Below are 430696 nucleotides of genomic sequence, written 5' to 3'. Positions count from 1 at the left end.
AAAACCCATTTTTCAAACCGTCTGGGGGGCTTTTTTTTTTTTATATCTGCCTGTTTTTGGTGGGGGGGGGCGCGGCCCGGGGCCCTTTCGTGTGTTTGGGGGGGTCGTGGCCCCCCCCCCCCATCGACCGGCCGGCGGTCTTCTACTACGGCGCCCGTACCCAGGGCGATCTGTGTTTCACCGAAGAGCTACGGGCCTTGGAGGAACGGTTGCCGCAGTTCCGTTTCGTCCCGGCCCTGTCCGAAGACGAGTGGGACGGGGAGTCCGGACTGATCACCGACGTGGTCCGCCGGCTCGAACCGGATCTCACCGGTGCAGATGCCTACGTGTGCGGCCCGCCGCCGATGGTCGAGGCGGCGATCCCGCTGCTCGAACGGCTCGGTGTCGCGACGAAGCACATCTACTACGACAAGTTCACCACGACCGGCGACGCCGGTGACTCGAAGGTGCTGGAGGCAGGAAGCCGATGACCACCACACAGGACACACCTAAGTTCGAACGCAGTGTTCCCAAGCCGGTCTTCACCGACGCCGAGGCCGGCGCCCGCGAGTTCCCGGACTCGACACTGCGGCGCTACAACTACTACAAGCCGCAGAAGCGCAAGCAGAGCCACTACGAGGACGTCACCGTGGAGGTCCAGCCGGATCCGCGGCACTACCTCACCCAGGGTTGGCTGTACGGGTTCGCCGACGGGCGCGGCGGGTACCCGCTGGACTGGACCGTGCTGAAGGCGTGGGGCTCCGACAAACCGTCACCGCAGCGCGGGCCCGGGACCGGGGGTCTGGTCGTCAAGGACTGGCCGGCCACCGGCTGGCACGAGTTCCGCGACCCGAACGAAGAATGGGAGATGACGCTCTACCGGTACAACTCGAGCGTCGTCCGCCAGGTCACCCAGAACATCGAGGCGGCCAAGCAGTCGAAGGCGTTCGAGCAGTGGAACCCGAACTGGGTCCGCTTCGTCGAGCAGCACATCGGCGCCTGGATGCACGTCGACCACGGTCTCGGTCTGTACCTGTACGCGAACGCCAACCGGCGCGCACCGACGAACATGCACAACAACGCGATCTCGGTGAACAGCATGCACCGGATCCGCGCCGCGCAGGACCTCGCGCTGTACAACCTCACGCTGACGGAGGAGATCGAGGGATTCGACGGCAGCGCGCACCTGCAGACCTGGAACAACGACCCGGCCTGGCAGGGCGTCCGTGACGTCGCCGAGCAGCTGACCGCGATCGACGACTGGTGCGAGGCGATCTTCGCCGCGAACGTCGTCTTCGAACCGCTCATCGGTGAGCTGTTCCGCAGCCAGCTGGTCCAGCAGGCCTCCCCGCGCAACGGTGACTTCGTCACCCCGACTGTGGTCGGCGCAGCGGAGTACGACTTCGCCGAACGCGACCTGCGCTACACCACGGCGATGTTCGAGCTGCTCACGAACGACAAGGAGTTCGCGGACCACAACAAGGCGATCCTGTCGGACTGGCTGGGGTCCTGGACGGCGAAGTCCCTGGCCGCGGCCCGGACGCTGCAGCCGCTGTGGTCGCAGCCGGACGCCAAACCACCACGGTTCGAGGACGGTCTCGACCGTGTCAAGAACCGGTTCAGCGGCATCCTCGCCTCGCTGGGCCTCGAGGCACCGAAGGAGTTGGCACAGTGACCACGCTCAAGGCAACCGTCGAGAGCCCCTTCAAGTCGGACAGCACGGCGTCCAACCGAGCCGGCTTCACGCTGATGAACAACCAGGTCGGCGCGGTCGTCGCCGAGGTAATGAGCCACTTGGACAACGTCACAGTGACGCCGCTCCCGTCGATGATCCGGGTCGACGCGGTTGGGCGGATGGACGTCGTGTACGACGAGATCTCCGAGGCGCTCGGTGAGGAGCCCGGCTACTTCGACCAGGCCGAGTTCGAGGAGAATATGTCGACCCACTACGGGCGCATGATCCACACCGACGACCGGACGATCCTGGTCGCCAATCCCGAGGACGCGGCCGAGTACCTCGGCTTCGACCTGATCGCCTCCAAGTAAGGGAGGTCGGCCGTGTACGAGAAGAACGGTGAGAAGTACTTCGTGGTCGACAGCCACATGCACTTCTGGGACGCGTCACCCGAGAACTGGGTGCCGGGCGCGGAGCAGTACGCCAAGGGCTGGATCGAGTGTTTCCACGCCTACCAGAGCCTCGCGCCGAAGGAGACCCACTGGCCCATCGAGAAGTTCATGAAGTACTCCGAGGACGACCTGATGAAGGACGTCTTCGAGGACGGGTACGTGGACGTCGCGGTGTTTCAGCCGACGTACCTGAAGGAGTGGTACAAGGACGGGTTCAACACCACCGAGCGGAACGCGGCGCTGGGTGAGAAGCACGCGGGCATGTTCGTCCACAACACCCGGTTCGACCCGCGGGACGGGGACGCCGGACTGGAGGAGCTGAAGCGCAACGTCGACCGCTACGGTTCGCGCGGCGTCAAGCTCTACACGGCGGAGTGGAACGCGGGCTCACGTGGGTACAAGCTGACCGACCCCGCGGCGTACACCTACCTGGCGAAGGCGCAGGAGCTGGGGATCAAGAACATCCACGTCCACAAGGGCCCCACGATCTGGCCGCTGGACAAGGACGCGTTCGACGTCTCCGATGTCGACCACGCCGCAACCGACTTCCCCGAGCTCAACTTCATCGTCGAGCATGTCGGCCTGCCGCGGATCGAGGACTTCTGCTTCATGGCGACCCAGGAACCCAACGTGTACGCCGGCTTGTCGGTCGTGATCGGCGGACTGATGCACGCGCGGCCGCAGTTCTTCGCGAAGGTGATGGGCGAGCTGCTGTTCTGGGTCGGCGAGGACAAGATGACGTTCGGCAGCGACTACGGCATCTGGGAGCCGAAGTGGCAGATCGAGGGCTTCGTGGACTGGGAGTTCCCCGACCAGCCGGAGTTCGCGGACTACCCGCGGCTCGGGGTGGAGGGGAAGAAGAAGATCCTCGGGCTGAACGCCGCCAAACTCTACGACCTGAAGGTGCCGGACGAACTGCAACTGAAGGAGGCGACCCCGGCCGCGCAGGACGACTCGAAACTGGTCGAAGCCTGATGACGGCAGTCATGACCGAGCGGGACCGGGTTCTGGACGCGCTGGGCGCGGTCCGGGACCCGGAGCTGGACGAGCCGATCACGACGCTGGGTTTCGTGTCCACCTGCGTCGTGTCGGCCGCCGGTGACGTGGTCGTCCGGCTGCGGCTGCCGACGTACTTCTGTGCGCCGAACTTCGCCTTCCTGATGGTCGCCGACGCGTACGACGTGGTGTCCGCGCTGCCCTCCGTACGCTCGGTCGACGTCACGCTGGAGGATCATTTCGCGGCCGCGCAGATCAACGCCGGCGTGGCGTTGCGGGCCGGGTTCGTGGCGTCGTTCGACGGTGAGGCGACGGCCGAGCTGGACGAGTTGCGCCGTACCTTCGTCGCCAAGGCGGTGCTGGCCGGGACCGATCAGGTCTGCCGGCCGCTGGTTGCGTCAGGCATCGATCCGGCCGGCGTCGCCCGGCTGACGATCGCCGACGTGCCGCCGTCCCCCGCGCTCGACCGGCTGCTCCGGCGCCGGGCCGAGCTCGGGCTGCCGGCGGGTCCGGACGCGCCGCTGCTCGTCGACGTCGGCACGGGGGCGGCGGTCGCCGGTGCCGGCGCGGCACGGCACCTCGGGCTGGCCCGGTTGACCCGGACCGGCATCGAGGCCAACACCGGTATCTGCAGAGGAATGCTGAAGCACCGGTACGCCGAGTCCGGTGCGGGCGAGGAGGAACAGGGATGAAGGCCGTTCGACTGCACGGGTACCACCAGCAACCAGTGGTCGACGACGTACCGGAACCGGTCGTCAAAGGCCCGCTGGACGTCGTCGTCAAGATCGGTGGCGCCGGAGTGTGCCGTACCGACCTGCACATCATCGAGGGCCAGTGGGACGCGGCCATGCATCCGTCGCTCCCGTACACGATCGGCCACGAGAACGCGGGCTGGGTGCACGAGATCGGCTCGGCCGTCACCAACGTGCAGATCGGCGACACCGTCATCCTGCACCCGACGCCGACGTGCGGCCTGTGTCATGCCTGTCGTGCCGGGGACGACATGCACTGCGAGAACAGCACGTTCCCGGGACTCGACAGCGATGGAGGGATGGCGGAGTACCTCCTCACCTCGGCCCGCGCGTGCGTGAAGCTGGACCCGAGCACCCGGCCACAGGATGTCGCGGCGCTGGCTGATGCCGGAATCACGGCGTACCACGCGGTCCGCAAGGCACTTCCGCTGCTGCCGCCGGGTACGACGGCCGTGGTGATCGGCGCGGGCGGTCTCGGGCACATCGGCGTGCAGTGCCTGGCGGCGCTGACCGCGGCCCGGATCATCGTCGTCGACCGCAACCCGGACGCGCTGAAGCTGGCCGAGCAGCTCGGCGCCGACCAGACGGTCGTTGCCGACGGCAAACAGGTGGAGACCGTGCTGGAGCTCACCGGCGGCGTCGGCGCGAATGTCGTACTGGACTTCGTCGCCGAACAAGGCGCGGAGCAGGACGGCTTCGCGATGACCGGCCGCGGCGGGTCGTACTTCGTGATCGGGTACGGCGGACAGGTGCAGATCCCGACCCTGGACATCATCTCCACCGAGCGGAACATCGTCGGCAACATCGTCGGCACGTTCAACGAACTGGCCGAGCTGATGGCGCTCGCCCAGGCCGGGAAGGTCACGCTGCACACCCGGACGTACCCCCTCGACGCGGCCGCCGACGCGGTCGCCGATCTCGATGCCGGCCGCATCCGCGGCCGCGCGATCCTCGTTCCGTAACGACCATTTCCGGAGGGAACTGATGGCGAAGGAACTCAGATTCGGAGAGCAGGCGCGGGATCTGTTGCTGTCGGGTGTCGACCAGTTGGCGGACGCGGTCAAGTCGACGCTCGGGCCCAAGGGCCGCAACGTGATCCTGGAGAAGATCACCGGGTCGCCCGTCGTCACCAACGACGGCGTGACGATCGCCCGGGAGATCTTCCTGAAGGACCAGTTCGAGAACATGGGCGCGCAACTGGTCAAGGAAGCCGCGATCAAGACCAACGACATCGTCGGCGACGGCACCACCACCGCGACCGTGATCGCGCAGGCGATCATCCGTGAGGGCATGGCCGCGATCGGCACCGGCGGCAATCCCGTTCTGGTGAAACGGGGGATCGACCTGGCCGTCGGCAAGCTGGTGGAGCGGTTGCGCGAGGTCGCCCATCCGGTCGCCACCGAGCTGGACTTCGCCCGGGTGGCGGCGATCTCGGCCAACGACGACGACCTGGTCGGCGCCGCGATCGCGAAGGCGCTGTTCACGATCGGCGACGGCGGGATCGTCACGGTCGAGGAGTCCGCCGTCCACGGCATGGGGGTCGACTTCGTCGAGGGCTTCGAGTTCGACAACGGCTACCTGTCGCCGTACATGGTGACGGACCCGGGCAGCCTGCAGGCCAACCTCGACGACCCGTACATCCTGTTGTGCAGCGAGAAGATCACCAAGGTGCAGGAGATCATGCCGCTGCTGGACAAGATCATGCGCGAGCCGCGGCCGCTGGTGATCATCGCCGAGAGCCTCGAAGGTACGGCGCTCAGCATGCTGGTGCACAACCACGTCAACGGGCTGTTCCAGTGCGTGGCCGTGAAGGCGCCGGGGTTCGGCGACCGGCGGCTGCACAAGCTGGAGGACATCGCCGCGATCACCGGTGGCGCGGTGTACAGCCGGCACTCGGGGTTCAGCCTCGAGACGATGACCATCGACCAGCTGGGCCGCGCGGATCAGGTCCGGGTGAATGCCGACCGTACGGCGATCGTCGCGTCGGCCGGGCGCGAGCAGGAGGTCGCGTTCCGGATCGCGCAGTTGCGCGCCGAGCTGGAGCGCGCGACCTTCGGCGTCGACGAGGACGTGCTCACCGAACGGATCGGTTCGCTGTCCGGCAAGGTCGCGGTGATCCGGGTCGGCGCACCGACCCCGGCCGAGCTGAAGGAGCTCCAGCACCGGGTCGAGGACGCGTTGTCGGCCACCCGTGCCGCGATGGCCGAGGGCATCGTCGCCGGCGGTGGGATGGCTTTGCTCCATGCCGCGCCGGCGCTCGACGCCTTGAAGGTGAAGGGCGACTACGCGACCGGTGTCGAGATCGTACGGCGGGCGTTGCGTGAGCCGGCGTACCTGATCGCGACGAACGCCGGCTACAACGGTGCGGAGGTGCTCGAGCGAACCGGCCAGATGGGTGTCGACGACGGATTCGACGCGCTCGAAGGCCGCTACGGCAACATGCTCGAAATGGGCATCATCGACCCGCTCCGGGTCGCCCGCTCCGCGCTGCAGAACGGCGCCTCGGTCGCCGGCCTGCTGCTCACCACCAACACCCTGATCGCCGAGGAACAAACCCCATGGGGCGGCAGCGCGGCCCTGATGACCGAGTACGGCGCCCTGGACGAGGGCCTGCACCAGCCGTCCCCCGACTCCAGCACACCACAGTCACTAGGCCTCGGCCCGTCGGTCGGCTAGGGACTGGGATATCAGCCGGGCCAGCCCGCCGGCAGGAGATTCGCGCCCCAAATCCGAAGCCAGCCACCCACGCGCCTGTCGTTCGGGCCCCAAACCGATTTGGGGAGTCCTGCCTACCCGGATTGGGCAGTGGTGCTCCCCGGTCGGAGGGAAGAGCCTCCCCAAACCGGTTTGGGGAGGCTGGTCGGAGCGTCAGGTTCGGTTGGAGGTGTGAACTCGCGGCGCGGGACGCTAGCGCCTTGGATGTCAGCGGGGCCACTCCGCGGTGGCCCGGACCAGGGCGGTGAAGGCCTCTTCGGGCGGAGTGAGGATTCGGTCGGCGCGGCGGACGAGCGACACGTCGCGCTGCGGGGGAGCCGGGCTGATGTCGAGACATACCATGAAGCCGACCTCGACTTCACGGCGTACGACGTGTTCGGACAGGACCGCCAGGCCCAGACCTTGCTGCACTGCCTCCTTCACCGTGTCCGAACCCCACAGGTCCCAGGTGTCGACCTGATCCAGCCCCCACGCGCGCAGCGACTGCTGCTGTTGCCGGCGAGTCCCTGATCCGGGCTCGCGCAGCAGGAAGCGGCTTGTCGCGATGTCGGCGGCGGTGATCGGGCGATCCTTCAGCGGGAAGCCGGCCGGCGCCACTAGGACCATCTCCTCGGTCAGCACCGGTTCGCTGCGGAGCGCCTCGGCCGTCGGGGTCGCCGCGCACAGGCCGAGGCCGACCTCGCCGGCCAGCAGCCACGACTCGACCGTGTCCTCGTTCCCGACCCGGATCTGGCACGACACCTTGGGCGCGCGGATCGTGAACTCGCTGATCAGGCGCGGCAGCAGATAGGTGCCCAAGGTCGTCGTACCAGCCACAACGAGTTGGCCGGTGTCGAGCCCGCGGTACCCGGCCGTCGCGTGCTCCAGCCGGTCCAGCAGGACGAGAACCTCGCGCGCATGCTCCACGACGGCCGCGCCGGCCGGAGTCGGCTGCGTGCCGTGCGGGCCACGCTGGACCAGGCTCACACCCAGGCTGCGCTCCAGCTGCCGGATGTGGTTGGAGACGGCCGGCTGGCTCATGTACAGAGACTTCGCGGCTGCGGAGAAACTGCCTTCGTCGACAACGCGAACCAGGATCTCCAGCTGCGTGAGACTGAACATCGGCCGCCTTTCCTGCGAGAACGCGGCCATCGTCGCACAGCGAAGTGGTCGTCAGTACCTGATGCAGGCCGAGCGGAGGTCGGTGTAGAAGTTCCAGACGTCCGGCGAGCATTCCGGCGCGCCGAGCTGGGAGGCCTTGGCGCCCATGTGCGGCAGGTGCGAGTACGCGCCCACACCCGGGCGGTTCACGTGCAGCATGCCCGCCTGGAAGTCCTGCAGCGCCTGGAACATCAACGCCGGGTTCTGCGTGAAGATCGTGCCGGACATCCCGTACCTCACCGAGTTGCTGATTCGCATCGCGTCGTCGTACCCGTCGCAGGTGATGACGGACAGGACCGGCCCGAAGACCTCCTCCTGGGCGAGTTCGGAGTCCCAGGCGACGTCGTCGAGCAGTGTCGGCTTGACGAAGTACCCCGGTGTGTCGAGTTCCGCGGCCTCGCCGCCGGCGAGCAGTTCGGCGCCGTCGGCAACGGCCTGCTCGATCGCCCGGAGACAGGCCTGGTGGCGCTCGTCGTTGACGACCGGACCGATGTCGGCGTCCGGCTGGTCTCCCGGACCGATCTTCATGGCGCGGACGCGCGGGGCCAGCCTGGCGATCAGCTCGTCGTGTACGGCGCGGTCGACGATGATCCGGCTGGTGGCCGAACACCGCTGCCCCGATTGGCCGTACGCGCCGTGGACGATCGCGTCGCAGGCCGCGTCGAGGTCGGCGTCGGCCAGCACGATCAGCGCGTTCTTGCCGCCGAGCTCGAGCTGCGTCCGCATCAGACGGCCGGCACCGGCCCGGTTGATGGCCTGTCCAACGGATAGCGATCCGGTGAAGGAGATGCCGGCCACCCGCTCGTCGTCGACGAGTGCCTCGCCTGCCTCGCGGTCGCCCTGCACCAGATTGAGTACGCCGGCCGGCACGCCCGCGTCGTGGAACGCCTGGACGAGCAGGGCCGCCGTCAACGGAGTCAGCGGGGACGGCTTGAGCACCGCCGTACAGCCGGACAGCAGCGCCGGAGCGACCTTCCAGATCGGGATGGTGAGGGGGAAGTTCCACGGAGTGATGAGGCCGACGACACCGATCGGGCGGCGGAACGTCAGTACGACGGTGCGCGGCTCCTCCGCGGCGGTCGTCTCGCCGTTCATCCGGCGCGCCTCACCGATGTGGAACTCGAGAATCGCCAGCCCGCGGGTCACCTCACCGCGTGCCTCGCCGAGACGCTTGCCCTGCTCGCGGGTGATCGCCGCGGCGAAGTCCTCGATCCGGTCCTCGATCAGCCGGGCCGCCTTGGTCAGCACCTTGGCCCGCTCGATCGGCCCGATCGCGTCCCACCCCGGCTGGGCGGCCTCGGCGGCGTCGACCGCCGCGGTGACATCGGCCGCGACGGACTCGCTGAACTCTCCGATCACGTCGCCGGTGTCCGCGGGGTTGAGGTTCGGCCGGGTCTGCCCACCGCTGCTCGGTGTCCACGCTCCGTTGACGTAGTTGAGCAGGTGGTCCGCCTGGACCTTGAAGCCGAGGCTCACGAGAAATCTCCTTGCTGTGACAGCGATGCACGGCCGCAGGCTCCATCTTTGAGAAGCCACCGACCATTGTCAGGTCCCGAGAATGGTCGGTGGGTTCTCAAAGATGTCTCAGAGGGGTGCCGTCGAGTGACGCTGGGCGGGGCTCGGACGTGAGGGTCGTGGCGACCCAGAACGCGTCGTAGTTGTGGATGTACGCCGGCCGGCCCCAGGGCTCGTCGAGCTGTTCCGGCCCGGGTAGCACGCGGTTGATCAGGAACGGGATCTGCAGTTCGCCCAGCGCGCCGTGCGACCGCAGCGGTGCGTCGAGGCCGGTGAGGTCATGCCAGGCGGCGTACCGGCCCAGGGCCGTGCCCTTCTCGGCGAGAACCACGATGTCGCCGATCCGGTCCGCCGGCAGTGAGAAGGTGTCTGCGGCTTCTTCCCGGTTGCACACGGTCTGTACGCCGTCGATCGCCCGGAGCGCCTCGATGGTCGCGTCGAGCTCCGCGCCCGCGGGCAGGTAGACGCTGGCGAACGAGCCCAGCGCACCGTGGTGGACGGTGTACGGGTCCGTGATCGGCAGGATGACGCGTAGCTCGTCCGACCCCGGCTCGGCATCGGTCGAACCGAGAATCCGGCGTACCTCGTTCTCGACGAAGACGACGTTCGGCGCACCGGTGTCGTCGGTCTTCGCGCTCATGCCGTGGTCGGCGGTGAGGACCACGACCGCGCCGAGTGCTTCGAGTTGTGCGGCGTGCCGGTCGATCTCGGCGTACAGATCGTTGGCCGCCTCGGTGCCGGGGGCGTGCTTGTGCTGGATGTAGTCGGTGAGGGACAGGTACATCAGGTCGGCGCCGCGGGTTTTCATGATCTCGACACCGGCGGCCAGCGCGAAGATCGACAGGTCCGCCGAGTACACGGTCGGCAGCGGCCGGCCGACGAGCGCGAGGACGTCGTCGATGCCGTTCTCCTCGAGGTTCGCCTGGTCGGCCTTCTCTGCCGAGAAGCAGATCCCGCGCCGGCTCGGTTCGACGAACTCACCGGAGCCGTCGAGGCTGAGACCCGCCTCGACCACCCCGGCGCCGAGCAGCCGCCGCAGCTTGTCCTTCGCGGTCACGACGACGACATCGAGCCCTGCCTCGTTGGCGGCCGCGAACAGCGTCGGCGCGCGCAGGAACGACTTGTCGTTCATCAGCACTTCCGTGCCCGTTGAGGTGTCGAAGAGGTAGTTGCCACTGATTCCGTGTACCGACGGCGGACGCCCGGTCGCGATCGACACGTTGTTCGGGTTGGTCAGCGCAGGCATCGCGCAGTGTGCCTCCCACGAGGTGCCTCGCCCGCTGTCGAGTATTCCGGCGAGCCACGGCATCCGGCCTGCTTTGACAGCCTCGAGGTGATAGTCCGGCTCGCTGCCGTCGATGCAGATCACAACGACTGGCGCACCGTGCGTGGTGTAGGTCCGGTCGTTGACGCTAAAGGTGGTGGTCACGGAGCCACTCTCCAGCCCCGCACGTCGCACCGGGAACCCCGGATTGGGCTATGGACCGTATAGCTAGATGGCGCCCTCGGTGTTGATGAGTACGACGGCACCTTTCGACGGGCGGAAGTCGGTGGTCTGCAGGGCGGCCAAGGCTGCGGCGCCGCAGGGGCCGGAGGGGATGTTGTGGGTGTGGAGCAGGGCCTGGGCGGCGTGGGTTTCGTCATCCGTGACGGCGATTGCGGCGTCCAGGCCGCGGTGGATGGTGGGCCAGGCGGTGGAGGAGACGGTGCCGCAGTTGAGGCCCGCCATGATCGTGGGGGCCGACGTGTCTACCGTGATCGGTCGGCCGGCGGCGAGCGAGGTCGTGACGCAGGCGGCGGTGACGGGTTCGACGGCGAGGACCGACGTACGGCGGCCTGGAACACGGTAGTGCTCGATCGCGGAGTGCAGCAGCGATCCGACACCGGTCGGGACCACGACGAGTCCGAGCTCGGCCGGATGCTGTACGTCGATCTCCGCGAACAGGGTCGAATACCCGGCGACGATCCACCGCGGCACCTCCTCGTAGCCGGGCCAGGCGGTGTCCTGGATCAGTACGTCGCCATCACGCACACTCGCTGCAGCGGCCTGTACTGCGTCGTCGTACGGGAGCCCGGTGTCGACGACCGACGCGCCTTCGTCGCGGATCGCTTGCACCGGGGCCTCCGGCAGACCGGCCGGGACGTAGATTCGCGACCGGAGGCCGAGCGCCCGCGCGAGGTACGCCAAGGCTCGGCCGTGATTGCCGTCCGTCGCGGTCACCAACGTGAGGCGGCGTCCCGCGACCAGCGCAGCCAGTTCGGCAAACGTCCGTGCTGGTCCGAGCGCACGGTTGACTGCCCACGAGGCGCCGAGCACCTTGAACGCCGGCAGCTCGAAGCGGTTCGACTCGTCCTTCACCCACACGCTTTCGGCGCCGAGCAGGCCCGCGAGCGCGGGCACCTCGATCAGCGGCGTCGCGGCGTACCGAGGCATGCTCCGATGGAACTCCAGCGCGGACTCCCGCGTCCCCGGCGCGAGCCAGGACGCGGCGCCGGGATTCCTCGCCCACGGCCGCACAGGCTTCGTCATCGTCGGAGTCTCCAATCGCAGCGCCGGGAATAACTCGTACTGGCACGGACCGATTCATCGCAGCGCGTGTGACAATCAAAACAGAGCATGCGACCCCAGACCCGTGTCGCTGCTTGGGGAGGGACCGTCATGAGTGATGGGGAGCTGGTCAGGGAGTTTCGGACGCGGCTGACGGAGCTGCTCGGAGAGCCGCTGATGGTCGACGATCCGCTGGTCACGACGGCGCAAGCCGCCCTCCTGCTCGAAGTTTCGCCGCAGCGAGTCGCAGGCCTGATCCGGGCGGGGCATCTGCCGGCGCGATCCCGTTCGCATCGCCGGCTGCTGCTGTCCGACGTCGTACGGTCGGGCCTCGACCAGTGGATGTCGGTCGCGGAAGCCGGCGCGGTACTCGGCCTCGGCCAGACCGGCGTACGGCGGCTGATCGCGGCCGGACTGCTGACGGCGCACGGCAAAGAGCTGCCACTGCGACGCGACGACGTCGACGTCCTCGCACGCCTGCGCGAGGGGTGGTTGACCTTGTCGGCCGCCGCGACCGCGCTCGAGTCGGATGTCGACGAGGTCCAGCGCATGCTCCGCACCGGTCGCCTCACCCACACCCGTGACGTTGCCCGGCCGGTGTACCGACACGAACTCGCCGCCATACTCGCCACCCGCCTCCCCGCAGCAATGGAGGCCTAACCCACGAACGATCCCCGACCCGCCCCACGCCACCGCACGCACCACGCCACCGCCCGCACCGCCCGCACCGCCCGCACCGCCCGCACCGCCCGCGCTGCATGTACCGCCCGCGCTGCACGCGCTGCACGCGCTGCGCCGCCGCACCGCCGCACGCACCGCACGCACCGCGCCGCCGCACGCACCGCATCACCGCACCGCCCGGTCCGTCTCGCCGGCCGGGCCTGGCCGGGCGCGCCGAGGGCCTCCGCATACGAGGGGATATCCGATGGTGTTGTGGGTTCTCTGTTGGTACTAGAGGGGAGAACCCACAACGCCAGGGGATATCCGGTCTTCTGTCGGACGGGTGGGTGGGTGTTGTGGTGCCGGCTGGCGGGTTATGTGGGCGATGGCGGGATGTGTAGGAGGCCAGCGGTGACATAGCCCGCCAGTGCGCCGGGGCGGGTTTGGAGGTCGAGCGTCGTGACCTGCCGACGGGCTGACGTCGGGCTGCCCCGGCCCCCGGGTGGCCGGCTGGACAGCGGCTGGGTGATCGGGTTGATGGCACGGGTGCTCGCGGCGGGTGGTGTGCACGCTCGACAGGTAGTGCGCCGGTGGGACGGTGTACGCGCGGGCGCGTTTACGCTCAGGTGCACTACCTGTTCACTGGACATGTCCTGTCGAGCGTGCACATCACACCAAGCCCGGCACCGTCGACCACCCACGCATCAGCCACAAGAGCCCCTGCCGGAGGGGACCGGTGGGACTCAGTTGCCGTTGATCAGGTGGATGGCTAGGTCGGGGCTGAAGGTGCCGGCTGGGATGCCGGTGCCGATGCCGCAGTCGCCGTCGGAGTCGCCGGGGACCTTGATCCACAGCAGCATCTCCGCGCCGCCGCCGGTCTGGGCCGTGACGCCGAGCTTGCGGCCGGGCGGGTTGCACCAGTCGGTGCCCGTACCGTTGCCGTTCCGGCTGGTGTCGACGACGAACGGCTTCGCCGCGGACAGGTGGCTGTTGACCGCGTTGCCGTAGCTCACGGTCTGCGCTGTCGTGTAGTAGTTCGAGACGTTGAGCGTGAAGCCGTGGGCGTTCGCGAGGCCGGCGCCGTTGAGCCGCTGCGCCATCACGTCGGCGGCGACCCAGCCGGCGTTGCCGCCGTCGAGGTACGCCCACGCGTTCGGCGCCAGGTCCTTGAACTGCTGTACGGCGTACGTCAGCATGCCGTTGCGCTCGGCGATCTGGTCCGCGTTCATGCAGTTGAAGTCACCGAGGGCGTCGGGCTCGATCACGACCAGGGCCGGACGGTTGCCGACGGCAACGGCGAAGTCGTGGATCCAGGTCCGGTACGCGGCCGGGGTGCCTGCGCCGCCGCCGGAGTGGCCGCCGCAGGCGTCGCGACCGGGGATGTTGTACGCGACCAGCGCGGGCAGTTTGTCGGCGGCGTCGGCGGCCCCGACGAAGCTGTCGACCGACGTGCCGATCGGGTTGCTCCAGTTGCCGAACCAGCGCGCCATCGGCTTCGCCGCGATCGAGTTCTGGATCGCCGTACGGCGGCTGTCGTTGGGATTGTTCTTGACCCAGGTGGCCGGGTTCGAGTTCGGGTCGACGTAGAAGCCGCTGGTCAGTTGCACCGGGTTGCCGGTGGTGGCGGCGCCGGCGCCCTGCTGCGCGGGGAGGACGACGCCGAGCGTCAGGCCGGCCGCGACCAGGCCTCTGAGGATCCATCGCATGTGCTGCTCCTGTCTCGAGTTGGGGGGCGGACACTCCGGGAGCGCTTCCAGTTACTACCGCACCGATCGTGTCGGATCCGTCACCTGTCGTCAAGAATCTGTGCACCAGCGATCCGAAAGTTCACATCGGCCACCCTGAGAGCGCTCCCAACCAGCGACTCAGTTCGCGGCGAGCTTCTCGGTGGAGGTGTGGCCGGCTTCGGCGCAGCGGGTCAGGAAGCCGGCGATCAGCTCGAGTTCGTCCTCGGAGTAGCCGGCGCAGATCTTGTCGATCGCGCCATTCATCCCGCGGTACAGCTGGTAGACCGCCGCCGTACGCTCCTTGACGACGCTGACCGTCACGCGCCGGCGGTCGGCCTGGTCGCGGTCACGGGCGATCCAGCCGCCGCGCTCGAGCCGGTCGAGGATCCCGGTCATCGTGGCCGGATGGATGCCGGCCCGCCGGGCCAGGGTGCTCGGTGTGAGCGCCCCGTCCCTGGCGAGCACGTCCAGGCAGTCCAGCTCGGCGTCCTTCAGGGACAGCTGGGACCCGACCTGATGATTCAGCAGGGCGAGCTGGACCCGCAGGTCCCGCAGCGCGGTCCTGATCGCGGCGGTGCGCTTCGGCATACTTCAGCTCTCGTATCATCCGGGATTCAGATCATCTCGGACGGCAGCCTAACTCACGGGACGCGCCCGTCCGAGGGGTGCGGGCGTGAGCACCGGGTGCGCGCGCAGGTAGGCGATGAACCCCTCGTGGTCGCGGTCGTTGCGGACCGGATCGGTGAACCCGGCGAACACCGTCGTACCGTCGCCGCCGATCAACGTGTAGGCGAGCGCGGCGACGCGGTAGTCCCGGGTCAGGTCGAGCGGTTTCCCGTCGATCCGCACGGTCGCGGGGTCGACGCGCTGACCGATCGGCTTCGTCGTGTCGTAGGTGTAGCTGACGTTCTGCGACACCGCGAACGGAGCGAACTTCTCGGTCCCATTGGCCTGCGGCACCCACTGCGCCTCGAAGGCGGCGTGCAGCTGGGTGCCCGGCAGCGTGACCGTCAGGATCGGGTTGCCGTACCCGAACGCGCCCCACGCCTCGCCGAACAGCACCGTGCCGTCGACGTCCGAGGGATTGGTGCCCTTGGCAAACAACAGGTCTCCGGTCACCGCGTTCGACCCGGTCACCGGCTTGACCGAGATCAGGGCCAGATCGGCGCGCCCGTCGCGGTGCTGGTTCGCATCCCAGTAGGCGAAGTCCGCGGCCAGGTTGCCCATCGTGCTCTCGCCGGACGCGTTCGGCATACGTGTAAAGTCGGCGGTGACCCGGGCGAGCGGTGTGGCGTAACGCTTCTTGCCCTGCGCGGTCCAGTAGTCGGCGATGTACTGGACCTCTTCGTCGAGCGGTACGTCGCGGGTGTTGGCGTGATTGGTCGACCTGGTGAGTTCACGGATGACCTCGCCGGTGCGCGGGTCCAGCTTGAGGTTGATCTCGTTGATCAGCGAGCCGTGGTTGCCGGCTTCGACGACCGGCCGCGGTACGCCGTTCGGGTCCGGAACCATCATGTTGAACCGGCAGTGCCAGTGCCCGGTGACGATCGCGGCGATGTCCGGTGAGGCGTTCGCGGCCAGCTGGAACACCGGCCCGGACGGGTTCGTCCCCGCGTTGTAGTCGTTCCCGGCGACGCCGCCGTCGTGGATGTTGATGACGATCGCGTTGACGCCGCGCTTCTTGAGCTGCGCGGCGAGCTTGTTCGCCTGCTCGAGATCCGACAGCGACTTCAGCCCGGGCTGGTACGACGTCGATCCGGTCTCCGAACCGACCAGCGTCAGGTGGATGAAGGCGATCGGCAGCTTCCGCCCGCGGCCGGCGTCGACCCATTCGATGTTGTACGGCGGCACGATCGTACGGCCGGTGTCCGCGTGCACGATGTTCGCGGTGTAGAACCGGAAGTTCGCGCCCCGGAAGCGCTGTCCCGTCGAGTCGACGAAGTTGTCGTCGCGTCCGCTGACCGGGTAGGGCTTGCCGCGTTCCATGTGGTCGACGAGGAAGTCCACCGAGTGGTCGAGTTCGTGGTTGCCGACGGTGCTGAACTGCAGGCCCAACGCGTTCAGGGCCTCGATGGTCGGCTCGTTGGCGTGCGCGTCGACCTCGAACGGCCAGCCGTTGAAGTTGTCACCGGACGAGAAGAAGATCGAGTTCGGCTGCCCCTCGCGCAGCCGCTTCAGGTGCGTGGCCAGGTACCCGGCGCCGCCGACGGTCAGCTGGACGCCGCCCGCGCCGGTGATCACGCTGCCCTGGCTGGGCGTCGTCGGCTGCAGGTATCCGTGGAAGTCGGTGATGTTCAGCAGCTGTACGTCGACGTACTCCGAGTTGTCGTCGAGTGCGTGCGGGGTGGCGTACGCGACGTCGCCGACCGCGGTCGCGGTGGCGATCGCGCCGGTGGTGGTGAGGAACGTCCGGCGGCGGATCCGACTGTTCACGGCAACCTGCTTCCTGGCGGAGGGGGTGCGCGTCAGTGCGCATTATTGCCTGTTTCCGACATTATTAGCTGCCGGACCGGACATGCGTCAACGCCCCGGTGAACAATCGGCCAACCTGCGGTCAGAGGCTCCGGGCCGACAGCTGAGGGAGCGGGCCGCGGCTGGGGTTCAGCAGGCGCGTGTCGATCGCGTCCTGCGCGAGGCTGGCCGCGCCGAGGGCTACGCACAGCGAGCCGAGAGCAGACGCGTGCAGCTCCGGGACGCGCGGGCAGAGGCGAGCGAGCTCGTCCGCCAATGGTTCGAGCAGTACGTCGGCGGCTTGCGAGAATGCACCGCCGAGCACGAGCAGCCGAGGGTCGACGATCGCGATCGCCGTCGCGGCAGCGACCGCCATGGCGCGCGCGTACTTCCGTACGGCGGCCAGCGCGGCCCGGTCCCCGTCCCGCGCGGCCGCGAAAGCGTGTTCCGCCTTGTCTACCGTGGGAATCTCCGCCGGTACGACGGCATGCAGGTACTCGAGCGCCGCCTCCCACGCGACACCGCGCAGCGCGGACATGTCGGCCGCCGCTCCGTGCGCCCCCCGCCGCAACTCCCCACCAAGCACCAACGCCAACCCCGTACGCCGCCCCGCATGAAGAAACACCATGTCAGCGGGGGTGGACCGAGGGAGGCCGGTCGCGCCGCCTCGGCGTTGTTCGGCCAGCGCCGCGAGCTGACTGTCGTTGTCGACGACAACGAGTTTGGCGTTGAAGTGCCCGGCCAAATCGGTGCCGCCCCAGTCCGGGATCGCGTTGGCCAGTACGACGTTGCCCGCAGCATCAACGAGCCCCGTCGTACCCGCGCCGACGGCCCACACCCGCGCCACCGGCACGCCCGCCTGGCGCGCGCAATCCGCGATCACCCGATCGGCCGTGGCCAGCCGCTGCTTCCGTGGTGTCTCCGGTGTCACGGAGCGCCGCGCGTCCGCGAGCATCCGTCCGTCGAGGTCGGTGAGCACCCCGCGGACCGAGAACGCGCCGATGTCCAGGCCGGCGACGTACCCCGCCTCTGCACGGAACCGATAGCTGCGCGCCGGCCGCCCCCGCCCGCGGATCGCCGGACTCTCCTCAACCAGCCAGCGCCGCGTCACAAGACTGGCGAGAACCTCTTCCACTGCAGTACGCCCGAGACCGCTCTGCTCCACGATCTCCGCGACCCGCGCCTCCCGGGCGGACCGCACCACCCCGAGCACCGCTCGCTCGTTGAGCTGCCGCAACCGCGAGTGATCCCCACCGTCCGACGTCATGATCGCCCAGCCTAAACCGACCTACGACGTACGCCGTCGAACTGGGGCCAAGCCCCGGTGTCTGGGAACAAGCAATTGCCTGTTCCCAGACACCGGGAGCTGTGCCCACAGCGACAAGGCGCCCCGAGTCCTGACCAACGGCTGTCTGAAGCTGCATCGGTTGAGGCCTTGACGTGCAGTTGTGCGCACTGGCTAACTGGGCTGCACCCGCCCTGCCCGAGGAGTTTCAACGCCGTACTGCGAGTCGCCGTACGGCCCCGCACCGGTGCCGCCAACGTGGCCCTGCATCGCCCAGTCGTTGCCTCAAGCATCGAACCCGGTACGTCGTTCACCGCCGACCTCGCTGTCGACGGACAGGCCGCCACGCGCTGGGCGTCCGGCTACGACGACGCTTCCTGGCTCCAGGTCGACCTCGGTACGCCGACGCGCCTCGGCAAGCTCGTGCTGCGCTGGGAGGCGGCGTACGGTTCGGCGTACCGCGTGCAGGTCTCGGACGACGCGAGTACCTGGACGACCGCGACCGAGGTGACCGACGGCGACGGAGGAACCGACACGCTCTGGCTTGACGCCACCGCGCGCTACGTGCGCCTGCAGGGCATCCACCGCGCCACCCAGTACGGCTACTCCCTCTACGAACTCGAGGCCTATCCCACCGCGACCTAGGAAGAAACCCCCGCCGCACCGTCGATCGGTTGATTGCGGCTGGGCCGGCCGGGTACCGGGAGGGGCGATGGAAGGAGTGATGGACGTGCCGGCAGGATCGAGTCGGAAGCGGGAACGGCAGTACGAGCACATCAAGGCGGGCCTGAAGGACCGGGGCCGGAGCGAGGACGTCGCCGAGGAGATCGCGGCGCGGACCGTGAACAAGGAACGTGCCCGCAGTGGCGAGGCGAGGGAGTCGAGCCGCTCCTCCACGCACGACATCTCGTCCGGGCGCCGTGGCGGCCTTCGCTCGCACAGCGGGTCGAAGGGTCGCACGAAGGAACAGCTCTACAACGAAGCCAAGCAGAAGAACATCAAGGGCCGCTCCAAGATGACAAAGGCCCAACTCGCCCAGGCCGTCGGCCGTTAGGTTGAGACGATCCTTACGATCCAGAACCTGACGCCCGCCAGATAGCGCTAGTGGTGTTCGGCGACGGTGGTGACGAACGCGGCGGCGGCTGCGAAGGTCAGCGGTGGTTCGGGATCCCAGAACAGCACCTTGCCGGTGCGGACGCCTGGGACCTCGGACCACCCGGGGATGCCGGACAGACGATCGGCGCCCAGTGAGTTCGGACGCCGGTCGTACAGCACGAGGTCGGCGGGATGGTCGGTGGCGAGCTCGGTCCACTTCACTACCTCCCACCCGCCTGCCGTGGTGGTCGGCGTGAACTGGACGCCTGCGTCGGCGAGCAGGCGCAGGCTCGGCCAGTACGCCGGATTCGCCACATAGGCGTCGGTTTCGGTGCCGCCCGACAGTGCAGTCACTCGCACCGGCGGATTCTGGGTGAGCTTGTTGCCGAGGGCGCCGATCGCCGATGTGAGGTCAGCTTCTTCGTCCGCGAGATCGTCCGCGGTCAGTGCTTGCGCCAGTTCGTGAAAGCGACCGATGACGGATTGGAGCGTCCGTTCTCCGGCGACGCCGATCAGCAGGCTGGGCGCGAGGGCTTCGAGTTCGCCGGCCACAGGCGGCGTGACGCCGTACACCTCACCCGCGTAGGTGACGCCCACCACGAGATCGGGACGCAGGGACTCCACCAGGCTGAGGTCGATGCCGTCACCGGAGCCGACGCAAGGCACGTCCAGGCCTGCCGATACGGCTCCGCTCTCCGCGTGATGCTGGGAGCCGAAGTACCCCACGACCGGTACGCCGAGCTGCTGCAGCGTTTGCGCAGCCTGCGCGTACGCGAGCACCCGCGCAGGGCGACCGGCCAGCGCGAGGTGCTGCTGCCGATCATCGTCGAACCACCAACCACTGGAATCCATGCCGGCACATTCCTCCCGTCGAGTTGCACGCAGAGACCATCATCAGTCGTCTCACCGCCGACCGCAGCGATACAGCGTGTCAGGTGTGCCGCCAAGGACGGTTGGACGCCCGGCGGCGGGCTTGCTGCCGTAGGTCGCGGGGGGCACCACGGTGCAATGCTGCTCGATCCAGGCTTGCCGTTTCTGCTGTACGGCTGCACGGAGGCTGTTCGTCGGCATTGGTTGCGTCTGCTGGCCGGGCGCCGCGCTGAGAATGTAGCGAAGGGTGCCGTCGCTCACCCAGTCCTGGAGCTGGTTCGTGGAGGGTACGTCGTCCTGACCGCCGAAACCGCCCATGCCGATCACCATGGCGTCGGTCTCCATGATGAAAGGAGCGACCGCACCGGATGCGCCGTTGACTGCCAGCGCGATATCGGCGTCGTCGCCGTTGCTCTCGGCGTACTCGAGGATCCGCCGCTGCTCATCGGTCAGCTTCGTCTCCCCGGACCCACCGCCGATCGTCACCATCTGCGGCTGCCGACCGTCACGTGGCTGGCCCGCTGGGCCGGTGACGATGGGCGGGGCGGCGGGGAGACCGCCGGCCGTTGCTGGTCCGGCGGCGGGAGTGTTGCCGTTGGCATTGACGGTGGCGGCCGCAATCGACCAGACGCCCGGGGTCAGTAGGAGCGAGCTGAGGGCGAGGGCCACTGCGGGGCGTCCGATGACGGTACGACGTACTGGAGACACTCGCCCGACGACCAGACCGATGACGGCAGCGCCCGCGATGACGACAACGGCCCATCGGCACCAGCCATACCAACTCGTATCGCGGGAGACCAGCACGAACCCCCACGCCGCGGTGATCGCGATGCCGACCGGCAGCAGCGCCCAGGCCACCGACTCTCGGTACCACCGCCACAACACCGCAATCCCGGCTGCGCAGATCGCGGCGATTGCCGGCGCCATCGCGGTCGTGTAGTACGGATGCATGATCCCCTTCGCGAAGCTGAAGACGGCCGCGTGGATCAGCAACCAACCGCCCCACAGGAACCAGCCCGCCCGATCCCCGGTCGCTTCGCGACGCATCGCCCGTACACCGGCCACTGATACGACAACCAGCACGAACAACGCCAACGGCAGCAGCCACGAGATCTGCCCGCCGACAACGTCGTTGAACATCCGGAACAGCCCGGGATCCCCACCGAACGAGCTGGTCTTCATCTCACCGTTCGGCGAGCCGATAACCATTCCGCCACCCTGATCACCGCCGGAGATGCGCCCGAGACCGTTGTACCCGACGATCAGATCCCACGCGGAACCGTCCGCGCTGCCGCCGATGTACGGCTTGCTCCCCGGCCACCAGTCATGCAGGGCGACCCACCAGAACGACGACAGCACCAGCACACCGCCCGCACCGAGCAGGTCGAGGATGCGCCGCTTCATCGGCCCTGTCGCCCCGACCAGGAAGGCGAGGACGATGGCCGGTACGACGATCCACGCCTGCAGCATCTTCGTGAGGAACCCGCAGCCGACGAAGAACGCGCACCACAACAACCACGTCGTACGGCGACGCGTCGAGGCCGCCTGCACCGAGCGCGTCACGGCGTACGCCGCGGCGACCAGGAGCAGGACCAGCAACGTGTCGGGGTTGTTGTCGCGGTTGATGACGACCGTGACCGGGGTGATCGCGAAGATCAGCGCGGCGAGCAGGGCGACGTTCTCACCGGCCCACAAACGCACCGTGCGATGGAGCAGGAACACTCCCGCGACACCTTCGATCACCTGCGGCAGGAGTACCGACCAACCGTGGAAGCCGAAGATCAGGACGGAGATCACCTGCGGCCAGAGGGCCATCGGCGGCTTGTCGACGGTGATCACGCCGTACGGATCGAACGACCCGAAGAGGAAGTTGGAGAAGCTGTCGGTCATCGACCTGACCGCGGCCGAGTAGTAGGTGTTGCCCAGTTGGCCGCCGCCGATCTCCCAGAGGTACAGCAACCCGGCGAGTAGGCAGATCGCTACCAGTGCCCAGGTCCGCCACCGGTTCCTTGCCGTCAGCAACGCCGCCATCATTCGTCCCTTCCCGTGGTCATGCGCTAGGTCTACCGATGGCGACCGATGGGTGACCGATGGTTGTTCCATAACAAATCCATAGGTTCCGGCTGCGATGATGTGCTGGTGCGGATTCTGTTGGTCGAGGACGAGCAACCGTTGGCGAAGTACGTCGCGACCGGGCTACGCAAACACGGCTACGCGGTCGACATCGCGTACGACGGCCGGACCGCACTCGACAAGTGCGAGGTCACGCCGTACGACGTCGTCGTACTGGACCGGGATCTCCCGGTGCTGCACGGGGACGCAGTGTGCCGGCAGCTCGCCGAGACCGGCACCGCTCGGATCCTGATGCTCACCGCGTCCGGTGCGGTCGAGGACCGGGTCGACGGGCTGGCCCTGGGCGCGGACGACTACCTGGGCAAACCGTTCGCGTTCTCCGAACTGATCGCCCGTGTCGGGGCGCTCGCCCGGCGCAGCACACCCGCCCGGCCCCCGATCCTGCGAGCCGGTGACGTGTCCCTCGACCCAGCCCGGCGTACGGCGGAACGCGCGGGCCGGCCGCTCTACTTGACGCCCAAGGAGTTCGGGGTGCTGGAGCAACTGCTGGCAGCCGGTGGCGATGTGGTCAGCGCCGAGACTCTGCTCGACAAGGTCTGGGACGAGCACGCCGACCCGTTCACGAACGCGGTCCGGATCGCGATCGGCACGCTGCGCCGTAAGCTCGGCGATCCACCGCTGATCGAGACCGTGACCAGCGCCGGCTACCGGATCAGCACATGCGCCTCCACCTGACCGCCCGGGCCCGGCTGACGGTCCTGTACACCGGCATGGTCCTTGCCGCCGGCATCGTTCTCACCACCTTGACCTACCTGCTGATGCGCCGGGCGGTGGGTCGGCGGCTCGCAGTCGTGATCTTCAACGTGGACGGTACTCCCGGTCCGCTCCCGCCGCTGCCGCAAGACACCCATCAGGTCAGCCAGAAACTGCAGGAAGCGACGTTGTCCGCGTTCCTGACCCAGTCCGCGATCGCGTTGACGGTGGTCACCGTGCTGGCCGCCGTACTGGGCTGGCTGGTCGCGGGACGCGTGCTGAGACCGATCCGGAGCATCTCGGCGACGGCCAAGCGACTGTCCCTGGAGAACCTCTCCGAACGAGTGCCGGTCACCACACCCGCCGACGAACTCACCACCCTGGCCGGCACCATCAACGGGATGCTGGATCGCATCCAGCAAGGCATCGCCGAGCGCGATCTGGTGCTGCAGAGCCAGCGCATGTTCACCGCCAACGCCGCGCACGAGCTGCGTACGCCGCTGACCACGATGCGCACCGCCATCGACGTCACACTCGACGGCCGGCCCGACGCCGACGAGCTGCTCAGCATGACGCGTGACATCAAAGCCGCGGTCGAGCACAGTCAGCGCACGCTCGACGGACTCCTCGAACTGTCCCGCAGCCAGGCCGGCTCCGGCGCGAGGCACCTGGTCGACCTCGCCGACGTCGTGACGACCATACTCGAGACAGCACGCCCCCGCGACCTCACCGTGCACACCGACCTGCTGCCCGCGCCGATCACCGGCGTACCGGTCCTGATCGAACGCATGGTCGGCAACCTGGTCGACAACGCGATCGCCTACAACCACCCTGGCGGCCGGATCGACATCGCCACCGGCCGCGAGAACGGCCTTGCGGTACTGCGAATCGGCAACAGCGGCACCGTGGTCACACCGGACCAGGCGCACCGCCTGCTCGAACCGTTCGTCCGTGGCGACGGCGCTCGTCTGCACACCGAAGCAGGCGCCGGACTAGGCCTGTCCATCGTGCACGCGATCGTCACCGCGCACGACGGCGAGATCACCACCACCGCCCGTCCGACTGGCGGCCTGGACATCACCCTCCGCTTCCCAGCAGAGCACCGAAGCTCTGCTCGACTGCCTTGAGTGTCTGCTCGACTGTCTGACCGTCGACCAGGATGACGCGTGCGTCGGTCCCCTCGAGCTGGCTTCGTACCAGCTCCCAACCCCAGACCAGACCGCTGTGGTCGCCACCCGGATTCCTGCCTTCCAACCGCGCGAGCTGCTCGTCCTTAGAAGGCATCAACCACACGGCATTCTCGGCGACCCCAGCCATCGCGGGAGTGACAAAGGCGCCTTCGACAACAACTGATGTCTCCACAGGCAAGACATCTTCCAGAATCATCGGCCCACGATCGAACTCCCCCGGACCGGTCCCGAGGACATGAAGCCCAGCCGCAGCCGCCCGCTCCTCGTGGTCGGAAGCATGAGCATCCACGCTGTACCAAAGAAACCCGTACTTCCGCGCAAGCAACCGACTGACCGTCGTCTTCCCCGCGCCCGCCGGACCACCCACCCAGAAGATCATATAAACCCAGTCTATCCAGGCCGTCCTAGTCAGCCGGACGTCGCGACAGGAGCTCCAGCCCGGGTGCACGACCTGACCTGGGGAGGATTTTGCGCCGAATCGGGCACAAAATCCTCCCCAACCTCACGTCTGATCCCGGACGGCTGCGATCGGATGGTGAGTGACACACGTCCGGGCACGCGCCGACATCACGAAGTCCGGCTGTAGTACTAGTTGGTCGGGGCGGTCAACTGCGTCGTCTGGCCGGTGCTGATTGCGTCTTCGATCGCGCAGATGATCTGGGTGACGAGTACGCCGTGGTCGATATCCGGTCCGAGGTCGCCGCCGTCGACGAGTCCGGCCGCGAAGTCCTGCACCATCCACACGGCAGGGCCGACCTGTGATCGTCCGATCCGGCCGGAGACCGGCCACGCCGACCGGTACTTGTCGCTCACCACGGTGAGGCCCTGATGCGACAGGTCCGCGGTCACCGACCCCTCGGTGCCGATCACCTGGAACCGGAAGTCGACGATGCCGTCACCGGCATCCGGGAGCGTCCACGCGGAGGAGAGCGTCGCCGTCGAACCATCGTCGAAGCTGAGCAGCGCATGTACGACGTCCCAGGTGTCGATGCCGCGCTTGGCGAGGACGCCACGCGACCCCACCGCGCTCACCGAAACAGGCGTCCTGCCAGTGAGCCACAGCAGGAGATCGAGCGTGTGCGGCATGAGGAACCAGGCCGGCGACGACTGCGCCGCCCACGAGAGCATGGTGGTCGGCACGAAGAAGGAGTTGCTCAGGGTGGCCGATGCCGTGATCGGTTCACCAACGCTCGCCATCGCCGCCTTGGCCTGCACCACATGGGGATTCCAGCGGTTCTCGAAGCCGACGAGGCACCGAACGCCGGAGCGGTGAACCGCCGCGGCTATGGCGAGGGCATCGTCCCGGTTGGTGGCGACCGGCTTCTCGATCAGGAGATGCTTGCCGGCATCAGCCACGTCGATGGCGATCTGGCGGTGCGCGAAGTCAGGGGTCGCCACGATCACGGCGTCCGGATCGAATGCCTCGAGCAACTCGGTGTGCGACGCGATGACGGGCAGGCCGGTGGCGTCGCGAGCCTCCTCGGCGACCTTGGCCGAGGCCTCCGCGAGCCCGACGACGGTGACGTCCGGCTGCCCTCGGAGTGCCTCGGCGAACAGTCTCCCGCGCAACCCGGCGCCGACAATGCCTATGGTGACCATCAGAACAGTGTGAAGCCGCCGTCGACCTTGACGACAGAGCCGGTCATGAAACTGGACGCCTCGCTCGCCAGGAAGATCGCCACCGGCCCCAGCTCCGGCGGCAAACCGTAGCGCTTCAGGGCGGCGGGATCGACGCACCACTGCTTGAACTCCGGCTGGTCGACGGGCGACATCTCCGTGAGGAAGTACCCCGGCGCCATCGCGTTCACGCGGATCCCGTGCGGCGCCCACTCGGCCGCCAGCGCCTTGGTCAGCTGATGTACGGCGGCCTTCGACGACAGGTACGACGCCTGCCAGCGGGGCTGGTTCACGATCTCGGCCGACATGGAGCCGACGTTGACGATGGTGCCTCCGCCTCGCTCCGCCATCCGGCGTCCGACCGCACGACTGCAGTACCAGACGCCGTCGACGTTGACGGAGAACACCTCGTGCCAGGCTTCATCAGGCGTCTCGAAGGCCCGGCCGGCGACGCCGATGCCGGCGTTGTTGAGCAACACGTCGATCTCGCCGAATTCGGTGCTCACCTGCTCGACCGCACGTTCGACGTCCTCGACATCGGACACCTCGAGCTGTACGCCGTACGCGCGAATGCCGAGCGTACGCAGTTCGTCCGCGGCGGCCTCAGCCGCTGCGAGCGTCCGCGCCGTCACCGCCACCGCCGCCCCCGCGTCACCGAGCGCCTCGGCCATCGCCCGCCCAAGCCCCCGATTCCCACCGGTAACCAAAGCAACCTTGCCCTCGAGAGAGAACTTCTGCATAGCGTTCATGACGTCCTTTCGTGTACCTATGCCCCGCTCTGGTGGTCTTTGTGAACGCACCAACCATTCTGGGGCCGTCGAGATGGTTGGTGGGTTCTCAAAGATGAGTCTGGTGCGGTCAGAGGGAGATTTCGTAGAGGTCGCCGCGGAAGGTGGAGATGGTGTGTTCGAAGAGTTGGCCGGTGGCGGTTTCGGAGGTGACGATCGTTTGCAGGCAGGGGAGGGTCGGCTCGATGCGTAGGTGTTCGGTCTCTTCGGGGTGGGGTAAGCGGGTCGAGACGACGATGCTCTTCCGCACGATGGTGATGCCGTACTGCGTGGTGAGCGTGTCGTAGAGGGATTGCTCGAGGTTCACCGCCAGCAGTCCCGGAAGCAGAGGTGCCGACAAGGTGCTGACCTCGAACCCCAGCGGTACGCCGTCTCCCAGCCGCACCCGTTTGATCGAGTACACCTGCGAACCTTCGGGGGCCTCGAACCACTCGGCTTCCTCGGCCGTCGAGCGCCGTACGGTCGCCTCCACCAGCACGCTGCTCGGCCGGCGGCCGGACGAACGCATCGTGTCGGTGAACGACGCGGCGCTGCCCATCATCTTGGTGACGCGGGGATGGGCGACGAAGGTGCCACGGCCGGGTACGCCGCGCAGCTGGCCGTTCTGGGTCAGGATCTGGAGCGCACGCCGTACCGTCATCGTCGACGCGCCGAACTCGGCGGCGAGCTCCTTCTCGGTCGGGATCCGCGCCCCGGCCTCGAGCGTCGCGATCCGTCCGGACAGGTCCTGAAGGATCTCTTCGTACTTGTGTGCCACGGACGGTTCCCCTCGTTCGACGCAGGCCCCAACCCTAGTGCAATCAACATCCGGGATCCGCTTGGCATGCCGCGGCGGGTCTGCTACCTTCCAATCAACCCTATGGTAATCAGAATACCCTAGGGATATCGTCCCTGGAGGTTCTGATGCGTGAACGAAGGCTCGCCGTCCTGGCGGCGATCGTCTTGGCGGGAGTGGTCGCGGGCTGCACGCCCAGTACCGGGTCGAAGGCCGGCAGTGCGGGTGGGGAGCAGGGCAGCGGGAGCGGCACCGTGAAGATGGTGCTGTGGCCGGGGCCCGAGGGTGATGCCATGGGCAAGGTAGTCGAGGCCTACAACGCCGGTCAGGGCGCCAAGGACAAGATCAAGGTCGACATGACCCTGTTGTCGCGTCAGGACACCTTCTCCAAGGAGGCGACGCTGATGGCGGCCAAGTCGAGCCAGCAGGACATCTACTTCGTCGCGAGCTACAACGTCGGCCAGTACGCGAACTCGCTCGACCCGCTCACGACCGTAGACTCCAGCAACTACTTCCCGGTGGCAGTCGACGGCCTGAAGTACCAGGACAAGCAGTACGCCCTGCCGCTGGACGTCTCGAACCACTTCCTGCTGTACCGCAAGGACCTGGTCGACGTGCTGCTCGCGGCCAAGAACCAGTGGCCGGCGTACGAGGCGGTGGCCGCGAAGGCGATCGGCGAGAAGCGTGACCCGAAACCCGCGGCGGACTGGGACTGGAACGACTACATCGCGATGGCGGCCTGGTTCAGCAAGACCGCGAACCCGTCCTCGCCGACGCAGTACGGCACGATCCTGCAGGCCAAGAACCTGCTCTACAACACGATGATCTGGGACGACGTGCTCTGGGGCGAGGGCGGCTCCTGGACCACCGCCGACGGCAAGGCCAACCTGGACAGCCCGGCGGCGACCAAGGCGGTCGGGGTCTACAGCACGATCTACAAGAACGGCTGGACGTCCAAGGACAGCTCGCAGGCCGAGTTCCCCGAGACCCAGGCCGCGCTCAAGGCCGGGAAGACGGCGTTCGCGCTGCAGTGGTCGGCCGGGTTCGCGGAGCTGAACGACAAGACGAAGTCGCCGCTGGTGGCCGGCAAGATCGCGATCGCGCCGGTGCCGGGTCACAAGACCCACGTGCACGCGCTGGCGGTGGCGTTGAACAAGTACTCCGGGAACAAGGGCGCCGCGACCAAGTTCCTCGACTACCTGGCGACGTCGGAGGCGATGACGGCGTACGCGAAGGCAGGCGGTATCCCGGCGATGCCCGCCGTACTGAAGGAGAACACTGCGATCAATCCGGCGTTCGGGCAGATCGCGGACTCGATCGACAAGTACGGCTACTCGGTGCCGGTGTTCCCGAACACCTTCCAGGCCTACAGCAAGCTCGCCGAGTCCCTGAGCGGTGCGTGGGTCGGCCAGCAGGACGCCGGTACGGCGCTGAAGACGGCGAACGCGTCGCTGCAGAAGCTGCTGGGCTGACGGAGGAATCACGTTGAGGACATCGACCACGTCCCGCCTGCCGAAATGGCTGCTGGGTTCGCCGCTGATCATCTTCGCGCTGATCTTCGTGGCCTACCCGGTGTACCAAGGGATCCAGACCGGCTTCTACGGGTTGTCGCTGCAGAACCCGGAGACGCTGTTCACCGGGCTCGCGAACTTCGGCACGGTCCTGACCGACCCCGGGTTCCTCGCTGCCGCGCGCTTCACCGCGCTGTTCGCGGTGGCGGTGACCGCGATCGAGACGGTGCTGGGCTTCGGGCTAGCACTGCTCGTGAACCGGGAGTTTCCCGGCAAGAAGGTCTTCTTCACCATGCTGCTGGTGCCGATCATGGTGGCGCCCGCGCTGCTCGGCGTGATGTTCCGGCTGCTGCTCAACGGTGACATCGGCCTGGTCCCGGCGGTACTGCGCAGCGTCGGGCTGGACATCTCCTTGTTCGCGCCGAACACCGTGGTCCCGCTGCTGGTCCTGCTGGACATCCTGCAGTGGACTCCGTTCGCGTTCCTCATCATGTACGCCGGTCTGCAGTCCTTCCCGACCGACGTACTGGAGGCGGCGCAGGTCGACGGCGCCGGGCGGCTCCGGATTCTGCGCTCGATCGTCGTGCCGATCATGAAGCCGATCATCTTCGCGGCAGTGTTCCTGCGGCTGATCGACGCGCTTCGGACCTTCGACGTGATCTACGTGCTGACGGCCGGCGGTCCCGGGACGAAGACGACCACGATGAGCATCTACATCTACAAGACCGCGTTCGAATCCGGGCAGTTCGGCCTGGCCGCGGCGGCGTCCACGATCGTGATGATCGTCCTGCTGCCGTTCGTCCCGATCTTCGTCAAGCGAATCGTGGGGGCGCAGCGATGAGACGCCTCTGGGGTACGACGGTAGCGGTCGGTCTGATCGCGGTCGCGGTGAACGTTCCGTGGTTCAACACGCTCTTCGTCAGTTTCAGGTCCGACGGCGACATCTCCCGGGGCGCCACCGCCATCGGGACGCCGACGACCGACCACTACGCCAACGCACTAGGTGCCGCGGGCTACGACTTCCCGCGCTTCTTCCTCAATTCGGGGCTGATCGCGGGCGGCGCGGTCGTGCTCGTACTGCTGATCGCGATCCCGAGCACGTACGCCGCGATCCGGCTGGGGTTCGGCGGCCGCTTCATCATGAACGCGGCCAGCGGACTACGGTTGCTTCCGGCAATCTTCTTCGCCGTACCGTATTTCCTGCTGATGTCGAACCTGGGCCTGCTCGACACCGTCCCGGGCCTGATCCTGGCCAACACCTTCCTCAACCTGCCGCTGGCGATCATCTTGCTGTCGGCGGGATTCCGGGACCTGCCGATCGAGGTGGAGGAGGCCGCCAAGGTCGACGGCGCGAACACGTACCGGATCCTCTGGTCGGTGCTGATGCCGATCCTCGCCCCGTCGCTCGTCGCGGTGGCGGTCCTGGTCTTCATCTTCTCGTGGAACGACTACCTGTTCGCTCTCGTACTGTCGTCGTCGAACGCCACCCCGATCACGCTCGGCGCCGCGAACTTCGTGACCAGCACCGGCATCCGCTGGGGCGACATCTCGGCGACCGCGATTCTGTCCACGCTGCCGCCAGTGCTCTTCGCCGTGTTCGCCCAGCGGTACCTGGTCAGTGGTCTGTCGGCCGGCGCGGTGAAGGGATGATCCTCGTCGCCGACATCGGCGGAACCAAGATCGCCGCGACCCGCGTCGACAGCGACGGCACTGTCTGCGCGGAACTCCGCCAAACCCGGACCCCGGCCGCACAGGGAGCACGCAGCGTCGTCGATGCGACCGCTGCTCTGCTCGCCTCCCTGCAACAACCCGACGACATCGCCGTTGCCATCTCGACAGCGGGTGTGGTCGACACGACGACCGGAACCGTGCTCGCCGCGACTAGCAGCCTCTCGGGTTGGGGTGGGACACCTCTGGCGGCCCTCGTGTCCGAGAAACTCGATCTGCCGACCTGGGTGCTCGGTGACGGCAACGCCTTCGGTGTCGGTCTGTCGCTCGAGTTCGAGGCGACCAATCTGCTCGTCCTCGTGGCCGGCACGGGCATCGGAGGAAGTCTGATCGTCGCCGGGGATCCGGTCCTCGGCGCGCATCACGCCGGCGGTCACCTCGGGCATGTCGTCGTACCCGAAGCGGCCGGAATGCCCTGTCCTTGCGGGCGAACCGGCCATCTCGAAGCCGTTGCCAGCGGCCACGGAATCCTCGTCTGGTACCACGCCCACGGCGGCGACCCTGCCATCACGACGACCCGCGAGCTGATCGGTCGCCCGGCAGACAAGGTGGCTGTGGCCGCTCTGACAACCGGCGGTACGGCGCTTGGCGCGGCGGCCGGTGGACTCGTGAACGCCGTCGACCCGGAGCTCGTCGTTGTCGCCGGAAGTGTCGCCCGTGCAGGCGATCCGTGGGAGTCGGCGCTCCGGGCGGCGTACGAGGACACCCTGATTCCGTCCGTCTCGGGCACGCGGCTCGAGATCTCCGCTGCCGGCGCCGAGACCGCGTTACGTGGCGCCGCGCACTATGTGATGAGGAGGATGAGCGCATGACCGACCCGCGACTCGCCTCGATCAAGGGTCAGCTCGTTGTCTCTTGCCAGGCCTATCCCGGCGAGCCGATGCAGTCGCCGACGATCATGGCCGCCGTGGCGCAGGCCGTCGTCGCCGGTGGCGCGAAAGGTGTCCGGGCGCAAGGAATCGAGGACCTCGAGGCCATTCGCCCGCTCGTCGACGTTTGCCTGATCGGCCTGGTCAAACGCGGCGCCGACGGCGTCTTCATCACGCCCACCGTCGCTGATGCGCTGGACTGTGTCACCGCCGGCGCGGACATTGTCGCCGTGGACGGCACGCGCCGCGACCGGCCCGACGGTCAGCCTCTGGCCGAAACCGTGGCCGCCGTACACGCAGCCGGCGCCCTGGTGATGGCCGACTGCGGCAGTCTCGACGACGCCCTCTACAGCGTCGCAGCGGGCGCCGACTGCGTTGGGACCACGCTGGCCGGCTATACCGGCGAGCGCCCCGTCACCCGCGGCCCCGACTTCGACCTGCTCGCCCAACTCGTGGCGCAGGTGACCGTCCCGGTCATCGCCGAAGGACGCATCCGCAACCCCGCCGACGCCCGGGCCTGTCTCAACGCCGGCGCGTACGCCGTCGCGGTCGGAACAGCGATCACCCACCCCACCCGCATCACCCAGACCTTCGCCGACCAACTGAGCGCCAGCGGTTGATGCGGGCCCAGGCGGTTACTCGCCGAACAGCAGCGGCTGGTCGCCGGGCTGGAGGACGCGGCGGAAGTAGACGGGGTCGGTGAAGGTTGCCGGGACCTTGCCGAGGCCCTGGATGACGGTGGCGGTGCCGTTGGCGTGGCCCACGGCGTACAGGTAGCCCGCTCCGGTGTCCTTGTCGATACCGAGCAGCAGGGTGCCGTAGTTGCCGCACTTCTCGGCGATGAGCGTCTCGAAGCCCTGCCAGGTCGAGGTGCGGACCTTCTTCACGATCGGTTTCATCGGCGAGGTCAGGGGAAGCCGGATCGTGTAGAGGGCGCCGCCCCGGGTGGTGGCCAGGAAGGTGTCGTACGTCGTCGTCTGGCTGATCAGCACCATCGTCTTCACCGCCGCGAACCCACCCGCGGACTGTGCGTTGGTCCAGCCGAACCCGCCCTTGTCGTCCCACCGGGTCAGCGTGCCGTTGCTGCGCAGCGCGTAATGGTTGACCAAGGCCCAGGGATCCGGATCGTTCGGGTAGCTCGTCTCGAGGAAGGTGGCGTCACCCCAGCCGCCACCGATCCGGAAGTTGTGCGAGTACGTTCGGTCGACCTCGCCGGATTCGGTGATGAAGTAGCTGCTGCTGTACAGGCCCGAGCCGATCACCACGTGGCCGGCGTACGCGCCGCCAAAACCCTGGACGACGGGGTCGTTGAAGAACAGACTGCTCAGCCTGGGCAGGCCCTCAGGAAAGAGGGCGGGATAGCTTCTCTTCTCCTGCACGGTTGCCGGCGATCCGGCAGTGATCACCCTGTCCGTGTGATCGCCGCCGGGGGTCACCGACCCGATCTCCATCGTGCACCCTGCGGTGGCGGTTGTGTCAGCAGCCAGTGCCTCGCCCGGAGCCACGGCCAGCACCCCCGTCACCAGCGCGGCGGCAGCAGCCAGCCGCCCCGCCGTACTGAGTCGTTTGGACATGGTGACCATCACTCCCCGAACAGCATCTGTGCGTCGCCCTGACGGATCTGGCGCCGGAAATACACCGGGTCGGCGAACGTGGCCGGCACCTTGCCGAGTCCCTGGATCACGGTGGCGGTGCCGTTCGCGTGCCCGACGGCGTACGCATAGGCGGACTGGGTGTCCTTGTCGATGCCGACCAGCATCGTTCCGTACCGACCGCACTTCTCGGCGATCAGCGCGTCGAACGCCTGCCAGGTCGAGGTGCGGACCTTCTTGACGATCGGCTTCAGCGGTGAGGTCCGCGGGATCCGGATCGTGTAGAGCGCGCCGCCGCGGGTGTTGGCCAGGAAGGTGTCGTAGGTCAGCGTCTGGCTGATCATCGCCATCGTCTTCACCGCGCCGAACCCGGTCGCGGACTGCTTGTTCGCCCACTTCACCGTGCCGTTCGCGTTGTTGTACTGCATGTCCCAACGGCTCAGGGTCCCGTCGGCCCGCAGCTGGTACTGCCTGATCAGGTTCGGCAGTTTCGGATAGTCCCAGAACCGGGTGGTCTCGAAGTACGTCGTGTCACCCCAACCGCCACCGACCAGGTACGTCGTCGGCCTGGTTCGGTCGACGTCCCCGTCCAAGGTGAGGTAGTAGGAGGTGGCGTACATGGACGAGCCCAGCACGGTGTATCCGCCGATCCACCCGCCGTACCCGGTGACGTCCGGATCCGCTTCCATCGACCCGCTCACCCGGACCGCGCCGGCCGGGTAGACACCGATGTCCGGCTTGTCGGTCGATGCAGCGCCGACGGTGACCAGCTTGCCCGCGTGATCACCCGCGGCGGTCACGGATCCGACATGGACGTAACAACCAGCTGACGCCTGCGTTGTCGCAGACCTTCCCGCACCCACCGCTTGCGCGGCCCCAGGGGTGACTCCTAGTACCAGGATTGCGGCAACTGCCGCCTTGCTCAGTCGACCGGACATTGCCAGCCCCTCGGGGTCACAGGACGAAGTATCGCTTCTGCTTACTCGATACCTGGCGTGGCCGAAAAGTTGCGGCGGATAACGACGGAGCCGCCGACGGGTGAAACAGTTCATTGCTTGGCCGCATCCGGACCGATGTCTGGACAGCAACTGCGCTCCTGATTACGATCGCCGCAGATTGAAACATTTCACCCAGGCGGCGCAGGAGTCGTGCGAAGGAGCGTGAGAGATGTATCGCTCAGCAACGAGGAGGGCCACCGTTCTGACGGTTATCGCCCTCGTGGCGGCCGGCCTCGCCGGTTGCGGCTCCGGGTCGAAGGAACAGGCCCAGAGCGGACCGGTATCGCTGACGTGGTGGGGCTGGAACGCCTTCGACAACACTCAGGCGATCAAGGAGTTCCAGGCGGCGAACCCCCAGATCAAGGTCACCTACAAGCAGTACGCGTACAACGACTACATCACCGCGCTCCGGCCCGGGCTGTCGTCCGACAAGGGCCCGGACGTGTTCCAGGTCCAGCCCGGCGACCTCACCACCAACTTCGGGCCGCTCGCCGTACCGGTCGAGGACCGCGTCGCCAAGGATCTCGGCAAGGACTGGGCGAGCAAGTTCAACCCCGAGGGGCTCAGCCAGTTGCAGCTCGACGAGAAGCAGGTCGCGCTTCCGGCGTACATGTCCGCGGCCGGGCTCATCTATTACAACAAGTTGATCCTCGACCAGTACGGCCTCGACGTACCGACGGACTTCGACCAGTGGAAGAAGGTCTGCGCGACCCTGAAGACCCACAACGTCAAGTGCCTCGCGCACGGCGCCAAGGACGCCTGGGTCAACACGGACGTGTACCTGTCCCTGATCAACAGCATCGCTCCCGGCAAGGTGTACGACGCTATTGAAGGCAAGGCGTCGTGGACGGATCCGGAGTTCGTGCAGGCCATGGGCGCCTGGTCGGACCTCTTCACCAGCGGCATCATCCCGGCCGGAGCTACGGCCGCGACGGAGTACCCGGATGCGCAGACGACGTTCCTGGCGGACAAGGCGGCGTTCATCGCGCTCGGCACCTGGAACACGCCGGCGACGATGACGAAGACCGGGCAGGTCGACGCGCAGAAGACCGTGACGAAGAAGATCGACGGCCTGTTCCTGTCCGCCCCGTTCCCCGCGCCGGTCGCCGGCAACCAGCCGACCAAACCGTTCGGTGGGCCGGACAACGGGTTCGCGGTCTCGGCTAAGTCGTCGAAGCAGGACGCGGCGTTCAAGTTCCTCGAGTTCCTGACCGCTGGTGACGGTCAGAAGATCCAGGCGGCGGGCGGCAACATCCCGGCCATCACCTCGGTGAAGGTAGCGACGACCGACGTGATCAACCCCAGTCAGGTCGCGGACATCGAACGCCAGCAGCAGTCGCTGACCGACCTGATCGGCGCGCGGCAGATCCCGTACAGCGACCTGACCACGGCCCTCGGCGACGCACTGTCCGCGGTGGCCGCCGGTACGTCGTCCCCGGAAGACGCGCTGAAGAAGGTCGAGGCCGCGTCAAAGTCCGTCAGCCGATGATCACGCAAGTGGAGGCGGAGCTCGCAGTCGCGACTCCGCCAACGGAGACCCCGGACAAGCGTCGGCTCGCGCTGTCGGACTACCTGTGGGCGCTGCCCGCGCTCATCCTCGTCGTAGGTGTGATCCACGCCGGCATCGCGGCCAACACGTTCTACTCGCTGTTCGACTGGTCCGGCGTGGGTTCACCGACCGATTTCGTCGGCGGCGCGAACTACACGAAGCTCCTGCAGGACCCGATCTTCTGGCAGGCGTTGCGCAACACCCTCGTCTTCGCGGTGGCGACGGTGGCGATCCAGCTCACGCTCGGCCTCGCGCTGGCCGTGCTGGTGCGTACCAAGGTGCGGCTGCGTGGCCTCCTGCGGACGCTGGTCTTCGTCCCCGTCGTCCTCGCGCCGGCGGTGGTCGCCACGTCGTTCCGCATCCTGCTCACCCCGGACGGCGCCTTCAACCACCTCCTGGGCTCCGATCACGCCTGGCTGGCCGATCCGAAGACGGCGTTCGGCGCGATCGTTCTGATCAACGTCTGGCAGTACACGGGCTACAGCTTCCTGATCTACGACGCCGCGATCGGGCAGATCGATCGCGGGCTGTTCGAGGCGGCGCGGATCGACGGTGCGACAACCTGGCAGCTGAACACGACGGTGGTCGCGCCGATGCTGCGCGGCTCCCACCTCGTGCTGATCGTGCTCGGCTTCATCAGCTCGCTGAAGATGTTCGACCTCGTCTTCCTCACGACCGGCGGCGGACCGGGTACGACGACACAGGTGCTGACCGGCTACATCTACAAACAGGTGATCGCACAGTTCCACGCCGGGTACGGCGCCGCGCTGTCGATCGTGCTGGTGCTGATCGCGCTCGTCTTCTCGATCCTGCAGGTCCGCCTCTCGACCAGCGAAAGCCGGTAGCGGCATGTTTCAGTTCCAGCGTCTTCCGGGTCGCGTGCTCAGCCAGCTCCTCGTACTCGTGGCGCTCGTGGTCCTCGTCATCCCGCTCGTGCTCATCGTCAAGGAGTCCCTGGCCGGCGAAGGATTCACCAACTACACGGTCGTCCTCTCGTCGACACCGTTCCTGCGGTTCTTCGCCAACAGCCTGATCGTCTCGGTGTCGACCGTGGTGCTCGTCATGTATCTCGGGCTCAGTGCGTCGTACGGGTTCGCCGTACTGCGGCCGCGGGGTTCGACGATCGGAGCCGTGGTGGTTCTGACCGGGCTCGCGCTGCCCGCGATCGCACTCGTCGTTCCCTTGTACTACGTGATTCAGGCGATCGGACTGCTCGACACCTACTGGTCCGTGATCATCCCGTTGACGGTGATCTCGATACCGTTCGGGGTGCTTGTCAGCAGCAACTACATTCGCGGGCTGCCGGCCGAGCTGTACGAGGCCGGCCGGCTCGACGGGGCCAATTCGTGGCAGTTCTTCTGGCAGATCCTCGTCCCGATCTGCCGCCCGATCCTGTCCGTCGTCGCGATCTTCACCTTCCTCGCCGCGTGGAACGAGTACCTGCTGCCGTTGCTGTTCATCCAGTCCACCGATCTGCAGGTGCTCACGCAGGTTCCGACGTACTTCCAGAGCGAGCGACTGGTCGACACCCCGAAGATCTTCGCCGCGAACATCCTGATCTCGCTGCCCGTCGTCGTGGTGTTCGTCGTCCTGCAGAAGACCTTCCGCACCGGCATCTCGGCCGGCGCGGTCAAATGAGCCAAGGAGCCCCATCGATGGATCGACCGCAGATACTCGCGTACTACTTCCCGGATTGGCACCGCGATCCGCGGAACGCGAAGTGGTTCGGTCCGGACTGGGACGAGTGGAAGCTGCTCGAGGCGGCGCGGCCACGGTTCGAAGGGCACCGGCAACCGCGCACTCCGCTGGACGGGCGTTTCGACGAGGCGACCCCGGCGGCAGCGGAACATCAGATCCGCATCGCCAAGGAGTACGGCGTCGACGGCTTTCTCGTCGACTACTACTGGTACGACGACGGCCCGTATCTGCAGGCGGCTCTCGACGACGGGCTGCTCGCCGCCCGGAACAGCAACGACGTCAAGTTCGCGTTGATGTGGGCGAACCACGAGCTCGTCGACATCTTCCCGCACGACGACCCGTCGGACGACCCACCCCAGCGGCTCAAGAACGGCGCGATCGATCGGGCCGCGTTCGAGAAGCTGGCCAGGCATGTCATCGATACGTACTTCGCGCGCCCGAACTACCTCACCGTCGACGGCCGGCCGTGGCTCTCGATCTACGAGCTCGGCAACCTCATCGTCGGCCTCGGTGGTGTCGAGGAGACATTGGACGCGCTGCGGTGGTTCGACGAGCAGACCCGGCAGGCGGGCTTCGTCGGGCTCCACCTGGATGCGGTGATCTGGGGTGTCGGCGTACTGCCCGCGGCGATCACGCTCGACCAGCCGGCCGACCTGGTGCGAAAGCTCGGGTTCCGGTCCGCGACGTCGTACGTCTGGGTGCACCACGCCGACGTGGGCGGCTTCGAGTTCCCGCGCGCCGACATCGGACCGCTGCGCGATGCCGCCTTCGCCGAGTACGAGCGGTACGTCGGGGAGCTCGACGTACCGTTCTACCCGAATGTGACCGTGGGGTGGGACGCGTCGCCGCGCACCGCCCAGGACCGCGCGTTCGAACGCGGCCGCTACCCGTGGACGACGACGTTCGATCCGACTCCCGAGGAGTTCAAGGAGGGACTGCTGCAGGCCAGATCCTTCCTCGAACGGCACCGCCAACCGCATCCGATCATCACCGTGAATGCGTGGAACGAGTGGACCGAGGGCTCGGCGCTCCTCCCCGACAGCCACAATGGCTATGGCTTTCTCGAGATGATCCGGGACGTATTCGGTTAGGGGGTGATGACTTGGCGAAGAACGTCACGATCAAGGACGTCGCCGCGCTCGCGGGGGTGTCGATCGGCACGGTGTCCAACTACATCAACGGCACCAAGACGGTGGCCGAGACGACCCGGGCGCGGATCGATCGCGCGATCGAGGAGACCCGGTTCGTCCCCAACCGCGCCGTCCGGACGCTACGCGGAAATCGCACCCACACCCTGGGGCTGCTCGTCCCGGACGCCGCGAACCCGTACTTCACCGAGATCGCGCGCGGGGTCGAGGACGTCGCGCGCAGCCGCGGATTCGTGCTCGTGTACTGCGACACCGCGGGCGATCCGGTCCGGCAGGGCGTGTACGTGCGCAACCTGGCCGAGATGCGCGCCGGCGGACTGATCATCGCGTCGGCGACCGCGGAGCCACCGGACCTCGGCGATCTCGAGTCCATCGGCACGCCCATCGTCGTACTGGGACACGAAGGGATGGCGCTGACGTCGTCGGCGGTCATCGTCAATCAGCACCGCGGCGGATTCCTGGCGATGAAGCACCTGCTCGACCTGGGCCACCGACGGGTGCTGTTCGCCGGCGGTCCCGGCGGCGATCTCGTCCTGAAGGCACGCTACGAGGGCGCGCTGCTCGCGATCGAGGCGGCCGGTGCGGATCCCGCACTGTTGCAGCGAGCCGACGCGGGCGGCCGGACGGTACGCGAACGCAGCGAGCTGGCCGAGGTGATCACGGCCATGCGCCCGCGCCCGACAGCGGTCCTGTGCGGCAACGACATGATCGCGATCGCGATCGTCAACAAACTCATCCGGGACGGCTGGTCCGTCCCGGGTGACATCGCAGTCGTCGGGTACGACGACATCGGCGAGGCGCAGCTGGCCGTCATCCCGTTGACCACCGTCCGCCAACCGGCCCACGACATCGGCGAATCAGCCGCCCGCCTCCTGTTCGAAACCGCCGACGACCCGTCCCGCCCGCACCACCAGGTCACCTTCACCCCGGAACTCATCGTCCGCGGATCAACAATCCAACAGGGCGAAGCGAAGCGGTCGACTGATTGAAGCGCCTGTTTTCCCAGGGGTTTCCGCTCTTTTGACAAATGTGTGGGTCGGATGGACCGAGTTGGCAGTCATGCGGTGGCCGGCCGTCTGTACGCAGAACTGGCTAACCGGCTCTCCGGTCCGACGTGTGGGTGTTGGCGGCGGTATCCGGGGACGTGAGACAGAACGTGGAGGCCTGGAACCGGACATTACCTGTCTCCGCCCACCAGTACCTGTCTCCAGCCCCCACCGCACCGCACCCATCGCTCGCCCGCACCGCACCGCCACCGCCCGCACCGCACCGCCACCGCCCGGCACGCACCGCACCGCCACCGCCCGGCACGCACCGCACCGCCACCGCCCGGCACGCACCGCCACCGCCCGGCACGCACCGCCACCGCCCGGCACGCACCGCACCGCCACCGCCCGGCACGCACCGCACCGCCACCGCCCGGCACGCACCGCACCACCGCATGCACCGCACCACCGCATGCACCGCACCACCGCATGCACCGCGCGGTCCATCCCGCTGGCCGGCGCCGAGGTCGGGCGCGGCAAGAGCCCTCGCATACGAGGGGATATCCGATGGTGTTGTGGCTTCTCTGTTGGTGTTAGAGGGGAGAACCCACAACGCCAGGGGATATCCGTTCTTGTGCTGGATGGGTGGATGTCGTGGTGTCGGCGGGTGATTGGGTTGGTGGCGGCTGCTTGTGGCGGGGTGATGTGCACGCTCGACAGGTAGTGCACCGGCGAGACGGTGTACGCGCGGGCGCGTTTACGCTCAGGTGCACTACCTGTTCGCTCGACATGTCCTGTCGAGCGTGCACATCACACCAAGCCCGGCGCCGCCCCGGAACTCGTCGACCACCCGCACATCAGTCGCACGAGCCGGTTTCAGGGGTTTGCTGTGCGATCTTGACTGTCCGACGGGGTGGGCGCATGGTCGGACAAAGGGCGCGCTGGGGCGCGGTCGGGGGAGTGGTGTTCTGGCATGTTGCTGACTGGGCGGATCGTTTTTCCTTCGGGGGAGCGACCTGAGGAAGCCTCACGCGTGGTGGCTCGGGTCGAGGAGGTTTCGCGCGCGGACGCGCCGGCCGTGATCGTCGCCGAGCAGGTGCAGGAACATGTGGCGCTGCCGCGGGACGAGAGCGGGTCGTTGCCTTTCGCAATCGAGTTGCAGTCCGGTTCGATCGATCCGCGGCTGCGGTATTCGGTGCGCGTCCATGTCGACGTCTCCGGGACCGCGAGTGTGACCTCCGACGATTTCATCTCCACGGCGTCGTACCCGGTCGAGTTCGACGCGGGCGACCTGGCGGTGGAGGTACGACGGGTTTGACGTGACGACGATCAGGGGGAGCAAGACGTGACACAGGACAACGGAGTCTGGCAGAACGCGGGCGAGTTCCGCGGCGGGGAACGCGGTACGGCGGTGATCTCGGGAGTCACCTTCTCGGACAAGCCGGTGGTTTACAGCGCAGTCGACGGGCTGGCCGTCTTCGAGGGCGACATCGTCCTCGGGACCGTCGACCAGCTCCAGTTGGGAATGAGCGAACTACAGGGCATCGCCGGGGACGTCCAGGCCGGTGTCGGCATCAGCGGCACCCGGTTCCGGTGGCCACGCTCGCAGGTCCCGTTCGACATCGACCCGAATCTGCCGAATCAGCAGCGGGTCCGCGACGCCATCACGCATTGGGAGGCGAACACACCGATCCGGTTCCCCGAACGCACGGCCGCGAACGCCGCCGACTTTCCCAATTTCGTCCATTTCACGGACGCGGGCGGCTGCTGGTCATCGGTAGGAATGCAGGGCGGGTCGCAGACGATCAGCCTCGGCGCGGGGTGCTCGAGAGGAAACGCGATCCACGAGATCGGCCATTCGGTCGGGCTGTGGCACGAGCAGAGCCGGGAGGACCGCGACCGGTTCGTCACGATCAACTGGGCGAACATCCAAGCGGGCATGGAACACAACTTCGATCAGCACATCACCGACGGCGACGACCTCGGGGCGTACGAGTACGGCTCGATCATGCATTACCCGAGGACGGCTTTCAGCAGTAACGGACAAGAGACCATCACGCCCGTCGATCCGAACGCCCAGATCGGACAGCGAACAGGACTGTCGGCCGGAGACATCGCGGCCGTGCTGGCCATGTACCCCACGGTCGGCTGGCATCACAACGACCTGAGCGCGTCCGCGGGCGCTCCGAACGCGACCGGAGTACCGGCCGGTTACACCTGGTCCGTCGACAAGACTCAGCATGTCGTCTATCGCGGTGGTGACGGCCATATTCATGAGTTGTGGTTCAACGGGACGTGGAATCACAACGACTTGGTTGCCGCGGCGGGCGCGCCGGGTGCTGTTGGGGATCCGGCCGGGTACACGTGGGATGTCGACAACACGCAGCATGTGGTTTATCGCGGTGGTGATGGGCATATTCATGAGTTGTGGTTCAACGGCACGTGGAATCACAACGACCTGGTTGCCGCGGCGGGCGCCCCGAACGCCGTCGGTGACCCGGCCGGGTACACCTGGTCTGTCGACAACACGCAGCATGTGGTTTATCGCGGTGGTGACGGCCATATCCATGAGTTGTGGTTCAACGGCACGTGGAATCACAACGACCTGGTTGCTGCGGCCGGCGCCCCGAACGCGGCCGGTGACCCGGCCGGGTACACCTGGGATGTCGACAACACGCAGCACGTCGTCTATCGGGGCAATGACGGGCACGTCCATGAGTTGTGGTTCAACGGCACGTGGAACCACAACGACCTGGTCGCCGCAGCGGGTGCGCCCAACGCGATCGGACTGCTGGCCGGCTACACCTGGGACGTAGACCGCACTCAGCACGTCGTCTACCAGGCCGGCGACGGCCACATTCATGAGCTGTGGTTCAACGGCACCTGGAACCACAACGACCTGGTCGCCGCCGCGGGTGCTCCGAACGCAGTCGGTGACCCGGCCGGCTACACCTGGGACGTCGATCGCACTCAGCACGTCGTCTACCGCGCCGGCGACGGCCACATTCATGAGCTGTGGTTCAACGGCACCTGGAACCACAACGACCTGGTCGCAGCCGCTGGCGCCCCGAACGCAGCCGCTGACCCGGCCGGCTACACCTGGGACGTCGACCGCACCCAGCACGTCGTCTACCGAGGCACCGACGCCCACATCCACGAAGTCTGGTTCCCCTGATCAACCCCCGACCGATCAGCAGAGAATCCGCGAACGTCAATTGGAGGGCACGGGCAGCTGGGTATTTGCTCACTGGCGGGTTATTGCAGGCTATCGGTGAAATAACCCGCCAGTGGAGTGCGTCACTGCCTTAGCCGCGCAGAGGCGTTGGTTCAGGGGTGCAGCGGGCGGGTCTCGGTCCAGTCGACGAGGAGTTTGCGTTCGGCGAAGTACCAGGCGCCGTCGAGCTTGACGAACTGGTCGAGGTAGCGGATGGACGCGACCATCAAGGTACGTCGGCCGTCGTCCTCCACCGTCACGTGATGCGCGATGGTGTAGCTCTCGCCGCTCGCCTGGTTGCCGTCGACAACGACTGTGCTCTGCCCGTTGAAGTGGGTGGTCGCGGCGTACTGATTGAGGTTGTCGAACACCGGGGCGAGCGATTCGCGGCCGTGCAGTTCCTGGGTCGGCTCGTCGGCCTTGGCGTCCATGTAGACCACGAAATGCGTGTCTTCGGTGAACAGGGCCATCTGCCCCTGCGCGTCGCGGCGGTCCGCGCAGTGGGCGTAGGCGTCGAAGAGCTCGCGGAGCGCCAGGCGGTCGCCTGCTTCGGCCGGGGAGAGGGTCATCGGGACCGTTTGAGTTCCAGGACCGGGATGGTGCGGATGCCGGCGGTCTGGCGTTCGTATTCGGCGAAGCCGGGGTAACGGCCGGCGTGGATCGCGTAGATGCGGTCGCGCTCGGGGCCGGTGACGTCGTGGACGGTCACCTCGTAGGTCTCGGTGCCGCGTTCGATCGTGGTCTTACCGGCGGAGACGAGGTTGATGTACCAGTCCGGGTTCGTCGGGGCGCCGCCCTTGGACGCGAACACGTAGATCGTGTCCGGGTCGGTTTCGTGCGCGAGGTACATCGTCGGCGCGACGTACTCCTGCCCGCTCTTCCTGCCCGTATGGTGCAGCAGCACCATCGGGGCGCCTTCGAACGGGCCTCCGACCTTGCCCTCGTTGGCCCGGAACTCCGTGATGGTCTGTGTGTTCCAGTCACTCATGTCATGCTCCTGTCTCTCGCTGAGCAGCAACGCGTGACGCGTCCGCAATATGCCCCGACAGTAGTCGGCCTGCTTCGTCCAGCGCCGCCGCCCCTTCGTCGAGGATCGCGTGATACGCCTGGAAGACGTGCGGCACTCCGGGCGTAACGGCGAGGGTGACGTCGACGTCGGCCGCAGCGGCTTCGCGGGCCAGGCGTACGGCGTCGTCGAGGAGCACCTCGTGCGATCCGGCCTGGATGATCAGCGGCGGCAGACCCGACAGGTCGGCGAAGATCGGGCTGATCAGGCCGAGTGCGGAATCCTGTCCGGCGGTGTAGTCGGGGATCCGGGCAAGGAGCGCGTCCGGGTTCATCAACGGGTCGGCCTCGCGCTTCGTCGTCATACTCGCTCCGGCCAGCGTGAGATCGACGTACGGCGACATCAGGTACGCCGCGACGGGCAACGGAAGGCCCTGGTCGCGGGCCCTGATCAGCGTGGCGACAACGAGCCCACCGCCGGCGGACTCGCCCGCCAAGACGATGTCCGCGGGGGAGATGCCGTTGTCCAGCAGACCTTGGTACGCCGCCAGCGCGTCGTCGACTGCTGCGGGAAAGGGGTGCTCGGGGCCGAGGCGGTACTCGACCGAGATGGCCTTCGCCTCGATGCGCCGGCCGATCTGCGAGGCCAGGTCGGCTGAGAGAGCGGCCTCACCCAGCACGTAGACACCGCCGTGGAAGTACAGGACGGTACGGCGTGGTTCGACGCCCTCGACCGTGACCTCGGCCGTGGGCACGCCGCCGAGCTCGCCCGCGGTCACGGTCAGGTCGGCCGGAAGCGGCTGCGCCGACAACAAGGCTCGCAGCTGGTCCCGCTGCTCCGCGACGCCGAGGTCAGCCGGGAACGGCGCCTGCCGCAGAATCGCATCGAGTGTCGCGCGCTGCTCTGTACTCACCGAGGATCTCCCTTCGCCCACACGACTGCGAGTCTTGCCGCCCACCCCTCGCCAGGCATCACCGGATTCCGGTGATTCACCCCGGGGGCGCGCGGTTGGTTGACGACATGTCAAGCAGCTGATTGAGTATTCGTCGTGGGCGTGGAGAGGCCGGACTTGCGGCGTGAGGCGGGGCGGCGTACCCGTGAGCGGTTGCTTGCGGCTGCGCTCGAGTTGCTGGCTCAGCGTGGGGCGAGCGGTGTGACGCTGCGGGAGATCACGGACGCTGCCGAGGCCAACGTTGCCGCCGTGAGCTACCACTTCGGTTCGCTCGGGTCGTTGTGTGACGCAGCGATCGAGTACGCACTCGAGCGGTACCTGGACTCGCAGATCCAGTCGATGAGCACGCTCGTACCTGGGTCGTCCATCGAGGAGCTGGCGTCCGCGTTCGCCCATCCGATGGTGCGCGCGCTCGCGGCCGGCGGGGACGAGTTGGCGGTGATCCGCACGGTTGCGCGCGTCGCGACCGATCCGCCGGAGGGCTGGGATCGCCTGGCCGGCAAGTTCGACCGGACGCGCAAGGACGCGGTGCGGGTGCTGACGGTGAAGCTTCCGGAGGCCAGCAAGGCTGAGCTGAACTTTCGGACGCGCTGCGCGGCCGGCCTGCTGAACTGGCTGGCCCTGTCGCCCCTCGGCACGGACATCGCCGGCAAGTCCGAGCGGCAGATAGCGCAGCTCTTGGTGCCCGTCGTAGCGGGAGCGTTCCGCGGCGACTCCACCGCTCGCTAAGCATCTGCTTGATAGTCAAACCTGTGCTTGACAACTTGCCGACCCTCTCCGCATGATTTTAATCAAGCATCGGATTAACTTCTTTTGAGGAGCCGGCAATGTCAACTGACGCAGAGGCCGTCGTCCGCGCCGCGTACCACACAGCGGAGGGCAGCGTGCTGGATGTGCAGGGGTTCATCGATCTGTTCGCCGAGGACGGTGTGTTCAACAACATCGTCGCGCAGGAGAGTTACCGCGGTGAGCACCTGGGCGATCTGGTGGTCTTCATGGGGCAACTGGCGCCGGACATCCACCGCGACCTGCACCGCTTCCACGTGATGGGGAATGTTGTCGCCGTCGAGCTGTCGATCCAGGGCACCTTCTCCGGGCCGTTCCAGACCCCGGCCGGTGTGATCCAGCCGACCGGGGGCAAGCTCGACATCCCGACCGCGGACTTCTGGTACGTCGAGAACGGCAAGATCAAGGAGTTCAACTGCTACGTCGGCGTCAGCATCATGCTCGCGCAACTCGGCGTACTGCCCGACTTCGCGTCGGCCGTGACAACACCAGCCTGACTTGCGCCGTCACGACTGCTGGCGTCGAGCTAGGCCCAGGAAGGCGAGGAGTGCGATGAAGACCATGCCGTACACGGCCAGAAGGGTTGACGTCTCGTAGATGTCGGCGGTGTTCCAGGTCGCTCCGGTTGCGTCGGTGACGGTGGTGCGGTCGCCGGGCGTCACGAGGAACGGGATGGTCGTCGCCGCGTAGAGGAGCACTGCCTGCAGGTCGCTCGGTGTCCGCTCGTGCTGCGTGGACGGGAGCGGCCCGCGGCTGCGCAGGTAGAGGGCGAAGACCTGCATGAACAGGTAAACGGTGAAGGTCCAGCGCAGGTAGTTGACCAGCGGTACGCCGAAGAAGCCGCCACCGTTCTCCCAGATCCAGTTCTGGTGGATGGTCGAGGCGGTGGGGTCGAAGGCCAGGTCCCACGCGGTCATCGCGAAGGCGCCGACCAGGGGAGTTCCGATGGTGGTCAGCCACGAGGAGTTGCGCCGTACGTCGTCGAGCAGCACGGTGGCCACGATCCACGCGAGGTACCCGGTGGCGAGGTAGGCGGGACCGATGAACCACGGGACCTGGAAGATCTTGCCGCCACCGGTGTAGTGGTAATGGCCGAACGGGAAGCCGGTCTGGATGCTGAGGTTCTCCAGGGCGTTGCTGATCACCAGGCCTGCGACGACGAACACTCCGATGGCGCGCCAACCGTAGCGGTGCGCCCCGTGAGCCAGGACGAAGACGACCTGGGCGACGATCACGATCAGCCTCAGGCCGGGCGCGAACGCCGTGACAATGAGGCCGCCGAGGATGACCGCGGTCAGTCCCCACAGTGTCGATAGTTTCCACGGTGCCCGCCGTGCCCGGTCGGAACGTTGATTGACAGACATTGGACATCTCCAGGTTTCGTTGCTGGACAGGCGTTGTGTCTCAGGTGGATGCCGGGGTCAGGCCGGCGATGACGAGGTCGGCCACTGCCTCCGCGTGCCGGCGGACCTCGTCCGGATTCGACCGCTGGGGTCCGCCGAGGAGCGCGGTCTCGACGTGGCTCGCGAAGGGTGCGCCGCCGCCCTGGACCACCAGGTAGTGGACGGCTGCGTACGGCACCCGCCGGAGCCGGCCGGCGGCGACGAGCCGATCGATGCGCCGCTCGACCAGCGGACGCAGCGGTTTGACGAATCGGTCATGAACGTAGCGGATGCGCGGGCTGTCGATCGCGCCTTCGTGGGCGAGGATCCGCAGCACCTCCGGATGTGCCGCGGAGAACAGCACCTGGGCGACGACGGCTTGCCGGAGCGCCTCCAGGTCGTCGAGGCCGGGATCGTCGGCCAGCTGCCGCCAGGAGTCCCTCGCGATGGCCAGAGCGTGGTCGATGGCCGCGAACCACAGGCCTTCCTTGGAGCCGAAACGCGCGGTGAGCAGGGCGTGGCTGATACCCAGTCGCCGGCTCAGGTCGCGGACGGACATGCCGTCGTACCCCTTCTCCGCGAAGGCCTCTAGGGCTCCCTGCAGCAGCGGAGCGACGTCGATTTCCTCACCGGCCCGCGGGCGGCCGCGTCCTCGACTCTGAACGATGAGACTTCTCCCTTCCGGACCCCGCTTGCCGAAACCGGGGGATCGGGGGCATGCTGGGATTAAATATCCAACTGGATATTAAACTACAGCAGTCGGCACCCCGAGGAGAAGACCCATGGCACGTGACCGCACCCTTCCAGCCAGGATGGGCAACACCGGCGCGGACTACGCCCGCTTCGGCATCGAGGCCGGGGCCGAAGCGATCAAGCCCCACGAGGACGGCCTGCGCACCGACGGGGGACCGGGCAGCTACGAGTGGTGGTACTTCGACGCGCACCTGGACGACGGCGCGAAGCTCGTCGTGGTGTTCTTCACCAAGCACTTCACCGCCATCGACAAGCCGCTCGCACCGATGATCCGGATCGACCTCACGCTGCCTGACGGCACCACGGTGGAGAAGGTGGCCGAGTTCGATGCGGACACCTTCTCGGCCTCCACCGACACCTGCGATGTCCACATCGCCGGCAACGTCTTCGCCGGCGATCTGCACCGGTACACGATTCGCGCCGAGATCGAAGATGTCCAGGTCGATGTCACGCTGACCGGTCGGGTGCCGGCGTGGCGTCCGGAGTCAGGGCACTGGCTCTTCGGTGACGAGGGAGAGCGGGTCTTCGCTTGGCTTCCGGCTGTGCCTGAGGGCGCGGTCGAGGCGACGTACGGCGTCGGTGGCAGCAGCAGCACCACGACGGGCGTCGGTTACCACGACCACAACTGGGGCAACACGCTGATGCTAAAGCTCATGCACCACTGGTACTGGGCTCGCGGTTCGGCCGGTCCCTACTCGGTGATCGCTTCCTACATCACCGCTGAGAAGCAGTACGGGTACTCGACGCTTCCCGTGTTCATGCTGGCGCGCGACGGCAAGCTCATCGCCGACGACAAGAGCAAGGTGACGTTCGAGGAGCTCGGCGACTACATCGACACGGTGACCGGCAAGCCCGTCGCGAACGTCACCCGCTACACCTACACCGACGATGCCGACCGGTACGTCGTGACCTACACCCGTCACTCCGACCTGTCGAGGGCCAAGTTCGTCGACCAGCTCACGGGCCCGAAGAAGGCCGCCGCGAAGATCGCCGGCTTCGACGGCGCCTACCTGCGCTTCGTCGGCGAAGTACGTGTCGAACACTACGAGGGCGACAACCTGACCGAGTCCCACGTCGACGACGCCCTGTGGGAGCTCATGTACTTCGGCAAAGCCCGACCAGCGGATCAGTAGCCGGGGAAGACCTTCCGGAGTTCGTCCAGCGTGACGTTGCCGGTCACGCTCACATCCGTGCCGAGCCGCCCGCTCAGCAGCCGGATCACGGCCTCTGCCGGACCGTCGAAGGTGGCCGTCGGGTCATCGACCGCGGCGGTCACGGTGACCGTGTCGGTGATCTCGATGCCGCCGCCTGGGATCGCCAGGCGGACCTCCTGCTCGAGCTGGTCGGCCTTGCCGGTGAAGCCTAGAAGGAAGCCCAATGGCCCGGCGAAGAGCTCGATGAGCAGCTCGGCCGAGTCCGGATCCAAAGTCGCCGACGGGTCCACTCCGACGCGTACGTCCCAGGCGTGGTTGGCGACCTCGTTGAGCCGGATGCCGAGCGCGACCAGCAGCGGCACCGGCTCAGGCAGGATGCCCGTCTGGATCAGGCGATCGCGCTGCTCGGCGGTGAGTCCCTCGACCAGGTCGACGTACGCCGCGTTGTGTTTGACGAATCCGGCCGCCTGGTCGGCCGGGGACGAGGCGTTCCAGCGGGCCCAGATCGACTCGTTGGCCTCAGCCTCGACGTGCTCGCCCGCGGCGATCGCGATCGGCTTCCGGGAGATCTCGGCACCACTTCCGAGGTGCGAGAGCACCTGCGCGACGGTCCACTCTGTCGCCCCACTGCGGGCCGCTAGCTGTTGATCGGACAAGGTCGGCACCAGCGCGGCGAGGGCGTCGTGGTTGGCACGCAGGGCCGCGACGGCGCGGTCGACAAGTGAGGTCATACGAGGCCCAACCCCGCAGCCTACGGCTTTCTTCCGCCCTGGCTCAGTTAGTCGGTTCCGGCAGACTTCTTGCGCCGCCGTGGTTCCGCCGACCGCGGCGGTGTCTGACGCATGTGGTCCCGCGCGCGGGCGAGGATGTCGGCGAGTGTCTCGATGTCGGCGCGGGACAGCGGAGCGAACAGCAGGTCGTCGAGTACGGCGATGTGACCCGGGAAGACTCCCGCGAGCACGGCTCGTCCTTCCTCGGTGATGGTGACGGTGACGCTGCGCTCGTCATCGGCGGACGGCGTCCGGGTGACGAGGCCTCGCTTCTCCAGCGTCTGGGCCTGGTAGGTCAGTCCGCTGCGGCTGTAGACGACACCGTCGGCCAGATCGGTCATCCGCCGGCTGCCCGCCGGTGAGTCGCCGAGGGTGGCCAGGAGCTGGAACTGCACGTAGCTGAGATCCCCGGCGTCCCGCAGCTGCTGCTCGACGGCGTGCTTCAGCAGGCTGCTCGCCTCGATGAGCGCGAAGTACGCACCCAGCTGCGTGGCATCCAGCGAAGGCCTCGACGGGGTCATGAGCTGAGCCTAGCAGTGCTTCTAACTCGAAGTACTTGCTTTGAATTCGAAGCAGCGCTACGGTGATGTCAGTTGCTTCGAATCCGAAGCACATCACCGAAAGGGAACATCATGAAGGCAGTACGGTTCCACGCCACGGGCGGCCCCGAGGTTCTGCGCTACGAGGACGCCGACCAGCCGGTCCCCGGCGCGGGCGAGGTACGCATCCAGGTCGCAGGGTCGGCGTACAACCCGGCCGACGGCGGCATCCGCGGCGGCGTCCTGCCGATCCCGGTGACGCTGCCGCACGTTCCGGGGTACGACGTGTCCGGCACGATCGACGCGCTCGGCGACGGGGTGGAGGGCCTCACCGTGGGCGAGAACGTCATCGGGCTCATCCCCATGACCGCTGACGGCTCGGCAGCGCAGTACGTCGTTGCGCCGGCGAACGTACTGGTGAAGGCCCCGGTGCGCATCCCACTCGCCGACGCTGCCGGGTTGCCGTCCGTCGGGCTCACCGCCTCACAGGCACTCTTCGAAGCCGGCGAGCTCAAGGCCGGCCAGCGTGTCCTGATCAACGGCGCCGGCGGTCCCGTGGGTGGTTACGCCATCCAGCTGGCCAAGCGCGCCGGTGCGTACGTCATCGCCACGGCGAGCCCGCGCAGCAGCGAGATTGTCAAGGCAGCCGGTGCCGACGAGATCATCGACCACACGGATACCTCTGTACTCGACGCGGTCACCGAGCCCGTCGACGTACTGCTCAACCTGGCTCCGATCACCCCCGACGGATTCATCGCCCTGGCCACACGGGTCCGTGACGGCGGCGTGGTCGCGTCCACGACACCGACCGTGACGACGCCCGGCGACGAGGACCGAAACGTGCGCGCGGCAACGATCTTCGTCCACCCCGATGCGGACGTCCTCTCGAACCTCGTCACCCTCATCGACAGCGGCGACCTCCACGTCGAGATCGCCCAGCGCGTACCACTGAGCGAACTCCCCGAGATCCACCAACAGGCCGACGCAGGCCAGCTCCACGGCAAGGTCGTAGCCATCCCACCCACCGCCTGACGATCAGCCCCGCCAACGCCCGCGGCTGCACGGGAGGAGATGGTGCGGACGATGTGCGCCCAGGTCGATTCGGGCGGTGCCGTCGGCTTCGCTCGGTGGTTCACCGCCGGTGCGACGTACACGTTCGCCAATGGTCCGACGTTGGTCGGCCGGGACGCGATCGAAGCCGCGACCGCTGGTGCTGCCGGGGCTCTGCCCTGGGTCCGGCACTCGATCGGCCAGGTTGCCGACGTCGGTGACCAGCTCTTCTGTCGCTTCACCCCCGTGTAGCTCGCGGTTCTCCCGCAAGGCGGTTATGGCGGTGTCAGGCGGAGGACTCGAGCGGTGGGTTCGGGGGTGTTGGTGGTGATGGTGAGGGCGTTGTCGGTCCAGGTGTAGGTCCAGGCGGTGTCTGTGGTGGGGAAGTGGGGATCGAGCTTCGAGCGGGGGAGGGTGAGGGTGATGGTGGATGGGCCAGGGGTGCGGTGCCAGAGGGTCAGGTAGGAGATTTCTGGGCCGTTGAGGGACAGGGCGATCCAGTCGTCGGTCCAGGTCGGGAGTCCGAGCGGCCAGGCGGGGACGAGCGTGTCGAGATCGTCGAGGATGGCGCGATGTGCGGTCAGGGCGGAGCGGATCAGGTCGAGTTCGGTCGGCGTCATGTGGTTGAGGTGGCCGGACAGGTACAGGCGGCCGGGGATGCCGTTGACGAGCGCGAAGGTGAACTCCTCGGGGGTGGTCCCGCTGATCGGGTACGCCCAGTGGCCGGCCTGTTCGGGCAGTACGGCGGCGGGTGCGGCCGCGGTGATCGGTGCGTAGAGCAACGGATCTTCCTGGTCCGACGTCGATTGCAGGTGCAGTCTGGACAACATCGCGTAGTCCATCCGCATCGCGCCCGAGGCGCAGTTCTCGATCAGCAGGCCGGGGTGGCGGGTCTGAAGATCGTCCAGCCAGCGCAGTAGTGCTCGTTGGTGTTCGAGCAGTCCGTGGCCGAGCGACGTACCGCCTTTGTCCGTTCCCGGACCCGTCATCGTGTTGTTGTCGAACTTGAAGAAGCCGACGCCGAACTCGGTGATCAGTCGGTCGACCGTGTCATCGAGGTGCCGGCGCGCCGACGTGTTCCGGAGGTCGAGCAGATAGCGGCCGGACTCGGCGACCCGTAGGCCGTGGCGGGTGAGGAACGCGTCGTCGGGTAGTTGGTGGGCGATCGGTGAGCGGACGCCGATCACCTCGGGTTCGAGCCACAGGCCGGGGATCATGCCGTGGGAGTGGATCCGGTCGATCACCTCGGCCAGCCCGTTCGGGAAGCGGGTGGTCGACGGTTGCCAGGCGCCGACGGTGTTCCACCAGTCGCCTTCGGCGTACCAGCCGGCGTCGATGCAGAAGTAGTCGGCTCCGACGTTCGCGGCAGCGTCGATCAGTGGCAGGAGTTTCTCGGTCGTCGGATCGCCCAGCAGGGTGTTCATGTAGTCGTTGAAGACGACCGGCATGCGGGTGTCCGCCGTACGTCGGTGACGGATGGCGCGGCGTTGCCGGGTCAGGGCCGCGAACACACTGTCCCGATCGGTCCCGGCGACGAGCGAGACGGGCACCGTGGTGAACGGCTGATCGGCAGTCAGCTCGACACTCCATTGGTGCTCCTGGTCGGTCGGGCCGCTCAGCAGCAGATAGCCGCCGTGCCGGCTCTCGCCGAGCTCGTAGTGCCACGGTCCGTTGTGCTCGATCTGCCAACCGAGAGCGTACGACTGGCCGAGCAGGACGCCTACGGGCAGATGCTCCCCGGTCGACCATGAGCCGCTGTTGGTTACGGCGTGCCGGCTTCTGGCGACGTGGCGGTGCGCATCGCTGACGATGTCGGCCAGCGCCTCGGAGCGCAATGCGTGGGCCGACCAACGACTCTCCGCCATCCAGCTGTTGGCGGCGGTCAGCAACTCGGCATCGACGGATGGAAGGCCGACGACCAAGGACGAGAGGAAGGTCAGCGCGAGTGTGCCCGGCTCTGTCATCGAGGCCTCGGACCAGGCACGTACGCCGGCTCCCGCCTCGAACACGCTGACGACCCGCAGACCGCTGCCGGGCTCCTCCTGGATGATGCGCAACGTCCCGTCGCCCTCTTCGTGGCGGACGTAGCGCAACTGCTGCCCGAGGGAGGTGTCGACGTGCCGGCTGGTGCTCGGCGAGAGACCATGTCCGACAGCGGACACCTCGACCAACGGCTGGCTGGGAATCAGCTCATCGCGGTCCGGACGGGAGGCTTCGCGGACGCCGATCAGTCGTACCGGACCGTCCTCGAGAGCGAAGGTCAGTGTCAGGTCAGGGCTGCTCCAGCGCAGGAGATTCATCCACAGGGCTCGTTTCGTCGTCGGTTCGGCGGCGGGTCTCGAGGAGGTAGTCCTCGACCGTGAACAGGTGGGTGGCCATCCGGATCCGTGCGCGGTCAGGGTCGTGCGCCGTCAGCGCGGCGAGGATCGAGAGGTGTTCGGTGTGGGCGGTCTCGTCGGCACCCGGTTGCGTGATCGATCGGCGCAGCCGGTCACGCATGGTTCGTCCACCCAGCGCGTTGATCAGTGCCGCCAGCACGGGATTGTCGGCCGCGTCCGCGATGATGCGGTGGAAGGCGATGTCGTTCTCGATCACCGTCTCGTGATTGGGTTCTTCGAGCTGCAGTTCGGCCTCGTTGTGGCGCAACAGTTCGGCCGCGGTCTCGAGGTCGGCCGGCGCGATCTGTCGCGCTGCCAGGGCAGCGGCCTCGGTCTCGAGAACCCGTCGTACGGCGTGCAGGTGGTGCGTACCGCTGCCGTCCTGGAGGTCGACGACGAATCCGATCGGTGCCAGCAGCATCGACGGCTCCAGTTTGGTGACGTAGGTGCCGTCGCCCTGCCGGGTCTCGAGAACGCCCATCATCGACAGCGCACGGACCCCCTCGCGCAAGGGATTCCTGGAGACGCCGAGGGCCACGGCGAGATCCTTCTCGACCGGAAGCCGATCGCCGGAGCGGAGCCGGCCGTCGATGATCATCTGCCGGATGCCCTCGATGACGACATCGGTCTGTGAGGTGCCGGGCGTGCGAGCCTTCTCGACCACCTTGGCGGGGGTCATGGCAGTGGGGCTGGTTGCGCGGCGGCCGACCAGTAGACGCCGTCCGGAAAGCGATAGGTCTGAACTGACTCCCTGTGCATCTCGGCACTGTAACCGGGAGCGGTCGGAAGCACGTACGCACCGCCGCGGATCACACACGGGTCGACGAAGTGCTCGTGCAGGTGGTCGACGTACTCGGTGACGCGGCCCTCGAGACTGGCTGACACGGCGATGTAGTCGAAGATCGCGAGGTGCTGGACGAGCTCGCACAGGCCGACACCGCCCGCGTGCGGGCAGACCGGTACGTCGAAGCAGGCGGCGAGCAGGTAGACCGCGAGTACCTCGTTGACGCTGCCGAGGCGGGCCGCATCGAGCTGGCAGTAGTCGATGGCGCCGGCCTGGAACATCTGCTTGAACAGCACCCGGTTCATACCGTGCTCGCCGGTGGCGACGCCGATCGGGGCGACCGCCTTGCGGATCGCGGCATGGCCGAGGATGTCGTCGGGACTGGTCGGCTCCTCGATCCAGAGCGGGTCGAACTCGGCCAGCGCCTGGATCCATTCGATCGCCTGCGGGACCTCCCAGACCTGGTTCGCGTCGATCATCAGGTGTCCGTCCGAACCGAGCACCTCGCGGGCGATGCCGCAGCGCCGGATGTCGTCGTCAAGGTCGGCGCCGACCTTGAGCTTGACGTGTTTGTAGCCGGAGGCAACGGCTTCCTCGCAGAGCCTGCGCAGCTTGGCATCGGAGTACCCGAGCCATCCGGCCGAGGTCGTGTAGCACGGGTAGCCGGAGGCCTCGAGCTGCTCGGTTCGTTGCTTTCGGCCCTCTTTTTGCCGGTTCAGCAGGGCGACTGCCTGATCGGCCGTCAGGACGTCGCTCAGGTAGCGCAGGTCGGCGGCTTCGACGAGTTCCTCGGGTGACATCTCCGACAGCAGTCGCCACAGCGGTACGCCGGCGCGTCGGGCGGCGAGGTCCCAGACCGCGTTCATCACCGCGGCCAACGCGAGATGGACGACTCCTTTGTCCGGGCCGAGCCAGCGCAGTTGGGTGTCCGACTGCAGTTCGCGGTAGACGCCGCCGAGGTCGTCGCAGAGTTCGTCGACGTCGCGACCGACCAGTGGCTGGGCGCGCTGGCGGGCCGCCTCGACGCAGAGGTCGTTGCCTCGTCCGATGGTGAACGTGAAGCCGTGCCCGGACAGTCCGGGAGCGTCGGTGTGCAGGACGACGTACGCCGCCGAGTAGTCGCCGTCCTTGTTCATCGCGTCCGAACCGTCGCGGGTCAGGGAGGTCGGGAAGCGGACGTCGACAACCTCCACCGAGGTGATCCGTGGCATGGCGGCCCTCACATCCGTTGCACAGAGATGGGATCTTTATTCCAGTTCGATGGCGTTCAGTATGGACCAAGCGGTGCAGCGGCGCTACGATCCCGGAAATTCATAGGACTAATACCTCGTCTTCCCGACGGAGGTTTCATGGCAAGCCTGACATCCATCCGGCCACCGGACGGCCAGATACCAGCACGGCCCGGCCGTCGCCGGCGACGGGATCGTCCCGGGCTCGAGGGGTTGCGCCGAAGCCTTCGCCGGCATTGGACCCTCTACTTGTTGATGGTCGTGCCGCTGGTCTGGTTCGTCGTGTTCAAGTACATCCCGATGTCGAACGCGGTGCTGGCGTTCAAGAGCTACAACGTGATCAAGGGCATCTGGGGGAGCCCGTGGGTGGGCTGGCAGAACTTCGACCTGTTCTTCCACAACCCGGTGTTCTGGACCCTGGTGAAGAACACCTTCGTGCTGTCGCTCTACACCGTCGCGGCCAGCTTCCCGATCGCGATCATCCTGGCGCTCGCCTTGAACGAGGTCCGCAACGGCATCTTCAAGCGGACCGTCCAGCTGGTCACGTACGCGCCGTACTTCATCTCCACCGTGGTGGTCGTGTCGATGACGATCCTGGTGCTGTCGCCGCGACTCGGGATCGTCAACGAGGGGCTGGGGTTCTTCGGCGTACCGTCCATCGACTTCCTCGGTAACCCGGACTACTTCCGGCACATCTACGTCTGGTCGGACATCTGGCAAACCACCGGGTACTCCGCGGTCATCTACCTCGCGGCGCTGGCCGGGATCGACCCGGCGCTGCACGAGGCGGCCAAGGTGGACGGCGCGGGCCGGCTGCGGCGGATCCTGCATGTGGACCTGCCGGGCATCATGCCGACCGCGGTGATCATCCTGGTCCTTGCTGTCGGCAACATCATGGCGATCGGTTTCGAGAAGGCGTTCCTGCTGCAGAACCCGCTCAACCTGAGCGAGTCCGAGATCATCGCCACCTACGTCTACAAGACCGGCCTGCTGAACGCCGACTTCAGCGGTGCGACCGCGGTCGGCCTGTTCAACTCGGTCATCAACCTGGCGCTGCTGCTGATGGTCAACACGATCGCCAAGCGGATCACCGGAAACGGACTGTGGTCATGAGTACCCGAACCGAAGTGCCGACGGTGCCGACCGAGCCGACTGGATCCACGGGGCCGACCAAGCGGACCGAGCGCCGGGCCGCGCGGGCGCGCCGGATCCGTGAGTCGCGGACCGACCGGATGTTCTTGTTCTGCGTGTATCTGCTGCTCGCAGTCTTCCTCGCGGTGGTGCTGGCGCCGCTGCTGTACATCGTGGCCAGCTCGTTCAGCAGCCCCGATGCGGTGTCGTCCGGGCGGGTGCTGTTCTGGCCGGTGGAGTTCTCCTTGCGCGGCTACCAGGCGGTCTTCGAGAACCCGCAGATCATCCAGGGGTACCTGAACTCGTTGTTCTACACGGTCGTCGGCACGATCGTCAGCGTCACGATGACGGTCGCGATCGCCTACCCGATGTCGCGCCGTACCTTGGTCGGCCGCAATGTCGTGATGACGGCGATCCTGTTCACGATGCTGTTCACCGGCGGGCTGATTCCGACGTACCTGGTGGTTCAGTCGGCCGGGCTGCTGGATACCCGGTGGGCGCTGATCATTCCGCAGGCGATCGGTGTCTGGCAGGTCATCATCGCCCGTACCTACTTCCGTACGGCGATCCCTGACGAGCTGGTCGAGGCCGCCGAACTGGACGGCTGCGGTGACCTGCGGTTCCTGTGGTCGGTGGTGATCCCGCTGGCCAAACCGATGATCGCGGTGGTCGCGTTGATGTACGCGATCATGCAGTGGAACTCGTACTTCGACGCGCTGATCTACCTGAAGAACCCGGATCTGTTCCCGTTGCAGTTGGTACTGCGGAACATCCTGATCCTCAACACCACCGGTGGCGGCGCCGTCGACGCATCTGTCGTCATCCAGCGCCAGCAACTGGCCGACCTGCTCAAGTACTCGCTGATCGTGGTCGCCAGCGTTCCGGTGCTGCTCATCTATCCGTTCGTCGCGCGCTATTTCACCAAGGGAATCCTGATCGGCGCCGTCAAGGGCTGATCTTCTCCACCACCTCGACCCTGTGAGGGACCTATGTCTGTACAGCTCAGAAGGAGGAGGCGCGCCGCGATCGCCGGCGTCGGTCTCCTGGCACTCGCCCTGGCGGCCTGCTCGGGAGGTAGTGGCTCCGACGACACGCAGGGCAAGCCGTTGCCCACGATCACCGGGAATCCCGCGCTCACCCTGGACGTCTTCGCGCCGCAGTCGGCCGACTGGAACCTGGCCACGAACGACTTCACCAAGGCGGTGAAGGACAAGTTCAACCTGGCCATCAAGTGGCAGAACACGACGTTCGACGGTGGGCCGGCCAAGGAGAAGCGGCAGATCTCGCTGGCCAGCGGTGACTACCCCGACCTGTACCTGCTGATCCCTTGGGTCGACCAGTTCACGCAGGCCGATCTGCTCAAGCTGTCGAACCAGGGTGTCGTCGTACCGCTGAACCAGTTGATCGATCAATACGCGCCGAACATCAAGAAGGCGCTGGATTCCACGCCGGAGTGGAAGGCGATGGCCACCGCGCCGGACGGCAAGATCTACGGTATGCCGCAGTGGGTGGACTGTTTCCACTGCTCGTACCAGGACAAGCTCTGGATGAACTCGGCCTGGCTGAAGAAGCTCGGCCTGCAGCAGCCGAAGACCACCGATGACATGCGCAAAGTGCTGGAGGCGTTCAAGACCCAGGACCCCAACGGGAACGGCAAGGCCGACGAGATCCCGCTGAGCGCGGACGTGCGGGACGTGCTGATCCCGTACTTCATGAACGCCTTCATCTACGACCCGCAAGGCACCAGCGGCAACAACAACTCCACGCTGGTGCTGAAGGACGGCAAGGTCGACGTCCAGGCGAACAAGGACGGCTGGAAACAGGGCCTCGCCTACCTGAACTCGCTGTACAAGGACGGCCTGATCGACAAGGGCGCCTTCACGCAGAACCCCGGTGCCCTCCAGCAGCAGGGCAACCACGCCGGTGCGGTGGTCCTTGGCTCGGCAACCGTGCTGCACCCGGGCATCTTCGTCACGACCGGATCCGCCGACGGACGGGACAAGCAGTACGACGCCGTACCGCCGCTGACCGGACCGGACGGCGCGAACTTCACCGGCTACACCTTCCCGAGCGTGCCCGGGGCAACGTTCGTGCTGACCAGCAAGGCGACGCAGGAGGAGCAGATCCAGGCGATCAAGCTGCTCGACTACATGTTCACCGACCAGGGCCAGATCAACGGCCAGTTCGGCACCGAAGGCAAGACCTGGACCAAGCCGGGAGGGAGCGACGTCGCACTGGACAAGTCGCTGAAGCCGGTGTTCAAGCAGATCCCGCAGAAGGTCGGCGCGAAGCCGCCGAACTCCGGCTGGGGCGCACTCGCGCAGTACAACAACACGGCGACCTTCCGGAACTCCGAGGCGATCAGCACCGACCTGTATTCCCAGGCAGGCTACGAGCGCCGGCTGTACGAGGCGACCAAGCTGTACGCCGGTCACGAGGACAAGGCACAGGTCTACCCGTTCTGGAAGGTGTGGATCGAACCGACCCTGGCCAACGAGGTCTCGACGTTGCAGACCAACATCGAGAACTACGTGCAGCAGAACGCGCTGCAGTTCATCACCGGTTCGAAGAACCTCGACAGCGACTGGGAGTCCTACCTCAAGGGCCTCGACAGCCTCGGGCTGAAGCGGTACCTCGAGATTCAGCAGACCGCCTACGACAAGGCACCCAACAAGTAGTCCCTGCAACCCCGACGAGGAGCGACCAGTGCCGTTCGACGCAACTTTCGAGTCACTCAGCACGTTCGAATGCCCGGACTGGTTCCGGGATGCAAAGCTCGGTATCTGGTCGCACTGGGGCCCGCAGTCGGTGCCGCGGTACGGCGATTGGTACGCCCGCAACCTGTACCGGGAAGGCAGCGACCAGTACCGGCACCATCTGCGGACGTACGGCCACCCGTCGCAGGTCGGCTGGAAGGACGTCGTACCGCAGTGGAAGGCGGAGCGGTTCGATCCGGAGGACCTGATGGACCGGTTCGTTGCCGCGGGCGCCCGGTACTTCGTGGCGCAGGCGGTGCACCACGACAACTTCTTCAACTACGACTCGGCCGTGCACGCCTGGAACTCGGTGAAGGTCGGTCCGGGCAAGGACATCGTCGGCCTCTGGAAGGCGGCCGCCGACAACCGTGGGCTGCCGTTCGGAATCACAGAGCATCTGGGCGCCGCTCTCGGGTGGTTGGCGGTCAGCAAAGGCAGCGACAAGCACGGCCCGTTCGCGGGAACGCCGTACGACGGGACGGATCCGCGCTACCGCGACCTGTACCTCGACAATGCCCGCTACCTGCCGGCCGTGGACGTTGTCGTCCAGGACCCGTGGTACCTGAACGATGCCGGCTGGCACGCGCACTGGCTCGAGGCCGTCACGGAGATGATCGACCGGTACCAGCCGGATCTGCTCTACTCCGACGGTCCGCTGCCGTTCGGCGAAGCGACGTACGCACCGGGTCTGCAGGCGGTCAGCCACCTGTACAACACCAGCGCGCGGACCCACGGGACGAACCGGGCCGTCTACCAGCAGAAGGACCGGAGTCCCGAGGTGAGCGCGGTCGGGGTGATGGACATCGAACGGAGTCAGACCCCAGGCATCCAGTCGCGGCCCTGGCAGACCGACACGTCGGTCGGCGACTGGTTCTACAACGTGCGCGATGTCTACAAGACCGCCGGCCACGTGATCGAGCTCCTGGTCGACATCGTGTCGAAGAACGGGAACCTCCTCCTCAACGTGCCGCAACTGCCGGACGGCAGCCTCGACCTCGAATGCACGCAGCTCCTCGAGGACCTCGGCGCCTGGACGAAGGTCTGCGGCGAGGGCATCTACGCCACCCGACCCTTCGACGTGTTCGGTGAGGGACCGTCGAGCGTCATCATCGACGGCTTCACGGAAGACCGGGTGAGCTGGACGAGTTCCGACTACCGGTTCACCCGCCGCGAGAACACGGTCTACGCGTTCCAACTCTCCTGGCCGGACGACCGGCGCGCCGTGATCCGCAGCCTGACCGGCGAATCCGTGACCGCCGTACGCCTCCTCGGCCACGGACCCGTACCCTTCGCCCAGGCCCAGGGTGTCCTGGTCGTAGAACTACCCGAGACCCCTCCACTCGAGACCGCAAACTGCCTCGCCGTTCAGGTCGGCTGATCCGATGTACGCGGGGAATCCGGTGCTTGTTGGTGGCTAGCCAGGCGGTGAAGCTTTCTTTGCAGGGCTGGGTTGAGCGCACGGGTCTGTTCGACCGAGAAGTCGCGGGCGAACAGCTCCGTCTGCTCGCCGAACGCGTTCTGCATCGCGCGGCGAGCGCGACCGCTCAGCCTCGGAGTCGGCTTTCTCAGGCGGGTTCGGGTGGCAGGAGAACTTGTGGTGGTCGTCCGTTCGACCAGTTTTGAGCCCACCAGGTTGCGAATTCGAGGTCTGCGGGGCCGTCGCGAGGTAGCAGGATCGATGCCGGGGCGAGGTTGCGCTGCCGGTCTGCTGTCTTCCGGAGTTCGGCGGTGACGTCGGCGAAGCGGTGTCCGGTGGGTTTGACCCGGTTGTGTATGTCGAGCAGACCGAGCCCGTACTCGAGGGATGCGAAGCCGCCGTGATCGGGCCGGATGTCGTGCGATGCCCACCAGGACAGTCCGGAGACTCCGGGAACCGACATGGCATGACGGATCAGTTGTTCAACGGCATCCTCGACGCTGATGGTGGAGATCCATTGCGGGGCGACGCCGATTTCCTGCACCCAGATCGGCCGCGGAGTGGTTTGATGTGCGGCTGCGACCTGGGCGAGGTAGGCGCCGATCGACCAGGCCAGGTCGTTGTTTTCGCCGAACTGGCCGAGGAAGCCGCTGAAGTAGGGCCAGGCGTGGACGGTGGTGATGTCGGGTTCGTTGGCGAGCATGGCCGGGCTGAAGCCGACCTGTTCGGTGGTCCATGCCTGGTGGTCCGCGCCGAGGACGACGGGCAGGTCCGGTACCGCGGCTCGTACGGTTCCGATCAGGGCGCGCGCCCAGCTGTCCAGGTCTTCTTGGGTGACGGTCTGTTGCTCGTAGCCGACCAGCATGTTCGGTTCGTTGCCGAGGTCGATGCCTGCGCCGGCGGGGTGTGTGGAGACAAGCTCGGCGACTGATCGGAGCAGGAGTCCGGCGGCGGAGACAGCCAATGGGTCGGTGAAGAGGTTGTTCCGCGTCAGCCACGGAGGGCGGAAGACCCAGCCGGAGAGGAAACCGTTCAGGACGGTGACCCAGACGTCGAGCCCGACGTCGTGCGCGCGGTCGAGCACATTGGACAGCCGGGCCATGGCGGTGGCCGATACGGAGGTCGGAAAGGGCTGGAAGACCGGCCACAGGCACTGGATCCGAATGTGGTCGCAGCCGAGGGCGGCGATCGCGGTCAGATCGTCGGCGATCGAGTTCTCGTCGAAGTCCAGCCAGGTGCTCCACCACTGTTCGCGCGGTACATAGTTGACCCCGAACGCCGGCCGGTCCGGGGTCATCATCGCGCCTCGTACAAGGTGTCCCACGTAATGACTTGGCCTCTGGCGACGAGCCGGTTCTGGAGTTCGGTGATGTCGATCTCTTGTACGTCGGTCTGCGCGCGGAGCGACTGCACCGCGGCGAGTGCTGCGGATTCGGCCAGGACGCAGAAGACGGGCTCCATCCGGGTCGCGGCATAGCCGATGTGGGAGGCCGACAGGCAGACCGGAACCAGAAGGTTGCCGCAGTCTGCCTGTCGCGGCGTGATGGCCCGGTAGGGAATGGGGTACGGACGGCCGGTGCCCAGGTGGCCACCGATGAACATGTCGCCTTCCGTCGCGACTCCGAGTTGCCCGGTTCGCTGGTCGCGGTGCGGGATCCGTCGTACCGGATAGACGTCCACGCCGAAGAGTGCGAGGCCGATACTGTCGCCGGGGTGGACCTGGTTGGTCACGTCGGCGTGGGTGACGGTGCAGGCACCGTCGAGGCGTCGCGCCGCCCGCACGTAGAGCTGCGGCGGCCAGCCTTCGGTCTCCGGAAAGACGCTCGCATCGAGTCCGTACGCCGCTGTCTCGGCCCGGAACTCATCCGGTACGGCGGGATCGGTCGACAGGAAGTGGTGGAGTCCGCGCAGGTAGTCGATGTGATGGCGCCAGATCCGGGACCGGTCGTCCCAGTTGCCGTTCTGGTACGCACGGCTCACTCCGAGCGGAGCGTTGGTGACCAGGGATGCGCGCTGGTAGTTGTACTCGCCCGAGTTCATCCATCCGGGGAAGATCCCGCGGAGGGCTTCGAGGTTCGGGCCGAGGTGCTCGACGTAGCGGCGTACCAGCTCGTAGTCGGCAGGGGAGTAGCCGTCGGGCGGAGTGAGGTCCGCGCGGCGAGCTGGATCGGTCGTGACGTAGAAGCGGTAGTTGTAGGCCTGCGTGTAGTCGTCTGCGGCGCCGACGGGCAGACCATGGTCCGGCTCGAGCAGGGGGAGCAGTCCGCTGGTGCTGTCTCCGGGCACGACGTACGGGTCGATCGGCATCCAGTTGGTGACCGGCTGGACGCCGGCCAGGTCCTCGCCGTAGGCATCGCGCGCCTCGCGGCCGGTGCAGTAGGGGACGCCGGCGAGCGCCATCAGATCGCCTTCGTACGACGCGTCGACGAAGACTGCCGCTCGTACCTCGCCGTCAGGGAGCGATTCCGAGGCCGGGAGTGGAACGCCCCACTTGTCAGGTGACGAGGTCTCCAGCTGGATGGCGGTAATGCGGTTGGAGGAGCGGGTGACGGAACGGGCGCGGCGCTCGAAGATCACCTCGATGCCGGCCGTCGCGATCCAGTCCTGGAATGCGCGCTGGACGTCGTGGGGGTTGGTGCCGAACCCGAAGACCGCGGTGCTGGTGAGGCCGCCGACGGCCGCGGGGATCGGGCAGTCCTGGGCCGGCTTGATACCGGCGCCGAGCATGCCGCCGAGCCATCGGCTCGGCTCGATCAGGACGACGGATGCGCCTTCCTGATGGGCGGTCATCGCGGCGACGCACCCCGCGGGCGTACCTCCGTAGATACAGATATCGACCATGACATGCACTGTGGCGTCGGACAAACCATCGCGAACATAGCGATTCTGGGCATGCACATGTACTTTCTTGCCGTGCTGACGCTCGATGGCTACCTACTCGCGCCGCGCCGGGACCGCTTCAGCCTCACGTCCGACACCTACGAGACCTGGAGTCTGCTGCTGCCCCGGAGCGGAGCGTTCGCCTTCGAGGTCTCGGGGGCGTCGCCTGGGGTGGCGAGGTTCGGGGATATTGTCATCTGCCCGCCAGGCGGGACGCTTCGACGCACGATGCGGACACCCGTGTCCTTCTTCCACGCGCGCTTCAGTACCGATCTGGAGCCGCCGGCCGGCTGCCGGCGAGTGCAGGATCTCGACCGTCTCCGCGCGGACCTGACGATGCTCGAGGCAACAGACGGTCACGCGGACCTGGTGGCCGCTCACGTCGTCACAGACCTCGTACTGATGACTTTGCGCGCGCACCACGACGCACCCGGGGACGACCTGGTGGAGCGTGCGACGGCGTACGTCCACGAGCACTTCACCGCACCGGACCTCTCGCTCGGCGCCCTGGCCACCGCTCTCGGCATCAGTCCCGCACAACTGTCCCGCAGATTCAAAGCGGTTCACGGCGTCACACCGGTCCTGTACCTTCGCCGCCTCCGGATCCGGAAGGCGCGCGAGCTCCTCGCCGGGACCGACGACACGCTGCAGGTCGTCGCCGAGCACTGCGGGTACCGCAGCGCCTTCTACCTCAGCCGCGTGTTCAGCAAACACACGGGCCGATCGCCCTCCCAGTACCGCGACCTCAGCCGGGTCTGACGGCGTCGCATCGGGGGCCGGCTGCATTTGGGGTCTGGTATTTGCGAAAGCGCTTGCGCTACTCTGCGGAAACGGCCGCTCGCGCCCCATCCCCGCTGAGGAGTTCGCATGTACCGACCCCCGATCCGCTCCACCGCAGCGCTCACGACCTCCCTGATCCTGCTGGCAGGACTGGTGGCCTGCTCCAGCGCCCCCTCGTCCTCCTCCGCCGCGCCCGATGGGTCCGGACAGGTGACGCTCACTGTCGGTGACCGTCCGTCCAGCTCCGACCCGGCCAACCGGGCGACGTTCGACAAGAAGGTGGCCGACTTCCAGAAGGCCAATCCGGACATCAAGCTGGACCCGGTCGAGACGATCTGGGATGCGACGACGTTCCAGGCGCAGGCGGCCGGCGGTCAGCTCCCCGACGTACTCAATGTGCCGTTCACCGAGCCGCAGGGCCTGATCGCCCGCAAGCAGGTCGCCGACCTGACGAAGGTGCTCAAGGACGACGGTCTGCTGGGCGAACTGAACCCGAACGTGCTGAAGATCGCCCAGGACCGGTCCGGCAACGTGTACGCCGTACCGACCGCCGCCTACTCGGTTGGCCTCGTCTACAACCGCGACCTGTTCACCAAGGCAGGTCTGGACCCGGACAAGCCGCCGGCGACCTGGGACGAGCTGCGGGCGGACGCGAAGCAGATCGCGCAGAAGACCGGGCAGGCCGGCTACGCCCAGATGACCACGAACAACACCGGCGGCTGGATGTTCACCACCCAGAGCTACGCGTTCGGCGGGTCGATCGAGAACGAGGACGGCAGCAAGGCGACGTTCGACGACGCGCCGTCGCGGGCCGCGCTGCAGCTGCTGCACGACCTGAAGTGGACCGACAAGTCCATGGGCCAGGCCGTGCTCTACGACATCGACGGCATCTCCAAGGCGTTCGCGGCCGGCAAGATCGGCATGTTCATGTCCGCGCCGGACGCGTACCGCACGCTGGTCAACACCAACGGCCTGAAGGCGTCGGCGTTCGGGATCGGCCCGATGCCGCAGCAGGGCGGTGACCACGGCACGCTCAGCGGTGGCAGCGTCCAGATCGTCAGCCCGAGTGCGACGGACGCCGAGAAGGCGGCTGCGATCAAGTGGATCAAGTTCGCCTACCTGAACAAGTACGTGAACCAGGACGCCGCGGTGACGAGCGCCAAGAACGGTGTGGCGGCGAAGCTGCCGGTCGGCGTGCCCGGTCTCCCGGTCGTCGCGGCGGACCAGTGGTCGACGTACCAGTCCTGGATCAAGCCGTACGTCAACGTGCCGTTGGCGAACTTCGCGCCGTACACGAAGGTGGCGGCCGACCAGAAGATCATCGCTGAGCCGCCGGTGAAGGCTCAGGAGGTGTACGCCGCTCTGGACCCGGTAGTGCAATCCGTACTGGGTAACGCGAAGGCCGACATCCCGGCACTGCTGACCAAGGCGGCCGGCACCGTGAATGCCAAGCTCGGGCGCTGACTTGCTCCGCCGCCTGCGCAACGGGGTACCGGCAGTGCTGTTCGCGCTGCCGGTGCTCCTCATCTTCCTGGTCTTCTCCTGGGGCCCCATCGTCAAGGGCCTGGTGATGAGCGTTCAGCAGACCAACCTGATCGATCCGGTCAAGTGGGTCGGGCTGGAGAACTTCCGGTACGTGCTGACCGACCCTGCGGTCGGCCAGGCGTCGCTGAACACCCTGTGGTTCACCTTGCTCGCTTTGCTGTTCGGCTTCCCGGTGCCGGTGCTGCTGGCGATGTTCCTGTCCGAGCTGCGCGGCAGGTCTTGGCTGTACACCATGCTGGCCTACCTGCCGGTGATCACGCCGCCCGTGGTCGCGATCCTGCTCTGGCGGTTCTTCTACGATCCGTCGCCCAGTGGGATGTTCAACTCGATCCTCGGCAGTGTCGGACTCGGACCGTTCCTCTGGCTGGACAGTCCGTCGTCTGCGATGCCATCGATCGTGCTGGAAGCGACGTGGGCGGGTGCCGGCAATGCGGTGATCATCTACCTGGCCGCTCTGACGTCCGTACGCGCGGACCTCTACGAGGCAGCCGAGCTGGACGGCGCCGGAGTGGTACGTCGGGTGTGGCATGTCATGTTGCCGCACCTACGCAGTGTCCTGTTGCTGATGCTGCTCCTGCAGGTGATCGGGACGATGCAACTGTTCACCGAGCCGCTGCTCTTCACCGGCGGCGGACCACAGGGGTCGACGATGACGATTCTGCTGCTCATCTACAACTACGCCTTCGTCAACGGTGACTACGGCGCAGCTACCGCGCTGAGCGTGCTCCTGGCGCTGGCTCTCGCCGTACTGTCGGCTGTCTTCCAGTTGGCCACGCGTGGCTGGAGTACCGAGTGAGTGTGCTGTCGGACGCGGACCGCAAGCTCACCCGCATCCGAGTGCCGTTCGTCATCGGACAGGTCGTCGTACTGATCGGACTGCTCGTCGCCGGGCTCGGTCCGCTGCTGTGGTTGCTCAAGGCAGCGATCTCGCCGACGCAGGACAGCATCCGGTCGCCGCTCGCCTGGTTCCCGTCCGGCCAGGTGCAGTGGGGCAACCTCGCGATAGCCTGGCAACAGGGCCACATCGGCTACTACCTCGGCAACACCGCCATGATCGCGGCAGGTACGGCGGTTGCGTCGCTGATCGTCTGTACGACGGCCGGCTACGTGCTCAGCGTGCTACGGCCGCGGTGGGGGACCGTGCTGTCCGGAGCGATCCTGGCCACGCTGTTCGTGCCGCACATCGTTTCGCTCGTCCCGCTGTACCTGACCGTGCTGAAAGTACCTGTAGTGCACGCCAACCTGACCAACACGTTCTGGGCGGTCTGGCTGCCACCTGCGGCCAGTGCGTTCAACGTGCTGATCGTGAAGCGGTTCTTCGACAGCATCCCCCGCGAGTACTTTGAAGCGGCCCGAATCGACGGTGCCGGTTCGATCCGCGTCTTCACCTCGCTCGTGCTCCCGCTGTCGCGGCCGATCCTCGGTGTGGTCGTGCTGCTCAGCATCATCTCTTCCTGGAAGGACTACCTGTGGCCCCTGCTGGTGCTGACGAATCCGGATCTGCAGCCGGTCTCGGTGGCGTTGCCGAAGATCGCCAAGGTGACGGAGCTCAACATCCAGTTGGCGGGCCTGTTCCTGGCCCTGCTGATCCCGGTACTGCTGTTCCTGGTCTTCCAGCGAGCATTTCTGCGTGGCGTGGGCCTGTCTGGGGGAATCAAGGCGTGAGGCGGGTTCTCGTGACGGGTGCGGACGGCTCGATCGGCCGGGCTGCCGTCCTCGGCCTGCAGAAGAGCGGGTACGACGTCACCGGCCTGTCGCTGCGCTACGACCACACCAGCACGGCGGACCGCCCGCTGGTCGGCGATGCGCGATCGGCGAAGGATGTGGCGGCCGCACTCGACGGTGTGGACGCCGTACTGCATCTCGCGGCGATTCCGCATCCGAGTCTGGGCACGCCGGAGGAGGTGTTCGAGAACAACGTCGCGGCGACGTTCAACGTGCTGGCACAGGCCGGGCAGCGGGGGATCGGCCGGGTGGTGATCGCCAGCAGTATCAACGCGTTCGGCGTACCGATGAATGTGAACGAGGTACAGCCGGCGTACTACCCGCTGGACGAGGCGGTCGAGGCCGACATCGCGGATGCGTACTCGTTGTCCAAAAGCGTGGACGAGCAGAGTGCACGGATGGCGTGGCGGCGCTGGGGAACCACCGTGATCGCGCTGCGGTTCCCGCTGGTGAAGACTCGCGAGGAACTGTTCAAGTTCGCGGCCATGACCGAACGCGACCCGTCGGTCATGGCGCGGGAAGGCTGGGCCTACCTCGACCTGCGCGACGGCGTCCGGGCGATCATCGCCGCACTCGAGTCACCGGCCGCCGGGGCCCACGTGGTCGGTCTGGCGGCCGATGACATCCTGATTGACCGGCAGACCGCTGAGCTGTTGCGCGAGTACGCGCCAACGGTGCCGCTGCGGTCGGAGGTCGCGGGACGTGGATCGTTGGTCGACACGACCCGGGCGCGGGAGCTGCTGGGCTTCAGGCCGCGGTACTCGATCCACGACGAGGATCAGGTGGTCTCCGCGGTCACGACCTGAGGAGCGACGTACCGGATGCCGGGCTGGGGGTCGGGCTCGAGGAGGTGGGCCGCCACCTGCCGGCCGATCTCCTCGAGGCCGACGTCGATCGTGGTCAGGTGGCGGGAGACCCGCTGATCGTGCATCAGCTGCTCCCAGTTGTCGACGCCGATCAGTGCGACGTCACCGGGCACGTCCCGCCCGGATGCGCGGACGATGCGTTCGGCGCCGCGGGCGATCGCGTCGCTGCCACAGAAGATCGCGTCGACGTCAGGTGCCTCGGCCAGGACCTCGGCGGCCGCCTCGGCGCCCCAGCCCTCACGCCAGCGGCCGAAGCGCGGCGGGGCCGCCCACTCGAGCCCGGCATCGGCCAGCACCTGCTCGGCTCCGGCCACCCGGCGCTGGGCGGCGTTGTCGTGCGGCTCCGCGGTGATGTGGGCGATGCGCCGGCGCCCCTTCGACAACAGGTGCCGTACGGCGAGCCGGCCGATCTCGTCGTCGTCCGACGTGATCGTGACGTCGTCGGGGTCCTCGGTGAACGTGAACGCGTAGATCACCGGGACGTCGAAGCGGCTGGTCAGCGACGGCGTCGGATACGACGTACCGGTCCCGATCACGATCACGCCGTCGATCCGGCGGGCCCGGAGCTGCAGGATGCTCTCGGTGACGTCGTGTTCGTCGATCCGCGCGTCGTACAGCAGGATCGCCTGCTCCTTGGCGCCCAGCTCGGTGGCGGCAGTGGCCAGCACCACGCGGGTGAAGGGGTTCGACGCGCGGTGGGTGAGCACGCCGATGGTCTGGCTGCGGCCGCGGGCGAACGACCGGGCCAGGGCGTTGTGCCGGAACCCGAGCCGGTCCGCTGTCACGCGGACGTGCTGCCGGGTCGCCTCCGAGATCCGATCGGTGCCGTTCAGCGCCTTGGAAGCGGTCGACAGCGACACTCCGGCCGCAGCGGCGACATCGGACAGCGTGATCACTGAATCGGCCATGTGCACATCGTAGTCAGCAACGAGCCGTTGACAGCGGGCTCCCGCAGTATCAAGGTGTGATTTGCGAAACCGCTTTCGCTTCCTGGGAGGAAATTCCATGGCCCGTCGCCGCTCCGGCGCAGTCAGTCTTCTCATGGCCGGTCTGCTGCTGGCCGCCGTACTCCAGTCGCCCGCTCGCGCAGCTGTCACCGCTGCGCCGACTCTGACGATCACACCGACCACTGTGGGCAACACCTTCACCGTTGGGCAGCAGGTGAAGCTGGGCTTCAGCACCGACGCCGCCACCGTCAACTGGACGGTCCGTGACGCCGGTGGGACCGAGGTGGCGAAAGGCTCCGCACCGGCCGCCACACTCGACGGACAGCTCGCTCTGCCGGTCAGCACGCCCGGCTGGTACCAGACCGACCTCACAGCGGTGGGGTCCGACGGTACGACGACGCTCGGCGGCACCGATTTCGCCGTACTGACTCCACACGACTTCTCGACGTCCACGGATACCCGGATCGGAGTCGCGGGCGCACTGGGCTTCGGCGGCAGTGCCAACCCCGGTCTGGAAGCCGTGCCGCTGATGGCGAACGGCGGTATCTCTACCGACCGCGACGAGGCGTTCTGGGCCGCGGCGGAGACCACGAAGGGCGTCATCCAGTTCCCGCAGCGGTACAAGGACTACATGGCGGCGCTGGACGCCAACAACGTCGACTTCCTCAACATCCTCGACTACGGGAACACGCTGTACTACCCGGACGAGGCGCCCGCGACGGACGAGCAGCGCGAGGCGTTCACGCGGTACGCCGTCGCAGCCGTCGACCAGTGGGGTACCGAGCACACGACGTACGAGCTGTGGAACGAGTGGAACCTCCGTGACCCGAACGGTGCCGCGAAAGCCAGCCCGGAGAACTACGTCGCGCTGCTGAAGACGGTGAGCGCCGCGGTACGGGCGAAGCACCCGGACGTGAAGCTGACAGGCCCGTCGCTGGCGGTCATCAACGACTGGCAGGGCTGGTTCACCAAGTTCGCCGATCTCGGTGGGCTGGACTACGTCGACGCCGTGACCATCCACCCGTACGTGCAGCCGCTGGACCCGGAAGCGTCGGTCACCTACGTCAACACGATCCGCAACATCATGGCGGCGCACGGCTCGACCAAGCCGATCTACATCTCCGAACAGGGCTGGGCGACCGGGACGAACCCCAGTGCGGTCTCCGAGCCGGCGCAAGCGCGTGACCTGGTGCGCGGCAACCTGCTGGCCTACGGCAACGGTGTGGCGCGGTACAGCTCCTACAACTTCATGGACTCGGGTACGGACCCGTCGAACGTCGAGCACCGGTTCGGCCTGGTGCGCAACCGGCTCGACTCGCGTGGTGCGCTCGTACCCAAGCCGTCGTACGTCGCCACCGCCGTCCTGGCCCGCCAGATCGACGAGCTCCCGCTGATCGGCCAGACCCGCTTCGGCACCAACGGGTACGACGTTTCGTTCGACGCCGGTGCAGGGCAAAGCGTCCACGCGGTCTGGTCGACCACACCCGGAGTGGTGGCGGCAACCGCCCCGCCCGGCTCGACTGTCCAGGTCACGGACCTGTACGGCGCAGAGACCACACTGACCGCGGACGCGGGCGGACATGTCTGGGTGACTGCCGGACCGAACCCTGTCTACCTGAAGGGCGCGATCACCGGACCGATGCTCCCGTCCAGTCGCTTCGCGCTGTCGGTCGGCCCGGAGATCGCCGGAGACCCGGCCACGGGCACGCTCACCTTCACGAACCCGGACACCGTCACCCACGCGTTCACCGTCTCTGCAGGGGGCGCCGAGACCAGTGGTTCGGTCGCTCCAGGTGCTACGACCACCGCACCCGTCGGCTACCCGGCGCAGGACTCGACCGGGCCGCGGACCTACTCCGCAACGGTCACGGTCGACGGCCGAGCGGTTGCCCTTGTCTCTGCCACGGGTACCGCGACGCCACCGTTGTCCGTGACCGCCTCGCACGTGGTCAACGGCAGTGGCAAGGACCTGCTCCGCTTCCGCGTGGCCAATGCTTCGTCACATGATCTGCCGGTCGCGGGCCTCGACTGGGCGACCGGCACAGCGTCGGGGACCCTGTTCGCGGGTTGCACGATTGCCGCGCACTCGACCAAGCAGGCTGACGTACCGCTGAGTCTCACCGCAGCGTCCACGTGGTCCGCGAGCCTCCGTCGTACCGGACTGGTCGATATCAAGGCCTCCGGCAAGCTCACGCCGGTCAGCGGGCCGACCGTGGCGAAGCGGCACACCGTGACACTGGACGGCGCGATCGACCCAGCTGTTGCTGGGCAGCCCGCGATCGCACTCGAAGGCACCGGCACACCGCCAGTGACCGGCTGGGGTGGTCCGAGCGACCTGTCGGGATCGCTCTGGCTCACCCACGACGACCAGAACCTGTACCTGTCCGCCAAGATCACCGACGACGTGTTCTCCCAGCCGAACCGGGCCGGCAACATCTGGGGCGGTGACGGGATCCAGCTCGGTATGACGGCCGGCGCGCCCGGCGAGGCGACCACTACCCAGGAGATCGGTGTCGCGCTGACAGATGCCGGTCCGGTCGACACGTGGCGCTGGACACCGACCAGCCAGACCGGTACGCCGCCTGGCGTGCAGGCCAAGGTCGTGCGGGACGAGGCCGCGCACACCACGACGTACGAGATCGCTGTCCCGTGGAGCACGCTCGGGTTCGCGCCCGGCGATCGGTTGCTGTCGGCAACCGTGGTGGTCAACGAGAACGACGGCACCGGGCGGCGCGGCTGGCTGACCTGGGGCAAGGGTGTGGCGGAGACCAAGAACCCGGCCGGATTCAACCCCGTCGTCCTCGACCCCGCGACCCACTGACGCCATGAGACGCCTACTTGCTGTCGTCCTCGCAGTCTGCCTTCTCGCCTTCGGCACGGTCGCCACCGCACAGGCCGCCGTACTGACGCTCACGCCGATCACCCTCGGCAACGTCTTCACCGACGGCCAGCCGGTGAAGTTCGGCCTCAGCACGGACGCGGCCTCGGTCGGCTGGTCGGCGGCCGACGTCAACGGCACCGTTGTCGCCAGCGGCAGCCAGGCCGCGGCCGGCACCTTGCAGCTCCCGGTCACCACGCGCGGCTGGTACAAGCTCACGGTGCAAGCCGGTACGACGACCGCTCAGACCACGTTCGCCATCGTCAGTCCGGTCAGCACGTCGCCGATCGCCGGACTCACGTCGCACCGGATCGGCGACTTCGAGAACACCGCCGAGGGCTGGACGTTCTATCCCGGCAGCGAATTTCCCGGAGCCACCGGCAGTTTCGGGCTCGACAGCACCGGCAACCACTCCGGCGCGAGCTCGGGAAAGCTGTCGGCCGACTTCGGTGCCGGCGGCGCCTACGTCAGCGTCAACCGGTCGTTGCCGGCGGTCGACGCCACCAGCGTCAGCTTCTGGGTGAAGTCGCCGAACCTGTCGTTCCTCACGTTCCGCCTGACCGATTCCACCGGCCAGGTCCATCAACAGCGCCTGACGTTGTCGGGGGCAACCGATTGGCAGCCGCTGGCCGTCACGAGGTTCGACGGCGGCAAGCAGTACGTGCACTTCGGTGGCGCCAACGACGGTGTCTGGCACGGCCCGGCCAAGGCGGTCGAGGTCGTGCTGGACAAGGCGGCGATCTCCGGCGCGACGACCACGACCCTGAACCTCGACGACCTTGCACTGAACGCGCCGGCCGGCGAGCCGACCACACCGCTCGGCGACTACGAAAGCGCGGCCGAGGGCTGGTCGTTCTATCCCGGCAGCGAGTTCCCCGGCGCGACGGGCAGCCTGGCGCTCGACGCTACCTCGGCTGCAGCCGGGACCCAGTCGGCCAAGCTCTCGGGGGACTTCTCCGGCGGCGGCAACTACGTGGCCGTCCAGCGAACCACGGTCCCCGTCGATCTGACCGCCATCAGCCTGTCCGTCAGAACCAGCCAACTGTCGGCCCTCGGGCTGCGGCTGACCGACGCCACCGGACAGGTCCACCAGCAACGACTGACGCTGTCCGGCTCGACCGCTTGGCAGCAGCTGACCGTGACGCGGTTCGACGGTGGCTCTGGCTACCTGCACTTCGGTGGCGCTGACGACGGCATCTGGCACGGTCCGGCGAAATCGATCATGGTCACACTGGACCGCAGCTCGATCATCGGCGGCGGTACGACGGCAACGGTCAACTTGGACGCGGTCGCGGCGACCACGGCCGCGTCGTTGCTCGGTGCAGGTACTCATTTCGGCCAGTCGTGGAGCACGACCCCGGTGCCGTTGCTCGCCCAGTCCGGCGCCCGCGGTGCGCGCGACGAAGCGCTCTGGGACCAGGCCGAGACGACCCGCGGCACGTATGCCTTCCCAGCGAAGGTCACCAACTATCTCCAGGCCTTCCAGACCAACGGCATCGACCCGCTGCTGATCGCCGACTACGGCAACGCGTTGTACGACGACGTACCGGACAACGCCTTCAACGCACCGTTCACCGACGCCGGCCGAGCCGCGTTCGCCAACTACGCCGACGCCCTCGCCACGCAGTTCCCGCAGATCAAGAACCTGGCGATCTGGAACGAATGGGACGTCAACGCGGCCGGCCCGTCCAACATGACACCGGAGAGCTATCTCGCGTTGCTCAAGGCAACGTACCCGAAGCTGAAGGCCGACCACCCGAGCCTGACCGTCGTCGGCGGCGGTGACACCGACGTGAACCAGGTGGCCTGGTTCGAGGCGTTCTGTCAGCTCGGCGGGCTCAAGTACCTCGACGTGGTGTCCATCCACCCGTACAACTACCTGAACGCTCCCGAGGGACTCGGCGCCGCGGTCGACCAGGTCCGCGCGCTGATCCGGCAGTACAACGGCGGCGTGGACAAGCCGATCTGGGTCACCGAGTCCGGCTGGTTCACGGGGACGCACGTGAGCAACGTCAGCGAGCCGACCCAGGCCATGTACGTCGCCCGCGCCCAGCTCGCCGTCCTCGGCCACGGCGTCGACCGGTACTACCTCTACGACTTCATGAACGACGGCATCGTCGCGGCGGATCAGGAGGACAACTTCGGTCTCGTACACAACCCCGCCGATGCGCTCGGTCCGTACACCCCCAAACCGTCGTACGTCGCCTACGCCACCGGCGCTCGCCAGCTCCGCGGCGCGACGTTCCTCGGCAAGGAGTTCCCGGGCAACGGGCTGATCGACCAGGTCTTCGCCACCAACGACGGCACACCACTGCGCGCGATCTGGGCAGCCGGCGGCACCGGCACCACCATCACCGTCACCGCGACCGGACCGATCCAGGTCACCAACCTCTACGGAGTCTCGGCGACCTACACCCCGGACGCGAACGGGAAGGTGGTCCTGTCGGTCGGCGTCTGGCCGACGTACGTCACCGGATCCACCGTCACCTCGGTGACGACACCGTGAATCGCGGCCGTACGGCATCCGCGGGCTCGCCGTTCAGAAGATGAAGAAACCTGTGACTGCGGTCGGGATGGTGCCCAGCAGGAGCCAGGGGGACGGGAGCCGGTGGAAGATCGCGAGGATGCCGGCGGCGGTGAGGACGCCGATGACGCCGGACATGATCCACAGGCCGACCCCGCGGCCGAAGTCGTCGTGCGAGATGCCGATGCTGTAGACGGCCAAGGTCACGGCCGGGACAGTCCCGACGTGGAAGAGAACGGCTGACACGACCCAGCGCTGGACCGTCTCGATGTTCATCGGCCGAGGTGTCCGGCGGCGTCGTACCGGGGCGCGGCGCACCTGGTCCATCAATCCTCCGACTGGTTCTTCGCCGCGGCGATGACGCGGGTCAGGCGTTCGTGCAGTTGCATGAGTTCATCGATGTCCATTCCGAGACGGGTAACGATTGCCGGGGGGACCTTGAGCGCCTGCTTGCGGAGTTCGCGCCCCTTCTCGGTGAGCGCGACCGCGAGTGAGCGTTCGTCCCTGGCGTCGCGGTCACGGCGCAGCAGGCCTGAGCTCTCGAGCCGTTTGAGGAGCGGCGACAGCGTCGCGGGCTCGAGCTGGAGCATGCTCGACAGGTCCTTGACCGAGACCGGTTCGAACTCCCAGAGCGCCAGCATGACCAGATACTGCGGATGCGTCAGCCCCATCGGTTCGAGGACCGGCCGGTAGAGCGCGATGACGCTGCGCGACGCGATCGCCAGCGCGAAACACACCTGATGCTCGAGCGCCAAGGGGTTCTCCGGCCGGCCCTGTCTCATTTTCGCTGCGGTCACAAAGTTAGTGTAGCAACATTACGTACCCTAATAGTTAGCGACCTAACTAATGAGGAGACGTGATGGCACGAGAGCAGGTGCTGGTCGACGGTGACTGGCTCGAGAAGAAGCTGGACGACCCGGCCGTGGTGGTCTTCGAAGTGGACGAGAACAGTGGGGCGCACGCGGAGCGGCACATCCCGGGCGCGCTCGCTCTCGACTGGCGGGCCGATTTGCAGGACCCGTTGCGCCGCGACCTGATCGGCCAGGACGCGTTCGAGGCGCTGCTGACCACGCACCAGGTGACCCCCGACGACACGGTGATCCTGTACGGCGGGGACAACAACTGGTTCGCGGCGTACGCCTATTGGTATTTCAAGCTGTACGGGCACCACGACGTACGTCTGCTGGACGGCGGGACCAAGCGCTGGGAGCTCGACGGCCGGCCCCTGACCGGTACCCCGACCCTGCGCGAACGCCTGCCGCGACCGGGTGCGTACCGCGCGCAGCCGGCCGACGGAAGTCTGCGCGCGTACCGGGATGGCGTCATCGCCGCGATCGGCCGGGACAGCATCCTGGACGTCCGGTCGCCGGCGGAGTTCTCCGGCGAGATCCTCGCGCCGGCGCACTTCCCGCAGGAGCAGCCGCAGGTTCCGGGTCATATTCCCGGAGCGGTCAATGTGCCATGGTCCAAGGCCGTCGCGGACGACGGCACGTTCCTGACCGACGTACGGCTGCGTGCGTTGTACGCCGATGCCGGCCTCGACCTCGACAGGCCGGGCGGTGACATCGTCGTGTACTGCCGGATCGGCGAGCGCAGCGCGCACAGCTGGTTCGTCCTGCACGAGCTGCTCCACCAGCCGTCGGTGCGGAACTACGACGGTTCATGGGTCGAGTACGGCTCCCTGATCGGAGCCCCGATCGAGAAATGAGACCTTGTTGTACGGGCGTTGCAGACAGCCGCAACGCCCGTACAACAAGACGGCCCGACGGGCCAGGAAGGCACGGAAACGTCATCGGACAGCGGGGGCACCCGCCAAGCGGATTCCCGCCACGCCTTCCCGCGGTCGCTACCCGTCCCGTCCCACCGACGGAGCCCTTGCTGAGGGTGAGCTGTGGCGCGCGTATTCAGCCCTGGTTCAGTAGCGCGCTGAGAGAGTTCGAGGAGCACACGAAGCAGGGAGGCATGATGAGGTTTACGAGATGGCTTGCTGGAGTTCTGACGGCCGTGACGATCATGTCCGGCGGGACGGTGGTGGCGACGTCCGCGGAGGCGGCTGTTGCCGTACGGCGCTGTCCGCTGCCGGTGTTCGGTCCGGGTGCGACGTACCGGCCGCGCTTCGAACCTGGCAAGTTCACCGCGCATGTGACCAACCGGTTCTTCCCGCTGAAGGTCGGGCGGACGCTCGTCTACACCGGCGTGAAGGACGGCAAGCCGGCGTTGAACATCATGACGACCACCTCTCGTACCCGGATCATCGCCGGGGTGCGGACCCGTGTGGTCGAGGACCGCCTGTACCTGGGCAATGTGCTTGAGGAGCGAACGAGCGACTACTACGCGCAGGACCGGTGCGGGAACGTCTGGTACTTCGGCGAGGACACCGCCACCCTTGATGCCCGCGGCCGGGTGGTCAGCACCGAAGGCAGCTTCCACGCAGGAGTTCGCGGTGCCCAGCCGGGAGTCGTCATGCAGGCGCATCCGCAGCTCGGCCGGTGGTTCCGGCAGGAATGGTTCGCGGGTGAGGCCGAGGATGTCTTCCGCGTCGTCGACCGATCGGCCCGGATCCGGGTGCCGTACGGCAGTTTCCGGCACGCGCTGCGGACCGAGGAGAAGACCGCGCTCGAACCCGGCGTACTCGACAACAAGTACTACGTCGCCGGTATCGGCGAGGTCTTCGAAGGATCGGTCAAGGGACCACGCGAAGTCCTTCGCCTGGTGGAAATCATCTCCTGATCGCGCCTACACGTCATAGGCGTGCAGTCCGATCAGCAGGCCGGTCGGGTCCAGGATGTAACAACCCCGGCCGACCTCCGGGATGGTGAAGGGCTCGACCGCCACGGTGCCGCCGTGCTTGCTGACGAGCTCGAGCGCAGCCTCCAGGTCGTCGACACGGATCACCGGAATCGTCCGTGGCTGGCCGTCGCGCGACGGCATCAGGCCGGTGTCGACGCCATGGTCGGTGCCGTGCGGCGCGACCAGGTAGTCGGGTGCTGCGAACGGCTGGAACTGCCAGCCGAACACCTCGCTCAGGAAGGTGTTCGTCACCTCGAGATCGGGGCTGTTGAGCTCGACGTAACTGACGGGTTGACTCATGATCGATCTCCAGGAGTGTGGCGCCGCAGCGCGGGTGCCTTTTCGTGACGGGCGGCCACGTCGATGGCCCAATGTGCCAGCGCGTGGAGCGCGTCGGGGCTCAGTTCGTGCCAGCGGTGCCGGCCGACCAGGGTGGTATGCACCACCTCGGCGGTTTGCAGGATCTTCAGATGCTGCGAGACGGCGGGCCGACTGATCGGGAACAGCTCGGCCAACTGTCCGGTCGTCGCCGGTCCCTGCGCCAGCCGCCCGACGATCCGCCGCCGCGATCCGTCCGCTAGCGCTGCTAGTACGGCGCCCACCTCGATCGTCATACCCGCCTCTCAACGTGTAAGTCGGAGCTTACGCGTAAGGAAATGCTTACGCAACAACGGTGGAGGCGTTCTAACCTTCGACAAAACGCGCCTACGAGCGAGGCGGCGTGCGGCGATTGAGTCATCCTGGGGTCACGCCGATTTCGGGGAGGGAGGCTGTCATGAGCGCCGCGGATCATCGGCATCGGCCGTTGGTGGGGCGGGACCCGGGGGAGCGGCACCGGGCGGCGACGCCGTTGGAGTTGTTGTACGACCTGACGTTCGTCGTTGCGTTCGGCACGGCCGCGGACGAACTGGCGCACTACCTGGCCGAGGGGCACGCGGTCGCGGCAGTCGGTGGGTTCTGCCTGGCGGTGTTCGCGGTGGCGTGGTGCTGGATGAACTACTCGTGGTTCGCGTCGGCGTACGACAACGACGACTGGGTGTTCCGGGTCGCCACCCTGGTTCAGATGGTCGGGGTGGTCGTCCTGGCGCTGGGTCTGCCGAACATGTTCGCGTCGCTCGACCACGGCGGGCATATCGACGTACGGATGATGGTCTTCGGGTACGTCGTACTGCGGCTGTCCATGCTGTTCCTCTGGATGCTTGCCGGACGCAACGATCCCGATCGGGCGCCTGCGGCCCGCAAGTACATCTCCGCGATCGGCGTCGCGCAGGTGGGATGGGTGGTGCTCGCGCTCCTGAACCTTCCGGTATGGCTGTTCTTCGTGCTGGGCATCCCGCTCTTCGTCCTGGAGCTGGCCGGTCCGGTCCTCGCCGAGCGCCGGCGCGAGACGCCCTGGCATGCACACCACATCGCCGAACGCCACGGGTTGCTGCTCCTGATCACCCTGGGCGAGGGCGTGCTGGGCACGGTCGCCGCGCTGAACGCACTCGTGCACGGCGACCACGGCTGGACCTTCGAGGCCGCGCTGCTCGCGGTCGCCGGCCTCGGCCTGACCTTCGGACTGTGGTGGATGTACTTCGCTGTTCCCTGGGGCGATGTACTAGACCGTCACCGCGACCGCTCGCGTCCCTGGGGCCTCGGACACTTCCTGCTCTTCGGATCGGTCGCTGCGACGGGTGCCGGGCTGCACGTGGCGGCGTACTTCCTCGAAGGCACCGCCACGATCGGCGCCACCACGACCGTGCTGACCGTCGCGATCCCGGTGGCGATCTTCATCCTGACGCTCTATGCGATCTACTGGGCATTCGTCCGCCAGCACGACCTCCTGCACCCGCTACTCCTCGCCGGCACAGCAGCCGTGATCGCACTCGCAGTCGCCTGCGCAGCGCTGGGCGCAAGCATGTCCTGGTGCCTCGTAGTCATCATGCTCGCCCCCGCCGTAACAGTCATAGGCTTCGAAACAGTAGGCCACCGCCACCTCACCCAGGCCCTCGTAGAGAGCTGAGCCCGACGACGACCGAGTTGGTGGCCAGGTTCTCCACCGTGGCGGGGGAGCACGGCAGCCCGGACACCTGGCGTGACCCGCGCGGCTTCGCGTTGAAGTTCTACACGTCCGAGGGCAACTACGACATGGTCGGGAACGACACCCCGGTGTTCTTTCTGCGCGATCCCGTGAAGTTCCAGCACTTCATCCGCTCGCAGAAACGCCGCGCGGACAACAATCTGCGCGACCATGACATGCAGTGGGACTTCTGGACCTTGTCGCCGGAGTCGGCGCACCAGGTGACTTGGCTGATGGGGGACCGGGGCATTCCGCGCACCTGGAGGCACATGAACGGGTACTCCAGTCACACCTACATGTGGGTCAACGCTGACGGCGAGAAGTGCTGGGTGAAGTACCACTTCATCAGCGACCAGGGCATCGAGTGCCTGACACAGGCCGAGGCAGACGCCCTGGCCGGGTCGGACAGCGACTACCACACCGGGGATCTGTCCCAGGCGATCAAGCAACTCGCGGACGCCGAACTGGTCCGGCTGCACAACCGGCTCCCGGACCTCACCGAACAACAGCGAGCCGAGACGGCCGCCACCGTCCACCGCATCCCCCGCAAAATCCTGCACCGGCCGACAGTCCGCGCCAAAGAGCTCTCCGCCGGCCCGAACCGGCCTGACAATCTCGAAGCACTTCGCCGGCTCTTCGACCTCGACACACGCCCGTCGTCGACTGCGCCGTGACGAGCAGCGCCGAGCCAGGACTCGGATCACAGCGAGTGGATGCGGCGGCTGTCTCCTTCGGACTGGCCGGCGTGATCTGTGAGGTTATGTCTGAGATGTCCTGCGGTGGGTCAGGCGTCGTCGGCTCGGAAGCAGCCGTGGAGGTGGTCGTTGACGATGCCGACGTTTTGCATGAAGGCGTACACACTGGTCGGGCCGACGAAGCGGTATCCCTGCGCTTTGAGCTGGTGTGCGAACGCTTCGGATTCTGGGCTGGAGGTCGGTAAGGCGGCAAGGGATCGCGGTGACCGGTGGCCCGTGGGCTCGTAGGATTTCGCCAGTTCGGCAAGGGTCGGCGAGGCCGACAGTACTGCGCGAGCGTTGTCGATGGTGGCCTGGATCTTGGCCCGGTTGCGGATGATCGAGGCGTCCTGCGTCAACCGTTCGACGTCATTGTCGTTCATGGCCGCGACCTTGGCGATGTCGAAGCCGTGGAAGGCGGCGCGGAAGGTGTCGCGCTTGTTGAATACGATCGACCAGCTCAGTCCGACCTGGAAGACACCGAGGGTGAGTGCCTCGTACATCGCTTGCTGGTCGTCTGTGCGGTGGCCCCAGACGTCGTCGTGATATCGGCCGAGCGGTGTGCCGGCGTCGCCTGCCCAGGCGCAGCGTGATCTGCCGTCGCTACCGAGGATCACGTCATCGCGGCTCATCGCGGTTCTCCATCAGGAGGGGGCTGGCTGCGACGACCCGTGTGAGCTGCTCGATCGACAGGCAGTCGGTGGTTGGCGGCGGCGGTAGCGGAGGTGGCGTACACGTCGATCATGGGCATGGCTGCGGGTCCTGTCCTCGGTTGTGCCTGGTTTGGTCAGGCTGAGCGTAGGACCAGTAGATCGCGGGGGGAGCACCAGGTTCCATCACACGAATATGTGAAGGATCCCCGCTGCTGCCGGCGGCAGGCTTGGCCTGCAGGTGACCCGACAGCTGACGGACGGATGATCATGGCAGGCTCCGTGCAACCGACAGGTAGGGGATTGCGTGCGCGAGGGTGGCGCGTAACGGATAACCCACCAGGCGCAGGAATTCCGGCATCGCGCCGCTCATGAGGTGATTTTGGTGACCAGGTCGAGGAGGTTGCCGTCTGGGTCGCGTAGTGAGGCGGTTCGGTTGCCGTTTCCGGAGTCGTGGGGTGTGGTGACCGTCGGTGCGCCGGACTCGGTGAGGTGCGCGTAGGCACGGTCGAGATCTGTGGTCCACAGCACCAGGCACATCGCCGGCGCGCCCGGTGCCGCGTCGATGCCTTGATGAGATTTGGCGGCCTCGACGGTGCTCAGCGCGATCGCGGTTGCGTTCAGGGTCAGCTCGACGTGGTTCGGCGATTCCGTGGGAGTCCTGAAGGTCTCGGTGAATCCGAGCACGTCCTTGTAGAACCTCAGACTGCGCGGCATGTCGGCGGTGTAGATGTTCACGAAGCCGTTCTCGAACATGATGTAACCCTTCAGTCCTCGTCGATCGCCAGATCGTGCAGTTTGTGCAGCGCATTCGTCCAGTACGCCTCGTACTGGGAAACCCACGGCCCGAACGCCGTACCGAGTCCGGCACGGTCGATCCGGTAGTGCTGATGCCGGCCTGCTTTCTCGGCCACCACCAACCCGGCGGCCCGAAGCGTCATCAAATGCTTGGAAATACCCGATGTCACCAGCTCGGGAAACTCTGCGGCGAGTTCGCTCACGGTGAGACTGCCGCGATCCATCAACAGCTCCAGAATGCGCCGCCGCGTCGGATCCGCGATCGCGCGGAACGGATCGGGATCCTCACCCACCGTCGGCCACCAGTTCCGCGAGTCGCTCGAGCACCAGGTGACGATCCGCGCCCCGCTCGTACGCATCCCGGGTCTGCCGCCAGGCCGACGTACCGATCCCGGCGAAACCGTCGTGAGTCAGCGTCACCTCCGTACCGGCGTCCGTTGCATGAAGCGCGATCACCAGCCGTCCGGGGTGCTCCCAACCGGAGTCCTCTTCCAGCCAGGACAGCACCAGGCGCCCCTCCGGAACGAGTTCGAGTACGACGCCGCTGATCCAGGTGACGTCGTCGGCCCCGAGCATCCGGTACCGACCGCCCTCCTCGAGATCGATCGTCAGCGTCGGCGCGAGCCAGCGCCGCAGCACCTGCTGCGAAGCGAACTGCCGCCAGACCACGCTCGGCGCCCGGGGAATCGCGATCCGACGTGTCACCTGAGGCATGAACTTCTCCTAACGTCTTACCATCCGGTAATGCATTACCTCATGGTAAGGCGTTGGGCGTCAAGCCAGGATGAAGCGCCGCGGCCAGAACGGCGGCGCCGAATCAGGACGTAGGCCGGCTGGTGGGGAGGATGCTGGAGAGGAATCGGACCGGCGCCAGCTGGCTGAGCGCGGTCGGAACGATCGCCAGGTGGATGCGGTTCAGGTTGGCGCGGCCGAGCCGCGGCGCCAAGTGTCGCTCAAGAGCGTGAACTCTGCGCGACGAACGTCTCCAGGCGATTCTTCGGGCGGGGTAGTCCGTAGTGCTCGCGCAGGGTGCTGCCGGTGTAGTCGGTCCGGAAGAGTCCCCGCTGCTGCAGGATCGGTACTACCTTTTCGGCGAACGCTTCGAGACCTGACGGCAGCACCGCGGGCATGATGTTGAAGCCGTCGGCGGCACCGTTCTCGAAGTAGTGCTGGATGGTGTCGGCAACCTGTACCGGCGTACCGGTGAAGGTGCGGTGGCCGCGGCCGCCGCCCAGTTTGCCGATGAGCTCGCGCACGGTGAGGTTGTCGCGGCGGGCCCAGTCGACGATAAGGGTACGTCGGCTCTTGGCGCCCTCGATCTCGTCCTCGCTGGGCAGGTCGGCAGGCAGCGGCTCGTCCAGCCGGAGCCGCTCGGGCTCGACGCCGAGCGTGCGCGCGATCTGCAGGACGGCGTACTGCGGTGCGATCAGGCGCTCGAGCTCCGCGTCGAGCTCCTGCGCCTCGGCCTCGGTGTCGCCGATGACCGGCACGATGCCCGGCAAGACGGTCACGTGGTTTGGGTCGCGGCCGGCGGCGATCGCGCGGCGTTTGATGTCGGCGTAGAAGGCCCGTGACTCCGCGAGCGTCGGCTGGGCGGTGAAGATCGCCTCGGCCCATTTGGCCGCGAACTCCTTGCCGTCCTCGCTCGAGCCGGCCTGCACCAGGAGTGGGTAGGCCTGCGGTGAGCGCGGTACGTTCAGCGGGCCGTCGACGCGGAAGAACTGGTCGCGATGGTCGATCGGCCGTACGCGCTCCCGGCTGGTGTGTACGCCGGTGTCCTTGTCGGCGACGACGGCGTCGTCGGACCAGCTGTCCCACAGCTTCGTGGCGACCTCGAGGAACTCGTCGGCACGGGCGTAGCGGGTGTGGTGCAGCGGCTGGTCCTCGAGACCGAAGTTGCGGGCGGCGGCGTCGCCTGCGGTAGTGACGATGTTCCACCCTGCTCTGCCACCGGAGAGGTGGTCGAGGGACGCGAAGCGGCGGGCCAGGTTGTACGGCTCGTTGTACGACGTCGACGCGGTCGCGATCAGGCCGATGCGCGAGGTCGTCACGGCCAGCGCCGCCAGCAGCACGGTGGGCTCGAGTTTGCCGCTCGGCCGGCGGCCGGGATCTCCGAAGAGCGACGGGCCGTCGGCGAGGAAGACCGAGTCGAACTTCGCGTCCTCGGCGACCTTCGCCAGATGCTGGTGCGCGGCGAGCGAGAGGTTGGAGTGCGGGTCGGACTCCGGCAGTCGCCACGAGGCCTCGTGATGGCCGGTGTCGTGGAGGAACAGGTTGAAGTGCAGCTGACGTTCGCTCATCACGCGCTCACCTCGGCGGCCTGGTGGATCCGGTTGGTCGGCCGCGCGAGACCGTAGCGGTCGCGCAGCGTCGAGCCCTCGTACTCGGTGCGGAACAAGCCGCGCTCCTGCAGGATCGGCACGACCTTGTCCACGAACGCCTCCAGGCCTGACGGGAGCACTGCGGGCATGATGTTGAAGCCGTCGGCGGCGCCGTTCGCGAAGAAGTGCTGGATGGTGTCGGCAACCTGGACCGGCGTACCGGTGAAGGTGCGGTGGCCGCGCCCGCCGCCGAGGCGGGCGATGAGCTGGCGCAGCGTGAGGTTCTCACGGCGGGCCAGGTCCAGGATGAGCGTGTAGCGGCTCTTGGCGCCCTCGATCTCGTCCTCCTTCGGCAGTAGGTCGAGCGGGAGCGGCTGGTCGAGGTCGAGCGCGTCGGGGTCGAGCTTGAAGCGCTGCGCCAGGTTGCGCTTCTGGTGCTCGGGGTTGATCAGCCGCTCGAGCTGGTCCTCGAGTTCGCGGGCCTCGGCCTCGGTGTCGCCGATGACCGGGACGATCCCGGGCAGGATCTTGATACCGTCCGGGTCGCGGCCGTGCGCCGCCGTACGCGCTTTGAGGTCGGCGTAGAACGCCTGCGAGTCCTCCAGAGTCTGCTGGGCGGTGAAGACCGCCTCGGCCCACGCCGCGGCGAACTCCTTGCCGTCCTCGCTCGACCCGGCCTGGACCAGCAGCGGCCAGCCCTGCGGCGGCCGGGGCGAGTTGAGCGGTCCGTCGACGCGGAAGAACTGGCCGCGGTGGTTGATCGGCCGGACGCGGTCCTTGCGGGTGTGTACGCCGGCCTCCTTGTCGGCGACCGTGGCGTCGTCGTCCCAGCTGTCCCACAGTTTGGTGACCACGTCGACGAACTCGTTCGCGCGCTCGTACCGGTCCTTGTGCAGCGGCACGTCGTCGAGGCCGAAGTTGCGGGCCGCGTCCGCGCCGGCGGTCGTGACGATGTTCCACCCGGCCCGGCCGCGTGAGGCGATGTCGACCGACGCGAAGCGGCGAGCCAGGTTGAACGGCTCGTTGTACGACGTCGACGCCGTCGCGATCAGGCCGATGTGCTCGGTCGCGCCGGCGATCGCCGTCAGCAGGACCGTCGGTTCGAGCTTGCCCGGTGGACGGCGCGACGGGTCCTGGCCCTGGACGGGGCTGTCGGCGAAGAAGATCGAGTCCAGCTTGCCGCGCTCGGCGATGCGGGCGACCTTCTGGTAGTACCCGACGTCCCAGATCGCGTACGGGTCGGACTCGGGCAGCCGCCAGGCGGCCTCGTGGTGGCCGACATCCATGATGAAGGCGTTCAGGTGGAGCTTCTTGGTCATGCTGGGTTCTCCTCTGCGACGCCAAGGGCGGACAGCAGTTGGGCTCGGTACTCCTGGAAGCGGGGATGGCTCGGCGCGTGGCCGTCGGGCAGGTCGATGCGCAGGTCGAGGACGAAGCGGCCCTCGTCGATGACCAGCACCCGGTCGGCGAGGTGCACGGCCTCGTCGACGTCATGGGTCACCAGCAGTACGGCGGGGTTGCGCCTCCTGAGCAGCTCACGCAGCAGCCCGTGCATCTTGATCCGGGTGAGCGCGTCGAGCGCGCCGAAGGGCTCGTCGGCCAGCAACAGATCGGGCTCGCCGACCAGCGACCGCGCTAGCGCTGCTCGCTGCTGCTCCCCACCGGAGAGCTCATGCGGCCAGGATCGCTCGCGGCCTGCGAGGCCGACTTCGGCGATCATCTGGCGGCCACGCTCGCGGATCGCCGAGCCGCGTTGCCCGAGCGTGACGTTGTCCAGGATGCGCTTCCACGGCAGGAGCCGGGAGTCCTGGAAGACCAGCGAGATGCTCTGCGGCGTCCACAGGTCGCCGGAGCCGGCGACCTCGTGGTCGAGACCGGCCACGGCCCGCAGGAGCGTGGACTTGCCGGAGCCGCTGCGGCCGATGAGTGCGACGAACTCCCCGCGGGCGATCGTCAGGTCGACGTGGTCGAGGACAGTCCGGTCGCCGAAGGATCGGGTGACGTTCTCGAGGTGGACCGCGAGGTCGACGGTCACTTCTGCAGCGTGCGACGCCATGACAGCACCCTTCGCTCGAGGAGACGCACCAGCGCGTCGGAGACGAAACCGAAGATGCCGTAGACCACCAGACCGACCAGGATGATGTCGGACTGCGCGTAGAGCTGGGCCTGCGACATCATATAGCCGACTCCGGAGGTGGCATTGATGGTCTCCACAACGATCAGCGCCATCCAGGAGCCGACGACGGCGAGCCGGAACCCGATGAAGAAACCGGGCAACGCCCCGGGCAGCAACACGTCGCGGACGTACTGCACCTTGGTGAGGTGCACAGCCTCGGCCAGTTCGACGAAGCGCTGGTCGATGCCCACCAGTGCGCCGTACGTGTTGATGTAGATCGGGATCAGCACCCCCAAAGCGACGACGGTGACCTTGAAGTCCTCGCCGATCCCGAGCCAGAGGATGAGCAGCGGGATCAGCGCCAGGTTGGGAATCGCCCGCTTCACCTGCATCGTCCCGTCGACGAACGCCTCGCCGATGCGGGTCAGGCCACCGACCACCGCGAGTACGACGCCGGCCGTCGTACCGAGGAGAAGACCGAGCATGGCGCGGTGCAGGGAGGTGGCGACGTTCTCCTGGAGCCGGCCCTGCTCGATCAGCGTCCAGGCGGTCCGCAGCGCGACGTCGGGACCGGTCAGCAGGCGAGGGTCGAGCAGGCCCGCCGAGGCTGCTGCCTGCCAGATGACGACGACGGTCAGCGGGCCCAGCAGGCGGGCGCCCCAGACGGACTTCCTGCGGCCGAGGCGAGAGGTGCGGGCCCGGTCCTTGACCTGGACCAGGCCGGGAAATCTCGATCGATGATCCAGGCCTGATTCAGCCGCCGGGGCGGCGGAACTTCGGGCCAAGGCGGTTTCGGACATGCGGGTTCCTCACTTCGTGTACTGCGCGTCGACGAAGGTGGCGGCAAGGCCCTCGAAGCGGGAGTCGAAGAGCTCCTTGACGTCGAACTTCTTGATGAACCCGCCCTCGGCGATCAGGTCGATGGTCTTCTGGCCCCAGACGGCCGCGTCGTCCCACTTCTTCGGGAACAGCGGCTTGTTGGTGTACTTCCAGATCCGGTCGGCATCCGCGGGGCTGACGCCCTGGTCGTCGACGTAGTAGAACTTCTTCCACTTCTCGGCGTTCTCCCAGGCCCAGACCTGCCCCTGGGCCCAGACGCGGATGTAGTCCTGGATCGCGCGCACCTTGTCCTCGTCGGCGAGGTTCTTCGTGGGCGTCCAGAGAATCGAGAGCAGGTCGACCTCCTCGGCCCGGATCGCTCGCGCGCCGTCCCGCTCGTACTGGCCGACGTACTTGGTCACCGACGGCTCGCTCAGTGGCGCGATGTCGACCTGTTTGCTCTGCAGGGCGGTGAGGAACGCCGAGCTGGGCAGGGCGACGAGCTTGACCTCGTCGTACCGGATGCCCGCGGTGTCCAGAGTGCGCAGCACGACGACGCCCTGCGCCTGGCCCTGGGAGAAGGCGATCTTCTTGCCCTTGAACTGCGAGAAGTCCTTGATGTCGGTGCCTGGTGCGGTCGCGAACACGTACGTCGGCTTCGGCTTCTCGGCCACCGCGACGACCTTGGTGTCGAGGTTGATGTCGTGGGCCTGGATCGGCGGGATCAGAGCGTTGCTCGCCACGTCGACGGCATTCGCTCGGAACGCCTGGATCACCTCGGGCCCTCCGGAGGCATTCACCCACTCGCCAACGGTGAAGTCGAGCGGCTTGATGGCCGGGCCCGCCGCCTTGAGCTGGAGCTGAGTGCTGCTGCCGGCGATCTTGAGCGTCGTCCCACTCTTCGGGGCACCGGTGGGAAGCGCTCCGGCGAGTGCCTCGGAGGCACCGTTGGCGTCGGCCGAGGCGCAGGCGCTCAAGGCCGTGGTACCGAGGACGGCACCGCCGGACAGTAGGAGGAAGCCGCGGCGGCTCAGCGATGTGACGGGCTGGTGAGACATCGAAGTCACTTCTCTCGGGGTAGGCACGTGTCGTTGTGGCTCAACGCGTCGTGCTGGACGGGTCTGATCGGAACGCGTGGTACGCGCGGTCGCGGTAGAGCAGCGGGGCAGTGGTGGGAGCGCCGAGGCTTACCTCCTCGACCCGGCCGACCACGAGCTGGGAGTCGCCTGCCGGGATTCGGTCGACAAGGCTGACCCGCAGCCGGTCGGGAGCCTCACTGAGAACCGGCTCGCCGGTCGCGAGCCGCTCCCAGCGGGTGCCGGCGAACCGGTCGATGCCGCTGGTGGCGAACCGACGGGCCAGTGGCACATGGCAGGCGGCAAGGAAATGGATGACGACGGTGTGCGCCACCTTGAGATGCGGCCAGCTCGACGAGGCGGTGTTGATCCCGAAGCTGATCAGCGGCGGCTCACTCGAGAGGGACGCCAGCGACGAGGCGGTGAAGCCGACGGGACCGCCGCCGGAGTCGAGCGTCACGACGACGACGCCGGCCGGGTGACCGCGAAACGCGCGCCTGAAGAGCTCCGAGCTGACGGCGGTGGCACAGGCGAAAGAAGACGTCATACAAACTATAGTAAGTTAGTAGACATAGATGGAAAACAATGCAGCGGAATGAATTAAAGAAGCTGGTTCACACTGCCGGTGCGGCGGGGAACTCGTGTCCTCGTGCGAGTGGTGATGCATAGACACGGTCGAGGGCCGCCGCCCCGCCGGCCACGGAGAGGGCCTGCCGCGGGAAGCTGCTGGCGAAGACGGTCCGGGTGGGGTTGTCGCAGACCGACGATCGCGCGGCGACCTCGGAACGCAACAGATCGAGGCAGCCATGGATCCGGCTCACACCTGCCTCGACCACGGTGAGCACCTCGGGGTTCAGCAGGTCCAGAAGCATCGCAGCCGCTCGCCCGACGGTGCGTGCGCGTTCGTGGAACATCGAGATGGCATCGGCGTCATCCGCCTCGGCCAGCGCTACCAGGTCACGGAAGACGGGGCGGTCGATCAAACCGGCGCTCAGCGCGCGACGTACCAGGGTCTGCTCCGAGACGGCGGCCTGGAGGCAGCCGGTACGCCCGCACCTGCAGGGTTCGCGGCTGTCGTCGACGGGGAGGTGCGCGATCGCGCCCGCCGCCGAGCGCGGCCCTTGATGCAGTGTTCCTCCAGTTGCGAACGCGACATCGACGACATTGCCGACGAACAGGTTCGCCGTACTGGACCGAGCTCGCCGGGCGTGCCTACCGAACAGTTGCTCGGCACGGACCAGAGCACGGGAATGCCCGTCGACCTGGACCGGAAGACCCGTGGGCGCGAGAAACTCACGCACCCGGACATCGCGCCATCCCAGCAACTGGTGCTCGACCACGAGGCCCGCTGACGCGTCGACCCAGCCCCCGGTGGTCACGCCGAGCCCCAGTACATCCCGGTCGCCGGCCTCGTCGTCGACCAAGCGGTTCACCAGCGCGGCAAGCCGGGGAAGGACGGCGGCGGCCGAGAGGTCGTCGTGCTCGACCCGGCGCTGGGTGAGCACACGGCCGCGCAGATCGAGCAGCGAGACGGTCAGCCGAGGTACGGCGATATGCGCACCGACCACGACCGTTCGGCCGGTGTCGATGTCGAGGGGGACGTGCGGCCTGCCGATCCCCGGCGGTCCGGCCGCTTCGGGTGCCTCCCGGAGCAGGCCGCGCGCGATCAGTTGCGCCGAGATCCCGGTGATCGATGCGTTCGAGAGGCCGGTCAGCCGGGCCACTGAGCTGCGAGCGACCGGACCACTGTCGAGCACAGCCCGCAGTACGGCGCCGGCGCTGCCCGAGACACCTCGGACCGGGCGCTCAGGCAGGTCGACGCGCCGCGTCGACCGCCTCGACGCGGACAGGTGCCGGTCAGGGGCTGGATGGGAAGGCACGAGGACCTCCGGCTAACTCGACAAGATCACTGGACTTACGTCAATCAAGCCGCACCGAGTCGAGGATCGCCGGGCCCATCCAGTATGTGGACGCCGCCCGTAAAGTCTAGCGATCCACTAGACTTTAGAAGTGCAGCCCGTTCGTACCCGGCGGGCTGCACCAAACGACGATCGCTCTTCACAGGCTGTCCGCGTCTGGCGTGCACCCAGGGCCCGCACGCCGGGCGCGGACGACGGCGCGGCTTCGGCGCGGGCGGATCTGGAGGGTTGATGGGGCGGCGGGAGTTGCATCTGGGGTTGAACGCGCCGGGGTTTCAGCGATCGGCGTGGCGGCGGGACGGCGTGGATGCGCTGGGCACGGCGAACGCCGAGTACTACGTGCGGATCGCGCGCGAGGCCGAGCGCGGGTTGTTCGACGCGTTCTTCCTGAACGATCAGCCGACGCTGCACCCGGGGTGGGAGACGACGCCGCAGGCGCGGTTGGATCCGGTCGTGGCGCTGGCGTCGGTCGCGCAGCATACCGAGCGGATCGGTCTGGTCGCGACTGTGTCGACGAGCTGGAATCACCCGTACAACCTGGCGCGTGCGATCGGAAGTCTCGACCGGGCCTCGCACGGTCGCGCCGGATGGAACGTGGTGACCAGCTACAACCCGCTGATCGCCGCCAACTTCGGGCTCGACGTCCTGCCGCCGAAGGAGGAGCGGTACGCGCGGGCCGGTGAGTTCGTCGATGTGGTGCGGCAGTTGTGGCAGACCTGGGCGCCGGATGCGATCGTCGCGGACCGGGGTACCGGCCAGTGGGCCGATCCGGAGCGGATCCGGTTGGTGCGGCATCGCGGTGCGCACTTCTCCGTCGCGGGCGGGTCGACCGTGCCGTCGTCCGAGCAGGGGTCGCCGGTGATCTTCCAGGCCGGCGCGTCGGAGGCGGGGCTCGGGTTGGCGGCTCGCCAGGCCGATGCCACGTTCGTCGCCGCGACCACGCTGGAGGCTGCGGTCGCTTATCGGCAACGGCTCGATGCGGCGTCCGTCGTACGGGAAGCGGGACGTGCGAGGGTGTTGGCGTTGCCGGGGGCAACGCTTGTGCTGGGGTCGACGGATGACGAGGCCGAGCGGCGGTGGGCAGCCGGTGTCGACGCGGACGGCGCGGCGGCGAGTGTGGCGCATCTCGCGACACGCCTCGGCCTGCCGGCCGGAAGGCTCGAGCTGGACGCGCCGATCCCGTTGGGCGAGGTCGATCTCGCGATGCGGCGGAGCCAGGATTCCGAGGGATTCGTGGACAGCATGGTCGCTGCGGCGCGTACGGGCCGTACAGTCCGTGAGATCCTCCGCGGTGGCGCCGGGCACCTGCAGGTGGTCGGATCGCCGAAGACGGTGGCCGAGCTGTTCGAGGACTGGTTCGCCCGCGGCGCGGTCGACGGCTTCAACCTGATGTTCGACGTCATCGAGGAAGGCCTGCCGCTGTTCGTCGACGAGGTCGTACCGATCCTGCAGGAACGCGGCCTGTTCCGCCGCAGCTACGCCGGAACGACGCTGCGCGACCATCTCGATCTACCGATTCCCAGGTGGTGACGAGCCGTCGAAGTGCAGGACCTCGTTGAGCGGTGGCAATCGGAGGACCGTCGCCAGTGCTGCGGCCGCGACGAGGGAGGTAGCGCCGCCGAGAATCAGGAACCGGCCCTGGGGCAGCCACGAGGCGACGAGCGGTGCGGCTGCGCGCGACAGAGCCATCGGGACGGTCATGACGGCGACGATGCTGGCGAATCGCAGAGCTCCGAAGGCATCGGCGACGATCGACGGGCGCGCGATCACGCCGACGCCTTGTCCGAGACCCACTGCTGCTACTGAGAGGATGATCAACGGTAACGACGCCCCGGCCAAGGGCATGAGTAGGAGCCCGATGCCTTGGATGGCGAAGGACAGTGCGGTCAGGCGTGTCATGCCGTAGCGGCGCGACAGCCTGGTTACGGCGAGTCTCGACACGATCATGAGGATGCCGACCACTGTCGGCATCGTCGAGGCTGTTTCCGGGGAGTGTCCGATGTCGCGCAGGTAGGCGACGACCTGGAGAAGGAACGCGGACACCGCTGCCGACTGGCCGACGAAGGCCAGGGCGAGCAACCAGAACCGGATCGATCGCACTGCCCGGCCGGTCTGTGTGCCGGCGCGGCTCTGCAGGCTGAGCCGGTGCGTGGCCCGGGCGGGAACGCCCCACAGATGTGCCGGTACGGCGGCCGCCGCGAGGACGGCGGCCAGCACCAGCAAACTTGAACGCCAACCGAGTTCCAGCTCGAGCCAGCCGGTCAACGGGTAGTAGAGGCTCGTCGCCAGGCCGGTGACCATGGTGACCGCGAGGATCGCCTGATCTCGGCGGTCAGCGCCGGCAGCGACGACGAGTACGGCGAAGGCGGCTTCGTAGGTCGACATCGCGACCGCCAGTCCGACGAGCACGAAGGCGAGGTAGAGCGATACGAGGTTGCCGGCCGTCGACCACAGGACGACCGCGAGCACGCCCAGCACCGATCCCGTCGTCATCATGAGCCGGCCACCGAAGCGGTCGAGCAGGTGGCCGATCGGCACGGCCGCCAACGCCCCGATGAGGGTGGAGATGGTCGAGGCGCCCGTGATCGCCGTACGGGACACGCCGAGATCCTGCGCCATCGGGATCAGCAGGACCGGGAACGCCTGGACGAGCGCGCCGTAGCCGACTGTCTGCGTCAGCGCGAAGACAAGTGTCAGACGTCGCGGATTGATCTCCGGGACGAGCTCCGCCGCGGGCAGGCAGGCTGCGGTCATCCGAACTCAACGAAGCGGGCACGTTCGACCAAAGCCTGTTGATGGTTCACAAGATATAAGAGTAATTCTATCAACTAACTATATTTAAGCATCCCATCTCTCGGACGCTCGAGCACTGCGACGGTGTTGAGAGAATCGTATTGGAGTGAGGGACTTGAGCTGCGAAGACAGCCTGCGGGGGAAGCGCCGCCCTGGTGACCGGCGCGACGTCGGGTATCGGCCGCGGGATCGCGCTGGAGCTGCAGCAAGCGCGGAGCTCGTTCTGCACGGGCGGGACACGGAGCGCGGTGCGAGCCTGGTGAAGGAGATCGTCGAGCGACGTGGCCGGGCGCGGTTCGAGGCAGCCGATCTCGCCGACCCGGAGGAAGTCCGCCCGCTCGGCGCCGCGGCGGGCGAGATCGACCTGCTGGTGAACAACGCGGGCGTCTACGAGTTCGCGAGCACGCCGGACACCGACGTAGCGGACTTCGACAAACACTTCGCGGTCAACACTCGAGCACCCTTCCTGCTGGTCGGAGCGCTGGCGCCCGGTATGGCCCGCCGTGGTCATGGATCGATCGTCACGATCAGTTCGAGCGCGGCCCGGAGTACGGCGGCGATCGGAGCGGCGTGCGGAGCGTCCAAGGCCGGTGTCGAGGTCCTGACCCGCTATTGGGCGACGGAGTTCGGTGGCCTGGGGTGTTCGGGCCAATGCGGTCTCGCCGGGCCCCGTACTGAGCGAGGGCACTAGCCCGATCTTCGGCGAGAACGTCGAGGCGATGGGCACACTGGTCAACGCCCGCGGCAAGGTCGGCGCCCCGGAGGAGATCGCGCAGATCGTGCTGTTCCTGGCCGGGCCGGGCAGCGGCTACATCAACGGCGCCATCCTCACGGCCGACGGCGGCGACGTCAGCACCCTCCCAGGCTGATCGGAGACCGCGCCATGCAGTTACCCGAACCCTCCTGGCTGCGGTTGCTGAAGATCTCAGCCGAACAGCTGCACGGCGTACAAGCCGCCGATGCCAACCGCGAGCCCGCCGAGGAGCAGCCGCAGCACACTCTCCGGCAGCCGCGGTTGCAGATGAGCACCGACGTACCCGCCGATCAGGCCGCCCAGTCCGCAGGCCAGCCCGAGGGACCAGACCGGCGCGATACTGCCTGGGCTTGTCAGCGCCAGCAACGAGTACGTGACGGCGCCGACAACCGAGGTCAGGAACGTCGACGCGAGCGCGGCCGGCGCGACCTTGGCGACCGGCATCCCGCGCCCGACCAGGATCGGCCCGAGCAGCGAACCTCCACCGATGCCATAGATCCCACCGACCACTCCCACGACCAGCGCCAACGCGGTCACCGATCGCGGCGACGGCTCGGCCGCCGGCCGCGCGAGCACCGGACGGAGAGTTCGTGCGCACAGCCACCCGCCCAGCGGCAAGAGCAGCGCTGCGACGAGCAGACGGAAGACCCCGGCGCCAGGGATCGCAAACACCTTGATCACCGCGCCGAGCACCACGCCCGGCAGCGTCCCCAGAACAAGCCTCCTGGTCAACGGACCGCCGAGCGTCCCGCCCCGGCGATGCCGCAGCAGCGCGCCGGGACCCGCCACGACGTTGAACAACAGGTTCGTCGGCGTTACCGCCGGGCTGGGAACATCCAGGACGCTGAGCTGGACCGGCAACAAGAACACCGCGCCGGAAACACCCACGGGCGCCGTGACGGTTGCGATCAGTAGGCCGACCGCGAACCCCGCCAAGCTGGTCGACCAGCCCATCACCGGCTCCGCCTCGTCACAGGCTCAGTATCGAGGCCTGTGCTACACCGACCGGGTCTCGTCCACACCCTGGCACCGGTTGACAAACCGGAGTGCGGTCGCCGAGAGGGTGGCCGATCCTGGGGTCGTAAACCGGCGCCAGGGCTCGCGGTTCCGGGATCGACCGGTCCAGCTCGACAATCTTGCCTACCGGCTGTCAGTGCAGCGCGGCGTTCGCGGCGTCGTTCGCTTTCTGGAGACCTTCCGCGACCGGGAGACGGCCGAGGAACACCTCGTTCAAGGTCGGCTGGGCGGCAGTCGACGCGGCGCCGTACTTCTCACCGACCGGTGCGGGGATGATCGGATTGTTCTTCACCACGTCGAAGAAGGGGGTGACGTCCACACCCTTGCTCTTCCAATAGTCGAAGTACGACTGCTGGGCGGCGAGCACCGCCGGGAGATTCGCGCCGGTCTTGCCGATTGCGCTGTTGCCTTCTGCGGTGCCCAGCCACTCGAGGAGCTTCTTGGTGGCGTCGAGGTGTTTCGACTGAGCGTTGCCGACCGCAACGATGCCGTTCGTGACGCTGATCGATCCGGCGGGGCCCTTGGGCAGGTTCACGACGCCCCAGTCGAACTTCGCCTTCGACACGTTCTGGAGGTTGTAGAGACCGGACTGGAACAGTGCTTCCTTGCCCTGGGTAAAGGCGTCCAGTGCGAAGTTACCGTTGGTGTTGGTGTCAGCCGCGCTCGGAGCCACGTGGTACTTGTTGATCAGGTCGACGACGTACTGGAAGGCCTCGACCGTCTTCGGATTGGTCAGAGTGAACGTGCCGTCGCTGTTCTGGTACGTGCCGCCGTTCGAGCCGATGTAGTTGATGTAGATCGCTTGCAGATCCTGCGCGGCGTTGTAGCCGTACTGCGTGATCTTGTCGGCGTTGAACCCGGGTTGATCGGCAGTCTTCCCTGCGGAGTCCTTGGTCAGTTTCTGCGCGACGGACAGCAAAGTGCCGCCGGTTGGGTTCCAGGTGAGCTGCTTGATGTCGGCTTCGGTCAGTCCGGCGTCGGCCAGGAGCTTCTTGTTGTAGAACACGCCGATGCCGCCGTCGGACAGTTGCGGAACGCCCCAGAGCGTTCCGTTGCGCGTGTACTGGTCGACCACCGACTTGGCCCAGGTCTTCTTCGTCGCGTCGGCGTCGGCGCCGTACAGGTCGTTGACGTTGACGAGCTTGCCGGCCTCGGGGTAGTTGCTGAGGTTCTGCGCGTTGAGCCAGTAGACGTCGTCCGCGCTCGAGCCGGCGATGTCCGTACGCAGCTTGGTGAAGTAGTTCGCCCACGGAACGACGTTCACCTTGACGGTGATGTCCGGGTTCTTCTCGTGGAACGCCGCGAAGGACTGTTCGTACGCGGCCGCGGCGCCGGTGTCCCAGGTCCGGAACGTGAGGGTGACCGGACCGGACGCGTTCTTCTCACTGCCTGAGCATCCGGCGAGGGTAAGCGTCGCGGCTACCACGATGGCGATGCCGGCGGCGAGACGTGGTCGTCTCATGAAGGATTCCTTTCAGCGGAAGCTGGTGATGGCGATCGATCGGATGATCTGCCGGTTGAACGCGAGGAAGATGATGATCAGCGGTGTCAGGGCGAAAGTGGTGGCCGCCGTGACGAGCGTCCAGTTGCCGTTGTACTGGCTCTGCATGGAGGCGGTCGCGACGGTGATCACGCTCCACTGGTTTCCGCTGGTGATGATCAGTGGCCAGAGGAAGTTGTTCCAGTGCGAGACGATCGTGACGACCGCCAGCGTCACGATGATCGGGCGGGACAGCGGAACCATGATCCGGGTCAGGATCTGCCAGGTCCCGGCGCCGTCGATCCGGGCGGCGTCGACGATGTCCTGCGGGATGCCGCGGAAGTACTCGCGGAGCAGGAAGATCGCGTACGGCGACCCGAAGAGGTACGGCAGTACGAGTCCCCAGAACGTGTTGCGCAGTCCGGCTTCCGACATCATCAGGTACAGCGGCACGATGGTGGCGATCGGCGGAATCATGAGCGTCGACAGGTAGAGCCAGAACACGACGTCGCGGCCCGGGAAGCGAAGCCGCGCGAACGCATACGCGGCCAGGATCGAGAACAGGAGCTGTCCGGCCAGTACGACGACCACGTAGCCGGCCGTAACGCCGACCGCCCGGCCGAAGTCCACGAAGTTCCCGCTGAACAGATCGACGTAGTTCCGGCCGGTGAACGGGCTCGGCGGCGCGAGGGACGACTCCGTCGCGAACTGCCCCGGTGTCTTGACCGAAGTCATCACGCTGAGGACGAACGGTGCCAGGGTGACGACCGTACCGGCGAGAAGTATGGCGTACGTCGTTGCTGTACCGGCGGTACCGCGGGTGTCAACCGAGGTCATAGGTGATCTTTCGGCGGAAGTAGAGGTTCTGGCCGATCGTGACCGCGACGACGGCCACGAAGAGTACGACCGCGGTGACAGCTGCCTGGCCGATGTCGAAGTTCACGAACGCCTGCTTGTAGATGCGGTAGGCAATGACATCGGTGGCGTCGAGCGGCCCGCCTTGGGTCAGGGAGTAGATCGTGTCGAAGGCCTGGAAGGACGAGATGATCGAGGTGACCAGGACGAAGAACAGCGTCGGCCGGAGTAGCGGTAGCTTGATGCTCCAGAAGATCCGGCGCGCGCCGGCGCCGTCGACACGGGCGGCCTCGACGATATCGTCCGGGATCACCGACAGACCCGCCATGAAGAAGAGTGCGACGTACCCGACCTGCGACCAGATGCTGACGAGGGCAACGGCGGGCAGCGCGAGCGCCGACTCGGTCAGCCAGGCGACGTGCGTGCCGAGCACTGCGTTGAGCGCTCCGTTGGACGGCTGGAAGATCCAGCTCCAAACGACGCCGAGCGCCAGCGGCGCGCATACCCAGGGAATGACGAAGATGACCCGGAACACTCCGGATCCCGGCAGCCTCCGGCTCAGCAGGACCGCGACCAGCAGACCGAGTCCGGTCTGGACGGGGATGACCAGCAGGACGAAGAGCAGCGTCACCAGCAGGGAGTGGACGAACGTCGGATCGGTCAGAACCGCCTGCCAGTTCGAGAGTCCGGCGAAGGTGATCGGGCCGACCAGGTCCCACTTCTGGAAGCTCAGCCACACGACGACGAGGACCGGCAGCAACAGGAAGACGGAGATGCCGAAGATGCTCGGGGCAAGCAACGCGTAGCCTGCCAGGCTGTCGCCGCGACGACGCCGCGTCGGAGATGTCTTCCTCACGGGCACTGACGGTAAGCGACGAGTGTGCGGCAGGAAGCTCTATCTCAACTTATAAGACTGAATTACTAGACTTTCGTTGTGTCATCTGTACAGTACTTAGCGTGATCAACCTCGTACGCCGCCGGCACATCGACTTCGGTCGAGTGTCGAGTGCTGCGTGTTGACGGATTCGTTGTCCGGTTGATCCTTCCGTGAGCCGATCCCGGCTCACTTCGGGCGGCTGTTTGCTGCCCGGTCTCTCCATGCCGATATCTCAGGTGGTTTCGGCATGGATTCGTTCCCTTTTGATGACAGGAGATTGCCATGTCCAAATACAAAGCCCGGTTGCTCAGCGTTCCGGCCGCGATCGCGCTGGTCGGTGGTGCGGCGTTGCTGACGGCACCGACCGCGTCGGCACATGATCACCCGACGCCGGTGGCGAACGTCGGCGCCGCGATCAAGTACGACACCGACCACCTGCAGTACGAGCACCTCGATCAGCCACTGCTCGGTTTCGGCCCGACGCTCAAGGACCCATGGGCCTGGACGACCGGCCACCTGACACCGTTCGTTCTGGACACCGCCGCGCTGGCGGTCACCGGCCATGACGCCAAGGGCGGCGACGGCAGCCACCAGCACTGAGGCCCGTCAAGCGTTCCCGCTGGGATGGTATGCCCGGCGGGAACGCCGTCGGTCGGACGAAGGTGGTGATCAGGTTGCGACGGGTTCTGCTGGCTGCGGTTGCTGTGGCTTTGACGTCGCTGGCCGCGTTTCCTGCTCCGGCCGCCGCGCACACGAGGCTGATCGCGAGCGTGCCGCGAGACGGTGTGGTGCTTGCCGTTGGTCCACCGCGGGTGTCGTTCACGTTCGACCAGCAGTTGCAGCAGTTCCATGGCTACACGACGATCCTCGTGACCGGACCCGATGGGTCGAGCTGGCCGATCGGGCCGGTGCAGATCGAAGGGCACAGCATCAGCGCGGCCGTGGGGGAACTGGGGCCTCACGGGCGCTACGTGTTCAGCTATCGGGTAGTTGCCGCCGACAGTCATCCGGTCGCCGGCCGGATCGCCGTGACCGTGTCGTACACACAGGATGGCGTGGCGCTGCTCGCCCGAACGAAGCCGTCGCGGAGCTTGGGCTGGGTTCTGTCTGTGCTGGTGCTGACAGCACTGGGGGCCGCGTTGTGGGGCGCACGCCGTCGCATGATCGCGAGGTGACTCGGCAGGCGGCGTTGCTGGGGGCAACGGCCAGTTGTGTGGCCGTCGCGGCACTCGCGACGGGTGTCGCGTTGACGTGGCCACCCTCGGTCATCGGCCTGCCGGAGGCAGGGGTGGTGATCCGAACCGCGGTCCCTGTCGTTCGGCTGATGGCGACCTCGTTGGCGGTGGCAACGTTCGGCCTCGGACTGTTGAGGCTGCTGTTACCGAACGCGTCCGAACTCGACTCGGTCAGCAGGCGGGCCGTGCTCGCCTCCGCCGTCGGCTGGGTGCTGACGCTGGCCATTACCTTGTGGCTGCAGGCGTCGGAGCTCTCGCCGGCCGAGCGAGTGGCGGCGATCGGAGACGAATGGTCCTATGGGTTGGAGATCTGCGGCGGGCGAGGGCTGTTGTCGAGTATCGCCGCGGCCGTGGTGGTCATGGTCTGTTCACAGGGGACTCGGCGGTGGCAGCAGGTCGCCGGGCTGGTGCCGGCCGCTGTCGGAGTGATCGCGGTACCGCTGTCCGGTCACGCCTCGCAAGGCTCGCAGCCGTGGCTCACGATGACGGCGATCGGGCTTCACGTCGTCGCAGTGGCGGCCTGGGTCGGTGGCCTCGGCGCGGTCGCCGTTGTCGTGACGTCAGATCGCGTCGTGCTCGCAGAGGTATTACCGCGGTTCTCGAGGGTCGCCGAGCTCTCGATCATCACGGTCCTGATCACCGGCCTGCTCCTCACGCCGTCTCGCCTCACCCGCCAGGCATTGCCACGAGTCCCGCAAGTGCTCGGAGCGCTGACCGGCACTCCTGCGGGCTGGCTCGTCCTCGCGAAGCTGGCGTGCGTTGTCGCCCTGGCCGGCCTGGGCGGGTACACCCGGTGGCGGATCCTCCCAGTCGTTGCCCGCGGCGAGCGAACGGCATTCCTGACCTTCGCGACGCTCGAGATCACCGTCATGGCGGCAGCGATCGCCGTCGCCACGGCCCTCGCCCGCCCACTCTGAAACCTCCGGAGTGTGAGAGCGGATCTGCGACAGAGCCGTGATTCGTATCGTGGTGGAGTGAGCAGGATGAAGCGGGTTGACGCGGAGTACCTCCGGGATGCCTGTCCGGGGCGGCTGGTGCCGGATCACATCGCGGGTCGGTGGGGTGAGCGACAAGATGCTTGCGCAGACCCTGCGGAGTCTGACGCGCGACGGCCTCGTGGCGCGGACCGCGACCGAGACGGTGCCTCCGCGGGTGACGTATGCGGTCACCGCGCTGGGCGAAGGGGCTCGGCGATCTCATGGGATGGCTGTCGCTCCATGCCCCGCAGCTTGTGGCTGCCTGCGCAGGAGGAACACGACCGTACGACGCTTGCAGCCGTCGGTGCCCGGGTGTTCAGCAGCCTGGCGGAACTGCTTGCTGACCCGGGCACCCAAGCACTGGTTGTTGTCCGAACGGTGCTCCTCAGACGAGTTCGTAGGCTGGGTCGCGGTGGAGTTTGGTGTCGATGCCGATCTCCTCGTCCTCGGCGGAGATGCGGATGCCGATGGTCTTCTTGATGGCCAAGGCGATGACGAATGCCAATGCGAACGAATAGACGAGTACTGAGCCTGCTGCTGCGGCTTGCTTCCCAAGCAGCCCGATGCCGCCGCCGTAGAGGATGCCGTTCTGGCCGTTGGGCATCGTGGAGTTGGCGAAGAAGCCGATCAGCAGGGTGCCGATGATGCCGCCGACCAGGTGGACGCCCACGACGTCGGTGGAGTCGTCGTACCCGAAGCGGTGCTTGAGGCCGACGGCGAACGGACAGATGAGGGCGGGGATGGCGCCGACGAAGATCGCGCCGATCGGTGTGACCGCGCCGCAGGCGGGGGTGATGGCGACGAGGCCGGTGATGGCGCCGGTCGCGGCGCCGATGCCGGTGACGTGGCCGTCCTTCAGTTTCTCCACGCCGAGCCAGGCCAGAGTGGCGGCGCAGGTCGCGGTGAAGGTGGTGACCATGACGATTGCGGCGGGCTTGCCGGCCGAGAGGGCGGAGCCGCCGTTGAAGGCGTACCAGCCTGCCCAGAGCAGGCCGGCGCCGAGGATCGTGAGCGGCACGTTGTGCGGCTTGCGGGCGCTCCAGTCCTTGGACTTGCCGAGCACGATTGCGAGTGCGAAGGCGGCTGCGCCGGCGTTGATGTGCACCGCCGTACCGCCGGCGAAGTCGATCGCCTTGAGTTTGTTGGCGATCCAGCCGCCCGTGGCATCGGGCGTCGAGACACCGTCGAAGGCGAAGACCCAGTGGGCGACCGGGAAGTAGACGGCGACGGCCCAGACGGCGGCGAACACCATCCAGGCGGAGAACTTCATCCGGTCGGCCGCGGCACCGGACACGATGGCCACCGTCAGCGCGGCGAAGAGTGCCTGGAAGAGGCTGAACAGGCTCAGCGGCAGGCCCTTGATGGTGGTCATCGGGTCGAGCATCGATTTCATGCCGGCGAACTCGCTGAGGCTGCCGACGAAGCCGCCGTGGCTGGTACCGAAGGTCATCGAGAAGCCGAACAGCACCCACAGCACACCGACGATCGCGACAGCTCCGAAGGTCATCATGATCATGTTGATCGAGCTCTTCACGCTGACCATGCCGCCGTAGAAGAGCGCCAGGCCCGGGATCATGATCGTCAGCCCGATGATGCAGCACAGCATGAAGGCTGTGGTTCCAGTGTCCATCTCGTCTCCTGAGGGGATAGGGCGCCGCTTCGCGCCGTCTCGCAAGAGTGGACACTGTTTCCTTTGCGTGGACACGGCGGATGTGTAACGGCGCTGTGAACTGCGGCGCCTCTGGTCGCCGTCACGAGAAGCTCACCGACCGGAAATGCCGAGGAAACGTCCAGCGCCTTGACTGTCTACTGACCGTAGATCATGATTCATGACAGTAGACGCCGAGGAGAATCTCGATGCCCTCCCTGCCTGACCTGAAGGTCCTTGCCGAGGCCGCCGGGACGCAGTTCATCCTGGCGCTGTTCGTCGATCTCAACGGCAAGCCGTGCGCGAAGCTCGTCCCGGTCGAAGCCATCGAGCAGTTGATCGAGGACGGTGCCGGCTTTGCCGGGTACGCCGTCGGCGCGATCGGTCAGGCGCCGCACGATCCCGACCTGATCGCTGTGCCGGATCCGGCGTCGTTCACCCCGATTCCGTTCGTGAAAGAGGGCCTCGCGCTCGTGCACTGTGATCCGCATGTGGACGGCAAGCCATGGCCGTTCGCGCCGCGAGTGATCCTCAAGTCGATCCTCGCGAACGCCGCCGAGACCGGATTCAGTGTCTACGCCGGAGCCGAGGTGGAGTACTTCCTGGTCAAGAAGCTCGCGGACGGCAGGCTCGTCACGGCCGACTCCGCCGACGAGGCCGACCAGCCCTGTTACGACGCTCGTGGTGTCACGCGGATGTACGACCACCTCACGTCGATCTCGCGGGCGATGAACGACCTCGGCTGGTCCAACTACGCCAACGACCACGAGGACGGCAACGGCCAGTTCGAGCAGAACTTCACCTATGCCGACGCCCTGACCACTGCGGATCGCGTTGTGACGCTGCGCTATTTGCTGAGCGTGCTGGCTGCGGAACGGGGCATGATCGCGACCTTCATGCCCAAGCCGTTCGCGAACCGCACGGGATCGGGCCTGCACCTCCACCTCTCGCTGCGGGACGCCGCGGGGGAGACGGCGGTCTTCCCGGGCGGCGAGGCCGAAGACAAGGTCGGTCTGGGCCTCTCCGAGACTGCCTACTCATTCGTCGCCGGCATCCTCGAGCACGCGGCAGCGCTGCAGGCGGTCATTGCTCCGACGGTGAACTCCTACAAGCGCACCGGCGCCGCGGCCTATTCGGCCTCCGGTGCCACCTGGGCGCCGCGGCTCCCGACGTACGGCGGCAACGACCGCACGCACTATGTGCGTGTGCCCGACAGTCAACGGATCGAGTTGCGGGGCGGCGACGGATCGGCCAACCCCTACCTGGCGATCGCCGCGGCCGTCGGCGCCGGCCTCGACGGGATCGAGCGCGGTCTCGAGCTCGGTCCGATCGGTACCGGTCCCGATACTCCGTTCCCCTCCACCCTCGTCCACGCGGTCGATGCGTTCGAGGCCGACAAGACGGTCATGGCCACGCTCGACGTCGCCGGCCCAGGAGTGGCGGAGTACTTCGCGAAGCTCAAGAGGGACGAGTTCTACGCGTACCACGCCGCCGTCGCCCAGTGGGAGATCGACCGCTACCTCACAGCATTCTGACCACGCTGCTTCGAGAAGGGACGCTTTGGATGTGTGGAATCGTCGGGTTGCACCTGCGCAACGCCGAGCTCTTTCCCCGACTCGGTGAGCTCCTCACCGGCATGCTCTGTGAGATGGAGAACCGGGGCGCGGACTCCGCAGGCATTGCCGTGTACGGCGACCCGACCTGGTCCCCGTCCGGCAGGGGTGTCATCTCCATCATCGATGTCGACGCCGGCGCCGACGAGGTCGCCTCGGCCCTGGCGGCCGAGGTCGGTATCGACGTCTCGGTCATCGCTCGCGGTACGACGTACCTCGTGAACGCGGACGTCGCCTCCGAGGAGCTGCTTGCGGCGGCCCGGAAGGTCTATCCGCAGGTGCTTGTCGGCGGCTTCGGCGAGGACCTTGCAGTACTCAAAGGCGTCGGCCGGCCGCAGGATCTCGTCGAGGAGTGGGGCCTACCGGGTGTGCGAGGCTGGCAGGGCGTCGGCCACACCCGGATGGCGACCGAGTCGGCGGTGACACCGTCCGGCGCGCACCCGTATACGGTCGGCCCCGGCGAATGTCTTGTACACAACGGCTCCTTCAGCAACCACGCGACGATCCGCCGCGACCTGATGGCTGCCGGCGTGGAGTTCGACTCGGAGAACGACACCGAGGTCGGCGCGCGCTTCGTGGCGTACGAGCTCGCCGGCGGCGCGGACGTCGAGACAGCGCTGACTAATCTGACCAAGACGTTCGACGGCTTCTACACCTTGCTGGTCTCCAATCGCGACTCCTTCGCGGTCGTGCGCGACGCGATTGCCTGCAAACCCGCCGTCATCGCCGAGACGGACGACTGGGTCGCGATGGCTTCGGAGTACCGCGCCCTCGCGCACCTGCCCGGTGTCGAGACCGCGCGGATCTGGGAACCCGAACCCGAGGCCATCTACGTCTGGAACCGCGACCTCGAGAAGGCTCTCGCTTGATGACGACCACTATTTACGACCTGGCGGCGACCAGGCTCCGCGAAGTCAACGCCGCGCTGCACGCTCTGCCGCGGGAGGGTCTGTCCGGCGACTTCGAGATCACCAACGTGGCCGGCGCTCACAACGTCGCCGTCGGCCTCGATGCGCCCGTGAAGGTGACGATCTCGGGGCACGTCGGATACTTCGCCGCCGGCATGAACCAGCAGGCGGAGGTGACCATCGACGGCAACGCCGGCCAGGGCGTCGCGGAGAACATGATGAGCGGCGTTGTTCATGTCACCGGCTCTGTCTCGCAGTCGGCGGGGGCCACCGGACGAGGCGGCCTGCTCATCATCGACGGCGACGCCGGTGCGCGCTGCGGCATTTCGATGAAGGGTGTCGACATCGTTGTCGGCGGCAACATTGGCCATATGAGTGCGTTTATGGCGCAGCGTGGGTGTCTGGTGGTGCGGGGCGATGCCGGCGACGCCCTGGGCGACTCGATCTACGAGGCCAGGATCTATCTTCGCGGCACCGCCAAGTCGCTGGGCGCCGACTGTGTGGAGAAGCCGATGGAGGCCGAGCACCTCGAGGAGCTCGCCGGGCTGCTCAAGGCGGCCGGCCATGAGGACGATGACCTGACGGCGTACAAGCGCTACGGATCGGCCCGCGCGCTCTACCACTTCACCCACGAAAACCAGTACTGAAAGGCGCCCGTCATGACTGTCTCCGCTGACGACCGCGCGCGGATGGGCCTGCGCGAGTCCGCCACCTTCGATCGTGCCACCGTCGCCGCTATCCACCGGGCCGCCGAGACGGGCATCTACGACATCCGCGGCTGGGGAGCCAAGCGGCACGTCCCGCACTTCGACGACCTGCTGTTCCTCGGTGCCTCGATGTCGCGCTACCCGCTCGAGGGCTACCGCGAGAAGTGCGGCACCGATGTGGTCCTGGGCGCGCGCAACGCGAAGTACCCCGTGCACCTCGACATCCCCGTCACCATCGCCGGCATGAGCTTCGGCGCCCTGGGAGCCAACGCGAAAGAGGCCTTGGGGCGAGGCGCCTCGGCGACCGGCACCACCACCACGACGGGCGACGGCGGGATGACGCCCGAGGAGCGCGGCCACTCGAAGACGCTCGTCTACCAGTACCTCCCGAACCGCTACGGCATGAACCCGGATGACCTGCGCCGCGCCGACGCGATCGAGATCGTCCTGGGCCAGGGCGCCAAACCGGGCGGTGGTGGCATGCTGCTGGGGCAGAAGGTCTCCGAGCGGGTCGCCGGTATGCGTGACCTGCCGGCCGGCATCGATCAGCGCTCCGCCTCGCGGCACCCCGACTGGACCGGGCCCGACGACCTGACGATCAAGATCAACGAGCTCCGCGAGATCACCGACTGGGAGAAGCCGATCTACGTCAAGGTCGGTGCCTCGAGGCCGTACTACGACGTGAAGCTGGCCGTGCACGCCGGGGCTGACGTCGTCGTGGTCGACGGCATGCAGGGCGGCACCGCCGCCACTCAGGACGTCTTCATCGAGCACGTCGGCATCCCGACCCTCGCCGCGATCGGCCCTGCCGTCCGGGCTCTCCAGGAGCTCGGCGTGCACAAGAAGCCGGACGGCGTTCAGCTCATCATCTCCGGTGGTATCCGTACCGGTGCCGACGTTGCGAAGGCCCTCGCGTTGGGCGCGGATGCCGTCGCGATCGGCACGGCCGCGCTCATCGCGCTCGGCGACAACCATCCGAAGTACGCCGCGGCGTACGAAGAACTGGGGAGCGCCGCCGGCTTCTACGACGACTTCCAGGACGGGCAGGACCCCGCCGGCATCACTACGCAGGACCCCGAACTGCAGAAGAACCTCGACCCGGTCGAGGGCGGCACGCGGCTGGCCAACTACCTGCGCGTGCTGACGATGGAGACCCAGACGATCGCCCGGGCCTGCGGAAAGGCGCATGTCACCCATCTGGAACCCGAGGACCTCGTCGCCCTCACTATCGAGTCGGCCGCGATGGCCGGCGTACCGCTCGCAGGCACCAGTTGGATCCCGGGGCAGGGACTCTGAGATGGCGCAGAAGGTCGTGATCATCGGCGGAGGCCTGATCGGTCTGTCCGTTGCCCGGGCAGTGACCGACCGGGGCATCAGCGACGTACTCGTACTCGAACGCCATCAGCTTGCCAGCGGCGGCACCGGCAAGTCGTCGGGCATTGTTCGGGTCCATTACGGCGTACCGTCGATCGCTGCGATGGCTTGGCGAAGCCTGCCGCTGTTCGAGGAGCTCGGTGCCGACGTCGGCTTCCGCCAGACCGGGTACGTCGTCCTCGTCGGAGAGGAGAACGTCGAACCGCTGAAGGCCAACACCGCAATGCACCAGGGTCTCGGTGCCGACGTCGACCTGATCGATGTGGACAAGCTGCAACAGCTGTGGCCGATGCTCAACGTGGACGACGTCGCGTCGGCGTCGTACGAGCCACGCGGCGGCTTCGCCGATGCGACCCAGCTCGCGTTGTACTTCGGGCAGAAGGCGCGTGACAAGGGCGCGAAGATCCGGCAGAACTCCGCCGTCGCCCGGATCCTCACCGACGGCGACAAGGTCACCGGAGTCGAGCTCGACAATGGCGAGGTCGTCGAGGCGGACACGGTCATCGTGGCTGCCGGCTGGTGGTCCAAAGCGCTGCTCGCGCCGGTCGGTGTCGACCTGCCGATCGAGGCGTACCGCTCGGAGCTGCTCATCGTCGACGCCGGCGTGAAGCTGCCCGACCTGCCCGTCGTCTCCGACCTGGTGAGCCTGCAGTACTGCCGTGTCGAGGGCGCCGGCCAGTTCCTCGTCGGAAACAGCGACCACGCCGACTTCCGGCACAAATTCGTTGACCCCGACAACTACTCGAACATCGCGGCGGAGGCGAGCATCGAGAAGTACGCCGAGAAGGTGATGCACCGGTTCCCGGGATTCCCCGATCCGGCGGTCACACACACCTACGCCGGCGTGTACGACGTACCGCCGGACTGGAACCCGGTCATCGCGCCGGTCGGTCCCGACGGGCTCGTGCTCGCGGCCGGCTTCGCCGGGCACGGCTTCAAGATCAGCCCCGCAGTGGGTGACCTGGTGGCCGACCTGCTGATCGACGGCGGCAGCACCGACCCGGATGTTCCGGCGTCGGATTTCCGCCTGGAGCGGTTCGCCGAGGGCAAGCCGCTGTCCAGCCTCCACCCGTACGGGGGCGCGGGAGAGATGCGCTGAGCCGATGATGATCCTGACTCCCGCCGACGTGCCACCTATGCCGTGGAAGAACGGGGCAGGCACCACGCGGGAGCTTGCGGTTGCCCATGACGACGATGGGCGGATGCTGTGGCGGATCAGCGTCGCCGAACTGGCTGTTGCCACGCACTTCTCCTCGTTGCCTGGGCTGGACCGCAGCTTCACTGCCCTTGGTCGGCTGGAGCTGACGATCGGTGGGGAGCGGAAGTGGTTCGAGAAGGGGGACCAGGCCCGCTTCGCCGGTGAGGAGGAGGTCGTTCTTCGCTCGCTGCCATCCCGCACAAGCGCCCTCAACGTGATGACTCGACGCGGGCGGTGCACCGCCGGCGTCACGCTGCATCCGACCGCGGACGGTCTCTGTGTCGACACCGATCACATCGTTGATCTCGGTGACTGCGTTGCTCAAATTCGGATTCGGACATCAGGAGCTTCGTGAGTACGACGTCCCGCTTCGTTGTCGTCGGCGCCGGCCTCACCGGCGCCGCGACCGCTTGGCAGCTCGCCCGGCGCGGTTATGAGGTGACGGTGCTCGAGCGCACGACGCCGGCCAACCGCGAAGGAAGCTCGCACGGGTCCGCCCGGATCTTCCGCTACGCCTATCCGGACACCTTCTACGCCGCCCTGGTCCAGGAGGCTCGCGCCGAGTGGGATGAGCTGGAAGCGGCGACCGGCCTCGAATTGATCCGGCGGACGGGATGCCTCGACTTCGGCCGTGCCCGGGAACCGCAGCGCCTCGCGCGGATTCTGGACCAAGTCGGAGTCGAGCACGAGTTCGTGACCGCTCGGGAGGCTGCGGTCCGCTGGCCGCAGATCACCTTCGACACCGACGTCGTGTGGCACCCCGGCGCCGGTGTCATCGACGCGGAGACCTCGGTCGACGCGATGCTCGATCGTGCGCGGGCGGGAGGCGCGTGGGTCGAGTACGGACGGCCGGTGGACTCGGTGGAGCGAGCCGGTGCGGGGTACGTCGGCGGAGAACCGCGCGAGGGTCGTCGACTACGTCCGTCGTACGCTGCCCGGACTCGTCCCCGAGCCGTACGCCGAAACCACCTGCATCTTCACCAATACCCCGGATGCGGACTTCGTGATCGACGGTGTCGATGGCCTCGTCGTCGCGTCGCCGTGCTCGGGCCACGGGGCGAAGTTCGCGCCGCTGCTCGGCCGGATCATTGCTGACACCGCTCTGGGTACCCCGGTACCGGCCAAGCTTCGGGTTGCCTGACTTGTTCACTGTCAGTGGACGGCGGCGCGCTAGGGTTGACGCATGAACGACGACGTACTGCTGCGGAATGCGGGAACGACGCGCGACCGTCACCAGGACGAGTCGGTCGAGACCCTCGAGCTGGAAGCCGCGATCGCCCGGAACGTGCGCGAGTTGCGCCGGCTGTCCGGTCTGTCGGTCGCCGACATGGCCGCCAAGGTCGGCATCTCCAAGGCGATGCTGTCCAAGGTCGAGAACGCCCAGACGTCCTGTTCGCTCGGCACGGTCGCCCTGCTCGCCCGAGGCTTGGACGTTCCGGTCACCTCCCTGTTCCGCGGAGCCGACGAGGAGCGACCGGCAGCCTTCGTCAAGGCGGGACAGGGGGCGCCGATCGTGCGGAACGGCACGCAGGTCGGGCATGAGTACGAGTTGCTCGGCTCGTTGCGCGGCGAGCACAAGCGCCTCGAATGCCTGCTCGTGACCCTCAACGAGAAGAGCGAGGTCTATCCACTCTTCCAGCACCCAGGTACAGAGTTCATCTACATGCTCGAGGGAACGATGGAGTACGGGCACTCCCGCCAGACCTACCAGCTCACACCGGGAGACTCACTCCAGTTGGACGGCGAAGGAGCCCACGGCCCCACAAACCTGATCGAACTCCCGATCCGCTTCCTGTCGGTGATCGCCTTTCCGGACGCGTCGGTGTGAGTCTGGGTGATGCCCGACGGGGGCGCCTCAGGTCATAGCGCGTGACTGTCTGAGGACGGTCGCGCGTACGGCGGGTGTGGGTGGGACGCCCCCTTCGGCCAGAGCGTCGAGGACGGTACCGAGGACGGGCTCCGCGTCTGGTGCGGCGATGTCGACGTGGGGGAGTTGGCGGCCGAGTTCTCGCAGGATGGCTTTGCGCAGGGTGTTGTCCGCTGCTACCGAGCCGCCGAGGGTGAGAGTGAAGGGTTCCTCGAGGCCGACCTGGTTGGCGCACGCCTCGACGTAGGCGGTGACTCGCTCGGCGTGCTGGTCGACGATGCTGATGGCAACGAGATCTCCGCGTTCGGCTTCGCGGAGTACGACGCGAGCTGCCCTCGCCTTGTCGTGATGGGTGCCTTCGGTGCTCTCGCGGCGGGTGAATCTGTGCAGTAGATCCTCGACCGAGGCGGCTTCGTAGTACTGCGGGACCGCCTGCGACAGCGAGGTGGCGGGCGCCATCCCGATCTGCGCTCGGAAGATCGCGTGCAAGGCGTCGTCGACGAGACCGGCGGCGCCGAGGGGGTGCGATAGCCAGAACGACAGGGCGAACTCGGTGCCGGTCGGTCCGCGGCCGGCGATCGCGGCCCCGGTACCGAGAGAGACGGCGACACCCACCCCGTCCGGGTCGCCACAGCGGAGCAGGGCGAAGCCGTCGTTCTTGACCGAGAACGGCACGTCCGGACCGAGGTGCCCCGCGAGCACCTCGGTCCAGAGTGCGGTGTCCTCCGGCCAGTCGACGCCTGCCAGGCGGAACGCGGCCGATACAAGATGGGCACCGGGTACTGCGTTCTGCGCGGCGGCGAGTGCTTCGTCGACGAGTCGGAGAACGGCGGCTACTGCCTCCCCAGGGTCGTTGACGCCGTAGATGTCGCCGAGTCCGCCGCGGGCCTGGCCGAGGATGTTCCCGCGCCGGTCCGCGACGGCGGCGATGGTCTTGGTGTTACCGGCGTCGACGCCGAGGAAGAGATCGGTCACGGCAGGAGTCGCTCCGGGAGGTACGCCGCGTGCGCCGCCGCCATCTCGTCGTACAGCTCCTCGGCGACCCTGAGGTTGTTGACGAGCGGGTTGGCGAGCAGTGCCTGGATGCCGTCCTTGCGGGTCCCGTCCCACCCGGTCTTGGCGGCGAGGATCTGGTACTCGGCGAGCTCCTGGGTGATGCCCAGGACGGAGTGCGGCAGCGGCTTCTGCGGCTCGATGTGGAAGCCCTTCTTGTCGACGTTGCACCAGACCTCGACGACAGTGCGCTCGTCGAACCCGGGGAGCGCTCCGCCGGCGTTCGGAAGGTTGACCGGGAGCCGAGCCCCGGTGTCGTTGTAGTGCGCGCTCATCACGTCGATCGCGAGCTCTAGCTCGTGGATACCGCCGCGGGAACGCTTCGGGTCGAGCTCAGGTGCGTCGGCGGTCGCCTGCTCGCGGTAGTGGTCCCAGTAACCCGGCACGGAGTCCATGATGATCTCGGAACGCGTCTTCGCGGCGCCTTGCTGCTCACGCAGCAGTTCCTCGCGGAAGTAGTAGTAGTTGAAGTAGTCGGACGGGATCGATCCCATGGTCACCGCGAGGTGCAGCGCCCGGCGGGAGTTGGCGTCCAGCTGGTCCTTGCGCTCCTCCCACCCCTGCTCGAGGAGCGGCATGATGTCTTTGCCGTCGTACAGGGCCTCGGTGCTCCAGCAGTTGTGGTTGACGCCGGCCATCGTCACCTGCGCGCGCTCCGGGTCGAGGCCGGCGGCCTTGATCACGACCGGCGGGAAAACGATCGGTCCCTCGCACATCGACACGATCGGTACGTCGCTGTACTGCGAGACGGCCTGGGAGACGATGTTGACCGGGTTGGTGTAGTTGAAGATCTTCGCGTTCGGGGCGACCGCGTTGAGGTCCTCGACGACGCCCTTGAGGACGTTCACCGAGCGCAGCGACATGAAGAAGCCGCCGGGGCCCTGGGTCTCCTGGCCGATGATGCCGTGCTTGATCGGGATGCGCTCGTCGAGGGCCCGGGCGGCGAACCCGCCGGGGCGGAAGCTGGACAGTACGGCGTCGACATCGGTCAGCCCGGCCCGCCGGTCGGTGGTGGCGGAGACGGTGATGTCCAGGCCCTGTGCCTTGATCATCCGCTCGCTGATCGAGCGGACCACTTCCAAGTGATCGGGGTCGAGATCGATCAGGACGATCTCGGAGCCCGCGAACTCCTTGCTGTGCCACAGCAGTGATGCCATCGTCCCGGCCGCCCTGGAGGAGCCGCCGCCGAGGTAAGCGAGCTTGATGCGTGCCATGAGAAACAGTGTGCCTTTCGTAGCGGATGGGTCAGGAGGCGGCCGGAAGCAGCGCGGCGGCTGCCCGGTCTGCCAGGAATCGTGGGGACGAGCAGTCGCTGAGGACGGTGGCCGGCCAGTCCGCCTCGTAGGAGCCAGCGGCGGCGACCCGCTGGACGGTGACCTGTTTGTGGGCGCCGGTGACGACCATGACGACGGCGCGGGACAGGTCCCGAATGGTGGCCACACCAACGGTCACGCCGTACCGCGGAACGTCGTCCAGGCGCCGGAACGAGGGGAACGTCTCGAGGTTGTCGCGCCGTGTGCTGTCGCCGAGCTCGACGACCCGGGTGCGGCTGTCGGGCGCGGTTCCGGCCGGGTTCAGGGCGATGTGGCCGTCGGAAGCGCCGGAGGCGAGCAGGAAGACGTCGATGCCGCCGACGGCCGCCAGGGCGCGGTCGTACTCGCCTCGTTCCGCCGCCGGGTCGGGGTACCACAGGTTCTGCTCGGGGATGCCACGCCCGGGACCGGCGGCCGCGTTCAGCGGACCGACGATCTGGCGCCGCCCGAAACCGATGCAGCTGTGCGGCAGATCGGCATCGATCAAGTGGTACGCGCCTGCGTGACGGACGACGTACTCGTCCATCAGGGCGATGATCACGTGCCGCAGGTCGAGGTTGCGTTCGGCAACGAGTTCGGCCAGGTGCGAGTACGTCGGCAGCGGGCTGCGGCCGGTGGGACAGCCGAGGACGAACGGGCGGCCCGCGTCCGCGGCCGACTGGATGCCGTTGGCGATCTCCGCTGCCGCGAGACGGCCGACGTCGTCGGGGCTCTCGTGGATCTCGGGCGGCACGTGCATATGAAGTCCTTTGACGAAGGAGGAGGTGGTCATTCCTTGAGGGCGCCGTTCAGCACGCCGCGGATGAAATGCCGCTGGAAGAAGGCGTAGAGCACGAGCACCGGGAGAGCGACGATGAGGGAACCGGCGGCGAGCAGGTTCACGTCGACGCTGTGCTGTCCCTGGAACACGCCGAGCGCCAGCGTGGCCGGCTGAATCGCCGGGTCGGCGATGAAGATCAGCGACAGGAAGAAGTCGTTCCAGGTCCACATGAACGACAGCAGCACGAGGGTCAGTACGGCGGGCCGCGAGATCGGCAGCAGGATCTGCCACAGGATGCGCCAGGTCCGCGCGCCGTCGATCTCCGCTGCCTCGATCAGGGATCCGGGGACCGCGCGGAACGTTGCCCGCATCCAGAACGCCCCGAAGGGCACGCCCATGCCGATCTGGATGATGATCAGGCCCAGCCAGGAATTCGTCAGCCCGAGGGACTGGAACGTGTAGTACAGCGGGACGATGAAGACCTCGGCGGAGATCATCAGGCCGAGCAGGACCAGTGGGAAGATGACCTTCTGCCCGGCCACGCCGAGGACGCCGAAGGCGAAGCCGGAAAGGACGGCCAGGATGGTCTGTCCGGTCACCGCGCCGATCGTGATCACCGCGGAGGCGAGCATCGCGCGCCCGAAACCGCCGAGCTGCCACGCGGTGCTGAAGTTCTCCCAGTGGAGGTTCGTCAGGTCGATCTGACCACCGCGGTTCGGGCTCAGCGCAGTGAACAGGAACCAGACTACGGGGAACAGGACGAGAATCGAGACGAACGCCAGGACCGTGTGGTTGAGGACGCGTTCGGTGCGGGAGATCATGCCTTCTCCTCGGACAGTCTGGTGATGACCAGCGCCACCAGCAGGCAGATGATCGCCAGCACGATGCCGATGGCGGCCGCCATGCCCACGTCCGGGTTGAGGAACGCTTTCCGGTAGAGCAGTAAGGCTGGTGTGGTGGTGGAGCTGCCGGGTCCGCCCTGAGTGGTGACCCACACCAGGTCGAAGGCACGCAGCGCGCCGGTGACGGTGAGCGTCAGCCCGACCGCGAGTTGTCCGCGTAAAGCGGGCAGCGTGATCGCGAAGAACTCGCGGACCGGGCCGGCGCCGTCCATCCGGGCCTGTTCGAACAGCTCGACGGGAATCGCCGAGACCCCGGCGACAAAGAGGACCATGCACAGGCCGAGCGCGGTCCAGGTGCCGATCACACCGAGCGCCGGCAGCGCCCAGGTGAAATCGCCGAGCCAGTTGTGGGCGAGGCCGTCGAGACCGACGGCTCGCAGTGCGCTGTTCAGCGGTCCGTCCGGTCCGTAGATCCGTTTCCAGATCACGGCCACCACGACGCTCGTCAGCACTTGCGGCAGAAACAGTAGCCACCGGTAGAGACCACCGCCGCGCACCCGACCGCGCCCGAGGAGCGCAGCCGACACCAGCCCGAGCACGATCGGCAGGGCGGCGAAGAACAGCACCAGTACGAGTACGTGCTGCAGCGACTGAGTCAGTTCAGGATCGGTGAAGAAGGCGGTGTAGTTGCTCAGCCCAACGAACCGCGCGGTCGTCACACCGTCCCAGCTGTAGAACGAGTAGCTCACGCTCTGCAGGATCGGGACTATCACCACGAAGCCGTAGAAGATGAGCGCGGGCGCGGCGAACGCGAGGCCGAGCCAGCGCCGTTTGCGTGCCCGCCCCGACATCTTCGGTCGGCCAGTTCGAGCGCGATCCGACGCGGGGGCCGTCCCGCCTGCAGTGGCAGGTCTGGCCTGCCGCTGCAGCAGTTGACGGGAACTCATCCGGTCAGCCCTTTGCCCGCTGCGCCTGGAAGGTGTCGTAATCCTTCTGGCCGGCATCGGATAGTTGTTCGGGCGTCGTCTTGCCGGCCAGCAGCAGCTGCAACTGACCACCGAGCGTGTCGAGCATCGTCGGTGTCGACCAGTCGAAGTACGGCACGTATCCGTCGCCCTCGTCGAGTTTCTGCTGCCCGGAGACCTCGCTGACGAACTCCGGGTTGTTGGTCGGAGCCGTCACATCGTTGTGCAGGAGCGGGAGATAGCCGTTGTCCACCGCGAGCTGCGCTGTCGCCTTGCTCGCCATGTAGTCGAGGAAGGCCGCCGCCGCGTCCGGGTGCTTCGACTTCGCGGAGATGGCGAGATTCCCTGCCGTAGAGCCGGTGCCAACCACTTTGTCGCCGGACGCTTGCGGGAGCTGGACGTACCCATAGGTCTGCTTCTGAGCGGTGGAGAACCCGAGCGAGCCGGTGTACTCGAAGCGGAAGGCGCCCTTACCGGCCAGGAAATTGTTCACAGCGTCTGCGTACTGAACACCCGGGTAGCTCGGCGTGAACCAGCCGGCATCAGCCCACTTCTTGACCGCGGTGGCCGCCTGCACGATGCCCGTCGACGTGATCGGGGTCGACCCGCTGGAGTAGACGAAGTCACCGATGTCCTTGGCCGACCCGTAGAGATCCTGCAGCGCGAACAGGATCGCCGTCGCAGACCCCTTGTCCTGCGACCCGTACGCGATCGGAACCTGGCCGGCCGCCTTGACCGCCGCGCACGCCTTCTCGAACTCCTCAAGCGTCTTCGGCACCTGCAGCCCGAGCTTGTCGAGGATGGCCTTGTTGTAATACAGCCCGATCAGCGACGACCGGGCTGCCGGGGTCGCGTAGAGCGAGCCGGTGCCCATCTGCTTGCCGTCCGAGGTGAACTGCAGTTGGCGCAGGATCGTGGTCGGGATCTCCTTGTTCCATCCGTACGCCGTGGCGTACGCGTCGAGGTTGAGGATCCGGCCGCCCTTGGCCAGCGTGCCCATCGACTGCCAGCCGTTGTTGACCAGTGCGATGTCCGGCCCGTTCGGGTCCGCGAGACGCAGGTTCACGGTGTTCATCACCTGACCCCAGTCCTGCGTGGTCCGCTTGATCGTGATGTTCGGATGTTCCTTCTCGAAACCGGCGACGACGGAGTCCATCCACTTGCCTTCGGCGCCCTGCCAGAAGTCGAGCATCTTCAACGTGACGGCCTCACCAGAGACGTTCGTCGAGACTCCGCTGGGCGAGCTCGCCGCTCCGGGGCTCGAGCCGCCTGGGGCGCACGCCGCCAGCACAGTGGCTGCGGCGAGAACAGTGGCAGCCGCGCCCATCAGGCGTCGTCTCTTCATGCCGGTCTCCTTCGATTCATCGGATGCCCCGTTCCGAGCGGATGCCGTCAACCGTAGCCATAACCAGACCAGTCATGCCAGAACGCGACCAGTTTTGAGCCAAAGCCAGAACTGGTACGGTTATGACGATGAGGACTCCGACAGTGGCCGCGGGTGTGGTTCGCGAGCTGAGCGATGCCATCAACCGGGGCGTCTACCCACCTGGTTCGCGGCTGCCCGGCGAGCGGCAGCTGGCAGAGCAGTTCCATGTCAGCCGGAGCACCCTGCGCAGCGCCTTGGGCGAACTCGAGAACGGAGGCCGGATCGCCCGCTCGCCGCAGCGCGGCTGGTTCGTGCCGAGCCCGACGGTCGGGGAGCCGCCGAGCACCCTGCAGAGCTTCACCGAGATGGCGCGGCTCCGCGGGCTGAACGCGACGGCGAAGGTCCTCGAGCGGACCCTGCGCTCGGCGACCATCGACGAGGCCGAGCGCCTCGGCATCCCGCCGGGCGGCGAGGTCCTGGTCCTCGTCCGCCTGCGCGGCATGAACTCGACCCCGATCTGCGTCGACACCAACATCATCCCGATGACGATCGGTGCACCGCTGATGGGCGTGGACCTGACCGACCGATCCCTGTACGACGCGCTCGAGCAACTGTGCTCGGTGTCGGTCTACCGCAGTGCCTACTCGGTCCAGGCCGACGCGGCCTCCGCCGAGACCGCCGCACTGCTCACCATCCCCACCGGCAACCCGGTCCTGATCGGCCGCGAGGTCGCCTACGACCGCGCCGGTACGCCGATCCTCCTCGGCTACAACACCTACCGCGGCGACGCCTACCGCTTCGAAGCCGACCTCTACCGCGCCCTCCCGCTCGGTCATTAGCTGGACGGGTTCACGCCGAGCAGAAAATGAGGCGACCTGCGAGGACAACGAGATGCGGTGTTGTCCAGCGCCGCATACTGCTGGCCGCTTTCGCCGTCTGCGCCTCGGCTCCAGCCGGACTCCGCGTACTCGGTTCCGGACGGTCTGAGCAAGAGCGCCGGCGGCTCTGCCTCTCTCGATCGGGTTGCGGGATCGCCCGGCTTTGCGTCGGCAAGCCGATCACATCGGCCGGATCCTGGATTGTGTGATCCTGGTTCTGGGGAGGTGCCGGGAACGCGATCTTCGAGGCCATGGATCCTCGGAAATTGGAAGTTGTGAATGATGCCCCGCGAGATCAGCTGCACCGTGAGGTTGGGCAGAGCAACGTTGCGTGGAGTATCCGCAAGCTCATCGAGTTGATCGACGAGGCGATCGATTCGGCGGGGGACCAGTTGGCTCGTTCGGCTGGGCTGTGGGCGGAGTCGCCTGGTCGGGCCGACGCGCCTGATCGGCTGGCGGTGCGCCGGCGGTCTGGCTCGCTGTCGGCGCGGTCGTTGCTGGAGGAGCCAGACAGGGACAACGGCGTCGGTCCTTTGTGATACGTCGTTCGGCGGCGGTGTCCTTGATCCTGGGTTCCAGGTTCTGTTGGTCGTGTGGCCGGGGTGAGCTTCGAGGCAGTCAGTTGTGGATGCTGCTTGCGTATGCACAAACTGTCTCGTGACTCGGGATGCCATGGTTTGGCCAGATTGGAGGCGACGTCGGTTGCGTACACATTGCTCGCGAGGTTCGGTGTCGTGCCGGCCGGAGCGTCCGCGGATCTGATTGCCAGTGCGACGGGGACACTCGGAAGGTCGCCCGCGGTCCGGCTTGTCGAGACGTTGGGCGGTCGAGTCGTTGCTGCTGCAGGGCGCCTGATCGAGGTCACGGAGCGACACGTGCCGACGCAGGAAGGGCTGCGCAGCATGGCACCGACGACATCGACCTGTGTCGACGAGGAGGATCGAGAATTCCGCCTGGGCTTGTGAGGATCTACCAAGCCAGGTTCCGATGCAGTGACGCCGAGGCGATTGTCGAACCGAAGCTGACTCGACTCCCGCGGATACATCGTGAACCCGCACATCGTGCCGACCATCGCGGTCCAGCGGCGGCTGATCGCGGTGAATCAGCCCGCAACGATGTTCTTCCGACGACAGTTGCTCGGGGCAAGAAGGCTGAGCCAAGGACTATCTCAAGCGTGGTGGCGTACTCGAGGCGCTGGACCCAGGGCTCGAACTGGTCGATCGGCTACGCGCCTGGCGGCGATCCCGGTCGGTCGACAGCCTTCGCGCGACGGGCTTCGACTTGGCAAGTGTGCGGAATGCCGGGCTGGCGCTCGCTGACCTGGAACCGGCCGCCGAACGCGCCCGCGACGGTGGAAACGACCGGCGCAGTCGCATACCCGGCTACGGGTGACTCCACGTCGTACATGTACTACTCACCGATGCGCACTCCGGGATGTGGGCGTCTTCGAGCAGCCGGCGGTTCTCCCGCCGCCGTTGCGCAAGGTGGTCCTTCTTGCTCATGGTCAGCCGGGCCGTCGCCGCTGCCGGCGTCTGGCATCGGGGGCCGAAGGTCTTCGCTGGTGTGTAATGACTGGCGTGACACTTCGGCGGGAGCGGGCGCGGTGATTCGGCTCGGCAGGATTGTGCGGGTCGTGGTGGTCTGGTCCTTCATCGCGTTGCTGGTGAATGGGACAGTGCGGGCCACCGACGACGCGTGGCCGTTTGGGCCGATGTCGCAGTACGCCGGCTCGGTGGCCGACGATGCCTCGATCACCTCCATCCGGATCAGCGCGCAGACGAACGCCGGCACGACGGTCGACGTACCGCTGGAGATCGGGGGAGCAGGCATCGCCCGCGCCGAGATCGAGGCGCGGACCGGCGCGATCGTGGCGGATCCGTCCTTGCTGCAGGCAGTCGCGGACGGCTGGGCGCGAAAGCACCCGGACCGGCCCGGGTATTTGAGGCTGGAGCTGATCCGGGACACCACCCAGTTGGTCGATGGCCATGTCGACGGGCCGCCCAAGTCCGAGATCCTGGCGACCTGGCGGGTACGCCGATGAGGTCAGCCGTGAACTGGTTCACCCCCAAGATCGCGCTGGCGCGGATCGCCTGGCTGCGCACGATCCTGTACCTGTTCGTCATTCTCGACATGCACGCCTTCGTTCGAGACACCCGGCTGAAGGGTGAGTCGCCGGGTTTCTACCAACCACTGTTCCTGGCGCGGCTGCTGGACTTGCCCAGGCCGTCGGTGGCGAATACGACGACGCTCTATGTCGTGTTGATCGCCGGGTGCCTGATCGGCGCCTCGAACCGGTTACCGCGGCTGGCCGGCTGGGTGGTTGCGCCGGCGTTCACCTGGTGGGTGCTGATCGGGATGAGCGACGGAAAGGTGGACCACGACCACCTGGCCCTTGTGGTGGCGCTGTGGGTCCTGCCGACGGTGGCTCCGACTCAGAACAGGCGCTGGCTGCGCGAGGTGTCGCCGTACGCGGACCAGACCCGGTCCGAGGCTGCGGGCTGGGCGATCCGCTGCGTCCAGATCGCCGTGATCGCGACCTACTTCCTGTCCGCGATCGCCAAGCTGCGCGGCGCGGGCTGGACGCTGGCGTGGCCGGACAGCGCGGTCCTGACCTGGGCGATCGTGCGCAGGCCGAACCCGGTCGGGCAGTGGCTGCTGCACTACCCGTGGCTCCTGCACGTCATGCAATGGGTCGGGATCATCGGCGAGTTCCTCTCGCCGGCGATCTTGTGGATGCGTGGCCGCTGGCAGCTGTCTGGGGCCCTGTTCTTCCTGGGATTCCACGTGGCGAACACGGTGATCCTCGGGATTCATTTCCTACCGACGGTGGTCTGCTGGCTGGCCTTCGCACCGCTGGAGCGGATCGCTGCCTGGTCGCCAGAACGCCATGCCAGGCGGCTCGGCGCCGGACAGCACGAGGGAGCAACCGGCTAGCGCGCAACGGTGCCGAGTGTGGGTGGGCGGCGGCGTGGCTGCCCAGACGCCCGAGACCGGCGGCAAAGCGACCGCGAGGGCTACGGCGGGGATGATGATGCCGGAATCGTTGACGGCGAGCCCGATGACGGCGGTGACCAGGCAGGTGGCCAGGTACGGCCGGAGGGCAGGCTCGGTGCTGTGGGTGGCTACGACCCCGGTGGCTCGTATCCACTGGGGCCCGGCGACGGCGATGACCGCGGCGATCAGGAGGGCGAGCAGCAGACTCAGCGTCGGACGCTCGGCGAAGGCGTGCAGGTGTCGTGATCACCAGCCCACCCTTGGCGGACATCAAGCCAGGTAGTCCCGCCGTCCGCTCCCCGGATCGGATTGAGCGGGGTCGGGACCGCGATTGCCGCGCTGCCACAGTTGCCCGGGGTGCAGCTGGCGGTGGTGTGGGTGCACGCGACCGCGACCAAACCGGCGGTTGAGCTTCGCATCCTGGGGGTCGCTCGATGTGGACGAGCGTGTGCAGTTCGTCGAGCCGGTGCCGCCGAGTGACGTCGTGTCGTTTCTGCGCACGGCGGGCGTGGGCCTGATTCCGATCCTCCGGTACCCGACTCGCGAGTTGGCCTGCCGAACAAGGTGTTCAAGTACGTGTTCGCGGGGCTGCCGGTGGTGACCAGCGACATGGCGACGCTCAAGGAATTCGTCGGGAAGACCGGAATCGGGGGAGGTCTTCGAGGCTGGGCAAGTCGGCACTCCGCGATGAGATGTCCTGGGCATCCAAGCCGTCCGGCTCCGATCCCCGTACCAGGCTCTTGTGCGACCCGGATCTGGCCACCGCCGCAGTATCGGTGTGGCGCTCGCCGGTGGTGGTGACCCGCGCGCTGTCGGAGGCTCGGTTCGGCTTCTGGTGGGAGTGTTGTCAGCCGCCTGCTGTGGGGGCGATGGCACCGGTGGCGACGAGGGCGATGAGGAGGGTCCCGACGGCGACGCGGTACCCGACGAAGGGCAGGAAGGTGTGGGTTGTGATGAAGCGCAGGAACCAGGCGATGACGGGGTATTCGATGCCGAAGGCAACGATGGCGGGTCCTCAGGCGGGTGTGATGCCGTCGCCGATCTTGGGGATCGGCACGCTGCCGAGAATGATGAACCATCCCAGCCTGACCAGCGGGTCCTTGCGCCGCTCCGGCCGGAACAGCGACGTCGTCCAGGCCGCGACGACCGCGGCGATCTCGCGGCGGAAAGAGGTCAGTACGGAGGCTTCGGTCCCCAGTTGGGTGACGGCGGTGAACGCGGCACCCCGGGGTCTGGCCAGTCCATGAGCGCGGACACGACGCGTAGGTGGGCGCTGGACGACACCGGCAGGAACTCGGTCAAGCCCTGCACGACGGCGAGTACGGCGACCTGAAACCAGTTCACCGTGACCTGTTCCTATCTAGGAAGACCCCGGGAGCGTGCAGTGAGTCAACGTGGGTGGGCAGGTGCGAGGGCGTCAGCGTTTCCGGAAGACGATCCAGCGCATGGCGCAGTACATGTAGAGGCCCTCGCAGAGGCCGGCGGTGAGCCGGGAGAGGTGGTACTCGACACCGAGGGCGGTCAGGCCGGTGCCGACGCCGAGGATCCAGACGAGGTAGTTGAGTGCGACGACGCCTGCGTAGCGGGCGAGCTGGGCGCCGACCGGGGCGTGCGAGCGGAAGTTCAGGGTCCGGTTGAGGACGTAGCTCAGGGCGAAGGCGCAGCAGTAGGCGATGGTGATTGCCAGCCAGAGTGGGAGCTGGAGCCACGAGCGCAGGAGCGTGAGGAGGGCTAGGTCGACGCCAAAGGTGAATCCGTTGATGAGGGCGAATCCGAGCAGGTTGGGCGGCACAATCCTGGACAGACCCCAGGGGAGCCGGCGGGTCGTGGCCGCCATCGCGCTTGCGAACCGTTCATCGCTGCGTTCGGTCGCTGCGTGGGCAGTCGATGCCACGCTGGGAGGCTGCCAGTCCAGGCAAGCGTCGCCATCGTCGGCTGGCTTGGCGCGAGGAGTGCCGTTGCTGGTCATAGCTGGTCAGAGGTGCCGGCTCGTGTTGGTCAGCGGCCGGATGATCCAGGCGAGGGCGACGCCGCAGAGTGTCGTGGTGGCAGTGGTGGCAGTGGTGGCGAGTTGGCCGGGCGTGAGCGGTTCGAGGCGGAGCAGCGCGGCGGCTGGTGTGGTGGCGGCGAGGGCCGCGACGACGAGGGCGCTGAGTGTCCAGATGGGGAAGGCAGGGTTGCGTCGCCAGGACAGCCCTGGCCGAGCGCGCAGCGACCAGGCGATGAAAGTATGGGCCACGAGCCAGGCGAACACAGCTCCGTTGCGTGCCTGCTCGGTCGTTGCGCCCGCATTGAGCAGCAGCAGGTACGCCGGTGCCACGGCGAGCGCGAGGGTGAGCGCACAGGCCAGCAGAGCCTGCAGGAACGTGCTGTCGACGAATTTCGCTCGCGGTGAGCGTGGCGGCCGTGTCATCGCTGCTGGTGCCTCGGGCTCGGAGACGAAGGCGATCGAGGCGCCGATGTCCATGAACAGTTCGAGCAGCACGATCTGAACGGGTGCGAACGGTGCGGGGTGGCCGGCGATCAGAGCGGCGAGTACTGCGGCGACGAGCGCAACCTTGGCGCCGAGGTAGAACGCGACCGCGCGACGCAACTGGGAGGCGATCGACCGGCCCTTCTCGATCGCGCGGACGACAGTCGCGTACGAGTCGTCGGTGAGTACCAGACCGGCCGCTTGGCGGGCCAGATCGGTGCCGCGGGCACCCATCGCGATGCCGGCGTTCGCGGTGGCCAGCGCCGGTGCGTCGTTGACACCGTCCCCTGTCACAGCGACAACCTCGCCTTGGCTCTGGAGCAGCGACACGAGGCGTTGCTTGTCACGCGGTGTGGCACGGCCGATGACCGTGCCGTCGTGGACCTCGCTGAGCAGCGCCGAGTCGTCGACGGTTGCGAGTTGCGTACCTCCGCGCAACGTCGGACCGTCGGGGAGTCCGGCCCGGGTGGCGACGGATCGGCCGGTCAGTGGGTGGTCGCCGGTGACGACGATCGTGGCGACGCCCGCCGTACCGAGTTCAGCGACGGCTGCCGGGACGTCGGCGCGAACCGGATCGTCGAAGACGAGTAGTCCGGCGACGGTCAGGCCGGATTCGACCTGGTTCACCGTGATCTCGTCTTTCGGTTGGCCGGCGAGCTCGGGCGCTTCGCGCCAGGCGACGGCGATCGTCCGCTGCCCGCCGGTCGCGACGTTGTGGACGATCTGTTCCCAGGAGGTCACGTCGCCCGGTCCGGCCGCGGCGAGGACCGCCTCGGGTGCTCCGGCAACCGCGACCCAGGTCCGCTGATCGGTGTGCAGGAGACGAGACACGCGCTTGCGGTCGGAATCGAACGGCCACGCGGCGATGATGTCGCCCGGCTCGCTGATGACGCCCGCCTCCTTGGCAGCGTCCGCGACGGCGAGGTCCATCGGATCGGCGCTTCCGGTTCCTGCCCCTTGTGCCGCGGCGGCGATCGTCAGCACCAGTAGCCGCTCGCCGTGTACGTCGGTCAGCTGCATCCGGTTCTGGGTCAGAGTGCCGGTCTTGTCCGTGAGCAGGTAGGTGACCGAGCCGAGCGTCTCGCCCACTTCGAGTCGACGCAACAAGGCCCCGCGCCTCGCCAGCTGCAGGCCGCCGATGGCGAGCAGCATCGTGACCAGGATGGGCAGTTCCTCCGGGACGGTGGCGAACGCGAGCGTCAGCCCGGTGAGCAGCATGTCCTTCAAGGGTTGGCCCAGGACCACGCCGACCACCGGCACCCCGACCGATACGACGATCGCGAGGATCAGGACGAGCCGAGCCAGTTCTCGCGTCGCCCGTTGCAGGCCACTCAGGGGTTCGTCCTGCGACGTCACGGCCGCGCCCAGCTTGCCGAGTTCGGTCTGTTGTCCGGTCGCCACGACGAGCGCGCGGGCTTGGCCGTCGACGACGGCGGTCCCGGTGTAGACCATGTTCGCCCGGTCGGCGAGGTCGGTGCCTTCGGTCAGCACACTCGAACTCTTGCCTGCCGAGAGTGCTTCCCCGGTCAGAGCCGATTCGTCGACTCTCAGCCCCTCGGCGGACAGCAGCCTGCCGTCGGCGGCGATCACGTCACCAGCTTCGAGCAGCAGCACGTCACCGGGTACGACGTCCGCCGCCGGAACGGTTGTCGCCGTACCGGATCGCCACACGCGGGCGTGCGGAGCGGACAATTCGTCCAGGGCGTCGATCGCCCGGGCCGAACGTACCTCGGACGTCGTCTCGACGGCGGCGCTGAGCAGGATCACGCCAAGGATCGCGAAGGCGTCCCCACGTTCGCCGAACACGAACGACAGCACGGCAACCGCGACCAGCAGCAACTGCAGCGGCTCGAGGAACGACTCCGCGAACTCCTCCAGCCAGGACTCCTGCTTGCGTTTGGCGAGCGAGTTGCCCCCGAACCGGTTCAGGCGATCGGCTGCCTCGGCGGTCGACAGGCCGTCTCGCCGGGCGTCGAGGCGGTGCAGACTTTCGTCGGCCGGCAGCGCGTGCCATTCGATATCGGCCGCGGCTTCGGTGATCGTGGGCACGACGGGCTCGGACGTCATCGAGATCTTCTCCGGGTCGGGCCGTTGCGGGCAAGGAGCAGGTGCACGCGGAACCGCGCTGTTATGAGCGTAACAGGCGAGAGTTACGTTCGTTCTCACGATCCGCGTGAGGTTCGGCAAGCGCGCCTCTGACGGAGTTGAGGCCACGCGCCAGGCCCTTGGCCTCATCGTCGTCGGGCACCGGGTCGGGCGTGCCGAGCGCGATCTCGTCGGTGCATCGGCGGATCGGGCTCGCGGTGAGGTCGGCGCCGAGACCCAGTCCGTACCTTGCGATCGCGGCGAGACCGTACTGGCTGCAGCTGGGCTGGTAGCGGCAGCGGAAACCCAGACGTGGTGACAGCCAGCGCTGGTAGGCGCGGATGGCCGTGACCGCAGCCCGGGCCGGGACTGTCGTGCGGGTGCGCGGAGCGGTCCGGACCCGGCTGGTTCGCCCAGCGATACTGAGCAGCGCGATCAGGCCGCTGAGAACGGCGGGCAGGTTGCAGGCGCACTCCTTGCAGTCCTGTTTGCGGGCTGGGCGGCCGCACGCTGCGTGCCGGGCGGCGGCCCAGTCACAGCCGCGGCGGGTCCGGGCAGCCTCGGGGTCCGGCTCGGGTGAGGGCGTCACGATCCCATGACGGACACGCAGGATCACACTTCACCGTAAGTTCGTACGTGTAGCGGCTGTCCTCAGCTTCATCTCAGCTCGGGCGTGAGACGGTGCGTTCGTCCCCGGCGATCGGGCCGGAGGGATGTCGTACATGGCGCCGCGCCGGAGGTGGCTGATGCGGACGGCGGCAGTCTTGCTGGTAAGCGTCCTGCTGTCCGTTCAAGGCTCGACTGCGGCGGCTGTGGATGTTGGGCAGCCCATCGGCAGCCGCCCCGTGATACTGATCGGGGTGCCCGACCTGCGTTGGAGCGACCTGAGCCAGGCCGGGACCCCAGCGATCTGGGATCTCGCTGACCACGCGGCCGTCGGATCGCTGGTCGTGCGTGGGTTGAGTTCCCGGACGTGTCCCGCCGACGGGTGGCTGATGGTGTCGGCCGGCAGCCGCGCGGACGCAGGTGTCGGCTGCGGCCCGGTCACCTCGCCACGGCGTACGGCGAACGGTGCGAAGATCCCGGACCTGCCCGGCGCGAGCGTGGAGGAAACGCCGGCGGAGTCGGCCGGTCCGCGGTGGGGCCGGATCGGCGCACTGGGTGACGCCGTCCACGCGAATGGTGGCTGCACCAGTGCGGTCGGACCGGGTGCTGTACTCGGTCTTGCCGACGGCAACGGTGTTGTCGACTACTACGCGCCGGATGTGCGGACGAGTTCGGCCGCCACGTGGACGCGCTGCCCGGTGACAGCCGTGGACGTCGATGCGATCGTCCGGTCCGTGCACCAGCCGTCGCAGGTGCCGACAACTGGTGAGGAGCGTCGAGCGGCGGTGCGAGAAGCGGACCAGGTGGTCGGTTCCGTGCTCGCCCGGGTGCCTGCCGGGAGCAACATCATCTTGGCAGGACTGTCGGACGATGGCGGCCCGGCACACCTGCATGTCGCTCTCCTCGACGGTGGGGCTGGTGGCGGCTACCTCGGTTCGAGCTCGACACGACGTCACGACCTCGTGCTGCTGCCCGAACTCGCTGGGACCGTCGATGCTCTCATCGGTAGTTCTGGACCAGTGCCCGGCCCCGATGCCGAGCCAGGCTGGGTGACTGACCGTCGCCGTCCGGCATCGTTCGCTGCCGTGGTCGCTGAGCTGGCCCGCCATGATGTGGCCGCCGCTGCGACGGAAGCCGTCAGGACGTTCTTTGTCGTCGGCGTCGCTGCGGTCCTCGTCATAGTCTCGGCCGCGGCCGCGGCCATGATCTTGGTTCGAGGATCCGCGTCGCGCTGGGGTGCCCGTGCCCGGCGGCTCACGTGCGCGGCGGCTGCGGCCTGTGCCGCAATTCCGGTGTCGACGCTCCTTGCCGGCCTGTTGCCGTGGCCGGGTTCGTCGCATCCGGTGCTGTCGATGCTCGCGGTTACGCTGCTCTGGGCAGGAATTGTTGCAGCCCTCGCTGTCGGGCGCCGACAGCGGCCAGACGTCCTGAGGCCGATCATTGTGCTCACGGGGACGACCGTCGTGGTGGTCGCCGCGGACCTGGTCGCGGGACTGTCGCTGCAGATGGACAATCCGTTCGGATATACCGCAGTGGAGGGTGCCCGGTACTACGGGATGGGCAACGTTGTCTTCGCTGTGTTCGCGACGGCGCTGCTGATCCTCGCGGCCACAGTCAGCAGCTGGGGGACCAGTCGCGGGAGCTGGCCTCGCTCGGCGGCCGTGTCGTTCGTGGTGGCGGCTGGCCTGGCAGGGATTGCGATCGACGGCGTTCCGGGGTGGGGCAGCGATTTCGGCGGTGTGATCGCGTTGGTCTGCGGAGTCGGCGTCACGGCGTTGCTGGTGGCTGAACGCAACGTCTCGGTGCGACGGCTGGTCGTGCTCGGTGTCGCCGGAGCCTGCGTGGTTCTCGGTATGGCGTTCGCAGACCACGCACGCGGCGCAGCGCACGAGACGCATCTGGGCAGATTCGCGGGCCAGCTCGTGTCCGGCCAGGCCACGCCTGTCCTCGGCCGCAAGGTCGACGCGATGCTGCCGACGCTCGTGTTCATCCCGGTTGTCCTGGCCGCGATCTGGCTCGCGGTGCGGCTTGCCGGGCCGGAGCGGCTCGCGGCTGCCTGGAAAGGGGTGCGGTCGGTGCCTGGGCTGCGGAGCGGGTTGGCGGGTGCCGTGACCGTTGGGCTCGTCGGGGCGCTGGTCAATGATTCGGGGGCGATCGTCGCCGCGTCCGTACTGCTTCTCGCCGCGCCACTGACGATCGCAGCAGTTCTGGGTGGACCAACCAGCAACGAAGCGGAGCAACGTGACGCGGCGCGCGCCGAGGGCGGCGTTGGGCAGGGCTAGCGACGAAAGGGGCAGCTCGTGAGGCCGAAGGAGTCTGTTGGCCGCTGGGGGGTTTGGTGGCCTGGTTGGCTGGCTGGGCGGCTCGAGGGAGCACGCATGGTCGTGGTCGTTGCCGGCTTCGTCGCCGTGACCGTACTCGGAGCAGCGTTCGCCGAGTTGCTCGACGGGGTGCTCGACGGCGAGGGCGTGGCGGGGATCGACAAACCCTTCAACGTATTCCTGACTGCACACCGCACACGGGCGGCTACGGTCATCTTCACAGCCGTCACCAACGTCGGCGGGGCGATGGCGCTCAGCTGGCTGGTCGTGGTGGTGCTCGCTCTGGTGGCCTGGCGGATGCGTGCTTGGTGGCCGGTCTGGGTCGGCGCCCTCGCGCTCGGCGGTACTGAGTTGTTCGTGTTTGCCATCAAGCTGCTGGTTGAACGGCCCCGGCCCGACGTCGCGATCGCCGCCGCCCGTGCTGACGGGTACTCCTTTCCGTCCGGCCACGCCACGAGCTCTGTGGTGGCGTTCGGGTTGCTGGCCTGGCTGACCACCACCCTGCTCCTGACTCGCCGAGCCGCTCGAGCCGCGGTCTGGGCTGTGGCTGTGATTATGGCGACCGCGGTCGGCGTGTCCCGGTTGTATCTAGGCGTGCACTACCTGTCCGACGTCCTGGGTGGCTGGGCCCTGGGCACCGGCTGGCTCGTCACCGTACTGTTGGCGGCCACGACCGGTACCCAGGCGGGCCGACGCAGGCCGTCGCTGCGGTCCGGCCCGCCGGGGGCAGGAACAGGCGAGGATGGAGCGGGCCGCCCCCGAGAAGCCGAAACGCCGTCGTGACCTCTCCTGCTCGTCCGACACTGGAGGTCGGAGTGAGTCTGCTCGACCGGGCGCTCATGGTCGCCGGGATCGCTGGCATGGGCCATGACGCCGGCCCGGTGTGCGACGTCCTTCGACTTCAAGGCTGGCACGGGTGAAGCACCTCGACCAACCCCGACTCCCCACCGACCCGGACGCGGTGGATGGCCGGCTGCGCACCAAGGCCGAGCACACTGCGGCGATCCGGCAGCGGCGCCGGGCCGTTCTGCTTGTCAACACGCGCTCCCGTCGGGGTCGGCGCAACCAAGTCAGGGTCACCCAACTGCTCACCGCGGCACCATCAGCGAGACAGCCTCCCCGGGCGCACGTGCCGCATCAGCTCAAGCGCCTGGCCGGCCGCTCCGCCTATCCGCTGACTGCGCTGGCCCACCTGCGCGGAAACCGCCCGTTCACAGCGCGCATCGCCACCCCTGACAGACGCGAGCAGGTCGTGCGCACTCGTCAGGTGAACGTCGCCAACGGCGCCTTCCACGCCGGGACCCCCATCACCCGCGATGCGAGCGCTGACGACCGGCTGCTGATCGCGTACGTGCTCGGCGATCAAGCTCGCCGCCGGCTGCTCGCCGCCGCCCTGCGCCACCTGGCCACCGGCCGGCGCCGAACCCTGACGGAAACGCCGTTCCTGGTCACCGACCAGCTCCGGCTCGAAACCGACCCGCCGCTGCCGGTCGACATCGACGGCGAACTGCTCAGAACGACCCCGGTCGACATCCGCGTCGATCCCGAAGCGCTGCGGGTCATCGTGGCGCACGACTTCCCCGACACCTGATCGCCTGCGGGCGGGACCGTCCAAAGCCACGATCCGTGGGACGTGAGCTGGTCCGGGCGCGGCGGTCGGCGGACCGTTTGGTGCAGGTAGGGCCTGACGAACGAGTTCCGGAGTACCGCATGCGACCGGCCGGGCGGAGTGCGGTTAGTTGGGTGGCGCCTTGCGGCCAGCGGTTGCGGTTCGGTTCTGGGTCGAGGACTTGTGATGACTCGTGGCGTTGCGGCGCAGCGAACGCCTGGCGAGGCTGCCGAGGCAGAGGCCAAGGCCCCAGCCGCCGATCGCGTCGGTGGGCCAATGGTTGTGGAGCCGGACGGTGGCGATGGCGACTCCGGCGGCGATGACCGGGATGGCCCAGAAGCTGATTCGGTCGAGGATCGTTCCGGGTCGGGTGAGCAGCGTGGCAGCAATGAGGAGGATCGCCAAGGCGTCGGCCGCGTGGCCTGACGGCCACGACAGATCACCTGCCGCGAGCTCGTCGAGTTGAGAACGCGGTGCGGTTCGTCCGACGCTGACCTTGGCCAGCCAGATGACGATCTCGATGCCGAGGATCCACGCGCCGGCCCGGACCAGCTCCACGAGCCGGCGCCGTCTCAACACGTGGGTCAGGACGGCGGCGATGAGAACGGCGGACAGGAAGCCCACGCCGCCGACGTCGACGAGGGCTCGCCAGAACACTGGTTCCGGCGCTCCGACTGCGCGCGCCGCAGGGATGACGCGGTGGTCCCAGTCGCGCAGCATCCCCCGGGTCACCAGGTCCAGCAGGGTCCCCGCGAACAGGACGAATCCCAGCGTGACAGCAATACCAAGGGGCCACAGTCGGTGATCCAGATCGCTCTGGTCCTGGCCCGAATGCGCCGCACGAACATCGCGGCGGCCGGCATCCGCACGATGCCCGCCTCGACCCCTCATGCACGCTGACCGTACCAGATGAGTGTTACGCTCGTAACATGTCGTCTCGGGATCAAACGGCCCGCTGGTTGCTCATCAGCGTCACGACAGGTTCGGACGCGTCTTTGCGGGTCCACGTGTGGCGCCAACTGCGCAAGCTGGGTGCTGTGTATCTGCACAACTCGGTGTGTCTGCTTCCCGAGGTCGGTCAGGTTCCGCAGACGGTGCACCGGCTCGTCGCCCGGGTGAACAGCTCGGGCGGCAAGGCGCGGGTGCTGCACACCGAGCTGGTCGACCCGGCCGAGGAGGCGCTGGTGATCGCCGAGCAACGCGCGGACCGGGACGTCGAGTACGGCGAGGTGCTCGAACGCGTACCCGCCTTCCTTAGCGAGATCGCCAAGGAAACCGAGCGCAAGCGAGCGACGTACGCCGAGGTGGAGGAGTCCGAGGCAGACCTGGAACGGTTCGAGCGCTGGATGGCCTCGATCGAGGCTCGTGACTACTTCGCCGCGGCGGGCGGACAGGCCGCTAGGAAAGCGGTCGACAAGTGCAGGTCGGCGTTCGCCGCGTTCGAGGCCGCCGCGTTGGCCGCCGATACCGGCGCGGACGACTCCGGCCGGCCGCACTTGCGGATCGCCGGCTTGGAAGCTGGCGGCGAAGGGGTGTCGTGATGTGGTGCCGTGCCATGGCACCTTGATCCGGCTCGGTGTCGCGGTTCTGGCTACCTGGCTGCTGTAGCGTCGTACGCTGGCATCAGACATGACCTACGGGCCAATTGCGATGCCCTGTCAGGTGGGGTCTCAAGCGCATGGTCCCGGTCTCAGCGAGCTCTCAGGTGGTCGGCCCGACACTGATGCGGATGGCAGCACATCCCAGGATCCGTGTAGCAACCATCGAGCAGGCTCGCCAGTACTGGCTGCGACGGCGAGTCTGATTCACGGTGGTCTCGGCAGCGCACGGACACCCCCGATTGCCTGCAGGCAATGCGAGCGCGGTTCCTGCTGCCCCGGCTGTGCGCCAGTTCGGCGACCCCGTGTCGTACGCACTGGTTGACGTGATGGAGTACTCGATTCGGTGCGCAAGATCTCGTCGGCAGTCAGAGACTCAGCCGGCGGAAGGCGCACCCTAAGGGGACTCGTAGCACAGCCCGGTCGCAGCCAGGACTGAATACTGCACACTTCGAATATTCGCTCGTTGCCAGTCAGCAGGCCCATTGCGCCGAGGATGGCTGCGGTGCCGCGGATCCGTCGTCCGTGTCCAGCGAGCGCTGGTCCGGTCGATTTGTTCAGCTCTCGCCGACGCCGAGCGCGGTGAGTAGGACCAGCACGATGGTCGTCGCGGCGAACAGGCCGTGGGTGTACACGACGGGCTTACGCAGGCTGGACTCGACCGTGCCGGATCTTGGGCCGCGGCGCCAGCGTAGGAACAGCAGATCGCCCAGGACAGCGATGGTAATCAGGAACACGAACGCCACCCAGGTCAACGCCTCGGTGTCGGTGATCACGTAGATGATCCAGAGGATCAGGCCGGTGGTTGCGAGCGCGAAGTGGCCGAGGATCAGCCCGGGTGCGAATCGGGTGGTGGGCTCGGTATCGCCTCGGGCTGCTTGGACGCCGCCCTTGGAGATCCACAGGTAGAGCATGCTGAATCCGAGTCCAGCGGTGACCAGCCAGGTCACCAGAGCGGCAATGGCCATCAGGTCTCCTCCTTTTTGGTGGCTGGTGACTCTTGATATCCCTCGAGCTGGGTCGTCTCGTCAGCGACACGGACGCCGTACCTGTAGGCGAGCTTGCCGCCGAGGTAGCCCGACGCCGCCAGCGCTGCCAGGCTGACCACTGATAGCAAGATCAGTCTCCAACCGGTCCGCGGTGTGGCGCCGTGCCGGCGCAGGTAGTTGACGGCGTACGACGTCGTCACGGCCAGGTTCAGCGACATGTGCACTGTGGCGGTGCGGAAGGCCGGCGTTCGGGGCGGGATCGCGAAGTAGTCCAGGAAGCCGAGCGTTGCCGCTGCGAGAGCACCCAGGACGCCGAGCGCGATCAGCCAGCGGGACCCGCGCGCCAGGAACGCGCCGTCGGAGACGAGCCGGGAAGCCAGGTCGAAGACCAGGCTGGCGGTCCAGCACCCGATCGGGATCGCCACCGCGGCCGGGTGGAGCGGGTGACCGTACGGCCCGGCGAGCCTGATCACTGGCCGCTTGGCCTGTCGCATCGGTTCCACGCTGCCCCCGATCACCGCCGGCGCTGGGTGCGCCTGCTTTTGATACGTCGGTGAACGGATAACGGTTCAATGGCCTGGACTCCCGAAGGGTGCACTGCCGAGTGGCCCCGGGGGGAGCCGCCAACGGCAACTTCCGGGTAGTGGTGCGGTATGACGACACGCATGGCCCGGTAAAGCGAGGATTAGGACATCGAGGTCGCCTCAGCTGAACGGTTCGGCCTCGGCGGCTGACGGTTCCCAGTGGCACGAGCATGGTTGTGCGTCGGTGGCGTCACAGGAGGTCTGGATCTCCGAAGACGCGCTCGAGGGCTTCTGCGGCGGCTGGGTTGGCGGCTTGGCGGCCCATGTAGATGTCTTGGGTTATGGAGACTTTGGCTTGGCCTAGTTGGTCGGCTATTTGGCGGGCGGTGTGGCCTGCTTCGTCGAGGGCGGTGGCGGTGGTTTTGCGGAGGGCGTGGGATTTGATCCAGGCGAGTTTGTCGGACTCGGTTGGTTGGGTGGCGTCGTTGACCTGGGCGAGTAGTTCTGGGTCGTGGGCGAGGGTGATTTTGTAAGTCTTGACGAGTTCTGCGACCAGTTGGTGGCCGGCCTTGATGCGGCCGGTTTCGATGAGTTCGATTCTGGTTTTCGGCCAGGTGAGTAGATCGGCGACCTGTTTGCGGGTCATGCCGGTGTCGCGGCGGAGGGTTCGGAGGGTGAGGCCTAGGTCGCGGCGGGCGGTGCTGCCGACGGGGGAGAGGGCGGCGCGGAGGGCTCGGCGGGTGTTGGAGGGGTCTCGGTGGCCGCCGTGGGTGTCGGCGAAGATCGGTTCGTCGAGGCGGATGCCTGCGGCGTGGCGGGCGCGGAGTGCGGCAGCGGCCCAGTTGGGGAGGTGGAGGAGGCGTTCGCCGGCCTTCGACTTGGTGGCCTTGCGGATCAGGCCTTCGCCCCTGATGCGGGCGATGGTGTGGGTGAATTCGACGGTGCCGGCTTCGAGGTCGACCTGGTGCCAGAGGACGGCGAGGGCTTCGCCGATGCGTACGCCGGTGGCGAGCATGAAGGTGACGAGGTCGGGGAGGTCGGCGCGGGCGGCGTAGTCGTTGCCGGCGAGGTGTCTTCTGAGGAGGGTGACTTCCTCGCCGGTTAGCGCGCGGGGCGGGGTCTTGGGTTCGGCTTCGATGGTCTCGATTTCGCGGACCGGGTTGACGGAGATGGCTCCGTAGCGGACGGCGATTTTCATCATTCCGGACAGGACTGCGCGGCAGGTTTTGGCGGTGGGGGCGCCGGTGCGGTTCTTGATGTTGGTGATGGCTGTGTCGATGCGTTGGGTGGTGGCTTCGCCGATGCGGAGTTCGGCGAAAGCGGGGCGGATGTGGTTCTTGATGACGCGTCGATAGGTCTCGAGGGAGGTGGGGGATCGCTTGCCGTCCCTGATCCGCTCTTCGAACTTGTGTTCCCACAGGTCGATGAGGTGGGAGATCTTGTGCATCGCGGTGAGCCCGCCGGACTGGTTGGTTCTGGCGCGGTCCTGGAGTTTCTGCTTCAGCGCGGTCTCGGCGCCGGTCTTGCTGCGGCCGACGGCGGTCACCGGGCGAACGTGACCGTCGTGGTCGCGGATCCTGGCCTTTGCCAGGTAGGTGATGGGCTTGCCCTTGGCGTCGGTCTTCTCGACCCGGGTGGAGATGCGTCCCCAGGTTCCGATGGGCAGCGGTGGCCTTGACATATCAAGCCTCCAACCTGTTTGAGGTTTGGAGGCTCAACGCTGGCGAGGGCGAGGAATCAGGTGTGATGTGACGCATAGTCACGATCAGGTGAGGGTCGCAGAGGTCAGCTGAGCCAGTTGCCGGACGCACGCGATGGTGAGTCAGACCGGCAAAGTGGTCAGTTTGTGGTTTGTTCCAGACACGACGAAGCCCAGGGCACCTTGGTGACCTGGGCTTTTGTGCGCCGCCAGGGACTCGAACCCCGAACCCGCTGATTAAGAGTCAGCTGCTCTGCCAATTGAGCTAGCGGCGCTTGGTGTTGCTTTCGAACGAAGAGGATCGTAGCAGGGGGATCGGGGAGATGCGAAATCGGTTAGCGGGTGAGGATGGTCATCGCGGCGTTGTGGCCGCCGAGGCCGGATACGGCGCCGCCGCGGCGGGCGCCGGAGCCGCAGATCAGGAGGTTGGGGACGTCGGTTTCGGTGCCCCAGCGGCCGGCGTCGGAGGGGTCGGTGGCCCAGGGCCATTGGAGGTCGCCGTGGAAGATGTGGCCGCCGGGCATGCCGACGGATTCCTCGATGTCGTACGGCGTCTTCGCCTCGATGCACAGGTTGCCGTCGGCGTCGCGGGCGATGCAGTCCTCGAGCGGCTCGGCGAGGTACGACTCCAGTCCGGCCAGCACCCGCCGGGTGGATTCGGTCCGCGCCGAATCGTTGTCGGAGGCAAATAAACGGGCGGGGAAGTGCACGCCGAAGACAGTCAGGGTGTGGTGGCCGGAGGCAACCAGGTCGGGGGAGAGGATCGACGGGTCGGTCAGCGAGTGGCAGTACACCTCGGACGGCGGTACGGCGGGCAGTTGGCCGCTCGCGGCGGATCGGTACGCCGTCTCGAGCTGGGTGTAGTCCTCGTCGATGTGGAACGTGCCGGCGAACGCCCGTGCCGGGTCGTCACCGGACTTCAACGCCGGCAGGTGACGCAGCAGCAGGTTGACCTTCAGTTGCGACCCTTCGGGCTTCTCGACATCGGTCTGACCACGCAGCGCAGCCAGTGTCGACGGTGCGACGTTGGACAGCACCCAGGAGCAGTCGACGGATCGCTCGCCGTCGCCACCGAGCCAGGTGACCGAACCGCGGGTCCCGTCTGCTTCTACGGCTGTGACTGCTGCGTCGGTGACCAGTGCGGCACCAGCACGCCGCGCAGCAGCGGCCAGTGCGTCAGTGACCGCACCCATGCCGCCGACAGGCACGCGCCACTCGCCGGTGCCGTTGCCGATCAGGTGGTATAGGAAGCACCTGTTCTGGATCAGGGACTCGTCGTGCAGCCCGGCGAACGTCCCGATAACGCCGTCCGTCGCGACGACCCCACGGACGGTGTCGTCGGCGAAGCGGCGTTCGATGGTCTCGCCGAGCGGCCGCTCGATCAGTTCATCCCACAGTGCGCCGTCGACCCGGGAGCGGAGGTCAGCTGCCGGCTGGAGCGGCTCAAGCAGAGTGGGGGCGATGGCAGCGGCCAGCGAGCCGACAGAGCCGTAGAAGTCCGTCCACGCCTCGTACTCCGCGTCGCTCCCGGTGAGTGCGCGGAACGAGTCCCTGGTGGCAGTGCCTTCCGGCCGCTCGACCATGAGGCCGACGTCGCGTCCAGAGCGGCGCACGGGCGTGTACGACGCGACCGCGCGGGACCGGAGTTCCAGGTTGAGTCCCAGGTCTGCGGCGACCTTGTCGGGCAGCAAACTGACCAGGTACGAGTAGCGCGACAGCCGCGCGTCCACACCCGGGAACACACGCTCACTGACTGCAGCGCCGCCGGTGTGCGACTGCTGCTCCAGGATCAGTGTGGAGAGCCCGGACTGGGCCAGGTACGCGGCAGCGACGAGGCCGTTGTGGCCACCGCCGACTATGACGACGTCGTAGAAGTCCTTCATCCCACCGGCCAATCGAGCTTGTGGTACGCGGCGTCCCAGAACATCCATTCGTAGCGGCACGTCATCGCGAAGTGCCGGTGACAACGTTCTCGCTCCGCGGCTCCCACGTCCAGTCCGTCCGTGACGGCGAGGACCGATTCGACCACCGCGTCGAACTCCTCGGAGCCGTACGTCTCGATCCACTTCCGGTACGCCGGGTCCGGTGACGACCGCTTCAGCAACTCCCGCCCCACGTCCCGGTAGATCCAGTAGCAGGGCAGTACGGCGGCTACCGCCTCGGCGTACGTACCTGTGGCGCACACGGCCGTCAGATAGGACATGTACGCCGTGGTGGTCGGACCGGATCCGGCTGCGTCCACGTCCTCCGCGGACAGCCCCAGTGACGCCAGCAACGAGGTGTGCAGCTCCCGCTCGACCGCGATCGCGTTGGCGGCGTGCAGCGCGAACATGCTGACCGCGTCCTCGTCGAGTGCGCGGCCGGCGATCAGGCTGAGCGCCCGCGAGTACGCGCGGAGGTAGTGGCTGTCCTGGACGATGAAGTACCGGAACGCGTCGTGGTCGAGGGTGCCGTCGGTGAGCCCGGTGATGAACGGGTGCCGGACGATCTCGTCGTACACGGAGGCAGCCCCGCGGTCCCACAGCTCGCTGGAAAACGTCATCCCCACTCCTCGCCGTCGACTGCACCGACCCTATCGAGAGGGCACGCAGGCAGGAGGAGACGCAGGTCACGTCCCGGCCATACTCTGAGACATGAAGATCCAGGGGGAACCGGCGGGGATGCCGCCGGAGTCGCCGTTGTTGCGGCGGATTCGGGCGTCGGTGATCGGTGACGACCAGGTGATGCCGGGGCCGTACGGTCCGCGCCGGGTCACGTACGCCGACTACACCGCGTCCGGGCGGGCCCTGACGTTCCTGGAGGACTTCATCCGCGAGGAGGTTCTCCCGCGGTACGCGAATACTCACACCGAGTCGAGCGGGACCGGCCTGCAGACGACCCGGCTGCGTGAGGACGCCCGGCGCATCATCCACAACAGTGTCGGCGGGGACGACGAGACCGCGGTGATCTTCTGCGGCTCCGGCGCGACCGGGGCGATCGACAAGCTGATCGGGATCATGGGTCTGCGGATCCCGGCCGAGCTCGACGACACGTATCACCTGACCGACCAGATTCCGCGGGAGCAGCGACCGGTCGTCTTCATCGGCCCGTACGAGCACCACTCGAACGAACTGCCCTGGCGCGAGTCGATCGCCGACGTGGTGGTGATTTCCCAGGACACGGACGGTCATATCGACATCGACCAGCTCGAGGCGAGACTGCGTGAGTACGTCGACCGCCCGCTGAAGATCGGCTCGTTCTCGGCGGCGAGCAACGTCACCGGCATCGTCAGCAACACGCAGCGCGTCTCCGCCCTGCTGCATCGGTACGGCGCGCTGTCGTTCTGGGACTGCGCCGCGGCCGCGCCGTACGTCGAGATCGACATGTACGGCGGACGCGACCAGGACCCGTTGTCGTACAAGGACGCGATCTTCCTCAGCCCGCACAAGCTGATCGGCGGACCGGGGACGCCCGGCGTACTCGTCGCGCGTCGCGAGCTGCTCCGCAACCGGGTGCCCGACGTACCGGGTGGAGGCACCGTCGCGTATGTGAACCCGCTCGAGCACCGGTACCTGGACGACCCGGTGCACCGCGAGGAGGGCGGGACGCCGGCGATCATCGGGTCGATTCGCGCGGGGCTGGCGTTCCAGTTGAAGCAGGCGGTCGGAATCGACGTGATCCGCGCGCACGAGGACGCCTACCTGCGGCGTGCGGTCGAGGCGTGGAAGGCGGAGCCGAACCTGCAGATCCTCGGCAACCTGGACGCCGAGCGGCTGTCGATCGTGTCGTTCGTGGTGAAGGCGCCTTCGGGGCGGTACCTGCACCACAACTTCGTGGTCGCGTTGCTGAACGACTTGTTCGGCATCCAGTCCCGCGGTGGCTGCTCGTGTGCGGGACCGTACGGTCACACTCTGCTCGGGATCGACCTCGACCGGTCGCACGAGTTCGAGGAGGAGATCCTGCACGGCTGCGAGGGGATCAAGCCCGGCTGGGTGCGGGTCAACTTCAACTACTTCATCTCCGATGCGGTTTTCACGTACGTCGTCGAGGCCGTGAAGCTCGTCGCTCGCGACGGCTGGCGGCTGCTCGGCGACTACCGTTTCGATCCGGCCAACGGCCTGTGGCGGCATCACCGGGGCCCGGTCGAGCCGCCGATGCGGCTCGCGCAGGTCGGGTACGACGCCGACGGCAAGCTCAGGTATCCGCGCCACGACCACACGGCTCCCGAGTCCGCTCTTGACGACTACCTCGCCGAGGCGCGCGACCTGCTGTCGACCTGTCAGCAGGACAGCACTGACCCCGACGGCCGGGTGAACACCGATTTCGACCACCTCCGCTGGTTCGAACTTCCTTCCCGCTGCCTCGCCCGCGACTGAAGAGAGCGCGACGTCTAGCGTGCTCCGGCGGTGCGGAGGGTCTTTGCGATCTCGTCGTACCCGCTGGATTCGGCGTGCTGGAGTGGGCTGACGCCCTCCGCGTCAGCGAGGTTGGGGTTGGCGCCGGCGTCGACGAGGATCTTGACGATGTCCTGCCACGGCTGCGTGCCCTTGCCGAGGATGATCGCCTCGAGCAGAGCCGTCCAGCCGAGGTTGTTCACGTGGTTGACGTTGATCTTCGTCTTGACGACCCGCCGGACGTAGTCGACGTGGCTGCGTTCGCTGGCCGGGATGACCGAGATGCCGCCGAAGCGGTTCCGCAGCGTTAGGTCCGGGTTCGCGGGCAGGAGCGTCTCGAGCATCGCCACGCTCCCGGTGACGCCGGTGACCAGCCAGGCGGAGTCCTGCCGGTCGTCCTGTGTGTCAGGGTCGGCACCGAGCGCGACGAGCAGCCTGGCTACCTCGACCCGGTCGTTGAGCGAGGCGAGCAGCAGCGCCGTACGTCGGTGGTCGTCGCGCGACTCGATCGGTGCACCGGCAGCCAGGGCCGCGGCGACCTTGTTGACGTCGCCCGATGCCGCGGCAGCCAGCAGTGCTGCGGCTGCGGCGCGGCTGTCCCGGAGGTCACCGGCGGTGTCGAGTGCGGCGCTGACCGCTGTCTGGCCGCGGTCCTTCGCGGCCTGCACCGGTGTGGTGCCGTCGTTGACAGCGGGCTTCGTGCGGTCGGCTCCGCCGGCGATCAGCAGCCGGACGGTGTCGACGTACTCCGGTGTGCCCTTGCCCAGGATGACTGCCTCGTGCAGGGCGGTCCAGCCGAGGTTGTTGACGTGATTGACCGCCACGCCGGCCTTGATCAGCCGACCGACCACGGCAGCGTGACCGCGCTCGGCGGCCCGGATCAGCGCCGTACCGTGATAGCTGTCGAGGCTGCCGACGTCGGCGCCGTGTGCGAGGGTCAGGTCGAGGAGCTCGAGGTAGCCCTCGCTCGCGGCGATCAGGAACGCGCTCTGGACGGTGTCGTCGACCGTGTTGACGTTCGCGCCCGCGGCGATCAGGCGCTTGGCTTCAGCTACGTCGTTCTTCCAGGCGGCGGCGATCAGCTGACTGTCGAGGGTGGACGGCACAGCCGCGCTCCTAGAGGACGAGCTAGTAGGTGATGCAGCAGGCGTGCCGCTGGTCTCAGTGGAACACGCGGTGGTCGCCGCCATCAGCAGGACGGCGACCACAGCAATCGGACGGCGCTTCATCGGCGCGGGTTCAGGGTGATGACCTGGTACGGCGGGACCGCGGTCGCCTCATCGAACTTGCTGTCGACCACCAGGAGCCGGCCCTGGGCGAGCTTCGCCGTCGTCAGCACCCGGTCGGGGTCGGTCGGCGTCGCGGACAGCAGCCGCGCGGCCTGGCCGTCGGCCGACAGCCGCAGCGTGCTCAGCACCTTGGAGAAGTTGCGCACGACCCAGAGGCTGTTGCCCTGCTGGACGAGGCCGTCGGCGTTCACGAGGTCCGCGCCGGCGGTGTCGATCGCGGTGGCCTTCGCGGTCCGCAGGTCGAACCGCCACAGCTTGCCGACGTTGCCCTGGGCCACGACCAGCGACGTGCGGTCCGGTGACAGCACGATGCCGCCGAGGTTGAAGCCGGTCGTCGTCGCGATGGTCCCGGTCGCGTCGGCCCAGGTCGAGACGGTCCACCGGCCGTGCTCCTCGGCGACCCGGAAGATCTGCGGCGCGTTCGAGTTCGTGAAGTACGCCGCGCCGTCCGGCCCGATCACCAGGTCGTTCAGGAACGCGTTCGGTACGCCGGTCCGCAGCGCGGCGAGCAGCTGCCCGTCGCGGTCGTAGACCCAGAGGTCCGGCGCGCCCGGGTGATCGATCCCGTTCGGCCCGCCGGCGACGTACACCCGGCCCTGGGCGTCGACGTTCACGCCGCGAGCGGTCCAGCGGCCGTCGGTGCCGTCGCCCTTCAGCCACTCGGCAGCGTCGCCGGAGCGGAGCTGGCCGCGGTGGATCTCACCGCCGGTGGTCTCGGACACGTAGTAGTTCTTGGTACGCGCGTCGTACCCGATGCCCTCGAACTTCGAGCCACCAGCGTCACCGGGCAGCTCGTAAGTAGCGGGCCGTGCGGCGAAGGCCGTCGAGGCACCGGCGCCGAGCAGGGTGGCGGACAGCGCGAGGGTGGCGGACAGCGAACGGACAGACATCTGAACCCCTAAAACGGTCGGTGGATTTCGAGCTGCCTCCAGCCTCCGTCGGCAACGCCCTTCCGGACGACGGGTGTTCGGCCACCAATCGATAGCCGAACGGATGATTCGGAACCGGGTCCGCGCCGCCTACGATCAACTGAACATGTCTACTGCACACACCCCGTCGATCCTGAGTCACGCGACCCGGCTGGTGACCGCACTGCACGCGGCACTGGTGGTTCTCGTGCTGGCGTCGGCGATCCGGTACCTGACCGGTCACGGGTTCGACGACCGCGGACCGTGGGTGCTGGTCGGGGCGGTGGTGCTGCTGGCGACGTACGCCGCGTACCGGTTGCTGCCCAGCCAGGTCTGGCTGGCGTTGCTGGTCGCGGAGTGGTGCGTGCTGGTGTTTCTGGCGCCGTCGTTCGCCTGGTGCGCGGTGCCGCTGTCTTTTGTTGCCCTGCGCATCCTGTCGTTTCGCCCGGCCTGTCTGGTCGTTGCGGGCATGGTGGTGGTCACCGTGGTGCAGTGGACCCGGATGACCGACCGGCTGGATCCGACGATCGTGCTGGGCCCGGTCTGCATCGCAGTGCTTGCTGTAGGCGCCTATCGGGCGCTGGAGCGGGATGCCCTGGCCAGACAAGCCCTGCTGGACGAGCTGCACGCAGCACAGGGTGACCTGGTCGACGCACAGCACCAGGCCGGCGTCATAGCGGAGCGAGCGCGGCTGTCGCGCGAGATCCACGACAGCGTGGCGCAAGGCCTGTCGAGCATCAACCTGCTGCTGCAGGCGGCAGAACGCGAGTGGGACGACAGACCGGCCGCCGCACGCGAGCATGCAGCTCAGGCCGCAGCCACTGCACGCGACGGACTGGACGAGGCCAGGAGAGTTGTCCGCGACCTGGCACCGGCTGAGCTCGCTGCTGGGCTACCGGAGGCACTCCGCAAGTCCTGTGAGCGTTTAGCCGCCCACAGCGACGTCAACGTGCGCGTACAGGTGCACGGTACGCCGGTGACGCTCGACTCGGAGGTGGAGACAGCACTACTCCGCACAGCCCGTGGAGCGCTCGCGAATGTCCTCGAACACGCGCACGCGAAAGCGGCCGTCGTGACGCTCACCTACCACCCGGACGCGGTGGTCCTCGACGTTGTGGATAACGGCCGAGGCCTTCCGCGATCTCATGTCAAGATCGATTCCGACCGCGGCCACGGACTGGCCGGAATCCGAGAACGGCTGAGACAACTGGGAGGAACGCTGGTGCTGGAGAGTGAACCGGGAGACGGTACGGCGCTGGCCGCATCGATCCCGCTGCGGGCGATGCCGGAGGGCCCATGATCCGGGTTGCCCTGGTCGACGACCATCCCGTGGTGCGCGCGGGAGTGCGGGCGCTGCTCGAGGGACAGGAAGACCTGACCGTCGTCGGCGAGGCGTCGGACGCGCACAGTGCCGAGCAGCTGGTCGCGGCCCTGCACCCGGATGTCGTCCTGATGGATCTCAACCTCGGCCCGGGCGCCGGCGGGGCAGAGGTCACCGCGCGCCTGCGTTCCCTGGCCGAGCCGCCGTACGTGCTGGTGCTGACGACGTACGACACCGAGGCCGACATCATGAGCGCGATCGACGCGGGGGCCTCCGGCTACCTGCTGAAGGACGCGCCGCCGGAGGACCTCTTCCGCGCGATCCGCGGCACCGCCCGTGGCGAGACGGTGCTCGCCCCGGCCGTCGCCGCACGGCTGGTACGGCGCTCCGGCCCGACGCTCACCGAGCGCGAGGTGGAGATCCTCGGCCTGCTCGCCACCGGCAAGTCGAACCGCGACCTGGCCAAGAAGCTGTATGTCAGCGAGGCGACGATCAAGTCGCACCTGGCGCACATCTACACGAAGCTGGAGGTGGACACCAGAGCAGCGGCCGTGGCGCGCGCGATCGAACAGCGCATCATCCGGCCGGTGAGCTGAGTATGGTCTGACTGTGAGCAGCTCGGAGGACGAAGGGCCGGGTGGCGAGAGCCTCCTGACAGTGCTGGTCGCGCTCGCCGCGAACCTGTTGATCGCACTCGCCAAGACGGTGGTCGCGGTGATCACCGGATCCGCCTCGATGACAGCGGAGGCGGCGCACTCCTGGGCCGACACCGGCAACGAGGTGTTCCTGCTGGTGGGGGAGCGGCGCGGGCGCAAACCGGCCGACCGGTCGCATCCGCTCGGGTACGGGCGGGTCGGGTACATCTGGTCGATGTTCGCCGCGTTCGGGCTGTTCACGGTCGGCGCCGCGGTCTCGGTGTGGCACGGCATCCAGTCGCTGCAGCAGGGTGAGGCGGAGGGTACGTCGTACGGCTGGGCGTACGCCGTACTCGGCGTCTCGTTCGTGCTCGAGGGGATCTCGTTCACGCAGGCGCTGCGGCAGACCAAGGCCGGTGCGCTGGAGCGGATGCTGCGCCCGTGGCGGTACGTGCGGCTGACATCGAACCCGGTGCTCCGGGCGGTGTTCGTCGAGGATCTGTCCGCGTTGATCGGCATCCTGATCGCGGCGCTCGCGATCCTGCTGCATCAACTGACCGGCAACGCGGTCTGGGACGCGCTCGGGTCGATCGTGGTCGGGTTCCTGCTCGGCGGGGTCGCGCTGTTCCTGATCAGCCGGAACATGGACTTCCTGACCGGTGAGGCGGTCACGCCGCTGGCCCGGAACCGGGTGCTCCGCGCGCTGCTCGCGCACCAGGACATCGAGCGGATCAGCTTCCTGCACATGGAGTGGGTCGGCGCCGACCGGATCTTCCTGGTCGCCGCGGTCGACGTCGTCGGCAACGACGTCGAGTCCGAGGTCGCCGTCCGCCTCTACGCGATCGAGGACGCGCTGAACGCCCGCCCGGAGATCCAGCAGGCGATCCTCACCCTCTCCCGTCCCGGCGACCCGACCGATCTCCAGCCTGGAGAGCTGCCTGACTGGTACGTTGAGCGGCCCATCTAGGGAACGTTGGCGAGGAACCGTTCGCGGTCGACGACGACGCGTTCGAGTTCGCCGTCCGCGATCAGTTGGCCGGCTGAGTTGGTGGCGCGGACCTGGAAGCGCAGGTGGCGGCCGTCCACCTCGGGGCCGTCCGCGGCGATGTCCACGGTGTCGCCGACCCGGGTCGGTAGCCGGTGGCGGATGCGGACCGACGTACCGACCGAGGTCTGACCGGGGCCGAGCGCGCTCAGGGCGAGCTGGGCGGTGGTGTACTCCAGCCAGGTGATCAGGCGCGGGGTCGCGAGGACCTCGACGTCGCCGCTGCCCACGGCGAGTGCGGTGTCGGCGGCGGTCACCTCGTGGCGCACGGCGGGTCCTCTCTGAGCCGTGTACGCTCCCGACCGCGGAGCCCGTACACGTTGCGGTTTCGGCGTTGGCTGCATTGTTGCCGATCATGAACCCGATCGGCGCGTTGGCCACCTTCGCAGGTCTGACCGCGTGATCGGCTTCCTCACCCTGGCGATCGGCGTCGAGCTGGTAACCCACGGCGTACTCGCAGCAAAGTAGAGAGCCCATCGCGACGCGATGGGCTCACCCCGCCTCTACTTGGTGCCCTTGACCGAAGGCAGCTTCCAGGCCTTGCTCTTTGCGAGGGTCGTGAGGTCCTCAACCGAGAGGAGGGGCTTGGGGCGGGTGTGCTGCTTGTCCTTCTCCGCCGGCCCGTTGTAGCTGGTGAGGTTGATGTTGCGGCCGTCGCGACGGAACAGGACCACGTAGTTGCTGATGACGCCATTCTTCGCCTGCCGGCTGTCGGAGTACTCAGGCGACTCCTTGGAGACGTACAGGACCGACCCGTCAGGCAGCGTGCTGCACCCTGCGCGCTTGGGGACGCACGGGTTCTGCTCGCCTCCGCCGGAGATCAGTACGTCGACCCGCGCGGCGCCGTGACCGTCGTTCACGACGTACGCCGCACCGGTGTAGTCGCCACCGCCCCACGTCTCCGGGCTCGAGAAGGTTCGGCCAGGCGCCGCGACCAGCGACTTCAACGTCGCCAGCGTCTGCTTCGGGTTCACCCCAGCAGGCTTGGCACTCGGTGTGGCCTTAGCCGATGGCTTGGTCGAGGGCTTGGCACTCGGCACCGGCGAACCGGCGACCGCGGCGTTCGTGGGCGAGCCGGCCAGATGGATCCCGCCGGCGATCAGCCCCGCGGTAGCCAGGACGGCCCCGGTGCCGGACGCAGCCAGCATCGCCGTACGCCGACGGCGCAGCCGCAGCCCCTGCGCAACGCTGCGTTCCAGCAGGTCAGGTGTGACCGGCTCGAGGTTCTCGGTGGCCCGGTGCATCAAATCGGTGAGTTGGGTGTTCATGGTTCTCCTCAGCGTCAGAGCGCGATCAACTGGTCGGCGCCGTCACCGAGAACCGCCCGCAGGCGGTCCAGGGCGCGGGCGGTGCGAGTGGTGATCGCACTGGTCTTCTTGCCAAGATCGAGCGCCACCTGCTCGACGCTGCGATCTTCGAAGAACCGCAGCACCAACACGGCGCGATCCAACGGGGCCAGCTCCGCCAGAGCGCTCTGCAGAGCCAGCCGCAGTTCTGGATCCCCGACCCGCTCCGCACTCTCCGGGAGCTCCGCAGTAGGCCGCTCGGACCAGCTCTTCCGCCGCCGCTGCGAGATGTACGTCCGCACCAGTGCGGTCCGCGCGTACGCCGCCGGGTTCTCGATTCGATGCCAGGTCCGCAGCATCCCCGCGAGCGTGTCCTGCGCGAGATCCTCGGCGTGATGCCGGTCCCCGGTCAGCAACCAGGCAGTCCGGTACAGGTGCGGTAACCGCGCCCGTGCGAACTCCTCGAAGTCCTCAACACTTCTCATCCGCAACCTCTCGTCGATGCGTCTGCTGATAGAGACGCACCAGACGCGCGATCAGGTCACATCTGGCCGGAAAGATCTCTAGGCCGTTGGGATCCACACTCTCATCGCGTGCCGGCCGCGGTTCGCCCAGGCGTAGTAGGGGATGAATGTGATGGGGACCGGCCTGCCTGGAGCCTGCTGGTAGTCGTACAGGGCGTAGGGGGTGTTGCTTGCTGTTACCGCTTGCCTGTGGTGTGGAGGGTGGTCACGCCGTCGAGCAGGTCTGGGCGTGACTCTGCGTGCAGTCGCGCGGTGGGATCCGTACCCACCGTAAAAGCCATCCTCCACGCCCGAGGCCTCTGCCCGCTTCACGCGTCCCCACCACTGGCCCCTGCACCCCAGAAGAACAAGACCAGCTCCTCCAACTACTAGGCCCCTTGGAGAAGTACCTGATCAGAAAACCTTAGAAAGCACCCAAATCGAGAACGCCAAGAACCCCACCACAAACGTCACAAGCACCACGACGCCATACCCGAACCAAGTGCTCCCACTCAACTTCACCAGCACATCCTCCCACCGGTCGCAGCCGTCGGTGCAGACGGCCTAGTCAGACGCGCGCGGCAGGTGAACGGTGACGATCAGGCCGCCGTCGTCGCGGGGTTCGGCCTGGACGTCGCCGGCGTGGGCGAGGGCGATGGCTCGAACGATGGACAGTCCGAGGCCGGCGCCTGACGATGTGGTGGTGGACGGGCGGGTCGGATCGAGCCGGCGGAACGGTTCGAACAGGCTCGGGATCTCGTACGGCGGAACGACCGGACCGGTGTTGCTGACGGTCATCCCCGAGCCTCCGTCCGGGCCGGTGCCGCTGGTGATCCGGACCCATCCGCCGGGGGTGTTGTACCGCACGGCGTTCTCCACCAGGTTCTGCACAAGCCGCTCGAGGAGCACCGGGCTCCCGTCGACCGGCGCCTCCTGTGCGTCGGCGTCGACGGTGACGTTCTGATCGTCCGGCAGTTGTTCGACGACGTGTTCGACGATGTCGGCAAGGTCGACGTACGAGCGTTCGGTCAGTTCGTTCTCGGAGCGGGCGAGCAGGAGCAGGCCGTCGATCAGTTGCTCATGGCGTGCATTGATCGTGAGCAGGGTGGCGCTCAGCTGCCGGAGCTCGGGCGACGCGTCGACCGAGTCGGTGGCGACCTCGAGCAGCGTGCGGTTCAGGGTGAGTGGAGTACGGAGCTCGTGTGACGCATTGGCGATGAACCGCCGCTGTCCGGCGAGTGAGTGATCAAGTCGTTCGAGCATCACGTCGAACGTGTCGGCCAGTTGCCTGACCTCGTCGGCAGGGCCGTCCAGAGCGATGCGTTCGTGCAGCTCGCGGTCGGCCGCTGGGGCGTCGGCGACGCGTCGTGCGGTGGCTGTGATCCTGTGCAGGGGTTTCAGCAGCCGTCCGGCGAGGAGCCAGCCTGAGGCGCTCGCCGCCGCGACGACGACGGCGATCGCGACGGCGCCGCGGGTGATGAGACCGTCGAGCACAGCCCGCTGGGCGTCGTCGGCCGCGTCAAAGGTGGCTGTCGGCGCTGGTACGGCGGTCGTGGGCGGATTGGTCGCTGGACCCGCTTGCTCGCGGTGTGTGCTGGGGGGCTGGTTGGCCAGCAGGACGTAAGTCATGCCCAGGATCGCGATTCCGGAGGCCAGCAGCAGGCCGCCGCAGACCAGCGTGAACCTGGCGCGGATAGTGAGCCGGAAGAACCGCCTGCCGGTCACGGGATTCGGTACCCCACTCCTGGGTCGGTCGTCACCACGGGTGGATCGCCCAGCTTGCGCCGTAGCTTGAGGATCGTCATCCGGACGGCGTGACTGAACGGGTCGGCGTTCTCGTCCCACGCCTTCTCCATCAGGTATTCGGCCGACACCGCGGCGCCGTCAGCCCTCAGCAGCTCCGCGAGTACAGCGAATTCCTTGCGCGACAAGGCGACGTACCGGCCGTTGCGGTACACCTCTCGGTGGTGCAGGTCGAGCCGGATTCCGGCCCGCTCCAGGACCGGCGGTGTGGCGGGCCGGGCGCGCCGGCCCAGTGCGTCGACCCGGGCAGCGAGCTCGCGGAGCGCGAAGGGTTTCGGCAGATAGTCGTCGGCGCCGAGCGCGAGGCCGGCGACCCGGTCGTCGATATCGGCCGCCGCGGTCAGCATCAGCACCCGGGCCGATGAGTCGGCGGCCCGGATCGTGCGGCAGACGTCGTCCCCGTGGACGACGGGCAGATCCCGGTCCAGCACGACGACGTCGTAGTCGTGTACGTCGAGGTTCTCCAACGCTGAGCCGCCGTCGTAGACAACGTCCACCGCGTGCGCCTGCCGCCGCAGCCCGGCCGCGATCGCATCGGCGAGCAGTTCCTCGTCCTCGACCACCAGCACTCGCATGCACTCAGTGTGACTGACCGTCGTGTCACCTCAGCGTCAACGTTTGTGGAAACGGCCGGATGACACCGCGTTCGGTGCACTGGGAGTAGCGATCGGCCCTCGATCGATCGCCGAGAGGAGACGACAGATGCGTATCTGGACCGGAGCAGCAGTCACGGTGGTGGCCTTGTCCTTGACCGGGTGTGGCGCGGCGAAGGACGACCCGCAGGTGGCGACTGCCGGCGGGTCGCCGACCGCGAGCAGCACCGCCGCGTCCGGTGGCGACGAGCCGTTGGTGAAGTTTTCCCAGTGCATGCGGGCGAACGGAGTCCCCAACTACCCGGACCCGAAGGAAGGGGCCAACGGCGGCGTCGATCTGAGCGTGCCGGAGGGGACCGATCCCAAAGCCGTCGAGGCTGCGACGGCGAAATGCAAGTCCTTCCTGCCTGGAGGGGGAGAGGTGAAGAAGCCCGATGCGAAGGGGCTGGAGGAGCTGCGCAAGCTCGCACAGTGCATGCGAGCCAACGGGGTATCGAAGTTCCCGGACCCGTCGGCCGACGGTCAGCAGGTCGACCCCACGACGCTGGGCATCGACCCGATGAGCCCCGAGTTCCAGGCAGCGCAGAAGAAGTGTCAGCCGGCCGGAGCGTCGACAGGGCCGCAGAACGGGAGCAACGGCTGATGGCGGTGAGACGGCGGCGAGCCGGCAGGGCGGTGACTGCGGCGGTGCTTGTGGTCGCGGCCGGCGGCGTCGGGGCGGCGGCCGCGGGTGTGGACCTGGGTGGCCACCAGGAAGCCCCGAGCACCTCCGCCAAGCCGCCTGCGACTGCAGCGCTCACCCGGCAGACGCTGGTCGATACCCAGACCGAGACCGGTGAGCTGGACTATGGGGATGCGACACCTCTGACAGGCAGGCTGGCCGGGACCGTAACGGCCGTGTCCGCTGTTGGCTCGACGATAGGCCGCGGCGGCACCCTCGGACGGATCGACAATGCCCCGATCGTCCTTCTGTACGGCGCATTGCCGGCGTACCGCGCCCTGTCGACAGGTTCCCGCGGCGCCGATGTCGAACAGTTCGAGCGGAACCTGTACACGCTGGGTTATCGGGGCTTCACCGCCGACGGGTACTACTCCGCGGCAACGGCGAAGGCGGTCAAGGCCTGGCAACGCGACCTCGGCCTCCCACGTACTGGCGTGGTCGAACTGGGCCGCGTGGTCTATGCGGCTGGTCCGATCCGGGTGGAGGAACACAAGGCAACTCCAGGCGACGCGGTTCAGCCAGGTGCCGCGTTGCTGACCTATACCACCACGACCCGGATTGCCGTGGTCACGTTGGACAAGGCCGACAAGCGGCTCGCCGGCCGAGGTGTCGCCGTCAGCGTCCTGCTGCCAGGCGGGAAACAGGTGACCGGGAAGGTAGTCAAGGTCCAGCCGGCGGCCGCGGAGTCCGGCCAGGAAGAGACCGGCAAGACGGTTGTTGCCATTAGCATCGATCGGCAACAGGCCCTGGCCGGCCTGGACGACGGTGCCCAGGTCAACGTCAGATTCACCGTGTCCACGCGCAAGAACGTGCTGAGCGTCCCGGTGGTGGCGTTACTCGCCGTCTCCGAGGGTGGGTACGGCATCCAGGTGGTGGGCGACAGCGGCAGCCGGATCGTGCCGGTGCGTACCGGCCTGTTCGCCGAAGGCCGGGTCGAGGTGTCCGGCCCGGGAATCGCGGCCGGCCAGCAGGTCGGGATCCCGTCATGACTGGCGTAGTGGAGTTGACGGAGGTCGTCAAGACCTATCCCGGCGGCGTGGCCGCGTTGCGCGGGATCAGCCTGACCGTCGAGCGCGGTGAGCTCGTCGCGATCGTGGGCCCGTCCGGCTCGGGCAAGTCCACCCTGCTGCAACTGATCGGGACGCTCGACCGGCCCTCGTCCGGCGTCGTCCGGATCGGCGGACACGACGTGTCGACGCTGTCGGACCGCCGACTGTCCGCGCTGCGGGCCGGCTTGATCGGGTTCGTGTTCCAGCAGTTCCACCTCGGCGCCGGACAGTCTGCGCTCGACAACGTCGCCGACGGGCTGCTCTACGCGGGGGTCCCGCTGAAGGAGCGCCGCCTCCGGGCGGCCGAGACGCTGGTGCGGGTCGGTCTTGGTGACCGGCTCGATCATCGGCCGAGAGAACTGTCCGGCGGCGAGCAGCAGCGAGTCGCCGTCGCGCGTGCGGTGGTCGGCGAGCCGGCCCTGCTCCTGGCCGACGAACCGACCGGCAACCTGGACTCGGCCGCCGGTGCCGAGGTGATGACGCTGCTGCATGAGCTTCATACGGCAGGGACGACAGTCCTGATCATCACCCACGACCGGGAGATCGCGGCCGGCCTGCCTCGGCAGATCGCCGTACGGGATGGGGGAGTGGTCTGAATGGACACTCTGTTGTCTCCGGCCCGACTGAGCCCGCGGGAGGTCTTGCGGGTCGGTGGAACCGGCCTTCGGACGCGGCCGCTCCGGGTCTTCTTGTCCGCGCTGGGCATCGCCATCGGTATCGCCGCGATGACCGCTGTCGTCGGCATCTCGTCGTCCTCCGGTGCTGACCTGGACCGGCAACTGGCCGCCCTTGGCACGAACCTGCTGACTGTCGAGCCCGGCAACACGCTGGCCGGCGAAGCGGCGAGCCTGCCACCGGAGTCGGTGGCGATGATCGCCCGGATCGGGCCTGTGGAGAAGGTCGCCGCGACCGGCAAGGTGCCGGGTGCCTTGGTCTATCGCACCGACCAGGTCCCGGCAGCCCAGAGTGGCGGCATCTCGGTTCGTGCCGCCGAGCAGGACCTGCCGGCCACGGTCGGCGCTGCCCTCGCCAGTGGCACCTGGCTCAATCCCGCGACCGGTCGGTACCCAGTGGTGGTGCTGGGATCGGCGGCCGCGAGCCGGTTGGGCATCGGAGCCGCCGAACCGGGAACCCAGATCTACCTCGGTGGCCGGTGGTTCACCGTGATCGGCATCCTCGACCCGGTCCCGCTCGCTCCCGAGCTGGACTCCGCGGCCTTGATCGGCTGGCCGGCCGCGACGTCGTACCTCGGCTTCGACGGTCACCCCACGACCATCTACACCCGGTCGCACGACGCGGCGGTCGGCGCGGTCCGCGGGGTTCTGGCGGCGACGGCGAACCCGGAGGCGCCCAACGAGGTGGCCGTGTCCCGGCCGTCCGACGCCCTGGCCGCGCGACAGGCGACCAACCGTGCCTTCACTGGTCTGCTGCTCGGGCTCGGCGCCGTGGCGCTGGTGGTCGGCGGCGTCGGAGTGGCCAACACGATGGTGATCTCCGTGCTCGAACGCCGCGCCGAGATCGGACTTCGCCGCGCGCTCGGTGCGACCCGTGGCCAGATCCTCCTTCAGTTCCTGGCCGAGGCGCTCCTGCTGGCCGCGCTCGGCGGAATCGGCGGCGTCTTCCTCGGCGTCGCGGTCACCACCATCTATGCGGGCACCCAGTCCTGGCCGGTTGTCGTACCTGTCTGGGCCACGGGTGGCGGCGTCATCGCCACCATCCTGATCGGCGCGGTCGCAGGACTGTACCCGGCTGTCCGGGCCGGCCGGACACCACCGACCGAGGCACTTTCCAGTTCCTGACGATCGAGAGTGAGGTAGTTCCATGAGTTATCGCCCAAGCCAACCGCACGGCTGGCCGGCCCAGGTTGCAGATCAACCGATCGGTACGACGATCGGCGGCCACGTCACCTCGAAGGACTTCAGCCACGGCGGCCGATCGCACCGGATCCGGCTGCTCCCGGACGATCCGATCCATCGACGGATGCCCGGCGCGGATTTCACCAAGACCGTCCAGGCGGCGTACGGCGACCACTATGCCTTCCGCTACCTGGCCGGACAGCGGCGGCTGGATGTTCAGTCGTACAGCGTCTATGCACGTGAGCAGGCCGACGGCGCACCACTCAGTTATGGGGCCGATCTGTACGTCGTCACCGCCGGAACGAATCTGCGGTGGATCCAGCTGGCCAAGACCGACGGTGAATGGTTCGTGGACAGCATGAACCGCGCGAATCCCTTCTATCTGTTCGGTGGCGCGACGTCGATCTACGGCACGCGGGTCCAGAACCTCGCGTACGGCGCCGCCATGACCGTGTCGGCCGATCGCGCCGTACCGAACGAACGATTCACGGCCGAGGCGTTTCTCGTACAGGACACCCGGCGCCCGGACGCGGCCGGAAAGGAGATCATCCATGTTTTCAACGGGATCACGTACGGATGGGAGGTCGGCGATGTGTGACCACCGCGGCCTTTCACGACGATCGCTGCTGGCCGGCAGCACCGTCCTGGGCCTGTCCGCACTGACCGGACCCGCGTGGGGCGCGCGATCGGCCGGGGCATCTCATCTGACCCTCAGGTATCGACCGACGCAGCCGACCGGCTGGCCGGGAACTCCAGGAGCCAGCTTCAGCGAGACACTCGGCGGACACACCGTGGCCAAGGACTTCACCTTCAACGACAAGCCGTACCGCATCAGCCTCCTCCCCTCCGACGGGACCGGGCAGAACTTCGACCCGCTGTACGAGAACACTCCGGCCGATCCAGAGGTCAACTTCAAGGCCACCCTCGCCACGGCTTTCGGCGCGCACTACTCGTTCCAGTACCAGGGCGGTTTTGCCGGCCACAGCGAGTTCGAGGTGCAGTCGTACAGCGTCTTCGCCCAGGGGCCGTCCGAGACCTCGCCGGGGACGAGTTTCGGTGGCGGCCTGTACGTCGTCTATCGACCGGACCGGCGTCGTGGCGACCCGGCAGCCGACGAGAACCTGCGCTGGATCCAGGTCGTGAACTTGGTCAGCCCCGCAGTGCCCCCGGACAGCGTCGTGGACAACTTCGGCCGCGCCAACCCGTTCTACCTGTACGGCGGCCTCACCTCTGTGAACGGAGCCGAGGTATTCAACTTCCACGACATCCCCCAGGGCATGGCCGAAGGCAATCTCACACTGGCCGACCGCTTCGTAGCGGAGACCTTCCTAGCCCAGGACACCGGCAGAAAAGATGCAACCGGAAGAGCCATCATCAACCTCTTAGGCGGCCTCAGATACGGCTGGAAGGTAGCCAAGCGATAACCCGAAGCCAAGCGAACCAGCAAACCGAACCACCGAACCCGAGCGAACCAGCAACCCAACCACGGAAGCCGAGCGAACCAGCAAACCGGACCACCGATAGCCGAGCGAAGCGAAGGCGCATGGGGGTGCGGGTGGCGGAGCCCCCGCCGGCGGCAAGCGAAGCGCAGCCGCACAAAATGACGAAGCCGACCCCGGCCTGCGCTCAACGCAGGCAAGGGTCGGCCATCGGGTGAGTGACGGGACTCGAACCCGCGACCACCTGGACCACAACCAGGTGCTCTACCAGCTGAGCTACACCCACCATTGCCGTCCGAACCGCGACGGCTGAGCAATCATAGCGACGAACTGTCCGGAGCTGAAATCGAGGCCGGATCCGCAGGTCAGGCGCCGGTTGTGCTGTCTTCGGTGGGTGCTGCGACGAGGTTGGCGGCGGCCCGGGCGGTGCTGGAGTCGGGGCCGGGTTGCGGCACGAAGACGGTTTCGCGGTAGTACCGGAGTTCGGAGATGCTTTCGGTGATGTCGGCGAGGGCGCGGTGGTTGCCGGTTTTGGCCGGGGTCGCGTAGTACACGCGCGGGTACCAGCGCCGTACGAGTTCTTTGATGGAGCTGACGTCGACGTTGCGGTAGTGCAGGTGTGATTCGACGCGGGGCATGTCGCGGACGAGGAAGGTGCGGTCGGTGCCGACGGAGTTGCCGGCGAGGGCGGCCTTGCGGGGTTCTTTGACGTACGACGTGATGAAGTCGAGCACCTGTTGTTCGGCGTCGGCGAGCGGGATGCCGTTGGGGAGTTCTTCGAGCAGCCCGGAGGCGGTGTGCATGTCGCGGACGAAGTCACCCATCTGTTCGAGCGCGGCCGGTGGGGGCGCGATCACCAGGTCGATCCCGTCGCCGAGCACGTTCAGTTCGTAGTCGGTGACCAGGACCGCTACCTCGATCAGGGCGTCGTTCGCCAGGTCGAGGCCGGTCATCTCGCAGTCGATCCACACCAGCCGGTCGTTCATGGGCACCCACCTTACGGTGGCGGGCCGACAGCGCGGTGACGGCCTGCCTTGTCAGCGCGGCGCGTGGCCCAGGTGGACGCTGCGGACGGACAGTACGGCGAGGTCGGAGCGCCGTCCGAGGTAATACGGTCCTTCCGGGTCCAGTAACTGCTGCCAGGTGTCGAGATCCTCCGGAGTCAGCCAGTCCTGGTCGGGAACAACGTGCCCGTGACCGTGTCCATGTCCCTGCTCGGAGCCCGTGAGCCGCTCGATCCTGGTCCGGAAGACGCGTACGACGCTTTCCAGCCGCTCCGGCGGCAACGGCGCCGGTGTCTCGGTCAGCACGCTCCGCGTGGTCGCCCCGGTCAGCCCGGCCCGGGTCAGCGCCTCCGTCCACCCGTACGGCATCGGCACCGACCCTGGCAGCGAGTCCCGCATCACCTTGAACCACTGGTCCTGCGCCAGGTCGAGCCGCAGCTCCAGCCCGGGCTCGCCGACTCCGAGGTCCCACGGCAGATGCCGTGCCGGCAGTCCACCTTCGGCCAGCGCCAGTCGCCCACCGGGCGCGAGTAGCGAGGCCAGCGCGTCCACGGCGGCCTGCTGGTCGGCAGCGTGGTGGACGGAGGCCGATGCCCAGATCAGGTCGGCCGGAGCGTCGATTGCCCGACGCAACGGTTCTGCCCCGTCGTCCATCGACGCCACCTCGCACCGTACGAGGCCCGCGGTGTGCTCCCGAGCCTGCTCCAGTACGTCGGGATCCGCGTCGATCGCCACCACCGACGCACCGGGCAACGCCTCGGCGAGCGCCTTCGCCATGCCGCCACCGCCGCAGCCGACGTCCACGAGGACCTTGTCGCCGTCCCGCACCAGACTGCGAGCCACTGCCGCGTTCCAGTCGGCCTCGCCTTCGGCCGATGCGCGCAGCCGTCCGGCCTCTCCAGCCCAATCGATCTCGATCATGACGACAGTCTGGTACCCGCCGCGGACCAAGCCCACCTGATGTTGCCGGTCCGGCAAGTGGCGTTACCGTTGCGCGGGTGATCGCCACGGACCGCCTGACGCTGCTGCCGCTCGAGGTCGAGTACGCCGAACCGATGGCACAGGTACTGTCCGACCCAGCCCTCTACGCCTTCACGGGTGGTGAACCGCCGTCCGTAGCGGCTCTGGAGGCACGCTACCGCCGTCAACTGGCCGGTCCGGGACGTCCGGACGAGCAGTGGCTCAACTGGGTGATCAAGTACGACGACGCGCTGATCGGCTACGTCCAAGCGACCGTCATTGCCGGTACGGCGGAGATCGCGTGGGTGATCGGCACCGCCTGGCAGGGCCGCGGTTTCGCGAAGGAGGCCGCCCAGGGACTGGTCACCTGGCTACGGGCTCAGAGAATCGGCCGGATCATCGCACACGTACTTCCGGACCACACTGCGTCAGCCGCTGTCGCAGCCGCGATAGGTCTCGCGCGCACCGACGTACTGGAGGACGGCGAGTACCTGTGGAACACGGCAGACCCGGCGTGAACCGGGTCTGCCGTCTACAGCATCAGACCGGGCGGACGTTCTCCGCCTGCAGGCCCTTCGGGCCCTGCGCGATCTCGAACTCGACCCGCTGGTTCTCGTCCAGGGAGCGGAAGCCCTGCGTCTGAATCGCCGAGTAGTGCACGAATACGTCGGCGCCGCCGTCCTCCTGGGAGATGAAGCCGAAGCCCTTCTCGCCGTTGAACCACTTCACTGTTCCCAAAGCCATGATTTTCTCCTGATACGACAAAACGCCCGGCGGATTACAAATCCGCGGGCGCTTCGACACGAACGTGGAACTGCAAAACTGCTATCGAGCCAAAACCCTAGCACGCTGGATGAGCCGTCAGCCACCCCTCGCCACGCCGTGCGCCGTACTCGCCCGGCGTGCCGGCTCAGGTGACCGCGCAGCCGGAGCCCCGCGAACGGGTGTGGCAGCTAGGGCCGCACGTACGTCGCCAGCGATGCCGCGCCGGTCTGGACGACCGAGGCGAGCTGGAGGTGGACGGGTGTGTCGGACGGACCGAACAGCTTCTCGCCGGTGCCGACGATCGACGGGAAGGTCATCAGCCGGTACTCGTCGACCAGATCGGCTGCCTGCAACGCCCGGATCACGCTGAGGCTGCCAGTGACCGCTACGGTCCGCGACTCGGTCTGTACGTAGTCCGTCAGGCTGCCCTCCATCAGGGTCGAGTTGGGGAAGGCCGACAGGTCGGTCAGTGAGTGCGACGCGACCATCTTGGCCATCTTGTTCATCCGGGTCGAGAAGTCGTCGGTGCGGTTCGGCCAGAGCCGGCTGAACAGCTCCCAGGTGGTCCGGCCGAGCAGCAGTACGCCGCTGTCCATCAGGTCTCCGAGGCGGAACTTGTCGCCGCCGACGGTCTCGGGGCCGTGGCGGAACGCCCAGCCGCCCGCCGACGTACCACCGGAGCCGTCCGGGTCGGTGACGATGCCGTCGAGGCTGACGAATCCGGTGACGATGACGTGGCCCATGGTTCCTGCTCCTTGCGTCGAGTGATTCACACATGTACATACCGCCGGGCCGGCCCCGATTCATCGCTGCGTACCGAACTTTTTTGGCGAGCGCTTGCCGGGGAGTGTGATCTTGACCGCATTCAGCCTCCAGCCTACTGTATGCCGTATACAAAGCCTCCCGGAAGGCGGAATCCTTGATGAGAGTTGCGGTTCTCGGCGCCGGTGCGATCGGTGCGTACGTCGGCGCGGCGCTGCACCGTGGTGGGACAGAGGTCCATCTGGTCGCCCGCGGCGCGCATCTGGAAGCGATCCGGTCGGACGGCGTCACGGTCCTCAGCCCACGCGGTGACTTCACGGCCCGCACTCCGGCCACAGACGACCCGGCAACGATCGGCCCGGTCGACTACGTCTTTCTCGGCCTCAAAGCGAACTCGTACGCGAACGCCGGCCCGTTGGTCGAGCCGCTGCTGCACGACCGCACGGTCGTGGTGGCGGCGCAGAACGGCATCCCCTGGTGGTACTTCCACGGGCTGAAAGGTCCGTACGAGGGCCGCCGGATCGAATCGGTCGACCCCGGTGGCGCCGTCACCCAGGTGCTCGACCTCGACCGCGCGATCGGCTGCGTCGTCTACTGCTCGACCGAGCTCGAAGGACCAGGCGTCGTACGGCACCTGGAAGGCACCCGCTTCTCGATCGGCGAACCCGGTGGCGGGCAGTCGGAGCGGTGCACGGCGTTCAGTACGGCGATGATCGCCGGCGGACTGAAGTGCCCGGTCGAGGACGACATCCGCAACGACATCTGGATCAAGCTCCTCGGGAACGCGGCGTTCAACCCGATCAGCGCACTGGCCCGGGCGACGATGGTGGAGATCGCGACGCATCAGGGCACCCGGCAGATGGTCCGGCTGATGATGGAGGAGTCGCTGGAGATCGCCGGCGCGCTCGGCTGTCACCCGGACATCTCCGTGGACAAACGGCTCGACGGCGCCGAACGCGTCGGCGAGCACAAGACCTCGATGCTGCAGGACCTGGAGAAGGACAAGCCGCTCGAACTCGACGTCATCCTCGCCGCGGTCGTCGAACTCGCCGACCTCACCGGCGTCAAGGCCCCCACCCTCCGCGCCGTCCACGCCGTCGCCGATCTCCTAGCCAGCAAGGTCGGCGTCTAAGCCGGGTGGGTCCGGCCAACAGCGACGCCGGACCCACCTGTTACTACAGGCTAGGTGAGTGAGGTTCCGGTTACTACAGGCGAGGTGAGTGAGGTTCCGGCTCGCCGTGCGGCGGATGTGTTGACGCAAACATGTCTAGACTCCTGCCACACGGGAGGTGCCGGGGTGGCAGGAACCTTGGGGAGGCGGCGGCGAGGTCCGTCGATGGCCGATGTCGCGCGACTGGCCGGGGTGTCCGGACAGACCGTGTCCCGCGTCGCGAACGGCCGGCAGAACGTGGACGCGCTCACCCGGGCCAGGGTCCAGGACGCGATGCGCCAACTCGGCTACCGCCCCAACGGTGCGGCCCGCGCCCTGCGCAGTGGCGAGTTCCGCAGCATCGGCGTGATCGTCTACGAGCTCTCCACCTTCGGTACGACGCGGACGCTCGACGCGATCGCCACAGCGCGCGGGTACTCGGTCAACCTGATGCCGGTGCTCTCGATCAGCCGCCAGGCCGTGCTGGACGCGTTCACCAGGCTGGGCGAGCAGGCCGTGGACGGCGTCATCATGATGATCGAGGCGCACGTTCTCGACGAGGTACACCTGCCCGTCGGTCTGCTGGTCGTGGTCGTGCACGCGGGAGACCATTACGACCACCCGGTGGTCGACACCGACCAGATGCAGGGTGCCCGGCTGGCGACCGAGCACCTGCTCGGGCTGGGGCACAAGACGGTGTGGCACCTGGGCGGCCCGCCCTCGTCGTTCGCCGCAGCCCAGCGCCGCCGGTCATGGGAGCAGACGCTCCGCGACCACGGTTGCGACGTACCGCCGCTGCTCATCGGCGACTGGTCCTCGGCGGCCGGGTACGACGCCGGCTGCCGGCTGGCCGTCGACGAATCGGTGACGGCGGTCTTCGCCGCCAACGACCAGATGGCGCTCGGCGTGCTCCGCGCCCTGCACGAGCACGGGCGGAAGGTGCCGGACGACGTGAGCGTGGTCGGCTTCGACGACATGGAAGAGGCGGCCCAGTTCTGGCCGCCTCTCACCACAGTCCGTCAGGCCTTCGCCGACATCGGCCACCGCAGCGTCGACACCCTCCTCGCCGAGATCCACGCCACCAACCACCATGCCCCATTAGCAGTCCCTACCGAACTGATCCTCCGCCGCAGCACCGCCCCACCAGCCTCCCGGCCCCGATCCCTCAGACAGAGCGGTTAGACCGCGATCGCGCCTGCGGCGAGGACCGCCCGCATCAAGGCCGCGGATTCGGTGGGGGTTTTGCCGACGCGTACGCCGGCTGCTTCCAGGGCCTCCTGCTTCGCGGCCGCCGTACCGGACGAGCCGGAGACGATCGCGCCGGCGTGGCCCATCGTCTTGCCCTCCGGCGCAGTGAAGCCCGCGACGTACCCGACGACCGGCTTGGTCACGTTCTCCTTGATGAACGCGGCCGCCCGCTCCTCGGCGTCACCACCGATCTCACCGATCATCACGATCGCGTCGGTGTCCGGGTCGTCCTGGAACGCCTGCAGCGCGTCGATGTGCGTGGTCCCGATGATCGGGTCGCCGCCGATCCCGATCGCGGTCGAGAACCCGAAGTCCCTCAGTTCGTACATCATCTGGTACGTCAGCGTGCCCGACTTGCTGACCAGGCCGATCCGCCCGGGTCCGGCGATGTCCGCGGGGATGATCCCCGCGTTCGACCGCCCGGGACTGATGATCCCCGGACAGTTGGGCCCGATGACCCGCGTGCCGTTGGCCTGTGCGTGCGCGAAGAACGCGGCGGTGTCGTGAACGGGCACGCCCTCGGTGATGACCACGACCAACGGGATCCCCGCGTCGACGGCCTCGATGACGGCTCCGCGCGCGAACCGTGGCGGCACGAACACCACCGACACGTCCGCGTCCGCCGCCTTCACCGCGTTCTCGCACGACCCGTACACCGGGATCGACCGCCGCGCGAAGTCCACCGACTGCCCGCCCTTGCCGGGTGTCACGCCGCCGACCACATTGGTGCCGGCGGCAAGCATCCGGCTGGTGTGCTTCTGTCCCTCGGACCCGGTCATGCCCTGCACGACGACCCGGCTCTTCTCGGTCAGGAATATCGCCATCTCGAACAATCCCTTCTAAGCGGCCAGCTCGGCGGCGCGCGCCGCGGCGCCGTCCATCGTGTCGACCACGGTCACCAGCGGATGGTGGGCCTTGGCAAGGATCTTGCGGCCTTCCTCGACGTTGTTGCCGTCCAGCCGGACGACCAGCGGCTTGTCGGCTTTCTTGCCTAGCACTGCCAGCGCCTGCACGATGCCGTTCGAGACCGCGTCGCACGCGGTGATCCCGCCGAACACGTTCACGAAGACGCTGCGTACCTGCGGGTCGGACAGGATGATCCCGAGCCCGTTCGCCATCACCTCGGCCGAGGCGCCGCCACCGATGTCCAGGAAGTTGGCGGGCTTCACGCCGTACGGCGAACCCGCGTACGCGACCACGTCGAGCGTCGACATCACCAGGCCCGCGCCGTTGCCGATGATCCCGACCGAACCGTCCAGCTTCACGTAGTTCAGGCCCTTGGCGTGCGCCTCCGCCTCGAGCGGATCGCCGGCCGCCTTGTCGTCGAAGCCGCTGTGATCCGGGTGCCGGTACGCCGCGTTGTCGTCGAGCGTGACCTTGCCGTCGAGGGCCTCCAGCGACCCGTCGCCGAGCTTCACCAGCGGATTCACCTCGACCAGCGACGCGTCTTCCGCGACGAAAACGTCCCACAACCGCTGGACGATATCCACGGCACCAGTTGGGAACCCGGCCGCCGCGACAATCTCAGCTGCCTTGGAATCGTCGACGCCGATAGCCGGATCGATCGGTACCTTCGCGATCGCGTCCGGGTTGGTGTGCGCGACCTCCTCGATCTCCACACCGCCTTCGGTGCTGGCGATACAGAGGTACTCGCGGTTCGCCCGATCGATCAGGAACGAGAAGTAGTACTCCTCGGCGATGTCCGCGGCCGGGGCGAGCAGCACCCGCTGCACGGTGTGCCCCTTGATGTCCATCCCGAGGATCTCGGCCGCCTTCGCCTGCGCCTCGTCCGGGGTGGCGGCCAGTTTCACGCCGCCGGCCTTACCGCGCCCGCCGGTCTTCACCTGCGCCTTCACCACCACGCGCCCGCCGAGCTCACGGGCCGCGTCTGCGGCGTCGGCCGGATCCTCGATCACCCGTCCCAGCGTCACCGGAACGCCGTGCCGGGCAAACAGCTCCTTGGCTTGGTACTCCATGAGGTCCACTGTCGCCTCCCTGAATGTGTAGTGCCGACTGTATGCGGTATGCAATCCGGTCACAAGAGTGACGCCCCAGGTCTGGACAGCTTCGGCGCAGAGGAGTACCACAGACTTCATACGGTATCCAGTAGTCAGGAGGCGATATGAATCCCACGCCCCGGGATGTACGTGACGTCTATGGCCGGCGGTACCGGATCGGCGAGGACGCCCGCGAACTGACCGGCCACTCACGCCGCTGGCAGCTCTGGGCGGCCTGGGCCTGCATGGTCGCGATCAGTCCGTTGCAGTACTCGTTCGGCACCGCAGCGCTCGGCCTAGCCTCGGACCGCGGTTGGAGCGGGGCCCAAACGCTGTGGCTGCTCGCGGTCTTCGTCGCCTGCCAAGCGCTCGTCGCGATCCCAGCCGCCTGGGCCCATCGGGTACGGCGGGCAACGCCGACGCAGCTCGTCATCGGCGGCGGTGCGCTCGCGGCGATCGGCCTCGTCACCCTCGCCCATGTACACACCTACGGCGCGGTCCTCGTCGGCTACTCGCTCCTCGGCGGGACCGGAGCGGGCCTCGTGTACGCGGCCTGCATCACGACGTCGGCGCGCTGGTTCCCGGAACGGCGTACCGCGACGATCGGCTTCGTGACAGGCGGGTTCGCGGTCGGCGCCGTACCGAGCATCTTCTTGCTGACCCGGATGGATCAAGCGCTCGTGTTCGACCTGACCGCTCTGGTGGCGGTGCTGGTCGTCCTGGTTGCAGGGGGTCTACTGAAGGATCCGCCGCGGCACTGGTGGCCCGCGGACATCGACGCGCAGGTGTGGGCGATCGACCGGAAGCTGAACCGCAGCATCCCGCACAACGCACCCGCGGTCCGGCAGTACCGTCCGGGCGAGGCGATGCGGACCGGCGCGCTGCCGCTGATGTGGTTGCTGCTGGCAATCAGCACGGCGCTGTCGCTGCTCGGCATCGGCTTCGTGGTGAGCTACGGCGCGAGCGCCGACCTTGGTCTCACGGTAGCGGCGACGGCTGCCGGATTGCTTGCTGCGGTCAACGGTCTTGGCAGGTCGTTGGCAGGTCACCTGTCCGACGGATTCGGTCGCCGTCGGGTGCTGGCCGCCGTACTGATGATCGAAGGTTTCGCGCACGTCGGTTTGGTGGTTGTCCACGCCGGCTGGGCGTTCGTGGTGTGCGCGATGTTCGCGGGCCTGGGTGGTGGCGCGTTCTACGCGATCATGGCCAACCTCGTGCTGGAGTTCTTCGGCGAGAACAGCCTGCTGCAGAACCAGGCGATCCTGTACTCCGCGAAGGCGGTCGGCGGCCTGGTCGGCATCGGTGTCGCCGCATCCGTGATCGCGGTGGTCGGGTATCGGCCGTTGTTCCTCGGGGCCGGGCTGCTCGGCGTACTGACTGCGCTGAGTGTGCGCCTCCTCAAACAACCCGGTCGGCCGGCGTTGCCCGTGCGGCCCCAACTCGGTACGCCGGTGGCGGGCGAGTGAACGGCTACGGGAAGGTCAAGCGACCCGATCCGTGCGTGATGGAACTGGTGTCCCGCCTCGCGCGGGAGCCGTGGACCGATCGCCCCGCGTGCGTGCATCCCGTCCTGAGCTCGGTGGCGCGAGCGGCCCACGATCACAGCAGCTCTGCCGGTCGGCGGGACCTGCTGCCGCTCGCGCCGCGCTTCATCAACACCAGCCGCGTCGGCTTCGAGGCATCGGCCCGTCTGGTCGCACTGTGCGTTTCCACTGCACTCGCGAGCGGCGAGCTGACCGGTGACGAGCGGCGGAGGATGGCGGCCGCCCATCAGACGGCGCTGCACCTGCTCGGGTCCGAGGACGATCCCGGGGGAGCGGCACGCTGGTGGTTGCCCGCGCTCGACCGGCTGGGCTGGAGCGAGCCGTTCTACCGCACGTTTATCGCCACGGAACACGCAGCCGAGGCCGTCGCGGTCACCGCTCGGACAGCGAACGGTGACCGCGACGTACGCCTGCGCAGCCTGCTGAAGCTCTGCCTAGGGACTCAGCCCAAGCCCTCGTGTTCGGCGTCCGCCCAGAAATCGTGGTCGTAGTCGTCGTCCGGGATCGTCACGAGTTCGTGCCGGCGGGGTGCGCGGACCTGCTGCTCGAGGCGCCGGAGGTCCGCCGTACACCGCTCCAGATCGTCGAGCAACCGCAGTACGTCGAGATGCGGACCGACGCGATTCCTCAACGCCGTAAGGGACTTCTCCAGCGCGACGAGTGCGGCACGGGTCCGGTCGAGGTCCTCGGAAATCGTCATCACAGCCTCCTGGCCCCGAGCTCTGGACAACGCCTGGTGGGTGGGATAAGACTACGACTACACCATACGGTATGCAATCTACACACCAAGCCGCACGACGGCCTTCCGAGGAGATGACTGCAGATGGCGCAGACAGTGTCGGAGACCCAGCCCGCCGCCCACGTGAAGGAGCCGGAGATGATCTCCGGTGGTCACCTCGTCGCGAAGGCCTTGAAGGCCGAAGGCATCGACGTGATCTTCACGCTCTGTGGCGGTCACATCATCGACATCTACGACGGCTGCGTGGACGAGGGCATTGCGGTGGTCGACGTGCGCCACGAGCAGGTCGCGGCCCACGCCGCCGACGGGTACGCACGGGTCACCGGCAAGCCCGGCTGCGCGGTCGTCACCGCCGGCCCCGGTACGACGGACGCGGTCACCGGGGTCGCGAACGCGTTCCGCGCCGAGAGCCCGATGCTGCTGATCGGCGGCCAGGGCGCCCTGAACCAGCACAAGATGGGATCCCTGCAGGACCTGCCGCACGTCGACATGATGACGCCGATCACGAAGTTCGCCGCGACCGTGCCGCACACCGCGCGGGCCGCGGACATGGTGTCGATGGCGTTCCGCGAGTGCTACAACGGCGCGCCCGGCCCGTCGTTCCTGGAGATCCCGCGCGACATCCTGGACAACTCGGTGCCGGTCGATTCCGCCACCGTTCCCGAGGCCGGGCATTACCGGGCCTCGACGAAGAGCATCGGCGACCCGGCGAGCGTCGAGGCGCTGGCCGACCTGCTGGTGCGGGCCGAGAAGCCCGTCGTACTGCTCGGCAGCCAGGTGTGGACCTCCCGCGGGAGCGACGCGGCGATCGACTTCGTCCGGACGCTCGACATCCCGGCGTTCATGAACGGTTCGGCCCGCGGCACGCTGCCGCCTGGCGACCCGCACCACTTCCACCTGTCCCGGCGGTACGGCTTCAACAACGCCGACCTGATCCTGATCGTCGGCACGCCGTTCGACTTCCGGATGGGGTACGGGCGCCGGCTCCCGAAGAGCGCCACCGTCGTACAGATCGACCTCGACTACCGCACCGTCGGGAAGAACCGCGACATCGACCTCGGTCTGGTCGGCGACCCGGGCGCGATCCTGGCCGCGGTCACGCAAGCGGCGTCGGGCCGGCTGCACAAGACGGATCGCAAGGCCTGGTTCGCGGAGCTGCGGGCCGAGGAGGACGCGGCGTACCAGAAGCGGCTGCCGCGGCAGTTGTCCGACGCGAACCCGATCCACCCGCTGCGCCTCGCGCACGAGATCAACGAGTTCCTCACCGAGGACTCGATCTACATCGGCGACGGCGGCGACATCGTGACGTTCTCCGGTGGCGTCGTACAGCCGAAGTCACCCGGCCACTGGATGGACCCGGGCCCGCTCGGCACGCTCGGCGTCGGCATCCCGTTCGTGCTCGCGGCGAAGTACGCGCGACCGGACAAGGAAGTGGTCGCACTGTTCGGCGACGGCGCGTTCTCGCTGACCGGCTGGGACTTCGAGACGCTGGTCCGCTACAAGCTCCCGTTCGTCGGCGTGGTCGGCAACAACTCGTCGATGAACCAGATCCGCTACGGCCAGGAAGCGAAGTACGGCAAGGATCGCGGCCGGATCGGCAACACCCTCGGCGACGTGAAGTACGACGAGTTCGCCCGGATGCTCGGCGGGTACGGCGAAGAGGTCCGTGACCCGAAGGACATCGGGCCGGCGCTGCTCCGGGCCCGCGAGTCGGGGCTGCCGTCGCTGATCAACGTCTGGGTCGACCCGGACGCCTACGCCCCCGGAACCATGAACCAGACCATGTACAAGTAAGGGGACCCGTCATGACCCAGGCCCTCCAGGGTGTCCGTGTTCTCGACATGACCCATGTGCAGTCCGGACCGTCCTGTACCCAGCTCCTCGCCTGGCTCGGCGCCGATGTGATCAAGCTCGAGGCACCGACCGGCGACATCACCCGCCAGCAGCTGCGCGACGTACCCGACGTCGACAGCCTCTACTTCACGATGCTCAACTGCAACAAGCGCAGCATCACGCTGAACATGAAGTCCGACCGCGGCAAGGAGATCTTCGTCGACCTGGTGAAGAACTCCGATGTGCTGGTGGAGAACTTCGCTCCCGGCGCGATCGACCGGATGGGCTTCACCTGGGAGCGGCTGCAGGAACTCAACCCGCGGCTGGTCTTCGCGTCGATCAAGGGCTTCGGGCCCGGCCGCTACGAGAACTTCAAGGCGTACGAGGTCGTCGCCCAGGCGATGGGCGGCGCGATGAGTACGACGGGGTTCGAGGACGGACCGCCCACCGCGACCGGCGCGCAGATCGGTGACTCGGGCACCGGCATCCACCTGGTGGCCGGCATCCTCGCCGCGCTGCTCCAGCGGACGCACACCGGCAAGGGCCAGCGGGTCACCGTGGCCATGCAGGAAGCAGTACTCAACCTGACCCGGGTGAAGCTGCGCGACCAGCAGCGGCTGACGCACGGCCCGCTGCGCGAGTACCCGAACGACAACTTCAACGGCGAGGTGCCGCGGTCCGGGAACGCGTCCGGTGGCGGCCAGCCCGGCTGGGCGCTGCGCTGCGCACCCGGCGGACCGAACGACTACATCTACGTGATCGTGCAGCCGCCGGGCTGGGCGCCGATCGCCAACCTGATCGGCAAGCCCGAGCTGGCCGAGGACCCGGACTGGGCGACGCCGGCCGCGCGGCTGGACAAGCTCGACAAGATGTTCGCGCTGATCGAGCAGTGGACCGAGCAGCACACCAAGTTCGAGGTGATGGACCAGCTCAACGCGCTGAACGTGCCGTGCGGACCGATCATGTCCACGGCCGAACTGATCGCGGACGAGACGCTCGCCGACCTCGGCGCGGTGGTCGAGGTCGAGCACCCGCAGCGCGGCACGTTCAAGACCGTCGGCTGCCCGATCAAGCTGTCCGACTCCCCGGTCGACGTCCAGACCTCACCGGGCCTCGGCGAACACAACTCCGTCATCTACGGCGCGCTCGGCATCGACACGGCCGAGCTCTCCGAACTCAAAGCCGCCGGCGTGATCTGAACGTCCGAAGAAGTCGAGAGACGGGTCACCGGTTCTTCGGACGTAAGCATCGAATACAGAGGAGTTGCAGCGCATGACTTATGACAAGGCAGCGGTTCGGGCCATCCTCGACCAGGCTCTGGCGGACGGCCGCACCTCGCTGAGCGCGCCGGAGGCCAAGCTGGTCGCCGACGCGTACGGCATCCCGACGCCGGGCGAGGGGCTGGCCGCGACTGCCGACGGAGCCGCCGGCCTCGCGGCCGAGATCGGTTTCCCGGTCGTGCTGAAGATCGTCTCGCCGGACATCCTGCACAAGACCGACGCCGGCGGCGTGGTGGTCGGCGTCGACAGTGCCGACGCGGCCCGGGACGCCTTCGACAAGATCCTCGCCAATGCGCGTGCGTACCGGGCCGACGCCGAGATCACCGGCGTACAGGTGCAGAAGATGCTGGTCACCGGCGGTGACGTTCAGGAGGTCATCGTCGGTGCGGTCACCGACCCGACCTTTGGCAAGGTGGTCGCGTTCGGGCTCGGCGGCGTACTCGTCGAGGTGCTCAAGGACGTCACGTTCCGGCTCGCTCCGCTGTCCGACGGCGAGGCTCGCGCGATGGTCGACGGGATCGGCGCGCGCGAGATGCTCGAAGGCGTTCGCGGCGCGAAGCCGGTCGACAAGGACGCGGTCGGCGAGCTGATCAAACGGCTCTCGGACCTGGTCACGGACTTCCCGCAGTTCGCGGAGGTCGACCTGAACCCGGTGCTGGCCGGCCCGGACGGCGCCACCGCGGTCGACTTCCGGATCATCGTGGACGCCGAGGCCGGGAAACCGGTCGAGCGGTACAGCCAGGAGGAGATCCTGACCGCGATGACCCGGATCATGAAGCCGCGCGCGGTGGCCGTGATCGGGGCGTCCAACGAGGACGGCAAGATCGGCAACTCGGTGATGAAGAACCTGGTCAACGGCGGGTACGCCGGGGACATCTACCCGATCAACCCTCGCGGCGGCGAGGTCCTCGGGCTCAAGGCGTTCCCCAGCATCACCGACGTACCGGGTGAGGTGGACGTCGCGGTGTTCGCCGTACCGGCCAAGTTCGTCTCCGGCGCGCTCGAGCAGTGCGGTCAGAAGGGCGTCGCGGGCGCGATCCTGATCCCGTCCGGGTTCGCCGAGACCGGTGAGCAGGCGCTGCAGGACGAGGTCGTCGCGATCGCCCGCAAACACAACGTCCGCATTCTGGGACCGAACATCTACGGCTACTACTACCTGCCGGAGAGCCTGTGCGCGACCTTCTGCACGCCGTACGACGTCCGCGGGTCCGTTGCCCTGTCGTCGCAGTCCGGCGGGATCGGGATGGCGATCCTCGGGTTCAGCCGGTCCAGCCGGATGGGGGTCTCCGCGATCGTTGGGGTAGGCAACAAGGCCGATATCGACGAGGATGACCTCCTGACGTTCTTCGAGAGCGACGACAACACCAACCTGATCGCCATGCACCTTGAGGATTTGAAGGACGGCCGGGCGTTCGCCGAGACGGCGGCCCGGGTGTCGAAGAAGAAGCCGGTCGTCGTACTGAAGGCCGGCCGTACTTCCCTGGGCGCGCGGGCGGCCAGCTCGCACACCGGCGCCCTGGCCGGCAACGACAAGGTGTACGACGACATTCTGCGGCAGAGCGGGGTGGTCCGGGCGCCGGGGCTGAACGAGATGCTCCAGTACGCCCGCGGGATCCCGCTGCTGCCGACGCCGAAGGGCGAGAACGTCGTCATCATCACGGGAGCCGGCGGTTCCGGCGTACTGCTCTCGGACGCTTGTGTGGACAACGGCCTCACGCTGATGGACATCCCGTCAGACCTGGATGCGGCGTTCCGCACGTTCATCCCGCCGTTCGGCGCGGCCGGCAACCCCGTGGACATCACGGGTGGCGAGCCGCCGTCGACGTACCGGAACACGGTCGCGCTGGGGCTGTCCGACGAACGGATCCACGCGCTGATCCTGGGGTACTGGCACACGATCGTGACACCGCCGATGGTGTTCGCGAAACTCGTCGCCGAGGTGGTCGAGGAGTTCCGGGCCAAGGGCATCGACAAGCCCGTGGTCGCCTCGCTGTCCGGTGACGTCGAGGTCGAGGAAGCGTCGCAGTACCTGTTCGACCACGGTGTGGTCGCCTACCCGTACACCACCGAGACCCCGGTCCAGGTCCTCGGAGCCAAGTACCGCTGGGCCCGCAACGCCGGGCCGCTCGGCATCAGTTGATTGGAGGAAGGAGCGCGCGGGGGAAGTTGATCCGCTAGTTGGCGTCGAACTAAGGAGTCCGCCTTGGACGTCACGAGCAAGACCTCAGAAGTTCCCGAAGAGCCGGTGGCCGCGGTCACCGAGAAGGTCTGGAAGGCCGGCCGGCTCGAACCGATGCCGATCCGGAAACTTCCGGACGCACCACCGTCCATGCACATCCTCGGTCCGACCGTCTTCCTGGTCGCGCTGGGTGTGGGGATGGGGGAGTCGTACATGTGGCCCCGGCTCGTCCTGGTGTTCGGGCCGGACATCCGCTGGTTGTTCATGGTCGGTGTCACGCTGCAGGCGTTCGTGCTGCTGGAGATGGCGCGGTACGCGATGGCCACCGGGGAGAGCATCTTCTTCGGCGCGGCCCGGATCTTCAAACCGCTGATGTGGTTCTTCTACGCGGCGGCGATCCTGATCTACATGTGGCCGGGCCATCTGTCCGCAGGCGCGGCCGCGTTCGAGGAGATCACCGGCATACCCTGGCAGGTCACCGCGTGCGTGGCTCTGGTGTTCGTCGGTGTGCTGTTCAGTCTGCTGTCGGTGATCTACAACTTCCTCGAGAAGCTGCTCGGCCTGCTGATCGGGCTGCTGGTCGTCGGTACGTCGGTGATCGCCGCGATCGTCGGCAACTGGGACGACCTCGGCCGCACCCTGTCCGGGATGTTCGCGTTCGGGTACTTCCCGCACGACGCGATGACCTCGGCGTGGTTCCCGGTCGTCGTCGGCTCGATCGCGTTCGCCGGGCCGTCCGGGATGCAGCAGATGTGGTACACGCTGCAACTGCGGGACAGCGGCGCCGGCATGGGGGCGCACATCCCGAAGATCCGCGGCCTGCGGGCCGAGGGCGAGGCGGAGTCGATGCCGTCGCGCGGGTTCATGTTCGACACCGAGGACCCGGCCGAGATGGCGAAGTGGAAGGGCTGGCGCAAGTGGGTCACGTTCGACGCGATCCTGCTCTTCTGGGGCATCACGATGCTGGTGACGATCTCGTTCACCGTGCTGGCGATGTCGGCGGCGCGGGAGAACCCGGACGTCGCCTCGCTGATCGAGGGCGGTGACCGGGAAGCGGCGCTGAAGGCGATGTCGGACGCGTTCGCGTCGGCCGGTTCGCCGATCCTCGGGACGTTGTTCTTCGCCTTCATCGCACTGATCGGGCTGAACGCGACCCTCGGTCTGTTCGACTCGTTCTCCCGCGGTCAGGCGGACATGACGTACTACTTCGTGCCGGGCGCCAAACGGTTCTCGATGTCGAGGCTGTACGCCGGGTTCCTGTGGGGCGTGATCCTGTTCGGGATCCTGATCCTGCTGTTCGGGCCGGCCGACGGCCCGGCGGGGATCCTGGACACGCTCGCGTTCCTGTCCACGTTCGCGATGGGCGCGTACTGCATCGTGTTGCTGCTGACCAACAACCTGCTGCTGCCGAAGAAGATCCGTCCCGGCCCGGTGCGGAACGTGATCATCGGGTTCGGAGCGGTGTTCTATCTCGGGATGCTGTTCTACTGCCTGTTCCGCTTCGGCGTGGCTGTGGGTTGAGATGGCTGACTTGAAGCAGTTGGCGCAGTACTGCGTCCCGGCCGCGTCGGTGGGCGCGGCAGCAGGACTCATCGCCGGTGGACTGGCCGCATTCGTCGGCCAGCCCGCCGGCTGGGCAGTCGTCACCGGGCTCGGTCTCGGCGTACCCCTGATCCTGTTCGGGTCCGGGTACGCCGTACTGGTTGCGCTCGGCAAAGTCCCCGCGGGCGTGTTCGCGCCGGCGGCGGTCTACTGGGTGGTCGCGTTCCCGCTGGCGCTCCTGGTGCACTCGGTGGTCACCGCCTGGGTGATCACCGGTTCACCCGGCCTGCCACCGGAACCGTGGAAGTTCCTCGCCTTCCGTGCGCTGGTGAGCATGGGATTCGCGATCGGCTTCCTCTGGATGCAAGAACAAATAGGTCGCCTCTGGTGGCCCCACATCCTCGACCGCAACATCTACGCCCGGCGCGTCGTGGAGCAGTACACCCACCTGGCCACCGCCCTAACAGCCCGCAAAGCCGCCGCAGGCCGCAACCGCTAACCCCACCAGTCGCCCGCAATCCCACCAGTTGCGGGCGACCGAAAGGACACCCTGTCTTTCTGCCGCCTTCGGCGGGTGCGCGCCTCGTGCACGGCTCGCGCTACATCGCCGGCTGTACCGCGGCTTTCCGGAACATTCTTGCCGCTCTTTGACGATTATGTTCCGGAAACCCAGCCTGCCCCAGGCCCCGGCCAGCCCACCGAGGTCGCCTCCTGGGCGGGCTCCTCGTCTTGTGGTGACGTCGACCCCGAGGCCGTCGTGGACAACGCTGCTCGGCCGGGGGATGGTTGGCGGTGATGATGGTGAAGTGGCGTTCTGCGACTGCCGACGACGCGGTGTTTCTGGCTGAGTTGGCCGGTGTGGTTTCGGGTCGTGACTTCAGTGCTGACCAGGCGTCAGCTTTTCTTCGGACCTGGCGGGTCGAGCGGCTGCCGGTCAGCTAGTACGACGACGGCGGCGAGGGGTTGGGTCTGCGTCGGGGGTTTCGACAGGGGCCGTTGTGGCCTGGAGGTCGTGGTAGGCCTTGCGGGTGTGTTCGGTGTGTTCGCGCATGATCTGGGCGGCTTTGTCTTCGTCGCCTTCGCTGATGGCCTTCACCAGGCGGTTGTGCTCGCGCCAGGACGCAGCCCCGCGGACGGGGGCGACCGGGGTGTAGTACCAGCGGACGCGGCGGTCGACCTGGGCGGCGAAGTCGACGAGGAAACGGTTGCCGGACATCTGGGTGATCAGGCTGTGGAGCTCGGCGTTCGTCCGCACGGTGCCGTCGATGTCGCCGGCTTCCTGGTACGTCGTGCCGACCTTGCACAGCTCGCGCAACGTGGCGACGTCGTCCTTCGACGCGTGCCGGGCCGCGAGCCTCGCGGACTCCGACTCCAGCGCGGCGCGGGCCGCCAGCAACTGGTCGACCTCGTCCTCGGCCGGCACATGCACCATCGCGCCGAACCCGGGCCGCAGATCCACCCAGCCTTCGTTGTTCAGCCGCTGCAGGGCCTCGCGCACCGGCTGCCGCGAGACGCCCAGGATCCCGGCGAGCTCGACCTCGACGAGGTGCCGCCCGCGCTCGAGCGTGCCGTCGATGATCATCTCGGTGAGGGCCTCGTACACCGATTCCCGCAACGGCTGCGGTCGCTTGACGTGCCGCACACCGGCCGGTTCCGCACCCGCCCCTGGCCCCGCACTGATCGTCGTCATGAGGTCCCTTCCGGTCCTACCACTGTGGCACTTGGTAGACAGTCTACCAAGTGCCACGTGCCTCCAATTGCTCCGGCGCCGAAGCAGTCCGTACGCCGGATCAGGCGGCCGACTCGTCCGCGCGCCGGGGGTCGCCGTGTGCACTGTCCGCTTCGCCGATCAGCTGGGCGAACTCCGCGTCCAGGTCGATCGGGGCGTTCAGCTCCTGCAGCAGCTCCGGGGCATCCGGGAACTGCGGGCGAGCCGCCAGAGCGCCGAACCTCCGTGTGAAGATCATTTCTACCCTTCCTTGAATTCTGGCTTCTGTATACATTCAACCAGGTGCACGGACCAGTCATGCCCAGATCTCACGTGATCCCGCTTACACCGTGGTGGAGTACGAGTGCGCGCCGGTGCCGGCCAGTCGCCCGCCGTCGACGATCAGGTACTCGTCGCGGATCGGCGTACCGCTCAGCCAGGACTCCAGGATCTCCCGCGTGCCCGCGGCGTACCGGGCCTGCGCGGACAGCGACGAGCCGGAGATGTGCGGCGTCATCCCGTGGTGCGGGATGGTCCGCCACGGGTGATCGGCCGGCGCCGGCTGCGGGTACCAGACGTCACCGGCGTACCCGGCTAACTGCCCGCTCTCCAGGGCCCGCACGATCGCGTCCCGGTCGGCGATCTTCGCCCGCGCGGTGTTGATCAGATACGTCCCGCGCTTCATGGTCGCGAGGAGCTCGTCGCCGAACAGCCCCTCGGTCTCCGGGTGCAGCGGCGCGTTGATGGTGACGACATCGCAGTACGGCACCATGTCGGCGGCGCTGTCGTGGAAGGTGAGGTTGAGTTCGCGCTCCACCGACTCGGGCAGCCGGTGTCGGTCGGTGTAGTGCAGGTTCACGTCGAACGGCGCCAGCCGCCGCAGTACGGCGGTCCCGATCCGGCCGGCCGCGACGGTGCCGACGTGCATGCCCTCGAGGTCGTACGAACGCGCCACGCAGTCCGCGATGTTCCATCCGCCGTCGACCACCACCTGGTACGACGGGAGGTAGTTCCGCACCAACCCGAGAATCATCATCACCACGTGCTCGGCGACGCTGATGCTGTTCGAGTAGGTGACCTCGGCAACCGTCATGCCCGCGCCGATCGCCGCGTCCAGGTCGACATGGTCCGACCCGATCCCGGCGGTGATCGCGAGCTTCAGGTTCGGCGCCTTCGCGATCCGCTCGGCCGTCAGGTACGCCGGCCAGAACGGTTGCGAGATCACCACGTCGGCGTCGGGAAGCTCGCGGTCGAGCGCCGCCTCCTTGTCGGAGATGACGACGAGCGTGTGCCCTTGGCTCTCGAGGAAACCGCGCAGCCCGAGTTCACCGGACACGCTGCCGAGCAGCGCGCCTGGTGTGAAGTCGATCGACTTCGGGCTCGGCGCGGTCTGGCCGTCCGGGTACCGCTCGATCGAGGGGATGCTGTCGCGCGCGTACGTCGTCGGGTAGCCGGCAGCGGGGTCGTCGTACAGCACGCACACAATCTTCGCCATGATGGAATCTCCTTGTTCTGAAGGGATTTCCACCATCGCCGGGTCAAGGACCGGCGGTCAAAGACTTGCTCGCTATGTCGAGATAGCCCGAACCCATCAAGTGCACGTCGAGCAGGCCGTCGAGGGCCTTGTGGACGCCGGCCTGCCGGGCGACATCGAGCAATGCGCGGGCGAGTACGGGTTCGGGGCTCCGCGCGGCGATCACCAGGCCGACCCGCGGCCCGTGCGCCGGGCGCTTGAGCGGTACGACGCGCATCCCGTCCGGTACGCCGAACATGTGCAACCACGCGTGCGAGATGACCGTCGACCAGTGGTTGCCGTGCAGGTGACTGTAGAGACCGGACACCGTGTCGCTCTCGATCGCCGGTGTCGCGGTCGCGCCGTCGTCGGTGAAGTAGCCGTTCATGATCCGGCGGTTGCGCATCTCGGGGGAGAGCAGGCAGAGCGGCAACTCGGCGACCTGCGCCCACGTCGCCACCGGCAGGTCGGCGAGCTCGGTGTCCTTCGGGGTGAGCAGCAGGTACCGCTCCTCGTACAGCGGCGTCTTGCGCACCTGACCGAGTGTGTCGTCGTCGAGGTATGTCATCGCGACGTCCAGCTCGAACTCCGCCAGCTTCTGGGTGATGTCCCGCGACGACAGCGACTCGAGCGTGACGCGCGTGTTCGGGTGGCGTTCGCAGAACGGTGTGGTCAGGAGCGAGACGACCGGCATCGCGGTCGGGATCGCGCCGAGCCGGAGCGTGCCGTTCAGGCCGCCGCGCATCATCGACAGCTCGTGGCGGAGCGCGTCCTGCTCGGCGAGGATCCGCTGCGCCCAGAGCAGCACCCGCTCGCCCTCGGGGGTCAGGCCCTCGAAGCGGCGGCCGCGGCGCACGATCGGTACGTCGAGCTCCTGCTCGAGCTTGCGGATCGCGGCGGACAGCGACGGCTGGGAGACGTAACAGGCATCCGCCGCCCGGGCGAAGTGCTTCTCGCGGGCGAGGGCGACGAGGTACTCCAGTTGCCGGAGCAGCATCAACGATCCCGGGTGGGTGTGCAGTCGCCTGTATACATAATCCAACTGTAGTGACGCTTCCTTCGACCCGGAAGGGCTCGTCACTCTGTGAAGTGGATCACACTGTGTCTTTCTGGCGACAGCTCGCTCGACGGTTGGGCAGGGACCTGTTCGGCAAAGGAGTGTGTGATGGAGAAGGTTGTCTCGAAGGACGGCACCGAGCTCGCGTACGACACCTACGGCAGCGGGCCGGTTCTGGTGCTCGTGGCCGGTGGGTTCACCGACCGCTCGCGGTACGTCGAGGACGCGGTGGCACTGTCCGCGGCGTTTACCGTCGTGAACTACGACCGGCGGGGCCGTGGCGACTCCGGCGACACGCTGCCGTACGCGGTCGAGCGTGAATGGGAAGACCTCGACGCCGTGCGCTCGGCGACCGGCGCGCGGTTCGCCTGCGCGTACTCGTCCGGGTCGATGGTGCTGCTGCAGGCCGCACTGCCGTTCGAGAAGCAGGCCGTCATGGAGCCCCCGTTCCGGGTCGACGGTGCACCGCCAGCACCGGAGCGCTACCTCGAGCGGCTACAGGAGTTCGTCGCCGCCGGAAACCCGGGTGGAGCGGCCGAACTGTTCATGGTCGAGGCAGTCGGACAGCCGAAGGAGGTGGTCGAGCAGATCAGGCAGACGCCGATGTGGGCCGGGCTGGAGGCCATCGCGCACACACTCGTGTACGACGCGCTGCAGTTGGGGGACAGCGCCGTACCGGTAGAGCTGCTGGCGTCGGTCGACGTACCGACGCTAGGGCTGTACAGCAACGCGAGTCCGGAGTGGCTGCGGCGGTCCGTGCAGGAGACGGTCGCTGCGTTGCCGCAGGGCACGGTGGAAGGACATGACGGGACGTTCCACACGCTGCCGCCAGAGACGCTGGCGCGGGTGCTGTCGGGCTACTTCCTCAACGAGTGAACAGCTCGAGGAGGTGTTTGAGACGTGGTGCCAACGGCCGCTCTACGCCGTAGTGCAGGGCGGCCGCCACGCCGATCATCAGGAGCGGGTCTTCGATGAGGATCCGGACGAGTGTGTCCAGCGGCAGGCGGGGCAGTTGCTGACCGCTTTCGATCAGCTGGCGGCGGCGCGTACGAGCTGAGGATTGCGGGCCGCGAGTTCGTTGTAGGCGGCAAGTACTTCGGTGGGGATGTCGACGTGGTCTATGAAGTTGCGGCCTTGGGGGCCGTAGACGTCTGGTGACAGGCGGTGGATCTCGCCGAGGAGCAGGGAGCGGAAGCGGAAGCGGGTCCAGATCTCGGGTGCGTCCGGGCCGGCGCTGACCCGGTCGGGGCCGATCCACGGGATCAATGGCGCGGCTGATCAGCGTCGTACCGGGAAGGTCGGCAAAGGACCGCTCGAAACAGGCATGCGTACGACGTTGCATGGTCGGATCTTGGATGAGCAGCAGCGTCTGCGGCGAGCTGATCGTCCGGCGGGTGAACTCCGCGTTCTCGCCGCAGTTCGTCGACCGGTCCTCGACGGTGAGGTGATCGGCCGGTACGCCGTACCTGAGCAGCAGCTCCTGGAACACGTGCGGCGCCTCAGCCGCGACCTCCACCGACTCCAGCACCGCGGAGCCCATCAACACAACAAGATCCACTGATCGCCCGACCGGATCCCGCCGCGCGAGGTACTCCGCGATCACTACCTCATCCAAAGCCGGTAGTCGGCATGGATGTCAAGGTACCCAGAGCCGCAGGTTTTTGCAGTTGTTGCAGGGGTGAATGCATTGAGTTGCGCGGAGCGTGAGACCTATCGTTCGAGCTCTTCCTAACCGCCCTAAGGAGTATCGCCAGTGAATGTGAAGTTCAGTCTTATGTCGGCAGTGGCCGTACCGGTGGCTGCGGCCGCTGTCTTGATCGTCGGCGCTGGTTCCGCGAATGCTTCCACCGGTGTCCAGCCGTCAGTTACCCGCGCGCCGGATGCCACTGCGGCAATCGGACTTCCTTACACTATGCGGGTGACTGGATTGTCCGGCGAACGATCCAATTCACGCTCAGCAGCCAACCCAAGTCGTGCGTCGGCGGCCTGACCACGAACCACAACTACTACATCCGGGGAAGAACGTCTTCGTCCAGGGACAGCTCATGGGTGGAACGGTGGTTATCAGCTACTCGTGATCCCCAGCAACCTGGTCGTTCCGGCAGCCGTGGCGGCACTCGCGTTCCTGGCGTGGGTGCTGCTCCGGCTCGTCCGGTTGACGCGGCGACGTGACTTCGTCCGTCCTCGTCGGCTGGCCATCACCTGCGTCGGGTTGTGGGGGTTCGGTCTGTTGCTCGTGACCCTCGGAGGCAGGCCTCACGACCCCAGTGGGCTGGTGTTCTTCAACTGGATTCCATTCGCCACGCAGACAGCGGCGTCCACGTCTGAGATCGTCATGAACTTCTTGTTGTTCATGCCCGCAGGATTTCTCCTGCCCTGGATCGCGCGCTATGCCACCTGGCGGCGCCTCGTGGTGATTGCGATAACAGGTGCCGCCATGATTTCGACGGTGATCGAGGTGCTGCAGGCATTCACCCCACTCGGAACCGCAGGCGATCTCACCGACATGTTGCTCAATACCGCGGGCTGCGCAATCGCGGCGACCATTGCGGCGATCCTCCACCAAGTTCTGATCCGGGAACCGGAACACACCGCTCGCCGGAAAGCTCGACGTCAGGTCGGCAGGCGCATTGGCATCAGGATGTAGGCGGAGTCTGTCGTCGGCGCGTCGTCGGGGGAGCGCAGGCCGGTCAGGTTGGCCGGTCTGGTGGGTTGAGTGAAGGCGAAATGCGCGAGCGGTGTACCCAGCGAGGCCAGGCCGTCGAGCAGGTAGCCGGCATTGAAGCCGGTCACGACTGGTTCGCCGGTGAGCGTGACCTCGACGGCCTCCGATGCCTGCGCCTCTTCGCCGTTGCCCGCGTCGAGCGTCGCCGTACCGTCCGCGAATGTGAGTCGCACCGGCGCCGACCGCTCCGCCACCAGCGCCACCCGTTTGACGACCTCGAGCAGCGCGGCCGTCTCCACGGTGACGGTGCTGGTGATCGCGTTCTCGGCCGGGATCAGCCCGCGAACCTTCGGGAACTCACCGTCGATGAGCCGGCTCGTCGCGCGCCGCCCACCACCCTCGAACCCGAGCAACCCGTCCCCAGTGCGGGTCGAACCGAGCGCGAGAGTCAACTCGTGACCGGACATCGCCTTGGCGACGTTCGCGAGCAGCTTCGCCGGAACCAGTACGTTCGCCTCGACGCTCACGTCGGCCGGCTCCCACGGGAACGTCCGGAGTGCCAGCCGGTACCTGTCCGTGGCCAGTAGTGAAATGGTCGCCCCGCGGATCTCCAGCCGGATCCCGGTGAAGACCGGCAGCGTGTCGTCCCGGCCGGCCGCGCTCACCACCTGCGCGACCGCGTGCGAGAAGACGTCCCCGTCGACCACGCCACTCACCGCGGGCATCTCAGGCAGCGCCGGATACTCGTCGATCGGCAAGGTATGAAGGACGAATCGGGCGGCCCCGCTACTCACCTGGACCCGAGCCGCCTCGGCGCTCAGATCCACCGAGTCCCGAGGCATGCTCCGGCAAATGTCCGACAGCAATCGCCCGGACACCAGCACCCGCCCCTCGTCGGCCACCTCGGCCGGCACGCTGACCTGCCCCGAACTCTCGTAGTCGAACCCGGACAACGTCACCTGCCCGTCCGCCGCGTCGACCACCATCCCGGCCAGAATCGGCACGCTCGGTCTGCTCGGCAGCCCACGCGCAACCCATCCAACAGCCTCGGCCAGTGCTTCACGCCCGACCCGAACCTTCATCCCAGCACCTCCCCATCGCGAGGCCTTACTCAATCAGCCCCCACCGACAGTTTCTGAACGCGAAGGATCCGGCCGCACACCAGGCGCGGCCGGATCGTCAACGAGCGACAGTCAGTAGACAGTCACGCCGTACGCCGAAGCGGCTTCGGTGACGGGCTGGAAGAACGTCGTACCTCCGCTGCTGCAGTCGCCGCTGCCGCCGGACGTGATGCCGAGCGCCTTCGAGCCGTCGTACAGCGGACCGCCGGAGTCGCCCGGCTCGGCGCACACGGTGGTCTGGATGAGGCCGCCGACCTTGCCGGCGCCGGAGTACCGCACGGTGACGTTGAGGGCTGTCACCTTGCCGCTGTGGACGCCGGTCGTCGAGCCCTTGCGGGTGACAGTCTCACCGACGAAGGCGTTCGCCGCCGTGAAGCCGCCCGGATGGCTCAGCGAGGTGTTCGTGTACTGCACCAGCGCGTAGTCGTTGCCAGGGAAGCTGTAACCGGCGGTCGGGCCGATCAGGGTGCTGTGGCTGGAGTTGGTGTACCAGGTCTTGGCGACCTTGCCGCAGTGGCCGGCAGTCAGGAAGTAGTAGGTGCCACCCTTCTGCACGTTGAAGCCGAGTGAGCAGCGGTACTGGCCACCGTAGATCGCGTCACCAGCCGCCAGGAGCGGCCTGAAGACACCGCTTGTCCGGTTGACCTGCACACCGTCACGCTGCAGCGACGCCAGGTCCTTGGCGGACACGGTGCTGTCGGCTGTCACGACAACCCTGCCCGCAGCCGCGTCGGTGTACCACGCGACCCCTCGTACGGCGGACTGCTCGACAGCGGACTGCGCCGCAGCCAGCTGCGCAGCCGGAGACGGAGCCTTCGCCTCGGCCGGTACGGCGTACAGCGATGCTGCGACCACACTGACGACGGCAAGGAGCTGGGCGGTACGACGCGCGCGTTCGATCCTCACGGGTTCCTCCTGAGGCATCACGGGACCGAGTGAGCGGGGTCCCTCGACACCCCACATGTTCCCGCGGGAGGTCAGCTGCAACCAGACGTCGCGTGGAGGTCACCGAACGCGACCTGTTCCACCTGATCGGCTTCGCGCCGTGACAGGACGACCGCCGACAAGGCTCCCGGCACCACGCTGCCCGGGTCACTGGCCGCCCTCGCGACCACGTCGGGCCACCGTCTGCAGTGGGTCTCCATACTGGTCGACCGCACCACCCGACCGCGGGCCCACTGGCCGGAGCGGGCTACGTCTCCTGGTACGTCGAGGAGGATCAAGTGCAACGGGAGGCCCGCTTGCCGGGCGCGCCAGCCGATGAGGTGCCGCGCCCAGGGGCGGGTCGCGCAGTCGTGGATCACCAGAGGGCCACGACCCGGGCGCATCGCGTTCAGCAGAGTCACGTAGTACACGAGATGGACGAGCGGTCGCCACAGGCCGTACGGGAGTGCGCCGAGGACGGGCATCCAGCGGTCGCGGATGTGCGCGGAGTCGAGCACCCGCACTGTGCGGTTGCCGGCGAACATCCGGCGCAGGAACGTGCTCTTGCCCGCACCGGGTATGCCGGCCAGCACGACGACAGCGTCAACGGCGTACCGCAGCTCCCGGCCTCGCAGTACTCCTTCTATGACTCCTGCATGCATCAGATCCGTCCTTCCCACACGTAGTGGGTTAGACGAGCGGCACGCGCGGATCGCCCCGAGAACGGACTGAGAAGTCGCTAGGAACTCCCTGAGAGCCGCAGGCATGTGACCGCAATCACAAACCCGGCTGCTGACAGCGCCCCCGGCAGGACTCGAACCTGCGACCAACGGATTAGAAGTCCGACGCTCTATCCAGCTGAGCTACGGGGGCGTATAGCAGGGAAGAGTCTCTCAGATCGCCGGGTGATCTCGCCTCTGGGTTCCCGATCGTGATGGTTCCGGGCCCGGCGAAGTACAGGGTTGTCGTTCCATCCCGGTAACGCTGAGTGGGTGGTCCTGCCGCTGGATCTGGACCCCAACTAGGCTGCGGGGCATGAGTTACCCCTCACCAGGCCAGTCCGGCGCGCCGCAACCCGCGGCGGGGTCGGCGTACTCGCCCGGCGGACCGTACCCGCAGCCCAACGTACTCGGCAATCATCCGGTGCCCGGGCAGCGGCGGAACCGCGGCGTGCTGATCGGCATCGTGATCGCGGTGGCGTTCGCGATCGCGGGCCTGGTGATCTTCGGAATCGTGGCCAAGTCGACCGGCGCCGGCGGCTTCACCTGGGGTCTGGTGTTCGCGTTCGTCCCGGTCATCCCGGTGATCGCGCTCTACCTCTGGCTCGACCGGTACGAGCCCGAGCCGACGAAGTACATCGTCTTCGCGCTCTGCTGGGGCGCGTTCATCGCCACGCTCGCCGCGATCTTCATCAACACCGAGGTGTCGCACCGGCTGGCCGAGACCGGCGTCGGCGGCGACCGGTCCGCGGTCTTCGTCGCACCGCCGGTGGAGGAGTTCGCCAAGGGCTCCGTGATCCTGCTGCTGGCACTCGTCCGGCGCAAGGAGTTCGACGGCATCATCGACGGCCTGGTGTACGCCGGGATGGTCGGCGTCGGCTTCGCCTTCACCGAGAACATCCTGTACTACGGCCGCGTCTTCAACACGCTCTCCGAGGAGGCCGGCAGCGACGCCGGCCTGCGCGGTGCCTTCGCGCTGTTCATCATCCGCGGCGTGATCTCGCCATTCGCGCATCCGCTCTTCACGTCGTTCACCGCGATCGGGATAGGTGTCGCGATCCGGCACCGAAGTACCGCCGTACGGTATCTGGCGCCGGTGGTCGGGTATCTGGCCGCCGTACTGGCGCATGCGGCGTGGAACGCGTCCGCGAGCTGGGCCGGCGGTGGGGGCTTCATCCTCGCGTACCTGTGCCTGATGGTGCCGCTCTTCATCTGCCTCGTGGTCTTCGCGCTGGTGATGCGGTCCCGGGAAGGGCAGATGATCGCGTCCAGGCTGTACGACTACGTGCGGTTCGGCTGGCTGGTGCCGCAGGACGTACCGCTGATCGCGACGCTGCGCGGGCGCAAGGCGCTGCGACAGAACGCACGGCGGTACGGATCCCAGGCGGAGGCCGCCGCGAAGGCGTTCCAGCACAACGCCACCGAACTCGCGTACCTGCGAGACAAGATCGTCCGCCAGGTGATCGGGCTCGAGGCGCTGGAGACCGAGAAGGCGCTCCTCGACGAACTCCGGGAGCGGCGGCCGAGCGTCCCGTTCCCCCCGATGCCGGCGTTCGCCCAGGCCGCCCCGCAGTACGCCGGTGCCCCCATGCCTCCCGGTGCGCCGATGGGGCCTGGCGGGGCTGTGCCTGGGGCGGGTGGCCAGGGGCCGTATCCGGGCCCGCAGGCTGGTTATCCGCCCGCCCAGTCCGGGTATCCCTCCGGTCAACCAGGTCACGCAGCAGGTCCGCCCAGTTACCCACCGGGACCCCCTGGTCAACAAGGACCGCCGGGAGGATACGGTCCGTATCCACCACCGCAGTGACTGCCACCCGTCCACGCCGCCAAACGGGGATGACGATGACTTTGCTTCTGCGCTGTCCGACCGGGCACTCTGTGCTCGTGGGCGGACACCGTGGCTGACATCAGGTCAGCAGCTGGTGAAGGTTCGGAACCGCGGGTTCCGAACCAGGATCAGCATGCCCAGGAGCTGGCGAACCTCATCGCCCAGTCACCCCCCAAACCCCGAGGCTTCTGGCGCCGCCGACGCCGCAAGTCCACCCCCGAAGACCCCACACCCTCCGCGGACACGGGTGCGGTAGGCACGGGATCTGCCGCCAACGACGCGTCCCCCGATGGAGCCAAGCCATCAGACCCGGACACCGCGAAGCAGACCTCCGCCTCAACCGAGTCAACAGAACCCGCAGACTCCACCAACAGCCCAGCCGACGACACGACCTCAGCCACCGAGGCAACCACCGCCGACCCAGCCGCTGCCGACCCAGCCCAGACAAACGAGACCAACTCGTCAGCTCAGGCCGAGTCCGCGACTCAGGCAGACGGGGCTGGCTCAGCAGCTCAGGCTGGCTCGGCGACTCAGGCTGCCGAGGCAGAGTCGGACACGCGGGTCGGCTCGGCGATCGGGTCGGGCGATGGCGCGGGAGATGCTCAGAGCGGGGACAGTGCCGCAGGCACATCCGCTGACGACAGTGCGGTGGGCACATCCGCTGACGACGGCGCGGCGGACAGCACGCCGGCTGGCGGCGGTGTGGCCGTAGACGCTGATGCAGCGGACTCGACCGAAGACCGTTCTGGCGCGGGCGGGTCAGCTGACGATGGCGCTGCGGCAGACGGTCAAGATGCGGGGCGGGCAGAAGGCCAGGCGTCGGATGAGTCGGCGGTTGTGGACGCCGGTTCGTCGGCCGCCGGCGAAGGCGACGGCTCGACTGGTACGTCGGCGGTTGAGGGCGGCGACGTACCTGCGAAGGACGCGGGCGGTCGGCCACTGTCTGCCGTCGGTGTCGTGTACGAACCTGACGAGTCTCCTGACGGCTTCCCTCTCGAATACGGCAACATCATTGTCGGTCTCCCCAAGGCGGAAACGTCCGGAGCATCCGCTGACGCGGGTGGGGCGGGTGATGAGCCGACGGGGGATACGCAGGTCACGGTGCAGGCTGACGAACCAGCAGGTGACCACGACCAGCGCGAGGAAGAGCAGGACGCCGCCGCGACAGCTGCCGGCGACGGCGAGGCCGTCCACGACGCCGCACCCGTCGCCGCGGACGAGCCCGCAGATGACGCCGCAGCTGACGTTGCGGATGGTGCTGCAGTTGACGCCGCAGATGACGATGCCGATGAGGTTGCTGCTGATGCGGCCGACAGCTCGGACCCGACCGATGGAAGCGACGCCGCTCAGACGGATGACGAAGCAGCCAACCCGTCCGACGAAGCAGCTGATCGGTCCGACGAAGCAGCCGACCCGTCCGACGAAGCAGCTGACTTGTCCGACGAGTCTGCTGTTGGGGTGGCCGACCAATCCCAGGACGACGCAGCAGACGCGGATCCTGCAGACGCGGATGACGCGTCCGGTGAGTCGGTAGCTGAGTCGGCGACGGATATCGCCTCCGACGCAGATGCCGACGCCGCTGGTGCGGTCGCGGCGGATGCGGATGGCGCGGGTGCAGATACGCCCGCGGGTGAAGCTGCAGGCGCGGACGCCACGGACAAGAACTCGGGTGCGGCTGATGCCGACGAGAACGCAGGCGCGGCCGGCGAGGAGGAGGCTGCGGCTGGTGCCGTGGGCAACGACTCGGTGGGCGAGGACGAGGGCGACGCTGCAGGTGCTGGAACTGAGCAGGCGGCTGACGGTGCTGTCGCTGAGGCTGGCGGAGGCGGCGCTTTGGATGGTGGAGCGGGCGACGCTGCCGGTGCTGGAGCCGAGGAGGCGGCTGACGGCGCTGTGGCTGAGGCTGGCGAGGACGGGGCTGCGGGTGGCGGAGCGGGTGACGCTGCTGACGGGGCTGAGGGTGCCGGTGGGGTTGTAGGGCAGGCTGACGGCGCTGCGGGCGAGTTGGCTGCTGGGGACGCTTCGGTGGGTGGGGCGGAGTCGGATGCTGGGGAGAACCCAGGTGCGGCTGATGCTGTGGGCGACGACTCGGCGGGTGGCGACGACAGGGCTGCGGGTGGGGATGTTGAGGGGGACTCGGCGGGGGATGGTGTTGCGGAGGAGCTGACTGCGGAGCAGTTGGCTGAGCGGTTGGCGGCTGAGCAGGCTGCTATGGCTTTGATTACTGCGTTGATGAAGTTGCGGGGGGTGTTGGCGGGGAGTCAGTTGCCATTGGAGGTTGTGGGGGCTGACGAGGCCCGGCAGCAGCAGAAGGCGATGCTCGATCAGCTGGACGACTATTTGTTGCCGCGGCTGGTGCAGTTGGAGGCACCAATCCTGGCGGTGGTCGGTGGGTCTACCGGAGCCGGGAAGTCGACGCTGGTCAACACGGTGATCGGCAAGGTCGTGAGCGAGCCGGGCGTACTGCGCCCGACGACGCGGTCCCCGGTGTTGATCCATCACCCAGCGGATGCCGACTGGTTCGTGGGCGACCGGGTGCTGCCCGGGATGGCGCGGACGAGTTCGGACGAGCCTGGTGGGATGGAGGACCCGGGACAGTTGCGGCTGGTTGCGGCCGACACCGTGCCGCGCGGGCTGGCGATTCTGGACGCGCCCGACATCGACTCCGTCGTCGAGGCGAACCGTGATCTCGCGACCCAACTGCTGGCGGCGGCCGATCTCTGGCTGTTCGTGACGACCGCGGCCAGGTACTCGGACGCGGTGCCGTGGGAGTTCCTCCAGAGCGCCTCGGACCGCAGTACGGCGGTTGCGGTGGTGCTCGACCGGGCGCCGAGCGAAACGATCGACGACATCACCGGGCACCTCGCGCAGATGCTCCTCGAGCGCGGGCTCGGCGACTCGCCGCTGTTCTCGATCCAGGAGACGGTTGTCGATGGCAACGGAATGTTGCCGCATCAGTCGGTTGCCTCGATCAAGGACTGGCTGGTCGACCTGGCTGCTGACGCCGAGGCGCGAGCGTCCGTCGTCCGCCGGACCTTGCAGGGCGCGGTGAGTGCGATGGTGAAGAAGGCCGCGCCGTTCGCGGCCGCGGTCAGGGCGCAGGCCGAGACCGCCATCGAGCTGCGGACGTCGGCGGAGTCGGCGTACGACCAGGGCGTCAAGGACATCGCGAAGGCATGCCAGGACGGGACGCTGCTGCGTGGCGAGGTGCTGGCGCGGTGGCAGGAGTTCGTCGGGACCGGTGAGCTGCTGAAGGGTCTGCAGTCCAACGCGGGCCGGCTGCGGGACCGGTTGAAGAACTCGCTCGGCAACAAGCCGGCGGAGACCCGCGACGTCAGCGACGCGATCCAGTCCGGCTTGGAGTCGCTGCTGCGTGAGCACGCGGCAGCTGCCGCGGAGCGCGCCGAGAAGGTGTGGCAGGCAACCGCTCCCGGTCGCCAGCTCCTCGCCGCCGCAGATGCCGACCAAGCCGGTAACGGTGCCGAGGGCAACGGTGGGCGGTCGCTCGGCGCGATGTCGGAGGAGTTCCCGGCGGCGGCGAGCCGCACGGTGCGGGAATGGCAGACGGCCGTTCTCGAGCTGGTCCGCAGTGAGGGCGCGGACAAGAAGGCGACGGCGCGCATTCTGGAGTACGGCGTCAACGGGCTCGGCCTTTCGCTCATGGTGGTGGTGTTCGCCAGTGGGACCGGCATCCCGAAGGGTGCTCAGGCCAGTGCCGGAGCGGGCAGTGCGGTGGTCGGGAAGCGTCTGCTGGAGGCAGTTTTCGGCGACAAGGCAGTTCAGGGCATGGTCGATAGGGCACGCGAGGATCTTGACGGTAAGGTTCATGCCCTGATGGATGCCGAATTCGCCCGCTATCTGGCTGTCCTTGACCAGCACCCGGTCGACGCCGAGACGGCCAGGCAACTGACGGAGGCCGCGCGCGCGGTGGAGGACTGCACGTGACGGAAACAGTGGATACGGTCGAGACCCCGACGCGGGCCGAGACCGATGTCCTGAAGAAGATCGATGCGCTCAAGGCGGCCGCGGAGGCCGGCGACGGCCGGCTGGATCCGGTGGTGCTCACCGAGGCCACGCAGATCGTCGACCGGGCCGGGCAGCGTCTGCGGATGTCGGGTGACCTGACGGTGGTTGCGCTCGCGGGCGCGACGGGCTCGGGGAAGTCGTCGCTGTTCAACGCGCTGACCGGGCTCGACCTGGCCGCGATCGGAACGCGGCGGCCGACCAGCTCGATGCCGCTCGCCTGTGTCTGGGGTGACGAACCGGCCGGTGAGGTGCTGACCTGGCTGGGCATCCCGCGCCGGCACCAGGTGCAGCACCGCAGCTCGCTCGAGGACGCGCGGTCCGAGGACCTGGACGGGCTGGTCCTGCTGGACCTTCCTGACCATGACTCGACCGAGGTGGAGCACCGCCTGATCGTCGACCGGCTGGTGGAGCTCGTCGACATGCTGGTGTGGGTGGTGGATCCGCAGAAGTACGCCGATGCGGCACTGCACAACCGGTACATCAAGCCGTTCACCTCGCATTCCGGGGTGATGGTGTTCGCGTTGAACCACATGGACAAGCTCACGCCGGTGCAGCGGAAGAGTTGCCTCGAGGACCTGGACAGGCTGCTCAAGTCGGACGGCCTCAAGTCGCCGACGGTCGTTGCCACGTCGGCGGTCAGCGGCGACGGTCTGGAAGAGGTCCGCTCGTTGCTGGTCAAGCGGGTGAGGAACAAGCGCTCCGCGCGGGTGCGGCTCGCGGCCGATGTCGATCGGGTCGCGGACCGGATGGCGAGCCAGTGCGGCAACGCCAAGACACCGGAGATCGCCGACGCCGATGTCACCGAACTCGTCGACTCGCTCGCGGACGCGAGCGGGTTGACCGTGGTGTCGGACGCCGTACGGCGCTCGTACCTGCAGCGGGCCCGCGCTGCGACGGGATGGCCGCTGACCAAGTGGCTGGGGCGCTTCCGTCCGGATCCGTTGCGGCGGCTGCACGGCGACCAGGTGTCGCGCGAACAGGGCAAGGCGTTGCGCAAGTCCGCGGCGAGCGAGGTCGCGATCGCTCGCTCTTCGTTGCCTGCGGCAACTCCGGTGCAGCGCGCGCGGATGGACGCCGCAGTCCGCACGATCACGAACAAGGCCGCCGAAGGGCTGTCGCGTCCGTGGGCGGACTCGGTGCGTTCGGCGATCCGCCGGCGCGAGGAGTCGCTCGGTGACGAGCTCGACCAGGCCGTCGCGCGGACCGACCTCGGTGTGTCCAGCAACCCCGGCTGGTGGAGCTTCGCCCGGGTCGTGCAGTGGCTGCTGTTCCTCGTGACGCTCGGCGGTGCCGCCTGGCTGATCGCCTTGCTGGTGGCGCGGATCGCCGATCTGAACGATCCGCCGCTGCCGGAGTGGAACGGCATTCCCTACGCCTGGATCATGCTGGTCGGTGGCGGCGTACTGGGGCTGGCTCTCTCCTTCGTCTGCCGGCTGGCTGCCACGAGCGGCGCGCTGCGGCGGTCCCGGCAGGTGGCGACGGCGCTGCGAGCTGAGCTCGTGAACGTTGCCGACAGTCACGTGGTCGAGCCGGCACGCGAGGAGCTTGCGGCCTACACCAAGTGCCGCGACAGCGTCGCCACTGCCCGCCAGTAGTCCTACCGGCGGGCAGGCCACGCTCGACCGCCGCACGTCCCAGGTGAGACGACCCGCAGTCAGAGCTCGGCGTCTGGTGCGTACTGCGCCAGGGAGATCTTGGCGGCGTTGAGGAGATCCTCCTCGGTGGTGGTGCCGGACGCCCGGATGGCTTCGATCCAGGCGCGGACGGACTGCTCGTTGTAGTCGATCACCTCGGGGGAGTTGGCCATCTCGACCGGGTTGGCGTCGGCCGGGAGCTCGCCGGACACGGACAGGGCCAGGCCGAGCAGGGCGCCGTCCCAGCCGGGACCGACCCACAGTGCGCCGGCGCCACCGGGAGCCGGGGCCTCGCCCATCGAATGTTCGAGCTCGAGCTCGGTGGAGGAGCCCGCGCCGGGTAGCAGCCGCACCTCGAGCAGGCTGTTCGGCCCGCCGAAGGTCACCTTGAAGCTCTTCGGCGGATCGCACTCCAGGATGTCGCCGCCGGCGTTTCCCTCCAGTTGGAACGAGCCGCCGACCTTGAGGTCCCCGGAGACGGGCATCAACCAGCGCCGCATCCGCTCCGGGTCGGTCAGTGCGTCCCACACCTCCGCCGGCTCGGCCTTGTAGGAGCGGCGCATCAGCACCGTCACGGTCTCGCCGGTGCGGCTGACCTCGCGCTGGACCGCGTTGATGTGCTCGAGGATGTCGATCACGGATGATCCCCTGTCCTGCTCGGCTGCTGAGACGCTCCTCAGAATGCCGGGCAGGACTTATATAAGTCAAGATTGAGATAGTCATGCCGCCTCCGCCGTCGCGGACAGCGGGAGGGGCGTGACGGAGTACTCGTCGGGCGGGTACGGCGCGGCGGTCGTCTCGGCAGGGCGTTCCAGGGACTCGGCAGCCTCCGCCGACGGACGGACCGACTCCGCGCGCGGCGCGTTCTTCGCGAAGGTCGTCGTACCGCGGTTGAGATCGTGGCCGAGGGAGAAGGCTTCGAGGATGACGCGGCTGTGTTGTTCGCCGGAGTCGTCGGTCCATTCGTGGGTGCGGAGCCGGCCGGTGACGATGACAGGCTGGCCGATCCGGACCGATTCGAAGGCGTTCTGGGCCAGGCTGCGCCAGCACTGCACCGTGTACCAGGTCGTGGGCTTGTCGACGTAGGTGTTGAGAGATCTGTCGAACTGGCGGGGCGTGGAGCCGAGCCGGAAGCTTGCTTGCGGCGTCTGGCGGATCTCCTTGAAATCGGGCTCGCTGCCGATCCAGCCCAGAACAGTGAGGTAGGTGTCGCCGAGGCTCATGACGGGTTCCTTCCGTTCGGACAGCGTGTGCTGTCACCCGGAGAAGGTGCACCAGTCGCGCCCCGATCGGCGGCCCGAACTTCGGGTCTGTGGACAACCGCCAAGGCCTGGTTGGGAAACGGGCCACCCCAGCACATAGGCTCTGGGGTATGGCGGAATTCATCTACACCCTTCGCAACGTCCGGAAGGCACACGGCGACAAGGTCGTTCTCGACAACGTCACGCTGAACTTCCTCACCGGCGCGAAGATCGGCGTGGTCGGGCCCAACGGCACCGGTAAGTCCTCGCTGTTCAAGATCATGGCGGGGCTCGACCAGCCCTCCAACGGCGAGGCCCGGCTGGCCGACGGTGCGACGGTCGGGATCCTGCTGCAGGAACCGCCGCTCACCGAGGGCAAGACCGTGCTGGAGAACGTGCAGGAAGGGGTCGGCGACACCAAGCAGAAGCTGGACCGCTTCAACGAGATCTCCGCCGAGCTGGCCGATCCGGACGCGGACTACGACACGCTGCTGGGCGAGATGGGTGACCTGCAGACCGAGCTCGACCACCGCAACGCCTGGGACATCGACGCTCAGCTGGAGCAGGCGATGGACGCGCTGCGCTGCCCGCCGCCCGAGGTGCTGGTGGACAACCTTTCCGGTGGTGAGCGCCGCCGGGTCGCGCTGTGCAAGCTCCTGCTGGCGCAGCCCGACCTGCTGCTGCTCGACGAGCCCACCAACCACCTGGACGCCGAGTCCGTGCAGTGGCTCGAGCAGCACCTGCAGAAGTACCCGGGCGCCGTCATGGCGATCACCCACGACCGGTACTTCCTGGACAACGTGGCCGAGTGGATTCTCGAGCTCGACCGCGGCCGGACGTACGGCTACGAGGGCAACTACTCGAAGTACCTCGAGACCAAGCAGCAGCGGCTCGTGGTCGAGGGGCAGAAGGACGCGAAGCGGCAGAAGATCCTGGAGCGCGAGCTCGAGTGGGTCCGGTCGAACGCGAAGGGCCGGCAGTCCAAGAGCAAGGCCCGTCTGCAGCGGTACGAGGAGCTGGCGGCCGAGGCCGAGCGGTCCAAGAAGCTGGACATCGACGAGATCAACATCCCGCCGGGTCCGCGCCTGGGCAGCACGGTGCTCGAGGTCAGCAAGCTGAAGAAGGGCTTCGGGGACCGCACGCTGATCGACGGCCTGAGCTTCAGCCTCCCGCGGGCCGGCATCGTCGGCGTCGTCGGTCCGAACGGCGTCGGCAAGTCGACGCTGTTCCGGATGATCATCGGCGAGGAGCAGCCCGACGCGGGCAGCCTGAAGCTCGGTGAGACGGTCAAGATCTCGTACGTCGACCAGTCGCGCGGCGGCCTGGACCCGAAGAAGACGGTCTGGCAGCAGGTGTCCGACGAGCTCGACTTCATCAAGGTCGCGAACTTCGAGATGCCGAGCCGGGCGTACGTCGCCTCGTTCGGGTTCAAGGGTCCGGACCAGCAGAAGCCGACCGGCGTCCTGTCCGGCGGTGAGCGGAACCGGCTGAACCTGGCGCTGACGCTGAAGATGGGCGGCAACCTGCTGCTCCTCGACGAGCCGACCAACGACCTGGACGTCGAGACGCTGCAGTCGCTCGAGGACGCCTTGCTGGAGTTCCCGGGCTGTGCGGTGGTCGTGTCCCACGACCGGTGGTTCCTGGACCGCGTGGCGACCCACATCCTCGCCTGGGAGGGCACCGACGACGAGCCGGCCAAGTGGTTCTGGTTCGAGGGCAACTTCGCGTCGTACGAGGCGAACAAGGTCGAGCGCCTCGGCCCGGAGGCGGCCCGTCCGCACCGCGTCACCCACCGCAAGCTCACCCGCGACTGAGCGACCGAGCGCCTGAGCCTCTGAGCGCCTGAGCGTCTGAGTGCGCCGTCGAAGGACCCCGTCTCCGCACCGGAGCCGGGGTCCTTCGTGCAGTGCGCGGCTCGGGAATGCGCTACTGACGGCGCAGGAGGCGACGCCGGGCGTGACGGCGTACCTCTGAGTCGGCCGGCGTTCTAGCCTGTTTGGGTCTGGTGGTCGGTCAGAACGTTGTCGATGACTCGCAGGTCCTCGGTGATCAGGGCTTTCCAGAGGGCCCAGCCTCGGGCGCGGGCCCACGTGCCCGGGTCGTGATCGACAGCTTCTCGGAACGCTGCGCGGGACGAGCCGGAGAAGAACGTGTAGGCGATGACCAGGTCGCAGGCGGGGTCGCCGACACCCGACGTACCGAAGTCGATCACGGCGGACAGTTGCCCGTCCTGGACCAGCAGGTTGCCGTTGGCGATGTCGCCGTGGAACCACACCGGCGGTCGATCCCACGACGTCGCCAGCGCCGCGTCCCAGACCTCACGTGCCAGATCGGTGTCGATGCGCCCTTTCAGTACGGCGAGGGCCTCGAGCGTCTCGTCGTGGTAGTACACCGGGGGAGCGCCGCGATGGAAGCTGTGCGCACCGGCGAGTGGTCCACCGGTCGCGTCGACGTCCTGCAAGGCCAGGATGAACGCCGCGATCGACCGTGCGAACTCGTCCAGATCGGCGATGGTGTCGACCGACGCGGTCTCGCCCGGGATCCACCGGCGGATCGCCCACGGATATGGATAGCCCTCACCGGGAGCGCCCTTGGCCACCGCCTCGGGAATCTCGACCGGCAGTTGCGGGCCGAGGACAGGCAGCCACTGATGTTCCTTGTGGACCGCGGCCACGTAGCTCGAGTGCGTCGGCAGCCGCGCGGTCAGCCCGGAGCCGAGCTGGTACGTCCGGTTGTCCCAGCCGTCGACCTTGACCGGCGTCACCGGCAGGTCGGCCCACTGCGGGAACTGCTGCGCGAGGAGCCGCCGTACCAGCTCTGCGTCGATGCCGGCACGGCCGTCCAGGTGAAAATCCGTCATCGCGCAAGCGTCCCGCAAACCCGTCTGCGGTCCCAAAGTGTTTAGTCGGGGACTACAGCGTTGTCGACTGCGTCCTTGAGGAAGGCCGAGATCGTCCGGAGCTCGGCCTCGGAGCGGCTCGCCAGAACCGCGTGCATGCTCGCGCCTTGCTCGGCGTACAACGGCACGAGCTTCTCCTGGATCGCCTCCAGCGACGGCGTGACGACGACCTTGCGGCGATCGCGCGGATCGGATTCGCGGGTGACGAAACCGTGCGCTTCCAGCCGGTCGATCACGCCGGTCACCGTGCCGGACGTCAGGCCGGTGTGTTCGGCGAGTTGTCGCGGCGTCATCGGGCCGTAGGTCTGCAACAGCGTCATGAACTGGGAGTCGCTGGCGCCGAGGCCGACTTTCGCGGACACCGCGTGGTTGAACAGCACCACGCCCGCGATGAACCGAACCATCCGCTGCTGGATCTCGCCGGCGAGCTCTTCTCGGGAACTGGTCATGGCCACCTCAGCATAGGGCTTGCATTTCTCTCGGATGTTCAAGATACTCGGATTATCGAGATACTTGAAGGGACGAGAGATTATGAAGGTACTGGTAATCGGCGGCGGGACCGGCGGGCTCGCGTTGGCGCACGGTCTGCGGCGGGCCGGCATCGACGTGTCGGTGTTCGAGCGCGACGCGCTGCGGACCGACGGGCTGCACGGCTATCGGGTCGGCATCGACCCGGACGGCAGCCGGGCGCTGCATGCGCTACTTCCGAAGGAGCTGTACGACACGTTCGTGGCCACGAAGGCGCGCGACCCGAAGTACTTCAACATGCTGACCGAGGATCTGAAGGAACTGCTCTCGATGGAGCTGCCGGAGTCGACCGATCCGGTGGAGAGCGAGAAGTCGATCAGCCGGATGACCTTGCGTCAGGTGCTGCTGACCGGCCTCGACGGCATCGTGCAGTTCGGCAAGGAGTTCACGCGCTTCGAGCAGCACGAGGACTGCGTGACGGCGTACTTCGCCGACGGTACGAGCGCCACCGGCGATCTCCTGGTCGCTGCCGACGGTTCAGGATCCCGGGTACGTCGTCAGTACCTGCCGCAGGCGAAGACCGAGGAGACCGGGATCGTGGCGATCGCCGGCAAGCTCCCGATCACCGCGGAGAGCGCGAAACTCGTGCCGCCGAAGGTGTTCGAGGGGATCTCGCTGGTCAATGCGCCGCGCGGGTTCGGCTGCATCATCCACGTGATGGAGTTCCAGTGGGACCACGACGGGAACGTCAAGGAGGGGATCGGCGGCAACACCGAGGAGCTGATCCGGCGCTGGCCGGGACTGCAGTTCGACAACACCCGCGACTACATCAACTGGGGGTTGTCGGCGGCCAAGGACAAGTTGCCCGCGAACATCATGGAGTTGCGCGGTCAGGAGCTGATCGACACGGCGCTGGCGCTGACGCCCGGGTGGCATCCGAACCTGCGCCGGCTGTTCGAACTCACCGATCCGGGCACGTGCTTCCCGATCACCATCTGGACTTCGGTCCCGCTCGACCCGTGGGAGAGCAGCAACGTCACGCTGCTCGGTGACGCGATCCACACCATGACGCCGGGCCGCGGCGTCGGCGCGAACACCGCGCTGCGTGACGCCGTGAACCTCTGCCGGAAGCTGATCGACGTCCGGGACGGCAAGCAGGAACTCGTCCCGGCCGTGCACGACTACGAGGCCCGAATGATCCAGTACGGCTTCGACGCGGTGCTCAAGTCGCGCGCGCAGATGACATCCGACGATCCCCTGCACAAGCCCGGGATCGGCCGGCTCGCGCTGGCGGGCATGCGTACGGCGATGCGCACGGTCAACCACCTGCCGCCGGCCAAGCGGCGGATGCGCGACCAGATGATGACCTACCGCGGCGCCAACCGCGATGAGCTCACCCTGGAGATCACACCCGCCCGCAGCGGTGACTAACGCTGGCCGATGTGCTCGGAGACGGAGTCGAACACGCGGCCGACGGCGGCGAAGTCCTCGGGGCTCGCGAGGTCGACCAGGTTCTCCCGGACTCCGTCGACGTGGTACGGCGCGGCCTGCTCGAGCAGGGCGAATCCGGCGTCGGTCAGCTCGGCCCAGACGCCGCGCTTGTCGCTCGTGCACGACGTACGGCGGACCAGCTCGGCGGCCTCGAGGCGGCCTACGGTGTGTGTCAGACGGGACCGGCTCTGGTGCAGCCGGTCGGCCAGGTCGGCCATCCGGAGCCGCCGGTCGGGCGCCTCGGAGAGCCGGACCAGGATCTCGTAGTCGTTGATACCGAGGCCGAACTGGCGCAGGTCGTCGTCGAGTTTGGCCATCAGGCGTGCGGTGCCCAGCAGGTACGCACGCCACGCGACCTGCTGCTCGGCGTTCAGCCACCGAGTCCCCCGGTCCATCTCAGTCTCCATCGTCACGGGAACAGTGTAGCGGGAATGTAGTTGACATTTAAACCGTTACTGCCTACCGTCGTAGTCATCGGTTGAAGCTTTAACTATAGACCCGGCTGCGTCGCCCCCGACCAGTACGTACACCTTCCCGAGAGGACCTCATGAGCGACACCACCACCGGCACCCTGACCAGCACCATTCCCGGCCTGGTCGCCGGCACGTACGCCCTCGACACCGCGCACACCGAGATCGGCTTCACCGTCCGCCACCTGATGACCAAGGTCCGCGGCACCTTCCAGGAGTTCGGCGGCGAGATCGTCGTCAAGGACACCCTCGAGGAGTCCACCACCAACGTCTCGATCGAGCTGAGCTCGGTCCACACCCGCAACGAGCAGCGCGACGGGCACCTGCGCTCCGGCGACTTCTTCGACGTCGAGAACAGCCCGAAGATGACCTTCGTCAGCACCGCGATCAAGGCCGAAGGCGACGACTACGTCCTGGCCGGCGACCTGACCATCAAGGACGTCACCAAGCCGATCGAGCTCGGAGTCGAGTTCCTCGGCGTCGAGCAGAACGCCTACGGCCAGACCATCATCGGCTTCGAGGCCTCCGCCTCGATCAGCCGCAAGGAGTGGGGCATCGACTTCAACGTGCCGCTCGAGGGCGGCAAGCTCCTGGTCGGCGACAAGGTGGACATCCACCTCGACGTCCAGGCTGCGCTGCAGGCCTGATCTTCGGCAAACCCCGCACCTGGTGGTGCGGGGTTTTGCTATGCCTGGACCATGCGGTGAGCGAGGTCTGCGTAGAGCTTCCCGAGAGCTGCCGGGTCCCCGCGGTGTGGCGTGTACCACCGGGCTACGTCGATGGACAGCGACAGTACGGCGAGGGTCGTGCCGGGCAGGTCAGGGACGGTGAAGGAACCGTCCTGTACGCCGTCTGCCAGCACCTGCTCGATCTGCGCGGAGATGGCGCGGCGGATCGTCGCGACCTCTGCCAGGTGTTCGGGGCTCAACGCCACCAGCTCGTACTGGACGACGCGGGCGATCGTGTGGTGCTCCGCGTGCCAGGCGGTGAAGGCGGCGACCAGAGAACGCAGCCGCTCGGCCGGTGTCGGGCCGGTGTCGGCGGAACGCAGTACGTCCAGGGCCGCGTTGTGGCCGTAGAGGCTGATCTCGAAGAGCAGGCGTTCCTTGGACGGGTAGTGCACGTACAGGGCGGCGGGACTCATTCCGGCGCGGGATGCGATGTCGCGGGTCGTCGTGGCCTGGTAGCCGCGCTCCGCGAACGCGTCGACGGCGCCGGTGAGCAGCCGGCGAGCTGCGGCCGGCTGGACGTGCTCCCACACCAGGGGATCGGTGACTGCGGACACGTTGACACCTTGCACCAAACGCGTGAAGCTAAGCAAGCGCTTAGCCACGCATCTCACACCTTGGGGAGGCCTAGATGGAGCGCGTCATCTTCAATGAGGACCACCACGCATTCCGAGCCAGCGCGAAGGAGTACTGCGAGCGCTCGCTGGTGCCGCGGATGGACCAGTTCCTCGAAGAGAAGACGATCGACCGCGCTGCCTGGCTGGAGGCCGGCAAGCAGGGCTTCCTCGGGCTGGACGTGCCGGAGGAGTACGGCGGTTCGAGTGTCGGCGACTACCGGTTCAACCAGGTCTTCGCCGAGGAGCTCTCGAAGGTCTCCGCATCGCTGTCGAGCTGCTTCGGCATCCACTACGACTGCGCCGCGCCGTACTTCGTGGACCTCGGCACGGAGGAGCAGAAGCAGCGCTGGCTGCCCAAGTTCTGCTCCGGTGAGTACGTCGCCGCGATCGGGATGACCGAGCCGTCGGGTGGCTCCGACCTCGCCGCGCTGAAGACGACCGCGAAGAAGGCCGACGGCGGCTGGGTGCTGAACGGCTCGAAGACCTTCATCACGAACGGCGACATGGCCGATCTCGTCATCGTCGCCGCCCGCACCGACCCGTCGAAGGGCGCGAAGGGCATCACGCTGTTCGTGGTCGAGGAGGGCATGGAGGGTTTCGCCCGCGGCCGGAAGCTCGACAAGGTCGGCCAGACCGAGTCCGGTACGTCGGAACTGTTCTTCGAGGACCTGTTCGTCAGCGACGACAACGTGCTCGGCGAGCTCGACCGCGGCTTCATCCACATGATGGAGCGGCTGGCCCAGGAGCGGATCGGCGCGGCCGTGTCGAACATCGCCCACGCGACCCAGATCCTCGACGAGACGATCGAGTACGTGAAGCAGCGCAAGGCGTTCGGGCAGTCCGTCGGCTCGTTCCAGTACAACAAGTTCCTGCTCGCCGAGCTCGTCACCAAGGTCGAGGTCACACAGGCGTACATCGACAACGGCGTGGTCGCGCACGACGAGGACCGGCTGTCCGCGGTGGATGCCGCCAAGACCAAGTGGTGGAGCGCCCAGGTGCAGAACGAAGTACTGGATGCATGCGTCCAGCTGCACGGCGGGTACGGCTACATGAACGAGTACCGGGTCGCCCGCGCCTGGCGCGACGCCCGCGTGACCAAGATCTGGGCCGGGTCGAACGAGATCATGAAGGAACTCATCGGCCGCGATCTGGGCCTCTGAAAGGGAACTGACAATGCCTGAAGCAGTCATCGTGTCCACGGCCCGCTCGCCGATCGGCCGCGCGCACAAGGGGTCGCTGACCACGATCCGGCCGGACGACCTCGCCGTACAGATGATCAAGGCGGCCGTCGACAAGGTCGGGCTGACCGGCGACCAGATCGAGGACCTCGCGCTCGGCTGCGCGGAGCCGCACGACGAGCACGGTGGCAACATGGCCCGCCGGGTCGCGGTCCAGCTCGGGTGGGACAACACGCCGGCGACGACGGTCAACCGGTTCTGCGCGTCGTCGACGCAGACCGCGCGGATGGCGTACCACGCGATCAAGTCCGGTGAGGGCGACATCTTCGTCAGCGCCGGCGTCGAGTGCGTCTCGCGGTACAAGAACTTCGGCTCGGCCGGGGTCGGCGATCCGAGCTCGTTCAACGAGGTCTTCACCGACGCGGTCGCGCGGACCGAGAAGTACGCAGAGACCAACGACACCTGGCACGACCCGCGCGCGGACGGGCAGATCCCGGACATCTACATCGCGATGGGGCAGACCGCGGAGAACGTCGCGACGCTGCGCGGGATCACCCGGGCCGAGCAGGACGTGTTCGGCGTACGTTCGCAGAACCTGGCGGAGAAGGCGATCGGCAACGGGTTCTTCGAGCGCGAGATCGTCCCGGTGACGCTGCCGGACGGCACTGTCGTGAGCAAGGACGACGGCCCGCGGGCGGGGACCACGCTCGAGGGCGTGAGTGGGCTGAAGCCGGTGTTCCGTCCTGACGGCACGGTCACGGCCGGCAACTGCTGCCCGCTGAACGACGGTGCGGCCGCGGTCGTGATCATGAGCGACACCAAGGCTCGTGAACTCGGCCTGACTCCGCTCGCACGGATCGTGTCGACCGGTGTCAGCGGGTTGTCGCCGGAGATCATGGGCCTCGGTCCGGTCGAGGCGTCGAAGCAGGCGCTGGCGCGGGCCGGGATGAGCATCAACGACATCGACCTGGTCGAGATCAACGAGGCGTTCGCGGTCCAGGTGATCGGGTCGGCGCGGGAGCTCGGCATCGACGAGGACAAGCTGAACGTGCACGGCGGCGCGATCGCGCTCGGCCACCCGTTCGGTTCGACCGGTGCGCGGATCATGACCACGCTGGTCAACGGTCTGCAGTTCGAGGACAAGCAGTTCGGCCTCGAGACGATGTGCGTCGGCGGCGGTCAGGGGATGGCGATCGTTCTCGAGCGCCTCAGCTGATGGGCCTGGACGGCCGAACGGCGATCGTCACCGGAGCGTCCCGCGGTATCGGGTTGGCGATCGCGCAGCGCTTGGTGGCCGACGGCGCTCGCGTCGTCATCACCGGCCGGACGCAGGAGACGCTCGACGAGGCGGTCAAGACGTTGGGCGGCCGGAAGCACGCGCTGGCTGTGGCAGGCAAGGCGGCCGACCCGACGCACCGGGGCGCGACCGTGGCCGCGGCGGTGGCGACGTACGGGTCGGTGGATTTACTCGTGAACAACGCTGGCATCAATCCGATCTACGGGAAGCTGCTGGACGTCGACCAGACGGTCGCGGCCAAGATGGTGGACACCAACGTGCTAGCCGCGATCGCCTGGGTGAAGGCCTGCCGGGACGCGTGGATGCGCGCCCACGGCGGGGCCGTCGTCAACCTGTCCTCGGTGGCCGGTCTGGGGCCGTCGCCGGGCATCGGGTGGTACGGCGCGACCAAGGCGATGCTGTCCCGGGTCACGCAGGAGCTGGCCGTCGAGCTGGCTCCGGAGATCCGGGTGAACGCCGTGGCTCCGGCGGTGGTGAAGACCAAGTTCGCCGGAGCGCTCTACGAAGGGCGTGAGGACAAGGTGGCCGCGACGTACCCGCTGGGTCGGCTGGGCCGGCCGGAGGACGTCGCCTCGCTGGTGTGGTTCCTGTTGTCCGACGAGGCGTCGTGGATCACCGGCCAGACCATCACCATCGACGGCGGCCTGATGCTGAACGGCGGGATCGCTTAGAGCTGCTGGCTAGGGCTGGCGGCCCAGCCAGCCGGCCAGCTGGTCGTACGGCGACGCGTCGGCGGGCACCTGTACTACCGGGCCGAACGGCACATGCCCGCCGCGCTGCTCGGCCGGGACCGACTGGCGCACCATCGGAAGCACCTGTGTCGCCAGAGCGTCTTCCAGCTGGTCGAGACGCCCGGTGGCCTTCGCCAGGTCCCAGGAGTGCGTGGTGAGCTCACCTGTGTACGCAGCGATCGCAGCTGCGCCGGGCAGGGTGCCCCACGGCAGCTTGCAGGTGACGCCGAGTACTGCGTCGTCGGTCACGGTGTCGTCCAGTGCCGCCCGGCGTTCCTTCCAGGCGGCCGGTATGTCGTCGAGTCCGGTGGTGACGACGGGGATGGTCAGCGGGTCGCCGCCGTTCAGAGCGAGGTCGATGCGCGCGACGACGGTCAGCAGGTGTCCCAGCAGCGTGCGGACGTCGTACTCGTCGCAAGGTGTCGGTAGGTCGAGGTCGTCGGGTCCGGTGGTGTTGACGAGCTGCTGGGTCTGGTCGAGGGCGCGGACGAACAGTGCACGTGGGTCGTAGGTCATGGAGACAGCTTCAGGGGTTATATACGACATCTTCTGTCGCATATTGTTGATGGCATGCGAGCGGACCGGTTGCTGCAGATCATCCTGTTGCTGCAGCGGCATGAGCGGTTGAGTGCGCGGGACCTTGCCGAGCGGCTGGAGGTGTCGTCGCGGACGGTCATGCGTGACATGGAGGCGTTGTCCGCGGCCGGCGTACCCGTGTATTCCGAGCGGGGGCGTAACGGGGGTTGTGTGTTGCTGCCCGGGTACCGCGCCGATGTGAGTGAGCTGACGCCGCGGGAGGCGCAGGCGCTGTTCGCGTGGTCGGGACGGGCTGCGTTGTCGGAGGAGCTGGGGCTGCAGGATGCGCTGCACTCGGCGATGGGGAAGCTGTCCGCGACGTTGCCGGTGGAGCTGCAGGGGGACGCGGACGCGTTGTCCGGTGCGATCGTCGTGGACCGACGGCGGTGGTTCGCGGAGGTAGAGGACACCGGTGCGTTGCCCGTACTGCGGCAGGCGGTCGTCAAGCGCAGACGGGTGCGACTGCGGTACGCGTCGGCGAGTGAGGGCGTTCAGCAACGAACCGTGGACCCGTGGGGGCTCGTCGAGCAGGCGGGGCGGTGGTACCTCGTTGCGGCGCATCGTGGGGCCGCGCGGATGTACCGGGTGTCGCGGGTCGAGCAGGCCGACGTACTCGACGAGGTGGCGGAACGGCCTGACCGGTTGGACGTCCGTGCCGAGTGGGAGCGGCTGCGGTCCGGTCTCGAGCGGCAGGTACCCGTCGGGGTCGACGTGCTGGTCCGGGTACGGCCGGAGAAGGTGGAGCTGATTCGGCGCATCGCCTCACCGATGCTCGCCAAGGGGGAGGTAGCGCGGCACGTGCCGTCGGACGACGAGTGGCCGCACCTGCGATTGCACTTCCGGGTCCGAGAGGCGGCGTCCGGCGTACTGCTCGGATTCGCCGGCGACCTGGAGGTACTAGAACCGGCCGACCTGCGAGCGCGGATGCTGGAGCTGGCCCAGGCCGCGGTGACGACGTACGGCTGAAATGCGGACGCCCCGCCGCCGGTGACCCCGTCGCGTGGAACCACGATGGCACTTCCGGCGGTCGGGGCATTCAGTCCGACAGCACCGCGTCACTCTAATACGAGTTCGGTGCACATCCGAATCACGGGACTCGCGCGATCACGTCTCTCTTAATGCGTGGCGTAGGTACGGCGCGCTGGCTATGGTCCGGGAGCATGACGACTCGGGCGGTAGTGCGGCAGGCGGTGGCGGACGACGCCGAGGCAGTGGCAGCGGTACGAGGGGTGGTGGCGCCGTACAAGGTCATGTCGCCGGCGGCGACGCGGCACATGCTCACCGTCCAGTCGCCGGGGGAGCGGTTCCTCCCGCTGGTCGCCGAACGCGACGGCGAGGTCGTCGCCTGGTCGTCAGCTGGCCTGGACGTCTGGACGAGCGAGCCGGGTCAGGCCCACCTGAGCATCTACGTACACCCGGAGTACCGCAAGCAGGGCATCGGGAGCGAGCTCGCCGAGCGACTGCACCAGCACCTCACCGAGGTCGGCGCGATCCGGGTGCGGACGTTCGTACAGCCCGACGGTCTCGAGTTCGCCCGCAACCTCGGGTACGACGGGACGCGGCAGATGCACTTCTCCGGCGTCGAGTTGACGTCGTTGCCCGAGCAGCCGGAGACGCCCGAGGGGATCGAACTCGTCGCGTTCGACAGCGTTGATCCGCATGCGGCGTACACGGCCGACGCGATCGCCTCGCTGGACGAGCCGAGCGATTCGCCGCTGGACGCGGTCGACTACGACAAGTGGCTGGCGGAGATCTGGAACGGTCCGGCGCTGGACAAGTCGCTCAGTGTCGCGGCGATGGCCGGCGACGAGATGGCGGCGTTCACCGCGGTCGAGACGCACGGTGACCGGATGTGGTCGGGCATGACCGGCACGATTCCCGGGTACCGCGGGAGAGGGCTGGCGAAGCTGGTGAAGTCGATCGCTCTACGGCGCGCGGCGGCCGCCGGGATCGCTTCGGCGTACACGTCCAACGACGACGAGAACGGGCCGATGCTTGCCATCAACAACTGGCTCGGCTACCGGCGGGTGCAGACCGAAATGGGCCTGCTCAGAACCCTCTGAGACAGAGCTGTAATCCGTTTCCTTCCGGTATGCACCTGAAAGGACGTTACCTTCCGGGGGACTTCGTCGTTGGAGTTCCCAAGGAGTTCGGATGGAGATCAGGGCAGCGGGTCCGGGGGATGTCGACGCAGCGGTGGCGATGCATGATGCACTCGTTCCGTATCTGGTGATCACGCGCAGTGCATTGACCCGCCGGCTGGCGACGCCGGCCGGCGTCGGGCGCGGGTCGTTCGCGGCGGTCGAGGACGGTGGCCTGGTGGGCTGGGCGTCGAGCGGACTGATCGGCGGATCGGACCCGCTGGACGGCGAGCTGCGGGTGCTGGTCCGGCCGGAGTACCGCGGTCGCGGTATCGGCACGAGCTTGCTGGAGGCAACGCACGCGGACCTGCGGGCGGCCGGGGCAACCTCGGCGCGCGTGTTCGCAGACCCGGGCAGTGTCGAATGGGCGGCGCGGTTCGGTTACCGGCAGACCCGGCAGGTGCACTACGCGGGCATCGACCCGCGCAAGGCGCCGGACCTTCCCGAGGTCCCGAGCGAGGTGGAAGTGGTCCCGTTCACCGAGGTCGATCCGCGGTTGCTGCACCCCGCCGACGAGGTTGCCCAGCGCACCAAACCGGGCGATGCAAAGATCTCCTCCCAGCCGTACGACGAATGGCTCGCCGACATCTGGAACTCACCGGACCTGCTGCGCGCCGTGAGCGTCGCCGTCAAGCACGAGGGCCGGATCATCGCGTTCACCCGTAACCACGGCGACGGCACCAAGATCTGGTCGAGGATGACGTCGACGTTGCCGGAGTTCCGCGGCCGAGGCCTCGCCAAGCTGGTCAAGACCGCCGCGCTGCGCCGCGCCGCCGCTGCCGGTGTGGAGGGCGCTTACACCGCCAACTACGACGGCAACGCGCCGATGCTCGCGGTCAACGATTGGCTCGGCTACCACCGCATCGCCACCCACGCGGTGCTGATCTGCCCCCTCTGACACACCGTTACGTCCGAAGAACTGCGCAGAGGTCCCGCGACTTCTTCGGACGTAACGGGTCAGGGGACGAGCAGTACGACGGTTTCCGCGACGCAGGCCGGCTTCGTGGAGTTCTCGAGTTCGATCACCCAGTTGAGGGACACCTGGATGCCTGCCGGGGTCTGCACCGCGTTGGCGATCGAGGCGCCGGCGCGGACGCGGCTGCCGACCGGGACTGGGGCGGGGAAGCGGACCTTGTTGACGCCGTAGTTGAGCTTCGCGGTCACACCCTCGACCTTGAACAGTTCCTCGCCGAAGCGCGCAATCAGGCTCAACGTCAGGTAGCCGTGCGCGATCGTCCCGCCGTACGGACCCTTGGCAGCCCGCTCGACGTCGACATGGATCCACTGGTGGTCACCGGTCGCCTCGGCGAACTGGTTCACCTGCTCCTGGGTGATCTCCAGCCACTCGGTCTCGCCGAGCGGCGTACCGACCGCGTGCACCACCTCGTCGACGCCGTCGAACGTCTGCGGCATGTCGGGTCCCCCTCAGTTCCGTGGTCCGCCGGCGACGTACAGGACCTGGCCGGACACGAAGCCGGCCTCCTCGCTGCAGAAGAACGACGCCGCGGCGGCGATGTCCTCCGGCTTGCCGGTCCTGTTCACCGGGATGGTTGCCGCGGTCGCCTTCTTGAACTCCTCGAAGTCCACGCCGACCCGGGCCGCGGTGGCCGCGGTCATGTCGGTCTCGATGAAGCCCGGCGCGATCGCGTTCGCGGTGACGCCGAACTTGCCCAGCTCGATCGCGAGCGTCTTCGCCAGACCCTGCAGACCGGCCTTCGCGGACGCGTAGTTCGCCTGGCCGCGGTTACCGAGCGCCGAGGTCGACGAGAGGAAGACGAGCCGTCCGTACTTGGCCTCGACCATGTGCGCCTGGCAGGCCTTCGACATCAGGAAGCTGCCCTTGAGGTGCACCGACATGACCGTGTCCCAGTCGTCCTCGGACATCTTGAACAGCAGGTTGTCCCGCAGTACGCCGGCGTTGTTGACCAGGATCGTCGGCGCGCCGAGCTCCGCGACCACCCGCTCGACCGCGGCCGCGACCTGGTCGGACTTGCTGACGTCGGCGCCGACGCCGATCGCCTTGCCGCCGGCCCCGGTGATCGCCTTCACGGTCGCCTCGCAGGCGCCCTCGTCGAGGTCGATGACCGCGACGGCGTTGCCGTCCGCCGCGAGCCGCTGCGCGACGGCCGCGCCGATACCCCGGGCCGCCCCGGTCACGATCGCCACCCGCTGCTGCTCGCTCATCAACCACTCCAATCGATGCACTGGTCTGCCTGGGGATGACATTACCCACGGTCAGTCACCGGGGAAGTGCCCCGGATGACATGATCGTCGTGTGGATCATCACAACCGCCACGTCTACCACTGCCCGCTGCGCTGGGGAGACATGGACGCGCTCGGCCACGTCAACAACGGCCGGTACGTCGACTATCTCCAGGACGCCCGCGTCGATTTCCTGTTCCGGACCGCCAAGGAGCTCGGCGCCGACACCCTCGACACCGGCCTGCTGGTGGCCCGGCACGAAGTGCAGTACCGCGCGCCGCTGCACTTCCGGCCCGAACCGGTGCGGATCGAGCTCTGGATCAGCGAGATCCGGGCCGCGTCGTTCACGGTCGACTACGAGATCCTCGACGCCGAACCGGAACGCCGTACCTATGTCGAGGCGAAGACCAAGCTGGTCCCGTTCGACTTCGCGGCCAACCGCCTGCGCCGGATCAGCCCGGTCGAGCGCGAGGCCCTGCAGAAGCTGGTGGGCGCCTGATGTACACACACCCGGTGCTGGTCCGGTGGTCGGACATCGACTCGTACGACCACGTGAACAACGTGCGGTACTTCGACTACCTGCAGGAGGCCCGGATCGCGTTCCTCGGGCAGGTCATGGAGACCACAGGCGACTTCTTCGCGCAGTACCCGTGCGTGCTGGTCAGCCAGACCGTCGACTACCTGCGGCCGATCCTGCTACGGCACCCGCCGTACGACGTGGATGTGTGGATCGCGTCCGTCGGTACGTCGTCGTACACGCTCGGCTCGCGGATAGTCGACCGCAGTGGTGAGTCCGACGACGTGTACGCGAAGGCGGAGTCGGTGATCGTCGCCGTGGACGGTACGACGCACGCGAAACGAGCCCTAGGCGACGTCGAACGGGCAGCCCTGCTCAAGCACGTTGTGACGCCTTGAGAGACTAGAGCGGACATGACTGAGCAGCAGAGCTTCTACGACGCCGTCGGTGGGGCGGACACCTTCCACCGATTGGTGGCAGCGTTCTACCGCGGTGTTGCCGCCGACCCCGAGCTGCGGGCGCTGTACCCGGAGGAGGATCTCGGCCCGGCCGAGGTGCGCTTCCGGATGTTCCTGGAGCAGTACTGGGGCGGCCCCAAGACGTACTCCGAGCAGCGCGGGCACCCCCGGCTGCGGATGCGGCACGCCCCGTTCGCCGTCACCCCGAGCGCACGGGACCGGTGGCTCGGCCACATGCGGGCCGCACTCGACGAGATTGCCCTGTCCCCGGAGCGGGACGAGGAGATCTGGCGTTACATGGTGATGGCCGCGCACAGCATGGTGAACACCGACGAACCGCAGTACCCGGGCGCACTCGACGTGTCCGGCCGCTGAACCCCTCTTCTAAGGAGACAACACGAGCATGGCTACCACTCGTACGGCGAAGGCGCACTGGGAAGGCTCGCTGATGGAGGGCGCCGGTCAGGTCGCCCTGGAGTCGTCCGGTGTCGGCACGTATGACGTCACCTGGGCCTCCCGCGCGAACGACGCCAACGGCAAGACCAGCCCGGAAGAGCTGATCGCGGCCGCGCACTCCACCTGCTTCTCGATGGCCCTGTCGCACGCCCTGGCCGGTGCGGGCAACCCGCCGGCGTCGATCGACACCCAGGCCGACGTGACCTTCCAGCCGGGTGAGGGCATCACCGGCATCAAGCTGTCCGTGAACGGCAACGTCCCGGGCCTGACCGCCGACGAGTTCGCCGAGTTCGCCGAGGGCGCCAAGAAGAACTGCCCGGTCTCCCAGGCCCTGTCCGCCGTCCCGATCACCCTGGACGTCACCTTCACCGCCTGACACCTGAACCGCAGCGTCCGGCGAGCCCAGTGCGGCTCACCGGACGCTGTGCGTTTCAGCCGCGATACTGCGCGATCACCTTGGTGAAGTCGTACGCCTTCTGGGAGACCCCGCTGCACGAGTCGCCGTCGCCGCCGCCCGAGCACGGCCGGTCGCGGTTGACCGACCAGAACGTGAACCGGGCCAGGTGGTGCTGCTGCGCGTACGACAGCAGCGTCTTGAAGTCCTGCAGCCGGACGGTCTCGCCCGCGTCGTCGGTCTTGCCGTTCATCGACGAGATGCCCATCCGCCGGTACGCCGCGTCGTCGGAGTACCCGTACGCGCTCTTGAGCTTCTTCTTCAGCCCCTCGGACGCCTTGATCGACAGCGTCGCCATGGTGGTCGACCCGCCGCCGAAGTCGAACGGCATCAGCACCCAGCCGTCGTTCGCGAGCCCGGCGGAGGCCGCCTTGTCGATCAGCCCGGTGCCCCACGAGTCGGGCCCGCTCTGGTCGGTGCCCATCGTGATGTAGGTCTTCAGGACGGCATTCTTGGACTTCACGATCTTCAGGGCGTCGACTACCCGCTGCTGTACGGCGTTGTTGTGGAACTCGGTGTCCTCGATGTCGATGTCGATCGCCTTCAGCTTGTAGGCGTCGATCACCTTCTGGTACGCCCCGGCCAGTGCAGAGGCCGAGGTGCATTTCTCGCCGAGCTTGTTGCCGGACCAGCCGCCGAACGACGGGATCACGTCACCGCCCGCGGCGCGGATGCTGTTGATCGCCGACTGGTCGGAACCGCCGGTCAGCGCACGGTCGCCGTCCCACTTCGGGTTGCAGCCGCCGTCGGACAGCACGAACGCCAGCGTGAACCACTTGTTGCCGGCCGCCTTCATCACGTCGGTCGGCTTCTGCGGGTTGCCCCAGCCGAGATAGAGGTACGGCGCCGCCGGCATGGCGGCGGGGTCGGCGGCCTGCACGTGCTCCGTGCTCGCCTGCGCGACGGCGGCGAAGCCGGTCGCCAGGCACACGGCGGTCACCGCGCTCACGAGGATCTTCATGACTCTCCTTGGATCGGGGGCGGTCAGAGTCTTCGAATCAATAGGAAGGTTTCCTAATGATTCTGCTAGATCATGGTCCTCCGGTCGCGACCCGTCAACAGCTGAAATCTGTCGGTGGGGTCGAGCAGACTGTTTGCATGGTTGATGCCTTGCTCGAGAATCACCTCGCCTTCCTTGCCGCTCATCGCGGTTCGGTGCGACGGTCTGCCGAGGTGGTCGAGGTGGTGGGGGAGTCGGAGGAGTTCTCCGCGTGGATCCCGCTCTCGTCGGAGGTGGAGGTTCCGGCGGCGGCCAGGACAGTTCGTCTCGTGCCCGGGAGTGGGGAGGGCTGGGAAGACCGGCTGGTTGCGGCGGGGTTCGAGGCGGCCGAGGTGCTGGTGCACATGGAGGCTCCGGCTGGGTCAGCGGTTGGGGAGCCGGTGGAGCCGATCAGCTCCGAGGTGGACGCGCTGGGGTTCGCTGACGTGCAGTGTGCGGCGTTTCTCGAGGTGGGGGAGCCGGACTACGACTGGTGGCAGCAGATGTTCGTCAAGCGAGCCGTGCAGAACTACCGGGAGCCCGACCAGTCGCTCTACCTGCTCCGTGTGGACGGTGACCCGGCGTCGATCACGTTGGTACTGCGGACCGGGTCGGTCGCCGGTGTGTACGCGGTCGCGACCAAACCGCCGTACCGCGGCCGTGGTCTGGCGACGCGGCTGCTCGCGCAGGCGCGCCGGGACGCGGCCGGCGGGCGGCTCACCTTGCAGGTGGTCGAGGGCTCGGACGCCGAGCGCCTGTACCTCAGCCTTGGCTTTCGTCCTGCGTACCGCTCGCCACATTTTCGTCGGCCTTGATTTCTTCTCGCTCGGTGGCGGAGCCGACCCCGGAGGAGGCAGAGCTGTCCGGGTCGCGGGTGGTCAGGTTGCCGACCCGGAGCACCTCGCCGTTGCGGACGTACCAGGTGGTGCCGTCCTCGCCGCGCAGGGTGGTGATCCGCAGGCCGACCGCGACGACCACGCCGGTCGCCTTCTCCATGTCGATCAGGTCGCCGACGCCGTACTGGTCCTCGAAGATCATGAACACGCCGGCCAGGAAGTCCTTCACCAGCGTCTGCGCGCCGAACCCGAGCGCCACGCCGATGATGCTCGCGGACGCGATCACCGGCAGGATGTTGAAGCCGAGCTCGGCGAGCACCATCACCACCAGGACGGCGGTCAGCACGATCGTCACGATGCTGCTCAGCAGCGAGCCGATCGTCTTGGCGCGCTGGGCGCGGCGCTCGCTCGCGAGCGTGTTCTCGACGAAGTCCTGGCCGATCTTGGACTTCGACAGCACCCCCGCCACGGCGCCGTTCCCGGTCCGGCGGGCGAACTTCCGGATGAGCTTGTGCAGCAGCCAGCGGAGCACGACGAAACCGATGATCAGGCCGGCGATCCGGGCAGGCACGACCACGACCTGGTCGGTCAGCTCCAGCTTGCCGTCGTTGCCGGTCCGGAAGAACGTCGGAAAGGCGTTCGGAAGGCTCTGCAACGACGAAAACAGGGGGTGACTGACTAAGGACACAAGGTAGCTGGTCAGAATAGGCATCTCGCCGCCTGATGTTAGTAGGGCAGACAAGGAGACGGAAAAGCATGTCGAGCCGGCTGGACGACGAGCTTTCCAGGCTCGTGAGTGCTGGCGTGCTGCGCCAGTACCAGGCCGAATCGATCCGGGACGCCGCCGACGCTGAGATCGACGCGGCGCTCGCCGACCCTGGCCGCCCACGTCCGCAGCATGAGCCTGCCGGGCCTGAGCCGGCCAAGCCTAAGTCGCCGCCGGCCACGGTCCACAGCAGCGCGCTGGTGGAGGTGCTCGGCTACATCGGCGGCGCGCTGCTGCTCGGTGCGGTCGCGCTCCTGACCTTGGCGAACTGGGGCGAAATGGGCCGCGCCGCGCGGATCACCACCGGTACGGCGGCCGCGGTCGTCCTGCTCGGTTCAGCCGTCGTACTGGCGCTGCTGCGGCGCCGGGAACAGCTGAGTTCGGCGCTCGCCGCGCTGGGGTGTTGCGTGGCCGGGTTCGCGACGTTCGTGGCGGTCGAGGGAGAGGCCGGACGGGTCGTCGGGGTGTTGGTCGCGCTGGCGCTGGCCGCCGGCGGGTTGTGGTGGCTGAAGGAGCCTTCGTTGCTCGTGGCAACGTTCGGGATCCTGGCCGTGGGTGTGTTGGTGATCACGGCAGACGTCCTCACTCCGGACACGGGATCGGCTGCCAACAGCGCCGGGATCGCCGGGACCGGTTTCATCCTGGTCGCGTTCGTGTTCGCGATGCTCGGCCTGGTGCGCGATCAAGTGACGTCGTGGTCACTGGCCGGAGCCGCGATGTTCAGCTCCTCGATCTGCTGGCTGGTGCAGGAGCGCGGCGAGATCATGGCGCTCGCAGTCGGTACGGCGGGACCCGCGGCGTTGCTGGTCGCCTACGGGCGGACCCGGCGTCCGGCGTACGCCATGGTGGGCTGCGCGATCCTCCTGGTCATCTGGCCGACCGCCCTGTACCAGCTGACCGACAACCTGGCCGGCGTCGCGATCGGCCTCGTCGTAGCCAGCGCAGTCCTCCTGCTGGCTGTCCTGATGCTCAGCCGCCGTCGCTCGAACGAATAACGCAACGCGCGCCGTTTGGCCGTTGGTGCCGTTGATACGGCAGACTCGCTGGGGTGACAGCTCCTACTCCGGCCCTTGTCGAGCTAGCGGTTGCCCATGGCGTGGCGACGGAGTACTGGAACTGGCAGGGCGAGCATGTGGTCGTCTCCAGTGAGGTCGTGGCCGACGTACTCGCGGCACTCGGTGTAGACGCGTCGACACCTGAGAAGGCGGCCCTGGCGCTGGCAGAGCATCAGCAGGCGCGCTGGCGTCGTACGCTGCCCGCCACCGTGGTGATGCGGGAGGGCTGGACCCCGTGGTTCGCCGTACACCTGCCGCACGGGTCGTCGGCGGAGGTGTGGGTCGACCTCGAGGACGGCGGTCAGCGACGGGACATCCCGCAGCAGGACCACCTTGTCGAGCCGGAGTGGATCGACGGCGTACAGGTCGGTGAGGCGACGTTCCAGCTGCCGGGGGACCTGCCGCTCGGGTACCACCGGCTGTGTGCGCGGATCGGCACCAACCCGGAGATCTCGGTCAGCACGCTGATCGTGACGCCGCGGAAGCTGGAGCCGGAGAAGCTGCACCGGACGTGGGGCTGGGTGCTGCAGCTGTACTCCGTTCGCTCCCGGCGCTCCTGGGGCATCGGTGACCTGCATGACCTGGCCGACCTCGCCGCGTGGTCGGCGCACGACCTGGGCGCTGGCTTCGTACTGGTGAACCCACTGCACGCTGCTGAGCTGGCGGGCCGCATGGAGCCCTCGCCGTACCTGCCGGCCTCGAGGCGGTTCGCGAACCCGATCTACCTGCGGATCGAGGACATCGACGAGTACGGCGACCTGGCCCCGGCGGAACGCGACCGAGTCCGGACACTGGCGCTGCAGGCGCGGGCGCTGAGTGAGGACTCGACCGCGCTCGACCGGGACACGGTGTGGGCGGCCAAGCGTGAGGCACTGCAGGTGCTGTTCCGCGTGCAGCCGTCGGTGGGGCGGATCGCGGAGTACGGCGCGTACTGCGACCGGGAGAGCCAGGGGCTGATCGACTTCGCCACGTGGGCCGCGATCGCCGACGTCCACGGACCGGAGTGGAGCAAGTGGCCCGAGGAACTGCAGGAACCGACGTCACCGGAGGTTGTTGCCTTCCGCAACGAGAACCCGGATGCGGTGGAGTTCCACTGCTGGCTTCAGTGGCAGCTCGACGAGCAGCTGGCGCGGACCCAGGCTCGCGCGAAGGCGGCCGGCATGTCGCTGGGCGTCGTACACGACCTGGCCGTCGGCGTGCATCCGGATGGTGCGGACGCATGGGCGCTGCAGAACGTGCTGGCGCAGAACATCCACGTGGGTGCGCCGCCGGACGCGTTCAACCAGCAGGGTCAGGACTGGTCGCAGCCGCCGTGGCGGCCCAATGCGCTGGCTGAGACCGGGTACGCCGCTTGGCGGGACCTGGTGCGTGCGGTGATGAGGCACGGCGGCGGGCTGCGGATCGACCACATCCTCGGGATGTTCCGGCTGTGGTGGGTGACGTCATCGGAGCGGCCTACCGAGGGCACCTACGTGCGGTACGACCACGAGGCGCTGGTCGGGATCCTGGTGCTGGAGGCGCAGCGTTCCGGGGTGACGGTGATCGGCGAGGACCTGGGGACCGTAGAGCCGTGGGTGCGCGACTACCTGACAGAACGCGGCATCCTCGGTACGTCGGTGCTGTGGTTCGAGCGGGATGCCGACGGGAAGCCGCTGGCACCGGAGCGGTGGCGGGAGCTCTGCCTGGCCACTGTCACCACCCATGACCTGCCGCCGACCGCTGGGTACCTCGCCGGCGACCACGTGGAGCTTCGGAACCGCCTTGGTCTGTTGACTCGCCCCGTGGCCGAGGAGCTCGCTGTCGACGAGGCAGACCGTGACGCCTGGCTCAACGCGCTCCGCGAACGCCACCTGCTCAGCAACACCGACGGCGACGTAGCGCGGATCGTCGAGGCCATGCACCGGTACGTCGCTCACACGCCGGCGAAGCTCGTCGGTGTCGCGTTGACGGATGCCGTCGGAGAACGGCGTACCCAGAACCAGCCCGGCACCACGGACGAGTACCCGAACTGGCGGGTGCCGCTCGGCGGGCCGGAAGGCGAGCCCGTGTTGATCGAGGACCTGCCGAACAACCAGCGTCTGCGCCGCCTGATCGGTGCGCTGAATATCTAGCTTTCCGTATTCAACTGCTCACGAACCGTTGACAATAGATTCGAACGGTTGTTTTCTATTGAGCAGGAGAGGCGCCCTTCCTTCACTGTCCACCGCCCCAACAGTGCAGGAGTTCGCATGCCGCGAAAACGGAAACTCAGCATGGCTGGAATTGCTGTCGGAGCATTCGCTTTGACGATGGGTACGTCGGTTCCGCTCGCCTACGGTCACGGGTACACCACCGGGCCGACCAGCCGGGCCAAGAACTGTCAGGACGGGGTCGTCACGAACTGCGGGCAGATCCAATGGGAGCCGCAGAGCGTCGAAGGCCCCAAGGGCTTCCCGCAGAGCGGTCCCGCGGACGGGAAGCTCTGCTCGGCAGGGCTCGGTCAGTTCGCCGAACTGGACGACCAGCGCGGCGGGAGCTGGCCTGCCACGCAGCTCCAGGGCGGCCAGGGGTTCACGTTCTCGTGGCACCTGACCGCGGCGCACTCGACCACCGACTTCAAGTACTACCTGACCAAGCAGGGCTGGGATCCGACGCAGCCGCTGACCCGGTCCGCGCTCGACCTGAACCCGTTCCTCACCGTCGCCATGAACGGCGCCCGGCCGCCGAGCGACGTGTCGCACCCGGGCACGATCCCGACCGGCCGGACCGGACGGCACATGATCCTCGCGGTCTGGACGATCGCCGACACAGCCAACGCCTTCTACCAGTGTTCGGATGTTAATTTCTGATTCAACCTGAGGTTTCGGCAATATCTTTCTTGGGCAGTGCACTCCTTGAAATAACCGCCCCATCTTTCAAGGAGTGTCCCCATGAAGTCATTGCTCCGTCGCGTCGCCGTACCCCTCGTCGCCGTCATCGTCGGCCTGCTGCCCGGTGTGGTGGCAGTCGAGCAGGCGTCCGCGCTGACCAAGCTGACGCACTCGCAGGCGACCGCGATCTTCCGCGCCGCCGGGATCACCTGGTCGTCCAGCGGCAACTGCTCCGACTGGAACAACCCGACCTGTACGTCGTTCACGAACATCAACGACTCGACCGTCTACGGCGTACGGACGCTGAAGCAGGCGAGCGGGTGTGCGGTGAACATCACCGGCGGCACCGAGGTGGGTCACGCCAGCGGCACGTACAGCCACCGGAACGGGTACAAGGTCGACATCTCGAAGTACACGTGTGTCGGCAACTACATCCACAACACGTTCACCCGGATCGCCGACCGCGGCGATGGCGCGGCCCAGTGGCGGTCGGGCGCCGGCAACATTTACGCGGACGAGGGCAGCCACTGGGACATCACGTACTACAACTGCGGTGGCTGCTGACAAGAACAAAAGAACCGCGCTCCGCGCGGGCTGTGGTGGAGGACTGCGGCGGCTGCCGCGAAAAGGACCGCGCTTCGCGCGGGTTGTGGTGGAGGACTGCGGCGGCTGCCGCGAAAAGAACCGCGCTTCGCGCGGTTTGTGGTGGAGGAGTGCGGCGGCTGCTGTGGTGGAGGAGTGCGGTGGCTGCTGAGGACGAGGGGTGCGGCGGCTGGTGAGAGGTGTCGGGGACCTGGACGGGAGGGGCGGCGGCCTCTCCCGGTCCGGGGGTACTAGGCTTCGGGACGTGATTGTCGAATTGTCCGGGCACTCGTTGCTGGTGTTCGTCGGGATTCCTGTGCTGGTCGTCGCCGTGCTGGCGCTGCTGGTGTTCGCGTCGTCGATCGCGAACGGGCCGCGGTACCGTCCCGGCCTGTCCTGGTGGGCCCCGCCGGTCTGGATCAACGGACCGACGGCGACCAAGCCGGACCCCGCCAACCTGCCCGAGCTGCCTGAGCTCAACAGCGCGCCGGGTGCCACCGCGACTGCCGCCACCGGCGTCGCCCGCACGCTCGGAGGCGCAAGTGCCAGCTGGTGACGCATTCACCCCGGACCAGCTCTACGACATCGAGCGCGCGGTCCGGTACGCCGAGGAGACCTCCAGCCTGCACTTCTCGGTGTACGTCGGTGGCGCGGACTCGGAGACCCGTCCGTTCGCCATCGAGCTGCTGAACGAGCTGGACGACCCGGACCGCACGGTCCTGGTGTACGTCGACCCGGCCGGCCGGCGTCTCGAGATCGTCACCGGCGAGCTGGCCAAACGGCAGCTGTCCGACGCGTCCGCGGGCCTGGCCGCGCTGACGATGCAGACGTCGTTCGCGACCGGCGACCTCACCGGTGGTCTCGTCACCGGCGTACAGCAGCTGGGTACGCACGCGCATCTGGCGCCGATGCTGCACGCCAACGACGAGGCGCACAAGCTCTGACGTGGCCGCGCTGCAGCCGCATCGCATCGACCTGGGCGACGTAGTACTCCGCCCGTTCGTGGCATCCGACGAGCCTGCGGTGGCGCTGGCCCTGGAAGACCCCGGGATCCTCCGCTGGACCGCGGGTACGGCGGTGATCAGCTCACCCGCCGACAAACGTGCCCGCCGCTGGCTGGAGCCGCGCATCGACGGCTGGGCGCGCGGCAACGCCGTCTTCGCGGTCGCGGACAGCCAGACCGATCAGGTGATCGGCACCGTCACGCTCCGAGACGTCCACCGCGTGCCAGACCAGGCGGTCGCGGCGTACTGGGTCAGCCCACTGGCCCGGGGCCGTCGGCTGGGTGCTCGCGCTCTCGACGCGGCCGCGCGGTGGGGCTTCTCGTCCGACGGCCTGCGGCTGCACCGCATCTCACTCGACCATTCACTGGTCAACGAGGGGTCGTGCCACGTCGCACTGCGCGCCGGGTTTCAACTGGAGGGCGTGATGCGCGACTACTACGTCGAGCCGACAGGGCAGCGGCATGACTCGCACCTGCACGCCCGGCTCGCGACAGACGCCGTACCTGACCTAGTGCCTCAGCCAGCTGGTTCGTAGGTCGGGCAGGCGCTCTGGTACGCCGCCTGCGTGCGCGGGTCCAGGCACAGGTTGAGGATCTGCTCCGAGGACGTACCGGGGCCGAGGTACACGACCCAGGTGCCGGTGACCGGTGCCAGCGAGCTGTTGGTGATGCCGGGGTACTGGCCGTTGACCAGCATGGCCTTCGCCGGGATACCGGCCCGCGTGATCTTGGTTGCGGTGTCCTTGGCCATCTGACCCGCGTCGGCCGGGTACTTGTCCAGCATCGCGATCCACTGACCCTGCTTGAACTTCGGTGAGGTCGGACCGGTGTCCACCGCCGGCGGTGTGGTCGTCTGAGCCTTCGCAGAGGGGTTAGGCGCCGCAGCGGACGCCGGCGGCTTCCGGTCCGCCTTCGTGGCGTCTCCGGTGGCACTGGGAGTCGGCTCGGCCGGTGCGGCGGCGCCGGTGTCGGTGCCTGAACCCATCCGCAGCCCGTCGGCCGGGGAATCCGACGCCGTACCTCTGGTGAGGATGAACGCGAACACCGCGACCATCGCCAGGCTGGCCACGATCGCCGCTCCGATGGCACTGTGCGAACGCTGTGCCTTCCGCGGGCGGACTTCGGGCGCGCTCCGCCCGGCCGCCGGCCGCTGCTGTTTCCGGGCAGCCCGAGCGGGTGGCTTGCGGTGGTCGACGCGTGTCACGGCAAGGGCCCCTCCCCAGACACCCTGGATGGATATATCCGGTGCAGCTTAAACCGAACCACCCGGTAAGTGAGCCTCTCTCAGGTGGCGAGAATCTCTTTCTCCACAAGGGAATCGCGCACCGCGCACGGCCCCTCACGATGCGCCGACGAGCAATCGTTTGACCCTCACCGAACGCAGTCGGACGTCGACCCTAGGTGCCGGAGGGGATTCCGTTGGGGTTCGGTTCGGGGCGGGTGTCCAGGGCGTCGTCGAGCCAGGAGTCGACGTCGACGTCACCGGAGAGGATGTGTTTCACGTACGCCGTGCGCTCGTGGCTGAGGACCTCCAGCTCCCACACGCACGGGGCAGCGCCGATCGGTGCCGGCCGGAGGTCGTCGACGTCCAGGCCGCTGAAGATGCTGAGACGGGACTGGAAGTCCTTCGCCCAGCTCTGCACCACCAGGTAGATGCCGTCGTCGCCGAGGTGCAGTACGACGACGCCGAGTCCGACGGCACCCATCGCGTCGTCGAACTCGAGCTGCCGCGTGGCCGTGCTGCGGGCGAGCTCGACCATCTGGTCGTCCCACTGCCTTCCGCGCGCCGTCACGACGTACGGCTTCACCAAGCGGTTGGCGTAGCGCCAGGGCATCAGTGGGGTGACGGGGCGGGGTCGGTACGCGTCTGCGAGTCCGGTCAGCGCAACAGCTGCCGCACCGGCCAGGGCAGGGTCAGAGGCGGGCATCGCCTCAGTCTCCACCACCCCGGGTCCTTACGTCCGAAGAACTGTGGTCCAGGACCCTCACTTCTTCGGACGTAAGGGGGATGAGTGGTCAGGCGACGTCGTCCTGTGCTTGCGCGGCGATGGCGCGGGTCAGGTCTGCCTGGGCCTCGGTGACGTACCGGAGCGTCGGAGCGTCCACGGACGACGACTCCGCGGCCAGCCAGCCGGTTAGCGCGTCGAGCGCCGCCTGGTCGGCCAGGTGCCGCGGCGACAGGTACACCAGCACGTTCTCGCCCATCGACGAGCCCAGCCGGGTGTACACGTCCTTGGCCGCGTTCAGGTACTTGTCGACGTACGGCCGCAGCAGGTCCTCCTGGCCCGGCTGCTGGAAGCCGAGGATGGTCCGGAACTGCGTCTCGTTCGGGGTGTCCTCGGACTCGACGGCGATCCGCCAGGCCTCTTCCTTCGCCTCCACGGTCGGCCGGGCGGCACGCGCCTGGGCGGCCCGCTCCTGACCGGTGATCGTGGTGTCGCGGGTGAGCTCGTCGTCGATCTCGTCCGCGCCGACGCGGCCGAGCCGGGACAGTGCCACGATCAGCGTCCACCGCAGGTCGGTGTCGACGACCAGGCCCTCCGGCAGGTCGCGACCCTCCAGCCAGCCCGCGAGCCGGTCGGCACCGGCGTCCGAGAAGACCGCCGAGCTGTAGGCCCGGACGAACGCGAGCTGGTGGTCGCTGCCCGGCTCGGAGCCGGCCACCAGACCAGCCAGCTCCTCCTCGAACTGCGCGCGCAGAGCGGGCCGGTTCTGAGGTGCGGCGTACTGGTTGATGGCGCTGCTCGCCTGGTTGAGCAGGGAGCGGACGCCGGTCAGGTCGGTCTCGGCCCGGATGCCGCGCAGCACGATGCCGACGTACTGGCTGGCCGGCATCTCCGCGTCCCGGGTCATGTCCCACGTCGAGCCCCAGGCGAGCGCCCTCGGCAGCGACTCGGTGAGCTGGTCGATCGACTCCACCAACGTGGCCCGCGACCGCTCGTCCAGCCGGATCTTGGCGTAGGTGAGGTCGTCGTCGTTCAGTAGCACCAGGTCCGGCTGCGTCGCGCCGGTCAGCTCCGGGAGGTCGGTCCGCGGTCCGTCGATGTCCACCTCGAACCGCTCGGTCCGGACCAGGCCCTCGTCAGTACGCCGGTACAGGCCGACCGCCAGCCGGTGCGGACGCAGTACCGGGAACTTCTCGGTCGCGGTCTGCTCGATCGCGAACGAGGTGAAGGCGCCGGCGGAGTCGACGGTGAAGTCGGCGCGCAGCGTGTTCACACCGGCGGTCCGCAACCACCGCTCGGTCCAGTCGTCAAGGTCGCGCCCGGACGCCTTCTCCAGCGGCTTCAGCAGGTCGGTCAGCTCGGTGTTGCCGAACGCGTGGTCGTGGAAGTACTCCTTCAGTGCGGTGACGAACGTCTCCTCACCGACGAAGGCGACCAACTGGCGCAGCGTCGACGCGCCCTTGGCGTAGGTGATGCCGTCGAAGTTCACCTCGACCGCGTGGAAGTCGATCATGTCGGCCGCGATCGGGTGCGTCGACGGCAACTGGTCCTGCCGGTATGCCCAGTTCTTGCGGGCGTTGCAGAACGTCGTCCACGCGTCGGAGTACTTCGTCGTCGCGACCACCTGCGCCCAATGGCTGGCCCACTCGGCGAACGACTCGTTCAGCCACAGGTCGTCCCACCAGGTCATCGTCACCAGGTCGCCGAACCACATGTGCGCCAGCTCGTGCAGCACCGTGTTGGCGCGGGCCTCGAGCTCCGCGTGCGTCGTACGGCTGCGGAACAGGTACTCGTCCCGCAGCGTCACACAGCCCGCGTTCTCCATCGCGCCCATGTTGTACTCCGGCACGAAGGCCTGGTCGTACTTGTGGAACGGGTACGGCGTACCGAACGCCTCCTCGAACAGCGCGAAGCCCTGCTTGGTGACCTCGAACAGGTCCTCGACGTCCAGCGCCTCCTTCAGCGACGGACGGCACAGCAGCGACAACGGGTACGTCCCGTGCGGACCCTCGTACACATCCGTCACGACGTGGTACGGACCCGCGACGACCGCGGTGATGTACGTGGAGATCCGCTCGGTCGGCGGGAACTCCCAGCGGGCCAGCTCCTCGCCGTTCTCGCCCGCGTACGGCGTGGGCTCGGGCGTCGGGGCGTTCGAGATGACGACCCAGCGGGCCGGTGCGGAAACGGTGAACGTGAACGGGGCCTTGAGGTCGGGCTGCTCGAAGGTGGCGAACACCCGGCGGGCGTCCGGCACCTCGAACTGGGTGTAGAGGTAGGTCTCCTTGTCGGCCGGGTCGACCGAGCGGTGCAGCCCTTCACCGGTCCGCGAGTACAGGCAGTCCGCCGCCACGGTGAGCACGTTGCGCTCGGCCAGCCCGTCGAGCTGGATGCGGGCGCCGTCGTACACCTCGTCCGGGTCGAGGGCGACGCCGTTCAGCGTCACCTCGCGGACCTTGTCCGCGATCAGGTCGGCGAAGGTGCTCGCGCCGGCGGTGGCCGCGAACGTGATGGTGGTCACCGACGGGTACGTCGGAGCGCCACTGGGGGCGTTGGCCAGATCGAGCTCGATGGCGTAGCTCACGTCACTGACCACGCCCGCACGGGAACGCGCCTCGTCGCGCGTCAGGTTGGTTCCAGGCATGTCCGCATCCTATGCACCTGGATCTCGCCTTCGCCGAGGGTTTCCCCCCGACATTGGGTATTGGATACCGAGTCGGTATAACCGTTGTTTCAACTTTGTATGATGGTGAATATGACTGCCTCTGCCGATTTCTGGTTCGACCCGGCCTGCCCCTGGGCCTGGATGACGTCCCGCTGGATGCTCGAGGTCGAGCAGGTCCGGGATGTGACGACGACCTGGCACGTGATGAGCCTGGCCGTCCTGAACGACGGCCGCGACGAGCTGAACGAGAAGTACAAGAGCTTCCTGGTGAACGCCTGGGGCCCCGTCCGCGTGCTGATCGCCGCCGAGCAGGCGCACGGCAACGAGGTCCTGCTGCCGCTCTACACGGCGCTGGGCAAGCGGATCCACGTCGAGGGCCGCGGCATCGGCGACGGCAAGGGTGACGTGGTCAAGGAGGCACTCGAGGAGGTCGGCCTGCCCGCCTCGCTGATCGAGGCCGCGGACACCGACCGGTACGACGACGCGCTGAAGAAGTCGCACCACGCCGGCATGGACCAGGTCGGCATGGAGGTCGGTACGCCGGTGATCTCGGTGGAAGGCACCGCGTTCTTCGGCCCGGTGGTGACGCCGGCGCCCAAGGGTGAGGCGGCCGGAAAGCTCTGGGACGGCGTCCGCCTGGTGGCCGGCACCGAGGGTTTCTTCGAGATCAAGCGCACCCGGGACCGCGGCCCGATCTTCGATTGACGGTTCAGGGCTTGCTCTGGAGCCGTCCGGGCGGTGAAAGTTACTCACTCAGGAATCCGTCCAGTTGTGAGTAGGTTTCGCATGACCTTGACCGCAGGCATCGCCGTGTTCGACCGCGAGGCAGGGCAGTTCGTCCACCAGCAGGACGCCGATCAGCAGTTCCGGTCGGCGTCGGTGGTGAAGCTGCTGATCGCGCTCGACTTCTTCTGGGACCGCGGTCCGGAGTACGACGTACCGCCCGCGGACCGGGAGCGGCTCCAGGTGATGCTGCGGAGCAGTGACGACGACGCAGCGAGCTACTACTGGGAGCAGCTCGGCGGTGCGGCCCTTGTCGACCGCATGGTCGAGCGGCTCGGTCTGACGCACACGGCCGGCCCGCCGGCCAGTCACCCGGGCTTCTGGGGGTACGTCGCGATCACTGCCGCCGACACGGTGCGGATCTACCGCTACCTGCTGGAGGACGCTCCGCTGCCCGTACGCGAGTACGTGATGGGACAGCTGCACCAGGCGACCCGCTACGGCACTGACGGCTTCGACCAGTACTTCGGGATCGCATCGGTCTTCGAGGAGGGTTACAGCATCAAACAGGGCTGGTCCGGGTTCCACGGGTCCAGCGGGTACCGGTCCGACAAGGAGAAGCCACAGTCCGTGGTTGACCTGGTCAACGACGCCCTGCACACCACGGGCACCGTCGGGCCGGACGACCGGGTCATCATCGCGGTATTCACGCTCCACGCGAGCGGTACGCCGTACGAGCAGGCCTATGCCGCTGTCACGGAGCTGACTGCGGCCCTGAGCGTGCCGGGCGGCGTACACGTGCAGACGGCTGCCAAGTAGATTGCGGCCATGCGAGTGCACATCGGCTCCGACCATGCCGGCTTCGAACTCAAGAACCACCTGGTGCAGCACCTGACCGCTGCCGGGCACGACGTCGCGGACCACGGTCCTGCGGTGTACGACGCCGTCGACGACTATCCGCCGTACTGCCTGCGCACCGGACAGGCAGTGGTCGACGAGCCGGGCAGTCTGGGCATCGTGATCGGTGGCTCGGGCAACGGCGAGCAGATCGCCGCGAACAAGGTGAAGGGGGTCCGGGCGGTGCTCGCCTGGAGCACCGACACCGCACGCCTCGGCCGCGAGCACAACAACGCCAACGTGATCAGCGTCGGCGCCCGCATGCACTCCGAGGAGGAGGCCACCGGGTTCGTCGACACGTTCCTGGCGACCGACTACTCCGGCGAGGAGCGGCACACCCGCCGGATCGACATGCTGTCGAACTACGAGTCGACCGGCGAACTCCCGCCACTGCCCTGATCGGCCTGCTCGTCCGCGTCGGTCTTCGGCACCACCGGCCGCCGTACGACGGGCTGCCGCGGACGGGACACGTCACGAGCCCGCATACTCCGCCCCGTGCCAACCACGGCCGGCGTGGGTGTCTTGGAACCACCTGTCGTCCCCATAAGAGGTAATGATGCCTGAAGGACATACGCTGCACCGCCTGGCGAACGATGTGTGGGATGCGTTCGGTGGTCGCCTGGTTCGGGCGTCGAGTCCGCAGGAGCGGTTCGTCGAGGGGGCGGCGTTGCTCGACGGGCACTTGCTGCGGCAGACCGAGGCCCACGGCAAGCACTTCCTGGCCGACTTCGAGGGTGCGGGCTGGCTGCACATCCACCTTGGGCTGATCGGGAAGATGGACATCCGTCCGGCGCCGGTGCCCGAGCCCGTCGGTCAGGTCCGGCTCAGGCTGCAGAACGCGACGGCGTACGCCGATCTGCGCGGCGCCACCGTGTGCGAGGTGATCACCGACGAGGAACGCGACAAGCTGCTCGGGCGGCTTGGTCCGGACCCGCTGCGGGACGACGCGGATCCGGACCTGGCATGGAAGCGGATCCACCGTAGCAAGCTGCCGATCGGTCAGCTCCTGATGAACCAGGACGTGCTGAGCGGCGTCGGCAACGTGTACCGCGCCGAGGTGCTGTTCCGGGCCAAGCTGAACCCGATGACACCCGGCAACGTCGTGAAGAAGCGCGAGTGGCAGGGCATGTGGGACGACCTGCTCGCCCTCATGAAGTACGGCGTGGAGACCGGCCGGATCGACACCGTTGCCGACGACCACACTCCGGAGGCGATGGGACGTGACGCGCGCAGGGACGACCACGGCGGTGAGGTGTACGTGTACCGGCGCCAAGGGCAACGGTGCTACGTCTGTCACTCGGTGATTCGCACGAAGATCCTCGCGGGCCGTAACTTGTTCTGGTGTCCCAAATGCCAGCGAACCGGACTCACTCGCAAGAGCTGAAGCCCATCAGTTGTGTTGCGAATTGATGCGCGGACCGATCGGTACCGTTATCTTCTTCACACCATGAGGAAGAGCGGCGGACTTGCGCTGGTACGACGCATCGGCCGCCGGGTCGAGGCGCTGGGTCGTCGTGCCCGCCGTTCGCACCGGGTGGCGTTCGTCGCCCTGGTGCTGGTGCAGCTGCTGATCTCGATCGCGAGCGACGCCTGGATGGCCCTCGTGCCGGTGTCCTTCCTGATCGTCCCGCTGGTGGTCGGCGGCGTGCTGCTGCAGTTCGGGGAACTGGTGGCGCTGACCGGGATCACGACGGCGTTCGGTGCGTACGTCGTCCTGTCCCGCGGCATCACCCTGCCCCGGATCGGCTTCGTGCTGGTGCTCGTGATCGTCGGCTGGATCATGATCACCAGCGCCAAGGTGCGCAGCCGGCTCGGTGTGGCCGGCACTCGGAGCGAGTCGATGCTGATGGAGCTCCGGGACATCCTCACCGCGCAGGGGGAGATGCCGGCATTGCCCGCCGGATGGCGCGTCGAGGTCGCGATCCAGTCCGCCGGTGGGTCGACGTTCTCCGGCGACTTCGTGGTGTCGACGATGCACGACGACGTACTCGAGGTGGCGCTGGTCGATGTCTCCGGCAAGGGCATCGACGCGGGGACGCGGGCGCTACTGCTGTCCGGGGCGTTCGGCGGGCTGCTCGGCGTCGTACGGGAAGAGGAGTTCCTGCCATCGGCGAACCGGTACATCCGCCGGCAGGACTGGGACGACGACTTCGCGACCGTGGTGCATGTCGTGCTGGACCTGCGGACCGGTGAGTTCGACGTACGGACGGCCGGGCATCCGCCGGCGATCCAGTTCGACGCGTGGTCGGGGCGGTGGCAGACGCGCGACGCGGACGGGCCGCTGCTCGGGCTGATGGAGGCGCCGGAGTTCGCGGTGAACCGCGGGCTGCTGAAGCTCGGCGACGCGTTGTTCCTGTACAGCGACGGGATGGTCGAGACGCCGCGGCAGGACATCGGCCGCGGTACGGACCGCCTGGCGGGATTCGCGGAACGGCTTGTGGGTCAGGGGTTCGTCGGGGCGGCCGCGGAACTGGTCGCGTCGGCCGGCGGCCCGGGAGACGACTCGGCGATCGTCATCATCCACCGCATGGCCCATGCCGGAGGCAACTAAGTCTCTCGTTGTCATCCCCGGTTTTGTTGACTTGGGCAACGAGATGGGCATACTGCTGCTGAGATGTCCGCCGATGCTATGGCTGCAGGTGAGACAAGGGGACTGGGGATGGTCGTCAAGGGGATTCGCGCTCAGGCTGCCGGAATCGTGGCTGCCGCTGGAGCGCTCACGGTGCTGATCGGCGCCGCCGCGATGGTCGTTCGGCCGGGCGGGGATGCCGGGCCGGACAGTGCGGCAATGGCGGGCGCGGCGATGGCTGCGCCGCCGGGGAACAACGGGACCATCAAGATCGACGGGGTGGAGGTCGGCGACCGGCCGCCCGAGAACAATCCGCACCAGGGATGCTCGTTCACCGTCGAGTTCTACAACTTCGACGAGGGGCCGTACAACGCGCAGGTGATCTTCGAGGATCAGGCGCCGACGGCGGACGGCGGACTGCAGGTCGTGTCCGGCGACCTCACACCGTTCATCGGCGGTGATCCGGCGGGTGGTGGCAACGACCTGGACGCGCGCGTGGTCTACACGCTGAAGTTCACCGGCCAGCCGCATCCAATCCAGGGCTACCACGTCAAGGTCACCGTCCACGCCCCCGGCTCCCAGGGCAACGACACCAAACACAAGGTCTTCTGGGTCAAGGGCTGCGACGCCCCACCCCCGACGACACCCCCGACCACGCCGCCCACGACGCCACCCACAACGCCTCCAACCACGCCGCCTACGACGCCACCCACAACGCCGCCCACGACGCCTCCGACGACACCACCTACAACGCCACCTACAACGCCACCTACAACGCCACCTACAACGCCGCCCACGACGCCGCCCACGACGCCGCCCACCACGCCACCCACGACGCCTCCGACGACACCACCTACAACGCCTCCGACGACGCCGCCCACGACACCACCTACAACGCCACCGACGACGCCGCCCACCACGCCACCCACGACGCCTCCGACGACACCACCTACAACGCCTCCGACGACGCCTCCGACCACCACACCGACGACGCCGCCGACGACACCTCCGAGTACGCCGCCTACGACGCCTGCGACTACGCCGACGGTGCCTCCGGGTACGCCGTCGAGCACGGTGCCGAGTAGCGCGCCGCCGACGAGTGCCACGACGCCGGTGCCGACGCACCACACGAGGTCGGCGAGTTCCGGCGTACCGACTGCTGTGGATGCTGGTCTGCCCGGTCCGCCGACCCGTCCGGTCGCGGCGACCACTGGCGGCGGATCGAGCGAAGCCGGCGGCTTGCTGATGACACTCGGCGGCATGCTCCTCGCGGGTGGTGCGATCGCATCCCTCCGCCGCCACGGCCGCCACGCCCGATGACCTGACACACATCGGCGATCGTCGTGAACCACTGCAGCGCGTTGCCCACAGGCCTTGCCGTGAAGGCCTGTGGACAACCAGGACGAGCGCGAGGCCAATCGTTACCGAACGGCATTGGCTGCTGTAACGGAACCGCAATACGTCTCAGAGGATTTTCCCCTGCACTCGTTCGAGGACGGACATGACCCACACGGGCGTTCGCTCCCGGGCCGCCGGCATCTTCGCCGGCGCCGGAGCGCTATCCCTGCTTCTCGGCGCAACGGCACTGCTCGTCGCGCCCTCCGCCAACGCCGACCAGACCGGCGGTCACAACCCGCCGGGTAACAACGGCACCGTGAAGATCGAAGACGCCGACATCCAGAGCGGCCCGCCCGACAACAACCCGCACCAGGGCTGCACGTTCGCCGTCGAGTTCTACAACTACGACAAGGGCGACTCGTACAAGGCTGCGGTGACCTTCGAGGACCAGGCGCCGACGGCGGACGCCGGACTGCAGGTCGTGTCCGGCGACCTGCACCCGTTCATCGGCGAGGACCCGGCCGGCGGCGGCACCGACCTGGACGCGCGCGTGGTCTACACGCTGAAGTTCACCGGTCAGCCGCACCCGCAGCAGGGCTACCACGTGAAGCTGACCGTGAACGCGCCCGGCTCGATCGGCGCCGACAAGAAGCACAAGGTGTTCTGGGTGAAGGGTTGCGACACGACGCCTCCCACCACCCCGCCGACGAGCCCGCCGACCACGCAGCCGACGTCGACGGACACGCCGCCCACCACGCCGCCAACGACTCCGCCGACGACCAAGGAAACGCCGCCGACGACTCCGCCGACCACGACGGACACCCCGCCGACGACTCCGCCCACGACCACGGACACGCCTCCGGTCAGCCCGTCGGAGACGCCGGCCACCACGCCGGCCACGATGCCGACCTCGCCGGGTACGTCGACCAGCCCGTCGGACACGCCTCCGACGGCCACCGAGTCGACGCCGGCTGCCGACGTACCGAGTGACACCCCGACGGCCGGGGTGCCGACCGAGGTCGACGCCGGCTTCGGCGGACCGGCCGCCAATTCGGTTGCCGGAGGCAACAGTCCGTTCGGTCTCGCGGGTGGTCTGCTGCTCGTGGCCGGCGGCACGATGCTCGCCGGTGCCGGAGTCGTCGCGCTTCGTCGACGCGGGAAGCACAGCGTCGAGCAGGCCTGACATGAGCTCTGCCCGTCGGCGCGGCCGCCCTGCTCCACTTCGGTGGAGTGGGGTGGTCGCGCTTGCGGGTGCCGGCGTACTCGCGGCCGGCGCGTACCTGCAGTTCGGCGGTGACGATCAAGCCGGTGCGTCGTCGACTCTGCCGACACCATCGGCTGCCCCGACGCCGTTAGCAGTCTTGGGCAAGACTGCAGCCGTTCCCAGTTCGTCGACCAGTCGTACGGCGACAGCGCGCGCCGGAAGGCCTACGGGCATCAGCATCCCGCAGTTGGGCGTGACCGCGCAGGTCCTTGCGATCGACGCCGTACATGCCGCCTTGACCCCGCCGTCCGATGCGTCGAAGGTCGGTTGGTGGTCCGGGGGAGCGCAGCCCGGGAGCAAGCGCGGTTCGGCCGTGATCACTGGCCACACGGTTCACAACGGCGGCGGCGCGTTCGACAACCTCGGCAAGTTGGTCCCCGGATCGGTGGTGCGGGTGTCGACGGCGCGTGGTCAGGTGCCGTACCGGGTTGCCACTGTGACGACGTACCGGAAGGCCACGTTGGCGAAGCGTGCGGCGCAGCTGTTCGACCAGAGCGTGCGTGGGCGGCTCGTGCTCGTGACGTGCGAGGACTGGAACGGCGAGGTCTACCTCAGCAACGTGGTCGTCGTCGCCCTGCCGATGGCGTAGCCTGCTCCGTCGTGACGATCGATGGGCTGGGCGACACGTTCGGCGCACGCGCGGATCGGGCGGCGCCGGAGGTCTCGTTCGAGGAACTTGTCGCGATGATGCCGGACCCGTTGCGGGAGGTCTTCCCGCCGTACCGCTGGAACCTCGCGAAGCTGTGGGAGCTCGAGCTGAAGGTAGAGCCGGTCGAGATCGCGGACCTGGTCTGGATGTTCGACCTGCCGCTGTGGCAGCTCGAGAGCGAGCGGTTCAGGGTCACGCCGCATCAGGTCGCGGAGACGCCGATGAACTTCCGCGCGCACTACCAGCGGGTGATGGACGCGGACCTCGACTTCCCGATCAACCTGGTCGCGTACCGCGGCCGGCTGGTCGTGCTGGACGGCGTGCACCGGCTGCTGAAGGCGCACTTCCTGCGCCGCCGATGGATCGAGGCGACGATCGCGACCGCGACGCAGCTGCGGTCCTGCGCCGTTTGAGGGGCAGGATGGGCGGCATGGACAGCGTTGAGCGTGAGGTGTACGTCGAGGCTCGGCCGGAGACGGTGTGGGCCGCGGTGACGCAGCCCGAGGTGTTCGCCCGGTGGTACGCGTTCGGTGGCGCGGAGATCGACCTGCGCCCGGGTGGGCGGCTGGTGATGCGATGGGACGAGCACGGCGAGTTCATCGGGTTCGTGGAGAAGCTCGAGCCGGGCCGGCGGTTCGCGTACCGGTACGCCGTCGATCCCGGTGTGGAACCGGCGCCGGGCAACGCGAACCTGGTCGAGTTCACCCTCACCCCGGAAGGTGAAGGCACCCGCCTGTTGGTCGTCGAATCAGGCTTCGACCGCCTCGACAGCGAACACGACGCGGATCAGTCCGCCCAGGCTTGGGACAACGCCCTCACCACCCTGACCAACCTGGCCCCGACGCTCTGACCCTGCTGGGCTTGTAGCTTGCGGGCTCCCGATCAGGCTGGAGGGTCTGCGTGCAAACGGTTGAGCAGTTGATCGAGGTTCTGGGTGACGAGAACCTCGCGACGCTGGATCCCGGCGAGGTGGAGTTGCTCGGGCTGTCGGCGCCGGATGCCGAGACGCTGGTCGAGGTCGGCCTGCCGGTCGAGGCCGGACCGCTGTTCACGATCGACGTGGTGGGCGAGCCCGGCATGCTCGCGGTGCAGCGGATGACATCGGCCGACGGCGAGGAGAACCTCGCGCTGTTCATCGGCGGGCCGCGTGACCTGCCCGAGCTCCGGTACTTCCTGGACGTCCGGAACGGCGTCGTCGTCCTGTGCAGTGTCGTCGACGAGCATCCGCAGTACGAGGTGGTCAACAGTTCGCTCTCGGTTTTCGCGGAGTTCCTACTGCGGTTCGCCGTCTACTCCGCGAAGGGGTCGGCTACGGTCGAGGAGGATCGGCTGTCGATCGAGGAGCTCGCCTTGCTGCTGCACGAGCGGGACCCGTACGCGATCCGGAACTCGGGTACCTGGTGGTCGAAGGTCCTCGATCGGCTGCGCGGCACGGCACTCGAGGAGAACTGACGACGCGCCGGGGGTGGCATGTTGATGTGTCACCATTATGATTGGTGATATGACATCGAACAGTGACGACTACGCCCCGAGCCCGACCGGCTGGGTGCGGGACCAGGTCGAGAAGGTCGCCGCGGCCGGGACCACCGCGGCGGTCGACATCAAGGGTATGAAGGTGGTGCTGCTGACCATGCGCGGCGCCAAGTCCGGCAAGATCCGGAAGGTCCCGCTGATGCGAGTCGAGCACGACGGCGTGTACGCCGCGGTCGCCTCGCTCGGCGGCGCTCCCAAGCACCCCGTCTGGTATTTCAACTTGAAGGCCGACCCGAAGCTCACCCTGCAGGACGGCGAGACCACCAAGGAGTACGTGGCCCGCGAGATCGAGGGCGCGGAGTACGACGAGTGGTGGCCGCGGGCCGTCGCCGCGTACCCGCCGTACGCCGAGTACCAGACCAAGACCACCCGGAAGATCCCGCTCTTCCTGCTCGACCCGGTCGCGTAGTTCCAACGCCCCGTGGCTGACTAAGTCCTTGCAAAGATCTGGAGGAGATGACGGTCGGTCACTGGGGCGAGACCAGGCTTGTGAGACGCTGGCGACGGCTGGGTCCACCTCGACCCGGCCCGACGCGCTGCGTCGCTTGAGTTCTGGGAGTTGTCCTGACCACACACGACGCGGTGCAGGAACCGTTCGTCGGGTCGACGCGGCTGCGTCTGGCCGGACTTGCACTGCATGCCTATACCGCGAGCGGAACGGTGCTCGCGCTGCTGATCGTGATCGCCGCCATCGACGGCGACGCCGTCCGGGCACTCTGGCTCGGGCTCGCGGCTCTGGTGATCGACGGCACCGACGGGATGCTCGCACGCCGGCTGCGGGTGAAGGAGACCATCCCGTGGTTCGACGGCGCGATGCTGGACAACATCGTCGACTACCTGACGTACGCGTTCGCGCCGATCGTGCTGCTGTGGACCGGCGGCTACCTCCCGTCCGGGACCTGGGGCGCGGTCCTCGGCGCGCTCCCGCTGCTTGCCTCCAGCTACCAGTTCTGCCGCGTTGACGCGAAGACCGAGGACCACTTCTTCCTCGGGTTCCCGAGCTACTGGAACGTGGTCGCGTTCTACGTCGTCGTGCTCGGCCTCAGCCCGGTCAGCACCGGCATCATCCTGGTGGTCTGCTCGGTGCTCGTCTTCATCCCGGTGAAGTACGTGTACCCGTCGCGCACGAAGGCGTTCCGCTCGCTGAACCTGTTGACGACCGCGATCTGGCTCGCGTCGTACGCCGTACTCCTCGCACAGATGCCGAACCCGAACGCGATCGTGGTAGCGATCTCGCTGGCCTACCTGGTCTACTACGGCGCCCTCAGCCTCTACCTCACCTGGCGCCGCAAGGTCGTTTCGTAGGCCATGCCTCCCAACCTCACGCCTACTGCGCGGCACTCGGCACGGCACCTCGCCGCACGTGAGCAAAGGCCACGATGCTCCGCATCGAGACCTTCGCTCCCGCACGCCGAGCCACCGCACCGAGCACCTGCTCGCTACGATGTGAGGTTGGGAGGCATGGCCTAGTGGTTCTCGGTCTCGGCGCGGCGCTCGGCGCCGCGGTGCTGTTCGGTGTCGGGGCGATCCTGCAGGCCGTTGGTTCGCGGAAGGTGCCGACCGAGTCGGAGCTGGATCCGCGGCGGCTCGGCGGGTTCGTGCTGGCGCTGCTCAAGCAGCCCGCGTTCCTCGGTGCATTGGCGCTGAACCTCGCCGGATTCGGGCTGCATTTCGTCGCGCTACGGCTGCTGCCGTTGTACCTGGCGCAGGCGGGGATCGCGGTCAGTCTGGTCGTGACGGCGTTGCTCGCGACCCGGTTGATGTCGGACAAGTTGAGTGCGCTCGAGTGGTCCGCGGTGATCGGCGTCTGCGTCGGGCTCGGTCTCCTCGCGGTGGCCGCGGGCGATGCGGGCGCCAGTGCGCAGCATCACGGGCTCACGATCGGCATCATCGTGGGGCTCGTCGTCATCGCCGCGCTGGGTGCTGTTGCCAGTCGTTCGCAGCACGGTGTTTCCACCGCGCTGCTCGGGATGCTTGCCGGTCTCGGGTACGCCGGGGTTGCGATCTCGGCGCGCCTGTTGCAGGACGGGTCGATGAGCGAACTCGTCCGGAGCCCCACGCTCTACACGCTGCCGATCAGCGGCGCGCTCGCGTTCATCCTCTACTCGCTCGCGCTGCAACGCGGTTCGGTGACGCTGGCCACCACGCCGATGATCGCGTTGCAGACCATCACCCCGGCCGCCGTCGGCGTCTTCGTCCTCAACGACGCCGTACGCGCCGGATGGTGGCCGGCCGCGGTCGCCGGCTTCTTCCTGTCCGCCGCCGGTTCAGTCATCCTCGTCCGCTTCGAAAGCGTCAAGGCCTAGCCGCGCGACGAGAAGCCGGTGCCGGTGGGAGGATTTCCTGTGATAGCGCCGGAATTTCGCCGAAGACGGCTCTTCGGTCCGATAGGTGGGTGAACTGCGGGGCCGTGAGACAGGTTCTGGTGGGCTGGGACCTGATATTCCCTGTCCGCAGCACCGAGAAGGTGTCTCCTCGCCCGGCAACTCCGGGTCGAAGTTCTAACGGCTCGGCCACTTCCACGGCGGCTCGTCCAATGGGCGTTGACCGGTGATGGTGGTCGCGCCTTTCTCCTTGACGAGTTCGATCGTCTGGAGGTCGGGGGAGAGGGCCTCCAGCGAGGCGATGAACGGGCGGGAGTGGGTGACGACGATGACCTGCGTCTCTTTCGCCGCGGTGACCACCAGGTTGGCGAGCGCCGGCAGGAGATCGGGGTGGAGGCTGGTCTCGGGCTCGTTGAGAACGAGGAGTTCCGGCGGTCTCGGGGTGAGCAACGCGGCGACCCACAGGAGATATCTGAGGGTGCCGTCGGACAGCTCGGCACCGGAGAGCGGGCGCAGCAACCCGTGCTGCTGAAAGGCGATCTCGAAACGGCCCGCGGTGTTGGTGATCTGGACGCGGCTCCCGGGAAATGCGAGCTCGATCGCCTCCTCCAAGGCTCCTCGAGGACCTAGCTCCCGAACCGTCTGCAGAGCAGCAGCCACGTCCGAGCCGTCCCCGGAGAGTACGGCGGTGCGCGTGCCGACCTGGACTCGGCGGGCGGGCGCTGTCGCGTCGGTCCGGAAGTGGTCGTAGAACCGCCAGCCCCGCAGGCGCTCCCGCACCAGCAGCAGCTCGGGCGCGCGTTCCGGGTCCGCGAACTCGCTCAACATGCTGTCGAACGTCTCGAGCTGATGCCCGCCGCGCTGCCATTCACCACTCGCCGCCCGGATCCGCACCTCACGGTTGGTTCGCTCGACCAGCAACGCAGCCGGCCGCAGGAACGGCCCCGCCCACAACGCTTCGCGCTTGATCTCCGGATCTAGATCGAACTCCGATCCGTTCGGGATCGGCAACCCGAGATCCATCAGATAGCCGTAGTCGTCTCCCGCGAACCCCATCCGCAACGTCACCGGCCCGGTCCGCCGCGTGCCTTGCGTGGGCCGATCCTTCCGGACATGCTCCGGCCCCGCCCACAGCGTCGACTGCAGACCGCCTTCCCGCGCCAGCGCCGCCACCGCACCGTTGCGCGAAGCATCAGCCAGCAACCGCAGCGCCCGGTAGAGACTCGACTTCCCCGTCCCGTTCGCCCCGGTCACAACGTTCAGACCACGCAACGGCATCACCACCCGCCGCAGCGACCGGTAGTTCTCCACCGCCAACGTCGTCAACATGCCAGCCACGGTACCGACGCGCGCCGACAGTCCGTACTGACAACAGGACGGGCGCGTGGGAGAAACCCACGCGCCCGTTGCCGTCAGGCCAGGGATTCTTCCCAGGCCTGGTGGAGTCCGGCGTAGTGGCCGTCGTCCATGGTGATGAGGTGGTCGGGACGGCCGTCCTCGATGATCTGGCCGTATTCCAGGACCAGGACGCGGTCGGCGGTCTCGACGGTGGACAAGCGGTGCGCGATGACGATCGCCGTACGGTCGGCCAGGATCGTCTTCAGCGCCCGCTGGATGAGGCGTTCGCTGGGGATGTCCAGGCTGGACGTCGCCTCGTCCAGAATCAGTACGGCGGGGTTCGCCAGGAACGCCCGCGCGAACGCGACCAGCTGCCGCTGACCAGCCGAGAGCCGGGAACCGCGCTTCTCGACCGCGGTGTCGTATCCGTTGGGCAGCGCCGCGATGAAGTCGTGCGCGCCGATCACCTTCGCGGCCTCGACGACCTCCTCCATCGTCGCGTCCGGTTTGCCGAACCGGATGTTGTCGGCGACCGAGCCGGTGAACAGGAAGTTCTCCTGCGTCACCATCACGACCCGCTCGCGCAGGTCGTCCTCGGCCAGGTCCCGGAGGTCGACACCGTCGAGCAGCAGGTGCCCGCTCGTCGGGTCGTAGAACCGTGCCACCAGTTTCGCGATCGTGGTCTTCCCGGCACCCGTCGTACCGACCAGGGCCAGAGTCTGGCCGGCCGGCACGTCCAGCTGCAGACCGGGCAGCACCGGTACGCCGTCGACGTACTCGAAGCGCACGTTCCGCAGTTCCAGGTGACCGCGCGCCGGGCCTGGCTTGGCCGGCTGGATCGGCTCCGGCACGTCCGGTGTCTCGTTCAGCACGCCGGACAGCTTCTCCAACGCTGCCGAAGCGGACAGGAACGTGTTGTAGAACTGCGTGATGTCCTGCAGCGGCTCGAAGAACTGCCGCAGGTAGAGCAGGAACGCGGTCAGTACGCCGACCGTCACGTGCCCGTGGTACGCCTGGTAGCCGCCGTACGCCAGGATCGCGACGATCGTGATGTTGCCGACGCCCTTGATCGCCGGCATGAAGATCGCGTTCAGCCGGAACGCCTCGAGGTTCGCCTTCCGGTACCGGTCGTTGACGCCGTGGAAGATCTCCTCGTTGCGCGGCTCCCGGCGGAACGCCTGCACCGCGCGGATGCCGGTCATCGACTCGACGAAGTGCACGATGACCAGGACGACGGCCTCCCGCGTCTGCCGGTAGACCGCCGCGGACCGCTTCCGGAACCACGCTGTCAGGATCAGCAGCGCCGGGAACGACAGCAGCGCGAGCAGACCGAGCTTCACGTCGAGCGTGAGCAGGATGATCGACGTGCCGACCAGAGTCAGCACTGCGGTGACCAGGCTGTCGAACCCGCTCGCCAGCATCTCGTCGATGACGCCGACGTCGGACGTCAGCCGGGAGATCACCCGGCCTGACGTGAACTTGTCGTGGAACGCCGGGCTGAGCCGCTGGAAGTGGTCGAACACCCGGCGCCGCAGACCGAGCAGGATGGTCTGACCGAGCCGGCCCGAGCGCATCAGGAACAGCTGCCGCGCAAAGGCCTGGATCAACGCCGCCGCCAGCACGACGATGACGATCGTGACCAGCTGCTGGGAGCCCTCGCCCGCCAGGATCGGGGGGATGCCGTTGTCGATGCCCAGGTGGACCAGGTACGGCACGGCGAGCCGGGCGCCGTTCTCGACGAGCACGATCGCGACCAGCAGCCAGATGAGCTTCTTGTACGGCCGGAGCAGTTCACCGAGCAGCTTCCGGGAGTCCTCCTTCAGCCGGATGCTGGTCGCACGAGAGATCTCCCGGTCGGGGTCTTCCTCGAACAGACCCCGCCACTTCTGCTCCTCCGGCTGCTCATCCTCCGGTTCGCTAGGAGGAGGTGTCTGCTGGGTTGTCGTCGTCATGCGTGCACCTCCTCTTCCTCCGCTGCCAGCAGGTGCCGGTACGCCGGGACCGTTGCGAGCAGCTCCTGATGGGTTCCTACGTGCGTGACTGTGCCGTTCTGCAGCAGAGCGACCTGGTCGGCCAGCATCACCGTCGACGCGCGGTGCGCGACCACGATGCCGGTGGTCTCGGAGAGCACGTTCCGCAGTGCCTCCTCGACCAGCGCCTCGGTGTGTACGTCGAGAGCGGACAGGGTGTCGTCCAGCACCAGTACGGCGGGCTTGGCGAGCACTGCACGAGCCAGTGCGAGCCGCTGCCGCTGACCGCCCGACAGCGACATGCCCTGCTCGCCGACGCGTGTCTCCAGGCCCCACGGGAGGTCGTTGGCGAACTGCGCCTGAGCGATGTCCAGCGCCTGCTGGACGTCTGCCTCGGTGGCGTCCGGACGGCCGAGGGTCAGGTTCTCCCGGACGCTCATGGAGAACAGGGTCGGGTCGTCGAACGCGGACGCGACAGCCGTCCGCAGCGACACCAGGGACAGGTCCCGGATGTCGTGCCCGTCGATGGTGATCCGTCCGGCGGTCACGTCGTACAGCCGGGGGACCAGTGCGGTCAGAGTGGTCTTGCCGGACCCGGTGGCGCCGACCAGTGCGAGCGTCGTACCAGGGGCCAGGTCGAGGTTGATGTCGTGCAGCACCTCGGTGGAGTCGTCGGAGAACCGGAACCCGACGTGCTCGAAGCGCAGGTGACCCCGCGCGTTCGTGAGTTCCTCCGAGCCGGGCTTGATCACCGTGTAGGTGTCGAGGATCTCGCTGATCCGGTCCGCCGCGGTCATCGACTCCTGCGCCATCGCCAGGATCGCGCCGAGCGAGGTGACCGGCCAGACCAGCGACAGCATCAGCGTGATGAACGCGACCAGGGTGCCGAGCGTGATCGCCTCCCGGCCGACGGCGAGCGCGCCGAGCAGCAGGACGATCACCAGGGTCAGGTTCGGGATGACGCCGAGGAAGCTCCAGAACCGCGAGGCGAGCCGGACCTTCTCGACCTCGGTGTCGTACAGCCTGGTCGCCTCGTCGTCGAACTGACCCTGGACGTGCGGCCGCCGGCCGAACGCCTTGATCACCCGGAAGCCGAGCGCCGACTCCTCGATCCGGGTGGCCAGGTCACCCTGCTGGTCCTGGACCTTGCGGGAGATCCGCAGGTACTTCTTCTCGAACTTCAGCGACACCATGACGATCGGCACGGCGGCCACCAGGACCACGAGGCCGAGCGGCCAGTACAGCTGGAGCAGCAGGATCGTGACCACGACCAGCTGCAGGACGTTCATCACCAGGAACAGCAGACCGAAGCCCATGAACCGGCGGATCGTGGACAGGTCGGTGGTGACGCGGGAGAGCAGCTGACCGCTCTGCCAGCGGGTGTGGAACTCCATCGGCAGGGACTGCAGACGGACGTACAGGTCGTGCCGGAGCGTGGCCTCGAGGTCGCTGACGGTCCGGGACTGCGCCCAGCGGCGCATCCAGACCAGGATGACCTCGGCGATGCTGAGCCCGAGGGCCAGCAGTGCGAGCGGGACCAGCATGCTCAGCTCGCGGCGGGTGACCGGACCGTCGATGATGGCTCGGGTGACCAGTGGAACGGCGAGACTGACGCCGACGCCCAGCATGGCGGTGGAGAACATCACCGCGAGGCGCCAACGGTGTGGCTTCAGGTAAGGACGGAGCCGCCACAGGTTGCGGCTGCGTTCTGGGGCACGGGTGGTAGGGGCTGCAATCGACGGCGCTTGGACAGTGTGCACTGAAGGCATCTGGACGGGCGCACTTCCCATCTACTTCGAGTCAAAGGGGGTGAGGGCGTGTCTGCCCTTGGCGACCTGAAAACGGCGCACTTTCCAGTATCGCCCACTGGGTAAGCGCTTGTCCTGCCAATTCCATTCCCTCCCGATGAAACGCAATAACCCATCTCGTGCGTACGCCGGAACGTCGCCGGCACCTATCACGATCCGCAATCAGTACTACGCCACCGATCGCTCGACCAGTTCCCCTTCGGGCAGATCCTGCAGCCCGCGGAGCGGTGAGAAGGCGGCAACCAGAAGGCCGGCGAGCATGCCGGCGGTCGCGATCAGGAGGGTGGGACGGATGTGCAGGGCAGTGGCCAGGACGCCGGAGACCGCTGCGCCGACCGTCTGGCCGCCGATCACCAGAGTGCGCCAGGACGCGGTTACCTGCCCCACGAGATGCGACGGCGCGAGCCCCTGGCGCAGGGTGCGTTGCGGGACGCCGAACAGGGACATGCCGAGTCCGGCGAGTGCCTGTCCGAGGAGGATCACCGGCGTCACACCGGTGAACAGGGCGACGCCGTTAAGCGATGCGAGGACCACACCGGACAGGTAGGAGCGGCCGAGACCGACCCGGCGGCACCAGGCGGGGGCGATGAATGTTCCGGCCACCGCAGCAGCTCCGAACGTGGTCATGGACAGACCGACGAACGCCGGTGATCTGTGCAGCTCACGGATCAGGAAGAGCACCACCAGCGGGCCCGACATCGATCCGGCCATGGCAGCGATCCCTGCCGAGATCACGAGCGGTCTGAGCATCCGGTCGCCGAACAGCACCCGCAGACCGGCTGACAGACGCACCTCGGAGCGCGGTCGGGCGGGTGCGCGCGCCGGCTCGCGGATGAGGCACGAGACCACCGTAGAGACGACGTACGACGCGGCGTCGATGACGATCGCGAACGGTGCCGTGAGCACCTGTACGAGGAAGCCCGCTACGGACGGTCCGAGCGTGGAGGCAAGGTTGAGATTGAGCAGTGCCGCGCTGTTCGCCCGCATCAGGTCCGCACGCGGCACCAGCGACGGGATCATCGTCTGCGACGCGGTGTCGGACAGCAGAGTCAGCACTCCGGTCAGTACGGCGACGGCGTACAGCTGCTCGATGCGCAGCCATCCCAGTGCTGCTGCCGCAGGTACTGAGCCGAGCAGGAGGAGCCGCCCGAGGTCGGTCCAGATCAGCACGCGCCGCAGCGACCACCTGTCGACCCAGACGCCGGCGAGCAGCCCGAACACCAGATGCGGCGCGATCGTCAACGCGGACAACGCACCCATCTCCACGGCCGACGCCTGCAGGTTCAGCACAGCCACCAGCGGCAGCGCGACAGTGGTGACCGCACTGCCCGACGCGGACACCAGCTGCCCGATCCACAGCTTCCGGAACTCGCCCCTCACGACCCATGCCATGGCCGTGAACCTGTCACTCCGCAGAGTCACTCGACTACGCCTGTTCGCCCGGAGCAGACGCTGTTCACTCGACGCGAAACACGGGACCTCTTGCGGTGAAGGGGAGGGATGCGCCGCGGGGGATCAGCCACGCGTGCTCCCGCCGTACCCGGACGACGTCGCACTGGCCGTCGGTGATGAGCAGGATCGGACCGTGGACCGGGAAGTCGTCCGCGCGCTCCAGCAGATCCACACCGGGCTGCAGGACGGTCCCGCCGCGACCGTGCACCTTCACGCGGCCGGCGATGTCATCCACCGGCACGTAGCCGGCGTCGTACGCCGCAGCGTCGCAGTACACCACTCGCGCGGCCGGTACGTCGCGGGCGCGCGAGTACGACGCGATCGCGCCGAGTGCCTTGCCGAGCAGCTCGCGGTCCATCGAGCCCGACGTGTCCAGGACGACGCCGTACGTCGGGAGTCGTTCCAGCTCGACCGGGCGGATCCAGCCGGGGCGTGGGATGTCCGGCGTACCGGATTGGCGTCGGGAGGCCCGTGCGTACGTGCGGGTCTTCTCGACCGCTGGGACGTGCTCCTCGAACCAGCGGGCCAGCTGTGCGTCCCAGGCGAGCGGCGGGTGGTCCAGCGCGCGGATCTCCTCGACCAGTCCGGCAGGCAGCGTGCCGCGCGCTGGGTCGTGGTACGCCAGTCCGGTGCTCAGAGCGCGTCGGTAGATGTCGTCCAGGCCAGCAGCGCGTGCAGCCTCACCGGAGTGCGGGAGCGGGTGGCCGAGTACGTCGCCCAGGCCGACGCCGCGTAGCGTCGCCAGCTTGCGGTAGCGGCGCAGGTCCGTGGTGATGCGGTCGTAGACCTCCTCCGCGGACATGCCCTTCAGTGCTGGGTCGTACAGCCCACCGTCGGGCAGAGTGCCGACGCCCATCTCCAGGAGCCAGCCGTTGATCACCAGGTCGGCGGCGACGTTCCACAGGTACGGGTCGCGGCCTCCGACGCGCTCGCCGTGCCTCAGAGCGGCGTGCAGCATCTCGTGCGCCATGACGAACCGCCACTCGCTCTGCGTCAGGCTGGTCAGCGGGTTCACGTAGATCTCGCCGGCGGACGCGTTGACCGCCGCGACGCGGATGTCCCAGGCGCGGGCGAGCTCAGCCTCGGCGACGATCGTCATGCTCGCAGCGATCGCACCGAGCAGCGGGTACGACGAGACGAACCAGCCGAGTGCCAGGTCCCACTGGTCCCGGCCGCCGCTGCCTGCGGTCAGCGACGAGCGTGCACCACCAGCAACCTCGACGGCGGCAGCAGCCGCGGCGGACAGACCTGCGGCGAACAGTTCGCCCCAGGTCGGCGGCTTGCCCCAGCCGTTCCAGCGGGCGCTCTGGACATCAGGGGCATGACCGGCCACTCCCAGACGCTCGTACTCGGCCGGTACGCCGGTGCGCCTCCACAGTCGCGCCAGCGCGTCCTCCTCCACCGCGGGGAAGTCCTGCGGTAGTTCGACGACCGTCGTACCGAGTTTGAGCGACTGGAGGTAGCGGTTGACGGCCACGTCGTACGCGGCGGAGGCGGCCTGGTCAGGGTCCCGTTCGGTGTGGCCAAGGCCCAGGTGGATCAGCAGGTGCGCGAAGACCCAGGACCACTCGTCTGGTGTCGCGCGGCGCGTCCGGTGCGTGCGGATCTGGCCGTTCGAGTCAATCGTGGCCCAGCCGTCCAGTGGGCAGCTGTCGTCGCGAATCGGGCTGTGCGCCCAGTCGGCCATCGGTGCGAACAACGGGTGGTGCACGACAGTGGTCCAGCCGGACTGGATCGCCTCCCACGCCGGGTCCCGCTGCTTCTTCCGCTTAGGCACGTGCCGCCACCAGCCGCGGCAGGTCGCGACTGACTTCGACCAGGAACCACGTCGGCAGCACCGGTCGGCCGTCGTCGTCCGCAGCGATCACCACCTGCGCCACCTCGAGTGAGATCTCCGCCAGCTCGACCAGCAGGGCCTTGCCGCGGTGCGCGAGCTGACGGGCCGCAGGGCTCGCCGACGCCTTGTCCGCGGCCAGCTCCTTGATCAGCCGGGCACGGAACGTCTCGGCCAGGAAGTACAGCAGGTCCCGGTCCTCCGGTGCGGACGGCCAGCCGGTTTCGCCCTTCAGCACGGCGTCCAGCCCGAAAGCGTGCCGGACCGTCTTCACGTACGCGCGGAACGCCGACGCGTGCGCCGCGTACAAGGTGCCGAAGGCAAGGACCCGGAGCGTCTCGTCGGACACGTCGTCGCCGTACGAGTGCAGGGCGTCCGAGAGCATGTGCCAGCTGCGCGGCGTCGAGAACGGCTCCTCGGTCTTCGGCGGCGCGATCCACAGGTGGTCGGGGCGGTTGCGCAGGTAGTCGACGACCCACGGGTGGATGCCCGCCGTACCCGCCCACTGCAGCCAGTCGGTCGCGGACGCGCGCAGGTGGACGTGCACGAGGCGGTTCACCAAGGCGCTCGCCATCGGGCGGGCCAGGGCGTTGTCGGTGGCCCGGTTGCCGGCGCCGATCACGACGGAGCCCTCGGGCAGCTCGTACTCACCGATGCGGCGGTCCAGGATGAGCGAGTAGAACGCCTTCTGTACCTCGGCCGAGGAAGCGTTCAGTTCGTCGAGGAACAGGCAGTACGGCTCGTCGCGGGCGATCGCCACGGGCGGTGCGAACCGGCTGCGGCCGTCGACGATCTGCGGTACGCCGATGAGGTCCTCCGGCGCGAGCTGCGTGCCCAGGAGCGTGACGCATTCCAGACCGAGCGATTCCGCGAACGCCCGTACCAGGCTGCTCTTCCCGATCCCCGGTGCGCCCCAGAGGAAGACCGGGCGTACCACTGCCACGTGCAGCAGTACTTCGGGCAGTTCGGCCGCCGATACCGTGATTCCTGCCTGCATCAGTCCCCTTCGTCGCCGGTCAGCCTTTCAGGATCCTCTTGAGGTCACGGTGTGTCACCCGGTTTTTCCACTACGCTGCTCTCGTGCTGGGGTTCCGGGTGAAGGCGGCGATCGTGTGTGCCGTCGTGCTGCTGCCGTTGTCGGCGTCGCAGGTGATGGCAGCCGATCCACCCCAGCACCTGGGGGAGGGCGTCCTCGTTCCTGGGCGCACGGCGGTCGACGTCGGTATGTCGGGCGCCCGCGTGGTCGTGTCGAACCCTGTCTACGAGACGAGTAACAACGGGACTACCTGGACAGCTTCTGGTGGCTCGAACGACGGCAAGCCGCTGCAGGTCGAAGGGACTGCGCTACTGACCTTCGACGGCAGTACTGCGAAGGTCGGTGGGCTCACGTTCCCGGCAGCGGACGAGGTGGTGCTCGGGAAGGGCGGCAAGCTCGTCTCGCACCGTGCGTCGGCTGCTGCGACCGCTGAGGTGTACGACGTCGCCAGCAAGGCCAAACTCGCCGACGCCGCCCAGCCGTTCGCCATGTCCGGCGACACGTTGTGGAAGGTGACCGAGCCAGGGCATCTGGACGGTAAGAACCTGACCACTGGTGTAGTGAAGACCGTGCTGGTCGCCAGCGCGTGCACGGTCGGCCCGGACCACGTCAACGGCCGGTGGGCGGTGCTGAGCGGCTGCAACCAGGTAGTAGACGTCAACGGGCCGCAGCCGCCGCGGAACCTCACTGTCGCTGCAGACGCCCAGCTGGGCAACGGATTCACCGTGCAGACCTCCGGCTCCGACTTGCTGGTCACCGACCTCAACGACCCGGCGCTCGGGCAACGCCGCTACGGGCCGATCCGCACAACCACCCCGAGCTTCCGCGCAGACGGCTCCGGCCTGGCGGTGATCGTGTACGCCGACGCGGCCAGCAGGCCCCGGGTGATCACCCTGTCCTGGCTGACCGCCGACCCGCAGCAGCACCCGGACACCGTCGCGCCCGTACTGACCAGTGCGTCCGCAGGCGACCGCGTCCGCGACAACACCAGCCTGTCCTTCGAGTGGGCGTACGACGACCCGCAGGACCCGAACTCACCCGCGACCGGTGTGAACAGCTACGACCTGCGAATCCAGCAGCGCCCCAACCGCACGTCGCCGTACAGCGCCTGGAACCAGGTGCCCGAGTGGCAGGGGCTCAAGACCACCGGGGCGAGTTTGACCGCACCGATCGGCACCGACACGTGCTGGCAGGTGCGTGCGCGCGACTACGCCGGCAACGTGAGTGCCTGGAGTACGTCGTACTGCAGTGAAGTGGACGGTACGGCGCCTGCGCTGGTCACGTGGCGCATCGGCGACCGCGTGCAGCTGAGCGGTTCCGCGACAGTGCGCTGGGCCTACAAGGACGACACCGACATCGCGTCGTACGACGTGATCTACAAGGTTGCCGCACCGGGTGCCCCGCTCGGCAAGTGGATCTACCCGGCCGTCTGGCAGAACACGCGCATCACGGGGATCACCTGGTCGCCACGACTCGGCTGGGACGAGTGCTTCATGGTGCGTGCCCGCGACTACCTGGGGAACCTGTCCGCCTGGTCCGCACCGATCTGCTCGGTAGTACCCGAGGACGATCGCGCCCTGACCTCAGCCGGCACGGTCACCCGCTCCACCAGCACGCTGGCGTTCCAAGGCACCACGACCATCCTCAAAGCCAACGGCGCCTACCTGACCAAGGCGACCGAAGCCGGCCAGCGCATCGCCCTGGTAGCGATTCACGGTCCCGGCCAAGGACGCGTGGACATCTACCACGCGAACCTCAAGATCGGCACGGTCTCTCTGGCCGCGACCACCACCAGCCGCGTGGTCACCTACCTCCCCACAACCCCTTTCCGCACAGGGGCTCTCAAGATCGTCTCCACTTCCACGGCCCCGGCCGGTATCGACGGCATCGCCTTTCTCAGGGCTCCGTAGGAATTTCGGGACGTATCAGTCCGGTTCCCGGTTTCAAGCCGTCGGAGGCGGGTAGGTTGCCGGGCGGGAGACAGCACGGAGGACCACAAAGACTCGGGGTCTGGACTGGGAGGGAACCCTTGTCAACGCAGTGTCCGTCGGCCGATTCGGCCGGCGATCGGCGGTACCTGATGCCCGCTCGCGGGCCGCACGTCCCACTCGAGGAGCTGCCTTCTCGAGCCGGATAGCGAATCCCTATGGATGCCAACGCCCTCCAGCGCAGCTGGGACCGGGTGACAGAGCACGGAGAACAGGTACCGCTGTACTTCTACTCGCACTTGTTCGTGTCCTATCCCGAGGTACGGCCGATGTTCCCGCTCTCCATGTCGAACCAGCGGGACAAGCTCGTCGGCGCCCTCGGCCGGATCGTCAGCCATGCCGATCAGCTCGAGAACGACGCGGCGTTCCTGGAGCACCTCGGCCGCGACCATCGCAAGTACGCCGTCGTCGCGGACCACTACAACGCGGTCGGTGCGTCGTTGTGCGCGACCCTGAAACACTTCCTCGGGTCCGACTGGGACGAGGAGCTCGCCGGGCACTGGACTGCGGCCTACCAGGTGATTGCCCGGATCATGGTCGAGGCGGCCGAGACCTCCTCGGAGTCCAGCCCGGACTGGTGGGACGCCGACGTGACCGCGGTCGAGCGGCGGACCATGGACCTCACGCTGCTGACCATCCGGCCGCGGCGCGCGTTCCAGTTCCTCCCGGGCCAGTCGGTCTCCGTGGAGATCCCGCAACGGCCCCGGCTGTGGCGGTACTTCAGTCCGGCGAACGCCCCGCGCCGGGACGGCTCGATCGACCTGCACGTACAGCAGATCGACGGTGGCCAGGTGAGTCCGGCCGTGGTGCGGTCCCTGAAGGTCGGCGACGTCGTGAAGCTGGGCGCCCCGGTCGGTGAACGGCTGACCCGGCGTACGGACGACGTACGGGACCTGCTGATGGTCGCCGGAGGAACCGGTCTGGCCCCGCTGCTCGCGGTCCTCGAACAGATCGACAACGAGTGGGCTCGGTCACGGACCGCCCCACGGGTCCATCTGCTCCACGGGGTCCGGATGCCCTGGCACCTCTACGACCGCCCGCAGCTGCGTGAGATGGCTCAGAAGCGGCCCTGGTTCGACTACACGGAGGTTGTGTCGGACGACGCGTCCTACCCAGGCACGCGCGGAAAGGTCGGCATGGTCGCAGCCCGGCAGGACCTGCACGGGCGGACGGCGATGGTGTGCGGCGGCCCGCAGATGGTCGCGCACACGCTGGAGCGACTGGCCGGCGCTGGCATGGACCCCGAACACATCAAGTACGAGCACTTCTACTACGCGCCCGTTGACGAGCACACGGGCGACCCAGCGCTCACCAGGTCAGGAGACAACAAGTGACGAACGGAAAGCACCGCCACGGCTCTCCGCACTACCAGACCCCCGATGCGATCCGGGGTGAAACGTTCCGGCGCAGGCTCCGGGGCCTCGATTCCGACCAGGTGTACGGGTACATCGACCTGCTCGCCGACCAGGTGCACGCGACCGCGCGAGAGGTCAGCGATTGCCGGGCCGAGAACGAGCGGCTCCAGGCGGAGCTGCGGCGAGCCCGGGCGGAGGTCCAGCGGGTGCAGGGCGAGCTGGACGAGTACGAGCAGGTCGGCGAGCGCGTGAACGAACAGATCGTCGAGCTGTTCAGCCAGGCCCAGCTGGTGGCCGAGGAGATGGTCCAGGACGTCAGCCGGGACGCCCGCGAGCGCATCGGTCAGGCGCGCGCCCACGAGCGCCGGATCGTCGAGGAGGCCATGGACACGGCCGGGCAGCAGGTCCGCTCGTACGCTCAGAACGCGCAGACCCGGATGCAGTCGATCGTCGACTCGTTCTCGACCGAGGTCGAGCGGCTCGGCAGCAACGGGCAGTCCGGTGCGGCAGCACCCCACCAGAAGGACGCCTGGTTCGACGACCTGAGTGACTGGCAGGTCCGCCTGCAGAACGGGCACGCGAACGGGAACGGGCCTGGGGGCGCGAACGGCAGCGGTCCGGGGTCTCCGGGCTCGGACTGACCCGTGCATACTCTTCCGAACCCCGCCCGGACGGAGGAACACCGCGCGGAAGCCCCGACCAGCCGGCGGGCGGCACGAAGCCGCCGGCCACTGGCCCTGCCACTCGCAGTCCTCGGACTGGCTGTGGCAGGCGCCACCCTCGGCGTGCTCCAACTCGGCCACGGTGCGCCCATCGGCGTCCCGACCGAAGTAGCGATCACGCTCAGCCTGGCAGGCCTCCTCCTCGCCGTGGGAGTCTGCGTCCGCCATGTCGTCCCGGTGCTTGCCGGGGAACAGTTGCTCCAGGTCGCCGGCGTGCGATGGGGCACTGGCCGACGCTCCCGCCGTACGGCGGCACGACGGCCCGTGAGGGTCCTACCTCCGCCCGACCACCCGCCGGTGAGCCGTTCCGAGCCGGAGACCGACATCGAGACGGTCAAGGCCGCGGCGAAGGAGTTCCTCGAGCTCTTCCACGGCGAGGACGCACAGGCCGGCCCGATCGAGCCGCGGCTCGCCGAGGTGATGCGCGAGATCGACACGACCGGCACCTACTGGCACACCCCCGACGAGCTCACCTTCGGCGCCCGGGTCGCCTGGCGGAACAACAAACGGTGCATCGGGCGGCTGTACTGGCGCAGCCTGCAGGTGCGCGACCTGAGGACGGTTTCCGACGCCGGCAGCGTCGCCGCGCACTGCTTCGAGCATCTGCGGACGGCGCACAACGGCGGCAAGATCCGGCCGATGATCAGCGTGTTCGCTCCCGAGACGCCGTCCCGGCCCGCTCCCAGGATCTGGAACGAACAGCTCATCCGGTACGCCGGATACGAGCAGCCGGACGGCCGCGCGCTCGGGGATCCGCGGTACCGCGCGTTCACGAGCAAACTGATGCAGCGCGGGTGGCGGCCGCCCGAACGGCGAGGAGCCTTCGACGTGCTCCCGCTCGTCGTGGAGACCGTCGAAGAAGGGCCGCGGATGTTCCAGCTGCCCGGGCAAGCGGTCCACGAGGTTCCGCTCGAGCACCCCGAGCTGAAGTGGTTCGCGGACCTCGAACTGCGCTGGCACGCGGTCCCGGTGATCAGCAACAACCGGCTGGTCATCGGCGGCGTCTCCTACCCGGCCGCACCCTTCAACGGCTGGTACATGGGCACCGAGATCGGGGCCCGCAACCTGGGCGACAGCGACCGCTACGACCTGGTCCCGGAGGTCGCGGAGCGGATGGGGCTGGACACCTCGCACGAGGCGACCCTGTGGCGCGACCAGGCCCTGGTCGAGATCAACCGGGCGGTCCTGCACTCGTTCACCGCGAACGGCGTGACCGTCACCGACCATCACACCGAGTCCCGCCGGTTCCTCATCCACCTGGAGAAGGAAGAACGCGCCGGCCGCGGCTGCCCCGCCGACTGGAGCTGGATCGTCCCGCCCATGTCCGGCTCCCAGACCCCCGTCTTCCACCGCTACTACGACGCCGACAACCAGGTCCCCAACTTCGTCAACGACCCCGAAGCCACCTGCCGAGCCCTCCGAGGCGGCCCACCCGCCTTCCCCTGACCACCCGCCACCCCAACCCCAGAGCCCGCCCCCCAACCCAAGCCCAGAGCCCAACCGCCAACCCAACCCAAGCCCAGAGCCCCGACCGCCCAACCCGAGCCCAGAGCCCGACCCCCCAACCCAAGCCCAGAGCCCGACCCCGACCCGAGCCCAGAGCCCGCCCGCTAACCCAACCCAAGCCCCGAGCCCGCCCGCCCAACCCAAGCCAGGAGCCGAGCGAAGCGAAGGCAATCGGGGGTGCGGGTGGCGAAGCCCCCGCCCGCGCCGAGCGAAGCGAAGGCGCACAAAAGAAGAGGGCGAGCCACCCTGCGCTTTCCGCAGGCATAGCTCGCCCTCTCGCCCGAGCGGGTGACGAGAATCGAACTCGCGTAGTCAGTTTGGAAGACTGGGGCTCTACCATTGAGCTACACCCGCGGTGCTCGGACATGATTTCACATCGGCCGGGCGGACTCAAAACGGTATGTCGGAGGCCCCGGTGGCGCGAGCACTGGTTCCGGTCGACTACACTCGACCGGTCACTGCGGGGCGTAGCGTAGTGGCTAGCGCGCCTGCTTTGGGAGCAGGAGACCGCAGGTTCGAGTCCTGTCGCCCCGACAAACCCCCTGTAGCACCGCTGCAGCGCGGGCTGTCGCGCGTGCTGTGAATGTCACCGAATCAAGGAGAACCGCCACCGTGAAGAGCACCGTCGAGTCCTTGAGCCCGACCAAGGTCAAGCTCATCGTCGAGGTGCCGTTCGAGGAACTCAAGCCGAGCCTCGACGCGGCGTACAAGAGCATCGGCCAGCAGATCGTGGTGCCGGGCTTCCGCAAGGGCAAGATCCCGCCGCAGGTCATCGACCAGCGCGTCGGCCGCGGCCCGGTGCTCGAGGAGGCGATCAACGACGCGCTCCCGAAGCTCTACTCGCAGGCGGTCAGCGACAACCAGGTCAAGGCGATCGGCCGGCCCGAGGTCGACGTGACCGAGTTCAACGACAAGGAGAGCCTGCAGTTCTCCGCCGAGGTCGAGGTCCGCCCGGAGATCACCCTGCCCGATCTGGAGGGTCTGGAGGCCGAGGTCGAGGACATCGCGATCTCCGACGACGAGGTCACCGAGCAGATCGAGTCGCTGCGGCAGCGGTTCGGCTCGCTGAACCCGGTCGAGCGCGCGGTCGTCGACAACGACTTCATCACCCTGGACCTGTCGGCGAGCAAGGACGACGAGTTGGTCGAGGAGGCTCAGGCGACCGGCCTGTCGTACCAGGTCGGCAGCGGTCAGCTGCTCGACGGTCTGGACGAGGCGGTCATCGGCCTGAGCGCCGGCGAGAAGAAGACCTTCGTCACCCAGCTCGTGGGCGGCTCGCTGAAGGGCGAGGACGTGGACGTCGAGGTGACGGTGACCGCTGTCAAGGAGCAGGAGCTCCCGGAGTTCGACGACGAGTTCGCGCAGACCGCGTCCGAGTTCGACACCGCCGACGAGCTGAAGGCCGACGTACAGACCCGGCTGGAGCGCGGCAAGCGGCTCGAGCAGGCCAGCGAGGCGCGCGACGCCGTACTGGAGAAGATCCTGACGCTGGTCGACGTGCCGGTCCCCGAGGGCCTGCTGACCGACGAGCTGGCCGCCCGTAAGGAGAACCTTGAGCAGCAGCTCGGGTACTCCGGGATGACCATGGAGCAGTTCCTCGAGGGCGAAGAGCAGACCCAGGACGAGTTCGACGAGGACCTGAAGAAGCGTTCCGAGGACGCGATCAAGGCGCAGTTCGTGCTCGACCTGGTGGCCGAGCAGCAGGAGCTGAGCGTCAACGACCAGGAGCTGAGCGAGCACATCGTCCGGCACGCGCAGCGTTCCGGCGTCAGCCCGGACCAGTTCGCGCAGCACGCGGTGGAGAACAACCTGGTCCCGAGCCTGGTGTCCGAGGTCGTCCGCGGCAAGGCGCTCGCGTACCTGGTGGAGAACGCCAAGGTCACCGATGCCTCCGGCAACACGGTCGAGCTGAAGACGCTGCTTCCGGACGGTTCGTACGCAGACCCGGAGGCCGCCGCCGACGAGGCCGCCGAGGCCCCGGTCGCGGAGCCTGCGCAGGCCTGAGCACGTCTCGCCGTACGGCCCGGATCCGCTTCCACGGGGATCCGGGCCGTACGCATGTTCGCCGGACGATTGCGACGCGACCGTAAGAAACCTGGCCTAGCGTGGCTGGTGAAACGATTTCCAGGCGAGGGGACCGGTGTGGCCGCGCTGCTGCAGGAGCCTGAGGTACGGCGGGAACCGGAGCGACCGGACCACCGCGAAGTACCTGACGAAGCAGCGGCCGAGGAGTCCGGATCCGTTGTCCTGTGCGGCTGGTGAACGCCCACGAATTCGCTCAGAGCAGACGAGCGGTGCGCCGTGAGCGAACACCTCCGGCCCAGCCTTAGGTCTGTCGCCGTCGCCCAGTAGTGTCGGGTTCGTGAACGAGACATTTGCAGCCAGCCCCACCGCCGCGGGCGGCAACGGATCCGGCGGAGACGACAACGACATCTACCGCGAGCTGCGGAAGAACCGGATCATCTTTCTGGGGTCCGAGGTTCGCGACGACAACGCGAACGCGATCTGCGCGCAGATGCTGCTGCTGAACGCCCAGGACCCGAACGCGGACATCTGGTTGTACATCAACTCGCCGGGTGGCTCGGTGGACTCCGGTATGGCGATCTACGACACAATGCAGTGGATCTCGAACGACGTCGCGACGGTCGGGATGGGTCTGGCCGCCTCGATGGGCCAGTTCCTGCTCTGCGCCGGCGCGAAGAACAAGCGGTACGCGCTGCCGCACGCGCGGATCATGATGCACCAGCCCTCCGGCGGTATGGGCGGCACGGCCTCGGACATCAAGATCCAGGCCGAGCAGTCGCTGCACCTGAAGGCGCTGCTGTTCCGGCTGATCTCCGAGCACACCGGACAGGCGCTCGAGCAGGTCGAGAACGACGCCGACCGGGACCGCTGGTTCACCGCCGACCAGGCGAAGGAGTACGGCTTCATCGACCACGTGGTCACCAGCGCCGCCCAGCTCAGCTCGGGCAGCCCGAACTCCTGATCTCCCACTCCGTCAGTTAAGGACGCACCATGAACTACTTCATCCCGCAGTGGGAGGAGCGCACGTCGTACGGCATGCGCCGGATCGACCCGTACACGAAGCTGTTCGAGGACCGGATCATCTTCCTCGGTACGCCGATCTCCGACGAGATCGCGAACGCCGTGATGGCGCAGCTGCTGTGCCTGCAGTCGATGGACTCCGACCGCGACATCAGCATCTACATCAACTCCCCGGGCGGCTCGTTCACCGCGCTGACCGCGATCTACGACACCATCCGCTACATCAAGCCGGACGTCTCGACCGTCTGCCTCGGCCAGGCCGCCTCGGCCGCCGCGGTGCTGCTCGCCGCCGGTACGCCGGGCAAGCGGTTCGCGCTGCCGAACAGCCGGATCATCATTCACCAGCCGGCCACCGAGGGCACCTACGGCCAGTCGAGCGACATCGAGATCCAGGCCAACGAGATCCTCCGTCTGCGCGCGCTGCTGGAGAAGATGATCGCCGACGCGAGCGGCAAGGACATCGCGGAGGTTTCCCGCGACATCGAGCGGGACAAGTTCCTGACCGCCGAGCAGGCCGTCGAGTACGGCCTGATCGACCAGGTGTTCGAGTCCCTCAAGGCTCCGGTCCCGGCCGGGGTCTGAACGAGTTCAGTTCAGGTCAGGCCGGTCTGACCGGTTGTCAAGAGCCTGACGCGTTCGCCACCGGCGTAGTCACAACCCGGTGGTGAGCGCGGTTTTTCAGCCCGCGACGGGGTACCGTCGAAATCGGTCCGACTGCGCATAGAAGGGATCTGTCCCGGTGGCACGCATTGGTGACGGCGGTGACCTGCTCAAGTGCTCGTTCTGCGGAAAGAGTCAGAAGCAGGTCAAGAAGCTCATCGCCGGTCCCGGCGTCTACATCTGCGACGAATGCATCGATCTCTGCAACGAGATCATCGAGGAGGAGCTGAACGAGGGCTCCGAGGTCGGTCTCACCGAGCTGCCGAAGCCGCGGGAGATCTACGACTTCCTCAACGCGTACGTCGTCGGACAGGACGTGGCGAAGAAGGCGCTCGCGGTAGCGGTGTACAACCACTACAAGCGGGTCCGCGACGGTCAGGGCGCCTCGAGCGCCGGCCGGCACGCGAAGGACGAGGCTGTCGAGCTGGCCAAGTCGAACATCCTGCTGATCGGCCCGACGGGCTGCGGCAAGACCTACCTCGCCCAGACGCTCGCCCGGATGCTGAACGTTCCGTTCGCGATCGCGGACGCGACGGCGCTGACCGAGGCCGGGTACGTCGGTGAGGACGTCGAGAACATCCTGCTGAAGCTGATCCAGGCCGCGGACTACGACGTCAAGAAGGCCGAGACCGGGATCATCTACATCGACGAGGTCGACAAGATCGCCCGCAAGAGCGAGAACCCGTCGATCACCCGGGACGTCTCCGGCGAGGGCGTGCAGCAGGCGCTGCTGAAGATCCTCGAAGGGACCACGGCGAGCGTGCCCCCGCAGGGCGGCCGCAAGCACCCGCACCAGGAGTTCATCCAGATCGACACGACCAACGTGCTGTTCATCGTCGGCGGCGCGTTCGCCGGCCTGGACCACATGGTCGAGCAGCGGGTCGGCAAGAAGTCCCTCGGCTTCAACGCCTCGCGTGAGCCGGAGAAGCCGAAGGAGGCGGGCGGGTACGCCGACGTGATGCCGGAGGACCTGCTCAAGTTCGGTCTGATCCCCGAGTTCATCGGCCGGCTCCCGGTCATCACGACTGTCTCGCCGCTGGACCGTGACGCGCTGATCAAGATCCTGTCCGAGCCGAAGAACGCGCTGGTCAAGCAGTATCGGCGGCTGTTCGAGATCGACAACGTCGAGCTCGAGTTCGACGAGGACGCGGTCGAGGCGATCGCCGACCAGGCGCTGCTCCGCGGCACCGGCGCCCGAGGGCTCCGGGCGATCATGGAAGAGGTTCTCCTCAACGTGATGTACGAGGTGCCGAGCCGCGAGGACGTCGCCAAGGTCGTCGTCACCGGCGAGGTCGTACTGGAGAACGTGAACCCCACGCTGATCCCGCGCGACCAGATCGAGCGCACCAAGCGCGACCGCCGCGAGAAGAGCGCGTAAGAGCTGCACACTTCAGAAGGAGGCCGGATCCGTCACCAAACGGGTCCCGGCCTCCTTCTCGTGCATCCGCGGGTCGATTCGCTCCGATTGGGGAGTGTTACGGGCTGATTCGGGTGGGTTTTGCTCCCCAGAGCCGATGGTGGGGGCTTGGCGGCGCCACCGGTGCGCGGTTCCCGCTCTGATTCGCCTGCCAGTCGGACCGATCTGCCTGCAACAACCCCGCCAGTGAGCGAACAACCTGCTATCGGTGCCCTCAGCAACCAACTGACGTCCCACTGATTCAGGCTGAGGCGTCGCGCACCTGGTGCGCTACATCTCGCAGTTCATGACGCTCTACCCCGGACGACGTGATCGGCACCGGCACGCCGGCCGGCGTAGGCGCGGGGGCGAAGCCACCCCGCTACGTACTGCGCGTGTGGGCAGACGGCCTGGGCGAACGGAACCGGCTTGTCGCGGCTTGATGTACCGCCATGCAGGCACAACCCGGTGGTTTGACGTTCGGACCGCGCCAAATCGGGGGTTCTGCCTGCGTGGCGGTCCGATCAACTGTTCAGCGCTTCGGAGATCGTGTCCGCGATCGGTGTGGTGGGGCGGCCGATGAGGTTGGCGAGGTCGGTGCCGCGGCCCGCGAGGAGGCCGCGTTCGATGGCGTTGTCGACGTCGACGAGCACGGGCACGAACGGCGCGGGGAGGCCGGCAGCCGTCAGCACCTGGGTGAGGTCCTCGGGCGAGAGGTTGTTGTAGGCAACGTCCTGACCCGACTGCTTGGCCAGCTCGGCGGCGTACTCGGTCAACGTCCAGGCCGAGTCGCCGTTCAGCTCGTACGCCTTCTTCTCGTGACCTTCACCGCTCAGTACGACGGCAGCCGCCGCCGCGTAGTCGCGCCGCGACGCGGACCCGATCCGCCCGTCACCAGCAGCACCGACGACCCCGTTCGCCAGCTGTACGGCGATCTGGTCCGTGTAGACCTCGCTGTACCAGCCGTTGCGGAGGAACGTGTACGGCAGACCGGACTCGAGGATCGCCTGCTCGGTGGCGATGTGGTCGGCGGCCAGATCGAAGTCGGCGTCAGATCCGCCGAGCACACTGGTGTACGCGATCCGCGCGACCCCGGCGTCCTTCGCGGCCGTGATGACTGCCTGGTGCTGCTCGCGCCGGTTCGGCTCGAGGCCCGAGATCAGCAGCACCGTGTCACCGGCGCCGAACGCCTTCGCCAGCCCTTCCGGATCGTTGTAGTCGGCGACCCGGACCTCGACGCCGCGGTCCGCGATCGGAGCCGCCTTCGCGGCGCTGCGTGCGGCCGCGACGACCTGATCGGCGGGAACCCGCTGCAACAGCTCGTCGATGACGAGCGTGCCCAGGTGCCCGGTGGCGGCGGTGACGACGATGCTCATTCATGCTCCTCGTGGTAGATGTTCTGTCACCGACAGTAGGCCGCCGTCGCGAGCGGATCTATGTCCATTGAGCGCGGATTTATATCCGATCGTCTTGACCGGTGCGCGTATTATGACCGATATGGATGTGCTCGCCGATGTCGTCGCCGCGATGAAGACCGGCCCGGCCACGTCCGGGCGCACCGACGTCCGGGGGCCGTGGGGGCTGCGCTTCGTGCACTCGTTCGGCGCCACGTTCCACCTGGTCCTGCAAGGTACGGCGTGGTTGCTGCCGCCGGAGGGAGACCCGATCCCGCTCGGTCCGGGTGACGCGGTGCTGCTGCCGCGCGGGGCCGAGCACTCGATCGCCGACCACCCCGATTCGCCGCTGGTCGACTTCGACCCGTCCGTCGAGGAGCCGCCACAGGGTCATGGTGCGCGGTCGTTGCTGCTCTGCGGCACCTACCGGCTGGAGCGCGAGCGCCCGCATCCGGTGCTGAGCAGGCTGCCGGACCTGGTCGTCGTACCGGCGAACCCGGGACGCCACCGTTCGTTGCATACGGCAATCAGCATCCTGGGTGAGGAGCTCGACGCGCAACGGCCCGGTGCGGCCGCCGTCGTACCGGCGCTGGTGGATGCGTTGCTGGTGCTGATCCTGCGGGCCTGGTTCGAGAACAGCGACTGCCCGGCGGATCGGGGCTGGTCGCAGGCGCTGACCGATCCTGCGGTCGTGCAGTCACTGGAGCTCATCCACGAGCGGCCCGGCGCCGCGTGGACGGTTGCCGATCTGGCGTCTGATGTCGGGCTGTCGCGGGCCGCGTTCGCGCGACGGTTCACCGAGGCGGTGGGGGAGCCGCCGCTGACGTACCTGTCGCGTTGGCGGATGACGACCGCGGCGCGGTTGCTGCGGGACCACGACCGCCCGCTCGCCACGGTGGCGAAGGAGATCGGCTACACGTCGGAGTTCGCGTTCGCGAAGGCGTTCAAGCGCGACTTCGGCGTACCGCCCGGGACCTATCGCAAGCAGGTCATCCCGGCCTGAGGGTCGCCACCAGTTCGCCGCGACTGCGTACGCCGACCTTGGCGAACGCCGACTTCAGGTGGTCCTGGATCGTGTGCGGCGAGATCGACAGCCGGTCGGCGATCGCGCCGGTGGTGTGCCCGGCGATGATCTCCAGACAGATCTCCCGCTCCCGCGTCGTCAAGCCGTACGCCGCGAGCAGCATGCCGACCAGGTGTTGACCCGAGGCAGGCTCGATCGTCACCACAATCTCGTCGTCGGTGTCTGTGTCGCTCAGCAGCCGGCTGCCCTGCATCAGCACCCACTCGCCGGACGCGGTCTGAACGCGCGCCTGGAACGTGCCGGAGGCGCGGGTACCTGTGACGACGGCCCGGAGCAGTACGCCGAAGCGTCCCGGCGCGATCTCGTCCAGTTCCTCCTGCCAGGTCTGGGCGGCCGCGGTGATCGCCCGCGGCTCGCCGGTCGGGCCCGTGACGACGATCGACGGGCCGACCCCTCCGCGGTACCCGTGTGCGTCCGTGCGTACGGCGACCCGCGTCGCCGCACCGATGACCGGCGCCACCGACCCGAGGAACTCCACCTCCCGATCGTTGAAGTCCGGCCCGCTGCGAACGAACCCGGCCGCGCCCCAGCAGTCTCCGTCGACGACGAACGTCGTCCGGACCTCGTGTTCGATTCCGAGCGGCCGCCACACCTCGTTCAATCGCCTGTGCCCGACGACCTCGCGGTGCGGCAGGTCCGACAATCGCGCGACCTGGTGCGACGTGCGGGCCAGTTCGGCGAACGAGTTCGGCACGGTTCCGGCGTACTCCGTCTCCGCCAGCCGCGGCTCGTACTCCGGCGGAATGCGGGCCGCGCCGCTGGTCATCGAGCTGATCACCAGCGTGCCCGGATCCATCCCGGCCCAGCAGGTGAGCTCGCTGCCCACGACCTGTTCGACCACCTCGATCGCGGCCGCGTGCAGTGCGGCGACGCCCATCCCCGAGGTCGCCAGTGCCGCGATGTCCCGGCGCGCGGCCCGCGCCCGGCCCTCCCACATGCGCTCAGTATGCGCCGACGTACCGCTGCCGCCTATCCCCGAAATGTGGGGATTCCGGCCTTCCCGACGAGCCCATTCGCACGGGATACCTCTGGGGTACGCCGCTTCCTACCGTCGCAGACATGAACGAAACAGTGCATCTGAGCAATGCCGGCAGCGGTGTCGAGTACGCCGCCCCGGACGCGACCGTGACCGTGAAGATCGGCGCCGAGCACACCGGCGGGCAGTACGAGCTGTTCGAGATCGACGCGCCGCGCGCCGAGGCGTCGCCGCCGCACAGCGAGTCGTGGAGCAAGGCGTTCTACGTCCTGCAGGGCCGGATCCTCGTCCAGGCAGGGGATCAGGGCTACGACCTCGGTCCCGGCGCCTCGATCAGCATCCCGGCCGGCACCATGAACACGTTCTCGGTGCTGACGCCCTCGGCGAAGTTCCTGACCGTCAGCCAGACCGGCCGGATGAGCGCGTTCTTCGCGGACCTGGCCGGCGTTGATCCGGCCGACTACGCGGCGCTGGGCGAGATCACCAGCCGGCACGGCGTCGAGGTGTCGCTGTGAGCGCCGCCGCCCAGATCCTCGCCGTGGTCATCGCGGTGATGCTGGCCTGGGTCTGGCTGATGGAGTCGTTCTTCTACCGGCACCCGAGGCTGTACCCGCTGTTCCTGCTGGAGCGCCGGGACTTCGACGCGGTCAAGCTGTGGATCGTCAACCTCGGGTTCTACAACTTCACCACCGCGGTCGCGCTGGCGCTCGGCGTCGTCCTCGCGCGGACCGGGCACGTGCCGCAGGGCGAGGCGCTGGTCGCGTTCACCGCCGGACAGCACGTGTTCCTCGCGCTCGTCCTGCTCGCAACGGAGCGGCGACTCTGGTTGAACACCTTGCTCGAAGGGGTTCCGGCCGCCGTACTGCTGCTGCTCGTTCTGCTGTAGGAAAATTACCAATTCTGCGCAATCATGGGCACAGAGCACCACGCACACTCAAGGTTCCCGAATGGTCACCGGCAGTTCGACCGGACCGGGGGCCTACCGCCCTGAGTACCCGTGAAGGTGAGGCTCATGAGCCCAATCAGTCGCAGGACCCTTGTTCTCGGCGGACTCGCCGCGGCCGGGGCCGGCGCCCTCCCGGCCGCGGCCCAGTCGTCCGTGATCACCGCTACCGCCGCCGTCCCGTACCCGTTCCAGCTCGGCATCGCGTCCGGTGAGCCGGACGCGAACAGCGTCGTGCTCTGGACCCGCCTGGCCCCGTCGCCGCTGAACGCCGATGGCCAAGGCGGCATGGCGAACGCCGACGTCGCCGTCGACTGGCAGGTGTCGACCACCGACACCTTCAGCACGCTGGTCGCGTCCGGCACGGTGACAGCGCAGTTCGCCTCCGCCCACTCGGTGCATGTCGTCGCCGGCGGTCTCAGCCCCGACGCCGACTACTTCTACCGCTTCCGCGCCCAGGGCCACCTGTCGCCGGTCGGCCGCACCCGCACCACGCCCGCGGTCGGCACCACCGGCCGCGACCTGCTGATGGCCTTCACCTCCTGCTCGCACTACGAGGAGGGCTACTTCACCGTCTACCGTCGGATGGCCGAGGAGAACCCAGGCGTCATCCTGCATCTCGGCGACTACATCTACGAGTACGGCGCGACCACCGGCCGCACGCGGTTGCACCTCGGCAGCGAGATCGTGTCGATCGCCGACTACCGCCGCCGGTACGCGCAGTACAAGACCGACCCGGACCTGCAGGCGGCACATGCCGTCGCGCCGTGGATCGTCGTACCGGACGACCATGAGGTGGAGAACAACTACGCCGGCACGGTGCGGGAGAACAACACGCCCGCGCTGACTGCGACGGAGTGGACTGCGCGCCGGTCGGCGGCGTACCAGGCGTACTACGAGAACATGCCGCTGCGGCCTGCTCAAGTGAACAGCGGCAACAGCATCCAGCTGTACCGGCGGCTGCGGTGGGGGAGTCTGGCGACGTTCCACATGCTCGACACCCGCCAGTACCGCAACGACCAGGCCTGTGGTGACGGCTGGAAGGTGTGCTCCGATGCTGACCTGGCGACCCGCAGTTTGCCCGGCAACGCTCAGGAGAGCTGGCTGCTGGACGGACTGGGACAGCACCTGGGTACGTGGGACATCATCGGCCAGCAGGTGTTCTTCGCCCGCCGGTTCAACTCCACCGGTGCCAGCATGGACTCGTGGGACGGGTACCGCGCGTCCCGGGCGCGGATCCAGCAGGGCTGGGTCGACCGAGCTGTCCGGAACCCCGTCGTACTCACCGGAGACGTGCACCGGGCCTGGGCCAGCGACCTCAAGGCCGACTACAACAACGCGAACTCGGCCACGATCGGCTCCGAACTGGTCACCAGCTCGGTCACCTCGAGCGGCGACGGCGACGGGTCGACCACGATCCCTGATGTCGGCACCAACCCGTGGCTGCAGTTCTACAACAACCGCCGCGGCTATGTGCGTGCGACGCTCAGCCCGACCGAGCTGCAGGCCGATTTCCGCAACGTGGCAATGGTTTCCGAGCACGGGGCCGCTGCCGCGACGGTGAAGTCGTTCGTTGTCCAAGAGGGTCGGCCCGGACTGCAGGCGGTGTGACTCCTATGAAGAAGACCTTAGCTATTACTGCAGCTGTGGCTGTGGGGATGACCTTCACCGCGATCACTGCGGAAGCGCACGTCGCTGCACCGACCTGGGTGGCAGCGAACAGCGTGTCCACCGGCGACCAGGACACGCCCTCCATTGCGACCAACCGCAACGGGTACGTCGCTGTGGCGTGGGAGGACGACCGCGACACCGACAACGCGACCGACAACGTGCACAGCGAGATCTACCTGCGGCTGTTCCACAACGGCACTGCTGTGTACGAGACGAAGCTGTCCGCCGGCGGAAGCAGCGGTGTGACGACCTGGCGGCACCTGCACCCGGACGTCGGCCTGGACGACAACGGCAACGCCGTAGTGGTGTGGCAGGACGACCCGGACGGCAACGGGTACTACAACATCCCGTACCGCGTCGTGAACACCGCCGGCACCGTGACAGCGTCCGGCAACTCCAACAGCAGCTCCACCGGCCAGCAGATCAACCCACGAGTCGCCGTCGACCCGGACGGCGCACCGGCTGGGGCTGCGGTCGCATTCACTGTGGTGTGGGAAGACATCCAGACCGGTACGCCGGCAACGGTCAAGGCAGCCGGCTTCACCGGGCCGACCACACGCGCCTGGGAGGTGACCGCCTCGCAGACGACCGGCCAGCACCACAACCCGGATGTGGCCGTATCGGCATCAGGTGACGCGGTCGTCGTGTGGGACGAGGACGGCGACGCCAATGCGTTCTACAACGTCGGGCTGATCCGGCTGGCCCGTACTAACGGTGCAGCCACGCTCTCCCGCCGGACCGCGAACTCCGAGGGTGGTGGCCAGCAGCTGCATGCGTCGGTGGCGGCCAACTTCAACGGCGACTTCGCTGTCGCCTGGGAGTCCGATCACACCGGTACGGCCGGCGTCTGGACACGCAACTTCACCTCGACGGGTACGGCGCGGTACGCGGATGTCGAGGTCGGAGCCGGCGGCACCGCTCCGTCGATCGGCATCGACGACCAGTCGCAGACCGTTGTGGGCTGGACAGTGGCCGGCACTGACCCTGACGTGTGGGTACGTGGCTTCGGTACCGACGGCACCGACACAGGTCGGCTGTCGTCGCAGCGGCTGAGCTCCGTGGCCACAGGTCGGCAGGAGCAGATGACAGTCGCGGTCTCGCCGTACGCCGAGGTCGCTGTCGCCTACACCGACGACAACGACGGAAACACCTACGACCAGGTCTACCTGGGCACGGGAATCTCCAACAACAGCTGGTGATCAGTGCGTCGTGGGGGACACCGTGCTCAGTACGGTGTCCCCTGCGTCGACGACTTCGAGGTGGTCGATGTCGCGCAGCGGGATCGACGTACTGGCCGGGACCTGTGCCTGGTAGTTACCGTTCGCTGCCCACCAGCCGGCTGTCTCAACGGTCCCGTCACGGCCGTGTACGACGAGCATGCAGTGCTCGTACGGCTTCAGGTCGGTCAGCCGGAGCTGAATGTCCGTACCCCAGCCACGGCTGACCAGCTTGGCTGTCGCGTCGAGGCCACCGACCCCGTCCGTCGCTGTCCACGTTGCTGACGCCGGTGCGGACAGCAGGGCCCAGCTGGCGACACCACCGATCGCTGCCACTGCTGCCGCCGCCAGCACCCACCGCGGCCGCCTCTTCTTCCTCAGCTGGAGCGGCGCAGGCTCCGGCTGTTCAGACTCGATGTCCTCGACCGATACGGAGTGCAGCAGCCCGGGCAGATGCGCGAACTGCAGCAATGTCTCGCGGCACGCCGTACACGTCACGACGTGCTCCTCGACCGCGCGACGCTCGGACGCCTCCAGCGCACCGAGCACGTAGGCGCCGATCGACATCGTCTCCGGGCACGTCATGAACCGGTCACCCCTCGTTCCTCCAGTGCAGCGCGCAACGCGTGCAGTGCGTAGTAGCTGCGCGACTTCACCGTTCCCGGCGGTACGCCGAGGACGACGGCCGCCTCGTTGACGGTGCGCCGGCGATAGAACAGCTCGACGATCACCTGCCGATGGTCCGTGCTCAGACCCCGCAGTACGTCGATCACCTGCCAGACCTGCAGCACGCGGTCGATGTCGTCGGTGAGGGCCGGGAACTCGCGGTCCTCGATCGGTACCTCCGTCACCCGTGCGCCCTGCCGGCGGCGGCCTGAGATCACCAGGTTGCGGGCGACCGTGAACAGCCAGCGCCCGGCCCGGTCCGGGTCCAGGTCGGCCGCATGCGTCCAGGCCCGCGCCATCGTCTCCTGCACGATGTCCTCGGCGTACTGCCGGTCGCCCACGGAACGCAGGACGTACCCGAACAGCGGCCTCCGGTACTTGTCGTACAACGCGCGGATCACCGTCTCGTCATCCACACCCAGGAACTACGCGGTACGGCGGTAAAAGGTTCACCTGAACCGCCGGGCCGGATCTCGCGTATCTGCCAGCGAGAGGAGATTTCGATGAAAACCACAGTCTTGTTGCTAGGGGCAACGGTGGCGGCGCTGGGCGCGCTGACCGCCTGCGGTAGCGACTCCCAGCCGGCCGCCGGCGGGAGTGCGGCGGTCTCGGTGAAGGATGTCAGCGGTGTCGGTCGGACGCTGGTCGACGCCTCCGGGAAAACGCTGTACTTCGCCGACCAGGAGGCCGGCGGCGCGATCAAGTGCACCGGCGGCTGCCTGAGCTTCTGGATGCCCGCGACCGGATCCGCCGCCGACGCGAAGTCGGTGACCGGCCTGGCCACCATGAAACGCTCCGATACCGGCGCGGAACAACTCACCTTCCAGGGCAAGCCGCTCTACACCTTCAAACTCGACGCCGCCGCCGGTGACGCCAAGGGCAACAACTTCGCCGACGCCTTCTCCGGCGTCGACTTCACCTGGCACGCGGCGACCACCACAGCCGCAGCCCCCACCCAGGCTCCGTCCAGTTCCGGCAACGGCGGCGGTTACGGTTACTGAGGTTCGACCAGGATCCGCACGTCCCACGGTCCCAACTCGAGCTTGCCGTTCGCCGGCTGATCGGCGAGTACGTCGTGCACCGCCGCGGGCACCGTGATGCCGACGCTGTCCCACGACCAGTTGTGGACGAACCGGAGCCGCCGGCCGTCCTTGGCGGTCGCGGACGTGACGGTCACGCTGCTCGGCAGGTCGGTCCACGACGCGGGCTTGAGCCATCGGAACAGCGCTGTGGCGAGCTCTGGGTTCGGCACGGTGCCCACGTAGGTGATCCGGCCGGAGCCGCGGGTCACAGTCGTGATCGCCGGCCACTGCCCGAAGTGCGGGTGCTCGTAGCCCGCCAGCACCTCGGCGCCGTCGGTCTGGAGCCCGTCGACCCAGCGTGTGCCCGCGGCGGAGGTCCCGAGTTGCAAGCCGACGCCGCGCACGGGCACGTCCGCGCTGACGTTGCTGTACTCGTCGTACCAGACACCGGCCGCGGCTGCGAGTCTGGCGGGCTGGACGTCGGTGCGGACTCGTGCGTCGAGGTCGGCGTACCCCGTGCGCGGTCCGACGACCAGATGCCCACCGGCCTCGGCGTACGCGACCAACCGGTCGAGGAGGTCGTCATCAGCCAGATAGAGCGCCGGTACGACGACGATCGGATCCGCACCGGTGAACTGGCTCGTGTGTTCGATGCGAACCTGTAGCCCGGCGTCGAAAGCCCCACGGTAGAAGGGATCGAAGAAGCCGTGGAACGAGCGTTCGTCCGGGCTGCCGTCCTGGTGCGCCAGTGCTGGGTACTTCTGCATGAGCCACTTGCTGGGCAGTGAGTACAGCATGGTCACGTCGCTGTCCGGAGTCAGGTCGGCCACGAGTGCACCGGCGGCCTCGAACTCTGCACCGAGCTGCGCGACCTCCCGGTACGCGCGGCCCGGCTGGCCGCTGTGGGGGAGGACTCCACCCCAATAGGTCTCCGCACCGAAGTGCAGTGTGTGCCAGTGCCAGTACTCGATCAGCTTGGCGCCACGTGACACCAGCGCCCATGCCGCTTGCCGCCACTGGCCGTCGTACGCCGGGCGGTTGTTCCAGGGGTAGCCGATGGACTGTGCGTTGGTCTCGGTGACGAGAAAGGGGCGCTGCTGGGACGAGTACATCCGGTCCGCGCTGAGGTAGAGCGCCCACGTGCTGGTGGTGGTCCAGCCCTGCGCGGCTACCTCGGTCTGGGGGTGCAGCAGCCCGTCCTGCATGGCGTAGTACGCGTTGCCGGCGGTGACGTCCAGACGTCGTACCAGCTCGTCGTCGGCGACGGCAGGGCGCTCGTAGGCGATGCAGGTGGTCACGAACTGGTCCGGTCGCGAGTACTCGCGGACGATGTCGGCCTGCCAGCCGATGAACTCCGTCGTCTGATCCGCCTGGAACTGCCGCCACGCGACGTCGTACTGCGGCTGCACGTTGCCGTCCGGTGTCCACAGGTCCGCCCAGTCCGAGAGACGGTGCGACCAGTAGACGAGGCCCCACGCGTCATTCAGCTTCTGCACATCGCCGTACCGCTGACGCAGGCTGTCCACGAACCGCTGGAACACCCCGTGATTGTGGAGAAGCTCGTTCCCCGGCTCGTTGTCGACCTGGAACCCGATTACGGCCGGGTGATCGGCGTACCGCTCCACGATCTTGCGGATCACCCGCTCGGCGTGGAACCGGAAGCCGGGGTGGGTGAAGTCCACCTCCTGCCGCGCGCCCCATCCGATCCGCTGACCTGTCTTCCGCTCGCCGGTGATCTCCGGGTACAGCCGGGCCAGCCACGGCGGGACGGCGTACGTCGGGGTGCCGAGCAGTACCGCGATACCGCGGGAGTGCGCGCCGTCGAGAACGGGCTGCAGCCAATCCAGGTCGAACCGCCCGTTCTCCGGCTCCCACGTCGACCACACCGACTCGCCGACCCGGATCACCGAGAAGTGTGCGGCGGCCATCAGGTCGAGATCCCGTTCGAGGCGGTCGTACGGCTGGTACTCGTGGTAGTACGCAGCTCCGAAGAGCACCCGCTCTTGCACGCGTTTCTCCTAATTCAGAAGGGGAATTCAGGCCTTCACGCCGCCGGCGGACAGGCCGGACTGCCAGTACCGCTGCAGCAGCAGGAACGCCGCGATCAGCGGTATCACCGACAGGAACGACCCGGTGATCACCAGGGACAGCACCGCGCCGGTCGTCCCGCCGCCGGCGCTGGCCTGCGACGACCACTGCGCGAGCCCCAACGTGACCGGGTAGAGATCGGGGTTGTTGAGCATGATCAGCGGCAGGAAGTAGTTGTTCCAGGTCGCGACCAGCGTGAACAGCACCACCGTGACGATGCCCGGGGCAAGCATCCGGACCGCGACCTGGAAGAAGATCCGGAACTCACCCGCGCCGTCGATCCGGGCGGCCTCGATGATCCCGTCCGGAACCGCGTCCTGGGCATAGATACGCATCAGGTACAGGCCGAACGGACTGACCAGTGACGGCAGGATGATCGCCCACGGCGTGTTCACCAGCCCGGCCTTGCTGAACAGCAGGTACGTCGGGATCGCGAGGGCCGTCGTCGGCACCATGATCGCGCCGAGCACGAGCCCGGACATCGCGGCGTTCCCCCGGAACCGGTACTTGGCGAAGCCGTACCCGGCGAGCGCGCAGAGGAACGCCGCCCCGCCCGCGCTGACCACCGAGTAGAAGACGGTGTTGGCCATCCAGCGGGAGAACACCCAATCGCCGTTGGTCACGGTCGCGCGGATGTTGGACCACAGCGAGAAGTCGCCGGCGAACCACAGGCCGAAGCTCGAGAACAGATCGCCCACCGTCTTCGTCGAGGCGACGAACAGCCAGAACAACGGGAGCAGGAAGTAGATCAGCACCGCCACCATGCAGATGGACAGCACGTTGCTGCGTCGCGCTCTCATGACCGGCTCCTTCGGGTCGTGACCAGCAGCACGGCGTACGACGCGACGACGATGACGGCGCCGAGCAGGAACGAGACCGCCGCGGCGTAGTTCACTTCCTGACCGGTGAAGGCCAGGGTGTACGCGTAGAGGTTCGGTGTGTAGCCGCTGTCGATCACGCTCGGCGCCAGTCGCTGCATCAGCTGTGGCTCGCTGAACAGCTGGAAACTGCCGATGACCGAGAAGATCAGGCAGACCAGCAGGGCCGGTCGGAGCGCCGGGATCTTGATGCTCCACGCGGTTCGTACGGCGCCGGCGCCGTCCACCGCGGCGGCCTCGTACAGGTCGTGCGGGACGGCCCGGAGTGCGGCGTACAGGATGATCATGTTGTAGCCGGTGAACTCCCAGGTGACGATGTTCGCGATGGAACCGAGCATCCAGTCGCTGCTGAGGAACTTCGGTGGCGACAGGCTCAGCCTGTCGGCCAGTTGGGCGAAAGGACCGAAGTCCTGGCCGTAGAGGTAGCCCCACATCAGGGTGGCGACCACGGCCGGGACGGCGTACGGCAGGAAGATACCGAGCCGGAAGCCCTTCGCCACCCGGAGCAGCCCGCTGTCGATGGCCAGCGCCGCGAACAACGCGATCGCGAGCATGATCGGCACCTGGATCAGGAAGAACAGCCCGACCCGGCCGACGCCGTGCAGCAGCCGCGGATCGGTCAGCGCCCGGGTGTAGTTGCCGAGCCCGGCGAACACCGTGCCGCCGATCAGCCGCTCCTGGAACAGGCTCAGGTACGCCGCGTACGCGAGCGGCAACACCAGCAGGCCCAGGAACACCAGCATGAACGGCGCGACGAAGAGGTAGCCGGTGCGGGCGTGGCTCACGCCACGCCCCCGCCGGCGAACCTCACTGCGACTCGGTGCCCGCGCCCCGAGCCGATCCGTCGTGTTGACGCTCATTGCCCGACCTTGAAGCCCTGGTTCTTCGCGTACGTCGTGGTTCGGTCCTGCCACTGGTCGAGTGCGGCGCTGGTGTCACTCTTGTTCGCGAACGACTTACCGACGGTCTCGCCCCAGTCGCTGTAGGCCTGGTCCAGGAACGGCGGCCATTGGAACTTCGTGTCCACGCTGTCGCTGATCCCGGCGAACAGCTTGTTCACCGTCTGGCCGCCGTAGAAAGGCAGCGGGCGGTCGACGAACGAGGTGTCGGCCAGCAGCGACTTCGTCACCGGGAAGAGGAACTGCTGGGTCGCGAACATCTTCGTCGACTCGGGGTCGGTGTTGATGAATTCGGCCAGCTTCGCCGCCGCGATCGGGTTCTTCGTCCCCTGCACGACCGCGGTCGTGGAGCCGCCCCAGTTGCCGGAGACGTTCTTGCCCGCGTCCCATTGGGGGAGCGGTGCCGCGCGCCATTTGCCGCTGGTCGCCTTCGCACTGCCTTCGAGGAAGACCGGGCCCCACGCGGCGGTGATCCAGGTGGCGTACTTGCCGCGGTTCAGCGCCTGGTACCACTGGTCGTTGAAGTCGGCGTCGGTCGAGATCGAGCCGTCCTTGATCAGGCCGCTCCAGTAGTCGGCGACCTTCTTGGACTCCGTACCGTTCAGATCGACCTTGACCGAGTCGGAACTGGTGTTCTCGAACGGCTTCACGCCGGCCTGCCAGAGCAGGCCGAACCACACCCCGGCCTGGCTCTGCGCGAGGTTCGTCAGGTAGACCTTGGGATCCGCGGCGTGCAACTTGCGGGCCGCCGCGGCGAACTCGTCCCACGTCGTGGGTACGGCGATGCCGTACTTGTCGAAGATGTCCTTGCGGTACAGCATCCCCATCGGTCCGCTGTCCTGCGGGATCGCCCAGACCTCGCCGTTGGAGCCGACCACCTGCTGCCAGGTCCACCCGACGAACTTGTCCTTCAGCGCCTCGCCGCCGTACGGGCGCAGGTCCATCAGGCTCTTGGTGAGCGAGAACGTCGGGATGTACTGGAACTCGATCTGAACGGCGTCCGGGAAGCCGGCCTTGGCTTTCAGGGCCGTGCGCAGCTTGGTGTACTGCGGTCCGCCCTGGCCGGCGTTGACCACCTTCACCTTGATCGCGGGGTACTTCTTCTGGAACAGGTCGACTTCCTTCTGGATGTTCGGCACCCAGGTCCAGAAGGTGAGCTCGGTCGGCGTGGACATCGCCTTGTCGATGTCGGCCTGGCTGACGGTCGTGGCCGCCGCGGGCTGGCCGCCGGAGCTGCCACCGCCACCGCCGCAGGCGGCCAGGGCGAGACTGCCGCTCAGGACGAGCGTCGCGGCGAACGCGACTCGGCGCCGCAGGGATGTGCGTTGGGAACGGGACACGTGGAACAACTCCTTGGGATCTGAGCAGGCTTCGCCCTCCGGGGGCGGCCTCGGCCGGCCGGTGCGGACCGCCCGTCAGGGCGGACGTGTGCGTTCAGCGCTGCCGCTCGGGTGGAGCGGCGGTGGAGTGGCGGATGACCAGCCGGAGCGGTGGTCGCTCCGGCGCGGGAGACCGATCGCCGGTGGGCGATTCGATCTCCTTGACGAGGTTCGCGATCCCGCGGGCGACATGGAGGTCGAAATCCTGCGGGACGGTGGTCAGTGGGGGTGTCAGGAACGCCGCCGTCGGGATGTCGTCGAATCCGACGATGCTGACGTCGCCGGGGACCGACCGGCCGGCCTCGGTGAGCGCGCGCAGCACACCGATAGCCATATCGTCGTTGGCGACGAAGATCGCGGTGACGTCGTCGTCGGCGGCCAGCTGCTGACCGGCTGCGTAGCCGGATGCGGGGAGCCAATCGCCTTCCAGTACAGGTGGTTCCGGGGCGCCGGCGTCGGCCAGGGCCTGTCGCCAGCCCGCCTGCCGTTCCCGGGCGGCCCACCAGCGTTGCGGGCCGGCGACGTGCCAGACGGTCCGATGCCCGAGACCGAGCAGATGTTCGGTCGCGGTCCGGCCGGCGTCGACGTTGTCGCCGCCGGTGTCCAGGCTCGGCTTCGCGGTGAGGCCCGGGAGCCGGCCGAAACTCAGCACCGGGATGTCGACGTCGATCGGCCGCGCGTCGTCGCCCTCGTCGATCGGTTCGGACAGGATGATGCCGTCCACCCCTTGCACGAGGAGGTGCTCGATCGCGTCGGCGACGGTGTCGCCTTCAAGGGTGTTGACGATGCTGACCGAGTAGCCGGTGGTGCGGAGGGCGCGTTCGATCGCCACCAACTGCGTCGCCGGACCGAACAGCGCCGTACCGAGGCAGACGACTCCGATCCGTTGGGTGCGGCCGGAGTTCAGCGCTCGCGCGGCGTCGTTGCGGCGGTACCCGAGCTCCCGCATCGCGGCCTGGACCCGGAGCCGGACCTCCTCCTTGACGTACGGCTCGCCGTTGACGACCCGGGACACGGTCTTCTGCGACACCCCTGCCAGCCGGGCGACGTCCGTACTCCCGGGACGACGGCGCGCCCGACCGTCCTCGGAGCCCGGTTTCGCCACGGTCATTGGGCCTCACCTCGGGACGCTTCTGCCCTGCTTCTGACTGTTCTGACTACGCAGTCAGAGTCTGTCTACGTAGTCAGAACGTCAATGGCTCATCCCATGTGACCTGAGTCACACAAGGTCACCGGGAGTACAGGGCTGTGATCCGGCCGCGAGCAATGGTTCTGGCGTCGATCGCCTTCAGGGCTTCGTCGAGGCCGGCGCCGTCCAGAAGGTCAGTCGCGCCGGACAACGCAGAGACGGTGAAGCGGTAGTGATGCGTGCCGCTCGGCGGACAGGGGCCGTAGTACCCAGTCTTGCCGCCCGAGTTCTTCGCCTGCTTCACGCCCGGCAACACGCCGCCTTCGGCCAGCGAGGCGGCGGCCGGTTCGATGTCGAGCACGATCCAGTGGGTGAACGTGCCGTGGGGTGCGTCAGGGTCGTCGACGACCAGAGCCAAGGCTGCGGCGTTCGCCGGATGTCCTTCCAGGCAAGCGGTGGCGGCACACTCTCACCGTCGCAGGTGTACTTGCGCGGGATCGTCTCGCCGTCGCGGAATGCGGGACTGGTCACCGTAATGCTCGAGGGTGCGGTCACGGCAGGCTCCTTTCCGGACCCGGCACCGCTGCAGGCGGCCGTGCTCATCAGCACGGCCACCCACAGCAGCAGTCGCATGCCTTCAACGTACTACCGGATCAGCGATTGGGAACGAAGACAACTGCGTCGCCCACTGCGCGTTCGGCGCCGCCGCTGCTGCTCGGGTGGTTGACGACGGTGCCGTCGCCGAGCGCCATCGCGGTGGAGCCGCCGCCGTCCAGGTTGATGGCGTCGTACAGCCCGAGGGCCTGCGCGACCGCGGCGCTCGACGCCGGTGAAGCGGTTGCGGACGCTACCGGTCCAGCGCAGGTGGCCGGTCACCACTCTGTTGCTCTTGGCATCGATCACGAGGTTGGCCTCGGTCGGGTCGGCGACCGGCTCGCTGAGCAGCTTCCCGTCGAACAGGCCGAGCCCGACCGGGTCGCCCGGGTGGAATCCTTCTAGACCTCGCTCTGACTTGTCAGCATCTTCCAAGTGACGGTTCAGTGCCGCTCGACGAGCCGGATGACGGGCAACTCGCGGTCGGTCTTCACCTGGTACTCCGCGAATCGCGGAGCTGCCGTGGTGATCAGCTCCCACGCCTCGTCGCGCTCTGCTCCGTGTAACTGCTCCGCGCGGACGTCGATCGTCTGTCCGTCGACGTCGATCCGGACCTGGTCGGGGTGCGCGGCCAGGTTGTAGTACCAGGCGGGATTCCCGGGGGCGCCGGCGGCCGACGCGACGATCAGCCGGCTGCCGTCGGCTGCGCGGAACCAGCCGACCGGCGTCAACCGCTCCGCGCCGGACTTGCGCCCGATCGTCCGCAGTACCAAGGCGTCGAAGCCCATGAACTTGCCGCCGCCGCTGCGCCGGATCCGGCGCGCCATCAGGGTGTTCATCCAGCGCAGCACGCGACCTTTCGGCTGCCGGGCGCCACGGGAACCGGCTCGGGTGTCGAAGCTCATCGGCTCGTCACCGCTTCGCTGAAGGACATCGGGTCTCCTCTGCTCGATAGTTAACGGCATGGATAGTATGTGGAGTTAACTATACAGGCCGTGTACCGTGAACAGAGTGAGCGAGACGGAGACGCCCCCCGAACGGGCCCGCTCCCGTGGCCGGCGCTTCGCGGGGTTCGCGCAGGTCCACAGTGCCGACATGGACCCGGCGGAGCTGGATGCCGCTGCCGGATTGGTGCAGGTCACCGGACTGGTGCAGGGTCTCTACGCGGGCATCTCCGAGCGGCACGACCTGACGCCGGTGCAGGCGAAGCTGCTGTGCGTCCTGCTCGACGGGCCCAAGGGCATGGCCCAGCTCGCGCAGTGCTTCGGGGTCGAGAAGGCCGCGCTCACCGGTCTGATGGATCGCGCCGAGAAGCGCGGCCTGGCCGCGCGTTCGCCGGTCCCTGGCGATCGGCGCGCCGTCCAGGTGACGTTGACCGACCCCGGCCGCCGCGCCGCGATCGCCTTCCACGCCGAGGTCGGCGAGGGGCTGGACGAGCTGATCGGACATCTCAGCGACACCGATCGGGAACACTTCCGGGCAATCATGGCCGGCATCGTCACGAGGTGCCGCACGTCACCATCCGGCTCCTGAACATCCGGGCGCCGCGGACAGCGCTTGCCCCTACGATCGAAGGCGTGTCCACCCCGCTGAGTACCTGAATGTCCGCCGTCGTCGGTGCCTTCGGCGCACTGGTCGCTGTGGCCGTGCTCGGGTACGTCGTCGGCGTTTTCGGGGTGCTGCGGAAGCAGGACGAGCTCGTACTGTCCCGGCTGGCGTTCTTCGTCGCGACTCCGGCCCTGCTGTTCACGACCGTCGCGCGGGCTGACCTCCGGACGATCTTCTCGGTCGTACTCGTCACCAACCTCGCGAGTCTGTTCGTGGTGCAGGCGCTGTTCCTGTTCATCGCCCTGGTCATCTGGCGGCGCACGCGGTCCCAGGCGACGATCGGTGTGCTCGCGTCGTCGTACGTGAACGCGGGCAATCTCGGCGTACCGGTCGCGGCGTACGTGCTGGGGAACGGCGCGTTGGTCGCGCCGATCGTGTTGTTCCAGGTGCTGATCATGGCGCCGGTCGCGTTCGCCGTACTGGACGGTGACCGGCAGGGGAGCGGCCGGCGCGTGTCGCTGCGGACAGTTGTCCTGCGGCCGTTGCGCAACCCGTTGACGGTGGCATCGCTGCTCGGGCTGCTGGTGTCGTTGCTCGGCGTACGGTTGCCGGACATGGCGATGCGACCGATCGACCTGGTCGCGGCAGCAGCAGTTCCGGTCGCACTGGTGGCGTACGGGCTGAGCCTGAGCGCGGGCACCAAGGACTCGATCACGGTACGCCGAGACGTCGTACTAGCCGTTGCACTGAAGACCCTCGTACAACCGCTGGCGGCGTACGCAATCGCCCGCTGGGCCCTGGACCTACACGGCACGGCCCTACTGGTCCCAACCCTCCTAGCTGCCCTACCGACAGCCCAAAACGTCTACGTCTACGCCGTCCACTATCGAGCCAGCCGAACCCTGGCCCGCAGCGCAGTCCTCCTCAGCACCCTCCTCTCAATCCCCGTAATGATCCTCATAGCCGGACTCCTCGCCTGACCATGCCGTAAGAGACAACCAGATTTGGTCTCGGTAGCGGGCGACGTCGAAGGCTCCCGGCGGGTGAGAGAGGCGTGCGTGACGGGCATGAGCACGTGACCGATGGCGTGCAGGATGTCGTGACGGTCATGCCCCGCGTCGAGCTTGTCGAAGATCTCGCGATACATCGCGTCCAGCTCGCGTTCCGCCGAGCGGCGTCCCCGGGACTGGTTGCTGCGACTGTCCTTGTTCGGCTTCTTCCGGCCGCGGCTTCTGGGCACACTCCACAGTCCCAAAGCTGACCGCCCACGCCCAAATCTGCCGGTCCGGTCCGTCTGTGGATGAACTGACGAGTTGGCGTACGGCCGTTACCGCATGGCTTTGAAGGCTTCTTCGGCTATGGGTTCTACCTGGTCTACTGCTACGCCTTCGTTGGCGGACTGGGCGATGACGGTGAGGGTGTTGGAGCCGCGGTAGCACTGGGTGGGGAGGTTGCCGGCGGCCTGGATGCAGGTGGACCGGCCGATCTTCTTGACCTTGTCCGCGCTCGCGCCGGAGTCCGCGACGACCTTGTCGATGTCGACCCGGCCGCGGAGTGCGATCAGGACGTAGAACCGGTCGCCCTCGAGACTGCCGTACGCCTCGACCATCACCTTCTTGCCGTCGTTGATCCGGCTCAACGCGTCACGGGTCTGATCGAGCTGGGCCTGACTGCGGATCTCGGGGTCGGTGATCCGGTCCAGGCCCGCGACCTTGGCGGGCGGGTTGATCGCGCGCTCCGCGTTCAGTCGGCTGAGCGGCCCGAGACCCCACAGATACCCGAGCACAGCGAGCACGATCAGTACGACGACCGCACTACCAACAGTCACCCAAGGCCCACGAACCTTGAACCGCCGCGGCCCCTTCTTCTTCGGCTGCTCACCCGCACCCTTCGCCGCAACAGCCATTCCCCCGGCACCCTTCGGAGTACCCTCGGCGGTTGCTGCCTTCGTGGTGTCGGCCGGCTTCGGGTCGACGGCGGGCACGGGGGCCAGTTCGGTGGTGTCCGCGCCGGAGTCGGCCGCGTCGGCGGCCTGGTCCTTGGGACCCGCCGGGTTGGTGGGGTCGCTCATCGATTGGCTCCTCGGACGTCAGGGTCACGGGGTGCAGCGGTCGGCTCGTCCAGATGGTTCCACATCATGACAAACCGTAGTCGAACCTCCGAACACACAAGCGCCCGCCTCCCCAGCAGGAGACGGGCGCTCAGGGGGTGTCATCAGAGCGTCGCGACGACCTTGATCGTGTCGGAGTCGTCCGCGTGCCAGACGATCTTGCCGGTGATCCGCCCGGCGGCACGCAGATCCGGCTCGGCGAGCTCGGCGAGCGCCAGCCGTGCGGCCGGTCCGGTGACCTCGACCTTGGAGACCTCGGTCTTCATCGAGACCTTCTCCTCGGACTTCGCACCGCGGATGCCCGCAAGCACCTCGGAGACCGCGTCCAGCACCTCGGGCTCCTGTTCCGCGACCGCGAGGTCGCCGTCCGCGGTCGGCCACTGCGACAGGTGGATCGAACCCGCCTGCCACCACGACCAGACCTCTTCGGTCGCGAACGGCAGGTACGGCGCCAGCAGCCGGAGCTGCACCGACAACGCAACCGCGAGCGCGGCCTTCGCCGAGGCAGCGGCGGCGTCACCCTGACCGCCGTACGCGCGCTCCTTGACCAGTTCGACGTAGTCGTCGCAGAACGTCCAGAAGAACCGCTCACTGATCTCCAGCGCCGCGGTGTAGTCGTACCGATCGAAGGCCGCCGTGGCGTCCGCGACGACCGACCGCAGCCGCTGCAGCATCGCGAGGTCGACCGGCTCGGTGACCGCGGACGGGTCGACCGTGGTCGCCCCGAACCCGAGGACGAACTTCGACGCGTTCAGGACCTTGATCGCGAGCCGGCGCCCGACCTTCATCTGCGACTCGTCGAACGGCGAGTCCAGCCCCGGCCGCGCCATCGCCGCCCGCCAGCGCACGGCGTCCGAGCCGAACTTCTCCAGGATCTCCGACGGGACGACCGCGTTGCCCTTGGACTTCGACATCTTCTTGCGGTCCGGGTCGACGACGAACCCGGAGATCAACGACCGCGCCCACGGCAGCGAGCCGTTCTCGAAGTGCGCGCGGACGATGCGCGAGAACAGCCAGGTGCGGATGATCTCGTGGGCGTGCGTGTTCAGGTCCATCGGGAAGGTACGCCGGAACAGGTCGTCGTCCCGCTCCCACCCGCAGACGATGTGCGGCGTCAGCGACGACGTCGCCCAGGTGTCCATCACATCGGGGTCGGCCTCGAACCCGCCCGGCTTGCCGCGCTGCGACTCGTCGTACCCGCGCGGGGCCTGCGAGGTCGGGTCGATCGGCAACTCGGCCTCGGACGGCATCAGCGGGTGGTCGTAGTCCGGTTCGCCGTCGTGGTTCAGCGGATACCAGACCGGGAACGGGACGCCGAAGTACCGCTGGCGGGAGATCAGCCAGTCGCCGTTCAGGCCCTCGACCCAGTTCAGGTAGCGGTGCCGCATGTGATCCGGGACCCAGGCGAGCTCGTTGCCGCGCTCGATGAACTCCTGCTTGAGCCCGGCGTCGCGGCCGCCGTTGGTGATGTACCACTGCCGGGTGGAGACGATCTCGAGCGGCTTGTCGCCGTTCTCGTAGAAGTTCGCCATCCGCTCGGTCTTCTTCGGCTCCCCATCCAGGTCGCCGCTCTCGCGCAGCTTGCCGACCATCAGCTCACGTGCGCTGAAGACGGTCTTTCCGGCGAGTTCGCCGTACAGCTCCTCGGAACCCTCCAGCCACGCCGGGGTGTCGCGCAGCAGCCGGCCGTCGCGGCCGATGACCGTGCGGACCGGGAGCTGCAGCTCGCGCCACCACTGGATGTCGGTCTGGTCGCCGAAGGTGCAGCACATCGCGATGCCGGCGCCCTTGTCCATCTCAGCGGCCGGGTGCGCGAGAACAGGGACCTCAACACCGAACAGCGGCGACTTCACCGTCGTACCGAACAGGTGCTTGTAGCGGTCGTCGTCCGGGTGTGCGATCAGCGCGACACAGGCCGGGATCAGCTCGGGCCGGGTGGTCTCGATGTAGATCGGGCCGTCGGCGCCGTGGAAGGAGATCCGGTGGTAGGCGCCCGGATACGGCCGGGCCTCCATCTCGGCCTGCGCGACCGCGGTCTGGAACGTGACGTCCCAGACGGTCGGCGCCTCGGCCAGGTAGGCCTCGCCGCGGGCGAAGTTGCGCAGGAACGCGCGCTGCGACGTACGCCGGGAGTCCTCGGAGATCGTGGTGTAGAGGTAGGACCAGTCGACGCTCAGGCCGACCTGCCGCCACATCGCCTCGAACGCCTGCTCGTCGATATGCGTGAGCTCACCGCACAGGTCGACGAAGTTCTGCCGCGAGATCGGGATCTGCTTCTTCGGGTCCGGCTTGGCCGGCGGGGTGAAATCCGGGTGGTACGGCAGGGAGGGGTCGCACTTGACGCCGTAGTAGTTCTGGACGCGGCGCTCGGTGGGCAGGCCGTTGTCGTCCCAGCCGATCGGGTAGAAGACCTTCTTGCCGCGCATCCGCTGGTACCGCGCGACGAGGTCGGTGTGGGTGTAGCTGAAGATGTGCCCGACGTGCAGCGACCCGGAGACCGTCGGCGGCGGCGTGTCGATGGAGTAGACATCGGCACGCTCGGCGGTGCGGTCGAAGGCGTAGGTCTGCTGCTCCTTCCATACGGCAGCCCACTTCTCCTCGAGGCCGTCGAGGCTGGGCTTGTCTGGAACACGGGACGTCTGGCTCATGCGCACAATGTTAGTGGTTGTCAAGGGGTGCTCCGACCGCTTTATCCACAGCCCCTCATAGACTGGGCTTTCTGATGAGCGACCTTTCCTTCGCCGAGGTATCGGCACGGCTCCAGCAGCGTTGGCCGGAGCACAAGATCGAGCCCACCCTGGAGCGCGTGCAGCGGCTCGTCGAGCTGCTCGGCGACCCCCAGAAGGCCTACCCGGTGGTGCACCTGACGGGCACCAACGGCAAGACGTCCACAGCCCGGATGATCGACACCCTGCTGCGCGAGGCGGGGCTCCGCACCGGCCGGTTCACCAGCCCACACCTGGAGTCCGTGCGGGAACGGATCACGCTGGACGGCGAACCGATCAGCGAGCAGCGCTTCGTCGAGGCGTACGAGGAGATCGCGCCGTACCTCGACGTCGTCGACTCCGAGCAGGAACACCCGCTGACGTTCTTCGAGGTGATGACCGGCATGGCGTACGCCGTGTTCGCGGACGCTCCGGTCGATGTCGCGGTGATCGAGGTCGGCCTCGGCGGGAGCTGGGACTCCACCAACGTCGCCGACGGCACCGTATCGGTGATTACCCCGATCGCGGTCGACCACGCACACCTGCTGGGCGCGGATCCGGTCACCATCGCGGGCGAGAAAGCCGGAATCATCAAGCCCGGCGGTACGACGGTGATGGCGCAGCAGAGCCTGGAAGTCTTCGAGGTCCTGCTCCGCAAGGCCGCCGAGGTCGGCGCACAGGTCGCTCGCGAGGGGATCGAGTTCGGCGTCGTCAGCCGCACGCTCGCGGTCGGTGGCCAACTGGTCTCGGTCAAGGGCCTCGGCGCGGAGTACGACGAACTGTTCGTCCCACTGCACGGTGAGTACCAGGCGCACAATGCCGCCGTCGCGGTCGCGGCCGTCGAGGCGCTGCTCGGCGCCAGCCCGGAGACCGAGGGCCGGGTCACCACAGAGCTCCTGCAGGCCGGCTTCGAGCAGGTCACCAGCCCCGGCCGGATGGAGGTCGTCCGGCAGAGCCCGACGATCGTCGTCGACGCCGCGCACAACCCGCACGGCGCCGAGGCGACCGCGGCGGCCGTGTCGGAGGCGTTCCAGTTCCAGCCGCTGATCGGCGTACTCGGCTGCATGAAGGACAAGGACGTGTACGGCGTCCTCGAGGCGTACGAGCCGATCATGGAAACGATCGTCTGCACCCGGAACAGCTTCGTCGAGCGGTCGATGCCGGCCGAGGAGCTCGGGGAACTCGCCGCCGAGGTGTTCGGCGAGGAGCGCGTCCTGGTCCGCCCGCAGCTGATCGACGCGATCGACGACGCGATCCGGCTCGCCGAGGAGGACGCGGTCGCGCTCGGGAGTGGCGGCGTACTGATCACCGGCTCGGTCATCACCGCCGGAGAGGCGCGGGCGCTGCTGGTGCGCAAGGGCAAGGGCGAGCAGTGAGGTCGCTCGCGTCGATCGTGCTGGGGTTCGAGTCGATCGTGCTCGCCCTGGTCACACCGGTGATGATCTCGGTCGCGGACATCCGTCCCGCGATCGCGGTCCCGGTCTGCCTCGGCCTCGCCGTACTCGCGATCGTCGCGGCCGGTCTGCTTCGGTTCCAGGCCGGGTACGTCCTCGGTTCGGTGGTCCAGGTCGGCGCGGTCGGACTCGGCTTCGTCGTCTCGGTGATGTTCGTCCTCGGCGCCTTCTTCGCGGCCTTCTGGATCGCCGCGATCGTCCTCGGCCGCCGCATCGAGGAAGCCAAGAAGGCACACCAGGCTGAGAAAGTATAGGGGTAGTGAAGTCCGGAGCGAGCGTCGGGAAGAAGAGATCGAAGAAAGACAATGAGATTAAGGAAAGACAATAGAGAAGAGATTTAGGGGGTGGCTGACCGCAGCGCGTAACTGGCGGTTCGTCTGGTAGTCGTGTGCCCGCCTGAGGGCCGGCCGAGCTGCCGCTTCCAGAACTTCTGGCTGGTTGAAGACAAAGAGAACTTGGATTGTGCTTGGCTCCGGCGCTCAGTGGAAGATTACCCGCCGCATCAGTGCCGGCCCGTGGCCCGGCGTATTTGTCCGCCTGCCGGCTTATGACATCAGAGTGAGGATCGCGTGATGATAAGCAGTCTGTATCGCCGGGAGAGCTGACAGGTCGGCCTGCTCATCAGTGCCGTGCAGGCCGGTGAAGGGGACGCCGAAGCCAGCGGTGGTGGCGATGCCGCTGGTCGCGAACAGGTTGCCGATGTTGGACGGACCTGCCACTCGTGACTGCACCGTGAGCCCAGCGGCGGCCGCTCCGCCGAGTAAGGCGGCTGCGGGCTGAGTGGTTGGGGCCAGTTGGTACGGCGGCCACGAGAGCACCCTCTCGATCTCGGTAGGACGGTTGGCGGGAAAGGTGGCGTCCAGGTCCGCGGCCGCCTGCCTGACCAATTTCTCGGCAGCTTCGGCGTCCAGGACATCCGTTAGGCGTACATCTACAGATACGGAAGCCTGATCCGGAACGGCGGTGAATCCCTCGCCGCTCCGGACTTCGGTGACAGTTAATCTCGGCGGGAGTGGAAAACCACCTGACCGAGGCACGGGGAGCGGAGTCTCCTCCAGCATTGTGACCAGGCGAGCAGCGCGGCTCGCCGCATTTGGTGGGCTGGGTTTCGATGAGCCGGAGTGCGCGGCGGTTCCGTCGACCCGTATCCGCGCGCGGTAGACCCCGCGACCGCCGACGATCACCTCGTCGATGCCCGGGTAACCGATCATCGCTCCGCCAATCGAGACCGGATCGACAGTCTGCATCAATGCGACTGCACCGCCGAACCTCCCGGTGTGCTCATCGACGTCGAGCAGCACGATTAGGCTGCCCGCAAGACCTGCCGCCTTCCCGTGGACGGCGGCGGCGACGTGACAGAACACGGCAGCGGCGGTCTTGGAGTCCGCTGCGCCCCGACCTAGCAGGAAGCCTGATGGGGAGACATCACCCGATGTCGGCGAGAAGGACCATGCAGCTTCGTCTCCGAACGGTGCGGTATCAAGGCAGGCGTCCAGGATCCAAGTGGGCCCAGGCCGATCGCCGCGAATCTCGACGAGCAGGGCGACCGTCGTGCCGTCGGGCGCGGACAGACGGCGGTGTGGAAGGTGCCTTGCCGCCAACCATTCTTCAGCTACCGACAACACCGGCTCGTAATCGTCGATGCCGCCTCTGGAGGGAACACGGACAAGATCTGACGCGAGCGCCGTAACGGAGGCAATGTCAGCCTCGGCCCGGCATCGAACTTCCGCGAGCATATGTCTCTCCATCCGGCCTTGGTTGGCTGCGCGCTGCCCACTGATCTTGTCAGAACGTGATGACCGGCCAGTGCGAGGGCGCAGGAATGAGCGATGCGCATCTGAGACGTTCTGCGTCACTCCACGGATCGCGGGGACCTGTTCCAACACTGAACGTAATCGGGGGTCGGCTTCGCAGCACGTGTCCGCGAGGGTTGAGGGACAAGCCAGCCAGTCGGAGGTGTTCGGTGACAGAGACTGTGAACGATCTGCAGGCGGTCCTACGTGATGTTCTCGGGAGGGAGGATCTGACCCATGGTTTGCGTAGAGCAGCGCGAGCTCTCCGTACCGAGCTCGACCTGCACGGACGGCATCGCCGCGGTCAGGAGGAACTCGCCGACCGAGGGCTACCTGATGACCTTCGGCGCATCCAGATCGGTGGCGGAGATCGATTGCTGCCGGGCTTCGTCAATGTAGACGTCATGCCACCGGCCGACGTGATCGTCGACGTTCGAGAGGGTATCCCGTTCCCGACAGGCTGCGCAGGGCTCGTGTTCATGGAGCACGTACTCGAACACCTCGACTATCCGCTGTCTGCCAAGCACCTCGTGCGCGAGTGTTTTCGGGTACTCGACGTCGGCGGGGAGTTGGTGATCGGAGTTCCAGACGCCGGTCTCGTGATCAAGGGTTACCTGGAGGGTGACTCGGAGTTGCGCACTCGCATGCTGCACGACTGGTATGGCAACCGGTCCGGCAAGGAGCACTTCGGCACGTATCTGGATCTGGTCAACTATGTGTTCAGGGACCAGGACGACAGCGACCGGTACACGCCTCACCTCTGGGCGTACGACTACGAGAAGGTGGCGGAAATGTGCGTAGGCGCCGGATTCCGTAAGGTCTCCCTGTGGCCTCATGATCCGCAACTGGCGAATCCGGAGCGGAAGTGGGGCAGTGTCTATGCCGTTGCAGTCAAATGAGGAAGGGTACGGTCTTGGCCGATCTGGAACGAACACTGGTGGTCCTGAAGCCGGATGCGCTGGCGCGTGGGCTCGTCGGACGGATCCTGCAGCGATTCGAGGACGCGGGACTGAAGGTCGTGGCCATGAAGATGGCGCAGATGGACGACGACCTGACCCGCAAGCACTACTTCGACCTCGAGGAGAGGTTCGGCGCTGCGGTCTACCAGGCCAATGCGAAGGCGATGCAGCGTGGGCCAGTCCTTGCGCTGATCCTCGAAGGAGTCGAGGTGGTCGCCAACGTCCGCCGCCTGGTCGGCGGAACTTATCCGAACGAGGCGCCGCCCGGAACCATTCGAGGCGACTTCGCGCATCAGTCGAAGGAGTACTGCGTCGAGCGGGACAAGGGGGTGTCGAACCTCGTGCATGCATCCGGCAACGTCGCAGAGGCCAAGCAGGAGATCGACCTCTGGTTCGAGGCCGGAGAGCGCTTCGACTACCACTTGCCAGCGGAGACGTACACCTTCTGAGAAGAGAGGACGGATCGATGATGCCGCCGTTGCTGAAGGAGTACCAGCACGCCGTGACGTCCGGCGACGCGCTTGCAATAGCCCAGGCAGCATTCGCGGCGGCACTGCGCGCGGAGTCCACCAGGCAAGCACAGCTCTTCGCAGCGGTAAGTCTCGCCGCCGCAGAGCGGGCACCTTCGGCGACGCTCGATGACGTGACTTCGCCTCGAGCCTCCATTGGCGGCATCTCGATTCCGGACTACTTCCACGATGGCGTTGTACGCCGTCGGCTCGCGCATTTGCTGCCGACGAACCAGGCAGATGGTCCTCGTGCCTCTTGAGGTCGAATTCAGGGCGATTCTGTCCGAGGCGAGGTTCGTGGCCGTCGAACGGCGGCTCAAGGCAGAGGCGGACGATCTCGGTCCAGATGACAAGCAGATCTGGTTCTACGTACTGCCGGACAAGTTACTGAAGGTTGTCCACGATGAGAGCCGAGCACGCGGCCGGATCGTTGTGAAGGCAAGCAAGATCGGCAACGGCTCGGTCTTTCCCGAGACTGAGATCCAGATCCCGGTCGAGGACGTGTCGGCGGCGCTCCAGATCTTCGACCTCCTGGGCTTCTCAGGCACGATGCATCACGCGTCGAACAAGCGGCACAACTTTCGCCTCCGAGGAGTAGAGATCGCGTTGAAGTGGAGCGCGGACTGGGCTCACCACGCGGAGTTCGAGGTCTTGCTTCCGGATGGATCATCAGCCAGCGACGTTGCCGAGGCGGAGTCGTTGATTCGCTCGGTTGCAGCGGATCTCGACGTGGCGCTGATGAGCGACGCCGAGCTCACTGCATTTGTCTCCAGGTTCGAGGCTCGTCGGCGAACCGGCCCGGCCGGCGAGCCGATCTAGTAGCCACCTTCAAAGGCGGGAGGCGTCAGATGTTCGACGACCTTGCTCGCCGATCCGAACATGCCCCACTGGTCGAACTGGCTCGACTCGGCCGATTGCCACGACATCAGTACATGGATGCCGCCACGCTGGGATGGATCGGAGAGCATCAACCGGAGTTCGGCGATGCCGGTGTACCAGTGCCAGATGTCTCGGTAGAACTGCGCCGGATCCCGGAACGGTGGTTTGCACAGCGAAAGCTGGTCGAGTCGATCCATGGACTTCGCCATCACGCCCGTGTCGCGGTCTACGCCGCACATCTGGCCGATTGGTTGGGGATGGATGCTATTGAGCGTCGAGAGTCGGTCTTGGCTGGGGCAATTCATGATTGCCGACGGCATCATGATCAACACGACCCTGACCATGGAGCGCGGACAGCAGTTTGGTTCGAGCAGGAGCGTCGCGAAGTCGTTGGTTTGTTGTCGCCTGAAGCGGCCGTCCGCACCGAACCGGTCGCAGCTGCTGTCGAGTTGCACGACGTGCCCTATGCGGAGTTCTCTCGTGAGCAGCTCGATCGTTACGAACGATGGCCGGCGGTGATCGATGTGATCAAGGCTGCTGATGCGTTGGATCGCTATCGCTTGCCGAAGCTGAAGTGGTGGCCGGACCCCAGCCGGATGAGGCTGCAACCGCCCAGCTGGATGCATCAGTTCGCCTGGCGGTTGGTCGTCGAGACGGAGGCGGGGGCTCTCTCGGACTCTGCCGCAAGCGCGGGACCGGTGTCGCGATCGCAGGTTGGAGAGGGCGATGGAGCTCTCTGACTCATTCGACCTCTGGGCCGACTCGCATGTCTTCTACGACGGGCTAACCGGCGGGACGCGTATCGACGGCGCCATCGGCGCTCGTCTCGAGGCGTGGAATCGGCGTATGGTTCACCAGACCCCCAACGGCGCGTTGCTTGAGAAGAACTCGATGTTCGACCTCGTAAGGACGACCGGCAAGGTCAGTCTGCTGCATGTCACTCACGCCTTCGATGAGATCGCCGCGCGCGGAGTCCTCTATCCAAGCGGCGGGTGTCTGGTCGGGAGCGTCTATGGCACCCCGCTCACGCCTGAATCGGGCTCGTATCGGCTGCACAACCTGGGCCGGTACATTCTTGAGCGAGAGGCTGTGATGGCGGCTGGTGCAGGCAGGGCTCTGGCCGAGCCGATACCGTTGATCGTCGAGGTGGAGGTCCCGAGGACCGCAATCCGTATGCCGGTCGGTATCGATTACCTCAGGCTCGGAGAGATCCACCTGAGCATCTATCGGCATCTGGAGTACCTCCTCGGCCGCGACGAGAGGTACGCCCTGCGTGATTCGGTCGTCGAGCGAACCCGACGAGCAATGCCGTTCCTGACGAGCTGTTTGATCAGGACGATGGGGGACACGCCGGCGAAGACAGCCGGATTTCACGAGAAGCTGGTCGAAGCGATCCCAGCCGTGCCGATCCTTGGGTACATCTACTTCGAGGCGATCAGTGAGTACCTCATGCTGCACTCGCGATCCGAAGTATCTCAGCGACTGATGGCGCGCGGTGAGTTCGACAACTGGACGTACAAACGACTGCTGTTCGCTGCCTTTCCAGGAATGGCTGGAAGGTTCGATCTCTCGCAGTTCACCCTGTCGTCGTCGCGACTGCAGCAATACCTCGCCGATATAGCACCCGGCATCGACCTCGTGGATCTGCTTCGGTACGTTGCCGATCGGGTCTCATTGCTGGTCTGTGCACGTCTACTCGGTCCGACGACGCAGTCCGTTGACTGGCGCAAGCTGCGATGGGAGTTCAACGAGTTGTTGCCGTACGCCGCGCCGCTGCTGGGACACCTGATTCACCGCGAACTGCGTACGTTCGGGCGCTACCCCGACTTCTACTTCTATTTCGACCAGTACAAGGCTTTGCAGGCCTGGAACTACTGGAACCACATGGACGTCGTCTTCCCGTTCAACGCCGCAATGCCGAAGGGCGAGATCGGACTCAATCCGGCCTATCCGTCCATTCGGACCAAGGTCTATCGCGGTGAAGTGGTCGAGCCTGGTTGGATCCGGCCGTTAGAGGAGGTCGAGGTTGCGATCGCGCCGAGGCTTGTCGATCTGCGGTACACGTTGATGCGGTCACGTGGAGGCGGGACTGTGTCGGTGGCGAGCTGACTGCGGCGCGCTGAACGGCGGATCCGGTATCGTCGCGAAGCTGCTCCGGTTCGACGGGAGATCTGATCGAGAATGTCATGGACTTCGCGGAGTCTGCGCGCGGATGCAGGGAGGCTGCGGGCGGCAGGATGGACATACACCGAGATCGCCGCGCGATGGCAGGCGGAGCATTCTCTCAATCCACGGGTCGCGATGCGCCTTGCGCACGGGCTGACCCAGGCCGACGTCGCAGCACGATGGAACGAATTGTGGCCGGATCCGGTCCCCCGAACAGCCAAGCAGATCTCCTACTGGGAGATCTGGCCGGCGCCAGGGGGCAGAACACCGTCCCTGGAGACCCTCAACCGCCTGGCGATGATTTACCAATGCCGCGCTGGAGACCTGCTCGGAGGTGAGGATCACTCAGACCTGGATCCAGTGACCGATGGTCGTCCTCCTCGATCGAGTGGCGATGCCAGTCGAGCGATCGAAACCTTGACCGTAGCGATCGCAGTTGTGCTCAACGGGGCGGACGTCTTGCTCGTGCGCAGGAGGGATGAGCACACCGGGCGCTGGCAGTTCCCTGCGGGAGTCGTCAAACCGGGCGGCGATCCGCAGGGTGTCGCAGTACGCGAGACGCTGTCCGAAACAGGGGCCCACATCGCTGTCCGCCGGCATCTCGGCCAGCGCTTGCATCCGCTGACCAAGGTCATGTGCCAGTACTTCGCTTGCGACTTCCTCGGCGGTGAGATCGGTAACCACGATGTGGAGGAGAACATGGCAGTCGCCTGGGTACCCCGTGATCGACTGGACCGCTATATCCCGGTTCAAGAGGTCTTCGGGCCTGCTATTGGCGCGATCGAAGGGACTGACTGATGAGCCATACCCAGCAAGGCATCGCCGCTGCCGTGGTGATCAACGATGGAAAGGTTCTGCTCGTTCGTCGGCGGGTCGTGGAGGGAGCCCTTCGGTGGCAGTTCCCCGCCGGGGAGATCGAGACGAGTGAGTCCGCGGAGACTGCGGCGGTGCGTGAGACTCAGGAGGAGGTCGGTCTTCTGGTGAGGCCCGTCAAGACGCTCGGTGAGCGGGATCATCCGATGACCGGCAGACGAATGCACTACGTCGAGTGTGTGGTGGTCGACGGAACTGCGCGCTTGGTGGATGCCGATGAGTTGGATGCACTTGCCTGGTGTGGCCAATCTGCTCTGTCTGAATACATTCCGGAGGGCGTCTTCGAAGCCGTTCAGAATCGTCTCGCTGCCGTGCTCCACGACTGACCTACAGAGCCGGTATCTGTCAAGCCAGCCCGTCAGGGGCGATGCGGACTGCAGGTGAGTGGACCGATACGATCTGTTCTGGGCTGGCCGGTCGTGTCGGTCCACGGGCTGTGCGCGGGCGGCGCTTAGCCTGAAGGCGGGTCGATCGGGAGGTGCCGCGGTGGCGAACAGCATGCTGGGCCGCGACATGGCGGTCGATCTTGGGACGGCGAACACACTGGTGTACGTGCGTGGCCGCGGTGTCGTGCTGAACGAGCCGTCCGTGGTGGCGACCCGGACGGACGAGCCGCGCGAGGCGGTCGCGTTCGGGCACGAGGCGAAGAAGATGATCGGCCGTACGCCGGGCAACATCACCGCGATCCGGCCGCTCAAGGACGGCGTGATCGCCGACTTCGACGCCGCCGAGCAGATGCTGCGGTACTTCATCCAGCGCGTGCACCGCCGCCGGTACTTCGCGAAGCCGCGGATCGTGGTCTGCGTCCCGTCCGGGATCACCGCGGTCGAGCAGCGCGCGGTCCGCGACGCCGGGTACATGGCGGGCGCCCGCAAGGTGTACATCATCGAGGAGCCGATGGCCGCCGCGCTCGGCTCGAACCTCGAGGTCCGCGACGCGACCGGCAACATGGTCGTCGACATCGGCGGCGGTACGACGGAGGTCGCGGTCATCTCGTTCGGCGGCATCGTCACCAGCCAGTCGATCCGGGTGGCCGGCGACGCCATCGACAAGGCGATCGTGAACTACTGCAAGAAGGAGTTCTCGCTGCTGCTCGGCGAGGCCACCTCGGAGCAGATCAAGATGACGATCGGGTCCGCGTTCCCGACCACGGACGGGCCGGACAGCGAGATCCGCGGCCGGGACATGGTCTCCGGTCTGCCGCGGACCGTGAAGGTGTCGTCGGCGGACATGCGGCAGGCGATCGAGGAGCCGATCACCGCGATCGTCGACGCGGTCAAGGCCACCCTGGACAAGACCCCGCCGGAGCTGGCCGGCGACATCGTGGACCGGGGCATCGTGCTGACCGGCGGCGGCGCGCTGCTGAAGGGCATGGACGAGCGGCTGCGGCACGAGACCGGCATCCCGATCCACGTCGCCGAGAACCCGCTGGACGCGGTCGTCCTGGGCGCCGGCAAGTGCGTCGACAACATCGAGACCCTCAATCGCATCCTGGTCACCGACAACCGGCGTTGAGGTAGCAGGCGATGCTCAAAGACCTCGGTTCCCCGGCGACCAGGAGCGCGTTCCGTTCGGCGGGGGAGACCCCGCTGCGTTCGGCCGGTACGCCGCGTGACGTGCGCCGTCGCCGTACCGTGCTGGTGCTGGTGATCCTGGCCTGTTTCACGCTGATCGTGCTCGACGCGCGCCGGTCGGCCGGATCGCCGGTCGAGCCGTTGCGGGCGGCCGCGGCCGGTGTTTTCGGCCCGCTGGAGTCCACCGCGACGTCGGCCCGGCAGCCTGTGGACAACCTCCGCGACAGATTCGCGGAAATGGATAGGTTGAAAGCAGAGAACGAAAAACTGAAGAAGGACAACGAGGACCTGACCCGGGAGCTGACCACCTCCGACTACGCCCGCAACCGGGCGCAGGAGCTGGACAAGCTGCTCAAGGTCGCGCCGGCGTACACGATGACGCCGGCCCGGGTGATCGGGATCGGTGGCGCGCAGATGTTCAGCCACACGGTCACGATCGATGCCGGGACGGCGGACGGCGTGCACACCGACATGACCGTACTGAACGGGACCGGTCTGGTCGGCCGGGTGGTGCGCACCACCCAGGGGACCGCGACCGTGCTGCTGATCGGCGACCGCAACTCGACCGTGGGCGGCCGACTGAACGCATCGATGGCGCTCGGTTTCGTCTCCGGACGCGGCGAGGTCGGCGGCACGCTCGACTACAAGCTGGTCGACCCGAAGGCGCGGCCGAAGGTCGGCGACCGGATCGTCACCTGGGGCTCGAGCGGCAACGCGCCGTACGTGCCGGGGGTCCCGATCGGCGTCGTCACCTCCGTGACGCCGAACGAGGGGTCGCTCGGGTCCACCGCGACCGTCAAGCCGTACGTCGATCCGACCCGGATCGACACCGTCGGCGTAGTGACCGGGCCACCTGCCCGGCCGCCGCGCCCACAAATCACAGGGAAGGGGAACTGATGTGATCGCACTACGGATCGGGTTGGCTGCCCTGTTCCTGATGATCGCCGTCACCGTGCAGACGTCCGTGCTGACGAATATCGCGGTCGCCGGGGTGACGTGTGACCTGACGCTGATCGTGGTGATCGCGCTGGCGCTGTCCCGCGGGTCGGAGTGGGGCGCGATCGCGGGTTTCGCGGGTGGTCTGATGCTGGACGTCGTGCCGCCCGCCGACCACACGGCCGGGCGGTGGGCGTTGTCGCTGGCGATCGCCGGGTACATTGCCGGGCTGATCCGCCGCGAGACCTCCGGTAGTCCCGTCGGGCCACTCGGCGTCGCGCTGACGGTTGTGCTCGGGACCGCCGTCTCGTTCTTCCTCTACAGCGCGACCGGATCGCTGCTGCACGACCCGTCGGTCGACTGGGGCGAGTTCGGCGTCCGCCTCGGCATCGCCGCCGGGTACGACGTGGTCGGCGCGATCGTGGTGATCCCGCTGGTCATGTGGATCATGGGCCGCGTCCAACCAGCCCGCGAACGCCGCCGAGTCGCCCCATGAGCGCCTCCTTCTCCCTAGGGCCGTTGCCATGAGCTGGGACGGTTTCGAGGCCCCGCTCAAGGCACGGCTCCGGTTGTTCGTGATCGGCGTGCTGGTTTTCTCGTTGCTGTGCACACTGTTCGGCCGCCTCTGGTACATGCAGGTGATGTCGAGCGCCGACTACAGCCAGGCGGCGACCGCGCAGCACATCCGTCAGGTGCTGGTCCCGGCGCCGCGTGGCACGATCGTCGACTCGCAGGGCCGGACCCTCGTCGGCAACCGGGTCTCGGTGATGATCACGGTCGACCGCTCGGTGCTCGCGAAGCTCCCGGAAAGCCAGCAGAACGTCGTCCTCGCGCGGCTCGCGAAGGTGCTCGGGCAGAAGCCGAAGGACCTGAAGGCGCGCACGATGCTGTGCGGTGAGCCGGGCGCGTCGAAACCACCCGCCTGCTGGAACGGGACGCCGTACCAGCCGATCCCGGTCGCGAAGGATGTCAGCGAGCAGGTCGCGATCGACGTGATGGAGCGCCGCGAGGACTTCCCCGGGATCGCCGCCGACTCGCAGACACTCCGCGCGTATCCCTCGCCGTACAAGGTGAACGCGGCGCACATCCTCGGGTACCTGTCGCCGATCACCACCGAAGAGCTCGAGGACATGGACAAGGCCGGGCAGGACTCGGTCCCGCACCGCTCGGACCTGGTCGGCCGGGCGGGCGTCGAGCGGTCGTACGACAAGCTCCTGCGCGGTACGCCGGGTGAGAAGGACGTGATCGTCGACGCGGTCGGGTACACCACGGGCATCAAGAAGCAGACCGCTCCGGTCCCGGGTGCCACGCTGGTGACCACGATCGACGCGCGCCTCCAGGCGTCGGTCGAGGCCCAGTTGAAGAACGCGATCATGACCGCGCGCAAGCAGACCGACCCGGTCACCCACCGCAAGTACGTCGCCGACTCCGGCGCGGCCGTGGTGATGGACACGAAGACCGGGCGGATCGTGTCGATGGCGAGCTACCCGACGTACGACCCGGGCGTCTGGGTCGGCGGGATCAGCCAGCGCGAGCTCGACGCGTTGTACTCGGCCAAGTCCGGGACGCCGCTGGTGTCGCGTCCGCTGCAGGCCCAGTTGGCCCCGGGGTCGACGTTCAAACCGATCACGACGTCGGCTGCGCTGGGCGCCGGGTACAGCACGAAGACACGGCTCGACTGCTCGTCGTACTTCGAGGTCGGCAACCGCAGGTTCAAGAACTACGAGTCCGCGTCGCGCGGAATGATCGGGTTCGACCAAGCGCTGGCGCTGTCCTGCGACACGTTCTTCTACCGGATCGCGTACGCGCTCTGGCTCAAGGAGGGTGGCAACTCCAGCGACGTCACCACCCATGACCCGCTGGTGGAGATGGCGCAGAAGTTCGGCCTCGGCAAGCCGACCGGCGTCGACCTGCCCGGCGAGGTCAGCGGCCGGATCGCCGACCGCAAGTGGAAGAAGACGTACTACGACTCGATGAAGGACTACTACTGCAAGATCTCGGCCAACCCGCCGGCCGGGACGTCGGCGTTCCTGAAGCAGTTCGCCCGCGAGTTCTGCGTCGACGGGTACAAGTACCGCGCCGGTGACGCGGTGAACTTCGCGATCGGCCAGGGCGACACGATCGTCACCCCGCTGCAGCTCGCGACCGTCTACTCGGCCTTGTCGAACGGCGGCACGCTGTTCGAGCCGCGCGTCGTCCAGTCCTGGATCGGTGCGAACGGCAAGCCGCACGAGATCAAGCCGACCGTGAAGTCGAAGCTCCCGGTCGCGAGGAACACCTTGAAGTACATCGACACCGCGCTGAAGCAGACCACGGTTTCGGGTACGGCGGCGTGGAAGTTCCAGGGCTTCCCGCTCGACAAGATCCCGGTCCGCGCCAAGACCGGTACGGCCGAGGTGTACGGGAAGCAGACCACGTCGTGGCTCGCGTCGTACACCGATCGGTACGCCGTGGTGATGATGATCAGCCAGGCTGGTACCGGTTCGGGCGCCGGAGGTGACGCGGTCCGCAAGATCTACGAGACGTTGTACAACATCAAGCCCGCGCCGCCGGCCGGCCAGCAGAAGCCGGTGCAGTGAGATGGCGTTACTCAGCCCGATCCGGACCCGGCCGCGGATGGACCGCCGGTCGACGGTGTGGCATGTCGACTGGGTGCTGGTGTTCGGCGTGGTCGCGCTGTCGTTCATCGGCGCCCTGCTGATCTGGTCCGCGACCCACAACCGCACCTCGCTGACCGAGGGCAAACCGGATGCGTTCCTGCTCCGGCACGCGCTGAACTTCGCGATCGGCCTGGTCCTCGCGATCGGCGCCGCGATCACGGACCACCGCCGAGTCCGGATCCTCGCCCCGCTGCTGTACGCCGCCTCGGTCGTCGGACTGATCCTGGTCCTGGTGCCCGGCGTCGGCTCGACGATCAACGGTTCCCGGTCGTGGATCCAGCTCCCGTTCATGTCGATCCAGCCGAGTGAGTTCGCGAAGCTCGCGGTGATCGTCGGCATGGCACTGCTGATCGCGGAGAAGAGCGAGACCGACCGCAACGAGGACGCCCGCACCCTCGACGTCGCGCAGGCGGTCGGGGTCGCCGCCGTACCGGTGATCCTGGTGATGCTGCAGCCGGACCTCGGCACCGTGATGGTGCTCGGGTCGATCGTGTTCGGGATCATCGCGGTGTCCGGCGTACCGAAACGCTGGATGCTGGGGCTGCTCACGGCCGGTGTGCTGGTGGCGGCGATCGCGATCAAGCTGCAGGTGCTGAAGGAGTACCAGATCGCCCGCTTCACCGCGTTCGCGAACCCGTCGTCGGACCCGCAGGGCATCGGGTACAACGTGAACCAGGCGCGGATCGCGATCGGGAACGGGGGCGTGTTCGGGCAGGGCCTGTTCCACGGCGGCCAGACGCAGAACGCGTTCGTCCCCGAGCAGCACACCGACTTCGTGTTCACTGTCGCGGGCGAGGAGCTCGGGCTGATCGGCGCCGGCGCGATCATCGTGCTGTTCGCGATCATCCTGTTCCGCGGGCTGCGGATCGCGGTAAATGCGCGGGACGCGTTCGGGCGGCTGGTGGCGACCGGGATCGTCTGCTGGTTCGCGTTCCAGGCGTTCGAGAACATCGGGATGACGCTCGGCATCATGCCGGTTACGGGCCTGCCGCTGCCGTTCGTGTCGTACGGCGGTTCGTCGATGTTCGCCTGCCTGCTCGCGGTCGGCCTGCTGCAGAACATCCACCTCCGCTCGCACCGCTACTGACGACCCGACTGACCCGTCAGGTACGCTGCTCCCTGCTCGGCCCCCGCCCAGAGCCCGCTGGAAGGCCCGATGACCAGGTTCGTTGCCCTAGTTGCCGTTTTGACGCTGTCTCTTGCCGCCTGTGGCGGTGGGGACGACGACCAGCCTGCCGCCGGTCCACCGGCGACCACGCCGACACCGACGCCGAGTGCCACCGCGTCGACGTCGGCCGCGCCCGTCACCCGGACGACGGCCGAGCTCACCAAGGCGCTCCTCGAACTCGCCGATCTGCCGACCGGCTTCGCCGAGGACAAGGACGAGGTCGACGAGAACGCCAAACCGTTCTCGTCGTCGAGCAGCCGGTGCAAGACGCTGGTGAAGTACCTGAACGCCACCAAGGCGCCCGGCTCCAAGGCCAGCGTGACCCGCACGTTCACCGGCGGTCAGGAAGGCCCGTACATCGACTACGGCCTCGACGCGATGGGCACCGCCGGCGCGGTCACCGATCTCCGCGACACGTACGCCGAAGCCGTCGACTCCTGCACCAAGGTGACCTTGAAGACCGAAGGCGCCGGCAGTACGTCGATGAAGGTCGAGAAGATCACCGCCCCTCAGTACGGCTCCAAGCCCTTCGCCTTCCGCCTCACCGGCACCAGCGGCCCGAAACGCGGTCTCGAGTACGCCGCAGTCGTCACCGGCGTCGACGACGTCATCATCTCCGTAGGCGTCCTAGCCGGCCAAGGCACCGAACTGGACCCAGCCACGGAGGCAGCTGTCACCAAAGCCAGACACGTCCTGAAACCCGCCTAACCCGGAGACGCCGACGGCTGTCTGGTGCCCACGCGTGCTACGCAGTCGCTCCTCCGTCGCGCCAGCTGCGCGCGCTCCCTCCCACCCGAACCTGTTCCGGGCTGGCGCCCGGGGCGACTGCCAGGTGATTGCCCGCGGCCCGCACATCCTGTGCCGATGCCGACATGCCGGCGCGCCTGCGCCGGCACGATCTACCCGAGCTCACCCACAGACGCTTGCAACGTGGCTGGTGGACAGGGCCGACGCGGATGCAGGGATCGGCACGTCAGCCCTGTCGATCGTGGGGTAGCCAGCGAGCCACACCTCGCCGGCGAGTAGGTGTTCCAGATGACGCTTCAGCACGACCGGCGGCCCGAGCGAACTGAGGTGGAGCAGGCTCGGAAGCACAACGATCCGGATGCGTTGCCGACCGGCCTGCTCAATCAGAGCCCGGAAAGCGTCGGGAGCACTGTCTGCGTGTTCTACATGAACCCCGACCAGCACGCTTTCACGCCCCCGTGCCCATGCGGCCAGTCCAGGTAGCAGCTCGTCGAGATCTGCATCGCTGACGAGCTGGGCATTGATGTAGCCGATGACGGGTAGCACGTCGAATATTCTCTACCCAAGAATATTCTTCTGGCAAGAGTCTTGCGCGAATACATTCTTTAGCTGAGAATATTTCCGTCAACCTCAGCGAGACGGGAGCGCACATGAAGATCACCAAGCTGGTGCCGCCCGACGGTGACTGCAATGACGGGAAGACCTGTCCGGCAGTACATGTCACCGACGGCGATCTGGTGCTGGTTCAGGGGTATCTGGTTCCAGATGCGCCGCTGACACCTCCTGATGGTGAGGGTTTGGTTGCGGTGCCGCGATCCCTGCTACGTTCATTGGCCACGCTGCTCGGAGAGCTCTGACGACTGGAGGAACGTGGGCAACGAAACCCGTTTCGACCGGTTGTTCGACGAGTTCACCGAGGAGGCGTTCCGCGTCGAGACGCTGCCTGGCTACAACGTCGGTCAGGATGCGGAACGCCTGACGCAGTACGCGTCCGGCGCCTACCTTCCTGAACAGCCGATCCCAGGCGTCTCGTTCGTAGCGGATCTGGTGCGTCGAGGTCGCCGTACGACACTGGTCCGGCTGGTCGGAGAGCCGCTGACCGTCGATCAGCGGCTGAGCATCGACTGGGTGTACCCGCATCACGCTGCGGCAGGCCGTGACATCTCGATTCTCAGGTCGAACGCTGAGGTTGCGGACCTTGCTGCTTCCGTAGGGGACTTCTGGCTGTTCGACAATGCGGTGGTGGCGGTCATGCGCTACCTGCCCGGCGGCGAGTTCGACCGGGCCGACGTCATCGACGCCGACGACGAGGTTGCGAAGTACGTTGCCCTCCGCAACCAGTATGTCGACGCTGCGACGCCGTTCCGGAGCTGGCTCGCGAGCTGGCGCAGGGGTCTGCGGTGACTGATCCGTCCGAGGCGCGTCGTGAGTTCGGCCTGGACCTCCGATCGTTGCGTCGCCGGGCAGGCCTGACCGGCGAGGTGATCGCCGAACGGCTCGGATGGACGCAGTCGAAGGTCTCGAAGATCGAGAACGGCCATCAACTCCCGACCGTTGCGGAGGTTCGTGCGTTCGCCGAGGCGGGTGGCGCGGAGCCGGATGAGGTCGGCGACCTGGTCAGCCGGATCGAGTCACTCACGATCACGGTCAGTGGGTGGCGGACGATCCTGCGCAGTGGGATTGCGGGCGGCCAGCGGGATCTGTCCGAGATCGAGGCGCGTGCAACCGTGGTCCGGCGGATGGATCCGAGCATGGTGCCGGGTCTGTTGCAGACCCCCGAGTACGCCCGCGTGATGTTGAGCGGCGGGCCGGATCTCGCGGCGAACGTCGCTGCCGGCGTGGAAGCTCGGCTCCGCCGTCAGCAGAAGCTGTACGCCGGGACTCAGCGGTTCGAGTACGTGCTCTTCGAGGATGCCCTCCGCCGAGTCGTCGCCGAACCCGACGTACTTGCCGTACAAATGGATCGGCTTGTCCAGTTGTCGACGCTCGCGAACGTCGACATCGCAGTCGCATCCGCGGATCGTCGGTTGCCGCTCGCCCCGATCCACGGATTCTCGGTTTTCGACGACGTGCTGGTGCAGATCGAGTTGGAGACAGGCGCCGTTGACATCACAGCGCCGTCCGATGTGCAGTACTACCGCCGGATCTACGATGCGATGGTGGAGATCTGCGTGCGAGACGACGCGGCCCGCGACATTCTCAGCGGTCTGGCTGCGCGCTTCCGAGTTGGGTCAGCGGTAGAGGGGTAGGGCTCCGGTCAGCGAGTCGATTGAGGCGCGGGGGCCGTAGAGGGCTAGGCCCAGGTACTGGATGTCTTCGGGCTTGGTGCCGGCGAGGGTGGTGGACATCTGCTCGTAGGTGCGGGCCTGCTGGGCGACCTGGTGCATGTCGTGGATGGTGACGTTGGCGCGCGCGGCAGCCTCGGCGCGGAGGGTGCTGAGGGTGTCGGCGGGGGCGCGAAGGATCGGGATCGGGTACGCGCACATGCCGGTGTGGATGGTCCCGGCGGCGTCGGTGGTGTCGGGTCCGACGGTTTCGTCGTGGTGCCTGCCGACGCCGACGCCGAGCAGGGCGGCGGTGTTGAGGGCGACGCCGATGGGGGCTTCGGTCGCGATGATCACGACCATCTTGTTCGTCAGCACGGCGGTCAGGCTAGCTCGATGGGCGGTTGATCTCGTCGTACCCCGAACATCGTTCGGTGGATCTGGGAAACTGGGCGGCATGGATGAACTTGATACGGCGCTGCCGCGGATGCTGCAGAACGACGCCCGCCGGACGAACCGGGACATGGCGGCCGAGCTCAAGATCGCGCCGTCGACCTGCCTCGAGCGGATCCGCGGCCTCAAAGACCGCGGCGTGATCAGCGGATACCACGCGGCCGTCGACCTGAAGGCGATCGATCGGTCCACCCAGGCGATCATCTCGATCAAGCTCCGCCCGCAGGCGATGGCGGTGGCGACCGCCTTCCAGCAGTACGTGATGGACCTGCCGCAGACGCTGGACATGTTCATGGTCTCCGGCGGCTCCGACTTCCTCGCCCACGTGGCCGTCAAGGACACCCAAGCGCTCCGCGACCTGGTCCTCGCCCTCGCCAAACGCCAGGAAATCGCCGACATCCGCAGCTCAGTCGTCTTCGAACACCACCGCCGCACCACGATCATGCCGCTACCGGACCGCGCACACTCGGAGGGTTCTGTGAGCAAGCAATAGCCGTCCTTGTGACGCAAGTGTGGATGGGTCGGCCCGCTCCGGCGGACCTTCGAGCGAATGTGGCGCGGGCGCCTGTGGTTCATCGAGTCGTGGGTTTCGGCGGCCAATCGCCGCATCGATCCACGACTCGCCGTGCCGAGGACTGACCAAACACCACGACTCGGCGTGATGCAGGTCGGCGTACGCCGGGTACCAGCCCTCCGACCGAGCAGCACCGGAGCCACACGCGGCCGGATAACCCCTCGCGTTGGGGGTTCTCCCCTCGCACACCAGCGGAGAACCTCCAACGCGCGGGGATATCCGTTCATGTGACTGATCCGCAGGTCGCACCCCGGAGCTGGGGAAACTGGGTCACTGAGGGGTTGGGGAGGATTGCTTCCCGAACACATCCCGAAACGGGCAGGTAACCCTCCCCAACACCCCAGTCCGGCGCCACGCCACCGCATCCACTCAGACGCAGCCGGGAGTCGACGCCCCACGAATCTGGCCGACGAGCGCAGTAGCCTGTTCACAGACCCCGGGGCTGTGCCATGTCTCGGAGCGGCATCGCGGGCGGGGGTTTCGTAGGGTGGGGGTATGCGACTGAACTACGTGGAGACAGGTTCGGCTGACGCGCCCGTCGTACTGCTCGGGTCGTCGCTCGGGGCTGATCAGGGGATGTGGGCACCGCAGGTCGACGTACTGGCGAAGCGCTTCCGGGTGGTGGCGTTCGATCACCGGGGTCATGGCGGGTCGGAGGTGCCCGACGGGCCGTACACGATCGACGACCTGGGCGGCGACGTCGTCGAGTTGCTTGACACGCTCGAAGTGGAGCAGGCGTCGTACGTCGGGATCTCGCTAGGCGGCGCGGTGGGCCTGTGGCTCGCGCAGAACGCCCCGGACCGCTTCCACCGCTTCGTCGTGATCTGCCCACCGTCGAACCCGGCCGCGGACCCGCAGATGTGGATCGACCGCGCCGCGCAGGTACGTGCCGAGGGCACCCAAGCCATCGCCGACGCGACCCTCGGCCGCTGGTTCCTCCCCGAATTCAAGGACATCGAGCCCGTACGACGGATGCTGCAGAACTGCCCCGCCGAGGGCTACGCCGCCTGCTGCGAGGCCCTCAGCACCACCAACCTCCTCCCCGGCCTGAGCGACATCACCGCCCCCGTCCTCGTGATCACCGCCGACTCCGACACCTCCATCCCACCCGAAACCGTCGTACCCATAGCCACCCAGATCCCCGGCGCCCACCTGGAAATCATCGAAAACGCCGCCCATCTGGTCACCTACTCCCACCCCGACGTCATCAACCCCCTCCTCCTCGCCCACCTCGGCTGAATGCGGCGTACGGCCGCAGCGGCGTTAGGCTGGTAGGCGCTCTGACCTGCTGACCGGAAGTGGCTATGACTGTCGAATCGCTGTTCCCGCGCCTGGAGGCTCTGTTGCCGGGGGTGCAGAAGCCGATCCAGTACGTCGGTGGTGAGCTGAACTCGGTCAGTAAGGAATGGGACGCGGTCAGTGTCCGGTGGGCGCTGATGTACCCGGACGCGTACGAGGTCGGGCTGCCGAACCAGGGCGTGCAGATCCTGTACGAGGTGCTGAACGAGCGTGACCACATCCTGGCCGAGCGGACGTACTCCGTCTGGCCGGACATGGAGAAGGTGATGCGGGACCACGAGATCCCGCAGTTCACGCTGGACTCGCATCGGCCGGTACGGGCGTTCGACGTGTTCGGGCTGTCGTTCTCGACCGAGCTCGGGTACACGAACATGCTGACCGCGCTCGATCTGGCGGGCATCCCGTTGCACGCCGTCGACCGCACCGACGAGGACCCGATCGTGCTGGCCGGCGGGCATGCCGCGTTCAACCCGGAGCCGATCGCGGACTTCATCGACGCCGCGGTGCTCGGTGACGGCGAGGAGATCGTGCTGGCGATCTCCGAGGTGATCCGGGAGTGGAAGGACGAGGGTCGCCCGGGCGGGCGCGACGAGGTCCTGACGCGGCTGGCGAAGTCGGGCGGCGTGTACATCCCGAAGTTCTTCACTGTCGACTACCTGCCGGACGGACGGATCCAGCGCGTCACCCCGAACCGTCACGGCGTACCGTTCCGGACCGCGAAGCACACGGTCATGGACCTCGACGCGTGGCCGTACCCGAAGAAGCCGCTGGTTCCGCTCGCCGAGACCGTGCACGAGCGGTACTCCGTGGAGATCTTCCGCGGCTGCACCCGCGGCTGCCGGTTCTGCCAGGCGGGCATGATCACCCGGCCGGTGCGGGAGCGCAGCATCACGACGATCGGCGACATGGTCGAGAACGGGCTGAAGCAGTCCGGGTTCGAGGAGGTCGGCCTGCTCAGTCTCTCGAGCGCCGACCACAGCGAGATCGCCGAGGTCGCGAAGGGCCTGGGGGACCGGTACGAGGGCAGCAACGTCTCGCTGTCGTTGCCTTCGACAAGGGTCGACGCGTTCAACATCACGCTGGCCAACGAGTTCTCCCGCAACGGCCGGCGCAGCGGTCTGACGTTCGCGCCGGAGGGCGGGTCGGACCGGATGCGCAAGGTGATCAACAAGATGGTCACCGAGGAGGATCTGATCCGCACGGTCGCGGCGGCGTACAGCCACGGCTGGCGGCAGGTGAAGCTGTACTTCATGGTCGGTCTGCCGACCGAGACCGACGAGGACGTGCTGGCGATCGCCGCGCTCGCGAAGCGGGTGATCGAGACCGGCCGCGAGGTGTCCGGCCGGCGCGACATCCGGTGCACGGTGTCGATCGGCGGGTTCGTGCCGAAGCCGCACACGCCGTTCCAGTGGGCCGCCCAGCTCGGCGCGGAGGAGACCGACGCGCGGCTGGCGAAGCTCGGCGCCGCGATCCGGTCCGAGAAGGGCTACGCGAAGGCGATCGGTTTCCGGTATCACGACGGCAAGCCGGGCATCATCGAGGGACTGCTGTCCCGCGGCGACCGGCGCGTCGGCCGCGTGATCGAGGCGGTGTGGCGCGACGGCGGCCGCTTCGACGGGTGGAGCGAGCACTTCTCGTACGAGCGCTGGATCGAGTGCACGGACAAGGCGCTCGCCGACGAGCCGGTCGACCTCTCCTGGTACACGACGCGGGAGCGCGAGTACGCCGAAGTACTGCCGTGGGACCACCTGGATTCGGGGCTGGACCGCGACTGGCTGTGGGAGGACTGGCAGGACTCGCTCGAGGAGGACGGCGCGATCGAGGTCGAGGACTGCCGTTGGACCCCGTGCTTCGACTGCGGCGTCTGCCCTCAGATGGGCACCGAGATCCAGATCGGCCCCACCGGCAAGAAGCTCCTGCCGCTGTCCGTCGTCTGAGGCCTGCGGCGCGAACGCCGCAGGCCCCTAGAGCCGTCAGTTGCAGTAGTACGCCGGGGTTGGGGTTGTTTCGGTCTGGTCCTGCCAGTGGGCCACGCCGACGTAGTACCCGCAGCCGGTGCCTTCGTCGAACCAGGCGCCGCCACCGGAGTACGCGTACGTTTCCGCGACCGTGGTGAACGGTCCGCTCGCGCTGGCGCCCTTCTGCAGCTCGACGCGCACCTCGGTCACGCTGTTCGAGCAGCCCTCCAGGCCCACGGCGACGTACAGCATCAGCGCCGAGTACCCGACCGACTTGGCCGTCACCAGGTCGCATGCCGACGTCGACGCCTGGGCCGGCGCCGCAACCGTCAGACCTGCCGCAGCCGCCGCAGCGGCCGCGACCGTACCTACGAGTTTCCGCATCTGACCACCCTCCAGTTGGAAAACTACAGAGGCTCAGCAGATTAGGTCACTCAGTTACGGGACGTCGAGCCTTTCGGCGCGGCGGAAAGAAGCAGGTCGGTGAGCAAGAGTTCGTCAGCGCTGCCCAGAACGAGGTCAGCCTCCGCCACCGCGTCGGCTGTCACGAACGGATTCGGTACGGCGACCGCGTACATGTCGGCCGCCTGCGCGGCGGCTACCCCGTGGGCTGTGTCCTCGACAGCGATCGCCGACGAGCCGGATACGCCGAGACGCTGCAGGGCGAGCTCGTAGATCGCCGGATCGGGCTTGTGCGCCGCGACCTCGTCGCCCGTGACGATGTGGTCGAACAGATCGACCGCACCGACCCGCTCCAGATGGCCGACCACCCACTTGCGGGGCGAGCTGCTCGCAATCGCCACGCGGAGGCCCAGCTCCCGCGCCGCCGCGATCCAGGCGCGGACCCCCGGCCGGAAGTCGAGCTCGGCGTGCATTCGCTCCCGGTGCGCGACGCGGCGGGCGTGGCTCGCCGTACGGTCGAAGTCGGTGCCGACAGCCTCGGCGAGGATCGCGTACCGGTCCTCGGAGATGTCGCCGCCGTGGCCGGGCCAGAAGCCGTCCAACTCGAGTTCGAGACCGTGGTGCGCCCATTCGGCCCGCCAGCTCTCGACCATTGTCGTCTCGGTGTCCATCAGCAGACCGTCGAAGTCGAACACGATCGCTTCCACGTCGACCGGCACGAGCCGCGTCGCGAGCCGGTGGATCTGGGCCGCGCTGAGCCCGAGCCAGGACAGGTACGCGCGGACGCCGCCGAGGTCGTCCAGGTGCTCGAGCGACCCGAGGATCGTCTCCGGGCGGGTCCGGGTGAACTCGGGTCCGTCCTGGATCCCGAGGTGCACCTCGCTGATGGCGTAGTCCGCCGCGATCTCTTCCCGCGGTACGCCGGCCAGGTCGAGCAGCACCGCGATGGTCAGACCCGTCCGGTCCTTGCCCGCCTGGCAGTGCACCACGACCGGCCGATCCGCCGGCGCATCCGCGATCGCGCTGAAGATACGGCCGATGTGGTTCGCGTTGCGCGTCAGGCTGTTGCGGTAGACGTCGACCAGCCGCGGCTCCGCGTCCGCATCACGCAGCAGCTCGGCCTCCGGGTCGATCCACGGGATCCGCCGGTACGCCGGGGTGCCCTCGAGCGGATGTGGTTGCTTCAGCTCCCAGTCGGACCGCAGATCAAGCACAAGCCCCGCGTCGAGCGCCTCGAACTCGGCCAGGTCCGCCACATCGAGTGCATCGCTGCGTACGACGGCCAGCGCCCGCGTCTGAACGCCGTACCGGGTCGGAAGTCCGCCGACGTCACGCGCATTCGGGCTCCACATACCGGTCAGCTTAGAACAGCACCTCCCAATGACTCGAAATCGTGCCAGGAACCGTCGAAAGCCTTGTGCTGCAAGGCGGAATCGGTGCCGACCGCGAAGACGTCGATCCGGCCTGGGCCCCAGGAGACGACCGAGCCGGCCGGGCGTGGGCGGACAGTCGCGGGCTCCAGCCAGCCGGCCAGGGCGGCGATGTTCATCCGCAGGATCTCCGTGGCGAGCGACCAGTCGATGAAGTTCAACGTGTCGTTGGCGGAGTGGATGTGGCTGTTCGCGCTGTCTGCGCCCTCGATCGTCAGTACCGCGGGGATCCCGGCGTCGATGAACGGGACATGGTCGCTGGCGAACGGGTTCAGCGACGTCTGGACCTTCAGTCCGGTGTACGTCGCGGCAGCGGTCGTCAGCGCACTGATCTGCGCGGCCGACACCTGTGCGCCCTCGAGCAGCACGGTCGGCGTGGCGGTGTTCTTGGTCGCGATCATGTCCATGTTGAGTACGGCGCGGACGCGGGACCGCTCGGCCGGCGGCAGCGTTGCGACGTACTGCTTGCTGCCGAACAGGCCCTCCTCCTCGCCGCCGAACAGGATGAGGCGCAGGTCGTGCTGCCAGGAGCGTCCGGACAACAACCGGCCGAGCTCCAGCACCCCGGCCGAACCGCTGCCGTTGTCGTCGGCTCCTGGTGCCGCCGCGGCCGGGCCGCCCGCCAGGTTGATCGAGTCCAGGTGGGCGGTGACGATCACCAGGCCACGGTTGGATCCGATACCGGCCCGGTCGCCGATCAGGTTCGCGGAACGGCCGGCGCCGACGGTGACCGGCGTCCGGGAGGTGTGGTAGCCGAGGGCAACCATTCGGTCGGCGGCGAAGTCCATCGCCTGCGTGAACGTCGTACTCAGCGAGTGCCTGGTCGGCAGGCCCGCCAGCCAGGTCACGTCGCTCTGGTACGACGCGGTGGACACGTCGGCGACGAGCTGCGCGACGAACGGGTCGGCGCGCGCCGGTACGACGGGAGGGGTGTCGATAACCGTCGTACCGGCTCGCAGTGGCTCGATCCGCCAGCAGTGATTTGACCGTCGACGGGGCTTGTCGGCGGCCGAGATCACCAGATGCCGGCCGTGATCGAGCAGGGGAGTGACGTTCGGGTAGTCGTCCTGGAAGCTGCGGCCCACCTGCGTGACCAGCAGCAGTCCGGGAGCGGTTCGGGAGGCCCGGCCGAGGCGTTGGTCGGCCGGGACCCAGAGGAGCGTCCGCTCCCCGAACCGCGCCGACCGCGCGCCGCCACCGGCATCCGCAGTCGGTACGACGAGATAACGCACAGGTCCTGCGCTCATATCACTCCTCGTCCAGCCGGACGTCAGTCCTGCCAGTCGATGTCCAGGCGGGTTGGGGTGGCCGCCACGACGTGGCCGGTGCCGCCGGCGCCGCGGGCGAGCCGGCCGCCGGATTCCCAGCGGCCCGCCGGTCGGGCCTCGGGGGCGTCGCCGCGACCGATCGCGTACTCCACGAACGTGCCGTCCGCGCGGAACTCCACCCCCCGCCGGCCGCGGGCCGGCGGGAAGGCGTAGTCGTCGCGGCGGTAGACGCTGATCCCGTCGTGGTCCTCCTCGGCGGAATGCGTCCAGTGCCCGAGCGGTGCGGTGGTCAGCGCCGCACCTCCTGCCGGATCGTGGCGGGCGAGTCGGGCACCGTGACCCTGAAGTCGCTGATGACGCCGCCGAGCGCCTCGTACCCGTTCCAGGTCGAGCCGTCCCACCACTTGTGGTAGAGCTGCTTGTCGGTGCCGGTGACGAACACGTCCAGCCGGTTCGTGTCCCACGAGACCACGCGCGGCTCGTCGGTGCAGATCCCGCCCAGGTACTCGTACCCGGTGAGCGACGGTCCCCACGCGGACCCGTCCCACCACTTGTGGTACAGCGCCGAGTCCGTTCCGAGCACGAACACGTCCAGCCGGTCCGGACCCCACGAGACCACGGTCGGCGCCGTCGTACACACGCCGCCCATGTACTCCCAGCCCGACCAGGCCGAGCCGTCGTACCACTTGTGGTACAGCGCCGAGTCGGTGCCGATGACGAACATGTCGAGCCGGTTCGCGCCCCAGGCCACGACCCGCGGCGGCGAAGCGCAGACACCGCCGAGGTACTCGTAGCCGTTCCAGGCGGAGCCGTCCCACCACTTGTGGTAGACCGCATTGTCCGTCCCGAGTACGAACGCGTCCAGCCGATCGGGGCCCCAGGCAACGACCTCCGGTGGGCTCATGCAGATGCCACCGAGATACTCGTACCCGTTCCAGGCCGAGCCGTCCCACCACTTGTGGTACAGCGCCCGGTCGGTGCCGAGGACGAACGCGTCGAGCCGGTTCGGGCCCCAGGTCGCGAGCCGCGGCGGGCTCATACAGACGCCGCCGAGGTACTCGTACCCGTTCCAGGCCGAGCCGTCCCACCACTTGTGGTATAGCGCGTGATCGGTGCCGAGGACGAACGCGTCCAGCCGGTTCGGCGCCCAGGACGCGACTTCAGGAGCGCTCATACAGATACCACCCTGGTACTCGTAACCGGCGACGGACGGTCCCCAGGCCGATCCGTCCCACCACTTGTGATACATCGCCAGGTCGGTGCCGAGCACGAACGCGTCCAGCCGGTTCGCGCCCCACGCCACGACCGATCCGGCGGGTTCCGGCGTACTGGTGCCGCCGAAGTCCGGCAGGTCCTTGCGGACGGTGTCCAGCGTCGCCTGCATCCGCGCCACCTGGTCGGTGGTGAACATGACCATGCCGCGGTCGTCGGTGTAGTCCATGTAGTCGTAGAACAGGTCACCGTTCGGGCCGTTGCTGCAGGTCACATGCGGGAACGTCGGTACGCCGAAGTTCGGGCCGGCCGCGTTCGGGGTGTCGGCGCACTCGTCGGTACCGCTGCAGCCGCTGCCGTCGTCGCCCCAGATGTGGAACAGGTTGAAGTAGTGCCCGACCTCGTGCGTCGTCGTGCGGCCGAGGTCGAACGGCGCTGCCGCCGTACCGTTCGTGCCGAAGCCGCTGTGCAGGATGACGACGCCGTCGGTGTTCGCCGGGCCGCCGGGGAACTGCGCGTACCCGAGCAGGCCGCCGCCGAGCTGGCACACCCAGATGTTCAGGTAGTGGGCGGTGTCCCACGGGTCGATGCCGCCGGTCGCGGACGACTTCACCTTGTCGTCGGTGCCGAAGCTCGCCGTACTCGTCTGGGTCCGGGTGACGCCGGTCGTCGGGTTCCCGTTCGGGTCCTCGGTGGCCAGGAAGAACTCGACCCGCGAGTCCGCGATCAGGCCGCTGAACACTCCCGGCACGATGCTGGTGTCCGGGTTGGTGGCGCGGTAGTCGCGGTTCAGTACGTCGATCTGGCTGTCGATCTGGGCCTGCGAGATGTTCTGCGCGTTGGTGTTCCAGACGACGTGCACGACACACGGGATCCGCGCGACCCCGCTGAAGCGTTGCTGCGCGGCGACGTAGTCCATCGTCGCGGTCTCGAGCGCCGACCGCGCGGCGGCGTACGCCGGTGAGGTCGACAGCAGTCGCCGGTGCACATCCATCACGCCGCACTGGCGACGGGTCGGGAAGTCCGTGCGCCCGCTGTCGGTCGCGCCGCTCATACCGGCACCACCTGCTTGGCCGCCGCCCGACATCCCAGCACCGCCAGGCGATCCGGCGCCAGTCATCCCGGCACCGCCGGGCGCTCCGCCACCGGTCATTCCCGCGCCGCTGGGCGCTCCGCCGCCGCCCATGTCCGTGGACGGCGCTCCGCCGCCGCCCATGTTCGTCGCCGGCGTGCTGCTGGAAGCTGGTGCGGCAGTCGGCATGCCGTCCGCCGTGGGCTGTTCGCTGGTCGCATGCCCGTTCTGCTCGGTCGCCGGCGCCTCGCCCGGCATCCTGTAGTCGTCCCGGTGCTTGTCCGCTCGCCCGTTGGCCTTCCTCGGCATCTTTCCCCCTCCCGCGGGGGCGCAGGAGCAGGCCGGCGTACGCCGAACCGAAGAACAACCCCCAGCGCGCCCTCGATCGAAGACGGTCCTGCCGTCTTCCCCCACCGAACAGTCGGCCCCCAAGTCGCTGCTCTGTGTTTGACGATCCGCTCATCACCGCCCGTGCACAACCCTTCGCGCACCGGCAGTCAAATTCACGCGATCCGCTGCGATGGTTGACGAATTTCAAGCGCTTGCCGGGAAAGGATGATCCGCTAGAGCGTTCGTTCCCACATCGTGCGTTGGGCTACCGGGCGGAAGCCGAGCTTGGTGTTGACGGCGATCATGGGCGCGTTCTCGGGGGCGTTCCAGGTGTGGAGTACGGCGGGAACGGCGACGCCGGCCTGGAGGGCGCGGAGGTTGGGGCCCTTCACCGCGATACCGAGACGGTTGCCGCGGTGCGTACGACGTACATAGGTGTCGTACTGGTTGAGTCGGTCCGGGGTTTCCGGCGTACCGCCCATCTGCGTGTACGCCGCCAGCTCGCCGGAGGCGGTGTGTACGGCGGCCGTGGTGTACGTGAACCGGCCCTGGGCGACCCGCCGAGCCTCGGCGTCACGTACCAGCTCGGGCGTCCAGTGCACCGCCTCGCTGGTGCGCTGGCCCGTCGGCACGTCCTCGCTCATCCCGCTCATCAACCCCTGACAATCTCCACCCACGGACCCTATTCCCCACGCCCCCGCAGACGCTCCCGAATTACCATCCACCGATGGCCCCGGCACCCCAACACCACTTCGGCGTCTACGCCCGAATCCGCGATGCCCACCGCATCCTCCTGGTCCACAAAACCCGCGGCCCGTACACCGGCCTCCTCGACCTACCAGGAGGCAGCCCCGAGCCGGGTGAGTCGTGGCCGGAAACCCTCCAACGCGAACTCCAGGAAGAACTCGGCCTGCACCTGGCGACGTCCGGCCACTTCCAGCCCTTCGCCGTTCACGTCCGCGCGACCTCCACCGGCGCACCCATCAACTTCCACCACCGCGGCGTCTTCCTCGACCTACCTCGGCCGCCGACCGCACCGTCCACGCACGTCTCCCCGGACACGGCCGGGTGGCGGTGGTTCGACACCTGCACCGACGACGAGACCCACCTAAGCCCCGTCGTACGCGCCGTCCTGGCTCTCTGACCCGGCGTGGGGACTGGGACAGGCAGTAGCGGCTCTTGTGTTGGATGTGTGGCCAAGGGGGTGGCCAGGTCTGGGGACTGCCACCCACCTGAAGGGACCAGCAAATGTCCCCAGTCGCTCCGGTCGTGGATTTGTGCAGGTCGACAGTACGTATACGTCCACTGTCGGGCGATTCGGTCTGCTACTCAGTGCGCGGCGGTGGGTAGTAGGCATATGTACTGTCGAGCTGCAGTTTGGCGGACTGGGGCTACAGGTGCGTGCGGTCGGCTGGTTGCCGGGGGAGGTGACACCTGCTGGGTGCTGTGGACAGGGAATACCAGGTGCCAGCCCACCAGAACCTGTCTCACGGCCCCGCAGTTCACCCACACACCGGACAGGAGAGCCGCAATAGCGTGTTCAAAGGCCCCGGAAGGGGTCGCCGGGGTCCGTTAGTGTGGGGCGGAGGGCCCGGTTGGCGGCGGGTTAGGGAGCGGTTGCACCGTCTTGAGGATCTCGTCGGTGAGTTGTTCGGGGGAGCGGGGCTTGGTGACGTCGAGGTGTTTCAGGGCGAGTTGGTCGACGAGGGTGAGCATTCTCGTCTGGTAGCCGAGGGACCGGGCGAGGAACTTGTCGACCAAGGAGCGGTCCTCGGTGGTTAGACCGTCATACCTGCTGATGCTGTGTATGCGGGCCGACACGACACGCTCACTCGCGCTGAGCCAGACAGCAGAGGTGTACGGCGTGGTCAGCCGCGCCACGTTTGCGGGCCAGACCCCGGACCCCTCCAGCACCAACCCCGCCGCCGCAGTCGATCGACTCGTGACCAGTTCCTCGATCCGCGGCCACATCTGCTCGTAGTGGTCGAGCAGAGCGTCGACCAGCTGCTCGCCGGTCAAGGACCGACAGTGCTCGACGACGTGCGCCGGCACCTCGTGGCCCGGCGTGGCCCACGGCCGCCCGCGATGCCGGCCGAGCTTGTCCGTGGACAGGTAGTCGAACCCGAGTCGCTCTGCCAGAACCTGTGCAACCGTCGACTTCCCGACGCTCGAGGTCCCACCGACCAGCACCACGCGCAGGTCGTGTACCGAACCCATCTAGTGGTGGGGGCGGAGGGCTCGGTTGGCGGCGGGTTCGGCTATTTGGGTGCGGAAATCGTTGGCGGGGTAGACGCCCAGGATGCGGACCTCGACGGAGAAGAAGGCGAGTTCTTCCAGGGCGAGGGCCACGTTCGGGTCTTCGGGGTGGCCTTCGATGTCGGCGTAGAACTGGGTGGCGAAGAACATGCCGCCGAGCTGGTACGACTCCAGCTTGGTCATGTTCACGCCGTTGGTCGCGAAGCCGCCGAGGGCCTTGTAGAGCGCGGCGGACACGTTCCGGACGCGGTACACGAACGACGTGATGACCGGCCCGGACCCGACCGGCGGGACCTCGGGCTCGCGGGACAGGACCAGGAAGCGGGTCGTGTTGTGGTGCTCGTCCTCGACATCGGACGCCAGCGTCTCGAGGCCGTACAGCCCGGCCGCGGCCCGCGGGGACAGGGACGCGACGGTCGGATCACCCAGCTCCGACACCTCCCGCGCCGCGCCGGCGGTGTCGTCGGCAACCACGGTCGACCACCCGTGCTCGCGGATGATCTTCCGGCACTGCCCGAGCGCGTGCACATGGCTGCGGACCGTGCGGATCTGGTCCAGCGACGTACCGGGAACGCCCAGCAGCTGGAAGTGGATCGGCAGGAAGTACTCGCCGACGATGTGCAGCCCGGACTCCGGCAGCAGGTGGTGGATGTCCGCGACCCGGCCGGCGATCGAGTTGTCGACCGGGATCATCGCGAGGCCGGCACGTCCGCTGGTGACCGCCTCGAGCGCGTCCTCGAACGTCGTGCAGGGCAGCTGCTCGCGGTCCGGGAACATGTCGGTGCACGCCATCGCCGAGTTGGCGCCTGGCTCACCCTGATAAGCGATCGGTCCGTCCACGGTCTCCCAGCGTAGACCCAACCGATCTCAACAGACGGATCAGGTGTCCGTCTTGCGGACCTTGTCCGGCGCCCCGGTGACCGCGCGGCCCTCGAGCGCCTTGGCCTTGGTGGCGTACATGTCGATGTACTCCTGACCGGACAGCTCCATGATCTTGTACATGATCTCGTCGGTGACGGCCCGCAGGATCAGCCGGTCGCTTTCCATGCCCTCGTACCGCGAGAAGTCCAGCGGCTCGCCGAACTTGACCGTCGGCGAGGCGAACGACGCGACGATCTTCCCGGGCGGGGCGACCACGTCGGTCCCGATCACGCCGCACGGGATCACCGGCACCTTGGCCTCGAGCGCCAGCCGCGCGACGCCGGTCCGGCCCTTGTACAGCCGCCCGTCGTGCGAGCGGGTGCCCTCCGGGTAGATCCCGAACAGCTCGCCGCGCTCCAGCACCTTCATCCCGGCCCGCATCGCGCCCTCGGACGCCGACCCGCCGGACCGGTCGATCGGCACCTGGCCGGTGCCCTTGAAGAACCCGCGCTGGAACCGGCCCTTGATCCCGGCCCCGGTGAAGTAGTCGGACTTCGCCACGAACGTGACGCGCCGCCGCAGTACCAGCGGCATGAAGATCCAGTCCGAGTACGAGAGGTGGTTGCTGGCGATGATCGCAGGCCCGGTCTCCGGGATGTTCTCGGCGCCGACCACGTTCGGCCGGAAGATCCGCTTCACCGGCGGCCCGACCACCACGTTCTTCAGCACCCAGTAGATGCCTTTGCCGTCGCCGTCGCCGGCATCCACGACCGCAGGGTCCGGCTCCCGCCGCGGCGACTGTGCCGGTTCCGTCATCGGGTCGTCCCTCCTTGAAGTCACGCAGCCTCACCTTCCCCGAACCCACATGATGCCGCACGATGGCCCGCTTGGCTCGTACGTCGCCACGCGGGAACTCCTCACACTCCGCGCCCGGCCTTCGTAAGCTGCTGACGGCACCGTCGCCCAGGTGGGGAGAAGAACCATGCGCATCAAGCTCCTGACTGCAGTCCTAGCACTGCTAGCCGGGATCCTGGTAACCCTGCCCGCGAGAGCGGCCGCCCCGGACGCGACCGTCGTACCGATCCAGGTCACCGGACCGGCCGCGTCGCGGTTCAACCTGGTGGTGATGGGCGACGGCTACACGGCGGCCGAGCTGCCGAAGTTCCGCGAGCAGCTCGACAAGCACCTGAACATCCTCTGGAGCATCGAGCCGTTCAAGTCGTACCGGAACTACGTCAACGTGTACGCCGTCGAGATCGCGTCCCCCGAGTCCGGAGTCGACTGTGATCCCGGTCTGACCGACCCGAAGCGCGACACCCCGCTGCAGATGGGCTTCTGGGGCGGCTGCAACCCGGGCAGCGTCCAGCGGTTGCTGACGGTCAGCCAGGCGGCCGCGACACAGTACGCCGACCTCGTCCCGGGGACCACGAGCGCCAACCGGCAGATCCTTGCTATCGGCAACAGTGAAACGTACGGCGGTGCGGGCGGAACGTATGCCACCGCGTCCGGGGGTAATGCGCTCTCCGCGCTGATCACGCCGCACGAGCTCGGGCACTCGCTCGGAGGGCTGCAGGACGAGTACGACTACTACGCCCGCGGTGCGCCGTACGTCGGTCCTGAGCCGTCCTCGATCCACCACACGTTGCTGACCGAGCAGCAGATGCTGGCGCAGCACCAGAAGTGGTGGCGCTGGCTGGGGGAGAAGTCCGAGTCCGGCGGGACGATCGGCCGCTACGAGGGCGGAATGTACGCCGGGTCGGGCGTCTGGCGGCCCAGCGCGCACTCGATGATGAAGGCCCTCGGGTACTACTTCGACCAACCGTCGCGCGAGCGGATGACCCAACGCCTGTCCGCCAAGGCGAATCTGTTCCAGGACAGCACCCCGGCCGGTCAAGTCGCCGCTGACCAGGTCGTTTGGCTGCAGACCCTGCACCCGGTCGACCACGAGCTCGACGTCACCTGGACTCTCGACGGTACGGCGCTGGCGACCGCGAACGCCCGTACCGTCGACCTGTCCACCCTCGACCTCGGGCCCGGGCCGCACACGCTTTCCGCGACGATCGTCGACCCGACCGAGTTCATCCGCGATCCCGCCGTACGCCCGACGGCCACCCGCTCGTGGACCGTCGACCCGTCCCTCAGCGCGCGGAAAACGCTGGATGCGGTGTTCACCGGATCCACCTCGACCGCGCATCCGGTCAGCGCCGACGAGGTCGTCTACGCGGAAACCGCGCATTCCGCGGGGGCAATCACCTGGCGGCTCGACGGGCAACCGGTCGCGAACCCGGGCAACGACCGCGACCTCGATCTCGCACCGCTGAAGCTGACCGGGTGGCACATCCTGACCGCGCAGACCGGTTCCGAAACACTCAGCTGGGACGTCGACGGCGTACCGCCGGTCGTCACGCCGACGATGTCGAAACCGCTGCTCACAGTGCAGAAACCGAGCGGGCCGGAGTACATCTACAACAACGCGTTCACGATGGGTTTGACCGCGACGGACGACAGCGCGGGGTACGTCGTACCGGAGTTCCGCGTCGACGGGGACGGTTGGTACAACTACTACGGCTGGCCGACCGATGCGTCCGCGCCGTACCGGTTCACCGCCGAGGGGACCGCGATCGACCAGCTCGTATACGGAAAGCTCGGCGTACCGCGGATCGTGCCGTGGGACGACGTACCGCCTGGGTACGGGCGTCATCAGGTCGAGTACCGCGCCATCGATGCCACCGGCAACATCGGCGACCCGCGCCGGTTCGCCGTCACGCTCCTGAAACCGCCGCCGCCCTGCACCACAACGATTACCGGCACGCACGAAGGCTCGCTGTACCTCAGCAAAGGCGTCACGTGCCTCACCAACGCGACCGTCAACGGTCCGGTGCTCGTGGCGTCCGGCGCATCCCTGGTCGCCACCGACTCGCTCGTCAACGGGCCTGTCCGCGCCGATCGCGCGGCAGACCTGCACCTGCTGCGTTCCATGATCGCCGGGCCGGTCAGCGCGAGCGGCATCACCCGCAGCCTGGTCGCGATCGGCAGCACCGTCCAGGGGCCGCTGGCCGTCACGAACAGCCGCACAACCGAGCCGCCCACGCTCGCCGGGAACACAGTCAACGGTCCGCTCAGCTGCTCGGCCAACACCCCGGCCCCGATCAACTTGCAGGCGCCGAACACGGTTTCCGGGCCGCGCTCCGGGCAGTGCGCGAAACTCTGAGCCGGGCAGACATGCAGGTGAGATTTGCCGACATGTTCCCGGCGGGCGGGATCTCATAACTTTCTCGGTGCGGGGAGTTCCCGCCGTACCGAAGGAGAGAGATGAACGGACTGCGGGTGGCTTCGTTGATGGCGGCCACGATGACCACGGGCCTGGTGGCCGGCGTGTATGCGATCTACGCGAACGCGATCATGCCCGGGCTCGCGAAGACCGACGACAAGACCTTCGTCGGTGCGTTCCAGGCGATGGACCGGGCGATCGTCAACCCGATGTTCCTCGGCCTCGGGTTCCTCGGCGCGCTGCTCTTCACACTGCTCGCCGGCCTGGTCAGCCTCAAGGAGAAGGCACTGCCGTGGATCGCGGTTGCGTTCGTGCTGTACCTGGTCACGGTCATCCTCACGATGGCGGTGAACGTACCCATGAACGACGCCCTGAAAGCGGCCGGGGATCCGGCGACGATCGACGTCGCGGCGGCCCGCGCGGCCTTCGACGAGTCGAAATGGGTGGCCTTCAACCTGGTCCGGACCCTGCTCGCACTGGTCTCGTTCGGCTTCCTCGGCTGGGCCCTCTACCTGACCGGAAAGTCCGCCGCCCAGCCCTGAGATTATTTGCAGTATTTCCAGGTACGGTTCATCGCCGCAGCCGTCGTCGTGGGCTACTTGGCCCGCTACTCGCGCCCGCCCCGTCGGGATGATCGCGCTCTGAGAGACTGTCCGCGTGCCACCAGTTCAAGCTCCGCCGTCGCAGCAGCTCCCCGCGGTCCAGAAGCTGCGCGTGAGGTTCGCCAAGCGCGGGCGGCTGCGATTCACCTCACACCGCGACTTCCAGCGCGCGTTCGAGCGCGCCGTACGGCGGGCCGAGCTCCCCGTGGCGTTCTCGCACGGTTTCAGCCCGCACCCGAAGATCTCGTACGCCGGTGCCGCGCCGACCGGAGCCGCCTCGGAAGCGGAGTATCTGGAGATATCGCTCACACACGAGCGGGACGCCGACCAGGTCCGGGCCGCCCTGGACGAGGCGCTGCCGCCCGGTCTGGACGTCCTCGAGGTGGTCGTCGCCGGGCCGGGGGCGCTGGCCGAGCGGCTGGAGGCCAGTGAGTGGCAGATCGCGTTGCCGGGAGCGGATCCGGACACGGCCGCCGCGGCAGTGCGGACGTTCCTCGAACGGGACGAAATTCTGGTCGAACGCATGACCAAACGGGGACTTCGCTCGTTCGACTGTCGGGCTGCTGTTCTCCGACTCACCGTCGCGAGTGAACCGGGGCCGGTTGCGGCGTGTGCGATACTGCAAGTGGTGTTACGGCACGGAACCCCGGCCGTGAGACCCGACGACGTTCTCGCCGGCGTGCTAGAGGTAGCGACGCTCCCGGTGACGGGCCCGGCTCTTTTGACCAGGCTCGCCCAGGGCCCGCTCACCACGGACACCGGCACGGTGGAAGATCCGCTCGCTCGTGACCGCGACGCCAACCAGGCGACCGCGACCGGCCAGGCAGATCCCCGCCAGACGCACACAGCGGAGGGCGACGCCGCCGCTCCCTCTGTGCCCTGAGCGCGGGCGGAGCGGATCCAGCAGGCTTCCGCCGTACCGCGTCCCATGCAGAATCTGAGGGCCCGGTGAGGCGAACCGTGACCGCCTTGTGGCCGCGCCGGACCCGTGACAGGGGTCGCCGGATGCGCCGGAAGGCTTGAGGAGACCCGCACTACATGCTCGACAACGAGCCGACCACCGAAGCAGCCGGCACGGCTGCCCCCGCCCAGACCGCCGCCACTCGGCAGCGCTCGACCAAGACGGCTGCGAAGACGGCCGCGGCGAAGAAGACCACCACGACGCGTAAGCGCGCCGCGAAGAAGACCGCCGAGCCCGCCGCCGAGGCTGCGCCGGCCCAGAAGACGGCTGCCAAGGCGGCCGCGAAGAAGGCTCCGGCCAAGAAGGCGGCGGCCGCGAAGACGGCTCCGACCGCCAAGAAGACCGCCAAGCGCACCACGAAGAAGGCCGCGTCCCAGGACACGGCCCCGGAGCTGTTCGCGGCTCCCGTGGAGTCCGCCGCGGAGCCCGAGGCGACCGCCCCGGCAAAGAAGACCACCCGCAAACGCACCACCAAGAAAACCGCAGCCACCCCGGCCGCCGACACCTCCACCCCCGCCGACGCCTCCGCGTCCGGCTCTTCCGCGAACGCCGCATCCGCGAACGCTGGGGGCGGCGAGCACTCCGCCGCGTCAGGTGCTGCTGCCGAGGCACCGGCTGCCAAGCGCAGCTCACGGCGCCGTACGACGAAGTCTGCCGCGACGGCCGACTCCGCAGCGTCCGACGCCCCGACGACGGCACCCGACGCCCGTACGACGGCTCCTGACGCCCGTACGACGGCTCCTGACGCCCGTACGACGGCTCCTGACGCCCGTACGACGGCTCCCGAGGCTCGGGCGACGGCTTCTGAGGCTGCGGCTTCTCGGAATGCTGAGACGCAGGACGAGGCGCCGAGCACGCGGCGTACGCGCCGGCGGCCGGCTGGTGCTGCGACGGTGCTGTTCCAGGCGCCGACCGACGTACCGCACGCCGCCGAGCCCGCGACCGCCAAGAACACCCAGCCCAGGTCCAGCCAGCCCGCTCAGGCGACTGCCGCGGACCCGGCGGATGTGGCAGCCCAGGCCGCCCCGGAGCCGGCTGCCGACGAGCAGCCGAGCGGCACACGCCGCCGCCGGAGCCGTCGCGGTCGCGACGCTGAGGCACGCGAGAACGCGCCCGAGCCGACCACCGACGACGCCCCGCAGACCGTGAGCGCCGAGCAGTCCGACGGCGAGGCCGAGGAGAAGACCGAAGGCCGCAGCCGGACCAGCTCCCGGTCCAACAGGACGAGCAGGACCAACAACCGCGCCGCCGCCAAGAGCGACGACACGGACGACACCGACCTCACCGACGCCGACGAGGAGGCTGCCGACAGCGCGGCCGACGGACAGGGCGAGGACGGCGAGGAGGGCACCCGCCGTCGTCGCCGTCGTCGTGGCGGTCGCCGTCGCCGCAAGTCCGGTGACGCGGACGGCGCCGAGGACAGCGCCGACGAGCAGTCCGACGACGAGGACGACGAGTCCGAGCAGGACACCGACGCCCAGGCCGCTGACGCCGACTCCGACGTCGAGGCCGAGGACGTAGACGAGGACGGCGAGTCGGGCGGCAGCTCGTCCCGCCGTCGCCGCCGCCGTCGTCGCCGCAAGGGCGAGGACAGCGTCGCGTCCCCGGACGACCCCGACGAGACCGTCGTACGGGTCCGTGAGCCGCGCAGCAAGACCGTCGCGAACGAGGTCACCGCGATCGAGGGCTCGACCCGTCTCGAGGCGAAGAAGCAGCGTCGCCGCGAGGGCCGCGCCGCCGGTCGCCGCCGCGCGCCGATCGTCACCGAGGCCGAGTTCCTGGCCCGGCGCGAGTCGGTCGAGCGGACGATGGTGATCCGGTCCCGCGAGGACGTCACCCAGATCGCGGTCTCCGAGGACAACGTCCTGGTCGAGCACTATGTGACGACCGCCGAGCAGACGTCGCTGATCGGCAACGTGTACCTCGGCCGCGTGCAGAACGTGCTGCCCAGCATGGAAGCCGCGTTCATCGACATCGGCAAGGGCCGCAACGCGGTGCTGTACGCCGGTGAGGTGGACTGGGCGACCCTTGGTGGCGCCAACGGCCCGCGCAAGATCGAGCAGGTGCTGAAGTCCGGTCAGTCGGTCCTGGTCCAGGTGACCAAGGACCCGATCGGCCACAAGGGCGCCCGCCTGACGAACCAGATCAGCCTGCCCGGCCGGTACGTCGTGTACGTCCCGCGCGGCGGCAACGGCGGCATCAGCCGCAAGCTGCCCGACACCGAGCGGAACCGGCTGAAGACGATCCTCAAGGACATCGTCCCCGACGAGGCCGGCGTCATCGTCCGGACCGCCGCGGAAGGTGCCTCGGAGGAGGAGCTGACCTCCGACGTCAGCCGCCTGCAGGCCGCCTGGGAAGAGATTGACAAGAAGTCCAAGAACGGTCAGGCCCCGCAGCTGCTGTACGGCGAGCCCGACCTGCTGATCCGCGTCGTACGCGACCTGTTCACCGAGGACTTCTCCAAGCTCGTGATCTCCGGCGACCGTGCGTACGACCAGGTCCGGGAGTACGTCGAGGGCGTCGCGCCGCACCTGGTCGACCGGGTCGAGAAGGCGCACAGCGATGTCTTCTCGGACTACCGGATCGACGAGCAGATCAAGAAGGCACTGGACCGCAAGGTCTGGCTGCCGTCGGGCGGCTCGCTGATCATCGACCGCACTGAGGCGATGACCGTCGTCGACGTCAACACCGGCAAGTTCACCGGGTCCGGCGGCAACCTCGAGGAGACCGTCACCAAGAACAACCTGGAGGCGGCCGAGGAGATCGTCCGGCAGCTCCGGCTCCGCGACATCGGCGGCATCATCGTCATCGACTTCATCGACATGGTGCTCGAGTCGAACCGCGACCTGGTACTGCGCCGGCTGGTCGAGTGCCTGGGCCGCGACCGGACCAAGCACCAGGTGGCCGAGGTCACCTCGCTCGGCCTGGTCCAGATGACCCGGAAGCGGATCGGTACCGGACTGCTCGAGGCGTTCAGCGAGAACTGCGACCACTGCGGTGGCCGTGGGCTGATCCTGCACGACGAGCCGAAGGAGTCCCGTCGCCGCGACGGCCGCAACGGCCAGAACAATGGGCAGAACAACGCCAGCGGTCAGGACCAGAAGCCTGCGCAGGCGGAGGAGGGCGGCCGGAAGAGCTCGCGCCGCCGCCGCGGCAAGGGCCGGGGCGAGGACGAGCAGGCCGTCGAGGCCGAGGCGCCGCAGCACAACGGCGACGCCGCCCAGAGGCTGGCCCAGATCGCCGCGGCCTCCGCGAAGGCGGACGACGAGCAGACCGGCGGTACGCCGGAACCCACCGGCTACCCGGTGTCAGCCGACGCCGACCAGCACGTGAGCCCTGAGGCCACCGGTTTCCCGGCTCCCGAAACGGCCACCCAGGCCGTCACGGAGACTGAGGCACCGGCTGCAGACGCATCGGACGCTGCGCAGAACGGCGCCCCGAAGAGCACCCGGCGGCGGCGCAGCAGCCGCAGCCGGAGCAAGACCACTACCGAGGGTGAGGGTGCGGAGCCGTCCGAGCTCGTCACCACCGGTAGCTGACACGACCTATGTGATACGGGTCCCTCACCGGGCGGGGAGGCCAGTTTGACCCGCCTGTGAGGGGACCCGTAAACTTGAGCGTCGGCGCGCGGTTCCGCGTGCCATGTTTGTGTGGGCCGCCAGGTCTGTGCAGGCCCCCGTTAGTTTTCCGATCCAGCAGAGAGTGAGATCCACGGTGTACGCGATCGTGCGCAGTGGCGGCACCCAGCAGAAGGTCGCCGTCGGCGATGTCATCGAGATCGACAGCTTGACCGACCAGGTGGGCGACACTGTGTCGCTGCCGGCGGTCCTCGTCGTGGATGGCGACACCGTGACGGCCGACGCTGCGGCGCTGGCCAACGTGGCCGTGTCGGCCGAGGTCCTGGGCCGCACCAAGGGCCCCAAGATCCACATCCTCAAGTACAAGAACAAGACCGGTTACCGCAAGCGCCAGGGGCACCGCCAGCACTACACCCAGGTCAAGGTCACCGCGATCGACGCGAAGAAGAAGTGAGCTGATCTGAGATGGCACACAAAAAGGGAGCAGCGTCGACCCGTAACGGTCGCGACTCCAACGCCCAGCGCCTCGGCGTGAAGCGGTACGGCGGTCAGCTGGTCAACGCCGGCGAGATCATCGTCCGTCAGCGCGGCACGCACTTCCACCCGGGCAACCTGGTCGGCCGCGGCGGCGACGACACGCTGTTCGCGCTCGCCGAGGGCCACGTGGAGTTCGGCACCCGGCGCGGTCGCCGCGTCGTCAACATCGTCCCGGCCCCGGCGGAGTAACACCGCCACCCGGTTCACGAAGCTCTGTCGAAGGGCGGGTCGCGGAATTCCGCGACCCGCCCTTCGCGTTGATTCCCAAGTCTGTGCCTCCACGCAGGCAGAACCCCCGACATGAGCTCCGTTCGGGCCGAAAACGCCAGTTGTGCATGCGTGGCGGTCCACCAGAGGAAGTAGAGAACACCGATGGCCATCCCCAGCTTCGTCGACCGCGTGACGGTGCATGTCAGCGCGGGCCGTGGCGGAAACGGCTGCGCCTCGGTGCACCGGGAGAAGTTCAAGCCGCTCGGCGGCCCCGACGGCGGAAACGGCGGCGACGGCGGCAGCGTGATCCTGCGCGTCGATCCGGACACCACGACACTCGTCGACTACCACCGCTCCAGCCACCGCACCGCCACGAACGGTGCCCAGGGCAAGGGTGACAACCAGGCCGGGGCCAATGGCGGCGACGTCGTCCTCCCGGTCCCGGACGGAACGGTCATCAGTGCGGCGAACGGCTACGTACTGGCCGATCTCGTCGGACCGGGCGCGGAGTTCGTCGCGGCGCAGGGCGGCAAGGGCGGTCTGGGCAACGCGGCGCTCGCGAGCAGCGCGCGCAAGGCGCCCGGGTTCGCGCTGCTCGGTGAGGACGGCGAGGAGCGCACGCTCGTCCTGGAGCTGAAGGTCGTCGCGGACGTCGGCCTGGTCGGGTTCCCGAGCGCCGGCAAGTCGTCGCTGATCGCCGCGATCAGCCGCGCCCGGCCGAAGATCGCCGACTACCCGTTCACCACCCTGATCCCGAACCTCGGCGTGGTCGTTGCCGGTGACACCACGTTCACCGTCGCCGACGTACCAGGTCTGATCGAAGGCGCGAGCGAGGGGCGCGGGCTCGGGCACGACTTCCTGCGGCACGTGGAGCGGTGCGCCGCGCTGGTACATGTCATCGACTGCGCGACGTACGAGCCGGGCCGGGATCCGTTGAGCGACCTCGACACGATCGAGGCGGAGCTCGAGGCGCACGGCGGGCTCGAGGACCGGCCGCGACTCGTTGCCCTGAACAAGATCGACGTACCGGACGCCCGCGAGATCGCCGAGATGGTGCAGGCCGAGCTGGAGCAGCGCGGGTACCGGGTGTTCCCGATCTCGACCGCTTCGCACGAGGGCCTGGAGGCGTTGAAGTTCGCGATGGCCGACATCGTCGTACGGCGGCGCGCGGAGCAGGCGAAACCCGACACCACGCGGATCGTGATCCGGCCGCAGGTGCAAGGCGGACCCGAGTTCAAGGTGAAGAAGCTGCCGGAGGACGGCGGCTGGCTGGTGCAGGGCCAGAAGCCCGAGCGCTGGGTGCGGCAGACCGACTTCGCGAACGCGGAGGCGACCGGGTACCTCGCCGACCGGCTCAACCGGCTCGGCGTCGAGGAGGAACTGCTCAAGCTCGGTGCGAACCCGGGTGACGCGGTCGTCATCGGCGACGGGCCGAACGCGATCGTCTTCGACTTCGCGCCGGACGTCCAGGCCGGCGCGGAAATCCTCGCCCGGCGCGGTGAGGACCACCGGCTCGAGGAGGATCGTCCCGCGGCCCAGCGGCGGCGTGCGAAGGACACCGAGTACCACGCTTTCCGGGAGGGTGAGCGGACCGAGGACTGGTCGGAGTACGGCCAGAACTGGGACACCGACGACGTCGACCTGTCCCCGGCCGAGGCGAAGCGAGCAGCGGCGGCCGCGGCGAAGCTGGCGCGCAAGGAAGCGCGCGAGTTGGGCACCGAAAGCACAGAAAACGGTTGATCCATGACGGTGCATCCCCGGACGGGGCGCGCGGAGGCGTTGAACGCCACGCGAATCGTCGTGAAGGTCGGCTCGTCGTCGCTGACCCAGCGCGGCAAGATCGACCTCGAACGGCTCCGGCTGCTCGTCGACGCCATCGCGGCGCGCCGGGTGGAGGGGGCCGAGGTCGTACTGGTCTCGTCCGGCGCGATCGCCGCCGGCCTGACCCCGATGGGGTTGCGCACCCGGCCGCGTGACCTGGCGACGCAGCAGGCAGCTGCTTCTGTTGGCCAAGGACTGTTGATGGCCCGCTACAGCGATGCCTTCGCGGCCCATGGCCTGCGGGTCGGGCAGGTGCTGTTGACGGTCGACGACGTGACGCGCCGATCGCACTACCGCAACGCCTACCGGACGTTCGCGCGGTTGCTCGAGCTGGGCGTCGTACCGATCGTGAACGAGAACGACACGGTCGCGACCACCGAGATCCGCTTCGGCGACAACGACCGGCTCGCGGCGCTGACCAGTCACCTCGTGCACGCCGATCTGCTGCTCCTGCTGTCCGACGTCGACGGGCTGTACGACGGGGATCCGCGCAAACCCGGTACGTCGATGGTCACCGAGATCCGTGGCGCCGCCGACCTGGAGCCGCTCGCGATCGGGAAGACCGGCTCGTCGGGCGTCGGCACCGGCGGCATGCAGACGAAGGTCGAGGCGGCCGCAATCGCTACGGAGGCAGGGATTCCGGTGATCCTGACCTCTGCCGCGCGGGTCGGCGAGGCGCTCGACGGGCAGCCCGTCGGCACGCTGTTCCACCCGACCGGCCGACGCCGCAAGACGCGCCTGCTGTGGCTGGCGCACGCTACGTCGGGTCAGGGCATCCTGCGGCTGGACGAAGGAGCGGTCCGTGCGGTGACGCAGCGCCGCGCGTCGCTCCTGCCGGCCGGAATCATCGCAGTAGAAGGCACCTTCTCCGCAGGCGACCCTGTCGACCTCGTGTCGCCGACAGGTGTTGTCATCGCGCGCGGGCTGGTGAACTACGACGCATCCGAGCTGCCGGAACTGTTGGGCCGTTCGACCCGGGACCTGGCGCGCGAGCTCGGCGCGGCGTACGAACGCGAGGTAGTCCACCGCGACGACCTCGTCCTCCTGTGAAGAAGGTGGCCTGGGGCCTGCTCGCGGCGTGGATCGTCCACGACCTGGAAGAGCTGGCCGCGATGCCGTCGTTCTCGCAACGCACCGACCTGCCGGCACCGCTGACGAAGGCCCTGCCGATGTCCCGCACCGAGTCGGCCACCGCCATCGGCCTGACCGGCGTCGCGATGGCGGCCGCCTCTGCTGCGGGCGCTGCAACGGGTGGCCGGAGCAGGTTCTTCCAGGCGTCCTTGATGGGCTTCGGCCTGCACGCCGGCACTCACCTCGCCCAGTCCGCCGTACTGCGCCGCTACACACCCGGCCTGATCACCACGCCGTTGGTGGTCATCCCGTTCAGTGTGTGGGCGTGGCGCCAGCTGAAGGCAGACGACGTACCGATCGCGCCGACCGACCGGCGCCTTGCTGTGGCGTTGGCGGCAGTGGTCCCGCTGGCCCACGCGATCGCCCGCCTTCCGCGCCTACGTCGAGCCTGATCGCCACGCCATCACAATGCGCGGTCGGTGAACGCTGCCACGCTCAGCCGCGCGTCCTGCGGGCGATTGTGATGGCCTGGCGATCCCACTTGTGGTGCCGGCGGAAGCCGCACACCTGGCGAACCGGGCGGCGGCGGATCTCCAACACTCACCAACCCGGCCGGACGGGCTGTCTGCCGGCGTGCGTACGCGTGGTCGTGGCGAAGAACTGGCGGTTGATGAGTGGCGGGCGTCCGGGGCTTGGGGTCGTCTGGTGAGATCGGCGTCCTTGGTCGTGAGGGTGGGGCAATACGATGAAGGGGTGAGCGAGATCATCGAGTTGGCGCGGCGGGCGCGGGTGGCGTCGTACGCGTTGGCGGAGGCGTCCCGGGCGACCAAGGACGCGGCGTTGCACGCGATGGCGACGGCGCTGCGCGCGAACACGGACGCGATCGTCGCGGCGAACGCGAAGGACGTGGCGACCGCGCGGGACGCCGGTACGCCGGAATCCACGGTCGACCGGCTGGCGCTGAACCCGGCGCGGGTCGACGCGATGGCGGCCGGGCTGGAGCAGCTCGCGGGGCTGGCGGACCCGATCGGTGAAGTGGTCCGTGGGTACACGCTGCCCAACGGACTCGAGCTCCGGCAGGTGCGGGTGCCGTTCGGCGTCGTCGGGATCATCTACGAGGCCCGGCCGAACGTGACGGCCGACGCCGCGGGCATCTGCCTGAAGTCCGGCAACGCGGTCCTGCTGCGCGGTTCGTCGTCCGCGGCCGCCTCCAACGAGGCGATCATCGCCGTACTGCGGGACGCCGCCTCGGCGACCGGGTTGCCGGCGGACGTCGTCCAGGGCGTGCCGACGGATCGGGCCGCGGTGAAGGAACTCATGCAGGCGCGCGGCCTGGTCGACGTACTGATCCCACGCGGTGGCGCCGGGCTGATCCAGACCGTGGTCAGCGAGTCGTCCGTACCGGTGATCGAAACCGGGGTCGGCAATTGTCACGTGTACATCGACGCGGACGCGGATCTCGACCTCGGACTGGAGATCCTGCTCAACTCCAAGACCCAACGCCCAAGCGTGTGCAACGCAGCCGAGTCCCTGCTGGTGCACGCGTCGGTCGCCGAGGAGTTCCTGGCCCGCGCCCTACCCGCCCTGTCCCAAGCCGGCGTCACCGTCCACGCCGACCCCAAGATAGTTGCGATCAGCAACAACCAGTCCACAACGGCCGCGAGCGCCGCTGCGGCTGCGGTCGAGGGTGCGGGTTCGGTGGTTGAGGCGACTGAGGAGGACTTCGGGACGGAGTACAACTCGCTCGATCTGTCGGCGGCAGTTGTCGACTCGCTCGAGGACGCGGTGCAGCACATCCGCCGGTACAGCTCCGGTCACACCGACGCGATCATCACCCGCTCGCAGGCGGCCGCGCGCCGGTTCACGACCGCGGTCGACTCGGCAGCCGTCGTGGTGAATGCAAGCACCCGCTTCACCGACGGCGGTGAGTTCGGCTTCGGCGCCGAGATCGGCATCTCCACCCAGAAACTCCACGCCCGCGGCCCCATGGGCCTCCCCGAAATGACCTCCACCAAGTACGTAGTCACCGGCGAAGGCCAAATCCGCACCTAACCGCTCACCCGAGCAACCGCGCCCCATCACGCACCTGCACCACGAGCGGCCCCCCAGAAATCACCGCAACCGCAGCACAATGCCCCACCCCCACCTCCAACTCCCGCACCTGAACCCCACTCGGCACCACCCCACGCAGATCTCCGCGTAGTCCTTCGCCTGTTGCCTTGGCGACTGCTTCCATCCGGGTCCAGTACGTCGTGAACGCGCGCGCCTTCGCGATCCCGTCGTACCCGCTCAACTCGCGCACCTCCGCGTCCGTCAACGCAACCCGCGCCACCGAGTCGACATCCACCCCCAGATCAACCTTCTCCACATCAAGACCCACCGGCCGATCAGCCACCGCGACGCCCACCAGATCCCCCGAGTGCGTCACCGACAACTCAACCCCCGCAGCCCGCACCTTCCCATGCGGCTTCCCGCACTCCGAACACGTCCTGTCCAAAGCAACCTTTGCCGCAGGCAACGAAAGCCTCTCCGCCAGCACCCGCCGCACCAGCGTCACCCCCAACAGAAACCGCGCCTTGTCCACATCCCGCAGATAAGCCGCCAACCGCCCCCGCTCAACCTCATCCAGATCCCGAACGAACTCGTCTCGAGCCGCCCCAACCCCCACCCACCAAACCTCAACCCCCACCCCCGCAGCACCCCGCCCCCTCACAACCCCGACCCCTCCTCCCCAGCACCCACCACGACCCAGCCCTCGCCGTGCTCAGCGCCCCACCCGGCCTCGCTGTCCGCAGCACCCGCCGCGGTCCCGGCGTCGCCGTGTCCAGCACCCGTCAGGGCTCCGGTCTCGTCGTGCCCAGCTCCTGTTGCGGGCCGGTCTTGGGTGGTTCCGGTCCCGTTATGCCGCGAGTTCTTCGGTTCGGGGGTGTTCATGCTGGGCCGGGGGTCCAGGTGAGGGTGCCTGTTCGGAGGTCGTGGAGGATGGTGTCGATCCACTTCGCCTCGGCGACGGTGACTGCGACGTGGTACTCAGTCTCGAGTAGCGCGAATCGGGGGACCGGCTTCCCGTCTGCCTCCGACCGGAGTTCCAGTTGCAGCTCCGCGATCCGCTTCGTCAACCGTTCTCGCCGCTGCCCAAGCATCTCACCCGCAGTCTCCGGCGGAAGCAGCATCACGAACGACAACCCCGCCGGAAACTCCGGAAACTCGTTCCGCGGCGTCGTCAGGATTTCCGCCAGCCATTCCCGGCAGACCTCCCGCCCCTCGTCGGTCAGGTTGTAGACCGTCCGCTCCGGGTACCGCTCGTCCCGCTCCGTCGCGCCGGCCGAGATGAGTCCGGCTTCTTCCAGGCGCACGATCATCCGGTACAGGCTGGTTCGCTGCCCGACGTTGACCACCTGGTGCTTACCCCACTGCTTCAGCAGCCGCTGGATCCCGTACGGATGCAGCGGCCCGTTCTCCAGCAGCCCGAGAATCGCCAGCGCCAGTGATGAGCGTCGAAAGGTCACCCTCCCAGCATAAGGGTCAATGAAACTAGTTGCAATGTAACTAGATCGCATGTAACTATCGATCCCATGAGAGCAGCAGAACTGACCCAAGGCACCGTCACCTCCCGCGACGGCACCGAGATCGGCTACTACAAGACCGGCGAAGGCCCGGCCGTCGTCGTCCTGCACGGCAGCATGGAGTCGGCCCGGAGCCACACCCTGTTCGCGGAGGCGCTCGCCGACGAGTTCACCGTCTACCTCCCGGACCGCCGGGGCCGCGGCCTCTCGGGCCCGCACAAGCCGGACCACAGCGTCCGTACCGAGATCGAGGATCTGGACGCCGTTCTCACCGCTGCGGGCGCCGAGCGCGCATTCGGCATCAGCGCCGGGGGAGCGGTCGTCCTGGAGGCGGCCCGCACCCTCCCCAACCTCAAGCAGGTCGCGCTCTACGAGCCCGCGCTCGTCGCCGGCGGCGCGCCGCATCGCGAATGGCTAGTGCGGTTCGACCGGGAGATCGCCCGGGGCGACGTCGCCGGAGCCATGGTGACGAGCATGTTCGGCTTCGAGATGGCGCCGGCGTTCCTCAAGGTGATGCCGCGCGGCCTGCTCCGCTGGATGACCGAGAAGATGATGGCGAAGGAAGAGCGCCAGGCCGACGCCAGCGCGATCACGATGCGTCAGTTGGCTCCCACGATCCACGCCGAGGGCACAATCGTCGCCGAACTCGCCGGAACCTTCCACAACTTCCGTACGGTCGACGCCGACGTCCTTCTCCTCGGCGGCACGAAGGGCCTTCCCGGCCTCGAACCCGGGCGGGCGACCCTGGAGAAGGTGCTGCCGCACGTCCGCCGGATCGAGTTCGACGGCTACGACCACGGCTCGTCCTCAGATCCCGGCGGTGTCAACCCGAACGGGAAGCCCGAGGTGGTACGGCGCATCGCCGCCGAGGTGAAGGCCTTCTTCAAGCAGTCGTGAGGCTAACGCCTTCTTCAAGCAGTCGTGAGCGCCCAGTCGACGGCATCCGCGATGTCGGTGACCGGGTATCGCACCGCCTGCACCACCCGGTCCGCGCCCACCACCAGCACGACCCGCTTCAACCGCTCGTACCCGCCGGCCCGGAACGTCGGCAACCGCAGCGCCGCCACCAGTTCGAGATCGAGATCGGACAGGAGTAGGTGTGGGATCTCCTCCGCCCGAGCGAACGCCAGCTGCTCGTCGGTCCGCTGCGTACTGACCCCGCGGATCGCGATCCCCTTCGACGCAAAGTCGTCGTACCGGCCGCCGAAGAGCCGATTCTCCAAGGTGCACCCGGCCGCCCCGGCGATCTCGTCCCATCCGTCCGGTAGTCGAGTCGGTCGCCCCGTCGCCGGGTACCCGAACAGCACGGTCGCCCGCGCGTCCGCATCCACCACGTCAACCGTCGTACCAGCGATCGACGGCAAGGCGACGTACGGCACCCGTTGCCCCACGAGCTCCTGCAGGCGATGTGCCGGCGGCTCGTCCGCAGCGTTGGTCCCGGTGAGCGACCCGTCGCCGAGCAGCCAGCGATCGCCCCAGTCCTGCAATGCGACGAGGACCGGGAGTAGTGCGCGCCCGCGCGGCGTCAACTCGTACGCGTAGCGCGTGGGGCGGTCCTGGTACGCCGACCGCTCGACGATCCCGCTGTGCAGCAAGCCGTTCAGCCGCTCGGTCAGCACCTTCCGCGAGATGTGCAACGACCCCGCCAGCTCGTCGAACCGCGCCAGTCCGCGCGCCAGATCGCGGACGATCAGCAGTTCCCAGCCGTCGCCGATGACGCCGAGGGACTGCGCGATCGCACAGTCCGGCTCGGGCGAGAAGGTGCTCCGTCGCACGTCCGCCCTCCTTGGAATCCGGTTGCCGCCACACCGACCGGTCGAGTAAGTTCCCGACAGGAACTCACTGTACCGGAGGGGGCGGACGTGTACTGGCGCCGGATCGCGGAGCTGCCCACCTGGCTCAAGGCGGTGATGGTCGGCCAGCTCGTCAACGGGGCTGGCGCGCTCGCGTGGGTCTACCTCACGCTGTACCTCGTCGAGGACCGCGGCATGTCGGCGCAGCAGGCCGGATTCGCCGCGGCGGCGTACGGCATCGGGCTGGTCGGCGGCAACCTCGGCGGCGGGTGGTTCGGCGACCGGTTCGGCCTGCGTACGGCGGCGCTCGCGAGCCAGTTGTTGTGGGCGATCGCGTGTGTCGCCATGCCCTTCACGCCCGGAGCGTTGCTAGCTTTTCTAGCAGCGCTAGCGGGCCTGTTCGGCGGCGCCGGTCGCCCGAATCTCAGCGCCCTCGTCACGACCTCGCTCCCACCCGAACGCCGCCGGGAGGGCATCGCGCTGTCCCGCACGGCCACCAATGCGGGCTTCACCATCGGTCCGCCCCTCGGAGGCCTGCTCGCGGCGTACGACTTCTCGTTCGTCTTCGTCGTCGACGCCGTCACCAGCCTGATCATGGCCGCGATCGTCTGGCGCTGGGTCCCGAGCGCCCGTCGTACACCGGGGCCGTCGGCAACCGGTCTGTGGAAGTCGGTGCTGAGCGACCGCCCGGTCCTGATGGTGCTGGCGACGATCGTGGTGGTCGACACCGTCTACCGGCAGATCTTCGCCACGATGCCGCTGCTCCTGCGCGATGCGGGCACGCCGGCCGTCGCGTACGGCGTACTGCTCGGGGCAAGCTCGGTTGTCATCGTCCTGTTCGAGGCGCCGATCGCCGTACGCCTGCAGGGTCACCGTGCGACCCGGGTGATCGCGGCCGGTTTCGCGTGCATCGGTCTAGGGCTGGCGATCGTCGGCGTCTGGCCGGTGCTGGCGGGAGCGGCGCTCGCGATCGTGGTGATGACGGCGGGGGAGATGCTCTATAAGCCGACCGCTACCGCCCACGTGGCCGATGCGGCGCCGGAAGGGATGGTCGGGCGGTACTCGAGCCTGTACGCCGCCGCGTCGATCAGTGGCATGTTCCTCGCGCCCGCGATCGGCGGTACGACGTACCAGCACGCACCGGGACTGCTCTACCCCGTCGCCGCGGGCCTGGCGCTCGCTGCGGGCGCCGTACTGCTGCTCACTCGGGTAAAGGCGCGGGACGTCCTTCCCAGCGGGTCGACAGCACAACGGTCGTCCGGGTCCTGACCACCCCGTTCACGCGGCGCAGCGAGCCGACGACCGCCTCCAGCTGGGTCACGTCGGCCACCCGGACCTTCACCACGAGCTCCTGGTCGCCGGCGACGAACCAGCAGTCCTCGACCGCAGGGATCTCGCGGACCTGATCGACGATGTCATCGGTCTCGACATCGTCGCGCTGGAACAGCCCGATCAGCGCGCTGGTGCCGAGGCCGACCTGGTCCGGGGCGACCACCGCGCGGTACCCGAGCAGTACGCCGCGCTCCTCGAGGCGCCGTACCCGCTCCTGGACACTCGGGCCGGACAGGCCGACCACCCGGCCGAGTTCGGCCCAGCTGGAGCGGCCGTTCAGCCGGAGCGCCTCGATCAGTTGCCGATCGATCGCGTCCATGACGCCTCCTGTTCACCGCAGATTCCAAGGCCAGGAATGTCCTGTGCCTTTAATTCGTTTGTGAGAGCGTAGTACTTACCGTACAATTCGAGGTACCGGGGACAGTCCGCCCCGGTTCCGCCGTACCAACCCCGTGAAGGAACCATGATCACCCCCGAAGTTGCCCGTGCCCGTATCGACGAGATGCATCGCGCCGCAGCGCAGGCCCGCCGCGCGCACGCCGTACCGTCTGCCTGGCGCCGGCTGCTGACCCGCAACGCCCGCCACAGCTGAACCTTCTTATCGCGACCGGTGACCTTCGGCGAGTGTCCGAAGCCACCGGTCGCTGTCGTTCCGGCGGTCACGAGATAGGCTCTGCCTCATGTTCACGCTCCTGGTGCCGCAGGTCGCGGCTCTCCAAGAGGCCGCGGTCGAGGCCTCGCACATCTCGAAGTGGTGGTACGGCGGGTTCGCGCTCTTCGTCCTCGTCCTGCTGCTGCTCGTCACCGTCATCATGGGCAAGGGCCGGCCGCACAGCTGAGCGGCTGACCAGTTGGGCTGACGTGGCTTCTGTGGAGCGGATACGACGTATCGGCGTGATGGGTGGCACGTTCGACCCGATCCATCACGGGCACCTGGTCGCGGCCAGCGAGGTGCAGTCGTACTTCGACCTCGACGAGGTGATCTTCGTTCCGACCGGCCAGCCGTGGCAGAAGTCGGACCGGAAGGTCTCCCCGCCCGAGGACCGGTACCTGATGACCGTCATCGCGACCGCGTCGAACCCGCGGTTCTCGGTCAGCCGGGTGGACATCGACCGGCCCGGACCGACGTACACGATCGACACCCTGCGGGACCTGTCCAAGCTGTACCCGGACGCCGAGCTGTTCTTCATCACCGGTGCCGACGCGCTCGCCCAGATTCTGACCTGGCGGGACGTCGACGAGATGTTCAAGCTGGCCCAGTTCGTCGGCTGTACGCGACCCGGAACCGAACAACTCGAACTGCCGCTCGACCAGCTGCCGATGAATCGGATCACCCTGCTCGAGGTGCCGGCGCTGGCGATCTCGTCGACCGAGTGCCGCGCCCGGGTCGCCAAGGGCAACCCGACCTGGTACCTGGTGCCGGACGGCATCGTCCAGTACATCGCCAAGCGTGAGCTCTACACCAACCGTTAGGACGTTTTATGCCTGCCAGTGAACGCGCCATCGAGCTGCTGACCGCGGCCGCGGAAGCGGCGCACGACAAGAAGGCCGAGAACGTCCTCGCCTTCGACGTCTCGGAGCAACTCGCCATCACCGACGCCTTCCTGGTCGCGTCCGCCTCCAACGACCGCCAGGTCCGCGCGATCGTGGACGCCGTCGAGGAGAAGCTCCGCGTCGACTTCGACGCCAAGCCGATCCGCCGGGAGGGCGCCCGCGAGGGCCGCTGGGTGCTGCTCGACTACCTCGAGATCGTCATCCACGTCCAGCACGACGAGGAGCGCGCCTTCTACTCCCTCGAGCGGCTCTGGCGCGACTGCCCGGTGATCCCGCTGCCGTCGCCCGTCCCAGGCGCCGCGGTCACCGGCTCCGGCCTGCCCGGCTCGGCCCCCGCTGAATGACCGCGGGCCGACTGATCGTCTGGCGGCACGGCCGGACGGAATGGAACCTGCAGGACAAGATCCAGGGCCAGGCCGACATCCCGCTCGACGCGGTCGGCGTCGCGCAGGCACGCGCCGCCGCCGCTCGGCTCGCGTCCCTCGCGCCCACGCGACTCTTCGCCAGCGACCTGCAACGCGCGGCGTCTACGGCGGGTGAGCTCGCCGTACTGACCGGTCTGAAGATCGAGTACGACGAGGCGCTGCGTGAGATCGACGTCGACGACTGGGCCGGGCTCACCATGTCCGAGCTCGCCGCGATCAACCCTGAGGCCGCCGCCCGCATCCGCAGCGGCGAATCCCAGCGCCGCGGCTCCAACGGCGAAACCATCGAAGAAGTCGCCGCCCGCTTCGCCGAGGCGCTGACTCGCATCTCCGCGGAGGGATCCTCCGAGGACACCATCGTCATCGCCACCCACGGCCTCGCCGCCCGCGTCGGCATCTGCCTGTTCCTCGGCATCCCGCAAGCGAACTGGCCCGCCTTCGGAGGCCTCGCCAACTGCAACTGGGTCTCCCTCCTCCCAGGCCGCTCCGGCTGGCGAATCGAAGAATGGAACGCCGGCTCCCTCCCCGAACCAGTAATGAGCGACGACCCCCAAAGGTAAGAAGCACTTGGGGGATACCGCTCAGCGGACAGCGCTTCGCGGCGGCTGTGTTCTGGCGCCTTCGGTGGCGCGGGAGCTGCTCCTCGGAGCTCTGCCCGTGGCGGATCGGATGCACGCGTGGAGCGGTGCGGCAGTGCACTGGTTGGCGGTGGATCGTGCCTGGTTCGGGGCGCCCGCGCGCGGCGCCGCGACGTACCGTAAGCAGCGGACAGAACGTGCAGATCAGGCGCTCGCAGTACCCGCCGACACACCGCAAACAGACTGTCATGTACCTCACCAGCCCCACGAGGGAACCGATTTTTCTTTGCAGGCACTGATCCGCTAAGCTTTCGGAGTCGCAAGACACCGCGGGGCTTTGGCGCAGTTGGTAGCGCGCTTCCATGGCATGGAAGAGGTCAGGGGTTCGAATCCCCTAAGCTCCACCGCAGTTCAGGGGCCGGTTCTCCACTTGGAGAACCGGCTTTTTTCGTGACTTGAGTGACTGTGGGCTCACCGGGGAGTTGCGAGGACCTTGCTGACGGCGTGCTGTGCGTAGTTCGTGAGGGCCGGGTTGGTGTTCTTGAAGTACCGCAGCACGATCAGGGCCTGGGACAGTACGCGCCCGCGTCCGCGGAGCCATGTCGCGTCGTCTACGTCCAGTGTGGTGCGGAACTGGTCGTGGACGTTGGCGGGCAGCAGGTACCAGACGGGAAACAGGTCGCACGCCGGATCGCCGACACCGCACGTCTCGAAGTCGAGTACCGCGGTCAGCCGGCCCTCTGCCGACACGAGCAAGTTGCTCGGCGTCAGGTCCGAGTGCACCCACACCTCGCGCCCGTCGTACGGCGCCGCGAGCGACTCCTCCCACGACGCCCGCGCTGCGCGAACGTCGATCAGGCCGTCCAGCGCTCCGATCGCCTCCCGCGTCGAGGCGTCCATCGAGACCATCGGAGCTCGCGTCCGGCGCTCGCCCGGATACGCCGGCGGCCGGTCCGGCAGGTCGATCCGCCGGAACGCGTCGACGAACGCCGCGAGGTCCGTCGCCAGCCCACGCGGATCAACCAGCGCGTCGGGGGAGGGGTGCGCACCGGTGAGCCAGCGGTGGACGGACCACGCGCCCGGGAAGGCGTCGGTGGGTGAGCCGATCGCCTCGACGGAAGGGATGGCCACAGGCAGGTACGGCGCGAGTGCCGCGAGTTTCGCCTGCTCCCGTTGCACTATGTCGTTGATCGAGGGCCGGAGCGGCAGCCGTACGGACAGGTCGGAACCGAGGCGGTAGATCGCGTTCACCAATCCACTGGAGTCGATCGGCTCCAACGGCAACGCGGCCCACTGCGGGAACTGTGCGGCCACCAGTTCGCGGACGAGCGGTGTGTCGATGTCGGCGTCGTCGGCGTGGATCTTGCGGGGACTCACGAGCCCATCCGATCGATCGGACCCGTCGGCTGTCAATCGGTTTCCCACTCGGGAGACCGGCCTCTCGCGGGACTGCAGGGCGTCGGCGATGCTGGGTGAATGGAGTACGTGTCCCGAGTGCCGCGGTCGCCGCTGGACGGGCTGGTCGACGACCTCTACTACCTGGAGGGTGCGCCGCCGTACGCCCGGCTGACGCTGCCGCCGATGCCGGCTGCGTTGCTCATCGTCAACCTCGGGGCGCCGTTCCGCATCCGGGCCGGCACCGACATCGAGACGGCCGAGTACGCCGACGGCTGCGTGGTCACCACGCCCACTCGCGCGTTGGAGTTCGGCTACCCAATCCCGACCCGGTCCGTCGGCGTACACGTGAAGCCGTGGGGGCTGGCGCCATTCCTGCCGATGCCCGCGGCCGAGCTGTGTGACCGGCCGGTGACGATAGAGCAGGTTTGGGGCCGCCCCGCCGTTGCTGAGCTGCGAGACCGGCTGGCCACGGCGGACGGACCGCACGAGATGCTGACTCTGCTCGAGGACGAGCTGATGCGACGGCTGCGCGAGACCGCCGGCCTCGGGTTGGTCCGCCATACGAGCAGGGTGATCGCGGCGACCAGCGGGGCGATGGCGATCGGCGACCTGAGTGTGGCAGCCGGTGTCAGTAGCACTCATCTGGCGCAGCGATTCAAGGAACTCATCGGCGTCACGCCGAAGCGGCTGGCACGCACCTACCGATTCGCCGCCACAGTGTTCGCGATCGACCCCGCCGTACCGATCGACTGGGGCGATCTCGCCGGTCGCGCAGGCTACTTCGACCAGGCCCACTTCGGCCACGAGTTCCGGGAGTTCACCGGACTCACGCCGACCCGGTACGTCGAAGTGCGGCGGCAGTTCATGCGTGAACATCCCGGCCACGTGTTCGACGGCTGGCCGCTGCCGGCCGATTGATTTCTTACAAGAGCGACAGCTCGCGACACGCTAATTTTGGGGCACCCCGAAGCAGAGGAGAGCCCCGTGGGCAAGGTGGTCATGTACAGCTCGGTGTCGGTGGACGGCTTCGTCGCGGACGAGAACGACCAGCCCGGACCGCTGTTCGACTGGTTGACCAGCGGTGACGTCCCGTTGGACGAGAGCGGCGTGGTGAAGGTGTCGCAGGTGTCCTACGACTACACCCGGGCGTACTGGGACCAGATCGGGGTGACAATCGCAGGCCGCCACGTCTTTGACCTGACGGACGGCTGGGACGGGAAGCCTCCGGCCGGTGTCGACCACGTGGTCGTCGTGACGCACCGGCCGGAGCCCGAGGGCTGGGGTCCCGAGGCGCCGTTCCACTTCGTCGACGGCGTCGAGGCAGCCGTGGCCAAGGCGCAGGAGCTTGCGGGTGACCGCATAGTCGAGGTCGCCGCCGGCGACGTCGGTGGCCAGGTGCTTGCCGCGGGTCTGGTAGACGAGGTGCGCATGGACGTCGTACCCGTCGTGTTCGGGTCCGGCAAGCGCTACTTCGGGTCGGTCGACGCGCAGCACCTGTTGGAGGATCCTGACGTGATTCAGGGCAACCGGGTACTCCACCTGCGCTATCCGGTACGCCGTTGACCGCTTACTGGTCGAGGGTGGCGCGGAGTACGACGCTCTGCTCGGTGAAGCCGAGTCTGTCGTAGAACGCGCGGGCGGACCGGTTGGCGGCGTAGGCGGTGACGGAGATGGCTGCGGCAGCTTGGGACCGGGACCAGGTCGTGAAGTGGCGGACCATGGCTTGGCCCATTCCGGTGGAGCGAACAGGTTCGTCGACGTACAGACTGCGGATCTCGGCAGTACGTCGGCCGAACCGGGTTGGCGACGGAGCCGTCAGGTAGCCGACCAGATGACCGGCGATCCTCTCGTCCTGCCTTGCGACGAGGACAAGAGCGGACTCGTTCTTCATGAGCCGGATGAAGTCTTCTCGCGCACGCGTTGGACCGCCGATGTAGTTTCATGCAGTTCAGCGGGTTTGGAGGAGTTGATGGTGGGATGACGGCAGGGCGACCCACGCAGGACGACGTGCTCGGGTACTTCGATACGTTGTCGAACTGGGGGCGGTGGGGCGACGACGACGAGCTCGGCACGTTGAACCACATCAGCGACGACGTCCGGCTGGCGGCGGCGCGGGCTGTGCGTTACGGGCGGAGTGTGTCGTGCGGCTGGGAGGTCGCCGTACCGGAGGAAATGGAGCGGGCGACGACGTCGTGTCCGTGTGCCGCCGAGATGCCGGGCGCCGAGAACATGCCGGCTGCGTTCCACAACGACCGGCGCTGGGGCTTCTCGAACGAGCGGCTCGGCATCTTCTTCCACGGCAACACGATCACCCACATCGACTCGCCGTGCCACCTGTTCTGGGACGGGAAGATGTACAACGGGCGCTCGTACTCGTTGGTCGACGCAGCGACAGGATCGGCGTGGGCGGCCGTCACCGCGGCGGCGAACGGGATCGTCACGCGTGGTGTCCTGCTGGACGTTGCGAAGGTCCGCGATGTGCCGTGGCTGGAGCCGGGTGAGGGCGTGTTTCCCGAGGACCTCGAGGAGGCTGAGCGTCGCCAAGGGGTGCGAGTGCGATCCGGCGATGCGGTGCTCCTGCGGACCGGCTACGGCCGCGCCCGACACGAGGGCGGTCCGTCCGGCGGTATCACGCAAGCCGGGTGGCACGCGTCCTGCCTGCCGTGGCTGCAAGAACGGGAGGTCGCGTTGATCGGCGCCGACACGCCCCAGGACGTACAGCCTTCAGGGTACGACGACGTACTGATGCCGGTGCACGCCGTGAGCCTCGTGGCGATGGGGCTGTGGCTGCTCGACAACTGCGACCTGGAGGAGTGCGCGACAACGGCCGCCGAGCTCGGCCAGTGGGACTTCCAGCTCGCGGTCGCGCCGGTCCGCTTCGCCGGTACGTCGGGCAGCCCGGTCAACCCGATCGCCACATTCTGACCGCCCGCCCCGCGCGCAAGCGACCACGAAGCGGCACGGAAGAGTGCGTCAGAGTCGATCCAGGAGCTCGGCGACCTTGTTCGCGGTCTCCTTGGCGGATCCGGGGTTCTGGCCGGTGACGAGGTTGCCATCGGCCACCGCGTAGGAGACGAAGGGCAGCTTGGCCTTCTCGTAGAGCGCACCGCGCTTCTTGGCCTGTTCCTCGGCGTTGTAGGGCACGAGTTTGTCGACGCGGGCAAGTACCTCCTCGGCCCAGGCGAACCCGGTCATCTTGCGTCCGGCGATGAGGTAGGTGCCGTCGGAGAGCGTGGTGTTGAGCAGACCGCAGTACCCGTGGCAGACCGCGGACACGATGCCGCCGCGCTCGAAGATCTCGCGGGTGATCCGCTGCAGGCCCTCGCTGTCGGGGAAGTCGTACATGACCGCGTGGCCGCCGGTGAAGAAGATCGCGTCGTAGCTTGCCGCGTTGATCTCCTGAGGACCGGCCGTGGTCTCGAGGAGCGCCATCCGCTCCGGGTCGGCGCGCCAGGACTTGGCGGTTTTGTCGTAATTGGGGAACTTCAGAGACCGCGGCTCCAGCGGCACCGCGCCGCCTGCCGGGCTGACGAGCGTCTGCTCGAATCCGTGCTGCTCGAAGACGTGCCAGGCGTGAGTGAGCTCGGACAGCCAGAGGCCCGTGGGGTGGGACGGGTCGTCGTAGTGAGCGACGTTGGTGACGACGATCAGGATGCGCTTGGCCATTGCACCGCCTCTCAACTCCCACGAGCATAGGTCGTCGGGCTTCAGACACCGATCCGCCTTGCCGTGGGAGCACGGTGGCGCGTGGTTGGGGAGGGTTACTTCCTGGATTGGGTAGGTAATCCGCCCCAGGTTCGGGGTTAGGGCAGGGGGTGGAGGAAGCGGGTGGGGGTGATGGTGTAGTTGTGGGATTGGTAGAAGGTGTGGGCGGGTTGGCGGTGGGCCGAGGTGGTGACTTCTATGCGTAGGCAGCCGTGGCGGGTGGCGAAGGTTTTGGCGGTGGCTATGAGGTGGGAGCCGATGCCTTGGCGGCGGGCTGGGGAGGAGACGGCGAGGGCTACGATGCGGGCCCAGGTGCCGTCGCGTTCGAAGAAGGGGCAGGTGTGTACGGCGATGACGCCTAGCAGGCCCTGATCCGTGTCGGCGACGTAGACCGCTCCGGCGGGGTCGTCGGTCCACGTCTGGATGCGGGCCGCCGTCGCGGCCGGATCGGACTGCGGATAGCCCAGTTCGTCCAGCAACTCGTTGATGGCGACAGCATCCGTACGGCGGGCGAGACGGATGTCCATCAGGCGATCGGGAAGTCGAAGTACGTGTCCGGGTACGGCTCGTCCAGCAGCGTGTAGTGCCACCACTCGTGGTCGCACCGGCTGAAACCAGCGGACTCCATGATCGAGCACAGGTGCCCGCGATTGAGGGCTTCGAGCGAGGTGATGCCGGTTGCGCCGTGGTGCGAGATCGAGTCCATCAGGTCGTGGTTGCCGCCCATCGGAGCCAGTTCGCCGGTCGACAGGTCGTACAGCGTGAGGTCGACGGTGCTGCCCCGGCTGTGGCCGGACTTCGTTGCTACGTAGCCCTTTTCGAACATCTCGAGACGGCTGATGTTCGGATAATGCCGCGGTTTCGTACGCCGATCCTCAGGTTGACGCGCCCAGCGCAGGAAGTTGTCCACGGCCCGCTGTGGGCGATAGCCGTCCCACAGCAGGAGGCCGAAGCCGAGCGGTTCCGCCTTCTCGCGGGCCTGATCCAGCGCCGAGCACAGAGCTCTGGTGCCGACAATCCGATTCACCAGATAGCCGTCGACGGGTTTGCCGGTGAAGTTGTCCCACGTGGCGTACTTGGAATCCCACCGAATCCCCGACGCCACCTCGTCCACAAAGGCGAAGTCAGCGTTCACTGGAGCTTCCCGGTCAGGGTCACCGACACGAGCCGGTCGATCACTTCACTGAGCGGTACGCCGGCCGCCGCCATCATCCTGGGATAACGGCTGTACGACGTCATACCGGGCAAGGTGTTGACCTCGTTGAGGACCGCCCTCCCGTCCGTCGTGAGGAACATGTCGACGCGCGCCAGCCCGCCGCATCCCAACGCGCGGTACACGGCCTGCGCGGTCTCCTTGATGAGCGCGCGCGACTCCTCCGGGATATCGGCGGGAACGACGAAGGTCGCGTTTTCGGAACCGCTCTCGGGGGAGTCCTCCTGATGGATCTTGAAGAAGCCGTGGGACAGCGCGATGCGATCGAGCTCGCCAGTCATCAGCTCCAGTTCGTTCCCCAGGACTGCGCAGCCGACCTCACTGCCGATGACGGCCTCTTCGATCAGCACCTTCGAGTCGTACTGGCCCGCGGTTTCGAGCGCGTCCCTCAGCTCCGAACTGCTGGACACCTTGTTGACGCCGAAGGACGAGCCCGAACGGGCGGGCTTCACGAAGACGGGATACGGGAGCTCCTCGGGATCGAGGTCGGCCGTGGCGATCCAGAAGTTCGGTGTCGCGATGCCGGCGTTGCGGGCGACGGTGTACGTCAGGGACTTGTCGATGCACTGCACGGAACTCTGCACATCGCAGCCCACGTAGGGGATACCCGAGAGCTCCAGCAAGCCCTGGATCACACCGTCCTCGCCGCGCTTGCCGTGCAGCACCGGAAACACCAGATCCAGATTGATCGTCCGGTACTGCCCCTGCCTGATCCGCGAACCCATCCGATCGGACTCGAGAACCAGCAGACCCTGCACGCTGCTGTCCGGCGACAGCACGACCGGACGGCAGTTGCCGTTCTCCCAGTCCGGACCCGGGCCGTCGCAGAGTTTCCAGGCGCCGCGCTCGGTGATCCCGATGTAGAACGGCTCGTACTTCTCGAGGTCGAGGTTCTTCGCGATCTCCTGCGCGGACTTGACCGAGATGTGGTGCTCCTCGGAAATGCCCCCGAAGAGGACGCCGAGCTTCAACCTATCCATGGTGTTCCCTGCTTCCGAAGTTCAGGCAATTGAGGATGGAGTTCTCGACCGTGTCGCTCAGTGCGTGGTCGGTGTAGTAGGCCGTGTGCGGACTGATGAGCACGTTCGGCAGTTGCTGCAACCGCAGCAGCAGTTCGCTCTCGACGGGTTCGCCGCGGCGGTCGGCGTAGAAGATTCCTTCCTCGCCTTCGAGTACGTCGAGTGCGGCGCCACCCAACCGGCCGCTTTCGAGGGCGTCGGCCAGCGCCTCGGTGTCGAGGAGTGCTCCGCGTCCGGTGTTGACCACGAACGCGCCGGGCTTCAGCTGACCGATGCGCCGGCGATCCAGGAAATGATGGGTTTCCGCGGTAAGTGGCGTGTGCAGCGTCACGATGTCGCTCTGCAGCAGTAGCTCGGCGAGCGGAACACGTGTTCCGGGATGCTTGTCATAGGCAAGCACCCGGCAGCCGAAACCGCGCAGCCGGTCGACGACCGCGCTGCCGATGCGACCCGTTCCGACGACGCCGACGGTGAGGTCGCGCAGTTCTCGCCCGCGGGTGGCACTCAAGCGATAGTCGTGTACGGCGGCGCGCCGGAGGACGGACTTCATGTTCCGCACCGCCATCAGCATCAGCATGATCGTGTAGTCGGCCACGCTGTCGGGCGAGTACGCGACGTTCTCGACACAGATGCCGACGCGTTCGGCGTACCGGACGTCGATGTGGTTGTAGCCGACGCTTCTGGTGGAGATGTACGTGACGCCGATCCGGCTGAGGGCGAGCAGGGTGGCGTTCGTGACGCGTGTTTTGTGGCCGACGCTGATGCATCGGCTGCCGAGGGCCAGTTCAATAACATCCTCGGCGACTGCCGCTGACGTGATGATCGGAGCGATGCCGAAGCGTGGCGCGAGCTCCCGGAACAAGGCGGCCTCGTCCGGCTCGCATCCGAAGACGGTGATGCCCGTGACGGTGCCCCGTACCGCAGTCGCGGCCGGTTCGCTGTAGGTCATGCCTCCAAGTCAAGATGAGGCGGTGTTGCCGGCCCGTATGCGGTTTTCGATATGCCGACGAAATGTCGCGCTATCTTCGCTTGCCTCTCAGGTGTTCGCGCCGCCTCATGTAGAGGTCGAAGGCCCGGTACATCACCGGTCGCAACGGCAGATCCCACTCGCCGACGTACCGGACCGCCTGGCCGCCGGCACCGACCTTGAACTGGATCAGTCCGACGTGCGGGTCGTCGACGTCGAGGGTCGGGGTGATACCGCGGAGGTCGTACACGTCGCAGCCGGTCGCGAGCGCGTCGCGGATCATCGCCCACTGGCACGCGTTCGACCCGCGCACCTCTCGCTTCTCGGTGGCGGAGGCGCCGTACGAGTACCACGCAGACAAACCAACGCGGACCATGATCGTAGCGGCGACCAGATCCCCGTGATGGTGCGCCAAATACAGCCTGATCCGCTCGGGATCCTCCGCGCTCATCGCAGCGAACATCGTCTCGAAGTACTGCAGCGGCCGCGGCACGAAATGGTCGCGCCCGGCGGTATGCACATACAGGTCGTGAAACGCCTTCAAATCCGAGCCGACGCTGACCTCGACGCCGGCCCGGGCAGCCTTCTTGATGTTGCGCCGCCAGAGCTGATTCATGCCCGCGAGTACGTCGTCCTCGCTCCGCCCGGCCAGCGGAACCTCGTACTTGAACTGCGGCTGCCCCGCCCCGAACCCGTCCTCCGGACTCTGCGGCAGCCACCCGGCGTCGCGCAGCCAACCTGCGACCCGCGCCCCGACCGGATCGACGCTCGAGCCACGCACCCCCATGAGCCGCTCGATCTCTGGGTCCGCGATACCAGCCTTGACCTGCGCAGCGGTCCATACATGAGTGCGCAGCGGCGGAACCAGCCGGATCGCGAACGCACCCTGTGCCTTCAGGTACGCCGCCAACGGGTCGAGCCACCTGTCGAGATCGCCGGTCCAGTCGATGGACGGCCCTTCGGGCAGATAGGCCAGCGTATGGCGCTCGAGCCGCGGCACCGGCCGGTGCAGGACGAGCCCGGCGCCGACGAGCCGCCTGCCGTCGTACCAGCCGAGCGACTCACTACGCCACTCGGTCTTCACCCGTCCCCACGCCGGCGTCTGAAGAAAACTCACCGAACGCTGAGCCCGCACGAACGACAGGTGTTCGGCGGAGCTGATCGGCGCGACGGTCAGCGTCACCCCTGCATCCTCGGATCGTGCGTCGGGTCGGCGTACCTGGGCGGGCAGCCGCGCGTGACGGCCTCCGGGCGCAGCTCGTAGTGCCACGGCTCGTTGTCGTAGATCTGGCACAGCCCATACCTGGAACCATGCTTCGACAGCCACGCCGTCGCATCGGAGCGCCCGATGTCGATCGCCTGCCCCGATACGTGCGGCGACGTCGTCGGGGTAGCCACCCAGCGGGCCGCTTCCCGCTCGGAGCCGTACTTCGAGACCGCCTCCTGCAGCAGGTGTTGCTGGTACGCCGGCGTACGCCAGCCACTGTTGACGAAGAACTTGACCCCGTCGTCCGCGGCATCCGTCGCAGCCTTGCGCAGGGCAACGAGCAGAGCCGGATCGAGGTTGGCGACCGCGGGGATGTCGTCGAAGACCGTGACACCGTCGGGTACGGCGCCGTCCGTCTCGCCGAGCGTGGATCCGGCCGGGAACGACGGGAACGCGAGCGACTGGTGGATGAACACGCCGATGATCGCCACGTTGGCGACGACGAGTGCCGCCCGGAACTTGGTACGGCGGCCTGTTGACGGTGCACTGACGGACATGTGTCCAGTCAAAACAGGAGGGTGTTGTCAGCGCGTATCCGGTTTTGGATATGCGGGCGATATGTGACGCCTCGTACCATCGAGGCTGTGCGGGTACTGATCGTCGAGGACGAACCTGAGATGGCGGACGCCATCCGCGCCGGCCTGCGCCTCGAAGCGATCGCCGCCGACGTGGCCGGTGACGGGGACGCCGCACTGGAGCTGCTGAGCATCAACACCTACGACATCGCCGTTCTCGACCGCGACATCCCCGGCCCGTCCGGTGACGAGATCGCCAAGCGGATCGTTGCCTCCGGCAGCGGTATGCCGATCCTGATGCTGACCGCGGCGGACCGGATGGACGACAAGGCGTCGGGGTTCGAGCTCGGCGCCGACGACTACCTGACGAAGCCGTTCGAACTTCAGGAGCTGGTGCTCCGGCTCCGGGCGCTCGACCGCCGGCGCGCCCACAACAGGCCGCCGGTGTGGGAGATCGCGGGACTGCGGCTGGACCCGTTCCGCCGCGAGGTCTACCGCGACGGCCGGTACGTCGCTCTCACCCGGAAGCAATTCGCCGTACTCGAGGTCCTGGTCGCTGCCGAAGGCGGTGTGGTCAGCGCCGAGGATCTCCTCGCGCGAGCCTGGGACGAGAACGCCGACCCGTTCACCAACGCCGTACGGATCACTGTGTCGGCCCTGCGCAAACGCCTCGGTGAGCCTTGGCTGATCGCCACCGTGGCCGGCGCCGGCTACCGCATCGACACGGGAGCTGAAGGTCGTGGATAGGGAGCCGGGGCTGAGCGTTCGGCTCAAGCTGACGCTCAGTTATGCGGGCTTCATCATGGTGGCGGGCGCGTTGTTGCTCGCGGTCGTGTGGGTGTTCCTGCTGCGCTACGTGCCGGACGTGACCATGGGCCCGATGCGCACCCCCGATCGCTCCGACCTGATGCGTGCCTTCATCCCGAAGGTGACGATGATGCTGGCGTTCCTGCTGGTCTTCGGCCTTGTCGGGGGATGGATTCTGGCCGGCAGTATGCTCGCGCCGCTGACTCGCATCACCAACGCGACCCGCCTGGCCGCGAACGGCTCGCTGTCGCACCGTATTCACCTGGAGGGCCGCACCGACGAGTTCCGCGAGCTCGCCGACGCCTTCGACGTCATGCTCGCCCGGATCGAGGCGCACGACGCCGAACAGCAGCGGTTCGCGGCGAACGCCTCGCACGAACTGCGTACCCCGCTGGCGATCACGCAGACGCTGCTCGACGTGGCCCGCAAGGACCTGAACCGCGACACCGGCGAACTCGTCGAGCGCCTGCACCTGGTCAACACCCGGGCGATCGACCTCACCGAGGCGCTGCTCCTGCTCAGCCGCGCCAACCAGCGGACCTTCATCCGGGAACCCGTCGACCTGTCCCTGCTGGCGGAAGAGGCCAGCGAAACGCTGCTCCCACTCGCGGAGAAGCGCGGCCTCACCATCGAGACCTCTGGCGAGGTGGCCCCGACCATGGGGTCGAGCTCGCTCCTGCTGCAGCTGACGACGAACCTCGTGCACAACGCGATCGTCCACAACCTGCCGGACCAGGGCAGCATCTGGGTCACGACCGCAGTCGGTCCCCGGACCGTGCGGCTCACCGTCGAGAACACCGGCCAGAAACTCACCCCACACCTGGTGTCCACGCTGGTCGAGCCGTTTCAGCGCGGTGCCGAACGGGCCCGCTCCGACCACGCGGGCGTCGGGCTCGGCCTGGCCATCGTCAACAGCATCACGCAGGCCCACAACGGAACCCTCACCCTCACGCCCCGCGACGGCGGCGGGCTGCGCGTCACCGTCGAACTGCCCCTGCGGAAGGCCGAGACGAGCCGCATACGACGAACCCGAGGCGCCGCGGGGCCGGACAGCTGATCAGCCGGCCTTGGTCGTGAAGGTCAGGTGCGTGATGCCGCTCGGGCTCGAGACGGCCTCGATGTCGTACTTGTCCTCGAGCGCCTCCAGGCCGTCCCACAGCCGGACGCCGCGGCCCAGCAGGATCGGGACCTGGGCGATGTGCGCGTAGTCGATCAGACCTTCGGCGAAGAACTCGCGTACGACGGTAGGCCCGCCGCCGACCCGGATGTCGCCGCCGTTCGCCGCGGCACGGGCCTGCTCGACGACCTCGCTCGGAGTGGTGTCGACGAAGTGGAACGTCGTACCGCCCTCCATCTCGATCGACGCGCGCGGGCGGTGGGTGAGTACGAACACCGGCGTGTGGAACGGCGGGTTCGGGCCCCACCAGCCCTTCCACTCCGGGTCGTCCTGCCATCCGGGCGGGCCGAACTTCCCGGCGCCCATGATCTCGGCACCGATCCCCGGGTCGTGCCGCTCGGCGAACGTGTTGTCGGTGCCGAGGGTGCCACCCGGCTTGCCGTCCCCAGCGTGGAAGAACCGGGTGCCGACGAACCACTCGTGCAGCCGCTCGCCGGCGTGCCCGAACGGCGCCTCGAGGGACTGCCCCTCCCCGGTGGCGAAGCCGTCGAGCGAGATCGCGAGGTTGTGAACACGGACTGCGGACATCGCAATGCTCCTTCGTTCCGGCGCCGCCTCCCGGCGCCCTCACCTGAAGGTCGGAACCACCGGACCGCCCTTGACATCAGGCCGCCGCTGTCTTGACCCGGCAGCGGCGTGCCAGGCGGATGACGGAGGTGGGCGGCGTGAGCTGACGCGGACGGCCAGGCCATCACAATTGGTGGACGCCGGCGACGGGTGCGCTGGGGGCGGGTCGTGGCGGTCAATTGTGATGGCCTGGGGATCCCGAGGTCACGCGCGGCGGAGGGTGATGTTGCCGCCGTCGGTGCGGGCGCGGACGGCGACGGTGCGGGCGGCGTTCTCGTCGGACTCCAGGTCGTTGAACACCCGGCCGATCGAGGTGTGCGCGTCGAGGGCGGCCGCGGTGCCCGCGGGGACGCCGACCGCGACCTCGCCGGTGGCGGTGTAGAGGTCGAGGGTGCCGGTGCCGAGGGCGCCGACGCGGATGTCGCCGTTCGCGGTCCGCGCGTTGACCTCGGCGCCGGCCGCCTCGACGGTGATGTGGCCGGTGGCCGACTTGGCGCGCAGGGTGCCGGCCACCTTGGCGACCCGGATGTCGCCGTTGGCGGTCTTCAGCTCGCACGAGCCGACTTCGCCCTCGACGACGTACTCGCCCTTGGCGGTGTACCCCTGGAGGTCGGAGCCGGTCGGCAGCTCGATCAGTACCTCGACCGCGCCGTACCGTTTGCTGAAGATGGACCGCAGCTTCGGGTGCTTGACCTGCAGTTTTCCGTCGGTGAACTCGATGACGACCTGCTCGGCGGCCTTCACATCCAGGTCCCAGGCCGGGTCGACCGGTCGGACCTCGACGACGGTGTTTGTACGGTCGGTCGCCCGGACGGTGATGTCGCCGAAGATGATGTCGACGGCGGCGGAGATGGGTGCGGGGGTGCTGAAGGTGGACATCTGATCGCTCCTCGGTGTGTCGGTGACGACCACACTGGCCGAGCGTGCTGACAAGGCACTGTGCCGGCCGCTGACACCGTGTAGGCGGCGTGTCAGGTCGGTGTCAGGACGCCCGCCGAAGGTTTTCCCATGACAACTTCGGCGATCGCGGTCACAGGACTGCGCAAGACATTCGGCGACAAGATCGTGCTCGACGGGATCGACCTCGACGTCCCCGCGGGCACCGTCTTCTCCCTGCTCGGCCCGAACGGGGCCGGTAAGACGACCACGGTAAACGTGCTGACCACGTTGACGAAGGCCGACGGCGGTACGGTCCGGGTGGCCGGGCACGACGTCGCGACCGAGGCCAAGGCGGTCCGGTCCGCGATCGGGGTCACCGGCCAGTTCGCGGCCGTGGACGAGCTGCTGACCGGCCGCGAGAACCTCCAGCTGATGGTCGACCTGAGCCCGGGCGCGGGTCACGAGATCGTCGGCGGGCTGCTGGAGCGCTTCGACCTGGCGGAGGCGGCGGACAAGGCCGCGGCGACGTACTCCGGCGGCATGCGGCGCAAGCTCGACCTGGCGATGACCCTGGTCGGCAACCCGCAGATCATCTTCCTCGACGAGCCGACGACGGGCCTCGACCCGCGCAGCCGGCGCACCATGTGGACGATCATCCGCGAACTGCTCGCCGACGGCGTGACCATCTTCCTCACCACGCAGTACCTCGACGAGGCCGACCAGCTCGCTGACCAGATCGCCGTACTCGACAAGGGCCGTTTGGTTGCCCAGGGCACCCCGGAGGAGCTGAAGCGGCAGATCCCCGGTACCCACGTCCGGTTCCGGTTCGGCTCGCTCGAGGACCTCGACACGGCCGCCCGGATCCTGCCCGACTCGACCCGGGACGACGACGCGCTGGCCCTGCGGGTCCCCAGCGACGGCGGCACCCAGTCGGTCCGCACGCTGCTCGACCGGCTCGACGAGTACTCGCTCGACGCCGACGAGTTCTCCGTCAACACCCCTGACCTCGATGACGTATTCCTCGCCCTGACCGGCCACGACACCGCGGAGGTAGTCGCGAAATGAAGAACCCCTCGATCGTGATGCTGCGCCGTAACCTCAAGCACATCGCGCGGAACCCGACGTCGGTCTTCAACGCCGTCCTGATGCCGGTCGTGGTGATGCTGATGTTCGTCTACATGCTCGGCGACGCGTTCAGCGTCGGCGTCCCGTACGTCGACTACGCGACCCCCGGCATGCTCCTGCTGGCGGTCTGCTACGGGCTCGGCGCCGTGGCGACGGCCGTGAACTCCGACATGACCAAGGGCATCATCAACCGCTTCAAGGTGATGGACGTGCCGCGCGGCGCGGTCCTGACCGGGCACGTGATCGCCAGCGTGATGACCAATCTGATCGCGATCGCCGCGATCATCGGGGTCGCGTTCGCGCTCGGCTTCGACCCGTCGGCGAGCTTCGCGCAGTGGCTCGGCGTGATCGGTCTCGTCGTACTGCTCGGGATCGCGACCGGCTGGCTGACCGTTGCCCTCGGCCTGTTCGCGAAGACCCCGGAGACCGCGGGCCTGGCCTCGGTGCCGCTGGTGATGCTGCCGTTCTTCAGCAGCGCGATCGTGCCGGCCGACAAGATGGGTCCCGGTGTGAAGCAGTTCGCGCAGTACCAGCCGTTCACGCCGATCATCGAATCGCTGCGCGGTCTGCTGAACGGTTCGCCGCAGACCGGCGACCTGATCGCCGCGTTCGCCTGGTGCCTCGGGATCGCCGTGGTCGGGTACGTCTGGGCGACCTCGACGTTCAAGAAGCGAGCGTGACCTCGACGAGCTCTCGCCAGCTCGCCTGCCGGCCCTCTTCCGTCGCCTCGGTGAACTTCGCGTCACCGAGGCGGCGGCGCGTTTCCCGCTCCACCTTGGCGACATCGGGGTTGGACCGGTCGGGCAGTCCGCGTACGACGGCACTCGCGGCGAGCAGCCGCGCGGCCTGCTCGTCCTGATCGGTGCGCAACGCCAGATCCGCGACGCCGACGAGCATCTGGGCGATCGCGGGGATGTGCCCGCTCTCGATCGCCGCCTGGAACGCCGCGCTGCGGTGCTGCCAGGCCTGGTCGAGATCCGTGGCCAGGTAGCCGAGTACGTCCTGGATCAGCGCGCGCAGGTTCGCCCGCTCCGCCTCGTGGCCCAGCATGGTCGTCGCGAGGTCGAGTTGCCGGCGCGCCTCCTCGAGGTCGCCGCTCCAGCGCGCGAGCTCCGCCTTGCACAACGCCAGCTCGACCAGAGCCTCGGGCCACGCGACGCGATCTGCCTGGTGCACGGCCTCCGCCATCGCGGTCGCGCTCGCCTCGTGGTCGTCCGCGAGCCAGTACAGCTGGGCCTGCCGCGACCGCATCCGTACGACGTCCTCGGTGGCCCCGACCTCCGCGGCGACCGCGATCGCCTGCTCGTAGTACTCGCACGCGTCGGCGAACTCCCCGCGTACGGCGACCCGGTCCGCCAGTTCGGTCAGCGCGAACGACATCCCCCAGCGCTCGCCGATCGCCCGGAACTCGCCGAGCGCGGTCTCGAGCGCCACGTCCGCATCCAGGTCGCCGTCGCCGAGCATGATCCGCATCTTGCCGGTCTGCAAACGCGCAAGCGCCCGTACCCAAGGGTCTTCGTCGGTCAGCAGTGGTTCGAAGGCGGACACGAACGCGGACGGCCCTTCCAGCAGGCGCTCGAGTGCTTCCGACATCGTCACCGCCGGATGCGGACTCTTGATCCGCCGGCTGACATCCGCGGCCTTGCGGATCCACTCCTCGGCGTTGCTCTCGTCGCGCCCGCGCCCCGACGTCATGAATCCGGTGACGAACGCGTACACGACCGCGCGGATCTCGTCGGAGACCTCGCCCGGGACCGCGGGCGTCGCGATCAGGAACTCGCTGCCCTCGACCTTGTGCCCGGCGAACCACCAGTACCACCCGGCGGCCGCGGCGAGCCGCATCGAGCCCTCCGCATCACCGGCCGCCAGCGCCGCCCGCATCGCGGCGCCGATGTTGTCGTGCTCGCCTTCGACGATGGCCAGCCATTCGAGCTGCTCGGTGCGGCGCAGGTGCGGGTCCGCGGTCTCGGCCAGCTCGGTGAAGTAGGCGAGATGGGTACGGCGGGTCAGGTCGGTCTCGCCCACTTCGTCGAGACGTTGCTGGGCGTACTCCTTGATCGTCCCGAGCAGCCGGTACCGCGGTGCGCCCTCGTCCTTCGTGACCACCAGCGACTTCTCGGTCAACGCAGTCAGCAGGTCGAGCACCTCCCACGACTCGACCTCACCACCCGCACAGACCTGTTCGGCCGCCTCGAGGCTCGCACCGCCGGCGAACACCGAGAGCCTGCGCAGGACGGACCGCTCGGCGTCGGACAGCAGCTCCCAACTCCAGTCGACCACTGCGCGCAGCGTGCGGTGGCGGGGGAGCGCCGTACGACTGCCGCCGGTCAACAGGCGGAACCGGTCGTCGAGGCGGTTCGCGAGCTGATCTAGCGACATCGTGCGCAACCGCGCCGCGGCCAGCTCGATCGCCAGCGGCATACCGTCGAGCGCACGGCAGATGCGGGCCATCGTCTCCGGATCCAAGGCGAGATCCGCGCGGACGGCTCGCGCGCGGTCCTGTAGCAGGCGGACGGCCGGTGACGAGTCGATCTCGCCGTTGTCTGTGGGGAGCGCTAGCGGTGCGACCGGCCAGAGCGCCTCGCCCGTGATGCCGAGCGGTTCCCGGCTGGTCGCGAGGATCCGCAGCCGTGGGCATTCGCCGAGGACCCGGTGCGCGAACGTCGCCGCGGACTCGATCACGTGCTCGCAGTTGTCCAGGATCAGCAGCGTCGACCGCTCGCGGACCGCGGCGATCACCCGGTCCGTCGGGTCCGCATCCGGTACGTCGCCGAGCAACGCGTCCCGCAGCGCGAGCGCGCCGAGCGTCGCCTGCGCCACGTCGCCGTCGGCAACGATCGCCGCGAGCTCGACCATCCAGACGCCGTCCGGCAGGTCTTTCAGAACGGTGCGCGCGGTCTCGGTGGCGAGCCTGGTCTTGCCCGATCCGCCCGGTCCGATCAGCGTGGTCAGGCGGTGTCCGGCGATCATTTCGCGGACGGTGGCGATGTCCGCGTCCTTGCCGACGTACGTCGTGAGTTCTTCGCGGAGGTTCGTGTTCCGCTTCTCGTCCCGGCGTACCAGCTCGCCGCGGAGGAGGGCGACGTGCAGGGCGGACAACTCCGGCGAGGGGTCGACGCCGAGCTCGTCGGCGAGGGTTTCGCGGGTGCGCTCGTACACGCGGAGCGCCTCGGTGTCGCGACCGGAGGCGACCAGGGCGCGCATCAGGGCGGCGACGAGGCGTTCGCGGACCGGATGGGCGGCGACCAGGTCGGTCAACTCGGTGACGAGATCCGCGCCGTGACCGAGGGTGATCTCGGCGTCGTACCGGTCCTCCATCGCAGCCAGGCGGAGCCCGTCGAGCCGGGTCACGGCCGCGTCGAACGCGCCGCTCTCGGTCAGCCCGACGTCCTGCATCGCCGCTCCCCGCCACAGCGCGAGCGCCTCACGCAGCAGCCGGACGCCTTGCGGGTCCTGGTCGGTACGGGCGCGGGTGAGGAGACGCTCGAACCGTACGGCGTCCACGGCGTCGGGATCGATCTGCAGCCGGTAACCGTCCGTGTGGCCCTCGACCGAACCGTCCGGGAGCACCTTCCGCAGCCGCGACACCAACCGCTGCAGGGCGTTCGCGGCGTCCGCCGGCGGCTGCTCACCCCAGATCCAGTCCACCAACGTGGCCTTCGGGACCACCCGCCCGGCGTCGAGCGCAAGCACAATCAACAGCCCACGCAACCGCGCCCCTGGTACGTCGACGATCCTCCCGTCGCCCGAACGCACCTCGAACGGCCCCAACATCCCAATCTGCACCCCGCAGATCTTGCCACGGCCCCAGCCCTCACCCAGCGACTTCCCCCACGCACGCAATCACCAAGTCCGGACGGTCGATGTGCACGTAGTGCCCCGAGTCCACCACCACCTCATGCCGTCCGTTCCACTGGCTGGTCGCCTGCCGCTGCACCGCAATCACCCGGGGAGTGAGCTCAGGCGGCCGGCCTTTGGTGGCAGTGAGGAGTACGACGGGGATCTCCGGCCAGACCGCCTGCGTACGGCGGGCCGTCAGGTCGTCGACGTGGTCGAGGATCATCGGAAACTCGCCGAAGTAGGTGAAGAGCTGCTCGTCGGTCTCCAGATAGGAGAGGCAGGCGTCGACCAGCAGGTGCGGGTCGGCGTCGACGCTGCGGGCGACGTCCTGGGCCAGGTCGCGGCCGAAATCGAGGACGTCCTGGTAGCGCGGGTCGTCCGTTGTTGGCCTGGTCCGGTCCGGGTGTTCGGCCGGCTCGGTGTCGGTCCAGAAGAGCTCGTGTGACGGGTCGAGAAGCACCAGGCCCGTGACCAGATCGGGCCGCGCCCAGGTGGCGAGCTGCGCGAGCAGCCCTCCCCAGCTGTGGCCGACGATCACGGACGGTCCGGCTTCTTCGAGTACGGCGATCAGGTCGTCGAGCTGACCGTCCAGACTCAGCGGAGCGGGATCGCTGGCGCCGTAGCCGGCCCGGTCGTACGCGATCACGCGATGCTCCGCGACGAGCCCTTTGAACACCGCCGCGAAGCCGGCCACCGGCGACATCGCCCCCGCCTCGAGCACTACCGACGTACCGCTCCCACCCTCGACCCACCGCACCACCCGACCGCCCCGATCGAGCCCGCGCCGGGCAACACCCCCGCCGGCGAGCGCATCGAACGCGACAAGTACACGATCAGGCGGGCCGTTGAGCATCTGCGGAGGCTAGCTGATGGCCTGCTTGATCAGGGCGATGAGCTGCTTCTCGACGGCCGGCGTCAGCTTCGTGACGGCGTACGACGTCGGCCACATGTCGCCGTCGTCGAGGTTGGCGGAGTCCTGGAACCCGACGGTGGAGTAGCGGTACTTGAACTTGGCGGCGTCCTGGAAGAAGCAGACGATCTTGCCGTTCCTCGCCCAGCCGGGCATCCCGTACCAGAGCTTCGGCGTCAGTTCCGGCGCGATCTGCGGGATCAGCTCGTTCAGCCGCTCGGCGATCTCGCGGTCGGCGTCCGCCATCGTCGCGATCTTCGCCGCCTGCGCCGCCGCCGGGTCCTCCTTGCTCTTCAGCTCCTTCGCGTGCTCCTTCATCGCGCCCCGCTCGGCCTCGCTGAACCCGTCGTACGACTTCTTCGTGGTGGCCATCGGACTCTCCCTTGTTTTGGTTGCCGTCTCCAACACCCCAAACACTAGAAGCCCGCACCCACCCCCCGCTTCTCGAAAACTGATCGATCCACCCGAGTGACGACGGTCACGTTCCGTGCTGTCACGAATCGGGGGCGCCATCCGGTCAGGTGGGCGATCGCATCCGGCGGGGTGAGGCGTCGCCGGCTCTCGCCTGCCGGTGCGGGCGTGCCGCAGGGTCGTCCCCGGCCGTGGAGCCGGGGAGAACCTGGCGGGATTTACCGCCGTGGGCATGCAAATCCCTCCGCGGTCTCGGACGGGACCCGGGATCTGAGAAGCCGGGGAGTTCTACGGCCCACCTCTGGTGGGTAGCGCTCCCCAGTCCCGGAAGGCATAGCCCGCCAAGAGCGCCTGCGGGTCCGGTGCGTCGATCACCGTCCCGAACCAGTGCCCCTTCGCGGATCGTCCTCTGAGCATCGTCGTACCTCCTCCTGCGGGCCAGGACGCTAGAGGAGCGATCCGACAATCAGCGTTTGCGGTAGGCGGCGGTGTAGGTGGTGTTCACCGCCGGCGCGGTGATGGTGTGGTTCTGCGGGCCTCCGTCTGACCACGACGTGAAGTTGTACGTGAACTTGTTGAACTGCTGGGGCGACGGGGCGCTGACCGAGTTCGCCGAGCCGACTACGACGGTGACGGAGAACGGGGTCGAGCGGGGTGCCTCGTTGACTACCAGGTTGGTCAGGGTGAGCCCGCCGGGGTTGGTTCGGAACGTGAGTACGACGGTTCGCGGGTCGAGCCGGACCGACGTCGTCGAGGACAGGCCTCCGGAATCGGTCGCGGTGAGTGCGAGTTCGAGCCAGCACGGATAGGCGTGGTCGGGTGCCGCGAAGGTCCCCGACGTACCGCTGAACGTCTGCAGTTCGTGCGCGTGGCAGTCGGACGGTGTGATGCAGTGATGCAGGATCAACTTCCAGCTCAGCGCGGACGCGGGCAACGGCCCGTCCTGTGGATCGGTCGCGTGGCCGGTGAAGCCGATCTGGTCACCCACCTTCCAGGTCAGGCTCGGAGCGGGCGAGTCGATCACGGCCGTCGGTGCCGTGTTGCCGGCCGTGACCGTGACCGACGTCGTGTCCGTCGCTCCCTGGTTGTCCGTCACGCGGAGGCTCGGGTGGTAGACCCCCGCTGAGCCATAGCTGTACGTCGCCGTCGCGCCGCTCGCGTCGCCGTACGTGCCGTCACCGTTGAGATCCCACGAGTAGCTGAGCGGCCCGCCCTCGGGGTCTGTGGACGCGGTGCCGTTGAAGTTCACCGTCAGCGGGACGGCCCCACTGGACGGCGTTGCCGTGAACGACGCCGTCGGCGGCTGGTTGGCGGCCGTGAACGTGATGCGATGTACGGCGCCACTGTCCATGTCGACGTAGAACAGGTCGCCGCCCGGACCGATCTTCAGGTCCACCGGATGGCCGGCGGCACCACCCGTCGAGTCGACACCGACGAACGACTGCAGCCTGGCCGGATCGGGCAGACCGTTCGTCCCGGGCAGCATCGCCCAGATCTCGTTCCGCGAGTGGTCGGCGAAGAACAGCGCGCCGTTGTACTCGGACGGATACGACCCACCCTGGTAGAACGCGATCCCGGTGATCGACGAACCGCCGGTGTGGCAACCGGTGTAGTTCACGACGCAGGCGCTGTGGTTGTAGGTGTAGTACGGCGCGACGACCGAACCGGGTGCCGAGTACAGCGACGAGCACGACGACAACCCGGCACCCTGGTACCCGCCCTGGATCGCCGTCCCCTCGTAGCACGGCCAGCCGAAGTTGCTGGCGGTCGCCGGGGACACCACGCGATTGATCTCTTCCCACGTGTTCCACCCGACGTCGCCGATCCACAGTTCGTCGGTTCCCGGGCGCTGCGTGATCCGGAACGGATTACGTACGCCGTAGGCAACGATCCGCCGGGCGTTCGGATCCGTCGAGGAGAAGAACGGGTTGCCGGGTACGCCGGCTCCCGTGCTGGGGTCGACGCGCAGAACCGCGCCGTCCAGCGTGGCCGGACCGCTCGGACGGCGGACGCTCTGACTGCGCAGCGCACCACCTTGCGCGTTCGGTGCCGTCAGCGCGGTACCGACCGAGCCCGGCGGATCACCGCACGGGTTCGCCTGATCGCCCGCGTAGTTCGCGCCGTACTGGCCGTAGTCGACGTTGTTGAAGCTGGCGCCGTCGCCGCCACTGACGTAGAGGTAGCCGTCGCGCCCGAAGAGCAGCGTGCCGATCGAGTGGCTGGGGAACTGCTGGCACCAGTCGTTGATCAGTACCTGCTCGGAGCCGGTCATGACGTTGCCGCTGATCTGCAGCCGGGACAGCCGCGCCGACACGAGGCAGCCGTCCGTGGTCGGGCCGGGCGGTGTCGGGCAGGCGTCGTTCCACCGCGGGGCGGTTCCGCCGATCGCGGCGTCGTACGCATAGAGCACGTAGATGTACGGATCGGCGGGGAAGTTGGGTGGTACGGCGAGACCGAGCAGACCGCGGTCCCAGTAGTCGTCGACCTGAAGCGACAGGTCCGCGACGGTGACCGGACTGGTGTCCGTGAGGCTCTGGAAGATCTTGATCACGCCGTTCTTCTGACCGACGACGATCCGCCCGTCCGGCGCGAACTGCAGCACCGTCGGGTTCGTCAGTCCACTCAGGACAACCGAGTCACGGAACCCGGTGGGCAACGTCTCCGCCTGCGCCGCGCCTTGACTGAGTACTGCGGCGACCAGGAGCATCGCGGCCGCCATGCCGATCCGTCCGCGCCCGCGCGCGGTCCTACCAAGACCCCACATCTCGTCCCCCACTTCCCAGCGCCTCAGACCCCTCCGCGCGCTGTCCGCAGGCTCAGAATGCGCCGATCCACGGCACCCGTCGAGTGGGTAGCTGCCCGCAGCCGACTGAGCTCAACAGGTAGCCGACACTGGAGGTGTGAATCGATTGGACGACCTTGCTGCCGAAGGTGAGCCGGAGAAGGAGTTCAACCCGGGCATCGCCGCCCGCTTCCCCCGCAAGACCGCCGCCGGCGGCGCGCTGATCCGCGACCACGCCGGCCGGATCCTCTTCCTCGAACCGACGTACAAACCCACGCTCGACATCCCCGGCGGCATCGTCGAGGCCGACGAATCGCCGTACGAAGCCTGCTGCCGTGAGGTGAAAGAGGAGATCGGCCTCGACCTGGAGATCGGCCGCCTACTGGTCGTCGACTGGGTCCCCGCGCACGGCCCGTGGTCCGACGCGCTCGCCTTCGTCTTCGACGGCGGTGTCCTCGACACCCCCACCCTCACCCTCGACCCCACCGAGGCCCGCTCCCACCACTTCCTCACCCTCGAAGAAGCCACTCCACACCTCCGCCCCTCGATGACCCGCCGCCTGACCCTCGCCCAGCAAGCCCTAACCACCGGCATCCCCACCTACGCCGACTTCGGCCACTCCCGATGACCTCGAGTATCAAACACTAGCCATGTACATAGTAGCCATGTACAGTATTTTTCATGAGTGGAGCGACCCCGGGGCACCTGGTGTGGCGGCTTTCGATGAAGTGGCGGGTGGCGGTTGATCGGGCGCTGGCGCCGCGTGGTTTGACGCACGCGCAGTACGTGATGCTGGCCTCCCTGTACGGGCTCGAGCGCGACGGGCGGGTGCCGAGCCAGCGGGAGCTTGCCGATCACACCGGGATGGAGGCGTTGTACGTCTCCAAGCTCGTGCGCAGCCTCGACGCCGACGGTCTGGTGCGGCGCACCCGGGACGCGAAGGACACCCGTACCCTGCGGCTCGAGCTGACCGCGAAAGGCCGCGAGACGATCGAGCCCGCGATCGCGGAGGTCGCCGCCCTGCTCGACAAACTCCTGGCGCCGTTCGGCGGCCGCCGCGGCGCCCGGACGAAGAACTTCGTCCGCGATCTCACCGAACTGCTCGACACTCCACTGTGACACTGCACCTGTGAGGAACCCGTCATGCCTGATCTTTCCGTCCTCGATTCGACGATCCACTACGAAGACAGCGGCGCCGGTACGCCGATCGTCTTCCTGCACGGCAATCCCGCCTCGTCGTACGTCTGGCGCAACATCACGCCGTACGTCGGACCCGGCCGGATCCTCGCGCCCGACCTGATCGGCATGGGCGGCTCCGGCAAGCCCGCTCTCGGGTACTCGTTCGCGGATCACGCCCGCTATCTCGACGCCTGGTTCGACAGGCTCGGCCTGGACGACGTGATCCTCGTCGGCCACGACTGGGGCGGGGCGCTCGCGTTCGACTGGGCCGCGCGGCACCCGGAGCGCGTCCGCGGCCTGGCGTTCTTCGAGAGCATCGTGAAACCGATGGCCTGGGAGGATCTGTCCCCGCAGGCCGCCGACCGCTCCCGGCTGATCCGTACGGCGGGACCCGGCGAGGAGCTGGTCCTCGAACAGAACCTCTTCGTCCGCCAGGCCTTCACCGGAGGCGTACTCACCCCGGTCCCCGACGAGGACCTCCAGGCGTACCTCGCGCCGTACCCGACCCCCGAGTCCCGCAAGCCGATCCTGGCCTGGGCGCGGCAACTACCGCTCGGCGGCGACCCGGCGGAACTGGTCGCGCGGATCGAGACGTACGACGCGTGGCTCGCGGCGAGTCCCGCAGTACCGAAGCTGCTGCTGACGTTCGAAGGCTCCCCGACGCTGCTGATCGGGCCGGAGCTCGCGCAGTGGTGTACGGCAAACATCGCCGCGCTGGACGTCGTGCACGCAGGTGCGGCCGGCCATCACGCGGCGGAGGACCGTCCGAAGGAGATCGCCGCCGGGATCGCCGGCTGGATCGACCAGCACGCCTTGCGCTGACAGTTGACCTCGCCCAGCCGGGAGGCAGCAGCAGCGCATGCGGCGATCGAGGATCGCCGGACGGTCGGGAAGACGCTGCTGCTGCCCTGACCTGCTAGGAGAACTTCAGTCGCACGATCACGTTGTCGATCGTGGACGGGGTGCCGCCGTTCTTGTCGTTGTTGGTGGAGGTGAGCCACAACCCACCGTCCGGCGTCCGCGTGATGCTGCGCAGCCGTCCCCACCGACCGGAGAACAATGCCTGCGGTGTGCCGACGCCGTCCCCGGCCGAGTTGATCTTCGTGACCCACAACTGCTCGCCGGTGACGCCCGCGATGTAGATCCAGTCGTTCACAATCTCGACGCCGCTCGGACCGGCCTGCGACGTCGACCAGGTGCGCTTCGGTGCGATGTACCCACCGCAGTCGCCGATCGTGCCCTCACACGCGGGCCAGCCGTAGTTGCCGCCCTTCTGGATCAGGTTGAGCTCGTCCAGACTGTTCTCACCGAACTCGGCGGCCCACAACTGACCGCGCGAGTCCCATGCCAGACCTTGCGGGTTCCGATGCCCCCAGCTCCACACGTACCGCGCGTTGCCGCCCGTGCTGTAGAAGGGATTGTCGCTCGGCGCGCTGCCGTCCGGGTTCATCCGCAGGATCTTCCCGTTCAGCGATCCCTTGTTCTGCGCGTTCCCGGAATTCTTGGCATCACCAACGGTCGCGTACAGCTTCCCGTCCGGACCGAACGCGATCCGCCCGCCGTTGTGGTACCGGTTCTTCGCGAGTCCCGTGAGTACCGGCGAGGACGTCGTACCGAGCTGCCCGTTCTCGTACTTCATTCGCACGATCCGGTTGTCGCCGGACGCCGTGTGGTAGAAGTACACCCAGTGGTCGCTCGCGAAGTTCGGCGACAGCGCGATCCCGAGCAGACCGCCTTCTCCGGTGGTCGTCACGACGTCCGGCACCTTCCCGAGCGTCGTCTTCTGCCCGGTCGCCGTCACCCGCAGGACCTCGAACCGGTCCCGCTCGGTGACCAGCGAGGACCCGTCCGGCAGGAACGCCACACTCCATCCGAGATCGACCTTCGCGATGTCCTTGTCGTACGCCGGAATGCCGCCGGCGCCCGTCGTCGCCGTACGGGCCGTGACCGCATTGCTCGCACCTGACACGTTGCCGTCCGGGTCGCGCGCCTTCACGGTGAACGTGTACTCCGTGTTCGGCGTCAACCCGGTCACCGTCGCGGTGAGCGAACCCGTCGACGCGACCTTCGTCGAGCCCTGGAACACGTCGTACCCGGCGATGCTCCCGCTGTTGTCGGTCGACGCGTTCCACGCCAGCGACACGCTGTTCGCGGTGACGCCCGTCGAGCGCAGGTTCCCGGGAACGGTCGGCGGTTGGGTGTCGCCGCTGCCCGGCGTGGCGAACGTGACCACATTGCTCTGCTGCGAAGCGTTGCCTGCGGCATCGAATGCGCCGACGGAGATGTCGTACGCCGTGTTCGCGGTCAACGTGTCGACGGTCGCGGACAAAGTGTTGCCGTCGACAACTTTCAGCACGTTGCCGCCGCGGTTGATCTCGTACCGGACCACGCCAACGTTGTCCGTTGCCGCCGTCCAATGGAAGGTTGCGGCGTTCGACTTGATGTCGCTGACGGTCAGGTCGGCCGGCGCCGACGGGGGAGTGGTGTCGTCGGTGGTCGGGGCGACGGTCAGCTTGTCGGCGTTCGGGCCGCCGTCGGCGCTGGTCGCGCGGGCGCGGATCTTGTTCGTGCCGGCGACCAACTGGAGCCGGACCGTCTTGGTCTGCCAGGTCGTCCATGCGCCGGTGCCGGGGAACGTGATGCCGACGGCGCCGGCCTGCCCGTTGACGGTGAAGTCCATCGGCCGCGTGGCCGCCGTACCGTTCGCGTAGCGCAGCGTCACGTCGGCCGGGCCGGCCGGGGCCGTGACGGTCCACTCGACGTAACTGCCGACGAGGTTGTCGTAGTTGACGAAGCCGGTGCCGGTGTAGCCGGCGTGGTTGGACTCGACCACGCCTTGCGAGACGGTCGCGTCCTCTGCTTGATAGTCGGTGGCCGCCGCGGTAGCGGCCATTGTCACAGCTGGGGGAGCGCTGAGCCCGAGCGTGGCGACAGCCAGCGCGGTCCCGGCCCAGAGCGAGCGGGGTTTCATGAGGTCTCCTGGTGTTCCGGGGCGGAGGAGCTGCAGGGGACGAACTATTAGGAAAGCTTCCTAACGATAGAAGCGTCTGTCAACAGTACGAATCCCCAGGCCATCACAATGCCGCCGCTCCCGCCACGACGAGCGTGACGGGAGCGGCGGACTCGCAATTGTGTTGGCCTGGCGGTCCGGCTATCCCACCGCAGCCAGCACCGTCGGACGGTAGAGCGTCAGGCCCTCCTCGTCGACGACCGCAACGCGGATCGCCTCCGGGGTGGAGTCCTGGTGCGGTACGGCGAACACGGCGGTCGCGCGGCGGCCGTCGTACCTGGCGGCGTAGCTCACGAACCGCCAGCCCTCGTCGTCCCAGTAGTCGTGGATGTCGGAACGCAGCAACCCGTCGACCGCGCGGTACGCCGGGCTGAGCAGGATCCGCCGCTGCGTCGCGGCGAGCGGTGTGTCGCCGGACGCGGTACCGGCGTACGGGTGGCTGAGCCGGATCCGGAACCGCCGCAGCGGCAGCAGCCAGTACCGGTCGAGCTCGGCGGACAGCATCGCGAACGCCGCCGCCTCGACGACGAGCACGAGCACACCCGCACCCGCCGACCACCACCCAGTTGATGCCGTGGTAGCCAGGACCGCCGTTGCCAGGAGCAACAAAGCGCGCGCGATCGCACGGTTGCCGACCGGTTTGGCGGACTTTCCTGCACACCCGCAGGACGCCTCGGGTACGACGATCTTCGAGTAGGTGAGGAATCCGGTGAAGCCGACGGACAGTGCGACAGCGGCAACTGCCTCGATCACCCAGGAAGGCGGTAGGAGAAGGGCGATGGCGATGAGCGCCTCCACCCAGGCGACGGCTTGGTAGGCGGGCCTTGCGCGGGACTCGCCGACCAGGCGGGGTAGCGCCGTGCGCTCGGCCTGGTCGGGCGAGGTGAGTTTGCCGTACGACGACCAGAGCAGGAGCAACCCGATCAAGAGCGGCTGCGCAGCCGCCACGGTGCCCATGTCAGTTCGACGTGTAGATGGTCGCGATGTCGATCTCGTTGGTGCCCGGTCGCCAGGCGCCGATCACCTGGGCGTGCCGGCCGACCTTGAGCATCGACAGGTCCGACACCGCTGGCGTGCCGTTGTACACGGCCGCCGTGGTCCCGGACTGCACGTGCCCGACGACCTTCTGCCCATGGTGATCGAGTTGTACGCCGTTGCGTCCGATCGCCGTGATCGCGACGGTCAGGTTGACGATGTTGACCCAGATCGCCTCGGCGGCCAGGATCCCGTCCGGCAGCAGTACGCCGCGCGCGTACAGGCCGTCGCCGATCCGGGCCTGGTCGATCGTGGTCGGGCGAAGCTTCCAGACACTCGTCACACCGGTCAGCTGGATCCGGTGCAGCCGGCCGTCGGATCCCTGTACCTGCAGGAGATCCTGGTTCCGGCCGGTGATCACGCCTTCGGCGAAGTTCGGGTCCGGCTGGCCGGCGTCGGGGGTCTGCGCGGCGAACGCTGCCTCGGGGGCGAGCGAACCCATGGCGCTGGCGGCGACCAGGCCGGTCGCGCCGAGGGCCGCACGGGCGAGGAGCGAGCGACGGTCCATCGTGGTGGTCATCTCACTCACTCCTCAGCCGACGTCGATGTTCGCGGGGATCAGACCGGCATTCAGGCTCGCGATCGACGAGAACGCGGCCGGAGTGAGGTCGAGGAGGCGGTTGGCGGCACACGTCCCGCCGCAGCAGGCTTGCTCACCGCAGAACAGGTCGGTCTGCGGACCGCAGTCCGCGATCGAGGTGACGACCCGTTTTCCGTTGCACAGGTTGGTGGTGGCGTGCCGGAAACCGCAGGTACGCCGGGTCATTCCGGTGAACCCGCAGCGGTCCGGACGGGTGATTGCGAGACACGCGTCCGACGTATTCGGCCACGCGTGCTGGAAACTCCCGGAATTACACGTGCCGCAGGCACCGTGACCGGTGCTCGCGCAGGGTCCCCAGGTGTTTCCGCAACAGAACCACGATGCTTCGCCGTTGAATCCGGCCATGACAGATTCCTCCAGGTCTAGGGGCGGTAAGACCTACTGGAGTTCTTTGTACTCCGATCCGGCGGAATCTCCCAGGGGTAACCGAAGAAACGGAAACTTTTTGCCTAGTGTTCGTGCGTGCTGAGTTCTTGCCCGCGGAGCAGGAACCAGGCGATGACAGCGGTGGTCAGCAGGACGGCAGCGCCGACGCCGGCGGCGATGGAAACGCCGTGGGCGAAGGACTCTCGTGCTGCGTCGAGCAACTGAGCCGCTGCCTCCGGCGGAAGCTGTCCGGCGGCCTCAACCGCCCCACCCAGAGACTCGTGGGCCGCGGCAGGCGTGCCCGCAGGACCAGTGAAGTCGCGGTAGACGCCGGTGACGATCGACCCGAGCAGTGCGATCCCAAGCGCCGCTCCAAGCTCGTACGCCGTCTCGGACACCGCACTCGCAGCGCCCGCTTCCTCCTTCGGTACGGCGGCCAAGATCACGTCCGCGGTCACGGTGAACGAGAACCCAGCACCCGCCCCGACCACGAGCAATGCCGCGCCGAGCAACGGATACCCGGTGTCCTGGCTGATTGTGGTGAGCGCCGCGAGCGCCAGACCGATCGCCGCGAGACCACCCGCCACGACCGCGCGTACCGAGAATCGGCGCGCCACCTGCCCGGCGAGCAGACCGGCGACGATCGCACCGATCGCGGCCGGCAACTCCGCGAGCCCGGCCTCGATCGGCCGGCGCTCCTGCACCAGTTGCAGGTACTGCGACAGGAAGAAGATCAACCCCGACAGCCCGAGGATCGTGAGCAGATCGGCCAGTACGGCGCTGCTGAAACCACGGCTGCGGAACAAGCGCAGGTCCGGCAACGGGATCGGGAGCCGACGCTGGCGACGTACGAAACCGTAGAGGGCGAGCGCGCCGGCCACGCCCGCGGCCAGCGGGATCCAGTCGAACCCGTGTGCCGCGAACTCCTTGATCGCGTAGACGATGCCGATCATGCCGACCATCGACAGCACGACGCTCGCCAGGTCCCAGGGGCCCGGCTCCGGGTTGCGTGATTCGGGGAGCAACCGAGCGCCGACGACGACCAGCACCGCCATCACCGGCAGGTTGATCAGGAAGACCGAACCCCACCAGAAATTCTCCAGCAGTACGCCGCCGACGATCGGGCCGATCGCCATTCCCGCGGACGCCGCGGCGCCCCAGATCCCGATCGCGACACTGCGCTCCCGCGGGTCGTGGAACAGGTTGCGGATCAGGGCGAGCGTGGCCGGCATCAGTGTCGCGCCCGCAACACCTAGCAATGCTCGCGCGACGATCATCAGCTCGGCCGAGTTCGCGTACGCGTTCAGCACCGAGATCGCGCCGAACGCCGTCGCGCCGATCAGCAGAATGCGCTTGCGGCCGATCCGGTCGCCGAGGCTGCCCATCGACACGAGCAGCCCGGCGAGCACGAACGAGTACGCGTCGCCGATCCACAGCAACTGCGTGCCCGACGGCTTGAGGTCCTCGGAGAGGAACGGAGTCGCGAGGCCGAGCACCGTCGCGTCGACCGCGACGAGTAGCACGGCGAGCACGAGTACGCCGAGCGCGAGCCAGCGCCTCGATCGGGTGAGGGCTTGTTGCTTCATTTCTCTCTCCGTACTGCGCCACCGAGCAGCAACTCGGTGACGTTCGAACTCAGGTCCTTGGGGGCCACCCGGCCTTCGCAGATGGCCCAGGCCGCGGAGACCAGCAGCCCGTAGAGCGCTTCGGTCAACCACACCGGGCTGAGGTCGATCCGGAACTCGCCTGCTTCCTGACCGCGCCGGAACAGCGCGACCATGCGCGCGTCGAGCCGGGCCCAGCCCTCGTTCTGCTCGTCGCCCTCGAACAGTTGGTTCTCGGAGTACAGGAACGCGAGCAGTCCGGCGGCAGGCTCCAGCTCGCGCACCAGGCGCCGTACGGCGTCCGGGGCCGGGCCGTCGTCGACGGCCGCCTTCGCCGCTGCGGCCTCGCACTCGGCGATCCCGAGCTCCTCGAGCGCCCGAACCAGCGCGTCCCGCCCGGCGAACTGCCGGTTCAGCGTGGCGCGACTGATCCCGGCGGCCCGGGCCACCTCGTCCATGGTCGCCGAGGACTTCCGCATCAGCAGACTCGCGGCGGCTCGCAGTACCTGCTCCCGATCAACAGCCATGAGACGAGCATACCTCAAATGAGACATCAATGCCTCATTCTGACCTCTAGCCCTGAAGTCTGTATGCGGTATACGATCAAGTAGAACGTGTCGGGTGTGACCTGGTGAACGGTCGGATCGATCGGGACCCTATACACTTGTCGCGTTTGTGGAGGGGAGTATCCCGCCACGGCAGCGTCGTCATCACGGGAGGCCTGAACGGCCGAACCGGTGCTGCCGGCCCGAACTGACTCAGGACGAGATCAGCCGGGTGGGAGAGACCTCCGGACCAAGCCAGCTGTTCGCCGACGTCCGGAGGTTTGTCGTGGTCTCTGTCATGTCCCCTGCGGTCTGGGTGCTGACGATCGTCGGGTTGCTCGCGATCGTCGCGTTCGACCTGATCGTGATCGCGCGCCGCAACCACACCGTGACGATCAAGGACGCGACCCGCTGGGTGCTGTTCTACGTCGGCCTCGCCGGGCTGTTCGCGCTCGGCCTGTTCCTGTTCAGTCCCGGGCAGTCGGGTAGCGAGTTCGTCGCCGGGTACATCACCGAGTACAGCCTGAGCGTCGACAACCTGTTCGTGTTCGTGATCATCATGGCGCGCTTCGCCGTACCGAGCCTGGCGCAGGACAAGGTGCTCTACATCGGCATCGTGGTCTCGATGCTGCTCCGGGCGATCTTCATCCTGGCCGGCGCGGCCGCGATCTCGGCCGCGAGCTGGGTGTTCTACATCTTCGGCGCGTTCCTGGTCTACACCGCGGTCCGGCTGGCGATCGAGGGCGAGAACGACGAGTCCGACTTCCAGGAGAACGCCGTGATCCGCGGGATGCGCCGGATCCTGCCGCTGCAGCACGACTACGACGGCGCCAAACTGGTCACCAGGACCGACGGCCGCCGGATGCTCACCCCGTTGGTGATCGTGATCTCCGCGATCGGGATGGCGAACGTGATCTTCGCGCTGGACTCGATTCCGGCGATCTTCGGGCTCACCCAGGACGCGTACATCGTGCTGACCGCGAACGCGTTCGCGCTGATGGGCCTGCGGCAGCTGTACTTCCTGATCGGCGGCCTGCTGGAGCGGATCGTCTACCTGAACGTCGGCCTGTCGGTGATCCTCGCGTTCATCGGCGTGAAGCTGATCATCGAGGCACTGCACGGCTCGCACATCGACGACATCGGCGCGATCCACCTGCCGCACATCGGCATCCTGACCTCGCTCGGCTTCATCATCGGCACGCTGTTCGTCACCACGGTCGCCAGCCTGATCAAGTCGTCACGCGACAACCGCCGCGAAGCGATCCGCATCGAGATCGACGACTGACCACCCCGGACCTCAGACACTCACCAACCTCCTCGGCGAACCCTCCGCATGGTGTCACCGAGCGGTTGTCTGCCCGCGGGGAGCTCGTTGGTGAGTGGTGGCGGTCCGCGTCCGCAGGTACATCGCCGGGATCGGCAGCCAGATCAGCCCGGACGCGAGCAGTGCGCCGCGCACCGACGTACGGCCGAGGGCGCCGAGCGGTGGGCCGCCGACGACCTGACCGATCGCGTTCGCCTGCGACACCATCGAGAGCACGGTCGCCCGGGAACGGGAGTCGACGTGCCGGTTCAGCCAGCCGGAGTGGATCGGAATCGTGACGGTGTCGGCGATCTGCCGCAGCCAGAGCGCCGCGATCGCGAGCCAGAAGTTCCCGGCGAACGCGAACAGGAACATGCCGAGGCCGTCCAGTGCGGCGAGTGTCGCGAGTACGCCGGTCGGGTGCGAGGCCTGCAGACGTTCGGCGGAGAAGCGGTTCAGCAGCAGCGACGCGCTCAGCGAGAGGATCGTGCCGGCCAGCGCCAGCGCGGTGAACCAGAACGCCGGGTCCGACGTACCGAACACGGTCGGGAAGCTGAAGGTCAGGAGCTTCACCGACCACAGCCGGTCGAACGCCTCGCTGGACAGGCCCGCGACCAGGCTGATGACGACCAGCGTCCGTACGACGGGACGCCGCCGGGCGACCGCCAGGCCGTGCTTGAACGTCTCCGCCATCTGGCGGAATGTCTCACGCTCCTCACGCGGCGTGCGGTGGAAGTTCTCCTCACGCATGAACAGTGCGAGCAGCAGACCGAGCAGCATCATCCCCGCGCCCGAGATCACCATCGGCAGCGGCAGGCTGATCAGCCCGAGACCGCCCGCGGTGACCGTCCCTGCGATCTTCGCGGCCAGCTGGAACTGCTGCGCGCGGACGAAGACCCGGCCGGCTCGTTCGGTACCGATCTCGTCGGTGATCCAGGCCTGGTCGGCGCCGGACGTGAACGTGAAGCCGACACCCCACAGCACCTGCGCGGCGAGGATCGCCAGGAACGCGGGGATGAGCCCCTGGAGCAGCAGGCCGGCGCCGATCAGCACGAAGCCGATCACGATCGAGAGGCGGCGGCTGTACAGGTCGGCGACGATGCCGGTGGGGATCTCGAAGAGGAAACAGGTGAGCTCGAGCGTGGTCCCGACGAGGACCATCTGGAGCGGGTCGAGTCCGGCGTCGCGGACGTAGTACACAAGGTTGAGAGTGAACGACAGGGCGGCCAGGAAGGACCAGGCGGCGTTGTAGACGTAGTACGTCCGCGTGGGGTCGGCAGACCGGTAGGAAGACATCACGGATCGCTCCTGAAAGCGTGCGGGCAGGACGAAGCGCCGGCCGGGACGGTCAAACGCTTGCGTGGCGCACGGACGGCGGCAGGGCCGCGGTGGCGCGCTTTCAGGAGCGAGTACGCATGTCGAACAGGGTAGGCGAGACGCGGCGCGTCTGCCCTCGAATTAGCCGACCCCGGTTGGTGATCAGGAGTACTATCGGTAATGCCTGGCCCGGCCGTTCCCCCGTGATGGTCGGGTCAGGTTCCCCCCTGACCTCCGAGCCCTGTCGGTCCCGCGCCCCCGCTCGAAGACGCGGCAGCCGACCTGCTCCCGGCGCGGGCTACCGAACCGGTCGAGTACGACGGGCGTCTTGGGCTCGGCGAGTATGAGCTGGCTGCGATCGGGCGGGAGCCGGCCGCGGTCAGGTCTTGACATGAACCGGTTTCTCCGGGTTGACTGCGATATAGTTAACAGGAGAAATAAATTCTGGATCGGTCCGGTGTCGGTGGCTCAGAGTGACCCCGGGTGCGATCACTGCGTTCCCGGATCCGGTGGCGAGCCATCGGATCATTCGTCGTTGTCTGATCGGTAGTTGCCGAGGGCAACTCGGAAAACCCTTACCTGCAAGGGACCTGAGCGCATCGGTCACCGTCCGGTATCGACCCGGCCCGGAAGTCTTCCGCTCCGCAGGGGTTGTGTGCCATCCTCCGGGATAGCGAAACCCGAGATCCTATCGGATATCGGTTCCACTCCAGCGCGTGAGGGAAAGGATGCGGAGTGAGCGCAACTTTCGAGGTGAAACCGGCACCGGCGGCACCGGCAGCGCCGGAGTCGGCAGCCGCCCGGAGACCACCGCGAACGAGTCGCCGGACCCAGGCCTGGCGCAGTCTCCGGCGGCACTGGCAGCTCTACCTGCTGATCGTCGTCCCGCTCGCGTACTTCGTGATCTTCAAGTACGTCCCGATCGCGAACGGCGTGATCGCGTTCAAGGACTACAGCCCGGTCAAGGGCCCGTGGGGCAGTGACTGGGTCGGCTTCCGCAACTTCGAACTGTTCTTCCAGAACCCGGTGTTCTGGACCCTGGTGAAGAACACGTTCCTGCTGTCGGTCTACACGGTGCTGGCCAGCTTCCCGATCCCGATCATCCTGGCGATCGCGCTGAACGAGATCCGCAACGGCCGCTTCAAGAAGACCGTGCAGCTGGTCACGTACGCGCCGTACTTCATCTCCACCGTGGTCGTGGTCTCGATGACGATCCTGGTGCTGTCGCCGCGGCTCGGGTTCGTCAACGACGCGATCGGGCTGTTCGGCGTGCCGTCGATCGACTTCCTCGGGAACCCGAACTACTTCCGCCACATCTACGTCTGGTCCGACGTCTGGCAGACCACCGGGTACTCCGCGGTGATCTACCTGGCCGCGCTGTCCGGGATCGACCCGGCGCTGCACGAGTCGGCGCGGATCGACGGCGCCAGCCGGCTGCAGCGGATCCGGAACGTCGACCTGCCCGGCATCATGCCGACCGCGGTGATCATCTTGGTGCTCGGCGTCGGAAACATCATGTCGATCGGGTTCGAGAAGGCGTTCCTGCTGCAGAACCCGCTGAACACCGCGCAGTCGGAGATCATCGCCACCTACGTCTACAAGACCGGTCTGCTGAACGCCGACTTCAGCATGGCGACCGCCATCGGGCTCTTCAACTCGGTGATCAACCTGTTCCTGCTGCTCGGCGTGAACTTCACCGCCAAGCGCATCACCGGAAACGGACTCTGGTCATGAGCGTTACCTTGCAAGGATTCCGGCGTACGACGGGGAACAAGCGATCGGAACGCACGACGATCGAGGAGACCCGCACCGACAAGATCTTCCTGATCGGCGTGAAGATCATGCTCTGGATCGCGCTGATCCTGGTCGCCGTACCGCTGATCTACATCGTCGCGAACTCGTTCAGCAGCCCGTCGGCGGTGAGCGCCGGCCGGGTGCTGCTGTGGCCGATCGAGCCGAGCCTGCGGGCCTACAAGGAGGCCTTCAGCGATCCGCTGATCATGAAGGGCTACCTGAACTCGTTCATCTACGCGATCGGCGGGACCCTGATCAGCGTCACGCTGACGATCGCGATCGCGTACCCGCTGTCCCGCCGGACGTTCTTCGGCCGGAACGTGATCATGAGCGTGCTGATCTTCACCATGCTGTTCTCCGGCGGCCTGATCCCGACGTACCTGGTGGTCCAGGACCTCGGCCTGCTGAACACCCGGTGGGCGATGGTGATCCCGAGCGCGATCGGGGTCTGGCAGGTGATCATCGCGCGGACGTTCTTCCGCAGCACGATCCCGGAGGAGCTGTACGAGGCGGCCACCATCGACGGGGCCAGCGACCTGCGGTTCCTGTGGTCGGTCGTGCTGCCGCTGTCCAAGCCGGTGATCGCGGTGATCGCGCTGATGTACGCGATCTTCCAGTGGAACAGCTACTTCGACGCCCTCATCTATCTCAAGGACCCCGGTCTGTACCCGCTGCAGATCGTGCTCCGCAACGTGCTGATCCTGAACACCCTCACCGGGTCCACCACCACGACGAACCTGGCCCAGCAGCTCGAACAGCAACAGCTGGCCAACGTCCTCAAGTACGCGCTCATCGTCATCTCGAGCCTGCCCGTACTGATCATCTACCCGTTCGTCGCCCGCCACTTCACCAAGGGCGTGATGGTCGGCGCGGTCAAGGGCTGAGCCACGAGGCTCGACCCACTTCAGAGAGGAACACAGCAATGCGCTCATCCGTGAGCAAGGTCGTCGCGCTGGCGGCTGCCGGCGCGCTCGCCCTGGCGGCGTGCAGTTCGGACAAATCGTCCAAGGGAGCGGCGAACGAGACCTCGGCCGACGGCAAGGTCGTCATCGACACGTTCACGCCGTCGGACTCGAGCACCAACCTGACCACCAACGCGGTCACCAAGATCATCAGCGACAAGTTCAAGATCCAGTTCCGCTGGCAGACCACGACGTACGACGCCGGGCCGGCCAAGGAGAAGCGGCAGATCGCGCTCGCCAGCGGCGACTACCCGGATCTGTTCTTCCTGATCCCGTGGATCGACGCGTTCACCCAGGCCGAGGTGCTCAAGCTCGGCCAGCAGGGCGTCGCGGTGCCGCTCGAGGGCCTGATCAAGGACAACGCGCCGAACATCCAGAAGGTGCTCGACTCCAACCAGGAGTACAAGCAGATGGCGACCGCGCCCGACGGTCACATCTACGCGCTGCCGCAGTGGGCCGACTGCTTCCACTGCACCTACCCGGACAAGCTGTGGATCAACAGCTCCTGGCTGAAGAAGCTCGGTCTGCAGGTGCCGAAGACCACCGACGACCTGCGCAACGTGCTCGAGGCGTTCAAGACCAAGGACCCGAACGGCAACGGCAAGGCCGACGAGATCCCGATGACCACCGACGTCCAGGACAGCAGCCTGATCGCGTACCTGATGAACGCGTTCGCGTACGACCCGGTCGGGGCCAACAACGGCGTCCGGTCGCTGCTCACACTGCAGGGCGACAAGGTGGTCACCCCGGTGGCCTCGGACCAGTGGAAGGAAGGCCTGAAGTACATCCACGGCCTGTACAAGGACGGCCTGATCGACCAGGCGGCGTTCACCCAGAACGCACAGGCATTGCAGGCCCAGGGCAACGACCCGAAGGCGGTCAAGCTCGGATCGGTGCCGGTGCTCTGGCCGGGCATCTTCGTCCAGCTCGACTCCAAGGACGGCCGCGACAAGCAGTACGACGCGGTGCCGCCGCTGACCGGTCCGGAGGGCAAGAGCTACACCGGGTACAACCACCCGACCTCGACCGGCTACACGTTCTTGCTGACCAACAAGGCCAGCAAGGAGGCCCAGGTCGCCGCGATCAAGATGCTGGACTGGATCTACAGCGACGAGGGTCAGATGATCACCAACATGGGTCCGGAGGGTGTCGGCTGGACGAAGCCGGCCACCGGCGACATCGCCCTCGACGCGAGCACGAAGCCGCTGTACAAGCCGGTGCAGAACGCGCCGAAGAACATCAACTGGGGCGCGCTCGGCCAGTACAACAACACGCTCGCCTTCCGGAACGCGCAGGTCGTGCCGAAGGACATCTACACCGGCGCCGGCCTCGAGCGGCGGCTGTGGGAGGCGACCAAGCAGTACGAGGGGCATGTCGACAAGGCGCAGTGGTTCCCGCAGTCGTTCATGTGGCCGGACCCGAGCCTGAGCGGTGAGCTCGCCACGCTGCAGACCAACCTGAACACCTACGTGAACCAGAACCAGTTGGCGTTCATCACCGGTTCGAAGAACATCGACACCGACTGGGACGCGTTCGTGAAGGGTCTCGACAGCACCGGTATGCCGCGGTACCTGGAGATCAACCAGCAGGCCTACGACAAGTACAAGGCGGGGAGCAAGTAGTTGTCCCATCTACTGTGGTTCCGCGCGCCGGCGTCCGACTGGTTCGAGGCGTTGCCGCTGGGCAACGGGCACCTCGGCGCCAAGGTGTACGGCCGGGTCGCCGACGAGCGGATCGCGCTGAATCTCGACGATGTCTGGTCCGGTGACGGTCCGCGAAAGCTGACCGTCCCGGACGGGCCGGCGGTGCTGGCCGACGTACGCCGGTTGTTGCTGGAGGAAGGTGATCAGCTGGCGGCCACCGAGCGGACCCGAGCGTTGCAGGGCCCGCTGGTGGAGTCGTACCAGCCACTCGCCGATCTGGTGATCCGGTCGAGCGGTACGGCGTCGGAGTACCGGCGGACGCTCGACCTGAGCACCGGCGTCGTGGGCGTGGACTACACAGTGGACGGCACCCGGTTCCGGCGCGAGACCTTCGTGTCCGCGCCGGACCAGGTGCTGGCTTGGACGATCACGGCCGACCAGCCCGGGGCGATCAATCTCGATCTCGGGCTGGAAAGCCAACATCCGGTGAGCGTTGAAGTTGCCGATGGCACCTATGGTGTCGTCGGGCGGGCGCCGTCGGATCTGACGATCGAGTACCGGGAGAGCCCGGATCCGATCCGGTACGAGGAAGGGCGCGGGATCGGGTTCGGTGTCGCTCTCCGGGTCGACACCGAAGGTGGTTCGGTCACGACCTCGGCTGCCGGAGTCGTGGTCCGTGGGGCTTCTCGGGTCACCGTGCTGCTGTCGGCCGCAAGCACCTTCCAAGGGTGGTCGGTACCGCCCGGCCGCGATCCTCTGGTCGCGTTGCAGGAGGCCGTCGCAGTACTCGATTCGGTTGCCGTGGACAAGCTTCGGGAGCGGCACGTCGAGGATCATGCGGCGTTGTACGACCGGGCGTCGCTTTCGTTGGGTGCGGTGAGCGACTTGCCGACCGACGAGCGGATCGAGGCGGTCGCTGCCGGGGGCAACGATCCGGATCTGGTCGCGCTGGCCTTCAACCTCGGCCGGTACCTGTTGATCGCATCCTCCCGCCCCGGGACGCAGGCGGCCAACCTGCAGGGCATCTGGAACCAGGACCGGCGGCCGATGTGGGCCAGCGACTGGACCAACAACATCAACACCCAGATGAACTACTGGCTCGCCGACCTGACCGGGTTGAGCGAGTGCTTCGACCCGCTCACCGATCTGCTCGAGGGCCTGGCTACATCGGGTGCCGAGACGGCTCGGATCCTGTACGACGCGCCCGGCTGGGTGTCGCACCACAACGCGGACATCTGGATGGCGACCTGGCCCGTCGGCGACGGCGGGGACGACCCGGTGTGGTCGATGTGCGCGACGTGTGGGGTGTGGCTGACGGCGCATCTCATGGAGCACTACAGGTTCTCGGCCGATGTGGATTTCCTGCGGGAGCGGGCGTATCCGGCCATCGCGGGTGCCGCGGAGTTCGTACTGGCGATGCTGGTCGAGGATCGGCTCGGCGTACTGCAGTTCATCCCGTCGACCGCGCCGGAGCATCATTTCGTGCTGCCCTCTGGCGAGAAGGCATCGGTCGATCTCACGTCGACGTACGACATCTGGCTGATCCGCGAGTTGTTCGCGAACCTGGTCGAAGCGGAAGGCGTGCTGGGGCTGAGCTCGTCGTTGGCCGAGCGGGCCGCGGCTGCGCGTGATCGGTTGCCGGCGATCCGGGTGACGCCGGACGGCCGGCTGTACGAGTGGCCGACGGACTGGCAGCCATCGGAGCCGCAGCACCGGCACCAGTCGCATCTGTACGGTCTGCATCCGGGCGCCGAGATCGACCCCGTGCGTACGCCGGAATGGGCCGAGGCCGCTCGTACTTCGCTGATGGTGCGGACCGATGGTGCTGTGAACGGCGGGTGGACCGCGGCCTGGCTCGTGGCGATGTGGGCCAGGCTGTTCGAGCCGTCGAGGGCAGTCGAGGTGATCCAGGATTACTTGAGTCGCCTCGTCTCGGGCAACCTGATGCACCGCGACGGCGACATCTTCCAGATCGACGCCAACTTCGGCCTGACCGGGTGCATCCCCGAGCTCCTGCTGCAGAGCCACACCGACGTGATCCGCCTCCTGCCGGCGCTTCCGGCGGACTGGCCCGACGGCTCGTTCCACGGCCTCCGCGCCCGCGGCGGCCTGTCGTTCGACGTCACCTGGCGCAATGGCAAGCTCACGGCAGCCGTCGTACGCGCGACACACGCGGGCACCCACCGGATCGCCCTCGCGCCCGACGACACGCGCACGATCACCCTCACCCCAGGCGAGTCCCGCACCCTGCCCCTCTGAACACCACTTTGTGCACCACATCCGCGCACCCAACACCCCGCCGTACGGATGTGGTGCACAAAGTCGGGGCGTCTTTGGGCTCGGGTCGACCGTTTCGGGGGCGGCGAAATGGTTGGTGCGTGCTCAAGGTGGACCTGGTTAGGGTTGCCTTACTTGGGTTGTTGTAGGGTCAGCCGTTGTGAAGAGGCTGATCGGGATCATTGTGGCGAGCGCTGTGCTGGTGCTGGCGGGATGTGGCGGCGGAGACACCAAGAGCGCGGACGCCGGCGTCGGTGACAAGGAAGTGGCGACCGGCGGGCGGTTGTTCAAGACCGCCGACGAGGACACCGCGAAACTCGGGTCGGACGCCGCGCCCGGCGCGTTCCCGCGGACGGTGAAGCACGCGCTGGGCACGACCGAGATCCCGGCGAAGCCGTCGCGGGTGGTCGTGCTGGACAGTGGCGAGCTGGACGACGTGCTCGCGCTGGGCATCACGCCGGTCGGGATGGCGACGACGGCGGGGCAGAGCGGCGTGCCGTCGTACCTGGCCGGCAAGGCGCAGGGGATCAAGACCGTCGGCGGGATCAGCGAGCTGAACCTCGAGGCGATCGCGGCGCTGAAGCCGGACCTGATCCTGGGCAGCAAGCTGCGGGCCAACGACCTGTACGCGAAGCTGAGCGCAATCGCGCCGACGGTGTTCAGCATCCGGCCCGGGTTCCCGTGGAAGGAGAACTTCCTGCTCGTCGCGGACTCGGTCGGCGCGGAGGACAAGGCGACCGGGCTGCTGAACGACTACCAGAAGCGCGCCGACGAGGTGAAGTCGAAGGTGGCGGGTACGCCGACGATCTCGCTGGTCCGGTTCCGTCCCGGGCAGATCCGGCTGTACGGCAACCTGTCGTTCATCGGCGTGATCCTGAAGGACATCGGCCTGCCGCGGCCGAAGATCCAGGACGTACAGGACCTCGCCGTCGAAGTCTCCCAGGAGAACATCGGTCAGGCCACCGGCGACTGGATCTTCTACTCCAGCTACGGCAAGCCCGGCACCACCGACGAGACGAAGGTTGTCAACGGCAACCTCTGGAAGGCGCTGCCCGCCGTCAAGGCAGGCAAGTCGGCCCGCGTCGACGACGAGGTCTGGTTCCTCGGCCTCGGCCCGATCGGCGCGATGGACGTCCTGACCGACCTGGAGAAGCTGCTCGGCCCGAAAGGTTAGTTCTTCACCCGGTAGTGGAGGTGGACGAACCCGCCGGCGAAGCGTCGCTCGGCCGCGAGGTCCAAACCGGCGCTCAGACCGTCCGGGAGCGCTCGCGTGCCGCCGCCGACGATGACCGGGACGAGGAAGAGGTGGATCTCGTCGACCAGGCCGGCCAGGAGGGCCTGGCCGCCGAGGTTCGCGCCGCCGATCGAGAGGGCGGTCGCAGAGGATTCCTTGAGCTGGGCCACGCCGGCGGGGGTGAACTCGCGTTCGAGGCGAGTGCGGGCGGTGGTGACCGCCGGGAGGGTGCGGGAGTAGACGATCTTGTCGGCGGCTCGCCAGACCTCGGCGTAGTCCTGGCTCACCGGCGCCGGGTCGTCGGCGGTCTCCCAGTACGACATCGTGGCGTACATCCGGCTGCCGTACAGGTAGGTGCCGATCGGACGCTCGAGGTCGTTGACGTAGGCATGGACCTCCTCGGCCGGCGCGGCCCAGTCGAAGGAGCCGTCGGCGTCGGCGGTGTACCCGTCGAGCGAGGCGATGGCTGCATAGACGAGTTTGCCCATCACACTCATCCTTCCGTGACCGGTAGCAGGTTGCGTTCGGCGAAGACCTTCTTGGCGACCGTGATCGCATTGATCGCGCGCGGGAATCCGGCGTACCCGGCGGTGTGGATGAAGGTCTCGACGATCTCGGCCGGGGTGAGGCCGACGTTCAGAGAGGTCTTGATGTGCACCTCCAGCTCGGGTTCGCAGCCGCCGAGCGCGGCCAGGATTCCGAGGGTGACGAGTTGGCGTTGCTGCGGAACCAGCGCCGGCCGGGAGTAGAGGTCGCCGAATCCGAACGCCACGATGTGGTGCGCGAGCGCGGGAGCGATGTCTCCGAGGCTGTCCATCACGGCGGGCGCTCCACCGCCGTCGATGCCGTTCAGAACCTCCAGCCCACGTTGGTACCGTGCCTGCTCTTCCGCACTGCCGATGTCAGGAGCCGTCATGTCCCCGACGGTATCCGGCGATCAGTCCTCGACGCGGCCGCGGTCCGTGACGTGTACGTGCGGGGCTCGTTGAGCGATCGCCGTGACCAGGTCGTCGTACGGGAGGGAGCGGGCGAGGATCTCGTGGGTGCCGGGCCATGGGCAGGACGGACCCCAGGCCTTGGTACTGCGGGGGAGTGCGTTCTCGTCGACGAGCATGACGACCAGCCGCGGCTCCCACGTCTCCTCGCTGTCCTGGCGTTCTACGCGGCAGACGCCGCGGACGTCGGCCCACGGGATCGCGCGCGGCTGCTCACCGCCGAGGTAGATGCCGGCGTCGTCCACGGTCAGCAGTACGTCGTCGACGTCCTCCTCGCGGCGCTCCTCCAACGCGGTGATCGCACCGACCAGGAGCAGGATCGGCAGGCCGACCGCGAAGATCAGCGGTGTACCGCCCCAGCCCAGCCACACCGCCTCGAGCGGTTCGCGGATCGATGCACCCCGGATCGCCTGCACCACGACGATCGCGAGCGTCAGCGCCACCATCAGGCCGAACACCACGGTGCCGAGCGCGAGCGCGGTCCTCGTCGTACCGAGCCCGTGGCGCTTGACGACGAACGGCTCGGTGATCTGCGCTGACGGCATACGGGCATTGTGCGGTGCGGTCACCCGAAGGCACCAGAGCTCTCATGGATTCCTCATCATTCCGGTGCCGGGCGATCGTCCGTACGGATGAAATCGCCGTACCTGACCGTGCACGGACTTTGGTCCGGCCCAGCCGTCCGCAACAATCGCTGCATGCCGGACCGCCAGACTGCTGTCGCCACTCGCAAACCGCCGCCGCCGCGCACCGGCGCGCGGCGGAGGAGGATGGGTGGCATGTGGCGGCGCGGCCGGGTGATCGCGGTGCTGGCGATCCTGTCGGCGCTGCCGCTGCTGTTCCACCGTTACGTTCCGAACTCGATCGGCAACCTGGGCAGTCTGCTCGACACGTTCCTGCCCTGGGTCGGCCTCGCCGTACCGGTCCTCGGTGTCGCGGCCCTGGTACGGCGGTCCGCGACGGCCGGTGTCGCGCTGCTGATCCCCGCGCTTGTGTGGGGCGTGATGTTCGGCGACCTGCTCGTCCCGGGCAAGGGCGGCGGGGGAGCGTACGACCTGCGCGTGCTGACGCACAATGTCGACGCCGCCAACCCGGACCCGAAGCAGACCGCGCAGGATCTGATCGCGGCCGACGCTGACGTGATGGCGCTCGAGGAGCTCACCTCGTCGGACCTGAAGATCTACAAGGCTGCTTTCGCCAAGCTGTACCCGTACCAGGTGTCCCGCGACACGGTCGCCCTCTGGTCGAAGTACCCGGTCGTCGAGACCACGTCCGTCGACGTCGGCTTCAAATGGACCCGGGCGCTCCGCGCGGAGGTCAGCACGCCGGAGGGCAAGGTCGCCGTGTACGTCGCGCACCTCGCCTCGGTCCGCGTCGGCACCAGCGGCTTCACGTCCGGCCAGCGCAACGACACGATCAAGGCGCTCGGCCGGCAGATCGCCGACGAGAAGCTCGCGGGCGTGATCGTGATGGGCGACTTCAACGGTACGGCGAACGATCGCAGTCTCGCCCCGCTGACGGCCGGCCTCCGCTCGGCGCAGGGTGCGGCCGGCACCGGCTTCGGGTTCACCTGGCCGTCGAAGTTCCCGATGGCGCGGATCGACCACATCCTGGTGCGCGGCGTCACCCCGACCAAGGCCTGGGTGATGAGCCCGACCGGCAGCGACCACCGCCCGGTCGTGGCCGAACTACGAATCTGACGCGATCCCTTTGCGATAGGCGTACCGGACCGCCTCGGCGCGGTGCCGGGCGCCGATCTTCGCGAACGTGTTGTTGATATGCGTCTTCACGGTCGCCTCGCTGATGAACAGTTGCCCGGCGATCTCCGGGTTGCTCAGGCCCCGCGCGATCAACCGCAGTACCTCGGTCTCCCGTGCCGTCAAACCATCGGTGTCGTGGTCGGTCGGCGTGAGTCCGGCGATCAAGCGCTTCGAGACCTCGGGGTCGAACGTGGACTGCCCGGCGGCGGTCGACCGCAGCGCGGCGCCGATCTCGGCGCGGCCGGCGTCCTTGGTGAGGTAGCCGCGCGCACCGGCGCGGAGCGCGTTCGCGATCGAGGCGTCGTCGGCGTACGTGGTCAGCACGAGTACGGCGACGTCCGGGAAGTCGGCCGTGATCCGCGCGGTGGCCTGCGTCCCGTCCAGGACGGGCATCCGCAGGTCCATCAGCACCACGTCTACGTTGCCCCGGGCAACCAGGTCGACGGCCTCGACACCGTTGGCCGCCGCGCCGGCCACCTCGACGCCGTCGATCAGCCCGAGCAGAGCGACCAGTCCTTCCCGCACGACCTGCTGGTCGTCCGCCACGACCACTCGGATTGCGTCAGTCAACCTCCGCCACCACCAACCAGTCGTCGCCGTCCGCACCTGCCGTCAACGTCCCACCCACCAGGGCCAGCCGCTCCCGCATCCCGGCCAGCCCGAAACCCTCACCACTCGTCACACCCTTGTTCCGAACGGACAGTCGTACGCCGTCAAGCTGCATCTCCACCAGCTGACCAGGTGCGTGTTTGGATGCGTTGGTCAGCGCCTCACGAGCAGCACCGAGCATCGCAACAGTGACTGCGGAGTCCAGCTTCCTCGGGCGTCGTGTGACAGTGAGCCGCACAGCGACTCCGTGATCCTTCTCGTGCTGCTCTGCGAGCTCAGCCAGCGCTGCAGGGAGCTCAGGCACCTCATCTGCCCGCAGCGCGGCTACAGCGTTCCGCGCCTCAGTCAGCCCCTGTACGGCGAGCCGGCGCGAGCGACGTACCCGCTCCAACGCACCGGCCGTGTCACCACGCTCCTCCAGCAGCGCCTCGGCTACCTCGAGCTGAACGCTCAGTGCACCCAGCGAATGCGCCAGTACGTCGTGAAGGTCCCGAGCGATCCGCCCGCGCTCCTCCAGCGTGGCTGCGCGGGCGTGTTCGCTCTGGGCCAGCCGGGTCTGCTCCAGCAGCTGCTCGGTCTGCCGCGCCTGCACCTCGTACTGGCGCCGGTTCAACCCGAAGGCGGTCAGTACGGCGGTCCAGAGCAGCTGGGAGAAGTACCAGGTGTCCGGCTGCCCGAACCACCACGCCGACCCGGCGTACGCCGCCGCGACACCGATGCCGACCGCAACGATCGGCCGGTTGCCGCGGCGTCCGAAGTCGATCACGGCGATGTCGGCGATCGCGACCAGCACCAGGACCAGGGCGTTCGACTGCGGGTAGCCCGCGATCAGCGCGCTGCTGACCGCGACAGTGGCTAGCAGCGCTAGCGAGACGGACGGTCGAGCCGTCATCAGCACCGAGCCGACCACGAAGGCGACGAAGGCCACACCGAGCACGACCCAGACCCACGCAGCTGCGGGTCGCGCGGTGGCCAGCACGGCGACCGCGACACCCGTGGTGAGCGTCCGACCGACCCAGCCGCTCTCTCCGTGCGGACGGGCCGGCAGCAACGCCTTCAGCTTCACTGGTTGGTCTGCCTCGCCTTGCTCTGGATGATCAGCGACTGGGTGACCAAGGTTCGCACCCGTCGAGACCATCAGCGCACCGGCCACGGGTGGAGATCTGGGTGGAGACCCGTCGTACGCCGGGTCGCCACCCGACTTGGTTGAAAGTAGGAGTAACGTTCCTGACCGGTAACAACACGATCTGTCACACCCGGCGGTCCGGAGGCCCGATGCTTGTCCAACAATCCATCCTCAGGCTGGATGCCACGGCGATCGACTACATCATCATCGCCCTGTACTTCGTGTTCGTGCTCGGCATCGGATACCTGGCCAGACGCGCGGTGTCGAGCAGCCTGGATTTCTTCCTGTCCGGCCGGTCGCTGCCGGCCTGGGTCACCGGCCTGGCGTTCATCTCGGCCAACCTGGGCGCGATCGAGATCATGGGCATGTCGGCGAACGGCGCGCAGTACGGCATGCCGACCGTGCACTACTTCTGGATCGGCGCGATCCCGGCGATGCTGTTCCTCGGTGTCGTGATGATGCCGTTCTACTACGGCTCGAAGGTCCGCAGCGTGCCGGAGTTCATGCTCCGCCGGTTCGGGAAGCCCGCGCACCTGGTGAACGCGATCAGCTTCGCCCTGGCGCAGGTGCTGATCGCGGGCGTGAACCTGTTCCTGCTGGCCACCATCGTGAACGTACTGCTCGGCTGGCCGATCTGGGTGTCGGTGATCGTTGCCGCTGCCATCGTCCTGAGCTACATCACCCTCGGCGGTCTGTCCGCGGCGATCTACAACGAGGTGCTGCAGTTCTTCGTGATCGTCGCCGCGCTGCTGCCGCTGACGCTGGTCGGTCTGCACAAGGTCGGCGGCTGGCAGGGCCTGGTCGACAAGGTGACCGCCTCGCCGGGCGGCAGCGAGCAGATGTCGGCCTGGCCGGGGAACGCGCTCAGCGGGTTCAGCAACAGCTTCCTGTCGGTGATCGGCATCGTGTTCGGCCTCGGTTTCGTGCTGTCGTTCGGCTACTGGACGACGAACTTCACCGAGGTTCAGCGCGCGCTGGCTTCGAAGAACATGTCGGCGGCCCGGCGTACCCCGATCATCGGCTCGTTCCCGAAGATGTTCATCCCGTTCATCGTGATCATCCCCGGCATCATCGCGGCGGTCGTCGTACCGGAGCTGTCGCAGTTCAAGGCGACCGGCAGCGGTGAGGTCGACTACAACGACGCCTTGCTGCTGCTGATGCGGGACCTGCTGCCGAACGGCATGCTCGGCCTGGCCATCACCGGTCTGCTGGCGTCGTTCATGGCGGGTATGGCGGCCAACCTGAGCTCGTTCAACACCGTGATGTCGTACGACATCATCGAGCGCTACCTGATCAAGGACCGGCCGGACGAGTTCTACCTGCGGACCGGCCGGATCGTGACGGTGGCCGGCACGCTGGTCGCGATCGGGACGGCCGCGATCGCCTCCGGCTACAGCAACCTGATGGACTACCTGCAGCAGCTGTTCTCGTTCTTCAACGCGCCGCTGTTCGCGACGTTCATCCTCGGTATGTTCTGGAAGCGGATGACCGCGGCGGCCGGCTGGATCGGCCTGGTCAGTGGTACGGCGACCGCGATCCTGGTGTTCGTCCTGTCCGAGAACGGCGTCGTCAACCTGCCCGGTCAGGGCGCCAGCTTCGTCGGCGCCGGCGCTGCCTTCGTGGTCGACATCCTGATCAGCGTCCTGGTGAGCACGATGACCAGGCCGAAGGAGGAGTCCGAGCTGGTCGGCCTGGTGTACTCGCTGACACCGAAGGAGCAGCGCACCGAGGTGACGCTCCGCGGTGACCACGGCTGGTACCGCAGGCCGGTGCTGCTGGCCGGCATCTCGCTGGCGATGACCATCGTCCTCAACATCATCTTCGCCTGAGGGAGCGTTCGAGATGGCAGAGAAGAAGAAGGCCGGGGCGTTCGACATCCGGATCGTGATCGCGGCCCTGATCGGCATCTACGGCGTGGTGCTGACGGTTCTCGGCATCGTCGAGAAGCAGGCCGAGATCGACAAGGCCGCCGGGATCAACATCAACCTCTGGGGCGGCCTCGGGATGCTCGTGTTCACCGCCGTGTTCGTGCTGTGGACCCGGCTGCGGCCGATCGCCGTACCGATCGACTCGCAACCGGCCGACGAGTAGGCATGTCCGTTTGACGAACATCGGCGTCCGGTCGGGTCCTCCCGTCCGGGCGCCGGCGTTCGTAGTCTCGAAGTACCCGATCAGGAGGTACTCCGACATGACGATCACATCCGAGCGTCCCGAGCTCTCGACGCTCGCGCAGCAGTACGCCGAGAACGGCTTCGTGCTGGTGAAAGGCCTGCTCAGCAAGGAAGAAGCAGCGCACTACCGGCAGCGCAGCCACGACCTGCTGGCGCAGCTGAACCGGGGCGACGACCCGACCTGGGGCGCCGCCCGGGACATGACCGAGGCGCCGACGAAGCTGCAGCACCTGCACGACGCGCAGTTCTACGACGCCGAGTTCTCGAAGCTCCTGGTGGACCCGCGGTTCACCGACGTGGCCGCCGCGGTGATGGGTGTGGACAACGTGCAGCTGCACCACACCAAGCTGTTCGTGAAGCCGCCGGAGAACGGTTCGCCGTTCCCGCTGCACCAGGACCACCCGTTCTTCCCGCACACCTACCACCGGGTCGGGGCGGCGATCTTCCACTTCGACGACGCGCCTGTCGAGAAGGGCTGCGTCCGGGTGATTCCGGGCAGCCACAAGGACGGCCCGCGGGAGCACAGCCCGGAGGGGTCGTACCACCTGCTGGAGCCGTCGTTCGACGAGGCGACGCCGCAGCCGGCCGAGGCGGGCGACGTACTGTTCTTCACCTACCTGACCGTGCACGGGTCCGGGGTCAACACCAGCGACGAGGCGCGCACCACCTGGCTGGTCCAGTACCGCGACCCGTCGGACCCGCCGACCGTCAAGACGCACGAGTGGTCGCTCGGGCAGGGCATGATGCTGCGCGGAGTCGACCCCACTGGCAGGAGCGCTGTTTGACCCTCTGGGACGTTGCCGGTGCGGACCGGCTCGTCGACCTCGCGGGACTGCTGGAGTCCTGCGAGGTCGACGGCTTCCGCGCGGACTTCCTCAGCTGGGGCCACTACCGGCCGGAGTACTGGCGCAACTACTGGCACAGCCACTCGTTCCACGAGGTCTGCCTCGCGTACTCCGGCGAAGGCCGGTTCAACTCGGGAGACGTTCGGTACGACGTGGCACCCGGCTCCGTGTTCCTCGCCCGCCCGGGCGACATCCACGAAATCGAGTCCAGCCACGCGGCGCCCCTGGGCATCGCGTTCTGGGGCTTCACCTTCCGCCCCGCCGGCGTCCCCGGAGTAACCGGATCCTCCCGTCCTTCCGCCGGTTCCGATGCGTCCGGTTGGTGGTCCGGATTGACCCGGTCGGACGGCCCGGTCATGTCCGACCGCACCGGCTCACTGCCGTCTCTCGTCACAGCACTCGCAGCTGAAGCAGCTGCGCCGGTCTCGGGCTACACCACCGCGGTCAGCGCTCTCGGTGCCACGCTGGTGCTGGAGACGGCCAGAGCCTTCGCCCTGGACGACGACCTAGCTGTAGAGCCGGTACGCCGTGACAGAGGACCACTCGTTGTCGACGCCATGCAGCGTCACCTCCGCGACAACCTGTCCCGCCCGATCACCGTCCGGGACGTCGCGGCCGCCGCACACCTGTCCGAGCGCCACGCGGAGCGGCTGTTCACCCAGCAGACCGGTGCCTCCATCATGTCCACCCTGCGCCGCCTCCGCCTCGAGTTGGCCGCCCAGCTCCTCATGGACCACAGCCTGTCCGTCACCGAGGTAGCGAGAGCCTGCGGCTACTCCGACGTACGGCCGTTCTCCACTGCCTTCAAGCGCAAGTACGGCCGTACCCCTGGCGAACACCGCCGCGCCGGCGGCACCGAGTTCATCTAGAACGACACCTGCTCCGCGGCTGTCTGCCCGCCCGTCCCGCTGGATCTGCCCCGGCGGTCGCGGCAGCGGTGCTAAAGTGGTCCTATGCGAGTGAGCCTGCTCCTTAGTTAGCCGTACTGGCATCCAGGCGCCGAAGCGCCGGTCAGTGCGGCGTCCCCTCCTGTGCGAGGGGCTTTTTTATGTCCAGGGGTGCCTTCTGGCACATTTAGGCTCAACAAACACACGAAGTATGGAGTAGGACCGTGAGCGAGCAGGTGGAGGACACTCCGATCGACCGGGGTGGCTACGACTTCAACGCCATGCAGGCCAAGTGGCGTCCGGTGTGGGAGAAGCTGGATCCGTTCAAGGCGAAGGACGACGGCTCGGCCGAGCGTCGCTACGCGCTCACGATGTTCTCCTACCCGTCCGGCGACCTGCACATGGGCCACGCCGAGGTGTTCGCGCTGCACGACGTGCTGGCGCGCTACTGGTTCCAGCAGGGGTACGACGTACTGAACCCGATCGGCTGGGACTCGTTCGGTCTGCCGGCGGAGAACGCCGCGATCAAGCGCAACGAGCACCCCGCGACGTACACCTACGGCAACATCGAGACGCAGGCCGAGTCGATCCGGCGCTATGCGCTGAGCTTCGACTGGTCGCGCCGGCTGCACACGTCCGACCCGGAGTACTACCGCTGGACGCAGTGGCTGTTCCTGCGGCTGTACGAGCGCGGTCTGGCGTACCGCAAGGCGTCGTACGTCAACTGGTGCCCGAACGACCAGACCGTGCTGGCCAACGAGCAGGTCGTCCAGGGACGCTGTGAGCGTTGTGGCTGGGAGGTCACCAAGCGGGAGCTGACCCAGTGGTACTTCAAGACCACTGACTACGCCCAGCGGCTGCTGGACGACATGGAGCTGCTGCAGTGGCCTGAAGAGATCCTGCTGATGCAGCGCAACTGGATCGGCCGCTCGGAGGGTGCTTTCGCGTCCTTCCAGGTCGAGGGTCGGGAAGAGCCGATCAAGGTGTTCACGACCCGTCCGGACACGCTGTTCGGCGCCACCTTCATGGTCGTCGCGCCGGACGCGAAGCTGGCCGCCGAGCTGGTCACGCCAGAGCATCAGGAGGCCTTCGACACCTACCTGGCGAAGGTCAAGGGCGAGACCGAGATCGAGCGGCAGAGCACCGAGCGCGAGAAGACCGGTGTCTTCCTGGGCTCGTACGCGATCAACCCGGTGACCGGTCAGCGGATCCCGATCTGGGCGGCCGACTACGTGCTGGCCGACTACGGGACCGGCGCGATCATGGCGGTCCCCGGCCAGGACACGCGGGACTGGGAGTTCGCGGAGAAGTTCGACCTGCCGATCGTCCGCACCGTGCAGCCTCCTGCTGACTTCGACGGCAAGGCCTTCACCGGCGAGGGCGCCGCGATCAACAGCGCCAACGACGAGATCAGCCTGGACGGTCTGGAGATCGCCGACGCCAAGTCGCGGATCATCGACTGGCTGGAGAGCAAGGACCTGGGCGAGCGCACGATCAACTACCGCCTGCGCGACTGGCTGCTGAGCCGCCAGCGGTACTGGGGCTGCCCGATCCCGATCATCCACTGCCCGTCCTGCGGCGAGGTCCCGGTCCCCGACGACCAGCTGCCGATGGAGCTGCCCGACCTGCGCGGCGCGGACCTGCAGCCGAAGGGCGTGTCACCGCTGGCGGCCGACCGCGAGTGGGTCGAGGTGGACTGCCCGAAGTGCGGTGGCAAGGCCGAGCGCGACACCGACACGATGGACACCTTCGTCGACTCGTCCTGGTACTTCCTGCGCTACCTGTCGCCGGAGTACACCGACGGTCCGTTCGACCAGGCCGCGGCCGAGCGGTGGATGTCGGTGTACCAGTACGTCGGCGGCAAGGAGCACGCCGTACTGCATCTCCTGTACGCGCGGTTCTTCGTCAAGGCGCTGTACGACATGGGCCTGCTGAACGTCGTGGAGCCGTTCACCCGGCTGCTGAACCAGGGCCAGGTGATCAACCAGGGCAAGTCGATGAGCAAGTCGCTGGGCAACGGCGTGAACCTGGGCGACCAGATCGACGAGTTCGGAGTCGACGCGGTCCGGCTGACCATGGTGTTCGCCGGTCCGCCGGCGGACGACATCGACTGGGCCGACATGTCCCCGGGTGGCTCGCTGAAGTTCCTGCAGCGGGCCTGGCGGCTGGCCGGAGCGGTCGAGGCGCCGGTCGGCTCGGACCCGTCGAACGGTGACGTCGAGCTGCGCAAGCTGACCCACCGGACGGTGGCGGACGCGTCCGAGCTGATCGACTCGCACCGGTTCAACGTGATGGTCGCCCGGATCATGGAGCTGGTGAACGCGACCCGCAAGGCGATCGACTCCGGTCCCGGTGCGGCCGACCCGGCGGTGCGCGAGGCGGTCGAGGCGGTGGCGATCGTGCTGAGCCTGGTCGCGCCGTACACAGCCGAGGAGATGTGGGAGGAGCTGGGCCACGAGCCGACCGTCGCCAAGGCCGGCTGGCCGAAGGTCGACCCGGCGCTGCTGGTCCAGGACTCGGTCATCTGCGTGGTCCAGATCGCCGGCAAGGTGAAGGACCGGCTGGAGGTCGCGCCGGACATCTCCGACGCCGACTTGGAGCAGCTGGCGCTGGCGTCCGAGGCGATCCAGAAGGCGCTGGACGGCCGCGGGACCCGCAAGGTGATCGTGCGGGCGCCCAAGCTGGTCAACATCGTCCCCGCCTGATGGACTCGGTCGTCCTGGATATTCACACTGGTGCTCGTGAGGTCGTCCTCGACCTCACGAGCCGGTGTGATCAGTTCGTCTCCGGCCGCGGTGACGGCCTGCTGCACGTGTTCGTGCCGCACGCGACAGCCGGTGTCGCGATCCTCGAGACCGGCGCCGGCAGCGACCTCGACCTGCTGGCGGTGCTCGAGGACCTGCTGCCGCGCGACTTCGACTGGCGGCACCGGCACGGCTCGCCCGGACACGGTCGCGACCACGTGCTGCCGGCGCTGATACCGCCGTACGCGACCGTGCCGGTGCTGAGGGGCCGGCTGACGCTCGGCACCTGGCAATCGATCTGTCTGGTCGACACCAATCGCGACAATCCCGACCGGCATGTCCGGCTGTCGTTCCTCGCCGGTTAGTGGACTACCCGGTAACAAGCATTTGAGGGATTTTGGTGACTTATCGTGATGTTGCCGATCGCGTTACGTTTGCGAAACACGGCTCCGCTTGAATTATCCGCATGGCAGCCCTGGAGACCTTGCGAGACGTCACGGTTGAGCTCCTGGTTCGGGCGACCCGGGGGATTTCCGACGGCAGTTTGCTGAATGCCGACACCGGTCGCACCGACACCCACGCCCGGCTCGACGACTGGGCCGCGATCCTTTCTCTCTACACCGGTGAAAATGAATCCGCCTCGGTTCGCGCGACCGCTTGAAACCCTTCTTCTGCGTTCTCAGTAATTGCAGGCTGAATCAAAAATCGTTGCCCTGATCAACAATTCGGTGTGATCCAGGCCGCACCCCGCCGCCCGGTCACGCCCGCCGCCCGGCCGCTTGTCACGCTATGTTGTGACAGGAACGTGAGGCCTAAGAGGGGTGACGGGCTGTGTCGGACACGGATGGCCGGGCGGACGGTCGGCGGGGATTCGCCGATCTGTTGCTCGACTTGAGGGTCCAGGCCGGTCTCTCCCAGGAGGAACTGGCCGACCGGGCCGGGCTGAGTGTCCGGTCGATCCGCGAGATGGAGGCCGGCCGGGTCGCGCGCCCGCGCAAGGACTCCGTCCGCCTGCTCGCGTCGGCGCTCGGTCTGCGGCCCGACGACACCGACCACTTCCTCGCGACCGCGGGGCACGGCTCGGTGCGTCCCGTCGTACGGGCGGTGGCTCCGTCGCCGCCGGTCGTCTCGGTCGCGGACGCCGTACCGACCGGCCTGCGCTGGCGCGGCACCCGCCCGATCCCGGACGGTCTCGTCGGTCGTGAGCAGGAGCTGTTCGAGCTCGAGGCGCTGCTGGGGCAGAACCGGCTCGTCACGCTCGTCGGTCCCGGCGGGGTCGGCAAGACCGAGTTGGCGCTCGCCGCGGCCGACCGGTTCTCCGGCGCCGACACGACTGTCGTGGTCGTCGACCTCACCACCGTCCAGCGCGACGCCGCCGTACCGTCGGCGATCCTGGACGCCTTCGGCACAGCCCCGGGTACGTCGGACCTCGACGATGTACTGTCCGGACGCCGGCCCGGCGACCTGGTGATCGTCGAGGACAACGCCGAGCACGTTCTCGACGGTGTCGCGACGGTCGCCAACCGGATGGTCCGCAGCTTCCCGGGGATCGGTGTGCTGGTCACGTCCCGGATCCCGCTCGGCCTGCCGGACGAGGTCGTACGCCGGGTACAGGTGCTCGGCGTACCGGCGAACGACGAGGACTACGAGGCGATCGCGGCATCGCCGGCGGTCGAGATGTTCTGCCGCCGCGTCGCGCGGGTGCGGCCGGGCTTCACGCTGACCCCTTCGAACGGCCCGACTGTGGCGCGGCTGGTCAGGCGACTGGACGGCCTGCCGCTCGCGCTGGAACTTGCAGCCGCGCGGGCCGGGTCGCTGACCGTGGAGGCGATTCTCGCTGCGCTCGACGACCGGTTCCGGTTGCTGTCCGGGCCGCGGCGGTTCGGTGCGCCGCACCAGCGGACGCTGGCCGACACGATCGCGTGGAGTGTCGACGCGCTCTCGGACCCGGCGCGGCAGCTCCTGTATCGGTGCTCGGTGCTGGGTTCACCGTTCACGCTCGAGGCCGTCGCGGGTGTTTGCACGGGCACGCCGATCGACGAGAGCGACGTACCGATGCTGCTCGCCGAGCTGGTGGAGAAGTCGCTGCTGCAGCCGGTGCACGAGTTCGAGCAGTTGTACGGCGCGCGGTACAAGCTGCTGGAGACGATCCGGGAGCACGCGTACGCCGGCCTGTCGTCACAGGGCGACGACCTCACCGAGTTCCGGGACCGGGCAGTCGAGTGGTGTACGACGTACGTCTCGGGGCTGGAGGGCGCCTGGTCGTCACCGGACCGCGATCGGCGGTACCGGGCGGCGCATGCGAACTCTGCGCTGTTCGAGGTGGCGCTGGAGCGTGCGGGCGAGCTGGGGGAGTGGGACACCGCGGCGCGGATCGTGCTCGGGTTCCGGATCGCGTGGCAGTACCAGGCGAGTGTCGCCGAGAGCGGGATCCGGTGGGCGACGCTGTGCGCCGAGAACGTGTCCGACAAGGAGACGAGCGGTCGGCTGCTCGCCATCGCCGGCCGGCTGTCCAGTCTGACCGGTGACATCCGTGGTGCTCGCCGGCACTACGAGGAGGCGCGGACGCGCATCCCGGGTGAGACAGAGATGGGCCTGGTCGCTCGGGGCGGCTGGGTGTCGTCGGGGTCGCATCTGCTCGATACGCAGAGCTTGGCCGAGATCCCGGCGCTGGTAGCTGACGCTCGCAAGCATGGCGACGTACAGCGATCTGCCACCGTGCAGGCGACCTGTGGGCTGGCGCTACTGCGGTGGGGTCGTTTGGTGGAGGCCAAGGAGCTCCTGCTTGCGTGGGAGGCCGCACTGGTCAATCCGGGCGTCTACCCGGACGAGATCGCGTACATGGCCCTGAGCCGCGCCGACCTGGAGCTGGGGAACCTGTCCGGTGCCCGTCACTGGGCAGAGCTCGCCCGCGACAGCCAGGCGTCAGACGACCCGGAGCGCACCAAGGTCGCTGGATGCCTGGCGATGGTCGAGTACCACGACGGCCGGTACGACGAGGCGCGGGCGCTGCTCGACCAGGCCGACGCCGACATCCGCGGGCACCGTGGGTACTTCGACTACCTGGTGATGCTCTACCGGTCCCGGCTCGCTCGTGCCGCCGGTGAGGCCGAGCAGGCGCGCGTGACGATCCTGGACGCGCTGAACCGGTTGCTGCTCGAAGGGCGGGTCGTGTACCTGCTCGAAGTACTGCCGGAAGCTGTGGCGGTGCTGCACGCATTGGGGCGCTCAGACGCGGGAGACGCCGTGTGCGGCCAGTTGCTGGCGTGGCAGCGGTCGATGGACCCGCCGATGCTGCCGACCGCGTGGGCGATCCTGCAGGAGTCCTGCGAGAGCGCATCGGTTGCGGACGGGTGGCCGGAGCCGGACCCGTCGGCCGCCGTACAGCGCCTGGCGAACGACGTACTCGCTGCGCTTTCTGCCCCGCTTGTATGACGCGGATCCGCTGAAGCTGCCGGGTAACTGCCGGTTGTTCTGCCTCGTCCTGACATGGCTGCCGGACCAAGAATTGCAGCCGTAGGGCAGGTTCCACGAAGCAGAGACCGACACGGTCAACGGCAGCGAACGGGCGGTGAACCATGAAGAGGCCATGGCAGACCGCTCAACTGCCGGAGACGGCGAAGGCGACGCGGAGGGCCTCCGGTGGCTGGTTGGTGGGGGCGCCGACCGGCGGCCGAGAGCTCCGGAGTGCTGTGGAGTGTGGATCTGTCCTGCCTGTACCGGGCGCGGTGCACCGTCAGGGCACTGCTTCCGGGGCGGGGTCCCAGCAAAGGGTCAGGCACACGACACAGGGGACGAGTGTCACGACCCGGCTGGTGCGGGCAAACCGGTGGGTTTGGTCACCCACCGGTGGGCCGGCCGCTGGGACCTTCCGGGACCTCGACGAGCTCGCGGTCAGGCCGGTTCTCACGGAGCCGGATACGGGGAGTAGCTCGCCGAGGCCCCACCAACTTCGGCTGACAACCAGGGGGAGTCAGCAGGACGAGCCGGGCTGTTGACGCACAGGGGACGTCAGTAGCCCGGCACAACCCGAAGCGAGGTGAAGGTCCCGGGAGGGGTGGCCTTCACCTCGCTGGTGTTTCCAGCACAGCCGCCTTGTCGAACACGTAGCCGACCATCCACGAGGGCTGCAGGCGGCAGTAGACGATGTCGTCGGCCCAGCTCGACGGCGAGCTGCCGTAGTGGCTCGTGAGGTGCTCCTCGATCTCGGCGAAGTCCGGGTGATCCGCGGTCAGGAACTCGACGTTCCCGTGGCTGAACACCCCGATCCGCTCGCCGTCGACGTACGAGACGCTCGCCGCGGGACGCTTCTTCAGGTGCTGCGCCTTCGCCGCCGATCCCGACGTCGTGAACACCCACCGCGCGTGCAGGAAGTGCCCGTCCACCGCACTGATCCGCGGTTCACCGCTCGCGGTCACGGTGGCCAGGTTCAGCGTGCGCATCCCGGTCAGAACCCGCACCAGCTCCCCGGCATCCAGCCGGCGCGGATCCGTGATGATGCTCCGCAGATGCTGGGTCGACCGCTCGTACGCCGCGTCGAGCAGCACTTGCAGCTGTGTGACTTCGGTCGCTGTCTCCTTCATATTGTGGAGTTTGGCACTGCGCCCGGACATTAACTGTCCGGTAACCTCGCTGCATGGCAGCCCGCGTGCAGGTCGTCACCGACTCCACGGCCGGTCTGTCCACGCACGAGGTGCTCCGCCACCCGCTGACCGTCGTACCGCTCCAGGTCGTGATCGGCGGGACGTCGTACGACGACGGCGCCACGTCGGCGGACGCGGTCGCCGAAGCGCTGAAGACGTTCACACCGGTCTCGACCAGCCGGCCGGCACCGCACACGTTCGCCGAAACCTATGCCAAGTGCGCCGCGGAGGGCGCCGAGGCGATCGTCTCGATCCATCTCTCCGGCGACATGTCCGGCACGTTCGAGGCCGCGATGATCGGCGCCAAGGAGTCCCCGATCCCGGTCCACGTCGTCGACTCCCGCTCGCTCGGCATGGGCCTCGGGTTCCCCGTCCTCGCTGCGGCCGCCGCGGCCGCCGCAGGCCAGGACGCCGCCACCGTCGAAGCCGCCGCCCGCGCCCGGATGAAGACCATCTCGTCCTACTTCTACGTGGACACCCTCGAATACCTCCGCCGCGGCGGCCGCATCGGCGCCGCCCAGGCCCTCTTCGGTACGGCGCTCGCCGTCAAGCCGCTCCTGACGATCAGCGGCGGCCGCATCGTCCCGCTCGAAAAGGTCCGCACCTCCACCCGAGCCATCGCCCGCCTCGCCGACATCGCCGTCCAACGCGCCGGCGACACCCCCGTCCAGATCGCCGTCCACCACCTCGCCAACCTCGAAAAAGCCCAAACCCTCGCCGACAACCTCTCCACCCGCCTCCCCCAAGCCGACGAAATAGTCCTCCGAGAAGTAGGCGCCGTAATAGGAGCCCACGTAGGCCCCGGCCTCCTAGCCGTAGTAGTAAGCCCCCACTAAACCCACGCCCCCACCCGCGCGCACGCCTGCCCCGTCTACGCAACCGCCCCGTCTGCGCAACTGCCCACCCGCGCAACCGCCCACCCGCGCAACCGCCCCGCGTGTGCGCGCCCTGCCGCGCGCCCGCCTCCGCGCGCACCGACCGCCCGCGTGGGCGCGGCGCGCCGGGCCTGGGTGGTGTGAACAGGTACTGGTTCCTCAACACAGGCAATTACCTGTCCACCGCCCACACGGGATGTCCCCAGCCCCCAGAGCCGCCCACACTCCAGCGGCACCCCGCATTCCCGGTGACCAGACCGCCCGAACTCGACCGCCCGGACTGCGTCGTTGTGAACAGGCGCCAGGGACTCGGCACACGCAATTACCTGTCCACAGGCACCACGAGATGTTCCCAGTCCGAAGACCCGGCCCCCGTCGGAGCGGCGCCCCTTCGTACCCCGGCAAGAGCGGGAGGTTCTCCACAGCTTTCAATTCACGGTTTCACGAGCGCCCTGGACTCGTACTTTCTCTGCCGTGAAGGTCTTCCGCCGCACCCCATCCGTCGACCCGGACGCCCGAACCCGAGCCCTAGCCCGCCTCACCCCCCGCCCCGAGCTCCACCATCCAACCGCCCCTCACCTTCACACCCCACCCGCCCCTCACCTTCACACCCCACCCGCCAATCACCCCACCCCCGCCCAGCGGACCGCCGCAAGTCAGACCGTCCCCGCCGCGCAGACCACCGCCGCCGGGCGGACCACCCCCGACCAGACTGCCGATAGCCAGACCACCCCCGCCCAGCCCACCGCCGGGAGAACTGCCTCCGAATGGACCGCTCTCGACCAGACGGCTGCGGAGCGGAGCGCCTACGCGGGTGATCCGAGCGGCGTACGCGCCACGGCTCATCCCGGCGCACATCCCAGCAACAAGCAGCCCGGCAACAGGCAGCCCGGCAACAGGCAGCCCGGCAACAGGCAGCCCGGCAACAGGCAGCCCGGCAACAGGCAGCCCGGCAACAGGCAGCGCCGAGACGAATACCCGGAGGAGCGTGATGAGGTGCGAGGCGGATGGACCCCCGAACAACCCCGACCCGAGCGACTACGCGACGCCCGCTGGACCCTCACCCCACGCCACATCGCCGTCCTGGCCGTAGTCCTCACCATCGGCCTGACCTGGGCTGCCTGGACCTTCCTCCGAGCCCGCCCCGAACCTCTCCCCGACACCCGCCCAACCACCACAACCACCGGCTCCGCAGTAGCCCAGCCAACCCCCACCCAACCCGGCCCCGCCCCAGCCGGAACCCAGCCGGCCGCCAGCCAACCACCCGGCACAAACCAAACCCCGGGCGCCAACCAAACGCCCGGCCCCGGGACCTCATCCAACCAACCCCTCGTGGTGGTCTACGTCGCCGGAAAGGTCCGCCACCCGGGCCTCATCCGCACCCCAGCAGGCTCCCGCGTAGCCGACGTACTCGCCCTCGCCGGCGGCCCACTCCGCGGCGTAGACCTCACCACCCTCAACCTCGCCCGCCAGGTAACCGACGGCGAACAAATCATCGTCGGCACAACCACCCAACCCCCACCCACGAGCCAACCACTGCCGACATCCGGCCCCAGCCCGTCGTCAGCCCCCAACGCCCCCGTCAACCTGAATACCGCAACCCTCGCCCAACTCGACGCCCTCCCCGGAGTGGGCCCCGTCCTAGCCCAACGAATCCTCGACTACCGCACCCAGAACGGCCCCTTCACCACCATCGACCAACTCCAGGAGGTCCCAGGCGTAGGCCCCAAGAAGTTCGACTCCCTAAAACCCCATGTCCGCACCTAGCAGTGCCAACCACCCGCCCACCCCGACCAGCGACCCGCCTACCCCGACCAATGACCCGCCTACCCCCACCAACGACCCACCCGCGCCACCTCGCACGCGAACCGACACGCCAACCCCCGCACCTGTTCGAGCACATAATCCTGCCCTCGCGGAGGCTGCTGAGTCGGCAACCGCGGACGCTGCTGACTTGAGCTCCGGGGATGCGGCCGAGGCTGAGCGGCTCGATGCGCGGCTGCTCATCCCGGCAGCTGTGGGCTGGCTGGTTGCGGTAGTGCTGGTCGGTCAGTCACCAATCGTCGGCGGGATCGTCGCCGGGCTCGCTCTGATACTCGCCTCGGCACTCGCCGCGACCCTCGGCCTGATCCTCCGGCGGCCGAACCGCGGTCCCAGGACGGCAGCGATAATCCAGCACGCCAGCAGCTGGGCGGGCTTAATTCGCCGGCGAACGACCCGGACAAACCCGACCGGCGGCTCGGCGCCTGACTCAGCGCCCGATGCCGCGCCTAGGTCCCCGATTGACTCAGCGCCCGATGTCCCAACTAAGACCCCGCCTGTGGTCGGGCCTAAGCTCTCGCCTCCGTCCGCGTCTGATTCGGCGTCTGATTCGGGGCGTGGGTGGGCGGCTGGTTGGGCGGTTGTTGGTTCGTTGGTGGTTGTGGGTGGTTTGGCGTTCGCCGCCGCGTTGCACACCGGCGCCCTCCGCGCAGGACCTGTGCAAGAGCTCGCGGCTGACTCGGCGACAGTGACCGTTCGACTCAAGATCGACGGGGATCCGTCGCTTCGGCAGAGCACCACCAGCAGGCGGCCGCCGTACGTCGTGGTCAGGGCGACTGTCGAGGAGATCCGCAGTCGTACCGGGTCGGAGCACGCGATCCGGGAACGCGTGCGTACGCCGGTGCTGCTGGTGGGGACCGCGAAATGGGAGCACGTCAGGTACGGCCAGCATGTCGACGCGAACGGGAGGCTCGAACAGGTAGAAGGCGGTGCCGAGGTGGCCGCGATGCTCTCGACCCGGTCGCCGCCGAGGATTGTGGATGAGCCGCCGTGGTGGTTGCGTGCGGCTGAGCGTGTTCGGGCAGGACTGCGAGACGCGGTGGCAGGTGAGCCTGAACACGTTCGCGGGCTTGTGCCCGCACTCGTCATGGGCGACGTGTCCGGCGTGTCCGCGGACCTGAACGCGGACTTCCAGACCACAGGCCTGACGCACCTGTCCGCCGTTTCAGGGACGAACCTGACGCTCCTGCTCGCGTTCCTCCTCCCGCTGGCTCGGCTGATCGGCGTGCGGGCTCGTGGGCTGACTGTGGTCGGGCTGTTGACGGTCGTCGTGTTCGTCGTGCTGGCCAGACCACAGCCGAGCGTCCTGCGGGCGGCCGCGATGGGACTGATCGCGTTGGCGGCGATGACCAGCGGGGGAGGGAGACGCCGTGCCGTGCGCAGCCTGTCGGTCGCAGTGATCGTGTTGCTGATGCTGGACACGTCGCTCGCGCGCTCGGCCGGGTTCGCACTGTCGGTGCTCGCAACCGCGGGCATCATCCTGCTCGGACCCGGTTGGCGGGATGCGCTTGCGAAGTGGATGCCTGGTTGGCTGGCCGACGCAATCTCGTGTCCGCTTGCCGCGCAGCTCGCCTGTACGCCGGTTGTCGCGTGGCTGTCGGGTGAAGTGTCGCTGATCGCCGTTGCTGCGAATCTGTTGGCGGGACCAATGGTCGGCCCGGCCACGATCCTCGGCTTCGTCGCGGCCGGAGTCGCTTTGGTGAGCAGTCAGCTGGCTCAAGTCGTCGGCTGGGCCGCCGGATGGCCTGCCCGCTGGATCATCCTGGTTGCTCGCGAAGGCGCGGATCTGCCGGGCGCTGCCAATGCGTGGCCGGCGACCGTGGTCGGTGTCGCCGTACTGACGGTGCTCTGCCTGGCGCTCGTGCTGGGCCTGCATCGCGTCCTGGCTCGCCCGATAGCGATGATCCTGGCGGTGGTCCTGCTCGCGGTCGTCGTACTGCGTCCCGTCGGATCGCTCGGCTGGCCGCCCGACGACTGGCTTTTCGTCGCTTGCGATGTCGGGCAGGGAGACGGTCTGGTGTTGCGGGCGGGAGACCGTACGGCGGTTGTTGTCGACACCGGGCCGGATCCGGCGGCGATGGATCGGTGTTTGAAGGACCTGGACATCGAGTACATCCCGGTCGTCGTGCTGAGCCACTTCCATGCGGATCATGTCGGCGGGCTGGCCGGCGTACTGAACGATCGGCGGGTGGATGAGATCGAGGTGACGCCGTACTTCTCGCCGCGTGCTGAGTACGACCGGGTGGTCGAGTTGGCGTCGCGGCACGGGGTGGCTGTGCGTACGGTCGCGTTCCACGAGCAGCGGGTGGTGGGAAAGGTGAGGTGGACGACGCTGTGGCCGGCGAAGGTGCCTGCGTTGCCCGCGGCGGGTACGTCGTCGGCGACGTCCACGGATGAGGGGTCGCCGGAGAACAATGCCAGCATCGCGATGATGGTCGAGCTCGACGGTCTTCGGATCCTGCTCACCGGTGATCTGGAGCCCGAGTCGCAGCGCGCGGTCCTGGCGACCGGTGTTGACCTGCGGGCGGATGTGTTGAAGGTTCCGCATCACGGGTCGGCTCAGCAGGATCCCGAGTTCATCGCTGCTGCGAAGGCGCGGCTGGCGCTCATCTCTGTCGGGCGCGACAACGACTACGGGCACCCGGCACCGAGAACCCTGGATCTCCTGTCCCACAACGCGATCCGGACCGCCACCACCAGCGTCAGCGGTCCCCTCATTGTCACCAACACCGACAACCACCTCGCCCTGACCACGCACCCACACCTGCAGGAGGAAATCAGAAGGTGACGGCGGAGGTTGGGGTGGTGGTTTCGGGTTGGTCGCCGAGGGACCAGGCGGCTACTCGGGAGACGATGTGGGCTGGGATCTTGTCGGCTACTCCGGGGACGGCGGGTACGTCGTAGGTGGCGTGGGCGTCGTACGGGAGGACGACTCGGTAGCCGCGGGCTAGTGCGGTCTTCGCTGTCGCGTGTACGCACATCTCTGACATGACGCCGGAGATGGCGAGCGATCGTACGCCGGCGGACACCAGGATCTCCCCAGGTGGCGTCGCGTCGAAGCCGTCGTCGCGTGGCTTGCGGATCACGTGCTCGCGGGGACCCGGCTTCAGCGGCAGGTACAGCTCCCAGCCGGGCGTCCCTGGCGCGTCGTCGGCGCCGGGGGGACCGTCGTTCTGCAGGTGTACGACGACTGCGCCGGCGGCCCGGGCGCGGTCGAGGAGGTCGCCTGCGCGATCCAGGAGAGCAGCTGCGCCAGGTACCGCGTCGGGGCCGGACACGAACGCAGTCTGCAGATCGACAAGGACCAACGCGTCGACGGGGATCGAGGGGTCGGCGGGGGCCAAGGTGTTGGGGACTGGGGTGTCGGCGGGTGGGAGCATGGGCGCATCCTTGCTGGTTTGGTCTGGGGGCGCACCGGGATTGTCCGGAGGGCGTGGGATGCTGACGGGGTGGCTGCTCGTAAAGGTTCTGCGCCGAAGCTGGGCGATGTGCTTCTCGTGACCGGGACCGAGTCGTTCCTGGCGGATCGGGCCGTGCGGTCGGCGATCGCGGCGGTGTCGAAGACCGCGGAGGCCGCCGGTGACAGCCCGGTGGAGGTGACGGATCTCGAGGCGTCGACGCTGGACGTCGGGGTGTTCGCGGAGCTGACCGGGCCGTCGTTGTTCGCGACCGAGCGGGTGCTGGTGCTGCGCGGGCTGGAGAACCTGCCGAGCGAGATGGCGCCGTATCTGATCGAGTACGCCGGGGCGTCGTCGGACGACGTACTCGTCGTGCTCGTTCACTCTGGTGGGCAGAAAGGGAAGGGCGTTCTCGACAAATTGCGGAAGGCATCGGTCAACGAGGTCGTGGCGACTGCGCCTAAGGCGTGGGAGCTTCCGCAGTTCGTGGCGGGGGAGATCCGGCTGCACGGTGGGACGGTCGACGAGGGTGCGGCGTCGGCGTTGGTGGACGCGGTCGGTCACGACCTGCGGGCACTGGCGGGGGCGTGTTCGCAGCTGGTCTCGGATTCGGGCGGTCAGGCGGTGACGACGCAGCTGATCGGGCAGTACTTCGGTGGGCGTGCGGAGGTCACGAGCTTCGCGGTCGCGGATGCGGCGATCGCCGGTCGGACGGAGCCGGCGCTGGAGCAGCTCCGGTGGGCGTTGGACTGCGGGGTGGCGCCGGTGCTGGTGACGAGTGCGATGGCGGGTGGGTTGCGGGGGCTGGCGAAGTACTCGAGTGCGCCGAGTGGGATGCGGGAGGGGGACCTGGCGCGCGAGGTCGGCGTACCGCCGTGGAAGCTCAAGCAGCTCAAGCAGCAGTCGCGCGGCTGGACTCCGGGTGGTCTCGCGACCGCGATCAAGGCGGTCGCGCAGGCCGACGCAGACGTCAAAGGCGCTTCAGGCGACGCCGGCTACGCCCTCGAACGCATGGTCCTAACCATCACCCGAGCCCACGGCCGCCGCTAACCACCCACCTGTCCACACCACCCGCTGCTGACCACCCGCACCACCACCCGCGGGCGGTGCCTGGCTGTCGTCGGAGACCCGCTTGCGCCCAGCCGCCCGTCAGCCGCGTGGTTGCCGGCGGGGTGGCTGGGGTTGGGGACGCAAAAACGATCGGCCGGTCGCGGGGACTGGCCGATCGTTGGCGGGGCGCGTCGGGGACGCGGACCCTGGTGTTAGAGGGAAGCGGCCTTCTTGAAGAGGGCCGACTTGCGGTTCGCCGCCTGGTTGGCGTGGATGACGCCCTTGCTGACGGCCTTGTCGAGCAGGCGACCGGCCTTGCGGGCGGTCTCGGTGGCCTTCTCGGCCTCGCCGGCCTCGACGGCCTCGTGGAAGCGGCGAACAGCCGTCTTGAGGGTCGACTTCACCGACTTGTTGCGAAGTCGCGCAGCCTCGTTCTGGCGGTTGCGCTTGATCTGGGACTTGATGTTCGCCACGGAGCAGGGCCTCGATCAGGAGTTTGCGGTCATTCGGAAGGTGTTGCGGCGCACGGCTGAGCACCACCCGTGAACGCGCGAAGACCTAGATTACCAACAAGCCGTCTCCTCCTCCAAACCCGCTCCCGCTGGGTTGGCCGGGGCGACGGGCGCGGATTGGTTCGGGCCGGGGGTGATATCGGTTCGGGTGGGGCGTGATTCAGGCTCGTGTGGTGGTTTCGGCGGTGGATTTCAGGCGGGTCAGGGTGGTGTGGATGCCGTGGATGTTGCGTGGGGTGCGGTTGCCGAAGAGGGGGCGGAAGAGGAGCTTCAGGGTCGACGGGCGGTGGTCGGTCCAGGACTCGGTGACCTTGCAGCCGGTCGCGGTGGGGGTGAACTCGTAGTCCCAGCGTGAGATCGGGATCGGGCCGAAGGTGATGTCGAAGGTGAACCGGCGGGCGGGCTGCGCCGTCACCACCTTCCCGAAGGTGAACCAGCGGACGACGCCGGCCCGGTTGTGCCCGACGAACCGCGCCCCCGGCACCGGACCGTCACACGACCCGGCAGTGGACCCGCCCGAGGACCCGGCGATGGACCCGGCGATCGACCCGCCCGAGGACCCAGCGGACGACCGGCGCGAGGACCAAGTGACGTGGGTGCATTCGGGGCTCCACTCGCTCATGCGGGGTAGATCGCTGACCAATCGATACAGTGCGTCAGCGGACGATTGCACTGTGATGGACTCGGTCAGATCCGGCATCGGGTTTTCCCTTGCTGTCGGCCGTCGCCTGGTGTGCACAGCGTGACACTGTCGGCGGCTGACGGCATACTCAGGGCCCCGTGACGCCCGCGAGCCAAGGGCTCCACCATCGCTCCGTCCAAGCCTGGAGGAACTGCGTGACCCGCAAACGCCCGGCGATCCTCGTCGCCACCGCATTGATCGCCGCCTGCGCCGGCGTACCCGTGCTGGTGAACGCCGCGAGCGCCAGCCAGCCGGCCCCGAGCCAGGCGGCCGATCCGGAGGTCAAGCGCTCCGAGACCGGCTCGTACATCGTCCAGCTCGACGACTCCCCGGTCGCTGAGTACGACGGCGACATCGCCGGCCTGGCCGCGACCAAGGTCCTGCCCGGCGGCAAGCTGCTGAAGACCGCGGCGCCCGTCGTCGGCTACGTGAAGCACCTCGCCGGGGAGCGTGACCAGCTCCTGCGGAACAGCAACATCAAGAAGCTCTACGACTACAACTACACGTACGCCGGATTCTCGGCCGAGATGTCGTACGACGACGCGGTCAAGCTGGCCAAGTCGTCGGGGGTGAAGAGCGTCGAGCCGAGCGAGATCGAGCACGCGGACACGGTCGACACCCCGCGCTTCCTCGGGCTGTCCGGCAAGGGCGGCGCCTGGCAGCAGGCGGGTGGTATCGACAAGGCCGGCGACGGCGTGATCATCGGGATGATCGACTCCGGGTACGTCCCGGAGCGAGCGAGCTTCGCGCCGATGACGACCACGAAGCAGTCCGACGCGATCATCGCGAAGAAGTGGAAGGGCACCTGCCAGGCCGGGGAGGAGGCGCCCGTCACCTGCAACAACAAGGTGATCGGCGCGCGGTACTTCGACAAGGGCATCGGCACCCGCCCGATCCCGGACGAGTTCAAGTCGCCCCGTGACTACGGCGGCCACGGCACGCACACCGCCAGCACCGCGGCCGGTAACTACGGCGTCGACATGACCGTCATGGGCCGCGACTACGGCAAGGGCTCCGGTATGGCGCCGCACGCCCGCCTCGCGATCTACAAGGCGCTGTGGGCGGTCGACGCGACCGGCGGCGGCAGCGGTACGGACGCCGACATCGTGGCCGCGATCGACGCCGCGGTCTCCGACGGTGTCGACGTCATCAACTACTCGATCTCCGGCAGCGGGTCGACGTACGTGAACGCCACCGGGCTCGCGTTCCTGCGGGCGGCGAAGGCGGGCGTGTTCGTCGCGACCAGCGCCGGGAACACCGGTCCGGGCGAGGCGACGGTCGGCAAGACGTACCCCTGGGTCACGACGGTTGCCAACGGCACCCATGACCGCGACATCCAGACCACGGTGACGCTCGGCGACGGCACGTCGTACACCGGTGCGGGCATCGGTTCCGGTACGCCGCAGACGCCGGTCGTCCTCGCGAAGGACGCGGGCCTGCCCGGCGCCAACCCGACCAACCTGACCCTCTGCCAGGCCGGCACGCTCGATCCGGCGAAGGTCACTGGCAAGATCGTGGTCTGCGACCGCGGGGTGAATGCCCGTGTCGACAAGAGTCTGCAGGTGAAGAACGCGGGCGGTGTCGGCATGATCCTGCTCAACATCACCCCGGGCACGCTGGACGCCGACCTGCACTCGGTTCCGACCGTCCACCTCGACGACAAGGCCACGCCCGCGGTCAAGGCGTACGTGAGCGGCACGACCAACCCGACCGCGACGATCGGCCCCGGTACGCCGGTCCGCGTCAACGCCCCGAAGGTGGCCAGCTCCTCGAGCCGTGGCCCGTCCCCGGCCGGCAACGGCGACCTGCTCAAGCCGGACATCATGGCGCCGGGCACGAACGTGCTGGCAGCGACGACCGCGTTCAGCGCGGCCGGTGGCGAGTACGCGTTCATGAGCGGTACGTCGATGGCGACGCCGCACATCGCCGGGATCGCGGCGGTGCTGAAGGGCAAGCACCCGACCTGGTCCCCGATGGCGATCAAGTCGGCGATGATGACGACCGCCACCGACAAGGACACCAGCGGCAATCCGATCCAGAACGACTCCGGCTCGCCGGCGAACCCGTTCGGGTACGGTGCCGGCGAGGTGCAGCCGAAGTTCGGTATCGACCCGGGCCTGGTCTACGACTCGACGTACACCGACTGGACGAAGTTCGTCTGCGGCTCCGGACAGGTGCCCAGCACGCACGAGCTGTGCGCGAACGGCAAGATCGACCTCAGCGACCTGAACTACCCGACGATCGCGATCGGCGACCTGGCCGGCAAGCAGACCGTGACCCGGACCGTGACGAACGTCGGCGAGATCCCGGAGGTCTACTTCCCGAAGGTCGAGGGCCTCCAGGGCCTGAAGGTGACCGTGACGCCGCGGATCCTGGTCACGCTCCCGGGCCGCAGCACGACGTACAAGGTCACGATCGAGAACAACGGCGCGCCCCTCGAGCAGTACTCGTTCGGTCGCCTGGTGTGGAAGTCGGTCAGGCACAGCGTGGCGAGCACGCTGGCGATCAAGCCGCTGACGGTGAAGGCGCCGGTCCAGGTCAACGGCACCGGCACCGCGGGTTCCGTGCAGGTCCCGGTCACGGCCGGGTACGCCGGAACGCTCGAGACCACCGCGCTGGGCCTGAACCCGGCCACGGTCGGCGAGGCCGCGCTGAAGAACCCGGGTGGCGTGTCGTTCCCGACGACCGCGCCGAAGGCCAACGACCACGTCGCGAAGTTCACCGTGAACGTCCCGGCCGGTACGACGTACGCCCGGTTCTCCACGTTCGACGCGGACTACCCGGCCGGCACCGACCTGGACGTGTTCGCGTACAAGGCCGGTACGGCGACTCTGCTCGGCAGCAGCACCGGTGGCTCCGCTGAGGAAGAGGTGAACCTGTCGCAGCCCGCAGGTGGTCAGGTGGACGTGTACGTCGACCTGTACGCCGGGGCGAACGAGCAGCAGGTGAAACTCGACCACTGGGAGGTGCAGAAGGCCGAGGGCAATCTGGCCGTCGCACCGGCCAGCCAGCCGGTGACAGTTGCCGGCCAGGTCTCAGTGACTGCCAGCTGGACCGGACTGACTGCCGGCACCAGGTACTTGGGTCAGCTCCACTTCACCGACGGCGCCGACGGTTCCGGCTCCACCGTCGTCCGCGTAGACAGCTAGTAGACATCTGAACGACGAGGGCGGCCCGGAAACCGGGCCGCCCTCTTCTATCTGTTACGGCTCGTGGATCGTCCAGCCGTCTGCTTGCTTGACCAGCAGCTTGCACTCGCCTGACGTGACGTCACAGCGGAACAGCTGATTGTGGACGGGGCCGGTGGTCTCCCCCTGCCCCGAACCGATCGTCTCGGTGAGAGTCAGCAGTTGGGTGCCGTTCTCGAAGACCGGCAGCGGCAGGGTGTCCACCATCCGGTCCTTCAGGTTGAGCTTGGTGACCTGACCGGTGTTGATGTCGATGGCCTCTTTCCGCACGCTTTGGATCATGGTCCGGCCGTCGGGTGACAGCACCGGGTAGAGGTGCTCGGGGCCCTCGCTGCAGTTCTCCCGAAGTACCTTGAACCCGTCGTCTCGCAGCGCACCCGCCTTGAGACACTGCTTCCCGTTGACCTTGGCCGACACGACGATGGTCCCGGCCGCCGCTGGAATCGACGCGGAGCCGTCGAAGCCGGCGATGGACACCGGTCGCTGCTGACCGGAGGCCGGCTGCCAGACGATCATTCCGGCTTTCTCGCGGTCCAGCCACAGGCCGTCCTGGTTCCAGCCCAGGAGGGTCGGTCGCCCAGCCTCGGCGGGCAGCTGTGCGACCTGCTTCCCGGACTGGATATCGACGACGATCACCTGGCCGCGGGTGTTGGACAGGTAGTGGTACATCGCCACCTGCTTGCGATCCGGGGAGAGCGCCTGACCGTCGGACCGGTCCGGGCCGAGCGTCCGGAAGGCGCCGTTCGGCAGCAGGATGAGGGGCTGGAACTGCCCGGGCTTGGGCATCAGCATGCCCAGCCACCCGCCGCCGGCACGGCCGTAGAAGTAGCCGTCGACCCCCTTCGGAATGCGCACCTTCTGCTTGCCGTCGTGGAGCGCGTTCTCGTCGTACACCGTGTACGGAATCTGGGGAGCCACTCCGGAGACCGGAGGCGCTGGCCGCCGCGCCGGATCGGGCTGGTCGCCGGAGGATCGGGTCAGCAAGGATGCCGCCAGTACGACGACCACGACGATCGCTGCGGCGGCTGCGAGGACCGGCCAATGGCGGCGTCGCTGAGGTGGTTCGAGGCCCGGGCCTTCGGCGTTGGCGGGGACGGTGGCGGCCTGGGTGTGCAGGTAGTCGCGGAGGCGGGTTTCGGTGTCGGTCATCGGAGTTCCTCGAGGCGTTCGGTCAGGACGGCGAGACCGCGCGACGACGTGGCGCGGGCGGAGGACTCGCTGATCCCGAGAATCTGGGCGATCTCGGCGTACGGGAGATCGAGGTAGTAGCGCAGGACGAGGACCTCGCGCATCCGCCGCGGCAGTCCCTGGAGCGCCTGCTGCACCTGGGTCCGTTCCTCGCTCAGTACGGCGTCGCTCTCGGCGGAGGCGTTCGGCGCCTGGTGCGGCGGGATGTACAGCCGGGCGACCTTGCGTCGTCGCAGTACCGACCGGCTGCGGTTCACCACTGCCGTCCGGAGGTAGGCCAGGGCCGCATCGGGCCCCCGCAACGGCCAGCGCCGGTACAGCTCGGCAAATGCCTCCTGTACGACGTCCTCCGCCGCCTGCCGGTCGTCGACCATCAGCACCGCCAGCCGGACCAGTCCGGCCCAGTGCTGCTGGTAAAGCGCCGACACGGCCGCCTGTGCAGGCGCCGGGCGTCCGATGCTCACCATTTGATTCGTCACACCGCTAGAGACGCGCGGCGCTCAGAAACGCTGCGCCCGGTCCCGCACCCAGTCCAGGTGCACCAGAGCACTCTCACGCTGCCACGTCCGCACAGTAGGCAGTCCAGGTGGCGCGGGCTGCGCCGCACCCCACCACAACCCGCCACCGATCGCGGCGATGAGCCCAGTGATCGCCGGGTCTTCTGGCAAGTCCGGCAGTGTGACGGACGCGCGCATTTCGGCGTGCAGGATCACCGTGTCCGCCCAGCGCGGTGCCAGCGCCGGGTGCGCCCAGTCGATGAACACCACGCGGTCGTCGGTCAGGATGATGTTGTCCGCCCGCAGGTCCCAGTGCGCCAGCGCGTTGCCCTCGGCCAGCGCACGGAGCCCGGTGCGCGCCAGCTCCGCGAACTCCTCCACCCGGCCGTCCATCCAGGCAGGTACGGCGAGACCGTCCTCCAGCACCTTGTCCCACCGGCTCAGGAACTCCCTGCTCCGCACAGCCGCCACAGGTGCGTCGGGCCACGGTGACGGGTCCAACGCGTCGGTCAGCTCGTCCAGTGCGCCCAGCACTCGGTCGGCGTCAGCCTGCTCCCACGGGTGCGCGGGCAGTCGCCCCTCGATGTCCTCGAAGAGCATCCCCACCCAGTCGCCGTCGTCGTACACGTCGTACAGCACCGGTGCCATCGGGACCGTGCCGATCCCCTGCATCGCGGTGATCTCCTGGCGGAACAGGTCCGGCGTCTTCGGGTTGAGCGCCGTACCGACGGTCTTCACGAAGGCCCGGCGGCCGGAAGCGGTCACCAGGCGAGCCGCGACGCCGGGGGAGAAGCCGCCCTGCTGCGTGACCGCCGACACCACGACCGAGCCGAGCGAGCGCTCGACCCAGGCCCGCACCGCCGCGGGCAGCTTCTCGAAGGGCAACCGGACCCCAGCAGCATGCGCCATGCGACCAAACGGTAGGCGGCCCAAAGGCCGTCCGCCGGTGATTTTCGAATCTGCTGGACCGCCATGGGATGATTGACCGGATATACCCTTCGAGACCAGAACTGGATCCCCTCCGTGCCCGTTGGCCCCACGAAAGTGCCGCAGCCGGGTCGCACCGACCCGTCGCTGATCCGGAACTTCTGCATCATCGCTCACATCGACCACGGCAAATCGACGCTGGCCGACCGGATGCTGCAGATCACCGGGGTGGTCGACGACCGCTCGATGCGGGCGCAGTACCTCGACCGGATGGACATCGAGCGCGAGCGCGGCATCACGATCAAGTCGCAGGCGGTCCGGCTCCCGTTCGCGCCGAAGCCGGACACTCCGGGCGGCCTGCTGGCCCCGGACGGTACGACGTACATCCTGAACATGATCGACACGCCGGGCCACGTGGACTTCACGTACGAGGTCTCCCGGTCGCTCGAGGCGTGTGAAGGCGCCGTACTGCTGGTGGACGCCGCGCAGGGGATCGAGGCGCAGACGCTGGCGAACCTGTACCTCGCGCTGAACGCCGACCTGCACATCATCCCGGTGCTGAACAAGATCGACCTGCCGAGTGCGCAGCCGGAGAAGTACGCCGCGGAGCTCGCGCACATCATCGGATGCGACCCGTCCGACGTGCTCAGGGTGTCCGCGAAGACCGGTGAGGGTGTCGAGGAGCTGCTCAGCGAGATCGTCGCGCAGGTCGAGCCGCCGAAGGGCGTCAGAGACGCACCGCCGCGGGCACTGATCTTCGACTCGGTCTACGACACGTACCGCGGCGTCGTCACCTACGTCCGGGTGGTCGACGGCGAGCTGACGCACCGGGACCGGATCAAGATGATGTCGACCGGCGCGGTGCACGAGATGCTCGAGGTCGGGGTGATCTCCCCGGAGCCGGTGAAGACGCCGAGTATCGGGGTCGGTGAGGTCGGTTACCTGATCACCGGGGTGAAGGACGTTCGGCAGTCCCGGGTCGGTGACACCGTCACCGCGGCGGTTCACGGCGCGACCCAGGCGCTCGGCGGCTACAAGCACCCGCAGCCGATGGTGTACTCCGGGCTGTTCCCGATCGACGGCGACGACTACCCGACGCTGCGCGACGCGCTGGAGCGACTGCAGCTGAACGACGCTGCCCTGCAGTACGAGCCGGAGACCTCGGGCGCGCTCGGGTTCGGGTTCCGCTGCGGGTTCCTGGGGTTGCTGCACATGGAGATCGTCCGGGAGCGGCTCGAGCGCGAGTTCGACCTGGACCTGATCTCGACCGCGCCGAACGTGGTGTACCGGGTGGAGATGGAGGACGGCAAGGAGTTCGTCGTCACCAACCCGAGCGAGTTCCCCGAGGGCAAGATCGCCGACATCTACGAGCCGGTGGTGAAGGCGACGATCCTCAGTCCGAAGGACTACATCGGCGTGATCATGGAGCTGTGCCAGACCAAGCGGGGCAACTTGGGCGGCATGGAGTACCTGTCCGAGGACCGGGTCGAGCTCCGCTACACGCTGCCGCTGGCCGAGATCGTCTTCGACTTCTTCGACCAGCTGAAGTCCAAGACCAAGGGCTATGCCTCCCTCGACTACGAGCCGACCGGTGAGCAGTCGGCGGCGCTGGTCAAGGTGGACATCCTGCTACAGGGCGAGACGGTCGACGCGTTCTCGGCGATCGTGCACCGCGACAACGCGTACGCGTACGGCGTCGCGCTGGCCGGCAAGCTGAAGGAACTGATCCCCAGGCAGCAGTTCGAGGTGCCGATCCAGGCCGCGATCGGGTCCCGGATCATCGCCCGCGAGTCGATCCGCGCGATGCGCAAGGACGTGCTCGCCAAGTGCTACGGCGGTGACATCACCCGGAAGCGCAAGCTGCTCGAGAAGCAGAAGGAAGGCAAGAAGCGGATGAAGATGGTCGGCCGTGTCGAGGTCCCGCAAGAGGCCTTCATCGCCGCCCTCCGGACGTCGGAATCCGGCGAGAAAGCCGGCAAGAAATAGGTGCCGGTCGAGATTCCTGACGGCCTGCTCGTTGTCGCGTCGCGCGGGCAGGACTGGGCGGATTGGCTGGATCGGCTGCCGCGGTTGCTGCGGGATCTCCTCGACGAGTGGGATCTGCGCGTCGACGGTACGGCGGCGTACGGGAACTGCGCGATCGTCGTACCGGTGCTTGCGGACGGAACGCGGGCGGTGTTGAAGGTGCAGTTCCCGCACTGGGAAGCGGAGACCGAGCACCTGGCGCTGCGGGCCTGGGCCGGCAACGGCGCCGTACAACTGCTGCGCGCGGACCCGCGCCGGTTCGCGCTCCTGCTCGAGCGACTGGAACCGCGGGACCTGACGACGATCGACGCGCTCGACGCCTGCGAGATCGTTGGCAGCACCTACAAGCGGCTTCATGTGCCTGCGGGACCGCAGTTCCGGACGCTGTCCGGGGAACTGAAGCGCTGGGTGGAGCGATTCCGGCAACTGCCCGCGTCGGCGCCGGTTCCGCACCGGTACGTCGAGCAGGCGATCTCGCTGGCCGAGGACTTCATCGCCGACCCCGCGACCGACGGCCGGCTGATCCACACCGACCTGCACTACGAGAACATGCTCGCCGCGGACCGTGAACCGTGGCTGGTGATCGACCCGAAACCGCTGTCCGGCGACCCGCATTTCGAGGTCGCGCCGCTGATCTGGAACCGCTGGGACGAGATCGCCGGCCGCGACCTGCGCTTCGCGGTCCGGCAACGGTTCTGGACCACGATCGACGCGGCCGGCTTCGACGAGGACCGCGCCCGCAACTGGGTGATCGTCCGCCAGATGCTCAACGTCCTGTGGACCCTGGAGTCCACCAGCACCGACGAGTCCCTGCCCCAGGACTGGCTGACCCGCAACATAGCCATCGTCAAAGCGATCCAGGACTGACCGGCCGTGAGGTAGTAGACACTGGGTTGAAGTTAGTAGTTACTACCTACTAACTTCGGTCGTATGCCGACACGGATGACGGCTGCGGCGGCGGGTGATGGTGAGGTGCGAGACGCCGTACGGGCGAGCTTCGCGCGGTTGTGGCAGTCCGTCGCCGACACCGCGCAACTGGATCCGGTCACGTGGTCCCACCAGGTCAGAACCCGCATCAAACCAGGGCTTTTCAGCCACATCACCACCGACACCAACCGATGAACACGCCGACCCTGGTGCGGTCTCCGCGGATGCTCACGGAGTTCTTGGTGTTCGTCGGATTGGTCGGCGCGGTGATCGGGAGTCTCGGCGCGCCGTTGATCACAGCGGTGGCCGAGGCGTACGACGTTTCGCTCGCGGCCTCGCAGTGGACGCTGACGATCGCGTTGCTCGCGGGGGCTGTGGCGACGCCGGTGCTCGGGCGGCTTGGGTCCGGCCCGCGGCGGCGTACCGTCGTACTGGCGATGCTGGCGGTCGAAGTTGTCGGCAGTCTGCTGACGGTGATCCCGTTGCCGTTCGCGTTCCTGCTCGTCGGCCGGGCGCTGCAGGGCTCCGGGATCGGGCTGATCGTACTGATGATGGCGGTCGCGCGGGACCACCTGGACGAGCAGCGGGCCGCGCGGACGATCGCGTTGCTGTCCGTCGCGTCGACCGCGGGGATCGGGATCGGCTACCCGTTGTCCGGTCTGCTCACCGACCTCGCCGGCGTACGTGCGGCGTACGGACTCGGACTCGCCATCACCGCAGCCGCCTTCGCCGCGGCCATTTTCGCACTACCGCAGGCACCGCACCGGCCGTCGTCGCGTCTCGACGTCCGCGGCGCGATCCTGCTCGCGATCGCCCTGCCGGCCCTGCTGCTCGCCATCGGTGAGATCAGCGATCACGCTGTTCCGGCCGCAGCAATGCTCGCGGTCGCCCTCCTTCTCCTGATCGGCTGGGCCTTCCTCGAGGTCCGCACCGTGAGTCCGCTTGTCGACATGAGGCTCCTCCGGCATCCCGCAGTTGCAGCCGCCAATCTCGTGATGCTCACCGGCGGCGTCGGCATGTACCTGCTCTTCAGCCTGATCACCCGCTACGTGCAAACCCCAGCGACAGCCGGCTACGGCTTCGGGTTGAGCTCCTTCCAGGCCGGACTCGTCCTGGTCCCGTTCTCGGTCCTCGGCTTCGTCGCGGGCCGGCTGATCCCGGCGTGGCGCGACCGCCTCGGCGCCAGGTTGTTGCTGGCAGCAAGTACCGCGGTGGTGCTCGCCGCGTTCGTACTCTTCGCGCTCGCCCGGTCACACCTGGTCGAACCGATCCTTGCCATCGGCATCCTCGGCTTCGGCGTCGGCGCGTTCTCGGCCGCAATGCCGGCCGTCATCCTCGCGGTGACACCGGCCGCCGAGACCGCGAGTGCGATGAGCGTCAACGCAGTGGTCAGGAGCGTCGGCTTCTCCGCCGGCAGCGCCCTCGGCGGCCTCATCCTGGCGACTCACACCACGGGCGTCTTCCCAGCAGAGTCCGGGTACGGCGCGGCCGCCTGGATCGGGGTCGCCGCCACCGCGGTCACCCTGCTGACCATCGCCGTACTGCCGCTCAGGCGCGACGCGGACCTGCGCCACTCACCAACCCCGTCCTGAGGTCGTCGCCGGTCGAGGTTTGAGCGTGACGACGCGAGGCGGCGTGTGCTTGATGAGTGGCGCAGGTCCGCCAAACCAGTGGATCGGACCAGCACGGTGGGAGAGGATGGCGGTATGCGGTTGTTGACGGTCAATGTCGTGGAGAAGCTGATCCCGGGTCCCAAGGAGACGGGGTTCACGGCGATCGACAAGCGCCCGCAGCCCGGCCGGGTCCGGGTCGGTGAGCTCGGTCTCGCCGGGGATCGGGTCTGTGACACCAAGAACCACGGCGGCCCGGATCTCGCGCTTTATGCGTACGCCGAGGAAGACGCCAACTGGTGGGCCGCCGAACTTGGTCGCGACATCCCGACCGGCTTGTTCGGCGAGAACCTTCGCACCGAGGGGCTGGACGTCAACGGCGCGCTGCTCGGCGAGGTGTGGCGGATCGGTGACGAGGTCGAGGTGATGGTCCGCGCGCCGCGCACCCCGTGCGTCACGTTCCAGCACCGCATGCAGGAACCGCACTGGGTCAAACGCTTCCACCAGGCCTGCCGCCCTGGGGCGTACCTGAAGGTGCTCCGCGAAGGCACGATCGGCGCCGGGGACCCGATCCAGATCGTCAGCCGCCCGGACCACGAGGTCACCGTCGCGCTCATGTTCGCCCAGCAGGACGCCGCCAAGATGCGGCGCATGCTCGACTCCGGCGTAGACCTGATGGACGAACTCCGCGACACCGCACACCGCGTCCTCTCCCGCGAGTGAGCCCCCACCAATGGGGAGAGCGGAGGGGATGGGGTGACGGGGGTGCTGCCGGAGGTCGGGCCGTCACGAACATCGGCGCGTTCACGCTGCATTTCGACACCGGTACGGCGTACCGCCTGATGTGGGCCGCCGCACGTCAGGCAGCTGGTCAGGTAGTGGGTTCGAGGTAGCCGAGGGCCGCGGAGATTTTGCGGGCGGCTTCGATCGCGGCCGGCGCCATCAGCGCGACCTGCGCGATGGACTGCTCCAGCGAGAGGGTGGAGATGCTGACCGCGGCGATCGCGGCGCCGGTGTGGTCGTGGATGACCGCGGCGACGCAGCGGATACCGGGCTCGTTCTCCTCGTCGTCGAGCGCGTAGCCGCGGGACCTGGTCTGCGCGAGATCCGCCTTCAGCGCGGCTGCCGACGTATGGGTCAGGGGAGTGCGCGCGGGCAGACCGGTCCGGGTGATGTGGACGTCGAGCGCCTCGTCGTCCTTCTCCGCGAGCAGCGCCTTGCCGATCCCGGTGCAGTGCAGCCAGATCGCTTTGCCGACTCGCGACGGCATCCGGTACGGCTTCGGGCCGTCGAGTCGCGCGACGTAGATCGCCTCGTCCCCGTTCAGCAGACCGACATGGACCGTGCATCGCGTTTGCGCGACGAGGTCCGCGAGCACCGGGCGGGCCACGGTGGCGAGGTCGACGTTCGTCAGCGCGTGACCGGCGAGCCGGAGCGCCTTCGGACCGGGGTGGTACGAGCCGTCGTCGGCCTGCGTGACGAACTCGTGCTCGACCAGGGACGCCATGATCCGGTGCACGGTCGATTTGGCCAGGCCGGTCGCGTTCACAACGTCGGTGAACCGCGAGTGCTCCAGTACGGCGTCCAGCACCATCAACGTCTTGTCGATGGCCGAGGGCGAACTCATGTCGGACATCCTGCCACTCCTTACCATCGAACTACCGCGCCAGCCAGCCACCGTCGACCGCGAGCACGTGGCCGTTGACGTAGTCCGCCGCCGCCGACGCGAGGAACACCGCGGCTCCGACGACGTCCTCCGGCTGCCCCCAACGTCCGGCCGGGATGCGCTGCCGGATCGCGGTCTCCCGCTCCGGGTCCGCGCGCAGCTCGGTGGTGTTGTCGGTGCTGATGTACCCGGGCGCGATCGCGTTCACCTGGACCCCCGCCGGTCCCCACTCGTTGGCCAGCGCTCGGGTCAGCCCGGCCACCGCATGCTTGCTCGCGGTGTACGCCGGGACGGTGATCCCGCCCTGGAAGCTCAGCAACGACGCGATCGTGACGATCTTCCCGGTACGCCGTTCCGCCATCGCGGCCCCGACCGGGCGAGTCACCGCCCAGGTGGAGTTCAGGTTCACGTCGATCACGTGCTGCCAGTCCGCGGTCGTGGTCTCGGCCGCCGGCGCCCGCCGGATCGTGCCGGCGTTGTTGACCAGGATGTCGATCCGGCGGTCCTTCGCAACCGAGATGGCGGCGGCCTCGACCGCTGCGGGGTCGGCGAAGTCGGCGATCACCACGGTCGCGTCGCCGCCGCCGTTCTGCTTGATCGCCTCGAGCGTGTCCTCGAGCGCGGCGTCCCGGGCCATCAGGATCAGCTCGGCACCGGCAGCGGCGTACCCGGCTGCGATCGCCGCGCCGATCCCACGGCGCGCTCCGGTGACAAGCGCCGTACGTCCTTCGAGGGTGAAGGGCGTCACCGCAGGTCCCGTACGTCGACACCGTCCATGTCGCCGAATGCCTGGTTCTCGCCGGCCATCGCCCAGACGAAGCTGTACGACGACGTGCCGCAGCCCGAGTGGATCGACCAGCTGGGGGAGATGATCGCCTGACGATCCGCGACCAGCAGGTGCCGTGTCTCGTCGGGCTCGCCGAGCAGGTGCACGATCCGCTCGGTCTCCGGGAGCCCGAAGTACAGATAGCACTCGGTACGGCGGTCGTGGGTGTGCGCGGGCATCGTGTTCCAGGTGCTGCCCGCGTGCAGCGTCGTCACGCCGAGCACGACCTGGCAGCTCTGTACGCCGTCCGCATGGATGAACTGGTCGATCGTCCGGCGGTTCGCGGTCTGCTGATCGCCGAGCTCGAGACGGTTGCCCTCGCCGGGGTCGACCTGTGCGGTGGGAAACGTCGCATGTGCCGGCGCGGAGAAGACGTAGAACGCTGCCTCGCGTCCTTCGAAGACCACGTTGCGGACACCGCGCCCGACGTACAGGCAGGCGCCGGTGGTCAGCTCGTAATTCGTTCCGTCCGCGCTGATCGTGCCGGGTTCGCCGACGTTGACGATGCCGGCCTCGCGGCGTTCGAGGAAGAACTCGCTGCGCAGTTCGGGGTAGGTGCCGAGCGTCAGCGGCCCGTCCGTCGGGCGGGCGCCGGCGAGCACGATCCGGTCGTGGTGGGTCAGCACCGCGGTGACGGCGCCGGGGACGAAGAGGTCGTCCACCAGGTAGTGGCGGCGCAGTGCGGCCGTGTCGAAGCCCGGCAGCTGCTCGGGATGGGTGGCGTGCCTGATCTGCAGAGTCACGGAACTAGGTTCTACTCAGCAGAACCGACTGTCAATCACTCTGGAGGCGTGGAACAGGCTTACGAAATGTTCCAGGTTCCGTCTATTGACACACGGTTCTGGTCAATGGAACCTTCCAGTCACTCGCCCATCGCCCCTGGGAGGATCCCGATGACCGCTCTGGACTGGTCGGTCCTGGTCGGCTACTTCGTGTTGATGGTGCTGATCGGAGTCTGGTCGCGCACCAAGATCAAGACGGTCGTGGACTACTTCACGACCGGAGGCCGGATTCCCTGGTGGTTGTCCGGCATCTCGCACCACATGTCGGGCTACAGCGCCGTCATGTTCGTCGCGTTCGCTGCGGTCGCCTACTCGTACGGCATCACCGTCTACGTCTGGTGGGCGATGACGATCGGCATCGGTGTCGGCATCGGCGCGTTCCTGTTCGCGGCGCGGTGGAACCGGCTGCGGGCCAAGCACGGGGTCGTGTCGCCGCTGGAGTACCTCGCGCGGCGGTACAACCTGCCGACGCAGCAGGCGCTCGCGTACTCCGGTGCCGCGCTGAAGGTCGTCGACATCGCGTCGAAGTGGGTCGCGATCGCCGTACTGCTGAACGGTTTCACCGGCGTCCCGATCCGGTGGGGGATCCTGCTCACCGGTGTCGTGACCATGCTGTACGCCACGCTCGGCGGGCTGTGGGCCGACGTACTGACCGACTTCGGGCAGTTCGTCATCCAGTTCGGGGCCGGCGTCGCGATGTTCATCGGGGTGCTCGCGCAACTGGACGGCGTACCGACGCTGTGGAAGATGTGGGACCAGTTGCCGGCCGGGCACGGTGACGCGCTGAACGGGCCTTATACGCCGATCTTTCTGATCGCATTTCTGTTCATCAAGACGTTCGAGTACAACGGCGGCATGTGGAACCTGGCGCAGCGGTACATGGCCGCGCCGTCCGGGTCCGCGGCGAAGAAGTCCGCCCTGCTCTCCTCGGCGCTGTGGCTGGTGTGGCCGTTGATCCTGTTCATCCCGATGTGCGCGGCGCCGCTGCTGGTGCATCCGGGCAAGCCAGAGCAGTCGTACGTCGCCCTCGCGCAACTGCTCCTGCCGACCGGGCTGATCGGGCTGGTGCTGGCCGGGTTCTTCTCGCACACGATGGCGATGGTGGCCTCCGACGCGAACGCGATCTCGTCCGTGATCACGCGGGACCTGGCGCCCGTGCTGGTGCCTCGCGTCCGGCAGTTGACCGACAAGGCGACGTTGAAGATGGCGCGGATCGCCACGTTCACGTTCGTCACCGTGAGCATGCTGATCGCGATCGCGACGAACGGTGAGGGCGTCGTACTGAAGATCGTCGTCGACCTGGTCGCCGCGACGATGGGTCCGATCGCGATCCCGTTGATGCTCGGGCTGCTGCCGTGGTTCAGGCGCAGCGGCCCGCGGGCGGCGCTGGCGTCGTGGGCGATCGGCCTGATCGTCTGGGTGATCGTCAAGTACGGCGTGGGTTCCACCGACACCACCCTGGTCGTCGCGTTGCCGTTGGCAACTTCTTTGGTCGTGTACGTCGGACTCGGCCTGCTCGCGCCGGAGAACCGCCCGGACGTCGACGAACTGGTCGACTCGCTGAACACCGACGAGGTCACCACCCGTCCCGCACCTGCACTCAGCTGAAACACTGTCCCACGACACGGAACCGTCACCCTAGGAGAAGCCTCGTATGCCGAACATCACCGTCGAACTCCTCTCCGGCCGCACCCTCGACCAGCGTCGCGAGTTCGTCGCCGCCGTCACCGACTCCGCGATCGCCATCCTCGGCGCCAAGCGCGAAGCCGTCCGCATCGTCTTCACCGAAATCGAGAAAACCGACGTAGCCAACGGCGGAACCCTCGCCGCCGACGTCTGATCCGCCGGGGACGGATCCCCAGGCCATCACAATCCGCACAGCCGTCGGGTTCCACGCCTGACGGCACCCGCGAGGCTCGATTGTGATGGCCTGGGGATCCCCGGACCTCCCGCACTCACTAACCCCACCTGAGGCGCGAGCCGTCCGCCCGCTTGAGCCTGCGTCCGCCGGAAGCGGGTCAGTTGGTGAGTGTCTGGGGTCCGGTGCTTGAAACCCGCAGGCGTCGGTGGCGCCGACCAACTACTGTCGTGCGCATGCGAGTTGGTGTGTTCGGTGCTACGGGTCAGGTCGGCGGCGTGATGCGGGAGTTGCTCGTCGAGCGCGACTTCCCGGTGGACGAGGTGCGGTTCTTCGCCTCGGCGCGGTCGGCGGGGAAGAAGCTGGCGTTCGGGGACCGGGAGGTTGTCGTCGAGGACTCGGCGACCGCGGACTTCTCCGGGCTCGAGCTGGCGTTGTTCTCCAACGGGAAGACGGCCTCGAAGGAGCTCGCCCCGAAGGTGGCGGCGGCCGGTGCCGTCGTCGTGGACAACTCGTCCGGCTGGCGGATGGACCCGGACGTGCCGCTGGTGGTGTCCGAGGTGAACCCCGAGGACCTCGACACGATCCCGAAGGGCATCGTCGCCAACCCGAACTGCACGACCATGGCCGCGATGCCGGTGCTGGCCCCGCTGCACCGCGAAGCCGGCCTCACCCGGCTCGTCGTCGCGACCTACCAGGCCGTCTCCGGCTCCGGCGGGGTCGGCGTGAGCGAGCTCGAGGATCAAGCCCGCGCGCTGGCCGAGGTCGGTGGAAAGCTTGCCCGCGGCACCGACGGCATTACGCTCCCCGAGCCGAAGGTGTACGCCGGGCCGATCGCCTTCAACGTACTCCCGCTGGCCGGCTCGATCGTTGCCGACGGCACCGGTGAGACCGACGAGGAGCAGAAGCTCCGCAACGAGAGCCGGAAGATCCTGCACCTCCCGGACCTGCCGGTCGCCGGCACCTGCGTCCGCGTGCCCGTCTTCACCGGCCACTCGCTCAGCATCCACGCCGAGTTCGCCGAGCCGATCACCCCGGAGCGCGCCACCGAGATCCTCGGCGCGGCACCAGGTGTCGCCGTCACGGACCTCCCGACTCCGCTGCTCGCAGCCGGCCAGGACCCGTCGTACGTCGGCCGCATCCGGCAGGATCAGTCCGTCCCAGGTAACCGCGGACTGATCCTTTTCGTCTCGAACGACAACCTCCGCAAGGGCGCCGCCCTGAACGCCGTCCAGATCGCGGAGCTCCTAGAACGTCAGCAGCGGTAGAAGTCCTTCGTGTACACGCCGTTCACCGCGGTCAGGGTGTGGTCGTAGCAGCCGTGCCCGATCGCGCGGTAGCGCACGGTCTGGGTTCCGGTTGCGTGGCGCTGGTCCCGCGGTACGCCGTAGATCCAGGACGCGCGCCCGTCGTACGTCTCGGTGCTGGTTCTGGCCGGTGTGCGGATCGTGTCGTGGATCTTCAGGTCCGTGACGACGTCGTACGCGCCCGGGATCGTTGCGTTGGGCAAGAAGGTGAGTACGCCGTTCTTGCCGTAGTCGAGGTCGGTGCGCTCGACGCGGCCGTTGCTGATCGTCGTCGAGGTGTCGCGCCAGTTCGCGTCCAGCGCGTCGCGGGACTCGCCGGCGTCCCACGTGTGCTTCGAGACATTGCTCAGTGCGCGGTGGACACTCGTCCGGACGCGGCCCGCCGAGGTGTCGACGTACCCGCTGATCGTCAGGGTGCGGGACGCTGTGGTGTTGACGGAGCCGGCCGCGTTCGGGGCGCCGGCCACGTCGTCGGTCTTCGCGAGCGGGCTGACGGCGTACGAGGTGAGACCGCCGGTCGTCTGTGTGCGGTGCGCGTCGGTCCACACGTGCAGGTTCGGGACGGTGAACCACCCCGACTGCCCGGCCGGTACGCCGTCGACGTGCACGCGGAACTCGTGCGGCTTGCCGTCGGTGAGCAGCCCGGCGAACGGAGTGAGGTCGTAGGCCAAGGGCTTGATGTCGAACGCGCGCGGCGCGGGGGACGGGCGCCACGAGTACGGGTTCGACCAGCCGCCGGTGTAGATGTACGGGTACGGCAGGGCGATCCCGGCGAGTTTGCCGTCGATGCTCACGTCGACCTCGCGGTACGGCGATCCGTCCGGGCAGGAGTACCCGGTCTCGGCCGGCGCGGACGTGTCCCAGAACTCCTCGCAGCCGCCGCCTGATCCCGTGACGTACACCTCGCCGAGAAGGCGAGTCGTGTTCCGCGGCAAGGTCGCCGTACCGATCAGATCGGAGTCCACCCGCGTCTGGTTCTGCAGGGGGAGTACGTCGTCAGCGGTCCGGGCGGCCGGGGTGTGCCGGTCTGTCGTGTAGAAGTCGAGCGTGACGGTGATGTCGAGGACACCGGTGTACGTGTCGTTGACCACGTTGCCGAGTTCCATCACGACGGGTTGCGCCGTCCGCAGGAGCGGGCTGTACGACGTGACGTCCTTCTCGACGTCCCAGGCGATACCGTCCGCGCTCGGCTCCGGGGTCGACGTACGGAAGAGGCCGACGCCGCCGATCGTGATGTGCCCGAGGCGGTCGTACTGCACGCCCTTCACCTCGCCGTGCATCCGCAGCACGACCTTGGACCACGGGCCCGCACACGCGGCCGGCGGCGTGTACGTCGCCTGGTACGGGTCGAAGTTGCGGAACTGATTCCGGACGATCTGCACCTCGCAGTGCCTGGTGTCCGGTACGGCGACCTTCGGCGCGGGGGTCCGCGGGTCGTCGTAGTCCGACCCGAACTCCGCCGGCGGGGTCACCGCGTGGGCCGGAGCACCCAGACCGAGGAGTAAAACGGATAGTGAGACAAGAGCCACCGACCGTATGCGCATGTTGCGGAAACGTAATGGAGAAGGTTCACGTGGGCAAGCGAGTGCCATGGTCAGGCACGGTGCCCAGCGATTACCCTCCAGTCACTTGACCCCCTACGGAGGCCAGTTATGAAGCCTGTTGCCGATTCCGGCCAGCTCGCGCTTCTCAGCAACCGCAAGGACACCATGGCCCAGATGTTCCTGGACCGGGTGGCGGCGACGCCTGAGCGCGAGGCGTTCCGGTTCCCGCGCGGTGAGCAGTGGAAGTCGGTGACCTGGCGCGAGACCGAGGCGCTGACCCGCCGGCGTGCCGCGGGCCTGATCGCGCTCGGCGTGGAGCCGGAGCAGCGGGTCGCCGTCGCGTCGAACACCCGGATCGAGTGGATCGAGTGCTACCTGGCCGCCGTACTGGCCGCGGCCGCGACCACCACGATCTACCCGTCGACGATCTCGTCCGACGTGGCGTTCATCGTGGCCGATGCCGACGTCCAGGTGGTGTTCGCCGAGGACGCCGGTCAGGTGGACAAGCTCCGCGAGCACCGGAGCGAGACACCGTCGCTGCGCAAGGTCGTGCTGCTGGACGGTTCGCCGCTCGAGAGTGACGGCGATTGGGTGATCGGGCTCGGCGAGCTCGACCTGCTCGGCGACGCGTACCTCGCCGAGCACCCGTCAGCGGTCGACGACCGGATCGCAGGCATCAAGCCGGACAACCTGTGCACGTTGATCTACACCTCCGGTACGACGGGACGCCCGAAGGGAGTCCGGCTGCCGCACTCGGTGTGGACGTACGAGGGCGCCGCGGTCGAGGGGATGCGGGTGCTCTCACCGGACGACCTGCAGTTCCTGTGGCTCCCGTTGTCGCACGTGTTCGGCCAGGTGCTGCTCGCCGTACAGTGCCAGCTCGGGTTCGCCACCGCCGTGGACGGACGGATCGACAAGATCGTGGAGAACGCGGCCGTCGTACAGCCGACGTTCATGGCCGCGGCGCCGCGGATCTTCGAGAAGGCGCATGCGCGGATCGTGACGATGATCCAGTCCGAGGGCGGGGCGAAGGCCAAGCTGTTCGACTGGGCCTTCGGGGTGGGCGCTCGCGTGTCGGCTCTACGGCAGGCGGGCAAGGAGCCGGGTGGGTTGCTGGGCGCCCAGTACGCCGCGGCCGATCGGCTCGTGCTGTCGAAGATCCGGGCGCGGTTCGGCGGGCGGATCCGGTTCTTCGTGTCCGGGTCGGCCGCGCTCGACAAGTCGCTGGCGGAGTGGTTCCACGCGGCCGGGCTGCTGATCCTCGAGGGGTACGGGTTGTCGGAGACGTCGGCGGGATCGACGCTGAACCGGCCGACGCAGTACCGGCTGGGAAGTGTCGGCCCGGCGTTCCCCGGGACGCAGTTCAAGATCGCCGAGGACGGGGAGATCCTGATCAAGGGCGACGGGGTGATGAGCGGCTACCACAACCAGCCCGAGCAGACCGCCGAGGTGCTCGGCGCCGACGGCTGGTTCCACACCGGCGACATCGGGCACTTCGAGGACGAGTACCTGTTCATCACGGACCGGAAGAAGGACCTGTTCAAGACCTCCGGCGGCAAGTACGTCGCGCCGCAGGTGATCGAGGGCCGCTTCAAGACGATCTGCCCGTACGCGAGCCAGTTCATCGTGCACGGCAACCTGCGCAACTTCGTCTCCGCGCTGGTCACCCTCGACCCGGACGCGATCGAGGGCTGGGCCGCCGCGAACGGCCTGGCCGGCAAGCCGTACGCCGAGATCGTCACGTCGGACGCGGCACACGCGATGGTCCAGGGGTACGTCGACGAACTCAACGCCGGCCTCAACCGCTGGGAGACCATTAAGAAGTTCACCATCCTCGACCGCGACCTCACCGTCGAGTCCGGCGAGATGACCCCGAGCCTCAAACTCAAACGCAAACACGTGGAAGCGGAGTACGCCGACCTACTCGACAAGATGTACGAGTAGCGTCAGCGGGAGTTGGGGCGGACGTCCGCGAACGTCTCCTGGTCCAGCCGAACCGTCACGATCGCGACGCGCAGCGACGGCGTGAGGACGCCCCAGAGCGCGTCGCTGATCGTCGACCAGGCGGCCTCGACGGCGACTGTTGCGGGTCGGCCGTGGGTGATGATGTCGGACGCGGTGCCGGCGTACGTGGTTGTAGTGAGGGCTGTGCCTGGTGCGACGCGGGCCGCGTAGAGCGACGGGTGCTCAGTGAGTTCGGGCGCACCGTCGTACGCGCGGGCTGAGCCGATCACGACATCGGTCAGTTCCGCGCCGGTGATCGTGGCGCTCGCGGTGATGCGTGGGGTGCGGATCGGTGGGTCGGGTTCGTAGGTCAGCTGCCGCAGAGCGAGTTGGAGATCGGGCTGCTGCTCGCGGGCGGCGGTCAGTTCACCGACCTGGGTGCCGTTGCCGACAATGACCCAGTCGTCTCCGCGGGTCGCCGCCGTGTAGTGGCGCAGGTCGTCGACCGCGCCGCCGGACGTGTCGCGGACAACGATCTCGCGGTCGCGAACGACGAGCTCGCGGGCCTGGGAGGCGGGCGAGCGCCCGGTCAGCCAGTACGAGAAGAACGGAACGCCGTCCACGTCACGGCCGATGGCCAGACCCCGACCCGGATACTCGACCGATTCGAAGAGGCTCATCGCGCGAGGAAGCTGCGGATCGCGTCGACGTACTCGGCGGGCTGCTCGTCGTTGATCGAATGCGCCGAACGGTCGAAGATCTCGAGCGTCGCCCGCGGTAGCCGGGTCGCGAGGTCGCGGGGCATGTCGAAGCCGACGTGACGGTCCCAGAGGCCGGCGAGGATCAGGACGGGTACGTCGAGGGCGGCGAGATCGTCGGCGAGCTCCACGCGTTCGTTGCCGACCAGCGCCATCGCCATCTCCAGATTGGGCTCGGGCGCGTTCTCGTCGTCGGGCGGGATGTTCGCCGGATCGTGGTAGAAGAACCGGGCCGCGTTCGCGCTTCCCGCGATCGCCCCGAGCGCGGCGACCGTACGCTCGATCGGCTCCGTGACGCCGTCGAGCTGCGCACGGAGCGCCGTCCGCTCGTCAGGCGTGAGGAACGGGTCGACGGCCCCCGGCCGCATCGTCCACAGCCCCGGGTGCAGCGGGTCGGTGATCGGCGGCGCGTGCAGGATCAGCCCGTCCACATGGTTGCTGTGCGCAACGGCGTACTCGGCCGCCAGCAGGCACCCGAACGACACGCCCCACGGCACGATCCGCTCGACGCCCAGCGCCGTACGCAACTCCTCGAGATCCGCGACCAGACGCTCCATCGTGTACGTCGACGGATCGTCGGGCCGCGCCGAACGCCCACACCCGCGCTGGTCGTAGAACACCACCGGCGCCACCTTCGCGACCTCGTCCCCGACCGACTGCTCGATCGAATACGAACTCTCCCCAGGCCCACCGTGCACCAGAACCAACGGCACCCCGCCGTTCCCTGCCCCAACCACCCGCACCCAATGCTCAACCCCGCCAGCGGTGATCGTCCGCACCCCATCGCTCAACATGCCCGCGAGCATACGCGCGTCCCGAACTCAGGCCGGACGCCAGTTGCCGTGGTGGAGTTGGGACCGGGGTGGGCGCCGGTCGGTGGTGGTGTAGGGGCGCGGTGGTGGTAGGTCGGGGGCGCGGTGGCCGACGGCGATGGCGCCGATGGGCTGGGCGCCGTCGGGGATGCCGAACTCCTGGCGGAAGTCCGCGAGGTGGGGCGGACCTGGTTCGCGATCCTCACCGGCGAGGACCAGGAAGCCGAACCCCTGTGTGAACCCGGCGGACGGCCCGCGCAACGCGCTCGCGAGCACCCGCTCCACGGCCGCCGGCTCCAGCTCCCGCTCCGCGAACTCCCGGACAGTCCGTCGTCGCCGAAGAATCTCGCCGTACTCCATTCCCGGACTGTACGACGCCACGGTGCCAGCAGTTCCCGGAGGACTGGGAACAACCGATGAAGGCTGTGGATAGGCAATGGCTTGTTCTCAGTGACCGGCGGTTGTGCTTGCCTGGTTCAGGTGGTGGGGGTTAGGGCGGCGTGTTTGCCGGTGGTGAGGGATTGGCCTTGGTCGATCATTTGTTCGGCGATGCGGTCCACGGCGTGGGAGAAGGCGTCGGAGTTGTCTGGGTCCCAGTCCGTCAGGCGGTCCAGCATCCAGATGCGGAAGGCACCGACGAAGCGCTGGAACATCTCCATCCCGAGCGGGGTGAAGCGATAGTGCCCGAGGGTCTCGGCTAAGTAGCCGCCGGCAACGAGTTGGGTGGCGAGTGGTTCGAGGACGCCGGGTGGCATTCGGAGGTCGCCGGTCATCTCGGCCAGCGTCGCGGAGCCCTTCTCGGCGCCGCCGCGGAAGACGCGCATGATCATCCAGGCCTGGGCGTGGCTGAGCGGGAGTCCGGACTCGGCCAGGACCTCGGGTGCGGGGTTGCGTTTGTGGTGCCGTACGACGAGGGCGGCGAGCTTCTGGAGTTCGTGTTCGGAGTCGAACGACGCCGGTGCCGCGAAGTTCTCGCCGACGTCCGAGGCCGACATCCGCGCGGTGTCGCGGAGCGGGACCTCCTTCAGCAGCAGGGCTGTCAGGAAGCCGAGGCCGGCGACGGGGACCGCCCAGAGGAACACGACGTGGAGCGAATCGGCGTACGCCGCGGTGATGATCGACCGTGCCGCATCGGGCAACCCACGGACGCCCTCGACCGTCGACGCGAGCCGAGGATCGACCTGCGCGGTCTGGACCGCGACGCCGAGCTTCTCCGGCAACTGATGTGCGTAGATCGAGCCGAAGACCGCGACGCCGAAGGAGCTGCCCATCGTCCGCAGGAAGCTGACACCGGAGGTCGCGACGCCGAGGTCCGAGTAGTCGACCGTACTCTGCACGACCACCGTCGGGACCGGCATGCACAGCCCGACGCCGAGTCCGAGCACGACCATGAACCCGGCCGTCTCGACGTACGACGTGGTGTTGTCCAGCAGGGAGAGCAGGAACAACCCGACGCCGATCAGCGCGGTGCCGATGATCGGGAACAGCCGGTACCGCCCGGTCTTGCTGATCACTTGCCCGACGCCGACCGACGCGGCCAGCAGCCCCAGCACCAGCGGGAGCATCTGCAGACCGGACTCCGTCGCCGAGGCGCCGTGGACGAACTGCAGGTACGTCGGGAGATACGTGACCCCGCCGAGCATCGCGAATCCGATGATGAAGCTCATGATCGAGCACACCGTGAACACGCCGGACCGGAACAACCGCAACGGCAGCAACGGTTCCGCCGCTCGCCGCTCCGCCAGAACGAAGAGCACCAGCGCGAGAACGGACCCGACCGCCATCGCGATGATCACTGTCGACGTCCAGGCGTACTCGTTCCCGCCCCACGTCGTCACCAGCGTCAGCCCGGTCGCGGCGAGACCGATGAACAGGATGCCGAGGTAGTCGATCTTCGGACCGACCGCGGCCTTCACGGACGGCAACGTGATCGAGGCAACGATCAGGACCAGGATGCCGAGCGGCAGGTTGACGTAGAACGCCCACCGCCAGCTCAGGTGGTCGACGAACAGCCCGCCGAGCAGCGGTCCCGCGACGGTGGAGACGCCGAACACGGAGCCCATCACGCCCTGGTACCGGCCGCGCTCGCTCAGCGGTACGACGTCCGCGATCACCGCCATCGCGGTCACCATCAGCCCGCCGGCGCCGAGGCCCTGGATCGCCCGCGAACCGACCAGCCAGAGCATCGAGTCCGCCATCCCGCAGAGCGCGGAGCCGGCCAGGAACAGGACGACACTGAGCAGGAACATCGGCTTGCGCCCGTACAGGTCGCCGAACTTCCCGATCAGCGCGGTCATGATCGTCTCGGCGAGCAGGTACGACGTGACCACCCAGGACAGGTGGTTGGCGCCGCCGAGGTCGCTGACGATGGTGGGCAGCGCGGTCGCCACGATCGTCTGATCGAGGGCCGCGAGCAGCATTCCGAGCATGATCGCCACCACGACCGCGTTCCGGGTGGCGCGTCCGACAGGCTGAGCCTCCGTGTCCATGAGCCGAATGTAACCGCCCCGCCACGCTCCGCCACCACAACGACTCGGCGATCCGATCAAGAAACCCCGCCCCCGGCCCCCGCCGCCTCCGCGCCGTCAGACCAGTCCACTTTGTGCATGAGATCCGTGCCGATTCGACGCGGCGGTGCGGATGTGGTGCACAAAGCGGGCACGGAGCGGGGACGGGGCGGGGGAGGGGGGTGGTGTGTGGGGCGTCCGTAGGATGGGTGGGTGCCGTCTTCGTTGCCTGAGGGGGAGGTTGCGCCCCGGGATGGGGCGCTGCCGGACGCTGCCGTGCGCGAGGCGGGTTCGCGGCCGCTGGGGTTCTACCTGCACGTGCCGTTCTGCGCGTCGCGGTGCGGGTACTGCGACTTCAACACCTACACCGCCAAGGAGTTGGGCGGTGGCGGTTCGCAGGCGTCGTACGCCGAGACTGCGGTCGACGAGGTCCGGATGGCACGGCGGGTCCTGCGCGATCTGGACCGGCCGGTCGAGACGGTGTTCTTCGGGGGCGGTACGCCGACGCTCCTGCCGGCCGCCGATCTGGGGAAGATGCTGGCGGCGGTGCGGGACGAGTTCGGTCTCGCGCCGGGCGCGGAGGTGACGACCGAGGCGAATCCGGAGTCGGTCGATCCGGCGTACCTCGAGGCGTTGCTGGAGGCGGGATTCACCCGGGTGAGTTTCGGGATGCAGAGCGCGTCCTCGCACGTACTGCGGATTCTCGACCGGCAGCACACGCCGGGCCGCGCGTTGGAGGCCGTGAAGGAAGCGACCGCGGCCGGGTTCGAGCACGTGAACCTGGACCTGATCTACGGGACGCCGGGCGAGTCGCTCGACGACTGGCGGGCGTCGCTGGAGTCGGCGTTGTCGGCGCAGCCGGACCACGTCAGCGCGTACGCGTTGATCATCGAGGACGGCACGCAGCTCGCGCGGCGGATCCGGCGCGGTGAGCTGCCGATGCCGGACGACGACGACCTGGCCGACAAGTACGTGCTCGCCGACGAGCTGCTGTCGGCCGAGGGACTGCGGTGGTACGAGGTGTCCAACTGGGCCCGCAGTACGGCGGCGCGCTGCCGGCACAACGAGCTGTACTGGCGCGGCGACACCTGGTGGGGGATCGGGCCGGGCGCGCACAGCCATGTCGGCGGGGTGCGCTGGTGGAACGTCAAGCATCCGAGCGCGTACGCCGAGCGCATCAACGCCGGCGAGAGCCCGGCGCACGCGCGCGAGATCCTCGACGAGGAGACCCGGCGCGTCGAGCGAGTGCTGCTCGAGGTGCGGTTGTCGGCAGGGCTGCCGCTCGACGTGCTGGACGAGGCCGGTCGAGTCGTGGTCGATCAGGTTGTCGCCGACGGTCTCGCGGTGATCGCCGACGGTCTCGCGGTGGTCGCCGGTGGCGGCGCGGCGAGCTCTGGTGACCGTGGGCGGCTCGTGCTGACCGACCGTGGGCGGTTGCTGGCCGATGCGGTGGTCCGGGACCTGCTCCCGTGAAGTGATCAGAACTGATCGCAGCCACCTGTTGACGACTGTTATGAGCAGACGGCAGGCTTGGCGGTAAGCGTTTACTACCGTTCGAGGAGTCGCGATGCCGCCCTTCATCCGTCGTCGACTGTTGCTTCAGACCGGGCTCGCCGGCAGTGCCGTCGGGGCGCTCAGCACGCTCGGGTCGCCCACCCGCGCGTTCGCGGAGGACGAGTACGACGTACTCCGCGCACGCTGGGCCGAGCTCACCACCGGCGGGGCGATCGACACGACCGATCCGTCGTACGCCGATGCGCTCGCCAACCTGAGCACGCAGGCGCAGCAGTACGTTGACACGATGATCACGTCGGCGGACCGGACGATGCTCTGGCCGGATCTCCCGCTCAGTCCGAGCAGCGGGAACTTCTCGATCAGCTACACGCGCCTGAAGACGATCGCGTTGGCACGCGCTACGCGCGGGACGCAGTTGGAGGCAACCGCGAGCGGTGGGTCGGCGGGGGAGTCGCTGGCCGGGGCGCTCGACTTCCTGAACGCGAACACCTACAACGAGACGCTCAAAGAGACCGGGAACTGGTGGTTCTGGGAGATCGGTGCGCCGCGGGCGCTGCTCGACACCTGCGTTCTCGCGTACGACGTCCTGTCCGCTGAACAGCTCACCAAGTACCTGACGGCCGTCGATCGGTTCGTCCCGGACCCGAACCGACGTACCAACTCGCCGACCCTCCGCGAGACCGGCGCGAACCGTGTCGACAAGGCGCTCATCATCGCGCTCCGCGGCATCGTCGGAAAGTCGGCGGCCAAGCTCGCCGCCGCCCGTGACGCCCTGAGCGACGTCGCCGAGGCCGGCAAGAACAGCGTCTTCACCTACGTCACGAGCGGCGACGGCTTCTACCGCGACGGCTCGTTCGTGCAGCACGGCAACCTCGCGTACGTCGGGACGTACGGCAACGTGGCGCTCGGCGGGGTCGCGAACCTGATCGCCCTGCTCGGCGGCTCCACCTGGGAGATCGCCGACCCGAACCGCGCCGTACTCCTGGACGCGGTCGAGGCCAGCTTCGCGCCCTTCATCGTCGACGGCCTGATGATGGACTGCGTCTCCGGCCGCGCGATCTCCCGCGAACGAGCCGGCGACCACCGCAACGGCCACGGCACCACGTCGACCGTCCTGCTCCTCGCGAGCGGCGTCGCCGAGCCGTACGCCTCGCGCTACAAGGCGCTTGCTAAGGGCTGGATCACCCGCGACCGCCTCGACGACTACCTCCCGGGCGCGTCGATCCCGGAGATCTCCCGCGCGAAGGCGCTGCTCGACGACACCGGCGTCGTACCGGCGCCGGCCGACCCGCGGCACTTCCAGTTCTACAACCAGGATCGTGTCGTGCACCGCCGCCCGGGCTGGACGTTCGCGATCGCGATGTCGTCGAAGCGGATGGCCCGCTACGAGTGGGGCAACGGCGAGAACCTAAGCGGCTGGTACGTCGGCGACGGCATGACGTACCTGTACAACCGCGACCAGTCCCAGTTCAACGACGCGTACTGGCCGACGGTCGACGCGCAACGGATGCCTGGTACGACGGTCAGCACGCAACCCCGTCTACCGGGTGGTTCCGGGAGCGGCACCGGAACGGTCGCGGCGTACGCCGACTGGGTCGGAGGAGCGTCGTACAAGAATGTCGCCGGCGCGGTCGGCATGCATCTGATCAACCACGACAAGACCTTGCAGGCAAGGAAGTCCTGGTTCTGCCTCCGCGACTCGATCGTTGCCCTCGGCGCCGGAATCACCGGGACCGACGGCTACCCGGTCGAGACGATCGTCGAGAATCGCAACCTGCACGAGGACGGCGCGACCCCACTTCAGATCGACGGTCGGACAGCCGTAGACCAGACGTACGACGATCCGCAGTGGGCGCACCTGGACGGTGTCGCGGGCTATGTCTTCCCGGATGGCGGGCAGCTGAGGGTCCGGCGCGAGGATCGCACCGCGTCCTGGTCGGAGATCAACGTCGGCAACGACACAGCTGGCTCGACCACGCCGTACACGCGCCGCTACGCGAGTCTGGTCCTGGACCACGGGACGGCCACCGGCGAGTACGCGTACGTCATGTTGCCCAACGCAACGAGCCGTCAGACGGCCGAACGAGCAGCTGATCCGGGGATGACGGTACTTGCCAACACCGCGACCGTCCAAGCGATCAACTCGCACCGCGAGAACCTGGTGCTGGTGAATTTCTGGACCGCCGGCACTGTTGCCGAGGTGACGTGTGACGGGCCTGCGTCGGTGGTTGTCGGGAAGGACGGTCGCACGACGACGGTCGCCGTGTCTGATCCGAGCCGCACGGCCGCCAAGGTTCGCGTGACGATCGACCGGCGGGTCGGTGCGGTTGTCGCGCAAGATCCGGCCATCACGGTGGTTGCCACTGGCAAGCAGCTGGTGCTGGACGTCGCCGTCGGTGGTACCAAGGGCGCCACCCACACCGTGTCCTTCAACTGAGTTTCCGCAAGCAACTGGGTCCGGCGACCAGGCCTCCCACTGGCCCACGGCATCACCTTCAACGACCTAGGCGCCCCTCGCAGCCGCCCAACGCGAGGGGATCTCCCCTCGTGTTGGGGGTTCTCCCCTCGCATACCACCGGAGAACCCCCAACAGCAGGGGAGATCCCCTCGCGTGGAGACGGAGGCTCAGCGCGACGGGAAGGAGCCGGTGGTGGTGTCTGCGGTGGTACTGTCCGGCGACACGGTCTGGGCGCGGCAGCTGGCTGAGAGCGTCGACGTGACGGTGCGCGGGCTGCACGTCACCGTCCGGTTCGCCGGCGGTACGACGGCCAGCGTACAGCTGGGTGAGGAGGTGGGTGATGGCGGCGGAACCGCCCCGCTCGCGAGCGCGCCGGCGTGATCCCGAGTCCGCCCGGACCATCCGGGACGTGGCCGCCCAGGCGGGTGTCTCCACCGCGACCGTGTCCCGTGTTGTCAACGGCAACTATCCGGTGGCGGCCTCGACCCGCGCCGCGGTCGAACGCGCGATGCGGGACCTCGGGTACGTCGCGAACGCGCACGCCCGCGCCCTCGCCGGATCCACCACCCGCGTGGTCGGCATCGTGGTCAGCGAGATCGTCGATCCGTTCTTCGCCTACATCGCCCGCGGCGTGCAGTCCGAGGCGCTCGCGTCCGGTCGCCTGTGCCTGGTCTGCTCGACCCAGGGCGGTGAGTCCGCCGAGCTGCGGTTCGTCGACCTCCTGCTCGAACAGCGCGCCGACGCCGTGATCCTGGTCGGCGGCGCGGTCGAGGACAAGGAGTACTTCGCCGCGGTCGGGCAACGCGCGCGTCAGCTGGCGAAGAACGGTTCGAGTCTCGTTCTCTGCGGGCGGCCGGGGTTGGAGGACGGCGTACCGGCGTACGCCGTCGAATACGACAACACCGGTGGGGCCGCGGCGATCACCGATCATCTGCTGAGCGCCGGCCACACGAAGATCCTGTATCTCGGCGGGCCGACGATGCTGTCCACGACCACCGCCCGGCTCCGCGGCTTCCGGCAGGCGTTCGCCGCACGCAATCTCGAACACGACCCGAGGCTGGTCCGGACCGGCGCATTCGGCCGGCAGTGGGGTTACCAGGAGACGCTCCGGGCCCTCGACGACGGGCTCGAGTTCACCGCGATCTTCGCCGCCAACGACATCGTCGCCGCGGGCGTGTACGCCGCCCTGCGCGAACGCGGCCTGCGCATCCCGGACGACGTGTCGGTGGCCGGGTACGACGACGTACCGGTGGCGACCGAGCTGCAGCCGGCGTTGACGACCGTCCGGGTGCCGCTGGAGGAGCTCGGGCGGGCCGCCGTACGGGCCGGGCTTGCGGGTCAGGCGCCGAGCGCGGACCCGTTTGCGCATCAGCAGCCGATGACCATACTCGGCACCGTCGTGGTGGTCCGCGACTCTGTCGGACCGCCCGCACGCTGATCACTCACAGCGAACTCCCAGCCTCGACATCCCTGGGTGATCGCGGCGATTCGCAGCGTGACCAGCGGTGACACTATGTCAGGACCTGTGAAGCCTCGTGTCTTAGTGTGACGACGCGATGCTTGACATATCCACTGCGGACACTTGAGACTCAGCTCACTTTCGCGATCCGAGAGCGCTCTCAACCCCCGTCCGAGTTCCAGGGAGCATCGCATGCGGCCCAGTGCCCGCTATCGCCCCGTAGCCGGCGTGCTGGTCTGCGCCGCGATCCTGCTCGCCGCTGCCTGCGGCGGCGGTTCCGGCACCCCCGAGGCCGGCGGCGCCAACGCCGACGGGCCGAAGGTCGAGCTGACCATCGCCACCTTCAACGAGTTCGGGTACGCCGACCTGTACGCCGAGTACGAGGCCGAGCACCCGAACGTCACGATCGTGGAGCAGCACGCCAAGACCGTCGACGAGCACGTCAAGAACCTGGACGCGAACCTCGCCCGTGGCACCGGCCTGGCCGACATCGAGGCGATGGAGGTCAGCTGGATCTACAAGTACCTGGCCAAGACCGACAAGTTCGTCGACCTGCGCAAGTACGGCGCGGACGACCTGCGGGACCGCTGGCTGGACTGGAAGGTGGCCGGCGCGACGACGCCGGACGGGAAGATCATCGGCTACGGCACCGACATCGGCCCGGAGGCGATCTGCTACCGCCGCGACCTGTTCGCGAAGGCCGGGCTGCCGACCGACCGGGCCAAGGTCGCCGAGCTGTTCCAGGACTGGCCGTCGTACTTCGCGGCCGGGCGGAAGTTCAAGCAACGGGTCCCGGGCTCGGCCTGGTACGACTCCGCGGTGCTCACCTGGGAAGCGATGCGCAACCAGTTGATCCAGGCGTACTACTCGAATCAGGACCGCTTCCTCGGTGACGAGAACCCGCTGCTGAAGAACACCTGGAACCAGGTGGTCGCGGGCAGCAAGGACGGCCTGTCCGCGCGGCTGCCGGCCTGGAGCGACGCCTGGAACGCGGCGTTCCGCAGCGACAAGTTCGCGACCATGGCGTGCCCGGGCTGGCTGCTCGGCGTGATCCAGGACAACGCCGGTGCCTACGGCAAGGGCAAGTGGGACGTCGCCGACGTGTTCCCCGGCGGCGGCGGCAACTGGGGCGGGTCGTACCTGACCGTGCCGGCGCAGTCGCCGCACCCCGAGGAGGCCGCCAAACTGGCCGCGTGGCTGACTGCGCCGGAGCAGCAGGTGAAGGTGTTCAAGAAGATCGGCTCGTTCCCGTCCACGCTCGACGCGTACAACGACCCGCAGGTCAAGTCGCAGGTCAACGCGTACTTCAACAACGCGCCGGTCGGGCAGATCTTCGTCAACCGGGCCCGGAACGTGATCCTCAAGCAGCACAAGGGTCCCCGCGACGGCGAGATCAACCAGATCTTCAGCGCGGCGCTGGCCCGCGTCGACGACGGCAAGCAGACCTCGGACGCGGCCTGGAACCAGGCACTCGCCCAGGCGGAGAAGATCGCCGACACCCGAGCCGGCAACTGAACAATTTGTGCCAACACGCCCCTTCGGGTGGCCAATGACTGACGCGCGGCCGGCCGGGGAGGTACTACGGTGTGAACGCGGGCCAATCGAGAACTGAGGAGGGCCGATGGACGGGTCTGGTTCTCCGACCTTGGAGCAGGTCGCGGCGCTCGCCGGGGTGTCGCGGGCAACGGTCTCGCGAGTGGTGAACGGATCGCCGAAGGTGCTGCCGGACACGGTCGCGGCGGTCGAGCAGGCGATCCTGCAGCTCGGCTACGTACCGAACCGGGCGGCTCGTGCGTTGGTGACGCGGCGGACCGACTCGATCGCCATCGTCGTACCCGAGCCGGACAGCCGGGTGTTCTCCGACCCGTTCTTCGCCGGCATGCTGAGCGGTGTCAGCCGGACGCTCGCGCCGACGTCGTCCCAGCTCGTGCTGCTGATCGAGCCGGCCCCGGAACCGACTGGGGCCGACGACCAGCGGCTGTTGCGGTACCTGCGCGGCGGGCACGTGGACGGCGCGATCATCATCAGCCACCACGGCCGCGACAACGTGCTGCAGGAGCTGGCGCAGTTGCCGCTGCCGATCGTGTTCAGCGCGCGGCCGCTCGGGGTCGACGTACCCGTGGCGAGTGTGGACGTGGACAACGTCGCCGGCGCCCGGACCGGGGTCGAGCACCTGCTGGCGATCGGCCGCCGCAAGGTCGCGACGGTCGCCGGGCCGCTCGACATGACCGCCGGCATCGACCGCCTGACCGGCTACCAGGAAGTGATGAAGGAAGCCGGACTGCCCGCGATGATCGCGTACGGCGACTTCACCGCGGACGGTGGTGAGCAGGCGACGCTGCGCCTCCTGGACGAGCACCCGGACCTGGACGGCCTGTTCGTGGCATCCGATCTGATGGCGACCGCGGCGCTCCGCGTCCTCTCGCAACACGACCGCCGCGTCCCCGCCGACGTTGCAGTGGTCGGCTTCGACGACTCGGTCCTCGCCACGACGACCACCCCGAAACTCACCACGGTCCGCCAGCCGGTCGAACAACTGGGCGCCCGCCTGGCCGAAATCCTCCTGGCCAAGATCGCCGGCGCCGACCTCACGGCCCCCGAGATCTACGACACCGAACTCATCGTCCGCGACAGCGCCTGACTCGGAACACCCCGGGGCGACTGGGCACAAGCAATGGCTTGTTCCGAGTCCCCGGCGGGGGTGCTGACCTTACGGTGGGTCGTTCTCGAACTGGAACTGGACGCGGATCGAGTTGTCCAGGGGCAGGATCAACGTGGTGTTCGACGCGGACCAGTTCGCCGGCACCAGGAACAGCCGGTTCTCGCCGACGACCAGTAGGCGGAGACCGCGATAGCGGTAGTTGAACGTCTGCCCGGCGCCCGCGCGCAGCGCAGTCTCCTCGATACCGGGGGAGCGCAGCGCGAGCTTCTCCTTCGTGTCGAGGATGACGACCGGGAACCGGTTCAGGTGGCGCGCGTCCGACTTGGCCAGGCCGAGGCCGGAGTACTGGGCGGTGGTTGCGGTGGCCCAGAAAGCGCAGACGACCGTGACGACAGCCAAGAGCGCGATGAGAATCCGTTGTGGACCGACGGACGGGTCGGCCTTACGGCGGAGGTAGGTGAGGTAGGCAAGTGTCGCGGCGGACAGGCCGATGACGGCGGGCACGATGAGCGCGTAGTACGCGATCCTGCCGATCAACGGATAGGCGAGCAGGCCCGCGACACCGACGACAAGCACCAGTACGGCGATCCGCGCGGCCCGTCGTACGCCGGTAGCTGTCGGATGGATCGCGCTGTGGAGAAGGAGCGCGGCGACGGCCAGCAACGTGATGACGAGCAGCGGGACGAGTAGCGGCTGTGGGCTCCGCATCACGTAGTCCCGCGTACTCAGCCCGATCGTGTCGACGTCGATCCCGAAGTACTCGTACTGCGAACGCGCCGACACATACCCGAAGTAGAACAGCAGCGCACTGACCAACGTCACCGGCGTGACGATGCCCGCCGCGAAACTGACCCACCGCTCAACCTGCGACCGCTCGTCCGCCATCGCTCACCCACTCGACGGTGTCGCGAGCGGGGTTTCAGGTGGGAGCGCGGTGAGGGTGATCTGGCTGCCGCCCAGGTTTTTGAGGGTGTTGCAGACGGTGTCGGAGTCGCAGGTCGCGACGGCGGGGATGATCAGCGAGACGGTGCCTTCGGTGGCGATCTGCCGGAAGCCGACCCAGCATTGCGGCGTGCTCTGCGCGGTCCATTCGAGACCGGTGCAGGCCTGTACGCCGGGTTGGCAGCCGGACGGGTCGACCTCGAAGATGCCGGGCGGGTCGAAGGCCGGCGTACCGAGTCTGATCGTCACCCCGGCCGGGATCTCGCCGGCCAGCCAGCTGATCGGGTTGCAGTTCGAGCCGTCGTCGGGGACACCGCCGACCGGGAGCGACGCGAGCTCGATCGACGGCTTGGTCTGCTGCGACTGCGTCGGCTCGGCCCCCGTCGGCTCGGGGCTCGGCTCGGCGGTGGCCTCGACCGTGACGGTCACGTCCGGCGGCGACGTATCGCCCGACGTGCCGGAGCACCCCGCGACAGCCAGTACGACCGCAACCGTCATCGCCCACTTGCGCATGACGACCACCCCCACCCCAAGAATGACCCTGCGTGCAGAACTCGACAACCGTTTGTTCACTCTCCGCTGCGACGACCGGTCATCCGTGATATCCCTGAGTGCGCCACGTACCTAAGTCCAGGCCGGAGGCCCTATGACCGACCACGAGATCCGGATCGCGCTGGTTCTGAACGGTGGTGTCAGCCTGGCGGTCTGGATGGGCGGGGTGACGCACGAGCTGGATCTGATCCGGCGTGCGTCCGGTGATGACGGTGCGCCCGGTCCGCAGCCGTACGACGCGGTGCTCGCGGACCGTTGGCGGGAGTTGTGCCGGCGCGGCGAGGAACGGCGCCGCGTGGTGGTCGACGTGATCGCGGGAACGAGTGCCGGTGGTCTGAACGGGTCGTTGCTGGCGACAGCGATCGCGAACGGCTCGACCCTCGACCCCGACGGCGACAACGGTCCGTGGCTGCGGCAGAAGTGGATCGGCCTCGGGTCGCTCGACGTCGGCAAGCTGGTGCCGTCCGCGGGGGTGAAGTCGACATCGGTGCTCGACGGCAAGTACTTCCTGCGACAGCTCGAGGATCTGCTCAAGGGCGTCGCCGACGCGGGCGAGAGCGACGCGGAGGAGCCGGTGACGTTGTTCGTCACCGCGTCGGGGCTGGGTGTGCAGCAGTTCGAGGCGAAGGACGCTGCGGGCCAGGCATTCGTCGTACCGGATCATCGGTATCTGTACGGCTTCACGAGTGAGGACGCGCCGACGTACGACGGTGCGCAGCGGAAGTTCACCGTCGAGGAGAAGAACGGACTGAAGGACACCGACCTGCTCGCGCGGGCGGCGCGTGCATCCGCGTCGTTCCCGGCCGCGTTCGGTCCGGTGCTGGAGACGCCGGAGCTCGCCGCGCAACCGCCGCGGATCCAGCCCGGCCCCGCCGAGTCCGGATCCTGGCTCGTCGACGGCGGCGTCCTCGACAACGCTCCGTTCGGCCCGGTGCTCGACGTCGTCGCGCGGCGTCCGGTCAACGGCAAGGCGACCCGCTACGTGCTGTACGTCGTACCGTCGGCCGGGATCGGCCACGCGTCGACCGCGTTGGCCGGTGCGAAAGAGCCGAGCTGGCGGGTCGCAGCGCTGTCCGCGGTGCAGTTCCCGCGTGAGGTGGACTTCCGCTCCGACGTCGAGCAGCTGGAACGCCTGCTGCTGGAGGCGGACGCGTCCTGGTCCGACAGCCAGCGCCTGTTCGACCGTTGCCTGAAGCAACCAGAGGAGCGGGCCCGGTTGAAGGCGGCGGCCGAGGCGCTGCAGCCGACGTACTCGCGGGGACGCGCAGCAGGTGGCGTGTGGGAGGCCGTGACGGTCGCGAGCCACGACCAGTCGACCGTGCTGGACGCCGCGACCGCGCTCTCGGAATCGCAGATCGACGAGATCCTCACCACCGAGCACCCGTGGGTCCCGGCTCCGGACGGTTCGACCGCGGCCCTGCGGGACGATGCCGACGGCAACCCGAGCTGGTTGTGGGGGACCGGCGCCGCCGAGCGGATCGTCCGGCTGATCCTGCGTTCGTTGCGCAATCGCATCAGCGCGGCACCACAGGACGAGCGCGCCGACCTCGACAAGCGGCTGACCGCGGCGAGCGACTGCCTGCTGAAGGTGCAGGCGGTCCGCGACGCACTCGACGTACAACTGGCTGCCGCGAATCTCGACCTTCGACCAGCCGGTGGTGCGGAAGCCGTCGCGGTCGGGCTGAACGACATCTTCGAGCAGTTGCAGATCCAGCGCGCGCTCGGCGACGCGTTCGCCACGCTGATCGCGGTCGTCGGCTGGGAGCTCGTCGACACCGCGCTCGAGGTCGAGATCGTTTCCCGCTGTACGTCGGCACGCACGCCGCAGCAGCGCAGCGCCCCGTTCCAGTTCCTCCGCCTCGGACCGGACATCCCGCTCGCCGTACTCGACGAGTTGCAGGAAGGGTCGATCGCGAACCAGCTGAACGACCGCATCCTGTACGGCAGCCAGGTGGGTCACTTCGGCGCGTTCGGTGCGGCCGACTGGCGGCGGTGGGACTGGCTGATGGGCCGGTTGCACTGCGTCGCGCACCTCGGCGCGATGCTCGGTGCGGACGCGGACTGGATCCGCGAGACCCAGCGTCAGGTCCTGCAGGCGGAAGGCTGGCAGCTCGACGCGGTCGCCGAGCGGATCGAACGGCTGGCCAGGGACTTCCCGGTCGACGCCGGCGTCGGCGCGCTGGTGACGATGCGGGACGAACTGAACGCGTCCCCCGAAGGCCGTGCGATCACCAAGGGAATCGCGGACCGGATGGTCGACGTCTCCTCAGGTCTCGGTCCGCAGGTCGGCAGCTGGGTGAAGGCGGCCGCCGGCCGCAAGCATCAGCCCGGTTCGTGGCTGCTGCGGACCGCGCGCTGGTTCACCGAACCGGCCCGCCAGACCGTGTGGGGGCGGATGGTGCGCGGCGCCAAGCTGAGTCCGGCGGAGCGCCCGCCGATCTTCGAGCCATGGTTGCCTGCGGCAACAGCTGCCGTCGGCGTCGTACTGCTGATTCTCGCCGGCACCGTCGACGCCGTACGTCTGGTCGCCGCCCTGCTGGCCGGCGCGGTGCTCGCACTCAGCGCGGTGCTCGGCGTGATCACCTGGTACGTACGCCGCGCCCGTCGCCGAATCCGCGCCTGGATCGAGCGGCGGATGCCGGAGATCGGCAGGACCTCCTAACTCAGATCTGCGCAGTGGTGTCGACTGATCGCGGCGCTGGCAGACTCGACCAGTTCGCGGGGCGTGCCCCGCGCGCTCGGGGGCTTGAACAGGTTATTGCGTGTCCAGACCCACCACTTCCTGTTCAACGGCCCCAGATCGGGCTAGTCCAGCGTTACGAAGTCGATGAGTTCTTCGACGCGGCCTAGGAGAGCCGGGTCGAGGTCGGCGAAGGTGTTCACCTTGGACAGGATGTGCTTCCAGGCGGCGGCCACGTCGGCCTGATCGGTGGCCGGCCAGCCGAACGATTGCAGCACGCCCTTCTTCCAGTCCTGCCCGTGCGGGATCCGCGGCCACGCCTTGATCCCGACCGACGAGGGCTTGACCGCTTCCCAGATGTCGATGAACGGGTGGCCGACCACATGCACGTACCGGTTCGACACCTGGGCGGCGATCCTCGACTCCTTCGACCCCTCGACCAGGTGGTCGACGAGTACGCCGAGCCGCCGCCCGGGACCGGGCTGGAACCGGTTGACGATCTCGACCAGGTCGTCAACCCCTTCGAGATACTCGACCACGACCCCCTCGATCCGCAGGTCGTCGCCCCACACCCTCTCCACCAACTCCGCGTCGTGCCGCCCCTCGACATAGATCCGACTCGCCCGAGCAACCTTCGCCCGAACGTTGTCAACAGCCACCGACCCCGACGCAGTCCGAGTCTTCTTAACCGGACCAGCCTTCCTAGGAGCCTTCAGACTGACCGGCTTCCCCTCAATCCAAAACCCAGGCCCGAGCGGATACGTCCGGATCTTCCCGTGCCGATCCTCCAGATCAACAACCCCGTGCTCCCACCGCACAACCGCCCCGACAAACCCAGAACTCGGCTCCTCGACAACCATCCCCTTAGCGACCTCAACCTCAACGGTCCGCCCATTCTTGGGCCTACGCCAGTCCCCGGCGAGCACATCATTCCCATACCTGTCAGCCACCCCCCAACGCTAAGCCGCCCCCACCCCCAACCCCCTCAACCACACACCCCAGCGCACACAAACCCGACCACGAGACAGGAACTGGTCCCAGCACACAGGAAATAACCTGTCCAACGCCCCCGCGCAGGTGCCACTGCCCCACCACATGCCGCCCGCACCGACCAGATCCGCCCCACAACACCCCGAACCCCACCCGCAAGAACCCAACCAGCAGACAGGAACCGGTCCCAGCACACAGGAAATACCTTGTTCAACGCCCCCACGCGGTGACCACTGCCCACCACAACCCACCCGAACGCCACCCCCTCGCCCGTATCCACACCTCCCACCGGCTCCGGGCATAGCTGCGTCCTCCCTGGTCGTGGTGGCGTGTGTCAAGTGTCGAAGATCCCGAAGGGACGCCGAAGGCGCACTTGACTCACGCCGGCACGACTAGCACCATCACGCAGCCCGGAGACGAACCACAGCAAGCTCTGGTAAGTAGCAGGAAGCTCTAGTAAGTAGCAGCTGCCCGCGGAGCAGTCGACTGCCGACCCGGCGCGGTAACCGTCAGAGCGAAGTACGTCGCGAAGCCGACCACGAGGCCTACTGCCCAGGAGTAGTCGTACAGCGGCTTGAGGAACGGGATCAGGCCGTCCTGGGGGAACGGGCCGGCGCCCGGGTTCGAGTACGCGCCGCCGACGGCGAGCAGTGAGCCGAGCAGGGTGGCGACGACGCCGCGCCAGTTCCAGCCGGCGGAGTACCAGTAGCGGCCGCCGGGGCGGTAGAGGTCGGCGAGGTTCAGGTTCGTCCGGTCGATCACCCAGTAGCCCGCGATCAGTACGCCGGCCACCGACGCGAGCAGACCGCCGTAGAACGAAAGCCACACAAAGATGTAGATCGACGGATCCGAGATCAGCCGCCAAGGCTGGATCAAGATGCCGATCACGCCGGTCAGCAACCCCGCGGTCCGGAAGTTCAGCCACCGAGGCAGCGCGTTCGCAAAGTCGTACGACGGACTCACGACATTGGCCGCCACGTTGCAAGACATCGTCGCGAGGATCGCCATCACCAGGCCGATCGTCACAATCACCGGGTTCTCGAACCGACGGGTGAGTTCAACCGGATCCCAGATCGCCGACCCGTACAACACCACAGTCCCCGAAGTGGTGATGATCGACACGAGCGCGATGAACGACATCGTCGTAGGCAGCCCGATGATCTGCCCCCAGACCTGCGCCCGCTGCCCTTTCCCGAATCGCGTGAAGTCCGGCATGTTCAAGGACAGCGTGGCCCAGAACGCGATCATGCCCATCAGCGACGGCGCGAAGATCTTCCAGAAGTCGGCGTCCCAGCCGAGTTTCGACGGCTGCGACAGGATCGGTCCGAACCCGCCCGCCTTGACGAGGATCGCCACCATCAGCGCCACGAACGCGACCGTGACGAGCGGCGCTGCCCAGTTCTCGAACCGGCGCAGTCCTTCGATACCGCGGAAGATCAGCACCATCTGCAGCGCCCAGAAGAAGCCGAAGCTCAGCCACATGGTCCACGGGTGCCCGCCGATCGCGGACGCCTCGGTCCAGCCTTTGCCGAAGAGTTCGCCGACGATCACGTAGATCGCCTGCCCGCCGATCCAGGTCTGGATCCCGAACCACCCACAGGCGATGAAGGCCCGCAGCAGCGCCGGGAAGTTGGCGCCGCGGATGCCGTAGAACGCCCGCGCGAAGACCGGGAACGGGATCCCGTACTTCGTTCCCGCGTGACTGTTCAGCAGCAGCGGAACGAGGACGATCAGGTTCCCGAGGGTGATCGTGAAGAACGCCTGCAGCCAGTTCATCCCGATCGCGACCAGGCCGGACGCGAGCAGGTAGCTGGGGATGTTGTGCGCCATCCCCATCCACAGCGCGGCGTAGTTGTACGTCGTCCAGGTGCGCTCGGGTAGCCGTGTCGGCGCCAGTTCCGCGTTGGCGTATGCGCTGTCTGCCAGTACGTCGGGATCAGCCAGCTCGACGCGTCCGTCGGGGTGAACCGTCTGCTCTGCCGTGGTCACAAGTGCCACCCCATCCGGTCGGGCGATGTCCGTTCCGAACAAGTTGCGGGACGGGATGACTTCGTGTCAACGGACAACTACCGAAAGGGCAGAAGAGAAGGGCAGAAGAGAGGGGCAGAAGAGAGGGGAGGTTGGGGCGAAGGACAGAAGAGAAGGGCAGAAGGGAGGGGAGGTTGGGGCGAAGGGCAGAAGGGAGGGGAGGTGGGTGCAGGGTTAGCTCGGGCCGAGTAGGGGGAGGGTCGGGCGTTGCGGCGTACCTAGGGCTGTGTAGCCGCGGCGGATTGCGTTCTGGAGTTTGTCGACCGGCCACGGCCAGTCCTCGGTGTGTTCGAGCGCCTTGTCGAGGGGCGTGCCGGCGTGGTGCAGGGTCGAGATCGTGTTCGCGACCTTGCCGAGGTCCATCGCCTGGTCGGTGGCGAACTCGACGTCGACGACGGCGCCGTGGCCCGGCACGATCTTCGCGTCCGCGGTCATCATCCCGATCGCGCTCTGGACCGTGTCCGGCCATTCGAGCGGGAACGAGTCCTCGCCGTACGACGGCGGCGCCGACTCCTCGAGCAGGTCGCCGAGGAAGAACACGTTCACGTCCGGTACGCCGACGACGGTGTCGCCGGAGGTGTGCCCGTTGCCCACGTACAGCAGCTCGGCGCGACGGTCGCCGAGGTCGATGACCTTCGCGACCGCGAACGTCGTACCGGCGAGCTTCTCCTCGGCGGCGGCGTTCTCGTGCAGGTAGACCGTCGCGTCGGTGAAGACGCTGTTGCCGGCCACGTGGTCGAAGTGCGCGTGGGTGTTGACGACCCATTTGACCGGTACGTCGGTGAGCTCGCGGATGTGCTCACGCAGCTGCTCGGCCTGCTCGGTGGTGGCGCGCGTGTCGATCACCAGCGCGCCGTCGGCTCCGACGACCAGGCCGACGTTCAGGTCCCATTCGTCGTACCGGCGGACCCAGGTGCGATCGCCGATCTCGGCCCAAGCGCTCATGATTCAGACACTACTTGCCCCGACTACTTGCTCAGTACGTCGCCCTTGATCACCTGGTCCTTCGCGACGCCGCGGAGCAGCAGCCCGACGTTGTCGCCGGCCGTCGCGGTCCGCAGGATCTTGCGGAACATCTCGACGCCGGCCACCTCGACCTGCAGCATCGGCTGCCCGGCCCGGCTGAGCAGCACCTGCTCGCCGACCGTCACCGTCCCGGCCTGCACCCGCCCGGTCACGACGGTCCCGCGGCCGGTGATCGAGAACACGTCCTCGACGGTCATCCCGAACGACCCCACCGGCAGGCTGTCCTGCGGCCGCGGCGGCCCCGGAAAACTGTTCGGCTGCGCATGCCCCCGCGCGAGCATCTCCTGCGGATCCATCGGATTCGACCGCTTCCAGAACTTCCAGCCCATCCCTTGAGCCTAGTGGTTGGCAAGCCCTCGCCCTCCGACTTAAGGTCGCAAGTGTTCCGATCGGAACTCCGAAACTTTCGAAGGGTGGTCGGTGTGACGACACGACGTGCTGTGGTGGTCCGGGGCGGCTGGGAAGGGCACTCCCCGGTCGAGGCGACCGATCTGTTCATCCCGTTCCTCAAGGAGAGCGGGTACGACGTCACGGTCTCCGACACGACCGCGGCGTACCTCGATCTCGACGGTGTCGACCTCGTGCTGCAGTGCGTGACGATGAGCGAGATCGAGCCGGAGCACTTCAAGGGTCTGGAGGCGGCGATCCGGCGCGGTACCGGGTTCGCCGGCTGGCACGGCGGGATCGCGGACTCGTTCCGCAAGAACGTGGACTACAGCTTCATCACCGGCGGACAGTTCATCTCGCACCCGCACGGGTTCACGGACTACCGCGTGAACATCGTGAAGGACCACCCGATCGTCGAGGGCATCACGCACTTCGACGTACACACCGAGCAGTACTACGTGCACGCCGACCCGACCAACAACGTGCTCGCGACGACGACGTTCGAGTCGCACCCGGACTACCCGTGGATCGAGGGCGCCGTGATGCCGGCGATCTGGACCCGGACCTGGGGCGAGGGCAAGGTCTTCGTCTGCACGGTCGGCCACAAGCTGGACGATCTGGAGACGCCCGAGGTACGGACGATCATCGAGCGGGGGCTGCTGTGGGCGAGCAAGTGACCAACGTCGGCATCGTCGGTACCGGCGTCATCTCCGGCACGTACCTGGACCACCTGGCCAAGCTCCCCGGCGTCGATGTGGTCGCGGTCGCCGACCTGGACCTCGCCAGAGCAGAGGCCGTCGCTACCGGCAGCATCCGCGCGCTCACACCGGACGAGCTGTACGCCGCTGACGACGTGGACATCGTCCTCAACCTCACCATCCCCGCAGCCCACGCCGCCGTGCACCAGGCCGCGCTGGCAGCCGGCAAGCACGTGTACGGCGAGAAGCCGCTGGCCATGGACCGCACCGAAGCGGAGCCGCTGCTGAAGTACGCCGCCGCCAACGACCTCCGGATCGGCTGCGCACCGGACACGGTGCTCGGCACCGGCACCCAGACGGCTCGCGCGGTGATCGACCGCGGTGACATCGGC

General features: G+C 67.8%; 420 protein-coding genes, 6 tRNA genes and 4 pseudogenes (1 of these 430 only partly in view). 236 read left to right on the top strand and 194 right to left on the bottom strand.

What is annotated here, in order from left to right; all coding sequences use genetic code 11:
* Nucleotides 1-59: 59 nt before the first annotated feature.
* From ACWF0M_RS05920 to groL, 7 genes are read left to right on the top strand one after another with little or no spacing between them, the layout of a single operon-like run.
* Nucleotides 60-470 carry a hypothetical protein gene (locus ACWF0M_RS05920; protein ID WP_452234488.1) on the top strand — a complete coding sequence of 137 codons (411 nt, stop codon included), beginning with the start codon at nt 60-62 and terminating at the stop codon, nt 468-470.
* The gene (locus ACWF0M_RS05915) at nt 467-1654 is read left to right on the top strand and encodes a hypothetical protein (RefSeq protein WP_452234461.1); all 1188 of its coding nucleotides are present in this window, start codon (nt 467-469) and stop codon (nt 1652-1654) included. Before ACWF0M_RS05920 ends, ACWF0M_RS05915 begins: the two co-directional genes overlap by 4 nt.
* Nucleotides 1651-2025: a propane 2-monooxygenase effector subunit MimD gene (gene mimD / locus ACWF0M_RS05910; RefSeq protein WP_410790141.1), complete on the top strand. Its 375-nt coding sequence runs from the start codon at nt 1651-1653 to the stop codon at nt 2023-2025. Before ACWF0M_RS05915 ends, mimD begins: the two co-directional genes overlap by 4 nt.
* Before the next feature lie 12 nt (nt 2026-2037).
* A complete protein-coding gene (locus ACWF0M_RS05905) occupies nt 2038-3081 on the top strand; it encodes an amidohydrolase family protein (RefSeq protein WP_452234460.1) in 1044 nt (347 codons plus the stop codon).
* The gene (locus tag ACWF0M_RS05900; protein WP_452234459.1) at nt 3081-3794 is read left to right on the top strand and encodes an iron-sulfur cluster assembly protein; all 714 of its coding nucleotides are present in this window, start codon (nt 3081-3083) and stop codon (nt 3792-3794) included. The genes ACWF0M_RS05905 and ACWF0M_RS05900 overlap by 1 nt, the downstream gene beginning before the upstream one ends.
* Nucleotides 3791-4816 (top strand): NAD(P)-dependent alcohol dehydrogenase, encoded by a 1026-nt coding sequence (locus ACWF0M_RS05895; RefSeq protein ID WP_452234458.1) that lies wholly within the window; start codon nt 3791-3793, stop codon nt 4814-4816. Before ACWF0M_RS05900 ends, ACWF0M_RS05895 begins: the two co-directional genes overlap by 4 nt.
* 19 nt (nt 4817-4835) lie before the next feature.
* Nucleotides 4836-6530: a chaperonin GroEL gene (groL, locus tag ACWF0M_RS05890; RefSeq protein ID WP_452234487.1), complete on the top strand. Its 1695-nt coding sequence runs from the start codon at nt 4836-4838 to the stop codon at nt 6528-6530.
* 246 nt (nt 6531-6776) lie between these two features.
* Here groL and ACWF0M_RS05885 read toward each other — a convergent pair whose 3' ends face one another.
* The 4 genes from ACWF0M_RS05885 to ACWF0M_RS05870 all read right to left on the bottom strand — a co-directional run bounded on the left by ACWF0M_RS05885 (nt 6777) and on the right by ACWF0M_RS05870 (nt 11754).
* Nucleotides 6777-7670 carry a LysR substrate-binding domain-containing protein gene (locus ACWF0M_RS05885; RefSeq protein ID WP_452234457.1) on the bottom strand — a complete coding sequence of 298 codons (894 nt, stop codon included), beginning with the start codon at nt 7668-7670 and terminating at the stop codon, nt 6777-6779.
* Nucleotides 7671-7721: 51 nt separating this feature from the next.
* Nucleotides 7722-9185 (bottom strand): aldehyde dehydrogenase family protein, encoded by a 1464-nt coding sequence (locus tag ACWF0M_RS05880; RefSeq protein WP_452234456.1) that lies wholly within the window; start codon nt 9183-9185, stop codon nt 7722-7724.
* A gap of 97 nt (nt 9186-9282) precedes the next feature.
* Nucleotides 9283-10653: a phosphonoacetate hydrolase gene (gene phnA, locus ACWF0M_RS05875; RefSeq protein ID WP_452234455.1), complete on the bottom strand. Its 1371-nt coding sequence runs from the start codon at nt 10651-10653 to the stop codon at nt 9283-9285.
* 63 nt (nt 10654-10716) lie between these two features.
* The gene (locus ACWF0M_RS05870) at nt 10717-11754 is read right to left on the bottom strand and encodes a pyridoxal-phosphate dependent enzyme (protein ID WP_452234454.1); all 1038 of its coding nucleotides are present in this window, start codon (nt 11752-11754) and stop codon (nt 10717-10719) included.
* Nucleotides 11755-11883: 129 nt separating this feature from the next.
* Between ACWF0M_RS05870 and ACWF0M_RS05865 the strand changes: the two genes are divergently transcribed.
* The gene (locus ACWF0M_RS05865) at nt 11884-12432 is read left to right on the top strand and encodes a helix-turn-helix domain-containing protein (RefSeq protein ID WP_452234453.1); all 549 of its coding nucleotides are present in this window, start codon (nt 11884-11886) and stop codon (nt 12430-12432) included.
* Between the two features lie 743 nt (nt 12433-13175).
* Here ACWF0M_RS05865 and ACWF0M_RS05860 read toward each other — a convergent pair.
* The 4 genes from ACWF0M_RS05860 to ACWF0M_RS05845 all read right to left on the bottom strand — a co-directional run bounded on the left by ACWF0M_RS05860 (nt 13176) and on the right by ACWF0M_RS05845 (nt 17877).
* Entirely contained in the window at nt 13176-14138 is a 963-nt protein-coding gene (locus ACWF0M_RS05860; RefSeq protein WP_452234452.1) for a glycoside hydrolase family 6 protein, read from the bottom strand.
* Nucleotides 14139-14297: 159 nt separating this feature from the next.
* Complete coding sequence (locus ACWF0M_RS05855; RefSeq protein ID WP_452234451.1) at nt 14298-14747, bottom strand: MarR family transcriptional regulator; 450 nt, start codon at nt 14745-14747, stop codon at nt 14298-14300.
* A 48-nt stretch (nt 14748-14795) separates the two neighbouring features.
* Nucleotides 14796-16592 carry a bifunctional metallophosphatase/5'-nucleotidase gene (locus ACWF0M_RS05850; RefSeq protein WP_452234450.1) on the bottom strand — a complete coding sequence of 599 codons (1797 nt, stop codon included), beginning with the start codon at nt 16590-16592 and terminating at the stop codon, nt 14796-14798.
* A gap of 121 nt (nt 16593-16713) precedes the next feature.
* Complete coding sequence (locus ACWF0M_RS05845) at nt 16714-17877, bottom strand: ROK family protein (protein ID WP_452234449.1); 1164 nt, start codon at nt 17875-17877, stop codon at nt 16714-16716.
* Nucleotides 17878-18153: 276 nt separating this feature from the next.
* Here ACWF0M_RS05845 and ACWF0M_RS05840 point away from each other — a divergent pair, with 276 nt between their 5' ends.
* Both ACWF0M_RS05840 and ACWF0M_RS05835 read left to right on the top strand, forming a co-directional pair.
* Entirely contained in the window at nt 18154-18540 is a 387-nt protein-coding gene (locus ACWF0M_RS05840) for a discoidin domain-containing protein (protein ID WP_452234448.1), read from the top strand.
* A gap of 67 nt (nt 18541-18607) precedes the next feature.
* Nucleotides 18608-18949, top strand: a complete 342-nt coding sequence (locus ACWF0M_RS05835) for a plasmid stabilization protein (protein ID WP_452234447.1) — start codon at nt 18608-18610, stop codon at nt 18947-18949.
* A 47-nt stretch (nt 18950-18996) separates the two neighbouring features.
* Here ACWF0M_RS05835 and ACWF0M_RS05830 read toward each other — a convergent pair whose 3' ends face one another.
* Together ACWF0M_RS05830 and ACWF0M_RS05825 are read right to left on the bottom strand one after the other, a co-directional pair.
* Complete coding sequence (locus ACWF0M_RS05830) at nt 18997-19842, bottom strand: ABC transporter substrate-binding protein (protein ID WP_452234446.1); 846 nt, start codon at nt 19840-19842, stop codon at nt 18997-18999.
* A 51-nt stretch (nt 19843-19893) separates the two neighbouring features.
* Nucleotides 19894-21891 (bottom strand): ArnT family glycosyltransferase, encoded by a 1998-nt coding sequence (locus ACWF0M_RS05825; RefSeq protein WP_452234445.1) that lies wholly within the window; start codon nt 21889-21891, stop codon nt 19894-19896.
* Nucleotides 21892-21999: 108 nt separating this feature from the next.
* On the opposite strand from ACWF0M_RS05825, the gene ACWF0M_RS05820 reads away from it, so the two are divergent.
* Together ACWF0M_RS05820 and ACWF0M_RS05815 are read left to right on the top strand one after the other, a co-directional pair.
* On the top strand, nt 22000-22668 hold the full coding sequence (locus ACWF0M_RS05820) for a response regulator transcription factor (protein ID WP_452234444.1): 669 nt from the start codon (nt 22000-22002) through the stop codon (nt 22666-22668).
* Nucleotides 22653-23813: a sensor histidine kinase gene (locus ACWF0M_RS05815; protein WP_452234443.1), complete on the top strand. Its 1161-nt coding sequence runs from the start codon at nt 22653-22655 to the stop codon at nt 23811-23813. Before ACWF0M_RS05820 ends, ACWF0M_RS05815 begins: the two co-directional genes overlap by 16 nt.
* Here ACWF0M_RS05815 and ACWF0M_RS05810 read toward each other — a convergent pair.
* The 4 genes from ACWF0M_RS05810 to ACWF0M_RS05795 form a co-directional block, all read right to left on the bottom strand.
* On the bottom strand, nt 23764-24255 hold the full coding sequence (locus ACWF0M_RS05810) for an AAA family ATPase (protein WP_452234442.1): 492 nt from the start codon (nt 24253-24255) through the stop codon (nt 23764-23766). The genes ACWF0M_RS05815 and ACWF0M_RS05810 overlap by 50 nt on opposite strands.
* 209 nt (nt 24256-24464) lie before the next feature.
* Nucleotides 24465-25475 (bottom strand): Gfo/Idh/MocA family protein, encoded by a 1011-nt coding sequence (locus ACWF0M_RS05805; RefSeq protein ID WP_452234441.1) that lies wholly within the window; start codon nt 25473-25475, stop codon nt 24465-24467.
* Entirely contained in the window at nt 25475-26233 is a 759-nt protein-coding gene (locus ACWF0M_RS05800; RefSeq protein ID WP_452234440.1) for an SDR family NAD(P)-dependent oxidoreductase, read from the bottom strand. Before ACWF0M_RS05800 ends, ACWF0M_RS05805 begins: the two co-directional genes overlap by 1 nt.
* 118 nt (nt 26234-26351) lie before the next feature.
* A complete protein-coding gene (locus ACWF0M_RS05795) occupies nt 26352-27038 on the bottom strand; it encodes a GntR family transcriptional regulator (RefSeq protein ID WP_452234439.1) in 687 nt (228 codons plus the stop codon).
* 146 nt (nt 27039-27184) lie between these two features.
* Here ACWF0M_RS05795 and ACWF0M_RS05790 point away from each other — a divergent pair, with 146 nt between their 5' ends.
* From ACWF0M_RS05790 to ACWF0M_RS05770, 5 genes are read left to right on the top strand one after another with little or no spacing between them, the layout of a single operon-like run.
* Nucleotides 27185-28528: an ABC transporter substrate-binding protein gene (locus ACWF0M_RS05790; RefSeq protein ID WP_452234438.1), complete on the top strand. Its 1344-nt coding sequence runs from the start codon at nt 27185-27187 to the stop codon at nt 28526-28528.
* 13 nt (nt 28529-28541) lie between these two features.
* Nucleotides 28542-29408, top strand: coding sequence for a carbohydrate ABC transporter permease (locus ACWF0M_RS05785; protein ID WP_452234437.1), 867 nt, complete (start codon nt 28542-28544; stop codon nt 29406-29408).
* The gene (locus ACWF0M_RS05780) at nt 29405-30217 is read left to right on the top strand and encodes a carbohydrate ABC transporter permease (protein WP_452234436.1); all 813 of its coding nucleotides are present in this window, start codon (nt 29405-29407) and stop codon (nt 30215-30217) included. Before ACWF0M_RS05785 ends, ACWF0M_RS05780 begins: the two co-directional genes overlap by 4 nt.
* Entirely contained in the window at nt 30214-31107 is an 894-nt protein-coding gene (locus tag ACWF0M_RS05775; RefSeq protein ID WP_452234435.1) for an ROK family protein, read from the top strand. The genes ACWF0M_RS05780 and ACWF0M_RS05775 overlap by 4 nt, the downstream gene beginning before the upstream one ends.
* On the top strand, nt 31104-31784 hold the full coding sequence (locus ACWF0M_RS05770) for an N-acetylmannosamine-6-phosphate 2-epimerase (protein ID WP_452234434.1): 681 nt from the start codon (nt 31104-31106) through the stop codon (nt 31782-31784). Before ACWF0M_RS05775 ends, ACWF0M_RS05770 begins: the two co-directional genes overlap by 4 nt.
* Before the next feature lie 15 nt (nt 31785-31799).
* Here the strand turns inward: ACWF0M_RS05770 and ACWF0M_RS05765 are convergent, their stop codons facing one another.
* Nucleotides 31800-32738 (bottom strand): hypothetical protein, encoded by a 939-nt coding sequence (locus tag ACWF0M_RS05765; protein ID WP_452234433.1) that lies wholly within the window; start codon nt 32736-32738, stop codon nt 31800-31802.
* Nucleotides 32739-32746: 8 nt separating this feature from the next.
* The gene (locus ACWF0M_RS05760) at nt 32747-33556 is read right to left on the bottom strand and encodes a hypothetical protein (protein ID WP_452234432.1); all 810 of its coding nucleotides are present in this window, start codon (nt 33554-33556) and stop codon (nt 32747-32749) included.
* Between the two features lie 367 nt (nt 33557-33923).
* On the opposite strand from ACWF0M_RS05760, the gene ACWF0M_RS05755 reads away from it, so the two are divergent.
* The 7 genes from ACWF0M_RS05755 to legP all read left to right on the top strand — a co-directional run bounded on the left by ACWF0M_RS05755 (nt 33924) and on the right by legP (nt 42310).
* Complete coding sequence (locus tag ACWF0M_RS05755) at nt 33924-35243, top strand: ABC transporter substrate-binding protein (RefSeq protein ID WP_452234431.1); 1320 nt, start codon at nt 33924-33926, stop codon at nt 35241-35243.
* On the top strand, nt 35240-36148 hold the full coding sequence (locus ACWF0M_RS05750; RefSeq protein ID WP_452234430.1) for a carbohydrate ABC transporter permease: 909 nt from the start codon (nt 35240-35242) through the stop codon (nt 36146-36148). Before ACWF0M_RS05755 ends, ACWF0M_RS05750 begins: the two co-directional genes overlap by 4 nt.
* Nucleotides 36149-36152: 4 nt before the next feature.
* Nucleotides 36153-36941 (top strand): carbohydrate ABC transporter permease, encoded by a 789-nt coding sequence (locus ACWF0M_RS05745; protein WP_452234429.1) that lies wholly within the window; start codon nt 36153-36155, stop codon nt 36939-36941.
* Between the two features lie 17 nt (nt 36942-36958).
* A complete protein-coding gene (locus ACWF0M_RS05740; protein ID WP_452234428.1) occupies nt 36959-38092 on the top strand; it encodes a glycoside hydrolase family 99-like domain-containing protein in 1134 nt (377 codons plus the stop codon).
* 11 nt (nt 38093-38103) lie between these two features.
* Nucleotides 38104-39138 carry a LacI family DNA-binding transcriptional regulator gene (locus tag ACWF0M_RS05735; RefSeq protein ID WP_452234427.1) on the top strand — a complete coding sequence of 345 codons (1035 nt, stop codon included), beginning with the start codon at nt 38104-38106 and terminating at the stop codon, nt 39136-39138.
* 970 nt (nt 39139-40108) lie between these two features.
* On the top strand, nt 40109-40453 hold the full coding sequence (locus ACWF0M_RS05730; RefSeq protein ID WP_452234426.1) for a YbaY family lipoprotein: 345 nt from the start codon (nt 40109-40111) through the stop codon (nt 40451-40453).
* A gap of 27 nt (nt 40454-40480) precedes the next feature.
* Complete coding sequence (gene legP / locus ACWF0M_RS05725; protein WP_452234425.1) at nt 40481-42310, top strand: Dot/Icm T4SS effector Zinc-dependent metalloprotease LegP; 1830 nt, start codon at nt 40481-40483, stop codon at nt 42308-42310.
* Between the two features lie 152 nt (nt 42311-42462).
* Here the strand turns inward: legP and ACWF0M_RS05720 are convergent, their stop codons facing one another.
* The 3 genes from ACWF0M_RS05720 to ACWF0M_RS05710 are packed head-to-tail and all read right to left on the bottom strand — an operon-like array spanning nt 42463 to nt 44268.
* A complete protein-coding gene (locus ACWF0M_RS05720; protein WP_452234424.1) occupies nt 42463-42918 on the bottom strand; it encodes a nuclear transport factor 2 family protein in 456 nt (151 codons plus the stop codon).
* Complete coding sequence (locus tag ACWF0M_RS05715) at nt 42915-43337, bottom strand: nitroreductase family deazaflavin-dependent oxidoreductase (protein WP_452234423.1); 423 nt, start codon at nt 43335-43337, stop codon at nt 42915-42917. The genes ACWF0M_RS05720 and ACWF0M_RS05715 overlap by 4 nt, the downstream gene beginning before the upstream one ends.
* Nucleotide 43338: 1 nt before the next feature.
* Nucleotides 43339-44268, bottom strand: a complete 930-nt coding sequence (locus tag ACWF0M_RS05710; protein WP_452234422.1) for an alpha/beta hydrolase — start codon at nt 44266-44268, stop codon at nt 43339-43341.
* Nucleotides 44269-44409: 141 nt separating this feature from the next.
* Between ACWF0M_RS05710 and ACWF0M_RS05705 the strand changes: the two genes are divergently transcribed.
* Nucleotides 44410-45036, top strand: coding sequence for a TetR family transcriptional regulator (locus ACWF0M_RS05705; protein ID WP_452234421.1), 627 nt, complete (start codon nt 44410-44412; stop codon nt 45034-45036).
* A gap of 98 nt (nt 45037-45134) precedes the next feature.
* Nucleotides 45135-45590, top strand: a complete 456-nt coding sequence (locus tag ACWF0M_RS05700; RefSeq protein ID WP_452234420.1) for an ester cyclase — start codon at nt 45135-45137, stop codon at nt 45588-45590.
* A 9-nt stretch (nt 45591-45599) separates the two neighbouring features.
* Here the strand turns inward: ACWF0M_RS05700 and ACWF0M_RS05695 are convergent, their stop codons facing one another.
* The gene (locus ACWF0M_RS05695) at nt 45600-46457 is read right to left on the bottom strand and encodes a carotenoid biosynthesis protein (protein WP_452234419.1); all 858 of its coding nucleotides are present in this window, start codon (nt 46455-46457) and stop codon (nt 45600-45602) included.
* A gap of 40 nt (nt 46458-46497) precedes the next feature.
* Complete coding sequence (locus tag ACWF0M_RS05690) at nt 46498-47079, bottom strand: TetR/AcrR family transcriptional regulator (RefSeq protein WP_452234486.1); 582 nt, start codon at nt 47077-47079, stop codon at nt 46498-46500.
* Nucleotides 47080-47257: 178 nt separating this feature from the next.
* On the opposite strand from ACWF0M_RS05690, the gene ACWF0M_RS05685 reads away from it, so the two are divergent.
* The gene (locus tag ACWF0M_RS05685) at nt 47258-48361 is read left to right on the top strand and encodes a hypothetical protein (protein WP_452234418.1); all 1104 of its coding nucleotides are present in this window, start codon (nt 47258-47260) and stop codon (nt 48359-48361) included.
* Here ACWF0M_RS05685 and ACWF0M_RS05680 read toward each other — a convergent pair.
* Nucleotides 48355-49113 carry a maleylpyruvate isomerase family mycothiol-dependent enzyme gene (locus ACWF0M_RS05680; protein ID WP_452234417.1) on the bottom strand — a complete coding sequence of 253 codons (759 nt, stop codon included), beginning with the start codon at nt 49111-49113 and terminating at the stop codon, nt 48355-48357. The two genes, ACWF0M_RS05685 and ACWF0M_RS05680, sit on opposite strands and share 7 nt — an antisense overlap.
* Before the next feature lie 47 nt (nt 49114-49160).
* On the bottom strand, nt 49161-49673 hold the full coding sequence (locus ACWF0M_RS05675; protein WP_452234416.1) for a MarR family winged helix-turn-helix transcriptional regulator: 513 nt from the start codon (nt 49671-49673) through the stop codon (nt 49161-49163).
* 111 nt (nt 49674-49784) lie between these two features.
* On the opposite strand from ACWF0M_RS05675, the gene ACWF0M_RS05670 reads away from it, so the two are divergent.
* Together ACWF0M_RS05670 and ACWF0M_RS05665 are read left to right on the top strand one after the other, a co-directional pair.
* Nucleotides 49785-50723 (top strand): NADP-dependent oxidoreductase, encoded by a 939-nt coding sequence (locus ACWF0M_RS05670; protein WP_452234415.1) that lies wholly within the window; start codon nt 49785-49787, stop codon nt 50721-50723.
* Nucleotides 50724-50762: 39 nt separating this feature from the next.
* Nucleotides 50763-50993 (top strand): nuclear transport factor 2 family protein, encoded by a 231-nt coding sequence (locus ACWF0M_RS05665; protein ID WP_452234414.1) that lies wholly within the window; start codon nt 50763-50765, stop codon nt 50991-50993.
* A 23-nt stretch (nt 50994-51016) separates the two neighbouring features.
* Here the strand turns inward: ACWF0M_RS05665 and ACWF0M_RS05660 are convergent, their stop codons facing one another.
* Genes ACWF0M_RS05660 through ACWF0M_RS05650 form a run of 3 tightly spaced genes read right to left on the bottom strand, consistent with a single transcriptional unit; the run spans nt 51017 to nt 55096 of the window.
* The gene (locus tag ACWF0M_RS05660) at nt 51017-53041 is read right to left on the bottom strand and encodes a glycoside hydrolase family 36 protein (RefSeq protein ID WP_452234413.1); all 2025 of its coding nucleotides are present in this window, start codon (nt 53039-53041) and stop codon (nt 51017-51019) included.
* The gene (locus ACWF0M_RS05655; RefSeq protein WP_452234412.1) at nt 53013-53798 is read right to left on the bottom strand and encodes a FadR/GntR family transcriptional regulator; all 786 of its coding nucleotides are present in this window, start codon (nt 53796-53798) and stop codon (nt 53013-53015) included. The genes ACWF0M_RS05660 and ACWF0M_RS05655 overlap by 29 nt, the downstream gene beginning before the upstream one ends.
* Nucleotides 53795-55096 carry an L-fuconate dehydratase gene (locus ACWF0M_RS05650; protein WP_452234411.1) on the bottom strand — a complete coding sequence of 434 codons (1302 nt, stop codon included), beginning with the start codon at nt 55094-55096 and terminating at the stop codon, nt 53795-53797. Before ACWF0M_RS05650 ends, ACWF0M_RS05655 begins: the two co-directional genes overlap by 4 nt.
* 291 nt (nt 55097-55387) lie before the next feature.
* Between ACWF0M_RS05650 and ACWF0M_RS05645 the strand changes: the two genes are divergently transcribed.
* From ACWF0M_RS05645 to ACWF0M_RS05630, 4 genes are read left to right on the top strand one after another with little or no spacing between them, the layout of a single operon-like run.
* Nucleotides 55388-56245, top strand: a complete 858-nt coding sequence (locus ACWF0M_RS05645) for an ABC transporter permease (RefSeq protein ID WP_452234485.1) — start codon at nt 55388-55390, stop codon at nt 56243-56245.
* Complete coding sequence (locus ACWF0M_RS05640; RefSeq protein WP_452234410.1) at nt 56242-57219, top strand: carbohydrate ABC transporter permease; 978 nt, start codon at nt 56242-56244, stop codon at nt 57217-57219. The genes ACWF0M_RS05645 and ACWF0M_RS05640 overlap by 4 nt, the downstream gene beginning before the upstream one ends.
* Before the next feature lie 33 nt (nt 57220-57252).
* The gene (locus ACWF0M_RS05635) at nt 57253-58941 is read left to right on the top strand and encodes an ABC transporter substrate-binding protein (protein ID WP_452234409.1); all 1689 of its coding nucleotides are present in this window, start codon (nt 57253-57255) and stop codon (nt 58939-58941) included.
* A gap of 28 nt (nt 58942-58969) precedes the next feature.
* Nucleotides 58970-60397 (top strand): alpha-L-fucosidase, encoded by a 1428-nt coding sequence (locus ACWF0M_RS05630; RefSeq protein ID WP_452234408.1) that lies wholly within the window; start codon nt 58970-58972, stop codon nt 60395-60397.
* A 187-nt stretch (nt 60398-60584) separates the two neighbouring features.
* Here ACWF0M_RS05630 and ACWF0M_RS05625 read toward each other — a convergent pair whose 3' ends face one another.
* Together ACWF0M_RS05625 and ACWF0M_RS05620 are read right to left on the bottom strand one after the other, a co-directional pair.
* On the bottom strand, nt 60585-61736 hold the full coding sequence (locus ACWF0M_RS05625; protein WP_452234407.1) for a glycoside hydrolase 5 family protein: 1152 nt from the start codon (nt 61734-61736) through the stop codon (nt 60585-60587).
* Nucleotides 61733-63277, bottom strand: a complete 1545-nt coding sequence (locus tag ACWF0M_RS05620) for an FAD-dependent oxidoreductase (protein WP_452234406.1) — start codon at nt 63275-63277, stop codon at nt 61733-61735. The genes ACWF0M_RS05625 and ACWF0M_RS05620 overlap by 4 nt, the downstream gene beginning before the upstream one ends.
* 72 nt (nt 63278-63349) lie before the next feature.
* Here ACWF0M_RS05620 and ACWF0M_RS05615 point away from each other — a divergent pair, with 72 nt between their 5' ends.
* From ACWF0M_RS05615 to ACWF0M_RS05595, 5 genes are all read left to right on the top strand, one after another.
* Complete coding sequence (locus ACWF0M_RS05615) at nt 63350-64075, top strand: helix-turn-helix domain-containing protein (RefSeq protein ID WP_452234405.1); 726 nt, start codon at nt 63350-63352, stop codon at nt 64073-64075.
* A gap of 108 nt (nt 64076-64183) precedes the next feature.
* On the top strand, nt 64184-65560 hold the full coding sequence (locus ACWF0M_RS05610) for an extracellular solute-binding protein (RefSeq protein WP_452234404.1): 1377 nt from the start codon (nt 64184-64186) through the stop codon (nt 65558-65560).
* Nucleotides 65541-66437, top strand: coding sequence for a carbohydrate ABC transporter permease (locus ACWF0M_RS05605; protein ID WP_452234403.1), 897 nt, complete (start codon nt 65541-65543; stop codon nt 66435-66437). Before ACWF0M_RS05610 ends, ACWF0M_RS05605 begins: the two co-directional genes overlap by 20 nt.
* Entirely contained in the window at nt 66434-67306 is an 873-nt protein-coding gene (locus tag ACWF0M_RS05600; protein ID WP_452234402.1) for a carbohydrate ABC transporter permease, read from the top strand. Before ACWF0M_RS05605 ends, ACWF0M_RS05600 begins: the two co-directional genes overlap by 4 nt.
* Complete coding sequence (locus ACWF0M_RS05595) at nt 67303-68172, top strand: NAD-dependent epimerase/dehydratase family protein (RefSeq protein ID WP_452234401.1); 870 nt, start codon at nt 67303-67305, stop codon at nt 68170-68172. The genes ACWF0M_RS05600 and ACWF0M_RS05595 overlap by 4 nt, the downstream gene beginning before the upstream one ends.
* Here ACWF0M_RS05595 and ACWF0M_RS05590 read toward each other — a convergent pair.
* Nucleotides 68145-69140 carry a LacI family DNA-binding transcriptional regulator gene (locus tag ACWF0M_RS05590; RefSeq protein ID WP_452234400.1) on the bottom strand — a complete coding sequence of 332 codons (996 nt, stop codon included), beginning with the start codon at nt 69138-69140 and terminating at the stop codon, nt 68145-68147. The two genes, ACWF0M_RS05595 and ACWF0M_RS05590, sit on opposite strands and share 28 nt — an antisense overlap.
* A 97-nt stretch (nt 69141-69237) precedes the next feature.
* Here ACWF0M_RS05590 and ACWF0M_RS05585 point away from each other — a divergent pair, with 97 nt between their 5' ends.
* Together ACWF0M_RS05585 and ACWF0M_RS05580 are read left to right on the top strand one after the other, a co-directional pair.
* Nucleotides 69238-72000 carry a GH39 family glycosyl hydrolase gene (locus tag ACWF0M_RS05585; RefSeq protein ID WP_452234399.1) on the top strand — a complete coding sequence of 921 codons (2763 nt, stop codon included), beginning with the start codon at nt 69238-69240 and terminating at the stop codon, nt 71998-72000.
* Between the two features lie 4 nt (nt 72001-72004).
* Entirely contained in the window at nt 72005-74563 is a 2559-nt protein-coding gene (locus tag ACWF0M_RS05580; protein WP_452234398.1) for a glycosyl hydrolase, read from the top strand.
* Nucleotides 74564-74596: 33 nt separating this feature from the next.
* Here ACWF0M_RS05580 and ACWF0M_RS05575 read toward each other — a convergent pair whose 3' ends face one another.
* Both ACWF0M_RS05575 and ACWF0M_RS05570 read right to left on the bottom strand, forming a co-directional pair.
* The gene (locus ACWF0M_RS05575) at nt 74597-74908 is read right to left on the bottom strand and encodes a hypothetical protein (protein WP_452234397.1); all 312 of its coding nucleotides are present in this window, start codon (nt 74906-74908) and stop codon (nt 74597-74599) included.
* Nucleotides 74908-75336, bottom strand: a complete 429-nt coding sequence (locus ACWF0M_RS05570) for a MarR family winged helix-turn-helix transcriptional regulator (RefSeq protein WP_452234396.1) — start codon at nt 75334-75336, stop codon at nt 74908-74910. Before ACWF0M_RS05570 ends, ACWF0M_RS05575 begins: the two co-directional genes overlap by 1 nt.
* Before the next feature lie 104 nt (nt 75337-75440).
* On the opposite strand from ACWF0M_RS05570, the gene ACWF0M_RS05565 reads away from it, so the two are divergent.
* Both ACWF0M_RS05565 and ACWF0M_RS05560 read left to right on the top strand, forming a co-directional pair.
* Complete coding sequence (locus ACWF0M_RS05565) at nt 75441-76289, top strand: sulfurtransferase (RefSeq protein WP_452234395.1); 849 nt, start codon at nt 75441-75443, stop codon at nt 76287-76289.
* Between the two features lie 257 nt (nt 76290-76546).
* On the top strand, nt 76547-77311 hold the full coding sequence (locus ACWF0M_RS05560; RefSeq protein WP_452234394.1) for a hypothetical protein: 765 nt from the start codon (nt 76547-76549) through the stop codon (nt 77309-77311).
* Between the two features lie 6 nt (nt 77312-77317).
* On the opposite strand, the gene ACWF0M_RS05555 is transcribed toward ACWF0M_RS05560, so the two are convergent.
* Together ACWF0M_RS05555 and ACWF0M_RS05550 are read right to left on the bottom strand one after the other, a co-directional pair.
* Nucleotides 77318-77671, bottom strand: a complete 354-nt coding sequence (locus ACWF0M_RS05555; protein WP_452234393.1) for a VOC family protein — start codon at nt 77669-77671, stop codon at nt 77318-77320.
* Entirely contained in the window at nt 77668-77985 is a 318-nt protein-coding gene (locus ACWF0M_RS05550) for an ArsR/SmtB family transcription factor (protein ID WP_452234392.1), read from the bottom strand. Before ACWF0M_RS05550 ends, ACWF0M_RS05555 begins: the two co-directional genes overlap by 4 nt.
* Before the next feature lie 161 nt (nt 77986-78146).
* Here ACWF0M_RS05550 and ACWF0M_RS05545 point away from each other — a divergent pair, with 161 nt between their 5' ends.
* Both ACWF0M_RS05545 and ACWF0M_RS05540 read left to right on the top strand, forming a co-directional pair.
* On the top strand, nt 78147-79376 hold the full coding sequence (locus tag ACWF0M_RS05545; protein ID WP_452234391.1) for a low temperature requirement protein A: 1230 nt from the start codon (nt 78147-78149) through the stop codon (nt 79374-79376).
* Between the two features lie 11 nt (nt 79377-79387).
* Nucleotides 79388-80107 (top strand): annotated as a pseudogene (locus tag ACWF0M_RS05540) (catalase); the annotation flags it as partial.
* Between the two features lie 110 nt (nt 80108-80217).
* On the opposite strand, the gene ACWF0M_RS05535 reads toward ACWF0M_RS05540, so the two are convergent.
* From ACWF0M_RS05535 to ACWF0M_RS05485, 11 genes are all read right to left on the bottom strand, one after another.
* Nucleotides 80218-80799 carry a DNA-3-methyladenine glycosylase I gene (locus ACWF0M_RS05535; RefSeq protein ID WP_452234390.1) on the bottom strand — a complete coding sequence of 194 codons (582 nt, stop codon included), beginning with the start codon at nt 80797-80799 and terminating at the stop codon, nt 80218-80220.
* A 387-nt stretch (nt 80800-81186) separates the two neighbouring features.
* A complete protein-coding gene (locus tag ACWF0M_RS05530; RefSeq protein WP_452234389.1) occupies nt 81187-81573 on the bottom strand; it encodes a VOC family protein in 387 nt (128 codons plus the stop codon).
* Between the two features lie 11 nt (nt 81574-81584).
* Nucleotides 81585-81908, bottom strand: a complete 324-nt coding sequence (locus ACWF0M_RS05525) for an ArsR/SmtB family transcription factor (RefSeq protein WP_452234388.1) — start codon at nt 81906-81908, stop codon at nt 81585-81587.
* Nucleotides 81901-82329 carry an SRPBCC family protein gene (locus ACWF0M_RS05520; protein ID WP_452234387.1) on the bottom strand — a complete coding sequence of 143 codons (429 nt, stop codon included), beginning with the start codon at nt 82327-82329 and terminating at the stop codon, nt 81901-81903. Before ACWF0M_RS05520 ends, ACWF0M_RS05525 begins: the two co-directional genes overlap by 8 nt.
* A gap of 239 nt (nt 82330-82568) precedes the next feature.
* Entirely contained in the window at nt 82569-83915 is a 1347-nt protein-coding gene (locus tag ACWF0M_RS05515) for an LLM class flavin-dependent oxidoreductase (RefSeq protein WP_452234386.1), read from the bottom strand.
* On the bottom strand, nt 83915-85255 hold the full coding sequence (locus tag ACWF0M_RS05510) for an LLM class flavin-dependent oxidoreductase (protein ID WP_452234385.1): 1341 nt from the start codon (nt 85253-85255) through the stop codon (nt 83915-83917). Before ACWF0M_RS05510 ends, ACWF0M_RS05515 begins: the two co-directional genes overlap by 1 nt.
* Nucleotides 85252-85992 carry an ABC transporter ATP-binding protein gene (locus ACWF0M_RS05505; RefSeq protein ID WP_452234384.1) on the bottom strand — a complete coding sequence of 247 codons (741 nt, stop codon included), beginning with the start codon at nt 85990-85992 and terminating at the stop codon, nt 85252-85254. Before ACWF0M_RS05505 ends, ACWF0M_RS05510 begins: the two co-directional genes overlap by 4 nt.
* On the bottom strand, nt 85968-86852 hold the full coding sequence (locus ACWF0M_RS05500; RefSeq protein ID WP_452234383.1) for an ABC transporter permease: 885 nt from the start codon (nt 86850-86852) through the stop codon (nt 85968-85970). Before ACWF0M_RS05500 ends, ACWF0M_RS05505 begins: the two co-directional genes overlap by 25 nt.
* A gap of 9 nt (nt 86853-86861) precedes the next feature.
* On the bottom strand, nt 86862-87929 hold the full coding sequence (locus tag ACWF0M_RS05495; protein ID WP_452234382.1) for an ABC transporter substrate-binding protein: 1068 nt from the start codon (nt 87927-87929) through the stop codon (nt 86862-86864).
* A 40-nt stretch (nt 87930-87969) separates the two neighbouring features.
* The gene (locus tag ACWF0M_RS05490; RefSeq protein ID WP_452234381.1) at nt 87970-88494 is read right to left on the bottom strand and encodes a flavin reductase family protein; all 525 of its coding nucleotides are present in this window, start codon (nt 88492-88494) and stop codon (nt 87970-87972) included.
* Between the two features lie 67 nt (nt 88495-88561).
* Complete coding sequence (locus ACWF0M_RS05485) at nt 88562-89827, bottom strand: ROK family protein (RefSeq protein ID WP_452234380.1); 1266 nt, start codon at nt 89825-89827, stop codon at nt 88562-88564.
* Between the two features lie 270 nt (nt 89828-90097).
* On the opposite strand from ACWF0M_RS05485, the gene ACWF0M_RS05480 reads away from it, so the two are divergent.
* Nucleotides 90098-91396 carry an NtaA/DmoA family FMN-dependent monooxygenase gene (locus ACWF0M_RS05480; RefSeq protein WP_452234379.1) on the top strand — a complete coding sequence of 433 codons (1299 nt, stop codon included), beginning with the start codon at nt 90098-90100 and terminating at the stop codon, nt 91394-91396.
* Here the strand turns inward: ACWF0M_RS05480 and ACWF0M_RS05475 are convergent.
* Complete coding sequence (locus ACWF0M_RS05475) at nt 91376-92620, bottom strand: MFS transporter (protein ID WP_452234378.1); 1245 nt, start codon at nt 92618-92620, stop codon at nt 91376-91378. The two genes, ACWF0M_RS05480 and ACWF0M_RS05475, sit on opposite strands and share 21 nt — an antisense overlap.
* Before the next feature lie 145 nt (nt 92621-92765).
* Here ACWF0M_RS05475 and ACWF0M_RS05470 point away from each other — a divergent pair, with 145 nt between their 5' ends.
* Entirely contained in the window at nt 92766-93350 is a 585-nt protein-coding gene (locus ACWF0M_RS05470) for an SDR family NAD(P)-dependent oxidoreductase (protein WP_452234377.1), read from the top strand.
* Entirely contained in the window at nt 93289-93528 is a 240-nt protein-coding gene (locus ACWF0M_RS05465) for an SDR family oxidoreductase (RefSeq protein ID WP_452234376.1), read from the top strand. The genes ACWF0M_RS05470 and ACWF0M_RS05465 overlap by 62 nt, the downstream gene beginning before the upstream one ends.
* Nucleotides 93529-93584: 56 nt before the next feature.
* Here the strand turns inward: ACWF0M_RS05465 and ACWF0M_RS05460 are convergent, their stop codons facing one another.
* The 4 genes from ACWF0M_RS05460 to ACWF0M_RS05445 form a co-directional block, all read right to left on the bottom strand.
* Nucleotides 93585-94367, bottom strand: a complete 783-nt coding sequence (locus ACWF0M_RS05460) for a TSUP family transporter (RefSeq protein WP_452234375.1) — start codon at nt 94365-94367, stop codon at nt 93585-93587.
* A gap of 196 nt (nt 94368-94563) precedes the next feature.
* Nucleotides 94564-95892, bottom strand: a complete 1329-nt coding sequence (locus ACWF0M_RS05455; RefSeq protein ID WP_452234374.1) for an ABC transporter substrate-binding protein — start codon at nt 95890-95892, stop codon at nt 94564-94566.
* Nucleotides 95893-95904: 12 nt separating this feature from the next.
* Complete coding sequence (locus tag ACWF0M_RS05450; protein WP_452234373.1) at nt 95905-96747, bottom strand: carbohydrate ABC transporter permease; 843 nt, start codon at nt 96745-96747, stop codon at nt 95905-95907.
* Nucleotides 96734-97621, bottom strand: a complete 888-nt coding sequence (locus tag ACWF0M_RS05445; RefSeq protein ID WP_452234372.1) for a carbohydrate ABC transporter permease — start codon at nt 97619-97621, stop codon at nt 96734-96736. The genes ACWF0M_RS05450 and ACWF0M_RS05445 overlap by 14 nt, the downstream gene beginning before the upstream one ends.
* 303 nt (nt 97622-97924) lie before the next feature.
* Between ACWF0M_RS05445 and ACWF0M_RS05440 the strand changes: the two genes are divergently transcribed.
* The 4 genes and pseudogenes from ACWF0M_RS05440 to ACWF0M_RS05425 form a co-directional block, all read left to right on the top strand.
* Nucleotides 97925-98242 carry a hypothetical protein gene (locus ACWF0M_RS05440; RefSeq protein WP_452234371.1) on the top strand — a complete coding sequence of 106 codons (318 nt, stop codon included), beginning with the start codon at nt 97925-97927 and terminating at the stop codon, nt 98240-98242.
* Nucleotides 98243-98316: 74 nt separating this feature from the next.
* Entirely contained in the window at nt 98317-98817 is a 501-nt protein-coding gene (locus ACWF0M_RS05435; RefSeq protein ID WP_452234370.1) for a copper resistance CopC family protein, read from the top strand.
* Entirely contained in the window at nt 98814-99794 is a 981-nt protein-coding gene (locus ACWF0M_RS05430) for a copper resistance D family protein (RefSeq protein ID WP_452234369.1), read from the top strand. Before ACWF0M_RS05435 ends, ACWF0M_RS05430 begins: the two co-directional genes overlap by 4 nt.
* A gap of 97 nt (nt 99795-99891) precedes the next feature.
* A pseudogene (locus ACWF0M_RS05425) lies at nt 99892-100047 on the top strand (winged helix-turn-helix transcriptional regulator); the annotation flags it as partial.
* A 192-nt stretch (nt 100048-100239) separates the two neighbouring features.
* Here the strand turns inward: ACWF0M_RS05425 and ACWF0M_RS05420 are convergent.
* Nucleotides 100240-101484 carry an ammonium transporter gene (locus ACWF0M_RS05420; RefSeq protein WP_452234368.1) on the bottom strand — a complete coding sequence of 415 codons (1245 nt, stop codon included), beginning with the start codon at nt 101482-101484 and terminating at the stop codon, nt 100240-100242.
* Between the two features lie 227 nt (nt 101485-101711).
* Here ACWF0M_RS05420 and glnT point away from each other — a divergent pair, with 227 nt between their 5' ends.
* The 9 genes and pseudogenes from glnT to ACWF0M_RS05375 all read left to right on the top strand — a co-directional run bounded on the left by glnT (nt 101712) and on the right by ACWF0M_RS05375 (nt 109130).
* Nucleotides 101712-103037: a type III glutamate--ammonia ligase gene (gene glnT / locus ACWF0M_RS05415; protein WP_452234367.1), complete on the top strand. Its 1326-nt coding sequence runs from the start codon at nt 101712-101714 to the stop codon at nt 103035-103037.
* 29 nt (nt 103038-103066) lie between these two features.
* Nucleotides 103067-103984: a hypothetical protein gene (locus tag ACWF0M_RS05410; protein ID WP_452234366.1), complete on the top strand. Its 918-nt coding sequence runs from the start codon at nt 103067-103069 to the stop codon at nt 103982-103984.
* Nucleotides 103984-104670, top strand: coding sequence for a GltB/FmdC/FwdC-like GXGXG domain-containing protein (locus ACWF0M_RS05405; RefSeq protein WP_452234484.1), 687 nt, complete (start codon nt 103984-103986; stop codon nt 104668-104670). Before ACWF0M_RS05410 ends, ACWF0M_RS05405 begins: the two co-directional genes overlap by 1 nt.
* Before the next feature lie 12 nt (nt 104671-104682).
* Nucleotides 104683-106026, top strand: a complete 1344-nt coding sequence (locus ACWF0M_RS05400; RefSeq protein ID WP_452234365.1) for an FMN-binding glutamate synthase family protein — start codon at nt 104683-104685, stop codon at nt 106024-106026.
* A gap of 1 nt (nt 106027) precedes the next feature.
* The gene (locus tag ACWF0M_RS05395) at nt 106028-107203 is read left to right on the top strand and encodes an NAD(P)/FAD-dependent oxidoreductase (RefSeq protein ID WP_452234364.1); all 1176 of its coding nucleotides are present in this window, start codon (nt 106028-106030) and stop codon (nt 107201-107203) included.
* A 4-nt stretch (nt 107204-107207) separates the two neighbouring features.
* Complete coding sequence (locus tag ACWF0M_RS05390) at nt 107208-107657, top strand: HutD/Ves family protein (protein ID WP_452234363.1); 450 nt, start codon at nt 107208-107210, stop codon at nt 107655-107657.
* Nucleotides 107654-108142, top strand: a pseudogene (locus ACWF0M_RS05385) (FAD-dependent oxidoreductase); the annotation flags it as partial. The gene ACWF0M_RS05390 and the pseudogene ACWF0M_RS05385, both read left to right, overlap by 4 nt.
* Nucleotides 108072-108443: an FAD-dependent oxidoreductase gene (locus ACWF0M_RS05380; RefSeq protein WP_452234483.1), complete on the top strand. Its 372-nt coding sequence runs from the start codon at nt 108072-108074 to the stop codon at nt 108441-108443. The pseudogene ACWF0M_RS05385 and the gene ACWF0M_RS05380, both read left to right, overlap by 71 nt.
* 42 nt (nt 108444-108485) lie before the next feature.
* Complete coding sequence (locus ACWF0M_RS05375) at nt 108486-109130, top strand: helix-turn-helix domain-containing protein (RefSeq protein ID WP_452234362.1); 645 nt, start codon at nt 108486-108488, stop codon at nt 109128-109130.
* Nucleotides 109131-109157: 27 nt separating this feature from the next.
* On the opposite strand, the gene ACWF0M_RS05370 is transcribed toward ACWF0M_RS05375, so the two are convergent.
* The 6 genes from ACWF0M_RS05370 to ACWF0M_RS05345 form a co-directional block, all read right to left on the bottom strand.
* Nucleotides 109158-110144: a BadF/BadG/BcrA/BcrD ATPase family protein gene (locus ACWF0M_RS05370; RefSeq protein WP_452234361.1), complete on the bottom strand. Its 987-nt coding sequence runs from the start codon at nt 110142-110144 to the stop codon at nt 109158-109160.
* Nucleotides 110141-111436, bottom strand: coding sequence for a family 4 glycosyl hydrolase (locus ACWF0M_RS05365; protein ID WP_452234360.1), 1296 nt, complete (start codon nt 111434-111436; stop codon nt 110141-110143). Before ACWF0M_RS05365 ends, ACWF0M_RS05370 begins: the two co-directional genes overlap by 4 nt.
* A 31-nt stretch (nt 111437-111467) precedes the next feature.
* A complete protein-coding gene (locus ACWF0M_RS05360; RefSeq protein ID WP_452234359.1) occupies nt 111468-112274 on the bottom strand; it encodes a 6-phosphogluconolactonase in 807 nt (268 codons plus the stop codon).
* A 29-nt stretch (nt 112275-112303) separates the two neighbouring features.
* Entirely contained in the window at nt 112304-113116 is an 813-nt protein-coding gene (locus tag ACWF0M_RS05355; RefSeq protein ID WP_452234358.1) for a carbohydrate ABC transporter permease, read from the bottom strand.
* Entirely contained in the window at nt 113113-113988 is an 876-nt protein-coding gene (locus ACWF0M_RS05350) for a carbohydrate ABC transporter permease (RefSeq protein ID WP_452234357.1), read from the bottom strand. Before ACWF0M_RS05350 ends, ACWF0M_RS05355 begins: the two co-directional genes overlap by 4 nt.
* A gap of 100 nt (nt 113989-114088) precedes the next feature.
* Nucleotides 114089-115447, bottom strand: coding sequence for an ABC transporter substrate-binding protein (locus ACWF0M_RS05345; protein WP_452234356.1), 1359 nt, complete (start codon nt 115445-115447; stop codon nt 114089-114091).
* Nucleotides 115448-115575: 128 nt separating this feature from the next.
* Here ACWF0M_RS05345 and ACWF0M_RS05340 point away from each other — a divergent pair, with 128 nt between their 5' ends.
* The 5 genes from ACWF0M_RS05340 to ACWF0M_RS05320 all read left to right on the top strand — a co-directional run bounded on the left by ACWF0M_RS05340 (nt 115576) and on the right by ACWF0M_RS05320 (nt 120587).
* On the top strand, nt 115576-116307 hold the full coding sequence (locus ACWF0M_RS05340) for a GntR family transcriptional regulator (protein ID WP_452234355.1): 732 nt from the start codon (nt 115576-115578) through the stop codon (nt 116305-116307).
* 314 nt (nt 116308-116621) lie between these two features.
* Nucleotides 116622-116885, top strand: coding sequence for a hypothetical protein (locus ACWF0M_RS05335; protein ID WP_452234354.1), 264 nt, complete (start codon nt 116622-116624; stop codon nt 116883-116885).
* A 1094-nt stretch (nt 116886-117979) separates the two neighbouring features.
* Nucleotides 117980-118387 (top strand): hypothetical protein, encoded by a 408-nt coding sequence (locus ACWF0M_RS05330; RefSeq protein WP_452234353.1) that lies wholly within the window; start codon nt 117980-117982, stop codon nt 118385-118387.
* Nucleotides 118384-119280 carry a hypothetical protein gene (locus ACWF0M_RS05325; protein ID WP_452234352.1) on the top strand — a complete coding sequence of 299 codons (897 nt, stop codon included), beginning with the start codon at nt 118384-118386 and terminating at the stop codon, nt 119278-119280. The genes ACWF0M_RS05330 and ACWF0M_RS05325 overlap by 4 nt, the downstream gene beginning before the upstream one ends.
* Nucleotides 119281-120293: 1013 nt before the next feature.
* Nucleotides 120294-120587 carry a hypothetical protein gene (locus tag ACWF0M_RS05320; protein WP_452234490.1) on the top strand — a complete coding sequence of 98 codons (294 nt, stop codon included), beginning with the start codon at nt 120294-120296 and terminating at the stop codon, nt 120585-120587.
* Here the strand turns inward: ACWF0M_RS05320 and ACWF0M_RS05315 are convergent.
* From ACWF0M_RS05315 to yidD, 4 genes are all read right to left on the bottom strand, one after another.
* Nucleotides 120514-120684, bottom strand: a complete 171-nt coding sequence (locus ACWF0M_RS05315) for an undecaprenyl-diphosphate phosphatase (RefSeq protein WP_452234351.1) — start codon at nt 120682-120684, stop codon at nt 120514-120516. The genes ACWF0M_RS05320 and ACWF0M_RS05315 overlap by 74 nt on opposite strands.
* Nucleotides 120685-120757: 73 nt before the next feature.
* Complete coding sequence (locus tag ACWF0M_RS05310) at nt 120758-121234, bottom strand: GtrA family protein (protein WP_452234350.1); 477 nt, start codon at nt 121232-121234, stop codon at nt 120758-120760.
* Nucleotides 121235-121315: 81 nt separating this feature from the next.
* Nucleotides 121316-123880 (bottom strand): cation-translocating P-type ATPase, encoded by a 2565-nt coding sequence (locus ACWF0M_RS05305; RefSeq protein ID WP_452234349.1) that lies wholly within the window; start codon nt 123878-123880, stop codon nt 121316-121318.
* A 61-nt stretch (nt 123881-123941) separates the two neighbouring features.
* A complete protein-coding gene (gene yidD / locus ACWF0M_RS05300) occupies nt 123942-124514 on the bottom strand; it encodes a membrane protein insertion efficiency factor YidD (protein WP_452234348.1) in 573 nt (190 codons plus the stop codon).
* A gap of 244 nt (nt 124515-124758) precedes the next feature.
* On the opposite strand from yidD, the gene ACWF0M_RS05295 reads away from it, so the two are divergent.
* The 3 genes from ACWF0M_RS05295 to ACWF0M_RS05285 all read left to right on the top strand — a co-directional run bounded on the left by ACWF0M_RS05295 (nt 124759) and on the right by ACWF0M_RS05285 (nt 128416).
* On the top strand, nt 124759-126786 hold the full coding sequence (locus ACWF0M_RS05295; RefSeq protein ID WP_452234347.1) for a hypothetical protein: 2028 nt from the start codon (nt 124759-124761) through the stop codon (nt 126784-126786).
* Nucleotides 126787-126882: 96 nt separating this feature from the next.
* Nucleotides 126883-127608 (top strand): phosphatase PAP2 family protein, encoded by a 726-nt coding sequence (locus tag ACWF0M_RS05290; protein WP_452234346.1) that lies wholly within the window; start codon nt 126883-126885, stop codon nt 127606-127608.
* A 133-nt stretch (nt 127609-127741) separates the two neighbouring features.
* Nucleotides 127742-128416, top strand: coding sequence for a diacylglycerol/lipid kinase family protein (locus ACWF0M_RS05285; RefSeq protein WP_452234345.1), 675 nt, complete (start codon nt 127742-127744; stop codon nt 128414-128416).
* Nucleotides 128417-128560: 144 nt separating this feature from the next.
* On the opposite strand, the gene ACWF0M_RS05280 is transcribed toward ACWF0M_RS05285, so the two are convergent.
* Complete coding sequence (locus tag ACWF0M_RS05280) at nt 128561-129325, bottom strand: phosphatase PAP2 family protein (protein WP_452234344.1); 765 nt, start codon at nt 129323-129325, stop codon at nt 128561-128563.
* A 38-nt stretch (nt 129326-129363) separates the two neighbouring features.
* On the opposite strand from ACWF0M_RS05280, the gene ACWF0M_RS05275 reads away from it, so the two are divergent.
* Nucleotides 129364-129975: a Chromate resistance protein ChrB gene (locus ACWF0M_RS05275; protein WP_452234343.1), complete on the top strand. Its 612-nt coding sequence runs from the start codon at nt 129364-129366 to the stop codon at nt 129973-129975.
* A gap of 614 nt (nt 129976-130589) precedes the next feature.
* On the opposite strand, the gene ACWF0M_RS05270 is transcribed toward ACWF0M_RS05275, so the two are convergent.
* The 6 genes from ACWF0M_RS05270 to tenA form a co-directional block, all read right to left on the bottom strand.
* On the bottom strand, nt 130590-131000 hold the full coding sequence (locus ACWF0M_RS05270) for a hypothetical protein (RefSeq protein WP_452234342.1): 411 nt from the start codon (nt 130998-131000) through the stop codon (nt 130590-130592).
* A complete protein-coding gene (locus ACWF0M_RS05265) occupies nt 131000-131515 on the bottom strand; it encodes a DUF2231 domain-containing protein (protein ID WP_452234341.1) in 516 nt (171 codons plus the stop codon). The genes ACWF0M_RS05270 and ACWF0M_RS05265 overlap by 1 nt, the downstream gene beginning before the upstream one ends.
* Nucleotides 131516-131795: 280 nt before the next feature.
* Entirely contained in the window at nt 131796-133226 is a 1431-nt protein-coding gene (locus ACWF0M_RS05260) for a helix-turn-helix domain-containing protein (protein ID WP_452234340.1), read from the bottom strand.
* Nucleotides 133227-133446: 220 nt separating this feature from the next.
* A tRNA-Lys gene (locus ACWF0M_RS05255) sits at nt 133447-133519 on the bottom strand.
* A gap of 60 nt (nt 133520-133579) precedes the next feature.
* A complete protein-coding gene (locus ACWF0M_RS05250) occupies nt 133580-135127 on the bottom strand; it encodes a phytoene desaturase family protein (protein WP_452234339.1) in 1548 nt (515 codons plus the stop codon).
* Complete coding sequence (tenA, locus tag ACWF0M_RS05245; protein ID WP_452234338.1) at nt 135124-135786, bottom strand: thiaminase II; 663 nt, start codon at nt 135784-135786, stop codon at nt 135124-135126. Before tenA ends, ACWF0M_RS05250 begins: the two co-directional genes overlap by 4 nt.
* A 91-nt stretch (nt 135787-135877) precedes the next feature.
* Here tenA and ACWF0M_RS05240 point away from each other — a divergent pair, with 91 nt between their 5' ends.
* Nucleotides 135878-137599, top strand: coding sequence for an aminotransferase class V-fold PLP-dependent enzyme (locus ACWF0M_RS05240; RefSeq protein ID WP_452234337.1), 1722 nt, complete (start codon nt 135878-135880; stop codon nt 137597-137599).
* 14 nt (nt 137600-137613) lie between these two features.
* On the opposite strand, the gene ACWF0M_RS05235 is transcribed toward ACWF0M_RS05240, so the two are convergent.
* Both ACWF0M_RS05235 and ACWF0M_RS05230 read right to left on the bottom strand, forming a co-directional pair.
* Nucleotides 137614-138846: an ankyrin repeat domain-containing protein gene (locus ACWF0M_RS05235; RefSeq protein WP_452234336.1), complete on the bottom strand. Its 1233-nt coding sequence runs from the start codon at nt 138844-138846 to the stop codon at nt 137614-137616.
* Nucleotides 138843-139796, bottom strand: coding sequence for an SMP-30/gluconolactonase/LRE family protein (locus tag ACWF0M_RS05230; protein WP_452234335.1), 954 nt, complete (start codon nt 139794-139796; stop codon nt 138843-138845). Before ACWF0M_RS05230 ends, ACWF0M_RS05235 begins: the two co-directional genes overlap by 4 nt.
* Before the next feature lie 145 nt (nt 139797-139941).
* On the opposite strand from ACWF0M_RS05230, the gene ACWF0M_RS05225 reads away from it, so the two are divergent.
* From ACWF0M_RS05225 to ACWF0M_RS05215, 3 genes are read left to right on the top strand one after another with little or no spacing between them, the layout of a single operon-like run.
* The gene (locus ACWF0M_RS05225; RefSeq protein WP_452234334.1) at nt 139942-141114 is read left to right on the top strand and encodes a sensor histidine kinase; all 1173 of its coding nucleotides are present in this window, start codon (nt 139942-139944) and stop codon (nt 141112-141114) included.
* Entirely contained in the window at nt 141111-141731 is a 621-nt protein-coding gene (locus ACWF0M_RS05220) for a response regulator (protein WP_452234333.1), read from the top strand. Before ACWF0M_RS05225 ends, ACWF0M_RS05220 begins: the two co-directional genes overlap by 4 nt.
* Before the next feature lie 13 nt (nt 141732-141744).
* A complete protein-coding gene (locus ACWF0M_RS05215; RefSeq protein ID WP_452234332.1) occupies nt 141745-142737 on the top strand; it encodes a cation diffusion facilitator family transporter in 993 nt (330 codons plus the stop codon).
* On the opposite strand, the gene ACWF0M_RS05210 is transcribed toward ACWF0M_RS05215, so the two are convergent.
* The 6 genes from ACWF0M_RS05210 to ACWF0M_RS05185 form a co-directional block, all read right to left on the bottom strand.
* Nucleotides 142734-143084 carry a thioesterase family protein gene (locus ACWF0M_RS05210; protein ID WP_327633086.1) on the bottom strand — a complete coding sequence of 117 codons (351 nt, stop codon included), beginning with the start codon at nt 143082-143084 and terminating at the stop codon, nt 142734-142736. The two genes, ACWF0M_RS05215 and ACWF0M_RS05210, sit on opposite strands and share 4 nt — an antisense overlap.
* Nucleotides 143085-143318: 234 nt before the next feature.
* Entirely contained in the window at nt 143319-144083 is a 765-nt protein-coding gene (locus ACWF0M_RS05205; RefSeq protein ID WP_452234331.1) for a hypothetical protein, read from the bottom strand.
* 14 nt (nt 144084-144097) lie between these two features.
* A complete protein-coding gene (locus ACWF0M_RS05200; protein WP_452234330.1) occupies nt 144098-144586 on the bottom strand; it encodes a SigE family RNA polymerase sigma factor in 489 nt (162 codons plus the stop codon).
* A gap of 78 nt (nt 144587-144664) precedes the next feature.
* On the bottom strand, nt 144665-144913 hold the full coding sequence (locus tag ACWF0M_RS05195; protein ID WP_452234482.1) for a hypothetical protein: 249 nt from the start codon (nt 144911-144913) through the stop codon (nt 144665-144667).
* Between the two features lie 255 nt (nt 144914-145168).
* Nucleotides 145169-146329, bottom strand: coding sequence for a sensor histidine kinase (locus ACWF0M_RS05190; RefSeq protein WP_452234329.1), 1161 nt, complete (start codon nt 146327-146329; stop codon nt 145169-145171).
* Nucleotides 146326-146982, bottom strand: a complete 657-nt coding sequence (locus ACWF0M_RS05185; RefSeq protein ID WP_452234328.1) for a response regulator transcription factor — start codon at nt 146980-146982, stop codon at nt 146326-146328. The genes ACWF0M_RS05190 and ACWF0M_RS05185 overlap by 4 nt, the downstream gene beginning before the upstream one ends.
* 127 nt (nt 146983-147109) lie before the next feature.
* Between ACWF0M_RS05185 and ACWF0M_RS05180 the strand changes: the two genes are divergently transcribed.
* The 6 genes from ACWF0M_RS05180 to ACWF0M_RS05155 are packed head-to-tail and all read left to right on the top strand — an operon-like array spanning nt 147110 to nt 152050.
* On the top strand, nt 147110-147643 hold the full coding sequence (locus ACWF0M_RS05180; protein WP_452234327.1) for a hypothetical protein: 534 nt from the start codon (nt 147110-147112) through the stop codon (nt 147641-147643).
* Nucleotides 147643-148710, top strand: coding sequence for a peptidoglycan-binding protein (locus tag ACWF0M_RS05175; protein WP_452234326.1), 1068 nt, complete (start codon nt 147643-147645; stop codon nt 148708-148710). The genes ACWF0M_RS05180 and ACWF0M_RS05175 overlap by 1 nt, the downstream gene beginning before the upstream one ends.
* Complete coding sequence (locus ACWF0M_RS05170; protein WP_452234325.1) at nt 148707-149366, top strand: ABC transporter ATP-binding protein; 660 nt, start codon at nt 148707-148709, stop codon at nt 149364-149366. The genes ACWF0M_RS05175 and ACWF0M_RS05170 overlap by 4 nt, the downstream gene beginning before the upstream one ends.
* Nucleotides 149367-150569 carry an ABC transporter permease gene (locus ACWF0M_RS05165; RefSeq protein ID WP_452234324.1) on the top strand — a complete coding sequence of 401 codons (1203 nt, stop codon included), beginning with the start codon at nt 149367-149369 and terminating at the stop codon, nt 150567-150569.
* A 22-nt stretch (nt 150570-150591) separates the two neighbouring features.
* Nucleotides 150592-151224 (top strand): hypothetical protein, encoded by a 633-nt coding sequence (locus ACWF0M_RS05160; protein ID WP_452234323.1) that lies wholly within the window; start codon nt 150592-150594, stop codon nt 151222-151224.
* Entirely contained in the window at nt 151217-152050 is an 834-nt protein-coding gene (locus tag ACWF0M_RS05155; protein ID WP_452234322.1) for a hypothetical protein, read from the top strand. The genes ACWF0M_RS05160 and ACWF0M_RS05155 overlap by 8 nt, the downstream gene beginning before the upstream one ends.
* 228 nt (nt 152051-152278) lie before the next feature.
* On the opposite strand, the gene ACWF0M_RS05150 is transcribed toward ACWF0M_RS05155, so the two are convergent.
* From ACWF0M_RS05150 to ACWF0M_RS05140, 3 genes are all read right to left on the bottom strand, one after another.
* Nucleotides 152279-152351, bottom strand: a tRNA-His gene (locus ACWF0M_RS05150).
* A 79-nt stretch (nt 152352-152430) separates the two neighbouring features.
* A complete protein-coding gene (orn, locus tag ACWF0M_RS05145; RefSeq protein ID WP_452234321.1) occupies nt 152431-153051 on the bottom strand; it encodes an oligoribonuclease in 621 nt (206 codons plus the stop codon).
* Between the two features lie 51 nt (nt 153052-153102).
* Nucleotides 153103-153990 carry a class I SAM-dependent methyltransferase gene (locus ACWF0M_RS05140; RefSeq protein ID WP_452234320.1) on the bottom strand — a complete coding sequence of 296 codons (888 nt, stop codon included), beginning with the start codon at nt 153988-153990 and terminating at the stop codon, nt 153103-153105.
* A gap of 77 nt (nt 153991-154067) precedes the next feature.
* Between ACWF0M_RS05140 and ACWF0M_RS05135 the strand changes: the two genes are divergently transcribed.
* The gene (locus ACWF0M_RS05135) at nt 154068-154547 is read left to right on the top strand and encodes a GNAT family N-acetyltransferase (RefSeq protein WP_452234319.1); all 480 of its coding nucleotides are present in this window, start codon (nt 154068-154070) and stop codon (nt 154545-154547) included.
* A 22-nt stretch (nt 154548-154569) separates the two neighbouring features.
* Here the strand turns inward: ACWF0M_RS05135 and ACWF0M_RS05130 are convergent, their stop codons facing one another.
* Nucleotides 154570-154773 carry a cold-shock protein gene (locus ACWF0M_RS05130; protein ID WP_130381366.1) on the bottom strand — a complete coding sequence of 68 codons (204 nt, stop codon included), beginning with the start codon at nt 154771-154773 and terminating at the stop codon, nt 154570-154572.
* A 209-nt stretch (nt 154774-154982) separates the two neighbouring features.
* A complete protein-coding gene (locus ACWF0M_RS05125; RefSeq protein ID WP_452234318.1) occupies nt 154983-155537 on the bottom strand; it encodes a dihydrofolate reductase family protein in 555 nt (184 codons plus the stop codon).
* A 179-nt stretch (nt 155538-155716) separates the two neighbouring features.
* On the opposite strand from ACWF0M_RS05125, the gene ACWF0M_RS05120 reads away from it, so the two are divergent.
* The gene (locus ACWF0M_RS05120) at nt 155717-156688 is read left to right on the top strand and encodes a 2-dehydropantoate 2-reductase (protein WP_452234317.1); all 972 of its coding nucleotides are present in this window, start codon (nt 155717-155719) and stop codon (nt 156686-156688) included.
* Nucleotides 156689-156892: 204 nt separating this feature from the next.
* Nucleotides 156893-157888, top strand: coding sequence for a LacI family DNA-binding transcriptional regulator (locus ACWF0M_RS05115; RefSeq protein ID WP_452234316.1), 996 nt, complete (start codon nt 156893-156895; stop codon nt 157886-157888).
* Here ACWF0M_RS05115 and sucD read toward each other — a convergent pair.
* Together sucD and sucC are read right to left on the bottom strand one after the other, a co-directional pair.
* Nucleotides 157885-158778, bottom strand: coding sequence for a succinate--CoA ligase subunit alpha (gene sucD / locus ACWF0M_RS05110; RefSeq protein ID WP_452234315.1), 894 nt, complete (start codon nt 158776-158778; stop codon nt 157885-157887). The two genes, ACWF0M_RS05115 and sucD, sit on opposite strands and share 4 nt — an antisense overlap.
* A gap of 15 nt (nt 158779-158793) precedes the next feature.
* On the bottom strand, nt 158794-159939 hold the full coding sequence (sucC, locus tag ACWF0M_RS05105) for an ADP-forming succinate--CoA ligase subunit beta (protein WP_452234314.1): 1146 nt from the start codon (nt 159937-159939) through the stop codon (nt 158794-158796).
* A 137-nt stretch (nt 159940-160076) separates the two neighbouring features.
* Here sucC and ACWF0M_RS05100 point away from each other — a divergent pair, with 137 nt between their 5' ends.
* Together ACWF0M_RS05100 and ACWF0M_RS05095 are read left to right on the top strand one after the other, a co-directional pair.
* A complete protein-coding gene (locus ACWF0M_RS05100; protein WP_452234313.1) occupies nt 160077-161417 on the top strand; it encodes an MFS transporter in 1341 nt (446 codons plus the stop codon).
* Nucleotides 161414-161986, top strand: a complete 573-nt coding sequence (locus ACWF0M_RS05095) for a hypothetical protein (protein ID WP_452234312.1) — start codon at nt 161414-161416, stop codon at nt 161984-161986. Before ACWF0M_RS05100 ends, ACWF0M_RS05095 begins: the two co-directional genes overlap by 4 nt.
* Here the strand turns inward: ACWF0M_RS05095 and ACWF0M_RS05090 are convergent.
* Complete coding sequence (locus ACWF0M_RS05090) at nt 161938-162195, bottom strand: hypothetical protein (RefSeq protein ID WP_452234311.1); 258 nt, start codon at nt 162193-162195, stop codon at nt 161938-161940. The two genes, ACWF0M_RS05095 and ACWF0M_RS05090, sit on opposite strands and share 49 nt — an antisense overlap.
* Nucleotides 162196-162318: 123 nt before the next feature.
* Between ACWF0M_RS05090 and ACWF0M_RS05085 the strand changes: the two genes are divergently transcribed.
* From ACWF0M_RS05085 to ACWF0M_RS05065, 5 genes are all read left to right on the top strand, one after another.
* On the top strand, nt 162319-164028 hold the full coding sequence (locus ACWF0M_RS05085; protein ID WP_452234310.1) for a thiamine pyrophosphate-binding protein: 1710 nt from the start codon (nt 162319-162321) through the stop codon (nt 164026-164028).
* A gap of 11 nt (nt 164029-164039) precedes the next feature.
* On the top strand, nt 164040-165266 hold the full coding sequence (gene frc, locus ACWF0M_RS05080) for a formyl-CoA transferase (protein ID WP_452234309.1): 1227 nt from the start codon (nt 164040-164042) through the stop codon (nt 165264-165266).
* 73 nt (nt 165267-165339) lie between these two features.
* Nucleotides 165340-167487 (top strand): acetate--CoA ligase family protein, encoded by a 2148-nt coding sequence (locus ACWF0M_RS05075; protein ID WP_452234308.1) that lies wholly within the window; start codon nt 165340-165342, stop codon nt 167485-167487.
* Nucleotides 167488-167550: 63 nt separating this feature from the next.
* Nucleotides 167551-169047 carry an Nramp family divalent metal transporter gene (locus ACWF0M_RS05070; protein ID WP_452234307.1) on the top strand — a complete coding sequence of 499 codons (1497 nt, stop codon included), beginning with the start codon at nt 167551-167553 and terminating at the stop codon, nt 169045-169047.
* A gap of 1 nt (nt 169048) precedes the next feature.
* A complete protein-coding gene (locus tag ACWF0M_RS05065; RefSeq protein ID WP_452234306.1) occupies nt 169049-169567 on the top strand; it encodes a hypothetical protein in 519 nt (172 codons plus the stop codon).
* 435 nt (nt 169568-170002) lie between these two features.
* Here ACWF0M_RS05065 and ACWF0M_RS05060 read toward each other — a convergent pair whose 3' ends face one another.
* The 4 genes from ACWF0M_RS05060 to ACWF0M_RS05045 all read right to left on the bottom strand — a co-directional run bounded on the left by ACWF0M_RS05060 (nt 170003) and on the right by ACWF0M_RS05045 (nt 173286).
* Complete coding sequence (locus tag ACWF0M_RS05060) at nt 170003-170758, bottom strand: GntR family transcriptional regulator (RefSeq protein ID WP_452234305.1); 756 nt, start codon at nt 170756-170758, stop codon at nt 170003-170005.
* Between the two features lie 100 nt (nt 170759-170858).
* Nucleotides 170859-171035, bottom strand: coding sequence for a hypothetical protein (locus ACWF0M_RS05055; protein WP_452234304.1), 177 nt, complete (start codon nt 171033-171035; stop codon nt 170859-170861).
* Between the two features lie 84 nt (nt 171036-171119).
* Nucleotides 171120-172271, bottom strand: coding sequence for an NAD-dependent formate dehydrogenase (locus ACWF0M_RS05050; protein WP_452234303.1), 1152 nt, complete (start codon nt 172269-172271; stop codon nt 171120-171122).
* A 43-nt stretch (nt 172272-172314) separates the two neighbouring features.
* Nucleotides 172315-173286 (bottom strand): LysR family transcriptional regulator, encoded by a 972-nt coding sequence (locus ACWF0M_RS05045; RefSeq protein WP_452234302.1) that lies wholly within the window; start codon nt 173284-173286, stop codon nt 172315-172317.
* Nucleotides 173287-173454: 168 nt separating this feature from the next.
* Between ACWF0M_RS05045 and ACWF0M_RS05040 the strand changes: the two genes are divergently transcribed.
* Complete coding sequence (locus tag ACWF0M_RS05040; RefSeq protein WP_452234301.1) at nt 173455-174222, top strand: alpha/beta fold hydrolase; 768 nt, start codon at nt 173455-173457, stop codon at nt 174220-174222.
* A 153-nt stretch (nt 174223-174375) separates the two neighbouring features.
* On the opposite strand, the gene ACWF0M_RS05035 is transcribed toward ACWF0M_RS05040, so the two are convergent.
* Together ACWF0M_RS05035 and ACWF0M_RS05030 are read right to left on the bottom strand one after the other, a co-directional pair.
* A complete protein-coding gene (locus ACWF0M_RS05035) occupies nt 174376-174612 on the bottom strand; it encodes a hypothetical protein (RefSeq protein WP_452234489.1) in 237 nt (78 codons plus the stop codon).
* Between the two features lie 100 nt (nt 174613-174712).
* Nucleotides 174713-174886, bottom strand: a pseudogene (locus ACWF0M_RS05030) (YdcF family protein); the annotation flags it as partial.
* Between the two features lie 534 nt (nt 174887-175420).
* Here ACWF0M_RS05030 and ACWF0M_RS05025 point away from each other — a divergent pair.
* On the top strand, nt 175421-175993 hold the full coding sequence (locus ACWF0M_RS05025; RefSeq protein ID WP_452234300.1) for a VanZ family protein: 573 nt from the start codon (nt 175421-175423) through the stop codon (nt 175991-175993).
* Here the strand turns inward: ACWF0M_RS05025 and dnaN are convergent.
* The 4 genes from dnaN to ACWF0M_RS05005 all read right to left on the bottom strand — a co-directional run bounded on the left by dnaN (nt 175960) and on the right by ACWF0M_RS05005 (nt 178929).
* A complete protein-coding gene (dnaN, locus tag ACWF0M_RS05020; RefSeq protein WP_452234299.1) occupies nt 175960-177093 on the bottom strand; it encodes a DNA polymerase III subunit beta in 1134 nt (377 codons plus the stop codon). The genes ACWF0M_RS05025 and dnaN overlap by 34 nt on opposite strands.
* Nucleotides 177094-177204: 111 nt before the next feature.
* Nucleotides 177205-178038: a S1 family peptidase gene (locus tag ACWF0M_RS05015; protein WP_452234298.1), complete on the bottom strand. Its 834-nt coding sequence runs from the start codon at nt 178036-178038 to the stop codon at nt 177205-177207.
* Nucleotides 178039-178109: 71 nt separating this feature from the next.
* The gene (locus ACWF0M_RS05010) at nt 178110-178718 is read right to left on the bottom strand and encodes an AAA family ATPase (protein ID WP_452234297.1); all 609 of its coding nucleotides are present in this window, start codon (nt 178716-178718) and stop codon (nt 178110-178112) included.
* A 137-nt stretch (nt 178719-178855) separates the two neighbouring features.
* Nucleotides 178856-178929 (bottom strand) — tRNA-Arg (locus ACWF0M_RS05005).
* 162 nt (nt 178930-179091) lie between these two features.
* Here ACWF0M_RS05005 and ACWF0M_RS05000 point away from each other — a divergent pair.
* The 3 genes from ACWF0M_RS05000 (at nt 179092) to ACWF0M_RS04990 (ending at nt 186221) form a co-directional block, all read left to right on the top strand.
* The gene (locus ACWF0M_RS05000; protein WP_452234296.1) at nt 179092-180579 is read left to right on the top strand and encodes a PrsW family intramembrane metalloprotease; all 1488 of its coding nucleotides are present in this window, start codon (nt 179092-179094) and stop codon (nt 180577-180579) included.
* An 858-nt stretch (nt 180580-181437) separates the two neighbouring features.
* Nucleotides 181438-184545 carry a dynamin family protein gene (locus ACWF0M_RS04995; RefSeq protein ID WP_452234295.1) on the top strand — a complete coding sequence of 1036 codons (3108 nt, stop codon included), beginning with the start codon at nt 181438-181440 and terminating at the stop codon, nt 184543-184545.
* Nucleotides 184542-186221 (top strand): GTPase, encoded by a 1680-nt coding sequence (locus ACWF0M_RS04990; protein WP_452234294.1) that lies wholly within the window; start codon nt 184542-184544, stop codon nt 186219-186221. The genes ACWF0M_RS04995 and ACWF0M_RS04990 overlap by 4 nt, the downstream gene beginning before the upstream one ends.
* Before the next feature lie 59 nt (nt 186222-186280).
* On the opposite strand, the gene ACWF0M_RS04985 is transcribed toward ACWF0M_RS04990, so the two are convergent.
* Complete coding sequence (locus tag ACWF0M_RS04985; RefSeq protein WP_452234293.1) at nt 186281-186898, bottom strand: SRPBCC family protein; 618 nt, start codon at nt 186896-186898, stop codon at nt 186281-186283.
* An 81-nt stretch (nt 186899-186979) separates the two neighbouring features.
* Entirely contained in the window at nt 186980-187483 is a 504-nt protein-coding gene (locus tag ACWF0M_RS04980; protein ID WP_452234292.1) for a single-stranded DNA-binding protein, read from the bottom strand.
* A 149-nt stretch (nt 187484-187632) separates the two neighbouring features.
* Between ACWF0M_RS04980 and ettA the strand changes: the two genes are divergently transcribed.
* Nucleotides 187633-189315: an energy-dependent translational throttle protein EttA gene (gene ettA / locus ACWF0M_RS04975; RefSeq protein WP_452234291.1), complete on the top strand. Its 1683-nt coding sequence runs from the start codon at nt 187633-187635 to the stop codon at nt 189313-189315.
* A 173-nt stretch (nt 189316-189488) separates the two neighbouring features.
* Here the strand turns inward: ettA and ACWF0M_RS04970 are convergent, their stop codons facing one another.
* On the bottom strand, nt 189489-190361 hold the full coding sequence (locus tag ACWF0M_RS04970) for an aminoglycoside phosphotransferase family protein (protein WP_452234290.1): 873 nt from the start codon (nt 190359-190361) through the stop codon (nt 189489-189491).
* A 41-nt stretch (nt 190362-190402) separates the two neighbouring features.
* Entirely contained in the window at nt 190403-190849 is a 447-nt protein-coding gene (locus ACWF0M_RS04965) for a MarR family winged helix-turn-helix transcriptional regulator (RefSeq protein WP_452234289.1), read from the bottom strand.
* An 82-nt stretch (nt 190850-190931) separates the two neighbouring features.
* Between ACWF0M_RS04965 and ACWF0M_RS04960 the strand changes: the two genes are divergently transcribed.
* The gene (locus ACWF0M_RS04960) at nt 190932-192299 is read left to right on the top strand and encodes an FAD-dependent oxidoreductase (RefSeq protein ID WP_452234288.1); all 1368 of its coding nucleotides are present in this window, start codon (nt 190932-190934) and stop codon (nt 192297-192299) included.
* On the opposite strand, the gene ACWF0M_RS04955 is transcribed toward ACWF0M_RS04960, so the two are convergent.
* Complete coding sequence (locus ACWF0M_RS04955) at nt 192296-192754, bottom strand: MarR family winged helix-turn-helix transcriptional regulator (protein ID WP_131343961.1); 459 nt, start codon at nt 192752-192754, stop codon at nt 192296-192298. The two genes, ACWF0M_RS04960 and ACWF0M_RS04955, sit on opposite strands and share 4 nt — an antisense overlap.
* Nucleotides 192755-192906: 152 nt before the next feature.
* On the opposite strand from ACWF0M_RS04955, the gene ACWF0M_RS04950 reads away from it, so the two are divergent.
* A complete protein-coding gene (locus ACWF0M_RS04950) occupies nt 192907-193476 on the top strand; it encodes a YceI family protein (RefSeq protein WP_452234287.1) in 570 nt (189 codons plus the stop codon).
* A gap of 38 nt (nt 193477-193514) precedes the next feature.
* Here ACWF0M_RS04950 and ACWF0M_RS04945 read toward each other — a convergent pair whose 3' ends face one another.
* Nucleotides 193515-194114 (bottom strand): TetR family transcriptional regulator, encoded by a 600-nt coding sequence (locus ACWF0M_RS04945; protein WP_452234286.1) that lies wholly within the window; start codon nt 194112-194114, stop codon nt 193515-193517.
* 74 nt (nt 194115-194188) lie between these two features.
* Here ACWF0M_RS04945 and ACWF0M_RS04940 point away from each other — a divergent pair, with 74 nt between their 5' ends.
* Genes ACWF0M_RS04940 through ACWF0M_RS04930 form a run of 3 tightly spaced genes read left to right on the top strand, consistent with a single transcriptional unit; the run spans nt 194189 to nt 197320 of the window.
* The gene (locus tag ACWF0M_RS04940; RefSeq protein ID WP_452234285.1) at nt 194189-195334 is read left to right on the top strand and encodes an acyl-CoA dehydrogenase family protein; all 1146 of its coding nucleotides are present in this window, start codon (nt 194189-194191) and stop codon (nt 195332-195334) included.
* Between the two features lie 13 nt (nt 195335-195347).
* Nucleotides 195348-196568 (top strand): acetyl-CoA C-acetyltransferase, encoded by a 1221-nt coding sequence (locus ACWF0M_RS04935; protein ID WP_452234284.1) that lies wholly within the window; start codon nt 195348-195350, stop codon nt 196566-196568.
* Nucleotides 196568-197320, top strand: a complete 753-nt coding sequence (locus tag ACWF0M_RS04930) for an SDR family oxidoreductase (RefSeq protein WP_452234283.1) — start codon at nt 196568-196570, stop codon at nt 197318-197320. Before ACWF0M_RS04935 ends, ACWF0M_RS04930 begins: the two co-directional genes overlap by 1 nt.
* Before the next feature lie 9 nt (nt 197321-197329).
* Here ACWF0M_RS04930 and ACWF0M_RS04925 read toward each other — a convergent pair whose 3' ends face one another.
* Entirely contained in the window at nt 197330-197896 is a 567-nt protein-coding gene (locus ACWF0M_RS04925; protein WP_452234282.1) for a TIGR03086 family metal-binding protein, read from the bottom strand.
* A gap of 54 nt (nt 197897-197950) precedes the next feature.
* On the opposite strand from ACWF0M_RS04925, the gene ACWF0M_RS04920 reads away from it, so the two are divergent.
* From ACWF0M_RS04920 to ACWF0M_RS04910, 3 genes are all read left to right on the top strand, one after another.
* A complete protein-coding gene (locus tag ACWF0M_RS04920; protein WP_452234281.1) occupies nt 197951-198922 on the top strand; it encodes a helix-turn-helix transcriptional regulator in 972 nt (323 codons plus the stop codon).
* A gap of 194 nt (nt 198923-199116) precedes the next feature.
* The gene (locus tag ACWF0M_RS04915; protein ID WP_452234280.1) at nt 199117-200019 is read left to right on the top strand and encodes a GNAT family N-acetyltransferase; all 903 of its coding nucleotides are present in this window, start codon (nt 199117-199119) and stop codon (nt 200017-200019) included.
* Nucleotides 200020-200110: 91 nt separating this feature from the next.
* Nucleotides 200111-200995: an N-acetyltransferase family protein gene (locus tag ACWF0M_RS04910; RefSeq protein ID WP_452234279.1), complete on the top strand. Its 885-nt coding sequence runs from the start codon at nt 200111-200113 to the stop codon at nt 200993-200995.
* A 59-nt stretch (nt 200996-201054) separates the two neighbouring features.
* Here ACWF0M_RS04910 and ACWF0M_RS04905 read toward each other — a convergent pair whose 3' ends face one another.
* Both ACWF0M_RS04905 and ACWF0M_RS04900 read right to left on the bottom strand, forming a co-directional pair.
* On the bottom strand, nt 201055-201510 hold the full coding sequence (locus ACWF0M_RS04905; protein WP_452234278.1) for a MaoC family dehydratase: 456 nt from the start codon (nt 201508-201510) through the stop codon (nt 201055-201057).
* Between the two features lie 12 nt (nt 201511-201522).
* Complete coding sequence (locus tag ACWF0M_RS04900; RefSeq protein ID WP_452234277.1) at nt 201523-202281, bottom strand: SDR family oxidoreductase; 759 nt, start codon at nt 202279-202281, stop codon at nt 201523-201525.
* Nucleotides 202282-202372: 91 nt separating this feature from the next.
* Here ACWF0M_RS04900 and ACWF0M_RS04895 point away from each other — a divergent pair, with 91 nt between their 5' ends.
* Genes ACWF0M_RS04895 through ACWF0M_RS04880 form a run of 4 tightly spaced genes read left to right on the top strand, consistent with a single transcriptional unit; the run spans nt 202373 to nt 204106 of the window.
* Nucleotides 202373-202798 (top strand): acyl-CoA thioesterase, encoded by a 426-nt coding sequence (locus tag ACWF0M_RS04895; RefSeq protein WP_452234276.1) that lies wholly within the window; start codon nt 202373-202375, stop codon nt 202796-202798.
* Nucleotides 202798-203214, top strand: coding sequence for an acyl-CoA thioesterase (locus ACWF0M_RS04890; RefSeq protein ID WP_452234275.1), 417 nt, complete (start codon nt 202798-202800; stop codon nt 203212-203214). The genes ACWF0M_RS04895 and ACWF0M_RS04890 overlap by 1 nt, the downstream gene beginning before the upstream one ends.
* Before the next feature lie 15 nt (nt 203215-203229).
* A complete protein-coding gene (locus ACWF0M_RS04885) occupies nt 203230-203649 on the top strand; it encodes a globin (protein ID WP_452234274.1) in 420 nt (139 codons plus the stop codon).
* 28 nt (nt 203650-203677) lie between these two features.
* Nucleotides 203678-204106, top strand: coding sequence for an OsmC family protein (locus tag ACWF0M_RS04880; protein WP_134119220.1), 429 nt, complete (start codon nt 203678-203680; stop codon nt 204104-204106).
* A gap of 55 nt (nt 204107-204161) precedes the next feature.
* On the opposite strand, the gene ACWF0M_RS04875 is transcribed toward ACWF0M_RS04880, so the two are convergent.
* Entirely contained in the window at nt 204162-205145 is a 984-nt protein-coding gene (locus ACWF0M_RS04875; RefSeq protein WP_452234273.1) for a chitinase, read from the bottom strand.
* A 137-nt stretch (nt 205146-205282) separates the two neighbouring features.
* Between ACWF0M_RS04875 and ACWF0M_RS04870 the strand changes: the two genes are divergently transcribed.
* A complete protein-coding gene (locus ACWF0M_RS04870; protein ID WP_452234272.1) occupies nt 205283-205978 on the top strand; it encodes a GNAT family N-acetyltransferase in 696 nt (231 codons plus the stop codon).
* On the opposite strand, the gene ACWF0M_RS04865 is transcribed toward ACWF0M_RS04870, so the two are convergent.
* Nucleotides 205926-206654, bottom strand: coding sequence for a mechanosensitive ion channel family protein (locus tag ACWF0M_RS04865; RefSeq protein WP_452234271.1), 729 nt, complete (start codon nt 206652-206654; stop codon nt 205926-205928). The genes ACWF0M_RS04870 and ACWF0M_RS04865 overlap by 53 nt on opposite strands.
* A gap of 101 nt (nt 206655-206755) precedes the next feature.
* On the opposite strand from ACWF0M_RS04865, the gene ACWF0M_RS04860 reads away from it, so the two are divergent.
* The 7 genes from ACWF0M_RS04860 (at nt 206756) to ACWF0M_RS04830 (ending at nt 212790) form a co-directional block, all read left to right on the top strand.
* Nucleotides 206756-207760 carry a hypothetical protein gene (locus ACWF0M_RS04860; protein ID WP_452234270.1) on the top strand — a complete coding sequence of 335 codons (1005 nt, stop codon included), beginning with the start codon at nt 206756-206758 and terminating at the stop codon, nt 207758-207760.
* Nucleotides 207761-207813: 53 nt separating this feature from the next.
* Nucleotides 207814-209931: a 4-alpha-glucanotransferase gene (gene malQ / locus ACWF0M_RS04855; protein WP_452234269.1), complete on the top strand. Its 2118-nt coding sequence runs from the start codon at nt 207814-207816 to the stop codon at nt 209929-209931.
* 141 nt (nt 209932-210072) lie between these two features.
* Complete coding sequence (locus tag ACWF0M_RS04850; protein ID WP_452234268.1) at nt 210073-210648, top strand: lytic polysaccharide monooxygenase auxiliary activity family 9 protein; 576 nt, start codon at nt 210073-210075, stop codon at nt 210646-210648.
* 81 nt (nt 210649-210729) lie between these two features.
* Nucleotides 210730-211233, top strand: coding sequence for a hypothetical protein (locus tag ACWF0M_RS04845; protein ID WP_452234267.1), 504 nt, complete (start codon nt 210730-210732; stop codon nt 211231-211233).
* Between the two features lie 283 nt (nt 211234-211516).
* Nucleotides 211517-211807, top strand: a complete 291-nt coding sequence (gene ctaJ / locus ACWF0M_RS04840; RefSeq protein WP_452234266.1) for an aa3-type cytochrome oxidase subunit CtaJ — start codon at nt 211517-211519, stop codon at nt 211805-211807.
* Nucleotides 211794-212195, top strand: coding sequence for a DUF5130 family protein (locus ACWF0M_RS04835; RefSeq protein ID WP_452234265.1), 402 nt, complete (start codon nt 211794-211796; stop codon nt 212193-212195). The genes ctaJ and ACWF0M_RS04835 overlap by 14 nt, the downstream gene beginning before the upstream one ends.
* 1 nt (nt 212196) lies before the next feature.
* The gene (locus ACWF0M_RS04830; protein ID WP_452234264.1) at nt 212197-212790 is read left to right on the top strand and encodes a GNAT family N-acetyltransferase; all 594 of its coding nucleotides are present in this window, start codon (nt 212197-212199) and stop codon (nt 212788-212790) included.
* Here the strand turns inward: ACWF0M_RS04830 and ACWF0M_RS04825 are convergent.
* The 3 genes from ACWF0M_RS04825 to pepN form a co-directional block, all read right to left on the bottom strand.
* Nucleotides 212772-213458 carry a hypothetical protein gene (locus ACWF0M_RS04825; RefSeq protein ID WP_452234263.1) on the bottom strand — a complete coding sequence of 229 codons (687 nt, stop codon included), beginning with the start codon at nt 213456-213458 and terminating at the stop codon, nt 212772-212774. The genes ACWF0M_RS04830 and ACWF0M_RS04825 overlap by 19 nt on opposite strands.
* 193 nt (nt 213459-213651) lie before the next feature.
* A complete protein-coding gene (locus tag ACWF0M_RS04820) occupies nt 213652-214182 on the bottom strand; it encodes a hypothetical protein (protein WP_452234262.1) in 531 nt (176 codons plus the stop codon).
* An 88-nt stretch (nt 214183-214270) separates the two neighbouring features.
* Complete coding sequence (gene pepN / locus ACWF0M_RS04815; RefSeq protein ID WP_452234261.1) at nt 214271-216844, bottom strand: aminopeptidase N; 2574 nt, start codon at nt 216842-216844, stop codon at nt 214271-214273.
* A gap of 111 nt (nt 216845-216955) precedes the next feature.
* Between pepN and ACWF0M_RS04810 the strand changes: the two genes are divergently transcribed.
* The 14 genes from ACWF0M_RS04810 (at nt 216956) to ACWF0M_RS04745 (ending at nt 228144) form a co-directional block, all read left to right on the top strand.
* On the top strand, nt 216956-217570 hold the full coding sequence (locus ACWF0M_RS04810) for a mycothiol-dependent nitroreductase Rv2466c family protein (RefSeq protein ID WP_452234260.1): 615 nt from the start codon (nt 216956-216958) through the stop codon (nt 217568-217570).
* Between the two features lie 81 nt (nt 217571-217651).
* Nucleotides 217652-218407: a hypothetical protein gene (locus tag ACWF0M_RS04805; protein ID WP_452234259.1), complete on the top strand. Its 756-nt coding sequence runs from the start codon at nt 217652-217654 to the stop codon at nt 218405-218407.
* Between the two features lie 9 nt (nt 218408-218416).
* Nucleotides 218417-218884, top strand: a complete 468-nt coding sequence (locus tag ACWF0M_RS04800) for a ribose-5-phosphate isomerase (RefSeq protein ID WP_452234258.1) — start codon at nt 218417-218419, stop codon at nt 218882-218884.
* Between the two features lie 157 nt (nt 218885-219041).
* Complete coding sequence (locus ACWF0M_RS04795; protein WP_452234257.1) at nt 219042-219869, top strand: Fpg/Nei family DNA glycosylase; 828 nt, start codon at nt 219042-219044, stop codon at nt 219867-219869.
* A 63-nt stretch (nt 219870-219932) separates the two neighbouring features.
* The gene (locus tag ACWF0M_RS04790; protein WP_452234256.1) at nt 219933-221036 is read left to right on the top strand and encodes a PP2C family protein-serine/threonine phosphatase; all 1104 of its coding nucleotides are present in this window, start codon (nt 219933-219935) and stop codon (nt 221034-221036) included.
* A gap of 147 nt (nt 221037-221183) precedes the next feature.
* Complete coding sequence (locus ACWF0M_RS04785) at nt 221184-222374, top strand: hypothetical protein (protein WP_452234255.1); 1191 nt, start codon at nt 221184-221186, stop codon at nt 222372-222374.
* Between the two features lie 181 nt (nt 222375-222555).
* Entirely contained in the window at nt 222556-223575 is a 1020-nt protein-coding gene (locus ACWF0M_RS04780; RefSeq protein ID WP_452234254.1) for a hypothetical protein, read from the top strand.
* A gap of 1 nt (nt 223576) precedes the next feature.
* Nucleotides 223577-224245: a class F sortase gene (locus ACWF0M_RS04775; RefSeq protein WP_452234253.1), complete on the top strand. Its 669-nt coding sequence runs from the start codon at nt 223577-223579 to the stop codon at nt 224243-224245.
* 11 nt (nt 224246-224256) lie between these two features.
* A complete protein-coding gene (locus ACWF0M_RS04770) occupies nt 224257-224718 on the top strand; it encodes a hypothetical protein (RefSeq protein ID WP_452234252.1) in 462 nt (153 codons plus the stop codon).
* Between the two features lie 17 nt (nt 224719-224735).
* Complete coding sequence (locus ACWF0M_RS04765; RefSeq protein ID WP_452234251.1) at nt 224736-225155, top strand: SRPBCC domain-containing protein; 420 nt, start codon at nt 224736-224738, stop codon at nt 225153-225155.
* Between the two features lie 68 nt (nt 225156-225223).
* Nucleotides 225224-225757 carry an SUKH-4 family immunity protein gene (locus ACWF0M_RS04760; RefSeq protein WP_452234250.1) on the top strand — a complete coding sequence of 178 codons (534 nt, stop codon included), beginning with the start codon at nt 225224-225226 and terminating at the stop codon, nt 225755-225757.
* A gap of 49 nt (nt 225758-225806) precedes the next feature.
* Nucleotides 225807-226247 (top strand): nitroreductase family deazaflavin-dependent oxidoreductase, encoded by a 441-nt coding sequence (locus ACWF0M_RS04755; RefSeq protein ID WP_452234249.1) that lies wholly within the window; start codon nt 225807-225809, stop codon nt 226245-226247.
* Nucleotides 226248-226420: 173 nt separating this feature from the next.
* Entirely contained in the window at nt 226421-227143 is a 723-nt protein-coding gene (locus ACWF0M_RS04750) for a CDP-alcohol phosphatidyltransferase family protein (protein ID WP_452234248.1), read from the top strand.
* A 164-nt stretch (nt 227144-227307) separates the two neighbouring features.
* Nucleotides 227308-228144, top strand: a complete 837-nt coding sequence (locus ACWF0M_RS04745; RefSeq protein WP_452234247.1) for a hypothetical protein — start codon at nt 227308-227310, stop codon at nt 228142-228144.
* A 195-nt stretch (nt 228145-228339) separates the two neighbouring features.
* On the opposite strand, the gene ACWF0M_RS04740 is transcribed toward ACWF0M_RS04745, so the two are convergent.
* The 6 genes from ACWF0M_RS04740 to ACWF0M_RS04715 all read right to left on the bottom strand — a co-directional run bounded on the left by ACWF0M_RS04740 (nt 228340) and on the right by ACWF0M_RS04715 (nt 237561).
* Nucleotides 228340-229491, bottom strand: a complete 1152-nt coding sequence (locus ACWF0M_RS04740) for an AAA family ATPase (RefSeq protein ID WP_452234246.1) — start codon at nt 229489-229491, stop codon at nt 228340-228342.
* 83 nt (nt 229492-229574) lie between these two features.
* Nucleotides 229575-231452 carry an ABC transporter ATP-binding protein gene (locus ACWF0M_RS04735; RefSeq protein WP_452234245.1) on the bottom strand — a complete coding sequence of 626 codons (1878 nt, stop codon included), beginning with the start codon at nt 231450-231452 and terminating at the stop codon, nt 229575-229577.
* Nucleotides 231449-233113 (bottom strand): ABC transporter ATP-binding protein, encoded by a 1665-nt coding sequence (locus tag ACWF0M_RS04730; protein ID WP_452234244.1) that lies wholly within the window; start codon nt 233111-233113, stop codon nt 231449-231451. Before ACWF0M_RS04730 ends, ACWF0M_RS04735 begins: the two co-directional genes overlap by 4 nt.
* Nucleotides 233114-233446: 333 nt before the next feature.
* Nucleotides 233447-234670, bottom strand: coding sequence for an MFS transporter (locus ACWF0M_RS04725; RefSeq protein ID WP_452234243.1), 1224 nt, complete (start codon nt 234668-234670; stop codon nt 233447-233449).
* A gap of 64 nt (nt 234671-234734) precedes the next feature.
* Nucleotides 234735-236507: a vWA domain-containing protein gene (locus ACWF0M_RS04720; RefSeq protein ID WP_452234242.1), complete on the bottom strand. Its 1773-nt coding sequence runs from the start codon at nt 236505-236507 to the stop codon at nt 234735-234737.
* Nucleotides 236500-237561, bottom strand: coding sequence for an ATP-binding protein (locus tag ACWF0M_RS04715; RefSeq protein ID WP_452234241.1), 1062 nt, complete (start codon nt 237559-237561; stop codon nt 236500-236502). The genes ACWF0M_RS04720 and ACWF0M_RS04715 overlap by 8 nt, the downstream gene beginning before the upstream one ends.
* An 83-nt stretch (nt 237562-237644) precedes the next feature.
* Between ACWF0M_RS04715 and ACWF0M_RS04710 the strand changes: the two genes are divergently transcribed.
* The 4 genes from ACWF0M_RS04710 (at nt 237645) to ACWF0M_RS04695 (ending at nt 243111) form a co-directional block, all read left to right on the top strand.
* Nucleotides 237645-239510, top strand: a complete 1866-nt coding sequence (locus tag ACWF0M_RS04710) for a hypothetical protein (RefSeq protein WP_452234240.1) — start codon at nt 237645-237647, stop codon at nt 239508-239510.
* Nucleotides 239511-239746: 236 nt separating this feature from the next.
* Nucleotides 239747-240922, top strand: coding sequence for a globin domain-containing protein (locus ACWF0M_RS04705; protein WP_452234239.1), 1176 nt, complete (start codon nt 239747-239749; stop codon nt 240920-240922).
* A complete protein-coding gene (locus tag ACWF0M_RS04700) occupies nt 240919-241584 on the top strand; it encodes a DivIVA domain-containing protein (RefSeq protein WP_452234238.1) in 666 nt (221 codons plus the stop codon). The genes ACWF0M_RS04705 and ACWF0M_RS04700 overlap by 4 nt, the downstream gene beginning before the upstream one ends.
* A 123-nt stretch (nt 241585-241707) precedes the next feature.
* On the top strand, nt 241708-243111 hold the full coding sequence (locus tag ACWF0M_RS04695) for a nitric oxide synthase oxygenase (protein WP_452234237.1): 1404 nt from the start codon (nt 241708-241710) through the stop codon (nt 243109-243111).
* 343 nt (nt 243112-243454) lie between these two features.
* Here the strand turns inward: ACWF0M_RS04695 and ACWF0M_RS04690 are convergent.
* A tRNA-Gly gene (locus ACWF0M_RS04690) sits at nt 243455-243525 on the bottom strand.
* A 107-nt stretch (nt 243526-243632) separates the two neighbouring features.
* On the opposite strand from ACWF0M_RS04690, the gene ACWF0M_RS04685 reads away from it, so the two are divergent.
* The 6 genes from ACWF0M_RS04685 to clpX all read left to right on the top strand — a co-directional run bounded on the left by ACWF0M_RS04685 (nt 243633) and on the right by clpX (nt 248254).
* Nucleotides 243633-243705 (top strand) — tRNA-Pro (locus tag ACWF0M_RS04685).
* A gap of 78 nt (nt 243706-243783) precedes the next feature.
* A complete protein-coding gene (gene tig / locus ACWF0M_RS04680) occupies nt 243784-245175 on the top strand; it encodes a trigger factor (protein WP_452234236.1) in 1392 nt (463 codons plus the stop codon).
* A gap of 108 nt (nt 245176-245283) precedes the next feature.
* Entirely contained in the window at nt 245284-245433 is a 150-nt protein-coding gene (locus ACWF0M_RS04675) for a hypothetical protein (protein WP_452234235.1), read from the top strand.
* A 100-nt stretch (nt 245434-245533) separates the two neighbouring features.
* Entirely contained in the window at nt 245534-246157 is a 624-nt protein-coding gene (locus tag ACWF0M_RS04670) for a ClpP family protease (protein ID WP_452234234.1), read from the top strand.
* A 29-nt stretch (nt 246158-246186) separates the two neighbouring features.
* On the top strand, nt 246187-246798 hold the full coding sequence (locus ACWF0M_RS04665; RefSeq protein WP_452234233.1) for an ATP-dependent Clp protease proteolytic subunit: 612 nt from the start codon (nt 246187-246189) through the stop codon (nt 246796-246798).
* A 157-nt stretch (nt 246799-246955) separates the two neighbouring features.
* Nucleotides 246956-248254, top strand: a complete 1299-nt coding sequence (clpX, locus tag ACWF0M_RS04660) for an ATP-dependent Clp protease ATP-binding subunit ClpX (RefSeq protein WP_452234232.1) — start codon at nt 246956-246958, stop codon at nt 248252-248254.
* A 542-nt stretch (nt 248255-248796) separates the two neighbouring features.
* Here the strand turns inward: clpX and ACWF0M_RS04655 are convergent.
* Nucleotides 248797-249648, bottom strand: coding sequence for an SDR family oxidoreductase (locus tag ACWF0M_RS04655; protein ID WP_452234231.1), 852 nt, complete (start codon nt 249646-249648; stop codon nt 248797-248799).
* A 121-nt stretch (nt 249649-249769) separates the two neighbouring features.
* On the opposite strand from ACWF0M_RS04655, the gene ACWF0M_RS04650 reads away from it, so the two are divergent.
* Nucleotides 249770-250669, top strand: a complete 900-nt coding sequence (locus ACWF0M_RS04650; RefSeq protein ID WP_452234230.1) for an AraC family transcriptional regulator — start codon at nt 249770-249772, stop codon at nt 250667-250669.
* Here the strand turns inward: ACWF0M_RS04650 and ACWF0M_RS04645 are convergent.
* Nucleotides 250656-251687, bottom strand: coding sequence for a helix-turn-helix transcriptional regulator (locus tag ACWF0M_RS04645; RefSeq protein ID WP_452234229.1), 1032 nt, complete (start codon nt 251685-251687; stop codon nt 250656-250658). The genes ACWF0M_RS04650 and ACWF0M_RS04645 overlap by 14 nt on opposite strands.
* A gap of 122 nt (nt 251688-251809) precedes the next feature.
* Between ACWF0M_RS04645 and ACWF0M_RS04640 the strand changes: the two genes are divergently transcribed.
* The 4 genes from ACWF0M_RS04640 to ACWF0M_RS04625 all read left to right on the top strand — a co-directional run bounded on the left by ACWF0M_RS04640 (nt 251810) and on the right by ACWF0M_RS04625 (nt 255539).
* A complete protein-coding gene (locus tag ACWF0M_RS04640; RefSeq protein ID WP_452234228.1) occupies nt 251810-252241 on the top strand; it encodes a cupin domain-containing protein in 432 nt (143 codons plus the stop codon).
* A complete protein-coding gene (locus ACWF0M_RS04635) occupies nt 252238-252612 on the top strand; it encodes a DUF1304 family protein (RefSeq protein ID WP_452234227.1) in 375 nt (124 codons plus the stop codon). The genes ACWF0M_RS04640 and ACWF0M_RS04635 overlap by 4 nt, the downstream gene beginning before the upstream one ends.
* Before the next feature lie 126 nt (nt 252613-252738).
* Nucleotides 252739-254280 carry an alkaline phosphatase D family protein gene (locus tag ACWF0M_RS04630; protein WP_452234226.1) on the top strand — a complete coding sequence of 514 codons (1542 nt, stop codon included), beginning with the start codon at nt 252739-252741 and terminating at the stop codon, nt 254278-254280.
* Between the two features lie 5 nt (nt 254281-254285).
* The gene (locus ACWF0M_RS04625) at nt 254286-255539 is read left to right on the top strand and encodes a hypothetical protein (protein WP_452234225.1); all 1254 of its coding nucleotides are present in this window, start codon (nt 254286-254288) and stop codon (nt 255537-255539) included.
* On the opposite strand, the gene ACWF0M_RS04620 is transcribed toward ACWF0M_RS04625, so the two are convergent.
* Together ACWF0M_RS04620 and ACWF0M_RS04615 are read right to left on the bottom strand one after the other, a co-directional pair.
* Entirely contained in the window at nt 255540-256142 is a 603-nt protein-coding gene (locus ACWF0M_RS04620) for an anti-sigma factor family protein (protein ID WP_452234224.1), read from the bottom strand.
* Nucleotides 256139-256639 carry a sigma-70 family RNA polymerase sigma factor gene (locus ACWF0M_RS04615; RefSeq protein WP_452234223.1) on the bottom strand — a complete coding sequence of 167 codons (501 nt, stop codon included), beginning with the start codon at nt 256637-256639 and terminating at the stop codon, nt 256139-256141. Before ACWF0M_RS04615 ends, ACWF0M_RS04620 begins: the two co-directional genes overlap by 4 nt.
* A gap of 87 nt (nt 256640-256726) precedes the next feature.
* Between ACWF0M_RS04615 and ACWF0M_RS04610 the strand changes: the two genes are divergently transcribed.
* The gene (locus ACWF0M_RS04610) at nt 256727-257224 is read left to right on the top strand and encodes a hypothetical protein (protein ID WP_452234222.1); all 498 of its coding nucleotides are present in this window, start codon (nt 256727-256729) and stop codon (nt 257222-257224) included.
* Here ACWF0M_RS04610 and ACWF0M_RS04605 read toward each other — a convergent pair.
* The 8 genes from ACWF0M_RS04605 to ACWF0M_RS04570 form a co-directional block, all read right to left on the bottom strand.
* Nucleotides 257218-259254, bottom strand: coding sequence for a beta-galactosidase (locus ACWF0M_RS04605; protein WP_452234221.1), 2037 nt, complete (start codon nt 259252-259254; stop codon nt 257218-257220). The genes ACWF0M_RS04610 and ACWF0M_RS04605 overlap by 7 nt on opposite strands.
* A gap of 27 nt (nt 259255-259281) precedes the next feature.
* On the bottom strand, nt 259282-260133 hold the full coding sequence (locus ACWF0M_RS04600; protein ID WP_452234220.1) for a carbohydrate ABC transporter permease: 852 nt from the start codon (nt 260131-260133) through the stop codon (nt 259282-259284).
* The gene (locus tag ACWF0M_RS04595; protein WP_452234219.1) at nt 260130-261071 is read right to left on the bottom strand and encodes a carbohydrate ABC transporter permease; all 942 of its coding nucleotides are present in this window, start codon (nt 261069-261071) and stop codon (nt 260130-260132) included. Before ACWF0M_RS04595 ends, ACWF0M_RS04600 begins: the two co-directional genes overlap by 4 nt.
* On the bottom strand, nt 261068-262450 hold the full coding sequence (locus ACWF0M_RS04590; RefSeq protein ID WP_452234218.1) for an extracellular solute-binding protein: 1383 nt from the start codon (nt 262448-262450) through the stop codon (nt 261068-261070). Before ACWF0M_RS04590 ends, ACWF0M_RS04595 begins: the two co-directional genes overlap by 4 nt.
* Before the next feature lie 94 nt (nt 262451-262544).
* The gene (locus ACWF0M_RS04585; RefSeq protein WP_452234217.1) at nt 262545-263600 is read right to left on the bottom strand and encodes a LacI family DNA-binding transcriptional regulator; all 1056 of its coding nucleotides are present in this window, start codon (nt 263598-263600) and stop codon (nt 262545-262547) included.
* Between the two features lie 118 nt (nt 263601-263718).
* Nucleotides 263719-264066, bottom strand: coding sequence for a YbhB/YbcL family Raf kinase inhibitor-like protein (locus ACWF0M_RS04580; protein WP_452234481.1), 348 nt, complete (start codon nt 264064-264066; stop codon nt 263719-263721).
* Between the two features lie 205 nt (nt 264067-264271).
* Nucleotides 264272-264400, bottom strand: a complete 129-nt coding sequence (locus tag ACWF0M_RS04575) for a phosphodiester glycosidase family protein (protein ID WP_452234480.1) — start codon at nt 264398-264400, stop codon at nt 264272-264274.
* A 255-nt stretch (nt 264401-264655) separates the two neighbouring features.
* Nucleotides 264656-265117, bottom strand: a complete 462-nt coding sequence (locus tag ACWF0M_RS04570; RefSeq protein ID WP_452234216.1) for a nitroreductase/quinone reductase family protein — start codon at nt 265115-265117, stop codon at nt 264656-264658.
* Between the two features lie 106 nt (nt 265118-265223).
* Here ACWF0M_RS04570 and ACWF0M_RS04565 point away from each other — a divergent pair, with 106 nt between their 5' ends.
* Complete coding sequence (locus tag ACWF0M_RS04565) at nt 265224-265745, top strand: MarR family winged helix-turn-helix transcriptional regulator (protein WP_452234215.1); 522 nt, start codon at nt 265224-265226, stop codon at nt 265743-265745.
* Between the two features lie 68 nt (nt 265746-265813).
* Nucleotides 265814-266740 carry an AEC family transporter gene (locus ACWF0M_RS04560; RefSeq protein ID WP_452234214.1) on the top strand — a complete coding sequence of 309 codons (927 nt, stop codon included), beginning with the start codon at nt 265814-265816 and terminating at the stop codon, nt 266738-266740.
* Nucleotides 266741-267087: 347 nt separating this feature from the next.
* Here the strand turns inward: ACWF0M_RS04560 and ACWF0M_RS04555 are convergent, their stop codons facing one another.
* Nucleotides 267088-267831, bottom strand: coding sequence for a hypothetical protein (locus ACWF0M_RS04555; RefSeq protein WP_452234213.1), 744 nt, complete (start codon nt 267829-267831; stop codon nt 267088-267090).
* Nucleotides 267832-267974: 143 nt separating this feature from the next.
* The gene (gene valS / locus ACWF0M_RS04550) at nt 267975-270518 is read right to left on the bottom strand and encodes a valine--tRNA ligase (protein ID WP_452234212.1); all 2544 of its coding nucleotides are present in this window, start codon (nt 270516-270518) and stop codon (nt 267975-267977) included.
* Nucleotides 270519-270592: 74 nt separating this feature from the next.
* Here valS and ACWF0M_RS04545 point away from each other — a divergent pair, with 74 nt between their 5' ends.
* Both ACWF0M_RS04545 and ACWF0M_RS04540 read left to right on the top strand, forming a co-directional pair.
* Nucleotides 270593-271951: a bifunctional folylpolyglutamate synthase/dihydrofolate synthase gene (locus tag ACWF0M_RS04545; protein WP_452234211.1), complete on the top strand. Its 1359-nt coding sequence runs from the start codon at nt 270593-270595 to the stop codon at nt 271949-271951.
* Nucleotides 271948-272283, top strand: a complete 336-nt coding sequence (locus tag ACWF0M_RS04540) for a DUF4233 domain-containing protein (RefSeq protein WP_452234210.1) — start codon at nt 271948-271950, stop codon at nt 272281-272283. The genes ACWF0M_RS04545 and ACWF0M_RS04540 overlap by 4 nt, the downstream gene beginning before the upstream one ends.
* A gap of 291 nt (nt 272284-272574) precedes the next feature.
* Here ACWF0M_RS04540 and ACWF0M_RS04535 read toward each other — a convergent pair whose 3' ends face one another.
* A complete protein-coding gene (locus ACWF0M_RS04535; protein WP_452234209.1) occupies nt 272575-273765 on the bottom strand; it encodes a M20 family metallopeptidase in 1191 nt (396 codons plus the stop codon).
* A gap of 239 nt (nt 273766-274004) precedes the next feature.
* Here ACWF0M_RS04535 and ACWF0M_RS04530 point away from each other — a divergent pair, with 239 nt between their 5' ends.
* Genes ACWF0M_RS04530 through ACWF0M_RS04515 form a run of 4 tightly spaced genes read left to right on the top strand, consistent with a single transcriptional unit; the run spans nt 274005 to nt 276109 of the window.
* A complete protein-coding gene (locus ACWF0M_RS04530) occupies nt 274005-274721 on the top strand; it encodes a class I SAM-dependent methyltransferase (RefSeq protein ID WP_452234208.1) in 717 nt (238 codons plus the stop codon).
* A 14-nt stretch (nt 274722-274735) separates the two neighbouring features.
* On the top strand, nt 274736-275230 hold the full coding sequence (locus ACWF0M_RS04525; RefSeq protein ID WP_452234207.1) for a nucleoside-diphosphate kinase: 495 nt from the start codon (nt 274736-274738) through the stop codon (nt 275228-275230).
* Nucleotides 275231-275247: 17 nt separating this feature from the next.
* Nucleotides 275248-275550 (top strand): hypothetical protein, encoded by a 303-nt coding sequence (locus ACWF0M_RS04520; RefSeq protein ID WP_452234206.1) that lies wholly within the window; start codon nt 275248-275250, stop codon nt 275548-275550.
* Nucleotides 275540-276109 carry a hypothetical protein gene (locus tag ACWF0M_RS04515; RefSeq protein ID WP_452234205.1) on the top strand — a complete coding sequence of 190 codons (570 nt, stop codon included), beginning with the start codon at nt 275540-275542 and terminating at the stop codon, nt 276107-276109. The genes ACWF0M_RS04520 and ACWF0M_RS04515 overlap by 11 nt, the downstream gene beginning before the upstream one ends.
* On the opposite strand, the gene ACWF0M_RS04510 is transcribed toward ACWF0M_RS04515, so the two are convergent.
* A complete protein-coding gene (locus ACWF0M_RS04510; protein ID WP_452234204.1) occupies nt 276106-276624 on the bottom strand; it encodes a hypothetical protein in 519 nt (172 codons plus the stop codon). The genes ACWF0M_RS04515 and ACWF0M_RS04510 overlap by 4 nt on opposite strands.
* Before the next feature lie 3 nt (nt 276625-276627).
* Between ACWF0M_RS04510 and ACWF0M_RS04505 the strand changes: the two genes are divergently transcribed.
* From ACWF0M_RS04505 to ACWF0M_RS04460, 10 genes are all read left to right on the top strand, one after another.
* On the top strand, nt 276628-276909 hold the full coding sequence (locus ACWF0M_RS04505; RefSeq protein ID WP_452234203.1) for a hypothetical protein: 282 nt from the start codon (nt 276628-276630) through the stop codon (nt 276907-276909).
* Nucleotides 276896-278278, top strand: a complete 1383-nt coding sequence (locus tag ACWF0M_RS04500; protein WP_452234202.1) for a hypothetical protein — start codon at nt 276896-276898, stop codon at nt 278276-278278. Before ACWF0M_RS04505 ends, ACWF0M_RS04500 begins: the two co-directional genes overlap by 14 nt.
* Before the next feature lie 72 nt (nt 278279-278350).
* Complete coding sequence (locus tag ACWF0M_RS04495) at nt 278351-279133, top strand: NUDIX domain-containing protein (RefSeq protein ID WP_452234201.1); 783 nt, start codon at nt 278351-278353, stop codon at nt 279131-279133.
* The gene (locus tag ACWF0M_RS04490) at nt 279133-279534 is read left to right on the top strand and encodes an NUDIX hydrolase (RefSeq protein WP_452234200.1); all 402 of its coding nucleotides are present in this window, start codon (nt 279133-279135) and stop codon (nt 279532-279534) included. The genes ACWF0M_RS04495 and ACWF0M_RS04490 overlap by 1 nt, the downstream gene beginning before the upstream one ends.
* Before the next feature lie 160 nt (nt 279535-279694).
* Nucleotides 279695-280723 carry a rod shape-determining protein gene (gene mreB, locus ACWF0M_RS04485; RefSeq protein WP_272948512.1) on the top strand — a complete coding sequence of 343 codons (1029 nt, stop codon included), beginning with the start codon at nt 279695-279697 and terminating at the stop codon, nt 280721-280723.
* 11 nt (nt 280724-280734) lie between these two features.
* Nucleotides 280735-281679, top strand: a complete 945-nt coding sequence (gene mreC / locus ACWF0M_RS04480) for a rod shape-determining protein MreC (protein WP_452234199.1) — start codon at nt 280735-280737, stop codon at nt 281677-281679.
* 1 nt (nt 281680) lies between these two features.
* Complete coding sequence (gene mreD, locus ACWF0M_RS04475) at nt 281681-282214, top strand: rod shape-determining protein MreD (RefSeq protein WP_452234198.1); 534 nt, start codon at nt 281681-281683, stop codon at nt 282212-282214.
* A gap of 28 nt (nt 282215-282242) precedes the next feature.
* Complete coding sequence (gene mrdA, locus ACWF0M_RS04470) at nt 282243-284297, top strand: penicillin-binding protein 2 (protein ID WP_452234197.1); 2055 nt, start codon at nt 282243-282245, stop codon at nt 284295-284297.
* Nucleotide 284298: 1 nt separating this feature from the next.
* Complete coding sequence (gene rodA / locus ACWF0M_RS04465) at nt 284299-285465, top strand: rod shape-determining protein RodA (RefSeq protein WP_452234196.1); 1167 nt, start codon at nt 284299-284301, stop codon at nt 285463-285465.
* A 69-nt stretch (nt 285466-285534) separates the two neighbouring features.
* Complete coding sequence (locus tag ACWF0M_RS04460) at nt 285535-286254, top strand: hypothetical protein (protein ID WP_452234195.1); 720 nt, start codon at nt 285535-285537, stop codon at nt 286252-286254.
* A 201-nt stretch (nt 286255-286455) separates the two neighbouring features.
* Here ACWF0M_RS04460 and ACWF0M_RS04455 read toward each other — a convergent pair whose 3' ends face one another.
* A complete protein-coding gene (locus ACWF0M_RS04455; RefSeq protein ID WP_452234194.1) occupies nt 286456-286839 on the bottom strand; it encodes a hypothetical protein in 384 nt (127 codons plus the stop codon).
* Between the two features lie 104 nt (nt 286840-286943).
* Between ACWF0M_RS04455 and ACWF0M_RS04450 the strand changes: the two genes are divergently transcribed.
* Genes ACWF0M_RS04450 through ACWF0M_RS04440 form a run of 3 tightly spaced genes read left to right on the top strand, consistent with a single transcriptional unit; the run spans nt 286944 to nt 288542 of the window.
* On the top strand, nt 286944-287150 hold the full coding sequence (locus ACWF0M_RS04450; RefSeq protein ID WP_452234193.1) for a hypothetical protein: 207 nt from the start codon (nt 286944-286946) through the stop codon (nt 287148-287150).
* Between the two features lie 13 nt (nt 287151-287163).
* Nucleotides 287164-287697 (top strand): DUF6879 family protein, encoded by a 534-nt coding sequence (locus ACWF0M_RS04445; RefSeq protein WP_452234192.1) that lies wholly within the window; start codon nt 287164-287166, stop codon nt 287695-287697.
* Nucleotides 287694-288542, top strand: coding sequence for a helix-turn-helix domain-containing protein (locus ACWF0M_RS04440; protein WP_452234191.1), 849 nt, complete (start codon nt 287694-287696; stop codon nt 288540-288542). Before ACWF0M_RS04445 ends, ACWF0M_RS04440 begins: the two co-directional genes overlap by 4 nt.
* Here ACWF0M_RS04440 and ACWF0M_RS04435 read toward each other — a convergent pair.
* A complete protein-coding gene (locus ACWF0M_RS04435; RefSeq protein ID WP_452234190.1) occupies nt 288525-288935 on the bottom strand; it encodes a DUF2000 domain-containing protein in 411 nt (136 codons plus the stop codon). The two genes, ACWF0M_RS04440 and ACWF0M_RS04435, sit on opposite strands and share 18 nt — an antisense overlap.
* Before the next feature lie 79 nt (nt 288936-289014).
* Between ACWF0M_RS04435 and ACWF0M_RS04430 the strand changes: the two genes are divergently transcribed.
* The 3 genes from ACWF0M_RS04430 (at nt 289015) to ACWF0M_RS04420 (ending at nt 292820) form a co-directional block, all read left to right on the top strand.
* Nucleotides 289015-289503 (top strand): Lrp/AsnC family transcriptional regulator, encoded by a 489-nt coding sequence (locus ACWF0M_RS04430; RefSeq protein ID WP_452234189.1) that lies wholly within the window; start codon nt 289015-289017, stop codon nt 289501-289503.
* 576 nt (nt 289504-290079) lie between these two features.
* Entirely contained in the window at nt 290080-290823 is a 744-nt protein-coding gene (gene pcaD, locus ACWF0M_RS04425; RefSeq protein WP_452234188.1) for a 3-oxoadipate enol-lactonase, read from the top strand.
* A gap of 65 nt (nt 290824-290888) precedes the next feature.
* The gene (locus ACWF0M_RS04420; RefSeq protein ID WP_452234187.1) at nt 290889-292820 is read left to right on the top strand and encodes a TIGR03960 family B12-binding radical SAM protein; all 1932 of its coding nucleotides are present in this window, start codon (nt 290889-290891) and stop codon (nt 292818-292820) included.
* Nucleotides 292821-292856: 36 nt separating this feature from the next.
* On the opposite strand, the gene ACWF0M_RS04415 is transcribed toward ACWF0M_RS04420, so the two are convergent.
* The 6 genes from ACWF0M_RS04415 to ACWF0M_RS04390 all read right to left on the bottom strand — a co-directional run bounded on the left by ACWF0M_RS04415 (nt 292857) and on the right by ACWF0M_RS04390 (nt 299199).
* Entirely contained in the window at nt 292857-293225 is a 369-nt protein-coding gene (locus ACWF0M_RS04415) for a hypothetical protein (RefSeq protein WP_452234186.1), read from the bottom strand.
* Between the two features lie 50 nt (nt 293226-293275).
* On the bottom strand, nt 293276-294595 hold the full coding sequence (locus ACWF0M_RS04410) for an HAD-IA family hydrolase (protein ID WP_452234185.1): 1320 nt from the start codon (nt 294593-294595) through the stop codon (nt 293276-293278).
* Nucleotides 294596-294600: 5 nt separating this feature from the next.
* Nucleotides 294601-295920 (bottom strand): M20/M25/M40 family metallo-hydrolase, encoded by a 1320-nt coding sequence (locus tag ACWF0M_RS04405; RefSeq protein ID WP_452234184.1) that lies wholly within the window; start codon nt 295918-295920, stop codon nt 294601-294603.
* A 23-nt stretch (nt 295921-295943) separates the two neighbouring features.
* Entirely contained in the window at nt 295944-296120 is a 177-nt protein-coding gene (locus ACWF0M_RS04400) for a hypothetical protein (RefSeq protein ID WP_452234183.1), read from the bottom strand.
* A 110-nt stretch (nt 296121-296230) separates the two neighbouring features.
* Complete coding sequence (locus ACWF0M_RS04395) at nt 296231-298534, bottom strand: M43 family zinc metalloprotease (RefSeq protein ID WP_452234182.1); 2304 nt, start codon at nt 298532-298534, stop codon at nt 296231-296233.
* A 254-nt stretch (nt 298535-298788) separates the two neighbouring features.
* Nucleotides 298789-299199, bottom strand: a complete 411-nt coding sequence (locus ACWF0M_RS04390) for a hypothetical protein (RefSeq protein ID WP_452234181.1) — start codon at nt 299197-299199, stop codon at nt 298789-298791.
* Nucleotides 299200-299282: 83 nt separating this feature from the next.
* Between ACWF0M_RS04390 and ACWF0M_RS04385 the strand changes: the two genes are divergently transcribed.
* On the top strand, nt 299283-299699 hold the full coding sequence (locus tag ACWF0M_RS04385; protein WP_452234180.1) for an NUDIX domain-containing protein: 417 nt from the start codon (nt 299283-299285) through the stop codon (nt 299697-299699).
* A 428-nt stretch (nt 299700-300127) separates the two neighbouring features.
* On the opposite strand, the gene ACWF0M_RS04380 is transcribed toward ACWF0M_RS04385, so the two are convergent.
* Genes ACWF0M_RS04380 through ACWF0M_RS04370 form a run of 3 tightly spaced genes read right to left on the bottom strand, consistent with a single transcriptional unit; the run spans nt 300128 to nt 302488 of the window.
* The gene (locus tag ACWF0M_RS04380) at nt 300128-300772 is read right to left on the bottom strand and encodes a hypothetical protein (RefSeq protein WP_452234179.1); all 645 of its coding nucleotides are present in this window, start codon (nt 300770-300772) and stop codon (nt 300128-300130) included.
* Nucleotides 300773-301651 (bottom strand): prephenate dehydratase, encoded by an 879-nt coding sequence (locus ACWF0M_RS04375; RefSeq protein WP_452234178.1) that lies wholly within the window; start codon nt 301649-301651, stop codon nt 300773-300775. It abuts the gene before it with no gap.
* 39 nt (nt 301652-301690) lie between these two features.
* Nucleotides 301691-302488 carry a lysophospholipid acyltransferase family protein gene (locus tag ACWF0M_RS04370; protein ID WP_452234177.1) on the bottom strand — a complete coding sequence of 266 codons (798 nt, stop codon included), beginning with the start codon at nt 302486-302488 and terminating at the stop codon, nt 301691-301693.
* 166 nt (nt 302489-302654) lie between these two features.
* On the opposite strand from ACWF0M_RS04370, the gene ACWF0M_RS04365 reads away from it, so the two are divergent.
* From ACWF0M_RS04365 to ACWF0M_RS04320, 10 genes are all read left to right on the top strand, one after another.
* Complete coding sequence (locus ACWF0M_RS04365) at nt 302655-304883, top strand: M64 family metallopeptidase (protein ID WP_452234176.1); 2229 nt, start codon at nt 302655-302657, stop codon at nt 304881-304883.
* Between the two features lie 101 nt (nt 304884-304984).
* On the top strand, nt 304985-305485 hold the full coding sequence (locus ACWF0M_RS04360) for an anthrone oxygenase family protein (protein ID WP_452234175.1): 501 nt from the start codon (nt 304985-304987) through the stop codon (nt 305483-305485).
* A 115-nt stretch (nt 305486-305600) separates the two neighbouring features.
* Complete coding sequence (locus ACWF0M_RS04355) at nt 305601-306428, top strand: TIGR03936 family radical SAM-associated protein (protein WP_452234174.1); 828 nt, start codon at nt 305601-305603, stop codon at nt 306426-306428.
* A 470-nt stretch (nt 306429-306898) separates the two neighbouring features.
* Complete coding sequence (locus tag ACWF0M_RS04350; RefSeq protein WP_452234479.1) at nt 306899-310045, top strand: Rne/Rng family ribonuclease; 3147 nt, start codon at nt 306899-306901, stop codon at nt 310043-310045.
* A 175-nt stretch (nt 310046-310220) separates the two neighbouring features.
* Entirely contained in the window at nt 310221-310538 is a 318-nt protein-coding gene (rplU, locus tag ACWF0M_RS04345) for a 50S ribosomal protein L21 (protein WP_133780972.1), read from the top strand.
* Nucleotides 310539-310549: 11 nt separating this feature from the next.
* Nucleotides 310550-310810, top strand: coding sequence for a 50S ribosomal protein L27 (rpmA, locus tag ACWF0M_RS04340; protein ID WP_130381076.1), 261 nt, complete (start codon nt 310550-310552; stop codon nt 310808-310810).
* 183 nt (nt 310811-310993) lie between these two features.
* A complete protein-coding gene (obgE, locus tag ACWF0M_RS04335) occupies nt 310994-312571 on the top strand; it encodes a GTPase ObgE (protein ID WP_452234173.1) in 1578 nt (525 codons plus the stop codon).
* Between the two features lie 3 nt (nt 312572-312574).
* Entirely contained in the window at nt 312575-313702 is a 1128-nt protein-coding gene (proB, locus tag ACWF0M_RS04330; RefSeq protein ID WP_452234172.1) for a glutamate 5-kinase, read from the top strand.
* Nucleotides 313699-314175, top strand: coding sequence for an HXXEE domain-containing protein (locus tag ACWF0M_RS04325; protein ID WP_452234171.1), 477 nt, complete (start codon nt 313699-313701; stop codon nt 314173-314175). Before proB ends, ACWF0M_RS04325 begins: the two co-directional genes overlap by 4 nt.
* A 301-nt stretch (nt 314176-314476) precedes the next feature.
* Nucleotides 314477-315775, top strand: coding sequence for a glutamate-5-semialdehyde dehydrogenase (locus tag ACWF0M_RS04320; RefSeq protein WP_452234170.1), 1299 nt, complete (start codon nt 314477-314479; stop codon nt 315773-315775).
* Between the two features lie 4 nt (nt 315776-315779).
* On the opposite strand, the gene ACWF0M_RS04315 is transcribed toward ACWF0M_RS04320, so the two are convergent.
* Both ACWF0M_RS04315 and ACWF0M_RS04310 read right to left on the bottom strand, forming a co-directional pair.
* Nucleotides 315780-316103 (bottom strand): 4'-phosphopantetheinyl transferase family protein, encoded by a 324-nt coding sequence (locus tag ACWF0M_RS04315; RefSeq protein ID WP_452234478.1) that lies wholly within the window; start codon nt 316101-316103, stop codon nt 315780-315782.
* Between the two features lie 550 nt (nt 316104-316653).
* The gene (locus ACWF0M_RS04310; RefSeq protein WP_452234169.1) at nt 316654-317232 is read right to left on the bottom strand and encodes a PadR family transcriptional regulator; all 579 of its coding nucleotides are present in this window, start codon (nt 317230-317232) and stop codon (nt 316654-316656) included.
* Nucleotides 317233-317298: 66 nt separating this feature from the next.
* On the opposite strand from ACWF0M_RS04310, the gene ACWF0M_RS04305 reads away from it, so the two are divergent.
* Complete coding sequence (locus ACWF0M_RS04305; RefSeq protein ID WP_452234168.1) at nt 317299-318186, top strand: alpha/beta fold hydrolase; 888 nt, start codon at nt 317299-317301, stop codon at nt 318184-318186.
* Nucleotides 318187-318200: 14 nt separating this feature from the next.
* On the opposite strand, the gene ACWF0M_RS04300 is transcribed toward ACWF0M_RS04305, so the two are convergent.
* Nucleotides 318201-319064 (bottom strand): winged helix-turn-helix transcriptional regulator, encoded by an 864-nt coding sequence (locus ACWF0M_RS04300; RefSeq protein ID WP_452234167.1) that lies wholly within the window; start codon nt 319062-319064, stop codon nt 318201-318203.
* Nucleotides 319065-319151: 87 nt separating this feature from the next.
* Between ACWF0M_RS04300 and ACWF0M_RS04295 the strand changes: the two genes are divergently transcribed.
* Nucleotides 319152-320351, top strand: a complete 1200-nt coding sequence (locus ACWF0M_RS04295; protein ID WP_452234166.1) for an MFS transporter — start codon at nt 319152-319154, stop codon at nt 320349-320351.
* On the opposite strand, the gene ACWF0M_RS04290 is transcribed toward ACWF0M_RS04295, so the two are convergent.
* Nucleotides 320284-320733, bottom strand: a complete 450-nt coding sequence (locus ACWF0M_RS04290) for an Lrp/AsnC family transcriptional regulator (protein ID WP_452234165.1) — start codon at nt 320731-320733, stop codon at nt 320284-320286. The genes ACWF0M_RS04295 and ACWF0M_RS04290 overlap by 68 nt on opposite strands.
* A 144-nt stretch (nt 320734-320877) precedes the next feature.
* On the opposite strand from ACWF0M_RS04290, the gene ACWF0M_RS04285 reads away from it, so the two are divergent.
* The 6 genes from ACWF0M_RS04285 (at nt 320878) to ACWF0M_RS04260 (ending at nt 323375) form a co-directional block, all read left to right on the top strand.
* Complete coding sequence (locus tag ACWF0M_RS04285) at nt 320878-321006, top strand: hypothetical protein (protein ID WP_452234164.1); 129 nt, start codon at nt 320878-320880, stop codon at nt 321004-321006.
* 88 nt (nt 321007-321094) lie between these two features.
* Nucleotides 321095-321253: a hypothetical protein gene (locus tag ACWF0M_RS04280; RefSeq protein ID WP_452234163.1), complete on the top strand. Its 159-nt coding sequence runs from the start codon at nt 321095-321097 to the stop codon at nt 321251-321253.
* Between the two features lie 22 nt (nt 321254-321275).
* A complete protein-coding gene (gene nadD / locus ACWF0M_RS04275) occupies nt 321276-321887 on the top strand; it encodes a nicotinate-nucleotide adenylyltransferase (protein WP_452234162.1) in 612 nt (203 codons plus the stop codon).
* An 8-nt stretch (nt 321888-321895) separates the two neighbouring features.
* The gene (gene rsfS, locus ACWF0M_RS04270) at nt 321896-322312 is read left to right on the top strand and encodes a ribosome silencing factor (RefSeq protein WP_452234161.1); all 417 of its coding nucleotides are present in this window, start codon (nt 321896-321898) and stop codon (nt 322310-322312) included.
* Complete coding sequence (locus ACWF0M_RS04265; protein WP_452234160.1) at nt 322309-322953, top strand: histidine phosphatase family protein; 645 nt, start codon at nt 322309-322311, stop codon at nt 322951-322953. Before rsfS ends, ACWF0M_RS04265 begins: the two co-directional genes overlap by 4 nt.
* Nucleotides 322954-323302: 349 nt before the next feature.
* Nucleotides 323303-323375, top strand: a tRNA-Ala gene (locus tag ACWF0M_RS04260).
* 67 nt (nt 323376-323442) lie between these two features.
* Here the strand turns inward: ACWF0M_RS04260 and ACWF0M_RS04255 are convergent.
* Nucleotides 323443-324348, bottom strand: a complete 906-nt coding sequence (locus ACWF0M_RS04255; RefSeq protein WP_452234159.1) for an aminoglycoside phosphotransferase family protein — start codon at nt 324346-324348, stop codon at nt 323443-323445.
* Nucleotides 324349-324447: 99 nt separating this feature from the next.
* Here ACWF0M_RS04255 and ACWF0M_RS04250 point away from each other — a divergent pair, with 99 nt between their 5' ends.
* Together ACWF0M_RS04250 and ACWF0M_RS04245 are read left to right on the top strand one after the other, a co-directional pair.
* On the top strand, nt 324448-325287 hold the full coding sequence (locus ACWF0M_RS04250) for a helix-turn-helix domain-containing protein (protein WP_452234158.1): 840 nt from the start codon (nt 324448-324450) through the stop codon (nt 325285-325287).
* A gap of 66 nt (nt 325288-325353) precedes the next feature.
* A complete protein-coding gene (locus tag ACWF0M_RS04245) occupies nt 325354-325932 on the top strand; it encodes a dihydrofolate reductase family protein (RefSeq protein WP_452234157.1) in 579 nt (192 codons plus the stop codon).
* A 4-nt stretch (nt 325933-325936) separates the two neighbouring features.
* Here the strand turns inward: ACWF0M_RS04245 and ACWF0M_RS04240 are convergent, their stop codons facing one another.
* On the bottom strand, nt 325937-326269 hold the full coding sequence (locus tag ACWF0M_RS04240) for a GNAT family N-acetyltransferase (RefSeq protein ID WP_452234477.1): 333 nt from the start codon (nt 326267-326269) through the stop codon (nt 325937-325939).
* Between the two features lie 77 nt (nt 326270-326346).
* On the opposite strand from ACWF0M_RS04240, the gene ACWF0M_RS04235 reads away from it, so the two are divergent.
* On the top strand, nt 326347-327294 hold the full coding sequence (locus ACWF0M_RS04235; protein WP_452234156.1) for a cyclase family protein: 948 nt from the start codon (nt 326347-326349) through the stop codon (nt 327292-327294).
* A gap of 48 nt (nt 327295-327342) precedes the next feature.
* Here the strand turns inward: ACWF0M_RS04235 and ACWF0M_RS04230 are convergent, their stop codons facing one another.
* The 7 genes from ACWF0M_RS04230 to ACWF0M_RS04200 form a co-directional block, all read right to left on the bottom strand.
* Nucleotides 327343-328035, bottom strand: coding sequence for a type 1 glutamine amidotransferase domain-containing protein (locus ACWF0M_RS04230; protein ID WP_452234155.1), 693 nt, complete (start codon nt 328033-328035; stop codon nt 327343-327345).
* 137 nt (nt 328036-328172) lie between these two features.
* Nucleotides 328173-328601: a GNAT family N-acetyltransferase gene (locus ACWF0M_RS04225; protein ID WP_452234154.1), complete on the bottom strand. Its 429-nt coding sequence runs from the start codon at nt 328599-328601 to the stop codon at nt 328173-328175.
* On the bottom strand, nt 328601-329209 hold the full coding sequence (gene vanX / locus ACWF0M_RS04220) for a D-Ala-D-Ala dipeptidase VanX (RefSeq protein ID WP_452234153.1): 609 nt from the start codon (nt 329207-329209) through the stop codon (nt 328601-328603). Before vanX ends, ACWF0M_RS04225 begins: the two co-directional genes overlap by 1 nt.
* Nucleotides 329206-330267 (bottom strand): D-alanine--(R)-lactate ligase, encoded by a 1062-nt coding sequence (vanA, locus tag ACWF0M_RS04215; protein WP_452234152.1) that lies wholly within the window; start codon nt 330265-330267, stop codon nt 329206-329208. The genes vanX and vanA overlap by 4 nt, the downstream gene beginning before the upstream one ends.
* Nucleotides 330260-331255, bottom strand: a complete 996-nt coding sequence (locus ACWF0M_RS04210; RefSeq protein WP_452234151.1) for a D-isomer specific 2-hydroxyacid dehydrogenase family protein — start codon at nt 331253-331255, stop codon at nt 330260-330262. The genes vanA and ACWF0M_RS04210 overlap by 8 nt, the downstream gene beginning before the upstream one ends.
* Nucleotides 331256-331325: 70 nt before the next feature.
* Nucleotides 331326-332456 carry a lipid II:glycine glycyltransferase FemX gene (locus tag ACWF0M_RS04205; protein ID WP_452234150.1) on the bottom strand — a complete coding sequence of 377 codons (1131 nt, stop codon included), beginning with the start codon at nt 332454-332456 and terminating at the stop codon, nt 331326-331328.
* Nucleotides 332453-333037 carry a M15 family metallopeptidase gene (locus ACWF0M_RS04200; protein WP_452234149.1) on the bottom strand — a complete coding sequence of 195 codons (585 nt, stop codon included), beginning with the start codon at nt 333035-333037 and terminating at the stop codon, nt 332453-332455. Before ACWF0M_RS04200 ends, ACWF0M_RS04205 begins: the two co-directional genes overlap by 4 nt.
* Before the next feature lie 87 nt (nt 333038-333124).
* Between ACWF0M_RS04200 and ACWF0M_RS04195 the strand changes: the two genes are divergently transcribed.
* Together ACWF0M_RS04195 and ACWF0M_RS04190 are read left to right on the top strand one after the other, a co-directional pair.
* Nucleotides 333125-333802, top strand: coding sequence for a response regulator transcription factor (locus ACWF0M_RS04195; protein ID WP_452234148.1), 678 nt, complete (start codon nt 333125-333127; stop codon nt 333800-333802).
* On the top strand, nt 333795-334919 hold the full coding sequence (locus ACWF0M_RS04190) for a sensor histidine kinase (protein WP_452234147.1): 1125 nt from the start codon (nt 333795-333797) through the stop codon (nt 334917-334919). Before ACWF0M_RS04195 ends, ACWF0M_RS04190 begins: the two co-directional genes overlap by 8 nt.
* Here the strand turns inward: ACWF0M_RS04190 and ACWF0M_RS04185 are convergent, their stop codons facing one another.
* Both ACWF0M_RS04185 and ACWF0M_RS04180 read right to left on the bottom strand, forming a co-directional pair.
* A complete protein-coding gene (locus ACWF0M_RS04185) occupies nt 334920-335567 on the bottom strand; it encodes a dihydrofolate reductase family protein (RefSeq protein WP_452234146.1) in 648 nt (215 codons plus the stop codon).
* 243 nt (nt 335568-335810) lie between these two features.
* Entirely contained in the window at nt 335811-336485 is a 675-nt protein-coding gene (locus tag ACWF0M_RS04180; RefSeq protein WP_452234145.1) for a DUF4097 family beta strand repeat-containing protein, read from the bottom strand.
* A gap of 129 nt (nt 336486-336614) precedes the next feature.
* On the opposite strand from ACWF0M_RS04180, the gene ACWF0M_RS04175 reads away from it, so the two are divergent.
* Together ACWF0M_RS04175 and ACWF0M_RS04170 are read left to right on the top strand one after the other, a co-directional pair.
* Nucleotides 336615-337550, top strand: coding sequence for an ATP-binding cassette domain-containing protein (locus ACWF0M_RS04175; RefSeq protein ID WP_452234144.1), 936 nt, complete (start codon nt 336615-336617; stop codon nt 337548-337550).
* A complete protein-coding gene (locus ACWF0M_RS04170; protein ID WP_452234143.1) occupies nt 337547-338290 on the top strand; it encodes an ABC transporter permease in 744 nt (247 codons plus the stop codon). Before ACWF0M_RS04175 ends, ACWF0M_RS04170 begins: the two co-directional genes overlap by 4 nt.
* On the opposite strand, the gene ACWF0M_RS04165 is transcribed toward ACWF0M_RS04170, so the two are convergent.
* The 5 genes from ACWF0M_RS04165 to ACWF0M_RS04145 form a co-directional block, all read right to left on the bottom strand.
* Nucleotides 338274-341396 (bottom strand): BTAD domain-containing putative transcriptional regulator, encoded by a 3123-nt coding sequence (locus ACWF0M_RS04165; protein WP_452234142.1) that lies wholly within the window; start codon nt 341394-341396, stop codon nt 338274-338276. The genes ACWF0M_RS04170 and ACWF0M_RS04165 overlap by 17 nt on opposite strands.
* A gap of 28 nt (nt 341397-341424) precedes the next feature.
* Entirely contained in the window at nt 341425-342303 is an 879-nt protein-coding gene (locus ACWF0M_RS04160; protein WP_452234141.1) for an alpha/beta hydrolase, read from the bottom strand.
* Nucleotides 342304-342312: 9 nt separating this feature from the next.
* Nucleotides 342313-342732, bottom strand: a complete 420-nt coding sequence (locus ACWF0M_RS04155) for an iron chaperone (RefSeq protein WP_452234140.1) — start codon at nt 342730-342732, stop codon at nt 342313-342315.
* 327 nt (nt 342733-343059) lie between these two features.
* Nucleotides 343060-343188 carry a hypothetical protein gene (locus ACWF0M_RS04150; RefSeq protein WP_452234139.1) on the bottom strand — a complete coding sequence of 43 codons (129 nt, stop codon included), beginning with the start codon at nt 343186-343188 and terminating at the stop codon, nt 343060-343062.
* Between the two features lie 49 nt (nt 343189-343237).
* Nucleotides 343238-345490 (bottom strand): PQQ-dependent sugar dehydrogenase, encoded by a 2253-nt coding sequence (locus ACWF0M_RS04145; protein WP_452234138.1) that lies wholly within the window; start codon nt 345488-345490, stop codon nt 343238-343240.
* A 181-nt stretch (nt 345491-345671) separates the two neighbouring features.
* Here ACWF0M_RS04145 and ACWF0M_RS04140 point away from each other — a divergent pair, with 181 nt between their 5' ends.
* The 3 genes from ACWF0M_RS04140 to ACWF0M_RS04130 are packed head-to-tail and all read left to right on the top strand — an operon-like array spanning nt 345672 to nt 347554.
* A complete protein-coding gene (locus ACWF0M_RS04140; protein WP_452234137.1) occupies nt 345672-346181 on the top strand; it encodes an NUDIX domain-containing protein in 510 nt (169 codons plus the stop codon).
* Between the two features lie 53 nt (nt 346182-346234).
* Nucleotides 346235-346672, top strand: coding sequence for a MarR family winged helix-turn-helix transcriptional regulator (locus tag ACWF0M_RS04135; RefSeq protein WP_452234136.1), 438 nt, complete (start codon nt 346235-346237; stop codon nt 346670-346672).
* 24 nt (nt 346673-346696) lie between these two features.
* A complete protein-coding gene (locus ACWF0M_RS04130) occupies nt 346697-347554 on the top strand; it encodes a haloalkane dehalogenase (RefSeq protein ID WP_452234135.1) in 858 nt (285 codons plus the stop codon).
* Between the two features lie 94 nt (nt 347555-347648).
* Here the strand turns inward: ACWF0M_RS04130 and ACWF0M_RS04125 are convergent, their stop codons facing one another.
* The 6 genes from ACWF0M_RS04125 to ACWF0M_RS04100 all read right to left on the bottom strand — a co-directional run bounded on the left by ACWF0M_RS04125 (nt 347649) and on the right by ACWF0M_RS04100 (nt 353875).
* The gene (locus tag ACWF0M_RS04125; protein WP_452234134.1) at nt 347649-349703 is read right to left on the bottom strand and encodes a PQQ-dependent sugar dehydrogenase; all 2055 of its coding nucleotides are present in this window, start codon (nt 349701-349703) and stop codon (nt 347649-347651) included.
* Between the two features lie 180 nt (nt 349704-349883).
* Nucleotides 349884-350690 (bottom strand): MauE/DoxX family redox-associated membrane protein, encoded by an 807-nt coding sequence (locus tag ACWF0M_RS04120; RefSeq protein WP_452234133.1) that lies wholly within the window; start codon nt 350688-350690, stop codon nt 349884-349886.
* 10 nt (nt 350691-350700) lie between these two features.
* Nucleotides 350701-351297, bottom strand: coding sequence for a cell wall protein (locus ACWF0M_RS04115; RefSeq protein WP_452234132.1), 597 nt, complete (start codon nt 351295-351297; stop codon nt 350701-350703).
* A gap of 12 nt (nt 351298-351309) precedes the next feature.
* On the bottom strand, nt 351310-351543 hold the full coding sequence (locus ACWF0M_RS04110; RefSeq protein ID WP_452234131.1) for a hypothetical protein: 234 nt from the start codon (nt 351541-351543) through the stop codon (nt 351310-351312).
* A 284-nt stretch (nt 351544-351827) separates the two neighbouring features.
* Nucleotides 351828-353330, bottom strand: coding sequence for an MFS transporter (locus ACWF0M_RS04105; protein ID WP_452234130.1), 1503 nt, complete (start codon nt 353328-353330; stop codon nt 351828-351830).
* Nucleotides 353327-353875 carry a TetR/AcrR family transcriptional regulator gene (locus ACWF0M_RS04100; RefSeq protein WP_452234129.1) on the bottom strand — a complete coding sequence of 183 codons (549 nt, stop codon included), beginning with the start codon at nt 353873-353875 and terminating at the stop codon, nt 353327-353329. Before ACWF0M_RS04100 ends, ACWF0M_RS04105 begins: the two co-directional genes overlap by 4 nt.
* Before the next feature lie 316 nt (nt 353876-354191).
* Here ACWF0M_RS04100 and ACWF0M_RS04095 point away from each other — a divergent pair, with 316 nt between their 5' ends.
* Nucleotides 354192-355178, top strand: coding sequence for a TerC/Alx family metal homeostasis membrane protein (locus tag ACWF0M_RS04095; protein WP_452234128.1), 987 nt, complete (start codon nt 354192-354194; stop codon nt 355176-355178).
* A 54-nt stretch (nt 355179-355232) separates the two neighbouring features.
* Here the strand turns inward: ACWF0M_RS04095 and ACWF0M_RS04090 are convergent, their stop codons facing one another.
* Nucleotides 355233-356492 (bottom strand): MFS transporter, encoded by a 1260-nt coding sequence (locus ACWF0M_RS04090; RefSeq protein ID WP_452234476.1) that lies wholly within the window; start codon nt 356490-356492, stop codon nt 355233-355235.
* Nucleotides 356493-357248: 756 nt separating this feature from the next.
* Between ACWF0M_RS04090 and ACWF0M_RS04085 the strand changes: the two genes are divergently transcribed.
* From ACWF0M_RS04085 to ACWF0M_RS04065, 5 genes are all read left to right on the top strand, one after another.
* Complete coding sequence (locus ACWF0M_RS04085; protein ID WP_452234127.1) at nt 357249-358247, top strand: ABC transporter permease; 999 nt, start codon at nt 357249-357251, stop codon at nt 358245-358247.
* Complete coding sequence (locus tag ACWF0M_RS04080) at nt 358244-359191, top strand: carbohydrate ABC transporter permease (RefSeq protein ID WP_452234126.1); 948 nt, start codon at nt 358244-358246, stop codon at nt 359189-359191. The genes ACWF0M_RS04085 and ACWF0M_RS04080 overlap by 4 nt, the downstream gene beginning before the upstream one ends.
* Nucleotides 359192-359229: 38 nt before the next feature.
* Entirely contained in the window at nt 359230-360891 is a 1662-nt protein-coding gene (locus ACWF0M_RS04075; protein WP_452234125.1) for an ABC transporter substrate-binding protein, read from the top strand.
* Nucleotides 360892-363171 (top strand): glycoside hydrolase family 95 protein, encoded by a 2280-nt coding sequence (locus tag ACWF0M_RS04070; RefSeq protein ID WP_452234124.1) that lies wholly within the window; start codon nt 360892-360894, stop codon nt 363169-363171.
* 178 nt (nt 363172-363349) lie between these two features.
* Nucleotides 363350-364363, top strand: coding sequence for an ABC transporter substrate-binding protein (locus ACWF0M_RS04065; protein ID WP_452234123.1), 1014 nt, complete (start codon nt 363350-363352; stop codon nt 364361-364363).
* Here the strand turns inward: ACWF0M_RS04065 and ACWF0M_RS04060 are convergent.
* The 3 genes from ACWF0M_RS04060 to ACWF0M_RS04050 are packed head-to-tail and all read right to left on the bottom strand — an operon-like array spanning nt 364360 to nt 365963.
* The gene (locus ACWF0M_RS04060) at nt 364360-364911 is read right to left on the bottom strand and encodes a dihydrofolate reductase family protein (protein WP_452234122.1); all 552 of its coding nucleotides are present in this window, start codon (nt 364909-364911) and stop codon (nt 364360-364362) included. The genes ACWF0M_RS04065 and ACWF0M_RS04060 overlap by 4 nt on opposite strands.
* A 5-nt stretch (nt 364912-364916) precedes the next feature.
* Nucleotides 364917-365339, bottom strand: a complete 423-nt coding sequence (locus ACWF0M_RS04055; protein ID WP_452234121.1) for a carboxymuconolactone decarboxylase family protein — start codon at nt 365337-365339, stop codon at nt 364917-364919.
* Between the two features lie 21 nt (nt 365340-365360).
* Nucleotides 365361-365963, bottom strand: a complete 603-nt coding sequence (locus ACWF0M_RS04050) for a hypothetical protein (RefSeq protein WP_452234120.1) — start codon at nt 365961-365963, stop codon at nt 365361-365363.
* 153 nt (nt 365964-366116) lie between these two features.
* On the opposite strand from ACWF0M_RS04050, the gene ACWF0M_RS04045 reads away from it, so the two are divergent.
* Nucleotides 366117-367118, top strand: coding sequence for an endonuclease/exonuclease/phosphatase family protein (locus ACWF0M_RS04045; protein WP_452234119.1), 1002 nt, complete (start codon nt 366117-366119; stop codon nt 367116-367118).
* Here the strand turns inward: ACWF0M_RS04045 and ACWF0M_RS04040 are convergent.
* Both ACWF0M_RS04040 and ACWF0M_RS04035 read right to left on the bottom strand, forming a co-directional pair.
* Entirely contained in the window at nt 367107-367748 is a 642-nt protein-coding gene (locus ACWF0M_RS04040) for a response regulator (RefSeq protein WP_452234118.1), read from the bottom strand. The genes ACWF0M_RS04045 and ACWF0M_RS04040 overlap by 12 nt on opposite strands.
* On the bottom strand, nt 367741-368853 hold the full coding sequence (locus ACWF0M_RS04035; RefSeq protein ID WP_452234117.1) for a sensor histidine kinase: 1113 nt from the start codon (nt 368851-368853) through the stop codon (nt 367741-367743). Before ACWF0M_RS04035 ends, ACWF0M_RS04040 begins: the two co-directional genes overlap by 8 nt.
* 209 nt (nt 368854-369062) lie before the next feature.
* Here ACWF0M_RS04035 and ACWF0M_RS04030 point away from each other — a divergent pair, with 209 nt between their 5' ends.
* The 8 genes from ACWF0M_RS04030 to ACWF0M_RS03995 all read left to right on the top strand — a co-directional run bounded on the left by ACWF0M_RS04030 (nt 369063) and on the right by ACWF0M_RS03995 (nt 378995).
* The gene (locus ACWF0M_RS04030; protein ID WP_452234116.1) at nt 369063-370742 is read left to right on the top strand and encodes a sodium:solute symporter family protein; all 1680 of its coding nucleotides are present in this window, start codon (nt 369063-369065) and stop codon (nt 370740-370742) included.
* Between the two features lie 13 nt (nt 370743-370755).
* Entirely contained in the window at nt 370756-371004 is a 249-nt protein-coding gene (locus ACWF0M_RS04025) for a hypothetical protein (RefSeq protein WP_452234115.1), read from the top strand.
* 97 nt (nt 371005-371101) lie between these two features.
* A complete protein-coding gene (locus tag ACWF0M_RS04020; protein WP_452234114.1) occupies nt 371102-371869 on the top strand; it encodes a phytanoyl-CoA dioxygenase family protein in 768 nt (255 codons plus the stop codon).
* Nucleotides 371866-372798 (top strand): helix-turn-helix domain-containing protein, encoded by a 933-nt coding sequence (locus tag ACWF0M_RS04015; protein ID WP_452234113.1) that lies wholly within the window; start codon nt 371866-371868, stop codon nt 372796-372798. The genes ACWF0M_RS04020 and ACWF0M_RS04015 overlap by 4 nt, the downstream gene beginning before the upstream one ends.
* Before the next feature lie 242 nt (nt 372799-373040).
* On the top strand, nt 373041-375521 hold the full coding sequence (gene leuS, locus ACWF0M_RS04010) for a leucine--tRNA ligase (RefSeq protein ID WP_452234112.1): 2481 nt from the start codon (nt 373041-373043) through the stop codon (nt 375519-375521).
* A complete protein-coding gene (locus ACWF0M_RS04005; protein ID WP_452234111.1) occupies nt 375521-375925 on the top strand; it encodes a YjbQ family protein in 405 nt (134 codons plus the stop codon). The genes leuS and ACWF0M_RS04005 overlap by 1 nt, the downstream gene beginning before the upstream one ends.
* Before the next feature lie 101 nt (nt 375926-376026).
* Nucleotides 376027-376221, top strand: coding sequence for a hypothetical protein (locus ACWF0M_RS04000; RefSeq protein ID WP_452234110.1), 195 nt, complete (start codon nt 376027-376029; stop codon nt 376219-376221).
* A 170-nt stretch (nt 376222-376391) separates the two neighbouring features.
* Nucleotides 376392-378995, top strand: a complete 2604-nt coding sequence (locus ACWF0M_RS03995) for an ATP-binding protein (protein ID WP_452234109.1) — start codon at nt 376392-376394, stop codon at nt 378993-378995.
* A gap of 629 nt (nt 378996-379624) precedes the next feature.
* Here ACWF0M_RS03995 and ACWF0M_RS03990 read toward each other — a convergent pair.
* On the bottom strand, nt 379625-380143 hold the full coding sequence (locus ACWF0M_RS03990) for a pyridoxamine 5'-phosphate oxidase family protein (RefSeq protein WP_452234108.1): 519 nt from the start codon (nt 380141-380143) through the stop codon (nt 379625-379627).
* Nucleotides 380144-380196: 53 nt separating this feature from the next.
* Here ACWF0M_RS03990 and ACWF0M_RS03985 point away from each other — a divergent pair, with 53 nt between their 5' ends.
* The 3 genes from ACWF0M_RS03985 to ACWF0M_RS03975 all read left to right on the top strand — a co-directional run bounded on the left by ACWF0M_RS03985 (nt 380197) and on the right by ACWF0M_RS03975 (nt 385687).
* Entirely contained in the window at nt 380197-381039 is an 843-nt protein-coding gene (locus tag ACWF0M_RS03985; RefSeq protein WP_452234107.1) for a DegV family protein, read from the top strand.
* A 1371-nt stretch (nt 381040-382410) separates the two neighbouring features.
* Nucleotides 382411-382845, top strand: coding sequence for a helix-hairpin-helix domain-containing protein (locus ACWF0M_RS03980; RefSeq protein ID WP_452234106.1), 435 nt, complete (start codon nt 382411-382413; stop codon nt 382843-382845).
* Nucleotides 382846-383587: 742 nt separating this feature from the next.
* A complete protein-coding gene (locus tag ACWF0M_RS03975; RefSeq protein WP_452234105.1) occupies nt 383588-385687 on the top strand; it encodes a ComEC/Rec2 family competence protein in 2100 nt (699 codons plus the stop codon).
* Here ACWF0M_RS03975 and ACWF0M_RS03970 read toward each other — a convergent pair.
* Nucleotides 385677-386279 (bottom strand): isochorismatase family protein, encoded by a 603-nt coding sequence (locus ACWF0M_RS03970; RefSeq protein ID WP_452234104.1) that lies wholly within the window; start codon nt 386277-386279, stop codon nt 385677-385679. The genes ACWF0M_RS03975 and ACWF0M_RS03970 overlap by 11 nt on opposite strands.
* A gap of 69 nt (nt 386280-386348) precedes the next feature.
* Between ACWF0M_RS03970 and holA the strand changes: the two genes are divergently transcribed.
* Nucleotides 386349-387347 carry a DNA polymerase III subunit delta gene (gene holA / locus ACWF0M_RS03965; protein WP_452234103.1) on the top strand — a complete coding sequence of 333 codons (999 nt, stop codon included), beginning with the start codon at nt 386349-386351 and terminating at the stop codon, nt 387345-387347.
* Between the two features lie 212 nt (nt 387348-387559).
* Here holA and rpsT read toward each other — a convergent pair whose 3' ends face one another.
* Complete coding sequence (rpsT, locus tag ACWF0M_RS03960; RefSeq protein ID WP_134000261.1) at nt 387560-387820, bottom strand: 30S ribosomal protein S20; 261 nt, start codon at nt 387818-387820, stop codon at nt 387560-387562.
* A gap of 199 nt (nt 387821-388019) precedes the next feature.
* The gene (locus ACWF0M_RS03955; protein WP_452234102.1) at nt 388020-388559 is read right to left on the bottom strand and encodes an SRPBCC family protein; all 540 of its coding nucleotides are present in this window, start codon (nt 388557-388559) and stop codon (nt 388020-388022) included.
* Nucleotides 388560-388696: 137 nt separating this feature from the next.
* Here ACWF0M_RS03955 and ACWF0M_RS03950 point away from each other — a divergent pair, with 137 nt between their 5' ends.
* Nucleotides 388697-391690: a S8 family serine peptidase gene (locus tag ACWF0M_RS03950; protein WP_452234101.1), complete on the top strand. Its 2994-nt coding sequence runs from the start codon at nt 388697-388699 to the stop codon at nt 391688-391690.
* 54 nt (nt 391691-391744) lie between these two features.
* Here ACWF0M_RS03950 and ACWF0M_RS03945 read toward each other — a convergent pair whose 3' ends face one another.
* The 3 genes from ACWF0M_RS03945 to ACWF0M_RS03935 are packed head-to-tail and all read right to left on the bottom strand — an operon-like array spanning nt 391745 to nt 394323.
* Nucleotides 391745-392878, bottom strand: coding sequence for a hypothetical protein (locus ACWF0M_RS03945; protein WP_452234100.1), 1134 nt, complete (start codon nt 392876-392878; stop codon nt 391745-391747).
* On the bottom strand, nt 392875-393384 hold the full coding sequence (locus ACWF0M_RS03940; RefSeq protein ID WP_452234099.1) for an RNA polymerase sigma factor: 510 nt from the start codon (nt 393382-393384) through the stop codon (nt 392875-392877). Before ACWF0M_RS03940 ends, ACWF0M_RS03945 begins: the two co-directional genes overlap by 4 nt.
* 33 nt (nt 393385-393417) lie before the next feature.
* The gene (locus tag ACWF0M_RS03935) at nt 393418-394323 is read right to left on the bottom strand and encodes a phosphotransferase family protein (protein WP_452234098.1); all 906 of its coding nucleotides are present in this window, start codon (nt 394321-394323) and stop codon (nt 393418-393420) included.
* 114 nt (nt 394324-394437) lie between these two features.
* Between ACWF0M_RS03935 and lepA the strand changes: the two genes are divergently transcribed.
* The 5 genes from lepA (at nt 394438) to ACWF0M_RS03910 (ending at nt 399626) form a co-directional block, all read left to right on the top strand.
* Complete coding sequence (gene lepA, locus ACWF0M_RS03930) at nt 394438-396327, top strand: translation elongation factor 4 (protein ID WP_452234097.1); 1890 nt, start codon at nt 394438-394440, stop codon at nt 396325-396327.
* Complete coding sequence (locus ACWF0M_RS03925) at nt 396328-397233, top strand: aminoglycoside phosphotransferase family protein (RefSeq protein WP_452234096.1); 906 nt, start codon at nt 396328-396330, stop codon at nt 397231-397233. It abuts the gene before it with no gap.
* 63 nt (nt 397234-397296) lie between these two features.
* A complete protein-coding gene (locus tag ACWF0M_RS03920; protein WP_452234095.1) occupies nt 397297-397488 on the top strand; it encodes a hypothetical protein in 192 nt (63 codons plus the stop codon).
* Entirely contained in the window at nt 397485-398885 is a 1401-nt protein-coding gene (locus ACWF0M_RS03915) for an MFS transporter (RefSeq protein ID WP_452234094.1), read from the top strand. Before ACWF0M_RS03920 ends, ACWF0M_RS03915 begins: the two co-directional genes overlap by 4 nt.
* Before the next feature lie 114 nt (nt 398886-398999).
* On the top strand, nt 399000-399626 hold the full coding sequence (locus tag ACWF0M_RS03910; protein ID WP_452234093.1) for an MOSC domain-containing protein: 627 nt from the start codon (nt 399000-399002) through the stop codon (nt 399624-399626).
* Nucleotides 399627-399774: 148 nt separating this feature from the next.
* On the opposite strand, the gene ACWF0M_RS03905 is transcribed toward ACWF0M_RS03910, so the two are convergent.
* From ACWF0M_RS03905 to kduI, 3 genes are read right to left on the bottom strand one after another with little or no spacing between them, the layout of a single operon-like run.
* A complete protein-coding gene (locus ACWF0M_RS03905) occupies nt 399775-400530 on the bottom strand; it encodes an IclR family transcriptional regulator (protein ID WP_452234092.1) in 756 nt (251 codons plus the stop codon).
* Between the two features lie 31 nt (nt 400531-400561).
* Complete coding sequence (locus ACWF0M_RS03900; RefSeq protein WP_452234091.1) at nt 400562-401317, bottom strand: SDR family oxidoreductase; 756 nt, start codon at nt 401315-401317, stop codon at nt 400562-400564.
* The gene (gene kduI / locus ACWF0M_RS03895) at nt 401314-402138 is read right to left on the bottom strand and encodes a 5-dehydro-4-deoxy-D-glucuronate isomerase (RefSeq protein ID WP_452234090.1); all 825 of its coding nucleotides are present in this window, start codon (nt 402136-402138) and stop codon (nt 401314-401316) included. The genes ACWF0M_RS03900 and kduI overlap by 4 nt, the downstream gene beginning before the upstream one ends.
* A 150-nt stretch (nt 402139-402288) precedes the next feature.
* On the opposite strand from kduI, the gene ACWF0M_RS03890 reads away from it, so the two are divergent.
* From ACWF0M_RS03890 to ACWF0M_RS03880, 3 genes are all read left to right on the top strand, one after another.
* Complete coding sequence (locus ACWF0M_RS03890) at nt 402289-403785, top strand: sodium:solute symporter family protein (RefSeq protein ID WP_452234089.1); 1497 nt, start codon at nt 402289-402291, stop codon at nt 403783-403785.
* A gap of 46 nt (nt 403786-403831) precedes the next feature.
* Nucleotides 403832-404017 (top strand): tautomerase family protein, encoded by a 186-nt coding sequence (locus ACWF0M_RS03885; protein ID WP_452234088.1) that lies wholly within the window; start codon nt 403832-403834, stop codon nt 404015-404017.
* A 254-nt stretch (nt 404018-404271) separates the two neighbouring features.
* Nucleotides 404272-405303, top strand: a complete 1032-nt coding sequence (locus ACWF0M_RS03880; protein WP_452234087.1) for an aspartate-semialdehyde dehydrogenase — start codon at nt 404272-404274, stop codon at nt 405301-405303.
* Here ACWF0M_RS03880 and ACWF0M_RS03875 read toward each other — a convergent pair.
* The gene (locus tag ACWF0M_RS03875; RefSeq protein WP_452234086.1) at nt 405291-406814 is read right to left on the bottom strand and encodes a peptide-N4-asparagine amidase; all 1524 of its coding nucleotides are present in this window, start codon (nt 406812-406814) and stop codon (nt 405291-405293) included. The genes ACWF0M_RS03880 and ACWF0M_RS03875 overlap by 13 nt on opposite strands.
* A gap of 180 nt (nt 406815-406994) precedes the next feature.
* On the opposite strand from ACWF0M_RS03875, the gene ACWF0M_RS03870 reads away from it, so the two are divergent.
* Nucleotides 406995-408830 (top strand): AMP-dependent synthetase/ligase, encoded by a 1836-nt coding sequence (locus tag ACWF0M_RS03870; RefSeq protein ID WP_452234085.1) that lies wholly within the window; start codon nt 406995-406997, stop codon nt 408828-408830.
* Nucleotides 408831-408832: 2 nt separating this feature from the next.
* Here the strand turns inward: ACWF0M_RS03870 and ACWF0M_RS03865 are convergent, their stop codons facing one another.
* From ACWF0M_RS03865 to ACWF0M_RS03850, 4 genes are all read right to left on the bottom strand, one after another.
* A complete protein-coding gene (locus ACWF0M_RS03865) occupies nt 408833-409510 on the bottom strand; it encodes an IMP cyclohydrolase (protein WP_452234084.1) in 678 nt (225 codons plus the stop codon).
* Nucleotides 409507-410382 (bottom strand): alpha/beta fold hydrolase, encoded by an 876-nt coding sequence (locus ACWF0M_RS03860; protein ID WP_452234083.1) that lies wholly within the window; start codon nt 410380-410382, stop codon nt 409507-409509. Before ACWF0M_RS03860 ends, ACWF0M_RS03865 begins: the two co-directional genes overlap by 4 nt.
* 27 nt (nt 410383-410409) lie before the next feature.
* Entirely contained in the window at nt 410410-410760 is a 351-nt protein-coding gene (locus ACWF0M_RS03855) for a nitroreductase family protein (RefSeq protein WP_452234082.1), read from the bottom strand.
* A 116-nt stretch (nt 410761-410876) separates the two neighbouring features.
* The gene (locus ACWF0M_RS03850) at nt 410877-412889 is read right to left on the bottom strand and encodes a DHA2 family efflux MFS transporter permease subunit (RefSeq protein ID WP_452234081.1); all 2013 of its coding nucleotides are present in this window, start codon (nt 412887-412889) and stop codon (nt 410877-410879) included.
* A gap of 231 nt (nt 412890-413120) precedes the next feature.
* Here ACWF0M_RS03850 and hemW point away from each other — a divergent pair, with 231 nt between their 5' ends.
* The 6 genes from hemW (at nt 413121) to ACWF0M_RS03820 (ending at nt 420980) form a co-directional block, all read left to right on the top strand.
* A complete protein-coding gene (gene hemW / locus ACWF0M_RS03845; protein ID WP_452234080.1) occupies nt 413121-414380 on the top strand; it encodes a radical SAM family heme chaperone HemW in 1260 nt (419 codons plus the stop codon).
* Nucleotides 414381-414474: 94 nt separating this feature from the next.
* Complete coding sequence (locus tag ACWF0M_RS03840) at nt 414475-416859, top strand: polysaccharide lyase 8 family protein (RefSeq protein ID WP_452234079.1); 2385 nt, start codon at nt 414475-414477, stop codon at nt 416857-416859.
* A gap of 174 nt (nt 416860-417033) precedes the next feature.
* A complete protein-coding gene (locus ACWF0M_RS03835; protein ID WP_452234078.1) occupies nt 417034-417261 on the top strand; it encodes a hypothetical protein in 228 nt (75 codons plus the stop codon).
* Between the two features lie 28 nt (nt 417262-417289).
* Complete coding sequence (locus tag ACWF0M_RS03830; RefSeq protein WP_452234077.1) at nt 417290-418318, top strand: LacI family DNA-binding transcriptional regulator; 1029 nt, start codon at nt 417290-417292, stop codon at nt 418316-418318.
* A gap of 213 nt (nt 418319-418531) precedes the next feature.
* A complete protein-coding gene (locus tag ACWF0M_RS03825; RefSeq protein ID WP_452234076.1) occupies nt 418532-419854 on the top strand; it encodes an ABC transporter substrate-binding protein in 1323 nt (440 codons plus the stop codon).
* A 106-nt stretch (nt 419855-419960) separates the two neighbouring features.
* Complete coding sequence (locus tag ACWF0M_RS03820; RefSeq protein WP_452234075.1) at nt 419961-420980, top strand: LacI family DNA-binding transcriptional regulator; 1020 nt, start codon at nt 419961-419963, stop codon at nt 420978-420980.
* Between the two features lie 69 nt (nt 420981-421049).
* Here ACWF0M_RS03820 and ACWF0M_RS03815 read toward each other — a convergent pair whose 3' ends face one another.
* Both ACWF0M_RS03815 and ACWF0M_RS03810 read right to left on the bottom strand, forming a co-directional pair.
* On the bottom strand, nt 421050-421886 hold the full coding sequence (locus ACWF0M_RS03815; RefSeq protein WP_452234074.1) for a hypothetical protein: 837 nt from the start codon (nt 421884-421886) through the stop codon (nt 421050-421052).
* 3 nt (nt 421887-421889) lie between these two features.
* Nucleotides 421890-422456 carry a hypothetical protein gene (locus tag ACWF0M_RS03810; protein WP_452234073.1) on the bottom strand — a complete coding sequence of 189 codons (567 nt, stop codon included), beginning with the start codon at nt 422454-422456 and terminating at the stop codon, nt 421890-421892.
* Nucleotides 422457-422589: 133 nt separating this feature from the next.
* On the opposite strand from ACWF0M_RS03810, the gene ACWF0M_RS03805 reads away from it, so the two are divergent.
* Nucleotides 422590-425157: a DUF3376 domain-containing protein gene (locus ACWF0M_RS03805; protein WP_452234072.1), complete on the top strand. Its 2568-nt coding sequence runs from the start codon at nt 422590-422592 to the stop codon at nt 425155-425157.
* A 143-nt stretch (nt 425158-425300) separates the two neighbouring features.
* Here the strand turns inward: ACWF0M_RS03805 and ACWF0M_RS03800 are convergent, their stop codons facing one another.
* The 4 genes from ACWF0M_RS03800 to ACWF0M_RS03785 form a co-directional block, all read right to left on the bottom strand.
* Nucleotides 425301-426125 (bottom strand): DUF3097 domain-containing protein, encoded by an 825-nt coding sequence (locus tag ACWF0M_RS03800; protein ID WP_452234071.1) that lies wholly within the window; start codon nt 426123-426125, stop codon nt 425301-425303.
* A gap of 493 nt (nt 426126-426618) precedes the next feature.
* Entirely contained in the window at nt 426619-428154 is a 1536-nt protein-coding gene (locus tag ACWF0M_RS03795; protein WP_452234070.1) for an NCS1 family nucleobase:cation symporter-1, read from the bottom strand.
* A gap of 213 nt (nt 428155-428367) precedes the next feature.
* Nucleotides 428368-429138 (bottom strand): MBL fold metallo-hydrolase, encoded by a 771-nt coding sequence (locus ACWF0M_RS03790; protein ID WP_452234069.1) that lies wholly within the window; start codon nt 429136-429138, stop codon nt 428368-428370.
* A gap of 23 nt (nt 429139-429161) precedes the next feature.
* A complete protein-coding gene (locus ACWF0M_RS03785) occupies nt 429162-429548 on the bottom strand; it encodes an EF-Tu/IF-2/RF-3 family GTPase (protein WP_452234068.1) in 387 nt (128 codons plus the stop codon).
* A gap of 93 nt (nt 429549-429641) precedes the next feature.
* Here ACWF0M_RS03785 and ACWF0M_RS03780 point away from each other — a divergent pair, with 93 nt between their 5' ends.
* Nucleotides 429642-430283, top strand: coding sequence for a ThuA domain-containing protein (locus tag ACWF0M_RS03780; protein WP_452234067.1), 642 nt, complete (start codon nt 429642-429644; stop codon nt 430281-430283).
* Nucleotides 430268-430696, top strand: partial view of a Gfo/Idh/MocA family protein gene (locus ACWF0M_RS03775; RefSeq protein WP_452234066.1) — the 5' end (the start) only. Its footprint extends 669 nt past the window's final position; only the first 429 of its 1098 coding nucleotides appear in the window; it begins with the start codon at nt 430268-430270; its stop codon lies off the right edge, out of view. Before ACWF0M_RS03780 ends, ACWF0M_RS03775 begins: the two co-directional genes overlap by 16 nt.

The sequence above is a fragment of the Kribbella sp. NPDC055110 genome (assembly GCF_053607525.1).
Note: the sequence above shows the minus strand (reverse complement) of the source record. Positions and strands in the feature narration are given on the sequence as shown.

Excerpts from the sequence above, each read along its gene's own strand:
- ACWF0M_RS05915 (WP_452234461.1), top strand. The coding sequence starts at position 467 with ATGACCACCACACAGGACACACCTAAGTTCGAACGCAGTGTTCCCAAG.
- ACWF0M_RS05900 (WP_452234459.1), top strand. The coding sequence starts at position 3,081 with ATGACGGCAGTCATGACCGAGCGGGACCGGGTTCTGGACGCGCTGGGC.
- ACWF0M_RS05895 (WP_452234458.1), top strand. The coding sequence starts at position 3,791 with ATGAAGGCCGTTCGACTGCACGGGTACCACCAGCAACCAGTGGTCGAC.
- ACWF0M_RS05885 (WP_452234457.1), bottom strand. The coding sequence starts at position 7,670 with ATGTTCAGTCTCACGCAGCTGGAGATCCTGGTTCGCGTTGTCGACGAA.
- ACWF0M_RS05870 (WP_452234454.1), bottom strand. The coding sequence starts at position 11,754 with ATGACGAAGCCTGTGCGGCCGTGGGCGAGGAATCCCGGCGCCGCGTCC.
- ACWF0M_RS05865 (WP_452234453.1), top strand. The coding sequence starts at position 11,884 with ATGAGTGATGGGGAGCTGGTCAGGGAGTTTCGGACGCGGCTGACGGAG.
- ACWF0M_RS05860 (WP_452234452.1), bottom strand. The coding sequence starts at position 14,138 with ATGCGATGGATCCTCAGAGGCCTGGTCGCGGCCGGCCTGACGCTCGGC.
- ACWF0M_RS05855 (WP_452234451.1), bottom strand. The coding sequence starts at position 14,747 with ATGCCGAAGCGCACCGCCGCGATCAGGACCGCGCTGCGGGACCTGCGG.
- ACWF0M_RS05845 (WP_452234449.1), bottom strand. The coding sequence starts at position 17,877 with ATGACGTCGGACGGTGGGGATCACTCGCGGTTGCGGCAGCTCAACGAG.
- ACWF0M_RS05835 (WP_452234447.1), top strand. The coding sequence starts at position 18,608 with ATGGAAGGAGTGATGGACGTGCCGGCAGGATCGAGTCGGAAGCGGGAA.
- ACWF0M_RS05830 (WP_452234446.1), bottom strand. The coding sequence starts at position 19,842 with ATGGATTCCAGTGGTTGGTGGTTCGACGATGATCGGCAGCAGCACCTC.
- ACWF0M_RS05825 (WP_452234445.1), bottom strand. The coding sequence starts at position 21,891 with ATGGCGGCGTTGCTGACGGCAAGGAACCGGTGGCGGACCTGGGCACTG.
- ACWF0M_RS05815 (WP_452234443.1), top strand. The coding sequence starts at position 22,653 with ATGCGCCTCCACCTGACCGCCCGGGCCCGGCTGACGGTCCTGTACACC.
- ACWF0M_RS05810 (WP_452234442.1), bottom strand. The coding sequence starts at position 24,255 with ATGATCTTCTGGGTGGGTGGTCCGGCGGGCGCGGGGAAGACGACGGTC.
- ACWF0M_RS05805 (WP_452234441.1), bottom strand. The coding sequence starts at position 25,475 with ATGGTCACCATAGGCATTGTCGGCGCCGGGTTGCGCGGGAGACTGTTC.
- ACWF0M_RS05800 (WP_452234440.1), bottom strand. The coding sequence starts at position 26,233 with ATGCAGAAGTTCTCTCTCGAGGGCAAGGTTGCTTTGGTTACCGGTGGG.
- ACWF0M_RS05790 (WP_452234438.1), top strand. The coding sequence starts at position 27,185 with ATGCGTGAACGAAGGCTCGCCGTCCTGGCGGCGATCGTCTTGGCGGGA.
- ACWF0M_RS05780 (WP_452234436.1), top strand. The coding sequence starts at position 29,405 with ATGAGACGCCTCTGGGGTACGACGGTAGCGGTCGGTCTGATCGCGGTC.
- ACWF0M_RS05775 (WP_452234435.1), top strand. The coding sequence starts at position 30,214 with ATGATCCTCGTCGCCGACATCGGCGGAACCAAGATCGCCGCGACCCGC.
- ACWF0M_RS05770 (WP_452234434.1), top strand. The coding sequence starts at position 31,104 with ATGACCGACCCGCGACTCGCCTCGATCAAGGGTCAGCTCGTTGTCTCT.
- ACWF0M_RS05765 (WP_452234433.1), bottom strand. The coding sequence starts at position 32,738 with ATGTCCAAACGACTCAGTACGGCGGGGCGGCTGGCTGCTGCCGCCGCG.
- ACWF0M_RS05755 (WP_452234431.1), top strand. The coding sequence starts at position 33,924 with ATGTATCGCTCAGCAACGAGGAGGGCCACCGTTCTGACGGTTATCGCC.
- ACWF0M_RS05750 (WP_452234430.1), top strand. The coding sequence starts at position 35,240 with ATGATCACGCAAGTGGAGGCGGAGCTCGCAGTCGCGACTCCGCCAACG.
- ACWF0M_RS05745 (WP_452234429.1), top strand. The coding sequence starts at position 36,153 with ATGTTTCAGTTCCAGCGTCTTCCGGGTCGCGTGCTCAGCCAGCTCCTC.
- ACWF0M_RS05740 (WP_452234428.1), top strand. The coding sequence starts at position 36,959 with ATGGATCGACCGCAGATACTCGCGTACTACTTCCCGGATTGGCACCGC.
- ACWF0M_RS05730 (WP_452234426.1), top strand. The coding sequence starts at position 40,109 with ATGTTGCTGACTGGGCGGATCGTTTTTCCTTCGGGGGAGCGACCTGAG.
- ACWF0M_RS05720 (WP_452234424.1), bottom strand. The coding sequence starts at position 42,918 with ATGACCCTCTCCCCGGCCGAAGCAGGCGACCGCCTGGCGCTCCGCGAG.
- ACWF0M_RS05715 (WP_452234423.1), bottom strand. The coding sequence starts at position 43,337 with ATGAGTGACTGGAACACACAGACCATCACGGAGTTCCGGGCCAACGAG.
- ACWF0M_RS05700 (WP_452234420.1), top strand. The coding sequence starts at position 45,135 with ATGTCAACTGACGCAGAGGCCGTCGTCCGCGCCGCGTACCACACAGCG.
- ACWF0M_RS05695 (WP_452234419.1), bottom strand. The coding sequence starts at position 46,457 with ATGTCTGTCAATCAACGTTCCGACCGGGCACGGCGGGCACCGTGGAAA.
- ACWF0M_RS05685 (WP_452234418.1), top strand. The coding sequence starts at position 47,258 with ATGGCACGTGACCGCACCCTTCCAGCCAGGATGGGCAACACCGGCGCG.
- ACWF0M_RS05680 (WP_452234417.1), bottom strand. The coding sequence starts at position 49,113 with ATGACCTCACTTGTCGACCGCGCCGTCGCGGCCCTGCGTGCCAACCAC.
- ACWF0M_RS05675 (WP_452234416.1), bottom strand. The coding sequence starts at position 49,673 with ATGACCCCGTCGAGGCCTTCGCTGGATGCCACGCAGCTGGGTGCGTAC.
- ACWF0M_RS05670 (WP_452234415.1), top strand. The coding sequence starts at position 49,785 with ATGAAGGCAGTACGGTTCCACGCCACGGGCGGCCCCGAGGTTCTGCGC.
- ACWF0M_RS05665 (WP_452234414.1), top strand. The coding sequence starts at position 50,763 with ATGGTGCGGACGATGTGCGCCCAGGTCGATTCGGGCGGTGCCGTCGGC.
- ACWF0M_RS05660 (WP_452234413.1), bottom strand. The coding sequence starts at position 53,041 with ATGAATCTCCTGCGCTGGAGCAGCCCTGACCTGACACTGACCTTCGCT.
- ACWF0M_RS05655 (WP_452234412.1), bottom strand. The coding sequence starts at position 53,798 with ATGACCCCCGCCAAGGTGGTCGAGAAGGCTCGCACGCCCGGCACCTCA.
- ACWF0M_RS05645 (WP_452234485.1), top strand. The coding sequence starts at position 55,388 with ATGGTCGTGCCGCTGGTCTGGTTCGTCGTGTTCAAGTACATCCCGATG.
- ACWF0M_RS05640 (WP_452234410.1), top strand. The coding sequence starts at position 56,242 with ATGAGTACCCGAACCGAAGTGCCGACGGTGCCGACCGAGCCGACTGGA.
- ACWF0M_RS05635 (WP_452234409.1), top strand. The coding sequence starts at position 57,253 with ATGTCTGTACAGCTCAGAAGGAGGAGGCGCGCCGCGATCGCCGGCGTC.
- ACWF0M_RS05625 (WP_452234407.1), bottom strand. The coding sequence starts at position 61,736 with ATGATGACCCCGGACCGGCCGGCGTTCGGGGTCAACTATGTACCGCGC.
- ACWF0M_RS05620 (WP_452234406.1), bottom strand. The coding sequence starts at position 63,277 with ATGGTCGATATCTGTATCTACGGAGGTACGCCCGCGGGGTGCGTCGCC.
- ACWF0M_RS05610 (WP_452234404.1), top strand. The coding sequence starts at position 64,184 with ATGTACCGACCCCCGATCCGCTCCACCGCAGCGCTCACGACCTCCCTG.
- ACWF0M_RS05605 (WP_452234403.1), top strand. The coding sequence starts at position 65,541 with ATGCCAAGCTCGGGCGCTGACTTGCTCCGCCGCCTGCGCAACGGGGTA.
- ACWF0M_RS05590 (WP_452234400.1), bottom strand. The coding sequence starts at position 69,140 with ATGGCCGATTCAGTGATCACGCTGTCCGATGTCGCCGCTGCGGCCGGA.
- ACWF0M_RS05585 (WP_452234399.1), top strand. The coding sequence starts at position 69,238 with ATGGCCCGTCGCCGCTCCGGCGCAGTCAGTCTTCTCATGGCCGGTCTG.
- ACWF0M_RS05580 (WP_452234398.1), top strand. The coding sequence starts at position 72,005 with ATGAGACGCCTACTTGCTGTCGTCCTCGCAGTCTGCCTTCTCGCCTTC.
- ACWF0M_RS05575 (WP_452234397.1), bottom strand. The coding sequence starts at position 74,908 with ATGGACCAGGTGCGCCGCGCCCCGGTACGACGCCGCCGGACACCTCGG.
- ACWF0M_RS05565 (WP_452234395.1), top strand. The coding sequence starts at position 75,441 with ATGGCACGAGAGCAGGTGCTGGTCGACGGTGACTGGCTCGAGAAGAAG.
- ACWF0M_RS05560 (WP_452234394.1), top strand. The coding sequence starts at position 76,547 with ATGAGGTTTACGAGATGGCTTGCTGGAGTTCTGACGGCCGTGACGATC.
- ACWF0M_RS05555 (WP_452234393.1), bottom strand. The coding sequence starts at position 77,671 with ATGAGTCAACCCGTCAGTTACGTCGAGCTCAACAGCCCCGATCTCGAG.
- ACWF0M_RS05550 (WP_452234392.1), bottom strand. The coding sequence starts at position 77,985 with ATGACGATCGAGGTGGGCGCCGTACTAGCAGCGCTAGCGGACGGATCG.
- ACWF0M_RS05545 (WP_452234391.1), top strand. The coding sequence starts at position 78,147 with ATGAGCGCCGCGGATCATCGGCATCGGCCGTTGGTGGGGCGGGACCCG.
- ACWF0M_RS05535 (WP_452234390.1), bottom strand. The coding sequence starts at position 80,799 with ATGAGCCGCGATGACGTGATCCTCGGTAGCGACGGCAGATCACGCTGC.
- ACWF0M_RS05530 (WP_452234389.1), bottom strand. The coding sequence starts at position 81,573 with ATGTTCGAGAACGGCTTCGTGAACATCTACACCGCCGACATGCCGCGC.
- ACWF0M_RS05520 (WP_452234387.1), bottom strand. The coding sequence starts at position 82,329 with ATGCCTCAGGTGACACGTCGGATCGCGATTCCCCGGGCGCCGAGCGTG.
- ACWF0M_RS05515 (WP_452234386.1), bottom strand. The coding sequence starts at position 83,915 with ATGAGCGAACGTCAGCTGCACTTCAACCTGTTCCTCCACGACACCGGC.
- ACWF0M_RS05510 (WP_452234385.1), bottom strand. The coding sequence starts at position 85,255 with ATGACCAAGAAGCTCCACCTGAACGCCTTCATCATGGATGTCGGCCAC.
- ACWF0M_RS05505 (WP_452234384.1), bottom strand. The coding sequence starts at position 85,992 with ATGGCGTCGCACGCTGCAGAAGTGACCGTCGACCTCGCGGTCCACCTC.
- ACWF0M_RS05500 (WP_452234383.1), bottom strand. The coding sequence starts at position 86,852 with ATGTCCGAAACCGCCTTGGCCCGAAGTTCCGCCGCCCCGGCGGCTGAA.
- ACWF0M_RS05495 (WP_452234382.1), bottom strand. The coding sequence starts at position 87,929 with ATGTCTCACCAGCCCGTCACATCGCTGAGCCGCCGCGGCTTCCTCCTA.
- ACWF0M_RS05490 (WP_452234381.1), bottom strand. The coding sequence starts at position 88,494 with ATGACGTCTTCTTTCGCCTGTGCCACCGCCGTCAGCTCGGAGCTCTTC.
- ACWF0M_RS05480 (WP_452234379.1), top strand. The coding sequence starts at position 90,098 with ATGGGGCGGCGGGAGTTGCATCTGGGGTTGAACGCGCCGGGGTTTCAG.
- ACWF0M_RS05475 (WP_452234378.1), bottom strand. The coding sequence starts at position 92,620 with ATGACCGCAGCCTGCCTGCCCGCGGCGGAGCTCGTCCCGGAGATCAAT.
- ACWF0M_RS05460 (WP_452234375.1), bottom strand. The coding sequence starts at position 94,367 with ATGGGCTGGTCGACCAGCTTGGCGGGGTTCGCGGTCGGCCTACTGATC.
- ACWF0M_RS05455 (WP_452234374.1), bottom strand. The coding sequence starts at position 95,892 with ATGAGACGACCACGTCTCGCCGCCGGCATCGCCATCGTGGTAGCCGCG.
- ACWF0M_RS05450 (WP_452234373.1), bottom strand. The coding sequence starts at position 96,747 with ATGACCTCGGTTGACACCCGCGGTACCGCCGGTACAGCAACGACGTAC.
- ACWF0M_RS05440 (WP_452234371.1), top strand. The coding sequence starts at position 97,925 with ATGTCCAAATACAAAGCCCGGTTGCTCAGCGTTCCGGCCGCGATCGCG.
- ACWF0M_RS05420 (WP_452234368.1), bottom strand. The coding sequence starts at position 101,484 with ATGGACACTGGAACCACAGCCTTCATGCTGTGCTGCATCATCGGGCTG.
- glnT (WP_452234367.1), top strand. The coding sequence starts at position 101,712 with ATGCCCTCCCTGCCTGACCTGAAGGTCCTTGCCGAGGCCGCCGGGACG.
- ACWF0M_RS05410 (WP_452234366.1), top strand. The coding sequence starts at position 103,067 with ATGTGTGGAATCGTCGGGTTGCACCTGCGCAACGCCGAGCTCTTTCCC.
- ACWF0M_RS05405 (WP_452234484.1), top strand. The coding sequence starts at position 103,984 with ATGACGACCACTATTTACGACCTGGCGGCGACCAGGCTCCGCGAAGTC.
- ACWF0M_RS05400 (WP_452234365.1), top strand. The coding sequence starts at position 104,683 with ATGACTGTCTCCGCTGACGACCGCGCGCGGATGGGCCTGCGCGAGTCC.
- ACWF0M_RS05395 (WP_452234364.1), top strand. The coding sequence starts at position 106,028 with ATGGCGCAGAAGGTCGTGATCATCGGCGGAGGCCTGATCGGTCTGTCC.
- ACWF0M_RS05390 (WP_452234363.1), top strand. The coding sequence starts at position 107,208 with ATGATGATCCTGACTCCCGCCGACGTGCCACCTATGCCGTGGAAGAAC.
- ACWF0M_RS05375 (WP_452234362.1), top strand. The coding sequence starts at position 108,486 with ATGAACGACGACGTACTGCTGCGGAATGCGGGAACGACGCGCGACCGT.
- ACWF0M_RS05365 (WP_452234360.1), bottom strand. The coding sequence starts at position 111,436 with ATGGCACGCATCAAGCTCGCTTACCTCGGCGGCGGCTCCTCCAGGGCG.
- ACWF0M_RS05360 (WP_452234359.1), bottom strand. The coding sequence starts at position 112,274 with ATGCACGTGCCGCCCGAGATCCACGAGAGCCCCGACGACGTCGGCCGT.
- ACWF0M_RS05355 (WP_452234358.1), bottom strand. The coding sequence starts at position 113,116 with ATGATCTCCCGCACCGAACGCGTCCTCAACCACACGGTCCTGGCGTTC.
- ACWF0M_RS05350 (WP_452234357.1), bottom strand. The coding sequence starts at position 113,988 with ATGTCGGGGCGGGCACGCAAACGGCGCTGGCTCGGCCTCGCGTTCGCC.
- ACWF0M_RS05345 (WP_452234356.1), bottom strand. The coding sequence starts at position 115,447 with ATGAAGAGACGACGCCTGATGGGCGCGGCTGCCACTGTTCTCGCCGCA.
- ACWF0M_RS05340 (WP_452234355.1), top strand. The coding sequence starts at position 115,576 with ATGAGGACTCCGACAGTGGCCGCGGGTGTGGTTCGCGAGCTGAGCGAT.
- ACWF0M_RS05325 (WP_452234352.1), top strand. The coding sequence starts at position 118,384 with ATGAGGTCAGCCGTGAACTGGTTCACCCCCAAGATCGCGCTGGCGCGG.
- ACWF0M_RS05320 (WP_452234490.1), top strand. The coding sequence starts at position 120,294 with ATGAAGCGCAGGAACCAGGCGATGACGGGGTATTCGATGCCGAAGGCA.
- ACWF0M_RS05305 (WP_452234349.1), bottom strand. The coding sequence starts at position 123,880 with ATGACGTCCGAGCCCGTCGTGCCCACGATCACCGAAGCCGCGGCCGAT.
- ACWF0M_RS05290 (WP_452234346.1), top strand. The coding sequence starts at position 126,883 with ATGGTCGTGGTCGTTGCCGGCTTCGTCGCCGTGACCGTACTCGGAGCA.
- ACWF0M_RS05280 (WP_452234344.1), bottom strand. The coding sequence starts at position 129,325 with ATGAGGGGTCGAGGCGGGCATCGTGCGGATGCCGGCCGCCGCGATGTT.
- ACWF0M_RS05275 (WP_452234343.1), top strand. The coding sequence starts at position 129,364 with ATGTCGTCTCGGGATCAAACGGCCCGCTGGTTGCTCATCAGCGTCACG.
- ACWF0M_RS05270 (WP_452234342.1), bottom strand. The coding sequence starts at position 131,000 with ATGGCCATTGCCGCTCTGGTGACCTGGCTGGTCACCGCTGGACTCGGA.
- ACWF0M_RS05265 (WP_452234341.1), bottom strand. The coding sequence starts at position 131,515 with ATGCGACAGGCCAAGCGGCCAGTGATCAGGCTCGCCGGGCCGTACGGT.
- ACWF0M_RS05260 (WP_452234340.1), bottom strand. The coding sequence starts at position 133,226 with ATGTCAAGGCCACCGCTGCCCATCGGAACCTGGGGACGCATCTCCACC.
- ACWF0M_RS05250 (WP_452234339.1), bottom strand. The coding sequence starts at position 135,127 with ATGAAGGACTTCTACGACGTCGTCATAGTCGGCGGTGGCCACAACGGC.
- tenA (WP_452234338.1), bottom strand. The coding sequence starts at position 135,786 with ATGACGTTTTCCAGCGAGCTGTGGGACCGCGGGGCTGCCTCCGTGTAC.
- ACWF0M_RS05240 (WP_452234337.1), top strand. The coding sequence starts at position 135,878 with ATGAAGATCCAGGGGGAACCGGCGGGGATGCCGCCGGAGTCGCCGTTG.
- ACWF0M_RS05235 (WP_452234336.1), bottom strand. The coding sequence starts at position 138,846 with ATGAAGCGCCGTCCGATTGCTGTGGTCGCCGTCCTGCTGATGGCGGCG.
- ACWF0M_RS05230 (WP_452234335.1), bottom strand. The coding sequence starts at position 139,796 with ATGTCTGTCCGTTCGCTGTCCGCCACCCTCGCGCTGTCCGCCACCCTG.
- ACWF0M_RS05225 (WP_452234334.1), top strand. The coding sequence starts at position 139,942 with ATGTCTACTGCACACACCCCGTCGATCCTGAGTCACGCGACCCGGCTG.
- ACWF0M_RS05220 (WP_452234333.1), top strand. The coding sequence starts at position 141,111 with ATGATCCGGGTTGCCCTGGTCGACGACCATCCCGTGGTGCGCGCGGGA.
- ACWF0M_RS05205 (WP_452234331.1), bottom strand. The coding sequence starts at position 144,083 with ATGAACACCCAACTCACCGATTTGATGCACCGGGCCACCGAGAACCTC.
- ACWF0M_RS05200 (WP_452234330.1), bottom strand. The coding sequence starts at position 144,586 with ATGAGAAGTGTTGAGGACTTCGAGGAGTTCGCACGGGCGCGGTTACCG.
- ACWF0M_RS05185 (WP_452234328.1), bottom strand. The coding sequence starts at position 146,982 with ATGCGAGTGCTGGTGGTCGAGGACGAGGAACTGCTCGCCGATGCGATC.
- ACWF0M_RS05180 (WP_452234327.1), top strand. The coding sequence starts at position 147,110 with ATGCGTATCTGGACCGGAGCAGCAGTCACGGTGGTGGCCTTGTCCTTG.
- ACWF0M_RS05175 (WP_452234326.1), top strand. The coding sequence starts at position 147,643 with ATGGCGGTGAGACGGCGGCGAGCCGGCAGGGCGGTGACTGCGGCGGTG.
- ACWF0M_RS05170 (WP_452234325.1), top strand. The coding sequence starts at position 148,707 with ATGACTGGCGTAGTGGAGTTGACGGAGGTCGTCAAGACCTATCCCGGC.
- ACWF0M_RS05165 (WP_452234324.1), top strand. The coding sequence starts at position 149,367 with ATGGACACTCTGTTGTCTCCGGCCCGACTGAGCCCGCGGGAGGTCTTG.
- ACWF0M_RS05160 (WP_452234323.1), top strand. The coding sequence starts at position 150,592 with ATGAGTTATCGCCCAAGCCAACCGCACGGCTGGCCGGCCCAGGTTGCA.
- ACWF0M_RS05155 (WP_452234322.1), top strand. The coding sequence starts at position 151,217 with ATGTGTGACCACCGCGGCCTTTCACGACGATCGCTGCTGGCCGGCAGC.
- orn (WP_452234321.1), bottom strand. The coding sequence starts at position 153,051 with ATGAACGACCGGCTGGTGTGGATCGACTGCGAGATGACCGGCCTCGAC.
- ACWF0M_RS05140 (WP_452234320.1), bottom strand. The coding sequence starts at position 153,990 with ATGATCGAGATCGATTGGGCTGGAGAGGCCGGACGGCTGCGCGCATCG.
- ACWF0M_RS05130 (WP_130381366.1), bottom strand. The coding sequence starts at position 154,773 with ATGGCTTTGGGAACAGTGAAGTGGTTCAACGGCGAGAAGGGCTTCGGC.
- ACWF0M_RS05125 (WP_452234318.1), bottom strand. The coding sequence starts at position 155,537 with ATGGGCCACGTCATCGTCACCGGATTCGTCAGCCTCGACGGCATCGTC.
- ACWF0M_RS05120 (WP_452234317.1), top strand. The coding sequence starts at position 155,717 with ATGAGAGTTGCGGTTCTCGGCGCCGGTGCGATCGGTGCGTACGTCGGC.
- ACWF0M_RS05115 (WP_452234316.1), top strand. The coding sequence starts at position 156,893 with ATGGCCGATGTCGCGCGACTGGCCGGGGTGTCCGGACAGACCGTGTCC.
- sucD (WP_452234315.1), bottom strand. The coding sequence starts at position 158,778 with ATGGCGATATTCCTGACCGAGAAGAGCCGGGTCGTCGTGCAGGGCATG.
- ACWF0M_RS05100 (WP_452234313.1), top strand. The coding sequence starts at position 160,077 with ATGAATCCCACGCCCCGGGATGTACGTGACGTCTATGGCCGGCGGTAC.
- ACWF0M_RS05090 (WP_452234311.1), bottom strand. The coding sequence starts at position 162,195 with ATGACGATTTCCGAGGACCTCGACCGGACCCGTGCCGCACTCGTCGCG.
- ACWF0M_RS05085 (WP_452234310.1), top strand. The coding sequence starts at position 162,319 with ATGGCGCAGACAGTGTCGGAGACCCAGCCCGCCGCCCACGTGAAGGAG.
- frc (WP_452234309.1), top strand. The coding sequence starts at position 164,040 with ATGACCCAGGCCCTCCAGGGTGTCCGTGTTCTCGACATGACCCATGTG.
- ACWF0M_RS05075 (WP_452234308.1), top strand. The coding sequence starts at position 165,340 with ATGACTTATGACAAGGCAGCGGTTCGGGCCATCCTCGACCAGGCTCTG.
- ACWF0M_RS05065 (WP_452234306.1), top strand. The coding sequence starts at position 169,049 with ATGGCTGACTTGAAGCAGTTGGCGCAGTACTGCGTCCCGGCCGCGTCG.
- ACWF0M_RS05060 (WP_452234305.1), bottom strand. The coding sequence starts at position 170,758 with ATGACGACGATCAGTGCGGGGCCAGGGGCGGGTGCGGAACCGGCCGGT.
- ACWF0M_RS05055 (WP_452234304.1), bottom strand. The coding sequence starts at position 171,035 with ATGATCTTCACACGGAGGTTCGGCGCTCTGGCGGCTCGCCCGCAGTTC.
- ACWF0M_RS05050 (WP_452234303.1), bottom strand. The coding sequence starts at position 172,271 with ATGGCGAAGATTGTGTGCGTGCTGTACGACGACCCCGCTGCCGGCTAC.
- ACWF0M_RS05045 (WP_452234302.1), bottom strand. The coding sequence starts at position 173,286 with ATGCTGCTCCGGCAACTGGAGTACCTCGTCGCCCTCGCCCGCGAGAAG.
- ACWF0M_RS05040 (WP_452234301.1), top strand. The coding sequence starts at position 173,455 with ATGGAGAAGGTTGTCTCGAAGGACGGCACCGAGCTCGCGTACGACACC.
- dnaN (WP_452234299.1), bottom strand. The coding sequence starts at position 177,093 with ATGAAGGTTCGGGTCGGGCGTGAAGCACTGGCCGAGGCTGTTGGATGG.
- ACWF0M_RS05010 (WP_452234297.1), bottom strand. The coding sequence starts at position 178,718 with ATGCATGCAGGAGTCATAGAAGGAGTACTGCGAGGCCGGGAGCTGCGG.
- ACWF0M_RS05000 (WP_452234296.1), top strand. The coding sequence starts at position 179,092 with ATGAGTTACCCCTCACCAGGCCAGTCCGGCGCGCCGCAACCCGCGGCG.
- ACWF0M_RS04980 (WP_452234292.1), bottom strand. The coding sequence starts at position 187,483 with ATGAGCCTCGGCGACACCTACCTCACTGTTCTGGGCTGGATCGGCAGC.
- ettA (WP_452234291.1), top strand. The coding sequence starts at position 187,633 with ATGGCGGAATTCATCTACACCCTTCGCAACGTCCGGAAGGCACACGGC.
- ACWF0M_RS04970 (WP_452234290.1), bottom strand. The coding sequence starts at position 190,361 with ATGACGGATTTTCACCTGGACGGCCGTGCCGGCATCGACGCAGAGCTG.
- ACWF0M_RS04965 (WP_452234289.1), bottom strand. The coding sequence starts at position 190,849 with ATGACCAGTTCCCGAGAAGAGCTCGCCGGCGAGATCCAGCAGCGGATG.
- ACWF0M_RS04960 (WP_452234288.1), top strand. The coding sequence starts at position 190,932 with ATGAAGGTACTGGTAATCGGCGGCGGGACCGGCGGGCTCGCGTTGGCG.
- ACWF0M_RS04955 (WP_131343961.1), bottom strand. The coding sequence starts at position 192,754 with ATGGACCGGGGGACTCGGTGGCTGAACGCCGAGCAGCAGGTCGCGTGG.
- ACWF0M_RS04950 (WP_452234287.1), top strand. The coding sequence starts at position 192,907 with ATGAGCGACACCACCACCGGCACCCTGACCAGCACCATTCCCGGCCTG.
- ACWF0M_RS04940 (WP_452234285.1), top strand. The coding sequence starts at position 194,189 with ATGGAGCGCGTCATCTTCAATGAGGACCACCACGCATTCCGAGCCAGC.
- ACWF0M_RS04935 (WP_452234284.1), top strand. The coding sequence starts at position 195,348 with ATGCCTGAAGCAGTCATCGTGTCCACGGCCCGCTCGCCGATCGGCCGC.
- ACWF0M_RS04930 (WP_452234283.1), top strand. The coding sequence starts at position 196,568 with ATGGGCCTGGACGGCCGAACGGCGATCGTCACCGGAGCGTCCCGCGGT.
- ACWF0M_RS04925 (WP_452234282.1), bottom strand. The coding sequence starts at position 197,896 with ATGACCTACGACCCACGTGCACTGTTCGTCCGCGCCCTCGACCAGACC.
- ACWF0M_RS04920 (WP_452234281.1), top strand. The coding sequence starts at position 197,951 with ATGCGAGCGGACCGGTTGCTGCAGATCATCCTGTTGCTGCAGCGGCAT.
- ACWF0M_RS04915 (WP_452234280.1), top strand. The coding sequence starts at position 199,117 with ATGACGACTCGGGCGGTAGTGCGGCAGGCGGTGGCGGACGACGCCGAG.
- ACWF0M_RS04910 (WP_452234279.1), top strand. The coding sequence starts at position 200,111 with ATGGAGATCAGGGCAGCGGGTCCGGGGGATGTCGACGCAGCGGTGGCG.
- ACWF0M_RS04905 (WP_452234278.1), bottom strand. The coding sequence starts at position 201,510 with ATGCCGCAGACGTTCGACGGCGTCGACGAGGTGGTGCACGCGGTCGGT.
- ACWF0M_RS04900 (WP_452234277.1), bottom strand. The coding sequence starts at position 202,281 with ATGAGCGAGCAGCAGCGGGTGGCGATCGTGACCGGGGCGGCCCGGGGT.
- ACWF0M_RS04890 (WP_452234275.1), top strand. The coding sequence starts at position 202,798 with ATGTACACACACCCGGTGCTGGTCCGGTGGTCGGACATCGACTCGTAC.
- ACWF0M_RS04885 (WP_452234274.1), top strand. The coding sequence starts at position 203,230 with ATGACTGAGCAGCAGAGCTTCTACGACGCCGTCGGTGGGGCGGACACC.
- ACWF0M_RS04880 (WP_134119220.1), top strand. The coding sequence starts at position 203,678 with ATGGCTACCACTCGTACGGCGAAGGCGCACTGGGAAGGCTCGCTGATG.
- ACWF0M_RS04875 (WP_452234273.1), bottom strand. The coding sequence starts at position 205,145 with ATGAAGATCCTCGTGAGCGCGGTGACCGCCGTGTGCCTGGCGACCGGC.
- ACWF0M_RS04870 (WP_452234272.1), top strand. The coding sequence starts at position 205,283 with ATGGTTGATGCCTTGCTCGAGAATCACCTCGCCTTCCTTGCCGCTCAT.
- ACWF0M_RS04860 (WP_452234270.1), top strand. The coding sequence starts at position 206,756 with ATGTCGAGCCGGCTGGACGACGAGCTTTCCAGGCTCGTGAGTGCTGGC.
- ACWF0M_RS04850 (WP_452234268.1), top strand. The coding sequence starts at position 210,073 with ATGGCTGGAATTGCTGTCGGAGCATTCGCTTTGACGATGGGTACGTCG.
- ACWF0M_RS04845 (WP_452234267.1), top strand. The coding sequence starts at position 210,730 with ATGAAGTCATTGCTCCGTCGCGTCGCCGTACCCCTCGTCGCCGTCATC.
- ACWF0M_RS04820 (WP_452234262.1), bottom strand. The coding sequence starts at position 214,182 with ATGCCCGCCTCTGACCCTGCCCTGGCCGGTGCGGCAGCTGTTGCGCTG.
- pepN (WP_452234261.1), bottom strand. The coding sequence starts at position 216,844 with ATGCCTGGAACCAACCTGACGCGCGACGAGGCGCGTTCCCGTGCGGGC.
- ACWF0M_RS04810 (WP_452234260.1), top strand. The coding sequence starts at position 216,956 with ATGACTGCCTCTGCCGATTTCTGGTTCGACCCGGCCTGCCCCTGGGCC.
- ACWF0M_RS04805 (WP_452234259.1), top strand. The coding sequence starts at position 217,652 with ATGACCTTGACCGCAGGCATCGCCGTGTTCGACCGCGAGGCAGGGCAG.
- ACWF0M_RS04800 (WP_452234258.1), top strand. The coding sequence starts at position 218,417 with ATGCGAGTGCACATCGGCTCCGACCATGCCGGCTTCGAACTCAAGAAC.
- ACWF0M_RS04795 (WP_452234257.1), top strand. The coding sequence starts at position 219,042 with ATGCCTGAAGGACATACGCTGCACCGCCTGGCGAACGATGTGTGGGAT.
- ACWF0M_RS04790 (WP_452234256.1), top strand. The coding sequence starts at position 219,933 with ATGAGGAAGAGCGGCGGACTTGCGCTGGTACGACGCATCGGCCGCCGG.
- ACWF0M_RS04780 (WP_452234254.1), top strand. The coding sequence starts at position 222,556 with ATGACCCACACGGGCGTTCGCTCCCGGGCCGCCGGCATCTTCGCCGGC.
- ACWF0M_RS04775 (WP_452234253.1), top strand. The coding sequence starts at position 223,577 with ATGAGCTCTGCCCGTCGGCGCGGCCGCCCTGCTCCACTTCGGTGGAGT.
- ACWF0M_RS04765 (WP_452234251.1), top strand. The coding sequence starts at position 224,736 with ATGGACAGCGTTGAGCGTGAGGTGTACGTCGAGGCTCGGCCGGAGACG.
- ACWF0M_RS04755 (WP_452234249.1), top strand. The coding sequence starts at position 225,807 with ATGACATCGAACAGTGACGACTACGCCCCGAGCCCGACCGGCTGGGTG.
- ACWF0M_RS04740 (WP_452234246.1), bottom strand. The coding sequence starts at position 229,491 with ATGTTGACGACGTTGGCGGTGGAGAACTACCGGTCGCTGCGGCGGGTG.
- ACWF0M_RS04735 (WP_452234245.1), bottom strand. The coding sequence starts at position 231,452 with ATGACGACGACAACCCAGCAGACACCTCCTCCTAGCGAACCGGAGGAT.
- ACWF0M_RS04730 (WP_452234244.1), bottom strand. The coding sequence starts at position 233,113 with ATGTTCTCCACCGCCATGCTGGGCGTCGGCGTCAGTCTCGCCGTTCCA.
- ACWF0M_RS04725 (WP_452234243.1), bottom strand. The coding sequence starts at position 234,670 with ATGGCATGGGTCGTGAGGGGCGAGTTCCGGAAGCTGTGGATCGGGCAG.
- ACWF0M_RS04715 (WP_452234241.1), bottom strand. The coding sequence starts at position 237,561 with ATGCAGGCAGGAATCACGGTATCGGCGGCCGAACTGCCCGAAGTACTG.
- ACWF0M_RS04705 (WP_452234239.1), top strand. The coding sequence starts at position 239,747 with ATGGATGCCAACGCCCTCCAGCGCAGCTGGGACCGGGTGACAGAGCAC.
- ACWF0M_RS04665 (WP_452234233.1), top strand. The coding sequence starts at position 246,187 with ATGAACTACTTCATCCCGCAGTGGGAGGAGCGCACGTCGTACGGCATG.
- ACWF0M_RS04655 (WP_452234231.1), bottom strand. The coding sequence starts at position 249,648 with ATGAGCATCGTCGTCACCGCCGCCACCGGGCACCTGGGCACGCTCGTC.
- ACWF0M_RS04650 (WP_452234230.1), top strand. The coding sequence starts at position 249,770 with ATGGATGTGCTCGCCGATGTCGTCGCCGCGATGAAGACCGGCCCGGCC.
- ACWF0M_RS04645 (WP_452234229.1), bottom strand. The coding sequence starts at position 251,687 with ATGTGGGAGGGCCGGGCGCGGGCCGCGCGCCGGGACATCGCGGCACTG.
- ACWF0M_RS04640 (WP_452234228.1), top strand. The coding sequence starts at position 251,810 with ATGAACGAAACAGTGCATCTGAGCAATGCCGGCAGCGGTGTCGAGTAC.
- ACWF0M_RS04630 (WP_452234226.1), top strand. The coding sequence starts at position 252,739 with ATGAGCCCAATCAGTCGCAGGACCCTTGTTCTCGGCGGACTCGCCGCG.
- ACWF0M_RS04625 (WP_452234225.1), top strand. The coding sequence starts at position 254,286 with ATGAAGAAGACCTTAGCTATTACTGCAGCTGTGGCTGTGGGGATGACC.
- ACWF0M_RS04620 (WP_452234224.1), bottom strand. The coding sequence starts at position 256,142 with ATGACGTGCCCGGAGACGATGTCGATCGGCGCCTACGTGCTCGGTGCG.
- ACWF0M_RS04610 (WP_452234222.1), top strand. The coding sequence starts at position 256,727 with ATGAAAACCACAGTCTTGTTGCTAGGGGCAACGGTGGCGGCGCTGGGC.
- ACWF0M_RS04600 (WP_452234220.1), bottom strand. The coding sequence starts at position 260,133 with ATGAGAGCGCGACGCAGCAACGTGCTGTCCATCTGCATGGTGGCGGTG.
- ACWF0M_RS04595 (WP_452234219.1), bottom strand. The coding sequence starts at position 261,071 with ATGAGCGTCAACACGACGGATCGGCTCGGGGCGCGGGCACCGAGTCGC.
- ACWF0M_RS04585 (WP_452234217.1), bottom strand. The coding sequence starts at position 263,600 with ATGACCGTGGCGAAACCGGGCTCCGAGGACGGTCGGGCGCGCCGTCGT.
- ACWF0M_RS04570 (WP_452234216.1), bottom strand. The coding sequence starts at position 265,117 with ATGAGCTTCGACACCCGAGCCGGTTCCCGTGGCGCCCGGCAGCCGAAA.
- ACWF0M_RS04560 (WP_452234214.1), top strand. The coding sequence starts at position 265,814 with ATGTCCGCCGTCGTCGGTGCCTTCGGCGCACTGGTCGCTGTGGCCGTG.
- ACWF0M_RS04555 (WP_452234213.1), bottom strand. The coding sequence starts at position 267,831 with ATGAGCGACCCCACCAACCCGGCGGGTCCCAAGGACCAGGCCGCCGAC.
- valS (WP_452234212.1), bottom strand. The coding sequence starts at position 270,518 with ATGAGCCAGACGTCCCGTGTTCCAGACAAGCCCAGCCTCGACGGCCTC.
- ACWF0M_RS04545 (WP_452234211.1), top strand. The coding sequence starts at position 270,593 with ATGAGCGACCTTTCCTTCGCCGAGGTATCGGCACGGCTCCAGCAGCGT.
- ACWF0M_RS04535 (WP_452234209.1), bottom strand. The coding sequence starts at position 273,765 with ATGCTCGCGGAAGTTCGATGCCGGGCCGAGGCTGACATTGCCTCCGTT.
- ACWF0M_RS04520 (WP_452234206.1), top strand. The coding sequence starts at position 275,248 with ATGATGCCGCCGTTGCTGAAGGAGTACCAGCACGCCGTGACGTCCGGC.
- ACWF0M_RS04500 (WP_452234202.1), top strand. The coding sequence starts at position 276,896 with ATGGAGCTCTCTGACTCATTCGACCTCTGGGCCGACTCGCATGTCTTC.
- ACWF0M_RS04495 (WP_452234201.1), top strand. The coding sequence starts at position 278,351 with ATGTCATGGACTTCGCGGAGTCTGCGCGCGGATGCAGGGAGGCTGCGG.
- ACWF0M_RS04490 (WP_452234200.1), top strand. The coding sequence starts at position 279,133 with ATGAGCCATACCCAGCAAGGCATCGCCGCTGCCGTGGTGATCAACGAT.
- mreC (WP_452234199.1), top strand. The coding sequence starts at position 280,735 with ATGCTCAAAGACCTCGGTTCCCCGGCGACCAGGAGCGCGTTCCGTTCG.
- mrdA (WP_452234197.1), top strand. The coding sequence starts at position 282,243 with ATGAGCTGGGACGGTTTCGAGGCCCCGCTCAAGGCACGGCTCCGGTTG.
- rodA (WP_452234196.1), top strand. The coding sequence starts at position 284,299 with ATGGCGTTACTCAGCCCGATCCGGACCCGGCCGCGGATGGACCGCCGG.
- ACWF0M_RS04460 (WP_452234195.1), top strand. The coding sequence starts at position 285,535 with ATGACCAGGTTCGTTGCCCTAGTTGCCGTTTTGACGCTGTCTCTTGCC.
- ACWF0M_RS04450 (WP_452234193.1), top strand. The coding sequence starts at position 286,944 with ATGAAGATCACCAAGCTGGTGCCGCCCGACGGTGACTGCAATGACGGG.
- ACWF0M_RS04430 (WP_452234189.1), top strand. The coding sequence starts at position 289,015 with ATGGATGAACTTGATACGGCGCTGCCGCGGATGCTGCAGAACGACGCC.
- pcaD (WP_452234188.1), top strand. The coding sequence starts at position 290,080 with ATGCGACTGAACTACGTGGAGACAGGTTCGGCTGACGCGCCCGTCGTA.
- ACWF0M_RS04420 (WP_452234187.1), top strand. The coding sequence starts at position 290,889 with ATGACTGTCGAATCGCTGTTCCCGCGCCTGGAGGCTCTGTTGCCGGGG.
- ACWF0M_RS04415 (WP_452234186.1), bottom strand. The coding sequence starts at position 293,225 with ATGCGGAAACTCGTAGGTACGGTCGCGGCCGCTGCGGCGGCTGCGGCA.
- ACWF0M_RS04410 (WP_452234185.1), bottom strand. The coding sequence starts at position 294,595 with ATGTGGAGCCCGAATGCGCGTGACGTCGGCGGACTTCCGACCCGGTAC.
- ACWF0M_RS04405 (WP_452234184.1), bottom strand. The coding sequence starts at position 295,920 with ATGAGCGCAGGACCTGTGCGTTATCTCGTCGTACCGACTGCGGATGCC.
- ACWF0M_RS04395 (WP_452234182.1), bottom strand. The coding sequence starts at position 298,534 with ATGCCGAGGAAGGCCAACGGGCGAGCGGACAAGCACCGGGACGACTAC.
- ACWF0M_RS04390 (WP_452234181.1), bottom strand. The coding sequence starts at position 299,199 with ATGAGCGAGGACGTGCCGACGGGCCAGCGCACCAGCGAGGCGGTGCAC.
- ACWF0M_RS04385 (WP_452234180.1), top strand. The coding sequence starts at position 299,283 with ATGGCCCCGGCACCCCAACACCACTTCGGCGTCTACGCCCGAATCCGC.
- ACWF0M_RS04380 (WP_452234179.1), bottom strand. The coding sequence starts at position 300,772 with ATGGGTTCGGTACACGACCTGCGCGTGGTGCTGGTCGGTGGGACCTCG.
- ACWF0M_RS04370 (WP_452234177.1), bottom strand. The coding sequence starts at position 302,488 with ATGACGGAACCGGCACAGTCGCCGCGGCGGGAGCCGGACCCTGCGGTC.
- ACWF0M_RS04365 (WP_452234176.1), top strand. The coding sequence starts at position 302,655 with ATGCGCATCAAGCTCCTGACTGCAGTCCTAGCACTGCTAGCCGGGATC.
- ACWF0M_RS04360 (WP_452234175.1), top strand. The coding sequence starts at position 304,985 with ATGAACGGACTGCGGGTGGCTTCGTTGATGGCGGCCACGATGACCACG.
- rpmA (WP_130381076.1), top strand. The coding sequence starts at position 310,550 with ATGGCACACAAAAAGGGAGCAGCGTCGACCCGTAACGGTCGCGACTCC.
- obgE (WP_452234173.1), top strand. The coding sequence starts at position 310,994 with ATGGCCATCCCCAGCTTCGTCGACCGCGTGACGGTGCATGTCAGCGCG.
- proB (WP_452234172.1), top strand. The coding sequence starts at position 312,575 with ATGACGGTGCATCCCCGGACGGGGCGCGCGGAGGCGTTGAACGCCACG.
- ACWF0M_RS04305 (WP_452234168.1), top strand. The coding sequence starts at position 317,299 with ATGAGAGCAGCAGAACTGACCCAAGGCACCGTCACCTCCCGCGACGGC.
- ACWF0M_RS04290 (WP_452234165.1), bottom strand. The coding sequence starts at position 320,733 with ATGGACGCGATCGATCGGCAACTGATCGAGGCGCTCCGGCTGAACGGC.
- ACWF0M_RS04285 (WP_452234164.1), top strand. The coding sequence starts at position 320,878 with ATGATCACCCCCGAAGTTGCCCGTGCCCGTATCGACGAGATGCATCGC.
- ACWF0M_RS04280 (WP_452234163.1), top strand. The coding sequence starts at position 321,095 with ATGTTCACGCTCCTGGTGCCGCAGGTCGCGGCTCTCCAAGAGGCCGCG.
- rsfS (WP_452234161.1), top strand. The coding sequence starts at position 321,896 with ATGCCTGCCAGTGAACGCGCCATCGAGCTGCTGACCGCGGCCGCGGAA.
- ACWF0M_RS04265 (WP_452234160.1), top strand. The coding sequence starts at position 322,309 with ATGACCGCGGGCCGACTGATCGTCTGGCGGCACGGCCGGACGGAATGG.
- ACWF0M_RS04250 (WP_452234158.1), top strand. The coding sequence starts at position 324,448 with ATGGAGTACGTGTCCCGAGTGCCGCGGTCGCCGCTGGACGGGCTGGTC.
- ACWF0M_RS04235 (WP_452234156.1), top strand. The coding sequence starts at position 326,347 with ATGACGGCAGGGCGACCCACGCAGGACGACGTGCTCGGGTACTTCGAT.
- ACWF0M_RS04230 (WP_452234155.1), bottom strand. The coding sequence starts at position 328,035 with ATGGCCAAGCGCATCCTGATCGTCGTCACCAACGTCGCTCACTACGAC.
- ACWF0M_RS04225 (WP_452234154.1), bottom strand. The coding sequence starts at position 328,601 with ATGGACATCCGTCTCGCCCGCCGTACGGATGCTGTCGCCATCAACGAG.
- vanA (WP_452234152.1), bottom strand. The coding sequence starts at position 330,267 with ATGGATAGGTTGAAGCTCGGCGTCCTCTTCGGGGGCATTTCCGAGGAG.
- ACWF0M_RS04210 (WP_452234151.1), bottom strand. The coding sequence starts at position 331,255 with ATGACCTACAGCGAACCGGCCGCGACTGCGGTACGGGGCACCGTCACG.
- ACWF0M_RS04200 (WP_452234149.1), bottom strand. The coding sequence starts at position 333,037 with ATGTCCGTCAGTGCACCGTCAACAGGCCGCCGTACCAAGTTCCGGGCG.
- ACWF0M_RS04185 (WP_452234146.1), bottom strand. The coding sequence starts at position 335,567 with ATGTCCGCAGTCCGTGTTCACAACCTCGCGATCTCGCTCGACGGCTTC.
- ACWF0M_RS04180 (WP_452234145.1), bottom strand. The coding sequence starts at position 336,485 with ATGTCCACCTTCAGCACCCCCGCACCCATCTCCGCCGCCGTCGACATC.
- ACWF0M_RS04175 (WP_452234144.1), top strand. The coding sequence starts at position 336,615 with ATGACAACTTCGGCGATCGCGGTCACAGGACTGCGCAAGACATTCGGC.
- ACWF0M_RS04170 (WP_452234143.1), top strand. The coding sequence starts at position 337,547 with ATGAAGAACCCCTCGATCGTGATGCTGCGCCGTAACCTCAAGCACATC.
- ACWF0M_RS04160 (WP_452234141.1), bottom strand. The coding sequence starts at position 342,303 with ATGCTCAACGGCCCGCCTGATCGTGTACTTGTCGCGTTCGATGCGCTC.
- ACWF0M_RS04155 (WP_452234140.1), bottom strand. The coding sequence starts at position 342,732 with ATGGCCACCACGAAGAAGTCGTACGACGGGTTCAGCGAGGCCGAGCGG.
- ACWF0M_RS04150 (WP_452234139.1), bottom strand. The coding sequence starts at position 343,188 with ATGCTCAGAGGACGATCCGCGAAGGGGCACTGGTTCGGGACGGTGATC.
- ACWF0M_RS04145 (WP_452234138.1), bottom strand. The coding sequence starts at position 345,490 with ATGGCGGCCGCGATGCTCCTGGTCGCCGCAGTACTCAGTCAAGGCGCG.
- ACWF0M_RS04135 (WP_452234136.1), top strand. The coding sequence starts at position 346,235 with ATGAGTGGAGCGACCCCGGGGCACCTGGTGTGGCGGCTTTCGATGAAG.
- ACWF0M_RS04130 (WP_452234135.1), top strand. The coding sequence starts at position 346,697 with ATGCCTGATCTTTCCGTCCTCGATTCGACGATCCACTACGAAGACAGC.
- ACWF0M_RS04125 (WP_452234134.1), bottom strand. The coding sequence starts at position 349,703 with ATGAAACCCCGCTCGCTCTGGGCCGGGACCGCGCTGGCTGTCGCCACG.
- ACWF0M_RS04115 (WP_452234132.1), bottom strand. The coding sequence starts at position 351,297 with ATGACCACCACGATGGACCGTCGCTCGCTCCTCGCCCGTGCGGCCCTC.
- ACWF0M_RS04110 (WP_452234131.1), bottom strand. The coding sequence starts at position 351,543 with ATGACCCGGCGTACCTGCGGTTTCCGGCACGCCACCACCAACCTGTGC.
- ACWF0M_RS04105 (WP_452234130.1), bottom strand. The coding sequence starts at position 353,330 with ATGAAGCAACAAGCCCTCACCCGATCGAGGCGCTGGCTCGCGCTCGGC.
- ACWF0M_RS04100 (WP_452234129.1), bottom strand. The coding sequence starts at position 353,875 with ATGGCTGTTGATCGGGAGCAGGTACTGCGAGCCGCCGCGAGTCTGCTG.
- ACWF0M_RS04095 (WP_452234128.1), top strand. The coding sequence starts at position 354,192 with ATGTCCCCTGCGGTCTGGGTGCTGACGATCGTCGGGTTGCTCGCGATC.
- ACWF0M_RS04090 (WP_452234476.1), bottom strand. The coding sequence starts at position 356,492 with ATGTCTTCCTACCGGTCTGCCGACCCCACGCGGACGTACTACGTCTAC.
- ACWF0M_RS04080 (WP_452234126.1), top strand. The coding sequence starts at position 358,244 with ATGAGCGTTACCTTGCAAGGATTCCGGCGTACGACGGGGAACAAGCGA.
- ACWF0M_RS04075 (WP_452234125.1), top strand. The coding sequence starts at position 359,230 with ATGCGCTCATCCGTGAGCAAGGTCGTCGCGCTGGCGGCTGCCGGCGCG.
- ACWF0M_RS04060 (WP_452234122.1), bottom strand. The coding sequence starts at position 364,911 with ATGGGCAAACTCGTCTATGCAGCCATCGCCTCGCTCGACGGGTACACC.
- ACWF0M_RS04055 (WP_452234121.1), bottom strand. The coding sequence starts at position 365,339 with ATGACGGCTCCTGACATCGGCAGTGCGGAAGAGCAGGCACGGTACCAA.
- ACWF0M_RS04050 (WP_452234120.1), bottom strand. The coding sequence starts at position 365,963 with ATGCCGTCAGCGCAGATCACCGAGCCGTTCGTCGTCAAGCGCCACGGG.
- ACWF0M_RS04045 (WP_452234119.1), top strand. The coding sequence starts at position 366,117 with ATGCCGGACCGCCAGACTGCTGTCGCCACTCGCAAACCGCCGCCGCCG.
- ACWF0M_RS04030 (WP_452234116.1), top strand. The coding sequence starts at position 369,063 with ATGCTTGTCCAACAATCCATCCTCAGGCTGGATGCCACGGCGATCGAC.
- ACWF0M_RS04025 (WP_452234115.1), top strand. The coding sequence starts at position 370,756 with ATGGCAGAGAAGAAGAAGGCCGGGGCGTTCGACATCCGGATCGTGATC.
- ACWF0M_RS04020 (WP_452234114.1), top strand. The coding sequence starts at position 371,102 with ATGACGATCACATCCGAGCGTCCCGAGCTCTCGACGCTCGCGCAGCAG.
- ACWF0M_RS04005 (WP_452234111.1), top strand. The coding sequence starts at position 375,521 with ATGGACTCGGTCGTCCTGGATATTCACACTGGTGCTCGTGAGGTCGTC.
- ACWF0M_RS04000 (WP_452234110.1), top strand. The coding sequence starts at position 376,027 with ATGGCAGCCCTGGAGACCTTGCGAGACGTCACGGTTGAGCTCCTGGTT.
- ACWF0M_RS03990 (WP_452234108.1), bottom strand. The coding sequence starts at position 380,143 with ATGAAGGAGACAGCGACCGAAGTCACACAGCTGCAAGTGCTGCTCGAC.
- ACWF0M_RS03985 (WP_452234107.1), top strand. The coding sequence starts at position 380,197 with ATGGCAGCCCGCGTGCAGGTCGTCACCGACTCCACGGCCGGTCTGTCC.
- ACWF0M_RS03970 (WP_452234104.1), bottom strand. The coding sequence starts at position 386,279 with ATGCTCCCACCCGCCGACACCCCAGTCCCCAACACCTTGGCCCCCGCC.
- ACWF0M_RS03955 (WP_452234102.1), bottom strand. The coding sequence starts at position 388,559 with ATGCCGGATCTGACCGAGTCCATCACAGTGCAATCGTCCGCTGACGCA.
- ACWF0M_RS03945 (WP_452234100.1), bottom strand. The coding sequence starts at position 392,878 with ATGACCGACACCGAAACCCGCCTCCGCGACTACCTGCACACCCAGGCC.
- ACWF0M_RS03940 (WP_452234099.1), bottom strand. The coding sequence starts at position 393,384 with ATGGTGAGCATCGGACGCCCGGCGCCTGCACAGGCGGCCGTGTCGGCG.
- ACWF0M_RS03935 (WP_452234098.1), bottom strand. The coding sequence starts at position 394,323 with ATGGCGCATGCTGCTGGGGTCCGGTTGCCCTTCGAGAAGCTGCCCGCG.
- ACWF0M_RS03920 (WP_452234095.1), top strand. The coding sequence starts at position 397,297 with ATGCCGACACGGATGACGGCTGCGGCGGCGGGTGATGGTGAGGTGCGA.
- ACWF0M_RS03915 (WP_452234094.1), top strand. The coding sequence starts at position 397,485 with ATGAACACGCCGACCCTGGTGCGGTCTCCGCGGATGCTCACGGAGTTC.
- ACWF0M_RS03910 (WP_452234093.1), top strand. The coding sequence starts at position 399,000 with ATGCGGTTGTTGACGGTCAATGTCGTGGAGAAGCTGATCCCGGGTCCC.
- ACWF0M_RS03905 (WP_452234092.1), bottom strand. The coding sequence starts at position 400,530 with ATGAGTTCGCCCTCGGCCATCGACAAGACGTTGATGGTGCTGGACGCC.
- ACWF0M_RS03890 (WP_452234089.1), top strand. The coding sequence starts at position 402,289 with ATGACCGCTCTGGACTGGTCGGTCCTGGTCGGCTACTTCGTGTTGATG.
- ACWF0M_RS03885 (WP_452234088.1), top strand. The coding sequence starts at position 403,832 with ATGCCGAACATCACCGTCGAACTCCTCTCCGGCCGCACCCTCGACCAG.
- ACWF0M_RS03880 (WP_452234087.1), top strand. The coding sequence starts at position 404,272 with ATGCGAGTTGGTGTGTTCGGTGCTACGGGTCAGGTCGGCGGCGTGATG.
- ACWF0M_RS03870 (WP_452234085.1), top strand. The coding sequence starts at position 406,995 with ATGAAGCCTGTTGCCGATTCCGGCCAGCTCGCGCTTCTCAGCAACCGC.
- ACWF0M_RS03865 (WP_452234084.1), bottom strand. The coding sequence starts at position 409,510 with ATGAGCCTCTTCGAATCGGTCGAGTATCCGGGTCGGGGTCTGGCCATC.
- ACWF0M_RS03860 (WP_452234083.1), bottom strand. The coding sequence starts at position 410,382 with ATGTTGAGCGATGGGGTGCGGACGATCACCGCTGGCGGGGTTGAGCAT.
- ACWF0M_RS03855 (WP_452234082.1), bottom strand. The coding sequence starts at position 410,760 with ATGGAGTACGGCGAGATTCTTCGGCGACGACGGACTGTCCGGGAGTTC.
- ACWF0M_RS03850 (WP_452234081.1), bottom strand. The coding sequence starts at position 412,889 with ATGGACACGGAGGCTCAGCCTGTCGGACGCGCCACCCGGAACGCGGTC.
- ACWF0M_RS03840 (WP_452234079.1), top strand. The coding sequence starts at position 414,475 with ATGCCGCCCTTCATCCGTCGTCGACTGTTGCTTCAGACCGGGCTCGCC.
- ACWF0M_RS03825 (WP_452234076.1), top strand. The coding sequence starts at position 418,532 with ATGCGGCCCAGTGCCCGCTATCGCCCCGTAGCCGGCGTGCTGGTCTGC.
- ACWF0M_RS03820 (WP_452234075.1), top strand. The coding sequence starts at position 419,961 with ATGGACGGGTCTGGTTCTCCGACCTTGGAGCAGGTCGCGGCGCTCGCC.
- ACWF0M_RS03815 (WP_452234074.1), bottom strand. The coding sequence starts at position 421,886 with ATGGCGGACGAGCGGTCGCAGGTTGAGCGGTGGGTCAGTTTCGCGGCG.
- ACWF0M_RS03810 (WP_452234073.1), bottom strand. The coding sequence starts at position 422,456 with ATGCGCAAGTGGGCGATGACGGTTGCGGTCGTACTGGCTGTCGCGGGG.
- ACWF0M_RS03805 (WP_452234072.1), top strand. The coding sequence starts at position 422,590 with ATGACCGACCACGAGATCCGGATCGCGCTGGTTCTGAACGGTGGTGTC.
- ACWF0M_RS03790 (WP_452234069.1), bottom strand. The coding sequence starts at position 429,138 with ATGAGCGCTTGGGCCGAGATCGGCGATCGCACCTGGGTCCGCCGGTAC.
- ACWF0M_RS03785 (WP_452234068.1), bottom strand. The coding sequence starts at position 429,548 with ATGGGCTGGAAGTTCTGGAAGCGGTCGAATCCGATGGATCCGCAGGAG.